Here is a 461373-nt window from a genome sequence, read left to right on the forward strand (position 1 = left end):
AATGATCAATTCCCAATGCGCATGATCCGCGTAGACATTGATAGCTTCTGGAAAAATACTGAATCTGAAACCGAACAAGGTTTGGGTGATTTATTGGAAAAGGGTCTTGCCCTGGGTCCAAGCGCTGTTTTAATCAAAGCGATTTCTGATTCTGGTGACGCTTACTTTGCGACAGACAAAATGAAAATGCGTGGCGATTACCTGAATCGCACAGCACACACAATGAAAAATCGCGCGCGCGTTGCTTATGCGTATGCGCAGTTCCCTCAGTCCTTCGTAAAAAACACAGCGCTGGCGACAGCCGCGATTCGTGACATGGCTAAATTTACTGATTTGGATGGCGTCTTTTTTGAGGTATCTCCGAAAGACAACCTGGAAGAGCTGCCGCTACAAACGTTGATATCAACAGCTCAATCTATTCGCCCCCGCTGGAAGTTTGGAATCATTGGCCAACAGCCATTGAATCCCAATATGTTTGACTATGTGATGTTGACGAGCGCGCAACTGGAAAAAGCGAAAGCCTTGCCTGGAGCTGGCATTATCCCGGCCAAAGAAGTCGTGTCTTTACCAAAAGACTATAAATCAGATGCCGCTCACCTGATTGCTCAAGGTTATTTGAATTTATATTACGATGTGAACTTTAAAGGATTTGAACCGGATGCAGAGTTTACCAACCTGTTCTCGGTGATTAAAAGCGTCCCTCAACACAAGGGAGAGGCAAAATGATTATTTCGTACCTGCCTGCGATTTTGAAATTCCTGTTCCTAGTTATTCCTTTCATGTTGCCAATGATCTGGATCATGGGCGCATTCGTTTTCTATTTTAAAAGAGAACGCAAACGTCTGGAGCTGACTGAGTTTTCAGACCAGCCCTACACTATTTTGATTCCTTGTTATAACGAGGAAAACTGCGCGGAAGCGACGATCCGTTCTTTGGATCACTTGCCTGCTGATAAATGCGAAATCATCGCGATCAACGATGGCAGCCGCGATAAAACGCAAATGGTTCTGGAAAGACTTGCGATGACTCGTCCCCACATGCGCGTGATCAATCTGGTTCAAAACCGTGGCAAGGCCGCCGCTTTGACTTTGGGTGCAATGGCCAGCCGTTATGAATTTATCCTATGTATCGATGCGGACTCAGAATTGGATGCTCAAGCTCCTCGCATTATGCTTGAACACTTCCGCGACGAACACGTGGCCGGCGTAACCGGTAATCCGCGCGTAAAAAATCGCGGGACATTAGTTGGTCGTTTACAGGTCGGAGAGTTCTCCGCCCTCGTAGGAATGATCAAGCGTTACCACCAGACTTTGGGTCGTTTGTTTGCGTTGTCAGGCGTCTTGGTGATGTTCCGTAAATCAGCAATCGAAAGCATCGGTTACTGGGACACGGATACTGTGACTGAAGACGTTGGTATCAGCTGGAAATTGCAAACTTCTGGTTGGTCTTTGAAATACGAACCGAAGGCAAAATGTGACGTGTTGATGCCTGACACTTTAAAGGGTTTGTGGAAGCAAAGACTTCGCTGGGCACAAGGTGGTTTTGAAGTTGTGCTTAAGCACGGCAAATCTGTATTAAACAGCCGCGACGTGGGTTTACGTTTGATACTTTTGGAATATATCTTTTCTGTGACTTGGGCCTTTATGTTGCCAGTAACGATTCTGTGCGCAGTGTTCGGAACGAACCTGCACGACATCAACCCAAGTTATGCGATTTTATTGACTGGTGTGATGAGCTTTACCCAATTCTTGGTGGGCTTATTCCTGCACGGTCGTTACGAGCGTTCAACAGGCCTGGGCTTTGTAGCCATCTGGTATCCGTTCGCTTATTGGATGATTAATAGTTTTGTTTTATTTGTGGCGATCCCGAAAGTTCTGTTTGGCCCAAAACGCCAATTCAGTTCTTGGATCAGCCCTGATCGTGGCGGAGTGACTTATGCGAAAATTGATTGAAACCGGTTGCACACTAATTCTATGGGCTGTTTTTATCAGCGGCAGCAGCATTGCTATTTTTGATTTCTTCTTTAATGTCGAAGCGTCCGAGAAGATTTCATCTCACATGCTTGTGATCGGCTGGGCGCCCTTTTTTGCAGTGTTGATCTTTGGAGCGATGATGTTCCTGGTACGTGTTTCAAAATACGATAACACCAAGAAAGCTATTGCAAGCGAACACACAGTTCAGTGGTCTGCTGAAGAATTGGCACTTGCTCAAAACGGTAAAGTCGTGGACTTGCACTTCGCTGGTGCCGGTCTTGCTTGCCAGGTTGTGACTCGTGATGAAGTTGCGGCAGTTCTGCATGCTGATAACAAAACGGTGCATGTTACGGTTGCAGCGCAAACAACGGAAGAATCGGTTATGGGTTTAGTTCGCCAAGCATTCTAATTTTCGATATTTATTTTTAAATCGTGATCAGCCTGTCTTTAACCAAGACAGGCTTTTTTTTTGGATTAGCGCCCGAAAGATTCAGCGACAGCGGTCGTGAACAACACCAGAAAACAACCTGAAAAGAACACGTGAAAATCCGTGGTCTCAAGTTTATCGATAAGACTGATACCACTACCCAAGGCAATCATACCGACGAAATAAATTGATTCTTTTCTGCGTAATAGATGAAGTCCCACAGATGTCATGTAAACAAACTAAAGCTTGTTGTCATGGGATTTTGTTTAGATGCGGCTTGTAAATTGCTTGGTCTTATCCAAGATCTATTAAAGCCCCTGAGGGGGCAATAAATCGCACTTGAGGCGATCAAGGGACGCCACTTTACGTCCTTTGATCAACCTTTATTCACGTTGGCGGAGAACCTGTAATGAAAAATAGCATGTATTTGGTGATTTCGGTTTTGATGACCCTGGCAGCCTGTACAAACTCCCAGGGCAATGGCAATTTGGCTAAATCTAAAGCCCGTGAAAATATCTATGATGGTGAACTGACCCGCGAAGAAAACCTAATTTCAAAAACGACGGTATTAATACATACAGGCAATGGCGTCTGCACAGGCAGTTTGCTAAGCCCCACGATTATCATCACGGCGGCCCACTGTGTGACCGAAAAAAAATCTCCCCGTACTCTTATTCCTGCCGAGAATTTCACGATCCTAGAGCCCTCGAATGCCAGCCTCTATTCTGACTGGATGAGAAACCCCGTGCCTGTTGCAAAGGTCGAAAAAACCATCGCTCATCCGATTTATTTGGACTTAACTCAAAGCACTTCAGATTACGATAAGGGCTATGACGTTGCTTTGATTAAGTTGAAAAATCCGATGCCGGCGAAGTATAAAACTGTCGTGATTAATGACAGCTATGAAGCTTTAACGCAAAATCTAATTCGCATTGCGGGGTTTGGCACGCACTCCAATGATGCTGAGATAGAGACTTCACTAGACGGTCGCCTTCGTAACGGCACCGCGACCTTGAATTTAAGCAAGATTACTATCACGGCTCCGATTGAAGCCCCGGGGCAACCAAAAGAAATTCCTTATTTAGTTACCAATAGACGGGAGTCTTCGATTTTGTCTTTGATTAAAAGCCCCTCCGATACCAGTCTTTGTCACGGCGACTCGGGTGGCCCGGTGTACTTTGAAAAAGATGGCAAAATCAACTTGGTAGGCGTGAATCAGGGCATGAGTGCGAAAGCTGGCGATAAAAACTGCGCCACTGACGGTATTGAACAGACTGTCGTGAACTTGGCGGGCCCATCACTTCGCTTTGTACTGGCTTCATATAAAGAACTGACTGGCGAATCTTTACCGAACAAAGTCGTTCCCGCAGAAGAAGATCCTTATACTTTTGAATTCCAAATGAAGAGCAATGATCTTCATCCGAAAAACGAGGACACAAACATAGAAGGCTTGTCAGTTCTTCACGATGAAACGACCGGCGAGTCGGCATTTATGGAAACCGACAGAGCGGAAGCCATGTGTAAGACAGGAAAATTTTTCGGCAATTATCCGTCATTGCTGCTTTTGATTCAGAAGGCAAAGTTAGATGGAAAATTGCCTGTTACTTTGATTGTCACAAAAGACAACGTATTTCAACAGCTGGTGGAAGCACGTATTGAAGCGCGAGGTGACAAGGTCAAAACCGTTATTCTGACGCCGAAGGGATACTTATCCGCAGAAATGCCTTTCATCAAATGCAGCCCTTCAACAAGTTCCAAATAAGAATATTTTCCAGAAAAACCCCAGAGAGCAATCTTCGGGGTTTTGTTCTTGAAACTTTGGTTGAAATTATGCTCCAATGCCGTTGTGAGGAGTCACTTGGATTTAAATCAAAAGAAAAAGCCGATTGAGTATTTCAATTTTTGGCAGATTCAAAACAAAATGACTTTGTTTTCTTTGATTGCCGTTCTGGCTTTGGCAGCGCTCTATGCGATTGGCAACGTCCTTTTACCTCAATACAGGACGATTCAGTTCGTCGCCTTCATCGTGCTGATTCCAACCTTCGCCTGCTTTGGAATTGCAACCTGCCATGCCTCTAATCTTGAATCAGCGAAGGCAAAACGCGTTTACGGAATTTTGTTAGAGCGCCTTTCTGAAACTGAGGACTCACAACTGACCCTGGATCGCTTTTTTTCTATCTCCAGTGATCTGATGGCGGTCGCTGGCAAAGATGGCTTGTTGAAAAAAGTCAGCTCTTCCCTGGTAAATACCTTGGGCTACAGCGAAGATGTTTTACTCACAACCCCGTTTTTCGAATTCATTCATCCCGACGATAAAGAAGCCACTCGCAAAAATATCGATGCGCTGAATTTAGGATTGCGCTCAATTGGCTTTGAAAACCGCTACCGAGCAGCAGACGGTCATTTTCGTACACTGAGCTGGAGTGCGGCAGCTGATACAGAGCTTGGTGTTCGATTTGCATCGGCTCGCGATGTGACCGAAGAGCGCAACTATCAAATTCGCATGCAGCAGATTATGGATGCAGCTCCGTTTATTTTAATGATCAAAGATATGGATGGAATCATCACTGGCTGCAATGATGCCTTGGCGGAGTCTTTGAATGTTTCTAAAAACCAGCTTCTGGGGCAAAACGCTAAAAATTTAATGACGGCAGAAAACTATGCGGTCATTCAAGCCCAAGAAGATCAAGTGCTGAAGTCCCAACGACCTCTAACATTTGACGAAGTTTTATATGATCACGGCGACGCCACGACTTACCGTTCGACGATATTCCCGATCTTTGATCATGCAGCAAAAGTCGTCTCGCTGGGTAAGATTTCGATAAACATCAAGGGTAGATCGGGACTTCCAGTCCTTGAATGAACTTCCAGAATTTTTCGCTGTCGTACTTTTCACCAAAGATAAATCTATTAAAGGCTCTGGCTTTTACGGAATCCGTTGCCCCCAGCTTCATCAGGTGTTCATAAATGATTTCATGAGAAATCATTCCCGCCTGCTGCACTGGCGACAGTCGATCCCAAAGATCCTGGCGAATAATAAAAGTCTTTTCGCCCGGCAGTGGTGAACGTTTACGGATCACGACCTGGATCACCTCACAATCGGCCTCTACAGGTTTAAAAAGGTGATTGGAATCTTTGATGTTTGTTAGCGCAACACCCTCTTTAAAATCAATTGCTGAACGCAAGGTCTTAAGTCGACTTAGATACTGCTCACCCAATTTTGGTGCCGCACTTTTAAGTTCTGTAAACTTCTTTTCAGCTATCGCGTAGGGATCTTTCTCGGTCGCGGTTGGTTTTAAATCCCCTTCATAGAAATCCAGGATTCGCGCGGACTCATTAGAGCCTTTGCAAAACACACCGTCCCCACCATTGCCGACTTTATTGCCTTCCGCATGCACCAGACATACGGAAAGCATCATCAAAATAGAACTGCTAACGAGATAACGGAATTTCATACACGCCTCTTTTACCATCCACAGTCGTCACGTCAATTACCAGGGTTGTTAACTCTGCATTCGGTGGTTTATTCAACAGGAGCCAGCGACGCAAAAACATTTTTGCAGGGACAGATACCGGAGCATAAAGATGAGTACTTGGAACTTTGATCACTTCGTTTGCGTGACGCTGGTCTGCGGCGATGCCTGTGACCGCCGCCCATCCAATTCCTCCCAGTGCCGCTACAGAACCTAATGCAGATACAGTGGAGTTCTTACTGGTCGCAGCTAAAACACCAGCACCCATTAGCGAAGCCTGAATAATATCCTGATTTAACTTATCGACTTTTGCCTGAGCCTGCTTTGCTTCAGCCCAGTCCACTAAGTCTTGCCCCACAACGGCGCTGACTTTACTTTCAGCAGGATTTGGCAAGCGCGGGCGAATCGACTCGATGCGAACCCATTCTTCGGAGGTGTTTTCGATGGTTACTTCGATCAATTGAAAGCTGTCTCTTTTAGAGTAATCCAGATTTTCGGCACTCACATTAATACTAATAGGATTTGAATTATCATACGAATGCCCGATTGCTCCGGGATGAACGCTGGCACAGGAAACCAGTAAACTTGATGAGAGGACTGCCAAGGTGATGATTAGATTTTTCATTATTTCTCCAAAGGGGATGTCACGGGAACAAATTGAACATTTAAACTATAAACTTCGGTACCGGCTGACTTGCCAGAAAGGTCCGAGGCATTTTCCAAGAAATCATCGATCAGCTTTTTAAAGGCATCGATCTTTTTAGGATTGATCGGCAACGACATGGATTGAATCTGGCGCAGACTGTTTTCGACCGTGTCTATTTTCTCGATAGCCAGATCCAAATTCTGTTTGTGGTATTTACGGATCGCTTCAGAGGGTATTTCCGAATCCACATCCAATAAATCACCCACCTGCTTGAATTTGGGCTTAGTCTGCAAAATCCCCATGCGCTCCATCCTAAGCACAGCCTGGTGTGCCTCTTCCACACTGATTCCCAAACGACGCGCAATCCAGCGCGGGTCTGCCTTGGAATCCTTGATGCGGGTCAGACTTAAGATCGCGAAGTGATACCAGTCCGAAATCACATGAAAGCGATCTTGATCTAATTTCACCCGATGAGCCTCTGGCGGATGTTTAGAGCCGTCTTTTAAAAGAGCTTGGGCGATCTCGCTTTTTTCTGTTGGTGAGAGATCCAGGCGGGAGCCCATCTTTTTCATGGTTTTTACTGTAATGGTTCGTTTCCCCGTCATCATCTGTGACAACTGTGCAGGACTGACTTCCAGATATCTGGCAAAGGCCCTGAGGGAGAAATTGGGATTTCTCTCGCGGCGCTTATCAAATTCCAGTTTTAGAAGCTCTTGTGCTGTTTGCATGAAGTGAGTTGTATAAAGCACTTAAACCACGGTCAATAGCCTTTTTGAAACAGTGTTTCAGCTTCTGAAACACCCGAGGAACAAGAAACCTTTACACCTGGACCGCCCCGGGACTGCAACATTTGCTGGAGGCTGCAGAGTACTGTTTTCAACAAACTTACATTTGTCTAATATCGATTTACAAATCACAGATTTGGCGTTATCTCCACCCAATGGAAAATGCTGTAGAGTCCTTTAAAGCCAATGCCCTTAAGCTTTCTGAAGTGCTTAGGGAGCGTGGTATTGATACACCGGCACTTTCACCTTCCAGTCCATTTGTACGCGTAAGTCATGAAATCCAAACCAAAGCTATTGAGCGAACTCTGAACCAAATAAAACAGATGGAAATCGTTCCCGTTCGCCTGGAAGAGTTTGAAAAGCTGCGCATGATTTGCCGTTTTCATGGCGTGAAACCTGTTTCCACCGAGGTCTATGAACGCTTAACGAACGACATGGCTTGGGAAATATTGGATTTCGGTTTAAACCAGCTCTATAGAAATGAAACGATCTTTAAGCTCGGCAATTATTCTATCGAAGACTATGAGTCTTACACGCCGGCGGAGCTCTTTAGCCGTCCGATGTCTGTTTTAAAACCTTTGGTGGAAAAAACTTTGGAAGTTAAAGCAAGCACGAAGGTTGTGGATCTAAGCAGCATCCCCTCTTATGTGATCGAGGAAACTCAGACTCGTCTGAAATCACAATTTCGTATTACCCATTCATTCGCTTGCGCGCTGAAGTCGATTTCGACGAATGAAAACACGATGTTTGTGTTTGCATCCTATATCGAACCCATCGACCCCAGCCGCCGCGTTGCAATTATGTAGAATTAGGCCGAAGCAACCAGCTTCTGATAGCTGCATTCATTTACTGTTCTTAAGATATTAAAATACATTTCGCAGGCCTGATAGAAATTCTCGGTGGCACCAGCTTCGTTTTCTGGAGGGAATGATTTGATAGTCTTTACGGCTTTTTCAACGTGGTCAACGTCTTCAAAAGCATGGATCTTTACAAAGAGCGCTGCTTTTTCACCGTGGGCTTTTTTGACCGTTTCATACATTCTTGCGCCAACCTCGACTGAGAATGCCTCAAGCATCAGGATTTGTCCCAACAAGTGATACGGATGTTCAAACATGACTTTGAAGTATTGAGATTGATAGAATGCACTTGTCACACCAAATGGTGGGTATTGGGTGATTTTTTTACCCATGGCTTCCATGTCTTTGACGGCTACCGTGTGATGTCCTTTTTCTTCACCGATGTGAGCAAGCATTCTGCGGCCCACAGGATTATCGATTGGCAGTCTGCCTGCGCTTAAAGACATTAAACGTACCGAGTGCGAAACAAAGTGATACGTTTGCGCAAGCCAGTTTGCGTAAACTTCGGGGTTAGTGAAATCCATGGTGTTGAAATATTCTACGACAGCTCGAAACTCTTTTGATTTATGCAACTCGTTCACGTCTTGCCTGACCTTTCTTAACTAGTTCATTGGAATTAAACGTCTCTAAAACATAATTTGGAAACTTTTGACTGGTTTGAATGATCTTCGTTTTCTCGAATGTGAAAAGATCTGTGGGAACACCGTTATGGGTCACTGTCTCCAGCGCGTCCCCGCCCCACATTTTACCTAAGGAATTCATCGAGCGGTTGTTTCTCATCATCCCCAGCATCAGATCAAAACCCAGATGGACTTGATATAGGACTGACAAGCAACCAGTTAGAAATGCGGTGTTGATATTTCCGCCCTCGATGGTTCTGCGGTGGTCTTTGTGAACCGTAAAATAGGAATTCACCAAGGCTTGATCATTCCCTTGCGCAACGAAAGTTTCAAAATGCTTTTGCTGCCATGGTTGGAACCAGGAATCCTGGGTCTGGACATAGCTTTTAAGGGAAACTTCGCGCATACAATCTAAGGCGACACAGGTATCCTCTTTATAAAGCGCTACGATGTAATCCTGGCGTGTGAAATCGTTGGAGGGCATGACCATAGCTTGCCCCTTGATCGTGGAAAACTCCTCGCTCCAGGTGGTTTTAAAGGTCTCGTATGCTTGCTCATAGCGATTCGTTAGTTGAGCGTCGTTGAACCGCCCGTTTAAAACGTGAAACTCATACTGCACTAGGCGCTCCCTGTTATGCGACAAGCACAGATTAGTTTAGTAGTTTGTTATTTGTTTATAGTTATGTTGAATGCGGGTGGAAAACTGTCCTTAGAGATGGAATTGTGGTCGGCTGCAGACAAAAGGATCTAGGTCTAGATCTCATTGAGCAAAGCCGTTACATGCGTCTGGTCGCACTGTAATTGGTATTGAAATTGGGTTCAGGTCATTATCGCGTGGTAAATAGTGGTTTGTCTATGGCAAGAAAGAAGTATAGCCCAGATTGACTGTGGTTTAAGTGCTTTATAAAACTCATTTCATGCAAACAGCACAAGAGCTCCTTAAGCTGGAATTTGATAAGCGCCGCGAGAGAAATCCCAATTTCTCCTTCAGGGCCTTTGCCAGATATCTGGAAGTTATTACACTCAATATTTAAAACCGTACCACCCACATGAAAATCTGCGCAGTCTTAACATAGACAACAACTGATTTCCGGTGTCGAAATTCTAAAGCTTATTGGATTGCCATGGAGCCATAGTCATACATTTAAGAAAATCTGGTGAAGGATTTTTTAACCACTTTTTAGAAAGCTCATTACAAGCAGGCCCTCCTGCAAGAGTCGCAGCTTCCACAATCCGGCAGCAATCTGCAAGTTCCAGTTTTAAATCAACTACGTCACCCACCTTTTTTTTACACATACTACCGACATCGTAGGTTAAATAACCGCCTGTGATCGTCGTTGCAATTTTAGTTACTTTTTTTGAGATAGGCCTAACGATTGCATACTCAATAATGCAGCCATCCTGTGGAATTTCAATAGACCCGATTCGTTTCATGTTTTGGTTTACACTGCATATGGAAGATGCTGACTCAATACTAACGATTTTAAATTTTGCGGAAAATGCATTCTTTTCGTAAGGAATACATTCAGCATAAACGGCATTTGAAAATATTAAGATTAATATAAACGAATAGAAATAGGTTTTCAATCAGCTCTCCGCAACACAGGAATCTGCATTCATCGCAGATCCCTAACAATGATCATTTTGATAAAATTATAATTCTATAATGATCGAATGATCAAATTAATCTCATTCACAACAAAAGACTGGGAAACATCATATGGATCGCTAGACGAGTAACTTGCATTTGTAAATGCCTTAATCTGCGTGATTAAAGTAGTAAGGTAGGCATTAGCTCTGTTTTTATTATTTTTATCCATTTCAATCTTAGCATTCGTGGCCAGTTGACGAAGAAAATCCTTTTGCTTTTCCCTAACCAACTGAGCAGCTTCAGGTGAAAGATTCGTCCCATCTTTAAATGATGCGAGTGGGATTCTTTCTATAAGCCCCGTTATCGCCAATCCGTTCTTACTGCTAGAAATCACTTTTCTTCCAAAACTAAAAACTTCGACCTTTGCAATGCGAGAATCATCTCTGAGTCTAACAGCAAATGGAATTGATGTGCCTACAGTTTCACCTTCTGCCAAAAAGCTATTCGTAAAACTCGCTGGTATATTCTTTTGCACCACAATATTACCATTGGAATCCAAGCCCTTTACGACGAGTCCACCAACCGTCTCGCTTATCGTTTCAGTATTATTATCTATTTTATAAATATTGACGTTTGACGTTGAGCCATCTGAATTAACAATGCCGGTCAATAATACGATTCGAGTATTGATCAACGGTTGACTCAAATATCGAAACGCAAACGAATAGTTTCTATTATCCATCCATCTCAGCTGACTGTGGCTTAAATTACCATCGTAAGGACCCGTATCCGAAACTGATGTTGTATTATATACGTCGCCTGTTCTAGCATTTAATCCTTCAGTAATCTGGCCAGGCTTTTGATTGTAGAGTTCTGATTTGACGCCAAATGAATGCAATAATTCATGCGCGACAGTTGCGATTCGATTTTCCTGAACTAACATTGAACCCGGAATCGATGGATACCAGAACCCGCCGAATTGCATATAACTTGGTGGCACTACTACAATCGCTCTATCAAATCCTGATAAAAGGCGTCTAACTTCAAATTGCATGAGGTCCAGCTGCTGAGCAATTTTGGTGGTATTTTTAATGCTAGATACCTGGCCCATATTCCAGAATGATAGTGAATTATCAGATATCGGGAGGATGTCATTGTAATAATCCTGCGCACTCAAGACTCTGTCGAAATTATTCGGAGCAACCTCTGTGTTTCCATATTTTAATTTATATACAGCTGTGATCGGCGTATAGGTTTTTACGACATCCAATGTAAAACCATTCATTCCAACTTTTTCGACTTGCTCGGATGACTCAACTTCTACTTCTACAGATAAATGAAATATACCAGAATCCTTTGGGATATATGGTGCCAACACCGGGCCTCGCAGGGCATTTAATGGAATTTTATAGGCACCGCCTCCAGGGGGAAGAATATTAAAAGGAATCTTTTGAGTTCTCCATATTTCCGCATTGCCTGATTTAACTATGACACTGAAGTTACCTTCAGAGATACCTCCAGAGACCGCAACTTCCGGTTGAAAATCTAAACTTTTTCCTAAGACTGCAGTGAAACTTTTTGTCTCAGCAAAAGGCAATGGCTCATAATCAGGTAATATAAGTGCTTCACTGCTTTCAAAAATATAGTTTTGATCAAAATGTGATTTTTCGGGATTAAGAACTACCTGCGCCAAAGTTAATCCTTTGACCGATATTTTCTTATCTACTTTTCCTTCTTTCACCGGAACTCGAAGGTAGTTGTTCGAATAATTCACTTCCGTTAAATTACCAAGTGTATTGATTCCAACCTCTATCGCGGTCGGCTCGCCCTCCCACCAATCAAAACCACTGAGTGTTTGGGTAACTTCAACACTCCCCTCCCTATATAGCTTAAGTCCATCAATTAATTGCGCAGTCGAATGATCTCCGGTTGTCACAATCAATGTATAAATCGCATGATTCCAGTTTTGAATTTCATCGAAATCAAAAGCTCCAGATACCTTTGCGGTAATAGTGTAATCTTGTGGGATCGTACCGGGCTTCGGACGTTCAATTATGTATCCACCTTCCCCGTCGGGAGAAATTCCAGGCCCAGTAACTTGTATGCTATCAACTTTCAAGTCAGAAGGACGTTCTGAAAGTGCTATGTTTGCGCCAAAATATTTATATCTATAGATATAACTATATTCACATGAACTTGGCCCATCGGGACAGTGGGCGTACGTACATTGATTTTGCACTTCAAATAACGTCGGATTCCACACGTTGATGTAATTATTTTTGGAAAACGTTTGAATGGATGGATTACCACTATTATCAAACACCTCTACAGATTCGGAAGTTGTGGAGCCAAATTGCCCATATAAAGGCATAAAACTGATGTAGTATTGACCGTTCGATTTCTTGCCAGCATATGCTGTTACAATCCCATCAGCTCTTACCAACTGGCCACCATTACTAGATGGTGTACAATAGTTTTTTACATCAACGCTCACTCTGTAGTCGGCGGTAACTGCGACATTTTCAACTCCCAAAAATTCTGCACCAGGGAAGTTGTGAACCTGAAAAATCGGATTATAGCCATATGAGTACTGAGCTCTCGCGACTGAAATTGACAGCAGGGAAAATATAAATAAGATGATAGAGCAATTAGATAACTTAGGCACAAATTCCTCCAACGTACATTCGACAAACTAAAGTCGTGGTTATTTATCGGAGAAAACAACTGCCTATTTAGACCGTTCCCAAAGATCAGATTCCCCATCTCATATTCAGACGGATACATTACAAAATGTGCTCGCCACAAATCGACTCACCCAAAGGTGGAGTTAGTTATGTAGGAGATCTCGTAAGTTCTATTTCAGAAAAATCTAGAAAGGCTTGAAAAAGAAAAACCCCGATATTGCTATCGGGGTTTTAAAAATTTATCCAAAAAAATTGGAGCGGGAGACGGGGCTCAAACCCGCGACCTATGCCTTGGCAAGGCATCGCTCTATCAACTGAGCTACTCCCGCGCTCAAAGAGAAGCCAAAATTACAGTTGCCACTGTTGGTTGTCAACGGCTAAAACTAAAAAAATGAAAGCAATTTTGATGAGCCGCGCGAAAAAATGGATGATTTTAGCCCTTATAGGCTGTTCTGCTTATTTTGTGGGCTACATTTGGGGGAAGGGCATACAAAAGGCGCCCATCACGACGCCTCCGACCCTACAAACGCCGGCTCAGACTCCCCGATAATCCGAAAATTTCCCTAATATCCTTGAGGCTGCTTAGCTTCGGCTTTGGTTTTTTGGTCTTCTTTGATCTTTTGATTTACGTCCTCGCGATTTTCCTGAACGCGATTTCTTTGCAACATGGTTTTTTTGCCGTGTATTTCGGCCGTAGGCGCGCCTTCCTTCATCTTGGTGTTCAGGTCAGCCTTATCCTTTTCAACCATCTGACGGGCTTCTGTGCGCTCTTTAGATTCATTGGCACGAGGAGGTGGTGTATCTCTTTGTGAATCGAGTGTTACTTGGGCGAATGCCAGGCCTGAAAATAGGCTCAAAGCGATGATGGCGTGAAAATTCATAAGTCCTCCTGTCGCCAGACTTAAAACAGCATAGCGACAGCGAAGGACTTAAGCAGTTTGTTTATTTACAAGCGATCTCTTTGCTTTCCAAAGCACCGGAGATGTCGTTGATGCTCACCGTGATCTTACAAGAACGGAACATCTCCACACGGTCGACAACCACTTGATATTTACCGGAAGCATCGCCGTCGTATTTCAAGTGAGAGACATAAGACACATTGTACTTAGGAAGGTAATTCATGCGCGTGGAAACCTGGATATCGGCTTCAGCACCGATCACGCGAGCGTGAACGATGGCTACGTTTTTAGCCTGCTCCTTGGACATCGCTTGAGTTTGAGTCAGCATACCGGCTTGGGAAACGGATACTGTCAAAGAAATTGCCAGCATACTCAAAGTCGTCATCATTTTTTTCATAGAAACTCCCTTATTCCGATTTAAACATTTGTAAATCTATATAAGGGACATAATGCAATTCGAGTGCTTAGCTTCGGGGTAACTTTGGAAACTAAAGGAACACTAAGATACCCACTCTAAAAACTAAAACCGCAGCAAGTTGGATCCAGGTATGTTTACTAAAATTCATTTTTACTTAGAGAGCGGAAATCGACCGCAGCTGTTCGGCTTTTTCGTTAATATTGCTCTTTAAAGCCATCTTCTGCTTATCCGTCAGATTTGTCATCACCTGTGTGATCAGCTTTTGCAGATTTTCCTGATACGCCTGATTCGCTACACGAAATTCCGGCATATCGAATTTCTCTGCCGAAGTCGTGTACTCACGAACGAACTTTTTCATTTCATCCATCGAGTTTTGATGGGTTACGAACTCAGCAAAAATATAGGCCTTGTTTTTAGCTTTAAGCTCTGCGGGATACGGAGACGCCTTCACACTTTCTTCGATCATTTGCTTTTGTTCTTTGGTCAAGGACCCCAAAAACATCTCAAAGATATCTTCATACTTACTGCAATAGTCCTTTTGAAGCTTCGTTACGTTCTGAGCTTTCTCAATATCTTCCTGATTCTTTTTCGCGAAAGACTTTTTGAAATATTCAATTTGTTTTGGCTGAGTGGTCGCAATGAAGTCCACCGCGGTTGTGGCAAAGTGGGCATTGATCTGTTCGATGTCTTTAAAGAAGGACCCGAAATAGTCTGCAACCTTGGCGTCATTTAAAGTGCCTTGATCGATGTCATTTTGAATCTTATCAATGCGCTCCATCCATTGCGGCAGCAGCGTGGTTTTCATCAAGCCCAGATCTTTCTTGATGTCTTTTTTTAGCGCTTTACTTTGTTCCGAGGAGATATCGAAATAGTCGTCCACTTTAGAAGCAATATAAGTATCGGCCCAGCGATACGCGATATCCAAACGACTGCAACCAGATAACAGCATCACACCGAGCAACAAAAACAGTATTGTATTCTTCATGCAACCTCTTCCAACAAGGCTATCAAAACCTTGCTGGCAGCGGTTAACAGAGTGAGGACACCCGACTTTCGCTCTAGGCAAAGTGTCGGATGTTCATATTTATAGCCCGACTTTAGAGATGACTGCGGTAATCAGCGTCGGGTCTTTGCATTTCTTCTTCCTCTTCTTTAGCAGAAAAAGATCCTGGCAATTTATCCGCCAACACATCAAAGCGCTCCACAATCGGTGGACGAGCCAACAGATCCGAGGCGCGGGAAATCAAGCTTGAGGCAACTTTACCTTCTAAATGCGCACGACGGCCGTACTCATCCGGAAAGGCATCAAAGATCGCAAAGGCGGAGGGTCCGATACGACAGGCAAACCAGGCTGTGGTATTCACTTCTTCTTTCACCAGGGGTAAAGCGTCTCTTAAAAAGTTCTCCAGTTCAAATTCCCGCCCCGGCTTTGCTTCCAAACGAATGTACAGACCCAACGTTGTCATGGGGACCTCCGATAATTCACGATACTTTTTCTGGGAAGTGTCTCCAACTGAAACGATCATGTTTCTAATCAGAAAAAAATCGACTTTTTCCAGATTCTCCCTTCTTAAGTCCAGAGAAACTCCGATAGGTACCTCATCGTTCCCCTAAAAAGGAACTCACCAAGGAGTTCAGAATGTTAAAGTTCACAGCAAAGATGACACTAGTCGTAGCAATGTTAGGAATGGGCGCTTGCGCTTACTCTCCTGTAAATGAAGAACCCCGCTCTCCGTCGAGCTATACTGAAGAAAAAGCAGAGACTCCGCGCCCATGGCATTTTCCTTATATCCAAAAAGGAACTTCCCGCGCAGCAGCTTATTACTAATTGAAGTATAAAACTAGATTGTGCATAGACCGGCTGATCGAAAGACGCCGGTCTTTTTATTTACAGCTATCGACAAAACTCCGCCCTGTCTCAGTTTGAGACATCCCACAAATCCCCGCCTCCACTTTAATCAGTTTTAAAACGCCGCGAGCTGGTATCAATTTTGAACTTAAAGTTGCCATGGGAATTTTGCGTTTATTATTTGCAGTACTTCTGTGGACCGTTATTAATTCATCTGTCGCCTTCGCCGGCGGAGAAGTCACCCTTTATCAATGGTTGCCGACGGGGCACTTTGCAGCTCCCTTTATTCTTCCAGTAAAATCCGGTGAAACACCGGAAGCGGCAGCGGAACGCTATCTTTCAAATTTGGAAAAACATCCTGATCTGATGGAGCTTTTCCAAGGCCAGCGCCCGCAAATGTCTGCGCGAAATCTCACTCCTCTGGATGAGGCCCGTGAAAAACGTGCCCTCTTGATTGCAAACTTACCAAAAGACTACGGAATGAATTCCCAACGCGTGAACAGCTTTAAGCGTATTTTTAAGGACGGCGGTCACATCAGTTACATTTTGCCTATCAATGCAAACTTAGGACTGACAGTGGATGAAACCCGCAGTCTTTTCACGAAAATTTCGGAAAGCTTTCCGATGATGGTGGCAATGGGTGGAGACGACGTCGACCCGGCTCAATACAAAAAAGAAAACATGCATGCACGAAACATCATTCCCACACGAGATCAGTTCGAGGTCTCATTGATTAAGAATTATGTTGCAAGCGAAAAAGGCTTTTTCCTGGGAGTGTGTCGCGGATCACAGATCGCTTCGGTGGCCTTAGGCTATAAACTTGTGCAAGACGTTCCTGTGCAAGTGGGACCAGAACTTCCCCATGGAAATGACTGGCATGACATTGAAGTTAAAAAAACCACCAACGGAATTTTGTCTGCTCTTTTACCGGAAGGTTCGAACAAGTTAACGGTGAATTCGCTGCATCACCAAGCGGTGCAATTCAAACCCGGTGGTCCTTTGGAACTTGCAGCCACAGCCGCTGACGGAGTCACTGAAGCGACAGAGTTTAAGAATGGTCGAGGTATTTTGCTGCAATTCCATCCGGAACTTATGGATAACGAATTAGGCAATAAGATCCTGTGGAAAATTCTCCAACAAAAGTCGAAAGTCATGCCTGCAAGCTGTTCCAAGGTCTTTTAGCTTAAGGTCCAAATTTCCGCTTAAAATTTGAACAGACTCACAAATATGCCGATCTCCTACTTACATCTTCAAAAGGTAGGACGTTATGAATATCGGCTTTTGGATGACAGCGCTTGTACTTTCATCTTCTGTAGCAACCACGGTTGCACATGCACAAACTGTTGAAATCAAATGGGCTGGCAGCGAGCATCTTTCCTTAGGTGAAAGTGGTGCCTTTGCGGCTTGCCGTCAACTAGGCATCAGTAAAACAGATTGCCCGGTTACGGATCTTCCCCGTGGTGATAAAAAAATCTCTTTCCGGTACGGCGAGATTTTGATGTCCGCTGACTTTTACAACAGTCCTGATGAATTTTATTCGGACCGTCGCAAAGGTATCAAGCACGTGATCAAATGCACGCATGATGAAATTCATGGCGATAAACCTAAAACTTGCAACAACATCGCAACGTTTTTCTCGATGCCAAAATATCTGGGTGTGGTTACTAAAAACTACAACCATTTCGGCTGGTATAACATGAAAGACTATGTGAAGTATCATCAACAAGCGATTGATAAAGCCCTTAAGTCCTACGCTTTAAAAGATTCCAATCCAGAAAAAAGTCTGCTGCTTTATCAACAAGCGATGATCGCTAACGCCTATGCGGATCACTATCTGACGGATGCTTTTGCTTCGGGTCACGTCCGCGTTCCTCGTGTGCAGGTTGTGGAATGGGCTAAAGCAAATCTTGAAGGATTTCTTAAAAAGAACCGTGGTGATTTGATTACAATGCTTTTGCACGACAACGAAAGCAAGAATTTGAAAACTGGTGTTGAAGAAGCCTTCCCGGTTTCCAATGCCTATGGTGATGAATGGGAAACTCGGGGTGATGGACATTTGCAAATTGATGAAAATCCACTCGACCCGGTTCGTCTGCATCCAGAACACGCCGTGCGTGAGTCTGTGAAAGAAGTTTTGGTGGCGGCTCTTTACGGTGTTGAACCAAAAGGTATTTTCTCGGCCACTTGGATGGTCCCATTCAGTCAGGACATCCCGTTCTATCAAAAATTCACGGCCGCTCATCAACAAATGACTGAAATGGATTTCGTAAATTCGTTCTTTAGAAAACAGCCTTTGATTAAAGCCACTCATGTCGCGCGCTATGATTTAGGCCGCTGCCTTAAAGCAATGCCTGATATTTTCGCCGAATTCCGTAAAGCAGTTCGTAAAGATATTCAAACAACTCCAGAGCTTTCTCGCCGTCTGCCGGCGCGCTATTTGGAAGCTTTCAGCAACGTCAACTAACACCCCAGCAGCACTTTGTTGCGTTGGCTCATGACTCCCTGGATGCTATGGGTTAAATCCATAGCATCTTCGTGAGCATCTGCCTTTTGTGGGGGAATTATTAAAAAGCACATCATTCTTGCATCTTTGGTATCGGCAGCCCTGGCTATTACATTGGTTCTTGCATTGAAATGGTACCAAAATCGCCAGCCTGAGCTGGGTGGAGATTTCCAGGCAAACTATAACGGCTCATCTTGGAAATTTTCTGACGATCCTAAAAAATTGAACCTTCTGTATTTCGGCTATGCGAAATGCCCTGACGTCTGCCCGATGGCTTTAACTTATACCAGCCAGGCTTTTAGATCTTTGACGGAAGATCAAAAGAAAAACATCCGCTTGATCTTTGTAAGCGTTGATGTCGATCACGACACGCCAGCTAACGTGGCCGTTTATGCTCAGAACTTTGATCCAAGCTTTATCGGCCTCAGTGGTACGAAGCAAAACATTGATACCGCGGTTAAAACCTTCGCGGCGAGCTATATCGAGGAAAAAGACGCCAAGTCCTATCTGGGATATTCGATCTCGCACACGGACCGCATTTATTTTCTGAACAAGAATGGTATTGTGCTTGATACATTACCAAATCCGCGTTCAGCTGATTCTATTGTACAAAAAATTAAGGAGAACCTATGAAGTCTATGATTCTTTCTGCAGTAATGGTTTTAGTTTCTTCTGCGGCGTTGGCAGCAGACATCGAATTTTCCAATCCCCACGTGTTTGTCCCGCTAAAGGGCACAAACACAACAGCGGGCTTTGGCACAATCAAAAACACGACAAAATCTGAAGTCGTGGTAAAAGTAGTTTCCGCAACTCCATTTAAAGCTGTTGAGCTTCATGAGTCGTCTGAAAAAAACGGCCGCATGACGATGTCTAAAATGGAAACGATCAAAATTGCAGCTGGTCAAACATTCGAGCTAAAACCTGGCGGCAACCACATCATGCTTTTCGATGCGACAAAACCTGTTGAAGAAAAACAAACTGTGGCAATCAAATTGCTTGTGAACGACAAAGAGCAAACTGTGAACTTCCCAGTGGTAACTCGTTTGTCTAAAGAAACAAAAACTGAAGACAAAAAAGAAGAACACCACCATCACTAAAATGTGATCTAACAAAAGGTACGGCCTTACTTTCTCCAAGTACCCTTGGAGAAAGTAAGGCCGTACCTTTTAGAGAGTGGTTTTGAAGCGATGCCAGCTGTAGCCGATGGCGGCAACAGCCATTGCCGCTAAAATCGAAACGTCGAATAAAATGAGATTTGCATCCCCGCCTTTTAGCATGATGTTTCTTAAAAGATCGATGTAATAAGTGATTGGATTTACGTATGAAAACATGCGCATAGCCCAGGGCATGTTTTCGACCGGGAAAGCAAGACCTGATAGCAGCATTGCTGGCAGCAGGAAAAGAAATCCCCCCATCATGGACTGCTGTTGATTTTTGGCCAAAGTCGAAATCATCAGACCGATACCCACCGTGCAGCAGACAAACATGAATGAGGCAAACATCAAGACCAGCAAACTTCCCCGCATGGGAAGTCCAAAGACGAAAACAGCTACAGCCAAAATCAGCGGAATATTACTCATCCCCAAAATCACATAGGGTACCGTCTTACCCATAATGACTTCTTCTGGTTTTACGGGGGCCGCAATCAGAGTTTCAAAGGTGCCGAGTTCTTTTTCCTTCGTAATAGACATACTGGTTAAAAGAATGGTGATCAAACACACCAACATACTCATGACACCTGGAACCAGAAACAAAGCCGTGCGCATCGCAGGGTTGTAAAGAACCCTCACATCAAACTCCAAGGGAATTTTTAAACGCTCCGTTTGCTTCATTTGTAAAACGGCATTCACATAACGTTCAATACTTTGTCCACGAGTGGCATTGGTGGCGTTAATCAAAAGCTGAACTTTCCCCTCGCCCCGTCCGATACTGCGATCTAAGCCTCCTGGTGGCGCCACCAGGACCGCATCGGCCTCGCCCCCTTGCACTTGAGTGTATGGATCTGACGAACTCACCTGGGCCGGAATAAACCATCCTGAGGCAATGCAGTCCCGATACAAATTCATGAGCGAAGAATCTGTGGGAGCACCGAACACACTAAGTCTTATGTTACGCGCCTCCGTCGATAAAGCCGTCGCAAAAATAGTGAGCTGAATGCAAGGAGCCACGAAAAGTAAAATGCGCATGCGTGGATCGCGCAAAGTCTGCAGCATTTCTTTTTTCATAAAGCCCCACAGAGTTTTCACGGCTCGACATCCTTTTTAAATTTCCGCGTCGCCACCGTCAGCATCACTAGCAACAACAAGCAGAGCATTGCAAACGAAGGAAGAATCTGCATGAATCCCGCACCCTGTAAAAACAATTCCCTGCTAATTTCAATAAACCAGCGCGCCGGCAGGATCATCGTAAAGTAATAGAAAAAAGGTGGCATATGTTCCGCGGGAAAAATAAATCCCGACAAAAGCATCGAAGGCAAAAGTCCTGATAACATCGCAAACTGCATACTCAGCTGCTGACTGCGAGTTAAGACGGAAATAAGTAAACCTTGCGCCAAATAAGTACACAGAAAAACTAAAGCCGAAAGCATGTACAAAATAAAGCTGCCGCGAAAGGGCACCCGAAAAATCACCTTCGACATCATAAAGACAAATAAAACTGAACCCACACCCATCACCGCATAAGGCAGAAGTTTGCCCACGATGATTTCTAAAGGTCTAACCGGCGTACCAAGTAGCAATTCCATCGAACCATTTTCCCACTCGCGGGCCACGGTTAAGGCTGTCAGCAAAATGGATAAGATCGCAATAATAACCGCGGCAAGCCCCGGCACCACGAACCACTGACTGTTCAATTCTGGATTAAACAAAAAACGAGATTGAATCTCAACTTTTTGGCGCAGCTCAATATCAGGAAATTCGCGACTCAGAGCGAGCTTTTGCACACCTCCTAAATATCCAATCACCGATGCCGCCGAGGAATTATCGGCCCCATCAATCAGAATTTGCACTGAGGATTGCCGCGTGGGAGTGAGATCACGCGCAAATTCAGGTTTAATGATAAGCGCGGTCTTGGCCCGTCCACCATCCAAGGCTTCGATCGCATGGGCGGGACTAAAAACATAGCGAGGAACAAAATATTTGGAGCTAATGAAAGAATCGATCAAAATCCGGGACTCGGCGGTCTTACTGCCATCAAAAATCGCCAAGGGGATTTTATCCATGTTAAATTCAATGGCGAAACCAAAAAACAAAACCATCACAATCGGCATAAAGATCGCAACCGCAAGTGTGAACGGATCGCGCACGATCTGAAAGATTTCTTTTCTGGTGACAGCCCAAATGGATCCTTGCATCAGCTGATCCCTTCGACCTGAGTGATAAAGACATCTTCCAAAGTGACTTTCTTTGGGTTCTTATGGGGAAAGGAATGTTTTTTCAGATTCAACGGGGAATCCAGCGCAATCAACTCCCCGTCCTTCATCAACGCGATTCTTCCGCACTGTTCAGCTTCATCCATATAGTGAGTGGTCACAAAGACCGTCTTGCCACTGGCAGCAAGATCCCTGATCAATCCCCAAAAGCGCTGACGAAATGCAGGACTGACACCGGCTGTTGGTTCGTCCAAGAAAACCACCTGCGGGTCATGCAGGACCGAGGCAATAAGGCTGACCTGTTGTTTGATACCGCCCGGCAAATCGCGTACCATGGTTTTTTCGCTGCGCTGGAATTTAATGAATTCCAAAAGTTTTTGTTTTTGTTCTTTGAATTTCGCTTCATCGATTTTTCGTAAAGCGGCCGTAAACGCCAAATTCTCACCGACCGTCATATCGTCGTACAGAGTGAATTTTTGCGACATATAGCCAACTTGCTTTTTAACCGCGATGGAATCCATGCGCACATCGATTGCACAGACGTGGGCTTCACCTTCAGAGGGGATCAATAGTCCACATAAAACCCGGATCGTTGTGGTCTTACCCGCACCATTTGCACCTAAGAATCCAAAAATCTCCCCGGCCTCCACCGCAAAAGAAACATTCTTAACCGCATAAAAATCACCAAACTTAACTGAAAGATTTTTTACTTCCACTGATTTCATGGCGTGGCCTCAAAGGATGCCAACGAAGAATCATAGCGTAAAAAGACTTCATCAAAGGTGTGGCAATGTTCTTTTTTTAGAATCTCCTCAGGCTCTCCTTCCAACAAGGTCTGGCCATCAAATAACAGATGCACATTTTCACACTTAAGTGCCTCGTCCATATACGACGTCGTCACAAGGATCGTGATCTTTTCCTGCTCGCGCAGTTCATACAATAGCTTCCAAAAATCACGACGGCTTAAAGGATCGACACCATTCGTAGGCTCATCTAAAAATAAAACTTGTGGTGAGGCGAGCAAGGCACAAACCAGACCGAGCTTTTTATACATACCACCCGATAACTGCGAAGCCAGTCGTTCCTGAAAGCGCTCCAGGCGGGTCATCTCTAAAAGCTTACGGCTGCGCTCTTGAAAGTCCTCTTCTTTTAAACCATAGAGCGTTTTAAAAAACTCCAGATGCTCGTGAATACTAAGCTCGCCATACAGACTTTGCGTTTGGGGCATGTAAGCAAGTTGACGACGGATTTTATCAAAAGCAACAACCTGCCCCTGTTGCAAGTATTCGATTCGCCCCTGATCTGCCTTTAAAAGTCCCATCAAGTGACGCATTAAAGTTGTTTTGCCAGCCCCCTCGGGTCCGATAATTCCATGAACCAAGCCATCTGCGAACTCCATATTCAGTCCTTTGAGGGCTTGGACCTTTTTCATTTTTTTATGAAGATCTTGGACTTTTATTTCCATTCCAGAGTCATTCCGGGCTTAAGAATCCCCTCTTTGTTGGCGAAGCGGATCTTAACCCCAAACACTAAGCGCGTGCGCTCATCGCGGGTTTGGACATTCTTAGGAGTAAATTCTGCATCGGGATTTATGAATTCAATCACACCGGGAAACTTTTTATCGTCCATTTCAGGCAGCGTGACTTCGACCTGTTGATTAATTTTTATGGAAGCAATTTCATCATGGGGTAAATAGAAGTAAGCATAGACCTCTTCCAGATTTCCGATGGTCACAAGCTTTGCGCCCGGATTAACCATCTCGCCTTCTTCAAAATATTTGGTCAGAACAGTGCCTTTGAGCGGAGACACCACCTCACACCAACCCACGCGGGTTTCCAGGTCATCTTTTTTACTGCGAACTTGATCGTAAGACTCCGCGGAAATATTTCCGCTCTTGAAGAGACTCGCACTCCGACGGTAAGTGGATTTCGCAAGCTCATAGCTGATTTTTATATCTTCGCAAGAAAGGGAAACCAGCTTCTGCCCTTTTTCCACGATCATGCCTTCTTTAACGGGCAAGTGACTGATGACAGCTTGAACTCGCAGGGGCACGTCCACTTTGGTGACTTCAATGGTGCCGGCATAACGAAAGCTCGTGCGAAATAAATATTGGCGAACCAGGAAAGCGACCAGAATCAGAACGACGATGATGACGACGGGAACGATCTTCTTTTTGTTCATGCTTAAAAGGCTAGCACCAAACTAAGCAAACACAATCGTGAAAATAAAAAAAGCCGATGTTACAAACATCGGCTTTTTTATTCTAATTTACTCTAAAGAGTTAATTAGTTGTTGCCTGGGAAAAACCAGCAAAGAGGGCGCGTGCCAACAGTCTCACGAGGAGCGTAGCAAGAACCTTGTTTGTAGTCTGTGTCGCTTAGGCGATCAGAAACTGCAACTGGGCACAAAGCACCTTGGAAATATGTATCCAAGCGGCATTGAGTTTTAGGGTGAGAGTCGTCAGTGCGACGAACCACAGTTTTATCTGGAGTGTCGAACTTAGGAGCTACTTTATCTTTAGAAAGATCCATGAATAGGTTAGCTACTTGCTGACCAGCTTCAGAGATTCTTTGGCAGATAAGTTGGTCTGCTGTGTTGTGGTATTGAGTTTCGCAAGCTGCTTTAGCAACTGGATCGATAGTCAAACCAGCTACGATAGCTGCGTTGTCGTCTTCAGCGAAGAACAAACGAAGACATTTCAAAGATGCGAAATAGTCAGAAGCACCTTCGTTAGATGCCCATGCACCACCGTACCAAGAATCGATTTTAGGCGCGCCAGCATTGTGGTGACCCATTTCGTGGCAGGCAACCAAAGCCATACCTTCTACACCGATAGTTTTATGACGAGCCAAACCACCGTACATATTAAGGATACGTGTGTTGCCTTGGCGTTGAGCTGAAGCATTCACAGTACCATCTGTCCATAGACGGTTGATTTTCAATTTGTCACCAGCAGCAGTGATTTCTGGTGTATAGATTTTCTCCATACGATCCATAACCATCATGAACTGCTCTTGTGTGATCCCGCCGGTTTGGAACAAACCTACTGGAATATACATAGAGTTCTCTGGTACGAACCCGTGGCAACCTTCTTCTGTGCGTTCTGTGTTGAATGTGAAACCTACAGTTGCGATCAATGCAACTACGGCCAATCCACGACGTAGCGTTGTGTTTGTCATGACTACTTCCCCTCCTTGAGTCTAGACGTTGGAAAAATGCTACCCTTAAGTCGCGGACAATTACAAATATAAAACTTTAGTCCTGTCGCATAGCAATAAAAAATCCTACGTCCGTTGGAAGGTCGAGTCCTGCTTTTCAAGGACATTCATGAGGATTTTGACCTCATCAAAATGCGAGTAAAGAAATCGGTAAAATACTTCGATAAAGAAACCAACAAGGGAGTCTTGTTTATGAACGGTTTGAAATCTTGGTTTCGTGGCATTCGTGGAAAGTTATTGTTCTCTGCTTGTTTGCCTGTTGTTGCATTCACTATGATGACATTTGTTGCGTTACGTAGCACCAACAAGCTGGGCGATATGCTCAACACGGCTTACACAGACATCGTCCCTAATATGGATGCCCTGGGCCAACTAGCGATGCAACGTGCTCGCGTGGGTTATTTCTTTTGGGCTGCAGTCGGTCTGCACGGTGAATCCCGCACTAAGTTTATCAAAAAGACTGAAGATGCATGGCAAGACTTCAAAGAAGCCCAAGAGTACTACGAGAAAACTCCATTTGGCGAAGTTGAAGGTAAAAACTATCAAATCGTAAAAGATAATAAAGCGACATTTTATAAAGTCACTGAGGCCCTAACGGAAGCCCTTCGCAAAGACACTCCTGAAGTGGATGAAAAAGTTCGCGCCTCTTTAAATGGTGGCGAATGGCATCTTTTGGCTCTGCAAGTTCAAAAAATGTCAGAGCAAAACTTTAAATATTACCAAGAGATGGCAACTGAACAAAATGCGCAACAAGTAAAAGACCGTAAAGCTTTGACACAAATGTTGGTCTTGATTGCGGCGATGAGTATCTTTGCTCTGTTCGGCATCTTAATGTGGATTGCCTACAAGGTATCCAACACCGTTAGCAGCATCGCAAACAAACTGACTGATTCTGGAAACCAAGTTTCTTCAGCAATCACTCAGCTTTCCGTGGCAGGCCAAACTCTTTCGACGGCTTCCACTGAATCTGCCGCTTCCTTAGAGGAGACCGTGGCTTCCTTAGAAGAAATGTCTTCTATGGTTAAAATGAATTCTGATAACGCCAAACAAGCAGCGACTTTATCGCAGTCTTCAAAAGATTCTGCAGAGGAAGGTCAACGCGAAATGGCTGCCTTGATTCAATCGATGCAAGGTATTTCTCAATCTTCCAAAAAAATCGAAGAGATTATCAACGTGATCGACGATATCGCCTTCCAAACGAACCTTTTAGCCCTAAACGCAGCGGTTGAAGCTGCGCGTGCGGGTGAACAAGGTAAGGGTTTCGCCGTGGTTGCGGAAGCCGTGCGTACTTTGGCGCAACGTTCCGCAGTTGCAGCGAAAGACATCTCAACACTTATTAAAGACAGCGTTGAGCAAGTTGAAACCGGTGCAAAAGTCGCCGACCGTTCTGCTGAAGTTTTAAACACAATTGTGACTTCCGTTAAAAAGGTTTCAGACCTTAATAATGAAATCTCGGCGGCAAGTACGGAGCAAACAACTGGTATTTCTCAGATTTCTCAGGCCATGAATCAATTAGATGCAGGTGTTCAAGGCAATGCAGCTTCCTCTGAGGAAATCGCGGCGTCATCTGAAGAAATCTCTGCCCAAGCTGATCTTATGAGTAAATTGGTTGCTGACTTAAACCTTGTAGTGACTGGGAACAGTGAGATTCAGGGGGAGCGCTCCGTTGCATCAACCGCTCCACAAAGAAATGCAAGCGGTGGGAAAGTCGTGCAATTTAAAACAAAGCCGGCACCAACAGCTAAAGCCGCAAAGTCCCCTGCCCCTAAAAAGGCACAAGGCGGCGCAGCAGCCGATATGATCCCTTTTGACGATGAAGGTCCACGGGGCAAAGTCGGCACTACGGACGGCTTTTAATCCGTTGCAGTATTTCTAGATTTCGGGCTATCTTTACGGGGCATGAAAATTCCATTTAATCTGCCCCCGCATAGCCACAACGAAGAGAAATATATTTCTCAAGCCATCGCCAATCGTAAATTATCTGGCGAAGGTGCCTTTAATAAAAAAGTCGTTGAGTGGTTTAAGAATCATCTGAAATGTGAAATGGCCGTCATCACTCCTAGCTGTACTTCTGCTTTGGAGATGGCGATGGTTCTTGCTGACATCGGCCCGGGTGACGAAGTCATCTTGCCTTCTTATACATTTACTTCCACGGCTAACGTTATTGCCCTTTATGGGGCGACTCCTGTTTTCGTTGATATCGATCCGAAGACTATGAATATGGACGTGGCTGCAATGGAAAAAGCAATCACTCCTAAAACCAAAGCGGTTATGCCGGTTCACTATGCGGGTATATCCTGCGAAATGGATCGCATCATGGCTTTGTCTGAAAAACACGGCTTTATTGTCGTGGCCGATGCAGCTCAAGCGATTTTCTCTAATTATAAGGGAAAACCTACGGGAGCTTGGGGCCATATGGCGGCTTACAGCTTTCACGAAACGAAAAACATCGTGTGCGGCGAAGGTGGTGCTTTAGTTATTAATGATAAACGTTTCGTTGCGCGCGCTGAAGTCGTGCGCGACAAAGGAACGAATCGTCAGCAGTTCTTAAATGGTCAAGTGGATAAATACACTTGGCAGGACAAGGGGTCTTCGTATCTGCAATCAGAATTGGCTGTAGCCTTCTTGTTTGCGCAACTGGAAGAGGGTGAAAAAATCACCGCTCACCGTGTAGCGCACTGGAATCAGTACCACCAAGGTTTTGCTGATTTGGAAAAACAAGGTCACCTATCTCGCATGCAAGTACCTGGCGACTGCCAAACGAATGCGCATATCTATTACTTCTTATGCAAAAACCCTGAAGAGCGCGCAAAACTTTGGTCTTTCCTTAAAGAAAAAGACATTCAATCGACAACTCACTATGTACCCCTTCACTCAGCTCCTGCCGGCATTAAATATGGCCGAGTAGCGGGCTCTATGAAGGTGACGGATGATTTGGCGAACCGCCTGCTGCGTATGCCGATGTACGAAGATCTTAAAAAAGAAGAAGTAGCATTCGTGATCAATCAGGTTCACGAATTCTATAAAAACCAATAGGATCTTTTCGCCATGAAACCAGTCCGACTTCTGCATGCAATACATTCTTTTTCATGGGGCGGACTGGAGCTTTACTCCACAGAACTTATTATTAAACTTCAGGCGACTCATGTTGAACAATGGGTTTTGTGCTTTGAAGGCTCGCGCATTGCCAAGGAATTAAAAGCTGCTGGCGTGCGTACGATTGAAACGACTGGCAAAAAGATTTCTAAACTCAACGAAGCGGGTCTGATTCGCGGAGCGATTCGCAAACACGACATCACTCACCTGCACTCGCATACTCGTATCGACATGTGGGCCGCTTGTGTGGCTCGCTGGTTTAACAAAGACATCAAACACGTTTATAATCTGTATATGAATGCCATCCCTAAGCGGGATTTCGTGCATAGAGCTTTATTTCGCCGCGTGGATGCCCTGTGCAGTTCTTCTGAAGATATTTTGAAGGACGTTAAAAGGAATTTTCCGATTGATCCATCAAAGTTAAAGCTAGTCCGTTATGGGCGCGACACGGATAGGTTCGTTCCCTCCCCGGCGCTTCGCGAACAAATTCGCGAAAAGTTTGCGGTTCAAAAAGATCAAATGGTGATCGGAACCCTTTGCCGTATCGATGCGGGCAAGGGCGTTCGCGAACTGGTGGAGTCTTTGGACTATCTTCCTGACGAAGACCTTAAAAATGTACAGATCTGGGTTATTGGGGATCGTACGGTTTTGGGCCAAAGCGATAAGGGCGAAGTTATCTACGAGCCTGAATCTCAGGCTTTGTATGATTGGATGCTGGCTCGTGCCCAGTCAGATCGCTTGAAAAATCACCTGCACCATATTTCTTTTCAGCGCGAGTACATTCCTTATATCGATGCATTGGATATCTTTGCCCTGGCATCTTATAACGAAACTTATTCTTTAAGCGTGATTGATGCGATGATGATGGGGAAGCCCGTGATCGGCACTAATGCGGGTGGAACTCCGGAACAAGTCGGTGGCAGCGAGCGTGGAGTTCTAGCCGAACCACGCTCTGGACAAGCGTTGGCAGATTGCATTCGCTATTACCTTATGCATCCCGATAAAGCGCTAAAGCACGGCGAAAAAGGTCGTGATTGGGCTTTGCACAACCACAACTGGCCGAATACACTAAAGCACTTCATCGAGCTTTATCAGAAGCTTTAAGCCACTAACCGTTGCCATCCCCAAGCTCATAACCCGCCATAATGCATTGGTGAGTATCTTGATTGTAAAGGAAGTCCACTGTAACGGAGGCACAAGAGTAATCTCCCTTTTCAATTTTTGACTTACAAGCATCGTAGTTTGCCCCGTTGAAAAAAGCTCTTTCGATCAGAAGTCCAGAAACCAATTCAACAACTTTTACAGTCGCTGAATGAGTGATTTCACCATCGCCCGATACTTGTCTGGAATATGATGTTGCCCAATTACTGCACTCTTTTTGTGAGCTGGCTGGAAGGACTTTTACTGCCGCCTGCGCAGAAATACCTGCAAACATAATCGCCGCTAAAATTACTTTCTTCATAGAATTCTCCTTGTTTGATTTGTTGTGAGCCCAATATAGAAGAATATTTCCGACCGTGCTGATTAAAGTGAAAGGACCCACAGGATAGCGGTGCCTTATGGTCACCACCATGAAGTATTTGTCTTTCGACCAGCCACACCCTACCGCTCACGGGCACATGCCGAACACAACTTGGCAAGCAAAATGAAAAAAGCCTGTTTCATCAGAAATGACAGGCTTTGAATTTTGATAATTCGCAATGAGTGAAAATCTAAGAGACTCCGAGAGCTCGGAGTCCTTGGACGACGATGACAACTAAGACATAGGCGACGACGTTAAACGCTATCAGTTGGCCCACGGCCATTTTGATAGAGCCGCTTTCACGGGCTTGAATTGCGACGGTAGTCATACACTGAAGCGCGATCATAAAGAATATCATAAGCCCGATCACACTGCTGATCGTAAAGACTTTCTGACCGTCTTTATTGACCGCCTCGCTCATTTGCGTGAGGAGTGATTGTTGTTGAGTGTCTTCGTTGTCGTCAGCAACGTTGAACGTTACTGCCAATGATGAAACGAATACTTCTCGAGCAGCGAAGGCAGAAATCAAGCCCACACCGACGCGCCAGTCAACTCCCATTGGAGCAACGACGGGTTCGATCACTTTACCCAATTGACCGGCATATGACTGCTCAAGCTTGTCATGGGCATTTTCGTTATTGTAGTTCGGGAAGTTTGTTCCGACCCAAATGATCACCGCAAACACGAAGATCATAGGACCAGCGCGCTTTACGTAGTTCATCGTACGAGTCAAAGACTGACGAAGAAGAACGCGGAACTTAGGACGGCGGTAAATTGGAAGCTCCATCATAAAGAACGAGTTGTCGTTATGCGGAAGGAACTTATTCACGATCCCAGCAGCCAAGCCACCGACAAACAATGAACCAAGATACAAGGATGCAAACACGATCCCCGCCATCAACGCCGACTCTCCGTGGAATAGGAACGCAATCAATAAAGCATAGACCGGCAAACGAGCCGAACACTGCATCAGTGGAATCACGAATGAGGTGATCCAACGATCACGCGCTGAAGAGATATTGCGAGTTGCGATGATGGCTGGAACTGCACACGCAAAACCAGACAAAATTGGAACGAAAGAACGACCACTCATACCCAAAGCCGAGAACGGACGATCAATCAATGTCGCCGCACGCGCCAAGTAACCAGAGCTTTCCAGCAAACCGATACCAAAGAACAAAATGAAAATCTGCGGAACGAACACCAGGACGGCACCGAAACTTGAGACCACGCCGTTTGCCAGGAAGTCTGCCCACAAAGTTCCAGGTCCTAAATCGTTTACGACTTTGTTTAAGAAGCTAAAACCTTGATCCACGTAATCCATGAAGGGTGCCGCCAACCAGAAGATGGAAGAAAACAGCGCACTCATGATCACCAGGAACATGATCAAACCAAATGTTGGGTGCAACAAAAGGCGATCGATCTTTTCGGTTTTCTCGACAATCTTTTTAAGACGAACTTCAGGATGATCCGTTTTATGAGAAAGAGCTTCCTTCGCAATGCGATCGCACTCTTTCATTTTCAAATCTAATTCATCAAAGTCCCATACGCGGGGACGTTTTGGGAAAGAATCGAGGGAAACATTTTTAGCCGCTTCCACGATTTCAAGCAATCCCCCCGCCAGCAGTCCATCGAATTGGATCACTGGACAGCCCAGGGTTTTACGCAGGTATTCCATGTCGATCTCGATACCTTCTTTGCGTAAAAGATCGGCCATCGTGATCACGACGATCATGGGGAATCCGGTTTCTTTCACCTGCAAAGCCAGTTGCAAATGTCGAGACAACTGCGTTCCATCCAGAACAACTACGATGGCAGTCGCTTCGCCGAATTCAGGATTTTCATAGATTGATTTAATGGTAACGACTTCGTCGGCACTCTTAGGATGAAGACTGTAAGTTCCTGGAGTGTCCATCGCAAGGATACCGTGCCCCAAATGCGGAGCAAGCTTGCCCAAAGAGTACTCAACCGTCGCACCCGGATAGTTCACAGTTTTAAAACGCGAACCCGTAAGCCAGTTATAGAGAGTTGTTTTTCCAGAATTCGGCGCACCGACCAGAGCGATCACACGTTCTTCACTGCCTGCGGCAGCAATGTTTACGCTTTCAACGTCACTTGGGCACATGCTGCCTCCTCATTACGTAAAGCCAAAAAGCTGGTTTTAAAACGAACTAACAACGGACCACCGAATGGTGCTCTGCCCAGAATCGTTAATTCCATACCAGAACGCAGTCCCATTTCATGAAGACGTTCACGCAAGAGATGCTCCCCGTCTATCTTCAGGATTTCAACGGTCTGACCCGGCTTTAATTTGGCGTCTAACAAAGTCATTTTTCCCTCTGAGAATGCGCGAATTACTAGTTAAAGTTATACCCCCGCAAATGGTAGTTCTTTACCCCCAGGTCCAGGCATTGAAAACCAGTTGATAATGGATTTCATTCCAGCCCCCGTGGAGGCCACCTAAAATGAGGCCCGTTCGAAGACAATGGTCGTGATTTTGAACCCTTAGATTAAGTTCCCCCCTTTAAACCCGATCTGAAAATAGATGCTATTTAAAGCCAAAACCACCCTTGTTGCCGGCTTCTTGTTCTTTGCTTCTGTTGCACCAGCGGCGGAGCTGTTCTATGCACCAGGCTTTTGCGATCCCAAAGCTTTGACCGTTTTTGTTCAAAACAAATCTGCAGAACCGGAAAAATGGTGGACCCAGGTTCACGAAAACGGTGTGATCAAAGAGGGTTATCAAGAACTCGACGCGAAATCAGAAATGAAATTAGCGGGAGCTGATTTCCTGCCCGATAAGCGTGGTTTTTCAGTGAAAGCGGCGACGGCGAATGCTTTACGTTTTACTTTAACTTGCGACTCGCAAAAGGTTCTGCTGAGTTCAACGACATCACCTCAAGTAACACATTACCTCCCTGCGAACACTTCGACGGTTAAACTTTCACTGTTAAACCTTTACTTGAACTCGAATGATCTCTCATTAAAAGCCTTTGATAGCACGGGTTTGCTGCTAGAAGAAAAGTCCCTGCACTTTACAAAGCATTATGAAACAACGAACTTAAAGTGGAACTTGAATCGCGCGGTTTCCAGAGTGGAAATTACGGCTCCGAATCGTTTTCATTCCGAAGTTTTTTACGGTGACGACGACAAGCAAAGTCCTCCCCTGGTGTTGGCGCCAGTCAGATTACCAGCGGATATTTCCAAAAAGTACTTCCTGATCTCAACCAAGACTCCCAGTGAAAATGGATCCTTTGTGATTGGTCTGGATGATGAAGAGACGATCACTACCGCTCGCGAACAAATCCGTCGCCCTGAACTTGAAAAGATCATCGTGGCGCGAATTGCTTTAGGGCTTGGTCCAGTTGCGAACCGAAACTTTCAGGCCCGCGATAAAGCGCCTTATTCGTGGAACGTGACGTATGTGGATGCCTTTGGGGATTTTGCGCACATCGATTGTGATGGCAACCCCGATCTGGTCGAAGAACGCCTGCAACAGCGTTTAAACGAAGGCGGTCGTATTTGTTTTTGGCGCTACCGTGTGGTGCGTGAGCTGACTCCGCTTGAAGTGAGCTCAGGGATTTTATCTAAACCTTAAGGCTATTTTCCGACGGCTGTCGAAGCGCCCTGACCTTGAGTTTCCTCAACTGAAACCACGACTTTTTGCACGCCGTATTTTTTGAATTCCGCAAAAAACTCTTCTGCTAAAATCTTTGAGAGATTTTCCACGCTGGTATTCGTAACTGGCAGCAAGATCACTTCGTTTAACGGGAAAACATAAAAACGATCACGGAAAGTCACTTCCAGGGACTTATCCGTTTTTTTGAATTTCATGTCAGGATGATTTTGCGGCAAAAGGACGATTTCATCCCACACATCCAAGCGCGCCTTGATGAATTTCTTAAAGACATTGAAATCCATAAAATAGCCGTCCGAGTGCTGAGATTCGTCAGCCGGGGCATTGATGTCGACTTTGACCTGATAATTGTGGCCATGAAGCTTTTCCGCATGCGTTTCATCAAAAATCAGAAAGTGCGCTGCTGAAAATTTGAAATTTTGCTTGGCCAAATGCAAGGTGGTCGTAGACATATCTCTCCCTAGTGGTTATATCCATAGCATGAAATTCGAACTGAAGCAGCATTTTCAAATTGAATCCGCCCGTTTCCTACCCCATTTACCAGCAAGTCATCCTTGTTCGCGCATGCACGGACACAGTTTTAAGATTGTACTGACTCTTGTTGGCCCCTTGGATGAAAAAATTGGATGGGTCATCGATTATAACGACATTCAAGCTGCGATGAAACCGATTCTGGAACAGATCGATCACCGAGTTTTAAACGAAGTGCCGGGCCTGGAAAATCCCACATCAGAGTTGCTGGCAAAGTGGATCTTTGATCACGCTAAAAAAGCGCTCCCGATTTTGACTCGTGTTTCAGTCGCGGAAACGCCACTGACCGAATGTGCCTACCCCGCATAAGGACTGGTCTAGAACCGTCATTTGACAGTTTTTCCCTTTAGAATCGCTCGCTCCACCTTGTAGAATAAATTCTGAGATGGAGTGAGCTTTTTGTTTTTAAAGGAATCGATTTTATTCAGCCTTTTAGTTTTGAGCTTAGGAGTGTCGGCACAACCGAACACACCGGCAAAACGTAACAAGAAGACACCGGTCACGATCACCTCGCAGCCGGTACTCACTCCATCGAAAACTTCTCCTCCACCAACACCGCATCCATCCCCGACACCGACTGGTGTTTCTGCAGCCGAAAGCGCAAGATCCGAAGCCACTAAGAAAGCTATCAAAAGGGAATACGAAAACTCACTGCAAGTCGGTATGCTTTTAAAAACTTTGAAAGCCACAACTTCGGGAGCGGGTGATAATCACAACGTGGCTCTGGATCCGAATACTCCGCCGGGTTATGCCCTTGGTTATTCCAATCGACCCTTGGGTATATCCTTAGAAGCGAACGTTGCTTACGGGGCTGCTCGCGCGGATAAAGTGGCGACTTCGGCTGAGGACTATCAACTTCGTTATTTCAATGGCCGCTTAGGGGCTGAGTTTATTTATCAACGCTATCAAGGTTTCAATCAAAGCCCCACCGCTGATGCCAACAATGACGGCTTTATCACCGCCGACGAATATTCGTTGCCGGATTTAAAAATTTCGATGCTGCAGTCGCAGTTTGAGTGGGCTTATTATGGCGTGAGTGCCTTGGAAGCTTTTGGTCCTAACTGGAAAAAGCCCGCTGTGGATGGTTTGGCTTTTTATGCGCTGATGAGTCTGTCGCAAGTTGAAATTGAAAATCCCACTCCGTTCTTGCCGCAAAGTACGCCTGCCGATTACGGCGAAGATGCTACTTTGGTGAAAGGGAAATATCAGAGTATGGCCGTGGGCCTCGGGTCTTCTTATGTGTGGCAGTGGACAAGATTTTATGTTGCGATTTTCGGCAGCGCTCAGGCGGGTCCGCAAAAACAAGTTTACGAAACAACATCCACTCGCTGGGATAATTTAAAATACACGTGGTGGGTTCAAGCCAAGATGGCCATCGGTTATGACTGGGGTCCGTGGTATGTCAGCATCATCGGTCATACTCAGCCTGTGAACGTCGATTTAAAAACGATGGATATGTCGTTCTTCTCACAAGCCGCCGGTTTGTATGTAGGCTCCCGCTTTTAAGGTGCCAGGTCCTGTTTACGTATGCACCGCAGAACCGCTGCGGTTCCGCACTGCATTCCGAAAAGGGAACTGTTACTTGATTAACGAAGCATTCACTTTAACGGAAGGTCCCAGGTTCAACTGGGCGCCGAATTTCTCGCGGAAGGCTGGTGGGTAAAGCATCACGATGGTGGAACCCATACGGAACATCCCCAACTCATCGCCACGTTTTACCGTCAATGCAGGAGTGTACTTTTTGTGTTGATACTCCGGCTCGCCCGCTTGGTTTCCGCGGATTTTTTCGTCAAAGCTTAGAACGATGTGACCTACGTTAGTAGCACCTACGAACACGACGCCCACGGGTCCCATGTCTGTTTGGATTTCAACCAAAACGCGTTCGTTGATCGAAAACAGGTCTTTAACGTTCGTTGTGCTCCACTCATTTACGGGCCACAACTCCCCTGGCATATAGCGAACATCACTGATGCCGCCATCTACTGGAGAATGCACACGGTGATAGTCCGTTGGGCAAAGATAGTAAGTCATAAAGAACCCACCATCCCATTTTTTATAAGCATCTGGATCCATTGTGAACTCTTTCAGTTCATAAGTGTGACCCTTTGCCTGAATCAGAGTGCCTTTTTCGATTTGTTGTGCTTGCGTGATCACGCTGTCAGCAGGATGTACCGCCCACGCCGAACCCACCGGGCGAATGCCTGGCTTTAATTTACGAATGAAGAACTCGCCAATGCTTGGGTATTGGTTATAGGCTTTTTCAGCGTCCTCAAGGGCGATGTTGTACCACCAGGCAAAACCACGGATAGACAGGTTTGCCCACCATTTAGGCCCTTCAAAGTGCATTATTTTTCCAACCAGACGGCTGAGGCTTCTTTTAGGTAAAATACGAGTGATTGCTGACATATATAAATTATCTAACTGATGTTACCCCCTTTGTCACGACACGAGCTTTCTGATATAAGCTTTGAAAACAAAAAGTTGACCAGTTTGGCTAATAACACAAGCCCGCGAGGTAAAAATGGCGAAGATATTCAATAATATCGAGATTCCTATTGATCAGGATCTTGAAGAGAAACTTCAATGGTTAGTTCCCGAGCATGGGCCCTACCGCATCCTTCGCCAAAGTGTCGACGCCCGTCGCGCTCATTCTCCCCACTTTGTTTATTCGATTGAGGTCGCTGAAAAAGGTGAAACTCTCAACATTCCAGAATTCAATTTAGAAAAAATCGCGACTCCTAGAGAAAAACCCCTGATCGTCGGCACCGGTCCTGCGGGTTTGTTTGCAGCTTTGCGCTTTGTCGAGCGCGGAGTGCCTTGCGTATTGTTCGAGCGCGGATCTGATTCTGGTGCGCGTATGAAGGGCATCAATCAGTACTGGCGTCATGGCAAACTTGATACTCGTAACAACGTTTGCTTTGGTGAAGGTGGCGCGGGTCTTTACTCTGACGGTAAATTGATCACGCGTATTAAATCTCCGCACATTCCTTATGTGATGAATCGGTTGGTGCAATTTGGTGCACCGGCGGAAATTCAATGGTTATCGAATCCTCACGTGGGTTCGGATCGAATTCGTCGTGTGATTCCAAAACTTCGTGAATACTTAAAAGCCAATGGTTGCGAAATCCATTTTAACACTCAGGTGACTGAGATTTTGATGGCAGGTAAGCAAACTGTCGGTGTGCGAACTGAGCACGGCACAGAATTCAAATCTCCGCACGTGATCCTGGCGACGGGTCACTCGGCTGAAGACATGATCAATCACTTGAACGAAATTGGCGTGCATTTGGATGGTAAATCCTTTGCGATGGGTCTGCGTATTGAGCACTCCCAGGCCGAGATCAATAAAATCCAATATCGTCAGTTCTCTGAACATCCTAAATTGGGTGCTGCGAACTATAAGCTTGCGGACCATGACGATAAAACCGGTATCGGTGTTTACTCATTCTGTATGTGCCCAGGTGGATACGTATTATCTGCGGGAACTGAAGAAGACGGTATCGTTTGTAACGGGATGAGTAACTACAACCGTAATTCCCCGTTTGCGAATGCGGCGATTGTGGTGTCTATCGATCATAACAAACTTTTCGGCAATGACGTATTCGGCGGGATGAAACTGCGACGTCAGCTTGAAACTCAAGCTTTGAAATCCGTACGTGAAGCTGGTGGAACGAAAGAATTGCCTGCACAAAATCTTTTGGATTTCCTGGGTGGCACTTCTAAAAAAGGTCCTCGCAACTTGCGTGCGGGCTCTTCTCCTTCAGGTGCAATCAACATCCGTTTGGATGAGATCTTACCGGCACACATGACGAAACGTATTCAGGAAGGTTTGAATAAGTTCAACCGTAACATGAAAGGCTTCGTCGTCGAAGACGCTCAATTGTACGGTATTGAATCCCGTACCAGCTGCCCGGTGCGTGTCACGCGCGATAACGAGTCGTTGGAGAGCGTTTCTCATGCGGGTCTATATCCTGCAGGTGAAGGCGCTGGATACGCTGGCGGAATCACTTCCGCTGCGTGTGACGGAATCAAAATCGCTGAAAAAATCATCGAAAAACTTCAGTAACAAAAGGTGCCAGGACCTGGCACCTTTTTGTTAAACAACAAACGCACTTGATTATGTTGGCTGAGTCCTCAATAATTTTGTTTTAGAGGAGACTTGGAAATGCATATTTTAGGCGTTTTGTTGATTGGCTTTCTGGTAGGACTCGTGGCTCGTTTCTTTATGCCGGGCAAACAGGGCTTGGGCATTATCATGACAACTGTCCTGGGCATCATCGGTGCGGTCGTTGGCACTTATATTGGCCAAGCACTGGGATGGTATGCAGAGGGAGAACCAGCTGGTTTTATTGCATCTGTTTTCGGTGCTATGGTGGTTTTGTTCGTCGCAAAACTGTTATCCAAAAAGTAAGAATAATAGGGTGGAAACGGTAACTTAATGAACCCGCCTCCGCCCTTCTTTTGGCGCCCTAATTGGGCACCTCGACAGCTCGTTTACAATCAGATCACTTATATTCGCTAATACCCCATATTGAGGCGGTATCGCATTTGCTTTAAATCCCCCAAAAGGGATTTAACTATGAAGAAACTGAATTGGGCTTTCTCCATTGCGATAGCTTTGTCGGGCGTCTTGGCGCACGCGGAATCTGACCGACCACTGGGCATTCAGGATGACTCTGTTAAATTGGTGGAGTTACCAAACCAACCTTCCCGTTTGATTTTTGGTGATGGCCGTGAAGCCACGTTGATGGTCTCCAAAGAGGCCGTCGGCCAATACAATCTTCCTTTTAAAATCACTGAAAATGACTGCGCACCTTCGGCGAAAGCTCCGCGCTGCACCTACACAATGAACATGGGCCGAGCCGTGGCAAACTTCCTGTGGACCAAGAATCCCGATGCAAGTCGCCTGGGTCAGCCTTTGAAACTCGTTTATAGTGAAAATCAACAAACCAACATCGGCCCCGAGGATGTTGTTTCGACTGCTTATTCCAAGATCGCTCGCCCGAATGTTCCGAATAGCCTACCTGCCGACACCATCACTTGTGATCAGATGGATTGGCTGCCACAAGGCCAGCAGAATTCGCAAAATGTTGTTATGAAGCTTTGGTCTGGCGAATTCATGACCCAGAACTCGGAATCTGACATGAATGAAAATCAGGCCTTCTTTACTTATGGTGATTTATCATGGCAGCGCCAAGGGAATAAATTAATCCTAAAAAATATCAAACAGCTATCGACGATCATTCTGTTTCCGGCAATGACTGACACTTCAATGATCGTCATGGATGATAGAGGTCAAGAATGCCAGATCTCTAGCGCTGGATCTTTAACGGCACTGCAGGGAGCAGCAAAACTGCCGGCGAACGAAATTACTGAAGTTGCGCCCTCGTATCTGCGAGTAAAAATGATTCCGAATTTTAAATTTTCCTTAGGTTATCCATTGAGCCTTCCTGATGGCGGAAAGATCCTCAAATGAAAAAACTCATAACTCTTTCATTGGTTTTCCTTTTGTCTGCGGCAGCCTCAGCCCAGGAAAAAAGTCTTTCAGATAGCTCTTACTTAAATAAATTAAGTATGGCCTTGCGTGGTTATGCTCCGTCCATGGAAGAGTATTCGAATTTACAAAAAGCCCAATCCGCACCCGGTGGTTCTGCGGCATTCCTGCAAGAGTCTATTCAAAACTATATGCAGACTCCGCACTACCGCGAAAGAATGGTTTTAAGAATAGATGACCTGCTTTTTTTGAAGGCCTCGAGCACAAATCTCGTCCTCAATCCTCCAACCACAGCTAGAAATAATGGATTCCTGGATTACAAACAGCTTTCATCAACTCAAAACCTGTCTCGTGCTATCGCTAAAAACAATCTTTCCTGGGATAAACTATTAACTGGGAAAGACTATACCGTTCCGTATTTTGAAGGCGAAAACTATAATGAGTTGGCGTTCTATGATGGACCTCGTGGAACGAAACAGGATTTAACTTATTCCTTCTTGGATATTAATCCCCCAAGCACACCACCAAAATTCGCAGACATCCATTTTGCAGAAAATGATCCGCGCATTGCGGGCGTTATCACAACTCAACGTTTTTATGCCCGTTATACGACAACCGCTTTAAATAAAAATCGTCGTCGTGCGGCGGCAGTTTTCAGAATTTTCCTTTGTGATCCAATGGCGGCTGCTATCCCTGAGGTTCACGACACTTCGAAACTAAAGGATTTGATTTTCCCAGCGAATGGCCAAGTCAGCGAAAGTCAAGTGCGTGAGATTTTGTCAGACAAGCATGGCACACAAGAAGACTGTATGAAGTGCCACTATAAATTGGATCCGTTGGGAGCTACTTTAAGAGCTAGCCCACTAGTACTGCATGAACGCCCTTCCAGCGGAAGCTTGGTTTATCGCCGTGCGAATGGCGAAATGGTGAATCAGCACGTTGCTGGCGTCGGTGAACTTGCAAAAGTCATCACGGAACAACCTGAGTACGCAGCTTGCCAGGTAGGATATTTCTGGAACTGGTTTATCGGCTCCGATATGCCTAGAACTGCAGAGATCAATCAGGAATTGGTTGCGAAATTCAATCAGCTAAATCGCAAAACAAATGATTTTGTCGCCTACATAGTGAGCCGTCCCGAGTTCCGTCAAAGAAAGCTTTCGACGCCACAAAGTGCGATGGCATCCAATGTTCGCGCGTTCTTGCAACGTTGTGATTCTTGTCACATGAGCCAACAACCTCACCTCCCGCAATTTGCAAAATGGCCAATTGGTGATGCTTGCAGCGCAAAATCTTGGCTTCGTCAAATTTCCAAAGAACTGGATCTTGAACACGGTGGTGAAAACCGCAACATGCCTCCTGAAGATGGTTTCCGTCCATCGAAAGGTGATCTAAAGCTGATTAAGCAATGGATTGAACTGGGCGCCCCAGATGACCAAGGAAAAGTGATGGTGACGCCATGAAAAATATTTTGATGCTTTTATTGTTAATCAGTCCATCTGCACAAGCAGCTTTTGATCAGACGAATACTCGTTACTTGAGCGGCACAGAAGTGGTGGAAAGACTGAACTTATTATTTCCAGCAGCCGTAAAGTATGCGTCGGCCAACAATAATCCAATGTGCGCCATCGGTTCTATAGATCAATCTGCTGCAGGAATTAACACTCCCGCGACAGGACGTTCGATTTATCTCGAGCCCGGCACAGCATTTTTTAACTGGTACAAAAAGTGCTCGGATACATATGTCTATTTTGAATTCTCGACTGTTACTCAGGAAACTGCAAAGCTTCATCTCGGCCCTTTGTATTCTCCCCTCATCGATCTTAATGGGAATACAAATGTTTTCACTCCAGATCAATTGATGGAATTGATCACTTATACTATGGCTCGAATGCTCGGTCCTGACGAGGTCATTCTGGAGTACGGTTACATCAAAGATTGCAACCTGTTCCGCCAAGAGCTCTTAAACAAGGTTAAATATTTCTCGCAGTTGAAAGATTTTTTGCAAACCGTTGAACGTGAGCTCATCAGCCGTGATGAGTTCTTAAGCTACTAAAGAGGAATTTATGAATCGTCGCCATTTTTTAAAAAACAGCGCCAGTCTTTTCGCTCTTAGTGGTCTATCGCAATTGATGCCTGCGATGAGCTGGGCTTTGCAATCACAAGATCAATATTTGCTAACCTTCCATTTAAGTGGTGGTGCTGATGTGAGCTTGGGCCTTGAGCCTTGGACGGCAGAGCAACGCCCGTTGGATACGGACTATTATATTGAATACGGTGTAAATGATCTGGTTCGCGTAAATAACGTTATCTATGGCCCCGCGATGAGCAGTATTAGCAACGTATTGAGCGATTTCTCTGTGATCCGTGGTGTATTCTTGTCTGAATCTGACAACGGTCACCCGGCGGCAGAAGCGATGATGAGAACGGGAAATGGCTCCGCTAAATTTCCAGACTTGGCTATTGAGTTTGCAGCCATGCATGACGAAGACGACAACTTTGGTGTGATTTCTTCTAATCCCCTGGTCCAACTAGATCGCAATGTCATTCAATATAGCATTTATGATCTGGCAAGCATGACTGGTTCTGGCAACCTTAGTTCCGGCTCGTCTCGAGGAGGTGCTTTGGATCGCGCTCGCGAAGAGCTCATCCGAAAATCCGGTCAAATCGATAAGTTTGTAGAACTTCGCAATAAAATTATAGCTGACACGAAAGCTCCATCAGAAATGGCAGCTGTGGCGGCGGCATTTGCAACGGGAGTATCACGATCCGCGAGTTTAAGACCAAACAGTGATCTTGATACGCACTCCGAGCATCCAAGAAATCACCTAACGAAGCAGGCTGCCGTCTGGGAGCAGTTCGCAGCGATGGTGAAAGTTCTAAAAGCTGTACCGACGGCGGATGGACAAAGTCTTTTTGATAAAACGACAATCGTGGCGTTTTCAGAATTCTCTCGTACGCCAGCATTGAATGAAGCGAAGGGAAAAGACCATAACCCATTGACGAACTCAGTGTTGGTGTCTGGACCGGGCTTTAAAAAGAACACTGCGATTGGTGGCAGTCGTATTGTGAATCGCCGTGTCTCTGCTTCGGGTACGCCATATCATGTGGCGGTCCCTGTTGACTTCACTACGGGCCGTGTAGCGACTCGCAGAGATGAATTCTCGATGGGTGAGATGATCACGCCAGAAAACGTGATGGCAACTGTGGCGGACAGCTTGGGCTTAAGCCGCGCGATGTTCGGTTGTGCTCGTCAGAACACGAAATCGATTCGTGGGATTTTAAAATAGAAATGATTTGAAAAAGAAAACGCCGCTGATGAAGCGGCGTTTTTATTTTATAACTAGATTGTTAGATTCAACAGAGAAATGAACTAGCGTTTTTCCCAGGCGATGTTATGGAACGAATGAGCTTTCGTTTCTTGTTCCCCAGAGATCGCATGTGCCGCTGTCAGAAGAACATTGACGCCTGCTAAAATGATAGTCACGTAAACCACTGTTTTTTTGAGTTTGGAGATATTGTTTTTCATACAGGTTTACTAATGCAAACCCAGGGCCGTCATTCAAAGTGGAACGATCCTTCCTCAACTCCGCCCTGTTCGATCTCGGACGTTATATCTCATCTTGAGACAGATAAGTGTTCCATTAATTGCGCTGGACCTGACAAGGATTGCAGGGCGTTTTACCTATTTTACCGAAGGTACTTTTAGAGTTGTACGCCGAATAAAAAAGAGAGTCTTGCGACTCCCTTTCTGATTGGAGAAAGTAAGGCCGTACCTTTACAAGGCCGTACCTTTACACGCCGCACCCCCAAAAGGTACGGCGTACCTTTTAGAGGTTGCGGCGGTATTGGCCGCCTACTTCGTAGAGGGCTGTCGTCATTTGATAAAGGCTGCAGTATTTTGCGGCGTTCATCAATGCGGCGAAGATGTTTCCGCCGTTTAGGACTGTGTCTTTAAGTTTCTTCAAAGCCAATTCACCTTCGGACTCGTGGTCTTTTTGGTATTTATGAACATTGTCGAGCTGTTGGTTTTTTTCTTCATACGAAGCACGGGCCAATTCAATTTTTGGTGGAACGTAGTCCGCCGCCATTGTTTTTGGATCGATGAATGTATTTACGCCGATGATTGGCAATGTGCCATCATGTTTTAGGCGCTCATAGTATAAAGATTCTTCCTGGATCTTAGAACGTTGGTATTGGGTTTCCATGGCACCCAAAACACCACCGCGTTCGTTGATCTTTTTAAACTCGTTTAGAACCGCTTCCTCAACCAGATCCGTTAACTCGTCCATGAAGTAGGAACCCTGCATTGGGTTTTCATTCATCGTCATGCCGAATTCACGGTTGATGATCATTTGGATCGCCATCGCACGACGAACAGATTCCTCTGTCGGTGTTGTGATCGCTTCATCGTAGGCATTCGTGTGCAAGCTGTTGCAATTATCATAGATAGCTAACAAAGCCTGCAATGTTGTACGGATGTCATTGAAATCGATTTCCTGCGCATGCAGAGAACGACCTGATGTCTGGATGTGGTATTTCAATTTTTGAGAACGATCGTTCGCCTTATAAAGGTCACGCATCGCCACCGCCCAAATACGACGAGCGACACGGCCCAAAACTGAATACTCCGGATCTAGACCATTTGAAAAGAAGAATGAAAGATTGGGAGCAAAGTCGTCGACTTTCAAACCACGGGACAGATAGTACTCAACGAACGTGAAACCATTTGAAAGTGTGAATGCCAATTGAGAGATCGGATTCGCACCGGCCTCCGCAATGTGGTAACCCGAAATAGACACAGAATAGAAGTTACGGATTTTTTGCTTAACAAAGTATTCCGCAATGTCGCCCATCATTTTCAAAGCGAAATTGATCGAGAAAATACAAGTGTTTTGACCTTGGTCTTCCTTAAGGATGTCCGCTTGAACCGTTCCACGCACTTGTTGCAATGTCCAGATCGCGATGTCGTTGTATTCTTCAGGAGTGACCTTACGACCCAGTTCTTTTTCTTTCTTTTCAACCTGTTGATCAATCGCCGTGTTGAAATAGAAAGCCAGGATCATCGGTGCGGGACCGTTGATCGTCATGGAAACCGATGTATTGGGATTGATCAAATCAAAGCCTGCGAAAAGCTTTTTCATGTCATCCAAAGTACAAATGCTGACGCCGGACTCCCCGACTTTACCGAAGATATCGGGGCGTTGATCAGGATCTTGTCCGTATAAAGTCACAGAGTCAAAAGCCGTGGACAGACGATGAGCCGTTTCACCCTTAGTCAGGTAATGGAAACGACGGTTCGTTCTTTCTGGAGTACCTTCCCCTGCGAACATACGCTTAGGATCTTCATCGGCACGTTTTAATGGGAATACACCGCCTGTGTATGGGAATTCACCAGGAACGTTTTCAAGTTTCAAATAACGGAATCTATCGCCCCAGTCCTTCATTTTAGGAACTACGACTTTGCGGATTTTTGTACCGCTCAATGATTCACGCACCAATTTTTGGCGAATTTCTTTATCACGAACTTGGAATACCAATTCGTCGCCAGAATAACGCTCCACCAATTGATCGTAATTTTTAAGAGCGTCCAATTCTTCAGCCGTAAAATCAGATTCCAACTGCGACTGAACTTTTTGAACCGTCTCAGCAGGAGTTCCAAGCAAAGGAGCCAGCTTTTGCAAACCACCCAGTTTTGAAGCAACTTCAGCCAGTTCTTCTGTACGTTTCTTGTACTTATGAACTGTGCCCACGATCTCTGCCAGATAGTTTTGACGATCCGGAGAAATGATCCCGTGTTCTTCAGCGGAAAGGATGTTGTTTTTATAAGCGGCATCCACCACCCAGCGTCCCTTTTGTTTTTCCTCCAAAAGATCTGCAATTTTAAAGAATAATTTATTAACGCCGCCATCATTGAACTGAGAGGCCTGAGTCAAGAACACAGGTACTTGAACTTTTTCATCAAAGATCTTGCGAGAGCGTTTGTATTGTTTGGAGACGTCACGAAGAGCGTCCAAAGCGCCGCGACGATCGGCTTTATTCACAGCAATCAAATCTGCGAAGTCGATCATGTCGATTTTTTCAAGCTGTGATTGAGCACCGAAATCTGACGTCATCACGTACATGGACATATCACTGACTTCAGTGATGGCCATATTGCCCTGACCGATACCTGATGTTTCGGCGATGATGAAATCGAAATCAAGCTGGCGGACGAATTTCAAAATCTCTGGCAAGCTGGATGCGATCTCACGACCTGATCCACGGGAAGCCACAGAACGCATGAAGACCTTTGTACGAGACAAAGAGTTCATACGGATACGGTCACCCAGCAAAGAACCACCGGTTTTACGTTTCGATGGGTCCACGCAGACCACGGCGATTTTTTTATCTGGATAAGCATTCAGGTAACGCTGAACCAATTCATCGATAAGTGAAGATTTACCCGCACCACCTGTACCGGTGATACCAAGTACCAAAGGTGGCTGCTTGGCTTTGAAGTTTTCCAAGCCATAGGAAGACAAAGAAACATCTTTGTTGCCATTTTCGATAGCCGTCAAAGCGACACCCAATTCCACAGAAGGAACCGTGTCGCCAGCAAAGATGTTTTTCTTGGTTTTAAATTCTTTTTGTTTTTCCAAAAGATCGAAGTCGCAACCTTTAACGATCATCTCGATCATGCCTTCAAGGCCTAATCTGCGCCCATCATCCGGATGGAAGATTTGCGAAATGCCGTAGGCTTCCAGTTCTTTCTTTTCATCGTAAACGATAACTCCGCCGCCACCGCCATAGATTTGCACATAGCCCGCACCTGCTTCGTTCAAAAGATCACGCATGTATTTGAAGTATTCCATGTGACCGCCCTGGTAAGAGCTAATACACACGCCTTGCGCGCCTTCCTGCAAAACGGCTTTCACCACATCACTGACGGATCTATTGTGACCCAGGTGGATCACTTCCGCGCCCATATCTTGTAAAATACGGCGCATGATATTGATGCTGGCGTCGTGACCGTCGAACAATGCGGCAGCCGTGACAATTCTAACTGGATGCTTTGGAGTATATGCCATGAAAAAACCTTATGTAACATCAGCGAGGATTCTCACCTCGCTGACAATGTGAAAACTACTCCGGCAACGCCGGAGTGCAGACCCATGGACTACTGTCCTTTGAATGCTGCTTTACGTTTTTCGATAAAGGCACCAGTGCCTTCTTTAACGTCGTCGGTGTTGAAAAGTTCCGCGAAGATTCTTGCTTCGTTTTTCTGAGCTTCTTCAACGTCCAAGTCCCACGCTTGATTGATAGAACGTTTTGCCATGCCCACTGCAATGGGAGCTTTCGACAAAATCGCCTCAACAGTTTTCATCACTGTCGTCATCAATTCAGCTTGTGAAACGACTTTGTTCACCAGTCCATACCCCAGAGCTTCCGCTGCTGTGATCATATTTCCAGTGTAAGTCAGCTCCCGTGCTTTACGTTGACCGATAGCGCGAGCCATACGAACTGTCCCACCGAAACCTGGGATCAAACCAAGGCTTACTTCTGGCAAACCGAATTTTGCATTTTCAGAAGCATAGATAAAGTCGCAACCCAGGGCCAACTCACAACCACCACCCAATGCGAAGCCATTCACGGCTGCGATCACCGGGATTTTCAAAAGAGTCAGCTCGTGAAAAATAGACTGACCACGTTGTGCGAAGATCATGCCTTTTTCTTCATCCAAGGCGTTGATCTCTTTAATGTCAGCGCCTGCAACGAAAGCTTTTTCGCCAGCCCCTGTGATGATCAAGGCACGTGCATCGACATACGGCATTTCGCCGATTTGACGAAGAGCTTCGGCCATTTCTTCCAGGACTGTTGAATTCAAAGCATTCAAAGCTTCAGGACGGTTGATAGTCAAAACCCAAACGCCATTCGGTTTTTGCTCAAGAAGAAGTGTTTTATAATTAAAACTTGCCATAAATTCTTAAACCTATTTCTGAGAGTAGTCGTAGAAACCACGACCTGATTTACGACCCATCCAACCTGCTTCCACGTATTTCACAAGAAGTGGACATGGACGGTATTTAGAATCACCTAGACCATCATGAAGGACGTTCATGATCGCAAGGCAAGTATCCAAACCGATGAAGTCTGCCAAAGTTAAAGGACCCATGGGTTGATTTGTTCCCAATTTCATTGCCGCGTCGATGCTTTCCACCGAAGCAATGCCTTCATGCAAAGTGTAGACAGCTTCGTTGATCATCGGCATCAAGATGCGATTTACAATGAAGCCTGGCATATCTTTTACAGATTCAACGAACACTTTGTCCATTTTCTCTGCCAAAGCTTTAACAGTTTTGAAAGTTTCATCAGATGTTTGCAAACCACGGATACCTTCCACCAATTTCATCAATGGAACCGGGTTCATAAAGTGCATCCCTGCAACTTTTTCTGGACGTTTTGTCACAGCTGCAATTTTAGTGATAGAGATCGAAGACGTGTTAGAAACCAACAAAGCTCCTGGTTTAACAGTAGCATCCAAGTCTTTGAAAATTTTAAGCTTAAGGTCGATGTTTTCTGTCGCCGCTTCAATCACGATGTCGCAATCTTTAAGACCTGCAGTTTCTTGAGTTGTTTTAATACGACCCAAAAGAGCTGCTTTGTCAGCTTCAGTCATCGCCGCTTTTTTGATCAAGCGATCACAACTGCCAGAAATTGTTGCCATACCTTTTTCAAGAGAAGCACCGCTGACGTCCATCATGACGACATTGAAACCAAAGTTTGCTGCAACCTGAGCAATCCCGTTCCCCATTTGTCCCGCGCCCACAATACCGATCAATTTGATATCCATATACCACTCCGTGTTATAACTTCGTAAAACAGAACTGTTCAAAATGGTCCAACTGCAAGGCGGAGGGACTTTTCCGTAGGGAGGCGTACTTGACGTACGCCGCAACGAGGGAAAGTTCCGACAACGATGTCAGTTGGGGCATTTTCAACAGTTCCGACGTAAATTAGGTACTTTACTTTAGACCTGGGGTCAAAAGTTCTGGTCTTGAGAGCGGTGGGTCGCGGGCCTCACAATAGACTGATGCACGCTATATTTTCCGCGGTTTTTCCCATTTTGCTCGTTGCTCCCTCTGCTTATGCGGCTTTAGCCACGGATGCCAGTGCGGCCATCTCTTTTTACCGTACAAAAGAAAGCTCTTTTGCCTCTGGCCAGGCGAGTCGAACAGTCCTGGAATCAAAGCTGATTTCGACGCAGATCGAAAGCACTTACCGTGTTCGCTGGGATCGTCGCGAGTATGAACTCGAAGCAAAACAAATCCTAAAAGACATCCAGGTCGCGCGCTTAGTCGACACCAACTCGGCCTGCCAACTTCAATCTTTGAATCGCAACGACTCGGGCACTATCAAAGTTTTAAGTCCGGGTGCTACGGTTGAAATTTTAGAAACGGATGACTACTGGGCCCGCGTAAAAACTTATCGTGATCAGGTAACGGGCTGGGTACCGCTTTCGATGCTTAAAAATCGTCATGATGATACCGGGGTTTTCGTGAATATCATGGATACCTACTTGCGCAAAGAACCCACAAGCCTGTCTGGTGTGATCACGACAGTTCCCCGCCTTAGCCGCGTGCAACCCGCCGGTTTTGAAAAAGGCTTTATGAAAATCACATTCAACGGGATGTCCGGCTTTGTGGACGTGAATCACTTTGCTTCCCGCGCTGATTTTTCAAACTTGGCTTTCGTAGATAATAAATGGATCCCGATCACACACAGGAATGGCGAGTATCTGGTCACCGCTCAACGTGCACAGATTCCTATTCAACGAGCCCTGGGTTACATCACCAGTGGTACTCGCGGCGTCGTGACTCGCGCAACACCGGGCGGCCCCCAATTGCTTTCTCGCGTGGAAATCACGAAACCTGAAGCTAACGTATGGGCGCTGAGTAAAGTCGACGGCCATGGGGAGGTTTGGTGGAAACGAAATTTCGCACCTCATGAAACCACTCAAGTCGCAGAAAAAAACACGATCACTACGGAACAACTGATGAAGCGAGAAATTTATTCGATCGCTTTTGAAAGCAAGGCCTCTGTGCGTGGAATTGTTTCGGCTGAAGGTGTTTACACGACGGAAGATGGTTTAACGTGGAAACAGATTCCTCAATTTGGAAATCAGAACTACCCGGTTTATATTCATCCCAAAGGTCAGTGGTTTGTGGGTTCTTACAAAAGCACAAATCAAGGTCACAGCTTTGAACCGTTCATTCGCTGGGAAGTCGTCGCGGATGCGATCGAAGCCTCTATTCACAAAAATCCAAAAACTCTGCGTTTGACTCAGATTGAAGCCGTGTCCAACACACAAATCATCATCAATGTCGACACTGGTTCTTCAAAAATTAAATTAGCCGGATCCCTGGCTGATTCCACGCGCTGGGCTGTCGTTCGCAAATAGAATCAATCAAATTTTTATAAATTCTGTTGCATCAACACACTGGCCCCTTATTTTACCCTTTCTCTTTCCTCATGACCGGTGCTTACGCCGTTAAGCCAGGACCAAATAAAAGAATTTTTACGATAGGAAACAGAGAAATCTTTGATGTTGAATAGATTTAAAAAATTTAACCTTTTGCTGGAAAACTATATGACATACAGCTGCCATTGGATATGCTGTGGTAATGAAACAATTGTTTGTCCTCATACTTTCTGCTCTCCTTGCGAGTTCCGCCTTAGCCAAAGGTAAGAGTCCGATCGTATTTGGAGTCAACATGGACTATGCGATGCCGCTGGTTAAGTTGAAAGATGACAATGGAACTTCCGTACTCATCGGCGGAATTCTGAAAGACCTGGGAGAAGCCCTGGCAAAAGAAATGGACCTAGATCTGAAGTGGTATCTGGTTCCCAAAAGAAGAGTGGCGCCAAGCCTCTCCTCGGGAAAAATCGATATCCTGTGCCACCTTTCAGAAGTTTGGCAACCCGCGATAAAAAACGATGTTTGGTGGTCGAACAAACTTTACCGCAGCTCGAATGTGCTGGTTTACATAAGGGAACAACCGATCACTTCCATCAAAGAAATCTATGGTGAACACGTCGGCGTGGTATTGAACTTCATTTACAAGGGGCTCGAAGACTCTTTCGAATCCGGGGCCCTGAAACGCGAAGATGGCCCTAATAACATCTCCAACATTAAAAAGCTCCTTAAAGGCCGCATCAACTACATCGTGATGTCGAACCTGGAATATGCATATTACAATAATCTCTATCCTCCGCTGCGCTCCGTGGACCTCGCGATGGACGAAGTGATCACAAAATGTGCTGTGTCTAAAAAATCAAAACTCAAAATAGAAGACGTGAACAAAGCCATCGCAAAAATCACCCGCAATGGCACCTTGAGCAAAATCCTGAGCTCCTACTACTTCAAAAACCTAGAGTAGTAGTAATTGTAGTAGCAACAACAGCGGCCGCTTCTCTAATATTCCTAAAATGCATATTAACTTATAGTTAATTCACTACTCTGCGAGCATTCTTCAGGATAATTCCTTATGCATAAAAAAAGGAATAACCATGAAAACATTGATCCTCTCCCTAGCATTGCTTATTTCCACAAACGCTTTCGCAGCCGCAGACTTCTCAAAAAAACTAGAACTCTGTGCCCTCCAAACTTCCGACGACCCAGAAGCCTACGAAAAAGCCTTCTCTGAAACCTTCATCTATGTAAACAAAGCTACGAGCCTAACGGATGAACAAGTAAGAATGATCAACGCCCACTTGATCCAAGTAGAATACACAACAGAACCCCTAACATTCGCAGAAATTAAGGCCCTATTCACAACAGGCGAACAACAATACAACGACCTCTATTTAGTAACAATGAAATCTAAAACAACAGGCGCCATCTTCTACGAAGCCAAATCCTACCCAGGCGACAACCCCTACGGAGTCGTGTTCACAGCAACAGGCGACCTAGCAGCCTACAACCAAGACGACAACATCACCCTAGTAGAAGGCCAAGCAACATACGCCTGCCCTTGGAAATAATCAGAAAAATCTGAAACAAAAGTGAAGTAAAAAGCCCCGGCACCCCGGGGCTTTTTATTTTTGATCTCCACCACGACCCAATCGAACGAAGAAGTTTGAACCCGCCACCGCAGCTGACCTGGGCACAGCGGGCCGTGCCTGCCACGAAGCGACCTCCGTGGGCGCCTGGATGGCGCGCACCCGCCGAAGGCGGGCCACGGTTGAGCCACGACGGCGTGTCGCGAAGAGGCAGGCACGGCACGATGGGACCAGGGCAGATGCGGGGGCGGATTCAAACCCTCTTAGCTCCCCGAACCAGGGCCAAAAAAGCAGCAAATCCCCCGGCACGATTATTGGAATACCCCAGAACGGAAATACTATTTTTTTGATATCAGTGTCTTTATGGCACTTGGACGTCGAGGAGTTGGAATGAAGCTGATGAACTTAAAGACAGAGCAGAAATATTTTTCAACTCTCCTTATTTCACTTCTGGTTTTAGGGGGTTGCGGCCCCACTCAACCCGATGCTCCAATCTTTAAATCGGCTCTTTTAGATGGTCTTTACAGCACTCGTCCCTCGGTTGAAGAACCTGAAATCTTCATCATTAAACTTTCCACGCCAGCTCTTTTGGAAACTGCGAAAGTTAAGGACGGTAAACCGCAAATCAACGCGCAACAGGTTGAGGCTATATCAGCTGAGCAAGAACAAACAATTGCAGATCTAGCGAAGATCTCCAAAGACATTCGAGTTTTGATTCGCTACCGCCTGGTTTTAAACGGCTTGGTCGTTTGGGCCCCAGCAGACGCTATTAAAAGCATCAAGAACATTCCCAATGTGACTTTGTCGGAAAAGCCTGGACAGTTTGCCCGTTTGAATGACGAGGAAGACGAATACAATAAAACTGGCATGGTGGGCGATAAAACCTCTGTAAAGTTCATTGGTGCTGAGGCTGCCTATGCGCAAAACATACGTGGCCAAGGTATGCGCATTGGTGTGATTGATACCGGCATCGACTACACTCATAAGATGTTAGGCGGTATAGGCTCCCCTGACGCTTACAAAGCGATCAACCCTTCTTCAACAACGTCCGCTTTCCCGAATAACAAAGTTGTCGGCGGAATTGACTTGGTTGGGACTGAATACTCCCCGAGCTCTCCGAATTTGAAAGCACGCATTCCCGTTCCAGATCCAAATCCTTTGGATGAGGCGACTCATGGGACTCACGTAGCCGGCACAGTCGCGGGTCTTGGTGACGGAGTGAACACTTATGATGGTGTTGCTCCCGATGCAGATCTTTACGCGATCAAAGTATTTGGTGCCAAAGGTGGAACCAGTGATGAAGTGGTTATTGCTGCGTTGGAATACGCTGCCGACCCGACGGGTGATTTAAGCTTTGAAAAACAATTGGACGTAGTGAATCTTTCTTTGGGTTCTAACTACGGAAATCCACATATCATGTACAACCATGCGATCAAGAATCTGGTTCGTGGCGGCACTGTGGTTGTCGCATCAGGTGGTAACTCTGGTGACGCAGCCTTTATCGTGGGTGCTCCCGGTATCTCTGACGATGCGATCTCGGTTGCATCCAGCATCGACAACATGACTCACAATGTGTCTGCTCCAGGCGCGGAGTTCGCGGCGGGCGAGCAAAAGATTTTGGCAGAGTTCACAGAAGCTCAATCCTCGAAACGTCTGGAAGAAATCTCGGAAGCAAAAGGCGAATTGATTTTTGTAGGTCTTGCTGACAAAGACTTCGATTCAGAACAAGCGGCACAGATCAAAGGAAAAATCGCTTTGATCGACCGTGGTGTGGTTTCGTTCTCGGATAAAATCAAACGCGCCCAAGATGCAGGGGCGATCGGTGTCGTGGTCGCCAACAACGCTCCTGGTGACACGAACGTAATGGCGGGTGAAATCAAATTCGAAATTCCAGCGGTTATGATCAAACAAGATGCTGGTCAAAAGATTAAGGCTCTTTTGTCTCAAGGTGTGGTGACGGCGAATTTGAAATCTCCAACTAAAGTTGAAAAACCTTGGATGGCAGATACTATTTCTCCATTCTCGTCCCGTGGTCCCCGCTCTGAAGATGGCATGATCAAGCCCGAGATCGCGGCTCCCGGCACAAATATCATTTCTGCCGCACGTGGAACTGGGGATAAAGGTGCCAGCATGTCCGGTACCTCTATGGCTGGTCCTCATATCGCGGGCGTGATGGGGCTTTTGAAACAAAAATTTCCGAACCTTACTGTACCAGAATTGAAATCTGTTCTTTTGGCGCATGGCAAAGTGATCGCAGATAAAGATCAAAAAACATATCCAGTGAGCCGCCAGGGTGCGGGCCGAGTCCAAGTAGCAGAAAGCTTGAAAGCACAAGTGACAAGCTTGCCCGCGACTTTGTCCTTTGGTTTGACGGATATTGAAAATTCAAAAACCTTGTCGCTGAATGTGACTTTGAAAAACATTTCTTCTGACACGGTGACTTTGACTCCGAAATGGAAGGGTTCTGCAGCTCTGCAAGTTTCTGCTCCGTCGGTGACTTTGGAACCTGGTCAATCGAAAACAGTTGCGGTCACAGCGAAAGTTGTGGGCTCGTTAATGAAATCCGCCAACGATGAGTTGGATGGCTTCTTGGAACTTTCTCAAGGCGAGAAATCTGTCCTGCAACTTCCGGCCTTGGTGGTAGCTCGTCAGATTTCAAGAATTGAAGCGACTTCTCTGACGGTTCTTGCTTCTTCCAAAGAAGATGCGGCAGGCAGTGCCGCCGATTTGAAACTGGTAAATAAAAGCGCCAACAAGGGTAATGCTTATGTCTTTACTTTACTTGGCAAGGACGGCCGCAAACTAGATCCCAAACCAGATCTAACTCACAACAAAAACTGCGACCTGCAATCTGCGGGTTACCGGGTGATTTCAGCAGAAGGCAAAAGATACCTGCAAGTCGCTTTAAAACTTTATGAAGGCATGACGACATGGCACCGCTGCGAAGTGAATGTGCAAATCGATTCCGATGGTGATGGCATCGCGGACCAGGAGTTGTCTGGCGTCATCGGCTCTGACCTTCCAGGCTATCCGGTTGAAAAATTCGTCAGCATGTTGCTGGATGCAAATCAAGCTCGCGCAATTCGTAAAACTTACGAGGAGTCTATCGCTTCTGGAAAACCAGTTGCGGAAAACTACGGACCGGCATTGATTGATGCGTTACCCATGGATACTTTCGACAACTCGACTTTGGCAATTATCACTGCTGATGCATCACTGCTGGCGGTCGCTCCCACGGGTGAATTGAATATCAAGGTTTCCACTTCCCATAACGACTATAGCTCTGTCGAATACGACGACTATCTGGGTAACGAAAAGACCTGGTCTAAAATCTCATTAGGCGAGCTAGGACAAGCGGTCACAGAGATGCCTGAGTCCATTGAGCTTGCAGGCCATTCTGAAACGACAGTGCGTCTTAAAAAGGGTTACAGCAGTTCAGATGTGGTGATCTATACTCCGCAAAATAAATCCGTGCGTGATGCGCTGATTGAAGATGCGCAGTCACAGATGATCAAACCAAAATACGATGGTAAATAAAAATAAAAAAGCGGGTCTTCAAACCCGCTTTTTTTTGCCTGAATTGAAATAGAATTCAGGCGTCTTAAATTGAGACAAGGACTAACGAGTCTTTGTCTCTTTGTTTTTTACTGGTGATTGCGATGTCACGTCTTGAGCTTTTTCGCCGCTCATGTTCTTTTTCACCGCGCGCAAAAATGGTGTCTCTGACACTTCCCATACCACCGCAGTATCTTGAGCTGCATGGTTTTCAGGAGTTGTCGCACACGCTGCTAGGAAGTTCATCGCGATCAATGTTGTGAGGATTTTAAGTGTGTTTTTCATCTTTGTACTCCTAACGATCTGAGATAATGATACCACCTTATCGGAATGCAAAGAACCGACCATAAGCAATCGGTGTTAAATTGGACCCAAAGGTGACGGATTGTTGAAATGGGGCACAACTGAACAATAAATGTCAGACACTGGAGCAGAAATACTAGGGTATTTATCGATTACTTCGGGCTAATTAGGGGGGCTTTATTTCCCTCTCACCGGGGATTTTTCGTCGCCCTTACGAGTCAGCTCCAAAAGCGTTGCATACAATTGCTCAGAGACGATGGGCTTCGTCAGATAGTCATTACAGCCCACCCCCATACAGCGCTCACGATCTTCTTTCATCGCATGAGCTGTGAGGGCCACAATGGGCCCCTGATAACCGCGTTCACGCAGCTTACGTGTTGCCGTATAGCCATCCATGCGGGGCATTTGCATATCCATCAATATCACATCATAAAGAGTCTTTTCGGCGAGTTCAAAAGCTTCCACCCCGTCGATCGCGGTTTCACAATGAACGTGATATTTTTTAAGGTAGTGCTGAATCAATACTTGATTGTCTTCGGAGTCGTCGACGATCAAAACTTTTGAGCCTTTCAGCGCCGCTTTAGCTTCTTCTGAAACTTTGAGTGGCTCAGAAATAACTCCGCGACTGATTTCATGCTGAGGGATCGTCAGACGGAATACAGAACCCTCTCCTAAAGTACTTCTCTTAAGAACCACATCCCCACCCAAGGAGCGAGCAAGCTTACGAGAGAGTACCAAACCAAGTCCTGTGCCTTCGTACTTGCGAGTACTCGAAGTATCCACCTGAAAGAAATTTTGAAACAGACTGCTTTGCATCGCCTCTGGAATTCCAATTCCGGAATCCGCGACTTCAAAATAAATATCATCACCACTGCGACCCAAATCGACACGCACTTCACCGTCATTGGTAAATTTCAAAGCATTATTAATCAGATTTACCAGGATCTGCTTTAAACGGCTGCGATCGGTGGCAATTTCCATTCCCCGCATTGCTGAATCCATATGAAAGGATAAAGCAAGTCCCGACTTGGAGGCCTTCAGATGCATCATGCTTTCAATCTCTTCCATCAGGGAATCCAGCTTCACACCTTCAAATTCCACTTCGATGTGACCTGATTCCACTTTGGTGATATCCAAAATATCATTGATCAAACGCGCAAGATTGTGCCCCGTACTTTCGATAACGTCCAAATACTTGCGCTTTTCCACTTCACTGACCTGCGGATCTTTAAGAATTTCCGTCATGCCAAGGATAATTCCCAAAGGTGTGCGAATTTCGTGGCTCATGTTTGCCAGAAACAGCGTTTTTACCTGATTGGCATTTTCCGCCAGCAAGCGCTGGGAGATATTCACATCCAGATCGTGACTCATTTTATTAATCGAACGCGCAAGCTCCCCTAATTCGTCGGCAGAGTGCACGGGCACCGTGATCCCCAGATTCCCCTGCCCGATTTCACGCGTGGCTGCATTCAGCTCGAGCAAACTGCGATTCAGATTCTTGGCAAATGAGAATGTCAGGAAGAGTCCTGTGCCCTCGATTGTGACCACCGCTAAAACCAGAAGCATCATTAAAAGATGCTCCAGCCAACGCGAGCCCTCTCCAAGAACGTTTGAGAATTCTGTTTCCAAGGCCGTGAGCTTGCTGTTGATCACATTAATCTCGGCCAGAATGCGTTTCACCTCATTGGTGTTCGCGTTGGGACGGGCAAAGAGTTCTCGCAGCTCTTCAGATTTTTCAATCAAGACATTTAACAATCCATCAGCTTCAGTCCAAGCTGCGACGGCACGTTTGATGTAGGAAACTTCACCGAAACGACGAAGCATGACAATCACACCGGGGATATCATCAGGGTGAACTCCCCCCTGGGTAAACCCTGCATAGACCGAAGCCATATCGGGATCCGGCTTCATCAATTCTAAGCGTGCGCGGCGATCCCCCATGGGGATTTTCATGTGCTCATGAAAGTTATCGTAGTAATGCTGCTCTTTTGTAAAAATATAGGAAGACAAGGAGTGGATCGCATTTTTTTGCGCCTTGGACCAGAGTCCTTCACCACCCACAAATGCACGAACAGAGGAAAGCGTTGAAAGAGCGAAGACCAAGGTCCCAAGCTCAATGGCAATTAACAAAGCCATTCCACCGACGACGATGTAAAGCTTTTTAACGACAGATAGATTCTTCCAGAAATTAAACACGTTCCTATTTTTCCTCAGAAGTAAGTTTGTACGAATACGTTGGACTCACTTCAAGCGATATTCGACTCTTGTTAGATACGTTACACACTCGCAATACAAGAATCAGTTTAACTGCAGTTTAACTGCATTTTAGCCGCTTCCGTTCTCGTATGCGTTGCGCTAATCGTTTTGATTATTGGCGATTTTTTCAAATCAGGACTGGTGGAAATCAGTCTTCGGGAGAAACATGAGGGCAGAGTCTTAAGGAGGAAGTCATGAAAAAGCTTATTCTCTTCGCACTTACAATGATGTCGTTCAGTTTTGCCCAGGCCGAAAGATCTTTGCTTGAAACAATCATGCAAGACAGAAATTCCAGCCCGTCAAAATTAGATACAACGAACGAAGCCCGCCGCGCCCGCCAAGCCAGTGCGGCTGAATACATGCGCGATCGTAATCGTCCCACAGAAAGAATCTATATCGAAGAACGCATCATGGAGCCGCAATATCGTGAACCCGGCTACCGTGCCCCAGCAGATTCAAAATAATATCTTCACGAGTGTCTGAAACAGAAAGAGGCTTGCGGCAACAGTTCTGATTCTGTGCTTCTTGCTTTCTAACGCATTCGTAAGAAATAATAGGCCATGGCCAAGGAACCGCTCGAATTAAAATGGATTGAAAACCTTCTCCCCGAGGAGGGCTATCGACGAAAATCCATGTTCGGCGGTTTCGCATATTATCTGGATGAGAAAATCATTCTGATCACATTTGAAGCCGGTCACAAATCCAATTGGAACGGCTGCATGTTTCCGGTTGAGCGCGAATTTCAAGGCAAAGTGCTTGAGAAATTCCCCATTTTAAATCCCCACCCTATTTTACCGAAGTGGCTGTATCTGCCAATCGAGACCGAAGGTTTCGACGAGTGGGTTTCTGATATTTTGCGCGTGGCTTTACGCCCGAACAGTATTTGGGGAAGTATTCCCAAAGAAAAAAACAAATCAGCCCCAGGCAAAACCAAAGGTCGCAAAGCGAATGTTGCCAATGAAGTCATCACCGAGAAAATCGACACGCGCCGCCCGCGCATGTTCTCTGATGATGACCCCGTAGCTGTGCTGCAAAAGGCCAAAAAACTGACCGACCTTAAGAACATCGGCCCCGTCCTTGAAGAATTGCTGCATGACGCCGGAATTAAGACGCCGCAGCAAATGCAGAAACTCGGCTGGCAAAAGACCATGGTGAAGCTAGTCAAAGCTCATCCTAAAACCAATCACTCCATGTACGCGTACACTATTATCACAGCGCTCGAGAATAAAGATTTTGGTGGAATGTCAGAGCAGCAAAAATCAGAAGTCCGTGCCTACATGAAAACCCTGCGCGATCGCTTAAAATCGTAACCTGTTTTGATCTTGACTCGTTTTCGGAATCGGGAGCATAGTCGTTGCGTCATCACGACACTGTTAAAGTGAAAGGTTAGATTATGAAATCCGTTGTTATCGCTTCTTTGATCGCATTGTCTGCAACTGCTGCTCAAGCTTCTCAAATGGACGTTCACTGCACTGCTGGTGACGCTGTTATCTCTGCTCAACTTAATGTTGAAGGCAGAACTGTAACTGGAACTGTTGATGCTTCTGGCGCGGGTGTAGATTTTAAAGCTCCAGCTTCTGGCTCTTACATTTTCTACCCAGCTGGTTCTTACTACAAATTCGACGAACTTGAAGTGATCGAGTTCTGGGCGACTTCTGGCAAAGACTCTGTTGCGTTCAAATCTGTTCGCGGCGAAAAAGGTTCTTACCAACAAACTCTTTTGGTTAACAAGCAAACTGTTGAAGGTACTTGCGTAGTTTCTAAAGAGTAGTTTCTTCGTTTTTCCTAACGAATGAATTAAAAGGCGCGGGTCTTCGGATCGCGCCTTTTTTTATTTCTGATAAAAGGACGGAAAACTACTTTGCGTCGGGAAAATGCGGGAGCATCAATTTGCGAACGTGTTCTTGCAACACGGGACGCTGTTCGATGGTGTAGACACTCGTATCCACCGGAGGCAATACTTCCAGCGTGATAGTACGAGTCCATACTCCCCAGTTCGGCACCCAATTTCCTTTGGGCATAATCGCTGCTGCACCTTTGACCACGACGGGAACAATGGGTGCCTTGGCATTAATGGCAAAAATAAACGGGCCGGATTTAAAAGACCCCAGCGTTTCTTGGTGTTGGCGAGTGCCTTCGGGGGCGAGTGCAAATCTTTCGCCATTGGCGATTCTTTTTTCGGCTTCTTTATAAACTTTAAAAACTTCTTCGCGACGATTGCGGGCGATCGGCAGAATCCCTGCGCGTCTCATACCCCAACCAAAAACAGGAATATTGAAAAGTTCAATCTTTGCACCAAAGCGGAAACTTCCCAAATATCCCGACATCGCAAAGATATCAAAGAAGCTCGTGTGATTGAAAACGTAAAGATAGCCACCTTTAGGAACATTTTCCCAACCTTTAACGATGACTTTCACTCCGAACATCCAGCACGTCGTTCGCGTCCACGCATAGACAATCTGATCTTCCAACCAGCGATTGGGATAAATAAACGTCACCAAGATCATCGCTGCGGAAGCAATTACTGTGATAATTGGCAACATGACAGTGGCCAAAAGAGAGCGCGGATAGGAAAGCAGTTTTAGAAACATGACTTAACTTTCAGGAAATAGACGTTTACGAGCGGCCACACGCTGGCGCTCTTTGTAGGCTTCATGTTCTGAGGGACCTGACAGAATTTTTTCGTGTGCGGATTGATCCATGATTTGCACTTCAAAGGGATAAAAGAAACTGAAGGCCTCTTTACTTCCCTGAGGCTTAACATGGATCAACTTACGGGCGATGAATTTAATAAATTTATAATCGGAACCCGAGAAGAAATTTTCCTTTCGCAGGAATTTTACATTCTCCCCCATCTCAGAGAGTTTTTGATCAAAGGCTGCCTGAATGGTTTTTTCATCCATCGTATCCAGTCGCTGCGCAAGTTCAGAGCAAACCTGCATAAAGACTTCGACGGGATAAAGATTGTTAGAGCTTTGATCCGGCATGATGTGCGGGAAGCTGATCACGTTTTCACGCACCAAGAAGCGCACCACTTGAAACGTATCAAACAAATTACGAGTCACAAAGCGCACGCCAAGCTTATCAAAGATCTTCATTGCCAAGGCATCGGGCTTAGCCAAAAGCTTAATCACCGTGCTAGAGGACGTTTTAAAAGGCTTAACTTCAAAACCCAAAAGTTCAATTGATTCATGATTTTCACCATTGCACTTTAAGAACGTTCTGTGCGTATTGCCGTCATGAAAAATAGCATCCTGAAATGGAGTCAGGATTTGTGACTGGATTTCCTCGGAAAACGAGCTAAAGAGGTCATTTTCGGCATGGACGAAAACATGGATTCCCCGCAGGATCGCGCAGGCCCAACGTTGCAAACTCACCTGATCCGGATCACTGGAGCTTGCGTACAACAATAGCTGGCGGATATCGCCAAGCTTTTTTGGGTCTAAGAATAATTCAGGAATGTCAGCGTCATTAAAGCCCAACTTCTCCACCATCAACACTAAAGCGCGGCGATGGTAGTACCAAAGTTTTTCGACATCGTTTTTTTGATTTATATCAAAACCGTAGCTCAGCAAGAATGCGGAAGCTTCGTCCAAAGATTGGATATTGAGTTTAGGGATATCGATCGCGGAACCACCGCCAACAACTGAACCCAGTATGGAAGAATCGAATAAAAAACGTTGAGGCATTGCCTCTATCTTATTGGGGATAGAGGCTCAGGCAAGACGCAGCGTTCTAGTTAAAGAGGCCACAAGATGGAACCCAGAATGACCCCATTGTTTGCTGAGTCAATGGGCTGTTATCCACCGAAGAGTAGTTTTGGAAGTAAACCGTACCAAATGCGTTTGTTGCATCGTAAGAACCCGTGAAAGCGATCCAACCCAGGCTGTCCTGGAACGTTACAGTGAATGTCTTGTTAGCTTTATTAACAGAACCCGCATAAGCCGTTGTGAACTGTACTTCATACGGCGGAATTTCTTTACCTGTCTCGGCGTCTTTAGTTCCTACCAAAGAATCTCTGATTTGAACCAATACTTTGGATGACGTTTTATCGATCTGTCCTGAAGCATCGAATCTTAAGTTCATTGTTACAAATACACCGTTAGCTTGGCTGCCCGTAGCATCGATATTGCCAAAACTAGTGCCTGGAAGAGTTGTAGATACGAAGATCTTAACTTTGCTTTCAAAAGAATTCGCCGTACTGGATTTATCGTAAATACGACCGATGGCTGATGCACCCGTTGTACAAGTGGAGTTGGTTGTAACTTCACCACCGCGACCGGCAACACGAACGGAGGATTCGCCTTTCTTTGCGCAGGCAGCGAGTCCCATGGACAAAGCCATCACAGCACCCAGAGCAAGTTTGGTAAAGATTGACGATTTCATAAAAGCCTCCTGCACAGACAAGAGGCAAGCATTGGACCAACCGGTCCCTACTTATATTCGAGATGGAGAGGATTTCACGTCTCAGAATGAGACGATGTATTGGTGACTGACAATTTCGGGAAGCAGATGATTACTTTTAGGTCAGGGCACCCTCGCGGGAACCCCTGACTCTTATTTATATAGGAAAGCTATTTTACAGCTTCAATGGCTTGGAGGACTTTAACTTGAGCTGCGATCCAATTCGCACCTGTCGAATTCACCAAACCACCTTTAAGCAGTTTACCTGCGAGGTCAGCTTGCTCAGATGTCGTCAATGTCTCGATATTCAAAGTCGCATCTACTTGATGCAAGAACTCATTGATAGTCGCAGCCAAAGCCGCCTGAACTTGAGCCCGCTTTGTATCCATAGCAAAAGTCACACCCTGAGAAGACAGGATTGAAAGCAACGAGATGCGCTCTTTTGCATTCAAGAATGGAATTGGCAACTGAGCCTTTTTAGTACCGCCCTCGCCCACTTGAACATCCAAAGCCTCTTTGCTGACCAAAACCAAATCCAAAGCGATATTGCCCAACATATCGGCGTCCGCTTGTTTCACCACGTCGATTGGCAGGATCTTATTCATCACCTTCACCGTGCCATCATCGCCTTTGACCTGACCTTGGATCATTGGCAACAAATCACGAACCGCAGAGAAGATGATTTTCTTATTTGCGTCTGTGATATCTTTATAGAAATTAAGAACTTTGCCTTGTTGTTCATCTGTTAAAGAATACTCCCGACCGGCCAAAGTTTTACCTTTCGCCAGGATCCCGCTCTCCTTCAAAGCTGTGACTTCTTTTTCAAACCAGTCGACATCGATCTGACCTTGAGAGTTGCGCAGTAAACCATTCAACATAGCCGCGTAACCACCAACTTTATCAGAGATGCCGTCAAGACCTTGAAGGTATTTAGCGGTCTCTGCCAAGTGAGCTAAACGCAACTCTGCAAATGATGAATCTTGGCCCGTGCGCGCCGTTAGGATATTTCCGCTTTTCACGGCATCCAATGACACCAATGCCGGAACTTTCGCAGAGCCCGTACCTATTACTTGGGAAATATCAAACAAGGCGTCGCCCACGAATCCATAGTCGATCGCAGCTGTGCCCCATTTGTAGGTGTCTTTAAGAACGTTATCCAGGTTATTCACCACATCTGGCTGATCACCCGGATACATACGACCTATGATCGATACGAACAAGACTTTTACCAAACCTGTTTTTTCGTCACGGCCATCCAAGTACTTTCTAAGCAATGGATTGTTCCCGTTATCAAAACGCTCACAACCATAGATCGACATCTTTTGGCTGTTCGCCAACGAAATATCTTCGTCCGTACAGAACTGAGAGACCTTAGGATCCAGAGCTTTGTCATCCTCAGAATAAGCCCAGTCCATCGCCATCTTGTCATAAGAAAGAGGCGCGTGTTTGATGTAAGCTGCACTTAACACATTATCAATGCCACTGACGTAGTCCATGATACTTGTTGTTGTTTCAAGCCCCGGATGATTCAGGTTTTTCAAATACGTTTTTGCGGAATCATAGATTTCTTTCGTTGTCGCTTTCGCCGAGAACGATCCCGCGAAATTATGACGAAGACCCAAAGCGTGTCCCAACTCATGGGCTACAGTCGCACGAACACTGTCTTGACCTAAGCGCAATCTTTGAGAATCCGAAGCCTCACGAGTCAGCTTCTGCAATTCCTTAAGAGTGTCACTAAAATCACAGGCCATAGCACCCGTTGCCACCGGTGAACCACCGTTGAGCAATACCAGGTCAGCAGAGCCGACTTTCGTAAACACGGAAGGCATGAACACCTGAGCGCGCAACAACTCCCCCGTCAAGGGATCAGACTGACTGATGGCATAGGCGGCACCCGCATCAAGCCATGTCACCCAGCGCACCATGATCGTGTGATCTTTAGGTGGAGCTTGCGGATCAACGCCGGTTTCAACAGCGACCACATCTTTACCGAACACTTTATTCCAGTAAAGGGCGCCTTCTTTAACGGCTTGAACGTAATCTTCTGGAACTGCGGCAGAGATGCGCACTGTGATTGGTTCGCGATCGTCAGAGATATCCCATTTAGCGATATATTTAGTAACATCTTTGCTCATCGCTGCTTTCGCCACGCGAGTCACAAAGAACCCAACCGAGCGAGACGCATCGGCAACCTTAGGTTTGAACTTAGATTGCAAACGGTAAGCGCGGATTTGGATATTCATATCCAAAGTTTCTTCAACGCTTTCAATGGCGATTTTGTTAGCCCCGGCACCCTTACCTTGAAGGCTTTGGATTTTAGAAACCTGCTCAAGCTCGATGCTGTTGTTCGTGATTTTGATGTTACGCGTATACGAATCCAAAACCGGAATAGATGGCAAAGAAGTCTCTGTCAGAGCTTCATTCAAACCCGGGCCGGAATCGATATCATAGGAATTCTGCGCGATCAGAGTTTTGAGTCCACGACCCCAATCAAAAGTGATTGTCTCTGTGTCCTCACCCACGATGCGGAATGTTTGCACCAGGCTTTCGGTTTTAAGCTCGTCGTAAATGCTGTTGTAGTTTTGCCCTAAAAGCGCCAAGCGGCTGCCGGATTTTTCGAAGCTTACCACTTGTGGCTTAAGATCATACCACTGCGGAGTTGATCCTCCGGTTTTGCCTGAAGCGATCAACAAAAAGATTTTACCCAAAGAGGATTTATTGATCGTTAGGCACGTCGCTTTTTCGCACTGGGCCGCGATCTCCGCAGATTGAGTTCCTGGAATCGAGAAGGAATCTACGATTTGCTTGGGAGCTTGCTTTTTCTCTATGAGGGAACTCACCTCAAACCCGTTTGTACAACCGGTTACAAAGATGATTGAAAGCAGTGCGCCGAAGACAGAAATGTTTTTAGAAAAGGACATTATGAAGCCCCTCCATTTTTCAGGTGTCTTTATCTCAAAAAAAGGCCAAGATCAAAAGGCACCTTAGAAAAAAGTAGCAATCGTCAACCTTTTGTACAGAGAGGCTTATGGCTCAAACAGCAGAGAAAACATTTTTTGGACATCCCCGTGCCTTGTTCACACTTTTCTTCACGGAAATGTGGGAACGATTCTCGTTTTACGGGATGAGAGCGCTTCTAGTGCTCTATATGGCTCAATACCTTTTTATTGAGGCAGACAAAGGAAAAGATGTTTGGGGATACGGATTTTTGAAATCTGGAATTGAAAGCACTTTTGGCCCGGTTTCAGCGCAGGCTTTGTCTTCCCATATTTATGGGCTGTATATGGGCCTTGTGTATTTTACACCATTTTTTGGTGGAATCATCGCTGACCGCTACTGGGGCAAGCGCCGCTCGGTGTACGTCGGTGGGATCTTGATGGCCATCGGTCACTTTTTGATGGCGATCGAAAGCATGTTCTTCTTGGCCTTGCTGTTTATTATCGCGGGCAACGGGTTCTTTAAACCTAATATTTCTACTCAAGTCGGAGAGCTTTACCCTGCGGGCGACAAGCGCCGTGATGGTGCTTTCACATTGTTCTACATGGGTATCAACTTGGGTGCGTTCTTCTCTCCATTGGTTTGCGGAACCTTGGGACAAAAAGTTGGCTGGCACTGGGGCTTTGGTGCTGCTGGCATCGGGATGCTTGCTGGTTTGGTGATCTATCACTTCGGCGGCAAACACTTGCCATCATCTGAGCACAAAGTTTCTGTGAAAGAAGTTGAAGCCGCGGCGAAAAAACCACTGACTAAAAATGAGTGGAAGCGTACGTGGGCATTGACGTTTATGTGTGCGATCACGATTTTCTTCTGGGGTGTTTACGAACAACAAGGCAATACTTTGCAGTTGTTTGCAGATCAATCCACTGATTGGAATTTCTTTGGTTGGGAAATGCCTTCCACTTGGTACCAATCATTCAACCCCTTCATCATCTTTATCTTTGCACCGATCTTAGATCGTGCTTGGGCATGGCAATCTCGCAAAGGCAAAGAAAACACAACGGCTATGAAGATGGCGATTGGTTGCTTCCTAGGAACTGCAGCGTTGATCGTGATGTTCATGGCGGCACAATCTGTGGGTGACGGCAAAGGCACGGCCCTTTGGTTGCTAGGCTCAACGTTCATGCTGACTATCGGTGAGCTTTACCTTTCTCCGATTGGTCTATCATTAGTAACGAAAGTTTCTCCAACGAAGATCGTTTCTATGATGATGGGTGTTTGGTTCTTGGCTTCATTCTTCGGAAACACTGTTTCTGGTTGGATTGGCGCTCTTTACGACAAAATGCCTAAGGATAACTTCTTCCTTTTACTTGCGGCCCTTGGCTTTGTTCCCGGCGTGATGTTCTTTATCTGCAACAAGGTTCTGACGAACTCTTTAAATGCTGATGATGAAGGTCCAGAACCGAAACACACTGGTAGATCAAGCTCAGGCATCGGACCTCATGCCGAAGTGACTGTATAACTGTCCCACATGCCAAGAGTGCGCGGCGCGCATTGCGTCCTCTTGGCTGTCTCCCTATTGTAATTAAATAAATTTAAATAATCAAAAAGGGTGTGAAGCCAGTCTTCATAGTGTTAGGAATTTGCAGGGTCGCTTTTTCAGGGGGAATCTATGCCTTTGAAAGTAGGACTTTTCGGATTTGGAAGAACAGGATCTGTTGTTGCAAAAGAGATCACTAACGATCCTTCTTTGTCTTTAAGGTGGGTGTGCCGTAGGAATACAGATCCCTCCATCCCCTTTGCCAGCAGAGTTCTGGGATACACCGAAGATTTCGCTCCATTTATTTCTTTTGACGAAATGGATGACTCCTTTTTAAGGGCGAATCCGGTTGATTTGGTTATTGATTTTTCTTCGGGCAACACAACTTCGATATACGAAAAAATAGCGGCGTTTAATATTAAAGTCGTCAGCGCAATTTCAAATTATTCCAGTGAAGAAATTGAAAAGGTTAAATCCGCCAGTCAAGGAACTGCCATTTTATATTCTCCCAATATTACTTTGGGAATTAACTGGCTCATCATGGCTTCCAAAATTCTGAAACAGATGATTCCTCACGCAGATATCGAAGTGATCGAAGAACACTTCAGACAAAAGAAAGATATCTCTGGAACAGCCCTCAAGTTGGCTCGTCATCTTGATTTAGATCCTCAAGAGCATGTAAATTCCATTCGTGTGGGTGGCATCGTAGGCAAACACGAAGTTATTTTTGGCTTACCTTACCAAACTATTCGATTGGTCCACGAAAGCATCAATCGCGCTGCCTTTGGAACCGGTGCAATTTTCGCAGCGAAATGGCTCCAATCTCAGCCCCAAGGATTTTATTCGATGGAGCAAGCGCTTCAACAATCTTTTAAAAGCCGATTACAGGAAATCTAAGAGAGGGCAGAAGCAAGGCTCCACAGCCACTGCGTGACGTCTTTTTGCGACGACAGGCGGTATTGCGCCAGCGTTTGACCTTCACCCACTTTCACAGAAACACCAGCTCCATCAAGCGCCTCAAACATATCTTCATCCGTGCGATCATCTCCCACACAAAGGAAGGGCACAGAGTTCGCTTGCTGTCGCAACCAACGCAGAAAACTTCCTTTATTGCATTCGATCGCTTTTGCTTCGACGATCGCTTTACCGATATTCACAGTGACGGGCTGATTCGCCATACCTAACTGCAACTCATCATCCAACTTTTTACTTTGGAAGGAAGCAAAGTCCTGAGGAGATAGACGGAAATGCCATACCAAGCTGGCCTTTTTCTTTTCAACGAATGAAAGAGGAACTTTTTCGGCATAATCATTCATGACTTTTTCAATGTGCGGATACCAAGAATTAATATCAGAGGAAATACGCGTCTTCCAATCTTCCCCAATTAACTTTACGAAAGCTCCATGTTCAGCGGCCAAATTTACTTTCATACCTTGAAACTGACTATCCAGAAACTCTCGATTTCTCCCACTTAAAATAAACAGATCTGTTTTTTCAGCCAATGCCGAAAGTGCCTTACGAGTCTCTTCAATTAACACCACTTGATCGGGCCGCTTCATAATTGACACCAACGTGCCATCATAATCCAATAGCACAGCAATTCGAGGACTGGCGATGAACTTTACAAAATCATTATTCCAATCTTCCTTACGAATAGGCATTGGTTTCGGAATACGACGAGGTGTAAGAATTGTATTCTCCAAATCGTGAATAAATCCTTGAGCCCATTTTGTCGAAGAGTACTTAGACAAAATATCCTGCAGATGCGAAATTCTATCTAGACGCTCCTCAAATTCCATATCGTGAGCCTTTTTAATAGCATCCGCAATGGAATCCACGTCCCATGGATTTACCAACAAAGCATCACTTAGTAACGACGCTGCTCCGGCAAACTCACTCAAGATTAAAGATCCCGGCGTCTTAAGATCTTGTGCCATCACATATTCCATGGCCACCAAGTTCATCCCATCCCGCTTACTGGTCACAAGAATCGCACTGGCCGATCGATACAATGCCAATAATTCCGTCTCTTGAACAGAGTTGTAAACGTAATGAACCGGATTGTGAGACGGTGTTCCGAACTCTCCGTTTATCGAGCCAACAAGATGCTCGACTTCTTTGCGGATGCTCATATAAGCAGGAACGTCTTCACGCGTGGGAATTGCAATTTGCAACAACGACACGCGCTCACGAAGCTCTGGATATTTCCTAAGAGCGTGTTGCAATCCGCGAAGCTTCAACTCCAAACCTTTGCTGTAATCCAAGCGATCAATCCCCACGATAACGAAAGGACTGGAATGCTGACGACGGTATTCCTCAACTTTGGCTTCAACTTCTGGGGTTTGAGATTTTTCGCGAAATTCATCACTCTCGATACTGATAGGATAAACTCCCAACTGCGTGCGATGACCTTCGTATTGGGCTTGAATAAAGTTTGCTTCTACACCCAAAACCATTTTCAAAGCCACGATGAATTGTCGCAAATAAGAATATTCGTGGAAGCCAATCAAATCACAAGCCAACACTCCACTGAGCAATTCTTCGCGCACAGGAATTTGCCTAAAGAGCTCGGCACTTGGAAATGGAATATGAAGGAAAAATCCAATTTTCACCTCGGGGCACAGATCACGAAGCATCTTAGGCAATAGAAAGAAATGAAAGTCATGAATCCACACTGTGTCACCAGCTTGCGCGACTTCGGCGATTTGCTGAGCCATCAATTTATTGGCCTCTTGGTAGAACTCCCAATTGCTGCGATTAAAATTGGCGAGGTGGGACTCGTAGTGAAATAACGGCCACAAAATATCATTAGCGAAACCGTTATAATATTTCTCATAAACATCTTTATCCAAATACACCGGATAGCAGTTTACATTTGCTTCCGTATTCTTAACTAAGTTGTGCATTTTTAAGGCATGATCTTCATTCGTTTCAAAGCCAAACCACGAGAAGTTTTCACTGCGACTCACCCCCATCAACGCTGAGACAAGTCCTCCACTTCCCCGCTTGAGGTCACCATTTTCATTGATGCTGTATGGCAAGCGATTGCTCACAAAGATGCGTTGGGGCTTTCTAATCATTCTTCCTCCGTTTAGAATCAGAGTTGCATCACAGAAAGGTTTCGCGATGAACTCTACTGCAGAATTAAAAAATCATCGATATCAACAAGGCCTGATCGGAAATTGCGCATTCTTAGCGCTGGTAGAACAAAACACCAACGTAAGTTGGATGTGTTGGCCAAGGTTCGACTCTAGTTTTATTTTTGGTTCCTTGCTTGATAAAGACCGAGGTGGAGAGTTTTCTCTTAAACCTCACTCTGACAGTTTTAATTCCCATCAAAGCTATCTCAAGAATACCAATATTCTTCGTACTCGTATCGAGACGAAAGAAGGTGCATACGATGTGATTGATTTCGCACCCAGATTCACTCTATTTGAAAGATATCATAAACCCTTAATGCTTTTTCGAAAAGTAAAAAAAGTCTCTGGGCGTCCGCGCATTGTTGCAAAATGCAAACCTGTTGGAAAATACGGTGAGATCGTACCTGGAAATTTAATGGGCAGTAATCACATTCGCTACGAAGGACTTGAAAATCCAGTGCGCCTGACAACGAACGCACCTCTCACATATGTCCAAGAAGAAAAACCCTTCTATCTTGACGACGATATTTATTTTGTACTTTCGTGGGGCATTCCACTTGAAGGTCCTTTGGAGACCACATTTGAAGATTTCTTCAAGCGCACAGAAAAGTATTGGCAAAAATGGATTGAGCACTGTCATCTCCCACAAGTTTTCCAAAACGAAGTGATTCGCTCGGCCCTTGCGTTAAAAATTCATCAGTATGAGGACACCGGCGCAATCATTGCTTCAGCAACAACAAGTCTTCCAGAAATTCCTCATGAAGGACGCAACTGGGACTATCGTTTCTGTTGGTTACGCGATACCTATTACACTTTATCCGCGATCAACTCTTTAGGACATTTCGAAGAGATGGAGAAATACGCGCACTTCATCGAAAATATCGAGATTCAAAATTCTAAAACATATCAGCCGTGCTATCGCATTGATGGATCAACCGATCTCACCGAACTTATTTTACCTCTTGACGGATACATGGGTAACAAACCCGTACGCATTGGAAATCAAGCTGCAGAGCAAATTCAGCACGATGCCTATGGGCAGATTTTGATGGCTCTATTTAAGCTTTACACGGATGAACGTGTGAATGCGAAAACAGGCCGTTCGTTGCGCTTGGTAGAAAAAGCCTTAAGCTATATCGAGCAGTACATGACCACCCCCGATAACGGCGTCTGGGAATTCCGCGGCAAGCAAGCCTTGCACTCTTATGCTTTGATGTTCCACTGGGCTGGAAGCGCAGCTGCAAGATCTGTCGCACGGAAGCTCGGTGATCAGAGTTTAGAACAACGCGCGGAAGCCGCACTGAAACGATCTGCAGATCTTATTGAAGAATGCTATTCAAAAGATAAGAAAGCCTACACCCAAGCCATTGGCACTGAGGAATTGGACGCAAGCATTCTGCAACTCATTACGATTGGCTACTTCCATGACAAGCCACCGGAGCTTGCAAAAGAACTGATTGCCGCCGTGGAAAAGGAATTGATGATTTCTCCGGGGTTCTTAGTTCGGTATGCCCACGTCGACGATTTTGGTTTGCAAAAATCAGCGTTTCTGGTTTGCAGCTTCTGGTATATCGAGGCCCTTGCAGCCACAGGACAAGAAGACAAAGCGGAAGAGCTTCTGCGCCACATCACTGCAACAGCTTCGAATCAGGTGGGCTTGCTAGCTGAAGACTTTGACGTTGAAAACAACAGCCAATGGGGGAACTTCCCACAGACTTACAGTCACGTGGGCGTGATCAACTGCGCTTATGCAATTGATAAAGCCAGAAAGAAACCACCGTTCTTATCTTAAAGATTTTTCTCAACGACAGTCCTGCTGAACAGTGACTGTCTGGAGCCCTTTGGGGGAGGAAAAAACAAGATGCTGCTTTTGATATTCGATCTCCATCGTTTCGGTCAAATTGCCATCAAAAGCAGTTTGCGTGAACTCTGCCCGTCCATTTGAATCGGTTGTCGACGAGCCTTTCTCCGCGCCGATTTTCCATTTAAAAGAAGCATTCTTTGCTGGTCTGCGAATGATATTCTCTCCGGCTGGCTGACAGCTGATACGAACCAAATAACGATAAGACATCGAACGCGATCGCGCGCTAAAAACCCGATCAACCATGATTGTATGAGTGGATGTTTGTGCAAAGACCTCCAGACTTGAAGTCAAAGTGAGCGCGATGATAATGGCCTCGAATAATCGTCTATGCATTCCCTATAGTAATTCCATTGAGAGGCGTTCTAAATATGTATTCTTTCAAAAAAATCGAGAAGGATGCAGGACTATGATAAGCGGCGGGGCAATTTGATTTTAATCATGGTGCCCACACCCTCCTCGCTGATGATACCCATTTCGCCACCGAAGTGGTTAATAACAGTTTTTGCGTGATACAAACCAAGCCCTGTACCACCTTTACGAAAAGTAGCTCCCTTACGACCCAACAAAGGCAGACGGTGCGAAGGAATGCCAGAACCATTATCTTGGACCTGGATCGAAAGGGAGCCGTCGATATTCTCCGTTACCATGATCTGGATCCGACCAGCTCTCTCACCCATGGCTTGGATAGAATTATCGACAAGATTAGAAACGATTCTTTCAAAATATGATCTTGGCAAAGAAAACCCTGCAGACACGTGACGAAGATTCGCATGAAGCAATACTTCACACTGAGTTTGCACACGCTTTTCGTTCACAATACCTTGAAGTGATGCTTGAAGTTCAACTCCCGTCATCCCTTTGTCGTTTGTGATTTCTACAGAAGATTCTTGAGAAGACTCTTCGATCGCCAGTAGATCCGCAGCAATCTCGTTTATTCTTTTAATAGAAGCTTCAAGTAATGCTTTAGCATCCTCTGACAATGAATCACCGCATGTCTTAACAAGAATATTCAAAGCAGATAGCGGCGAGCGGATGTCATGAGCCGCCTGGCGTACCTTTGAATGTTCTTTAAGCTTAATTGCTGTGTTCATAACTGCCTCTTGTTTGCCGGAGCCTCGTTCAGCAAAGCTGAAATCTAAGCTTGCCCGGTGAAGCTAAGATAACCTTGTGGAGGGCTTTAAGCGACTTACCTGAAGTTAAAAACCGGGCCTTTCGGTTTACTGTTGGTAAAGTCCGGGATATCCGGGTTTTAGCCCTTAACCCATTGATTTTATGGGGTTTTAAACTAAGATTTATATATCGGAGGTCGGACAAACCCCTCCAAGGACGGCCCATGAACATCTTTGAGTACGAAGACTATCGCAACTATTTGAAAGATTTTTTAGCCTTAGAAGAAAACCAGGCTTCGGGCCGCCGCAAACAACTCCTGGCCTCTGCTAATATGAGCAGCTCCTATCTGACTCAGATCCTTGCGGGCACCAAACATCTGTCCTCTGAACAAGCTTACGAGATGGCTTTGGATATGGGACTGACAGAGAAAGAAACCGATTATCTATTGGTACTTGTCGATATCGGCCGCGTGGGCACGGTGAAGTTGCGCGAGCGTTTGATGATGAGACTGCGCACCCTGCAAGCGGAATCAAAACATGTTTCTGCGAAAGTTTCGACAGACCGCCATCTGACAGATCAGCAAAAGGCTGTTTATTACTCGAACTGGCTTTACACGGCTGTTCGCAATTTGGTTCCCACCGAGCAAGGCCGCAGTATCAAAGACATCGCGATGAAATTAAACGTGCCTGAGCCTCGCGTGGAATCAGCCGTGCAGTTCTTGATAGATGTCGGTTTGGTTGGAAAATTTGATGATGGATTGAAATATCGCCGCGGCTACACTCATCTGGATGCTTCCGATCCATTGATCTTCCGTCACCACCAAAACTGGCGCCAGCGCGCGATTCAGCGTATGGACCACTATAACGAAAATCATCTGCACTACACGTGTCCCATGGCAATTTCAAAAGATCTTGCGATGAAACTGCGCGCGCAACTGCTTGAGGAAATCAAACGCTTGAATCAATCGATGAAAGACGCGCCTGAAGTTTCTTACTGTTTGAATATTGACTTGTTCGAGTACTAAATTTCGCATCTTGTTTGTTAACAAGCAAAGTTCACGTACTTTTGGTGTTAAACCCAATCAGAAACTGCATCACTAACCTAACAAAAACAAAAGCCGGAGTTTTACTCCGGCTTCGGTTTAGTAAGGATATTTTCCAAGTTTTCGCAGTCCCAACAAAGCTCCCCGATTTCTCAATAGAGCCCTCACTGATGGCGATTACTTGTAGAATTTAGCGTTTGATTTAGCCATATTCGCCAGAGGCGTTGCTGGTTTCAAACGTTTGGCATTGCGACTGGAAGCATACGTCGCCAATTGATCAGCGATATATTGCGAGCCAATGCTGTCTGCGTACTTAAGCAAACCACCACGGAATGGTGGGAAACCCGTACCCATGATCATACCCAAGTCCACTTCGTGTGGAAGTTCAACGATATGATCTTCGATCAAAGCCAGCGAACACTCATTCACCATCGCGAATACACCACGCTCGATGCATTCCTTTGGTTGCAGAGGATTGCTTGGAGAACCCAAGCCCAATGCGCCATACACTGTTTGATCGACATCACCGCGTTTGCCGTCTGCTTGGTAAGTGTAGAAACCTTTACCATTCTTACGCCCCAAGCGGCCTGACTTCTCCAAGGCTTCCATACAAGGCGCCATTTCGATGCGCTCGCCGAAAGCTTTTTTGAAAATTTTTAGAACTTTGATACAAACATCAAGACCCACTTCATCCATCAATTCGAATGGCCCCATTGGCATACCGAAGTCTTTTACATAGGCTTTATCCACGACTTCAATGCTCATACCTTCTTGCATCAACCAAGCAGCTTCTGCCATGTATGGCAAAAGCAGACGGTTCACAAGAAAGCCCGGGCCGTCTTTAACAACGACTGGCATTTTACCCATTTTCTTAGTTAATTCGAAAATAGTAGCGATCGTTTCGTCCGACGTTTTTTCCCCGCGGATAACTTCAACCAGTGGCATTTTATTTACCGGATTGAAAAAGTGCATACCTGCGAAGTACTCAGGACGTGGATGACCTTTCGCCATTTCAGTCACTGACAAAGAAGACGTGTTCGTTGCGATAATCGCGTCAGGGCGCATTTGAGCGGCACACTCACCGATTACTTTTTGCTTGATACCCATATCTTCAACGATCGCTTCCACAACCACATCGAGGTTTTTAAAACCAGAATAGTCAGTTGTTACAGATACGGCGTCGATTTTTTGCTGGAATTGATATTTGTCGATGGAATTACGTTTTACCAACTTCATCCATAGGTCACTTGCGTGCTTCAAACCTTTTGCTAGTGCATCTGGGTTCAAGTCCTTCATACGAACTTGAATACCCTTGTCTGCTGCGACGTAAGCGATACCGCCACCCATTGTGCCAGCACCCAAGATACCCAGGCCTTTAACGTCCTTAGGTTTAACATTCACACCAGATACGCCCGTTTGCTTCTTAACCATTTCAGTTAGGTAGTAAACGTGGATCAAGTTTTTAGATTCAGCTGTTACGCCCAACTCGCAGAAGCCTTCACGCTCAATGCGCATTCCCGCATCGCGATCGCTCATGCCGTAAGTTTTCTGAATCACATCCAACGCTTTAAGCGGAGCTGGATAGTGACCTTTCGTTGCTTTCATCACGCCTTCACGGGCTTTCTTAAACACAATGCCTTTTGCTGGGCCTTCAAGGACTTTATTAACCAAACCTTGCGGTTGGAATTTCTTGCGACGTTTTTGACCGCCAGCCGCGATGACTTCTTTCGCCCATTTGATCGCTTGCTCGTCCAAAAGATTTGGATGAACGACTTTGTCTACTAAGCCTGATTTCAACGCTTTTTTAGAATTCACTGCTTTACCAGCAAGGATGATATCTAAAGAGGCCTGCAAGCCCATGATACGAGGCATACGTTGAGTACCGCCGAAACCTGGCAAGATACCCAATTGGATTTCTGGAAGACCGATCTTCGTTGACGAATCATCGGAAGCGATTCGGTAATCGCATGACATGATGAACTCACACCCACCACCCATGCATGCGCCGTTCACAGACGCGAATGTTGGCATCGGAAGGTCTTCAACCATATTCATGATCTCTTGCCCCGCCTTAACCGCGTCGTTGAATTGCTCTTTCGTCGTCATGCCTTTGATCTCTTCGATGTCCGCGCCAGCGATAAAGATTTTAGGCTTCATGGATTTAAAGATCACCGCCTTAAATGAAGACTTACGTAGTTCTTCAACGACGTCTTTCAGTCTCATCATCACCGGTGTTGAAAATTTATTAACTTTTTCACCAACAAGATCGAACTCAACAACTGCGATTTCACCTTGTGGATTAATTCTGATACTTTCTAGCATAGACATTTGTGTAACTCCTAGATGCAATCGCCAGTTTAGTTTTCGTTTTCAAGAATCATAGAACCACCTTGACCGCCACCGATACAAAGTGTTGCAAGCCCATGCTGTACGCCTCTGCGTTTCATTTCTTTCGCAAGAGTCAATACGATACGAGTCCCTGTCGCGCCCACTGGATGGCCCAATGCAATCGCACCACCGTTAACGTTCAGGATCTCGTCACGAATCTCTCCGACTTTTGCCGACAAGCCAAGTTTCTCTTGGGCAAATTTGTCAGAATCCATGGCTCTTTGGCAGGACATTACTTGAGCCGCGAAGGCTTCGTTAAGCTCTACCAAGCCGATGTCTTTCAAAGAAAGACCCGCGCGCTTAAGTGCAAGTGGAGTTGAATACGCGGGGCCAAGCCCCATGCGCTCTGGCTCAAGACCTGCGAAACCGTAAGAACGGATTGTCGCAAGAGGTTTGTAACCTGCTTGTTCTGCTTTCTCACGAGACATCAAAAGCACCATTGCGGCCCCGTCTGTGATGGGGCAAGAGTTACCCGCTGTGATTGTACCCGTTGCTTTATCGAAGAACGGTTTCAATTTCGCTAATGCCTCCATTGTTTGAGTGTCACGAGGACCGATGTCTTCGGAAATCACTTCTTTGTATTCAGGAGCCAAGTACACCGGAGTGGATTCTTCCTTCATGCGACCTTCTTTCATCGCTTTGGAAGCCAACTGGTGTGAACGAAGAGCAAAAGCATCTTGCATCTGACGATTCAAGCCCCACTCTTTTGCCAGGATCTCAGCTGTTTGCCCCATGTTGATACCTACAAAAGGATCCGTCAGACCCAACATCACCCCGATTTGTGGGAAGTATGGATCTTTCATGTTGCCTTGAAGAAGAGCCTTGATCTGGCTTACGTCTGCTTTAAAAAGTTTCCACAACAGTGGCAAAGCTTGCTTTGGACCTTTTGCTGCGAAAAGTTTTTCGTAGATATCTTGGAATTTTTGCGGCGCTAGAGTTGGGATTTGCGACATGGATTCAGTACCACCCGCGATCACAACATCCATCGTGCCGGATTTGATTTTCTCAAAACCGTTAGAGATCGATTCAAGTGCTGAAGCACAGTTTCTGTGAACAGTGTACGCCGATGTTTTCATCGGGATACCTGCATTCAGAGCAACAACGCGCGAGATATTCACAGCATCTGGTGGATTACCAGTGTTTCCGATGATCACTTCATCAACGGAATTTACATCCAAGTTCGTTTGCGCGATTAATTGCTTAAGCGCAACTTGCCCCAACTGTGCTGGGTGAACTTTTTTAAGTTTTGTACCTGATTTTGCGAATGGTGTACGCACACCTTCAACGAGAACCACATCACGTGGTGACTTCATAGAAAACTCCTGTTGGGTAATTCAGACTAACCACTGAAAATCGTACAGGTTTTCCATGTGAGGACCAAACACAAACGCAGAATTACGAAGCGAGGTCTAGTTTCGACAACCTTTCTCGATATCCTAAGGAGGTCGAGGGGCTTTTTCGAAACACTTTCTCAGTTTTTCCGAGGGGAAATAGAACCACAGCTCTAGCTTAAAGCAAGCACGGGTCCAGGTTGGCCGCACCCGAAAGAGTTATGTTTCACACTTGCTTCAATAATCCTGCTCTTCAGTTTTATTCCTTGTTCGTATTTTTAGCTCTCGTCGCGTTCACTTCGAAACTCGCCGGAGCTTGATCCCCGCCTCCTCACGATATTTGAGATTATTGTGAGCCCCACAGAGTGCTTGCAGATTCGCAGGCGCATGGGTTCCTCCACTCCATCGCGGAATTATGTGATCGACTTGCAAACCATAGGTATTACGGCATTGGCGCCCAGTGAGCTTATCTTTGTACTGGCAACACTTATCGCGATTAAGAATGTATCTGCGTGTTTTTAAGGTGAGGGATTTATTATCACGAAGCGTATTATCGCCATCTTCAGACGATGCGACAAAAGACTCTGCAAAAATATCCTTTGAAGAACCTGAGCGCTTCGCTTTTTTAGCCTTAAACATTTTCTCATCCAAAAATTGCCCAGCTACAACTTCTATAACTTTCGCCCAAGAATAATCCCCGTCAGCCAATTGTAGTTTGTGTGCGGCTTTTTCCTTGCAACTCATCAGCATATCAAATTGCTCTCGAGTGAATGTGATGGAAAGATGTACCGAATCATCTTTCTGCACTCTGACTTTTTCGGGATCTTTAAGCTCAATGTCCAAGCTCATAGCGACGGTCTTTTGGGTTTGCTCGACGTTCAATCCGGAGATTTGCTCAACGATTTCAGTTTTAGTTGCTGCTGAAATCTGCTCACCTGCCTTTTCCTTTTCCTTAATCGCTCGAGCGAGTTCACCAATCTGACTTAAATTAATACTTCCATCTTGAATTTTGTCAGAAAGAGTCGGAACAACTTTCATTAAACGAGCCGCCTCAAGCCTACGCATCGCTGCTCCGTTCGAATAGCCGAGCTCCTTCGTAAGATAGTCATACATCGTCGAGTAAGAACGCTCTGAATATAGTTTGCGAGCATCAACTTCGAGAATGTGCTCTAGAATCAAATGCAAAAGCATCCGCTCTTTACGAATAAGACTTTTCAAATTCTGTTCTAACTCATGATTGCTCAGGAAAGTCAGTCTGCTCATGCAGTACCCCGATTTAATTTTTCTTTCTCTAAAGAGTTAGCAAGCTCCATACCCAATTAAGATCTATTCCAAACCAGCACACCCATCACCAGATTCAGATTTCGGACAATTTTCATTGCACACCAACAAGTTTCACCTCCGCTTCGGTAACTGATTGCATCATTTTACCCCGACTAGGTTCCGCCGATGACATATTCACGGCTTCGATTTTCCGCCGGTGCTTCAACCAGCAACCGAGAACTATAAGTCAACCGACGTGTCTGACATTTCTCTTCTCAAAAACGCCACATTCGCAGGCAGAATCCCTTCTCGCGAGCGAAAAGCGGCATGCGTCATCGCATTGCTACCCGCGCCAATCACCCCACTTATTGACCCCCTAAGCAAAGGTTTTATAGAGTAACTGCACTTATTTCGCGAGAGAGCTAAACGCTGAAAAGCTTTAGAAAATTTCTAAAAACTCCCCCACGAAAAAGGAGCATGCTCCGGCCCAATCGGAGCGCAGACTGCGAAAGGAAATTTCCTTGGAAAAAGAATTGAACAAGAACAGCAAGAATTCAGACAAGCCAGCAACCGACGCGAAACACGCGACCAACAACTTCGACCAAGAAGCATTGGAATATCACAGCCGCGGCAAACCCGGTAAAATCGAAGTCATCTCTTCAAAACCTTGCGTGTCTGAGAAAGACCTTTCACTTGCGTACTCCCCAGGGGTCGCGGCTCCTTGCAAAGTTATCGCTAAGGATTCTTCCAAAGTGTACGACTATACTGCCAAAGGAAACTTGGTGGGAGTTATCTCTAACGGAACAGCAGTTCTGGGATTGGGCAACATCGGCCCGCACGCTTCCAAACCCGTGATGGAAGGTAAAGGAATTCTTTTCAAACAATTCGCTGGTATCGATGTATTCGACATCGAAGTGGATGCGAACGACGTGGACACGTTCTGTAACGCGATCAAAACATTGGAGCCAACATTCGGTGGTATCAATCTGGAAGACATCAAAGCTCCAGAATGTTTTGAAATCGAAGAGCGTCTGAAAAAAGAAATGAAGATCCCCGTATTCCACGATGATCAGCATGGAACTGCGATCGTATCGGGAGCAGCGTTGCTGAACGCCGTTTCTATCACCAACAGAAAAATGGAAAACGTACGTATCGTCGTAAACGGTGCGGGCGCCTCTGCGAATTCTTGCGCTAAAATCTTTATCTCGCTGGGTGCACGCCGTGAAAATATCATCATGTGTGACTCTCAAGGTGTGATCTACAAAGGTCGTACGGCAGGGATGAATAAATACAAAGAGTACTTCGCAGCCGAAACTGAAGTGCGCACTCTCAGCCAAGCTTTGCAGGGTGCTGACGTATTCGTAGGTCTTTCTGTCGCCGGAGCCCTGACTCCTGAGATGCTTAAAGACATGGCGAAAGATCCAATCATCTTTGCGATGGCAAATCCAGAACCAGAAATCACGCCGGACAAGGCACGCGCTGCTCGTCCCGATGCCATCATTGCGACGGGACGCTCGGATTACCCAAATCAAGTGAATAACGTTTTGGGCTTCCCGTCTATTTTCCGTGGAGCATTGGATACGCGTTCAACTCAGATCAATGAAGAAATGAAACTCGCAGCCGTTCACGCTTTGGCAAAACTTGCACGCGAAGAAGTACCAGACCGCGTGTCTGCAACTTACGGTGGTAAAACATTTAAGTTCGGTCGCGAATACCTAATCCCGAAACCATTCGACACCCGTGTTCTTCTTTGGGTGGCGCCGGAGGTGGCGAAAGCTGCTATCAAATCAGGTGTCGCAACAAGAAAGATCGAAGACTGGGATCACTACCGCGAAACTTTGGAAGCCCTGCAAGGTCCGTCGAAAGTTTTCATCCGCTCCGCAATCAATCGCGTTCACCAAAACGCGACAGCGATGGGTGGCGAACTTCCGCGCATCGTATTCCCTGAAGGCACAAGCACAAAGGTTCTTAAAGCTCTTTCCACTTTGGTTGAAGAAAAAATCTGCCAACCAATTTTGTTAGGTTACCCAGACCGCGTGAAAGAAAAAATCCAGGCCTTGGATATCCCGGCATTGAATGACGTTCCAGTTATTCATCCGGCGACTTATCCAAAATTCTTTACGTACGTTGAAAAGCTGTACTCGCTAAGGCAGCGTAAAGGCATCAACATGCGTGAAGCTGAGCGCTTGATGGCTGATCCGAATTACTTTGCAGCGATGATGGTTACCATGGGCGATGCTGATGGAGTGGTGAATGGTGCTTCTGTGAATTACGCAGACGCTGTAAAACCAATCTTGCAGACTGTGGGGGTTTACCAAAACGGCATCCCAGCGGGTTTGAACTTTATCTTGCTTGAAGACAAATTCCTGGTACTTGCAGATACGACTGTGAACTTCAACCCAACGGCCGAGCAATGCGCGCAAATCGCAATGCAGGCTGCGAAAGTTGTTGAGTACTTTGGTATTGAACCGAAGGTCGCGATGCTTTCATACTCAAACTTCAGCGGCGCCGAAGGCACTCCATGCAAAATGAAAACAGCGGCTCAGATTGTTAAGAAAAATCGCCCCGGCCTGATGGTTGATGGTGATATGCAAGCGGACACAGCTGTAAATCCAGAGATCATGGAACGTTTGTTCCCGTTCTCTGATCTTAAAGGTGGCGCAAACATTTTGATCTTCCCTAATTTGGAGTCATCCAACATCGCTTATAAACTGATCCAGCAAGTGGGCAAAGTGGAAGTGATCGGACCATTCTTGACGGGGGTTCGCAGATCTTGCAACGTTTTGCAAAGAACGACGACAGTGGACGGTATCGTGAATTCAGTTGTATTCACGGCACTGGAAGCGCAATTCATCAAAGATGTTTTGAAGTCCCGCGAAGTAAAAAAACAGTAAAGACTCCTTTACATTCGTTCATAAAATCTAAAGCCCGTGTTAACTACACGGGCTTTTCTTTTACCAAAGTATGCATCTTTACAAGCTTGGCCAATCCTGCCTGCAACAGCCGCACCCACACGATAAACTCGTACTAAACGAGAGGGGTTTAGATGAGCGGTCCGGAAAACATTCAGGTTAAAAAAATTATCGACGCAGTTCCCGCAATGGCCACAGGCAATCCCTTAGAGTATGGGTATAAAGAAATCAACTCGCGCAGCTTTGAAAGCAGCCTGACTACTCTGGTGAATCATTTTAAAAATAAAACTCCCAAGACAAAGCCCATCAAGAAAACTTAAAATCAATTTTTTTCGAAACAATAAAGCCACAACTCCCTAAAGACTCCCACTAAGGATGAGAGTCTTTAAGAGCCTGTTCCTTTTCTGGGGCTTCATCTTTAAACTCGACAACGATCTCCTGCGTGCCGCCCACGTCCTTCAATGGAATTCGCTTTTCAGTCAAACGTCCCTTTTTCGAAATCTGAACCTTAATGACATAGATGGTACTTTTAAATCTGTACATAATCTCAAAGCCAAACCAGTCCTCAGGCACACAAGGACAAATTACCATCTCACCATTTTCGATCGTAAAACCCAGGACGGATTCCAATCCCGCACGGTAAAACCAGCTGGCTGAGCCTGTGTACCAACTCCAACCACCTCGCCCCACATGCGGTTCAACGGCATAAACATCGGCCGCAATCACATAGGGTTCGATTTTATATTTCTGCATCCCCGCCCGCGTGCGACCGTGATGAATCGGATTGATAATATTATAAAGCTCCAGAACCTTTTCACGTTCCTGAAGTTTTGCAAAGGCCATAACGACCCAGATTGCCGCATGTGTGTACTGACCACCATTCTCGCGCACCCCAGGCACATAGCCTTTGATGTAACCCGGATCCAAGTTGGTCTTATCAAAAGGCGGCATCAAAAGTTTAATCAGCCCTTTTTCCTTCACGATCAAGTTTTCCTCAACCTTACTCATCGAAAGCCTTTGTCGTTCGGGATTTCCCACTCCCGATAAAACCGACCAGGACTGGGACAAGGAATCAATTCGACATTCCTGCCCCCAGGCAGATCCCAGCGGAGTGCCATCGTCAAAGTAAGCTCGCCGATACCATTCCCCATCCCAGGCATTGTTTTCTAAGGCCTCTTTAAGTTTATCCATGTGCTCTTTATATCGAGTCGTGTGCTCGCTATCACAGAACGGCAGGAAGTCTTCCAACACCCGGTGCAGAAACCAACCCATCCACACACTTTCGCCCTTGCCCTTTTCCCCGATGCGATTCATCCCATCATTCCAGTCTCCGGAACCAATCAATGGCAAACCGTGCTCTCCGACTCGCAGGGAATGCTCGAGTGTACGAATGCAATGATTATGTAACGTCGACTTTTGATCACTGAGCTTCGGTTGCGTGTAAGAGTCTTCTTGTTCGGGAGTCAGTAACGGCGCCTCGATAAACGGAACGTGTTCTTCCAGAATCGAATGATCCCCACTGATGCGAATATAGTGAGCCACCACATAAGGAAGCCACAACAAATCATCCGAGAAATGCGTCCGCACACCACGTCCTGTTGGAGGATGCCACCAGTGTTGCACATCGCCCTCGGGGAACTGGCGAGCCGCCGCACGCAAAATATGAGCGCGCGCGATTTCCGGAGTGGAATAGACAAAGGCCATACAATCCTGCAGCTGATCGCGGAAACCATAAGCACCGCCCGATTGATAAAAGGCCGAACGCGCCCACATACGACACACCAAAGACTGATACAAAGACCAATGATTCACCATCAAATCCAATGACGGCTCGGGAGTGGAAACCTGGATCGCGCCCAAATGATGCATCCACATGTTTTGCACATCTTTAAAGGCCTTGTCGACATTTTCAAAATCAATATATTTTTCAGAAAGTGCAAATGCATCCGCTTTGTTCGCGGCCTGCCCCAGCACGATCACAATTTCAATTTCCTCTTCGTCACGAATAAAATAACTCGCATGAAGTGCCGCGCATGGATCCTGACCGATACCCGCATAACCACTGAGCCCACGACGTTTCAAGGCTTCAGGCGAGGCATAGCTATGATTTCGTCCCAAAAATTCTTTGCGATCAGAAGAGTACGATTGAACTTCCGAACTGATTCTAAAGAAAGAAATCCTTTCGGCGAACTCATGGTTGTAAGCATTCTTGGCGTACAAGACTTTATCGTCGTCCACCTCACACAAAATATATGGCGCCGATTTTTCGCGTAAGTTTCCCAAAACCCATTCAACATAGGCCCAGAAAGACAATCGGCGATTGCGCCCCGAAACGTTTTTCACTTTCAAGCGCGAAATCTTAACCGAATCATCTGGAGGCACAAACATCATCAGACTGTGCTCCATCCCGTAAGCATTATGCTCAAAGACGGTGTAACCCTGACCATGACGGATGATGTATTGATCGCGCCCACGAATCGGCAAAGGTGTTGGCGTCCATAACTCCCCCGTATCATCATCACGGATATAGATAATTTCTCCCGGAGGATCTGAAACCGGATCATTCGACCAAGGTGTCAGGCGATTTTCCCGACTGTTCACAGACCAGGTAAAACCAGAACCCGATTCACTGACCTGGAATCCAAAATCATTGCCGTTCGCAATCACATTAATCCACGGAGCGGGAGGCCACTGATCTCCGGTGAGCGAAATAACATATTCGCGCCCGTCCGAAGAGAAACCACCCAGTCCGTTGAAGTACTGCAGATTTTTAGGCGTCACGCTCTTAGTTTCGTAAGATGAACGCGTATTTTTGGGAGTAAAGCTTTCCGCATACTTAATCGGCAAAACTTTACGCGACACTTGTTCTTTAAAAGTTCCCGCATCACTGGAGATCACGACACGAGCCATGGCCTGAATCAGAGCGCGATCGGCCTCCTGCATATTATCCAAACGCAGACTGAAGATCCCACCGGGCTTATTCAACCAATCCTGAAGTCCAGCATAACGAATCTGCCACAAAACTTCATCCTGCAGTTCTTGAAGGTACGTTGACTTGGAATCATTCATGATCACCAAATCATACGGCAAACCTTTTAATCGCAAGTATTCATGCCCGCGTAAAAGTTTGCGCACCAGTCCCATATCCTTTTTATCACCGATCATAACGGCTACAATAGGCACATCCCCGCTGATACCATAGGGCCACAGACTTGCTTGTTCACGGGTGTGCACCGCTAACAAGTGCGCAGGTTGTCGCATCGACGGATCCGAAAACAGCAAGCGCTCTGCCAAACGTTGGAAGGAGTATGCCGACTCCGCATCCATTCCCAAGTGACGAAGATCAATGCGCGATTTCGTCCAGGCAAGTTTCATCTCGCGCTCAAATGTATGTGGGTCGTGATAACGATCCACCATTTGCAACATTTCATCGCGAGTCGCCGCATAACCTGTTTTAAAAATCACCTTACGAATGCCCGCAGGCGGAATTCGAATCTTTACACGCAGACTTAAAATCGGATCTAAAACAGAACCAGAACTGTTCGTAAGAGTACTCCCCGTTTTTAAAGCCGCCGGGTTCGTCACGTCGCGACCCCGACCGATAAATCGAGAGCGATCTGATTCATACTCCACATCCCCATCAAATTCCGCATCAGACACGACTCCATGCAGGCCGTATATCTCCCTCTGCTCAGCGGAGCGTGGACGACGCTTCACGACCAGACACTGTTTTTGATCCAGGTACTCGGTTTGTAAAAACAAATTACTAAAACTTGGATGAGCCTGATCTGCAGCCATGGTCGCCAGTACTGGCTCCATATAACTGGTCAGTTCAATAATTTTTTCTTCGGTCGACGTATTCGTCAAAGTCACCTGACGAAGTTCCAAATTATCTTCGGGCGCTACAATAATTTGCGTGGAAGTTTTCACATCCATGTCCTGACGCAAGAACTCGACCTTATCTTCTGTAAAGACTGCTTTGTAAGAATCAGGCTTACGAATATACGGTTGCAACGTCGCCGACCACGCTTGGTTCATACCAACATCGCGAACGTAAATATACTGACCCCAGTCATCCTGAGTCGAGTCTTCGCGCCATCGCGTGATCGCAATCTTACCACACTTGGAATATCCAGATCCCGCCGACGACAGAACCAAAGAGTAGTCTCCATTGGACAGAATCTGCACCCGGGGACTGTGATGAGGGGCTTCATCATAAACCCTCACAAAGGATTTCATCAAAGAATCCCCGGCACTCTCCCACTCGATCTCAGCTGCTTTTGGAGCTGTCAGTGTCACATGTTCTGGCACGCGCTCTTGCAACAGAACTTGAGCCGCGCGAACTCTGGCGTCACTGTGGAAACGGTTTTGCATGACTTCCGCGTTTAAAATATTATCAATCGCGATCAAACTCATGCCCTGATGATGGGCCATATAAGATTTTACCAAAGAGTATTTCTGCTCGGGAGCCAAGCGTTCTGGCGTGTAGTCGATCGCTTCGATAAAACCAAATTCGGTTAAAATATCCGGAGTCTGCATATCTTGTAGATTCTGAGTTGCAACCACAGGATCCACCAAAGCCGCCAGGAAACTTGAATAAGGAGAAACCACGAGATCATGCCCTAAGCCCCTCTTTAAACCCAATCCTGGAATCCCAAAGGGACCATACTGATAGTTAAAATTCAAATCACGGGCATTATAACCGGCTTCAGAAATTCCCCAAGGCACATTCAACTTTTTACCGTAACTAATCTGACGATCTACCACCGCAAGCAATGTTTCACCAATCAGGGTTTTTTCAAAGTTCTTCATGACTAAATGAGGCATCAAGTATTCAAACATCGAAGCGGACCAGGACACCAGGGCGCGCTTACCTTCAACCGGTACAAGTTGTCGCCCCAAACGGAACCAGTGCTTTGCTGGTACATCTCGTTTTGCAATAGCAACAAAGCTTGCCAAGCGACACTCTGACGCCAAGAGGTCATAATACGAATTATCATGACGATTTTCACTGACATTGAAACCAATCGAAAACACCTCACGGTCCCGCTCAATCAGAAAGCCAAACTCCATTTCGGTGAAATAGTGTTCACAAGTGTCCCCAATATTTTGCAAATCCTGAACGAGTTCCCGCAAGTTCTGGGAAATCTTGGCACAGGAATCACGGAACTTGATAATCTCGGCCGATAGTTCTTTGTCTGGAATTGCAGTAAGTTCCGTAGTGAACTGGAAGTAAGACTGAATCATATCCTGCACAGGCTGATTCAGATCCAATTCGTTATAAGACGCAATTTCTGCCAAGCGCGTTTTCGCAGTGGAACTTAAAGTCTGCGGAGCAATGAACAAATCAGTATCTTTCTTAAGATCTGCAATCAGGGTATTCAAAGCATTGGTCCAACCACGAAGCTTTGAATAGTAGCGAACACCATGCTCAATTTCCAGGGCTTCCAGACTGTCACGGAAGTCTTCGACAGAAACCTGCACGGCACGAATAAGCCCCAGCCACTCAGACATTTTTTCTGGAGGTTTTTCAGCCAGGATTTCCCGCGTGCTGCGAATCTGTTCAATCAAATGCGTGGCACTAAGCGCCCCGGTCTCCTGGCGTTGAAGTTGAAGCTTTTTTACTTCTTCTTCCATAAATTTAAGATTGGAGTTCAGTGCATGCAGGGAGTTCAATGAAAACAGCGGTGAACGCGTGAACTCTTCCACACCTTGCTTGATAACCAGCAAGTATCCCGCAAGATTCCCACTATCCACCGTCGAAACGTATTGAGGATACAGGGGATTTAAATTCGTCGTATCATACCAATTCAAGAAATGACCGCGATAGCGTTCCATGCGATTTAATGTTTGAAATAAAAGGCGCAGTCTTTCTGTGGCTCCGCGCAAAGAAATAAATCCAAAATCCTGTGCTGAAAAAATAGCCAGTCCATACAAACCAATGTTCGTCGGCGACGTACGATGCGCAACAATTTGTTCGGGATCTTCCTGAACATTATCCGGAGGCAGCCAGTTGTCTGTAGGACCCACAAAAGTTTCAAAGAAATACCAAATCCGGCGCGCAACTTCGAACAGAAATTCGCGATCCGCCGTCGTCAGCTCTTCACGCTTTTTTTCAAGGCGCTGCTGTGTAAACTCAGAGACCCACGGATAAATCGCCCAAAGAAGTAAAAACGGAATCGCCACGACCATCACCGATGGATTCCAGCGAATGATCACGGCCGCAAAAATGACTCCCAGAATTGTCTCGACGCCAGCAGTACTTTTCCAATAGGCCGTCTTCATGTCATATTGAATGGTCTCGGCCTTAGCCGCTGTCATCCATTCTAAACACTTCTTTTTTGAGATACGCGTGCGATACAAAGCCCGGATAATCGCATCCACATCATTTACCGCTCGATGAGGCAGGAAAATCATTGAAAGCACGAACTGCGCAAAATGCATTCTAATTTTACCAAGCTCGCTCCAAAAACTGCTGGTCCAACTTGCCCCGCGAGTGTTCACAAGCAAGCTGTTTGCGACGTGCAGAAATATAGGAATTCCAATAATAAACGTCGTAACAACGGTCCAGAACCAGGCATCCCCCGGTAAAATCAACCACGAGGCGACATACATCAATACCAAACATGGTGCGACCAGACTGCGACGAAGATTATCGCGAATCTTCCATTTAGAAAGCACCGAAAGATCATTGCGAACTAATTTTCCCTCACGATTGGGGACAAATGGAAGAATCCAAGGACTGATTTGCCAATCGCCCCGCACCCAACGGTGAGCACGCGTAGAAAAACTTTTGTACGAGCTTGGGTAATCATCCATAACTTCGATGTCCGTCGCAAGCGCGGTGCGCACATACAGACCTTCAAACAAATCATGACTAAGAATGGTGTTTTCGGGAATACGCCCTTCTAACGAACGATCAAAGGCCTCGATATCGTAAAGACCTTTTCCGGTAAAACTTCCCTCAGAAAAAAGATCCTGATAAACATCTGAAACCGCAGTCGTATAAGGATCAATTCCCGTGTGACCGGAAAAAATAGCCGCAAACAACGAGCGCGAAGAACTTTCCAGCGAAATACTTACGCGCGGCTGAACGATCCCGTACCCTTCAATCACCCGACGACGAAGCTCACTGAAATGAGGACGATTTAAGGGATGCGCCGCGGTCCCAATCAACATACGGGCTCCGCCCAACCCCAACTGGGTATCCGCATCCAAAGTGATCACATACTTAAATGTTCTGACCATCTCTGCAGGAATTGTCATCACGGTGTAACTGGTTTCGCCCTTACCTAAAAGAATGCGATTGAGCTCTTCAAGCTTTCCGCGTTTTCGCTCCCACCCCATCCACTTGTCTTCGTTTGGATTCCACAGACGTTTGCGATGGAGTAAAAAGAATCGATTCTCTCCATAGATTTGATTCAAGCGCGCAATTCCGTTTAAGGCCTGAGCCACAAGATCCTGGTCATGCTCAACATGCTCTGTATCTGCATCAGTAAAATCCGTTACCAAGGCAAAGAACACCTGGGAATCCACATTCCCCAAATAATGAACTTCAATTCTTTCAAGCAAAGTTTGAATGGTTCCCGGATCCGTCAACATACAGGGAACAATCACCAGAGTTCTAAACTCTTCGGGCACTCCTTTACTGTAATCCATTTTGGCTAAACGACGAGGACGCACGATATGGGTTAAAAGATAATTAAATAACGTGATTGCCAAATCACTGAGAGGAAAAAACATCACCAGCACAGCGACCACCATCCCATACCAGGATTTGGAATGATCCATGGCATAGGAGATGGGACCAATCATCGTCAGAATAATCAGCGACGCAATACTTGAGAAATAGCAGACCGTCGGATATTTTAAAGTCACGCGCAGCCAGGTCTCACGCAGGCGGGGGCGGTATTTACATTCCTTTTCTAATTTTTCCAATCCCCGTCCATAAAGGAAATACCCCACATGGCGGTTTTCTGAATTTGCCATTTCCAACGCGCGTTTCGCAATATCCAGTTCTGCCAATTTGGTGCATTTGCCGATTTTTTCAATATTGTGACGATAGTCATCGCGCGTAGTAAATTCCATGCGCACGTAATCCCCTGTCGGGTCCGTTTCCAAAAGACGATCAATCAAACTGACGCTTTCAAAGAAAACCGTCCAATCGATATTGGATAACAAACGCATGCTGGAAATCACATTGGCGATCGTCACTTGATTCGCAGCTTGACGTTGATGTTCGGCTGAAACGACTTGTTCAACACTGGTGTTCTTTTTTTTAAGCTCCTCATTCATAGCTTCAATGACAGGCCAGATATCTGCCTCGGCATCACGCAAGCGTTTTGCGACTTGAGAAATAAACGTCAACTCCCCTTCCACCGGGTTTTCACAATGACGCACTATAAGCTTTAAATATTTTTGAAATTTACGTGGACGACGGGCATTTTCGATCAAATGATCCACCAGCTCGTCAGCCTCGGCCGATTGATTAAAATCCCACGCAATTCGCGCAGCGACACGGCGTAGATTTTCCACCAGGGCAATACGCAATGTGATCGCGACAGCCCAAAGCTCTCCCATTTTCAAATAGGACCGTGTCTGAAATGCAGTGATAAAACGACGGATGTTATCAACAGTCAGATGACTGTCGGTGTGAGCAATTAGGGCCAGCGCCAATGCATAGATTCGCGGAAACCCTTCCAGGTCTCCCATCGAGAGCTTAGGCAGCTCTTTGTAATAGGAAGGCGGCAAGTCCTCTTTGATCTCCCGCAATTGTTCTTCGACAATGTGAAAGTTATCGATCAGCCACTCGGCCGCGGGGGAAACGGATTCTTTTTTACGACCGACTTCCGCCAGCAGGCGATAAGAAATAAGGAGCTTATCCCCGTTTTCATAGATTCGCTTAAGGAGGCCACGATGAACCCGGACCGATTTCCCGGTTTGCAGATTATCACCCAAATAAAGAGCGTATTCTTCAAGTCTTTCACTACTGAAAATCTCTGCTTTAATAGGTAATTCTAAAATATCTTCCAGAGCTAATCGCAGCTTCTTTGCCATTCAGTTAAACTCTCCACATGCAAAGGACTAAAAGAAAAATTTAGTCTTGTTTAACCCGCAGGGCCAATCCGTGTGTCTAGAACTGCGAAAATGCATGGCCTGCAAAGCCTTTGCAGTTCAGCAAAAATGGCTGAAAATTGTCTTTGACGACCTGGAAAGCGGTGCTAGAATTAAGATAGACCAAGGGAGGGTTCTTAGATTTGAGTCAACAAGCCCATGTCAAAGTTCACGATAGAGCCATTGTCATCGGGGTCGGTTTAAAAACCGAACCACTCACCGAAATCAAAGAAAATTTGCTGGAACTGGAAGAGCTCGTCACCGCCGCTGGCGGAGAAGTTGTGGGCTCCATCATCCAAGTCCTGCCCGCCTGGAATCCCGCAACACTTATTGGATCTGGAAAAGTCGATGAAGTCGCTGAAATGGTTCGCGACAGTCAGGCGACCATCGTAGTGATGGATCACCAGCTTTCCGGCGTTCAACAAAGAAACTTACAACAGATAGTTAAAGTTCGCGTGGTCGATCGCAATCAGCTGATCCTGGATATTTTCGCCCAACGTGCTCAGACCTTTGAGGGAAAACTTCAAGTGGAACTTGCACAACTATTGGATCAAATGCCCCGCATGGTCGGCGCCTGGTTGGAATCCCTTTCTCGTCAAGGTGGCGGTATCGGAACCAGAGGTCCCGGGGAAACCGCCCTGGAGAACGACCGCCGTCGTATCCGCGAACGCGTGGCCATAATTAAAGAAAAACTTGAAGGTGTTCGCCGTAATCGCGCGCAACACAGACAATCTCGTAAACGCCACGAGATTCCGTCCTTTGCATTGATTGGCTATACCAACTCCGGAAAAAGCTCATTACTAAACCGCCTGACGGGCGCACAAGTGATGACGAAAAATCAGGTCTTCGCGACGTTGGATCCTACGACCCGCAAGATCTTCTTAAACGATGGACCACCCGCCGTTGTGACCGACACGGTGGGTTTCATCCGCAAACTTCCTACACAGTTAATTGAGGCCTTTAAAGCAACACTTGAAGAATCGGCCGAGGCTGATGTTTTACTTCACGTGGTGGATTTATCCTCACCAAACATGGAAAGACAAATCGAAGTCGTCGAAGAGCTGATCAAAGAATTCAACTGGTCTGATAAGAAAATCATCCATGTATTTAATAAAGTGGATGCCGCACCCATTGAACGACAATTCCGCGTGAAACAATACCCGCGTGTTTTCGTCAGTGCACTGACGGGCCAAGGCATGGAGCAATTGAAAAAACTGATGGCCAGCATGGTGAGCGAAATGCAAACCGATGTGCAGTTGTACTTCCCGCGCTCTGAAGAGTACAAAATCTTCGATTTGGGCCGCGAAGCACAGATCTCAAGAAAAGAGACTGCGACCGAGGGAACAGTTTGCTATACGCAACTGACACCGTCTCTCATCAATCGCTGGAAAGACTACATCGTAAAATAGATCTCAGGCCTTTGTACCCACAAAGGTCCTGCCCCAATCAAGGAAACCTCATTTTTTACTTTAGGGTCACTTATTGATTCCGATAGGCTTTGTATGCAAAAGCTTTCGGTTTATCTTTTCATTCTAGCATCCCTCCAAAGCCCCGGCGCCTTCAGTGCGGATAAATCGGTGAAGGACACACCTGCCTGCATGAACAGCGCAAATGACAAAAATCTAAAGCTCTATAACTCTTTTAAAGACAACGCCGACCCTCTGAAAAAAGCTTTCCTTCAAGAAATGGCAAATGGCGCTTCGGGACCCGCATGCGAACCGCCACCCAACAGTCCTTCCCCGGGTAAGCAAACTAAAGATCTAAACAGTATCGCGCACGCAACCAACGCTCAGCCGGAAAATACGGGAATCTGGGATTTGGATGACCGCTTAAAAACTCCTGACCAACTGCCTGCATTGATTAAGCGTGAATGTATCAACGCATCCCTGATGCGCGATCCGGGACAAAAGGGTTACGCCTGCACTGCGAACAAAAAAAGCACGGATCAAGATATTGAAATTTCCTATGGCCAAGTCGGAGGAAAAACCCAGCAATGTATCACAGGCGACATGGTGAGCTATATCCAGTTCGCGGTGAACAGTGCGATCAAATGTCTTTCTCCAGACAACCCGGTCGATGCTCGCGTGATTTATCAAAAATTCAATAACGAAACAGGTTTCAATTATTCCATCGCATGGAATGGCGGAGCCGGTATCGGTCAGATGACGAATATCGCGGTTGAAGAAATCGCCGAGGGAAATGGCAAAGGCATCTTAGAAGGTGTCGCTAACAGCAGCAAACACTCTTGTCAGGCCTTTAAAGACATCGCGAAATCCGATTTGGCAAAACGTCCGCGCATCACTCCCAACAACTACTGCGACTTCGTCAGCGCGGGCGACGGCCTGGGAAGAAACTTGATGTACGGAATCGCTTATTACCTGCACATGCGTGACAGCGTGATCGAACCACAACTCTTTCAAGAAAATAAATCCTTCGCAAAAAACCGCGATATCGTCAGCGCACTGACGGCTGTCAGCTATGGCGCCGAAGGAATCAAAAAAGCCCGCGCCCTTGCTGAAAAAGCGGGACTCTATACAGAGAAAAACAACCCGTGTAAGAGCCAAAAAATCACGGCGGCGAAATGTTATTTACAAATGGTTCAAAAAAACAGCGTCTACCTGAAAGCTATTCGTGGAAAAATGGGAGAAACCTACTGCCTGAAAGATGGCGTTGAACCTTCTTCTAAAGAATGCACACAGAAAAAAGCAGCCATGACAGACAAACAACTGGGAGCCAACGAATGTGTAAAACCACTTTAGCACTTTTTATCGTATTTGCTTCCGTCGCTTGGGCCACTCCGCGCTCGAAGGCAGATCTATTAGCCGATCTAAAAGTGCGCCGCGAAAAGGCCGCAAAGCTTGATTTCGCAGGTGCCGCGGCAGAATTCAACAAAGCCAACGCCGTAGTGAAATCCTCTGCCGACAGTTATCGGAAAATGAAAAATCCCGTTCTTACCGAAGCCGAAGAACAGGTGCTGTTTGTCTCTTACAGCATGGAACCCGTGAAGTCTTTAGCAGGTACCAGCAAACCTTCCGCTCAAGCGTGCGCAAAGGCCAAGCAACAGATCACACTGGAAGACAAAGGCACAAAAACTGAAGACTCGAGTTTTTCTCACGAAGCCTCTGAAGCCCTGGCGTGGCTTGAAATCCTTTGCAAATAAACGTCTCAAAATAGGATTCTGTTTTAAAGCGTTACCGGATCAAAATGATCTCTGTGTCGAATGTCAGATATAATGGTCTTACACACGCACGTCAGTGGAGACTTGTTACTATGTTCGAAAGCAGCGATTTCTCTCTTAATCAAAACCATTTGGGTAAATACGTCAGCCTCAGCGTGTGGGCCGTCAGCATTACTTTTTGTTTTTACTATCTGGCCATGGATGCTGACTTTAAAAAATTGGTCAGCTTAGGATTGATCTCTCTTGCGGGAATAGGCTCCTCAACACTCTTCACTATTAAACGAAACCGCGAAGCCGTCATCATCCAAAGCTTGCTGATGTATGCATCACTTATGATTCTACTTTCCATGCCCTACATCAACAAATACGCGATTCTGACAGTGCTCATCGTGGCGCTAAATCCGGTCATTTTTCTAAATAAAATGAAAGTAGAATTGGTGTTCGGAAATCTGATCGTATCGTTGATGGTACTGATCATTTATCAATTAACCAAACCCATCAGCTCCGCTCCTATCTTAGAGCAGCTTTTGGATTTCTTTATGAAATTCATTATGATTGTATTTGTGTTTGTGCAGGTCTATGGCATGAGGCTGATGTACGAACGCAGTCAGCCCCGCGATAAAGATTAATCTTTGCGCTTTTCTTTTAAACGCAATTCACGACGAGCCTTGCCTTCATTATAGCGGCGCTTGTCGTCTTCAGAGCTCAGCTCTAAGCCTGGAACTTCAATCGGCTTACCATTCGCACCCAAGGCCACAAACGTCGTGTAAGCCGTGGCTGTATGGAACGTCTCCCCCGTCTTAGGGTCTTCCGCATCCACACGAACGCCCACTTCCATCGATGTCCGAGAAGTGAAATTCACGCTGGCCTTCAAATTCACCACCCAGCCTTTATAAACTGGCGCCACAAAGTTGATACGATCAATCGATGCCGTCACCACGTCTTTGTTCGAGTGACGTTGAGCTGCGATCGCCGCCGCAATATCAATCCACGACATGATCGTACCCCCGAAAACAGAGCCTAAAGCATTGGTATGTGAGGGAAGCACTAATTGAGTCATAACGACTTGGGAAACAGAGACGGGCTTTGAAGATTTAGCCATAAAGCAGAGCCTTTCAGGAGAAGACCCTTTTGCTTGGGTTTAAAAAACAAAAGGCACAGCATTAAATGCCGTGCCTTCTATACTAAACTCTTATCAAGTTCAGTCAACGCTTTGGGCGTCTATATTAGATGCCACCCATACCGATGTCAGAATTACCATTACGGTTCATTCCGCCACCTGGAAGAGTCGTAGCACCAGCTACAGTCGCAGATCCAGCTGGGATCGTTTGCGTTTGGTTATTGTTGTAAGTTTGAGCAGTTGTTGCACTTTGATTGTTGTTCTCAGCGCGGATTTCACTCTCAACAAAACCAAGATGAGGAAGGCACCACACGATCAATTGTGCACGAGACTTCACATTCATCTTTTTGTAGATGTTTGTAAGGTGAAATTTTACTGTTTTTTCAGTTACAAAAAGCTGGTTCGCAACTTCCTTGTTGGACAAGCCTTTAGACACAAGTTCAGCAACTTCTGCCTCTCTATTTGAAAGACCTTTTTGAATCAGGACATCTCTGAGCATCCTTGCTCCCTCCCGCTAATTGTTTTTTATTTTTCTATCTAACCGTTTGCACTACCCAGGACTCATGTCCAAAAGCAGCACGACCACCTGTAATAAAGTCTGACATAAATTCTAAGTTTCGCAATAGCTTTGGACTCTAGTTTTAAAAAACTAGACCGATAATAAGGGAGATTTTACACAAAAAGCCCTTAGGAGATATTATGTTTCCCAATACGACCAAATTTTTGATCGTTGACGACTTCTCAACTATGCGAAAAATCATCAAAAAAGTTCTAAACGAGCTTGGCTACACTAACGTCGAGGAAGCTGACGACGGAAAAACAGCCCTTCCGATGATTTCTGCTGCCCATGATGCGGGTAAGCCATACGAATTCATTATCTCTGACTGGAATATGCCTGGAATGCAGGGCATCGACCTTTTGAAGGCTTGTAAAGCCGACCCTCGCTTTAAAGCGACTCCATTTATGCTAGTAACTGCCGAATCTGAACAAAAGCACATCCTCGAAGCTGCAAAAGCCGGCGTTTCTGACTACGTGGTCAAACCGTTCAACTCCCAGACTCTAAAAGGGAAAATGGAACGCGTTTGGGCTAAACACTCTGGCACTAAAGCAGCTTAATCAAGGCATTGAGGAGAAATTAATATGTCTGCAGCACCGAAAGTGGATGCTATAAATCCGCTCTTTGACAAACGTCTAATCAATGCCTTTGTTGATGGAGTTATTAAGACTCTGAAAACGATTGCTCAAACTGACGCCTCCCCAGGTAAACCATTCATCGAGCCTTCCTTCGTATTGAAGGGTGAAATCGCTGGTATGGTGGGCATGGTGGCTCCCCCTCTTAAAGGGACTCTTTTGATTTCTTACGGCAAGGATTCCATCTTCCATATTCTTGAGAATATGCTGGGTGAGAAGCACACAGAGATCAATCAAGAGGTACAAGACGCCGTTGGCGAAATGACCAACATGATTTACGGGTCTGCTAAAACGACTTTGAATCAAATGGGCTACAACTTCGAAATGGCGATCCCGACAGTCATCTCTGGTAAATTTAATATCACTCAGGCAGATAAGGGTGCGACTTTGGTGATCCCTTTCAATCTACCTAACAACTCTACGTTTTACGTGGAGATCACGGTGCAATAATGGCTGATAGCCCAGGAAAGACTGTTGATGTGATTGTAGGAAGCCCGACACCGGGCTTTCTGGAAACCATCAAAACTGTCTTGAAGGGCTATTACCCGTATATCTTGCAAGAATTCAAAAGCGTTGACGAAATCATCGACGCTTCTTCCAAGCCCGAATTCAAACCTATTTTAGCCTTAATCGATGGCGCCGGCGGAACGAATACCACCAACGAGTGGGTTCAAACCACCAAGATGAATTATCCTGATTGCCATTTGATTGTTCTCCACTCCTCGGCCCCGCTAGATTTCAATATCGTGAAAAAGAATGGCGCTGACGAAGTCATGCACATTAATTTTGACCGTGAGTTTATCTCCGACATGGTTTTACAATTAGCCCCGATTGAACTGGAAGGTGAAAACATCCCGATCACCGCATTGATGCCCGTGGATTTGCGCGACATGGAAGCGAACATCAATTTAAATTTTGATGTCTATGCTCACTTGCCGGCAAATCATAGATCTGTGATCTTACGCCGCAGTGGTGATGTCATTGAAGACCGTCACGTGGAAAAGTTTAAAAACATGCGTCAGCAGATGTACGTTAAGAAAACTCAGATGAAGCAATTCTTTGAGTTTGCCAGAACCATCATGAGCATGCGTAACCTGCCTTTCCCGATCTCGATGACGGAAAAGTTCCACCGCTCCAAAAAGAATATCTACGAATTCATGCAGCAATTCTTAAATGCCGCCTCTGGAGATTACTCCATGGGGAAAGCGATTTTGGATAAGTGTAAAACGATTATCACAGAGCTCGAGTTAAATAAGACTCTGCCCCTGCCCGAGCTCTACGATGAAGTTTGCCGCTATACGGGCAACACGCGTTCCTATTACCATGATTGCTTGTGTGTTTCAGCTTACGCAGCTTATTTCGCACAGCTTTTAGATTGGCCGGAAGATAAGCGTGAGTCTGCGGCGATTGCGGGACTTCTGCACAATATCGGTCTGTCACAAGCAAACTTTGCAGCGACTGAAATTGACATCACAAAGCTTTCTGCAGAGCTAGCACACGATTATAAATACTATCCCGAGCGCTCTGTGAACATGGTGAAATCGAAAAAAGTTCCCATCAACCAGGATATCCAAGACGGCATCATGCAACACCGTGAAAATTTGCGCGGTACGGGATTTCCCAAAGGCCTTCCCGGCGATGATATATCTGCTTTCGGTAAACTTTTATTTATTGCCTATTCATTTCATGAAGCGACCGCTTTACGAGAAGGTATCCCAGCGGCAGCTCCACAAGTTGCAATGGCCGCTTTGAAAGAAGACGCGGTCAGTGGTAAGGCACAAATCGATCTGGTGATGATCAGCACCATTGCTAAGAAATTTAAACCTTAAAGTTACGGAAACAACTGCTTCGCCGTGACCTTGTAAAAGTCTTTCGGCTGCTCGTTAGGAATCCCTTGAGCCACGTCCAAATGGTCGTGTTCGACATTCATGATTTTCATATTCGACGGATACATGGCTCCCGCCATGGTGTAATAGATATTCACGAACTGAAACGTACCATCCGAGCCTTTACCGACGAAAACAAAAATGTTTTTAAAAGACGTTTTTTCCGCCAGATAAAAAATCGGAGAAACAATCTTTGTCGAAGACACATCCTCAAGCTTTTTCAAAAGATCTTCCCAGCCATTCACCATCGGTTTAACGGCCCACGGGAAAGCATTGTCACCGGATGCACTTAAAACTTCCACCCCAACAAAGTTTATTCTAGAAAAATCCGCCTGGGATGCTGGCTGAGCCCACACCGCCCCTACGAACAGCATTGATAATACAAACGCGGTGATTTTCATCTTACTCCCCTTCATCATCCATATCGAAATCTAACTGCATGTCATCCATTCCACCCACGACCAAAAGATCACGCAGATCTGCTTTGCCCTCTTGCCAGTTGATTTCATTTAAAATCCCCGCTGCATAGTGCAGGCCTTCGTAACTATAGGATAAAACCAGAAAGAATCCCAACACCCAACGAATTCCGGCCCGAGTGCTGCGGGGTTGAAATTGCACGACGCGAGTCTCAGCAACCCAGTCAGACAAATGCGTTCGATCGTAACGAAAGAACGCCAGGGCAAAGATCGCCCAGGAGAAAAAGAAACTTAAACGACTGGTCAAGGGACGCAAAAGACATTGCGTGTAATCCAGTTCTTCGTGGGGACTATGGGCCGGAACGACTTTAAGTCCCATAATCCATTTTCCAGGAGTTGCCGAAATTAACATCAAGGATGCCGCTTCATACAAAGCGGGAGTCAAAAACAACATCAAAAGCTGGAACAGATTGAACTGTACGTCGGCATCTGTGAACCACACCGTATAAAAGGCTTTATAGAAAGGCGAATAGCAGATCGCAAGAAACACCTGATCGATCGTGACGGCCAAGAGCCTTTTCCAAGTGCTCGGCACATAAATGTCTGCGGTGTTTTCGGTCGCCTTAGTCATCATTTAAATTCCTTAGTTTACTTTCTTAAGAAAGCTATCCAGCCACGAAAGAGCTTGTTTGCGATCCTTCAAACTTTTTTCCAACTGCAGGCAATACGCTTCTTGCAGACACTGGCCAATCGCAGGACCCTGAAGTTTTCCTTTAAGGTCTTCGCCCGTCAAAAAGGGTTTTGGCAATTCATCCCCAAAACTGCGGGCCTCATTTAACAGACGCAAAATCGCCTCTTCAAAAAGCCCTTCCTTCATTAAAACTTCCAAAGCCCAGGTTTTACCCGGTTTTTGCATTTGCTGAAGTTGCAAACCCAAACGCAGTGCCAAAAAATCCCCGGGCTTTTGCCAAAGCTCCCAGGCATCTTCAATCCCGCGGCGTTCTTTAGTGGACAGGCGTAAAAGCTCAATACTCTTTTCTAAATCAGAATGGCCTGCAGAGCGCAGAAATAAACTTAAATTTTGCCAGATCTCACAACCCGGGTACGCAGTCCAATTCACATCGGGAGTTTTCCAGGGGAAAAGCTCCCTTTGCAAACCCGTGTCTTGCATCACTCTTAAACCCAGCGGCACATTTTTGGATTTTAAAAGTTTTCCCATTTCGTCTCGCAAACGTTCGCCACTGACAGTTTTCACAGCCGCAGCCATTTCTGTCATGGCCGCCAATGTACCTGACTCGACGGCGAAATCGAGCTGCGCTGCAAACCGAGCTCCGCGAAGCAAACGCAAATGGTCTTCTTGAAAGCGTTTTTTTGCTTCACCCACAGTGCGCAGAACTTGTTTTTTCAAATCCTCCTGGCCATGAACGAAATCCAGAATTTGATGGTTTTGCATGTCATAGAAAAGAGCGTTGACGGTAAAATCCCGGCGTTTCGCGTCCTCTTCGGGAGTGGAAAATTCCACGTGATCAGGGCGACGGCCGTCCTTATAGTTGCCATCATTTCGGAAGGTCGCAACCTCGATATCGGCGCCCCCCAATACCACCCGCATGACCCCGAAGCTTTTACCCACATTGATGGTCTTTTCGAATAACTCCTCGATTTTATCGGGAGTCGCATTCGTCGCTATATCCAAATCATTCGCTTTCAGCCCCAATAAAGCGTCGCGCACGCAACCGCCTGCCAAAAAGGCCTTGTAGCCTTCTTGCGCCAATTTGTGGTAGATTGCTTCCACCGCAGGCCAATGGGGATGAGATTGCAAAATCGTGCGAACTTGATCCATGCCTTTAAGTGTACAAAAAAACCTGTTGAAAGAAAGAAATTGTTCGCGTGACGCCTCAGGAGATAAAACCTCTCTTAGATCCTTTTTTAGCTGAACTGGGAGTTTCCCATTTTGGCTGGGCGCCATTGCAAAATCCATTAAGCTTTGATTTCTATCGCAGTTGGATCGAAGAAGGCCTGCATGGTGAGATGAAATATCTGGCCGAGCATGCTCCGATCAAAGAAAACCCAAAAAGCAAATGGGGCCGTGCTGAAAGTGCATTGGTTTTCGCCATGCCTTACTATCCGCATCCCGAAAAACTCGAAAATTTCCCACTAAAATCTGCTCGCGTCAGTCTGTATGCCCAAGGGATGGATTATCATTTTTGGTTTAAACAACGCATGCAAAAGCTTTGTGAAGAGCTGACAAAACTTTTCCCAGAAGAGGAATTCCTCGCCTTCACCGACAGCTCCCCTCTCTTAGAACGTGATTTGGCAAAAAAAGCGGCACTGGGTTGGGTTGGAAAAAACACTTGTGTCATCAATCCTAAAAAAGGCAGCCTCTTTTTCATTGGCGAAATAGTGACTTCTTTGAAAGTGACGACAGAGATCGCTCCTTTGCCGGACTTCTGCGGCACCTGTACACGCTGCTTGGATATTTGCCCGACGGGAGCTTTGATTGAGCCTAAAAAAATGGATGCACGCAAATGCATTTCCTATCTGACCATCGAATCACGTCAGGTTCCTGACGAGTCTTTGCGCGAAAAAATTGGTGATTGGTTTTTTGGTTGCGACCTTTGCCAAACAGTCTGCCCGTGGAATCAAAAAGTCTTTAAGGGACAGCTTTCCATCGAAAAAAGCCTGACATTAGACACAGAATCGGCAGAGACGTTACAAAAAGAATTAAGTTACATCCTGACCGCCTCAGGGAAAAAATTAACCAAGGATTTCTTTGGAACACCACTTGCCCGTGCGGGCTCTTTCGGTCTTAAGCGCAATGCCATGATCGTGGCGGCAAATCGAAAAATAAAAGGGCTTCAACCAGAAATTGAAGCCCTGAAAGAGCACGAAAAATTAGGAGAACTGGCCCAGTGGGCACTCATGAAGCTAACGACTTAGGCGCTGCCAAGATCTAGAGTCCTAGTTTCTTCAAAAGATCATCAATCTCGTTCTGTTTCAGCTTTTGTTTACCCACTTCGTCTTCAGCAGATTTTCCCGTCCCGACACTCATCGAAACATCATCCGAAAATTTGCCCGAAACCCAGCGCAGGCGATCAATAAATGCCTGAGGAATGCTGGCTTTCAATTGAGACAGAGGTTCTTCAATGCGATCAAGCAAAGTGCTCAATGTTTCTGAACCATCCAACAAAGTGGCGACGCACACATCGAACAATTGCTCATTGTCTTTGATCTGCGAAGCTTTATAGCCAACTGCCTTACACAAGGCCGTATAGTCAGAAATCAAATGAACCGCGTGATCTGTGGAGGCTGACAGGGCTAAACTCTTCGCGCCCCCCATGATGCGGTCGACGCCGTTTCCATATTCTGCCAACTTTTGAACTTGTGAGAAATCGCCTTCAATACCTTCGAGAAGATCTATCATATCCTCAATCAAGGTCTTTGACTCGTTCACAAAATCTTTTACAATTTCTTTATCAATAGACATCGTTTTAACGATAGCAATCGGAAGGTTTGGAAGCAATGGATTATGTCTCAATTCGCGTGAGCACACTTCGGGGAGACCAAAAGATTGATTTCAATGCCTACATCAAGATCAATGATAAGATGATCCTCTACTTACGTCGTGGCGACAGCTTCGAGGGGGACCGCTTAAAGCGTTTGAAAGAAAAGCAACTTCGCAAAATGTACATTCTGACTGGCGAAGAACAGCTTTACCGCGGTTATTTGGATCGAAATCTGGAAATGGCTTATGACAACTCCTCGGGCAAAGACCTGCAAACCCGTGTTGAAGTTATCCAAGGCGCCCAACAATCGAACTGCGAAGAAGTTTTCGAAAATCCAGAAAACGTCGAAACATACAACTATGCGAAGGAAGCCGCAGGCAAATACGTCAGCTTCGTTATGTCCAATCAACAATCCGTCTCCTCCATCATGCATTTGGAAAACACGGATAAAAACCTGGCCCATCACGGTGTGACGGTCTCAACTCTGGCAATCGCGTTGGCGCAAAAATTAGGCCTCAATGATCTTAAGAAAACTCAGATGCTGACATTGGGGGCGTTGCTGCACGATTACGGTCACTTCTTAACTGGCATGAACGTCAATCAAAAGCTTTCAGCAATGAGCCCTGCAGACAAACTTCTGTGGTGGAAACATCCCTCTGAAGGCGCCACAAAAGTCCGCGATAAAAAGCACTTTGATCAATCAGTGATCAATATCATCGCTCAGCACGAAGAACTGATCGATGGTTCGGGTCCCTTGGGAATGCGCGAAAAAGATATCGATCCTCTGGCGGTGATTGTGTGTTCTGCCAATGCGATTGACCGTCTCATCACATTCGAAGGCGTTGCAAAATCTGAAGCTGCTAAGAAACTGATGCTTGAGCGCGTGGGACAACATCCTCTGCAACACATTCAGCTGTTAAGCGATATCATGAAAGGCATCTAAACTGACGACCCCCCGCCACAAGAGCAAATAATCATTCCCATCCCCACTGGATGGGAGTATTTGTGATTCATGCCTAAATCCCCCGTCGGCTTTCGACTTCACAAAATCATCGAAAAACTGCAGTACAAAGAATCTTTGCGAATCTTGCCATTTTTAGTGGCAAGTTTGGTCGCGGCTTTCGTTTCTATTCTTTATACGAAAATATTTTTTGCAGCCGAAGAGATCTCTTTGCGTCTTTTACATGAAACTCATTGGGCGATTTCTCTTTTCGTCACATTGCTGACGGTTTTTTTAAGCTGGTTTCTGCCCCATCGCTTTGCCCTTCAAGCCAGCGGCAGCGGTATTCCACAAATGCTCATTGCAAATGAACTGGACCCCGCCAGCGACAGCGCTTTGATTCGCTCGTTGATTGGCGTGCGCGTGATCTGTATGAAAATTATTGCAAGCATTGTCTGTGTACTGGGTGGCGGAGCCGTGGGACAAGAAGGCCCCACTCTGCAAATCGTTTCCGGTATTTTCTACCGCATCGGCGAAAAATCCACGCGTTGGATTCAACAGGCCTCCACCCGAACCTTCATTTTGGCGGGCGGCGCTTCGGGGTTGGCAGCCGCGTTCAATACTCCCCTGGGTGGTATTGCCTATGCCCTGGAAGAACTCAGCAAAGACTATTTCAATAACTTTAAAACCTATGTTTTGTGGTCCGTGATGGCGACAGGTCTTTTAGTGCAGACCGCGCTTGGAGGATATCTCTACTTTGGCTTTCCTTCCATTCAATCTGTCGGAGTGCAAAGCTACTTTTCAATTGTGGCCTTAGCCGCGATCACAGGGGTTCTGGGATCGCTGTTAGGAAAAATTCTTTTTCGTATCAATCAGGAACGTAAAAAGATCCGAAACTTTAAAAAACTAATGGCTGTGAACTTGGTCGCGGGTCTGATTTTCTGGTGCGCGATTTATTTCTGGAATGAACACGGCGCTGGCGGTGGCAAAACCATCATCACCAATATTTTATTTAAAGAACAATGGGCCAGCGCTTCGGACGTCATCATTCGCATTGTCGGCCCGGTTTTAATGGCGATCGCGGGAGTGGCCGGGGGGTTATTCGCCCCGACCCTGGCTATGGGCGCCACCATCGGCTCCTTCTTTTCAGAGTTGGTCTGGACTCACAACCATCACCTGCTGGTTTTATGCGGCATGATTGGATTTCTTACAGGCTTTATGAAGACGCCTTTCACCGCCTTCATTCTTATATTCGAGATGACCGACCGTCACTCCTCCCTCTTCCCGATGATGTTGAGTGCAGCAGTTGCCGCGGGCGTGTCCCATATGATAAGCCATCATTCATTCTATGACTTGGTGAAAGAAGACTTCTTTCACAAAAAGGACATGGATAATCCTGCACCCTAGGGGCTTAAAGTGGATGAATCGCGTTTAGTAAATTTAGAAATTAAAATTTCCCACCAAGATCAGGTGATCGAAGAGCTACACCAAGTAGTCTACGAACAACAAAAAGCGATCGAGAAACTGGAAGTCCTATTGAACGGACTCACCAGCAGACTCAAAGAAGCCCTCGAGGCCGAAGGCTCCGAAATCCGCGGCAACGAAAAACCACCGCACTATTAAAAAAAATTATTGTCTTAATTTGTTCCCGAAAACGAACCGCATGGCGGAACCGGGAGGCGTACATCGTACGCCGACGAGGCAGCAACGCAGAGAAAATTTTCTCCGCGCTAAATTTAGCTGCTCTTAGCTTGCTTGAAGCGTGTCTTTAGATTGATCGCGGTCAAACGAAGTTCTTCTTCCAAAACCACATCAAACAATTTTTGTGCAGAGATTTTGTACAAACCCGCCAATTTCCACAAAATAGAAATCGGTGGAGAAGAAACACCACGCTCCCAGTTGGAAACGAACTGAGCTGTTTCATAACCTAGAACAGTTGAAACTTCTTTTTGTGACAAGCCAGATTTCAAACGACACTCTTTTAGGAAAGACGCCAATTTCGATTCTTGTGTAGCCATTACTTAATTCCTCCAAATACGTACCTGAGTCCAAACGGGACGCTACCAGCGACGCAAAACAAAGACAAGCATTCGATTAAAAAATTTCAGATCACGCTTTCATGATCACTTTGGACGCGAGAAGCGCTTCAATTTTTTTTCGCCATTGATCTCTTGTAAGCGGCGATGACAACTCTTCAAGAAGTGCCATTTCTAAAAGTTGTTCCTCTGTATACTCTCGATCGCCCGCTAGCAAATCTAAGAGTGCAGCCTCATAAATATCAATCTTCGTTTCAATAACTTTAACAGAATCTTGATTGCATACAAATGTATAAAGTCCCGACGTCCGTTGAATCTGTTCATTATCATGAGATAAATTCAAAGTCTGCAAACTAGGATTAACAAAAATCTGTTTAGAGGAGCCTGAGGCCAACTCAAACGGCTGAACCTCCAGCCACGCATGAATCCATTCCCACTGCACAAGATCAACTAGTGATTGTTTATCCATATATTTCTGGCGAAGGAAACCACTAAAGTAGCGCCAGTGATCTTGAAGCAACCAACTGCTCCACTCCATCTCTTTTAAATATTCAGCACAAAGTTTTGAACTCATGACTCCAAGTTGGTGATGAGTCTTCGGAAAAATCCGAACAAAAGTTTTTAAAACTTCTTCTTCAAAATTAAATTTGGCTTCAGCGATCACTCGCACAGGAGTCAGCCACTGAAGTGTTCTCTGCAACTCTTCGTCGTAAATCGCGCGCACAGTTGCTGGGATAAACGACGAGTGCGTTTGCAAAATAATCTCGCGCTCGGCTTTTATCTTCAACAGCTCTTGCTGACGAAGAGCCCCGACTCCAACGACATCAAGATCGCGCACGATCACTTGCGCAGACTCGGGTAAAACTCCATCCCAGGGAAACGACAATATATTGAGGTCATTTGATTTCGACATTTCTAAATAGTGTAGGATTCTATGGGTTTGCGGGCAAGATTTGCTCATCACTTGTGCATGACTATGTCAGTCAAACGTAGGAGTGCTTTTAATGTTGACCCGCTTTTTCACCCATGGAACAAGGGTGCCATGAGAGTTTTAATTTTCGTCCTCACAGCTATGATGTCTACTGTTGCCTTTGGTGTGCAACAAGTTGGTGGCGTCGTATCTATTGAAGGCGGAACCATGTTTCTTAAGTCTGAAGACCCTTGCCACCGCTACTTGATCGCCTCTAATAATGAAACGGCCTTGAATGCCTTGGTGAAACTTGCCGCGGGGGACTTCATCACAGCAACGGGATTGAAAACTCCAGGAAACTGCACAGTTGCTATTGAATCCGTGGAGTATGTTGGCCTTCGCCGCATGCTGGGCAACTGGTATTCTCGTGAAGCCGTTATCAATGTTCAAGACTTTAACTCCATGAAGTACTACCCTGCACAGACCGTCGTAACTAACGGCAATCGCGTGTACACTTCCGTATCGACAAGCCCGGTGGAGTACAACTACAGCTTGGTTCCAGGCTCTGGTAAAGAATGGGTGATGTTCCTGTCTGACTCTAGAAGTACGACATTTGGAACGATCCAATTCAACCGTGGATCTGCAGTGATGAAGATCTACAACTCTGAGACTGGTGAATTGAACAAAACCCTGCTTCTTCATAGAATGACATCCGGACAAAATTAATGAGTTGGCTACATCCCACAGACAAGCATCTTCTTTTCACAAAAAATGACAAAGAGGATCCTCGCCTTGGGGAATGCGTACAGCTACTGCCAAAGGGCGAACCTTCTCTGGAATCTTACGATTTCGATTTTGCTTTGTTGGGTTATCCCGATGATGAAGGCATCGCCTTAAATGGCGGTCGTGTTGGCGCTCAAAACGCCCCCAAAGAAATCCGTACTTATCTTTATAAAATGACCCCGCACTTGGCTTCGCCCCAACTTCCGAAAATTTTGGATATGGGAGATTTGGTTAACAGAGAAAAACCGATCGAAGAACGCCATGCCAAAGGCCGCGAACTGGTCAATCAATTGGTTAAAATGAATAAGCGCTGGATTGCTTTCGGCGGCGGTCATGATTATGGTTACTGCGACAGCACCGCCTTCGTGGAAAACCATAAAGGCAATGCCGTGGTCATCAATTTTGATGCTCACATGGATGTTCGCCCGACTGATAAAGGCATGAACTCCGGCACTCCTTTTCATCGCCTGCTTCAGGAGTTTTCTGGCCAGGTGGATTTTGCCGAAGTCGGCATTCAAAACCAATGCAATAGCCAAGCTCACATCGCTTGGGCACGCGGCAAGGGTGCCGAGATCATCACTCTGGATCAAGTGAATGAAAAAGGACTTTTGAATTCCTTGAAAGATTTCTTACGCGGTAAAGAAGGCAAAAAGGTTTTCTTAAGCGTGGATATCGATGCTTTCACTTCCAACGAAGCTCCGGGCTGTTCTCAGTCCTGGACGACGGGACTTTTCACCAAGGATTTCATGCAAGCCCTGCAGTGGATGATGAAAAATCACGATGTTCGCGGCATGGGTATTTACGAAGTCTCCCCGCCATTGGATTCTGATAAGCGCACTTGCAAATTAGCCGCGTTGATTTCTCATAATTTTATCTTTGGTCTTTTAAATAAAGGTTAGCGCTATGAATCGCGGTTTTGGCAGCGACAATCATGCGGGTGTTCACCCCAGGATTTTAGAATCATTGGCCAAGGCCAATGTCGAACATGCGCCCTCTTATGGAACCGACGAATGGACCGAACAGGCTGTGGGTGCATTTCGCTCGCATTTTGGCGAACAATCCCAGGTCTTTTTTGTTTTCAATGGCACGGCCGCGAATGTCACGGCTTTGCGTGCGATCACTCGCCCATGGCAAAGTGTTCTTTGCGCCGATGTTTCTCATATAAATATGGACGAGTGCGGAGCCCCCGAGCAAATGGGTGGTTTCAAACTTCAAACGGTTCCCACTGTGAATGGAAAACTTTCGGTCGAAGCTTTAGAAAATCAATTCATCCGTCGCGGTGATCAGCATTTTTCACAAGCCGCGGTTTTAAGTATCACACAGCCTACGGAACTTGGAACTGTCTATACGCTGGAAGAACTGCGTTCTTTGATCTCCTGGGCGCGCGAGAGAAAATTATTTGTACACATTGATGGAGCTCGCCTTAGCAACGCGGCGGTTTCTTTGTGTTTGGGATTTAAAGAATTCACCACGGATCTGGGCGTTGATGTGGTCAGCTTTGGCGGCACAAAAAATGGTCTGATGATGGGCGAAGCTGTGATTTTTCTGAATAAAGCGTTAGCACATGATTTTAAATATGTGCGCAAACAAAGCAGCCAGCTTCCTTCCAAATCTCGCTTTATCGCCTGCCAGTTTATCGAGTATTTTAAGAATGATTTATGGAAAGACATTGCTGGGAATTCTTTGGAGCGCGCCCAAGAACTTTATGAAGCGATCCGTGATGTTCCCGGAGTGGGTGTGCGTACTAAACCGACCAGCAACGCGGTCTTTGCCACAATTCCTGCAGCATGGGTGAAACCCCTGCGCGAGAAATTTTTCTTTTATGTTTGGGACGAAAAAACGTTTGAGTGCCGCTGGATGACATCCTGGGACACACAAAGTTCCGACGTACAAAATTTTGCCAATGCTATTAAGGAGCTTTCACGATGAAATACCCTCCGGTTCACTACCACGATTACCTAGGTATCGATAAAATCCTGGGCGCCCAACACCCCAAAAGTGTCGAGTACGGAAAACCTGCTCACGATGAATTGCTCTTCATCATTGTTCATCAGGCCTACGAGCTTTGGTTTAAGCAGATTCTTTTTGAATTGGATTCAGTTCTGGCGACGTTCCAAAAGCCCACTGTGGCCGAGGAAGAAATGGGTCAGGCCACTTCTCGCCTGGAAAGAATTGTCGCGATTCAGAAATTGATCATGGGTCAAATCGATGTTTTGGAAACCATGACACCTTTGGATTTCTTGGATTTCCGTGACATGCTTTATCCGGCATCGGGTTTCCAAAGTTTCCAATGGCGTTTGATTGAAACTAAATTGGGTCTGCGTATTGGCGACCGCTTGGCTTACAACCAGGCTCCGTTCTGGAAATCATTAAGCGAAGGCCAGCAAAAAGAAATGCTGGAGGTCCTGGACAAGCCTTCCCTTTTTGATTCTTTGGAAAAGTGGCTTGAGCGCACCCCGTTCCTGCAAGGTGAAAACTTTAATTTCTGGGATTCTTACAAACAAGCTGTGAACAAGATGTTCAATGAAGACATCGCAACTGTTCAGGCCAATGCGAAAATTCCTGACGAAGAGAAAAAGAAAACGATCGAAGGTTTGGAAAAATCTTTACAAAGCTTCGATGCCTTATTCGACGAGGCGGCGTTCAATAAACTGCGCGCCGAAGGTCAGTTCCGCCTGTCTTACAAGGCCATGCATGCGGCCCTGTTGATTCAGCTTTACCGCGACCAACCGATCCTGCAAACACCGTTCAGAATCATCCGCGCACTTTTGGACATCGATGAAAACATGACGAACTGGCGTTATCGCCATGCGATGATGGCCATGCGCATGCTGGGGAATAAAATCGGTACGGGCGGCTCAAGCGGCCACCAATACCTGGCTGCTGCGACCGCAAAACACAAGATTTTCAGTGATTTCTTTAATCTAACGACATTTTTTATTCCAAGAAGTCAGGTCCCGGCCTTGCCAAAATCGATTTCGGACCGAATGTCGTTTCACTACACTTAATTAAGGAGCTTATTTATGGCAAAACAAGTTCAAGCCTTTAATGCAGAAATTAAACAACTTTTGGATATTGTGATTCACTCACTGTATTCCCATAAAGAGATTTTTATTCGTGAGTTGGTTTCCAACGCATCGGATGCGATCGATAAATTAAAATTTCAATCCCTGACTCACCAAAGCTTGCTTCCGGCTGACTGGTCTCCGGAGATTCGCTTGGAAGGCGACAAAAACCAAAACACCTTGAAAATCATCGACAACGGTATCGGCATGGACCAGGAGGAAGTGGTTCAGTTCATCGGAACGATCGCTCGTTCTGGTGCTAAAGCCTTCATGCAAATGAACGAAGAAATGCGCAACAAGCCTGAATTGATCGGTCAATTCGGTGTGGGGTTCTATTCCGCGTTCATGGTGGCTGATAAAGTCACTTTGCACACGCAAAAAGCTGGCACAAACGAAGGTGTCGTTTGGGAATCCACCGGAGATGGCACCTACTCTATCGATTCCGTTCCACGTCCGGGTGGCACGGGCACGACCATCACTTTGCATTTGAAAAAATTCGCAGAGGAAGAAGAAGTTCAAGATTTCACAGACGCCTGGGTTTTGAAGTCCTTGATCAAAAAATACTCTGACTTTGTGGCTCATCCGATCAAGATGAAAAATGACAAAGGTGAAGACGAGACATTGAACTCGCAAAAAGCGATCTGGTTAAAGTCTCCTTCTGAGGTGTCGAAAGAAGACCACAAGGAATTCTATCAACACCTATCCCATGACTTTAATGAGCCCTTGAAAACGATCCACTACCGTGCAGAAGGTACGATGGAGTTCAATGCCTTGATGTACATCCCGGGCAAACGCCCTTGGAACTTTAACAACCGCGAGATGGAGTACGGCTTAAGCCTTTACATCAAACGCGTGTTCATTATGGCTGATTGCAAAGAATTGCTACCGCAGTACCTGCGCTTTGTTAAGGGCTTGGTGGATAGCTCGGATCTTTCATTGAACGTTTCTCGTGAAATCTTGCAACAAGACCGTCAAGTGACTGCGATCAAGAAAAACGTGACGAATAAAATTTTGAGCGGCTTAAAAGATTTGCTCAACAAAGAACGCACAGAATATGAAAACTTCTGGACTGAGTTTGGTTCGACATTCAAAGAAGGTCTTCCCGTAGATCCATCCAACAAAGACAAAATCCAGGAACTTTGCCTGTTCCATTCCACGACGTCAGATAAAATGACGACTTTGGATGAGTACGTGACACGCATGAAGCCTGAACAAAAAGACATCTATTATATCACGGGTGATTCCTTGTCTCAGGTGACGAACTCCCCTTACCTGGAAAAACTAAAAGAAAAAGGCTTTGAAGTTCTTTTGATGGTCGATACTGTGGATGAGTGGGTTGTAAACGCGATCAGTACCTTTAAGGATAAAAAGCTTCAGTCCATCACGTCTGAAGGTTTAAACTTGGACACAGAAGAAGAAAAGAAACAAAAAGAAGAGGAATTAAAAGCCGCCGCTGCGACTTTGCAACCTTTGATGGACACGATGAAAAAGACATTGGAAAACCAAGTCAAAGACGTTGTGCTGTCTGAGCGTTTAACGAACACGCCCGTGTGCCTGGTTTCTTCCGCGCACGATCCTTCCGCCCACATGCAAAAACTTATGGCGCAAATGGGTCAAGAGTACAATCAGCCGGTGAAGCGTGTGATGGAGATCAACGCGAAACATCCGTTGTTTGAAAAGATGCTCAAGGCTTCGCCTGAGCAACAAGCGAAGTGGTCTGAGATTTTGTTTGCACAGGCATTGTTGAACGAAGGTTCATCGATCCCAGATCCAGTGAAATTCTCTCAGCAAGTGGCTGAGTTGATGATCTCTGCGGTTCATTAAATCACAATAAGCAAGGCCCGACCTCAAGAGCGTAGAAACAAAAAAGCCCTGGCAATGAACCAGGGCTTTTTCTTTATACATTTACAGATTGCAACGTTCACCTCCGCTTCGGTAACCGATTGCGTCGGTCCGACGAGGTGTCCGACGCGCGAAGTGCGAACTAGATATAAGCGCTCAATTCTTTACTCATGAAACGTTTGCGCATTTTGATTGTGCTGTTTGTTTCAAGTTTACCCAGACGGCGGGCGATCAAATCGTTTTTAGAAGCTTTCTTAGTCAAAACTTCAGTGGATGCGAACAACTCAACGCCGCTTTCCAAAGTTTCGTACAATTCAAAAACGTCACAAGCATTCAAGTACTCAGTGCGAACAGCTTGGCCTTCGAAGTTCGCATAAGTGTACTGGCTGTATTCTTTCGCATCTTTTTCAGCTGCCTTGACTGCGGCACCTGCATTCGCTGCCTGGAACAATACCACGCGCTCTTCAAGCAATTCTGCGAAAGGAGCTTTGCCTTTAGCAGTGCTTTTACCAACTGCGCGAGTAACATACAGAGTTTTAACAGCGAACCATTTTTTGTTTTTCATTCTTTTTCCCATTTTAATTTTGCAGAGGAGAAATTTCAGCTTCCCCAACTGCTTCAGTTTTCACATACAATATTTTTGTTAGTTTATTTTTTCGACTTTAAAGTGCCGCTTTTTAGTCTTTAAGCGACTTAACAAACTTTAGCATTTCCGCCGCATGACCTTCCGCTTTGATTTTACGGAACTCGCCCACAAGCTTACCGTCTTCGTCGATCACGAACGTGCTGCGCTCGATGCCCATCACTTTTTTTCCGTACATGTTCTTTTCTTTGATCACATCAAAGATTGCGCAAAGTTCTTCTTCTTCATCAGACAAAAGCTGAAACTTAAAGTCATACTTGCAGATGAATTTATCGTGAGATTTCAAGCTATCGCGAGAAACACCGACAATCTCAGTGTTTTCTTTTTTGAACTTTGGCAAAAGCTCGTTGAATTCAATTGATTCCGTCGTGCAGCCAGGTGTGCTGTCTTTCGGGTAAAAATACAGAACGATCTTTTTCCCTTTCAATGAAGACAATGCAAAGGTCTCTCCGCTGGAAGAAGGAATTTTAAATGCGGGAACTTTTTTACCCAATTCAATTTTAGCGGCCACTTGGTGCTCCTTGATCGTGCAGGATTTCCTGCTGTACCGGCGCTTGCGGTTGTCCTGGCTGAGCACCAGGCTGCCCTGGCTGCCCCTGCTGAGCAGGATCGCCTTCAACTTCAAGCGGTTGCGGATTTTCGATAATATTACCGTTCTCATCCGTTGGCCAGCCATGATTAGTCGCTTCAGGATTTGCGCTCTCTACCGGAGCATCCGAAGAAGGCGCACCTTCGCCCCCAATCACGCCTCCTGGCAATAAAACCGTCGGTTGATCCATGGGAACCACCACAGGGCCAGAAGGAGTCGCCGCGGGAGCCTGCGGCTGTCCCTCGCCCGATTGCTGACCCTCAGCCACTGCGGATGGCTGCGGAGTCACTGAAGGTATTGGCGTGGACTTAGGAGTTGGCGACGGTGTCGGAGCATAAAGCTCAGTTTCGGTGACCGTGATTTTACCCGTCATTGGGACATCGGCTTCGATTTTACGAATGTCAGTCAAGTTTTCATAAACTTTCCCGCGAAGGCGAATCATATCCTTGCCTTCTTTTTGATAATCGTAAACATCCAGGCGAATCATCTGTGTTTTATTTTTTTCCTGAGCCCAGTCTTTGCAATTCAGACCCAACAACTGTTCCGCAGAATTCGTACGAATTTTACAGACGATGGCTTTGTTTAAAATCGCGGCACTCATCCCTAAGACTTCCTGCAGACCTTCAGGATAAAAAGTGACTTCGAACTCCCCTTCTTTTTGCGCATTTAAAAATGCCATGTGTTTCGCGGGAGCTTTGGATGAGCATTTTTCAAACATATCGATTTTTTGCGGATAACCCGTTTGCGACAAGACATCGCGCTTTACTTCATAACGGTCACAGCTGAACAAAGACTTATTTCCAAGCTTGGCATTTGATTGCGACAAAATCGCACGCTGAACTTTTCCGAAGGCCGATTTCAAAAGTGGCGGACGCTCACCTGTTAACACCCACCACGCCTCGCGGTGAACACTGTCGGCTTGTTCCATCAAATGCGCGAAAGAGTTCATGGCTTTATCCTGAGGACTCACAACTAACTTTTTTGGCATGTTCACCACAGTCGGTGCGGCAGTCGCCGAATCCCCAGATGAATCCTTCTTACGAACACAAGACGTAAACAAACTTATTGGAATCACAAGGATGAGAAGGATTTTACAAATGTTCATCCCTTAAGTCTTGCAAAGGGACCGTCTGAACACAAGAATTTCCTTTACCCGTCTCGAACCTTTACTCTAGAATAAGGGCTCAGCACAATTGAGAACGTCATCAGGAGGCATCATGGAAAAGATTTGGCTCAAGAATTACCCTGCAGGAATTGGCCCTGAAATTGACCCAAACGAGTACCAATCTCTGACTGACATTTACGACGAAGCCGTTCGTAAGTTTTCCTCCAGAAAAGCTTTCACCAATATGGGTGTCAGCCTTACGTTTGCGGAGCTGGACCAAAAAGTAAATAACTTCGCTTCTTTCCTGCAAAACGAATTGAAATTAAAAAAAGGCGATCGCATTGCGATTCAAATGCCAAACTTATTACAGTTCCCCGTGGCAGCCTTCGCCGCTCTTCGCGTGGGTCTCACAATTGTGAACACCAACCCGCTTTACACAGCTCATGAAATGCAACATCAGTTCAAAGACTCGGGAGCAAAAGCGATCGTGATCATGGCGAACTTTGCAAGTCATCTGCAAGCCATCATCAAAGACACGCAAATTGAAAGCGTTGTGATCACAGAGCTTGCGGATCTGTTCCCAACTCCGAAAAGAATTTTGGTGAACTCCGTTGTGAAGTACATCAAAAAAATGGTTCCTAAATACGACATCCCCCAAGCCTACACCTTCCGTCAGGCTTTGGAATTGGGAGCGATGCGCCCGCACCAAAACGTTAAAACAAATCACGAAGACTTGGCTTTCCTTCAATACACGGGTGGAACTACGGGTGTTGCCAAAGGCGCCATGCTGACTCACAAAAACGTGATCTCAAACATGATGCAAATCCGCGAGTGGATGAGACCAAAATTGGAAGAAGGCCGCGAAATCGCAATCGCCGCCCTGCCACTTTATCATATCTTTGCTTTGACGGTGAACTGCTTGGCTCTTTTGAAAATGGGCGCAGAAAACATCCTGATCACAAATCCAAAAGACATCCCAGGCTTTATCAAAGAATTGAAAGCCCGACCTTTCTCTGTGGTTTCGGGGGTTAACACATTGTTCAACGCTTTGATGAACAATCCAGAATTCGCAACGATTGATTTCAAATCTGTGCGCGTGAGTGTGGCTGGTGCCATGACTTTGCAAAAACCCGTGACTGAAAAATGGATCAAGATGACGAACTCTGTGATCGTTGAAGGTTACGGTTTAACGGAAGCATCTCCGGTGGTTTCCTGCAACCCGATCGACGGCACGGACCGTGTGGGCACAATTGGTCTACCAATGCCAAGCACCGACGTAAAACTGATCGATGACGAAGGCAATGAAGTGAAACCAGGTGAAGCCGGCGAACTTTGCGCTAAAGGGCCGCAAGTGATGAGAGGCTATTGGAATCGTCCCAAGGAAACTGCAGAAGTCCTTTCCGCGGATGGCTGGTTAAAAACTGGTGACGTCGCGACAGTGGACCCAGATGGATTCTTTAAAATCGTCGATCGCAAAAAAGACATGATCCTGGTTTCAGGCTTTAACGTTTATCCAAATGAAGTTGAAGAAGTGATCGCATCCCACCCTGGCGTGCTCGAAGTAGCAGCCATCGGCGTTCCAGACGAACACTCTGGTGAAATCGTAAAAGTGGTGATCGTTAAAAAAGATCCAAACCTAACCCCAGAAGATGTGATCGCTCACGCAAGAAAAAGCCTGACTGGCTACAAGATCCCCAAATTGGTTGAGTTCAGATCAGAACTCCCAAAAACAAACGTCGGCAAAATCCTACGCCGCGCCCTCCGCGATCCCAAATAGCGAGAAAGCCCAAAGGGGCTTTCAAGCGCCCCAAAAACAAAAAAAGGTCCCACCAGGGACCTTTTTTTGTTTCGAAAAACCGAAAACCAAGGTTGGTCAAAACGGTTCGATTGCTAGGCGGAGTGACTTGCTCGCAGCGCAGGCGTGCCCCAGGCACGTCGGAGCGAGAACAAGTCGCTCCAACAACGCAAGCGGGCCGTTTTCACCAACCGCTAAGAACTAAGCTTTTTTGTTCCAGGATGCACACCAGCCATTCGCTTTAACCAATTTGCCAGCGAAGATTGTGCAAGTGCCTTTGTCCGCGTCTTTCTTGCCGTAGAAACCGCAAGTTGCGCAGTGGTTGCCCTTTGCTTCAGGTGATTTTTTGTGATCTTCAACGTATTTCACAGCTTTTGCTACAGAGTCATTGGGATCCACCATCGGCATAGCGCCGCCAGCTGCTGCTCCACCAGAAGGGGCAGCGCCTCTTCTTTTCTCCTGAGCTTGAGCTTCAGAAGAGAAAGCGCGCAAAAGTGTTGGAGCGATAACTGCCACTCCGGCTACGGATGCTAGTGTTTTGAAAAATCCACGACGGTTCATTGTGTTGCCTCCTGTAAGTTCGATTCGGTATTATCAAATAGTATTCATTTTCACTATGTTTTCAATTACAAATCAAAAATAACCAGACACGACATGATCTGACAAGGCCACAAAACGTTGCATGAAACGAAAAAAGCCGCATCAACTGCGGCTTTTAAATATTTAATATGTCTAATGATTTGAATTAGTGAGCGTGCGCTTCGCACTGACAGGCTTTACGATTCAACCAGTGGGCCGCCACCAAAAGAAGACTTCCCAGGATCGTCACGACATCGTGCTCGAATACCTCAACCATCTCGTGAGGCAGAAGCGATCCTGCACAAACAAGCAACAATCCCGTCACGCCCATCGCTAATACTTTGCTTTGACGATGATGTTTATAGCCCGACCAAAACGCAAACAACCCGATCGGTAAAATCACCGCGGCCATCGACAGATGCACCCAGTGAGACTCAAACGCCTCGCCCATCATAGGCAAAGCCAAAATTAAAAGTGGCGTCACCAAACAGTGAATCGCACACAACGTCGAAAGAAACATTCCCAATTTATCCCAGATATCTGTTTCATCAGCGAATTGGTCATGTTGAGAGTGATCGACATCGCAGCACGCGGCTGCGTTTGGATTCATCGCGAAGGAAGATTTTAGATCAGTGCCAGACGCAGCTTCCACTGCTTTAAAAACTGGTTTTCCGTTTAAAATTTGCTCGTCCACATGCACCGCCTAAACTTCGGTTATCCCCTAAATGCAAGTGACTGTCAACTAGCCCCAAGGCCCCTCGTAAACTCTACAGCTTGCCTTTCACGACTGGTAGGCTCATACATGAGATATGAGCACTCACCAGCCGCCTCCTATATATGAATTGGGACCCGAATTTTATGACGAGGTCCAGCCTGCAAGTTTCCCGAAAGCTCAACTGCGCTATCGCAATCAGGCAGCGGCGGAATCTATCGGCCTGGGACATTTAACGGAATCAGAGTGGAAATCTTATTTCGCGGATTTCAAACCGATGCCAGGAAATTTAGTGACGGCCCTGGCTCTGCGCTATCACGGACATCAATTTCGCTCGTACAATCCACAAATTGGAGATGGCCGAGGCTTTTTATATGCGCAGTTTTTAGTTCAAGAAAAACTTTATGATCTGGGCACAAAGGGCAGCGGACGCACGCCGTATTCGCGCACTGGCGATGGCCGACTGACACTGAAAGGTGCCTTTCGCGAAATTCTCGCAACCGAACTTTTGGAAGCTTATGGTGTGAACACCAGCAAAACTTTTTCCGTGTTTGAAACGGCCGAAGAATTGGAACGACACGATGAACCGTCACCCACCCGCGCTGGCGTTTTAGTGCGATTAAATCACAGTCACATTCGCTACGGAACTTTTCAGCGTCTGGCATTCTTGAAAGAGACCGAAAATATCGTAAAGCTCGTGGATTACTGTTGTCGCCATTACTATCCAGAACTTTTGCAATATCAGGGCGAAGAAAGAGCCGCCGCATTTCTCCAGGCGGTTTGCAGAAATGCGGCACGCACCACTGCGGAATGGATGCTTGCCGGATTTGTTCATGGCGTTTTAAATACCGACAATATGAACATTACGGGTGAGTCGTTTGACTATGGTCCGTATCGCTTTATGCCACAATACGATCCTGCCTTCACCGCTGCGTATTTCGATCAAAGCGGTTTGTATGCTTACGGCCGCCAGCCCACTTCGGTGTTGTGGAATTTGCATCAATTGGGATTCGCTTTAAAAGTCGGATATCCGAATCTGCCATATGAAGAATTACTTGAAGAGTTTGCCGATGACTTTAACTTTGAAAGTCGCCGAATTTTCATGCATCGCTTAAACATCAAGAATCCACTTCAGGATGAACGCGCTTCCTTGGAGATGGATCAAGAGATGATGATGAACTTCTTTAAGTTTTTAAGCGAAGCTCAACCGTTGTTTGAGCAAACGTTCTTTGATCTGCATTCAGGGGTCAACGAAGATCGTCTGCGCGACTCCGTACAAAGTGCCACTTATTCTCATCCAAGTTTTGCAGATTTAAAAAAGAATTTAGAATTCTATGAAGTCTTAAATGAAGAAAAGACCGCGCACCCGTATTTCAAAAATAACAAGTGCTGCTCGTTGATCATCGACGAATTAGAATCCATCTGGGCCCCCATCGCCGAAAATGACGACTGGACCCTGTTCGATAAAAAACTTCAAGACATCCGCGCGATCAAAGGCATTTATTAGGTGCCAGGTCCTAACTGTAGAAGCGGCGCTTCTACAGTTAGGACCTGGCACCTTTTTTAACCGCCTTCGTAGCCAGAAATTTTTGCGAGCACCTTGCGCACCCAGATGCGGAAATCATCGATAAAGCCGAAAGCTGCGGGCACCACAACCAATGTCAATAGCGTTGAACTGATCAATCCACCGATAATGGCAATGCCCATGGATGTTCTCATCGCCGAGGCCTCATTCAAACCAATGGCGATTGGAATCATACCCGCGATCAATGCAAGTGACGTCATCAGGATCGGGCGCAGACGCGTACGGCAGGCTTTTAACAAAGCATCCTTACGCTCCATCCCCTCTTGCAACAGATGATTGGTGTAATCCACCAGCAAGATCGAATTCTTAGCCACCACCCCCAATAGCAGTACAATCCCAATCAGCGAGAAAATATCAATAGTTTTTCCCGTGATCAAAAGTGCAATGAAAGCCCCCGTCATCGCCAAAGGCAATGCAAGTAAGATTGTAAATGGAGTGATGAAGCTTTCATACAAGCTCGCCAAAACCAGATAGATGAACGTGACCCCTAGGAAAATCGCGATCAACATGTTGTTGATCAAATCTTTAAAGTCATCGGCCTGACCTTGAAAGCGATACTCAATCCCCGCTGGTGGCTTCAATTCTGTTTTAAAGATCTTTTCGATCTCTTGAGAAACAGTTCCTAAAGCGCCACCTTTTGCCAGGTTCGCAGATACTTGGATGAAACGACTTTTGTTCTGACGGTTGATCTGCGAATAACCTTTTGATTCTTCACCACGAGCCACACGAGCCAGAGGAATCATATTAAAGTTGGCATTCGGAACCAACGTCGTTGCAAAATTGCTACGCAGATCCCGGTCTTTTTCATTAAAGCGCACGCGCACTTTGTAATCGATTCCGTTCTCACGATAGATCGTGTCTTCGTTTCCTTCCGTACGGTTACGAAGTTCCGCTCCGGCTTTGACCGTCGAAACACCCAACGCCTCTGAACGATTGCGATCAAAGATCACATGATATTCAGGTTTTCCTGCGCGGAAGTTCGTGTCGACATCCACCAAGCCTTTAATTTGGCGGATACGAGCGACGACTTGCTCAGCGTAGGTATTTAATTCTTCCAGATCCTGACCTGTCAGATTGATATTTAAAGGTTTTTGACCTGAATTCACCGGATCAAACTCCCCAATACTGACAATCGCGCGTTTTTTAAATGGCTCCAACCGTTTACGCAATTCTTCTGTATAATCTGTCGTCTTCATTGAACGTTGTTTTGGATCTACCAAGCGGACATACAAACTTGCCTTGTTGGATTCGTTATTAAAAGAACCCACCGTCGCAACCACAATGTCGACAGCTTTATCGCCGTCAAAAACTTTTTCCACTTCTGAAACAAAATTCCCCGTCGCTTCCAATGAAGAACCGACTGGCAATTCTATAGAAACAGAGAACTCCCCGGCATCGGCAGCAGGCAAGAACGTCTTAGGAATAAACGCCACGGTCACCATAGACACCACGAAAACAAAAAATGCACCGGTTAAAATAGTTTTAGGATGATTGATGGTGAATTTTAAAAGACGTTCATAGATGTCCTCTAAGCGAGTTTGAAATCGATCAAAAGCACTTAGCATTTTACCGACGATATTATCGCCTTTATTGTGCTCATCAGGATGCGCCAGGTACGCAGACATCATCGGTGCCACAGTGAACGCGTCGAACAAAGAAATAAGCATCGTAAATACAACCGTTAAACCGAATTGCTTAAAGAATTGCCCCACGATCCCTTGTAAGAAGGAGATCGGCCCGAACACCGCGATCACAACCAATGTCGTCGCGACAACGGCCATGGCCACCTCCTTCGTTCCATCCAAAGCGGCATCCTTAGGACGCTTACCCATTTCCAAATGGCGGAAAATATTTTCCCGCACCACGATCGCGTCATCAATCAAAAGACCCACGGCAAGGGAAAGAGCCAGCAATGTCATCAAGTTGATGGTAAAGCCCATTGCAAACATGATCACAAAGCCACCCAGCAAAGAGTTCGGCAATGCCATCCCGGTGATCAAAGTTGAACGTGCCGATCCTAAGAAAAAGAAAACGACCAAAACGCAAAGCCCGATACCGATCATGATGGACTCATTCACGTCAGCCACATTTAATCGAATCGGACGTGAAGTATCACGCACCAGTTTCACTTCAGCCTTAATGCCTTTTGTTTGTAAAAGCTCATTGGCCTTGGCAATGTTCTTTTTAATATTGTCTGCCACCGCCACCGTATTGGAGCCCCGCTGTTTATAGACTTGCATCAACAGGGCATTTTTCCCTTGAATTCGGCCCATGGTCTTTTGATCTTCCAGGCTTTTAATAACCTGACCGATGTCTTTGACCATCACCGGACGATCGGAGCCGATGAAGTTGACGTTTACTTCCTCGATTTGTTTTAGTGATTCAAACTCCCCGCTGGTGCGGAGGGTGGTTTCTTGTTTGGGATTTTCAATTTTACCGATCGGTGTATCTTTGGACGTTTCTAAAACACGCTGAGAAACCTGCAACATCGAAATTTTACGATCTTGAAGTTTGTTTTTATCGATGACGACGTGAATCTCTTGCTTACGACCACCATAAATATTGACCTGCCCCACATCTTTAAGACGTTCAAAGATGGGCTTTACGACCTCATTCGCAAGATCGTAGGCTTCCCCGTCTTTCATTTCTGCGACCAAGGCCAAAGTGACAATCGGTTGATCGGCCGGGTCGAAACGACGAATCACGGGCTCGTACATGTCCGCTGGTAAATCACGGCGGATATTGCCAATACGATTTCGAACGTCTTGCTCCATCTCTTTGATATCAGTGCCAAGACTGAATTCCAAAACCAGAACGACCACGCCATCCAGATTGTTTGCCGTCAGAGTTTTTAATCCGGGCAATCCACCCAACTCATCTTCGATCGGTTTGGAAACTTGCTTTTCCAAATCCAAAGGAGAAGCCCCCGGATAAGTGATTTGCACCGACAGAATCGGAAACGTCACATCCGGAAAAAGATCCACGGGCATTTTAAATAAAGAAAACACACCCAGAATCAGGGTCAACAAAACCACACAAAGAATCGTGATCGGTCTACGAATCGAAAGACTTGGTAAATTCATAACCTATTCCTCCACCGTCATAAATAAACGGGCTTGGGCTTCCATTTTTCTTTGTTCAGCCTTTAAACGATTCATATTAAGTTCCGAAGTGGCCGCATCATTTTCGGCGTCGACCACATTCATCGTAATGGTACGGCCTTTATTAAAAAGATCATTCGTCGCTCGCGAGCGATCGTTTTGCAGCTTATTAAATTGCTCGGCACTTTGCACTCGACGTGTCATCTCTCCGTAACGTCGGTTGAGCTCACTCCAAGCGCTGTCACTTTCTAAGAGCTGACGTTCCGCCAGCAAGCGTGACGCCAAAGCATTTTTCTTAGAGGCATCTTTAGCCGCGCGTTTAACAGAAGTATCAAACATGTATTTCAAAGTTAAAGCCACCTTGGCCGTCGGATTATTTACGTCGCCCAGATTTTGAGTGGCATCTGGCATGTCTTTAGAAAAAGTATTGGTATTATAGGACCCACTTAACACCAAGTCAGGGCGGAAGCTGTCTTCGACTTCTTCTGCCTGGACGGCGGCTGCCTTGGCCTCAAGGGATTTTAAATAAGCTTCCATTTGCACTACGCGCCCCTTGCCACCACTCACTAATGATTCCAAGGGACGAGCGGCACTTAAATCCCCTTCCAAATTCGGGAAGGAAGACATCTCTTTAAGCTCCATCGCATCGAGGACCGCTTTTTTTGCCGCCTCCAAATCATCTTCTGCGGTAATCAAGACCAGCTGACGTCCCGCCACCAAGGCCTGCCCTTGCAAAAGATCGGCACGATCACTGATCCCATCGGCCACACGACGACGAGTCCACGATTCAATTTTTTTAGCGCGCTCCAAAGAACCTTTTGCTGTTTTCAAGTTTTCCACAGCATACAGGTATTCCCAGTAAGCAGCTTCGGCCTGAACCAGGACTCCGCGGATTTTATAATCAAAGTCGCCTTTTTGTGCGGCTGTTGCAGCATCTTGACGCTCCCAACGAAGGCGTGTCGCATGACCAAAAGCATCTTTCCACAAAGATTGAGAAAGAGTTAATCCCAATTGTCCGTAACCAAATTTGCTATAAGCCGCAAACTGGGGGTTTACGATTCCTGGGTTATCAAATTGAGTAACCGTCCCCCACAGGGACGCTTGAGTACCGGAAGAAAACTTTTTAGAGAATCCAAGATTGTAGGCAAGCTGTTTACTTTCAGGAACACCGAACATCGCAAACTGACTTAAAGGATTTTTATCACTTAAATAGCTTACTTCAGCTGACATCGCTGGAACAAATTCCAAGTCGCCGGCTAAATTTCGATCATCAGCCGCTTCTTTAGCCACATCCAAGGCCTTGATTGTTTTGTGATGGATTTCTACGGATTTCAAATACTCCTGCAAGTTCATGGCGAAGGATTGCGAAGCTACCAACAGAAAAAACGCGACACACAGTTTGCTCGTCATAGAGATAAGTCCTTCCGTGACTCATTCTTGTTTACCCGAAAAGCGTAAAATAATTAGGGTCAGTAAACAACTCTTTCGATACAACACTTTTAACATTCAAAAAAACAGCTCAGAGGAGTGAAATAGAGTGGCGATTTTAGAAAAAGCAAAACCCTCGGCTGGCGAGGGTTTCCCGAACATTTTGATTCAAATGTTAAGACCGAAAAGAGACTTAATTGCTCTTTTTATCTTCCGCAGCGTGGCAGTCCGCACAACCAGAAGCAGAAGCTTTTTTATCTACGGCACATTCGCCACCGTGACATGCCGATTTGGCCTTATCCATACCACATGCACAAGATTCTTTTTTTGCAGTCGATGCACACGCACCCAAGAACAAAGCGACTAAAGATGCGAACACGATTTTTTTCATCGGGACTCCCTATGTTGATTATCAAAGTAATTGAATTTTGTGATTATTTCTCGGGCAGATCAAGGGAAGTCTTCCAGACGCACCATGATACTAGCCCTCTGCACCAATGAGTAATTTCAGAGCAGAAACATCGTCCCGCCTGCACTTAACGCAAGGTGATATTCCCCGAACCAAAAACTGACAGAATCAATTGTTGAAACTCCAATAAGTCTCAAGGTAAAAATTTATCCATTCGCGGGGGGAATAATGGATTTCGTGAGGGGCATGAAATTCGCTACGTTTATGGGAGTCTTTGCAACAGCTTTGCTGAGTGCAAATACGACGCTGGCCGAGGAGTCATCACAGACGATGCCTCCGGTACACGCATCACAAACGGGCGATTCACAGCAAGCGGTACCCGCTCCATATACAGATAAACCACAATGGCATCAATTCTATATGATTGATGATACCAACTTGGATCAAGTCACAGTTCGCGGCGCTCAAACGATGCCGATGGAACTGATGGCTCCGACGGAACTGATCTCAACATTTGCAAGAAAAGTTAAAGTTGCAGTCGTGAACTTGCTTCGTTGGAATCAATACAATTACGACATGCCAGTACCAACTGAAAAGTACATGCGCAAATTGCACTTCGGCCGCTGGATCAATGATCCTACAGACGAAACCTGCATGAATACGCGTGCAAAGGTCTTGGTTCGTGATTCCAAAGGCGAAATCACTTATCGCAACGGTAAAACATGCGTCGTGGAAGATGGTCTTTGGGACGATCCGTACACGAACACTGAAATCACTTCGTCTCGCCAAATTCAGATTGATCATATGGTGCCACTTAAAAACGCCTATATGTCAGGTGCATTTAACTGGGATTATAAAACACGCTGTTTGTATGCGAATTACATGGGCTTGAGAGAGCACCTGGTTTCAGCCGAAGCTCACCAAAACATGTCCAAAGGTGATAGCGGTCCAGAAGGTTACCTTCCACCGTTTGAACCAGGTCGCTGCCAATACATCCGTAACTGGATCGCCATCAAAATGATCTGGCGTTTGACGTTGAATCCTGAAGAAGCGAAAGCTATCAGCGACAACATCATCAAGTACAACTGCAAGGCTTCTGATTTCGTCTTTACTAAAGATGAATTGGACAACCAACGCAACGTTATCACGCAGAACTTAAACTTCTGTATGATCAATAAAAGATAATGTTTAAAATTCTGTTCGAGGACGACTGGTTTTTAGCGGCTGAAAAGCCCGCCGGTCTTCCTTCGCAAGCGACGGTGGACAAAAGCCGTCCTGACTTCTTCACCCAATTAAAAAAACAACTGCAGGCAGAACGCGGCACTGATTTCTATCTGGCCCTGCACCACCGCCTGGACCGCGACACTTCCGGCGTCATGATCTTTGCTAAAAACAAAGAAGCGAATGATCCTTTGGCCAATATGTTTAAAAAGCATTTGATCCAAAAAACCTATCGTTGTCTGACCCGCAATCGCAAAATGCCAGAAACCTGGGAAATCCAGAACCATCTGGCTGAAGTGAAAGATCACAAACTAAAAAAAACCAAGATGAAATCCACCACTTCCGGTGGTGATAAAGCTCACACCAAGTTCCGTCTGATTGAAAAATTCAAAGCAGGAATGATGGTGGAGGCTCAACCGTTAACGGGACGAATGCACCAAATCCGTGTGCATTTGGCAGAAGAACACATGGGTATCTTTGGCGACGACATCTACCCGTGCAATAAAACACCAGTGGCTCCCCGCTTGATGCTGCATGCATTAAGCCTGGAATTCACTCATCCCTTTACCCAAGTTCCGATAAAAATAGAATCTGCTTTACCCGAGGATATGAAAGAATTTATTCTTTTACTGAAATCCACTTAACCGCAGGTTCGCCGCGATTTATTCCAGCGATCTATTTCTCCGACGAACAACCTTGTTTATTACAGAATTTTCCCCGGACATGGTGGACAGAGGCTAGTGATCCTCGGATACCCTCATTTCCGGTAGCACATTTCCGACATGTAATCCAACAATGGCTCATAACGGAGAGAAGGAACCATGCCGGATATGGAAAAGAAAATACCAACAATCATCGTTCGCAAACCTCAAACCGACAGCGGATCAAAGTCCGGAGCTGAGGACACGGGAATGATTGATTTCATCCCCAACAAAAACGAGATTATAGAAAAAACTCGGATCAAACTCGAGGAAATCCTCAAGTTGATCGTCGACTTTCCGGAAGAAATTTCTGTGACAGTCACTCAAGGTGAACGCACAACGATCTTCAATATCGATTGTTCAAAAAGAAATTTCGGAAGAATGTTAGGTTCTCGCGGTAAAATGATCGGAAGTCTTCGCAATGTGATTCTTGCGATGACGGCACGTCATGGAATTCGCTCGATTATCGAAGTTCCTTACTTTTCTCAAGACATGAAACCCCTGAAACAATCGGCATAAACAGAGTCACAATTAGCCAAACTAGACTGTCACTTTTTAGCACAATTAGTATGCTTATCTAATATGAGTAACGAACTAATTGAAATCGATTCGAAGGCCTTACGCAATTTACTAAAGCATCACCAGATGTCCCAGTACGATCTTGCGGTAAGGCTCGATATCTCGACGAAAACCATCCAACGCTGGATGAACCAAAGTATTCGCCGAGTCAAGCCAGAGACAATTGAAAAACTCATGGAAGTTTTGGGACCGACTGCGGGGGAAATCAAAAGAGACTCCCCTGCTTTAAGCTTGCGCCCCACAGATAAAGCCGTGGCGGAGCTTTGCTCTGAAAGATCTTTTCAATCCATTCGTTTAACCGACGATTGGAATCGCTATCTGGAAATTCTAAAATCCATTCACACCGAAGCTTTACCAAGTGAGCAGTGCTTTGTGATTTCCCGAAACATCGGAATTTCCTCTTTCTATCTGGGAAAATTCCAGGCTGCCAAAATTTACCTTAGCAAAGCCATGAAATACGCAGAGCTTTTGCAAAACGAAAATCACATGGGAGATGTTCGCAATTGGTTCGCACGCTTGGATGAAGCTGTCGGAAATCTTTTTAAGGCCGACGATTATTTAAATCAGAACCTGCAAAACCTTGAAAAGATCACTCGCCCCAGTGTTCTGGCGGAGTATTCCTATGTCCGTGGCCGCGTGCATTTACACCGCTGGCAAAATGCGGAAGCGGAAGTGCAATTGCGCCGGGGTCTGCTGACAACACTGAAGACCCGTTCTAAACCATATCCATTGCTGGCGGCTTGGATGTATCTTCACTTGGTGCACTTATACTTGCGGACTAAGAATCTTCCTAAAGCCCAAGCATGCGGCCGTCGCTTTTTAAAGACGGCGGAAAGATCCGGCTGGGGGCGCGGCATTTTGTTAGGGAATTATTATTTGGGAATCATTGCCAAGTTTAAAAATGGCCCGACCACGCTTTCGGCTCAGTATTTTGGAAAAGCGCGCTTGATGCACAAATGCACTCTGGTGGATCGTTATTGTCCTTTACTTTCCCAAGCTGAGTTTTTGTATTTCATTTTAAAGGGACGTTATGCTGAAGCCAGAACCATACTTGCTCACCGCTTGTATAAAACTCGCCGGGCTGAATTCTATTTGGCTTCCACGACAATCGATGGGCTTTTACTTTCTAAGTTAAACCCGGGCAGCCACGGAATTCGCAAAAGCATGATCACTAAGGCCAAGGAATATTATCAAGCGCAGGGAATTCAATATCCCCTGGCTTTGATTGAAAAACTGGAAGGGCGCAACGAAGTGGCACCTCAAGAAATTGCTGAATTTTACTACTACTAATCTGCACTCTTTAGAAACTAAAAACCCCACATCGCTGTGGGGTTTTTAAAAAGTCATTATTTTTTTGCGAAAGTGCAAGTATCTGAAGTCGTTCCGTTACCGTAGTCTTCGCTGTATGTGTATTCAGCTTTAACTGACAAAGCGGCCTCGGTGCGAGACAATACGAAGTTTGTTTCTTCGCCTTCCCAACCCCAGTCACCCATTTTGATTTCTGTTGCAGTGACGCTTTCAGGTTTAGTGATCGCAGAAGAATAAATCGCCACGTCTTTGAAAGCTTCTGTATCACCAGCAGTCAGGTTAACGTAAACGCTGCCTTTACCATTGATAACTGAATAGTCGAATTTCAAGCTGCAAGGGTGACCGTTAGCTGCTTTACCTGCAGTCAAATCGTAACCGCGAGTGTATGAGCGAAGAAGTTGGAAGGTATTCAAAGCTTCATCAGGCAATTGAGATGCTTGAGCGAAACCAGAAATCATAAGACCAGTCAAAAGAACCACTGACGAAAGCGCTTTCATAAAAAACTCCCTATTAGGTTTTGGCTGGAACCTCTTTTACCCGGGAATGGCTTTTTATGAAACAATATTCTCTGGGACCATAGAAGGATTACCCGACTCTAACGAGATTCTAACAATTAGGGCTCGTCGGGAGTCTCTAGAGCACTCTCACAAACCAGATCTGCTTGTTTTACAGAGCAGGAATAGAGTTCATTTGAATCCGCAGAAGGACTGGAAATACGACCATAAACCGTCGCACCCAGCTGCCAGAACTTAAGCTGACCGATACCCCAGGGACGAGGGATTTGGGCTTGTTGAAAGGCCGCCTCGTATATCGCCATCGCAGAATAGCTGCCACCCGGCGTATAGTAAAAACAGCGGGGATCCCGGGCCACTTGCTGACAGCCCTGATTGGAACAAACGTAATCGTTTAAAATCACATCTATCGGTGAATCCGCATGGTAAACGGTGACCTTGTTCTCGCTCCCCGCCGCGGTAATGGAAAAGCCCATAAAGTTATTGGAAGGCTTATTTAAGCCCAGATTGTTCTGCTTAGCATAGATCTGCAAGACCTCCAGCAAGTCTCCTTTAAAGGAGCTTTCTGCCGCAAGGACCGGTACCGATAGAAAAAGACCACATAAGAACAGTCTGAACGAATTTCCCATACAGGGTAGATCGGAACCCACCCCTATTACTTAACCAAACGTCTGAACGACTAGACTAGGTTATGTAAAACGCGACAACCGTACTGTAGCACTATGATTCATCGGGGAAGGTTTCGAACTTCATGACCTTTTCGAGATCGACATCCCAATTGGCTTTGCTTGCACAAAAAATATGGGCATTGGGTCTAACAGAAAGCTCGCCGTCTAAACTTCCCGCAGGAACAACCAGCAACTGCCCATTCATCTGCAAACCTGGTAAAGCCGAACCGCATTCCTGGCAAAAACTTTTGGAATGGCGGGTTCCTGGCAGATTGAAACTCTGAACCTTATCCTCACCACTCAGCCAATTGAGGCGCGCTTTGGAAGAGAACAAGTTCGCTGCGTGAGCAGAACCTGTGTCCTTTTGGCAGTGCCTGCAGTGACATAAAAAGAAACTTTCAAAGCTGCCCTCGACTTTGAATTTAACCCGCTGACACAAACAAGAACCCTGATATTGATTACTCATTGGATTATGGTGCCATACTTGCCTGATATTATGGCAAGTTTTTGGTTTTTAGATTTTAACGCTGCGCCTAAAGTTGACCTTTAAGTAAAGACAGGTATCATCTGTTCTTCTTCGCACGATTTGCCTCGGTGGCGAAATTGGTAGACGCACAGGACTTAAAATCCTGGGATTCCTTTACAGGGTCGTGCCGGTTCGATTCCGGCCCGAGGCACCACTTCCTCTTCTTTTGCTTCGGACAGTCCTCGCTCGGGCTTACTTCTTCTTCGTTAGTTTGTTTATTGGCTCGATGTTTTTTCTGTGGCTTCGTTGTGGCTACAGAGGCCTGCGGAACTCGCAAAAGAAGAGGAAGTGGTGCTCAGTGTTGGGTGACGCTGGCCCTACGGGCGCCGCGTTTTTGGGGAATAAAAAACCCGCTGTTTATTTAAGTCAGCGGTGTTCGATGTTTGTTTTGATCAATTCACGAGTGCTCACATTTTCAATTTATCAGCTCGTGCACGAGATTTTTTCACCTCATTCCAATTGTCAGCCACCCAACATACAAGGGCCTGTTGGATCGTATAGAGGCTTAACCCCAATGAAGAAAGTTGGTATTCCACGCGTGGAGGAATTTCGGGAAAAACTTCACGCGCAACGATACCATCTCTTTCAAGCTTCTTTAATGTCGAGCTCAACATTTTTTGAGAAATTCCACGCACGAGTCTTTCAAGCTCTGAGAACCTGGCGCGGTGTCCTGGGGCACCTTGCAAAGCTACAATTATAAAAACACTCCATTTGTCTCCCACCGTGTTCATGAGCTCTCTAACTCCATCCGCATCAACATTGTTGCAAAGCTGATTAGGCTGAATATTTCTCTTATTAGACACCTTCTTCATACGCACCCACAGGTTAGTAACCCACGTAAAGGTGGGTTCTTGTGCCAGAAACATATCACCGATATAGTAACTTAACAATGGTTAGCATATAACCAAAGGAGAGCTTGTGGCTGAAAACATTCCAAATCAACAGTTCACAGAAAATGCAGAAAAATTGATTCGTTCTAGACGCTCAAAAAGAGACTATCTTCCAGGAAGAATTCCTCAGGAAACTTTATGCAAAATATTTGAATTGGCCAATCAGGCTCCGTCATCTACAAACACGCAAGCCAGACGGATTGAAGTGGTTAGTGGACCGCTTCTGCAAAAATTGTCGACAGCGCTGAAGAGTGCTTACGACAAAAAACATACATATCTAGACTTTCCGTATACCTCTGGCACTTACACCGAAGTCTACTCGAAGCGCATGCAAGAATTTGGAGCGGGCTTATATGGTCTGCTAAAAATTGCTCGTGGCGATCAGGAAGGTAACAGAAAAAACTATATTCGGAATCTTGAATTCTTCGGAGCCCCTCATGCCGCTTTTCTGTTTGTTCCTAATTTTGATGTCGAAAGAAATCTCAACGACATAGGCATGTATGGACAGACTTTACTTCTCGCAATGAAAGCTTATGGTATCGACAGCTGTCCACAGGCCGTCTTAGGTATGTATTGCGACGTAATTAGAGAGACTCTAAATATCAGTCCCGAATACAAACTTTTGTGGGGGATATCTTTCGGCTACGCAAATCCCGAGGCACCGGTTAACCAGCTCATTACGTCGAGAGCTCCATTAAACGAAACTGTGACATTCAGAGAATAAATTTATGGAGCATAGCTAATGAAAATAAACCTCTCAGTCTTAGATCTCGTGATGATCAACCAAGATAGTAATGCTCAGACAGCCCTGTACGATACATTGAAGGTTGCGCAAAAAGTTGAAGAACTGGGCTATACTCGGTTCTGGGTTGCTGAACATCACAACTCTGTTTCAACTGGAAGCGCCGCAACCTCTGTCGCAGTAGGTTTTTTGGCAGCTGGAACCAAAAAGATTCGAGTCGGCGCCGGAGGGGTTATGCTTCCAAATCATGCGCCACTCGTCATCGCCGAACAGTTTGGAACATTGGAGTCTTTGTACCCCGGACGAATCGATTTGGGCTTGGGAAGAGCAACTGGAACTGAGCTGAACACATTGCATGCCTTAAGGCGCTTACCAGATTCTGCAGAAAGCTTCCCACAAGATGTTCAAGAGCTTCAGGGTTACTTTGAAGACCGCAGTGAAGGCAAAACGATTACGGCAACGCCGGGACAAGGGCTATCAATCCCTTTGTGGATATTAGGCTCAAGCACCTTCGGTGCACAGCTCGCCGCACACCTGGGATTACCGTTCGCTTTTGCTGGTCACATTTCTCCAGCATCTATGCGTGATGCGATTGCAATTTATAGAAGCAATTTTAAGCCATCAAAACAATTAAAAAGTCCGTACGTCGCGATCAGTATAAATCTCGTAGCTGCAGGAACAGATAAAGAAGCAGAGTTTCATTTTTCTAGCCATCAACAATATTTAATCAATTATGCACGAGGCTTAAAAGAGAAATTTCCACCACCAATTGCCGACATAGCTAGCTTCTGGTCTCCTCGTGAGAAAATGTTTTTGGATAGAATGCTAGATTTCTCCGTCATAGGCTCGCCGGAAAAAATTCATATAGGTTTAGAGCGTGCATATCAGGAAACAAAATCTGACGAGTTTATAGTGGTTAGCTCCATCTTCGATATAGAAGCAAGATTAAGATCCTACGAGATTCTGTCGAAAGTGGTATCGAGCATTTGACGTATGATCATAAAGCACGCTCATACAAATTTTTACTTAAGCAACAACAACAGGAATTTCATGATTTACGCACAAATCACACAGTTCACAAAAATGCTCCAAACACTTTCGCGCCTTCTCGATAAAGCGCAATGGTACGCTGAGGCGAACAACATTGCGTCAGAAGAACTTCTGAACTCGCGACTTGCACCAGATATGCTCCCCCTAATGAGCCAGATATATTGGGCGTGTGATACGGCAAGGCTCGCCACCTCAGTCTTGAGCGGTAAGGAAGTGCCAATTTTTAAAAATGATGAGAAAACGATACCTGAACTTAAAGCTCTCATCGAAAAGACGATCAGCTACGTCTCGTCTATAAAAGAGAGCGATTTCTCCGGCTGGGAAGAAAGAATAGTTGCTCCCAAGGGCTGGTCCGGAGCTTTTCTTGGAAAAGATTATTTGTATCAGCACGGGGTTCCGAATTTTTATTTTCACGTGGTTACGGCCTACGCGATCCTTCGCCATAACGGTGTTCAGATCGGGAAAATGGACTACATCGGACAGCTACCTTTCATGAAATAAACACCACAAACTTGCGGTCCATAGGGCCATATATGACTCCTGATTAGTACTTTTGATCGAGTGCCCGGAGTCTCATCGATCAAAAGTACTAATGTTTCTAATCCTTAAAACGAATGGGATCACAAAGGGCAGGATTCCTTATTCGTTATCAGATTTAAGGGAAAATGGTTTTACATCAACCAGTTCCAAAGTACGAACTCCGCCTTCGACTGTATCTTTGATAACGATGATATATTGAGTACGCATGTTATGGCCGTTGTAAGACTTCTCCTGAGTATTCACCATGGCAATTTGTTTGTTGTATGATTCGCCACAACCCACGCGAACGTGAGCAGCCAATGTGGGCTCTGATACCCAAACGTAAACATCGGCTTTACGTTCTTGCGCGGCTTTTTGCTCAATTCTATAAAGCTTCGAGTTTTGGTCAGCTTCCATGTTTTTGATGAATTCACGTACTGTATCGCCATCAGTGGAATTTGCGCCATTTGAACAAGTATCAGCGTAAACTGCGACACCTTTATCGCTCGTGGTCATTTTCAAAGGTTCTACTGGGGATGGTGCTGCTAAAACAGAACCGGCTACCAGATTTGCTAGGCCAAAAACCAACATCTTTTTCATAACTAATTCTCCTAAAATCGTTTTACACCCAAGCCACATGCAAGCGTGCGTTGAACGAAGAAAGGTTTAAATCAACATGTCAGTCGGTGTATATTAGAGATATTCGAATCCAAGCTTCGAATTATTTGAAGGAAGCCCCAAATGCAGTGCCTATTTTTTTAAACTGTCCAAACGTAAGTATCCTTTCACAGTTTTTGGAAAAGTTATGCCTTCGGCAGATCTAAGAGATTGCAGATCCAAATTTCCATTTACGATGGTTGGTAAAACCAATCCCTGAGCCTGCTTCAGATAACGCAACTGAATGTTTCCACCAACTTCCAAAGGCAATTTAACTCCTTGGGCATGAATGACATCATCCAGTATTAAATTACCTGTCACCTTGCGAGGAAAAACCATTCCTTCTGCAGAATCCACTCTCATAAACGACAAGTCACCATGCAACAGCTCGGGCATTTTTTGAGAGGACTCCAGAATTACCAGATTTCCCACAAGCACTTTAAAGTTCTTACCGGCATTAATAAACTCTGCAGCTGAGAGCGCGATCTCTTCTTTTTTATAATGACCATCAAAAATCAAAACATAGTCTTCTTTAAGATCACGGTTACTTAAGATCTCGTCTATACGGGGATCTTTTTGGTGACCGAATCCTTGAATTGGTCTTTCCACTTCACGAAGAAAGACCAACTCGTCTTTCTTTAAAGCCTGACCCAGGCGAAATTTCTTTTCGATCGCCGTGAGCTTTTTCATGTCGGCGTCTTTTTGTAAAAACGCAGCTCCACGGTCTCCAAAGGAATTAACTTTATCTGAAACAATTGAGGTCGCCAGAATCTGCGAATCTAGATTCTGATCTTTTCCTACACCGCGCACTTCCGCAATCTGATCTCCGTCCATGCGAATCGCCACACGAGGAAGCACGCTCTGCCCTTTGCCATCCTTGCTATAGTAAACGTAAAAATCCCCGCCACTTAATTGCCTTTGCGCCGTAGCTTCTCCAGATGTGCACCAACCTGTATTGCGACCTTCAAGGGATTTAACTAACGGCATATGATCAGATCCGCGATCATAGCGAACCCATTGGCCTTCATTCGTTGCGAAAGAACCTTCTCGACCCACACCGAGCTTAAAGAGAGCTTGCCCATAAAGTTTACCAAAGCTCACCCCTTCCAGAGCTTTTAAAAAGACGGGGTCTTCGATATCAGCCAAAGATTTCTTATTTACTTTTCTGACAACGGCGTCAGCGACGTAAGCTAAGGCCTCATGATTCACTTCAACGTAAGGCGCCACAGTCTCCTTGCTTCTGTTGCCAAAGCTGCCCGACTCGCCATCAAACTTTGAAAGCTTCGTCATACCTGTGAACATCCAGTACTTAAGCCACATCGGGTAGACCTGGGTGTCTTTGGAAACCAGATGGTCTACCCACAAATCCAACGACTGCTGTTGATCTTTGATAACAGTTGCAGCGAGCTCAACTCTTTGCTGAGCATTTAATTGCACCTCGCCGTGACCACGCTCCTTCGCAATACGCATTTGTTGTGCATAGTAGCTTTCAGGCACATCCAAAGGCTTCATCACATACTGATTGCGTAAAATTTCCTTAACTTGATCTCTGGCATAATTGGAGTTACCGGCTTTAGCGGCGACCTTAGCTAACTGACCTAACCAGGCATCCAATTTGTCAGCGGGTTTAGACAGAGTCACACCTAAGGATCTTTGAGTTTTCTGAACTGTCTTTTCAACAAAAGGCGTGACATGAAGTTTGGAATCTTTTTCGTGAATGAAAAGGGCACCCTGCTTTAATTCGGCCTTTTGCAGGTTGGTAAAAATGCGGGAGCATGACTCTGCTGCGAGTGTCTCATTTCGAGACAGCACACTGAACGTCAAAGAAAATAGGAAGACACCTGTAAAGAGTCTAACCATAGATGAAAGCCAAAGGCCCTTATCTTTGAATTGAGTACGCATAAGAAATTCTCCCAATATGCTGTACTTCATTTTCAAGAATGAGACCTAGGATACTAGAATATGAATCCACCCATGGTGATATAGATTGTATAAAGCTGAGAGCGACCATCCAAGGCCGAGCGCGCAACAACGACAGGAACATCTTTGTCCATTTGAATGCCGCTTTCACGCGTCATCCACTCCCCCGTTGCCGAGACTTCCCAGAACCAGACATTCTTTTTTTCTGTTAAGCGCATGCCGCCGAAAGCGATGCCCACCATCGGGCCTTCGAACTGGATGCGACTATAGGCCTCTTCAAATTCGGGCAGTTTCTGACCGTCGGTATAGACGACATTCACACTGGTGCCCGTGAAAAAACGGAAGTAAGGAACTTGCTCGTCATACCAACCTTGCGGCAAACGATATCGAAAGCCCACGCCAAATTCAGTTCCCCAAATACGAAGTTCATTTACTCGCGCAAATTTAATCAATGAACCTGTTTCTAATGCCCACCGATCATTCAAATAGTAACTCACATCCGTTTTGATCGCGAGACCCATCGCGTACTCTCGTGCGGATCCCTCTGCCAGATAAACTCCGCCATGAATTCCAAGTCCAGCATCAATGTGCAAGCCCTCACGCCAGATTAAATCTATGGGAGGTAATTCAGCTGCAACATTCACGGTTTCCGTTTGCGCATGGGCTGACCAGGACACTAAAAATGACAAAATGAAGGAAAAGAATTTTGAAGTTCTCATTCAAAACTCCAGGATAAATTCACCCCATGAAAGTTTTGAGAAACAACCGGCACTGCCACATACCCATACTGAGAACTTTTTAACAAACTAAAGGGGTTGAAGACATAACCCAAAAGACGATTCGGCCAAGTTTTCTTAGAGTGAAAATAAAGACTTAATTTTTCAAAACCGACACCCACCACTGTCCCCAGCACGGGTGTTTGATAAAGATCCTGATAGCTGGGAGCTTCCGTGACCGTTTCAATCGTAAACTCGAACGCTGTCGACGAGGCCACCGTCCATAAAAAGGCTTCGGTTTCTGTGTAACCACGCGAACGATAGAATTGATAATACAATTCACCCGACAGGGAGTGCTTAAAGATATTATAATCATAAGTATCTTTATCGTATTCAGCATAAGAAGGATTCGTGATCCAGTTATGAAAGGATCCGTGCTCTTGAATTGTTTCAGCTTGGGTGATGGCATATACAACCCACTGCAATCCATACATGATCCCGAAATTTTTTAGCTTTTCAAATTTTTCAAACTCTGTTTTTTCAAAATGACGGTACTCTTCATAAAGGCCCGAAGGATCTTTTTGAAGAGAGGCTGTTGCCACCTGCGCCCGAGCGGGTGCCACCAACAAAAAAGCTGCACTGATAAGAAGTGCACTAAAAATCTTTTGAGAACTGAACAAGGAGGCCTCCGTCAATAGGCACCGGATAGATCATGGTCGTATTCTTTTTTTGACTGTCTGTCACGAGGGCACTCGCACGACCCCAGTAAATTCCGAGGGCCGCCCCGGCCACAACATCACTCAACCAATGGACTTGAGCGGATATTCTGGATGCCGCAATAAAAGTTGCAACACCATAGGAAGCCGTACCAACCCAAGGCCCATAGGAATAAGCCATTGAAGTCGCAATCGCAAAAGCATTCGAGGTGTGTCCCGAAGGCCAAGACCAACCGCGATCTCCGGTGGGACGTTGTCGATTGATACTTGCCGCTAGTGTCACGTGAGTCACTGTCGTTAACAGCATCGCACGGAAAGTTTGTAAACCACCAGGCTGATCCCACCAAAGTTGGGAAATTGCCAAGATCACCCCGGGGCTGCCACTACCAAGGTAACCACCCAACTGCTCCCAAGAGTCCGACATAAGGGTGTGATGCTGAGTATACTCAAATACTTTATCATCCTGAGTACCTGCCGCCGCGGAAGCCATTAAGCCCCCAACAATAATTCTTGCACCCTTCTCATCAAAACCATTTACGATCGCAGGTTTTAATTGGTCATCCCACACCCACGGAAAAAATGCTTTCCCTTCCGTTGGATCATGCCACTCCCCATCGCCAGAGGCGAAAGACATATTTGAGAGTGAAAAAAGAAGGAATGTGATTGCGACTAACAAACGGCGAGCTGTCATTTTTCAAGTCTAACTGCATTTCAACATTCTCGTCAAAAGCGATCTCTCTTTGCTAGTCTTTCAAAAGAGGAGTAAAACTAAAGATGAGGTTCATCTATGTCTCCTTCCCCCACCTCCACTCACTCAGCATCCCCCGCTTCAAATCGTCTTTTGTGGCTAGTCGCCATCGGCTTTTTCATGGAGACTTTGGATTCTACTATTGTGAATACCGCTCTACCGAGCATGGCAAAAAGTCTGAATGCCAGCCCCCTTCTGATGCAGTCCGTGGTGATTGCATACGCTCTTACAATTGCTGTTCTAATTCCCGCATCGGGCTGGATCGCCGATCGCTTTGGTACTCGTCGAGTCTTTTTCTCGGCGATTTTTTTATTTACGATTGGATCCTTGTGCTGCGCTATCTCGCAGACGTTGCCTCAGTTGGTGGCGTCGCGGGTTTTACAAGGGGTCGGAGGCGCGATGATGATGCCCGTCGGCCGCCTTGCGGTGCTGCGAGCTTTTCCGGCAAACCAGTTTCTTCGCGCAATTAGTTTTGTCACAATCCCCGCTCTGATCGGCCCTTTGATTGGCCCAACACTCGGGGGATATCTAGTTGAGTACGCTTCCTGGCATTGGATCTTTTTGATTAACATCCCCGTGGGAATTTTAGGTTGCATTGCGACCTACATCGATATGCCTGACATTCGTGGCGTGGAAGTTCCAAAATTTGATCTGGCGGGCTTCTTTATGCTTTCGACCTGTATGGTGATGTTCTCATTTGCACTCGATGGAATGTCAGAATTAGGTTTTCAGCATGCAACCGTTCTACTTTTAGTTATTTTTGGTATGGCAACACTCACCGCTTACTGGCTTCATGCCCGTCGCCATCCTCGCCCCCTCTTCTCGTTAAAACTTTTTAGTTCCCAAACTTATACCATCGGACTTCTTGGAAACCTGTTCGCACGTATTGGCAGCAGCAGTATGCCTTTCTTAATTCCTCTGTTTTTACAGATTAGTTTGCACTACTCGCCGTTTGAGGCGGGACTCACGATGATTCCTGTAGCGCTGGCTGGAATTTACGCTAAAAAACTAGGAACTCCTCTGATTATGCGTTTGGGTTATCGTAAAACTCTTGTGTACAACACCCTATGCGTTGGGATCATGATGGCAAGCTTTGCACTGATCACCGTCGATCAACCGAAATGGATCCGCATTCTTCAGTTGTTAGTTTTTGGAACCGTGAACTCACTGCAGTTCACGGCGATGAATACCCTGACACTAAAAGATCTGAATGCGAAACTTGCCTCCAGCGGGAACAGCCTGTTTTCCATGGTGCAAATGCTAGCGATGAGCTTTGGTGTGGCGGCGGCTGGAGCTCTGCTTTCCACCTTTGCCACGCACTATCCAGCAATGGAAGGTGGAGGTATGGCTTTACAAGCGTTCCGTGCCACTTTTCTTTGCATGGGGCTGATCACTTGCAGCTCGGCTTGGATATTTTGGCAACTTCCATCCGAGATGATGGCGCGCGCCGAAGATCCCAAGAAAGTTACTGTCGAATAGATTGGATTTGAAGCCGACGCTGCATTTCCTGATATAAAAATCAGATGAAACAACGGTTAAGATCTACAATAATCCCTTTAGGAATTCGTGGGAGATTTTATGGCATTTCGTTGGATCGGAAAATCAAATGATGGAAACACAGTCACACTGAACAAACTGGTTGAATGCCCGGTCAAATTTCCCGAATATGCGACGGATTCCTGGCTCACGACAAATCAAGACATCGTTCGCAAGGGCATGGTTTTGGACGTGGAAACAACGGGCTTAAATCAATCTGAAGATCTGGTGATCGAAATTGGTCTGCGCCAATTTGATTTTAATAAAAACACCGGCGAAATCTTACGCCTCGGTAAATCTTATTCTGCATTTCAAGACCCGGGACGCCCACTTTCTCCGGAAATTGTGGCCCTGACGGGAATTACAGACGCGGATCTTGAGGGTCAGAAAATTGATTGGGCCCATGTTGATCAATTGATTGCAGAAACTTGTCTGGTGATTGCTCACAATGCAAAATTCGATCGTCCCTTTATCGATCGCAAATCTAAAACCTCCACAGAAAGAATCTGGGGTTGCTCGTTTAAGCAGATCGATTGGAATTCCAAGGGCTTCACAAGTCCAAAGCTTGAACTTTTAAATATTTATCATGGTTTTTTCACGGACTCTCATCGCGCTTTGAATGATGTGGATGCGCTTTTGTACTTGTTAAGTCACTCGGCGCACGACACGGATAAGACATACCTGTTTGAACTGACAAGCAACGCTCGTCGCATGATGACCCATGTAATCGCCAGCTCGGCTCCCTTTGAATCCAAAGAGCATTTAAAAACTCGCGGTTACTCGTGGGATAACACCAATCGCTTTTGGTCTAAGATTATCTTTAAAGACGATGTGAAAAACGAAATCACTTGGCTTGAAGACACTGTTTATTGTGGCCCCTTTAACGGCATCCAGCGTGATATCGCTTTGATGGATAACTTTAAGTAATTTATTTTACAGAAATGATTTCGTATTCGCGAGTTTGATCGCCTTGTTCAACGACGGCAACATCACCTTCGCGAAGGTCCAACAATGCTTCACCCAAAGGACTGCTTGGCGTGACTATTTGAATGCGCGTACCTTCAAACGTCACGTTCACTCCCCCTCCATGAGTCATCATAAAAAGGAAGCTGTTCTTGCCGTTGTGCTCAACTTCGATCAAAGCGGTGCCGGCGATCTTATCATCAGGACCGAAGTCCTTCACATTGACGTGGGTTAAAATAACCAACAGCTCTTTAATTTCAGAAATCCGCTTAGCCTGCCCTCGGGCCAGATACGAGGCCTCGAGGCTACGAGTATCGTATTGGTTCTCAGGTTTGCTTTCCTCGCTGGTGGCAGCTTCAATGGACGCTTTTGCGGCAGCCGTCAGACTTTCTAAATCTTTCTCAAGTTCCATTCGAATTTGAGCAATCAATTTTCTCTTATCCACAGGGCCACCTCGATGCTACAATAACTCCTTTAGAGTGTCTGATTTGAACAAGGATTGCAATATGTCTGATTCGTTTCTTGCCATTGACTTTGGAACTAGCAACTCTCTGGTGGGTGCCTTCCACAATGGAAAATCTTATGGGGCACTTCCGCTGGATCACAAGGCCGCAGATCCGACATTGATGCGAACACTTTTATATTTTCCAAATCCCGATCTTTGCTATTACGGCGCCGAAGCCATCGAGCAATACATCGAACAGGATATGGAAGGCCGGCTGTTCCGTTCTTTTAAATCCCACCTACCCAATCAAAGCTACCTGGGCACGGTCATCGACAATCGCATTGTCACTTTAGAAAACATGGTGGGTATTTTTCTATTAGAATTAAAAAAGCGCGCTGAAAAACATTTAAATCAAACGATTACCAAAGCAGTCATCGGAAGACCCGCACGTTACTCGATGGATCCTGTGGCTGATGGCTTTGCCCTGCACCGTATGGAAAAGGCCGCTAAGATGGCAGGCTTCACCGACGTTCAGTTTGTTCCAGAACCCTTGGCCGCGGCCTTTGACTACCGCAAACAAATCACTCAGGAAAAAATCGTCATGATTGGTGACTTTGGTGGAGGAACCTCGGACTTTACGTTGATTCGTTTGCGCGCTGAAGGATTTGATAACAAAGATGTGCTGGCGATTGACGGCTGCCCGATGGCGGGTGATGCCTTGGACTCGGTTTTCATGAGTCACCGATTGAATCAATATTTCGGAGCAAAATCTCGTTATCGCCTGCCGATGAGTAACAATGTGCTCACGATGCCGCCGGCCGTATCGCAGAAATTGAATCACCCTGCGCACATTGTGCATCTTAAAGAACGCGATACTTATGAATTCATCCGCGAAGTAAAAAAGTGTTCCTTAACGGCCCAGGACAAGGAAGCCATCGAGCGTTTATTTATTTTATTGGAAGACCAACAGATTTTCCCATTCTTTGAAGCCATTGAAAGAACCAAACGTGGTCTTTCTGCTTCGGAAGATTTTGACTTTAGCTTTGATTACCCGGAAATTGAAATCACCGAAAAATTCACCACCACTCAATTCGTAGATTGGGCGATGAATACCCGGGAAAAGATCTTTGAAGGGCTGGATCGCTGCCTGGAATCCGCAGGGGTGACCGCTGACCAGGTGGATCTGGTCTGTCTCACTGGCGGAACAGCCAAGGTGCCTTTTATCCAAAATGAGCTCGAAAAGCGTTTCGGTAAAAACAAGCTCCAGACCCAATCTCACTTCCACTCCGTACTCTCAGGCCTGGTAGAATCGGCTAGCTTCTGGGCAAACGGTCTGAAGGTCACTTAAATTTCAGCTCATATTGATCCTGTTAGAGTTTAAAGGCTGTCATCTAAAACCATGACAGCTGTCTAACTTTTTCGTCTCTCTCCACAGTATTTTACAATTGGCGCTGGCCCCCAAGTTGCTTTGTCTCACTGTACGAACACGCTCTGGGGAGGGCTCAATGATGAAAGCACATATTTATATCAACGGTATCCACGCATTGCCACCGCAACTAAAAAAAGACAAATCTCTAAAATCAGAAATCGTCGATAATCCGTATGAACTGCGCGATAAAATGAAAGACGAAACGATTGCCGAAAAAATCATCGTGGCCTTCTTGCCGTTTTTGGAAATCCGCCACTATGAACTTTACATGCACTTGCAAAAAACCACTCCCAATCTAAAAATCTTTTTTATCGTGAGCGAACTCTCGAGCAATATGCGCATTCGCCTGCGTGCCGATAATAATTTTGTCGTGATGTGGAAAACCGAGGAAACAAATCTGGTCAAAAACATTCACAAATATTTGGATGGAAAATCCGTGGAGTCACGTCAGGATCGCCGCGAGCATGCGACCTCCAAGGGGCTTTTAAGTCCTTCGAAGTTGCCTCTGGGTCACCAAAACAAAGGTTTTCAACCCATTTTGGGCGGAAGCTTCGAAAATCTCTCGCCCCATGGAACCTGCATGAAGATTCAAGCGCCCTTTTACGAACACAAAGACTTTGTGAACTTGACCTATCAAAACAAAGAGGGCGAGTTTGTATCACTGGAAGGTCAAGTGCGTTGGTCAAAATGGAATACAGACACAAAAACGCAAGAACTGGGAGTGCAATTTCTCTCTTCCGTCATAGTTTAAAGAAATTTAACGTACGTTTCTTTCCGCGGGAAGTTATAGATCGTTAACTCCACTTCCCGCGTCTCTTTTCTTGCATGCGTTCATAAAACGCAGTTTAATCTATCCATGATTGAAGCATTAAAAGAAAAATCTGAATTAATCACCTGGGCCCTTCTGATCATCCTTTCTGCACTTTTCCTTTACATCAATTTACCATTCTTGGTGCCTTTGATATTGGCCGGAATCTTTGCGATGGGCTTGATAAATTTCGTCAATCGCATGGCTGCAAAAACTCGCGCGCCTCGTTGGCTGTCCGTGTTGGGAATTGTCTTGGTGGGTCTTGCTCTGATCTGGATTCCGATTTCATTGGCACTTTACCGCATCGGTGTTCACTTAAGTGCTCCGCAAGAGTTCCAATCATCACCGATCATGACTCAACTTAAAGCCCTGCAAGAATCCGGTTTAAATCTTTTAAAGCAAGCGACTGAATGGACTGGATATGATCTGGTCAAACCAGCGCAAGGCATGATAACTAATGTCTTTGGTAAAGTCGGCAACTGGGCTCTGGCGTATTCTTCAGATGTCGTCGCGCAGCTGCCGGGCATTTTATTTAACTTTTTTATCTTTGTTTTGTTTTTGTATTTCCTTCTTTTAAAAGCAGCGCAAATCAAAGACTTCGTTATTCGTTACAGCCTGGTTGATGACAACCTCACTGAATCCTTGGTGAAACTTGCCAAGGACTCTTGCTCAGTGACTTTGTTCTCCACTTTCGTGATTGGTTTGATTCAAGCATTCTTTATCGGCATCGGCGGATTGATATTCGGCGAGGGCGATTTCTGGTTGGTCGTCACCGTAACCTTCGTTGTTTCATTCATCCCTATCATTGGCGCCGCCCCCGTTGGTTACCTGCTTTCCGCACTTGCTTTTATTGGCGGCCGCACGGGATCTGGCATTGGGATGGCCGTGATCGCAACGATTGCTGGCACCATCGACAACGTCCTAAAACCATTCTTTGTGGGGAACTTGGGCGATCAAAAAATCTCTCCCCTCGTGGGCTTTACATGCGTTATCGGCGCCATTGTGATGTTTGGTATTTCAGGCTTGCTTCTGGGCCCCGTCATCATGAATCTTGCCTATGGAGCGATCCCGTTGCTTTTAAAACACTTGAAACACAACGGATCGACATTCTTTACTCCCGACACTTAACCCCAAAGGTACGGACACACTTTCTCCAAATAAAAAGGCAGGATCTCTCCTGCCTAAAGTACGCAGAGAGACCCTCACCACCCGCGTCTGTAAACCTTCAGTTTATCGAAAAATCCTTCACTCATCCAAAAACAGCTTTGCGCATCACCCGGCTCATAGTAACTCATCCCTTTTTAAAGGAATTCACTATGAAAAAATTTTTAGTATGTGCCTTGGTCATCTTTGTTCAATCATTTGCCTTTGCGATAACCAACGCAAAGAAGTTTGAAAATAAACTTGGCGAACCGGGATCTCGCTTGATGGCTGAAGGCCACGCTCCCAACGGAGCACCTTGCCGACTTGATGTCTCTTACGTTGGCCTCTCGACCGAGGACAAAGAAGGTTTTGGACTGGACGGTGTATTGCAGCTGGGTTTCCATGACGGACAAGTTGGAACTAATGCTTGGGGAACAGCCTTTTTTGATTCCAAAGAAAACACTGACGACACAATCCTGTTGGTTCAGAACTTCACGCACAGCACGGCAAAAAGCCGCGTCTTGATTACTTTTGGTGATAATGGCGATCCGATTTATGCAGAAAGTAAATTTACCAAGTTCTTAAAACAAACCAAAGTGATCGAGTGCAAAATCGAAAAGTACAATTACATCCCTCGTTAATTTTCACTCAATAAAACAAAAAAAGGCAGGAGAGATCCTGCCTTTTTTTTATTTTTGGTCATACCTTATGGAGAAAGTGTGTCCGTACCTTTTAGACTTTCTTTAGGAAGGATTTGAAGAAGTCGTTTCCTTTGTCGTCGACGATGATGAACGCTGGGAAGTCTTTCACTTCGATCTTCCAGACGGATTCCATGCCAAGCTCTGGGAAATCCAGAACTTCGACTTTGGTGATACATTCTTTACCCAAACGTGCCGCAGGGCCACCGATAGAACCTAAATAGAAGCCACCGTGCTTTTTACAAGCGTCTGTGACTTGTTGGGAGCGATTGCCCTTACCTAGCATAATCATCGAACCACGAAGACCCTGGAAGGTATCGACGTAGGGATCCATACGTTCCGACGTTGTTGGACCAAATGATCCCGATGCGTAACCCTTCGGAGTTTTCGCAGGTCCCGCGTAATAGACCGCGTATTGCTTAAAGTATTCTGGAACACCTTCGCCGCGATCGACTTTTTCTTTCAGCTTCGAGTGCGCAATATCGCGCGCCACGATCATCGGACCGTTTAACATCACGCGAGTAGCTACTTTCAACGAAGAAAGAGTTTTCAAAGTTTCTTCGATCGGTTGATTTAAATCAATACTGATCGCTTCAGCCGCCGTGTCTTGCAAATGATTTGGCAAGTACTGCTCTGGATGAAGTTCCAATTGTTCGAGGAAAATACCTTCGCGAGTGATTTTACCACGGATGTTACGATCAGCAGAACAACTCACACCTACACCAATGGGACAGCTAGCACCATGACGAGGCAGACGAATCACACGCACGTCATGCACGAAGTACTTGCCACCGAATTGGGCACCGATACCGCTTTCGCGAGCCCACTTCTCGACGTTTTTCTCCATCTCAAGGTCACGGAAGGCACGACCACCCTCAGAGCCTGAAGTTGGCAGTCCATCCAGGTAACCCGCCGAAGCATACTTTACGATTTTTAAAGTTTCTTCTGCTGAAGTTCCACCCACGCAAAATGCCAGGTGGTACGGAGGACAAGCTGCAGTCCCCAAAGAAACCAAAACTTCCTTAACGAATTTTTCAAATCCCTCCGGATTTAAAACGGCTTTGGTTTTCTGATGCAAATAAGATTTATTGGCAGAACCGCCACCTTTAGCCAGGAACAAGAAATGATATTCATCACCTTTTTCAGAGTAGATATCAATTTGCGCCGGTAGATTCGTCCCCGTGTTTTTCTCGTCAAAGAAAGTTACGGGAGCCATTTGCGAAAACCGCAGGTTGCGTTTTTGGTAAGTGTTGAAAACACCCTTGGACAAAAACTCTTTGTCATCAAAACCGGTAAAAACACTTTCCCCTTTTTTACCCACCACAATCGCGGTTCCCGTGTCCTGACACGAAGGAAACTCCATTTGGGCGGCGATAATCGCATTTTTCAACAAATCCACCGCAACGAAACGATCATTCGCAGAAGCCTCGGGATCCTGAAGAATGTGTTCCAGCTTTTGCAAATGTGCAGAACGAAGCAAATGCGAAACATCACTTAAAGCTTCTTGCGCAATCAATTCCAAAGCCTCGGGTGCGACGACTAAAACTTCGCGCTCGCCAAGCTTTTGCACACTGACGTGATCTGAGGAAATCTTGCGATATTGGGTTGTATCTTTTTGCTTTTCATAGAGAGGAAAATACTTAAATGACATGCAAATGAGAATACGCCTGGGAGCCACTCTCCGCAAGGCTTGATGCGGACGCGCGCAAGCCCTCGGTTGGCTTTTTAGGTGGGACTTTAAGGGTGGGACTTCGAACGCCGCGATTACGGCAAAAAATTTGTGGGACCAGGGCTCTCTGTGCGTTCGAGAGGGGTCCAAGGACCTTCCGAGGGAGGAGAAACAAACTTGTTGTCTCCTTCTGAAACCCAACATATCAACCTGGACCTATAAGCACAAAACGATAATATTTGTCTCTTCCATAAGTTTTGCTTATGGATGAAGAACGCCCAATTTGAGCCTTATTTGAGGAAGTTTCTGTAATTTCTGCATGAGAAATTCCAATTGTGAATGAAAGCAGCCCTAGGAAAATCTTGATGCGCTGAATTTATAGCCATCTGAGAGCCAAAAAGGTGAAAACCTAAAGATTGTTAAGCGATTATCCCACCTCACCCGATTGCATATTCTATATTTATCGCTTACCTTCAGCTCGCAAATTTACATTTGGAGGCTTTCCATGGCTTTAGCTCTCGTGGGACTGTGTCTTGCTGCGGTAATTTTTTTATACTTCAGCAACAATCCGTTGAATCATTCACGCAAATTTATGATTCGTCGCTTCGTTAACTGGTTCCCATTGGGCATGTCCTATGCCTTCTTGTACATGGGCCGTTACAACCTGAACGTCTCCAAAAACGCCTTGGGCGACATGATGACGAAAGAACAGTTCGGGATCATCTTCGCTGCCGGGACCATCACTTACGGTCTTTCTTTCCTGATCAACGGTCCGATCGTCGATAAAATTGGCGGTAAAAAAGGGATCATCATCGCCACACTGGGTTCATCGATCATGAACTTACTTATGGGTGGAGCGACTTATCTTTACCTCATGGGTCGTTTGAAAACAAACATGGTTGTGGCTTTCTCCATCCTGTTTGCATTGAACATGTTCTTTCAATCTTACGGTGCGGTTTCCATCATCAAGGTAAAAGCTTATTGGTTCCACGTTCGTGAGCGCGGTGTCTTCGGGGCGATCTTTGGTACTTTGATTTCTTTCGGTGTGTACTTCGCATTCGACTGGGGTCAAGCGATCGTCGAAGCTTCCAAACTTCACATCGAAGGCCAAATGACAGCCTTCCAATCCTTTATCCAACATATCTTCGCGATCGATACAGGAACGACGAATGCCACATGGTTGGTGTTCACGATCCCGGCCTTCCTATTGATCTGCTGGGCCTTGATCGACATGGTTCTTCTGAAAGACTCCCCTAAAGAAGCTAACTTCGGCGACTTCGATACAGCCGACGCTTCTTCTGATGACGACGAAAACATTAAAATCACAATGGGCTTGGTACTTAAAAAAGTTTTCTCGAACCCCATCATGTACACGATCGCCCTCGTGGACTTCACTTCCGGCGTTCTTCGTAATGGTATCATGCAGTGGTATCTGGTTTTCGCGCACGAAATGAAAGCTACTGATGAGGCTTTCTATAATGCTTCAGAATTCTTCATTAAGAACTGGGGCTTGCTTCTGTGCTTAACAGGGATCATCGGTGGCTTTATGGCCGGAATGATGTCGGACCGCTTCTTCCAATCCCGCCGTGGGCCACCAGCAGCGATTAACAACGTGATCATGATCTTCCTTTTGATCTTGATGTCTATCTTCCTAACGAAAGAACCAAACATCGTGGGTGGTTGTGCGATCTTGATGACTCTTGCAGTTATCGGCGTTCACTCTTTAATGTCTGGTACAGCAGCTGCTGACTTCGGTGGTAAGAAAATGACGGCGACAGCTTCTGGTATCGTGGATGGTTGCGTGTACCTGGGTTCAGGTATCCAATCATTGGCGATCGGTTACTTGTCTGCGAAAAGCTGGCACTATTGGCCATTGTTCCTTCTGCCGTTCTCTTTCTTGGGCTTGTACCTGTCTCTTCGCATGTGGAATGAACTTCCGGAAGCGACTAAAAAGTACATCCTGAAACAAGAGCAGGAAGCTGCTAAAGAACAGGGAAAGACTTTAGGTAGCGAATCCCCAGCTACCAACTAAAACAAAATCCAGGCTCACTTCGGTGGGCCTTTTTTGTATCCTCACACAAAGATCTTCGCTGGTCTTGCCGTCCCCCTACCTTATCGTGCGCAATGAAAGGGTCTAACTTGCGCTGGGAGGCCGGAATGAGAATCATCTGGGCTATGGATGCCTTTGAAGACAATAAAGAGCTCAATCAAAAAATGGCTTCATATCTAAGCCGCCTGCATGAAAGCACCGGCGCAGATATAGAACCCGTCTACCTTCTTCGAGAAAACGAAATCGTGCTCCCTAGCTATGAAGTTCCGACGTGGGTCACAGACCACTCGCGGACAGCGGAAGCCTTGTTCAAAGAAGTCCTGGGTGATTATGACTTAAGCTTCTTGCTTGAGCCCAAAGTAATCCCCCATGCCTCCCAATCTCACGCTGGCGCCGCAGAAACACTCTCAAACTATGCAGACCGCACCCACGCTGATCTCATCGTGGTGGGCAGCCATGGACGCCAGGGATTCCAACGCTTCCTCTTGGGAAGTTTTGCGGAAAGTCTGCTTTTAGAATCAGATGTCCCGGTTTTTGTGATCGGTGCACACACCACACAAAAGCCGATTTCAAATATCCTGTTCCCCACAGAATTCGGTGATCACTCCAAAGAAAACTATCGCCATGTTTTGGATCTGGCTAAAAAGTTTAATGCCGAAGTGACTTTGTTTCACTGCATTGCCCGACCCATTGAAAGTCTGTTTGAAATGGACACGCGCCCACGCGTTTATAACTTTAAAGGCAAGATGCTGACCCTTGAACAAATCGTCGAGCAACAAATTGAACACCAATCCCAACGTGCCGAACGCTGGATAACTTGGGCTCGCAGCGAAGGCGTGGTCGCGCAATATCACATTGATAGCTCCTATAAGTCCGTAGACGAGGCGATCTTGGAAGCCATTCCTCAGCACGATGTTGGCTTGGTGGTGATGGAAGCACAGAGCGGGCCGTTAAGCTCGGCCATCCTAGGCAGCTTCACTCGCAACGTGGTTCGCCAGGCACAGTGTCCGGTGTATGTTCTGACTCGTCACTTTTACGATCATGTGGAGGATCGCTTTGGCGATGCCGCCGCACCTTAAATTTAATTTCAACATGAGAAATAAAAAAGGGCTCCTGAGGGAGCCCTTTTTGTTTTTAGAACCTTAAACATTAAACCTTAAGCGACACGCCCCTGAGTGGGGCGCATGGATGGTGGAAGTTTTTTATAAGCGTTGTTCAAATGAGTTTTCAAAGTCGCTTTCGAGATAAAAAGTTTGTCAGCGATTTGTTGGTTCGTCATTCCTGCAGTCACCATGCGCATAATGCGAATTTCACTTGGAGTCAGTCCTTTACTCACGAAGAACGCTTCTTGAGCGGCTTGTTTCTCGGCTTCGTTTTTAATTGGGTAAAGGAACGTCATCACGTTTTCACCGTCTTTTACCAACATCACGTCGACAAATTGACCTTCAACGTGCTGGCCTTTGTGAAGCTTCATTCCATCTTGGATCGGCGAAGTCTCTTCGACCTGCTTCATCATCTCTGCACACGCGGTATTTCCGCAAACACCCGGGGCCTTGGAGCCACAAGCCTTCTGCGAAGCTTCGTTCTGAAAAAGAACTTCATTTTTACTATTGCGGATACAAATACTGAGTTTATCACCTGTGCACATTTACAGATCCTCCGTCCAACTAAGTATATTATGTCATTTACCGCCGAAAACCGAGGATGATCTCGATCATGTTTTCCTGAACTTTCTTAAATGTGAGGCCGAAGGTCGATTGCGCAATGACTAGGCATGTCGAACGAGAGGGTTTCATATTGCAAACTCACAGGAGTCCGTTTGATTTATTGCTAAAATGTAAGAAGGATCCTAAGGATTCTCCTCTGGAATTTCGTGGAAATCGTGAAACTTATGTGCGGTTAATCCGTAAATATTTCGGAAAATCGTCGTTTTTGGGGTGGATTTATTGCGTCCATGTAATAAACGAGCCGCAATTTAATGCTGTATCAGAATAAGCCAATGGTTCAGAAAAAATTCTCGCATGTACCCCATGCCGACTCCTCGGTACTGCTAATTGATACTTGAACTACTGGTATTGAATATTGACCCACTCTGACCGAATATGAACCTGAGCCAAGTTAATAAAACCTCAGACAAGGAGGAAGTATGGGTGCCAGTCCAGTAAGCCACTCGAATCCGGATAAAAAGTATATGTTGAAAATTCCGGTGCAAAAACGCTCAAAAGAAACAGTGGCGAGCATTGTTGAATCCTGTGCGCGACTTTTAGTACAGGAACCCTATCACGCAATCACTACGGATAAGATTGCGGAGATGGCCGGTGTAAGTATCGGTTCGTTATATCAATTCTTTGCAAACAAAGAAGCCATCGTTGCGGCGGTTATCGACGATCTTCTGCAAAAAGACTTGGTGTATATTGAAGAGAACTTAGCAAAACTAACGACACATGACTTGGATACTAAAATCCATGCATTTATTGATATCGGTTTTGCGCGTTTCCATGACAATCGCCCTCTAAGAACAGCCCTTCAAGGCGTTCAAGGAATGCTCGATTATTGGGAAACTCGCCGCGTGTTCTTTGAACACTATCAAAAAGCCGTGTTAGCGCATATGCCGCAAATCCCAGGGCGTGATCGCGAGATGATTGCACTGTTCATCGTGAGCAGCTTCAACAACATTCTGCAATTAAGTCTTTTGGGACCACAATCTCCAGAAAGAGAAAACGAGATCAAAAAAGAAGTGTTCATTTTGATCAATCGTTATCTAAAACCTTAGTCATCAGAAAAACCTTGTGACTTTATAAATCCTCCTCGTATGCTGAATGTATCGAGGGGGATTTTTTGTTTAAAGTGGCACTGCAATGGTTTGGATTGTCGTTAGTTATCGGTGCTCTGGCCGGAACTGCCTCTGCGGGATTCTTAGCCTCCCTTGATTTCGTCACTAAAACCCGTCTTGAATACCCTTCTCTGCTTTTCTTACTTCCTGTGGCAGGAATCTTGATCGCGTGGCTTTATAATCGTCACGGCAAAGAAGTCGCGGCGGGAACGGATTTGATTCTGGATGAGATTCACAGTCCAAAACAAGTCGTTCCTTTGCGCATGACTCCTTTAGTTCTGCTGGGAACTTTGATCACTCACCTTTTTGGTGGCTCTGCGGGACGTGAGGGTACGGCTGTGCAAATGGGCGCATCTTTATCGGATCAGCTGACGCATGTTTTTAAGTTCGAAGGACAGCCAAGAAAAATCTTATTGATGGCTGGAATCTCTGCCGGGTTTGCATCTGTATTTGGAACTCCTTTAGCGGGTGCGATTTTTGGTTTAGAAGTTTTGCGTGTCGGTCGCTTGCGATACGCCGCCTTGCTGCCCTGTTTTGCATCGGCAATTATTGCCGACCGAGTCACTTCTTTATGGGGCATTCATCACACTGTTTATAAAATATCAGAGGTCGCCCCCTTGGGAATGGCACCTTTGGGATATGCCGTTTTTGCGGGAATTGCATTTGGCCTGTGTGCTCGCCTGTTTTCGCAAAGCTTGCATCACATGGTTCGCCTTTTTAAACATGGCGTGAACAACCCCATGGTGCGATCTTTTGTGGGTGGGATCATTGTGATTGTTCTGGCGGCCTTGATGCAATCGGATCGTTATTTGGGATTGGGCGTGCCCGTCATCGTTGAAACTTTCAATCAACACGTTCCTGCCTATGATTTCGTATTAAAGATTTTATTTACAGCGGTAACATTGGGTTCTGGATTTAAAGGTGGCGAAGTTACGCCATTATTTTTCGTTGGTGCAACATTAGGCAATGCTTTGTCTTGGATTTTACCACTGCCAATGTCACTCTTAAGTGGAATGGGATTTGTTGGAGTCTTTGCCGGCGCAGCCAACACCCCTCTGGCTTGTACTGTGATGGCGATGGAACTTTTTGGCACTCAAGGCGCGGTCTTCTGCGCCATTGCTTGCATCGTTAGTTATCTCTGCTCGGGTCACAAAGGAATTTATCATTCGCAAAGAATTGGGGTAAAAAAGCATGTTGAAACAAATTAAAACTCCCTTTACCGAAATGATGGGAATTGACTTCCCAATCATCGCAGCACCCATGTTTTTAGTGAGTAATGCAGATATCGTCTCTGAAGCAAGTGAGGCTGGTGGTATCGGTACATTCCCCGCTTTGAACTATCGCCCCCTGGAAAACTATGCGGCGGCTTTGAAAGAAATGCGCGAAAAAACCAAAAAACCAATTGGGATCAACATCATCGTTAATAAATCCAACACGCGTCAGAATGACGATTTGAAGATCGCGCTGGATCATGGCGTGAATCTTTTCATCACGTCTTTGGGAAACCCAAAAACAGTGATTCAAGAAGCCCACAAAAATGGCGCGAAGGTTTTCTGTGACGTGACGAATCTGGATCACGCTTTGAAAGTTCAAGACCTGGGTGCGGATGGCGTGATCGCAGTGGGCGCTGGCGCCGGTGGCCATGCGGGTCCGATATCTCCTCTGGTATTGATTCCTTGGCTTAAAACTCGCTTGAATATTCCTATCATCGCAGCCGGCGGCATTTCTCATGGCTCAATGATGGCTGCTTGTCTCGCATTGGGTGCTTCTGGTGTCAGCGTAGGAACGCGCTTTATCGCAAGTAAAGAAGCCAACGTCGATCAAGCTTACAAAGACGCGATCATCAAATCCACCCCGGAAGACATCGTGATGACGACCCGAGTGTCTGGCACACCTGCTGCCGTGATCAACACACCTTATGTGCAAAAAATGGGTACGGACTTACCTTGGGCCATGAAAGTTTTAAAAGATCACAAACTTACTAAGAAATATATGGTTCCGTTGATTCACTTGATGGGTATGAAGTCTTTAGAAGAGGCTGCCGTGAAACCAACTTGGAAAACAGTTTGGACAGCAGGACAATCTGTGGGCTTGGTCGAAGAAATTCTGACTGTGCGTGAAATCTATAAAAAACTGATTTCTGAATACGAAGAAAGCGTGAACAACTTAAATCAACTCGGCATCAAATAGGTGCCAGGTCCTGTTTCTTGGCTCAACCTGTTATAAAAAGGCACAAAACCAGTGCCTTTTGCATTATAAGCTTTTGCGCATTTTCTTATGGGGAAGTCCTACCTCCCCGAACGTTTCACCGACGACCTCATAGCCAAGTTTCAAATAAAACGGAACGGCTGTTTCGCGAGCATTCAATTCGATCTCTTTATATCCCAGCTCTCGGGCCTTGGCTTCGGAGGCTTCAACCAGAATTCTGCCAACACCGGTGCCTTGAGCATGCGGATCTACAGCCACTTGGCGCATCTTCACAACCGTGTCGCTGACTTTTCTTAAAAGCAGACATCCGAACAAAGCTTTGCCGCGAAAGGCGCCCAAATGAACGTCGTCTTTCTCGGCACGCAGGTCTTCCTGGGAAAATTGAAGTCCCAAAGGCTTTCGCAAAACTTCATGTCTTAGATTAACTTCCAGCTGGTATTCACTGGAAGCATGTTTGATTTCTTTAACTTCTATACCCACAAGAAAAACCTCAGAAATCAGTTTAAGACTTCAGCGATCTGTTACGAACAGACAAAGTCAGCTCGTACGTCATAACCGGCTCTTGGCTTTTGCTTGGAACAATCGCATAGCCTTTCATTTTTCTTTCCAGACGTTCTGGATTTTTCTTAGCCTCTTCGATCAAAGATTTTACCGCTTCCACTTCATCACAGATAAAGTGAACATCGCCGTCCGCGCGCTTTCTATACTGAGCCGTGAAATCCTTAAAAATGAAATCGATCTTTTGCTTGCTTTCGGCGATCACCTGCACCGCAGGGGCTGCGATGGAAAGTTCTGCCCCGACACCCAAGGCTCCAAAGTACATCGAGTTCAGATGATTTTTGGTGCGATAGCCCAATGGAATTTTGATCACGAACTTCTTGTCCGTCATCTCGACCACTTTCGGGCCGATAAAAACCAACAGAGGAATTTTAAAAAGACCGTAGGCTGCTAAGAAGGCATTGAATTTGAAAATTTTTGTATTCATGCCCTTTATCTTAAGACTCGAGGCCAGAGAAGGGCCAGCACTTTTCACTGGGGACTGACTATTTTGACATTTTCCACTCAGAGGGAGACAATATCTTTAGACAGACAGCTCCCATGGGAAGCGGATCCCTCAGTTCTCATTCCCTCTGAACACACTTCCCCTTTACGGAGCTGATCTCATAGACCCCCGATTCAAGTTCGCTCAAGGAAGAACTTTTGCAACCGGGGGCTTCCTTTTTCTCCCCTCACTCCGATGCGGCCCCGAGTGAGAGGTACTTGCAAATATCGACACGCCATCCGGGCTCACCGTCGCCGCCTTTGGCGGTTCGCGCATCCATGCGCCGACGGAGGTCGACTTTTGCAAGTACCTCTCCCTCGGGGCTTCGTAGTGGGGTTCGAAACTGGCGTGCCGAAGGTTCAGCGTAGATTTTTGGTTTTAGTTTATAGGTCTATGCCTAAAAAGAATGAAGCTACCAAGCAGGTGAATACGGCGAAGGCCATTATGGCTAAGACTCTATCTTTTTGTTTTACGAAAAGGATGCCGGTTAGAAATACTCGGGTGATTGGCAGAAGTACCAGAACTACCAGGCCTGAGATTGAAACTATTAAAGGGCGGTCATGCATTACCACAGCCCAGTGGATGGTTTCCACAAGGGATCTGGATTCGTAATTTTGGAAATCACTAAGGGTGTCGCCAGAGTTATAGAGTTGCCATAGCCAGCCGATTAATAACAGCATGCCGGCGATGTAGACACCACTTCTTAGCATTTTGCTAATTTTAAGCTCTAGATCGTGGAGGGCTTGATCTTGTTTTGGTTCTGCGCCCATTACTTGAGCCCTTTCATAATCATTTGTACCGAGACGATCGAGAGAACTACGACGAAGATCTTCCGAATGATTCCTGCTGGCATTTTTACCATGGCTTTAGCGCCGGCCATCGAACCGATAATGATACCAACAGCTACAGGTGCGGCGATTTCAGGTCGCACATCACCTTTTAATAGATAAGCTCCCGCACTTGCTGAAGCGGTTACGCCGATCATGAAATTTGAAGTCGCTGAAGAAACTTTGATGGGCAGTTTCATAGCGCCGTCCATTGCTAAGACTTTGAAAATGCCGCTACCAATACCAAGCAATGCTGACAGTATTCCTGCGCCGAACATGGCAAACAAACCCAGAGGCACGTGTTCAACTTTGTAGGCCTTCCACTCGCCGCCCTCGGGGAAGCCCCCGTCGAGTCTCAATTTTTCTGCCCACGGATGGTTGTGGGCTGAATAGTGTTCGTGACGTTTTCTTAGCATCATAAGTGCTGAGAAAAATAAAAACGTACCGAAAAGTAAGAATAGAAACTGTGCCTTGATGTAGGTTGCCAGCAAGAAGCCCACAATGGCGCCACTGACGGTGCCGATTTCTAAAAACACGGCCAATCGTAAATTCGTCAGAGAGTCTTTAAGGTAACTGGCGGCAGCACCAGAAGAAGTTGCCACGATCGAGATCAGACTTGCAGCGATCGCGTAGCGAATATCGATGTGATAGACCAGAGTGAGAACAGGTACGATGATGATACCTCCCCCCAGGCCAAGGAGAGCTCCTAAGAAGCCCGCCCCGATTGCTGTGATTAGAAGAAGTATCTCGTACATAAAAAACCTAGAACCTTATTTTTTCGGACATTCGTATAATTTAACCAAGCGGGCACCAAAATAGGTTCCGCGTTTTTTCAACTCCCAAGGCGGGTATGGCAAATACACTGCCTCTGCGCATTGTCCTTTTTGCACAATCGCCCATTGACGGTCTTCCGAGGTGGCAGCAAACAATTCATTGGTTGTGTCATCTTTAATACTGATGGCAAAGGAAAAGACTTTTTCATTCAGCTCGCCACCAGCACGGGCAATCAAAGCCACCGGAAGCTCAACGCGTTCAACGTTGACGACTTCTCCGACGACAGTTTTCGAAAAGATCACGCTGTAGTTCGCCAGGACCCCCCAAACGATCGCGACCAAAAGAACAAAGCCCAAAATTGATTTCAGAATTTTACTTAGTGTTGCCATAGAGTTGGATTATCGGTTATTTTCCTATAACGTCAACCAAAAGGACCCCGCAGTGTTTTCCAAAAAAGAAAAAATCCTTCTCGGCATCTTAGCTTCCGTGCAATTCAGCTCCATCGTGGATTTCATGATCATGATGCCTTTGGGACCACAATTGATGCGTCTTTTTGGAATCACTCCCCACCAGTTCGGACTCCTTGTGTCATCGTACAGTTTCTGTGCGGGGCTAAGTGGTTTCACTGCTTCATTCTTCATGGATAAGTTCGATCGCAAAAATCTTTTGCTGTTTTTCTTTGTCGGATTCTCGGTCGGCACAGTGGCGTGTGCGCTTTCTCCGACCTATGAACTTTTGCTTTTAGCCCGCGGACTAACAGGAGTCTTCGGCGGAGTTCTGAGTTCTCTGGTTCTTTCCATCGTCAGCGATGCCATTTCTTACGAGCGTCGTGGCTCCGCGATGGGGGTTATCATGACATCTTTTTCTGTGGCTTCCATTTTTGGCGTGCCATTTAGCTTATTCCTGGCAAATCAATTCTCGTGGCATGCACCCTTTTTCTTCTTAGGGATCGCTTCTTTGTTTTTATGTGTGGTTGCATACTTTGGCGTGCCATCAGTGAACAGTCACTTGGAACACCCTCGTGAAAAAGAAGCCGTTTATCAGGGTTTGGTGCGTATCTTTAAGAATCGCAATCAAATTCGCGCCTTGATCTTTATGGCTGCCGTTATCTTTGGTCACTTTGCAATCGTTCCCTATCTTTCACCCTCGATGGTGTCCAATGCCGGACTAACTGAGGCACAACTTCCCTTGATCTATATGATCGGCGGCTTGTTCACGATCTTCACCTCCCCTGCGATTGGTCGTATGTCGGATCGCTTTGGTAAGCACAAAGTTTTCTTGTATGGTGCGGGCCTTTGCACTCTGCCGATCTTTGCCATCACAAACCTGGGACCAAATCCTGCGTGGATTGTGCTGGCGATCACGTCGGTATTCTTTGTGGTTTCTGGTGGTCGTATGATTCCTGCCACAGCACTCGTTTCTGGAACTACCTCTGCGCAAAATCGTGGAAGCTTTATGAGTATAGTCAGTTGCGTGCAACAGCTGTCTTCGGCGGCGGCAAGCTACCTGGCGGGAATAATCATCGTGAAAAGCAATGCGGGTCGTTTGGAAAACTATGAAATCGTAGGTTACATGTCGATTGCAGTGACTTTGCTTGCGATCTATTTATCAAGAAGAATTCAAGCCACTGAAGGCCCCACTAAGACGCCTCAGGAGCCTATCGTTGCGGAAGCTCACTAGTAGAGCTTCTTACGACCTGCTTTAACTTCGGAATGACGTTTTTTCGAATCCAGACGTTTACGCACAGAACTGCGTGTGGGTTTTGTCGCCACTCGCTTCTTAGGAACAAATAAAGCTTTTTGCAACAAAGACTGCAGTCTTTTTAAGCAGGCCGAGCGATTTTGGTCTTGGTCACGGAATTCTTCACTGCGAATTAATATATCACCATCAACTGTCAGCTGCGACGCCAGTTTTTCCAGCAAACGTCCTTTGATATTTTCAGGCAGAGCTTGAGAGTCGCGTAAATTCCAACGCAAAATCGCTGCCGAATTGGTGCGATTCACGTTTTGCCCACCCGGCCCGCGCGAGCGCGCATAGGTGAAATCAAATTCATGATAAAATTGCGACACATCAATCAACATTACGTATGTGATTCCTTTTCATGTGGCGTGAAGTCTGCTTTGCCTTCATGGATTTTAGTTTCGTTTAAGAACACTTCAAATTCCACAGGAGATGTTGGACAAACCATTGCCGTTACACCACAGTACTTCGTCATCGACAGCACCACCGCTTTGGTTGCCTGTTCTGGCTTGATATTGCTGCCTTTGATTTGGTACTGAACGCGAACTAATTTGAAAATCGCAGGGTGGCCCTCCGTGGTTTCGGTTTGCGCATCAACATCGCAAGACTGAAGATCCAGTCGCATTTTTTGCAATATTGAAACCACGTCCATTCCCGAACAGGCACAGATACTTGCGAGCAATACTTCCTTTGGAGATGGACCTTGATCGCTTCCATCAGCAGGCTTTCCGTCCATAACGAACTTCATGCCACGTGACTCGGCCGCAAAACCCAATCCCTTACCAGTCCACTGCGTCTTTGTTTCCATCTGAGCCATATTTGCCTCCCTGCGCGTCAGTCTAGACTGAATAACACACGAAGTAAACCCTCTGAAAATTTGCGTTATTCACTTATGGGAAGTAAACTTGAAGGGTTAGGAGTATTTATGACTGCATTGATTGCTACAGCCCTCGTTGGAATTATCGCCGGTGGGATTTTGGGTTGGGCCTTGCACAAGTTGAATGTGAAACGCACACTTCGTCTGGCGCGTGAAGACGCCCAGGAAATTGTCGATGAAGCGAAGGAAGCAATCGAGCTCAAAGAGCTTGAGCAAAAAGAGCGCATTCAAGAAATCGAAATGGAAATGTGGACCAAAGTTGAACCTGACATGCTGAAGTCAGAAGGTCGCATTGAAGATTTGCAAGAGGTCGCAAACGAAAAGAAAGCCAAAGCGGATTCCATCGTTCAAGAAGAGAAAAAGAAACTTCAGGAACGCGAAGCCGACATAAAAGCCCAGGAACAGGTTTTACGTGGCCAGGAAGCCGAACTTACGAAAATCAAGGATGTCCAAAAAGCCTTGAATAGTGAATTCGTACAAAAGCTGACGGCAAAATTGGGAACTTCCGCGGAAGATTTCAAAACGGAACTAAAAGCTAAAATGGAAGACGAAGCTGTTCGTCGTGCTGCGCGCTTGGCGCAAGAACACGAAGAAGATGCGAAAGAACACGCGGAAACTCGTGCCAAACGCATCTTGGCTTTGGTGATCGACCGTTTTGCAAGACCGTACTGTGCTGAGCGCGGCATCGGTGCTGTGAACTTCCCGGATGCTCATGTGCGCAAATTATTTGTGGATCCTGCCGGAGCCAACATCAAAGCAGTTCAAGAGAGCTGCGGTTGCGACATCATCGTGGAGCAAGACATGGAAATGGTCGGCGTCGCCGGCTTTGACCCTGTACGCCGCGAACTGACTCGCAGAACTTTGGAAAGAATCTTTAAGGAAAAGAAAAGCATCACTCCTGAGTTCATCAAAAAAATTGCTGAGAATCAGAAAAAAGAACTTTTCAAAAACATCAAACACGATGGCGATGCCATGGCGAAAGAGCTTAAGCTTGAGGGCCTCAATGCGGAAATTCGTCAGATGATGGGTTCTTTACGCTATCGCTACTCTTTCACGCAAAACCAATACTTCCACTGCGGCGAAGTGGGTTGGCTTGCGGGATTGATGGCTGCAGAACTGGGGCTTGATATCAAGAAAGCTCGTCGTGTAGGCATGCTACATGACATCGGTAAATCCATGGACCATGTGATGGAAGGTGGACATGCCGTGATTGGTGCCGACTTTATCGCTGCCCGTGGTGAAGCGCCTGACGTCGTTCACGCAGTTAAAGCCCATCACTTTGATGAACAACCTTCAACAGATCACGCCTTTCTGGTTATCGCAGCCGATGCGGTTTCTGGAGCGCGTCCTGGTGCTCGTCGTTCAACGATTGAGTCTTACAATCAAAAAGTTTCTGAGCTTCAAGACATTGCTCGCAGCTTTCCTGGTGTCACTGACTGTTTCGTGTTGAGTGGTGGCCGTGAATGCCGCGTGCTTGTGAACGGTAAAAAAATCGACGATCTGCACGCATTAGATCTGTCCAAAAAAATTGCAGCTAAGATCGAAGAAGAGTGCAATTACCCTGGGCAAATCAAAGTCGTTGTGGTCCGCGAAACTGTGGTCAGTGAGCAAACGCGCAAAGAACTTGCGTAATTACTCAGCATTAAATTCACATATAATTAGCCTTTAGACTGTCGAAACACGAGTGCTTTCTGTGTTTCGACAGACCTTTTATTAAGATCCCGTCAGACAATCTCTTTTAGAAGATTCTCCGTTTTACATCGGTTCAAATAATCGAAGTAAGACAATTACAGGAGAGTTTTATGGTGCTAGATACCAGTTCATCGACATCACTAGAAAAGCAACGCATCCCTCGAGTTCTTGTCATCGACGACAGCTTGGACTCCGTAAAGTTGATGTCGCACATTTTAGATCACTATAAATGCGACGTTACGATGGCATTCGACGGTCAGGACGCCATTCCTCTTCTTGCTAGCAAACCCTATGACCTCGTGGTTCTAGATTGGCAAATGCCACAGATGGGTGGCCGCGATACACTTTTGTTAATGGATCGACTACTAACTGAGAAAAAGGTTAACAAGATCAAAAAAACCATTCCCGTTGTGATTTATACAGGCCACAGCGAGGAGGAATTAGATCTCCCTTTGGTGAGGAATTTCTCCTATTTGGGCTTCATCAACAAACGGCAGGCATTTAGCTCCATGATGCGCTCGTTTAACTTTATCCTCAAAAGTATCTAGCTAACACAATCTTGTTACAGGGTGCCCGAATTCATCTTTGATTCGGGCCTTTTTTTTGTTAATGTGAGCACCTATGAATCCTGACCCCTTACCCAAATCTCCAGTAGCTTCCCCTTTTACAACAAATAAACCAGGCGCAGTCCATGACTGAGTTTTTAGTCGTCATTCTCTGCCTCTTTATCAATATGCTTCTGTCCGGCGCTGAAATGGCCTTTGTGACGGTTCGCAAAGTCCAATTGCAAAAACTTGCCAATGATTCTCGCGCACGCTTGTTATTAAAACTAAAGGCAAGCCCCGAGCGCACACTTTCTGTGATCCAAATCGGTATCACGGTTGTGGGTGCGATCGCTGCTGCAGTCGGTGGTGCTGGCGCCGAGGAAGCGCTGTCTCCCCTTTATATTGAGAAGTTTAAGGTTTCTCCAAGCACCGCTGATGCTTTGTCGATTGTGACCGTGGTATTGCCACTTTCCTATTTAAGCGTTGTGGTGGGTGAACTTGTTCCCAAGACTTTGGCTTTGCGTAAGTCACTGACGATTTCATTAGTGTGTGCGCGGGCTCTTTATTACGGTGAAAAAGTCCTTTCTCCATTTGTCTTCATTTTGGAGAAATCGACTCACTGGATTTTAAAGCTTTTCTCTTTTGGTCAGGTCCACGATGCCACTCATGGTGAGCACGATTTTGAGATCGAAGATCTGCCTCATCAAACCAAACAATACGTCATGAATCTGGTCAGCGCGGATAAGCTCCTGGCCCGCGATATTATGGTGCCTTGGCAGGAAGTTGTCTATGTTCGCAAAGACGATGCCATCGAAGACGTGGAAACGATCATCGTGAATTCCGGTCATACGCGCATCCCAGTTATGCACGACAATGAAATCATCGGCCTGATTAACTCCAAAGAGTTCTTTACGGCTCGTAAATATAAGAATTTGGATTGGCAGACGTTGATTCGTCCGGTTCTTAAGTTTAAGGCTTTTGAGCCTGTGTTCCGTATTTTGCTACAAATGCAGCAGCAGAACTCGCACATGGCGATCATCTATGAACGTGCGAATCTAAATGGACTCGTTACGATGGAAAATATCTTTGAAGAAATCATTGGAGATATTTTTGATGAAGACGATGATGGCTTTGTGAAAAAGATTTTGGCAGCGAAGTCTCGCCGTCGTCCTTAATTATTTCTGCAATGGTCTGCTAGAACTCCAAGTTATCGACTTGAAGAGGCAGACCATAAACTTGCTCCTCGCCAGCGCCGCCCTCAAGGGCATTCCCCACGACCTCAATTTTTCCATTCATGGTTCCTGCGATATCCTCAGCAAACTCGATCCCACCGCATAGCATGGCGCAATCAGTGCCCACGTAAGTGTATTGATGACTTGCTGACTTTTTAATAGTCAGCCAATCACCCATACCAAGAGCAAGCAACTCGTCACCGACAACACTGCACTTATACTCGCCGCCTTTTAGAATTTTGTCGCGAATGGAGACGCGGATTTCGCGAATGCGGAAATCTTTTTTGGGATTTGACCACAGGAAACTTAGATTTCCGAGGTTGATGTATTTGGATTTGATGTTGTCCTGCTCTTGGCCATCGTTCCAGGCTTTGCAACTTTTGGAGGTAGAGGGCACAGCCCAGATATTCTGATTCGCTGTTATTTGCAGTTCTGCCTGAGAGACTGATGCTGACAATAGCAGCCCCGCAAAGATGGTCCCACCCTTTAATCCCAACACAGTAACCTCCGATGAAGCTCCAGCTTAAAAGCACTCTCCTCGCGGAGCTATCCACCTTGGTAAAATACAAAAACGACTGACTAGATTTTAGACAACTTAGCAAATTCCACAAGCGCTCCCTCTGCACCTTAGGAATGTTGCCCAATTAAACGAATAATCCACCAAATCAGGGCTGCCCGTGATATCTAGCTCTCACTCAAGAATCCCTTAGGAGACACTGAATATGAAATCCTTTGCAGCCATATTTTTACTTGTACCGACATTGGCCTTTGCTTCGAACGACAGAGATATAAAAATTTTCGAGGCTGTGTCTGATAAGCTCATGACTGAAGACGTCCAAACAGTGGTTGTTGAGGATGTAAATCCCCGGGGTTCTTGCCTGCCAGATGGCGCGTCCTTTATGGTTCAGATGCAAGTGCGCCAAATCGTGTGGGATGATATTCTTGAGAAGAACGTGAACCAATGGATCACTGTTAAATCTGTGAATGTTAACAGATATACAGGCGAAGTTATTCAAAACTGCAAACGCTAGTCGGAATGGTGCCCTTTGGGCACCACATTTAGGTTTCCTCGCAAAAATATAACCCCACATTATTTTTAAATCAGTTACCTTCCCCTTCATTGCAAACCACTTTTTACAAGGAGTCTTCAATGAAACAAATTATCCTTTTCGCAGCCGCTTTAATTATGACCTTTGTGGCTCACGCAAAAACTATCTCTCCCTCTGAGGAAAAAACAGATATTTCCTCCATCGATCAAACCATCCGCCTGGCTGAAACTCGTGATCGAGAAGGTACACTAAGAAAAGTTAATATCGTGATTACGGATCATGGACTTAGCACGGACGTAAGCCCGCGCTATTCAATTTATCTTGGCTACAGCAGCTCGGCTGAGATGGGCAATCTTTACGCCAGCTACAAAATCACGGACCAAGCTTACTCTGATGTTTCAGCTAAGAAACTTTCCCCTGGTATTTATGAAGTAAAATGGACTGAATACAGAGGCGAAGACGGCATGGTTAGCGTAACCCAAAAAATTGATGCCAATGCCGTTTATGCGACCGACAGAGTACAAAGAAAACAATGCGGCAATGACTTCTGTGATGGTCGAATTAAAGCCGATCTGACCGTGACAGAAACAGCAGTCAAACAGTAATCCATAAACCATGGTAATAAATAAAAAACCCCAGGCTCATCACCCGGGGTTTTTCTTATTTTATTAAAGCCGAGGCCGCCGGGCAGACACCTTCTTCAATTAACTTCTGCAGAACTTCGACATATTTTTTTCGCGCTGTTCGCTTAAAACTAAAATATCCATTTTCTGACAAAGATGATGATTGAAAGTAAAACTGACCGTCATTCGCCGCCACTAATTTTAGGCCTTTAACATCCCAAGAATAAGCGGTTGGACACAATAAAACCCCACAAGTGCTCGCTTGGTGCTTTTCTGGCACGCAAAGATCATAAACGGTTTTCGCGACAATGACAGGCTTTTGCGAAGGGCAAAGTCCGGCTTGAACTGCGGCGGAACCTGCATTTTGTGCATCCACCTTTCTCTCTCCCGAACCATTCCAATTGCTCGCCTCATAGATGGGTACGTTATAAGGAATTCCATCTTGATAGGATATTCCAAACAACAAATAAGAGCCGTACACCGAACGGACTTGGCAGGATTGAAATGGCGTTACAGTTTTTGCTGCTGCAACGTGCGCCAGCCCAAAAAGACCTGCGCATATCAGAAAATTCAGACTTTTCTTCATACGATTTTCAATTCTTTTGCAAGCAAAGCTACTAAGCTTACTCTGCACAAACTTCCATTTTGCGGCCTTCTTTATCAACGCTGATCGTTTTTTCAGTTGTCCACTTATAGACAATCTTTGTATTGATTGGATCCCAGCCGGCTTTCTTCACTTGAATCTCAACAATGTAAGATTCGCCATCTGGAAGACACGGATTTTGATCTTGGTTATTGGTTACGACTTTAATAACAGTTCTAGTGTCGTTTTCTTTGATTTCTTTGGCGATCTTTTCGATCGATACACCGGCTGCGAAAGTTGTGGAAGTCACTCCAAGAATTGCGATAAGTGCGATGACGGATTTCATATTATCTCCTGTTAAATATTTGGGACGATTTAGCTAACTGCTGACATCCGCATATCTACACGACTGTATTCTTACCTCGCAAGTTTCTACCCTACCTCCAACTCACTTGTCGTATTCTAAATTTGAATACAGTAATATTTACCGCTATTTAACTATAGTTTTACATTAGACTGTATTCCGTGGTGTATTCTTGCTGAATCCAAATTGGACACATAATGAATACACCTACTGCCAAACCTTCTATCTTATCTTACGTGGACTATCGCCTGTTTTTACAAGCGTGGTATGCCTATAACAAAGAACATAAAAGAGGTTTTTCTTACGGTACGTGGACTCTACAACTGGGCTTCAAAAGTCGCAATCACATCCGCTTGGTGATGATCGGCCAAAGAAATCTGGGCGCGGATTCGATCGCCGCAGTGGTTAAATCCTTATCTTTGCCTGCCAGCGAAGCTGAATACTTTGAACACTTGGTTCATTATGCGAACGCCACAAGCTTTGATACCAAAGACTATCACTTTCAACAGATCGTTCGCTTGAACAAGGGGCAATTGGGTTCACAGATTCGCGACGTTTATAAATTTCTATCCAATCCAAAAACTCCCCGCGTGCATCTACTTTTAAGTCTGAAAGACCTTAAGTGCACTGTTCCTTATATTGCTGAGACTTTGGATATGACACAAGCAGAAGCTCAAGACATCCTGAACAACATCCAAAGCTGTGGACTGGCCACTTATGATGAAGCCACAGGATTCTGGGTAGCATCAGAGAGTGATTTACAAATACCCAACCAACTGGGCAACCAAGCCATTCAGTCTTTTCACAATAAAAGCCTGGAAGAAGCACAAGCAGCAATTTCCAAAGATCCAACAGAGCGCCTATTGAGCGCACTGCTGATGACTTTGGATGAAAGCGAATACAAAGAACTGCAACAAGATGTTGAGCAGTTCCAAAACTTTTTAACCAAGAAATACAGTTCAAAAAAACTAGCGGGCTCACGAATCTTTCAAATAAACCTCAACGTGATTCCGACGAGCGCCCCCCTGCAGGAAAAAGCCACCCAGCCTCTTTTTGAACAAGCTGAAAATAAAATTACGATGGAGATTGAGTCATGAAGATCACCGCCCTATTAACCACTCTCTTTTTAGTCTCTTCTATGGGACAAGCCAACACGGTTCGCATCGGGAATGGCGGCGACACCCAAGCTGACCAGACTTTGACGGACCAGAACATCACGCATGCTATTTATCGTTCTGCCACTGAGGCTCAGCTCTTGATTCATGCTTGGCTGCGCAATCCCCCGTTTAATCTGCAGCTAAAAAAGAAACAGCCTTTGGATCTTTTGAATATCATTCGCACAACTCCGGTCGACATCATTGGTTACGATGGTTGTTCTGATGGCGTTAGCAAAAAAGATGCAGTCGCATATTCGCAACCTTCAAATCGTATTTGCGTAAGCTCGTTGCAACTAAAAAGCAAATTGAGCTCTGCAAACTATCGTCTGCAAATTTTAGCTTTGATGATGCATGAATATTCACATCTGATTGGATTTGATGAAGCGGCGGCCACAAACTTTCAACAATATATTTTACGATACATCGAGTTCGCTGGCTATCCGGTGACTCAGCCAGAAGGCATCGATGATTTTGTTTTATACAATCCTTATTCCATCTTTGAAGGAGTTTGGAGCAATAAACAGCGCCTGTCCGAAGACATAGCCGCCTACAGCAAAGACCTTCGCGAAAAAATCCAAAGCTATGCAACCTACACAACGGGCAACTACCCCTTGGTGCCACCCCAGATGAATCTGACGGGTGATATTTTATTACGCTTGAATTACTTGGATTTAGTGAACAAAGCGTATTGGAGACAACCTGGAGATGCCGAACTCCGCCAACGCTTGAAGTTTATGGCAGGACACGATGGTCAGGTCGACATGTCGATCTTTAACAATTCGGATATCAACCCGACTCTTATGGAATTTAGCCGAACAAATCTGACGGCACCGCGAGTACAGGATCAAAAGGAAGCCGACTTCAAAGCGTTCATTCTGCAAGTCGATCAACTGAAGGTCGAAATGGAAAAATACATGCTGAGTGTCTTAAAACCCACGCCGAAATTTAACTACTACCCGGCGCCACAGGCGAAATAATAAAAAAACCCCAGGTTCATCACCCGGGGTTTTTAGTTTTAAGTAGTCCGTACTGCGCCGCACCCCCAAAAGGTACGGCGTACCTTTTAAGGGATTACTTTGTTGGCGTGGTATTGCTCTTCGTTGTAATCATCTACCAGGATCGCGTCGTAGCGTACTTGATCTGCTTCCTTAAGAAGTTTTGCTTCTTCGGAAGTGATGATGTTTTTGTTCAGAGCTTCATCAACCAAAGTGTTTGTCTTCTGTTTTGGAAGAGCTTTGTCACGGATGGCTTTTTTGATTTTCTTTTCAGCAGCTTCGGCTCTTAAAGAAACGGAGAAAGCGTAATCCAAACGACCTACAGCTTGATCGCGTTCTTTAGGAAGGTAAATACCTTGAGTCAAACGATCGCGGATGCCGCCTTCTTTCATCATTTCTGATGCAATAGCATGAGTCCAACCGTCAGAGGCTTGGGAACCGATGGAGTTGATACGAGACCAAGCGCCGATCCAGCCTTTAAAGAACCAACGAGCACCTGGGATCTTTAAGTTATCAAAGATACCGTCGAAACCTTTTTGAATTTCAACCATGCACATTTTCAAGTTGTAGTGTGCAAATGCCAAGTCTTCTTCTTTGCGGCCTTCGGCTTCAAAACGGCGAAGGATAGCTGTCGCGATATACATGTGAGCCAAGATATCCGCGAAACGACCTGTGATTTTCTCTTTCATTTTCAAAGAACCACCCAATACACCCATTGCTACGTCTGATAGCAATGCGAATGTAGCAGAGGCCCAAGACATACGACGGAAGTAGACCTTCATTTGCGGATGGCAGTCTGGAGTGGCAGCCAAGTAACCGCGAGAGCAAGACAACAAGATCGCACGGCACGTGTTACGTACAATGTGACCAATGTGACCGAAGAACGCACGGTCGAAGCCTTTCAAATCATTAGCTTCGTAGGCTTTTACTTCAGCGTAAGCAAACGGATGGGCACGAAGAGCACCTTGACCAAAGATGATCAATGTACGAGTCATGATGTTTGCACCCTCAACCGTGATACCGATTGGAGTTGCGATATAGATTTCAGCTAGCACGTTACGGGGACCCAAAGAGATTCCAGCACCGCCCATGATATCCATGGCATCGATGATCACTTTACGACCCATTTCAGTCGCATAGTATTTTTGCATCGCCGTGATAACACCTGGCTTGATACCTTTATCCAAAGCACCCAAGCAATATTTTCTCATGGCTTCCAACGCGTAAGTTGAAGCACCGATACGAGCTAGAGGTTCTTCAACACCTTCGAATTTACCAATTGAAACACCGAATTGACGGCGAACCACTGCATGCGCAGAAGTCACGCGCATCGCAAGCTTCGTTCCACCTGTGGCTTGAGCTGGAAGAGAGATACCGCGACCCGCAGCCAAACACTCCATCAACATCATCCAACCGCGACCTGCACCACCAAGACCGCCAACGATAGCGTCTTCAGCAACGACCACAACGTCTTTACCTTGTGTTGGACAGTTATAGAATGGTGTGCCTAGTGGATCATGACGACGTCCCAAGACCACGCCTGGCGTATTCGAAGGGATCAAACCGCATGTGATACCAAGGTCCTCACCTTTACCCAAAAGATTTTCAGGGTCACGAAGACGGAACGCCAAACCGATAACAGAGGAGATCGCAGCCAGTGTGATCCAACGTTTATTCCAGTTCAGTTTAATTTTGATTTTGCCATCAGTGTCTTTGAAAAGAACACCCGAGGACGTGATCGCACCGGCATCAGAACCTGCATTTGGCTCTGTCAAACCGAAGCATGGAATTTCCAAGCCATCAGCCAAACGAGGCAACCAGTGTTTTTTCTGAGCATCAGTACCATAGTGAGCAAGAAGCTCTGCCGGACCCAATGAATTCGGAACCATCACTTGAATCGCAACTGCCAAAGAACGCGAAGAAAGCTTCATGATCACTTCAGAGTGGCAAAGTGCCGAGAAGCCAAGACCGCCGTACTCTTTCGGAACGATCATACCCAAGAATTTTTCTTTCTTGATGTAATCCCAAATCGCAGGTGGAATTTCTTTAGTTTTGTAGATCTCCCAGTGGTCGATCATTTTACAAAGAGTCTCAACCGGGCCTTCAACGAAAGCTTTTTCTTCCGCCGTCAAATCCGGATAAGATTCTTTCATCAAGTTAGAGAAGTTAGGCTTACCAGAGAAAAGATCTTTCTCGACCCACACCACACCCGCATCCAGTGCAGCTTTCTCGGTATCAGAAATTTTAGGAAGGAATTGAAACTTCTTAAAGATCGCAAACACACCTGAAGTAACAAGTGCCGTACGAATCGGCGGCACGTTGAAGATCACTGCCAAAACAGCACCCACAACAAACAACCACATCGGAGCCGCAAAACCCACCATGATGGCCGCTAACAAGATCGTCCACACGATCAAAGGACTTCCAAAGAAGCCAACAAACAACAGCGCCACAATCGAGCCCAAAACCCAAGCCCAAGTGCAGCACTCTAAGAAATACCCATAAACGCTGATTGAATCCACGATGATTCTCCTTATTAATGCTTACCCCATTAATTAGACGCCTCAATCGTGCACTAATCAAGCGCGATCCCACATTTACCCAACAAATACGAGGGCTTAAGTACTGTCAAAACTAGAGCCCCAATCCTAATTCCAAGTTTCCCTCACCCACCCCGGCCGGAGAAAAACCCGGCAAAATTCTCCCCACCCCAGCGGGGAAAGGGGCGCAGCCCCAACCGGGGCAAGGGGCTGAAAGCCCCACCAGCAGCGGCGCTAAGTCGCCAAAGGCGACAGCCAGCCAGAAACCCGCGGCGCCCGAAGGGCCAGCCAAAAAACAAACGGAAAGCTCGTAGAATTGTCCCAAACAAGAGGGTTGATCAAAAAGGTCCAGATGCAAGGCGGAGGGAGCGAACCGCAGCGCAGGCGTGCCCCGGGCACGTCGGAGCGAGGACCGCACCCGACAACGCAGCAGATGGGCCTTTTTCATCAACCCGTCTCGAAGGCAAAAAAAAAGCCACCCTAGGGTGGCTTTTTGAACTTAACTAATCTAGCAACTAATTACTTAGTTTCGCCAGCTGCTGGAGATGCTGCTGGAGTTGCAGTTGCATCAGCTGCTGGAGCCGCAGTAGCGTCAGCTGCTGGAGCTGCAGTACCGTCAGCTGGAGCTGTAGTAGTTGTAGTCTCAGTTGTAGTTGTAGTTTCAGCTGGTTGATTTTTAGAGCAAGTGAAACCAGTTGTGAAAGAAAGTGCTAGCAAAGCTGCGATAACGATAGCTTTCATTGTTGTGTCCCTTCGTAAATTTACAAACCCACCGAAATGGCGAATCTGTGTTTTTTGTTAATCTCGACTAAGGGCTAAGTTATACAAATTTATAATGCCTTAGCAATAAAATTTTAAAAATTATTTCTGGCAATGTCCGCACCAAAAAGTATTCCGACCGCCCATCACTTTCGATTTTATCTGTTGTTTGCATACAACACAGGGCTGCCCCGCACGATCATACACTTTGAAAGTGTTTTGAAAGTACCCGCTTTCGCCTGAAGTTTGGGCAAAATCACTGATCGAAGATCCGCCTTTTTTTATGCTCTCAGCAAGTATGCGACGAATCTCTTTTACGAGTAAATTTGCTCTCTCAAGAGAGAGTTTTTTCGCTGGCAAAGTGGGTTTAATTTTTGCGGCAAAAAGCGCTTCGCTCGCGTAAATGTTCCCCACCCCGACAACAACTTTTTGATCCATAATGGCGACCTTCAAAGCGATCTGTTTATTGCGTAAACTCTGCCACAAAGTTTCGCCTGTAAATTCAGCACTCAGCGGCTCAGGTCCCAAGATCTTCAACCTTGGATGCGCAGCAACATCATCTGCGGCCACAAAGTCGAAAATCCCAAACCGGCGCGGATCACGGTAAGCCAAACGCAAACCACCTGAAAAGTGCAAATAGATGTGATCATGCAACCGCTCATCACCCTTCTCCGCCACTCGCCAAGTCCCCGTCATTCCCAAATGTGAAAGCATCCCGCCCTTGTCGGTCCAAATCAAAAGATACTTTGCGCGACGTTCGACCTTGCGAACCTTCTGTCCAATCAAAGTTTTTAGTTTTTTAAGCGGAATAGGATCGCGCAAATCAGGACGCTTGAGTTCAATATCTAAAAGAGTCGGTTCTTTTTTAAGAATTTCTTCAAGCCCCTTACGGACGACTTCGACCTCTGGCAATTCAGGCATATGTGTACCTCGTGATTTCTGCTTTCTATCACTGCTTGCATTCGATCACCAACCCAAATAGCGTCATCCTTGATGAAATATAATGCCCTTTCCATTGTTTGGCCGAACGGAAGTAAAATTGCGTCGGGCGAGAAAAAACTAGAGATCCGATCTTGGAAACCGCCCGAAGGTTTTCAAGGGGATTTGCTGATAGTGGAAAATCATAACTTTTTGCGCAAAGAGGGCGAAATCGATCCCGCCGGCAAACCTGTTGCGCTGGTTAAAATTAAAAACGTTCGCCCCTTCATGGCTGGGGATTTATTGGATGCGTGTTGGGATAAATGGGAACCTGGGTTGTTTGCTTGGGAAGTCACTGATGTACGCCCGATTAAATCAGACAAGGTGGCGGTCGCGGCAAGGAAGATTTACGAACTGGAGATCGACCTATAATCTTGAATGATTGTTGCCCCAAAGATGTGCTTTCACACTCAACAACCACTGTGAGGAGCCAGTTTCCATGAACATTTATGATTTTATTACGGCACAACAACAGCATTCAAATGATCCCCCACCTATCACAAGAAGAGTTCATGCAGACACTACTGCGAACAACAGTTGTTTCTTTTTACCGTTTTACGCAATCAACTAGCTCCCGATGTTTCTTTAAGGTTGGGAACCTTCGCCATGCAATTTCATACGATCGGTAAAGACTTGCAGATAGCTTATGATGTCAAATTCGACAGGCCTAACCACCATAAAAAAAGGACGATGGTTTAAGCCATCGTCCTTTTTTATTTTGAAGTGTCTGATAATTATCTTCTTAAAGTGTTATTGTCTGTCGTGGATTCGTCTTCCATCGCTCTGCGACCGAAATCATTCAAATCAAGAGAGTTCGAAGGACGCGATACCCGTGGGTTCGTTGGCATCGCTGAAACATCATCGCGAGCCCAAGGATCAGATGATTTAGGATGACGAGTATTAATATTCTCTGAATTAGATGGGGGTGGGTAAGGCTTATTTTTACTTTTGCTATAATCTGCCGCCATTGATGTGCTTGAGGCGATAACGAAAATAGATGTGAGGACAAGACCTTTCAATTTCATATTTGCTCCTTTTATTAGCTCCCTCATCGTCCATGAAATACGGGGCTTTGAGCAGCCGGATCTTATTTTTATTTTCAAAAAACAAGAGAACACATTCCCGGCTGCCAAATGCCAGCCCACAACTAATGAATTTCAGAATTTCGATCTGATTCATGCGGAGTTTCTTGCCCGCCTTTTTCCAAGTATTGAACTTTCAGAGCCAGGAATTTTTCACCCAACTGCATCCGCTCCTGAGCTTCAGAGTTCTTTCTGAACTCTGGTAAAAGATCTTCTTCCTCTTCCTCAATATGATGCTCAACCAATTCAGCCAGCACTTTGATTTTTGCCCCGATCTCATCTGGGTCTTCGGTGCGCATGATCTCTTCACAAAGTTGGTCGGCCAGTTGATGCTCAACGTCTCCTTCAAAACCATCTTCCCGGAGCTCTTCATTGCCTTTCATATAAACGTAGAGACTTTGCTCTTCGGGTTTTGCGTGACAGACTAACAGTGGAGCAAACTCGGCGAAAGCATCTTCACGAGCCGCCAGATCTTTGTCCGAGTCCTTCATGATTTTAATAAGCTCTTTCAGTGGTTTATGGTCTTCCAGAATCATTTCAACGATGTCGTCTTGTTTCGAAAACTCTTTGCCACCCTGCCATTGATTACTTTGCTGCTGATGATGATGTTGTGCCATGGAATATTCCCCCTTGCTGAGTGTGATCTATTTTTTACCATCCGATTTCGTACGATTGTGAGTTGTCGCCTGTGAGTGATTGACGAGTGTTTCCCTCACATCCGCCCCTTGATTTTCTGTACGGAATGCTTCCCCATCAATCTGAGATTGTATGATTTTCTCTCTCAGAGCGGGGCCTCGTACTGTGGTAGGTCGCTGTCCGTTACGTGAGTTTGAATTTTTCATAGATGTCTCCTTGGTCCACAGTATAACGCCGCCCTGGCTGCAGAGGATTTCAAAGTGATTGTTTTTACTCACTCGGCTAAGGGCTGTAAATCCATCGTGTAGATGTTGCTTGAAACAGGACTTCTCTGAAAGAATAGATCAATGGAAGATTTTGAAACGGTCCAATCAATTCCGTCCCCGTTAGAAACGATGCAAGCGCTGGGGTTTGACTACAGTGTAGGTGCCTTGGTTGGCGCAACTATTTTCGGAATCATCGGTATCTGGCTATTTCGCAAAGGCCGTCGCGAAGCCCACCTTCCGAACGTTGCTGTCGGTGTAGGACTGATGGTTTACCCTCTCTTCGTCACGAGCACTCTTTATACCTGGGTCGTGGGAACTCTGCTGTGCGGTATCGCTTATTATTATTGGCCCTAAGCAAATCATCGCTCCTCTCACTTTGACGCTCGACAAGATTGAATCTTTACATCTGTATCAGTTACTGATACATTAATGCTGCTTTCGATATTCGTTATTAATCAACAAAGGAACATTTCAATGAATTTGTTTTATTCTCCAGGAGCATGCGCCCTTGCTTCTCAAATTGCTCTTCGTGAAGCTGGTTTAAACTTTGAACTCATTAAAGTAGATCTTAAAGCGAAAGAATACTCTGGCGGCGACTATAAAAAAATCAATCCAAAGGGTTACATCCCCGCTTTGCAACTTCCTAACGGTCATTTGATGACCGAAGGCGCTGTGATCTTGCAATGGATCGCGGACCAAGTACCCGAGAAAAATCTTCTGCCAAAATATGGGACCATGGAACGCTATAAAGCGATGGAGTGGTTAAACTTCATCGCAACGGAAATTCATAAAGGTTTGGGTTCATTATTCGGTGGCGCCGTGATGAATGAAGAAACCAAAGAGCAAATCAAAGGCAAAGTGCAATTGCGCTTAGCTGTTTTGGATCAACATCTGCAACAAAATCCATTTATTTTGGGAGAGAATTTCTCTGTAGCTGATGCCTATGCTTACAACGTTCTTCGTTGGACAGGTTTGGTTGGCGTGGACATTGCTCAACACAAAGCTTTGCAAAACTTCATCAGCAAAATGGCTGATCGTCCGACAGTAAAAGAAGCTGTTGCAGCGGAAGGTATTCGTCTTTAATTAAAAAGAGCGCAGGCAACTGCGCTCTTTTTTCCCAAGTTTTCAAACCGGGTCAATGTCTTGGATTCTTCTCGATCTCGATATTGATATCTTTCTGATTCCAATCTTCTTTTTGATCGAAATCCATATCATCCGGTTCTAATTCGTCAGTGTTGAAATCTTCGTTTTGCGAAACTGCCTGTTTAATCTGACGAGCGTCTTGTTTAGGAGCTTCTTTTCCGGCAGGCTGCACAGTACTTTTATCTGCGCCCCTTTCCAGCTCCTCGGATTTCAAACTTCGATTCTGCTGATTCTGCCCGGATTGTTGATCTTGGGTAGCCATAAAGACCTCCTAGAAAAGTAACTGGTTCGGTCATCATATACCCAAAAAAAATGAGGACTGTTTTTTCAGTCCTCATTCCCAGGCTATAGGCCAATATATTTCAGATTTAAAAGCGAGGGACTAGTAACGAGTGTTGCGCTCGCGTTGCTTTTTCAAAGCCATCGTAAAAGGACCACCACAGATATTCTCGGTGCCGTTGTCTCTTAGAACGATAGTCGCTGTTTTCTTACGACGCGGAGATTGCTCGACAACACGTTGCAATGTATTGCTGCGAGCCGCTTGCAGTTCCGTACCTTGCTCATTCACCAAACGAGTTTGATTGATGGTGAAGCTTGCACCATTTACCGTGTAAGTTCCCATACCAAACATCAAACAGTTACGCATGCAACGGTAGTCTGCGCTGATTTCTTGGGAATAATTGCCATCAGGATTTAAAGTAAAGCTAATGCTCGTACCCAAGATACGGTCCGTAGCCCACTCATTATCACAACGAATAGTGGCATTGTAAGTGCCGGGCTCGATCACATTTTGATCGCCATAACCGCCACCAATATTTGGTGGATACTGATTTTGATCATAAGGACCAATGACAGTTGGCTGCGGATAAACAGCGTTATCAGGATTACCACCGCCGCCGCCACCGGAATTCCCAGTACAAGCTACCATAGCTACCGAAACGATCATCAAAGAAAAAACAGACTTCATAGTATTCATAATTTTCTCCGCAGTTAGCGACGTTGAGAGCCGCCGTCTTTAGTCAAATATAATTCCATCGGGCCACCGCACATATTGTTGCTGCCCTTATCAACCAGAACAATCAAACCGGATTTTCTGGATGTGACAGGACTGAACTTGCGAGTGTACGTATTGTTGCGAACACCTTGCACGATCGCCCGGTTATTCGAAACAATTTGGCGTTGGTTAAACGTCATGCCTTCAACAGAAGAAAGAAATGTGCCTTCACCACGCATGTAACAATCTTGTCTGCAACGTCTTTCAAGACTGATGATCTCTTGAATATAGCTGCCGTTTCGTTTCAAAGTGAACTTCATCGCGATATCCGGAAGATTCTGTGTCGCTGTTTCATCGGCACAATTGACAGCCACACTGTAAGTACCTGGCTCATCGGCCATTTGGTATCCGCCATATGGAGCACCTGATTGGTCTGACGGAGTGACTACTTGCTCTGCTGTATTGTCTTTACCGTCATTGGATTTTGAGTCACAACCAACGACGGCTAAAGTCACAACCATCACCGAAACTAACGATTTAAATGTGTTCACAGCGCGCTCCGATTATTAGTTAGAGAAACAACACGCGCAATTTATACCATACAATGTAAAAAGCCTCAGGCTTCCCCGAGGCTCTTTGCAATGCTTTCCTGATTGTACAAACTTTGGACAGGTGGGCCCTGCTCTAAAAGCCTCTAAAGCTCTTTAATCGTTTTACGGATCCAAGTCAGCTGGGACTTTACATAAACTGATCCGGCTATTTGACCGCAAGGATTTTTACTTGGGCCTTCGACATAAGAATTGACCCCAATAAGTTGCATCTCATTGCCCACCTGGACAAACACCGGCCCACCTGAATCACCACTGCAAACGCCGTTGTGAGGCTGTTGGATTATCAGTATTGAGTTATTGCGAATACGAACGTCATCTAAGTCTTTCGTGGTCGTACGCAAATATCCAGCATCGGTACCTTGGGAGCTCGTGATACCGTAACCAACCAAAGTCACTGTATCCGAAGTGACCTCCTGGGAACCGTCATAGATTTTACTGACCTTATAGTTAGACGGAATAGCCTTTTGCAAACGAACCAAACCTAGATCATATTGATCTGCGTCTTCCTCGTAGTCCTCGTGAGCCTTAAAAGATTTAGCCACAACAAGGTTGCCTTTTGTAATTGAATCTTCATCCAAAGCGTAACCCACTCTAACTCGCACAGCGCCTTTTACACAGTGAGCAGCTGTTAAAATAGTCGTTTTATCAATCGGCGTCCCCGTACAGAGATTGGTACCCCCGTTTTCGTATTTGATCTCAATCATCACGACTCGAGTTGCGACAGGATCATTGGCTTTGACCAATCGGCCCCCTACGATGCCAGTTGTATTTTGCTCCAAACTCACAGCACCAAGTTGGCTATTGGAATCCTTATCTGCACACGCACCTAGAAACAAGAATGGAAGAACAATTAAATATTTCATGCGAAGACGTATATCACAAAAATAAAAGAGCCTCGGAATTCCCAAGGCCCTTTGCAATGCTTATCTGAATGTAAAAAGATTTACCAGCCGACTTGCTGGCAATAATTCGTTCTTACGATGTAATTTAGAGCTGAGACCTGAGCTTTCAAACCCACTTGATCTTTTTCGACGTAAACGAATGTTTTACGGTCAACAGATTTGAACATCATCACGTTCTCGTCGGAGTTTTGGTAATCGTAATTGACCGTTTTAGTCACCAGTGTTTCACCATGACCGGTGATTTTCATTGTGATAGAATCGCGGCAGTCTTGAATCAAAGTGACTGTGTCTGCCCCTTGAAGATCTCCCGACGTGATGGGACAACGATAAACTCCCGCCATCGAAGTTGAAGTAGCAAGCAATACGGCGGCCGTTAAAACCAAAGACTTCATACAAACTCCCTTTTGAAGATATCTATGAAGTCTATGGTGCGGGAAGAAGTGACTCGACGCCACCCCTTCTGCACCGTTACAATTATTTGATTACGGCAATGATTCTCCCCACATTTTATTGTCAGTGCCTGCGATAATACCTATCCTTAATTTATTAACTAAGGACTGAGCCATGCGCACTTCAACTTTGATGCTTTTATTTGCGACTCTTGTAGGTGTTACCTCTTTAGCAGCGGCCGATGAATCTGCGGTAACGACGAAGGGTGATGATAAACTGAGTATACCTGGTGTCGCCGATGTTGAAATCCCAGAGAATTGTTTTAAGGAAAAGACCAAAGTTACTTTGAATAAGACCGCACTTAAAGAAACTGTCGAAGACTTTAGTTCTATTTACGAAGGAAAAGATCGCATCCCCTATGAAATTCGCATCAACACGGGCAAAACACAGCCAACTTGTGCTTTTAAATTGAAAATGACTGTGCCGACTGATTTCACCAAGAAATCGACAGATAAGAATGCGGAGCCTGCCCTGTATGGCCAAGAATTCACTCACACAGAAACAGAAATCTACGACATCTTTCAAATCGTTACGGCCGACTTCGACGCTAAAAAAGAAACCTTGTCTGGCGAGATCTCGCCTAAACTTTTTACCAATGAAAGAACGAACGACAAATCTTACGAAGCGATTGTCGTCATTTCTCAAGACGTCAAATTCACGCCTCCGCAGCAAGATATTTTACCACTGCAAAAATCTGAAATCTTTAATGATGCTTATATTGTCGCTGATGCGCAGTTTGAACGCGACGACTTTAACTCAGCCAATCCTTCAGATGAAAAACGCAATGACATCCCAGTTGCGTTTCATCGAATCAAAGGCGGCAAAGGCACCATCATCGCTTTAAGAATGTTTGACCCGGGCGATACCGATGCAACTGATGATGAGCTGTTCGAGAAAATCACGATCTCGATGGAACAACTGAAACCCGGCACCTACATATTCGGTAAAGATAAGATCAAGGCCTACTATAGCAGAGGGGGCTCGGCTTGGCCCAATGCTCAATGTGGGTATATTCTTGATAATGGCACATTAACGATTGCTGATACTAAAGATGGAAGAACAGCGATCAGCATTTCAACAGAAGTGAAATGCAATAATCTCGCACCAAAGGGACCTTTTAAAATCCTGAAGCTCTATACGGCAAAGAAAATCACCGCAAAAGAAGTCACTCCTTGGATTGGCAAAAAAGGCGAGCACATTTACGACGAAACTTATATTAGAAAAGGAGCCATGTAATAATGGCTCCCCCATTTAGGCAATCGGAAGAACATCCAAGTCTTTAGGTTTAATTTTACGCAGATCCTCGGGGATCGCTTTTAAAATCGCCTCCCCCAAGGCATCGACTAATTCACTTTTATAATGCTCGCGACGACATACCAAACCGATTTCACGAGCTGGGATGGGGCGTTCGAATTGCACCACCTGACTGCGATCCCCCACCGTGTGGGTCGCAAGCTGGGGTAGCAAAGTATAACCGCCGTAAAGATCGACCAGGTTTTTCAAAGTTTCCAAGGAACCACTTTCGAACTTGTACTTACGTTCCGTGCCCTTTTTCTTTTTGATCGAGCACAGATCCAGGACTTGATTGCGCAAGCAGTGGCCTTCTTCTAAAAGCCAGATGTCATCCATTGATAAGGAATGATATTTGATCTTTTTCTGATTTGCATATTCATGGTTTTTATCGCACAACACATAGAACGGTTCATAGTACAGCGGATATTCAAACATCCCTGCGATCTGTGTAGGGGTTGCTAAGACTCCCACGTCGATTTCGTCTTTATTCAAGGCTTCGATAATTTGATCTGTCTGCATTTCTTTAATGTTGAGTTCCAGATCCGGAAGCATCTCCACGCAAACTGGTAAAAGTCGCGGCAACAAATACGGTGCAATTGTTGGAATGATCGCAACGGTCAAAGTCCCCTTACGAGATCCCTTTGTACCTTCCAATAAAATTGATTCAATTTTACGCGCTTCAAACAAGACCGTCTGCATTTGAGAAATAAGCTTTTTACCAGCATCCGTAAGCAAAATAGGTTTCTTAGAGCGGTCAAAAATCACCACTCCCAGTTCGTCTTCAAGCTTTTGAATTTGCATACTTAGAGTGGGCTGAGTCACATGGCAGGCCTCTGCGGCCTTCGCAAAGTGTCCATACTTATGGACAGCCATCACATATTCGAGCTGCGTCAAAGAAAAGTTCACCTTTAATTTCACCGTAAACCCCTTGTCTTATAAGGATTCTACGCCGATAGATAAAATCTATCAAGGTATATTTATAATCTATTTTACTAATGGTCTAAGATCTTCTAGTCTAACTGAGTAGCCGACGATTTAAAACGGTTTTGACCTGAAGAGGGTCCACAATAAACACCGCTATTCTTAAGGAGAATACATGCAAACATTGATCAACACGCAAGTGCCTGACTTTAAAGTACAAGCTTACCACCACAACGATTTCAAAACTGTTACGCAAAATGACCTTAAAGGTAAATGGTCTATTTTCTTCTTTTACCCAGCTGACTTTACATTCGTGTGCCCTACTGAACTAGGTGACATGGCTGATAAATACGCTGAATTCCAAAAATTGGGCGTAGAAGTTTACGGCGTATCTACAGACACTCATTTCACGCACAAAGCTTGGCATGATGCTTCTGATACAATCAAAAAAATCAAATACCCAATGTTGGCAGACCCTACATTCCAATTGACTCGCGCATTCGGCGTTCACATTGAAGAAGAAGGTTTGGCTTACCGTGGTACTTTCTTGGTAAACCCAGCTGGTAAAATCGTATTGGCTGAAGTTCAAGACAACGGCATCGGCCGTAACGCTGATGAGTTGTTCCGTAAAGTTCAAGCTGCTCAATACATCGCTGCAAATCCAGGCGAAGTTTGCCCAGCTAAATGGACTCCAGGTAAATCGACTTTGAAACCTGGCTTGGACCTAGTTGGCAAAATCTAACTTTTAGATTTTCGAACGTTCTGTTATCGGCTGGTGCGGCGGCTCTCTCCTCCGCACCGGCTCTCCATGTGACGATTTTAAAGGTCCTATTCAAATTTGGATGGCAGCTTTAAAGTCGTTTTTTATTAAGAGGAGGCTCTTTATGTTAGATCAATCACTCCGCGAACAGCTTGTTTCAGTCTTTGGCAAACTTGAAAAGCCAGTTGAACTCATCATCGAAAATAGCACACACGAAGATCACAAGGACCTTCTTGAAATGTTGAATGATGTTGCTGAGACATCTCCCAACATCACTGTTAAAGAAAATCCAGGCAGCAACTCCCCGGTTCCCGCTTTTCACATCGCTTATCAAGGCAAGCCCACAGGAATCTCTTTTAAAGGTATTCCGGGCGGCCACGAATTCACTTCGCTGATCCTGGCGATCTTAAACACCGACGGCAAAGGCAAATTGCTGGATAGCCTGCTTGCCGATCGCGTGAAGCGTTTGAAAAAAGGCATCACGGTTCAGACTTTCATGTCTTTGACTTGTGAAAACTGCCCTGAAGTCGTTCAAGCTTTGAACTTGATTACACTTGCTCACGGCAACATGAAGCACGAAGTGATCGATGGTGGCTATGTTCAGGATGAAGTTCAAAAATTGGGCATCCAAGGTGTACCAAGCCTGGCTGGTAACGGTAAAATGTTCCACTCCGGTCGTATCAGCGTTTTGGACCTGATTGAAAAATTAGAAAAAACATACGGCATTGACGAGAACGCTTCGACAGAACCCTCAGAGCCCGTGAACAAAAACTTGGGTCACTTTGATGTCCTGGTTGTTGGTGGCGGTCCTGCGGGCGCTTCGGCTGCAATCTATTCTGTTCGCAAGGGCTTAAGTACTGCGTTGATCACCGAAAAAATCGGTGGCCAGGTTCAAGAAACTAAAGGTATCGAGAACTTAATTGGTGTGACTTACACTGAAGGTCCTCAGTTGGCAGCGCAATTGAACCAACACGTGGCCAGCTACCCTGTTCGCGTTTTGGAAAACCGCCGTGTGAAAACGATCAAAACTGAAGGCAAGATCAAAACGGTCGAGCTTGAAAGCGGCGAACACCTGGTTGCGGATTCTATCATCGTCACAACGGGCGCGAAATGGCGCGAGCTTGGTGTTGAAGGTGAAAAAGAATATATGGGTCGTGGTGTGGCGTACTGCCCTCACTGTGATGGACCTTTTTATAAAGGCAAAAAAGTTGCAGTTATCGGCGGAGGAAACTCTGGCGTGGAAGCAGCGATTGACCTTGCGGGGATCGTTCGCGAAGTGGTTGTTATCGAATACAACAACGAACTGAAAGCGGACCGTATCTTGGTGGATAAACTTAAATCATTGCCAAACGTTTCTGTGATCACAGGAGCGAAAACGGAAAAAGTTTTGGGTGATGGTCAAAAGGTTCATCAATTGGAATACACAGACCGCACGACTGGCAAACTTGAAAAATTGGATCTTGATGGTGTGTTCGTCCAAATCGGCCTGGTTCCCAATAGCCAATTCCTAAAAGGCACCGTGGAGCTGACGAAGTTCGGCGAAATCATCACCGATGAAAAATGCCGTACGAACGTTAAAGGCATTTACGCTGCCGGCGACGTGACGACGACTCCGTACAAACAAATCGTGATCGCCATGGGCGAAGGCGCGAAAGCTGCCTTGGCGGCGTTCGAAGATCGCATGTACGATCACGCCTAAGCAATCGTCGACCTAACGTTTACGATTCGTAAAGTTATTACCTGCGAAAACTCAAGGTGCGGCAGTTTTGCCGCGCTTTGATTCTGAAGTTCTCTTAGTTTTTGCCGCACCTGCGGTAAAAGATTTCTATCAACCAAATAGGAGTCTTTATGAAAAAACTTGTTCTTTCCCTGATCGCTCTTTCTTTCGCCGGCGTCACTGCACAAGCCGCTGACACACTTAAATTTCACAACCTTGGTTTTTCTACGGATGGTAAATACTATTCGTACGCGACATCGGCTGTTGGCGATGGCTCCGGTTACGGCTATGCGACTGTATTTATCAAACAAGTGGACGAATACGATCGCGGCGAAATCCTACGTGTTACACGTGACACAGAAGTTGATAATGACAGACTGGCACTTAAACTTGCGATTCAATCTGTGAACTTCACAAGCTTCGGTGGACTTATCCCATATGGAATCCGAGGCGAAACTCTGACTCCGACGGCAGACAAAGAAATCACACTCGATACCTATAATGCAAAATACCGCCTCCAACTAAAAACACTTCCTGCGCGCTTTCCGAATCCAACATGCAAAAATGACTGGGACGTCGCGAGCAGTCGCCTTGAACTAGCAGTGACGAAAACAGATTCTAAAGGAAAAAGCGAAACTCAGGTTTTATTTAGCGACTATTCTGAACCAGGAGCTCGCATCTGCGCACAAAACTATAAAATTGCACAAGTCATCCGTCACGACGACAAATTGATGCTGATCATTTCCTATGACAGCCCGGGATTTGAAGGCATGGACCACGACTTTGTCGTCATCTCTACAAAACTAGAATAGCCGCCCCCGGACTTGTTGGCTGACGCGGCATGCATCCTTGCATTTTGCCGCGAAGCCGACAAATATATCCCTCCATGACTGAAACCACTGCCTCCAACCAAAAACCTGAAAATAGCTGGCTCAACTTAATCTTTAACATTTTGTTGCCGGTTATGATCCTGAACAAACTGACTAAGCATATCGGTCCGATGAATGCTTTGGTTTTGGCACTGGCATTTCCGTTGATCTACGGGATCTACGATCTTCTTAAACGTAAAAAAGTAAATGCTTTCTCGATCCTCGGTTTATTAAACGTGGGTTTGACCGGTGGACTGGCAGTCATCGGAATTCACGGATTCTGGTTCGCAGTCAAAGAAGCTGCGTTCCCGTCTCTGGTAGGTCTTTTCGTCTTGGGATCAGCGTTCACTAAAAAACCCTTCATCGAAAGCTTGTTCCTAAACCCAGGCGTGATGAAAGTGGATCTGCTCGAAGAAAAATTAAGAGAGCACGGCAAACAAGCCGAATTCCACGATCACATGAGAAAAGCGACAATGTGGCTCTCCCTAAGTTTCGCATTTAGCGCTGTGCTAAATTTTGTGTTGGCAAGAAAGATCTTCCTAGATATCGACTCAACATTAGCAGCCGAAGCCCAATCCGTAATCTTAAACGAACAGATTGCCAAAATGACCACATGGTCCATGGCCATCATCATGGTTCCATCCATGATCTTCCTCTTAGGCATCTTCTGGTACCTAATGAAAGGCGTAAAAGCCTACGCCGGCCTAAGCACCGACGAACTCCTAAAATCCTAAAAATCACCCGACTCAAAGTTGCCTGGTGGAGGTGGCGGAGGTGGAATGAACTCACTGCCGGTACTGAAATCCCCAAAGCCCGTTGGCATTGGTGGAGGAGGTGGTGGTGGTACATCGCCGAAGTCCTCTGGGGAAACGTTCGGTGCTGGCACGTAGCCATCGCTAAAGTCATCAAATGTTGGTGGAGGTGGGAATGACGAGTTTCCAGGATTGAAACTGCCGCTGCTTCCCCCGCCGCCGCGACCCGTTCCTGAACTGCCCGCAGTTGAGGTTCCGAAGTTACGTTTCGCGAAATCAAAGCGTGGACGCTCCTGATCAAGTCCCAATTCTTGCGCCAAAGTCGGAAGACCTTTCGCTTCGCGGTCCAAGGCTTGATTCTTTGCGGACTGAGCTGCGAAAGCCTTGCGAGTTTCTTCGTAAGCTTGCTCTTCCGATTTCTTTTGTTTTTCCCAAGCGCGGTACTCAGGGCTGTTTTCGTCCATCAACGGTTCCGCTTTAGGTTTATTTTTTTTATAATCAGCCAGATCGCGGTCTTTTTCAGACGCCCACTGCTCCTGCTCCTCAAGGTAAGCGCGCTTCCCGCTTTCGCGAGCTTCGTCGAATCGGCTGAATTTACTTTGATGCTCAGCAAAACCGCGCAGGCGTTCCTCTTCCGCGTCCATGGCGTAAGCCAGAACTGAGGAAAAACTGAGACCTAAAATAAGCAGTAAACAGCGAGGAGGTTTCATTCTTGACCCAGTCTATCAGGAGGCTCCCTTTTTTTTGAGCAAACAAAAAAAGATGCTCGACCTTTGTCCAATAACTTAATAACGTAGGCCCTTGCATCAAGGAGCATCAATGGACGCAATGCAGAGCATCGGAATATTCGCCGCACAGACCTTTCTAATCCTCTTTGCTATTTTAGCGGTCATCATAGTCATCGCCGTTCTTGCTGCCAAAGCGGGCCACAAAACAGAAGTTGAAGTAGAACTTTTACATAAGAAATACAAAGGCTTCCGCAATCTCCTTAAAGCGCACACAATTTCCAAATCTGAGCGCAAAGAACTTAAGAAAAAACTTAAAGCAGAACGTAAAGCTCACGATGCAAAATCGCAGGGACACGAAAAGAAAATATTCGTGGTCGACTTTGAAGGCGACGTGAAGGCTTCGGCGGTTGAAAACCTGCGTGAAGAAATCACAGCGGTCCTGACTATCGCGACTCCGCAAGACGAAGTTGTCGTTCGCGTGGAAAGCCCGGGCGGCGTCGTTCACGGTTACGGCCTGGCGGCTTCCCAACTTTTGCGTGTACGTGAAAAAAACATTCCTTTGACTGTGTGCGTGGATAAAGTTGCGGCCTCTGGTGGCTACTTGATGTCTGTGACAGCTAACAAAATCCTATGCGCTCCTTTTGCGATCGTGGGTTCGATCGGCGTGGTGGCTCAGGTTCCAAATCTTCACCGCGTTTTGAAAAAACACGATGTGGACTTCAAAGAATACACCGCGGGCGAGTACAAACGCACCGTAAGCCTTTTGGGTGAGATCACTCCAAAAGGTGAAGAAAAGTTCAAACAGCAACTTGAAGACACGCACGTGTTGTTCAAGGGCTTTGTGGGCAAGTTCCGTCCACAACTTAATTTAGAAGAAGTAGCCACAGGCGAATACTGGTATGGCGAGCAAGCTATCACTAAGGGCTTAGTGGATGAAATTCGTACAAGCGATGATTACTTGATGACGTTGGCGGACCAACACCAAGTGATCAAAGTGAAGTTCGAACAAAAACAGTCTATCGGCGATAAACTGACAGGGATTTTAGGGAAAGCCATGAAAAAAGGCGCCCTTTCCATCGTCGAAGAACTAGAAACACGTCGTTTCCTTTAAAGAGGTACATAGATAGTGCAAGAAACTCCTGTTATCGAAGTCAAAAATCTTGAGACGACCTTCGTTACGAAGGCCGGCCCCTTCAAGGCCGTTAACAACATTTCTTATTCAATCAACAAAGGCCAAACCATGGGCATCGTCGGGGAATCTGGTTGCGGTAAATCCGTAACTTCATATTCCCTCATGCGATTGATTGAAAGACCTGGCACTGTTACAGGTGGTCAGGTTTTGCTGAACGGCCGCGATCTTTTGAAAATCAATGAAGCGCAAATGGAAGAAGTTCGCGGTGGCGAGATGGCCATGATCTTCCAGGAGCCGATGACAGCCTTGAATCCTGTTCTTACGATCGGTCGTCAAATGGACGAACAGATCATGCGCCATAAAAAGTGCACACAAAAAGAATCCAAAGACCGCGCGATTGAAATGCTTCGTCTGGTGGGTATTCCGTCGCCTGCTGAACGCTACAACTCTTACCCTCACCAACTCTCGGGCGGTATGAGACAACGTGCGATGATTGCGATGGCTTTGTCTTGCGATCCCATGTTTTTGATCGCCGATGAACCGACGACAGCTTTGGACGTAACGATCCAAGCGCAGATTTTGGAACTGATCCAAGGTCTACAACAAAAATTCAATATGACAGTGCAGTTCATCACTCATGACCTGGGCGTGATCTCGGAGATCTCGGACCGCGTGATGGTGATGTATGGCGGTCAATTCTGTGAACAAGCTGACACTCAAGAACTATTCCTAAATCCTCGCCATCCGTACACGGCGGCGTTGATTGCGTCTCGTCCAAAGTTTGGCGAGCGCGTGGCAAGACTTAGAACTATCGAAGGTTCTGTTCCTGCTCCTCACGAACTTCCTAAGGGTTGTCCGTTTACGAATCGCTGCCCGCGTGCCGTGAATGAATGTGCGGTTCTAAAACCACCTGTTGTTGAATTTAAACCTGGCCATACTGTGGCTTGCTTTAACCCGGTAGCTTAAGGAGTGATGCAGATGAACGAAGTCATTCTGGAAGCCAAAAATATCAAAAAGCACTTCCCGATCAAAAAAGGTTTTTTGATGCGCGAAGTGGCCAGCGTTAAAGCCGTCGACGATGTTTCTTTGATCGTACGCAAAGGTGAAACTTTGGGCCTGGTTGGAGAATCCGGTTGCGGTAAATCCACACTGGGTCGCACGTTGATTCGTCTTTACGAACCCACAGCCGGATCAATCAATTTTGAAGGTCAAGATTTCCTAAAACTATCTGGTGAACAGCTTCGTCAAAAACGTCGCGACATGCAGATGATCTTCCAAGATCCTTTTGCTTCTTTGGATCCGCGTATGACCGTGGGTCAAGCGATCCGCCAGCCAATGGACATCCACAACGTTGGAACCATGGAAGAGCGTGAAAAACGCGTTTTGGAATTGATTGAAGTTGTGGGTCTTAGAAAATCCACAGTGAATCGCTACCCGCATGAATTCTCTGGTGGTCAACGTCAGCGTATTTCTATTGCCCGCGCGATTGCTTTGAATCCTGAACTTATTATTTGTGACGAACCGGTTTCGGCGTTGGATGTTTCCATTCAAGCTCAGATCTTGAACTTGTTGGAAGACCTGCAACAGAAATTGGGTCTGACTTATATTTTCATCTCTCATGATCTTTCCGTGATTGAGCACATCTGTGATCGTATTGCGGTGATGTACCTGGGCAAGATCGTAGAAATCGCGGAACGCGATGAACTTTTCTCGAACCCACAACATCCTTACACCCAGGCGTTGATCGGTGCGATCCCACGCGTGGGCCACGGTAAGAAAATGATGAAGAAATCATTGGGTGGAGAAGTGCCAAGCCCCATCAATCCACCTTCAGGCTGCTCTTTCCATACACGCTGTCCGTATGTCATGGACGTTTGTAAGGAAAAGATCCCGGTTCTTGAGGGCGCTGGCACTCACCAAAAAGCATGCTGGTTGGATAAAGCACCCGTTATGCGGGCTGAATAATTTAGGTATCAACAAGGAGAAACGAATGTTGAATAGACTTGCAAAAGGATTGTTGCTGGGAGCCGCTCTTGGAATGAGCGCACAAGCTGTGGCAGCTCCTTCTAATGCCGAATTGAAAATCGGTATTTCTCAGGAATTTGAAACTTTGAATCCCATCATCATGTCCATGTCGGCATCCGCTTACATGTACCGTATGGTGGGTCGTTCATTGGTGAACCTGACTCCGGATGGAAAATGGGTTCCGCAATTAGCGAAAGAGATTCCTTCGATCGAAAAAGGCACTGCTAAAATCATCGACGATGGCGGCAAAAAGAAAATCGTCGCTAACTGGGAAATCATCGACGGCGCTAAATGGGGCGACGGCAAACCAGTTATCTGTGCCGACTTTATCGCTTCTCAAAAAATTGCCACGTCTCCTAACGTAGCTGTTGGTGAGAAAGAGCAATGGACTCAAGTTGAAAAAATCGACGTGGATCCAAAAAATCCTAAAAAATGTACTTTCAAATACGACAAAGCGATCTGGAGCTTCTATCAATTGGCTCAGTTCTTCCCAGTGCCTGCGCACTTGGAGCTGGCTGTCTTTGAAAAACACGGCAAAGCTAAAGAAGGTTACGAAAAGAACTCTAACTATGTTCGTAATCCCACCAACCCGGGTCTTTACAGCGGTCCTTATGTGATCACTGAAGTGAAATTGGGTTCGCACGTGGCTTTTGCACCAAATCCACATTTCTATGGTAAAAAACCAAACATCCAAAAAGTGATCGTAAAATTGATTCCGAACACAGGAACAATGGAAGCGAACCTTCGTTCCGGAACTATTGATATGGTTTCTGTTCTGGGTTTGGATTTTGACCAAGCCTTGGCTTTCGAGAAAAAAGCGAAAGCAGAAGGTCTGCCATTCGACGTTTTGTTCGTACCGTCCGTGACTTACGAACATATCGACTTGAACCTGGACAACCCGATCTTGAAAGATGTGAAAGTACGTAAAGCACTTTTGTACTCGATCAACCGTGATGACTTGGTAAAAGCTTTGTTCGAAGGCCGCCAAGAAGTCGCAGTTCACAATGTTTCCCCTAAAGATCCTTGGTTCACTAAAGATCCAAAAGTGATCACAACGTATGCTTACTCTAAACGTACTGGCGGAAAATTATTGGATGAAGCGGGTTGGAAAATGGGTGCTGATGGTTTCCGTTCTAAAGACGGCAAACGCCTTTCATTGGTATTCCAAACAACTGCAGGTAACAAAACTCGTGAGTTGGTTCAGGTTTACCTACAAAACCAATGGAAACAAAACGGCATCGAGGTTCTAGTTAAAAACGAACCAGCACGTGTATTCTTCGGTGATACGATGTCTAAACGTAAATTCGCTGGTATGGCTTTGTTTGCGTGGGTTTCTTCTCCGGAAAACTCACCTCGTTCCACTTTGTCTTCTAAAGCAATTCCATCCAATAAAAATGGTTGGTCAGGTCAGAACTATATGGGCTGGACAAATGCTCAAGTGGATAAAGATCTAGATGCTTTGGATCTGGAGTTTGATGCGAAAAAACGCACAGCTTTGGTTCACGACATGTTGAAACAATACACTGATGAAGTTCCTGTACTTCCTTTGTACTACCGCTCTGACATCTCTGTAGTTCCTAAGAATTTGAAAAACTACAAAATGTCTGGTCACCAGTTCTACGAAACTAACTATATCGAAGACTGGTCTTTGTAATTCGTATTTAAGAGAGGCTACCCATGACTACATTTATCACCCGTCGCATCTTGCAAACTCTCGCAGTGATAGCTGTGCTATCCTACGTGGTTTTTGTTCTGATGAGTTTAATGCCCGGAGATCCGGTGGACATGATGGTGGCCTCAAACCCCAAAATCACGGCTGAAGACGTTGCCCGTCTGAAAACTTTGTATGGATTGGATCAACCGATCTACAAACGTTATGGAAACTGGATGGCGTCATTAGTGACCGGTGACTTGGGTTACAGCCGTACTTATCGTGTGCCCGTTCAGGAATTGATGGGCCCACGTCTTTGGAACACCTTTATTCTTTCTGCGGCATCACTGTTTTTGTCGATCGTGATTGCGGTTCCACTGGGAGTGATTTCGGCATTAAAACCAAACTCCAAAACCGACTATTTCATGAATTTCTTTTCGTTTGCAGGTATCTCGATACCCTCGTTCTGGCTGGCGATCGTATTAATTATCGTCTTTGCCGTAAAAATCCCGCTGTTCCCGGCCGGAGGCACACAAACTATTGGTGCTGAGAATATGGGATTCTGGGCCGACATCATGGACCGTGCGAAGTATTTGGTATTGCCAGTACTGTCTTTGTCGATTCAACAAATCGGTCGTTTCTCGCGCTTTACTCGTTCCGCAATGGCCGAGGCTATGCGCAATGACTTTATCCGTACGGCGAAAGCCAAAGGTCTTAACTATAAGACCGTGGTTTGGAAGCATGCTTTCAGAAATGCTTTGATTCCTTTGATCACGATCTTAGCTTTAAGCATCTCCACTTTATTCTCGGGTGCTCTTTTGACTGAAACCGTTTTTGCTTACCAAGGAGTAGGTAAATTGGTTTACGACTCGATCATCGGTAACGACTATAACGTGGCGATGATTTCATTTGTTATTTCTGTGAGCATGGTTTTGCTAATGAACTTAGTGGCCGACATCCTTTACGGATTCGCAGATCCACGTATTGCTTACAAGTAGGTCGCAGATGTCAGGAAGTGAATTAACAATGAATAACATAGATATGTCGACAACACTTACAGACAAAGACCGCGCGGATCTTGAAAAAGCGATGCCGATGTGGAAGATGATTCTTACCCAGTTCTTGGACCACAAGTTGGCCGTGGCGGGATCGATCATCATCGCTTTGTTTCTTTTGGTTGCGATCTTTGCCAATACAATTGAATCCATCACGGGCCTTGATCCCGACGCCCAAAACGTCGCAAACCGTTACGTGGCGCCATTCGAGACAACCCAAGCTGGTCCCGATGTTCGCGAAACTGAAATTGAAAAATTCATTTTAGCGAACCCGAACGAAGCTGACAAAATTCAAAAGGCCTTGGTCGAAAAAGGACTGGTTTCAGTCCCTGAAGCCGATGCGATTTACGATGTGGGTTCTAAAGAAGTTCCTGAAGCGATCAAAATCTTTAAGTCTTTGGACATTCCAGAAACCAAAGGATTGTTGAAAACCTTTGATGGCTTTAAAACTTTCCACTTTTTTGGAACTGATGAATTGGGCCGCGATGTTTTCATCCGTCTGGTTTATGGGACTCGCGTTTCCATGGGTGTGGGGGTTTTAGTCGCCATCGCATCTGCATTAGTGGGTCTTTTAATCGGAAGTATCGCCGGTTACTATGGTGGTTGGATCGACACCGCATTGATGCGTGTGACGGATGCTTTGCTAAGTCTTCCGACGATTCCAGTTTTGATCGTCATGGCTGCGATCGACTTTACTAAAATCCCCGTTTTAAATGCCATCGTCAGCACCCAGAACGAGTCGATCTTTAAGATGATCATCATCCTGTGCCTGTTTTCATGGATGACGGTTGCACGCTTGGTACGTGGAAGTATCTTGTCCTTGCGCGAGCGCGAGTTCATTTTGGCAGCAAGAACTTTGGGTGCAAAAGACAGCACAATCATCATTCGTCACATGTTCCCGAACGTCATCGCTCCGATGTTGGTATCAATCACTTTGGGCGTCGGCGAATCCATCTTGTTTGAAGCAGCCCTTTCCTTCTTGGGTTTGGGTATCATGCCACCAACACCAAGCTGGGGGAATATGCTGAACAACGCTCAAGAGTTGATTTACCAAGCACCGTTCCTGGCAATCTTGCCAGGCATCTTGATCTTACTTACAACAATCAGCTTCAACTATCTGGGCGACGGCCTCCAAGACGCGATCGATCCAAAATCCGTTCGCCGCTAGAATTCAAATCACAATTTAGCATCCCAAAAAAGCCACTCCCAAAGAGTGGCTTTTTTTATTCTCCGCAAATGCAGATGGACGAGGTTTGAGAGGCGAGGCAAGGGCCTGCAATGCAGTGACCTCCGTCGGCGCAGGATGCGCGAACCGCCGCAGGCGGCGACGGTGAAGCACGATGCTGTGTCACGGAATTGCAGGCCCTTGCCTCGCCTCTCAAACCGCCGCGCCACCTGCCAATTTGCTGTACACCCGTGAAAAAAGCACCCAACTCCCCCAGCGTCCTGCAATCTGGTGGAGCGTGCCCGGGCACGGAACTTGGAATAGGTACTCCTAGATTTTCTATGGGAGTCTTTATGAAAACTGTCTTGTCTTTTGTTTTCACAATTCTTTTTGCCAATAACACCTTTGCGGCGGCGAATTCCACACCGGCCTCTGGTGAGGTTATGTGCCGTGCTAAAGCGAAAGAAATCGCTGCTTCCACGTACTCTGGCTGCATGGATGAGTACAACACAGCTCAGGTAAAATCGATTCGCGAGGCCTATCAAAAAGACCTGGCGGCAGTAAAAGCCAAGTACGATAAAAAGCTTAAGGCTCTTAAAAAAGGCTCATCAAATGTGAATGCGAATAACACTGCAAATGCCGCTAAACCGTCTAAGGGCTTGGCTAAGGAGCTTCCAGCGAAATCAGTGAACCAATCTGAGACTACTCCAGTGAATATGAATACGTCTGACGAGAATGCCGTCGTAGCTACTCAGTCTTCAGACGCGGCGCTAGAAAATGAGGCCGCTTTGTCTGACCAAAACGAATTAAATGAGACTACAGCCCAATAGTCCCTAGTCTTGGATTGATTTTCCTCCCTGAGCAGTCTAAAACGTGTAGACTGATTAAAACCTCTGGGAGGAGTCTTTCTAATGGGTGAGTTTAGCCTTACACATCTTCTGTTACTTGGCCTGATCTTCTTGATCTTTTTTGGACCAAGCCGTCTACCACAACTGGGTCAATCTTTGGGTAAAGCTATCCGCGGATTCAAACAAGGTTTGAACGAAATCGACGTTGATGCAAAAGACATCAAAGACAACGTAAACAACCAACAAGTTTCACACCAACAACAACAAGGCCAACAAGTTAACCAAACTCAAAGCCAAAAAGATCCACACAACTCTTAGTTGTGTGATTCTTTGGAATCGGGAGATTTAAAATGGGTTCATTAAGCCTTACACATCTTCTTCTCATCGCACTAGTTTTCTTGGTCTTCTTTGGTCCAAGCAAATTGCCTCAATTGGGTTCTTCTTTGGGTCAAGCCATCCGTGGCTTCAAAAAAGGTTTGAACGAAATTGATGCTGATGAAAAAGTGGCGCCACAACAAGTGTCCCACCAACAAAACCAAGGTCAGCAAATGAACCAAACGCAAACAAACAAAGAGCCTCATAACTCTTAATTGTTTTCGCAAATTTGGATTTAATAAAAAGCCTTCTGGGAAACCATGAAGGCTTTTTTGTTTTTTGAAGAGCGTCCGTCACGCAAAACAGTTCATCTCCACTTCGGCAACTGAGTGCAACTATCGAATATCCTAACGTACTTGCAAGATTCACTGCCGCTCCGGTTGCTGCATGCATCAAACAGATTGTGACAGTTTACCTCCGCTTCGGTAACTGTGTGTGTTGGTCCGGCCGAATTTACGCACATGCCGGAAGCTTTAAATTGAAAATCGACAGAAGGCATTTTGAATTGGATTCAATTTTTCGGAGCGAGGGTATCGCTGATGATGGATTGAGCACCGTTCGATAGCAACTCATCCGCGCGCGATTGTTCATTCACGGTCCAGAAGCTTACTGGGATTCCGCGCTTAACAAATTTGCGCAGCTCTTCGGTGCTTACGAAGCGATGATCCAGATGTATAATATTAGCGTGAATATACGGAGCTAGGACCAACAATTTCAAATACCAGCGGTTGGCGGGATCTTTTTCCTTCGTCGCCAATAAAGCTCGCGGAACTTTTGGCAAAAGTCTGTGCAGTTCACGGATAGCCAAGGGATTGAAACTTGAAAACAAAATGCGCGACGAAGACTCTGTTTCGTGAATCACGCGCACGACTTTCGCTTCCAAACTGCGATCGGTGGATTTGTTGGTCTTTAATTCAATATTCAAAAACGGGGGAACATCAGGGCTTAGCAAAACCTCACGCAAGGTGGGAATATTCGCAAGGCGCTCAAGCTCTGCCGCGGTTACGTCTTCCACGCGTCTGGTATCGCCGATGATGCGCTTTAGATCATCATCATGAAAGACCACCACATGGCCGTCCTTCGACAAGCGCACATCCATCTCGACCATCTGCAGTCCGCGCTCTTTCGCTGCCTTAAAGGACGCTAACGAGTTTTCCTGTGCGCCCCCCTTCCAGTATCCACGATGACCTTGATAGAGTGGAGGCTTCACTCCCCCCTCTGGCCAAGGGTCTGCTTTCCAAAAGAAATGCTTATAGAGTAGAACTGCAATCACCAGAATAAGGAAGACTGATAAGAGAATCATTTGCGGGTGTTTGCATGAGCTTCAAACTCGAAAGTTGGCACGTCACGCCTCCCGCCAATTTTTAAAACTTGTAAAGACTTACCAGCCCGAGCATTCACGCGACCAGAAAGCATTCCGTACTGATCCCACGCGCCTGTGGTCTCAAGTTCTTTGTCTTTATCGACTTTAGCCTTTACGTTTTTCCATTGCAGGCTTTGATCGTTTTTCCAGTGAACTTCACCATTCAAATCACGCAATGATAGCTTTTGATCCACCCACCAATCAGGGTTCGTGACTTTGCCAAAGACTTCAACTCCGACAGAATCATCCTCTATGACCATGCTTTGTGCTTGCGCCAGAATCACGACATCTTTTTGTTTCAGGTCAAACTTCGCTTTGGATTTTCCAAAAGTCATACCTTCCACATCCAATGTATCCAACTGGGCGGAACCATGAACCAAGGAGACTTTCCCTTCGGTCATGCGGGCTTCGGCGTTCAAAGTCAAAGTGCCGATTTCTCCCCCGTCCGTCATTAGGGATTGAACAGCCGGAGCCAAGGTCACTTCGTCAATGTCGGCGTTTAAACTCACATCCTTAAAATCCCGATCCGCCTTCACTTTAACATTTCCGATAAATTTACCACCACGAGGCTCGGCACGAGTGACCGCGATATTCCAAGTATCACCTTTCAGAGACATCTCGCCTGCGATGCGATCTACGGTTTGAACTTCACGTTCACTTTTATTCGAGAAAATAAATTGCAAACCGTGATGCTCTCCCACCATGCGTATGTCCTTTTCAGAAACGAATTCCGCTTGTCCTGTAAAAGACCCCAAATCACCAAAGATACGTGCCTTTTGAGGACGATTGATAAAGGCCATCAACTTATCAATGCGCATGTTCTGAATATCAATTAACAAAGGCTTATAGCGAAGAGGATCCACCGACGTAAACGACGCCTGATCAATACTCATCTCGCCCAAATCACCTTCGATTCGGAAGTCTTTTACTTCCAACGGTGCAGACTTTAACTTTTCCGCCTCACCCGTCATGCGCGCTTTAGCTGAAACCCAAACTTGCTTGCCGTTCAGGTCTTTAGAAACCAGGTCGTACTTTTGCAAAACCTGCAGCACCTGGCTTAAAGGAATATGCTTCATATCGGTTTCGACATTCAAAAGGTGATCCGCCAAAGAGTAATGGGCAATAACGGAATAATGCCCCTCGCGCCAGTTACCGAAGAAATGAGCTTGCAAAGACTGCTCTGGCACTTCTTTGTATTCCAAAAACAGGTTCGCATGGGAAAGATAGTCCCCCACCGTTTCATCGCGCAGGAAATTAGTTTTCGCATGAACTTCGACCACACGTGGTTCAAATGATTTCACCGATGCTTTGAAGCTTAAAAGCTCCGAGGGATACTGCGGATACTGAGCCGAAATAATTTTAAAACTTTGAATATTCAAACCACGAATGTCATTGCGGTACTTGTCGGCTTGCTCGGAAGGACTTAACGTCACCAGCGGAGCCCGCTCTTTATCACCGTCCGCTGCCGCTTTCTTTAATTCTTGCTTTTCTTTTTCACAGGCATCAATCGTTCCCCGCAAAGTCAGCTGCATGTTATCAGCATCAATGGTTTTAATGGGTGACTCTTTAGTGATCAGTCCCCACACGGAAACTGGCAAGCGCATTTCATCGATCTCAAGCACCGGAGACATCCAACAAGCCTGATCAGATTCCATTCGAACTTGCTTAATCACGATGGCAAAACGCGGTAAAATTCCATCCGCAAGACTGAGCTCAGCAGAGTCAAAAGAAACTTTGATGTCTTTGTGAATGTGGCTGGCCGCTTTTTCCAACTGCGCTTTGATGCGCGCGGGAGAAAGAACAGATTTTGTCGTGTAGCCAATAAGAAAAGCCAGGATCAAACCCGTTAAAAGGATTTTCATACCTGGCTGTTCAGAGATCAAATATTTATCAGAGCGGTGTCGGCGATCCATGACCTATTCTTATTCGAAAGGTCCCGACCGCCAAGGTCTTTTTAGAAATGACTACTTGTATTCGAAGTGAAGGATTTCGAATTCCTTGTCACCTTTTGGGCTTTGCACTGTTACAGTGTCGCCTACTTTTTTACCGATCAAAGCGCGAGCCAACGGCGAAAGCACAGAAACCATGCCTTTTTTAACGTCAGCTTCGTCAACGCCTACGATTTGATAAGCCACTTCTTCTTCTGTTTCAGTATCAACGGCTTTAACATGTGCACCGAATACAACACGGTCAGCTTTGATTGTGGATACGTCGATTACTTCCGCGCCTGCCAATTTGCCTTGGATTTCAGCAATACGACCTTCAATCATAGATTGGCGCTCTTTAGCAGATTCGTACTCCGCGTTCTCAGAAATATCGCCTTGAGCGCGGGCTTCTTCGATAGCCGCGATAACAGAGGGTCTTTCCTCTAACAATAGCTTCTTAAGCTCTGCATCTAGCAGCGCTTTTCCGCGAACTGTCATTGGAAGTTTGTCGTTTGTACCTACAGACATGTCTATCTCCACTGTTAAAGGGACATTACTTTTACCCGAGAAGGGCGAACTTATCAACCGCGCCCCCACCCAGACTCGACGCAATGCATTTAGATAATGCATTGAGCCGCATATTCCTCCGGCGTACCATAAACCCATGGGTCAAAAGAAAAAGTCCGAAATCATCTGCCGTTGCAACAATGTGTCCCGGGCGACCATTGAGCAAGCTATTACAGATGGTGCAAAGACCCTGAACGAAATCTTCGATACCACCACCGCTGGCGTAGGTCCCTGCGGAGGATCCTGCCGCCGCAAACTCGCCCCTCTTCTTGAACACTACCTGAAAACCGGTCAGTTCCCTGAAAAAATTCAGGAGGACTTATCAGGCAAAAGTAATGTTAAGGGTGAGGGCGAGAAAAAAGACTAAGAAGCTTTTTGCTGATTCAGACGGTACTGAATCATCTTGTGAACCTCAGGACGACAGGTCCCGCACTGCGCACTCGCCGATGTCTGACGAGTTACGACTTCAGGAGTACGAGCTCCCGCAATAATAGCTTGATCAATAGTGTGCGCAGAAATACCACGGCAATGACAGATCTCTGTATCACCCGTAGCGGCCTGCCACTCACCACGCAAACGCAAAACCATTTCACGCAGTAAAAGACTGCTGTGATCTTGCCCTTCCGGCAGAGGCCATTTTGAAATATCCGCGCCAAACGAACGACGCATTTTCTTCATCATATCCATAAATTCAGTACATCCCACATGAGAGACACTCAATACTCGGCCCACAGGTTTACCAAGAGCGGAAGATGCACGTGCGATTGCAGATATTTTCACCAGCACGGGCGATGAAGAACTTTTAGCGCAGGAATACTTTCCCGAAGCGTTCGGGACTGACGTGCGCGCATTCGTGGTTGGAGGAGAAATCAAAGCTGCGATGAAAAGAACGGCTCGCCCGGGAGAGTTTCGCAGCAATCTCGCATTAGGAGCCACGGCGGAACCCTGCACGTTGGAACCCTATGAATCTGAATTGATTTTAAAAACTATTCGTACTTTGGGTTTGCAGGTCTCTGGTGTCGATCTATTGCGAACGCGTAAAGGCAGTCTGGTTTTAGAAGCGAACCCTTGTCCTGGGTTAGAAGGCATAGAAAAATATAGTCAGCAGAACCTTGCAAACAGCATCATTCAATATGCTGAGGAGCTGTATGGCAAACACAAGACCTCGCGTTGAGCTTATCCCTATCTTTGAAGACAATTATGTCTTCTGTTTGATTGATGATAACAATCAAGAGGCTCTTGTTATTGATCCAGGCGAATCTTCCAAAACTTCTAATTATTTAAAAGAGAATAATTTAAAACTTACTGGCGTCCTGTTGACCCACCATCATAACGATCATGTGGGCGGAGTTCGCTCCCTGATCTCCGAGCATCCTGCACCAGTGTATGCTCCGATGAAAAACAAATCACAGATTGGCTCAGCTGATACTTGGGTAGCTGAAGGCCACACGGTGCGAGTGGGACCCTTTGAATTTCAGGTGCTGGAACTTCCCGGCCACACACTGGGACACGTCGCCTACTGGGAGCCAAAATTCAAATGGCTTTTTTCAGGTGATGTTCTTTTTGGATTAGGCTGCGGAAGATTGTTCGAAGGGACCTATGAACAAGCTTACGAAAGCCTTCAACGAATTAAAAAACTACCTGAAGAAACGTTAGTCTATTGCACTCATGAATACACCGAATCCAATCTGACATTTTGCAATATGCTTTCTAATTTAGACGACTCCCCTATCACCGGCGACAGCGAAGAGTTAGAAATGTATGCGAATCAATTGCTATCTCGCCGAGAAATGAATTTACCCTCGGTGCCGCTCAAATTATCAGTGGAACTGCGAGTGAATCCATTCTTGCTGGCCAAATCCGTAGCGCAATTTACTTATCTGCGGGATTTGCGCAACAAACAATAAATGAACCTGCTATTGGGTTTCATAGTTAAATTAAGCCAAGACATTTAATGGTGCCTTTAAATAAAAAAAGCCCGGGCTGTGCCGAGCTTTTTTTTTGGAGAAAGTGTGTCCGTACCTAGCGCGCCTAGCGAGCTTGCTCCACAACTTCACACTTGAAGTTGCCTACGTGAGTTTTTTCACCCAAGCCCCAGTAGTAAAGTTTCGCAGAGTGATCAACGACGTTGATAGACAATTCGAATTCAGTCGAAGCTTCAACAGAGAAAATGTATTCAACAGAAACTGGAGTGGAATCAATATCCAACGCCAAGGCAGGACCATTCAAATCTTGAGTGTCGATTTTATAATCGCCCACATTCAATGACCATTGTTGCAAACCATGGCGGAACAAAACCGTAGGATTGTTTTGAATGTTGATTTCAGCAGGAATATCAGCAGATTTGTTAAGCTGCGTAGCTTGGCAGTCAAACACGCGTTCGTCAGCGAAAGAAATTGAAGCGAACAACATTGTGACAGCGATAATTGCAGATTTCATGAATTCGTCCTTTGTTTAATGCCCCATCACCTATCGTGATTCCCGGGCAATGTCGTCCATTTTCTATATTTTTCACACCCAGCATCGGGGGCAGGATTCACAAATTAACATTTGTTACCCGCCACAATGAATCCCAAATGAAAAACCGCGTTCATCACGCGGTTTTTCAACTATCAAGCTTCTGTTTCAACGATCCAAGTATCCTGATCTTCAAATAGCTGCTCCAATAACCCACCCTCAATCAGATAGTCCTCGCTGAAAAGCTCATGCAGGCTGAGCGCCTTTTTAGTCAGTTCTTGATACGAAAGCGTGCGCTGCACGTATTCTTCCTTAGTCATCTTAGGGCGCACTGGCGGACGCTCCAGAGCTTTTTGACCATACAAAAGGGTGTCATAGCTATAACTATTAAATACCAGGGCCTCACAAGCCGTGTATGGAGAGTTCGTTCCAAGATTGCTGGCGCTTAGTGGCGCACGTTGATTGAAAAGATCCACCACCATCTGTGCATCACCCATTTCAGTATTTGCACGGCAGTCTTTCCAGTACTGGGTATCCAGCTGCTTATTGTATTTGTAGTGCACTGCCAAGAACCATCGGAACGTATCCCAAGTCGCTGCGATCTCTTGATTGATGGCTGCGATGCTGGAGCTGTCTTGATGGTTGTTCGGCATAAGCTTACACAACGTCATGATGCTGTGAACAGCTGTTTGAATGGCTGTGGATTCCAAGGGCTCCACAAAGCCGTAAGCATTTCCCAAGCCGAAAACGTTTTTATTCCAAGCTTGTTTTTGACGGCCTGTACGGAACTCCACCATTTTGTATTTTTCAAAGTGGCCGAATCTTGCACGTGCCTCTTTCAAAGCTTGTTCTTCATCACAGTACTGCGTGGAGTGCACGTAACCGTAGTGATTTTCGGTGCGCATTGGAATCGTCCACGCCCAACCATTCGGCATCGTCGTACATTGCGTGTAAGGACGGATGTCGTTGTTATTTGGTAAATCAAAAGTCAGCGCGCGGTTATTTCTTAATGTTGAGGTGAATGGGATGAACTCTGTTTTAAGAGCTTGCCCCAGGATGCGCGAACGGAAACCCGAGCAATCAATGTACAAATCAAAAGAATGCTTTTTACCGTCATCTGTTTCGATAGACGTCACAAAATCATTATCATCCAAGTGAACATTCTCAACCACAGCGTCGATGATTGGAATTTGTCTTTGCTTAACAATGTTATTCAAGAAACGGATCAGATTCTTATTATCAATATGATAAGAAAATGGAATGCTTTGAAGCAAAGAGATCATCTCTCCGTTTTTTTCGCGGATCACAGGGATTTTGTGATTATCCATCAACACCGATGCCCAGTTGGCATTGTTGATAGAATCTTCGTAATAGTAACTTTCCTGCTGATGACCAGCAAAGAAGTTAAAATTAAAATGATAGTCCCCAGGACAGCCCCAATCAAAGCGAATACCCAATTTAATTGTCGGTTGAACCGCCTGGAAAAACTCTTGAGGATCGATACCCAAAGTACGGTGCAAGAACGGAACGATCTCGGTTGTTGTCGACTCGCCCACGCCAATCACTGGAATTTTGCTGGATTCGATCACAGATGTTTGAATTTTAGGGTGCAGCTTTTTAAGCGCCAAGGCTGCCAGGTAACCAGCCGTCCCGCCGCCCAGGATCCCGATGGATTTGATTTCTGTCTGAGGATATTTAGAAAAATTCAGGTAACTAAGATCAAAAGCTGTGTCGATATAATCGGACAAAGACGCCATGGGAAAACCTCGTTTAGATAGGTCTTCCTTATCCCATAACGCCCGTCAGGATTCAAAGGTCTTTAAGAAGCAAAGAATTTTTGCTGCCACATCGCTTGGCGCTCGTCAGTGATACCGTATTCAGTAAGTAAAAATTTCTGGATGCTACCGGTCTTGGACTTCATTTCTTCTAACGCTGCATTCAGAAAGCCCTCGTGAGCGCCCATCATGTATTGGAATCCCTCCATGGCTTTATCAGAAAGGATGTTCTTAAACTGAATCATCAGGCCATTACGAAAAGGCTCAAGACCCGTTTGTGTTTGCAGATAGTCTTTCATCACCTGGGACTCATCCACTCCCAAAGCCAAAAGCATCAAGGCAGTTCCTACACCTGTACGGTCTTTACCGACCGCGCAGTGCTGAAGCATCCCCTTGCCTGACATTTCATCCATCACCGCAAACATGCGACGATAAGCCTGATTATCAAAAGGCAAAGTGCGATAAAGCTTTTCCATGTACTGCGGAGGAATATTCTCCAGATGCTCTTTGGTAAAAAATGAACCTAAGTTCGCACTCATCCGATACGCAACGGGATTGGCCGGGCAGTTTTCATAAGCGACTCCGTCCCACAGAACATCTTTATCATGGGCAGCTTCAGAGGGATCTCGGAAATCAATCACGTGCCCAATTGTCGTTTGCAAAAGCAGAACATCGTCTGATGTGAGCTTTGACAATGCTCCGGAACGATAGAATTGACCCGATATAAGCTGATGACCTTGGACAGAAACATGCCCACCCAGATCGCGGAAGTTAATTGCGCCAGTAAGTTTCAAATGAGGAACTCCGGTTTAGAGGATTTCGAAGACGAAGAAGTGACCTTCTCGCAGTTCGTATTTTACATCACTTCCCAGGATATCAAAGCCGTATCTCTGTCCCCAGCTCTTTGAGTCCGTAATGGGATCCTGGCGCTTCTGAAACGCTGGACGAGGGTCCAATTCGAGAATGCTGATAATAAGATTACGAAGGTTGTTCTGGTTATTCGGATCGCGTATTTTTATCGCCGCCTCAGCATCGTCAGAGAAAAGCACTTCTGTGCGCTCGATAGGATCGCTTGCCCAACCCGCGTTCGCCTCAGGAATCGAGTCTGCGTAAGGAATATAAGGTTTAATATCAAGCACTGGCGTGCCATCTAAAAGATCCACGCCGTGCACGTGAATTTCAGGGCCGCCCTTGGCATCAAAATCAATCTTTTCAATTTTTACTGCCGACATTCCAATCGGATTCGGTCGGTGCGGAGAACGCGAAGCTAAAACACCGACTTTACGATTCCCGCCCAATCGCGGTGGACGAATGCTAGGTTTCCAGTTTTTGCCACCATGTTCGTGAAAAACAAAAACAATCCAAAGATGAGAGAACTCTTCCAGACTGCGAATTGCAGTCAACAGATCAGGATCAGGCAACAGCTTAATAATCCCCTTAGCAGGATTCGCAAGCCCCGGCTGGCGAGGAATTCCAAATTTATCATGAAAGGGCGTTTGTACATGCCCTATCGCTGAAAATTCAAATGTCTCGCCATGCTTCTGCATTTGGTGCCAGGTCCTATCTATGTATGCGGCGCATCCCCAAAAGGTACGGCGTACCTTTTAGTTTTGCACGCCGATTTTGATTTTTTCGCCGTCGATATCGCTGTCGTCTACGTGAGCGCCTTTTGGCATTCCAGATAGAGGCAGGATATTCAACGTGTGAGTCAAAGTTTCAGACGTGATCATGTCCTTATGCGCGTTCAAAGCGTCAAGCAAAGCACCGTCGCAGGCGATTTCAAGAGTGATTTTATCATCAAGTTTGAAGTCCGCTGTTTTGCGGGCCACTTGGATCTTACGCATGATTTCGCGAGCCAGACCTTCACGCTCTTGCTCAGGTGTGACCGTTGGATCAACTTCGATCGATACCACTTGGTGCACTGACAAGTTCGCATTGCCACCTTTAGGAGCTCTGCGGATTTCAACGTCAGCCAACGTGATCTCTTCACCATCAACAGTGACTGAACCACCCGTTTCAAGTTTCAAGATGCTTTCAAGCGGCAATGCCATGATACCTGCGCCCACTGATTTCATCTTAGGACCCAAGCGTTTACCAAGAACCGGGAAGTTTGCTTTCGCAGTCACTTGCACGAATTGGTCTTCGTTCGAATTGTAAACAACTTTACGGAAGTTCAATTCATCAACAAAGAACGGTTCGAACTTTTTCAAAGTCTCAAGCAACGCTGCACTTCTGTGGATAATCTTGATTTCGTTGAGTGGAATTTTTGCTTTCACGCCGATTTTCTCACGGTGGTTACGACCGAGCGTCACCAAGGTATCCATCGCCTTCACAGCCTCTTCAAGCTCGGGGCGAAGCAAAGAAAGATCTTCTGGCGGGAAGCTTTCCAAATGCACAGATTCTTTCTTGTTCGGAAGAACTTGCGACAAGTTTTTGTAAGTTACTTCAGACATGAACGGCGCAAATGGCGCCATCAAACGCGACAACGTCACCAAAACTTCATGCAAAGTCTCGTAAGCATAGCGTTTCGTTTCAGGCATGCCTTCTTGCCAGAACAAAGAACGATTGAAACGGATGTACGTGTTCGTTAAATCCTCGATAAATTGAAGCAAGTGTGGCACCACGTTGTACAGGCGATAAGCGTCCATCTCTTTGTGAGTGTTCGCAATCAAACCGTTCAAACGAGAAAGAACCCATTGGTCTAAAATATTTGGAGATTTTTTAGCATCGCCTTTAGGAACAAAACCATCGATGTTGGCATAGTTCGCAAAGAACGAATAAGAATTCCACCATCTTAACAAGATTTTACGAACGATATCGTAAACGCCTTTTTCCGAGAACTTCAATTCCTGAGCTTTCACCACTGGAGAGTCGATCAAGTACAAGCGCAAAGCATCGGCACCATGCTGGTTCAATACTTCCATTGGATCCGGATAGTTTTTCAAAGACTTAGACATCTTACGACCGTCTTCCGCCAATACCAATCCATTCACCACCACGTTTTTGAATGGAGCCTGATTGAACAAAGCCGTACCGATGATTGAAAGCGTATAGAACCAACCACGAGTTTGGTCCAAACCTTCGGCGATGAAATCAGCTGGGAAAGCTTTCTTGAAATCTTCGACAGAAGTTTCAGGATAGCCCCATTGAGCGTACGGCATGGAGCCCGACTCAAACCAGCAGTCCAAAACGCCTTCCACACGTTTCAAAGGAGATTTACCCGTCGGAGATGGGATCGTGATTTTATCCACGAACTCGATATGAAGATCTTCGACTGTTTGACCAGATAGTTTTTCAAGTTCCGCGCGGGACCCGATACACATCACTTCACCTTCTGGATTTCTCCAGATAGGAAGCGGAGTTCCCCAGAAACGGTTGCGAGAGATCGCCCAGTCACGAGCGCCTTCCAACCAGTTACCGAAGCGACCATCACGAAGATGATCCGGAACCCAAGTTGTGTTCTTGTTATTAGCAATCAACTCTTCTTTGATTTTTTCAACAGCCACAAACCATGAAGACACCGCACGATAAATCAGCGGCGTATCAGAACGATAGCAGTATGGATAACTATGTTGAATCGTATCTTGCTTGAACAAGTTCCCTTTAGCTTTCAAAGCCGCGATAATATCTTTATCTGCTTCTTTAACGCGCTTCCCTTGATAATCAGGAACTTCTGCTGTGAACATACCGTCGTCATCCACTGGGTTTACCAAGGGGATGCCAGCTTTTGCACAAGCATAGTAGTCTTCCTCACCGAACGCTGGCGCCATGTGCACCACACCCGTACCGGATTCAGTCGTTACGTGATCAGAAGAAATAATACGGAATGCACCTTTTTCAGCGCGATCGCCAAAGTATGGGAATAGCGGTTCGTAAGTCAGACCTACCAACGCTGAGCCCTTCATCATTTCCAAAACTTCAACTTCCTCATCCGGCTTCTTAAACACGGATGGAAGCAAAGCTTGCGCAAGAATCAATTTACGACCCGAAGCCTTCTCCTGAACTTTGACGTAGTCCATTTCCAAACCCACAGCCAAAGCCATATTCGATGGAAGAGTCCAAGGAGTCGTCGTCCAAGCCATCACTGCCGTATCAGGTTGATTGATGAGTTTAAACATCACCGTGATCGCAGGGTCTTGAACCATTTTATAATTTTGATTCGCTTCAAAGTTTGAAAGCGAAGTCGAGATCCCTACAGAGTAAGGAACAACTTTGTGACCTTCATAGATCAAGCCTTTTTTGAAAAGCTCTTGGAACACCCACCACACGGACTGCATGAAAGAAACGTCCATAGTGAAGTATGGATTTTCCATATCCACCCAACGACCCACACGGCGCACAGTTGTTTTCCACTCTGTGGAGTAACGTTTTACGATCGAGCGGCAAGCGTTGTTGTACTCAGCCACGCCCATTTTGAAAACGTCTTTGCGAGATTCGATTTTATGAGTCTTGTTGATTTCGTATTCAACCGGAAGACCGTGACAGTCCCAACCGAAACGACGAGGCACTGTGTAGCCCTTCATCGTCCAATAACGAGGAACAACGTCTTTCAAAACACCAGCAAGCAAATGCCCATAGTGAGGAAGACCTGTCGCAAACGGAGGACCATCGTAAAAGCTGTAAGTTTTTTTGCCTTTAGGATCTAGTGACTGTTGGAAAATCTTTTGCTGATCCCAGAAATCTAAAATGCCCTCTTCTTGCTTCGCAAGTTGAACATCAGGTTTTACAGCAGAATATGGAGTCGTTTTAGGGGTGTTTGCATTCGTCATAGGTCCTTAAGATTTATCAGGTTTTCCCTGATCTTGCACCCTTTCAGGACCTTGAACCCACGGAATGCGCAATGCATCATAGGTCTTTTTGCAGCATCTCCATAAGACCAGGGAAGCGTTTCTTCACCTCCTGCATCCGCAAAGAGACAAAGCGCCTTGTCCCCTCATCGCGAAAACGAATAAGACCTGCCTCGCGCAGAATCTTTAAATGATGAGAGAACGTCGCTTTGGTGATGGAATACTCGAACGTCCCACAGACTTTCTCCTCCCCCTTCACGGCCAATAACTGCTTAACTGCAGAAATGCGCACAGGATCCCCCAGGGCTTTTAAGACCTGCTCCAAAGTGACATCTTTCAATTTCGGGTGAGTGATGGTTTCCATTGTTAGATGAATATCTAACATTGATCTTGCAATTCCACAAGCAAAGAGTATAACAGACATTGTTCGATACTCATCGAACATCAGGAGTACCCATCATGAATCATCAAGAATCCGCCCCCGAAGTTCCCGCCAGAACCTTAACATTACTCTTAGGACTTACTGTCGGAGTTATTGCAGCGAACCTTTACTATGCACAACCACTCGTGGCGATGATAAGCCTTGCCCTTGGCATTGCAACATCATCAGCAGGATTGGTCGTGACATTCACACAAATCGGTTACGGTCTGGGAGTTTTATTCCTGGTTCCCCTTGGCGATCTGGTGGAAAATAAAAAACTCATCATCACTTTGATGATGATCGCAGTGGCCGCTCTTTTGGCCCTCGCCTTCACCACTCATGTTATTCCGTATTTGACCGCCGCTTTGATTTTGGGCATTGGCACCTCGGCCGTACAAATTGTCGTGCCTTACGCGGCTCATATGACGTCGGAATCCCATCGCGGTCGCGTGGTTGGAAGCCTGATGAGTGGACTGATGCTTGGGATTATGCTTTCTCGCCCCATCTCAAGTCTTTTAACAGACATGCTTTCCTGGCATGCGGTGTTTTTTCTTTCGGCTATTTTCATGTCGATCATGGCGTTTATTCTTTATAAATTCCTGCCTCCACGAAAACCGGCTGACACTGAAAATATTCACTACGTCAAACTGATTGCCTCTATGGGCGAGCTTTTCAGAACTACGCCAGTCTTGCGCCGTCGCGCGATCTATCAGGCTTGTATGTTTGGCGCATTCAGTTTGTTTTGGACAGCCGCTCCCCTTTATCTGATGAGTGAAACGTATCATCTTTCCCAAACTGCGATTGCGATTTTTGCCTTTGCCGGAGTGGCCGGCGCGATCTCAGCCCCCATTGCGGGTCGACTGGCAGATAAAGGCATGAGCACTCAAGCCACCGCGGTCGCGATGCTTTCAGCTATCGCTTCTTTTGCAGTGACTCACATTGTGGAGCCCGGATCGTACACAGCATTGGGAGTTTTAGTATTTGCCGCAATTTTATTGGATGCAGGTATCACCGCGACGCTGGTTTTAGGCCAACGTGCTATCTTTTCTTTGAAACCTGAATATCGGGGACGCCTGAATGGCCTTTATATCGCGACTATTTTCGTGGGAGGGGCTTTGGGTTCTTTCGCGGGGGCCTGGGCCTATGCCCATGGCGGATGGACGATGACGACGATCGTGGGGTCTTTATTCCCTGCAACCGCCCTGGTTTATTTCTTAACCGAATGGATCACAGGGTTTCGTAAAACTCAGAATTAAAAATGCACAAAGGCTCGACACAGCAGCGACTGCGACAGCACTTTCGTGTTCACTTGGTTCAGATCGCGAACCAAGTGAACCGAGCAGAAAATCGACTCTATTTTGTCGGAGTCGGAGTCCCCGGAGATCCCGGAGTAAATACCAATCTTAGAAGATTCGCAAACTCATCTTCAGACATTGTTTTAACTTTGTTGGACAAGATCACTTCATTGATCAAACGAACACCTTCAGAAGACTCCGGTGCTTTTCCACGAGACAAAGCTACGCGGTAGATAATTTCGTGAAGAATCGCAACAGCGCGATCTTGAGTCGAAAGTTTATCCCAGTAAATCTGATTGATTGTGTACAAAGATTTTTTTGGATATTGAACTGGCTTTTGCACGATCAAAAGTTCCAAAGAACAATCTTTCGCTGGCAATACAACCACACCGGCATCATCCAAAACATTCGGCAAATAACCTTTTACGAAAGTTACTTCCTCCATGAATGTTGCAAGATACGTGTTCAATTTTCCGAAAAGAATCGGATTCAATTTTTGAATACGCTTAATATAAGCGCCAGCCAATTTAACTTCGTCGAATTCTGAGCCACTGTCTGTTTGATCAATAATTTCCTGATCCCAAACCCAGTCATAACGCAGGGTTAATTCGAAACGATCGTAAAAACCCATCACTTGGTCCGAACAAACAACCACGTTGCCTGCATTACCCACATAAGTCCACGCGTGACTTAGTCCTGGGAAAGACATCAAACCGACCAACAATACACTCTTCATCATACTTTTCATCAAGGTCCTACCTTCCCGCTACTGTTATTGGTACTAATTGCACTGCCAGGCTGTACACTTCCGTTGTGTCGCCTTTATCCATAAGTTCAGCCATACGCACGTTGAACTCAGCGATGATTTTTTTCGCCTTTGCCAAGTTCTTAACGTTCGCTGGGAAAACCATGCTGGTGATGCTGCGAGAATCAACGGAATCACGCTGCAACGATGTGACAGAGCGACCGATGATTTGACGATGGAACTCGCGCAAAACTTCAGATGGCACTTCATTTTGAGTGGTGATATTCGTGTAAGCCGGAACATAACGTCCGTCTTCTTCTGTCACCAAACCTTGATCAACCAGACGATTCAAAGCACCTTCTGCTTGCAACTGTGAAATCTCCAAGCGAGACACAATACTATTGATGGTGTGATCAAAACCTTTCGTCGAAATCAAATTGAAGATCGCCAAGTGCTCCCAATCCGAGATCATGGCAAACTCATCATTAGAAACAGAACGCATTGTTGATACTGGTTGTGCCTTTTCAGCAGCGATCAACATCTGCATTTTGCTTTTATCTTCCGGCGAAAGCTTCAAAAGTTCAGAAATACGCTCTGTCACTTTTGCACCGGGGATATAGCGGCCATGGATCAACTCCCAAAGACGACCTTGCGTTAACGAAAGGTCACGAGCGAAAGCTCGCATTGAGTACTTTGGATTTTTGCGGCGGCGGTTTAAGAAAATCTCGTTAAAGAAATTTGATAATTCTGATGTTTTTTTAATAGAAGTGTTCCCCATGGATAAAAATAACTATTGCAAAACAGAAGGAGACGCAACGCAATTGCCATGTCGCTCTGACTCCATTGGAGTCGCAAATTGAATTTTTTGCATTTCAGAAAACTCGTGGAATGTCGTGGAATATCTAGAGCTTGGAGCCGAATGTCAGGATTTTGTTAGAATTAAACTAGAGGCTTTTTGTTTACCAAAATAAGAATCAGCTGATTATAATTCGAGCACCTAATTTCAAGCACCCTCAAGTTCCGCACTGAGAGCGCTTTTCCGGTTAGACTTGTACTTTCGAAATTTCAAGTTCGCGAAACGCATCCGTCACTTCGTCATAGAAAGACAGCTTCCCGTCTTCAAGATCGAAGTACACACCGATCAATTGCAAACCACGATTCTTCACAGCGAAATCGATAAATGGAAAAGTACGCAGGTTGTCAAGTGAGGTCACGATTGAAGTCTTCTCACACTCGCGGCAATGAGAATCCACGTCGCCTTCCGGGTGCGCTTTCAAAACTTTTTCTTTCGCTTCGCCGGCAATCGTCATCCATTGTTGCACGAATCCACCCTCGCGAATGGCATCCGGTTGGAACAAGGATCGAATACCACCGCACTGACGATGTCCTAAAATCACCACGTTTTCGACTTGTAGATTAACAACCGCAAATTCAATCGCTGCGGAAACCCCGTGGAAACCAATATTAGATTCAAAAGGAGGAACCAGGTTTGCAACGTTGCGAACGACAAAGATTTCACCTGGAGAAGAAGAAAATAAAATCGCCGGATCAACGCGTGAGTCACTGCACGCAATCATCAAAGTTTTTGGACTTTGCCCCGTGGCCAAACTGTCATAGACAGAGTGCTGTTCCTTAAAGAAACGCTCTCTGAAGCGACGAAAGCCAACCATCATTTTTAGAATTTCTTTTTTTGTAAGAAGCGATTCCTGAGTCATGCTTCATTTACTAATCCTTCACTGGGAAATGTACAATTTGGGGTTTACGCATAACTCATCGAGTCATCACATTTGTGAGCACTCTTCTGTAACTTTTTCCTCCCACAGAACCGCCGAAAACCCTTTCCTAACAATCATTTCATGATTCGTTGTTGGACTTTTCTTTACGGCAGTTCATAGAATTTTTTTTGGACAGCCTAAATACATTTTCACAAAAGAGTGTTCTATGAACCTGAATAAATTCGCTTTCAGCAGCCTCATCTTGTCGCTTTTGCTTACAAGCTGCAGTCCGGACCGGCAACATCCGAGTGATTTCGATCATGAAACCAACACGATTCTTTGGGAGAATGTCGGAAGCGAATTCAATCCGCAATCGTCACAGAATGATGTGGACATCAAAGACGTCGAAAAGATTTTAGTTAACGTCCCGAGTGCTGCAGACAAAGTCATTGTTAAATACTCCACGACCCTTCCTGCGAACATAGCAATTGTAAAAATATTTACGATCAGCAAAGACTCCTTAACGTCATCCAACTTCCGCCGAGGACGTCGCAGCAACACAATTGAAATGTCAGACCCTTCACAACCTTGCAAGCTGACCGTCGAAAACGGCCACATCAAAGATGTAAAAGGTTATTGCTATGCTCGCATTGAAATTCATCTGCGTGAAAATGCACCGGTGGAAGTTTACAGCGGCTCAAAAATTATCACGGACCACTATTACCCGGTATCCTTGGCAGATTTAATGAAGCGCCTGGAAGATTGCCACGAAGATTCCGAACATTTAGCACAGGTGGCGGATTTTTCGGCTTCCTATAGCGAAACGGGCGTACGCATTCCCTTATACACCACAGAAGTGGTTCCCATCTTGCGTAAGTTTCAGACGGTGACTCCCAAGTTTCAAGTCTTGCGGCTCGTGCAGATTTATATAGTGGATCGTGATCAGCTGGAAAAAATGATCGAAGAAGAGTTTGAATACTTTGATCGCGCCGAAGCCCGCAAGATTGTGGGCCTTGGAGTATAGAGAAGCTTAGTTACTGGATCGAGATACGTAGTCGAACATTTCTTTCCGACCACCATAAGAGCACTTGCCGTCAGCGCACGTACGAGTCGCACATTTGCCACGCAGACCCGAAGGTGCTTTGGAATCATTCTTAGCCACGCAGACTTTTTTAAAGCCCTCGGCACTGCCTGCGACCGATGCAGGCTTCCTGGAAGGAACTGGAGCTGCTGCCACCGGAGCCGCTTTTGCCGTATCTGCTTTTAAAGTGACATTAATAGGAGCGGGCTCGACTGGTTCTTGGGAAACCGCTTTGGGCGCGGGCTTTTGCACAACGGGCTCAGGCTTAGCCGGCATTTTTGGAAGCTGGGCGGTTGGATCAACATCCAACTCTTGCTGAGCTTCCATGGCTTTTTTGCCTTTTTTTCCTTTGGCTTTAGAGACCTTTTTTCCTTGTCCCGAAGTTTGGGCAGATTGAGTTCCACCCTCTTCATCATCAAAGTAGCGATGGCGCATCAGTTCCGAATATTGATCCAACACGCCGATTTCACCGCGCAACTGACAATCCGTATTTGAACCTTTGCTGCAGATTTTTTCCACGCACTTGCCACGCAAGGATGCGAGGGCATTGCGATTCTGCGAGCCAATACATCGTGTGGTTACGACTTTGCTTTCGTCGTTCACACGTTCGGCTTTACACACATCCTGACTTTCGCCGTCACCAAAACAGCTGGCAACGATTTCAGGAGTTTTAACTTCTTGCTTATGGGCGCAACCAAAGGCTGCCAGGGCCGCCAAGACAACAACGTACTTTTTCAATGGATTCCCCTTTTGGTGTCTGCATCTAAATTTAACAAATTATCGTTTGGCAGGTAAAGCACTCTGCCAGTTGGCTTTCAAACTGAGACTAAAATAGAGTTTCTTAACCCCTCGTTCCCACCGGGGGTCCTGTAAGCGATTTTATTAAGCTTAATAAGCATTATACGCACTTTGATCAACCTCCGGATTCCGGGCGCTTCCAACGTCCGTTGGGTTCTGCTAAGCTGACCCCTATGAAACGCGTCCTGGTCACGGGCTTTGAGCCCTTCGGCAATCAAGAAATCAACCCCTCGGAACTGCTCGCAGCTGAGCTTGCAGCCACATTACCGACGGTGACATCGCTGATTCTTCCCGTGGATTTCAAAGAGGCGTTTCAGGAACTTTTGAAATTTATCGAACACCAGCCCGAGCCATTTGATTTTATCGTGATGCTGGGACAAGCCAGTGGCCGCTCACAAATTTGTTTGGAGCGCATGGCGCACAACTGGATGGAAAACAGAAACGCCGACAAGAAAAACCCTGCCATCTCCGCGCAAAAAATCTTCCCGGGACATCTTGATGCTGTGATGACGTCTTTGCCGGTGGAAAAAATTCGTGACGACTTGAATTTGAATTTTCCGAACTTTCCAGTCGCGGTGACTCTGTCTGCAGGCGTTTATGTGTGCAACAATCTTTACTATAAAGTTTTAAATCACCAAGAACTTAAGAACATCCCCTCTTTGTTTGTTCACGTCCCCCTGTTGCCTGAACAACAAAAAGACTCCTCCCATCCAGTGATGGCGTTCAAACTTCAGGTTCAAATCCTGACAGCCCTTCTGGAAACACTAAAAATCTAATTTTTCATTTGCGGTGCACTAGCCACCCTCCTAGACTTGAAAAGGTGCCAGGTCCCATTTCTTGTCGCGTGTCGACAAGAAATAGGACCTGGCACCTTTTCGCGGAGTGGAAGTATGGCTAAGAATCGTCGTTGGGTTATTAAAGCTGGCAGCAAAATGGTTTGCGATGGCGGTCCTCTGTTGATGAGGGCTTGGATGCTGCAAGTGGCGCAGCTTAAAAAGAAGTACAACATTGATGTGATATGGGTGACTTCGGGAGCGATTGCCTGGGCTGTGGCTCGCACGAACTTTAAAGCGGCAAAACGTACACTTCCGCAAAAACAAGCTTTGAGCGCAATCGGGCAACCTTTAGTCATGGATCAATATGTTTTGGCTTTGCAGTCCGCGAATCTTTTGGGCTCACAAGTTTTGCTAACTGCTGGTGACATGAAAGATCCAGTTCGTCGCAAGAATTTGCAAAACACACTGTCTGAACTCGTTAAAATGAAAGTCATCCCTATTCTGAATGAAAACGATGCCGTGGCGACCGAAGAGATCAAGTTCGGTGATAATGACTCATTGGCAGCGAAAGTGGCTGTCATGATGAAGGCTGAGCGCGTGGTGCTGATGACGGACGTGGAAGGTCTTTTTGATTCTGATCCGAATAAAAATCCTGACGCAACACTGGTTCGTTATCGTCCAAAGGTTGGCAAAGCTGAATTCGCGTTAGCGGATCGCAAATCTATTTCCAAGGTCGGCACTGGTGGAATGTATTCGAAATTATTAGCGGCAGAGACCGCGGGTAAAAATAAAATCATCACGCACCTGGTAAAGGGTGATATTCCAAATAATTTGCTGCATATCGCTCAGGGTACAAGCATAGGAACTCAATTTGGAGGTCGTCATGAGCTCGCAAAATGATTTGATGCTGGCTGATTTAAAGAAAGCGGCTCGTGAACAGCGTAAACTGGATAGTGCGACAAAAAATAAAGCCCTTTTAAAAATGGCCGAAAAGCTTTCGTTGGCCGCGAAAGATATCATCACTGAAAATAAAAAAGATCTTGAAGCGTTGGCTGCGGATACTGCGGCAGCCTTTCGTGATCGTCTGACTTTAAATCCAGAGCGCATTGATGGAATGATCGGAAGTTTGAAACAAGTAGCAGCTCTGCCCGATCCTGTCGGTGAAATGATTGACCAGCAGACTTTGAAAAATGGTTTGTTGCTAAAAAAGATCCGCGCTCCATTGGGTGTCATTTTTATGATCTTTGAATCCCGTCCCAATGTTATTTTGGAGGCGTTTTCATTGGCGTTTAAATCTGGCAATGTGATTTTACTGCGTGGTGGCTCTGAATCGAAACATTCGGCGGCTGCGATTTATAAACTGATGCGCGCGGCTTTAACGGAAGCTGGTTTTAAGTTCATGCCATTCCATGGAGTTGAAGATTACGACCGTGGCTTGGTCGAGCAGCTCTTAAAACGCAAGGACATGATTGATATCGTAGTCCCTCGCGGTGGCGACAAGCTGATTGATTTCGTTCAGCGCACGGCTTTGATGCCAATCATTAAGAACGACCGTGGCATGTGCCACACGTTTGTTGATGAGGATGCTGATTTGACGATGGCAGCTAAGATCGTGACAAATGCCAAAACTCAACGCCCCGGCGTGTGCAATGCCTTAGAAACAGTTTTGGTTCATGAAAAGATAGCCGCGCAATTTCTGCCGATGCTTTATAAGGAGACAGATTCCAAAAAGCTTCAATGGCACGTGGACAGTGCTTCATTATTCATATTGAAGGATCATGAGCGCGTGACTTCCGCGAAGCCCGAAGACTGGGACACGGAATACTTGGATCTAATCATGAACTGCCGTGTGGTTTCAGGACTTGATGAAGCTTTGGCACATATTGAAAAGCACGGAAGCAAGCATTCGGAAGCAATCATCACGAAGTCCGAAAACAAGGCTCGCCTATTCCAACAGGAAATCGACGCCGCCGCAGTTTATTGGAATGCCTCCACTCGCTTTACGGATGGCTTTGAATTCGGTTTGGGCGGAGAACTAGGTATCAGCACACAAAAGCTGCACGTGCGCGGCCCCGTAGGCTTGCGAGAACTAACAAATGCCCGCTGGCTGGTGGATGGCTCAGGACAAACACGCGGATAAAAAGGTACGGACTGACTTTCTCCAAATTATTTGGAGAAAGTCAGTCCGTACCTTTAGTTCTTATGGATTAAATACCAAAACTAAGAACACGAAGAACAGAACCAAGTGAACTGTTCCCTCGAGCATTGTGGTTCTTCTATTCGAGAATGTTAACGTACTGAGGATCAAAGTCATTCCCAGCAACGTCACTTCACGTGGAGCTAAACCCAACACGACTTTTTGACCAGTGAAGGATGCGATCGCGAGGATCACTGGAACCGTCAGACCGACAGTTGAGGTCGCAGCGCCCAAGCACAGATTCACGGTACGTTGAAGATCATTACGAGCAACCGCACGAAGTGCACTGATACCTTCTGGCGCGAATACTATCGCAGCAACAACCACCCCACCCAGGGCCAATGGCAAATTCAAAGCTTTGATTTCTGCATCCAGGATTTTTGCCAGACCCTTTGATAACAAAACGATCGGAAGGATGTTTGCTAACAATAAGATCACGTGAGTACGAAGTTTTGCCATATCAATCGGTGGACGTGGAGCATCGACGTCCTCGTCAACTTTACCTTCAATCTGATGAACGTAAAAAGCACGGTGACGTCCCGTCTGAGTGATCAAGAAAACGCCATACAACGCAATCGAGAAAATCGAGAAATACGTAGACTGCCAAAACGAAAAAGTTCCGGACTCGGTGGAAGTTGTGAAATTTGGCAAGATCAACGCGATACACGTTAAAGGAATCAATACAGACAAGTAGGATGCGGCACCTTGAAGGTTGTAAGACTGCTCACGGTGTTTAAGACCACCAATGAACAAACCAAGACCGACAACCCCGTTCATAACGATCATCAAGACCGAGAACATCGTATCTCGTCCCATGGTTGGAGCGGCATTCGAACCCAACATTACAGCTGCTACTAAGGCCACCTCGATCACGACGATGGATAACGTCAGGATCAAAGTTCCATAGGGCTCCCCCATGATTTCCGCAAGTTCTTCGGCCTCATGAACAACGCCGAAGGCAGACCACATGATGACTGCAAAGAACAACGTGAACAAAACCATCAGCATCGCTGGCGAAGTTACGGAGTCCATCCAACTGGAAAGAACCAAGAAGTATAAAAGGACAGAGCCCCATGAGGTTAACAAACGTAAAGCTGAAAGATTGAACATAGGCTCCCTTTTATATTTTCCTATTTCCAAGGGAGCAGCGGGTTATGTCAAGGTCATTCCTACAGCACCACGTTTGTTGATAAGAACTTAGAACTGTCTTGATGCAAAATCCCCTGAATCACCTGACGACTTGCTTGATCTTGTTTCGCCGCGACCATGCAACGAATACTGAACGAGCGAAGGGCATCGTAAACACTCAAAGTTCCTTCGGCAGAATTTTTACGCCCTGTGAAAGGATAAACATCCGGGCCACGCTGGCATTGGCTGTTAATGTTGATGCGACAAACCTGATTGCTTAAGCGATCAATCATTCGTCCCATTTTTTCGGCATCACGACCAAACACACTTGCCTGATTTCCATAAGGAGAATTTAAAATATAATCCTCGATCTCTTGGAAGCTTTCGTATTCAGCCAAAGGAATCACAGGACCGAATTGTTCTTCAACAGCAGCACGGGAATTCAAAGGTACATTCCCCAAAATCGCTGGGAAGAAAATATTTCCTTTAAGCTTTCCACCCTGCTCTGGATTCGCCAGCACCGCGCCTTTAGAAATTGCATCGTCGATCAAGCCTTGGAGGTACTTTGGTTTTTCTGGATCTGGCAAGGGAGTGATAGCAACGCCCTTATCCCAAGGCATCCCAGCAACAAGACTATTCACTTTTTGAACCAATACTTTAGTGAACTCGGCCGAGATCTTTTTATGCACAAAAATCATTTTTAAAGCCGTACAGCGCTGACCATTGAAAGACAATGCTCCACGCACGCACTCATTCACGGCATTTTCCAAATCCGCGTCCTCCAAAATAATCGCGGGATTTTTAGCTTCCAGACTTAAAATACTACGGAAGCGGAAAGGCTGAGGATGAGAAACCTTGATCTGATTTGCGACACGGCTGGTGCCGATGAAAGCCAGGACATCGATCTTGCCATCCTTCACCACGGGGTTCACGATCTCGCGCCCCAAACCATTGATGATGTTTACGACGCCTTTAGGAAAAGCTGTACGGAAAGGTTCAAGTAGCGGCTCCCACAAAAGCTGCCCGTACCGAGCAAGCTTCACCACAACGGTATTTCCCATGATCAGGGCCGGAATCAGTGTCGTAAAAGTTTCATTCAGCGGATAATTGAAAGGCCCCATACACAACGTCACACCCAAGGGAGCCCGGCGAATCTGCGCCATCACGCCACCCGAGAATTGAAAACGACTGGCTTCGCGGTCCATGTTTTTTACTTCATTCACCGTATCATCGATGTATTGAATCGTACGATCAAACTCGGCCTGGGAGTCAACCCAGTTTTTTCCGATCTCCCACATAAGCAGGCGACAGATGATTTCACGCTGCTCAAGCATCCCATTTCTGAAAGCCACCACCGCCTTGATACGATCCTCCATGCGCGATGTGGGCCAATCGCCTAATCCCTTTGCCCAAGCTTTCGCCGCCCCGTCCACTGCGTCTCGCAATATATCCGCGCTTACGTGTGGAGTCGTTCCGATTTGTTGAGGCTTACCGTCTTCTGTACATGTCGAAAAGACCGGCTGAGATTCATAGCCTTTATCACGGATTTCACCGTTAATTAAAATACGGCCATTTAACTGAGGAATACCCGGAAATTCTGGGAGCTGATAGTTCATCGCGGAGGTCCTTTCAGAGGTGATAAGTTAGGGTACTCTCCTCTGGTGGTCGCGCAAGGCTTTTAGCAGCTACGTCATACCTTTGCCACCAGACATAATGTTTAAACTGTTTACAATCCTGAGGAGTTTTCAGCCCCTCTGGTGGGCCGCCCGTTGTTCAGCTAAACTCCCCGCTTTAGGAAAAAACATATGAAAAAGAATCTAACGCAAATCGGATTGTCTGTTCTTGCCCTGACTCTGATCGCCGGCTGCCAGGGAACCAACCCAGGTGCTCAAGTGGAGCTAACTAACGAAACCGGAATTGTTGGTGGCGAGCCAATTCCCAAAAATAGCTCCCTGATAAAACACGCCGTGGGCCTTTTGATATTGCGTAAAGATGAATCCCAAACCACCTGCTCTGCTGTTATAATCAGAAAAGATCTGATCTTAACTGCCAGACACTGTATGAGTAATGCCAAGTTGGTCTATGTGATGTTCACGAATGATATGCATTCTAAAGACTACTACTATCTGAACTCGACGACGTTCATTTCATATGAAAAAGACCAAAACACCGGTAAGGATGCCGACCTTGCGTTAATCAAAGTCCGTGGGGATCTTGCCCCGGGATATGAACCCATCAATATGCCTACAGAAACAATTCGTGCCAAACCAGGTTTGGACATCATTCATATTGGCTTTGGGCAAAACAAAAGTATCGCCAACGGTCCGACCGACGAAAAGGGATGGGGAATCCTTCGCACCGTCAAACAAAAGGTCTTATACATGTACGACATTATGGAGAAGAATTCGCAATCTTTTGTGGTGGATCAATCCAATCTTAAAGGAATCTGCTATGGAGATTCAGGTGGCCCAGCTTATACGGTTTCCAACGGTAAGTACTACCTGGTGGGTATTAATGAAGGTGCTTTGGCGGGTTACAACAAAGACCCAAATGACAGGGACACCTGCCACGGTCGCTCCCTTTTGATCGACGTGTTTGCTACAAAAAAATGGATATTGGACAACGCTGCGAAACTTCAATAAGCTTCTTACCCAAGGAGCTTTCATGAGAGCAAAAGTCCACCGCATTGATGGTCATCATTTTAAATTTGAAGTTCGCGGAATGCAGGGTGATATCGATGTCGCCCTGGCTGATGCCAAATCCGCAGGCCCCAGCCCCAAAGAATTAGTCCTTGCCGCTTTATGTGGATGCACAGGAACAGATGTCGTTGATTTGATGGCCAAGTTTCAAGTGCAATATGAAAGCTTTGATCTGGAAGCCCGTGCGGGACTTACCGACAAGCATCCAAAAATCTTCACGCGCATTGATTTAACCTACTCAGTAAAAGGCGCTGGCATCGATGCCGCGCAAGTTGTCGAGGCCGCCAAACGCTCGACTCACCAATACAGCGGAACGGCAGCGATGCTTTCAAAAGCGGTTCCCATTTTTTATACAGTCCAAGTCAACGGAGAAACCGTTGCCACTGATCAAGCGCAATTCGCGTAAATAAAAAAGCCCCGGGGGACAATCCGGGGCCTTTCGAGTGCAACCGCTATTCGAAATGCGGGTACACAAATATTTTAAAGATCACTAAAAGAACCACCAAAACTCCCAGAATAATAATTCCACGAGAACTGTGTTTTACATCGGGAGGCGCGCTATTGTGTGATGACTTGTTTTCCATACAAATAAATCCATTCCCTTCGCTTTCAAAGCGAAGGTGCTAAGTTTCTAAAAACTAAAATTAAACTGTGGGATTAGATGATGGAATCTGGCGGCGCTCGAGACTGAGACCAATTGAATTCAACCAGACTTTGATAGCGATAGGAAACAGGATCGCGATGGCCGTATTCGACCTCGGGATTTAAAATTACAATATCAGTGACGACAGCAAAGAACGTCGGCAGACGATCTGTGTTTTTAAAGAAACGAAGATTGTTAGAAAGTTCAAATGCTAAAGAGGGACTTGCAACCAGACGTTGCACTGAAGAAACAGACGCACCACTGCCCGCTGCGACTTCCATTTGTGGAAAGCTCGCAAAAAACAAAAATGCGAAAAGAAATAAGAAACCTGAATACTTCACAAGCTTCACGCTAACAGCGTTTGCAAGTCTTGTCAAAACTCGGACTATTCGCCAGAGACGATTGAATTGGAAGTGGAGCTGACATGGATTGTGATCGTTTTCGCATCCTGCTGCGCACGATACTCTGCGGAACCATTGACCAAAGCCACCGCGCCACAAAGCACCATAATTACCAGAACGCCTAATCCAAAAATTTTAAGTGTGTTCATGCCTCTTAGTATACAAGCTGTGCAAAGGTACCGCGAATAGCGTTCTCACATCGGTACGCAATATTCAGGAGTGTCCAAAAGTTAGCGAATAATCCTTTCACGGCCAAGAGGGAAATCGTCAATATCTTCGACACGGGAGGCCTCTCTGATAGTTCACAAGGAATGTGCTCCTTGATTGTGAGTCTTTCTGGAGATTCCTAGAATAGGCATCTGCAAGGAGTTTTTCATGGAATTAAAAGATCAAGTTATCATCGTCACCGGTGCCGCGAGCGGAATTGGAAGAGAGTCTGCTGTCGCTCTCGCCAAGAAGGGCGCAAAAATAATCTCTGCCGACTATAACGATCAAGGGGCAGAAAAAACCGCGGAAGAATTGCGCGAAATTGGCGTACCGGCCTTTTCATTCAAAGTCGATGTTTCTAAAGCCGACCAAGTAAAAGCCCTGGTCGATTTTGCCGTCGAAAAATTCGGAACCTTGAACGGGATCTTTAATAATGCTGGAATTGGCCTGGTGAAACCGTTTTTGGAAATGGAGCCCGCCTCTTACCTGAAAGTTATCGAGGTCGATCAACACAGCGTTTATTACGGGATGTGGTACGCTGCTAAAAAGATGGTGGAACTTAAAGCCAAGGGGACGTTTGTTAACACCGCTTCGATTTATGGCACCATGGCTGCGGAAGGAAGCTTTAATTACAACGCCGCTAAAGCAGCCGTTGTGATGATGAGTAAAACTGCCGCGTTAGAACTGGCTCCGCATGGCATTCGTGTGGTCGGTGTGGCTCCTGGCTTCATCAACACTCCGATTTTGGGTGATGACAAGGCCCTGAAGGATTCTTTGGCAAAGCAACACATGCACGGCCGCCTGATTGAACCCGAAAAAGTTGCCAGTGTGGTAGCTTTCTTGTTCTCCGATGCAGCTCAAGCCATCAATGGAACAACTGTTCCCGTGGATGATGGATTTTTGGTCTTTAAGAAATAGTAGAGTTTTCTCTTGCGACACCTTTCAGAAACGGACTTTTCAGAATAACAACACTGCGCGTCCTGTAATAACATCAGGGTATCGTCAAGATCGGTGAATTTTATTGAGTCAGGGAAATAGCGGGACTACAAAAGTTCTATGAAAAGACTGACTCTGACAGCTTCTTTGATCCTGGTTCTTCCGTTAACGTCCCAAGCCGACTGGACACAGATTTCGGCGAGGGATTTTACTATGCAGGATCCGCCGGTTTCAGAATCCTCGGTTGAAAAAGCAGAAGTCGACATCATGTTTGATCTGCAAAACCGCCGCACCGAAGCTGAGTGCGCCATGGCCGAAAAACAGCAAAGCCCCACCTTCGATGCTTTTTATAAAAAATCAGGACTTTTCACTGCCGAAGAATACGCAAAAATCCAAAGACCTCTGATGCAAGCCTCCTCCCTGGCTTCAAAAATTTCTGATTCCTTTAAGGATCACTATCACCGCCCCCGTCCTTACAGTGACTACTCTCGCCTTCGTCCCTGCATTCCGCCACCAGGTGGTTCGAAATCTTACCCAAGCATGCACGCCGCGGTCAGCATGACTGATGCCTGCATCATGGCTGCGATCTTTCCAGAACGTGCTCAGCAGATTTTGACTTACGGAGATCGCCTGGGAACTCTGCGCACGGTGGTGGGAGTTCACTATCCGTCGGATGTGGCAGCGGGTAAAATCCTGGGCGAGCAAATTTGCAAGGCCCTTTTGGCGGACCCTTCGTACACAAAGCTCCTGCCTCATAATTAACTTCCTTAGTCTGCGACACTAAGCAGATCGCAAGCCAAAACTAAACAAATGCGACTAGGAAGTCTCATCGTGAGACTTTCAGGAAATACTACTGTTTCCAGCCGAAAGTTCCGATTTATTCTGTATGTACTTTGAAAGGTGCCGGAATGTTGCAACTTATTGGTAAATCCACTGCCATTATTCTTTTTATCGCTTCTCTTTTCTGTGGCGCCTATGCCCTTGCTGATGATGCAAGCGAAATGGCGGCTGCAATTGAAAAAACCCAAAAAGACCTGCGCAGCTCTCAAACTCGCCAAGGCATGACCAAAGAGTCCCCTGAGGCCGCTAACGTTGCAGAAAAAGTTAAAAGCATGTCAGGCAGCTCTGCCAACGAAAATGAAATGTACGACCTTGCTGCAGACGTACTGGGCAACATGAAAGGCCTGTCACAAGAACAGCTGATGAAAGTCATGCAGGAAGCCCAAAAAGACCCAGAAGGCTTTTTAAAAACATGGACCCCCGAGCAACGAAAAAAACTTGAAGGCATCGCGGACCGACTGCCCGCTTCTAAAAAAGGCAAACAGCCATAAGCCTGAGTTCCCGATCGAGTGTCTGTCTCGCGGAACGATTCACACGGAACAACTACACCCTTAAAAAACGAAGTCATAAGAATTTGACAGCATGAAGCCCCTACTGTCACTTTCGTACTTTTCATCTACTTGAGCTAAAAATGAACCGACTCTCGCCGGGCCAGAATTTGCTTTTATACCTTGTGAAAGGATCGCAACAAGACTCGCGGAATCTTCCCGAATCTGAGATTGCGAAAACAAGTTATGAAAAAGGCATTTATTATTTTGAATCTTTTGATTTACAGCTTTCACGCCAACGCAAAAACTCCCTCGATCCTGGAATCACTCAGCAGCAATTGCAAATACCGCTCTGAAAAATTCATCGCGAGCATGGACAAAATCAAGCCACGCTATGCTTACGCATATATCAACGACTGGCTGATGAATGTGACCTTTGAACTGCAGGATACCGCTGAACGAGAAGGCCATGATCCCGTCTCCGCCGTCACTCCCGAAATCCTGTCAAAAAAATACTGCAACCAGATAAAATCAGTGAAAAGTCAGGAGTTTGAAATTTACTTTTTAGATAAACAGTTCAAAGACGCTGGGATGAAAAAGGCAGAGATCGAAAAAGAACTGTTTAAAGCCCAGTATCTTTTAGACTCGCCGATGCTTTAAAATGCGATAAAATCGAAGTGAAGGAGTGACTTCAAAACTCACTCTTTTCACAACATCAGTGAAGGATTTCTTAACTGAAATTCGCTCACTTAAAGTGTACCCGTTTTGATTACAGTCGTTTTCACACCTCTTGACCCGCTCCTGTTCCCCACGCTAAAAGTCGCCCCATGAACCACACTTATCGCGACATTCTTTCTTCAGAACTGCTGACACGCAAGCAAAGCAATCCCCGTTTTTCATTGCGTGCGTTCGCGAAACAATTGGACTTGAGTGCCAGCCATCTTTCATCGTTAATTATCGGAAAAAGAAATCTGACAACTCAACAGGCTCATAAGCTCTTAAACAAGCTTGAACTTTCACCAGCAGATAAGTCTTTATTTTTATCTTCAGCCTTTCCGCATTTACTGGAAACTCCGACAGTCCAGGAACGTCAGACGCAACTTATCGCTGAAGACAAATTTACATTTCTTGCCGAGTGGTACCACTTCGCAATCTTAAGCCTGGGTGATATTTCCTTAAACAAAGCCACACCGGCTTGGATTTCAGAACGCCTGGGAATCAGCGAGCTGCAAGCCCGCGATGCCTTAAAACGTTTACAACGACTGGATCTAATTTCCATTAAATCAGATGGCAGTTTTAAGCAGACTGGAAACCCCTTAACAACCACGGATGATATTCCATCCGGTGCCATCAAGGCTTACCACCGCAGTATGATCGATATCGCAAAGACAAAACTTGATACTGTTCCCGTTGAGGAACGAGAATTTGGCGCGGTCACCCTGGCCATCAATCCTGCAAAAATTGGCAAAGCCAAAAAAATGATTCGCGAATTTCAAAACCAGCTTTGCCAAGAGCTTGAAGTTGGCAAAAAGAAAACAGTCTATACCCTTTCGGTGCAATTCTTTCCGGTCACGGACTCTAAGGAATAAAAATGAAAAGCCAACTTATAGTTTCAATTCTATTCTTGTTAGTAAGCTCAGTATCATTTGCCTGGAACCGCGTCGGCAACGGCGGTGGCGCCTGGATATGTCGCAATTACGTTGGAAAAGGTTTTACAAATACTGAAGTGTCATGGGTTGCTCAAATCGATCTGCATGAAGCCTCGTCGCAATATGGATTGAGAATTACAAATTTCAACGGAAACTATCACAGCATCGTTAAAAAGGTGGCCCAGCGTTTAAGTGGGCTGCCAAACAACCCTCTCGCAGGACTTGCGCCATTTTTGAAAGAGGTCAACGATCTAAGATCGGGACCAAAGATCACTTACCTGGATCAAGATTTAAAAATTATCAACGATGCTCTTTATTTTGCCGTCCCAAGATCCTCTACTTGCCCGAAAGGACGTATTAGTTACGAACAAATCGTAAATTACGACAACAATGGTTTCATTTTTGTTCAGAAAAGTCTTTTTAATACTTTGTCGGAAAGATCCAAGGCAGCAATGGTTTTACACGAAGCCATCTATGCCTATCGCCGCAGTTTGGGTGATACCGATTCCTTAAACAGCCGTCGCATTGTTGGCTTGGCATTTTCAACTTTAACAGACGAAGAAATCAGCTGGCATCTGTCATATTTGAATAATGATATCGCTCTCCGCTATCCTCCCAGCTATAACTTTTATGTTAAACTGATTACTGACTCAGGACAGATTTCATCTCTGTGGAGTATTCCAATTCGGTTGACCGGTCTATCCAAAATTAACTCAGCGGAAAGTGCCTCCCTTGAAGTTAAATCCAATGAACACGGATTTGCTTTCATTTATATTGATCCTTCAATCTACCATATTGAAGCAGCTCCCAACTTAAGCATCCGCTTAAATGACGGCAACACCTATACAGCGCCACTCACACCGAATGGCTGGGCGAAAAGACTGTCCCCCAATCTGCTGAGCTCAAATCCCAAATACTCCTGTGAAGTCATGACCATGGTTGGCTATAATGATGTCCACATCATTTGCATAAGCCTGGCTAAGAACTAAGAGACTCGACTCCTCGTCTCATTTTGAGATAGGGCCCAACGCCTTAAGGACGGAAGTCCTTAAGCCGATAAAGGTTCATGTCAAACGCAGCCGAAAAAATTCAGTTTATTCCAAGAGCCAATTTAAAAAGAACTCTAGCGTATCGTCCAATGCTAAAACGAGCGTTCTATCTCCAGGCGGGTTATGGCGGCTTCTTATTTCTTTTGGGAATTGGCGGAATTATCCATAATGCGACTTGTGATTGCTCGATTCAAGCAAGGATCTCTTTAGGAAACTCCACAGCCCTCTTTCTTGGCCTGTCTGCAGTCCTTTTCTGGGCCGCGCGCAAAACACATGAGCTTTCAAAAACGTTAGTGCATGTCACTCCAGAAGATATCACCCTCGATAAACCAAACAAGACGATTGAGATCGCTTACAAAGACATCAGTTCCGTCAAACTGGCATTCGTTCCCAGACTGGGCGGATGGATTGAGATTCATCTTAAAGGCAAAACCATGCACAAATTTCCGGTAGGACTTGAGCGTAGTGAATATATTTTGGAATCCATTGCCAACTATGATCCGCAACTGGTCTCAGTGGAACAGATCGAACAGTACCGCAGAACTTCAATTGTCGGTGATCACGTAGGGGCGCGCATAGAAGAATACCTTCGCAATTGGCGTTCCATGTTGGCACGATATGTAGGATTACCTTTGATGACTGTCCTTATCGCGACCGGTATAAGATACCTGCGTGGCAAGCCTATGAATAATGGTGATGATATTATGATCGTAAGCATGGTCTTTGGAATGATCAGCATGGTCATAGGCACAAGCTTGTACTGGCTTACAGAGAACCGAATCTCGACAAATATCCGCAAAAGACTTATCAATGATCCAAACAACGCTGCCCGCGACTTGGCCTACGAAAGTAAAGTGATCAAGCTGGCACAAAAAGCCCACGTGGTACTTTTCTTTTGTGCTGTTGCTGCGCTTTTTATCTGGATTAAAAAGTAATTGGACGCGATACACCCTCCTTGGCGCGTCGCGCATCATTGACGACGCCCACACCCAAGGTTAAATTTAAAGTCCCTTATCAAAGCTCCCCTTGGGAGCTTTTTCTTTTCGGTGCGCGCGGGTGGTGGAATTGGTAGACACGTACGTTTGAGGGGCGTATGCGCAAGCGTGAGGGTTCAAGTCCCTCTCCGCGCACCACTTCTCCCTCCCCTAATGAGGGCAAATCCCCCAGAGTGTTACGTCTATTTCTGTGAATTACGCCAATCTCGTAGTTACAATTGAGCAATCCGATGAAATAAAATGGAAAGCTGTAGGAAGACACAGTACAGATTTACCGTAGCGCCATTTTGGCTGTTGGGGGATCTGTGAAAACATTTAAGCATTATTTGTACGCACTAGCGATAGCAGCGACTTTAATGAAATCTACTCCCGCAGCAGCTGACACGATCGAATTGCGTTCCGATACTTGGTGTCCCTATGTTTGCGACAACAAAGCAGCTCCCGGATACATGATCGAAGCCTTCATCCGCATCTTTGAAAAACACGGACACAAAGTAAATTTTGAAATCGTCAATTGGGCTCGCGCCGTCAATGAAACCCGTCAAAACAAAGCGCATGTGATTGTGGGCGCCATGGTGAATGACTCCCCTGACTTTGTCTTTCCAGAAAAATCTTTTGGTACGGGGGATGATTATTTCTATGTTCCTCGCGATTCAACTTGGACCTATACCGGCGAGCCTTCTTTGAAAGGTAAGAAAGTCGGCGTGATCAATGGTTATGCTTATGGCGGCCTAGTTGATGATATTATCCGAAAGCGCAAAGACGTTTTCATCTCTATGTCCGGCGACCACCCGCTTGAACAACTTTTCCGCATGGTTAAAAATAAGCGCTTGGACGCTTTTATCGAAAACGATGCGGTTTTTAAATACACTCTTAGAGAACTAAAATTAAATCCGAATGACTATAAGCGCGTCAGCGAAAACGTCGCCGATGATCCAAGATTATGGGCCGCGTTTTCCCCGAAGAATAAAAATTCGGTGGCCTACGGCAAGATTTTTTCAAAAGGCATCGTGGAACTTCGCCAAAGCGGCGAGCTGCAAAAAATTCTGGCCAAGTACGGGCTCACCGACTGGGAGCCCCTGCCAAAACAATCACGTTAGTTTAAAGTGGATCGCGGTCCAAGGGGCTGCTGGATTCACAAGCGAACTTCATGCTTTGCTCAGCATCACGCTTTAACGTGATCGTGGTGCGACGAACGGAGTTAAAGACAGACACGATGTCTGAGCCATCCAGTACACTGGTGAAGCCCGTTTTTTCGTCAGTCACTTCCATGCTTAAGGGGCTGCCATCGATCAACGAAGTGGAAAGCTTTAACAGATATCCATCCACCGACATTTGCGTTAACTCTCCCGGAACAATCGGACCCCAAGGGAAAGAATTCAGATTATTCAATATCACCGAGCACGACAGGCGAACATTGAATAAGGCCGGGCTATTATCAAATCCAAAGATCCCTGGGCGAGAACGAGGCTTCGCTTTAAAAACCTCATCAATACCACCTCGCAAAGGATTTTCATTCAGTCCGGAATATAGCAGACCGATGATTTGACGGGTGCGGTAGGAGCTCTCATCGCCTAGCTCTTGTCTTAGGGCATAGTAGATTTCTTCATGCAGCAGAATCGCCGCCTTCTGGTAATTCGAGAACTGCGGAAGCCCCCACACACGGCTAGAGTAAATAACTTCACCATCAAGGTTGGCATCAGCCAACTGCACATAGGAAACCACCCCCGCAGGACAACTCGAGACCGGTGGTTTATAACGAAGTTCTGCATCAGGCAGGTAATTTAAAGCATCAGGAACCGGGCGCAGTCTGGTGCGGATGTTTAAAGGGTGCTTTACCAGAAGAGCATCCAGCTTTGGAAGCACACGCTTGATATAAGCGCGTTGCTCTTCCAAAAGATCCCACTCACTTCCCTCTTTTTCGACAAGCTTTCCAGGGAGAACGAACTCAACCTTGGTTAAATCCGCGGCCTTTACCCAAAGGACTTCACCGCCATCGATCTTACGGCAAACCCAACCGCCACCACCGCTATTCACACGTGGAGCCGCAAAGACTGCAGAGGCACTTACCAGAACGATCAAGAAAGAGAGGTATCTCATATAAGATCCTTTTCAGAATTTTTGGAAAGCATATAGAATTGCAAATTCACTTGGAAAACTTCCTCGCCCGGATTTTTTTCCAGATCGCGGATGAAAGCATCCATGAAAAGGCGCAGGCGTTTTTTCGCTTTCGGAATGTCAGCTTTGTTCATAGGAATAGAGGCATTTTGGAATTCAAGCTGTCCTGGTGGCAAGGACGTCAACGCCAGACCTGCCAGGTGCAAATGCTGACGGTGATTTTCACGCACCGCTTGTGAAGCAACGTCATGGGGAGTTTCAATGTCCCCGTCATTCATCGCCACATACTTGCCATTTTCTTTACGAATGAATCCAAGTTTAACCAGGCGCTCGAAAGATTCCTTCGCGATCTCGTGCGGGATACCCAAGCGCTCACCGATCCAGCGGCCTGTCCCACGGAAATCTTTGGTATTTAAAAGAGCCAGGATCGCAAAGTGATGCCACTCGGCCACGGCTTTGAAATTATCTAACGTGACTTTGTTCTGAGGCGAACGTTTGGTTTTTAAAATACGGGCACGTAATTGCTGACCACTGCGCGAGTTTTCCGCAAGCTGGTCACGCGCCACCAGACGCATTAAATGAGCTTCTTCTTCAGGAGTCATATCCAGAATCTGACTGATCTTGCTGGCAGAAGCTATAGATAAAGTCTTTTGGGAGTTCATCACGCGAGACAAATAGGAATGAGAGATACCCGCGATACGCGCAAAGCCGCGAAGACTCATGTTGCGCTGGGAAACCTTGCTGGAGAAAAGATCCTGCAAAAACGTCTGGTAATCTTGGTATTCGAGAGGTGAAATCATGGGGCTGGTATATGCAGCTTTAACGCGATTGTCCAGCTTGGTGGTGTCCATTGGACACCATTATAATACGGTCACGAATCGCGTGTAAAAATCACCTAATTTATAAAGAGCAAGTAAGTCAGGATCGGAGCCAGTTGCCAAGAAACCAAGTTCGCTGTGAGCGAGGCTTTCCATGTCGTTTTCAGAGGAAGTTTACCAAAATAAGCATGCAAGAAAGTTTCAGCAACAAAGGCAAATCCCTCGGCAAGCAGTATCGCCTCTATATAACTTAAGCGAGAAGCCATGATGACAAAAAATACAACGGGATGAGTAAGAGTGTTTGCCAAAGTGGTCAACACAAAAGTGGCACCAAAAGCCTTAAGCTTTCTGTAGAACAAAAAGTAAACGAAGACTTCGATCGTGCTCGATTGCAGAAAGATATAGACGTAACTAAGTTTTTCCATGGGACTTTCGCAATCTGATTAACAAATACGAAGCCACGGCGATAAAACCCACCCAGCTCGCGGTAAACCCGAGGTCTGAGAAAAGGTATTCACGTGCTTGCGTCGCTTGAAACAAATACGGATACAGATAGTGTTCGTCAGCACTTAAAATATGAAACAAGCCCAGCGGCGTCAGCATCGTGGCGATTTCAAAATTCACATCACCCACTGAGCCCACCACCGTAAAGCCGCTCAATACAGACAGGGCCAGGAGAGAAACTCCCCACAGCCCTGCAAATAGAAAGTTTACTTTCTTTTTTGGCACGAATTGCTTTCCCATACGTGAGAGTCACCTTCGTCTGTTTCTGGATCAAAGCTGTTGCCAACGCTGATCGTGCACTCAGTTGTCGAAGGAATTGTTTCGATTGGATAAGGACCACCGTAGTCTTGGTTTTTATTTTTCGGTTGTTGATTGCAATTAATGCGAACTGAACCTTCAGGCCCGGTGATAGTCACAGCGCGCTCTGTGTACCAAGGTGCATAAGAGCCGCTTACTCCCAAAGCTTCATAAATTTTATAAGCGTCGCCGCCTTTAAAAGAAACTTCGCCGTTAACAGATTTAACCGAGTTCACTTTGATATAAGGAATGGATGAATCATTGGCAGAGGCAGTTGCTGCAGAGACCAAAATAACTAGACCTAAAATAAGACGCATAAAATCTCCTAAATAAAGGGTTGTTGTTGCTGAGGTTTCTAAGGGCAGATCGCAAAATGCACAAGGGGCCCACCCGGGAAACTGGTTCCCGCTGGTCACCACGAGATATTTTCTACATTTTTTCGCGGCGTAACCCCACGAAACCCTGATCCTTTATGGGTTTCCCGTAATTCAAGCCCACTTTTTCCGCATTTTTTTATTTCCCGATTAACCCCTGTCAGGGGGCAGATCGTCTTACTTACAACAGAGCATGGACGCTCTAGAGGGGGATGAAGGCCAAGGAAGGCCAGCTGACACCCTCCAAAAGGAAACGATCTTAAGAAGGAGGTACGAATTTATGGAATTAAGAGAAGTTGCAATGTTCTGCCTCTTCTACTCAGGAGTTGTCATGTACACCCTGTGGCTCACGGTGGCTCGAAAGCCCGAACGAGTGAGATCTTCTCGGAAGTAAATTTATTTTGTGGATCATGAGGGTTTGGTGGTTCCCCTCACGATTCAGGGGGAGCAGGTGCTCCCCCATTTTTTTTGTCTTCACGCATCCACTCGCTGCTTTACCTTACGCTGTTCAATGCCTAGAATTAATGCATGCTTGAACAACTCGTACTTCACCAAAAAGCTTTCGCTCAACATGCCCGTACTGAATCCTGGCACCAAAGATTTGATTATTTGGAATCATTGAAAAGCATGATCACCGATCATCAACAGGAACTGTGCAAAGCTCTTTACGAAGATTTTAAAAAGCCTGAATTGGAATCGTTGGCGACCGAGATCATGCCTCTTTTGAAAGAGATCCGTTTTACGCAAAAGCATTTGAAAAAATGGATGAAACCGCAAAGAGTTTGCACTCCCCTGCTTTTATTTGGATCTAAAAGTTACACCCGTTTTGAAGCTTTGGGCTCCTGCCTGATCATTTCGCCGTGGAACTATCCTTTATATTTAACGATCGCGCCCCTGGTTTCGGCCCTTGCGGCTGGGAACGCAGCGGTGATCAAACCGTCCGAGTACGCCCCCCACACCAGCCGTTTGATGCATTCTTTGTTATCGAAGTACTTTAAGACCGAACAGGTATCGGTCATCGAAGGCGGTCCTGAAACCACGACCGAACTTTTAAAGCAGTCCTTTGACCACGTCTTTTTCACCGGCAGCACCGAGGTCGGCAGAATTATACTGAAGGGTGCTGCTCACAGCCTGGCCCGAGTCACTTTGGAATTAGGTGGCAAGTCACCGACCATTATCGATAATACGGCGAACCTAAAACTGGCGGCGCAAAAGATCATCTGGGCGAAATTCGTGAATGCAGGTCAGACCTGCGTGGCACCTGATTATCTTTTTGTTCAAGAAAGCATCCATCACGAATTCCTTCAAACACTTAAAGCACAACTTCAAGAGAACTTCGGAAACAGCAAGGATGACGTGAAATCATCCAAGAGTTTCGCCCGTATCATCAACCGTCGTCATACGGATCGCCTTAAAGGTTTACTTGAAGATGCGATCAGCAATAGTGCAAGCCTGGTTGCCGGAGGTGAAGTAGATCTTGAACAAAACTATGTCGCTCCGACCCTGCTTGATAACGTCGATCCGCACACCAAAGTGATGAACGAAGAGATCTTTGGACCGATTCTGCCGATTTTAAAATTCAAGGACATTGGGGAGGTCGTTCACTTTATCAACGAACGCCCCAAGCCATTGACCATTTATTGCTATTCCCATTCCGATCACAACATCAAAAAATTGATGAAGGAAACAAGTTCGGGAACATTGTCGGTGAATGACTCCTTGATTTCGTTATTGAACCCGAACCTTCCATTCGGCGGCGTGGGTGCAAGTGGTCTAGGTGCTTACCATGGGTATCACGGATTTGAGACCTTCTCCCACAAAAAGGCGATCTTCAAACAAGGCCTTGCCGGAAGATTGATGGCGATCATCTATCCCCCCTACAACCAGACCAAACTTGATCTATTAAAACAAATCATCCGCTTTAAAATTTAGAATTAAGCCGACGAAGCCGTCGGCTAGGCAAGATCCAGGATGCGCGAGCGATCGCCTACGATCCACAGAAGGTCGTCGATTTGCAAAATCTCGGCAGAGTCGGGATTTAACATACGGCGCCCCTGGCGTTCGATGCCGACCACCAGACCATGGGTTGTTTCCCGAAGCCCGCTGTCACGGATGCTTTTTCCCAAGAACGCCGAATTTTCAGTTAGCAGATATTTTTCCAGAGAGTATTCCGAAATCTCTGAATCAAGAGTTTGGTAATCTTGTTCTGCATCGATAAACTCTTTAAAGACCGCGAGCTGAATATCATTTCCGATCACGAATACGATATCTTGAGGCATCAACATGACGTCTGCGCCGGGGGCCATGATTTTTCTGCGCCCGCGTTCAATCAATGCCACGGTCACACCAAAACGTTCACGAATAGAAAGTTCCGACAAGGGCAATCCCACATAGTGAGCTTCTGCTGGCACACGGAATTCCGTTAAATGGGCATCCCAAGGCGCTAATGCTTGGCTGTGAGTTTTCGAGGCCACCTTATGAACGTCTTCAGTTAAATTCGAAATAAAACGATTTTCAAACCATTGGTAAATGGCGCGCAGTCTGGTCGACAAAACATAACCAACGACGATTGCCATCCACGCCGTAATTCCCAATGCCCAACCTAGTGGTACAAATTGCGCAACCATTGCAGCGATCAATCCAACAGCCACCATGATTCTGGAAACCACAAAGACATAGTTCTGAGTTCCACGTGAATCGCCAGCGACCAGGCTATCAAATTGCTTCGTCCGACCAAAAGCCAATGCCCATAGGAATGGCGAACTTAAAATTAAAGTTGCCGTTAAAGTCAGAAACTTTGCAGAGCCTTCTTCAACTTGGTGATTTAACAAATAAGGCAATGTCACTCGGCCCATCAGCAAAAACACGCCAATCACGATCACCACATTCAAAAAAATCTTAAAGATGTAAGAACGGATTTGGTCGCGGGATTCTTTATGCGCCGTCATTGTGAAAGAAAACATCGAATAACGATCTAAAGAGTCAATAAGGTCCCGTGGCAATTTTCTTTCAAGCAACCCATATGCTCCATCAGCCATTCGAATCATAAATGGCGTCGTAAAAGCTGTCACAACACTCACTGAAACGGCCAAAGGATAAAGCTCGGGCCTTACGACCTTAAACCCCACGCCGACGGTTGCGATAATAAAAGAAAATTCTCCAATTTGTGACAGACTCATACCTGTCTGCAAACTGGACTTTAATGTTTGACCAGATAAGACACTTCCGACTGTCACTCCCAAAGTTTTTCCAATCAAGACCAACGCCGACAAGAGCAGAATTACCTGCCAGTGCGCAGTGATTACATCCGGATCAATCAACATTCCGACTGAGATAAAGAACACGGCTGAGAATAAGGTTTTGATCGGATTCACTAAGTGGTGAATACGCTCGCCTTCGATCGTTTCAGCTAAGATCGATCCTGTGATAAAGGCACCCAAGGCTGCGGAAAAACCCACCTTCACCGCAAACACCACCATCGCAAGACACAAACCAACGGCCACAACTAGAATCGTTTCTTCATTCAATAACTTTTGTGCGCGCTTCATTGCCGTCGGCAACCAAAAGATTCCCACCACAAACCACAGGGACAGATAGAACGCGAGTTTTAGGAACGACAGCAACATATCACTGCCCGCGAATTCACGAGTCAGCGCAATTGACGTTAGAAATACCAACAACAAAACTGCCACAAGATCTTCGATGACCAGGACACCCATCACGATGCTGACGAATTTCATATTCTTGAAACCCATCTCTTCAATCGTACGCATGGAAATCGACGTCGAAGATATTGCCAAGATGCCGCCCAGAAACAGGCAATCCATCAAGTCCCAACCCAAAAGCTTACCCGTCGTAAAACCGATCAGGGTCATGAATCCGACTTCGAACAATGCCGTCACACCAGCCGAACCACCCACACGGAACAGCTTCTTAAAACTGAACTCTAGCCCCAAGGCGAACAAAAGAAAAATCACCCCGATATCTGCCCACAACTGCACGCCTTCAGCACTGCTGACAGTTCCAAATAATCCGACTTTAGGTCCGATCAAAAATCCGGCAACCAGATAACCCAAGACGACGGGTTGATTTAATCTTTTAAAGAGAAGAGTCACGATACCTGCGGTACCAAGAATAAGAGCCAAATCGCTGATCATTGCCGGAAGACTGTGCATACATAAAGCGTACGCTCTCTGCCGGCACCGAGCAACGGAGGAGCTTTTTACCTCCGCTCCGGTGACTGCCTGCGTTATTTGGAATACATCTGCTGAATTTCACTAATAAGGGACTGATTGAACTTCACAGGATCGATGTTTTGAGCGGCCTCTGCATCTTTAAAATTTTCTTCATAGTGTTTGCGGAGAACTTGAACCAATTTAGTCAGAATATGCTTTTGTTCATGGGGATTTTTGACTTTGTTTCTGATCACATCCCACAGTGCCGCGCGGGTCGGTGCCAGCAATAAATAAGGATGAAGGCTCTTATTGGCGATCGTTCCATTGATATCTTTTAGCCATTGTTGAAAGTGGGCTTCGCCCCAACTTTTATCAAATTGACGATTTTCAATATTAATACGAATAAGATCTTTTTCTGAAAATTTAACGGCCTCTTTTGTTTTGGGATCTTGGTAATATTTAAGTTGGTCCTTGATAAGCGCATTCCCCGACAGAGCATTAAAAATAATGCGCGGATCTTGAAAGCGAACCACCGCCACCGTATCCGCGAAGAGTTCGTGATAGGCACTACTCACATCGCGCATCTTCAACAGTTGAGACATCCGCTTTCCTGCCGCCATCATTTCTTCCAGAGCTTTAGATTTCACAACCTCAGCTTCAGCTTTTTCTTGCGGCGTTGTCGCCCTAACAGCCGTATCGATAGCGTCCATATAGGCTTTTGTCGCCTTATTAGATCGTTCCAAAATAGTGACCGATTCAATTTCCAAGGCATTCCAGGATGGAGAAAGCTCCCGCATGTTTTTATCAAAAATGGCATGACCATATTCATGGGATAAAATTGCCGTGCTATATTTAGGATGATTGCCTTTGCCGCTTGGGTATTTCAAAAATGAAGACATCACGATAATATCGTTGGTCTTTCTAGAATAAAGCCCGCCGACTCCGGGCTCAGCGATCTTGATATGAACTCCGTTGGGAACTGCCAGATCTCCCAAAAGAGCATCTACAGATTTAAGCAACGCTTCGTACTGCTCGGACGTCAGCAAAGATTTTTCAGAAACTTCCAGGGCTCGCGCGGGCTCCAAAAATACCGCCTGGCAGCTCTCCGCCGCAAACAAGGGCCGAGCAATAACTGTCAAAAGAATAGACAAAGCAACGTGCGAAGGCTTCATAGATTTCTCCAATGAAACTCGACACTGCAAATCGCTCTCCCACTCCTAAACAAACGGAGATCCTTTTGGGGTGAAAACAAACAAGACAATGCCCCAAAACGGCCAACAAAAAACCGTCGCACAACAGAAGCGGTCAAAATGGTTCGTATACAAGGCGGAGGGTTATCCCCGCAGCGCAGGCGGGCTCATTGCCCGTCGGAGCGAGGAGATAGCCCGACAACGAAGGAGACGGACCATTTTCACCGCTTCCACTCAACCGGAGAACACCAATAAATAAAAAAGGCCCGCATTTCTGCGAGCCTTTTTTAAATCTATTTTTTAGATCAGATTATTTAGCTGATAGAGCAGCTGTTACAGCAGCTTCAGCGTTTACGATACCTGCACCGTATTCGTTGTTTGTGTTAGGGCCCAAAGCCGTCGCAGTTGACTGCAAGATTTGCTTAACTTGAGCGCCGTTAAGGTTTTTGTTAGCCGCTTTAACAAGAGCTACAACACCTGCAACGTGCGGAGTTGCCATTGAAGTACCATCGAAAGCTGCGTAGTCAGTTGCAACTGTTTGAAGAGTCGCTTTAACTTCTGTACCCGCTGCCAAAGTCGTTTGGATTTTCTTACCAACTTCTTGTTCGATCATGAACACAGCAACTGGAAGAGTTGAACCGTCAGCAGTCAAAGCACCTTGGATCAAACCTGGAGCGTTGTTGTAGATAACTGCACCAACTGCACCCGCTTTGATAGCGTTTTGAATTTTAACAGAGAAATTGATTTCGCCGCGACCGATAAGTGCGTACTTACCTTTAACATTTTTACCAGCGAAGTCAGTGTCTTTACCAAGACCACAATCAACCAATGTGTTCGTTTCAGCAGTCAATACTTCACGAGCACCTTGGAAAGTTGTGGAGTTAACAGCTGCTTTTTTACCAGCAACAGTCAATTGAACAGACGCTTCACGACCAGTGCCTTGTGGAACTGTAGAAACAACCGCTGCACCCGGAGCTACGATCGCCAATTCTGGACCCCATTGAGAGAAATCCGTTTTCTTAAGATCGCTGTTTACTGCACCCACTGCGATAACAGTCGGCAGAGCTGCTGGATAAGAAACTTTACCAGTACCATCGTTACCAGAAGCTGCTACGACAGTAAGACCTGCTTTAGCTGCTTTTGCAATAGCATCGCGCTCACCTGGAGTCGACCATGCGCCACCCAGAGACATAGAGATCACATCAACTTTTTGAGTGATACCCCAGTTGATACCAGCTGCGATAGCTGCATTCGAGCAACCGTTTTCAGAGCATACGCGACCCATCAAGATTTTCGCTTGAGGAGCAACACCTGTGAAACCGTTGTTATCCAATACACCTGCAATCGTACCAGAACAGTGTGAACCGTGACCTACTTTATCAGAGAAATCAGAACCATCTGATTCGCCAGTAAAGTCTTTACCTTGTTCGAAGTTAGCTTTCAAAGAAGGATGGTTTTGATCGATACCAGTATCTAGAACAAGAACGCGAGCGCCTTGACCTTGATTGGACTTCGCCCATGCTTGAGGTGCTTTAACTGCCATAATCCCCCATGGAGTTTTCGCGCCTGGAACTGTCGGAGTGTTTTTAACTGGAGTGCCCAACCAACCACGAACTGGAAGTGGAGCTGGATGGAAAACTTCTTTTTCAACGTAAGCCACTGCTGGATCGTTTTGAAGTTTAGAGATCTCATTGTCGTTTCTTGCGTTCACGATCAATGTGTTCAAATTTTCAAGAGATTGTTCGATTTCAGCATCAACCGGAGTAGAAACTGCTTTACCAGTTCTAAGTGCGCCAGAACCTTTAACTTTATAAGCCATGTGAGCAGCTTGGAAAGTTTGCGAGTCTTTCATGATTACGATAACGCGCTCAGCATGAGCAGATGTCGCAACCAACAGAGACAGGATAAGTGAAAACAAATTAAGTTTCATGAATAGGTCCCCCCATATTCCATGGACTTCACCCTTTAGAAGTCCTTATGGAGAGGCACTTCATTTCATGCTGAACATTTTATCAAGTACTCTTTTGGAACCACCTGCATATTTTTTTTGAACGCTAAAAAATGAAATTATCTGTCATGGTGTCACTCCAGAGTTGTAGTTCCAAAGTGGCACCCCAGTTCAAAACTAGAACCATTTCGCGCGAAAGTATTAGAAGTACTTATGGAAGCCATGATTTTATCTGAGAATAGTTGCCTAAAATTAAATCAGCGCAAGCAACGCTATGCGCCAATTTAATACTGATGATGAACAGTTTTTGAGCATCGAAAATCAGTGCGAATGCCCGCCGGGAGCGGATTTCGGAACCGTTTTTCCCACCGGCAAGATGAAACTCAGTGGATGATTTAAGAGACGTCGGAAGACTGCTTTGCGGATGGCACGACGAGTGGGTGGAGTGACTCCACGGGCTTTGATCGCCACCCAGAAGGCCATGGCAAAGCTCACCGACACATTAAAGAAACCAATGCAAAGAACACCCATCACCGCACGCCAGAAAATCCAAGTCTTTAAAAAGGACGCACCCATTACGGGCAAGGCTGCCCCCATGGACCCCGATGAAAGAGTCACGTGGCGCACATCCAATGGAATCCCGATAAAGCGCATGATCTCTGGAGTAAAGCCCAAGAGAATACCCAAGGACGCATTCCCCAAAAGACCGGAAATGTTTTTCTCAAAGAATGAAGCAATTCTTCTCGCACCGACTCGTCCAAATATAGTTGTCAGTGTCGGACTGCGCGCCAAAGTTGTGCGCAATGAGTTCAGGGCAAACCAGTTGTCCCCCCATCCCGCGAATAAACTTGAGAACCACAAGATTATACCGGTGAATGCGGCATAGAATATCGCAGGCCCCAAAATGTCGACCGAAGTGAAGGCTTTCATCGCCGTTGCCTCGGACATAATATGACGACCGGAAACCAGGAAATAAATCGTATCAATAACCAGTGTCGTTGGAACCACCATTAAAATGTTTCCACCCACAGCTGCCACTTGCGAGCGGATGATATGCGCAATCTGATCCACCATGCGCTCCATGCCCTCTTCAGTATCCACGTCACGCATTTGCTCTGCGAGTGCTGGAGCCGTCATCGCCGGCTGCTTAGTTCCTAAAGTAAAGCCCGCAAGATGGATCACGATGAAACTGATCGCATAGTTTGTTGATGCCAGAACACCGATCATAAATTCAGAAGGACCCACCGCCAGAATTCCCGTCTTTATATAGACAGTGAATGCCGTCACAAAACCACCACCCGCTGCGGCCTGCACCATACGGCGATATTCTTCTTTGGTGCGCGTGATATAGTGCTCGCCCGTTTCTGCAGCACGCTCGACCATTTTTTTAGCGAGCAAATTGATATTCTGTGAAAGAAGTGCACCCACACTTTGCAAATCATGATTTTCTTCAATCAGATTTGCCAGAAAAGATGTCACTTTTTTTGCATCTGGAACATCCGTGATAAGAATGTCCACCAGACTGTCTATGCGCTGCAGATAAATTCTTAAACGAGTCATCTGGAAAACCAGATTTACGCTGACACCGAACTCATCCAAGTGACGATACACTTGCGTCAGTTCGCGACGGCACTCCCAAACTAACAGGCGTAAGCGGGAGGCCTTTTCATAGAATAATTCAGGCTTCCCTGTTTGGTGAGCAGCCAGAAAGTCTTCCAGAACGCGCACCAAATTAAAGAATGCAGAATCGCGGAAATTTGGCTTATCCAGACGATGACGAATCCCTGGTGAAAGACCGATGGCGCGAACTTGAATGCCCAAATAAATCAAAGCATCTTCCATGTCGCGGTCCAAACGGTTCCAATCTGATTCCACGGGCGACACATCGTAGTTAAAGAGTTCCACTAATTTATCGAATAAAACGTGGTCAATCGAAGCGATCCACATGGGATCCTTGGCACTTGGGAACAACTCCCAAAACAAATAACCCAGCTCATGATCCAATGGAGGACTGGGAAGGATTTTCATCATCATGCGATCAAAGAACTCCCCAATCACACCCACTTCATGTGGAAGGCCTGTTTCGGTATAGAGTTCAAGACCGCTGACATTCTTAATCACGGAACGCAAGATCACAGCCACATCGCGCTTCCAGGCAGGATTGCGATCTAACACCATCAACACATATCGCAGTCGTGCAATGGGAACATGCCCAGAGGAGTTATCCAACCCCTCGACAGCTGTGCCTTCATAGCGCACCCAACGTAATAAATTCACTAACCAGTGAAGTTGATCTTCAAGATTCTTTTGATCTGAAGCAAAGCTTAACAGGGCATCTAAATCACTGTGAACATTACTGCGTTGGCGATGAAGTTTAAATCGGTGAAAGTACTTGCGAAGTTGATCAAACATGGGGAAATTTTGCCCGAACACATCCCTTCCTGCAAGCAAGGCGCGTCAAAAACTTAGGTGCAACAATTTGCCATCTTGCCTCTAAGACCCTCTGTGTTAGAAACACCTCATGAAACGATTTATTCTGCTTTTATCATTCTTGGGGTCAGTAAATACTTGGGCCGCCAAACAAGTCACTTCGATCGATGGAACGAATGTGTTGAATGACAAATTCATTCATCTTGAAACCAAGGCCGCATCAAAAGGCACTGTCGTTGTTTTCATGTCAGCTAAATGCCCTTGTTCTGCAAGCCACGAAAGCTTGCTGAAAGACATGTCTGCTGAATTTAAAGATTTCAATTTCGTCGCGGTTCACTCCAATTCTGACGAACAATCGGCAATGACCAAAGAACATTTCGAAAAAGCTGCTTTGCCTTTTCCGGTAATTCAAGATTCCAAGTCGCGCTTGGCGAACGAATTCGGTGCTTTGAAAACTCCCCATGCCTTTGTGGTAAATCCGTCAGGAGAAATCGTTTATCAAGGTGGCGTGACGGACAGTCACGTGGGTCCTTCAGCAAAAAAACAATTTTTGAAAGATGCCTTGGAAGATATTCAAGCTGGCAAATCAGTGCGCATGAAAGAAGGCCGAGCTTTAGGTTGCTTCATTCAACGCGAGGACAGCTAGATGAAAAGACTTTTGCTGGGATTTTTATTTCTGACTGCGTGTGCCCGTCCTGATTATATCAATCCGGCGGTAAAAAATAATGCGCAATCACCCACAGCTAATGAATGCAGCTTAAAACTCGCTCAATCGCAGTTGTGTGCTTCCATTCAGTGGGTGTCGGGACCTCAATCACCTGCAGAGTCTGAATTCATTTTAAAATTCTGGAATGAATCCACGGCCACGGTCAACGGCCCTTATACAGACCCGGCAACGGCATTAAGTGTGATTTTGTGGATGCCTTCGATGGGACATGGTTCTTCACCAGTAAAGATCGATAAGATTGAAACCGGTGTGTACCGCGTTCATCGCGTGTTCTTTATTATGCCTGGTGACTGGGAAGTTCGAATTTACTTGAAAGATGGCACCGCAACCGTTGATCAAGCGACAGAAAGTCTTCGGCTGTGAAACATTTGATTCTGGCTTTCCTATTCCTTAATTTTAGTTCGCGAGCATTCGCTGCCAGCTGTTGCGGCGGCGGATTTGCATTCCCGGCTTTGATTATGGGTGATGATAAAGCCCAGATCACAAGTTCTTTAAGTTACGGTCAGGTGACTGATGACGTTTTACCCAATCAAAAATGGATCAAACGCAGTGATGATAATCACAGCCAGACATTTAAAATTGAAGCTGCCACGCTGCTAACTGACTCCATTCAAAGCGGTATTTCCATTCCTGTCGTCAGCCGCCAGATTGCACACGAAAACAGCACGGGCACGGGCGACGTCTCATTGAACCTGGGCCATGAAACATTTCCGGAACTTAGCTATTCTCGCTGGAAACCCAAAGGCCTCACGTTCTTGCAAGTGACCCTGCCGACATCCCCTTCTGTGTATGATGCGACCAATGTGCTTGCCGCAGATTCCCGTGGTCGTGGATTTTTCACCGTTGGTGGAGGATTAGCTTTTATCAAAGCCATGGGAACTTGGGATTTAAATTCCAGCGTGGAGCTGCATAAGTCCTTTGCGCGTGATTTTACCAGCGAATCTTCTGGCGGCACGATCACGGCCACTCCTGATTTAGGTCACAGTTGGACCGTGGGTGGTGGTTGGAATAAAGGCGACTTCAGAGTCGGCACAAGCTTTACGGGTATGTATGAAGACGCGGTCGCTATTTCAGGTGCGCAAACTTCATCGGGTGCTGTTCAAAAAAATGTGACTTGGTCTGCGATGGTGAACTATATGATGGGTCTTGAAAATGCGTGGACGCTTTCTTACGCCGATCAAACACTGTTCGGCACGCCTGAAAACTCAAGTCTTTCAAAAACTGTGACGTTAAGTTTCCAAACGCGCTGGCAGCGTTAATGCTTACAGATCGCGATCCCTGTCGCGATCACGATCTGGCCGCTGACTTAACATCGAACTCTTAGCTTTTCTTTTTTCTTCGCGAATCATGCGGCGTTCTTCACGCTCTCGATCTCGGCGATCCTTTGCTGCCTCCGATATCGAGCGAGCTTCTGCCATATGAGGCATGTTGCTATCAAAGTCAGCCTCAATATCTTCGGCTCTTGGAGGACGCGACGGCGCCGAAGGCGTGGGCGAAAGCACTTCCGAAGGTTTCTTTTCGGCTTTGGGTTGATACTTTCTTTTTAGGAAGTCAAAAAAGCCTCGTTTTGGTTTTTCATGATTGGTCTGTGACATCGCGGGCTCCTTTCGCTGTTTATTCTGATCGTGGTCCTCTGAAATTTCCGGCATCGTTTGATCTTGCTTAAAATAATCCTGCGAAACGGTCGTCGCTTCCTGATCGGCGGGTTGTGGACCTTCGCCATTATTCAGGACAGGCACACCATCGGCATTGATCGATGTCGCGTCTCCGACTTTAAGGAAGGCATCCCGCACGTCTTTTTGTCGGGTGTCGCGTTTACGGAATCGATCTGACAAAGAGTACACCACAGGCACCACATACAAGGTCAGTAACGTCGAAACCAAAACCCCACCGATCAACGTGATCGCCATAGGTTTAAAGGTTTCCGACCCCGCCCCTTGTGCAAGTGCCGATGGCAAAGCCGCCGTAATCGTCGCCACACTGGTCATGATGATGGGACGTAAACGCACGGGGCAGGCTTCCTTTAGCGCCGCATCCGCAGTGACATTGGTTCCTCCCGCGCGGTCACGAACGGCATTGGTAAAGTCGATCAAAAGGATCGAGTTCTTTTTCACTATACCCATCAACAGCAAAATACCGATCATGGAATACATATTGATGCTTTGACCAGTGAGATTTAAGGCAAAGAAAGCGCCGGAAAAACTAAATGGCAAAGCCATCAAAATCGTCATCGGATCCAAGAACGAATTGAACTGACTTGCTAAAACCATGTAGGCGACGATCACGCCCAAGGCCAAAGCAAATATCAAACTATTGAATGACTCACTAAAAGTTTTTGCGGCTCCGGATTGATCGATATGATAGCCCTCAGGAAGCTCATTGCCTTTATTAAAGATAAATTCCAAGGCTTTTTGTTGTGAAACCCCCGGAGCTAAATTTGCATACATCGTAATCGCCCGTTGGCGATTCACCCGCGTCACTTGCTGCAAACTTGCGCGCTGCTCGACGTCTGCCACCTGCGTGATCGGGATCAAGTTGTTACGATCATTCGCAATAAGGAGCTTGTTAAATTCATCCCGTGGATCGGGAGTTTTCTTTAACTGCACATAGACGTCATAGCGATGTCCATCTTTGGTGTACTGACCGTTTTTAACCCCACCAATCATCGCCTGTACAGTGATCCCGATATCTTCAGCACTCACTCCACGACGTGCGGCCTTATCCCGCGCCGGGGTCACTTGAATTTCTGGCATCCCGGCGAGGTAATCGGAATCGACGTCGACCATGAGTTTTGAGTTACGCATGTCTTCTTTAAATTTATTATTCAGCTCTTCAAGTTTAGCCCAATCGGGACCTTGCAGGATAAATTCAATCGGATAACCTTTCCCCGTCGAAAACCCCCGACTGGAAGGATCCATCATAAAGACCATCACACCTTGAACATTTTTGGTGAGCTCACTGCGCGCATAGGACATGAATTCTTGTTGGGAGCGTTCTTTAGTCTGCCCAGGTGCTATGCCCCGATTGCCTTTGTCTTTTAAGGTGATGAACATCATCCCCGTATTGGCATCACTGCCTCCACCTGAGCCCAAGCCCCCGACGCTTGCGTAAACGTGGGCGACTTCTTGTTGAGATCGCATCCATTTTTCAATCTCCTTTGCCTTTTGATCCGAAGTCGCCAGCGAAGTTCCAATGGGCAGAAACAAGCGCATGATGAAAAGGCTTTGATCCATGGTCGGCGTCATTTCTTTGTTCAAGGATTTTACTGAAAAGAAAGAAACCGCCACGAACGCAATTGAAACGGCCAGCACAGGCCAGCGATGAGCGAGTGTCCAATTCAGGGATTTACCGTAAAATTCCTTCAACTTGGCCATGAACCATTCAAAAGATTTTCCGATACGTGTGGTACGTTCGCCAGTGTGAACAAATGAAGAGCAACGCATCGGCGTGATCGTTAAAGATTCAAGAAGCGACAACATCACAGCGAGCGAAATGGTAATTCCATATTGCAAAAAGAATTTACCGATCACGCCCTTCATGAAGGCGACGGGCAGGAAAATTGCAATGATGGCGACACTGGCCGCTAATGCTGCGAAAGTAATTTCACGCGCACCAACAATCGCAGACTCAATCGGCCTCAATCCCCGCTCGTTATAGCGGAATATATTTTCCAGAACCATGATCGCATCATCTACCACGATACCAATAGCAAGAGTTAATCCCAGCAAGGTGAAGGTATTCAAAGTAAAACCAAAGAAATAAAGCCCGATGAAGGCCCCCATAATCGAGGTCGGAATCGCCAGCAATACATTTAAAGTTGCCGTGAAACTTCCCAAGAACACCCAGCACACGATCGAAGTCAGAATAACTGCCAGGATCAAGTGCTTGATCATTTCATGAATACTTTGTTCGATATAGCGAGAGGAGTCGAAATTGATCGCCAGACGCATGCCTTCAGGCAGGTCTTTTTGGATCTCTTTCATTTGCTCTTTGACGGCATTAGCGACCGCCACGGCATTTGACCCCAGTTGTTTTTTTATTCCCAGCCCCAAAGCCATCACTCCATCAAAGCGCGAGATACGATACATTTCCGCAAGGGACTCTTTGGCGAAACCGACATCTTTTAAGCGAATGGTATTGAAAGGATCCTGAATCACCATGCCGGCGCGCTTATTGATGATCATGTTATCAAAACCTTTGGCGTCTTTAAACTCCCCCAGGGTTCTGACGTTAAAAGCATTTTTAGAATTTTGAATAAATCCACCGGGAACTTCCGTGTGCTGACTGGTGATGGATGCCATCACGTCATTTACGGCTATATTGTGCTTGCGAAGTTTATCTGCATCGACCCAAACCCGCATGGCAGGATCAGTATACCCCCCAAGAATGATATCCCCCACACCTGACACCATGGTGAAACGGTCTTTTAGATAGTCCTTGGCATAGGTCATTAAAAAATACGGATCATTTTTCTCATACACCAAAGCCAACCACAAAATCGGCTGATCATCAGGATTGGTTTTTGTGATAATGGGTGGATCCACGGCCGGTGGCAACAGACGCTGAGCTTGCGCAACCTTGGTTTGCACCTCTTGCAAGGCCACATCAATATTGCGGTCCAATTCAAATTCGATGGTGATATTGGCAATACCGGTTTTACTGACGGAGCTGATACGCTCCACACCTTGTACTGAGGACAGAGCATCCTCGACCGGGTCCACCACAGAAGTTTCCATAATTTCCGGTGCAGCCCCCAACAGAGTGATGGAAACATTCACGACAGGAAAGTCGACGTCAGGAAGCTGACTCACACCCAAACGCATAAAAGAGATAAAGCCGAAAATAATAAATGCTGCAAACAGCATCCACGAAAAAACAGCATTGCGAATGGAGACGTCGGAAATACGCATGATCGACCTCCCCTCGATTGTAGAGGCAAATCCTGGCGCGCGGAATTTGTGGAGACGATCATGACAAAGGACAACTTATTATTTGCGTAAGAGCATAAAAAAAGGAGACCCAGTGGATCTCCTTTTTAGTCTTAAATAAATTCTGTGTGCGGCTAATTATTTAGCTTTAAGATCTGCCATGTTGTCAGCAATCCATTTCGCGTAGATGTCTGCGCGAGTGTAGATAGACATCAGAAAGCAATCTGGAGTAAGACGCGTTGGCAAAGCGTCGGAACGGCTCGCTACACCCCATACTTGCAACTCACCATCAACCTCTAGGTAAGCGGGCCCACCGGAATCACCAGAGCAAACGCCACGGTTGATAGTTTGTGCCAAGGATGTTTCAGTCGCCGTCATATTGGGATCTGCAATTTTAAGAGTTGTCGTTCTAAGAACGCCTGCGCCCGATTTAATTACCCACGAACGATTCAAACCGTAACCAGCTACGATCGTTGTCGTGCCTTCACGAAGAGCGCCTGAGTTTTTAAGGATTTTAGCCGGTCCATAAGAAGCTGGCAGGTTTCCTACGAAGCGCACAAGGGCGATGTCAGCCGTGTTTTCTTTGCGAGACGTGCTGTAGTCTTTGTTCACGATCGCAGCATCCACCACGCGAACTTGTTCTTTTTTAGCTTTCTCAACTTCATTCGTGAAGAACACCACCATCTTTTTTGGATTCGGTCCCACGCAATGAGCTGCTGTCAAAACGATATTTTCAGAGATCAAAGTGCCTGAACACAAAGCGCCCACTTTAGTGTCATAAAGAGCCACCGTAGAGTGAATGATACGAGAACCCGGCAATACTTTATCGCCACCAATAATTTGCCCGTCATTTTGAGCTGTCATTGTCCCGTTTTGATTGCCTGGAGAACATGCTGTCAACGCTGTGGCTGCCAACAAACCTGATACTAGTACTTTGAAAGATTTCATTCGAAAAACTCCTGATTTAAATTCGTTTTCGTGGAGGGTTCTACACCCCTTCCCCAGAAACCCAAAATGAAATTTTCCTAATCGGGACACTCTTTAAATCGGGACAGTCGTAAGTCTCCGGCCAAGGCGCGCACCTTGTACTTTTTTTAACTTGGCGACCTAAGGAGCAATTGTTACGCTCTCTTCATGTTAGAACATCCGCACTTACTTCAAGCTCTCGCATTTTTAGGATCTTCCGTCCTTCTCGTTCCCGTATTTCAAAGATTAGGCCTGGGTAGCATCTTAGGATACCTTGCGGCAGGCATTCTGATTGGCCCTCAGGGAGCAAAACTGATCATTGACGTGAAGGCGGTTCAAAATCTCTCCGAGTTCGGTGTGGTCTTTCTGTTATTCATGATTGGTCTCGAACTCCAACCCAAAAAACTTTTGGCCATGAAACGAACGCTGGCAGGGTTTGGTGGCTTACAGATCATCACCTGCTGCTTAGCCTTAGGAGCCCTGGTCAAGCTTTTAGGAGCCTCGTGGCAAAGTGCTATGGTAGCGGGATTTGCGTTGAGTCTTTCGTCAACGGCGTTCGCCTTACAAGCCATGGCAGAAAAGAAAGTTCTAAACACCGAGTTTGGCAGATCCTCTTTTGCAATCTTACTTATGCAAGACGTGGCTGCGATTCCTGCGTTGGCCATCATCCCCACACTGGGACTGGCCCAAGCTACTTCAGGCCATGAAGTAAACTGGCTGGGAGTTTTGGGAATATTCCTGGGGCTTTTGATTTTCAACTACACTTTGATGGGACCGTTCCTGCGTCAGGTGGCAGCACTGCGCAGTCGCGAGCTGTTCACGGGAGTCACTTTGACGATCGTGATTGGTGTTGCGTACCTGATGGAGCATATGGGGATCTCGATGGCCTTAGGGGCTTTTTTAGCGGGCGTTCTTTTATCTGAATCTGAATATCGCCACGAACTCGAAGCCGACCTAGAACCCTTCAAAGGTTTGTTGATGGGTCTGTTCTTTATCTCGGTGGGCATGTCGGTGAATATCACTCTATTGATGAAGAACCCGGCATTCGTGTTGTTCGCAACAGCATTATATATGATGGTCAAAGGCTTCCTGCTTTATGGTGTGGGCCGCACATTAAAACTTCATTCGACGGCTTCCAGAAACATGGCCGCTTACTTGGCTCAAGGGGGTGAGTTCGCCTTTGTGATCTTTGGTGTAGGCCAAAACTCGAATGTTTTAAGTCAGGAACTTTCAGACACGCTGACGTTGATCGTAACCCTATCGATGATCATAAGTCCGTTCGTCATCGTCGCGAATGCAAAATTCGAAAGCTGGGCAGCCACTCACAAGCCAAAACAAGAATGGGACAGCTTCGAAGGAGCCGACAGCGAAATCATCATCGCGGGTTTTGGTCGCTTCGGTCAGATCTTTGGCCGTATTTTACGTGCCCAGGACATTAAGTTCACCGCCATTGATCACGATCCCGAGCAAATCGAGTTACTAAGACGCTTCGGCAACAAGGTCTATTATGGAGACGCCTCCCGTCACGAAATTATGGAAGCGGCCGGAGCCGGGAAAGCAAAGTACTTGATCATCGCCGTTGACGATATTGAGACTTCCAAAAAACTCGCCCAAATGGCGAAAGATCATTTTAAGAATTTGAAAATATATGCCCGTGCCCGAAACCGCGCCCACGTTTTTGATTTGCTAGATATCGGAATCGAAATGACTCACATTCGCAGGGAAACTTTCGAATCAAGCCTGCTGCTGACGCGCGAATTACTGTTGGATCTGGGGTTCCCAAGTGATCGGGCCCGCGCTGTGATCGAAAGATTCCACCGCCACGATGAATTGATGATGGCTGAGCAATACAAAGTCCGCCACGATCAAAAACTTTTCCTGGATACATCCCGCCAGGGCATGCAGCAATTATCTGAAGTTTTACGTGAAGACCAAATCAGAACCTACATCGACGCCAAAGACTTACCAAAGGCCGAAGACAAAGCCCCAGAATCGGAGACCCGCGCATGAGCCAACAAGAAAAACCACCAATGACTTTGGCGTTGCGTGAATTAGAAAAACACGGCGTAGAATTAACCTACCACCTTTTCACTTACCAAGAAAAAGGCGGCACCGCCCACTCCTCAAAAGAAATGGGCGTCACTGAGCACGCCGTCATCAAAACCCTGATTATGGAAGACGAAAACAAAGATCCATTGATTGTGCTCATGCACGGAGACATGCAAGTCTCCACCAAAAACCTAGCCAGAACCCTAGGCAAAAAATCCATCGCCCCCTGTAAACCCGAAGTCGCCGACCGCCACTCCGGCTACCAAGTAGGCGGCACCTCCCCTTTCGGAACAAAAAAGAAAATGCCGATCTACATGGAAGAAACAATTTTAGCGCTACCAAAAATCTACATCAACGGCGGCAAAAGAGGTTTCCTAGTAGGCATGGACCCAAAACAAGCCCAAAAAATCCTAAGCCCTACATTAGTAAACGTAGGAATCAAAGGCTAAGAACCCTTTTCTCTGATAACCAGCCTCTTAAATAATTAAACTGCGCATGGACGAGCGGCCCTGACTCGGCTTGGGCTGGCTCATGCCCTCAACGCAGCGACCTCCGTGGGCGCCACGACGGCGCGCACTCGCCGAAGGCGAGCCACGGCTGAGCCCGGATGGCGTGTCGCGAAGTTGTGGGTGTGAGACAGACCAGGCCGAGGCAGGGACGCTCGGCCATTCGTTGAACTAGATTATTTAAGAGGCTGGTTATCCGGCGGAATGCGAGGATAAGCACGTCGGGCTTGAATCTCTTTCGCCTTAGCTCCAGTGATTCTCATATAAGGAACAGCCGTATTCTTATCAGCAAGCCCAATACGATTGAACGGGTTCATTTTTTCATACCAGGGTACGAAGCCCGAGTAAAAGTCAAAGCGACCTCTGCCATTGATGCCTGATCCCTTATCACGAATGATAAAGTAACCGTCATGCATCGTCCCGTCTGGTAAAATAAGTCCAATGATAGATGGGATGTAAATCACCTCACCCAATTTATAAACTGTTAAATCCGCCGCCAAAGTGTGGAAAGGATCCAAGCAAACGGTACGATCACCATAACCATATTTGCATTCTTCACGATTGATTTCGAAATAACGGTTTTGGCCTTTGATACGTGCCAAAATATTTAGCATGCGAATCTTGCCTTTTTGTTTGATCGAACAAGAACCCTGAAGGCCACAAGCCATCGAATTCTTTTTGCATACGCGGATCAACGCTTTACCACCCTGACCATGCAAAGTGACTTTTTCAGAATCCGGGCAGGATTTTTTATCTTCATCAAACACTGGGAAGAAATAAACTGTCGGAGTCAGCTTCGCAGTTCCCTTCACGTCAGCTGCGGCAGGACGATCTTTGTTGATCTGCTCCTCAGAGACAGTGCCATGGGTAGGTGTCGTCTCGGCTTCAAAAGTCGCTGGCTGAGTTGGAAGTGTCGAGGTGTTTTCATCAACCACTGGTGGATTTGTAGGAGCTGGAAAATCCTCGGGTTTGCCGACTGTCGCGTGTTCGGTCGGTAGAGTTGTTCTCCAGTCATCAGAGTTTTCATCAGTTTGGATACTTTGGTGATTCAATGCGATTCGGCCACTGTCATCAGTCTGGGTGTTATAAGATGCAAATTGGTCGGCAGATCCACAAGCGGATAAAGCCATGGCTCCCACGACCCCCAACAAGGTAAAAATCCGTCTCAATTGCATGCGACCTCCAAAGATGAACAGGGCTTAAAAGTACCAGACTTATGACAAAGAAACGAAGCCTTTTTTATGACTGAAAACAAGTGAAATGCCGTGCCGAAAAATGGTACTTTTTGTCTCTATCATGCCAGCAATTTTGGGTCTCCACCCGGTGTTGATTTTATCGACAATGTGACGGCCATCATTGCTAATTCCGCATATTTACCCGATAACGTTCTCAGCACATGTTAGGAGACTTTACACATGGAGCTCGATCGGCATCTCACTTGTAAATACTGTCAAAGCCCCTCAAATGGAGCTGAGTACTGTTGTGAAGCCTGTAAGGTCTTAGATACCCAGGTTGGCCCCCTTAAATTGGACCAAGAAAATCCTTTCGCTCACCTGGATCAACCACAATTTAAAGCCCTTTATAAACAAGATGAACGCAAGGATTACGACTACCTAATTTTTGCCGAGGGCATGCATTGCTCATCTTGTGTGCATCTTTTAGAAAAGCTGCCTGAATTTTGCCCGGGAATTTTGGAAGCCCGCGCTAATTTTGGTCAATCAACAATTGCTGTGAAGTTAAGCGAAACAGGTTCTTTGGCAAAAGCCGTACAAAGTATCGCAGAACTTGGTTACGAACCGAAAATCTTGAGTCCTGAGGACAACCTTCAAGAAAAATACAAAGAGGAAAATCGCACTTTTCTAAAACGAATTGCGGTGGCGGGATTTTGCGCAGGGAACATCATGCTTTTCACCATTCCGATTTATGCGGGATTGGAAAGTTCTTGGGCGTATGTTTTCAATGGCATTTCTTTGGCATTGTTCTTACCGATTCTTTGCTATAGCGCGGTTCCATTTTATCAAGGCACATTGAACGCTTTAAAATTCCGTATGATGAATGTGGACCTGCCAATTACAATCGCCATGTTAAGCGGATTTATCTTTTCCACTTGGAACTTTTTCCACAAACGAGATGGTATTTATTATGACAGCACAGCGAGCTTTTTATTCTTAATTTTAAGCGCCCGTTATCTACTAAAAAGAGTGCAACAGAACTATCTCGCGCCAGCACGTATGCAGACATATTTTAAAGACCAGACTTATGAACGTCTGACACATGATCACACGGATCTTATTCCGTGGAACCACATCCGTCTGCACGACACTCTGGTTATTAAGCAAAATCAAACTTTGCCAACAGACTGCGTGCTCTTAAGTGATTGTGCCACCGTGGATCTGTCTTTATTCAATGGCGAATCTTTGCCGCAAATTTATTCTTCCGGCATGACTTTGCTGGGGGGAACAAAACTTTTAAGTGAAAATATTAAAGTACAAGCCAGCTCCACTTTCGAAAACAGTCAGATTGGTAAGCTCTTTAATGACCTGGATCAAAAAAGCTATCAAAAAAGCAACTTTGTCAGTTTAACCGATCGTCTGGCGCAAAGATTGATTGCGATCGTATTTGGGCTAGCGGCCGTGTTTTTAGCTCTTTACTCTTTCGTAGATCCGCTGGAGGCCTTTCAACGTTCACTGGCTTTGATTGTGATCGCCTGCCCTTGCGCTTTGGCCTTTGGCTCACCTTTGACTTTGGGCCTTGCGATTAAAAAAGCTCAACGTATGGGCATCTTGATGAAAAGTGCCAATACGTTTGAAAAAATCCTGGATCTGAAAAATATCTTTTTTGACAAAACCGGTACACTTAGCGAAGGCAGTCTGACTTTAGTTAACTCTGCGCCTGAATCCCTGCCCGTAAGCGTGCAACAAATCGTCTTGGCGCTGGAAGCTCACTCTCACCATCCCGTGGCTTTTGCCCTTCGCAAAGCCTGGGGCCATATTCCCGCTGCAAAAAACGTAACCAACGCCCAAGAGATTCTGGGGCAAGGTGTTCGCGGTTATGTGGGCGATGATCTTTACGAAATTTTTCCTTACAACACGACATTGCCTGGAAGCCAGATCGCTGTTGAGGTTTTAAAAAACCATCGCAGCGTTTGTCAGTTGTATTTCGCAGACCGCCTGCGTGAAGACTCTGCTCGTATCGTGAATGAACTGCAAAAACGCGGGCTTCATACTTTCTTGATTTCCGGAGATAAATCCGTACGCGCGAAAGAGGCGGCTTTTCACTGCAATATTCCTTCGCAAAATGCTTATGGAGATTTAAATCCACAAGCCAAATACGAGTTGATTAGAAATTATCCTGACAGTTGCATGATTGGCGACGGCGCTAACGATTCCCTGTCTCTTCAAAATGCCACAGTTGGTATCGCGGTTAAAGGCAGCGTCGATTTAAGCTTGCAACATGCGGATATTTATTTCACTCGTGGGGGGCTGCAACCCCTGATGGATCTTTTTGCCCTGACAGAAACAACTCGCAATGTGATGGCAAAAACTTTGACGGTTTCCCTGGTCTATAATTGCCTGGGTGGAGCCGCCGCACTTTTAGGACTTATTAATCCAATGATGGCAGCGATCCTGATGCCGATCAGCTCCGTGTTGATTGTACTAACCTCTCTTTGGGGGATGCGATGAACATTATCATACTGATGATACCAATGGCGTTACTCCTGGGTGTTGGATTCTTGTATGCCTTTTTCTGGGCCAACAAGAAGGGTCAGTTTGATGACCTGGAAACACCCGCTCACCGTATGCTTTTAGATGAAAACGAAAGGACTGAACGTGAACACACAAAGTAATGTCGTCGAAAGAATTATCTACGACGACGATATAGTAAAGAAGTTCGCAATCGCTACCATGATATGGGCTGTGGCTGCATTTCTTTTTGGCGTTATCGCTGCTATCCAAATTCCTTGGTGGCCGGCGAACTTGAATTTAGAATGGATTACCTTTGGCCGACTGAGACCGCTGCACACCAACGCTGCGATCTTTGCCTTCGGTGGTAATGCGATCTTTGCCGGGATCTATCATTCTTCTCAGCGCCTGCTTAAAGCGCGCATGTTCTCGGATCTTTTGTCCCGCATGCACTTTTGGGGCTGGCAACTTATCATCGTTGCGGCCGCGATCACTTTGCCATTGGGGTACTCCCAAGCCAAAGAATATGCTGAGCTGGAATGGCCGATCGATATCGCCATTGCGGTGGTGTGGGTGATCTTTGCCGTGAACTTCTTTATGACGATACATCGTCGTCGGGAAAAACATCTGTATGTGGCTTTGTGGTTCTATATTTCCACAATCATCACTGTGGCGGTTTTGCACATCGTGAACTCGATTGAGATTCCCGTGGATTTCATGAAGTCCTTCCCGGTCTATGCCGGAATTCAAGATGCCATGGTTCAATGGTGGTACGGTCATAATGCCGTGGCCTTTTTCCTGACCACACCATTTTTGGGTTTGATGTATTACTATGTTCCGAAAGCAGCGAACCGCCCGGTGTATTCGTACCGCCTGTCGATCGTGCATTTTTGGTCTTTGGTATTCATCTATATCTGGGCCGGCCCCCATCACTTGCTGTACACTTCGATGCCGGAGTGGGCGCAAACATTGGGAATGATTTTCTCGGTCATGCTCTGGGCTCCATCATGGGGTGGTATGATCAATGGTCTTTTGACTTTGAAAGGTTCCTGGAACTTGCTCCGCACCCAACCGCTGCTTAAATTCTTTGTCGCAGCGCTAACGTTCTATGGTATGTCGACTTTCGAAGGTCCACTTCTTTCAATCAAATCAGTAAGCGCTCTTGGACATTACACTGACTGGATCATTGGACACGTTCATTCGGGCACATTAGGTTGGAATGGTTTCTTAACGTTCGGTATTTTGTATTACATGATTCCACGCTTGTGGAAGACCGAGCTTTATTCCAAAAAGCTTTTAGAAAACCATTTCTGGATGGGTCTTCTTGGCGTCATCATGTATTACGTGTCGATGGTCGTGGCAGGTATCACTCAAGGTTTGATGTGGAGAGCTGTAAATAAAGACGGCACTCTGGTTTACCCGGACTTTATCGAAACAGTGGTGCGTATCATTCCACTTTATTGGGTGCGTGCTTTAGGTGGAATGCTCTTCCTGATTGGTTTCTTGTTGATGTGCTACAACATCTACATGACGATCAAACTGGCTCCAAAACAAGTCAAAGAAGAAGCCGTTGAAGTCACTCGCACGGGTTACAACGAGATTCCAGGCACAGGACACCGTAAATTGGAAGGTATGGGCTTCGTGTTCTCGGTCTTGGCATTCCTGGCCATCGCTGTGGGATCGTTTATTGAAATTTATCCAACACTGTCTTTGCATAAGTACATCACACCGACAAACGTGACCGAGCCCTATACGGCATTGGAAATCGCAGGTCGCAGTATTTATCAAAAAGAAGGTTGCTACGTCTGCCACTCGCAACAGATTCGTCCGATTGTTTCTGAAGTCCTTCGTTACGGAAATGCTTCAACAATTGAAGAATCCATGTGGGATCACCCTTTCCAATGGGGTTCAAAGCGTACCGGCCCTGATCTGGCTCGCGTCGGTAAGAAATATCCAAACTTGTGGCACTTCAGTCACATGATGGATCCTCGCACTGTCACTCCAGCGAGTATCATGCCGAACTATCCATGGCTTGCGGATAAAGACACAGACTTCCTGCGCCTGCGCAAAGAATTGTCTGTCCTAAGAAGATTAGGTGTGCCGTATGACGACGACACAGTCGCCAATGCCGATGGGATCGCTCAAAAACAGGCAAAAGAAATCGCAGCGGATATTGAAGCGAATGGTGGCCCAAAAGGCATGGAGAAAAAAGAAATCATCGCCCTGATCGCCTACCTTCAAGCCCTGGGTCAGAAAGGAAAAGCACAATGAAACAAGAAGGATTAAAATACTTCACGGATCTTCATTTAACTTCTATTGGTCTGATGATTTTTTTCGTGTTCTTTATTTGTGTATTGGTTTGGGTATTTCGCAAAAACAGCAAGCACTTCTACAATGAAATGCAGAATATGCCTTTGAGAGATCAGGAGTTCACAGATGCAAGACAATAACAATCCAAATCCAGAAGGCTATAAACAGCTCTTCCACGAATACGACGGCATCATTGAACATGACAATCCACTGCCGACGTGGTGGTTGTGGACGTTCTTTCTGACGATCATCTTTGCTTCTCTTTACTTCCTGCACTATCAGTTTGGTGGTGGCATCACATTGCAAGACGAACTAGCGATTCATATGACGGCCTTGGAAAAAGAAAAAGCTACTCAACAGGCATCGGCCCCAGCTGAAACAGAGGACTCTTTAAAAGAAGCCTTTGAAAAGATCGATGCGAACGCTGGTGCCGCTGTTTTCGCTGGCAAATGCGCCGCTTGCCACGGTCAGGAATTGCAAGGTTTGATCGGTCCAAACTTGACCGATCACTTCTGGATTCACGGAAAAGGCACTCGCATGGATATCGTCAAAGTTATTCGTGAAGGTGCCGCGGACAAAGGTATGCCGCCCTGGGGCCCAGTCCTGAAACGCGAGGAGCTTTATTCCGTCGCAAAGTATATAATGACGAAACTAGATTCCAAACCTGCTGGAGCTAAGCCTCCACAAGGAGAAGAAGTGAAATGAGCTTAGACCCGAACCTCCTTACCTCTGTTGACGAGCACGGCGATCACATCGCTATCATTCCTGCTGAAGTAAAGGGGTTCTATAAAAAGCATCGCACCTGGGTGCATGCTGTCTTGCTGGTGATTTTTCTGGCACTGCCGTGGACTACGATCCGCGGCGTGCAAACAATCCTGATCAATATTCCTGACCGCGAATTTTCTTTCTTTGGTCTTTTGTTTCACGCCCACGATGCTCCATTATTATTTTTTATTATCGGCACCCTGGTGATTGGCTTGGCCTTTGTCACTGCCATTTGGGGTCGAGTTTGGTGTGGCTGGGCTTGCCCCCAAACCGTCTTTATTGAATCTGTTTTCCGTCGTATCGAGCAATGGACGGAAGGTAACTATATTGAACGTCGTAAACTTCGAGATGAATCCATGTCGTTCAATAAAATAAAAAAAAGCGGAACCAAGTGGGTGTTGTTCACTGTGGTGTCTTCGTTGATTGCTCACAGCTTCATTGCCTACTTTGTGGGGGCAAAAGACTTGCTACATATGATGGAGCAACCCCCGGGCGACAACTGGACATATTTTATTTTAGTCTCTTTGGTAACTGGTGCTGTGCTTTTTGACTTTGGCTGGTTCCGCGAACAGTTCTGCGTGATCATGTGCCCCTATGGCCGCTTTCAATCTCTTTTAATCGACAATAAATCTTTGGCAGTTATTTACGACGTAAAACGTGGTGAACCTCGACGTGGTCGCAATCAGCCCGGCGAAGCCCAAGGTGACTGTGTCGCCTGCAATCGCTGTGTGAATGCCTGCCCTACAGGTATTGATATTCGCAATGGTCTGCAAATGGAATGTATTGCGTGCACAGCTTGCGTGGATGCCTGTGACGAAATTATGGAGAAAGTTAAAAAACCAAAAGGTCTGATTCGTTACGACACTTTGGACTTCAGCAAAATCAAACTGACTCGCCCACGTCCCTTGGTTTACATGGGGGCTTTGCTGATTTTAATTTCCGGTCTTTCCTATGCGATCGCAACCCGCTCCCCTTTCCATTGGACATTATTGCGTGGTCAGGGTTTGCCATATTCCTATGTGCAAGAGGGCGAAACGAAAGACGTGATTCAAAATCAATTCAAGATTCATATCCAGAATCAAGAGCGCGAAGAGACATCTTATACGCTTTCGATTGATCCCGAGTTAATTAAATCAGGTGCGAAGCTGACGATAGGTGAAAATCCAAAAGTTTTGAAACCACAAGGAACGCACGAATGGTATTTCTTTGTGCGCCTGCCTGAAAGCAGCTTCAAAGGAACACACGGCAAGATTATATCCCGGGTGACAATCGAAAGCCGTCATGGTGATGTGGTAAATCGCAGTGACAAAGAACTTATCATCGTGGGACCTCAAGGAATATGAACTCAGGAATGCTGCTCGCATTAGGAATTCTCAGCACCAGCTTTTTCGGAAGCTGGCACTGTGCTGCGATGTGCGGGCCGATCTCCTGCTTGATGGGAGACCGTAAATCCCTTCTGTCGTATCACCTGGGAAGATTGATTGCCTACGTATCCCTGGGAGTCCTTGCGGGTGGCTTGGGACAGTTTCTACTCGACTCCCAATACGCGTGGCTAAGAACGGCCTCTGCAGTTTTATTTGCGGTGGTTTTACTTAGCATGGGACTTCGCCTGCTCGCTCCCTCGTTCACTCAGAAATTAATTCCGAAAGTGGACCCTCACGGTTTGATGAAAGTCTTTCGTCAGCTTAGAAAATTTCACTTAAACCAATCTGGAATTGTGGTGGGATTCTTAACAGGCCTTCTTCCCTGTGGCTGGCTTTATACTTATGTGACTGCGGCGATCGCCATGCAAAATCCATTGATGGGTGGCGCATTGATGTTTTTATTCTGGGTCGGTGGCTTGCCAGCACTTAGCATCCTGCCCTCAATGATTCAAAAAGGTTTAAGTCAAATTCCAATGCGCCACCAGCGTATTGCCGGCGTCATTTTAATAGTCGCATCCGTGTACTCCGTCTGGAGTTTCGTTTTCTTCACCCACTCTTAGTGTCCATATTGATTCCCTGCAGCTCGAAAATCAGAGTGTGACTTGCTCTAAAATTAGTTTTGTCGATACCATAGAGTCATGAGCACTTATGTTTTTTTGACTGAAGTCGCAGACTTTCCCCAAGCACAGGTTGTGAAATCTTTTTTGGTGGCCCAGGGATTTCACCCACGCTTGCGTGATGAACAAACCCGTGCGGTTGCGCCTCATTTGGAACAATTCCTGGGAAAATTGATTATCGATATTCCTGAAGAAGAATTTCTGCAAGCTTCACAAACTTTGGAAGAACTGCAAGATTCCCATCGTTTAAAGATCGCAGGTCAGGAAGAGGAAGAACTCGCCAAGGATCAAGCCCTGGCGGAAAGCCAAGCGATGGCCAAGCAATGTCTGGTGAATGCGGTTTTGGGCTGTGTATTGATTCCCGTTGTCTGCAATCTGTATTCAATGCTTTTGGGATTCCGTGTTCTTGGCAAAGAAATGCCCCTTTCAAGACTTTCCCGCACTCGTTTAGTCATGGCCTTTTTCTTTAACTGTGCAGGCTTTTATATCTGGCTTACGTTTGGCGGAAGAATCCTGCGCAACATGTTCATGTAATTTTATTTGTAGGCAGAATTAGTTTTTACATTAATTGCGGCGCATCATTTTCAGTCAGATTTCAATTAATCCCCTCATAAGGGGCAATCGTCTATTCCCGTCGCAATTTGATTGATTGCGGGGCTTTTTCTCATTAACCCCTACCTATCTATAACTTTTCAATGAAGGGATTGTTATGCGTTTTCTTTTAGCGACTGTAGCTTCTTTGTTCATCTCCACAGCGGCTTTCGCGTGGGTGCCTCAGTGGAATTATCAAATCAATGGTTACCAAGCGGCTGTTACTATGTACAACCCGACTGGTTTCACAGTTTACTGCCAAGGTTACGTGACTGGCCAAGTTCAAAATGGTTTTGTAGTGAATGCTTGGTTTGCTGACTGGGTTGGGCCATTCCAATACCGCACGGCTTGGGTTTATGCGACTCCACCGTATTTCTTTGTCAATGCATGGGCTAACGTAAATTGCCAGTAAGCTTTTTCCAATCAGAGTCGGTCATCATCGTGACTGACTCTGTATTGAAATCGTAAACAATACGGATGTCATTTTTCTGCAGCTGTTTACGAACCTGTTCTTTCTTTTTGTCTAAAGAAATTTCGATCACACCGTAGTCGGTGCCTTCACGCAAAATAAACGCCTCAATCACCGCATCAACCACTTCCGCAGAAAGCTGATCCACAGGGATTACCATGGGTGGCTGAGGATTTTTTTCCAGTTCATTGTCGTTTTCGAAATTCATAATCAGATCTCCAGATCTTTGCTTCTAGCACGAATACAAAGTTCGTCACATCTTTCGTTAAACTCAATGCCAGAGTGCGCCTTCACCCAGCGCCATTCGATACGATGCTGCCGCTGAAGCGTGTATAGTTCACGAATCAAATCCACCTCTGGAATCGGCTGCCCTTGATTTTTAACCCAGCCATTGTCACTCCACCGCGGACTTTTTTCCAAAGCTTCAAGCATGACTCGAGAGTCGGTATAAAGCCTTGCGCGGCTGTTTTCAGGCAAAGCCTTTAAAGCCTCGATAGCCGCTTGAAATTCCATACGGTTGCTGGAAGTTTTCTTTTGTCCTGCAGAATCTTCACTGATGATTTTGCCACGACGGCAGATCACGTAAGCCCATGCACCTTTACCGTGTTTAAGGCTACCATCCGTGTAGATATCAAATACATTACCAGAAAATAAACGAAGCAATCTTTGCCAGAATCGATACATACTACAAAGCATTCCATAAACATTTGATAAACGCAGTAAATTGTTGCGGAATTAACGCGGAGATTTTGGATGCGCTTGCTGAAACTTCAAGTTATCCCTCTCAAGATCAAACGAGGTGATTTATGGTTCAAGCATTCAGAGTATTGGGTTGGCTCGAAGGGGCTTCATTTCTAATTCTATTGTTCATTGCGATGCCAGTTAAGTATATGGCTCACAATCCGGCGATGGTTAAAGCGATGGGACCGATCCATGGTTTCTTGTTCGTGGCCTATGTGCTTTTCGCAAACTTTTTGGCGGGAGAATTAAACTGGTCTGCCAAAACGCGCATCAAAGCGTTCTTTGCAGCGGTCCTGCCCTTTGGAACTTTCTGGTTCGAGAAAAAATATTTGGCCGTGACTGAAAAAGCTTAACGCTTTTTCTTAGGCTTCATTGTGCCCTTCTCCGGAGGGGCCGTCTCATCCGCTTTGTTTTCAGGCGCGGTTTTTATCTCTGCTGGCTTTTTTTCTTCCATCGGCGCTAGCGCTTTTGGTTTTTCCACTCGGCTTTGAATGAAATAGCGAAGCCCGATCATAAATGCATACTGATCAGAATATTCGTTGGGCTGCTTAGACACCGCATAAGTGTATCTGGCATCCGCCATCACGGCCCACAATCCCGCGTTCCAAATTTCTCCTTCAAGGGCCAGATTTGCGCCACTTTCTGAAGATGACCAAGCAGAGGTTTGAATTCCTTCGGCGGGAGTGAAATCCGTGTGGACGGTTTTGACTCCTCCCATAGGATAAGTCGTATAAATTCCCAACGAAGTTGAAAAAGAAGGTGCCCAGTAACGGCGATAAGCAATGGTCACCTGCATCGCCTGAGTTTTCTCGATAACCGAGCGACCCGCCGCCTCGTCGCGGAAATAATATTTATTAAAATAAACCGCTGCCATCTCCAGAGCGCCGTGATCGCTCACATCACCAGAAGCGACCAAGGCAAGCCCCGGCATGGTTTCATTCAAGTCCGAATAATCTCCGTCATAAATTGTGCGAGAGAAATAAGGACCGACATAGGCCATGACATTTCCCCGCTGAGGCACATAGGCTTCAGCAAAATCTGCACACAGAATAAAGATACTCAGAGACAGAATGGAAAGTGTCCGTTTAAGATAGACCATAACTGGAGCCTAATGGTTGATGAGTAAAAAATCATTATCTTTATATATAAAAAAATTTGCATTGTTGGCAGCAACAATGACGGTCTTTTTATGGCTCATGCCCACCCAGGCCGCCAAAAATGAAACTCCTCCGGACGATAAAACCACGCTGGAAGAAGACTTCATCAACAGTAACATCTATGTCTCGCGCTTCTTTGATAACATGGCGGACAGTATGGATCTGTTTTTGGCGGGACAACAGTATACCGAAAGACCCAATACCACATCAGCGGTTTTTGAAACAGCGTCGTACTATAACTCACTGGAGGGGTTAAGAAACGATCTAAGCTTTGACTTCTATTTACGTCTGCCGAATGTGGAAGAATACTGGCAAGTGACATTTACTTCCTATGACGAAACAGCCGAGCGTGGTGTGAGTCAGGAATACCTCAGAAATCAACCCCGTCAGCGTAATGCCGGGGCGACCTTCGGATTTTTCAGACAACTGGGAAATGTCAGAACATCCTACCAACCCCGTATTTCGTTTTCTTTACCGCTTAAGATTTCTCACACTTTGACGTTTGAAAGCATCGTGGAAAAATCAAAATCCTATCGGATCAATCCCAAGTTGCAATTTTACGCAGATGCGGACAAGGGAACCGGGATGTTCCAGGCACTGAATTTTAACTTTACGCTTTCTCGCCGCTTCAGTTTAACCTTCGTCAACGAGGGGGATTATGAAGACAGGATTGCCACTTATACGGTGACGAACGGTGTGGCCCTGGGGCAGTGGTTTAGCAAGATGTCGAGCATCTCTTACAATATTTTCTTTACGTCGAAAAATCGCCCGAATTACCACTTGTACTCGTACAACTTTTCAGCGGCCTTTAGTCAGATTTTATATAAGAATATTTTGGATTATCAGATTCAGCCCAATATCGATTTTTCTGAAGAGCATGACTTTGTCAGAAATCCGGGCGTCAATTTTCACTTGTATATCAGATTTTAAACCGAGGGCGTTATTTCGCTCTGGCGTTTTTCAAACTGCCCCAAAAAACCCATCAGCTTTTGAATCAAATCATGACGACGGATAGGCTTACTTAAATGCGCATCAAAGCCCGCTGCCAAACAGCGATCACGCTCTTCTTTCATCGCATTTGCCGTCAACGCCACGATCAAGTTGGAGTACCCCTCTGAACGAAGCTCCATGGTCGCCTGGCAACCATCTTTGATTGGCATTTGGACATCCATCAAAATCACGTCATAGTTTTTAAGGCGCGCAGCCTGCACCCCTTCGTCACCGTTGCTTGCAATAGAAATCTTTGCGCCCGCACCTTCAAGGAAACGTTGAAGCAAGGCCTGAATGTCCGAAGAGTCTTCAACCAACAAGATTTCGCGCCCCTGCAAAGCAGTCGCAAAATCCAATGACGTGACATCCATGATCCTGATTTTGTGCTCGTTATCTTGTTCCGACAGATTCGTAAATACCGGTCCATTCTCAGGACAAATACAATCCACAGTCACCAGAAAGGAACTTCCCTTACCCAGTTCAGAATCCATCAATACCAAGTCTCCACCTAAACGACGAGCCAACGTGCGTGACAAAGCCAGGCCCAAGCCCGTGCCACCAAACTGGCGCGTATGAGAAGCATCGGCTTGCGTAAACGGCTGAAATAAAATTCCAGCTTGGGCTGGGCTGATCCCAATACCGGAATCCGTGATCTCAAAACTTAGGGACTGATGAGTCTCGGATTTACTGACGCTTAAACGTACGAAACCCGAACTTGTGAACTTAATGGCATTGCCAATCAAGTTGGACAAAATCTGCGACAAACGAGTCGCATCGGATTTAATAAAACGAGGCACGGCCGATTCGATGATAACTTCAAACTGTACATCTTTGCTGGCAGTACGGGAATCAGCGAACAAACTCAGCTCACGCAAAAGTTCGCGCAAATCCACCTCACTGATTTCAAGCTCCACTTTACCGGCTTCGACTTTGGAAATATCCAGGATGTCATCAATGATTCTTAGTAAATAGGTGCTGTTGGTGCGAACTTTCGCCGCCCAGTCCTGACGTTCAGCAACTGTCGAAGTCGAATTCGTCAACAGATCCGAGAAACCTACGATAGCTCCCAACGGTGTGCGAATTTCATGACTGACGTTCGCGATAAAATTCGTTTTCGCGCGATTCGCAGCCTCGGCCGCGTTTTTCATTTCAGCAAGATTTTTATAGAGCAGCGCTCTTTCGATATTTACCGCAAGTTTGTTCGCAAACTCTTCAGCCATCATCGCATCGACCGCATCAAAATTGGCAGAACCCGGCGCGCGCGCCAAGGTCACACAACCAATGGTGTCGCCATTTTGTTTGATGGGCATGCAGATGTAAGAGCGCAACCCCACTTTCGTAAACAATGCAAAAGTGCGCGGCGAAACGGAAAGCATGCGAAACATTTCTGGCAGGATGTCTTCGTGAAAAACAGATGCGCCTGAGCGCAAAACCTTCAGAGGACTTAAAACATCGTCGGCATTATCAAAGCCGATATCTTGAAGCTCTTTTAAAAACGGCACGAGTGCGGGGTGCTTGTGAGCCACGGTGCCAGGCCCGACTCCTAAGTCTTCACGCAAATCTATGCGACACCAATCCGCCATATTTTCAATGGCTACTTCCGCAGCTGCAGTGATTACGGAGTTACAACACGCCGTTAAATCAAAATTCCTATCCAGTGATTTCAGTGTGGTTGCATAAAACGTCAAAAGGCGTTCGGCATAATAGTTTTCGCGCGTGTCGTGGAGATAGATCAAAAGATGTTCATTGTAGGGAGATGGCGCCAACACTTTTTGAACACGAATCATTTGGCGCAAAGAAGGATTTAAACGCGCCAGTAATTTATCTAGTTTGTGATCGGCGGTCTCGTCTTCAAAACCAAGAAGGTCGCGGGCTGAATCGTTTAAATGCAGCACACGCTCATCCCGAGTCGTGATAAGAATCGGCAGATGCGTTGCAAAGAAGATGTGCTTCCACATCTCTGCTTCAATCTCCGAAAGCTGAATTTGACCGGCCATTTCGTCCCTCACATGAAATAAGGTTTAGTTTTACCTTATGGGATAGAGCGCCTCTAAAACTTATCTTTTGTATTATATTTTTTATACCGAAAAGTACGCATTTGCTTAAGCCCCGAGCAGTTACATTGCTAACCAGCAAGGGATCTAAACAAGTCTTTGAAAATATTGAACTAAACACGTTTCAGAGAAGCCCCTAAAGCGAAAATGCTTTGCTGACTTTTTCCGTGCAAATACTCCTGAACTCCCGCCAAAACCAACTTAAAAGAAGGCCCGACCTTCACCATCCCGGCATCCGTTTTTATCACATCTGTTCCTAGCAACTGATCTTCTGCTACCAGAACTCGCTGATTGAAGTCCTGGGGGCCCAACTCATCCCGCTCGCCATAACGATTGAGTTCAATATTACGAACTCCAGACACCATAAACCCTGCGTGAGGTTCGGTGCTGACCACCCAATGCGCCTTCGCTCCTTCGGCGGTTCCCAGCAAAGAGTGCCCCGTACCGACAGCCCCAATCACGGCTGATACGGCAGCTCCCATAAACGCTGCAGCCCGCTGACCCAGGGAATGATAGTGACGGCGCTTTTGAAAATCAAAAAGCTGATCAAAACGAACACTTCCCGGTTGCTCGAGCAAAAACTTTTCGTAGTTGGGATAGATATTGGCCATGTCCTCTTGAAAAACTTCAGCACCCTGGGAGGTCAGAAACTCCACCAGGGAGGGCATAACAGTTTTTGGCACGAACAATGTACAGCGAAGCCCTCGCTCTTTGCAGTAGTGAGCTAAAGAAACGGCTGTACTCCCCGCACTGACTTCAGAAATTATGGAGCCTTTTGCCACTCGTCCAGAATTAAAAAGAAAAGAGATCTCCCCTTCGACCATATGATCTTTCATAGAGCCGCCGGGATTTTCCCCTTCCAAAGAAGTAAAAACGCGGTTGCCGTCCCGAAGATTTAATTCGGGAGCGACAATTTCAACAATTCGAGACTGAGGCATTAGGCAACAATCGGTTTATCAGCGTGTTTCAAGTTCTCAGGAATATTCAAAGCGCGTGCTTTGTAAGACGCTTCAAAGATCGTCGTTTTCACTTGGGCCACATCCACGAAAATTCCGTTGGGAGAGTGCACAGTTTTACCCATACCCACAACATTTTTCGCGATTTCCGACGCAGCTACCGCAGCCGAAGTTTCCCCACCAGGAGTGACAAACGGAATATAAGAGGAGCGATCCATTGCATGAATCAACTGACCCCAGAGGTATGTCGGAACTTCTGGACAGATGAAGCGCAAGAATCGAGACAGATTTTCTTCATAAGGAAGTTTATCTGAAATCCCCGTTTGCTCAGCAAATGACGGAGTGTTTTTATTAAATACCACCACAGAACCAGAAAATCCCAAAGTCGCACAAGAGGCTACGGGGATTCCACGTTTATGAGCTTCCACATTCAAAGCCAGCTTATCTTCCATGGCAAACAGATCCACCACGTCCACAACCCAGTCGACACCTTTTAAGAATTCATCCAAATTAGCTTTCTTAACGCCCTCAGGGAAAACTTTAATTTTCACAGCAGGATTGATCGCGCGAGCTTCCGCCAAAGAACACTCGTCCTTGCGCATACCAATAGTTGTTTCTTTCGCCATACGCTGACGATTGATATTCGTTCTTTCGAAAGTATCCGGGTCAGCAATATGGAAATTTTCAAATCCCATACGAACCAGATTGATAAAAATTGAACCACCCAAACCCAAACCACCAACAGCGATTTTTGTGTTTTTCATTTTCTCAAGCTGGGCTTCTGTGAAAATGCCGATGCTGCGAAGAAATCTTTCTTTGTAATGTTGATCCATGATGAGCTCCTTCAAATTATTTTTGAACGAAATAAAATTTTGTGTGCAACAACAATTTATTTATGCAGATAATCTGAAAGAAGACTAATAAAATTTTATTTAGCTTTAACTCGATATGGTAAAAGCGGAGCCCATCTTGAAAAACCTCAATGATTTATTTCAGCTTGTGATTTTAGATTCTCCCATCGAAAACTGGGAAAATAGTGACACTCAAAATGTCTTCGCAAAAATGGTGACTTTAAAAAAGAAAGGCTATGAAAGCTGCTACCAGCAAGGCGTTCTACCTGTGGACACTTCTGATTTTTTTGCGACGCACGTGATGCTTTTTGCAAAAGAAGACAACCAGGAATTAACCCCCGTAATGGGATACAAAACAATATCTCTTAACAAGTGCCGTGAATTCAATCAGACTTTTCCGGGCCTGGCGCTAGTGACCAACGCAAAAATGCCTGAGCATATTGAAGTCCTGAATGGCATCATCTCTCGCTGTGAAAAAGAAAATCGCAACCTGGCTTACCTAGGATCGTGGACAAAAAATCCACACTACGACGTCCCTGCAAATATAAACTTAAAAGACGCTTTTCGCGCCTTTTACCGCCAAGTCTATCGTGAGCAAAACGTGCATGAAGTTGTGATCGGGGGCACTCTTCGTTTTCGTACCGAAAAATTATTTTTCGAATTAGGTCACAGACCCCTCGAAGCAAACGGCGCTCCCCTTTCACACATCCACGTTGCCCACTTAGTGAAGGAACCAGTGTTGGTGATGCACTCGACGAAATTTAACGACGATGCGACTGTAGCTGCCGAAAAAATGTGGGCTGAAGTTTGGAACAACCGGGTGGAAATTGGTGCGGCAGAGATTAAGAAAATGCCTTTGGCGGTTTAGTGTTTGTGATTTTGAAAAGTAATTTCGAAAACGCAGGCTTGCGCTCCCTTGTGAGCGCAGCACTTTTCGACTACACGGGCCTGAGCTTGACCCAAATATAATGGTGCAGATGCCATCATGCCCGCCTTCAAGTGGCAGACATGTTCATTGCCCAGATGTTTTACGCGCATTTCATCTGCGACGTCTCTTTCCGAAGTCACTTCTAACAAAGCTCCCTGCTCATCAAGACTCAAAAAGCGATAACGGCAGTTCTTTTCATAAAACTTAAGACAATCACTCCACATGTGCTCGATGATTTCTCGGGCGCTTGCCATCTGCCCATAATGATCACCCAAGATTGTGGTGGCATTACCAACGTACGTGTAAAGCCCCATGGCAAAAAAGTCTTTGGCTTGAAAACGACGTTTCGCCAAGTAAGTGAGAGTATCAGAAATCACCCGCATGCTGATCGTCGCAAAGGGATCCTGCAAAACCGACTCGCTTAAGCCCAAGTGCTTTAAAATATCAAAGCGCAACTTCCAACCGTGATATCTTTCGATATATTCAAAAGTGGTGATCGTCGTGCGACGACGGCCATAATTTGCATAGGTATAAGGTTCAGGCAAAGCCCAGGATGACTTTTGATCCGCGCGAATTTGCAAATCGTGATAGTCGACTTCCCCGAAAAGAATCTGCTCGGGCGAATAAAGAATCTGATCGGAAATACGAATCAACGAATGCTCAGATAGCTTGCGCTGACCAGTGCGGATAAGAGTGTAATCCCACCAGCTCAGGTCCAAAAGCTCCTGCCACTGATTCTCTGAAAACTGAGAAACCTGGCGGATGCGCTCCAATGTATCGAAGGACAAAGACTTGCCCATTCGTGCAACCGTTGTATTCATGACGCTCCAAATGACGCTGTGGGTTCTACATGGAATCCAGGCCACCTAAAAGCACTTTCTGTACTCACCTTTGTTTATTTAGGGTTCTAAGGGACCACCCGTGCGGTTTTTACAGGGGTCTGAGAGCGGGATTTACCTGACAGGCCGCCATTCCATCATTTAAGGTGGGGGGAGCATGTCACTTTCAGAAGTTCAAATTACAGATCAGATCACGGGTACCGGCGAAGTTGCCAGCAAAGGTGCTTTGGTTTTCATTCATTATACGGGCACTTTAAAGGACGGAACCGTCTTTGATTCATCCCACACTCACGGTCGACCGTTTGAGTTCGTGGTGGGCTCTAAGAAAGTCATTCAAGGCATGAGCCAGGGAGTCCTTGGTATGAAGGTCGGTGGCAAGCGCACCCTGCAAATTCCTGCCAGTCTGGCCTATGGTGAGCGCACCATGGGTAAAATCCCTCCCCATTCTGATTTGATCTTCGAAGTAGAGTTACTGGAGTCGCGCCCTCGCGAATAATCCTCAAGATACAGCGTCTGGCCACCAAGGCATTGCTATGCTACACTTGCTGTATGTTGAATTCATTTTTTCCCAACCACGATTTTAAAGCCTTGCTCTTTGACTTTGACGGCACGGTTGCCGACACCATGCCTGCTCACTTGGGCGCATGGAATAAGGCACTGGCTAAGTATTCGTTGTCTTTAAGCCGCGAGCAGCACCAAGCCTGGGCCGGCCGCCCCACTCATCGGATTGTTGAAATGATGAACGAGCTTCACAAGGCGACCATTGATCCACAGCAGTTCTTGGCGGAAAAAGAAGTTCACTATCTTTCCTCCCTGCATGAAGTAAAAACCATCACATCGGTGATGGATGTGATCACTCACTATCATGGCAAAGTTCCTATGGCGATCGTGACTGGCAGTCGTCGCAAGATCGTGGACCTGACAATGAAACAACTGAATCTGCATTCCTATTTTGATTTATTGGTTTGTGCGGAAGACTACACCCAAGGAAAACCCGCACCGGATTGCTTCCTGATCGCGGCATCAAAACTTAATATCGCTCCCGCAGAGTGTTTGGTTTTTGAAGATGCGGTTTTGGGTATGCAAGCCGCCCACTCTGCCGGCATGAAATGCCTGATGGTGGATGAACAGTACAGCCTGACCCACACACGAAAATGACTTTAAGGTCGGTGGAGAGCAAAAAAAATCCCGAACAGTGTCGGGATTTTTTGAAGCGCGAAATTTAAAAAGAAAAATTGGAGGTGACGAGCGGACTTGAACCGCTGTAGCAGCTTTTGCAGAGCTGAGCCTAGCCACTCGGCCACATCACCCCAGAGTGATTTCGAAGGTCTAATCTATGTTAAATCAGTCGTTTAAGTCAATCTAATCCTAGCATCCGAGTCTTTTGAGGGCCTCGACCGGTTCGAAGGTCATTTTTAGGGCAGTCTCTACATGGTGGGGCTGCAGCTTTTCGACCTGTTCAAGGTCCGCCATGGTTCTTGCGACTCGGAGCGTTGCGAGCTCGCGACGGCGACTGGATATCTCCTTGGGGAAGAGCTCCTTCATATAAAAGCTGGGAAGATCCGAGACGAGCTCTTCATAGTTCCAACGACTGGATAACTTTTTAAATCGCTCATCCACCACCGACTGCCGGGCGCGAAACATGCGACTGGCTTCAAGCTTCGCCAGTATCTCCGCACCCGATACGGACTCACCTTCTTCGCGTTTTTGCGTAAAGAACGTGATGTGAAAGCGATCCACTAAGGGACCCGAGAGTCTTTCCATATAAGACTGACATTTTTTTAAAGACCTGCCGCAGACGACTTTGGATTTGGGAACCCAGTCGCCACAGGGACAGAGATTCGTCGTCGCAATCATTAAGGACTCCGCCGGAAACTCCTCAACGAAACGACCGCGACGGATGCGAATCATGGATTCCTCCATGGGTTCCCGTAAAGACTCCTGAGCACGCACGTTGAATTCCAAAAGCTCATCCAAAATCATCACACCTTTATGGGCCCGAGTGATTTCCCCCTTAAAGGGTGGCACACCCCCACCGATCAACCCAAGAGCGGTGGTCGAGTGATGGGGATGAACCACGGGACGCCAGCGAAGAGGGGCTTCACTGCCACCCCGGTTGTTTTTTGAAATTGTATGCATGTCTTCCTGAGTGGGAGCAGCCAAGAGCGCCGATAAAGTCCGAGCAATCGTACTTTTCCCGGAGCCCGCGGGACCTGCGAGCAAAACGGAGTGTTCTCCCAAAGCGATAATCTCTAACAGCCGCGCCTGCCTTTGCGGAAATTGAAGATTTAAATCACTTTCAGGCCTGCGCACTTCGTATTGTCTGGGAACTGCTGCCACCTCCACGGGTTCACGAACATCCTGCAAACAACTCATGACCCGTCGATCAAATACCGCCACAGAGTTTTGCGACTGCCCTGTCCATACCGGAACATTTTCGTCAGGCTCAAAATCTGTAGGCAAATCTTCGGGTTCATAGACTTCACCAAGTAATCCCAACTCCCCGTACACCATCACATTCTCTGAGGGTTTCGGAAGCTGCTCTGACTCCCATAATATCCCTAAGGCCACGGCCAGCTCCAAACCGCGCGAGGATTTTTTTAAGTGATTGGGACGAAGATTCACCAACACCTGTTGCGCTTTCGGAAATTCGAAACCCTGGGCACGGATGGCACTTTTAATACGATGGATGCTTTCGCGGATTCCCTGATCCGGGAGTCCTAAGAATTGAATTTGCGGCAGTCCCGCAGTGAAATTGATTTCAACCTCGACAGGAACCAGGGCTTCATTTTCGCGAATCAGAGATTTGATTTTCATGAATCGCACTAAAAGCAAAAAAAAGCCCACAACTGGTGTGGGCTTTTTTCGCAAAATCACTGAATGTTAAAACCGAAGATCGGATTATTTCTCTACTTCCGCCATCTGGGAAAGTGGATGATGTTCCTCGATTGTACGAGTCATCGTGTTCGTCGTCACATTCGTGTAGATCTGAGTTGTCTGGATACTTGCGTGCCCCAACAACATTTGGATCGAACGAAGATCCGCGCCACTTTCCAGCAAAGCCGTGGCGCAACCATGACGGAAACGATGTGGGTTTACCGGTTCAGCAAAACCCGCACGTGTCGACCAGCTTGCAAGCCATCTCCACACGTCCACACGAGACGGACGGTGACCACGGTCGTTGATCAAAATCGAAGGACTGTTTTCTTTCATCAGCACAGAACGGTGCTCACGAAGATAAGTCGTCAATGTCTCTGCCAGTTTTTCAGTCAAAGGCACCAAACGCTCCTTACTGCCTTTACCCAAAACTTTGATCCAACGATCTGTTTGGTTAAAGTCAGTGACGTTCAAACCAATCAATTCAGAAACACGGCACCCCAGGCCGTACAAGAACAACAACGTCAATTGATTGCGTGCTGTCTTAACCGGATCTGTCACTTCGGCTGCATCGAAAAGCTGCTGAAATTCTTGCGGAGTTAGAACTTTCGGAAGACCTACTTTGACTTTGGGGGGGCGCAGTTCGCGCAGCTCCGGGCTGTTATGGCCACGAGTCTCGCAGAATTTAAAGTACGTGCGCAAAGACGAAATCACACGCGCTTGGGAGCGAGTGGAAAGCTTATGCTTTTTCATAAATTCGTAAAAGCCGGTCACGTTGTTATGGGTTTTGCGATACTCAATATAGAGTTCCAGATCACGGCGATAAGCCATCACCGTATTTTGGGAACGTCCACGCACATTTTGTAGTTCATCAAAGAAGTCGATCCAAAGAGGTAGTTCCATAGCTAATATTAGAACCAGACTTTGGGCTAAGCGCAAGAAATATTATGTCACCATTTGAAAATAAAAAACGCCCTTCACTGCGAGGTCAGTGAAAGGCGTTTGCGATTTAAAATCTATTTTTCCGTCTTAGTTGAAAGTTCCACCAAAGACAGGGCTGCAATTGATACCGTTTGCTTGCGCCACATGGATACCACCTGGAGGAATTGCTACCAAGCGATTGCCATTGATCATACCACCATTCACTTCCATGATGATATTCCCTGGGTTCGCAACCAATCTTACTGTCGACATCATACCTGCATAAGCCATCGTACCCGGAGTCACTGTATCAACAGTGTATGTGCCCGGAGCGACCTGACAGCCTGAACCGTAAAGATCGTACCAGTTCACTCCTACAGTCATCGTTCCTTGGAACGCCACTGGGCCTGAATACTGATTCAAGTTAGTACCAATATTAGAGTAACCTGGATAACCATACCCCGGATAACCGTTGGTATAAGTACCGTTGTAAGCTGTCGCGCCATTATCCACGATCACATTCAAAGACAAAGAAACCGAATTCATCGGATTCACACTTTGAACAGAACCGAATTGCTGGGCATTTGCGAACCCTACACCGTTCGTCCAAACAGTTCCTGCTGGGACGCCACCGCCTCCGTCATTGCCTTGGCAAGCTGCCATGAATGCTGAAATAGCCAGCATCGCAATCAGCTGCATGATCAATGTCGGAAAACTTACTTTGCGTAAATTAAGTTTATCCATATTTTACTCCTCGTTTAAAAACCGTTCTAAAATTCGCACTCCAGCCAGGCCGGAGTGTTTAAAGTTAATTATTGGAAAGCTGCTGCTTTAGAAATCCCAGAGAATGTACCAAGCTTTCTGTAACCGTCGTTTGGAATCACAGCTGATTTATTGATCACTGAACCCGAGCGACAGTTGTAAGGACCGTCATAGATGAACCAGCATTTTCTGTATGGAGACTGAGTTGCGTAAGATTGTGCGAAGTTCTTATAATAAAGAGAACCCGTCACGATCGTGCCACCTTGAGCATCACCTTGGCTGATAACATTATCAACAACCAGAACCACACCGCCCCACTGATCTTGGAAGAAACCAGAGAACACAGTTTTGCCACCAGAAGTAAAGAATCTATTGTATTCAGCTTCCAACGTGTTGTTGTCTTTCAAACCAGAGTAGCTCGCATTTTTACCAGTGCCTGTTGTAAAGGAACCTGTGTATGTCACACCTGAATCTGTATAAGACATGCTGACTGTCCCTGCGTAACGACCATTACCCACGTCGCTCAATTGAACCTTCAATTTAAAGTTCTTAGGGTCATTGACCGGGCGAGTACCAATGTAATTATTTAACTCTGTGATCGAGACCGGTGTAAAAGTGCCTTCATTAGAATAGCTTGTAGTCGTACCACCATTAGTAGTACCAGAGCCATCTGGTGAAGTTGGGATCGTGCCCGTTCCACTATTATTAGAATCAACAACAACTGCAGTAGACTCTGCAACGGCCATCTTATTATTGCCACACCCAACACCTGCTAGTGCGATTGCGGCCACCAAGATCATCATTGGAGCGTTGAATTTGTTGTTCATACCTTGCCTCTTTCAAGAACCCGTTTTCAATGGTGGGTCCTCACGGTTCTGTAATGCTATGCCTATGCCAACATCCAGAAAGTGGGCTAAGTTATGGATAGAAGGACATATTTCTAGCGATTCTCAAGGTGATACAAACAACCGTTCTGTGACTAAGACCCAAGGGGTAAGCGCAAAAGCGGCACTTATTCTAAAAATAAGACATGTCAAAGATATGTACGCAAAAATAACATTTAAGATTTTCCCTAACATTACCGAAATGGGATGTATCACGTACAAAAAGGACGCAAAAATGACTGTCACTGCAACGAATGTTTTGATCCTCGGCGCTGTATTTATGTTCGCAGCACGAGTATTCATGGGGTTCTAGGAACCAGATTACATACAAGTAAGATGATCCCTGGTGTGACGCCTGTTAAACACCAGTAATGCTTTTTCTGTTTAAACGATTTTTAATGGTCTGTGTGCTCCTTGCAAGCGTCCCCGCTTTGGCAAAGCCTATCAAAATCCTCGTTGAGGACTCCTGGCCCCCCTTTGCATTTAAAAAAGAAAACCGTGCTGTTGGAATGTCGATTGACATCGTTCGTGCTGCATTTAAAAACGTCGGTGAAAACATTGAGCTCGTCCAAGTCCCTTACACCCGCTGTAAAGCACAAACCGCAACGGGTCGCTATGTCGCCTGCTTTAACTCTGCTCATTCCAAAGAAATGGATGCCGATTTCCTCTTCCCCAAAGAGCCCCTTTTCAAAAGCAAAGGCTTGATCATTGCCAATAAAATCACGGTTCGCAGCAAGCCTGCAAAGGTAAAAGATCTAGAAGGTAAATCCGTGGCTCTGCCGGCCGAGTTTCCCTTCGGCAAAGAGTTTGATGAAAACACGCAAATCAATAAGATCTTCACATCCAGCGATCAGACATCACTGATGATGCTAAAATCAAATCGCGTGTCCTATGTGGCAATTGATGAATTCGTTTACTACTATTACTTAAAAACCAATCCCGATTTCAAAAATCAGTTTCACGTCGTGTTAGAACTTTCTGAAGAGCCGATATTCGTGCACTTTTCAAAAAAGCACCAGGACACCGCAGACTTGATTAAAAAGTATGACATCGGTCTTGCGATGCTGAAGGTTTCCAATCGCTATAACGAAATTCTGGAAGACTGGGTGGGAGTAAAGGGTCAAAAGCGCGTGCAGATCTTTTCAGTTCTGCCAAAAACTCACGCCTATGATTACTAGTTTTGCGCGACGCGGGCTGCGGGATAGTAGTGCTTAAGAATCTGCACGAAATTTTGGCCTTTAAGACCCAGGGCTCGACTGCCCCACTGACAAAGACCTACACCGTGACCAAAGCCACGACCGGTGAAAGTATAAAGATCACCTTCTTGTTTCATTTCAAATAAGGTACTGCGAAGTTCTGAAAAACCCAACGCCTGTCGAAACTCATTGGCATTGATATATTTTTGTTCGCCGTCGTTCATCGCAACTTTCACACCGCGCACGCGGGTTTCGTTGTTAGCGCGATCTAAAGTCAACTTCGTCACATCTTCCATACGCAGCTTTTGAGCCAGCTCGGCACGAGTGACTTTCACAGTCCAATGGGCTTTTGGATTTGTCGGGCAGGAATTATCAACCGCCACGCCACTGTTCACCCCACCGCTCCAAACGTTCTTTGCCAGAGTTGTGTGACCACCGCAATCAGCGTGATAGTAGGCTTTTAGAACATTGTGATTACCGGCAAAAAGTTTTACTCCTGCTGTATCGCGCACGGCTTTTAAAGCCTTTTGCAATTTAGGATCGCTTTCATCACCATCCGTAACGTGACGGAAGACTTGGTCCAATACAGAACTCTCCAAGTGATAGGGTTTGTCGGCGCGCTCTTCCATCACAGACAAGGCATAAGATCTGGCCGCGACGGCCTGGGCTTTCAAAGTTTCGAGGGGCCAGTTGGTTGGCATTTCGCTGGATAGAACACCTGCAAGGTATTCATCCAGTGGCAGAACCCCTACCACGTCCACTTGCTCCCCGGGGCCTGCTGACAGCAAGACACGGGATGGAAGACTTTGGGCTCCCACGCGCAGGTTTTCACCTTGGATCATAAGATATTTATCTTTGAACAGATGCTCGTTCTCGCGATTATTTAAGCGCAAAGCCCAGATATGCTTGCCGTTTTTTTTCATCACGCGAACTTCAGCGGAACCACTGTCAGGAATAGCGACATTACGATAGGGCTGAGAAAGAATTTGAAAGCGCAGGGCTTGTCCCGCCACTTGCACGCGTTTGGAATTCGTCAGCAAACGAACTCGAACAAGTTCTTTATCAAATGGGGGTTTTGCGGAAACTTGGGATATTGCCTGCGGTTGCGATTGGGCTTGTGCTTCAGAGATGGAATACGTCAGAGCTGCTAAAAAGCACACCAGGGCCCAGAATAATCTCACGCGCAGTTCTCCATCCTAGAGTTAAAAAAAAGAGGCCCAATCCGTAGGCCTCTTATAGCTATGCTTCTATTTAACCAACATCCGCGAAGGGATGAAAGTCTAGTTTTGATTGCCAGAGTTCAAGAACGGTCTAACCATATCTAGCGGCAACGGGAAGATCACCGTGTTCGACTTATCACCAGCGATTTCTGTTAAGGTCTGCAAATAAGCCAGCTGAAGGGCTGACGGAGAACTTGCCAACATCTGCGAAGCCGCTGCCAGTTTTTCGGATCGTTGCACCTCGCCATCGGCGCTGATGACCTTGGCGCGACGTTCACGCTCGGCTTCCGCTTCACGAGCCATGGCTCTTTGCATTTCTTTGGGCAAATCGATCTGTTTCACTTCCACCATGGTCACTTTGATACCCCAAGATTCTGTATGCTTATCCAAAATACCCTGAAGTGCGCCGTTGATTTTATCACGGTGCTCAAGCACGTCGTCCAATGGATATTGTCCCATCACAGACCGCAAAGTCGTTTGTGCCAATTGACTTGTGGCAAAGTAAAAGTCTTCAATTTTCGTGATCGCTTCCATCGGAGAAATCACTTTAAAGTAAACCACCGCATTCACTTGCATGCTGACGTTGTCTTTCGTGATAACGTCTTGAGGTTTCACATCCATCGCAATCGTACGTGTGTCGACTTTGATCATACGCTCAACGAAAGGAATCAAAACAATCAAACCAGGGCCACGCACGCCAACAGCTTTACCCAGGCGCAAGACCACGCCGCGATCCCATTCATTCAGAATTTTCACCATCGAACTCAAAATGATGGCGCCCACCACTAATAAAATAATAAAAAATTCCATCGCACTTACTCCTTATTTTTCTTAACATTTAATGTGAGTCCCTGGCGTGCCGTCACATTCACCGGCTCTCCAGGTTTCAGGGAATCTTCAGAAACAAAATTCCAGGTTTCACCCATAATTTGCATCTGACCACGGTGACCATTTTCATCAGTGCTGACCACGACTCCGACATTATCTTTCAAATCTTGATCCGCATCACGGGACCTTAAACGCAAAGTTTTAAGAGCCAGATATCCCACGCCGAAAAACACCGCGCCAATCGCCAGCACCACGGACAGGATCACAGTATAAGGCAAAGTATAGCCCGTGCTTTGATCAAACAGAAAAACACTTCCCACAAAAAGAGAAACCAATCCGCCAATTCCCAAAATACCGAAACTTGGAATAAAGATTTCGGCAATCAGAAACCCAATCCCTAAAAGGATCAATGCGAGTCCACCCCATGCTACTTCCAATTTGTGGAAAGCAATCATCGAGAACACCAAGCCAATACCGCCAATCACACCCGGGGCGATAAGACCTGGATGAGTCAACTCCACATACAAAAGCCCCAGGCTTCCCATAAACAGCAGGTACGCAAACTCGGGGTCGGCGATAAAACTTAAAATCTGATAGCGCGTATCGGGAGTGAATTCGCGCAAGTCACCGACTACAACCTGAATCGGAGCTTTATCTTGCATCAATACTTTACGACCTTCCGCTTTCTTTAAGAAATCGGTTTCGTCTTCAGCCAAAATATCCAGGGCTTTGGATTCGACAGCCACAGCGGAACTTACGGATTTTGCTTCGGTCACGATGTCCTTGGAAAACTTTAAATCACGTCCGCGCAAGGTTGTAACACCTTCAAGCCAGCTGACCGTATCGTTGATCATCTTGTTACGAAGATCATCGGGCATTTTTTCACCTGTTCCTAAAATAGGAGTGGCCGCACCCACGTTGGTGGCAATCACTCCCCCATTCACGTGGCAAGCTTGCAGAATAATCGCCCCCGCACTGCCAGCATGGCCGCCGCGTGGAGTAATCAAGCACAGATAGGGAACTTTAGATGCCAGCATGCGCTCGACAATTCGCCGTGTGCTCATCAAGCTTCCGCCAGGAGTGTTCATTCTGACAAAAATGGATTCGCATTTGTTTTCAAGGGCCCGCTTTTCGGCGCGTTCAAGATAATCAGTCGTTGACGCCGTGATGGCTTCGTTGATGGTAATCGCAAGGGTGCAGGTCGCAGCCGATGAAACTTTCGTCCCCAGCAACAACACTAGCAGCACAGGAACTAAGAGCTTCATCATAAATTCAACTCCTTCATCACTTTTTGAAGATCGTTCCAGACGACCTTTTTCGCTGCCGCATCTTCCAGCAGATACGCAGGGCTATATGTTTCAATCCACTTGCCCGGACCTTTGTAAATCATCTCCCCCAGATCTTTCGGGAAAGAACTAAAGACCACCACCACTTTGCTTTCACAAAACTGTGCAAGTTCTGAAGGCAACAAAGAACGATCCTCCACCGTGCAATCCAACTCCAATACTTGAATATTGCGAATTTTCATCGCCGATTTCATTTTATCAAATAAATCGCGCGTTTCGGGCAGAAAGAAACTTTCTTTGGCCTGAGTCAAAATATTTAGGAACACCAGTTCACGGTGAACCATTTCTGCTGGAACGTAAGGACCTTTTTGTGTGAAAAATTGGATTTTTGCAGCCGTTGGATTTACGTCGGACGCAACACCCACGGGCGTTGTCGTGTCATTCAGCATAACCTTTTGCAAACCCAAAACTTCTTCCAAATATTGAACGTAGTCCTTCATGGGCAGGAGCTTACTCCGCCCCCTGTTTCTAGACTATAAAAACCGCTATTAATGCGCTGCTTTGTGGCCTTTGATTCCTAGCAAGAAGGCTCAAATTTATTCCCGGAGGGTGAAAGCCCTGTGACATTCTAGGAAAGCCGATCGAAAGACCCTAAGGAGGGCCCATGAATGCACGTTCTTTAGTGTTTGCCTTTACATTTGTGACTTTTGGATCACTCCCAGCCATGGCTTATCCCAGTGTGGGAGACAAAGTCACTTGGTCAGGCGATTTTAAAACGGCGGAAGGCATTGCCTCTGAAGTTCAAATCATCAAAGAAGTTGTCTCCTACAATAAAGACACCAAAGTTTGGTCTGTGAAAATAGACACTCGTGTGGGTTCAGAAACTTCAACTCAAACAATAGAGACAGCGGACCTTTACACTCCCGCAAATTTCAGTTCGATGCTGACTCAGTGTAAAGATAAAGGTGGAGTGTTAGAAACTTTAGAAACAAATCCGGGAAAATATAAAACCTGCAAAATCACGACGACTGAAAATGGCGTGGTGATTGAAAAATGGTGGGGCGATATTCCGTTTGGAATCGTCAGTAAAGCAACTCGCGCCCCTACAGGAGTCAATGGCAATGACTCCCCTTTGAATGTGGCAACGCGAGGTCTTTAACTTCTCTTATAAAGATTTTACAACTTTGGAATTCAGGAATTTATAAAGAGCAATAACTGTTAATCCGGCTGACGACGTGATCAGCGCCATGCTTGTGGAACCCATCCGCGCCATGGCTCCCCAGCTGACGGAACCCAACGCCATTCCGGCATAGAACACGGCTAAGAAAACACCGAGCATGGTGGCTTTCAGATGCGACTTACCTGTAAGTTGGCGTGAACTCATGTTCATCAACGTCGCAAGGATCAACCAACCAATTCCGGCAAAGAACATCCCCTGACACATGAAAATATAACTGGGTGCTACACCAATAAAAAACAATCCCACGGCATAGACAAAGTAAGCACCAGCCAAGGACTGCCCGGTTCTTTCTGGCAGCATGATTTTGTTGGAGTAAATCGTCGCGAAACAAGCACCCAGACCTAAGAATCCCAGCAGTGAACCATATTGCCAGCTATTCAAACCCAACTCCAAACGGCCGCGTGTTGGATAAAGAGCCCACAAGCTGGAAGCAAAGAAAGTGACGATGAAGATCTCCACCCACAATTTCATATTATGGAAGGAGAACAAAAATTCGAATTCTTTTTGCGTGAATTTGATTTCCTTTTTTTCTTCATGATGAGGAGCCGCTTCTTTAACTGGCCACTTCCAAAAAAATAAAATCAATCCCAGGAAAGAAAGACTGTTTAGGCAAAAGGCCGCCGCCGGACCAACTCCCCCCAAAATCACACCACCCAAGGTGGGACCTAAAACGCGCGTGATGTTGATGCCGATATAATAAACCAACACCGCCTGCGCTTGGCGCTCGCTAGGGACAAGATCTGTCAGCACACTTTGAAACGGAGGATTGGAAAGAGCAAAGCCCACCCCCATCACCAGCGATAGTAAAAGCAACGAGCCTTCGGTGATTTTTTCCTGCCACACCAAATATGCTAAGATGGCGGCAGCAATAAACATCATGCTTTCGGATGCAAGCAGGATGCGACGACGATGCCCCTGATCAGCCAAATACCCGGCCGCGATACTTAGAAACACCACCGGCAAGTTACTTGTGAATGAAAGCAAAGAAACAATCAAAGGCGACGTTGAAAGATGTGTCATCACCCAGCTTGCGGCCACATCCTGAATCCAAGTTCCAAGATTTGACAAAAAAGCACAGATCCAAAAGTTACGGTAAACTGAAATTTTGAGCGGTGACCACATAGATGAATCATTCATGACGAACAAATCTTACTATGGTTTAAGGGCACCGACTAGCGTTTCAAGCGGCGCAAGACTTTTTCCAAGAAACCTTGTGCTTGCTCAATCTTGAATACGTATCCCAATCCAAAGTAAAGCACACCATAGATAACGACTGCGACCGCAGCCCTGATGATGACATGCAAATCCTGAGACATCGCTAAGCGAGCGACAACGGCTCCAACCGCAGCGCTGACAGCAGCAATAGACCAAACCTTGGCTTGGAATTTAAGGGGCAAACCCGTCTCGCCAATCTTACGGTTTAAAGCGCGGCGCAGGTAAAAGAATTCAATCCAACCCGCGATTCCAGCCGATGCCGTCAAACCTGGCGTCCCCCACTGAGCATCAAGATGCAACCAACCGGGAAGGTAAAATGCGAACAGCACACCTAGACCTGTTGTTGAAATCACACGAACCACCGCGTACTTTAACGGCGTGCGCGTGTCTTTTAAAGAATAAAATGTCGAGGAATACAAACGACCCAAGGTGGAGGCAAGTAAACCCACCGTTGAACCGATCAATACCATCCAAACCGTTTGCGTGCTGCTCGCATCAAATTGGCCCGTTTGAAAAACGGCCCCTACGATAAGATCGCCCAAAAGCAAAAAGGCCACGACACTTGGAATGACAAAAAAAGCGATCTGCTGCAAACCGCGATTCAGACGACCTTTAAGATAATTACGGATCTCTTCATCGCTGCCCACGGCTTGGGACATACTGGGAAGTTCTGCCGCAGAAACACTCATACCAAATAAACTGACTGGTAATAGGTAAAGAGTTTGCGCATACGCCAATGAAGAAACTGCCCCCGTGGGCAAAAGACTGGCAAGCATACTGTCAATATAAGCACTGACCTGGACAACTCCACGAGAAACGACGACCGGAACAAAATTTCTCATGACTGTCGTAACACTCGAAATTTTCAAATCAAGTGAGGGCTTGATTTTTTTACCCAGGCGAAGCGCTGATGGTAACTGTACGAAAAATTGCAAAAAGCTTCCTGCAACCAAACCCCACGCAACCGTGATGGCGAGATCAAATTGCATCTGTTTGGAACCCCAGATCACCAAGGTCGCGATGATCGTCAAATTCCAAATCACCGGTGCAATGTAGGATAAGAAAAACTTTTTATGAGAATTCAAAATCCCCAAACACCAAGCGGACATCACCAAAAAGCCTGTTCCTGGGAACAGGATCTGCACTATTTGAATAGTCAGTTCGCGCTTTTCACCTGTGAACCCGGGGGCGATGAGATCAATCAGGAATGGCGTCGCAAAAACACCACTGATCACCAACAACGAAGTCAGCAAGAACATTAAACTGCCAATAACGGAAGCCACCTTGGCGGCTTCTTCGTCATGCTTTTTCGCTAAAAGTTGAGCATAAACTGGAATGAAGCTGGCCGAAAGCACACCCTCACCGAAAAGATTTTGCAGGAAGTTTGGAATTTTAAGAGCAGCTTTAAAAGCATCACCGGCTGCGGAGTTACCAAAGAAGTGGGCAAACACACGTTCGCGAACCAGTCCCGCGATACGGCTTAAGAAAATGGCAATTCCCACTAAAAAGGCATGATTCTTCATGTGCACTCTATTCGGCTATAAGCCGGGCTTTATTCAGCTTCGACTTCTTCTTCTTCCGATTCATTCAATTGCAAAATAATTCGCTCCGCCAAAACGCGGTTGAAGCTTTTAAGTTTTGCAATCTCACTAGGATCGGCCATTCTGATTTCATCAATAGAGTTAAACTGAGTCAAAAGAGTTTTCTTTCTTTTTTCGCCTAAACCCACAACGTAATCCAATTCGCTCTCTAAAGACGTTCCTTCGCGTAACTTACGGTGGTAAGTGATGGCAAAACGATGGGCTTCGTCACGAATGCCCACCAGAATATGCTGGGCTTCGGAGTTGTTCTTGAAGATCACCGGGTTTGCACGGCCCGGCAGAAAGAAACGCTCATCTGTAGATTCCACTTCGGCCTTTTGAAAGTCACTTTCAGTACGAGCTTTGGCTAAACCCACCACCGGAATGTCATTACGTCCAATTTCAGTCAAAATCTTGATGGCTTGGGACAATTGCCCTTTACCACCGTCGATAACGATCAACTGCGGATCTTCATATTCCGTGTGCTTAAATCGGCGACTTAAAACCTCATACATGGACGCGAAGTCATTGATACCTTCGACTGTTCTGATTTTATAACGACGGTAGTGATCCTTGGCCGGGACTCCCTCCTCAAAAACCACCTGGGATGCGACAGTCTCTGCCCCTTGGAAGGTGGAAATATCATAACACTCGATACGACGAGGCATTTCCGAAAGATTGAATTTCTCTTTGATCTCTTGCAGACCACGGAGTTTTTCTTCGGACTTGGATACGTACTTTAAAAAATGCGCCTTGGCGTTTTCATTGGCCATTTCCACCAAATTTCGACCGCGTTCATCCGTTGCAAATCGAACTGTCGATTTCGTTTCGGAACGCGATTCCAAAACCTGTTCCATCAACTTATTCAAGTCACTGCCAATATCCAATGGCAACAAGACATCATCGGGAATAAAGTTGTCTTCGTAATACTGATTCAGGAAGTCCACCATCCACTCACGCGGATCTTCCACTGGGTCGTTCGGATCAAAATGCGGCAAGAAGTGAGGACGCGTTCCGATCACACGACCTGAACGCACGTGGACTGTTTCAATCAAGCAGCCACGGTCATCCCCGTAATAACCCACGGCATCCTGATCTTTTTCTGTCGTATCATTGATGACTGATTGTTTTTCCAGAATGGTCTTAATGGCCTCAATCGAATCACGCAAGCGCGCTGCTACTTCGAATTTTTCTTCGTCGGCGGCACTCATCATTTTTTCTTTTAACGCTTTTATGACCTTTTTGTTCTGGCCTTTCAGGAATAGCTTCGCCCCTTCAACTTCACCTTTATATTCTTCTTGAGAGATATATTCCACGCACGGAGCCGTACAACGACCAATCTGGTACGTCATACAAGGGCGTTTACGTGTGTTGAACATAGCATCTGTACAATCACGAATTTTAAAAGTGCGGTTCAAGAAACGAATGGTCCCCTGCACAGCCAAACCTGACGTGTAAGGTCCAAAATACAAGCTGCCATCGCGCTTTACTTTACGAGCGACAAACAGACGAGGAAATTTCTCTGACCAACTGAGGCGAATGTAAGGATAAGCCTTATCGTCACGCAGTCGGATATTGTATTTGGGACGATGCTTTTTGATCAACGAAGCTTCCAGCAAAAATGCCTCAACCTCGGTTTTGGTTAATATGTATTCAACTTCCAGGATATTAGAAACCAGAAGTCTGGTTTTCGGAGAGTGATCTTTGCTATCTGTAAAGTAACTGCGAACACGATTGCGCAAAGACTTGGCTTTACCGATATAGATAATCTTATCGCCAGGTCCTTTCATCAGGTACACGCCACTTTGCGTGGGGAATTCGCGCACCTTATCGCGTATTTCTTCGAACTTACTCGAGGCCATCTTTATTCACCTTGGCGCTATCGCCCTCAACTTCACCACTGCGAATGCCCAACTCAACGATCTGTAAGCGCTTGATTTCATCACGCACTTTCGCGGCTTCCTCGAAATCAAGATTTTTAGACAGCTTACGCATTTTCTCACGAAGCTTGTCGATTTCCTGGGTCAGTTTGTCGGGCGCATGGGAATACTTATTCACAATCGCCTCCTGGCGATTCTCTCCCTTCAGCGGCTGTCCACCTACAGATCCATCGAATGTTTCACCCAAACCATCTCTGATTTTCTTACGAATAGATTGTGGCGTGATCCCGTGCGCTTCATTGTGTTCCTGCTGAATGCGTCGACGACGTTCGGTTTCCCCGATCGCTTTTTTCATACTGTCGGTAATCACGTCACCATACAAAATCACGCGCCCGTTCAAGTTACGGGCCGCACGGCCAATTGTTTGAATCAAAGAACGCTCAGAGCGAAGAAATCCCTCTTTGTCGGCATCAGTGATACCCACAAGACTCACCTCTGGAATATCCAAACCTTCTCTTAAAAGATTGATCCCGACCAGAACGTCAAAGACGCCCAGACGCAAATCGCGCAGGATTTCAGAACGCTCGATCGTATCGATATCACTGTGAAGGTACTTGATCTTGATGCCCAAGTTTTCATAATACTCAGTCAAGTCTTCGGCAGAACGTTTCGTCAAAGTCGTGATCAAGACACGTTCTTTAAGCTTGATGCGCTCGCGGATTTCTTTCAGCAAATCATCGACTTGATGTTTTACCGGGCGCACCTCCACCACAGGATCAATCAATCCCGTCGGACGAATGATCTGCTCGACGATGATCCCTTCGGATTTTTGCAATTCATAATTTCCCGGAGTCGCGGACACATAGACGACTTTGTCCATCATCTTTTCGAACTCTTGAAAATTCAAAGGTCTGTTATCCAATGCGGAAGGCATACGGAAGCCATGCTCCACCAGCGTGGTTTTACGAGCACGGTCTCCACGATACATACCACCGATCTGCGGTACCGTGACGTGAGATTCATCGATAAAGGTGATGAAGTCTTTCGGGAAATACTCCAGCAAAGTTGGAGGAGGTTCGCCTTCTCCACGGCCCGTCAAGTGGCGCGAGTAATTCTCGATCCCCTGACAGAAACCCATTTGTTCCATCATCTCGATATCATAATAAGTTCTTTGCTCCAGGCGCTGAGCTTCCAGGAATTTTAAGTTTTGATTTAAATACTGCAGGCGATCGCGCAACTCATCTTGGATGGTCTTGATGGCGCGTTTTAGATTGTCATCACCGGTCGCATAGTGACTTCCGGGATAGATACCGATTTGATCGATTTCTTCCAGTACTTGCCCCGTCAATGGATCAATCCACGACAGCCTTTCGATAAAGTCACCAAAGAATTCCACGCGGATCACACGGTCTTCCTCATAGGGTGGGAAAATTTCGACGTTATCGCCCCGCACACGCACAGTTCCACGAGTGAAATCGACGTTGTTGCGCTGATATTGTACACGGATTAGTTCACGCAAAAGATGGTCGCGTTTCATTTCTGTGTTCGAAACCACCTGAATCATCATTCCTTCGTAGGCTTCCGGAGACCCCAAACCATAGATACACGAAACGGAACTGACGATGATCACATCGCGACGATCAAACAAAGAACGCGTCGCCGAGTGGCGCATGCGATCAATCTGCTCATTAATTGCCGAGTCTTTTTCAATATAAGTGTCCGTCGAAGGAATATAAGCTTCCGGCTGGTAGTAGTCGTAGTAACTGACGAAATACTCCACCGCATTTTGCGGGAACAGCTCTTTAAACTCCGCATAGAGCTGAGCCGCCAATGTTTTATTAGGAGCTAGCACCAAGGCCGGTTGATTCAATCGCGCAATAGTATGCGCCATACTGAAGGTTTTCCCCGAGCCGGTTACACCTAACAGAGTTTGGTGTTTTAAACCTGCAGCAATGTTTTCCACCATCTGCTCGATCGCTTTTGGCTGATCACCAGAAGGTTTGAATTCAGATACCAGTTGAAAGTTCTTTTTATAAGCTTTGGCCATCCCTCTGATTCTAGCATAATTGAAAGCCAATTCGCTAGAGGTCCCTGCGGTGCATGATGACATCTCGCAGGCTTGCCTGAAGAGCTAGTCTTTGTGACAGTGAGGGCATGAGAAAACTCAAAATCTCCCTGTTGATTCTTGCAGTAATGGTCGTTGTGGCCGGCGTTGGAACTTATACCTTCATGCGACGCTCATTGGCGCCTCTCGACGGTGAAATTTCGCTCACAAACATGCAGTCTCCCGTTAAAATCCAACGTGACTCCTTTGGCATCCCTCATATCTTTGCTCAAAACAAAACTGATGCATTTAGAGCCCTGGGATATGTCATGGCCAGCGAAAGACTTTTCCAAATGGAAATGGCTCGCCGCCAAACACAAGGATTGCTTTCCGAAGTGATCGGCGAAAAAACCATCAAATCCGACATGCTGTATCGCAGTCTTGCGTTGAAAGAGACTTCAGAAAAGATGCTGGCGAAAAAGCGCCAAGACGGAACTTTCGATCACGAGATGTGGGCCTTAATGGAAGCCTACTGCGACGGCGTAAATCAATATGTCGCAACTCGTCCCGTTCCTTATGATTTGGCGATCCTGGGGATCAAACCAAAACCATTCTCCCCGATTGATTCTTACGTGATGACAGGACAGATCGCTTACAGTTTCGGAATTGCACTGCGAGTGGACCCGACGATGACCTCACTGTCTCAGAAGTTTTCACCGGAAATTTTTAATGAGCTTCGCAATGATCAATTAAAAACTCCCTACAAAAATGCGGGCAATATCGATTTAAGCCCCCTTTACTCCGTGGCGGATAATTCTTTTGCGACGGTTTTTGATAGCAGCAACTCGTGGCTTTTAGCGCCGAAACGTTCTGCCAGCGGCAAAAGTATTTTTTCCAATGATCCGCACATTGCCTATTCACATCCTTCGGTGTGGTTCGAAGCTCACATCAACACGCCTGACTTTGAAATTTACGGTCACTATCTGCCATTGGTTCCATTTGCGATCTTGGGGCACACGCCTCACCACGCTTGGGGATTTACGATGTCCCAAACAGATGACATGGATCTTTATGCTGAAAAGATTGATCGTACGAAAAAAACTTTGATCTTTAATGGCAAGGAGCAGTCTTATCAGGTTCGCAAAGAAACGATCCTGGTAAAAAAGCAGAATCCGATCAATTTGGAGATTATTGAAACTCCCCATGGTCCTTTAATGGATCACGTGATCGACGCTGATTTGTCGATGAAGTGGGCTTATCACAAAGTCGACAACGATCCTTTATATGCGCTTTACATTATGGGTAAGGCAAAGGACATGAAAACTTTTGAAGACGCACTGAAACCGGGTACGGCTCCCGGCTTGAATGTGATGTACGCTGACGCCGACAATATCGCGTGGTGGATGTTTGGTGACGTGGAAGTTAAGAACAATCCCAATTCAGATTTGATTTTAGATGGCACCAGCGGCAAAGATGAATACAAGCGCTTGCTGTCATGGCAGGAAAAACCTCACACGGTGAATCCTGATTCCGGCGTGATCGTGACCGCCAACACTCGCCCGGCAAATGCGGATTCAGAAATTCGTGGCGACTGGCAAAGTGCGGACCGCCAGAACACGATTCTGAGGGAGCTAAGTCTTAAAGAAAAATGGAACAGCGAAGAGATGCGCGCCTTGCAGGTTAAAAACTACAACATGGCCAACGCCCTCTTGCTGCAAAAAATGCTGGGTTATTTGCAGCTGACCCCCGCAGAGCAAACCAACTATGGACCATGGTTAAATCGCCTGAAGAATTGGAACTATATTTCTGATCCTGACTCCCAGGAAGCAAGTCTTTACTATGAGTGGGTTAATCAAAGTCTTTTGTTGATGTTGTCTCCTTTGAATGATTTGCGCGCGACTTATCTTTCGACTCCCCATGCCTGGATGTTTTTTGAGCGTGTTGTAAAAAACGAAAACTCTCCGTGGTGGACGCTTGTGAAACCTTCCGATGTCTTTACTGATGGTTTGCGTGCGACTTTTGCAAAATGGGCGCAACCGCCTCAATGGGGCAAGCTGCATACGATTGAGTACATTCACCCCCTGGGACGGGAAAAACCTTTGAGTTATATTTTCAATCTGGGCCCTTATCCGATGGGTGGAGCTTATAACGAAATCACCAACAATAAAGCGCGCTCTTTGGGAGCGGACTTTAATGTGACCGCGGGTGCCTCCACTCGCCGAGTTGTTGATATGGCGGATGTTGCACACAGTTGGGGGATCAATCCCATCGGTATCAGCGGCCATATGCTTTCGCCATTTTACCAAGATCAAGTGGAGCTATTCTTACGGGGAAAACATCGTCCTCAATTGATGAATCCAGACGAGATTGAAAAAAACAAATCCCACGAGTTGATTTTAAAATAATGACCAGTTAGTAACTTGCCGCGAATCATGACCGAGGCTACAGCTTCGGCCATGGAATTTGCACGAACACGCCTGTTTTGGTTCAGTTTTTTTATTGGGATCCTTTGCCTGAATTGGTTTCAATTGCTGACACCGAAAATGCAAAACATCCAAATCGTGCGTCCGAATCTAGAGACCGAAACCAACTCCCCCATTCCCCTTATCATCAAAGATCACAACCCGGCCGAGGGCGGCCTTTTTTGGGTGCAGTTCGATACTCGCGCCTCCTTATTGCCATCGTGGATGAATTTGAAGCAGTTTCGCTTGCGAACTTTAAGCTGCATCAATTCGATGAGCACCAATGGAGTGGATTGGAAGCTCCCCGCCTCTCCGGAACTTCGTTGCAATAACGAGCGAGGGCTTCCGATATATTCTCGTCTGGATGTTATGGGGAAAGCCACCTCGTGGAATTTGACTGGGGATTCTTTCGGTGGAAGCTTTGGTTTTTACCTGGATAAAGATTGGAGTGCCCCGCAGTTGTTAGGTGGTTTGATCGTCTTGTGTATGGCTTTATGCGGTATGCTTTATGCAAAACTCCCGTTACCTTCTGATCGCTGGAAGATCCCCGTTATTGCTATTTTCCTCATGGGTTTTCTTTTGCGGTTTTGGACCACGCAAGTGGTGATGCCTCCGGAAATGTTTTTGTTTTCCGATATGGCGGGGTACTTTCAGCGCGGCATTCAGATGCTTCGCGGGTCATTCAATTTAGGTCAGACATTTCAACCGATCGGTTACACGATTTACGGTTTGGCTTTGCGCCTGCTCGGCGATTGGGAACTCCATAAGTGGGCCAGTATTTTCGTATCGATGGGTACGGTATTGCTTGGGTATCTTTTAGTCTTGAAACATTTTGGAAAAATTGCGGCTTTATTAACACTTTTGTTTTTGTCGTTGGACGTTCCGCAGATTGGCTTCACGGCCCGCTATATGGCGGAATCACCTTACAGCTTTTTGATTATGCTGACGTTGTGGGGAATTTCCCGGGCTTTGGAATCTGCTAAGCTTCGCGATTATTTCTTGGTCGGCGTTTTAGTGATGGTTTCGTTTTATTTTAAGGGCAATCACGCGTTCTTTGTTCCCGCATTCAGCTTGTGGCTTTTATATCGCGAGCGCGCGCAAATTCGTTCTGCTTTTAGAAAAGTTGCGATGATGGCACTGGGCTGTCTGGTTATCATGACTCCCCATCTGGCATTTACGAAATGGGCCTATAACCAGTGGCAATGGGGTCCAACAGCAGGAGCTTTAAATTTCGTCGAAGGAAAATGTCCGTCAAAAAACAATACCGACTCCGCAGGCGCTGGCTGGATGTCTCCGCTGTTTGTGACCTTAAAAGAAACTACCGCTAAAAAATGGGACCGTCCGTTCACCGACCAGGCTTACTTTTGGAAAGCTGGAGCCAACTGTGCGAAAGAAAATCCGTGGGTCATGGTGGAAAGTCTTCGCTATATCAATTATCTTTTCTATGGAAACAGCACTTGGCCCGTCGCGGGCTCCGACATAGATTTTCTATACAAATTCTGGGCACCGATTTTCGAGTGGATTTTGCTACCATTGGCATTGATCGGCGCGCTGGCATTTTCTCGCCGACGCAATTCTTTTGCACAGAATTTCGATCCCCGCCTTGGCTTAAGAAACCAACATCAGAGAAATTCGAGCCCACATCAAAGCAATTCAATCTCTGACGACGAGCAATCTTCAGCAGAAAGAAGCAATTCCTTCAATGAAGTCTGTGCACTGTTGATTTTAACGATTTTCTTTACGGTTTATATTTTCAAATCCGAAAATCGCTTTCGAGTTCCATTCGATGGAATCTTCCTAATGTGGAGCAGTCTTGGAGTGATTTACTGCGGAGGCCTCGTGCGATCGACATTGCGGTTCGTAGTTCCACACAAAAAACCACTTTCAGAAACCACCACGGCGGTATAACTGCGTTCATTCATGACAGTTTCATCTCCGCTTCGGTAACTGATTGCAGCAATTCATCTTATTAGAGCTATTTCCCTCTGCGAGTATAACAGCGATGCAATTTCCACTTCCGCTGAGGTTGCTGCACGCGTCAGTGTAATGTCGTAAGCAATAAAAAAGGGTTTCATTCGAAGCCCTTTAATTATTCCCTATTTCGTAACTTCCCAGAAGGAACCTTCTGGCGTATCGCTCACAGAAATATTCATCGCGACCAACTTATTACGAAGCTCATCAGACTTAGCGAAATCTTTATTCGCACGAGCCAACGAACGCTCTGCTACCAGGGCATCGACGTCAGCGCGTTTGATATTTGCTTTATCCAAAAGCATGTTATCCAGCTTAATCAAGAAATCATGCGCGGGCTCTTGGAACAATGCCAATACTGCACCCATCTTTTTGATGAACTGACTGAAGGCCAAAGCTTTCCCCTGGGTTGCAGGGTTTGCCTTCATACCACGGCGAACTTGGTTATTGAACTGGCGAACCACTTCAAACATCACAGCGAAAACTTCGGGAGTTCCAAAGTCGTCATTCATCGCAGCTTCAACTTTTTTCCAAGCGTCTTCTGTGATTTTCGCAAAACTTGCATCCACTTGAGTGACTTCCGGAGTCAGATAGCTTTCCGCCATCGCCATCGCTGAATACACGCGCGCCAAACCAGAAATCGCACGATCCACAGCCGCATCACCGAACTCACTCATCGTACGGTAATGAACGGATTGAATCATCCATTTGTAGATCTCGGCATTATACATCGTCACAAATTCACGAAGAGAAACGATGTTACCCAATGACTTCGACATCTTCTGACCGCCGAAGTTAAGCATATTGTTATGCATCCAGTATTTTACGAAATGCTTACCCGTGCAGCCTTCCGACTGCGCGATTTCATTTTCATGATGTGGGAAAATCAAATCCATACCACCACCGTGAATGTCGATCTGATCACCAAAGATATTTTTAATCATCGCCGAACACTCGATGTGCCAGCCGGGACGACCCGGGCCCCATGGAGACGGCCAGGAGATTTCCCCTGGTTTAGCGGCCTTCCACAAAGCAAAATCCATCGGAGAACGTTTCTTTTCGTCCACCTCAACACGAGCACCGGCAAGCAATTCGTCCGTGTGGCGACCGCTTAGTTTGCCGTAGTCTTTGAAAGTTTCGATCGAGTAAAGAACGTCACCCTGCGCTTCGTAAGCGACTTTTTTATCAATCAATGTACCGACCATTGAAAGGATGTCTTCCATATGCTCAGTCACTTTTGGATTCATATCATGCGGACGAAGGCCCAAACTTGCAAAGTCAGTTTTGTATTCGGCAATGTACTTTTCAGAAAGCTCGCCAGGAGCCATTCCCAATTCATTCGCTTTCGCGATGATTTTGTCGTCGACATCCGTAAAATTCAAAGCATAGGAAACTTTGAAGCCCAAATACTCCAACCAATTGCGAACCATATTAAACACGACTGGTCCACGGAAGTTACCGACATGAAGGAAGTTGTAAACCGTCGGACCACACACGTACATTTTCACATGCTTCGGATCGTAAGGAACAAATTCCTCGGACTGACGGGATTGAGAGTTGTAAATCTTCAATGACATAAATTTCCTTACAGAGTCGCTAGTGCTTTTTCTGCACGAGTCACCAGGGATTGCTTTTTCATTAGCGGAACCAGGATTTTTAGCTCTGCTCCGTGAGGTTGACCGATCACAGCCACGCGAATTGGCTGGAACAAGTTCTTACCTTTCGCACCCGTTTTGTTTTTTACTTCGTCTTGGATTTTAAGGAATTCTTCCTCTGTCATGTATTCAGCACCGTGGGCTTGAACCAATTCCTTCCAAGTCGTCAAAACGGCTTTCGTCGTTTCTAGCTTCATCACTTCTTCTGCGTCTGGTTGAATCACGTAAGAGTTGTCATTCAACGGACGGTACAAAGTAATCGCATCAGCCAAAACTTCCATGTACGGCTTAAACAAGTTCAAAGACTTATCCTGCCATACGGGATCTGACGGCAATTCCATTTTCTCGCGAGCCAGGAACGGCTGAATCGCCTTCCACAACTCTGTATTGGGCAAAGCACGCAAGTGCTGCGCATTCATCCATTTGAATTTCACGCGGTCAAAGATCGCCCCCGAAGGATTCAAACGAGAGATATCGAAGGCAGCAACCATGTCGTCAACCGACATGATCTCCTTACCTTCCGGATGTGACCAACCAAGAAGTGCGATGAAATTCAATACTGCCGACGCCAGATAGCCTTCGTCTTTCAACTGACCACAAGCCACGGCACCTTTACGTTTAGAAAGTTTTTGACGGTCTTCATCCAAGATCAAAGCCATGTGACCGAACTCAGGTGCTTTCCATCCCATCGCTTCGTAAATCATCAACTGACGGAGAGTGTTCGGAAGATGCTCTTCCGCACGGAATACGTGGGTCATTTTCATCAAATGATCATCCACCACACAGCAGAAGTTATAAACCGGCATACCGCCGCCACGAAGCAGAACGAAATCCCCAACCATGTCGGATGGGAACTTTACTTCGCCGCGAACGATGTCGTTAAAGATATAGTCTTTTTTAAGGTGCTTCGTTTTAAAACGAACAACTGGGGGAGTTCCGCCCTCTGCCATTTTTGCTTTGGCTTGATCCAAAGTCCAATCAGCGTAAGGAGATTGAATATGCGGCTGACCGCCCGCCTTCATTTGAGCCTCACGCTGCACTTCAATTTCAGCGTCCGTCAAAAAGCAGTAGTAAGCTTTGCCGTCAGCCAAAAGCTGCTCAGCAATTTTCTTATAGATGCCCATGCGCTCGCTTTGTTTGTAAGGACCATTGGGACCGACGTCTTTCAAAGTAACCGGGTCAACGCCTTCAGCCCACAAAAGATTCAACCAAACCAGGTCGTCAACAACTCCACGCAAAGATTCTTGAGTGGAACGTGCTTCGTCCGTGTCTTCGATACGAAGGATGAATTCACCGCCATTTTTCTTGGCGAAAAGATAGTTGTACAAGGCAGTTCGAGCGCCACCAACGTGCAAATATCCCGTTGGAGAAGGGGCAAAACGAACGCGAACTTTAGAAGAGTTTTGTGAAGACATCGAACGGCTCCGAAAAATAAAAAAGGCCTGGAAAATCCAAGCCTTGAACTTATTATGTTTTTTCGAAGTCGTCCAGAATTAACCAGTGATGCCGAAGATCGCTTTTACTTCCTCTTCGTTGAACAATTCTGCTTCGCTTGTCGCCAAAGTCAGCTCTTTCAACAAAAGGGAACGTGCAGAATCAAGCATCTTGCGTTCGCCGAAAGAAAGCTCTTTATCTGCTTTCAAAAGGAACAAATCGCGTAAAACTTCAGCGATTTCGAATACAGATCCAGTTTTGATCTTTTCCATGTACTCGCGGTAACGGCGATTCCATGTTTGATTGTCGATTTTAACGTCTTTTTCTTTCAGAATACTAACAACACGAGCCGCTTCATCTTTAGAGATGATGGGGCGAAGGCCCGCAGACTTAACGTTTGTTGTAGGGATCATGATTTTAAGGCCCGTATCTACCAACTGCATGTTGTAGAAAGAGATCTTTGCGCCGAGCATTTCTTTTGTCTCGATCGCGACGACCTTTACCACACCATAGCCGGGATAAACTGCATTATCGCCGATATTGAACGTCAGCATCAGGAAACCTCCACTTATAGCCACTTATAACCGTGCTAGTTCTATCAAATTTGACACGAGTTATCAAATCTGAGCGGCGCATTGGAAAAGATTTCCAAGGTTTTCAAACAAAAAAAGCCCCATCATAAATGGGGCTTTTGCTCAATTATTTCAATTACTTAATCAATAATCGATTAATTACTAAACAGTCACTACTGAACGCTGAAAACAAGGGCGTATGGCTGACGGCCACCGTTTTTGCCCGCAGGAACGTTGTTACCTTTAACAGTTAGCTTGTAAGAGCCCGCTGGCAAAGTCGTTTCGATCATCTCAGCGTTGTTCACGTGATCGTTCATTGAAACTGTTCCGTTTGGACCAGTTAGGATCAAATCAAGGTCGTTCACCAATGCTTTAGATGCATTCGCAGAACCCGGAGCGTCCGTCCAAACCAAGTTTGCATACAGTTTGCCTGGAGCATTTAGATTGAACTCATAAGTTTCAGATTGGTTTGTCGCCACACCGTCACGGTCATCAGCAACGATAGTGTTGCTCATCATTTTAACCATGTTATCCATGTTCACGCGGCCGTAACCCTCATCAGAGTTAGGTCTACGAGTCAAAAGCTCTTGGCCTTTCGCTGCACCGACTTCACCGAACTGACCTGGGTACAAATCATCTGCAGAGTGCATGATCATTGCTTTTAGCACAGCTGCAGAAGGATTTTGCACGCCCCATTTTTCAACCAACATTTGGCGAGTAACAGTCACGGCCCCTGCTGTTAGAGGAGTCGCCATAGAAGTACCACCCGACCAAGCATAGTCATCATTGTATGCGCCCCAAAGTGGAGAAGCATTTTTGATGTGAGAACGGTTAGAAAGGATGTTTGTACCTGGAGCTACGATTTCTGGTTTCACACGGCCATCCAAAGTAGGACCACGGGAAGAGAACATCGCGATACCATCATCACGGTCAGACAACATCGATGAAAAGATCGGCTCTGCAGACCAAGCTTCAGCAGCTGCACGAAGCTTGCTGACTGGAACCTGGATACCACCTGTCGCAGTTTTATTTTTAGAAGCACCAACAGTTAGAACGTTTTTCGCAGTCCCTGGAGTTCCGATAGAACCGCCATCGATGCGACCGTCTTTGTTCATGTCGACACCGCTGTTACCAGCTGCGAAGATCACAAGCATATCTTGGTTGTTGTTCATCCACTCGTCGACTTGAACAGCCATAGAGTCGTAAGCCCCGAAGTTCTTAACGGCACCCCATGAATTGGAGTGAACGCGCGCACCGTCTGCGTTTGCTTTTTCAAACAAATCTGCAAGCTTAGAAGGAACACTTAAACCGTTAAGCATTGGAGACCACATGCCTTCAGCAACCATCGTTGCATCGTAGGCGCCACCTTTAAGACGACCACCAGAAGCTGTACCGCGAGACAGGATAGAACCCGCCACGTGAGTTCCGTGCCCCATTGGATCTTCCCAAGTTTTAGCCCACAAACCGAAAGCGTAACCCGATTTAACTGCGCCCGAGAAGTCAGATGCGATTTGGTTGATATTACCAGAATCCAAACCTGTATCTGCCATAGCCGCGATCTGACCACGACCCGTTAGACCCAAAGACCAAACAGAATCAAACTTCATTGTTTTAGTTCCTGTTTCGTCACCTTTGATATCTGAGTAATCGCCAGCACCTTTAACAACTGGATCCATTTTTTGATCCAATGGGAAATCCATAGTTGTGATTTCCGGAGTACTTTGCACGTGCTCAACGCCCGTCAAGTTTGCGATGTTGTAGATTTGCGAACGAGACACGACTACCACGATGGATTTACCATTCACCACTTGAAGTTGTGCATTCATTTTTTTCAATGAAGCCACAACCGCTTTTGCATCAGAAGATTTGAAAAGCTGGATCAAAAGACTTTGAGATTGATCTTTATTAAATACGCTTACAGGAGCGATATCACTGCTGATTTTGTATTGAGCTTGGTATTTTACGATCGCGTAAACACCTGGGTGGGATTGACGGAATGAATTCAAATCCGACAATGTCCCGCGCACAACCAAAGCGTCGTCTGGCAAATAGCCAAACACCTCAAAGCGTGCTTGAAGAGCCGAGCGATCCTTCGCTGTGATCTTGTTAGAAAATTGAACGATATAGTCTGAAGCGACTTTATCAGAGAAAGTAAGAGCTTGAGCTTGCAAACCAGGATTTACTGTTCCTGAGTTGAATCTCAATAGGCTTCCTGCGTATGCAGGACTAGCAGTCGTAACCGCAAGTGCTGACGTAATAAATAGACGAGTCCATTTTTGCATAATTCCCTCCATGCGAGAAAAATTGCAACATGATGAACCCACCAAAGCAAAGGAACTTCACAATTTTTATTAAAGTTGATGCGCCATGACGGCAAGCGAAAGATTGCCAGCCATCTTACCTTTATTGCTCACGCCGAATTCTGTTTCTTGATTTTCAGGAGCGAAAACTTGAGTGCGCTCAGAGATTTTCTTCTGCCCACGCACCCGTTTTGTCACTGTCACATCCATATATAAGCCCGCTTTGTTATTTTGCTGGGACTTACGTGCCATCACTTCAACGATCGTTTCATTTTGTCCGTCGTCAGAAAATTCGCTGATGTATGCTTTTTTGCCGGATTTAGTAACTGTGTTAATCGAAATAGGAGCAGAACCCTTAAGGCCCACGCGCATATTCACTTTGTATTGAGGAACCGCTGCGAAAGCAGAGGTAGAAAATAAAATAGAAGCGGCCGCCATGCCGACTAGAAACTTTTTCATGAAGAACACATCCTTGTGTACGTAGAAGTCACTATCCAAGCGACTCCTAACAAAAGCATGAGGGAGTTTGTTTCCTAAGGCAAGTTCGAAAAAATTATTTTTTCAATAATAAAAACGCCGATCTTTTCGGGATCGGCGTTTGACGCTGGACGGACAAGTTAGAAAATTGCTTTTAGAAATTGGAAACTGTGATCGGCGCCGACAAAACCACAGGTTCTTGATCTTCCCCATCGTCACTTTGAGTGTAACCATAAACTTTTACAGTCCCCGTCGCCGTGTAAGGGCCATCCATAGAAAACCCACCACAGATAACCGGGCAATCCGTACCGAACGCGGTGGTGCCCTTGGAAATAAGAGCATCGTTGTTTTTATTTACCCACCACTGATCACTTAAAGCTGCCAATTGATCTCCGCCAAAGGCACACGTACTTTCATGCCCATCCACATCAGAAACATAGACCTTCACCGCGCTTATATATAAGTCACGGTTGGGATTTGTTTGCTTGAACAGCAACTTTGGAATGTTAGTATAGGCACCCTCAACATCAAGTTCTGGAACGGTTCCATTGGCTGCCGCAATTTTTCGTGAATAACAACTACTGGTATTGGCAGGAATAACAAAGCGAGTAGATTTAGTTACTTCCAATTGAACGACATTATCATCAGAACCAGGATAGCAGTTCAGCGTGTGCTTACCGACGGCATCTTCAATGTAAAACATTTCTCTGTTAAATGCCCCATCTTTAAAGACCCCACGAGAAACCTGAACCGAACCTACGCCTTCAAATTTAGAGGCCACGGCTCCCTCAGTAACTTTGCATTCAGGATTTCCGTTGCAGCGACTTGGCAGACTGCTTAGCCAAGGTAAGGCGATTGGAAAGGTGGCCGTTTTTTTGGTAAAAACGGGCTTCCCGCCAAACCACTCAAATTGCATGACGGTCTTCTTTCCATCAGTGGATGGATAGTAGTTAAACTGGTAAGTCATGCGCCCATTCACTGAAGCGGTACAACTTTTCGCCCCTTTCGGCATGTCGCCATTGACCTCTTCAAAAGCGAAGTCAGAAAACAAATGGGCCACGATACGGCGTGCTCTTCGAGAATCTTTCGCCCCGAAAGCACGATCCACACGATAAACGGCTTCGTGAGAAATCAATGCAGCTTTTTCAGTGTTGGACAGATGGCTCCAAATTTCCTGACTTACCAACAGCGTTTCATCGTCCACATAATGCGCTAACTGCTCAAGTTGACAGTTTTTTGGCAAGACCACTTCAGCTGCATCATCGATTGGTTTAATCACTGCGCTGGCTGGGACGAATTTCATGATTCTATTCACGCGTACATAGAAGGGATTGTAATCATAGCCGGAACCAATCGAGTCCTTGAGCTTAGCTTGAACCTTAGCCGAAATTTGTTCTGCACTTCCGCTAAATTGTACCAACTTTAAATTATAGACGTTCTTAGCTTCAAACAAATCCAATGTTTGAGCTGAAGTGATTTGGCCTTTGGAGTTGCGACAAACGACACTCTTACCTCCGCCGCCATCAACGCCGCCTTGTGGTTTCGCGTGACTTTGCAAAGCCAAGAAAAGCAATCCTGCTGTTACCAATGCTGATTTCATTAAACCTCCGTGTTTATTCAATCGTTGAACAAACTCAGTATCGCCCTGTCGAAATTTGCATTCTACATCTATTAATTTAATTGTTATCTATAAACTTAACATTTACGCTAACTTTAAATTCCGGCTTAAAGGAAGCATTCCATGAACATTTTTGACTTTCACGACTATAAACACTGCATCAACGAATGGATCGCAAGCCAACCGCGCAATGGACATGGCCAGCTTCGTCAGATGGCTTTGCATTTAAACGTGAACTCAGTGGTGATGAGTCAGATTTTTCGCGGGGATCGTGATTTGACGGTGGAGCAAGGACTCGCCATTTCATCATTCATCGGCTTCACGGATTTAGAGCGCGATTACTTTATGTTGCTGATCCAAAAAAGTCGCGCTGGGAACAGGGATTTACAAGCTTACTTTGACAGGCAATTGGAACAAATTCGCACAGCTGCGACCGCTTTAAAAAATCGTGTGAAACACCAAAAATTTACCGACGAAGACAAAGCGACGTTCTATTCCCAATGGTATTACAGTGCTGTTCGCCTGGGAGTTTCGATTCCTCAGCTTGATAACGCCACTGCTGTCGCCCAATATTTGAATTTAGATCGCGCTTTGGTCAGTAAGGTCATGGACTTTTTAAAAGGCCACGAGTTGATCGTCGAAAAAAAGGGTCGTTTAGATATTGGCCCTCAGGTAACTCACGTGGGGCACGACTCCCCGTTCGTCAATCGTCATCATTCCAATTGGCGCTTGAAAGGCCTGCAGGCGATGGAGAGTCCTTCAGAAAAGAACTTGTTTTATTCCGGCCCCATGGCTTTGTCTCAGGAGGCGGCGAACGATATCAGAAAAATTTTGGTTGAGACCGTCGAAAAGGCAACAAAAAAAGCAGCACCTTCCGATTCAGAAGTTTTACGCTGCTTGAACATCGATTGGTTCGAAGTGGGATCAAAAAAGTAAATCCCACTTGCAGACAGAATGGTAATTTTCATTTCCGCTGCGGTTCCGCAAGAAGTCAATGACACTTGCTCGCATACCCCTCTAACAAAACTTCCATCGCGGAGACGTCGGCGCGCAATGGGATCAGGTGCTTTCTTAATTCGTCATACTCGCTTTGTTTTAATGAATCGTAACTTCGGCGGCTGGAAAACTTCCACGCTGGATGTTGAGTACACTGAGCGATACTTTTCTTTAAAGACTCGAGTTCTGTTTCGAAAAGATCCGAGCACTGAGAAATCTCTTCGGTGGTGAGATCATTCAACTGCCCTAATTCAGCCAGACACAGTAATTCAAGACGCTTTAACGCTGCGACATCTCCATCCTGATAGGCTGCTTGAGTTCGTTGCCACTTTACTGAGGCCCACTGTTGGTATTCCAAAGACTGCCCGACAAGTTTATCGGGATGAAGCAAGCGCACGAGTTTGTGATAAGTTGTCCGCAATACAGTGTCAGCATCCGTTCGGCTTTCCTCCAGGGCTTCGTCGCGTTCGTTGTCAGAAATAACTTTTTGCCAGAATTTCTTAAGATGCATTGGCATATTGTGCAGGTATCGTTGGCGATAGCTGGGATCGGCACTTTTCCAGACTCTGCCTAAAAGATGCCAGTCGCCGCACTTGATAGTGATTTGCAGGCTTTCTTTAAATAAACGATAGCCTGCAGTCGGATCTGCCAGATGCTGCTCTATTTTCTGGTTATCGATGTCACTCAGATAATGATAGACCGAGCGCGCCGTGCGCTTGAGCCCACTTAAGGCCGAATCGTCCCTGAAAAATATTTCGGCAAAGTCCACGCGTTCGGCAGATTCCACCGCAGGATTTTGAGCTCTCGGTAGTGATTGCGTTGCGGATTCGTATCGCGTTTTTCGCAAGTTATCGATGACGTACTTCCACATATCATCGCCACACTGATACTGCCCTTCCTCTTCTTTCAGCATGGCATAGGCTTGTGCTGGCGATACATTGGAGGTCGTTGCGACGTAATTAAGATGCACTTGAAAGGTGTTCAAAATCTTTTGGCGCCTTTCGAGTGCTTCAATTTCTTGCAACTCCTCCCGGAAAGTGAGCTTACGCCAGTCGTGATACATCATCTGATCACACAACAGAAAATCGGCATGATCTTTTTCAAGTTTGCGGATTTTTTTAATAAGTTGGCTCGAAGTCGAAAACAATTCAGTGCGAATTTTTTGATCATCCGCTTTTTGTAAATCATGTTGCATAAGGGACGAGCTTTTATCACGTCAGAGGATCACTCAGAATCAAAAAGCAGTTTCTGCCAAATCAATCCGCAGCGAGCGCTTAATGCGTGTGCAGTTTTTGTGAGCGAGACTTTGTTGTGCTGAAGAACTGTGCGAGTGCAGATTATAAAATAGGCACCAGGATTTTGTGGTTTAAAAAATGCAAAAGCGACTCTTGCTTTCGCAAGGTCGCCTTTTGGACGGCCTCTCTTCCGAATTTCGCGAAGGAGGTCCGAATGAATAACCACAACTGTTGTTCTTATCGGCAGATTTTAAAACTAATAAAGCAGATTCTCCTGGTACTTTTGGTTTTAATCAGAATAATCAAAGAACTGCTGTAAAGTTCGAATCTTATACCTCTGGAACGTTTCTGTTTGTTCCCTAGCTGGATTTCCAGCCAGGACCAAGGATGGGACTGAAAATCCCGCGGATGAGAGCGCCATGACCTTGCGAAAGCGCCAATGTGCTACGCAATAGAAGCTAGAGCCGCGGGACCATGCTCGCGCAGCAGTTCTTGTTTCATGGGACGGTTGTCAGGCCAAACGAGAGTTGGATCTTTTTTAAGGACCTCGAAGGCAGCTTCGCGGGCTTGTTGCAACAACTCCATGTCACGCACTAGGTTCGCCATTTTAAAGCCAGCAAGTCCTGATTGACGAGTTCCCATGAACTCCCCCGGGCCGCGCATTTCTAAATCGAATTCAGAAATTTTAAAGCCGTCGTTGGTTTTCTCCATGAACTCGGTACGCTGTTTACCCTCTTCGGAAACGGCGTAGCCCATGATCAAAATACAGAAGGACTTGTGCTCGCCCCGACCCACACGACCGCGAAGCTGATGCAGCTGGGACAAACCAAAACGCTCGGCATGTTCGATAATCATGATGTTGGCATTCGGGACGTCGACACCGACTTCGATTACGGTTGTGGAAACCAGAACTTGAATTTCATGACGACGGAATTGATCCATCACCTGATCCTTTTCATCGGGCTTCATTTTTCCATGCAGCAAACCGAATTTAACCTTCGGGAATTGAGCTTTCAATTTTTCAAACTCTTCCACGGCATTTTTCAGATCAATTTTTTCAGATTCTTCCACCAGTGGATAAACGAAATAGGCCTGACGACCTTTTTGCAATTGCTCAAGCATGAACTGCAAGGCCTGCGAGCGTTTGTTTTCAAAAATCGCACGGGTTTGAATTGGACTGCGACCTGGAGGCATTTCGTCAATGATCGAAACATCCAAGTCTCCATACACTGTCATCGCCAAAGTTCTCGGGATAGGTGTTGCTGTCATGACCAAAAAGTGTGGTGAGTTGCCTTTTCTTTTTAAAATGCCCCGCTGTTCAACACCGAAACGATGTTGCTCGTCGATGATGGCAAGCCCCAGATTTTCAAATTCCACTTCGTCTTCGATCAAAGCGTGAGTTCCGATGATCAAATCTGTATCACCCGTTTTAAGGTCGAAAAGAATCTGCTTTCTTTCGGCGGCTTTGGTTTTTCCGACCAACAAAGACAGACGAATCCCCAAAGGTTCCAAAACTTTTTTAGCATTTTTAAAATGTTGCTCGGCCAGAATCTCGGTTGGCGCCATCAGGCAAGATTGGAAACCGCTTTCAGCTGCGTACACTGCCGCCATAAAGCTTACCAAAGTTTTACCGCTCCCCACATCGCCTTGAACCAGACGATGCATGGGGTGACCGGCTTCCAAGTCAGCTTTGATTTCACCAAAGACGCGCTTTTGCGCGCTCGTTAATGGAAATGGCAATGACTTTTCCAAGGCCGCGACTTTTGCACCATCGTTATTAATCAGTGGCGCAGTTTCCTTCTGAAAACCTGATTTTTTAGCAGCCAAGAAAAGCTCCAACCAAAAGAACTCTTCGAAAATCAAACGACGTTGAGCTGCACTTTTAAACTCTACATATTCTTGCGCACGATCCGGCAACGGATGATGGATTTCCATCAAGGCATCTTTGCGGGATTTCAAATTATACTTTTCGCGCATCCATTTTGGCAGAGTCTCTTCGGGCCATTCTTCGATTTGCGCGAAAGCGGCACGCACCAGCTTCATGATTTTCGCGGTCGCAAGGCCTTCGATCTCTGTGTACAACGGAATCAAGGCATCCTGATTTTCTTCATCGCCTTCGATGTCACGAATGTCGGGATGATGAAATTCTAAACGACCACGGTATTCGGTCACTTTGCCGACAACACGCACTTCGGAAAAAGGTTTGAAGCGTTCAAAGTAGCCTTTGTAAGGCACACGAAAATATTTGCAGTGAATTTGTCCAGAGGCATCGCGAACTACGACATCATACATTTTGCGAGTTGAGCGCCCCATATTGACACTGTGGACAGCTTGCACCGTGGCCTTGATACTGACAATATCGTCCGGTTTGAGACTGGCAATGTTACGAGCCGCCCTTTGATCTTCGAAGGCTCGCGGATAAAACTCAAAGAGGTCCCTTAAGGTTTTCAAGCCCTTGCGCGCGAACAGGTCTCCCAGTTTGGGACCCACCCCTTTTAAGTACATAATTTGCGTATCTAGACGAAGGGCCATAGTTAGTCAGTATTGCGGATTTTATTTCTAAGTCAATGTATTCATGGCAGAATTTCCCTATGACCGATGCTCAATATTTCAGAATTCGCCTCAGTACTATCCGTCCTGATAAAGTCACTAGCTTTGACATCTTTTTGCAGGTGGACGGCAAGTACATCATGTACCTCCGCGCTGGAGATAAGCTCTCCGACGGGAAAATCGAGCGTCTGCATGCTCGTGACACAGGGGATTCATTCTTTGTGCGCACGGAAGACAAACAGACTTACCGCGACTGGGTTAAAGAGGAAATGAACTCTGATAAGCTGGATCCTTTTGCGAAAGCAAAGATCCTGCGCGAATCGTCAGTGGCGTTGATGGAAGATCTTTTTGAAAATCCAGATGTGAACAAAGCCTTAGATGAGTCCCGACCGATCATCACGGATTTTATCGACTTGATGGAAAATGCCCCGGAAGCGATGGGCTTCATGATCTCTCTATCAGGGCATGACTTTTATACCTACAATCACTCCCTGGATGTATCCATCTATTCCCTGGGTTTAGGTAAAGCCATGGGCTATAACCCCAAAGAGCTGGAAGAGCTGGGCGTGGGAGCACTTTTTCATGACATTGGTAAACGCAATGTAAGCCTTGATATTCTCTGCAAAAAAGGCGGACTGACGGATGCTGAATGGGAGCAAATGAAAATGCATCCCCAGTATGGTCTAGTCATCCTGAACAACCACCCGAACATCTCAGATGCAATTAAAGCGGCCTGTTTTGAGCACCATGAGTCTTGGTCTGGGAACGGTTACCCCCAACAATTGATGGGTGACGAGATCCACCCGTTCGCTCGTATCGTGGCCATCACGGATACCTATGATGCTATGACAACTCAGCGCTCATATAATGTCCCACTTACGCCGATAGATGCAGTAACGATGATGAAAGAGAAATTGGCGGGTCGCTATGATCCCGACATGTTGAAAGCTCTTTATTCGGTACTCTTCAAAATTAAGGTTGCGTAGGACAATGAAAAACATTTTGCACTCTATCGTTTTGATCGCATTAATTCCTCTGATTGCTCTGGCTTTAGAGCCGACGAACCCACCGGGAATTTGTGACCGCTTCGTTGGCGAAAAAGATGCAGAGCTATGCCGCGAAAAAGTACAAAAAAACGAAAACGTCGATTGGTACGCGGTGACAGTTTGCAACCTGCAAAAAGACGACGCTCAATTCTGGAAATGCTGGGATTCTATTCAGGGGCAAAGTTACAATCCCCAAGCCTTGGATAAATGCGGCGAGGAAAAAGAGCTCTCCGACGTTCAACGCTTCGAGTGCATAAACACAGCTCGCAGCGATCGCAAACCGGCATCGCACCAAGCGAACTTTCAGTCTCTGCAGATCAAAAAGTCCAAGTAAATCCAGTTATTTAAAACTTTAAAGCTCAGAGCCAACTCTGGGCTTTTTTTTTATTCTTAGAGTGACCCTTCCAGTGTCAAAATTTGTGACACTTCAGCAAGTTTTTCTTTAAGGGATTCTTCCTCTCCCAAGCCGCCGTTTCCTTTGGTAAAACTGCGAGTGATGAAAACCTGGGTTCTTCTTTTACAAACAACATTAATCTCTTTGGCCCTTTCGGGGTGTGGCTATGCCATGGAAGAGATGGGCTTGTTTAAGACCGGCGAGATCATTCTTAAAGCTCCCAAGGTGAATGAGTTCTCTGAATCATTGATCGACTATTACGTTGTAAGCAAAACTTCCTTGAAAACGTGCATGGACTGCCACTCTTCCAAAGCTCCGATCTTGGACACGGAAGAGCGCGTGTATAATGTGCGCGATGATATCATGGCGACCGTTGAGGCCGGTGATATGCCGCCTCGCCGCAAAGGCTATGAGCCACTGACTGCTTGCGAACTTAAAATTCTTCAATCGTATTTCGATAACAAAACGAACAATCGCGCGGCTCAACGTGTGAAGGAAATCCCCGAGTGTAATACGGTTGCGAAACCGACACCGGCGCCGACAGCGGCTCCGACAGTGACACCGTCTCCAACGGGATCACCGCTGCCGCCACCTCCAGGAGCACCTCCTGCGCCGCCAAAACCGCCGGGTCCTCCGGGGCCACCGCCTCCACCTCCGCCAGGTGGTTCGCCGACTCCGACCCCACCTCCGACAAATCCACTTCCACAACCGGATTTGGGCCAGTTGGAATTGAGTTATAAAAATCTGCGCATGGCTTTTTTTGATGTCAAATGCCTAAGCTGCCACAGTGAATTGGCAAAACGCCCTAAGGATCCTCGCTTGGATTCCATCGCCCACATCCTGGATGCGAAGGACGCTTTTGACAAACCGATCGTGGTTTCAGGTCAGGGTGCCGAGAGTTTCTTGTATAAAGTCACAGTGCCGGGCCTTACTGACAGCATCATGCCTCCTCCGCGAGTCAACATGCAGCTGTCGCCCGCTGAGGCTGACTATCTTAAACGTTGGATCGATGCAGGTATGCCGGAGTAATGTCCGGCTTGTCTTTGTTCCTTCACACTTACCAAAATCTTGAAGTGCGGCTTTTCAAATAGCTTCTAAAATGGAGACATGACGAAGAAGCATTTGCCGTGGTGGATTTGGGTTTTGTGCTTTGCAATCTTCCAGATCAACACTCATCTCAGTTTAAATTATATCGCAACGACCGGGGCTTCCTATTTTAACTTCCCGGTTGCTCTCGCAATTCCCATGACTCTGTGGTGGGGACCGGGCGTTTTAATTCCACTTTTTTTAAATGCCACGATCTGTGCCCCCCTGTGGGGAGTTACAAATCCTTTGTTCTATCCCCTCGCGGCCCTTCCAGAAACTTTGCATGTGGCTTTATCTTGGATGCTGGTCAAAGAGCGCTTTAAAACTGATGGTTGGAGCCCTTCACCGAAAGGCATTTCTCTTTACGCGCTTTACGGAATCATCATCCCATCAGTATTGCTGTCATTGGGAGTACAGGGAATACTGCTGGGCGCGGGTCAAATCAATCGCGACCAATTTATTTGGACGAGTATTTTAAATTTAATCGGAAATTTCATGAGTGGTGTGATCTTGTCATTGCCGCTTTTGATTTTGCTGACACCATGGCTAGACAAAAAACTTTTGTCAAAATTCACATCCGCGGAAAATGTCGAGATGCGCTGGTTTCATCACCTGTCTCGTCGCGAAAAGCTGGTGATGGTTTCGTTGCTGGCGATCAGTTTGGGTATCAGCTTTAAACTTCCGATCTCTCAATCCTGGTACGCCTACGGCATCGTGGTTCTGTTCTGCGCAAGCTGGTACGGATTAAAAACGGCGATCTTTGTAAACACCTGGGTATCATTTTTAGCTTTGGCCATGCCGATTCTGATGGGTAATCCCTGGCCCCAGGACTTTTCAGCGGTACAAACTCCCGCCACACTTTTAACTTTGTGCTTTTCCGCACTAATGGCCGGTGCCGCAGTTTCAGGACTAACGGATAAAATCGATCGCCTGCGCTATACAGAGCAAGAACTAAAAAGCGCAAAAGAACAGGCCGAGGAAGCTTCCCGTGCGAAATCAGAATTCCTGGCTCGTATGAGTCACGAAATTCGCACTCCGTTAAATTCCGTTTTAGGAATGTTGGAACTTTTGAAAGAGACCAATCTTTCAAAGGACCAGGAACGCTATCTGACTTTGTTCAGTCATGCAGGTGAAAACCTAAAAGCCCTGATCAATGACCTTTTAGACTTTTCAAAAATTGAAGCCAAAGCCCTCTCGATTGAAAACATCACTTACAACCTACACAGCACCGTGCGCTCGGTGTTTGAAATTCTGCAAATCAAAGCCGAAGAAAAGGGACTTAATTTTCAACTGCATATCGATGAAAAAGTTCCGCTTTATCAAAAAGGCGATCCCACTCGCCTGCGCCAAGTTCTATTCAATCTGATTGGAAATGCTTTGAAATTCACCGAAGAAGGTGAAGTCGACATTGCCGTGCAGATTGAAAATGAAAACACCGCCAAACCTGAACTCGTGCTCGAGATCCGCGATACCGGCATCGGTATTCCCAGAGAAAAACAAAGCAGTCTTTTCTCTCCGTTTTTTCAAGCGGAAGCCACCACAACCCGGCGCTATGGCGGCACGGGACTAGGGCTGGTCATCTCCAAAAATCTGGTGGAAATCATGGGCGGCACACTGGAGCTTCGTAGTCTGGCAGGCCGGGGCACCACATTCCGAATCGTTCTGCCTCACCGACCAGAAGAGGTCAGTACAGCAGAAGTAAAACCAGCACCCCTTATAAATTGGGCCGAACAGTTTGCGGGAAGGACATTCTCATTACTATTAGTAGATGACTCTCAAGACAACCGCCTGCTTTTGACTCACTATTTGAAAAATCAGCCATTCAAATTCACCGAGGCCGTAAATGGCAAAGAAGCCGTCGAGAAATTTAAAGAAGGTAAATACGATCTGGTCTTTATGGATATGCAGATGCCGATCATGTCGGGCTATAAAGCCACGGAAATGATTCGCCACTATGAACGAGAGAACCGCAAGGGTCACACACCGATCGTAGCCCTCACCGCGACGGCAGTCCTTGAAGACCTTCAACGCGCGATCGTGGCTGGTTGTGATATGTATATGGTAAAGCCTGTGAAAAAGTCAGAGATCCTGACGACGCTTTCTCACATCCTGACGACGAAAGAACCCACTAAAGAAGCCCCCAAAGTTCCCGAAACGGGGGCTGACTCTGCCCCGGCCCCTAAGGACAGACCGTCTGAACCGCCGTCCTTAAATATTTGAACTTTCAAATCGCGGCGCACGCGCTTCTTATCTTGAAGCTCCTGATAGAAGGACTTTTCTTCCTCGAGACTGGGAAATTCACAAAGAATTCTAAAATCAGAATCAATCGGTCGCAGGTATTCAATCACACCTTTTGCAATCACGATATTTTCTGTTTCGATTTTATAGTATTTCAATCCCGCTAAAACCAAAGCATAGGCACTCATGACACCCGTCGCATAAAGGCTGCCACCAAAAGCCGTCCCTTTGTGATTCAGGTTTTTTTGCAGGTCGACTTTTAAAACAGCACGATGGGAATTTAACGTTTCAACGGTAATTCCCAGGTGCTCATACAGCTTGATATTGTCAGACAGGATTTGAATCAGATCTTGAGAGTCTATTTCCATTGCTCATAGCCTCCGGCAAAATTCACACTTTGACGGAAACCTGATTCACGAAGCGCATACGTCACGGCACCAGAACGAACACCGTGATTGCTGATCACCATAACAATTTTGTCTTTGGTGATGCCTTTGGATTCTAATTTTTTCTCGATATCTTTCTTCACGGAATTGTCTTCGTTAAAAAACTCTTTCCATTCAAGCTGCACGACGGGAGCTTTGACGGTTTTATACTTCGTCAAATTATTGATTCCATACTCTGCCGCTGCACGCACATCCAAGATCACGACTTTGTTTTTCGCATCGTTAAAGTTCATGCCAAACAAAGAACTGACCGGCAGGTCCATGGCTTTTTTATGTTTCTTTTTCCCCGTCATTTTTAAAGGAGAAAGCTGCTGAGTCGCATAGGCCTTGAAATTACGAGCATCGATGAACAAAGACTCATCAACCACTGGCTTCCAGATGGATTTATTTTTAACCAAAGGCTCATCACCTTTAGGATTTGTCGCGCGGGCGACCGTATGAAGAGCCGTGTGAACATTCTTAACGCCCAGAACATTCAAAGTCCAAGCGATACGCCCCTCTTCACCATTCCCCAAAGAACCTTTACCCAAAATCACAACTTTGGAATCAGGATCAATACCAATCAAAGAAAGTCTGCGTGCAATCGCAAACAGATCATCCTGCAAAACGCCACGGGAATTCGGATCCTGAGAAGAGAAGTCCTCCCAGCGAACATTGATCGCTCCCGGCACATGAGAAAGGTTAAACTCAAACGGAGCTCTGACATCAAGAATGACAGGACTACCTTCCATAAGTTTTTCAGGAGCACCCACAACACCTTGTTCAGACGTAACTTTGGTAGGTTTCGTTTGGCAGCCAACAAAGGCCAGAAGAAGAAACAAAGCACCAAAAACATTTCTCATAAGTACTCCCCAAAAAAGACTCACTTCAAGTGGTCATCAAGGTACCAGATGCAAGGCGCGAGGAGGAAGGCGTACTCCCTGTACGCCGACGACGAGCAACGCCGTCAGCTGGTGCCTTGAGGGCCGCTTCCCCTATTTTACTTAGTTATCCTCATGGTAGGAAAGAATATAATATCACGGATCGAAGGACGATCTGTCAGGATCATCACGATACGCTCAATTCCGAGACCCACGCCACCTGTTGGTGGCATACCCGCATCGATAGCCAACAAGAAATCTTCATCCATTGGATGGGCTTCTTCGTCGTTACCGCGGTTTGCCTCTTGTTCTTTCAAACGTGCCAATTGATCTTCTGGATCGTTCAACTCGGAATAAGAGTTCCCGATTTCCATGCAAGCTGCAAATGGCTCGAAACGCTCTACCAGACGGTCATCACCTCTGTGAATTTTCGTCAATGGAGAGATTTCTTTTGGATGATCCATAACAAATGTTGGCTGGAACAAGTGTTGTTCTGCAGTGAGCTCGAACAACTCCATGATCATTTCGCCGCGTTTACCTGGAGCATCCAAGTCACCGCCCATTTTGTTAACGGCATCGAACAACTCTTGGTCCGTTGCTTTATCTGGATCGATTTTCGCGTATTCACGAACACCATCATGAACAGTCAAACGTCTCCAAGGAGGCGTGAAATCGATTTCTTTACCTTGGTAAGAAACCTTCATGCTGCCCGTGATTTTCAAAGCCAACTGAGAAACAAGTTCCTCGAATTGGTTCATTTGATAGTTGTAGTCCGTGTACGCTTCATAGAACTCTAGCAAAGAGAACTCAGGATTGTGAGTTCTGTCGATACCTTCATTACGGAAGTTTTTAGAGATTTCGTAAACTTTTTCGAAGCCGCCCACCAAAAGACGTTTCAAGTAAAGCTCAGGGGAAATTCTCATGTACAACTTCATATCCAAAGCTTTGTGGTGAGTTGTGAACGGAGTCGCCGCGGCACCACCATAGATAGGCTGAAGTGTGGGAGTTTCCACTTCCATGAAACCACGAGAATCCAAGAATCTGCGGATTTCAGAGATGATTTTAGAACGAGTTTCGAAAACTTTACGAGAATCCGCATCCGTCATCAGATCCAAATGTCTGTGACGGTATTTGATTTCGATATCTTGCACGCCATGGAATTTCTCGGGCAATGGTTCGATAGACTTCGTCAAAATTTCGAAGTGTTTTAGGTAAATGGAGAATTCGCCTTTTTGCGATTTGAAAACGTAACCTTCAACACCCACGATGTCGCCCAGGTCCACAAGTTCAAATGCGGCTTTTTCTTTTTCTGCCAATTCTTCGGTTTTTACGTAAACCTGAACTGTTCCAGACTGATCTTGAACGTTAAAGAAGCAGGCCTTACCCATCGCACGCAAAGTCATCAAACGACCTGCGATACGGTAAACTGATTCAGGCTTCTTCTCGCCCGCCTGCAATCCCGCTGCGTGTTTTTCAACGATCTCTGCGATCGCTGTTTTATTCTCGAAAGAATAAGGATAAGGATTAATGCCCTTCTCGCGAAGGGCGTGCAATTTTTTACGTTTCTCCGCGCGCAGCGGATTTTCTTGAATCGACATAGTTACCAGATACCTAATTTATGACTAAAGTTTTTTACCAGCGAAGGCTTCCATAACACCATGAAGAAGAGCGATAGACTCTTTCTTAGGACGTTGGAAAGCATTACGGCCCATGATCGAACCAAAGCCGCCGCCTTGACCCATTTCTTGAACTTCTTTCAGAAGCTCTTCAGTGCCTTTCGCTTCGCCACCAGAGAAGATCACGATGCGTTTGCCATTGAAGCAAGATTGAACAACGTGACGGATACGATCAGCCATTGTTGTTACTTTGATACCTTGTTCAGCGTAAACTTTTGCAGCCGCTGCTTGCTCGATGTGAGCTGTTGGCGGTTTAACTTTGATGATGTGTGCGCCCAATTGAGCTGCGATGTGAGCAGCATAAGCGATCACGTCGATAGCTTGTTCACCTTCTTTAGAAAGTTGCTCACCACGAGGGTAAGACCAGATCACAACCACAAGGCCCGCTTGTTTTGCAAGACGAGATGCTTCTGCAATTTCTTCGTACATTTGCTTACGTTCAGCAGAACCTGGGTAAACTGTGAAACCGATACCCACACAACCCAGTCTCAAAGCATCGTCAATGTAAGACGTCACTGCAGAGATCGGAGCTTTGCTGCCGTAAAGTGATTCAGAGTTATTGATTTTCAAGATCAATGGGATTTCGCCAGCGTAGTCACGAGCGATCGCTTCGATGAAACCCAGTGGAGCCGCGTAAGCGTTGCAACCAGATTCAATCGCAAGTTCTACGTGGTAATTAGGATCGTAGCCATCTGGATTTTTCGCAAATGAACGTGCTGGACCGTGCTCAAAACCTTGATCCACAGGCAAGATAACCATCTTACCAGTACCCGCCAATTTACCGTGATTCATAATGCGAGCCAGGTTCGTCAAAACGCCTGGGTTGTCAGCTCCGTACCAGTTCAAAATCTCTCTAACTCTTGGTGTCATGTGTACTCCAGAAAATGATGGAAAATGTGAATATCCAGTTAATTAGCGGGCTCAACGTTAGTGAACTTTCTAGGGATAATCAAGCGTGGACATCATAGCGAGCAACGCAGCAATTTCCTTTCCAAAGCGGATTCTGTGGTATACTGTGGGCATCGATTTTTCCCTCGAGGTAAAGATGAGCACACAAACGCAAGCACAAAAGGTTTCTTTCGAAGCAACACCAAATCCGGCAACTATGAAGTTCCATTTGCATACGAAAGTAGCAGATGAAGGTTTTGATTGTCCTTCTGCGCAAGAAGCCGACCGCTCTCCTTTAGCCTCTAAAATCTTTGGCTTCCCTTGGACAAGCTCGGTTTATGTGGGAACTGATTTCATCACTGTGACCAAGCAAGACTGGGTTGATTGGGAACTATTGGCCCACCCATTAAGTAGCTTGATTCAGGAACATATGGACAGCAAAGAACCTGTGGTCGTGCAAATCGTGCAACACACAGATGTTGATGATCCCAACGACTCCCCCATGGTGCGCAATATTAAATCTGTCTTAAACCGCGAAATTCGTCCTGTTGTAGCTCTCGATGGCGGTGACATTGTTTTCAATAAGTACGAGAACAACAAACTTTACATCCACATGCGTGGTGCGTGTGCGGGCTGCCCTTCTTCTCAAGCAACGCTTAAAGACGGTATCGAAGTTCGCATGAAAGAATTGTTCCCGGAAATCCATGAAGTTCTTGCGATCTGAGACCGTACACGAGTCTAAACTTTTATTAAAACTTGCCGGCCCTATCATCGTTGGACAGCTTGGTCAGAACTTGATCCAGCTGGCTGACACATTGATGGTCGGTCACTTGGGGCCGGTGGCCCTGGGCGCTTCTGCTTTTGCGAGCAGTGTTTTTATCGTATTTTTGATTTTCGGATTAGGAATGCTCGCCCCGATCACGGCGATGTTTGCCCATGCTCAAGGTCAGGAGGACCATCCTCGCGGCGGAGTTCTTCTGGGTCACAGTTTGATTGTGGCTTTAGGTATTGGCGTTATTATAACCGCAATCCTTTTAGGGTTGCTCCCCCACTTGCACATTTTTGGACAACGACCTGAAGTCTTAGCCGAGGGCTCTGCGTTCTATAAAGTTATCACGTGGTCGATTGTGCCGTCTTTAATTTATCAAGCCTACAAACAGTTCACCGATGGACTGGGCCGCACCAAAGTTGCGATGTACGTCATGCTGGGTGGTGTTTTGATTAACGTCGCCGGAAATTATCTTTTGATCAACGGTTATCACGGATTTCCAAAATTGGGTCTGGTGGGTGCTGCGTGGGCGTCCTTGGGTGCGCGTGTTTTGATGATGATAGCGATGATTGGTTATGTGCATCTTCATCCGCAATTCAAAAAACATCTGACACTCCCGTGGATTCACTCTTACGATCAACAGATTTTAAAAAACATCATTCGCCTGGGAATTCCCAATGGCTTCACTTTCTTTTTCGAAGTGGGAGCGTTTGCTTCGTGCGCTGTGATGATGGGTTGGTTTGGTGCGATTCCTTTGGCTGCTCACCAAATTGCTTTAAGCCTGGCGAGTACAAGCTTCATGGTAACTTTGGGTATCGGCATTGCCTCCAGCATTCGCGTGGGCTTTGAACTGGGCCGAGGCGATTATAAACTGGCTCGCCATGCAGGCTTTACGGCCATTATTTTGGGTGGCTCTTATATGAGTCTTTGCGGATTGGGCTTTTTGGTTTTCAGACATTGGTTCCCGACATTTTACGTGAATGACCCTGATGTGATCGCTTGGGCGGCGCAATTCTTTGTTGTGGTCGCACTGTTTGAAATCTTTGATGGCGTACAGGCGGTGGCCATTGGCGCTCTTCGTGGCATGAGCGATACGCAGTGGCCCAGTGTGATTGCGTTCTTTGCATACTGGATTATGGGCCTGCCCGGAGGCTATTTATTGGCTTTCCACCTGGGCGTAGGTCCCATCGGAATATGGATAGGACTTTTGATAGGCCTCATATTTGCGTCGATCCTACTTACGTATCGCTTTCATCGTCTCAGTAAGAGATTCATTGCTTAGTAGTACTTCAGTAAGTATTGGATTATTCCGATATTTCTAGTAGATGCAAAAAAATATTGTTGGGTATTTGTTTACCCTGTTCAGCTTGTTTTTACTTATGGGATGTTCTGATGCAGATCCCAAGGTTTCATTTTTGCGTCCGATGGACACTTTTGAATTTAAACCAACAAATTCAGTTGTTACCTCAACACTTACGACAATTTCACTGAAAGCTGAATGTTCTCGCTTTATCAACAACGTCGACCTTTCGTTCGATGGCGGCACGACGTGGTTTAATTCCTCGACGTATGATGCGTCTTACGTGATTTGTTCGACAGATGGCGAATACAAAATCACTCTTTCAAACAGCAAACCGCCGATGAGCACGATGACGATCAATAACGGCGACAGCTTCACCGTGAAGTTTCGCGCAACATCCCGGTCGGGAAATCAAATCGTGAAGGATGTGAACATCCGCTTTGTGCCTCCTGCGCAAATCAAACAAGCCATCTTGGCGGGGGCAAGTGTTCAGACAGCTACCGGCCTAGTTTTACGAGGCAGAATCCTTTCGCACAAACAAGACACCGCTTCCGGTGGTGGCTACAAAATCTGGGGAAGGGTTGCTGAATGAAAAAGATCCTTTCTATTTCAGCACTGCTGACTTTGTTGGTAAATACGGCCTTTGCCGTGTCGCCAGGGTCTTTGCTGACTTACGAAGGACTTTTGACCGACTCCACTGGCACCCCCATCACGACCACTCAAACTGTGGGTTTTCAAATCCTTTACGGGGCTTGTGTGATGTATTCAGAAACACAATCCGTGGTCCCAGGATCCGCCGGTGAGTTTTCCGTGATTGTGGGAACAGGGACTCGCACAGATACAACGAACAACACTGCAGACCGCATCTTTGCTTCGGCAGGAAGTGTGAATTGTAATGGCTCTTCTGCTGCGACGATGACGGGATTTACGACTCGCGCTTTACGAATCACTGTGAACGGTGTGGATTTGACTCCTGATGTGCAAATCGGAAATATCCCCGTTGCGATCAACTCGCAAAAACTGGCTGATAAAGGGGCTTCTGAATTCCTACAAGTCAACTCCAGCCAAACGACGACTCAGGCGAATCTGGAAAGTATTCTTTCCCGTTATACGACTTTGAATAGTTTGATATCAGCTTATGCTGGCAACACACTGACTGCACAATCTGCACAGACAGCTGTGAATTTCACCGGCGCATTGGCGGGAGATGTTTCTGGTACGCAAACCGCGACTTCGGTTGATAAAATCAAAGGTGTTACTGTCGACACAACGGGCCTCGCATCCGGTAAAATTTTAAAATATGACGGCAGCAAGTGGGCTGTGGCAGATGATAGCACGGGTACTTCACCTGGCGATGCAACTTACAGCACTAAAGGTCTCGTGCAACCGATGACTGATGCTGCGACTTCGGGTCTTCTGATTTCTTCCGGTGTCATCAAAGTCAATTATGGTACGGCTGCAAATCAGATTGTGAAACTTGATGCCAGTGCAAAACTTCCAGCGGTGGATGGTTCACAACTGACAGGCATCCTCCCGTCCGGCGCTACAGCTGGTCAGGTTCTTACTTCAAGCGGATCGACTCTGTCTTGGACGACTCCTTCGACTACGGATACAACGAAACTTCCACTTGCAGGTGGAACGATGTCTGGTGCCATTAGTATGGGTGGCAACAACATTACTAATATCGGTTTCATTACGATGAACACTGGCGGCCAGTTTCACCTTTCTAATAACTCTGTCGACCCTTCTCTTTCGACTGCCGACAAGGGTAAAGTTTGGTTCAACTCTACCAGCAATCAAATCAAATACTGGGACGGTTCTGCGACACAAACTGTGGGTGTTGCGGGTGCGGGACTTACAAGTTTGAATGGTCAATCAGGTTCCTCACAATCTTTTGGAACACCGACAACAGCAGGAACGAGTTTGTCCTGGTCTTCCTCTTCTAATAGCCACGTTTTAAATATTCCGATGGCCTCTGGAGCTGGCGTTACCGCTGGTTTAATTAGCAAAACTGATTACGATGCTTTCAACGCGAAACAAGCTGCCGGAAATTACATTTCATCATTAACGGGAGATGTAACTGCCACGGGCCCGGGTTCTGCTGCCGTAACTTTGGCAAACAGTGTAGTAACAAGCGCTAAAATTGCAGATGGCACTATCGTTGGCACCGATATGAACTTTACCGGTATGGTAAACGCCACGGCCGGCATCGTGATCCAAGATTCCACGGGCAAATTCGCCAGCTTTGCTTGCTCGACAGCGGGCCATGTTCCGACTTGGACAGTGACCGGCTGGATTTGCTCGGCACTGGATCCCGCGAACTTGTCTGCGGTGGTTCCAATCACTAAAGGTGGTACGGGAGCTTCCACTGCGAGTGCTGCCTTCGCTGCCCTATCTCCGATGACAGCTAAGGGTGATTTGATTTCTCACTCAGGCTCTGCGCCTTCAGTGTTGAGTGTGGGTACTACGGGCCAGATTCTGACTGCTGATTCTGCACAAACAACGGGTTTAAGATGGGCCACTCCAAATTACTTTGCAAATGGTGGTAATACATTCGGCGCTGATGCAACGTTAGGTCTTACAGATGGCTATGGTCTTAACATTAAGACAAACAGCGCCACCCGCCTGCATATCAATGCCGCGGGTAACGTGGGAATTGGCTCCACCGCGAACACGAACGTCCCATTGACATTGTCTTCTGCTCTTGCGGGAGGCACGACTTTGCATATAGTTAATACAAATTCTTCAAGAAACTATTCATTGAACACTGGAAGTTTATCTTCAACTTATGGTGCGAGTGTATTTGCTTTAAACGATGAGACCGCTGGAAAAACACGCTTCTTGATCGATACAAATGGTGCTGCGTCTTTAGGTGGAACGATCACAAATATGGTCGCGGCTGCGGGCCCAGGTGTTCTTACACTAAATGGACCCGGAACAACTACTTCCGACACTGGCGTACTCGAAATGAACAATAATATTGCCACAGTAGCTGCGGGCACTTCCGGTGGTAAAGTCACATTTAATGCTTACAACAATTTAGGCTCGAAGAACCTGGCAAGCATTCAGGTCCTTACCGATGGCTCCGGCGGTGCCAACGGTTATGGCGGTCGTATTATGTTTACGACCAAAGCAGATAACTCCACGTCTCAGGGAATTAACTTCATTATGACGTCGACGGGCAATGTCGGAATCGGCACAGGCGTTCCAGCCTATCGCCTTGATGTCAGTGGTGATGCAAACTTATCAACAGGATCCGTCTACAGAATCGCTGGAACTCAGATTTGTACTATTTCTGGCTGTACTTCTTCCTCTGACAGACGATTAAAAGAGAACATTCAGCCTCTGCAAAATTCTCTCGAAAATATTTTGAAGCTTGATGCAGTTTCTTATAATTACATCGACACGGCCCGTTTCGGTGACAAACACCAAGTCGGTCTGATCGCTCAAGATGTTGAAAAGATCTATCCCGAAGTCGTCGTCACGGATGAAAAGACCGGCATGAAAGCTGTGGCTTACGATCACTTAGTGGCTCCTCTGATCGAAGCAGTGAAATCACTCTATTATAAAGTCACGGCTTCTGAAGAAAAAATCACAGAGCACGAACGTCGCCTTGCTTCGGTTGAGGAACAAAAGACTTTGGATCGCGCTGAGATTGAAAAACTTAAAGTTGAGAACGAAGCGCTTAGGAAACAAAACGAGAACTTACAAAAAGATCTCAATTTGATAAAATCCAAGCTCGGTCTGTAAAATAATATTGATCTTTGACTCCAAAACATTCCGCTGTTTGTCTCACTATAGTATTAACAATTCGCAAAGCTTTTTTATCGTTCTATTCGTGGTAACATTTATTTATTCACGTAAGAGGTACGTAAAAATGAAAAAAACTGCTGCTTTGCTTGTAGCTTCTTTAGCATGCTCCCCTGCTTACGCCATTTCACTTGGCGACATTCTCAAATCCATTTTTAGCGCCCCTGTAAAACAGGAAAGCCGTACGCCGGCTAGTTCAGGATCGAACTCTACTGCTAAATCCGAACAACAAAGCCTGGAAGAGTTACGTAAGACATTAGGCTTATTAAAAAAGATCAGCTGTACCTATCATGGTAACAACTATGGGGTGGATCCTAATGCGGTCTTTGAATTCCCGGATAATCCAGATCAAACAGTCTGTGATCCTTTATCTGGTACAGCTTCAGAATCCCGCACCAGCGGTCTGGCCGCGAAACTATATATTCGCAGTGAAGAGATGAAAACCGTCAATGGTGTGATGGATTACTATAGTAAAGGGATCCGTTTGGATCAGAATCTTTACTTTGCTTCGATCAATGTTCCAACTCGCATGTTCACGAAAGGTTTCACGACTGAAGGTGGCGCGACACTGGTTGACGGTTCAGGTAATAAATTGATCGAAAACTTCGCGGTGGAGTACAATTCCATCCTTAAATTAGGTGCTGACGATAAAGAAGGTGAATACGAATTAGGTATCATCTCTGACGACGGTGCCCGCGTGTTCTTTAAAGAAAATGATCAATGGAAAGAATTGATTAACAATGACGGTAACCATCCTTCCCGCTTTGGTTGCACATTCAGAACTCTGACAATGAAAAAAGACACCGAAGTACCAATCAAGGTTCTTTACTATCAAGGTCCTCGTTATCACATCTCGAATGTGTTGATGTGGAAATACCATAAGGACGTAAAAGCCTTCCAGAAGTCCTACAAAGACAACTGGGTATGTGGTCAACGTGGCAATGAGCTTTTCTATTCGCCTAAAACTGAAAAACCGACAGCGGTTACGAAGTGGCTGGAACACACAGGTTGGAAAGTTATTGCTAACGCCAACTTTAAAATGCCAGAGCAAAAAACCAACCCTTGCGTAGAGGAAAAACTGCAGATTACTGACCTGATCGCAACGTCTGTTGAAGCTCCACGCGCAACGATTGTTTGGAAAACAAATATCAAATCAACAAGCCAATTGAAGATTTCAAATTTCTTCACGGGTGAGGTTATTTACACTGAGTTAAACTCAGAGCTGGTAACAAACCATGAAGTTCAATTGGACGGTCTGGTTCGCGGCATCTACTATTTGATCAACGCAATCTCTGTGGATGAAAAAGGCAATCAAGTGATCAGCTCTCCGGATTACTTGATCACTCCGTAATCGAATCCTAAATAACAAAATGAAAAGGGCAGGTTTACCACCTGCCCTTTTTTATCTTACTGTGACCAGATTTCTTTGAATTGCCTGCTCGATTTGGGTTTTGTTGATCGGTTTGGTCAGATACTCCGCAAAGCCCAGCCCCAGGCAGCGCTCTTTTTCTTCTTTTAAGGCATTGGCGGTTAAGGCGATCACTGGAGTTCGGTAATGACGTCGCTTCATCTCTGTTGCGGTCGTGATGCCATCCATGCGCGGCATCTGCAAATCCATCAGAACCAGATTCGGTTCAAAGACCGGAAGCTTTTCCAGACACTCGATACCGTCGCCAGCCGTCTCGACAACGTAGTGATTTTTTCTAAGCAGAATACTCAGGAGACGGCGGTTATCCGCATTGTCATCCACGACCAGAATCTTGGCAGCAATCTTATCTGTATTTGTGCCGTTATAAACGGGAACTTCATCAACGGGTGCATTCTTATCGACGATCGGAATCGTTAAGACGAAAGTGGAACCTTCTTTAAGAGCACTCTTGGACAAATCCAGATCCCCGCCCAACGCTTGCGCCAGACTGCGAGACAGCACCAACCCCAACCCTGTCCCACCGAATGATCTGGTGATGGAAGAATCTGCCTGCTGAAAAGGACTGAACAAGATTTGCTGCTGCTCCTCCGCGATACCGATTCCCGTATCCGTGATTGCGAAGCTTACAAATTCTTTGCCACGGGGATAAACCTTGATGGTCACATTGCCGCTGTCAGTGAACTTGATCGCATTGCCAATTAGATTGTACAAAATCTGTTTTAAACGGACAGGATCCGTGACCAACGTTTCCGGCAATTCAGAGGCAAAAGACAAATCAAATCCAATGCCTTTAGTTCTGGAAGGAGAAGTGAAGGTTGCTGACAGCTCTTCTTTTAAATCATTAAAGCGTATGCGGGATTTTTCGATTTCCATTTTGTGCGCTTCGATTTTTGATAAATCCAAGACGTCATTAATCAAGTTCATCAACAGATGACCATTGCGCAGGATCGCTTCTTTAGCGGTTTCTTTTTCCTCGGGAGATGCGCCATCCTCGGTAATCATTTCCGAGAACCCCAGAATGGCCCCCAAAGGCGTGCGAATTTCATGACTCATGTTTGCCAGGAAAGTACTTTTAGCGGCGTTGGCTTTTTCGGCCTGGTCTTTTGCGAACTCAAGTTCGCGCTCTCTTAGCTCCAGTTGAGACGTTCTCTCCAAGACTCGCAGTTCAAGTTCTGAATTTAATTTTTTTTGCTGCTGTTCAGCGTTTTTGCGATCTGTGATATCTCGGGTAACTTTTAAAAAGCCTTTTACCTTATGATTCTTGTCATAAAGAGCCGTAAGAACCACGTTCGCCCAAAACATAGTGCCATCTTTACGAAGGCGCATGCCTTCCTCTTCAAATCTGCCTGTTTCCGCAGCCACTTTTAATTCATGTTCCGGGTGCCCAAGATCAATGGCCTCTTGAGAATAGAAGGTAGAGAAATGTTTTCCGAGAATTTCGTCAGCGGTGTAACCTTTGATCCGTTGAGCACCCGCGTTCCAAGTGCTCACAAATCCATTTCGATCCAAAGCAAAAATCGCATAATCAACAACACTTTGCACCAGAGCCTCAAAACTTTCGTTTTGAAGTACCTCAGCGTCTTCTCTATTTGACGTCGTTTTTCCTGTGCCCATATTGTCCCCTAACAGATTAAGAAGACAGCATTGCACACATCAAATCAAGAGAGTCGAAAAAACATGGCACAATTGAAATGTTCATCAACGAACGGTTGTTTTGCTGCGAGGCTTAATTTTAGCGACTTCAGTCGAGAACCCCGAGCATATGAGGCACGGCTCGCTTTGTACTTCGAATTACTTTTTCTGGGCTATAATCAGCTCACGTACTTTTTGCAAAAACTTATCATCATTTGTCTTCACGATCTCAAGACTCTTATACGTGTACGGTTGCTTAGGAAAAATAAGGTAGCGTGTGCCTTTGGTAAAAGTCGGCTGCACTTCACACGAAGGATCATTGATCAAACGACCTGAAGTATTTTTGTTCCAAAAATTTTCATCCTTGTGACCATCAAAATCCGAAAGAGACTCCTTGTCTTTCGCGCGGTGACCTTCGATTTTCAACGTTGGAACGGATTTACCTTTTAAAGTTTCAACAACTTTGAATTTAAAAACCGGCAATCGGGCTGTGCGAGAAACATGGACCGCTTCTGCCACATAAATATTCTCGTTGGACTTGACCATTTCCTCCAAAGGTACCATCGCACTTTGAGGTGGAGCAAAACAGGCCCATGCTGAATTCAGATTTACAAACGCCAAAAAGATAAAGTTAAACATCAACGCCCCCGATGAAAAATATCTTATGTCATTCATCTGAGTCGTCAAACAGATTCATCTGGCCAGTATAACCTTTAAGTTTTTCGCGGGATTCAAAATGCAGCTTGCGAAAGTCACGCTGCGTTTTCAAAAATTTCACCCACTCTGCACCGGATTTTTTATCCTGCAACCACTCATCAAAAGCATCTGCTTTTAAAAAGAGCGGCGAGCGATCGTGTCCCGCCGTCAGAATCTCTGGCGTGGGCTCCGTCGTGATGATCGCAAAAGAATCCACCACTTCCCCCGTCTGCTGATCCTGCCATGTATCCCAAATTCCCGCCGCCGTTAGCAACTCATGATCGTGGCTTTTGATCGAAATCCAATTCCCGGCAAAAGTTCCCGTGTAGGCCGCTTCGTAAAATTCACGTATCGGAACGAGACAGTGTCTTGATTCGAACGGTTTTTTCCAGGAAGGCTTGTTTAAAACTTCTTCAACGCGGGCGTTGTAAGTCGCAAATTGGGGCTTTCTGACCTTTGACCACGAAGGCACCAGAGAATAACTCATCAGGTGAAGCTTTCGCTCCTGGTGCTCTTGTACGATGACTGGAGCCGGTGTGTGAGGATAAATGATTTGTTTTGGAACGAAATGAATAGGTGGAAGCTCTACCTTGTAGGTCTTATGTAACAGATTGAATTCGCTGGCCGCCCCATAACTTGCACACATGGAATGAATTTTATGTGAATTCCCCGTCTCAAATCAAGAAAGCCTGCGAAAACACTATCAGTATTTTAGACGATGTTTCCTAGTTCAACACTTGGAACGAATTTACGTGGAGTACGGCTGGCCCCCACCTTGCAATGTCTTATGGTGTGGGGGAATTCAAATGAGAAATCTAAACGTTGCATACATCACAGCTATTACATCCGGCATGCTACTGAGTGCTTGCGCGCCTGACGTTAATTTCATGACGTCTGAGCAGAACCTTGCTTCCCTCGATGGCGGCGGTGGTGGCGTAAAGTATCAAAGCGTTTCTCAAAGCTTTGACGTTAAAGCGAACTCCGATATCGACGTGCTTTTCGTCGTCGATAACTCAGGCTCCATGGACGCCGAGCAAAAGGGTATTTCCGCAAAAATCAATGGGTTCATGAACATCATTAAAGATGCAAACTGGCATGTGGCATTGACCACAACAGATCCAAAAGTGAACACGATTGCTCCTGATAAATCATCCCGCGCATGGGGTGATGGACAATTCCGCCCGTTTGACTCTGATTCTGGCAGCCTTTTCGTATTGAAAGCGGGCCAAACTTCGCTGGCGGACGCTCAGAAAATGCTAGCTGCGGCGGTGAATGTAGGTCTTCTAGGTGATGGTAGCGAACGCTCTATCAACGCTTCTTACCGTGCTATCGAGCGCACTGCAAACACTCCGGCAAATCAAGATTTCTTCCGCGAAAAGTCGAAACTGATTGTGATCGCTATCTCTGACGAAGACGAATGTTCAAACGGCAAATGCGCTTCTGCTCCCGAGAAAAGCGTTCCCGAGAATCTGGTTAAACTAGTTCGCGAGCGCTTCGGAGCTGAAAAAGTCTTTATGTTTAACTCAATCGTTAAAGCACCTAGCGACACAGCGTGCACAACGGCGGCGGTTGCTCCAATTTATGAAGCAATGTCTAAACTGACTGGTGGCTTGATTGGTTCGATCTGTGCGACAGATTACACTTCGATCTTAAGCAAAATGGGTACGAAAACTGTGGAGCTGGTGAAGTCGATCAATTTGAATTGCCAACCTGTTGATGCTAACGGTGACGGTGATATCGACTTCTCTTTGATCGACAGCAAAGGAAATAAAATTGCAGCCGGTTACTCTATCAGCGGTACGACAGTAAGTTTCGCGGCAAACCTAGAAGAGGGTTCCTACTCAGCAGCATACAGCTGCGTGCAATAACCACTGAATACCACTTTAAAACCACTAAAGGGATCCGCAGGGATCCCTTTTTTTTAATTGTATAACGAGATCAGGAAAGAACTTCCACGGGGGAATCCATCAGGATCGTCCCCTCATTTTCAGGAATCCACAGAGTTCCAAAGTTCACCTTGGTGCCATCACGACGATAGGCTGCAAGGGTCTTCAGCGGCTCTGGACCAGTGGAAACGCCCGTCTGCTGATCAATCGTAATGACGTTGCAGCGAGCACTTAGTTTTGGCTGGGATAAGATCACATTGCCGATTTTGATTCTTTTCCACTTATCCTCCTCAAATGCCTGGTTGCCTTGAACAACGATATTAGGACGAAAACGGTTCATGGGAATGGGACTCGGCAGTTTTGAATTCAAATCTTCCAGACTTTTGGTATTTACCAACAGCAAGGGACGGCCATCGGCGAAGCGAACTTCGGGCTTCCACTCTTTTTGTGTTGAAAGAACACGGCGCTGAGAAAATGGCGCATAGCGGACAAGGCGAACATTCACACCCAGGTATTGAGACAGAGCTTGTGAATACAAATCTGGCTCAAGAGCTGCAGTGAAGGAATCATTCCACACCTGAACCTTGACCTCGCGGCTAAAGGAACTTTTGCGACCGATTTTAAAGAACATCTTTTCAAAAGCCAAAGTCAAAGACGTCGGATCAAAGACGGCATTAACTGTGGCAAGCTTAGGCAAAGTTCGTTGCGAAATAAACCTGCCACTTTCATCCACAAGCATCCACTCACGATCCCCTTCGGGGCCTTCGTGAGTGATCTTCATTTCGGCCAAAGACTGGCCTCGTGCAGACTTTAATGGATAAATATTCAGCTCGGCAACCTGCATGACTATTGAACTGATTTTGGATCCGCAGGAGGAGCCACTGGCGCACCTGTTTCAGGCTTCACCATTTGTGGTTTTTCTTTATCAAGCTTAACCAGTTTTTTCTTTACGATTTTCAAAGCCACTTCGTGAGATTCACAAACTGTCTTGGCATCATCACAAACATAGAAACTGATTGTGAAAGGTTTATCGCCTGCTTTCGTCGCATCGAATTGAATCAACTTTTCAGTTTTTTTAACTGGATCAATGGAACCCATTTCTCCATCGATATAAAGACCTGATGGAGATGGAACAGAGAAATGAAACCCTTTATCCAAAGTCGTGTTGATTTTTTTGCCCGACAACTTGATATGATCTTTCCCGTCGGACAAACGAGCGGCGAAAGAAAGTGAAGGAACAAGAACGGCTGCGATAATAAGTGCTTTTGAAATTCTCATAAACCTATTAGACGGCCCCGAGACCATCTCAGTCAACCCTAGTGACACGACGCCCCTCCTTGAATCCATAGAAAGAAATGAAAACGTAACAGATCATTGGTAACAGGAATGCGTGCTGCAGCCCCATTCGATCCGCAATCACCCCTTGGACGAGTGGGATCACCGCACCGCCGACGATGGCCATGATCAACAGACTGGAAGCTTTTTCAGTAGCAAATCCCAAACCGCGAATCCCCAGACTGAAAATCGTCGGAAACATGATGGAGTTAAACAAGCCAACGGCAAGTAAAGTCCACGCCGCTGCGGGACCGGTTGCCATGACTGCACAGCCAACCAAAACAGTTGCAACACTTGCAGCTATTCCCAGCATCTTTGCAGCATTTAATTTCCTCATCAAAAATGAACCCACGAATCTTCCGACCAGGGCACCGCCCCAGTACAGAGGCACATAGCCCGCCGCCACACTTTCATTGACATTTAAAATATCTGCTTGAGACATGAAGTTGATCAAAAAACTTCCGATGGAAACTTCCGCCCCCACATACAGAAACAATGCGATCACGCCTAAAACCAGATTCGAATGTTTAAAGGCATCAGAAAACGTGGCCGTCCCCTTCACTTCCCCCTGTTTTTCTTCTTTCAAGTTTGGCAGGCGCAACAAATACATTCCGATTGATAGCAACAAAAGAATAACTGTCAACACGGCATAGGGACCTTGAACGGATTGCGCTTGCTGAGTTTTATAAGCGACCTGCTCTGTCATGGAAAGGGCCGCCAGTTGATCAGCACTCATCACCACACCGGATAAAATAAATAAACCACCGATTTTTGGCGCCACCGTTGTGCCTAAGGAATTCAGCGCCTGCGCCAAATTCAAACGACTGGACGAGGTTTCCTCTGACCCCAATAAGACCACATACGGATTTGCAGCAACCTGCAGGAGCGTAATTCCTGATGCCAAAACAAAGAGCGCAAATAAAAACAGCGGATAGGATTCCACTCGGGCTGCGGGTAAAAATAAAAGCGTTCCGATCGCAGCAACAAAAAGTCCTGCGCTGATACTGTTCTTATAACCTATTTTTGCCACCACACTGCCCGCTGGCAGAGACATAATGAAATACGCGCCAAAGAAGGTGAATTGAATGAGGGCACTTTCTGTATAGGTTAAAGAGAACACTGACTTCAAGTGAGGAATCAGAATATCATTCAGGCAGGTTAGAAAACCCCACATAAAAAAGATGGTGGAAACAATCACTAACGCTCGGGTGCGCTTCGTTTCCTCAGGTGCTTGGTTCATGATTCCTCCAAATTAGTTAACCTCTAATAAATACTGCCGAATTTACAAACCAGCAGCAAACGATATCACAGTGCATGCAAGTTCATTCCAACACAGGACCTTTGCCCCGCACAGACTTCGGTTCCGTTTTTTTTTCGGTTGCAGCCTCAAAGGCGTTTTTACATTAGCATAGACTTTTAGACCCCTTCACTCTTGGGAGCCTGCGAGTGCGTATTCTGTCTGTTCTTCTTTTCCTTTTGATTTCCAGCACGAGCGCATGGGCTCGCCCGGTCAATTTGAAAGCGGAAGACTCTGAATGGGTAGAAACTAAACTGAAGCGCCTGGGGTTTTCAAACTCATTTTCCGAAGAATCTGCAAAGTACTACGAACCCAAAGGTTTTAAATCGGTTGTGAAGTTGAATCTTTTGGGCTTCTTGACCCCTTCAGGTGCCCATCTAACTGAGCTTGATCCAAAGGCCGTACAAAAATCCGCGACATTTATCAAAGCCAATTCCGATGCTTTTCAAGCGGCGCAAAAACAGTTCGGCGTCCCCGCAGAAGTGGTGTCGTCCCTATTGTACATTGAAACTCGTCACGGAGCAGATATGGGGATTTTCCATATCGTGAGTGTCTATGTGCACCTGATGCAAGTGAACAGCCCGGAAAATTTGAAAGAGCTGACTCGTTTGGCGATTTTAAAGAACAAAGAAATCAAGAAGTACTCTACGACCAAAGAAGTTCGCGAAATCATGAAAAGGCGCGTGGAGAGCAAAGCAAAATGGGCTGAAGAGCAGTTGATAGCCCTGGCCGAGATCCGTAAAAAGAAACATCTGAATCTGAAGAAACTGCGGGGCTCTTATGCGGGAGCTTTTGGTTTACCACAGTTTATTCCTTCCAGTTATCGTGACTTTGCCGAGGCCTTGGTTCCAGAGAGCACTCCGGATATCACAAAGCCTGCGGATGCCATTATGAGTGTAGCCAACTACTTACAAAAAAGTGGTTGGAAGCAGAAAAACTTAGAAGCCCAAGTCACCGCACTGATGAAGTATAATAACAGCCGCGACTATGCGAATGGGATCTTAAACATCTCGCAACGAGTTCCTCCACTTCCGCGTCTAGATACCACAGCCACAATTCAACAGACCCAATAAAAAAAAGGAGCCCTCGAGCTCCTTTTTTTTATTAGCTTTGGAGAAAGTAAGTCCGTACCTTTATCTGTGCCACTTAATATTGGTTGGCTCTTTCACCATGATCATCCCGACAAAGAAGGTCAATACCGCCACCGCAATAGGGTAGATCAACCCCGCAACATGGTTGCCAGTTGCCGCCACCATCGCCGTCCCAATAAAGGGAACAAGACCACCGAAGACCCCATTTCCAATATGATATGGGAGTGACATCGACGTGTAGCGGATATTGGTGGGGAACATCTCGACCAAAAAAGCCGCAATGGGTCCGTACACCATCGTCACAAAGATCACCTGCACCCACACCAAGAAAACCAACATCGGAATATCAGGATTCGCAGGACTTACCAGGGGCTCCAAGGAGTTCCAGCCAGATCGATACTCCATAGCCTTGTAAATGGGAACATAGCTGGCCGCTGCAATTGCACATCCAGTCATGATGATTTTCTTGCGCCCGATCCTGTCAGACAACCAGCCAAAGAAAATAAAGAACGGAGTTCCCAAAAGCAACGCCATGGCGATAACTTTATTCGCTACTACAAAGTCGACCTTTAGAACTGTTTGCAGGAAATAAAGAGCATAAAACTGTCCCGTGTACCAGACCACTCCCTGCCCTGCGGTCGCACCAAACAAAGCAAGAATCACCAGTCGGCGGTTTTCTGGCTTCATGAAGCTGTCTCTTAAAGGACTGGTGGATGTTTTACCCTCTGCCTTCATTTGCAAAAAGACCGGAGACTCTTCCATTTTTCTACGGATCAAATAAGATGCAAAAACCAAAATCACAGAAAGTAAAAACGGAATACGCCAGCCCCAGGATTTGAATTCATCCTCGCCTAATCCCATACGTGTCGTTAAAATCACGCCCAAAGAAACAAAGAGTCCCAAAGTCGCCGTCGTCTGAATATAGCTAGTGTAATATCCACGTTTTCCATCGGGACTGTGCTCGGCCACATAAATTGCGGCGCCACCGTACTCGCCTCCCAGAGCAAGACCTTGAAGCAGACGAAGAATCAATAAAAGTAATGGAGCAAAGACGCCAATCGTTTCATAACCAGGCAACAAACCAATGGCTGTGGTCGCAAGCCCCATGAGCAGCAATGTCACCATGAAAGCATATTTACGACCGACCACATCCCCGATACGACCGAACACCAAAGCTCCGAAAGGACGAACAATGAAGCCCGTCGCGAATGTCGCCAGAGTGCCTAAAAGAGCGGCTGTTTCATGTCCCTTTGGGAAAAAGTGTGCAGAGATAATTGTCGCAAGACTTCCGAAAATATAAAAGTCATACCATTCGATCAGTGTTCCCGCGCTGGATGCTGCAATCACTTTCCAAATCTTGCTTTTTTCAGAAGACGGTGCCGATGCGTTCGCAGACATAGTGCCCGTGGCCATAGAATTTCCTCCGTAAGGAGGAAACTTTTACGGAGACTTCACAAACGTTCAAACAAATAACAATATATTTCCAAGGTTTAATCAGAAATGAAAAAAGGAAGTCATCCGGACTCCCTTCGTTCATTCCTATTCGCGGGCAAAGGGGTCACTTTGTCCGGGCATTTTTGGTGGAAAACCTTACAGTGATTTTTTCAGATCCTGCAAGCCTGTCACAACGGATTTATTGCTTTCAAGTTTCGCCTCTGGCATGGCAAGAGCTTTATTAATGACGTCCATTGCTTTCTCTTTTTGCTTAAGCTCTTTAAGAACATCCGCCAAAATTCTTTGATAGTACAAGGCCGAGTCCGACTTCATCACCGCTACTTTTTCTGCATAAGGCAGCGCTTGAGTAAATTGTTTCTCGCGCATGTGGAAACCCACCAATTTCATCAGGTAAACATCAGAGTCAGGATTGGCTTTCAATAGTTTCTCTAGCCATTCTTGAGCATCTTTTTTCATATTCGCTGCCTTAATATAGGGAAGAGCCACCAATACTTGACCGGGACGCTCCACGGATAAATCAAACGTAGCGACTTCTTTAGCCAAAACTGCTGCTGACTCTTCTGATTTTTTCGTCTCGTTCATTAGTTTATAAGTCTCGACCTGTTGCGATAGCAATTCTGCCTTTTCGAATCCCGTCATGTCGCCGAATTTATTGACGGCAAAGGTTTCTGCGCGAGCTTTTTCATTGCCCAAAAGGTTTTGAATCTCGGCAATATTTTCGGCCCCGATCTTTTTCACCTCAGCGGAGACTTCTTTACTTTCCCCCTTCATCAACTTCATCAAATCCGGGCGCCACTCAATCGCATCTATAGAGTGAGGGAAAATAGCGATCCATTTTTCAAAAGTCTTTTTGTAATCAGCCGCATTCTTTTTATCTTTATCAAAAGCACTCTCAGCGACTCTGATTTCACTGTTGGCCAGAAGCAGGCTTTGCTCACCTGTTGGCACAAGCCACTTAACCACGTCTTCAAATTTAAGAGCGGCGTAGGATTGATCAGCCAAAACTTTACGAGCATCCAGATCTCCCGCATCTGCTTTTTTGCGAAGTTCAGTTAGAGTTGCTTTGTTGGATGCCTGAAAGATTGCGATCTCTTTTGCAAGTACCGGAGCTGGTTTAAAATCCAAGATGCGAGTGAGTTCTTCACCTTTAGCATTCATCACGATCATTGTGGGAATGCCCTTAATGCCGTACTTTTTACTGATATCTTTCAAAGCGGGTTTATCGACATTCAAACTCAGTTTAATGAATTTTTCCGTCGCTTGAATAAACTCAGGTTCGCCAAAAGCCTCACTTTCCAGACGAATGCACGATGGACACCAAGGCGCATTAAAATCTACCAACAAAAGCTTCTTTTCTTTCGCTGCGAGCTTTAATGCCGCGTGAAAGCTGTCTTCGTAAAAACCGTGTTTGTTCTTTTTTAAAGGGGCTTCGACTACTTTAGCATCGCTTGCTGCTTTTGCTGCCACAGTCGCAGTCGCACCGGAAGGAGCCACCAATTTTCCATTGGTGATCTGAAACTTCTCTTCATGAGCTTCACACACAGTGTTTTTGTCATCACAAACATAGTAATTCACGGTGAAAGTTTTTTTCTGAGCTTTTGTGGCATCAAAAACAAACTCTTTCGCATCTTTCTTAACAGCATCAATGGACTCCTCGCCCATCACCAAAGCTGCAGGCGCATCTTTATTAAAGTGAAACCCATCATCAACAGAAGCCACAATCTGCGAACCCTTCAATTTCAAATGGGCCTTCCCATCAGATAGACGAGCAAACGAGAAAGAACAAACCACCAACAAAGATAAAGCTAAAACGATTGTTTTCATGGGAATATTAGAGTCCCGCCAAAGCCCCTTGTCCAGAAAAACCGCCGCCTAAACAAGTCACCGCCACTATGGCGGTAGTTTACTAAACCGCTATCATAGAAGTAATTTCCGCAGCGGTTCCGCAATGAGCTATTTGAACATTCTAAAAACACTCCACCAAAAAACAAAACCCCAGCCTTGTGAGCTGGGGTCTTGATTCATTCAGATTTTAAATCTTAATTACTGACCTAGAACATATGCGAAGATCAGTGGTGCAACGATAGTTGCATCTGATTCAACGATGTATGACGGTGTCGTTGGTGCCAATTTACCCCAAGTGATTTTCTCATTTGGAATCGCGCCAGAGTATGAACCGTAAGAAGTAGTCGAGTCAGAGATTTGCGCGAAGTAGCTCCACAATGGAATGTCTTCGTGACCCAAGTCTTGTTCAAGCATTGGAACGACGCAAATTGGGAAGTCACCGGCGATACCACCACCGATTTGGAAGAAGCCCACTGGAGCTTTTTTAGAAGCACCCATGTACCACTCTGCCCAAGTTTTCATGTATTCGATACCACCTTTAACAGTCGTCGATTTTTTGATGTCACCTTTGATGATGTGACCAGTGAAGATGTTACCCAAAGTAGAGTCTTCCCAACCTGGAACAACCATCGGAAGGTTCTTTTCAGCAGCAGCCAACAACCAAGAATTTTTTGGATCGATTTGGTAGTACTGTTCCAACTTTCCAGAAAGAAGGATTTTGTACATGAATTCGTGTGGGAAGTAGGACTCGCCTTTTTTATCAGCGTCTTGCCAGTATTCCAGTACAACATTTTCAATACGACGGATGGCTTCTTCTTCCGGGATGCAAGTGTCAGTTACGCGGTTCAAGTGACGTTCCAAAAGTTTTTGTTCGTCAGCTGGAGTTAGATCGCGGTAGTTCGGAATACGCTCGTAGTGATTGTGAGCTACCAAGTTGAATACGTCTTCTTCAAGGTTCGCACCTGTGCAAGAGATCGCGTGAACTTTACCTTGGCGGATCATTTCAGCCAAAGAAAGACCCAATTCAGCTGTAGACATTGCACCTGCAAGTGTCACAAGCATTTGGCCTTTGTTATCGATGTGTTTTTTGTAACCAACAGCAGCATCTTTCAATGCAGCAGCGTTAAAATGACGGTAGTTGTGTTCGATAAACTTAGAAATCGGTCCCATTACATGCTCCTGTTATGCGAAGAGGCGCAAAAGTAGCATGTTTAAGCAAAAACTCAAGCAGAGAATGGCTTTTGTGCAAGAACCGCTTTACTGAAAAATCCTGTGTCTTTTCGGAGATCTAAAAAGCCCACGTCTTTCAGTAAGTTCTCAACGGGATGCAGGCTATAGTTCTTGTAAAAAGGCTCGTGAAAGTCCTTGGGGAATTGCTCCAGGGCCCAATTGAGGTCCTTGGCTTCGTCCTTTTGCACAGAGTCGACCAGGCCGTAATAACCCCCAGGTTTTAAAACCCGCATGCCTTCTAAAACAGCAGCATCCCGAACATCTGCTGGGAGCTCGTGGAAAAGAAAGCAGGAATAGACGAAATCAAAGTGGCCTTCCTTAAAAGGCAGCTCTTCTGCCGCCCCCTGCACGAAATCAAGACCGCGGAAGTTTATCAGGTTTTTGCGGGCCTGTTTTAAATAGGGCTCACTTAAATCCAACACCGTGATGTGCGCCTTAGGGAAAGCAAGCTTCATAAACCGTGTGAGTCGCCCAGTGCCCGCTCCCACTTCCAAAAATCGCAATCCCGCCCCTTCGTTTAGGAAAACATCTTTGGCGAGGGGGATGATCAGGCGGCGCATGGCATCTGCGGCGCCGGCGAACAAAATTTCCACCTGATGTTCGTAAAGTTCCGCGGATTTTTCAGTCAGGTAACCGCCACTTTGATAGTGGAAGTTGCGCTGATAGTACTCGGGCAAATCCGCCAGATATTCGCGCGCTTCCTGATTGAATTCCTTGGCATCGTGTTCGTGACGGCGACGGGAAATATGGAAACCATCCACTAAAATTTTCGGATAGCGAAGAGCGTGCTTGGCCAGATTTTCGGGATACAAAACTTCCAGAGGATAAAGACCTTTATCGATATTATCGCTGTCTTTTTTCAGTAGTTTATAAAGTTCAGTATAGGATATTTTGATATTTTTGATTTCAACTGAAGGGCGGTCTTTAACGGACTGCCCGACCAGTCGTTCTAACAAAGGCAATGTGAACTGTTGTGCTGTGAAGTGCACAGAACGGGCTAACGAGTAGCCCAAGCGTAATTTACTTTTCAACTGTTTTCGCGCCATTGGTCACCTTCTTTTGTTGTGCCCAATGTCTTAATGTTAAACCCACCATTGCGAAGCCCGCAATAATCACCAAACCAACCATGGTAAACCACATAGCTACGATCATGCTTTTGCTCCTTGTAAATTCGCTGCCACAGAAGCTCTGACTTCATTCACAATGTGCGAAGCCATTACCAGACCAAAAGTCCCTGTGATGTAACTTGCCGATCCATAAATCATATTACGATTATCACATCCGTGGAAGTCATTCGTTTTCGGGCACACGCATTTAAAGCCCATGCCTTTATCGTAAGTCAATTCCTCGGGCATCATCACCGGTTCATCCGAGAACACGCAAGGAATTCCGAATTCTTTTTCCGGGAAATCGTATTTTTGACGAAGAATTTTACGCAACTGATGAGCTAAAGGACAGGTATGAGTCACGCCCAGGTCTTTTTTCTGAATACGCAGTGGATCCATTTTCGCAGCCGAACCCGCAGAGGTGATCACATGAATATTTTCTTTCACACACGTCGCCAGCAAATGCGCTTTCGCCGTCAAATTGTCGATTGCATCAATCAGGTAATCAGGTTTGATCGCAAGCATTCTGTCAGAATTTTCTGCATTATAGAATTCAGGGATCACAGTAACTTTCATTTGCGGGTTGATTTTGCGCAAGCGCTCGCCCATCACTTCGGCTTTTTTCTTACCGACCATGCCTTGAACGGCATGCAATTGACGATTGGTGTTTGTGATACAAACTTCATCGAAATCGATGATCGTGATGTGGCCTACACCCGAACGCGCCAAAGATTCAGCGGCCCAAGAACCCACTCCACCGATACCCACAACCATCACGTGTGTGTTCATCAACTTTTTCATCGTTGCATCGCCAACCAGGCGCCCCATGCGATCAAAGCGACGGTGCAGAACGTATTCCGTTTCTGGCGGTTGTTGTGGTTGAGTAGGATTTGTATTTTCGACGGTCGTTGTATCCATGCACCCTGCTAACGCACCGACCGAAAAAAGGTCAATGCAGACTGTCCTTGGGGTCGACCAGATGCACATCTGTCGAGCCAAAAAGACGGTGAAAATTCCCTGTAGTGATATCTAATATTTCCAAAGGATCAAGGGATTTTAGCTTCCCTATAGTCTTTGCCACCTCCCAAATGGATTCAGGTGGATTTAGCTGTCCTTTAAACGCCGGCGGAGCCTGATCCGGGCTGTCACTTTCGATCAATAAAAACTCCATAGGAATCTCTTTAACAGCCTGGTGGAGCTTTTGATTATCTTCGCGGCAAACAGGGCCCCCCACAGACAAGTGCAAACCTCGTTTTAGGAAATCCTGAGCCTTATGCGCACTCCCGTTAAAGGAATGAACCATGCCTTTTTGCGGAGGGAGTCCAAACAGATCCATGATCATCAAGCTTTCGTCATGGGCCTGTACGATGTGCAAAACCACGGGACGATTTCCGATGTGACTGATTTCCAGTTGTTCTTCAAAAGCGGTGATCTGGCGGTCCCTGGAGTCCTTCATGATATGCGGCCGGAAATCCAACCCGACTTCTCCAAGCCCCATGGCTTCAGGAAGTTCCTGGGCAAGTAAGTTTAAGGCCTCTTCCAATTCTTCATCGGAATGATCCGCCACCCAGTACGGATGAACTCCATAACAAAGACCGATGTGATGAGGAAAACGTGCCTTCAAGCGGCGTTGACGTTCCCAGTCTTCAGGCCCTACTCCCCCCTGCATAAAGAAATGAATGCCCTTCGCCTGAGCTGCTTCAATGATCTCCGCTTGCTTGCCATCCCAGCGAACATCAGCCAAATGTCCGTGAGCATCAATCCATCGTCCAAACGCAGTCATACCATCACTCCTACCTGGAAAAACCCCGACTTTAGGTTTGCATAGTTTCAGGACTCTAACAAGTTCTGTCTTGGACCGATACGGATGATGCGAAGGAGTGTGTATGAAGCACAAGGGTCTACGTTTGGGTTTTGATGTTTCTATGGCTAAGGGAGCGACATTGAAGCCGCTCAAGGTTCAATTTTGGAGCGATGAATCTGCTTTCCAAAAATTCAAACCACATGCACCGTTCAAGTATATGAGTGACGCCTTAGTGGGATTGTCACTTGTCAAATTAAACTCCTATATCAAATCTCCACTGACGACGAAGCACATGGACTATCCATTTGCTTTGGATGCTTGGAAAACATTGGATCCCCATGTGGAGATCTATGAACGCTCTCAAGAGCGCGTTCGCTCCCTGCAATCTCATATCGCCGTCGTTGATCCGCAGCTTTGCGCTCTGTTTGAAGAACACTTCAACGAGACATTCGACACAGCGATGACTCCGTCTGGCTTTGATCTGACAGCCATGGGGCCTTTGCTTGAAACCTTCGCCTGGTTTGAAAATAAAATGTCTTCTCCATTGCTTTACAATTTCGGTTTGAATTTTTCCAAACCGTTTATGGATAAGCTGCACACGCTATACTCCTTCCTTTATAATTTGCGCAGCCTGGTTGCGATCGATCACAATGCCCACGTGGCGGATGCTTCTCATGAAGCGGTGAAAGTCGACGCGGTAACGGACTATTTGCCACGCGTGGAATACGTGGTGAACGATGCTTTGCTTTACTGGAACTTTAAACGTTTTTCAGAGCCTTTCACGGGGCGTGGTACTCCTGATCAACGTGTTGAAAAGCTTTTCGCAAACCCAATGGAAAAAGCTTTCCAAAAGTATTCTCACAACGCTTGTCACTTGGTGCACAACTTACCGAAGTCTTTCATCTCGTCTCTGAATCCGGTAGAGCTGGAAGAAGCTTTCTATCTGGTGCAAATCGACTGGTTGCTGGGCTCCCCTGCAGGTTTGCTATTCAAGATCCGCGAAGAGATCTTTGCTTTGCAGAACGGTTACGAAAAAATCTTCTGGAAAGATATTGAGCCTAAAAGCCATAACAAACCGGTGGCTTTGCATTTGTCATGTGAAGTGACTGAAGAGTTAGTTCATGGAGTAAAGGCGGCTTAGGAGCCGGTTTGCGAAAATTGAAAATCGAAAATGGAAGTTATAGAAAAGGCGCCTTATGGGCGCCTTTGTTTTTTTATTTGGGTGGGATCGCTACGATACCGGAACGGTACTTTTCGATCTTGGTCCATTGTGGCGCTCCGCCAACAGCGAGTGGATTGAATTGGCCCTTTTCTAGATTGTCGATGGAATCTAGTCTGCGCATGCTGTGGGCTTCGATCACTTGACCAAAGCTGCCGGGGAATACGTGGTAGCCCGCATGGGCGACTCCGACAAAGAAGGCATTGTCGATGAAAGCTTGAGGCAATTCGATATCGAAATTAACCAATGTCGTTTTGTCGTCGACCTTTACGTTGTAGTAAACGTCTTTCTTCATCACTTGGTTGTATCTCATGCCGTGCATGCCCCACGCTGGATGATAGATAAATTGGCCCTGACTGTTACGAATACCTGAATCCCAGGACACTGGCTTGCCAGCCAGAATCATCGGATCTTCGGCATCCCATTCCCCATTCAAATCCGGACGAGGATTCCAATACAGAATCTTCCATCCCAATTTCTGCAAATGCTGAGTCAGCACCAAGCCATCTGTCCCGCGCGAGATCAGATTTTGATCAAGACGACTCCACAACGCAGACATCTGCGGATTTTGAGTGGCATCAAAGCCCTGCTTTAAACATTTACGAGTCAAGCCAATACAACTGATGCCTTCCAACTGATCGACGATGGAAGTCGGTGCTCCGACAGATTTAATCACTGCCAGACGCTTTTCACGTGTGTTCAAAGATGGATTGCGATCTCCATAGTATTTGGAAATACCGTACTTGTTAAAGAACGCGATATGGGTTTTGTAAGTTTCCTGAATGCATCGGCTTGCAACATCAACCACAGTTTGGTTGTGCTCAAGGTACATAGCTTTTTCCTGTGGCGTGACCACCAAGTCCGCCGGCTTTTCCTGGCTCCAGCCCAGGACTGGAGAAACGAGAATCAAAAGAGCACCCGTTAACGACATCGTACACCTCATGTTAATCATGCTTAGAAGTACAAAAAGCATTCCCTGACGAGATCTCATATACTGAATATCCCGACAATTAATATGTGTATAAATTAAGCAGACTTGTAAATTTTAGGAGCGAGGAAGCGCTCCTAGGCGGTTCTCTTTTTTTGGAGCATCTTTTCGCGAATCTTGCGGAACACGAAATAGATCAACAGCAAACCGATGATACCGAACACCACCAATTTGAACTGACGAAGCTTCATCAAGATAGGTTCACCGTAATGAGCTAACAAATAGATTTGAGTCGGTACACTGATGGCAGCGGCCAAGCCGTCGATCAACAAAAACTTCCACACCGGAAAGTGTAACATCCCACAAGCCAAGTGACCTGGAAAACGAATGCCCGGTGTGAAACGGAAAATCCCGCAGGCGTAAGCACCATATTTATGAGTCCACTCCTCCACTCGTTTCATCAAGTGAGGTGGAAACATTTTATGAACACGCGGATGATAAAGAAGCTTTCGCCCAAAAACTCTGCCAACTCCATATATGAGGAAGTCACTGAGAAAGACGGCAAAGAAAGCAATGACGGCAGCGGTATGAACGTTTACGACAGGAGCACCAGGAAAAGGCGGCGGAAAATGTTCTGGGTGAGATCCCATGAACGCCAGAATACCAACGCTAATCAGAGTCACTTCTTCAGGCAACGGCAAGCCAACTGCTGATAACAACATCATACCGACCAACGCGAAGTAGACCGTATAAGGTTGGTAAGCAAACTGCGACATCCACTGAAATATCGGCTCGTTGGCAAATTCCAAAAGTAATCTCCTAGGTCCCCTACTATGCAGGGAACTGTCCCACTTGAACACCCACGTCACACTGTGCTATGTTCACTTTCCGCTATAAGGAATAGTATGCAGAGCGAAAGAGGATTTGAATACGGTGTAAAACACATTATCAGCCCGATGTCCGGGTCGGTGCGTGATGTTTTATTAAGCATTCTTGAACTTAGCGCTGACCAAGTGGACTTTTTAATACACCTTGGCTCCATCTATCTCAACCATAGTCGCATTGCTAATAATGTTACGGTTTCGAATGGTGACTACTTACGAGTCCATACTAAGCCGCGAAGATTCCCAAAAGGTAACGTCGACTTCACAAAGCGTATTGTTTTTGAAAATGATCACTTCGTGGTGGTTAACAAGGTCTCGGGAATTCCCGTTCATGGCAGCGTCGATAACATCCAAGAAAATCTGCAATCCTACATGGAAGAAGTTTTAAAGCAGAAGTTGTATGTCACTCACCGCTTGGATGTTCCCACAAATGGTCTGATCGTTTATGCAAAAACTGTCGAATTCCAAACAGCCTTCAATAAATTATTGATCGCCCGAGAAATCAAAAAAATCTATCGCGCTAAAATCGAAGGCCACGCCCCGACACTGAAAATTCTGACTCATTATATGGAGCCATCCCCGCGCGCTCCGAAAGTAGTAAGTCACGAGCAAAAAGATAAATGGCAAGAATGTGTTCTGGAAATTTTGGAAGTAAAAGAACAAACCGCGCACACCGAATTAAGAATTCACCTGCACACCGGTCGAACTCATCAGATCCGCGCACAACTGGGATATGAAAAATCCCCAATCATCGGCGATCACGCCTATGGGGCGGAAAAAAGATGGGACGAGGAAAGAATCGAACTGACCGCCTGCGAGTTGCAATTTATCAATCCCATAACAGGCGAATCACATCACTTCACTATTTAAAACAGCGCAGAGCCAAAGAGGTTCTGCACTGCATTCCTAAAAGGGAACTGTTACCTACAGTACGTAGATATTTGTCATTAAAGAGTACTGTGTATTGAAAGGTTGCCAGATTTTCGTGTCTTCGCCTTTGTAGCTTCCCAACATTGAATCGTTACCTACGCCCAGCGTGAATGAAAATCCACGCGCTGGTTTAATCCACAAGCTTGCCCCCAAACGAAGTGCCGTCGTGTGATCACCATCCAAACCTTCTACGGCAGAGGAATGGTACCAGTTTTCTACGAAACCAGTTTTAGTCGTGATTTGGAAAATCGAATTGATGTAGTATTGAAACTGAACGTAGTGCTCAAGACCGAATTGTTTGTTTGTCTGACGAGGATCTGTCACGTACATGCCATCGTCAAATGTGGGAATAGATGTGTTGATGCTTGCTGTTTGGCTCTGCCAGTAAATATCTGGTTTTGCCACATAAGCGACAGACCAAGAGCGATTGAAGTTATAGTCAGCGTAACCTTCCAAACGGATTTTTGTGATCAAGCCATTCTCTTGAGAAACTTTGCTTGAAGGAAGGTAAGCTTTTACTTTACCGGAAAGATCGATATCACCGAAGTAACCCAAGTCATAGTTCGAGTAAACGAAATGGATGTCTTGCATTGAAAAGTTGGAAGTTTGCTTTTCACCGTACTCGTCCATGCCGGCCGTGTTGTAATTGAAGGGCAAGCGCAATGCTGCTTTTTGATCAGCACCCAATTTATAATTGATTGAGAAGTAATCGTAAGTATCAACTGAGCGCGCTTCAGATGTTGATTTACCCGGCTTCATGTTCGCTTGTGAAGCGATAGAAAAGAAAGTCAGTGACCAGTCGTTTGCACGACCACTTACTGAAGTTGCGGAAACGAAGTCGTCACCATCCAATACGGCTGCGAAAGAAGACGTCGAAACCAACAAACTTGCGATCAATAAACCGGTCGCTTTTCTTAACATTTTTCACTCCTAATTACGGATGCTTACGACAAAGACTTGGAAGTTATGCCATAGCGCCTTGCATTAAACAATAGTCAAAAATTAGACAGTCTTTTGACTTGAGCAGACGCGCAAGAACGCCTACTGTGAGTGCCTATGAAAAAGCACACATTCCTTAAGAACCTGATTCTGTCTCTGGTATTGGCCCTTGCAACGGGTTGTGCCGTCTCCTTCTCGAAAAAACACTGGGATCTTCCACCGAAAGCGGACAATGAGATCAGCGTTATGTCATTCAATGTCGAAAACTTGTTCGACACTGTAAAGACTCCAGGCCATGACGACGAAACATTCTTGCCCGCATATATGAAAAAAGGCGACGCAAAATTACGTACTGCTTGTGTCAAAAATAACGACAGTTCTTATCGCCAAAATGAGTGTCTGACGACGGACTGGAATCCAGATGCATTGGATACGAAACTTAATAACATCTCTAAAGTTGTTTTAGGCGTTGATAGCAACGGTCCCGACAACTTGATGCTGATCGAGATCGAAAGCGACGTTGTTCTTAAGCAATTAAATGAAAAATTGGCGGCAGCAAATTATATCACGCAGGTGATTATCGATGGACCTGACAAGCGCGGTATTAACGTCGCATTCTTGTCGCGCTTCCCTCTTGTCGGTAAGCCGGTGTTGCACCCGATCCCATGGAAGCCTGAAAATGAAAAAGATGGCGAGTGGATGGAACGTTCCCGTCGCATCCTGGAAGTAACTGTAAAGGCACCTAATGGCGATCCTATCACGTTCATGGTGGGTCACTTCCCTTCTCAAGCGAATCCTACTTACTGGCGTCAACAGATTGCTCAATTCACGGTGGAGTTAATCAAACAAAAAGGCCCGAATGCGATGGTCGTATTCGGTGGAGACTTGAATATCTCCGCCGAGGAAGAAGACAGAGTTCATATCTTCCGCGACATTCTGGCAAAAGGTGGCGCGGTTTCTCACTTTGTCGGTTGCAAAGACTGTCCGGGAACTCATAACTACCGCGGCAATTGGTCTTTCCTGGATGCGCAAGTTTACAGCCCAGCCCTTTTGGGTGATGGATCTGGTAGCTATCAAATGATGCCAAATACAATCGACGTGATTCGCTACAACCCGATTCATCTTAAAAAAGGTAAATACCCAAAACGTTGGGATTACGATGAGCAAAATGGTATTTCAGATCACTTCCCGCTTTATGTTCGTTTGAAACAAAGAAGTGAAGCGAAGGCTCCGGTGAAAGATGAAAAACCGGCAGCAACGGATAAGAAAAAAGCTCCTGCTAAAAAGAGCAAAAAGAAATAGCACCTGATGCTGAAAGTAAAAAAAGCCGCGTTTTAAACCGCGGCTTTTTTTATAACCCTGGTCAGTTGCCCGACCACCCTTGCATTTCGCTTTCTAAATTCCTAGTAAACCAGCAATCGACCGATATCAACCGTTGGACGGTGACCGCAAGTCGCAAGATCTTGCTTCCATTTGTTACCTACAGAAACTGAAGAGCTGTCGAAAGTAACACTGTTTTTGCGCTTGTCTGATTCGATCACACCGGCACCCACAAGCTCATTGCAACGGCCTTCAACTTTCACAGTCAAATCCTTTGCAGAAACCGCATATTGATCCTTACCCAAAACCATAGCCATGTCAGAATTAAGAATCGCAACAGCAGGTGCTGTCAAACTTGCGCGATCAATCTGCATTTTCATAATATAAGAAAACGACTCTTCTCTAACACCGCTCGCGGAAGAAGCTTTAAACTTACCGCTGGATTCAACTGCGAGACCCAATTTCGAAGGATCGTCTTTCAATGTAACCAGAACCATTTTGTAAGAATCCTCAAACACGTTCACATAGGTCTTTTTCAAATCCACCACATCAGCGAAAGATTTAACCGGCTGACCCAGAATCTCCACGCCAAATTCACCGTCTTCGGTGCTAGCAATAGTGACGTTGAAGGTTTTGTTCATTTTACTTTTGATGGCACCCAATCCGTTTGAATAGTTCAGATCTTCTTTCAAAGAAGTGATCTTTAACGTTGTGACACCTTTTTCATCAGTCGCTTTGTCGCTGATAGAGTACAAAGATTTTGCGACATCTGCGTGGCCCAAAGCCAATTGCGCAAGCTCCAATGCTTCAATTTGTTTTTCCATCATCACGGTTGAAGCCGCATAAGCTCCGATTTTCAAACCGGAAGAAGTGCCAACGTTGCCGCCTTTATTACCTTTTGGCTTACGGATTTTCGCCATAACCTCAGGAGTTCCAACTTGCTTGTCTTGTGGAGTACAAGCAGTCGTTAAAAGTGCGGATGAAATAAATAGAGCGGAAAGTACTTTTAGGCTTTTCATAAGGGCAGAATCTAACCTGATCGGTTCGATTCCGCCAGAGGCAAATCCTCTTTTACAGGGGTGTCAAAATCGTAAACAGACAGCGGATCCCGCCATTGTTGATTTTGAGCTCCTTTTCGATTTGGTAGCCATTAGGAGCCGGCTGAACTCTGTCCTTGTCCGGATACAGGATCCCAAGCTTCTGGGGCTTATATAAACGGCACAGTTCGGCCGCCAGGGTCTTTAGGCCCCCTTTGCCCGCAACCGGCAAACGCTCCCCATAGGGAGGGTTTACGACCATCCACAGTGGACCTCGTAAGTCCACACCTTGAAGGGCGTCCTGAACCCAGAATTTGTGTTCCTGAGATTTAAACTCGTACCGTTGATAGGCCTTTAACTGAGCTTCGACTTCGTTAAAGTTTTTAAGTCCGATTCCAGGCATCTCGGGATTGATGTCCATTCCCAAGACCGCTTTAAACGGCGCACGTGCGGGAATTTCATAATTCAAGGCAAAGCTTGGTGATAAGAAAAGCTTTGGGCATTTCTTCCACTGCTTAAAAGCATAGTCTCGTTGGAATTGACCTGACCACAACCCACGGGCCTCCGTCAGGAAAGTTCCAGAGCCCATCATTGGATCACACAGGGTCACCGAAGAAACTTCTGCAGGAGTTGCATCCCCGATCATTTCTCTTAAAAGTTCCGCAGCGATGGTTTCACGCATCGGAGCTTCACCTTTCAAAACCGACCACCCACGTTTGTGCAGATGTTCGCCGGTGGCATCCAGACTGATCGTGCACAGATCGTCTTCCATGCGGATGTAAATCGCAGCACAGGTGCTGTCGCCGTTTTGGCCTGCGAAAATTTCCTGCAGGGCTTTTTCAGCACTTTCCTGCAGACGCTTTTCATTGTTCAAACGACTTTTTTGCGCAGCCACTTCCCAGTCGACATTCGCGTGAGGAAGGTATTCCTTCCATGGGAGTGATTTAAATTTCTGATAAAATTTAGGCAGATCTTTGGTGCGAAACGAAGTCATTCTTAGCAACAAACGGTTTGCCGTTTTCAAAAAGAAATTTAACTGCAAAGCCTGAAACAGCTCCGTTTCAAACTCCAACCCACCCATCAGCACAGAAACTTCCGGGAATGGCAGAGAATGAGTTTTTGCATCTTTCCCTAAAAGATAGGGCCAGATCTCTTTCATTTCTTGAAGAGCGGTATTTTCGAAACCAAGAGGTGTGGAAATAAAAAAACGATTCACAGTTAGAATCTCCAATACGCATCAAACAAAACGTAATAACCATCCGTCGCCGAAAGCTTAAAGGAGGAAACATCCGTTGAATTGAGCGATAAACTGAAATGGAAGCGATCCCAAATCTTGACGTAAGTTAAATAACCACCGAGCGCTTTGGTTTCAAAGTTATAACTCGGCCCCAAAAGGATGCGATCCCAGTTATCACCAATAAACTCATAACCCGTTTGGAAAGATGTCGTACCAAGAGTTTTTACCGCAGTCACATCCGCTGCATTTGCAAAAGACATCGCGGCCACTGTGAACATCGTATGCGAGATCACGCTTTCTGAAGAAATCGAATCCCAGTACACCGTAAAATTGAGAGTGTTGGAATTATCACTCGGCACATGTGCCGTATTGGCGCCGATGGAAAATGTATTAGAATCAGAAGCAAACACACGGTATTTACCAGAGCCATTGTAAGCTCCGGCGATATCCCCGGGGATAATTGTTCCCACTGAAAGTTTATCGGTGATGCCATAATTGATCTGACCGTACCAACTCATGACATATTCATTTTCCCACAAGGTCTCGGCGGTCTCGCCGACCGACACACCCTGGGTGAACAAAGGTTTGTATTTCGCAGAAATATTTTTGCCACGACGTCTGATAATTAAGTCCGTCGTCCCTTTGTACTTGATATTATCCGAAGATAAATTGATATGATAAATCTGATCACCCAGTTGGATGAAATGCATGCGTGACTGACGTTGAAGCTCCGCTGTCACTTGAAACGTGCCGTCTTCGTTATTGGAAACACCGATGATTTCTAAAAACCCGATGATGCCGACGCCACTTTTTTGAGATTCAACGGCGACTGTCTCGCCCACGCGCCAATCATTAAAGGCTGTGGTTGCTTTGACGGTCTTATCATCCAGGATATGATCAATGCGGGCACTGGCATCTTGATTGGCGTAATAGGCCGGTTCTGAAGCAGGTTCGCGCATCACGATGGGAACTTCTTCGTCCATTGCAAGGGCGCTGGCCATCACCACCGGTGACACCAAAAACAACCCCAAGAATGCGACCCAAAACTTAGTCCCCAACATCCGGGAAACCTTAACTTAGTTTGGGGACGGGTTCAATTTCCGATGTGGCTATTTCTGGCTATTTTTAGCTTTATTTTGCATCACGGCGGCATCAGCTGCTTTTTTTTGCAGCTTCTTAGCGGCAGCTCTAAGCTGCATGTCCTTGATCGCTTTCATGGCGCGCATCAAATTCAGACGATCCGCTTCGTCCAACCAGATTTTTTGCGCTTGAAACCAGGCAATTTCCGCAGCCGAACCTTCTTTGCCATAGAACACCATATACGCAAAACCTTGGTTTAATAGCGTATCAAATGGAATATCTTTCTTCATTTCCTTAATATACGGCAGGAATCTTGGTGATGCCGCATACACCTCATCAAGCGAAAGTGTCTGATTGCGATTTCCATCGTAAATCAACATCACTGATTCCATATAATGAAGCACTGTCACCATCGTACGGATATTGGCAACTTCCACAAAACCTTGATCTTCTTTTGGCGACACATAGGCCAAATAGCGAAGAGTCGTATAGAACTCTTTCCACTGCTCTGGTTTTAGGTTCGCTACGAATTTTGCCATCTCCGGCAAATTATCAAAGTACTTACTGAAGTTCAGACGGAAGTTCGTTTGGAAACACTGCTCGTTCAGATAATAGAAACCCAAAGGATCCACGTCGTCCGCCAAAGACTTCCCGTTCGCTTTACCGCAACCCGCCAGAAGCATGTCGTTATAAACGGAACCTGACGAAGACAGACCGGCACTGAACAACAAGCTCACGAATTCAAAAGTTTCCCTTTGATTCATGTACGAGTCGCCATTACCGCTGAAAGTAAAGAAATTCGCTTCCTGGAAGCTACGCTCACCGGTATTTCCTGTGCGAGGATCAAAGGCTTTAAGATCGAACATCAACTCTTTAAAGTCTTCGTACCAAGTCACCAAACCGCTGGTTTGCATTGCAGCCTTGGTCAATTCGCCACTGGTGTTGCTGCCATAAGCTAAAAGCAAACCGCGAGACATGGTTCTCATCAAATTGGATGTCGTAAGACTTTTCCAAGTTGTCGTCGAAGCGTGAGCGTCGTTGAATTCCTCGATACGGCCTTTGGCATTATAGGAAATCAGCACGGCAGAATTTAAAAGATCTCCGTAGTCCTTCCAGGCATTTTCCAAAGCCATGTGCTCGTACGGATCCGTGGAAAGCCCCGCCTTGATATACCCAACAGCATTGAATTTCGCGTATTTTTCCAATAGATCATCTTTTGCAATCAAAGCATCCGCAGAACGTCCAGCGACCAGTTGTGAGTCGACGAAATTCTGCACCAGTCGCCACACATTGTATTCACGTCTAAGGGCCACGATATGTTTTTTCTCTAAGCCTAAAATACCGCGCGAGTCGCCATTACGACCTGGCTCAAGCAGGCGCAAGATCGCCGCACGATACAATGTTTGAATAGAAATCGGTCGGATTTTCGCGATCGCCTGGATTTGGGGTAGACCGAGGATCGTAGTGATCAAATTGTCGATGTCTTCCAAAGGAATCATGCCACGAGTGGTGATCTGAGGCGCACCCTCGATCAAGTCGATGGCTTGACCGATAAATTGACTCACCTCACGCACTTTAGGCTGCGTGCTCATGTCGAAATTATGAATGATATAGTGATATTTTAGAACCAAGCCATACAGATCAATCAGACTGTTCAAGCTGCCCTTCCACTGAGTGTAAGTCGCCAGCTGGGCTTCTTGACCCATCAGAACATTTTTGACCACTTCCACCACGGGCAACCACTGAGTCACGTTTTTGTCAGTGTCTTCGTCTTTAATAAATTCTTTGAAACCTTTAAGAGCGCGCTTGCCGTCTTCGAATGAATAGTCCGACCGAGATGTCTCCGTTTTTTCCAAAAGGCGCTGCAAGCCCACACGCAATTGCTCGACCGCTGCGGAAACCTGTTGCCAGTTTGCTTGATCAACGGGAACGCCTAACAGAAGCAACTTGATATGTGGAGCCAAATCCACAGCCTCATCGCGAACGATAGCGAGAACATCAATCAGACGTGTGATTTCTTCTTTGGTCAAATTGTTGCTGGAGCCACCCAAGATCGCTTTCTTGATTTTCATCAATTCCAAAGCGAATTCCGGCGTCACGACGTTTTCTTTTAAGAAGTATTTCGAGAAAAAGCGGCGCATTTCTTCGACCGTATAGGCGTTGCCCTGCGCCCCGTAGGTTTTCTTTTGGAAATACATCAAGGCCTGGCGCAGGCAATCGACGGAAGTACGGATTTCTTCTTTCTCGCCATCGCCGTTTGTTAAGCGTTTCAAAGTCTCGGGAACGCCTTGCAAACAAGCCAACTTTTCATTCGAGAAATGCAGTTCTTCCTCTTTGGTTTCCTGGCCATTGATAAAGTCACTGCAACCCACCGAAGAGATCATCAAAACTGATGCAAACAGTAAAGAGAACTTACGCTTAAAAGACATAAGCAGCTCCTAACATCAATCGGTCGTTATTGGCAAATTGAGCCAAGTCATTTTGATTGCTTTGCGATGTCGGCCCCGCTTTTAGCATCTGCATTTCACCAAAGAACGACCACAAGCCTGAAATACGCAAGCGCGCGTTCATGCGGAACAATTGAAAATCATTTTCGTCAGATTGAGTAAAGCTAACTTTCGTAATCAAGCGACGGGCTTTCCCCAATGAAAAACTGGTTAAAAGCGAAGCTTGGTTGGCGTGATAAAACGGATACAAATTCGTCAAAGGTTCGTTGGCGCGGTCTGCCCCCACCTCTGTCACTTGGCCACCGTGAATATCTAAACGCATCAAATTTACTGCCCACCAGCCATTGTCCCACTCAATGAAGGGGCTTACTAGCAATGCGTCTTCAAATACGGGTTGAGTCCAATCAGGATCTTCGAAAACTTTTTCTTTTGTCGGGCGGTCGAGAATTGTGCTTACACCCATACGCAAATGCTTCACTTTGTAAGTCACATCCGCACCGGTTAAGGAGTGATAGAAAACTTGCGGACGAAGCTCCACGTTACCCTTTAATGTGCTTAAATCCAGACTGCCCTGATAACCAATGGCCAGCGTGTTATCCGGCTTATAAATATAGCTTAGCTGTGCTTTAAATCCGTTGGGATCGCCCACGGCGATTTTCGCACCATAGGAGTTTTGCACGACTACTTCGGTCGTTGACGGCTGATTCATGTTGTATTGCATTTCAGTGGCTTCATCCCAGATACGCACGCTTTGAGGCGGCTGGTGAAACCAGGGATTTCCTCTGACAAAATCCCCGTCTTCGATTTCAAAACTGGGGCCTTGGCTGGGAATATAAATCGGAGATGCAAACAGTGTGAAATTGTAAGTCGGCCCCTCGGTTTGCCAGAAAATACCTGACAAGCCCTGACGATCAGGTGACAGCGGATTCCATTTAAATAGCGGCTCCCACACGCCTAAATCCCAGCGTGCATCGAGCTCACTCCACAGCATTTTCTTACGGCCGATATAAAATGTTTCGGTCTCACTTTGCTTGGTTTGTACATAGAGTTCAGAAATATTCAGGTAATTTAACAAGGGCGAGCCAATCGCCACACCGCCCGAGATATCCATGCGCAACGCGGAGTCAGAAAAGGGTTCTGTCTTGATCGCAGCGCCGACAAATTGGTAGTTGGTTTTCTGCGTAGCTTCAAATTCAGGGCTGATGAAGGAGTCGGAGAATAGCTTCATTTCTGTGCGGACTTGCGCCATAGCGAGACCTGGGAGTGCCAGCACTGCCCAAATAATCATCAAATGAAATATAGAAGCCCCTTTGGGGGGACACCTAAATAGCATAGTTCTCCCTATCTTCCCCTAACACATCAAAGGTTGTGCCCTGGTGAGGGGGAAATTAGGGGGTATTGCCGTGGAACGTTTTAAACAAGTGACCTTTTTGGGCGCCCTTGCTAGGATTCCCTCATGTCTCAAATTGAGACCCGTAAGGGTGCTAAAATTTTAATCATTCGCTTTTCAGCGTTTGGCGATGTCGTGCAGACATTGAGCGTTCCTTCTGCGATTGCACAAGCATTTCCAGAGGCCGAGATCCATTGGATCACCCGCAAGGACATGGCACCTTTACTGCGCAATCATCCGCACATTCACAAGGTGTGGGAGTTTGATCGCAAAGCTGGTGCAGTGGGTTTGATGAAACTTGTCTGGTCGATGCGACCCGAGAAATTCACGCATATTTACGACGCCCATAACAACAGCCGTTCACGCATTATTTCTTTCATCCTTCGGCCTTTTGGTTTCTTGGGCTTAGGACCCAAGTTCATTCGTCGTTCGATTCGTCGCTGGAAAAGATTTTTACTTTTCAGATTCCGCATCAATAAATTCGAACAGCCCTTCAACGGTCAGCGCGATTTGCTGGAGCCTTTGCAAAAATGGGGCGTGAGTAAAGCGGCCCCGGCGGCTCCGCAGATTTTTCCAAGTTCTGAGGTAGTTGAAAAGGCCCGGGGGATTTTGGGTGATTACGTCAATGCTGTTTCATTGGCACCATCAGCGGCATACTTTTTAAAACGTTGGCCGAAGGAGTACTGGGGACAGTTGATTCAGCTGATGCCGGATCAGAAGTTTGTTTTACTGGGTGGCCCTGAAGACTCATTTATCGAAGACATTCATGCCGTGGCTCCAGGGCGAGTCATGAACCTGGCTGGGAAAACTTCGTTGCAAGTGAGTTCTGCGGTGGTGGAACTTTCTCGTGCGGTGATCAGTAACGACACGGGCCTTTTGCACGTGGCCGAGCAATTGGGAAAAAGAACGATTGCTTTGATGGGCCCGGCTCCTTTTGGATTTCCTTCACGCCCGACAACGAAAATCATGGAACTTGATTTGTACTGCCGTCCTTGCAGCAAGCACGGTCAAGGGCCATGCGTAAACAAAGAAAAATTCCATAAGTGCCTGGTGGATATCACTCCAGTACAAGTAGCAGAACAGTTGCGCCACATCCTTGAGGAAACAAAATGAGTCTGTTGGTGTTTTGGTTTTATAAATTCGTATTGGTGCCCTTTGCCTGGATCGTGTTGCAGCTTCTGCGTCCGTTTATCAGCGGCAAGTTGCGCGAGATGATCGAGGATAAAAACCATAGCTTTTATAAAATGACTCACCCAGGGACTGAGAAATTGATTCCTTTGCATCGTCCATTGTGGATTCATGCAGCCAGTGGCGAAATTGAATACGCGCGCCCCGTGATTCGGGAGTTTAAAAAAGCTCACCCCGATATCCCGGTGATTGTGACCTATTCATCCCCGTCTGCTAAAAAGATTTTGGAAAGCATGCACGACATCGATATGTGGGCAGCGTTGCCATGGGATTTTGATATTTCGATCGCGTCTTTTATTGAAAAATGGAATCCCCGCGCTCTGCTTTTCTCGCGCACAGACGTGTGGCCGGTTTTAGCTCGCGTTGCCAAGAAAAAGCGCCTGACGACGGGTCTCTTTTCAGCAACTTTTGCTGACAACTCTTCCCGCCTCAAAGGTTTTTCAAGATTTGTGACGAAGTATGCGATGAACCAGTTGGATGAAATCCATTGTGTGACTGAAGAAGATCGTCGCAATTTATATAACCTGGGTATCAAAACCAAAATCGAAGTCAGCGGCGACACCCGTTTTGATCAGGTTTTCCATCGCCTGGAAAACCCCAAACAATTGAAAAATGAATTGATGCCTTCGACGGATGATTTCGTTTTTATCGCGGGTTCCACTTGGCCCGAAGACGAAGAAGTTTTGGTCCAGGCTTTAAGCAAAATCAAACGCGATAATTTGAAAATGATCATCGCACCCCATGAAACAACTGCTGCGCACTTGGAAAAGTTGGAAAAGCAATTCAGCGATGCGGGATTACCGTATGTGCTCTATTCAAAATCCACGCATTGGCCTTTGGGAAGCATTCTACTGGTTGATAAAGTGGGCATCCTGGCGGAGCTTTACACCTGGGCTGATATCGCCTTCATCGGCGGCAGTTTTAAGAAACAAGTGCACTCCGTGATGGAAGCCCTGGCAGCAGGATTGCCCGTGATGGTGGGCCCCCACCACCAAAACAACCGCGAGGCTTTGTTCTATCAAAAGAAGAACTTTTCTTCAGGCATGATTGTACAAGTCGTGCATAACTCTGAAGATGTGATGGTTTTGATCGATCGCATGCGTAAGAAGTCCTTTGCCTTCCCTCACATCAAAGAGGAAATTCGCTCTGAGATTGGTAAGAATAAAAACTCCACTCAAAGGGTTCTAAGCAGCTTTTTTTAAGGGTGTTTCAACTTAAAACCCAGCGAAGAAAACTCATGTTGTCGGACCGTATTGGCAGGGCCGCTTCGATACCCTGTCCGGAAAGTGACAAGCCTTTTTTGTCACCGGGTGCTCCGGCAGTATCCTATTTGTAATATATAAGAATAGGCCCCCCAACTTGTGTGCACAGAACTTGAAGTGAACAGAGGTACTGGGGTTTTATGAAAAAGGCCGCTATTACATCACTTTGTCTCATTTTGATACTGTCATTGAGGGTCTTCGCTCAAGGCACGTCTGTGACCAGCGTATCAACCGACACTGAGAAGAAAAAGTTCTCGGCGGAGTGGCGTTTATCTATGAAGGGCGCGGATGAAGGCGATGAGCAAACTCAAGCGACTTACGTGGACCTGCGTTTAGAGGTTAAATCCAAGTATATCTTAAGCAATTCTCTTTATATTGATCTTCAACCTGCGATCCGTTTGGTTTCTGGCCAAGCTCAGACATTGGACGGCGCCGATAGCATGAAAAACTCGATACTTTTAAATCAAGCAGGCTTGATGTTTAAACCTGCGAGCTTCTTCCAATTGGCCGCCGGCGCTTTGGATCAGCACTATAACCATACGTCTTTACTGGTAGATTCTATCGCCTTCCCTTCTGCGCGCATGCAAAGCCTTTTTAGAGTGGGTTCTGTCGTTTCTGGAATCGTGATTGAATCAGCTATTCCAACTTCGACTTCTTTAAGCTCGAACACTCAGGAAAAAGAGCCTACTCCAAGTCTTAATTCCGCGTCCTTGCGTTTAAATTTTAACGCTTCCAAAAATGCTTTCTGGAAGAACAAAGTGGGTTATTTCATCTACAACAACCTACCCTCAGCGGTGGCTCAACAGTCGATGCTTTTGGGTAATGAAGTGAACACAGTTTCTGATGCTCACTATGAATTTGTAAATAAATATGCCGGAGTCGAAGCCAGCACGGATTTGCAAATTCCCTTGGGCACTTTGCTCGACATCACTTTGGAATCTGAATACGTTAAAAACACTCAAGCTAAAGAAGACGTGAACACGGCCTATAACGTGGCTTTGGGTAGCATCCTGCACGTGTCCTCGGCTTTGGACATAACTTTAAAAGCCAAATACTACTCTGTAGCACCAGAAGCAGCAGTTTCTTACTTCAATGCCCGCGGCTATGAAACAAATCGTATTGGCTATGAAGTGAGCGGTTATTTGAATTTCTTAAAACAGGGATACAACTTGGGTGCCTCTTATAAAGACGCTGAAGTTATGTTCACAAACACTGTTCAATCACGCGAGAAGACAATTATGATTAAGCTGGAGACTTCTTATGCCAACATCTAAAATGTTTTTCTTAAAACTCATTTTAGGATTGAACCTTTTAACGCTGGCAGCGTGTAACCTGCCATCACCGAAAGACAAGACTGAAGGCAGCTCTGAAGCTGCAACCTTCACTATCGATAGTATCAAAGGATCTGCTGCCTCTGAACAAACAGCCGGCGCTTTTGCGTTGCCTGAATCTAAAGTATTCAACTTCTCTGTTTGCGTAAAAGATGTCGCATACAACAAAACGATCGCGGGCCATAAATTTAAAGTAACTGAAGTTGACCAAACAGTGACGTCCGATGCTGCTGGATGCATCAACTGGTCTGAAAAAATCAAATATAACTACCTAGCGAACTCTCAATACATTGAAGTGACTCGTCATATTCAAGGCATGGGCTTGCAAAAAGGCACTCGTGAAATTGATCTTGCGATCAACCCGTGGTCTCACGGTGAAACTTTGCCCGCAGTGGTTGATTTGCGTAAAGAGCAAGTAGACCAATTGGTTTCGGATAAAAAAGCCATCCAACAAGCACTTAAAGGATTTGGTACAGACGATAAACTGCGCACGCGTAAATTGTGGGTGGAAGACGGCCGTCTGTTCGTGAACGAACAAAAGATGACTTCTGACGGAGTGACTTTGATCGCAGAATTCCGTGGCGCTCCTTCTGTGCAGTTAACGAAAATGAATGGCGAGTTCATTCTAAAAACTCTGGCGTCTGGAACTTTCAAAGCGCGCATGAGCCTGATCCATATCTACACTGAAAAGAACCAGGAAATTCACCGCCTGTTAGCTCAGTCCGAAGTCATCACCAGCACGATGGCGAACGGTACTTTAAGCTTAAAAGCTCCCATTGCTTTAAATGCGGTGCCGACTCGTGGTCAAGTGGCTTTTGGTTTGGAACTGGCTCCCCTTGATGGCCCGGAAGGTCTGACGCCTTTCCAAGGCTTTTTCATGATGAGCGAGTACGACCAAATTAAAGGTACGAATATGTTGAAGGTCAGCTCTCAAGTGGCGCAGTCTAAAGACTTTAAATTGTCTGAGTTCGTAAATGCGCAAATGATTCAACCGTCAAAAACAGGCGCTAACACTGTTGACGATGAGACGTACCAAAAACCTAAAATCGAAGTTTCACAATTGGAATATAAATTCATTCGCGTGGGCGAAGAAACCACGGCGACACGTGAAGTGATCTATAGCGTAAAAGCTTGTGTGAAGAGTGGTCTGGACCAAAAAACGACTCGTGCGCACACGTTCACGATCACTAAATTCCGTCAAAACACGACGGAACCAGCACAGACGGTCAATATCAAAACAGACAACAACTCTTGCATTACTTGGGATGAAAGCATCAAGTTTAAGTACTTTGATTGCCAACGTTTCCTTAAGGGTTCTGTGATGATTTCCAATAAGGAATTGGGAATGAACGAAACGGTTCCGATGTTGGTAAACCCTTGGGAAACTTGGGGTCCTATGGGCCGTGACGCTCGTTACATCGATCCAACTGAAAAATTGATCTTGGATTGTAAGCAAGAAAACCGTCCACGCACGCAAGTAATGTTGGATGCTTACAGCTACAACACGGTTTCTTATAACTACTCTGTGGATTCTTTGTTCAACTTGAATGTGACTAAGAAAATCCAAGTTCGTATGGATCCACATTTGCTGGTGTATTCAAGCCTTTCTAACGGTCGTTCCGAAGTTCAAAAACTTCGTGATGGTACTTACTTGCTAAAAATGGCCGTGGTTAAAAATGCGGACTATGATTCTAAAAGAACTGTAGTTTCCTATGCACAAAAACTTGTGACGGTTCTGACAGGTCAAATCAACACGGAAATTCAATTCCAAACTCAGGATTTGAAGGCTTTGGGGAACCGTAACAACATGCTAATCGAGATCTACCCTGTTGATGAATCTAAAGTTCAAGTGGGTCAAGATGGTCAGCTTGCGATGAAGGATGCGAAAGCTTCCTTGGATTCAGCTATCGACAAAACAAGCCAGCTTGAAACTCCGACATTCATGGGCCCCGTGGTTCTGAATGTGGATGAGGCTGGTCGTAATGTGCGTGTGGCAGACGCCTCTGCCATCAATAAATTCTTGCTTGAAGGCAAAGGCGAAAACGTACAAAAACCGACGATCCAACAGATCATCAATCAAGGTCAGATTGAGCAATCTGAGCGCGTGAAAAACCAAGTGGCTTTGGCGAAACCTGCTACTTATGCGATGAACAACAACTTGGATTTGATCACTTTGAACACGGCTGTGAACCACAATACCTTGGGTGCTTTGGTACCATCTATGGTGGGTCGCAACCCTCGCCTTTTGACGACGAAAAAAGATCTTGCTGATATCGTGACGACGGGCAAATTGACGGCAGAAACCGCACAAAAACTTTGTGCCTTCTGGGCGCAAGACTACTTGCCGCGTATGAACCGCGAAAAAGGTGGAGCAATCCAAACTCAATTCGCGACTTTGTTCGGTGGCGATTGCATGAGCACGGTTAAGAAAAACCCGGAATCGTTCTTCCAAATTGAACGCCGCATGAACGTTAAAAAGGTTATGGGTAGCCGTTACTTGCAAGGTTACAATCAAGGTTTGCAAGTCGGTACAAGCTTTGGATTGAGCCACTCTAAATCCAGAACGTTCTCGCAAAGCGTGGGTGCTAAAGCAGGCCTCAGCTTTAAGTTTTTGGAGTTCTTCTCGGTGGGTGCCGATGCTGGCGTATCTTTGTCATGGGCAGAGTCTCAAGCAACAGCAAACGGTATCGGTGTGAACACGTCGACAACAATGACGGTTCAGCAAAGCAAAATCAAAGTGCGCGTGGGTCAATACGAACAGTGTGCGATCGTAAAATTGAATCCCGCATTGTTTATCAAAAGTCAGAAATCTTGGTATGACATCCGTCGCTCTGATTATGTGAACATCTTGAATCCGGCTTTAAGCGAAAACGAAACGGCAGCCGCTGTAACTCGTGGCTTGATGTTGTGTGAAGGTACGGACCGCACGTTGCCAGTGGATGTAACTGAAAACTTCTATTTGATCGCCCAAGAAACTTCCAGCACGCAAATGCAGGATAATGGTGATGATCGCAACCGTAACTTCTTCCTGGCTTTGCGCTCGACAGCGGATTTCAATAAGTTCGTGGCGGCTATCAAAGGGAATGTGATTATGCCTGCGACGGCGCAAGCGAAAGAAGCGACTGTGACGGATGCCACAGATATGATCACTAAAATGTTCGCAACGGGCTTACCAATCAGCCCAGGTATGTTCAGGAATTAATTTTCTCTAAGGCCCAAGTTAAAACTCGATTGAGTCTTGGGCCAAATAAATACTTACACTCATCCGCCGAAGCCCAACGATACTCGTGATGTTCGGGCTCCCCTAAAACTTCACTGATGGGCATTTCAATTTCCGGAGTGCCTTCGACCAATCCGATATAATAGCGTGCGACCTTCCCCTGCCCATAACGTTCGGTTTCGTAATAGTCATGACCGAAAGGAAAGTCTTTGGGATGGAGACTGGTTTCTTCTTTCATTTCACGCAAAGCTGCTTTGAAAGGATCTTCTTTCAATTCCACTTCGCCTTTGGGAAAATCCCAATAGTTGAAACTGCGTAAAATCAGAAATCTTACACCCTCTTTGTTTTTACTGAATGGGACCACTCCCGCGGAAAGAATATTTCGGGTCGTCATTATTTCAGAGTCTCCTTAAGAAACTGGATCGAGCGGTAACCGAACCACGAGAACGACTCCCCGTTCACGATGGCTCCTTCCACTCCCAGGCCCTTAAGGTCTGAAATCTTTTTGGCAAAAGGAAAAGGTTCTGATGAAAACAGACAAAGAGCATTCGGGTGATCTTCCAGTTCAATGACAGGATACTTTTCCCCTTCGGGAAACTCGACCACTTTCATTCCAAGTTTGTTTAAAACAGATCCGATATAGGTTTCTTTGCTTACTGCCATCCACGGTTTTTTCCAGATCAGATATAAAACTTCACTGTAATTCTGATGGGGGATTTTCACCCAGTCCAAGAATCCTGGAATTTTTCGGGGATCAAATGCAGGCGTCGGTTTTTCTAAAATATCCAGACAATCGACGGCCATTTCCATCAATGTCGGGTTTTCGAAAAACTCCCCCAGCTTTACCAATTCTTGCTGGAGAGTTTCAAGGGAATGAACGTGCGTTGCCAGGTACTTAACCGGGCACTCCTCTGCCATCTCATAGGGATTTTCTTCTTGATCCAACAAAACGATGTCAGGTTTTAGATCCATCACCAGATCCCAGGATACTTCCTTGGTCCCACCGACGATGGGAATATTGGTGATTAATTTTTCGGGATGGATACAAAAACGCGTGCGTCCGACAACATTGATTCCAGCTCTTAACAATGTCTCGGTCCACGATGGGACCATGCAAACCACACGCATTTCTTGTCTCCTATAAAAGAAGACTACATGGCCGGTTGAAGGGAGTCAAAATCTGGTTCCCAGTCATAGAACTGGCGCCCATGAGGCATTCCGTGTAAAACGCCATCGACCATGACATAACCGGATTCATGACGGTTGTTTGTTGATTCATGAACCCAGTGAAGGATCGCACCGTCTGGAGATGGCTTATAGTGACCCGCTTTGGCATTGGAAGTAATGTAATCACCGCACGCCTCCACCACTCCCCCGATGCGCAGGTTGTCGATTTCACGGAAGCTTGTGTTGTAAATCACTTCAATTGTATCGCGAGGACCTTCGCCGATTTTAACTTGGAAATGTTGGTGACTGGCTTTGCCTTGGTATATATTCGTCACGACACCATAAATATGACCGCGATTTTTGTACTGATTCTTGGTTTGTTTCTTCCAAAGCAAGATCTGTTCGTTGATGACTGGGATGGGTTGCCCATTTGCTATGCAATCCGGCGCTGCCTCTGTCGCGAAGGCGATGGTTCCTGATAAAATCAGAGCTAAAACCGTCAATAAATTCCGTTTCATAATGCACTCCTTTGCATTTAAAAATCGTCAGCTATTTTCGCGGCCAAAGCCAGTAAGATGTGCCGCTTCATTGTCAGAGTTCTGTTAACCCCGCAGAGCGAAAATAAAGTGAAAACTTGATTCTTGTTGGGAGGCAGATAACTATGTCCCCTTTCAAATACGAGGTAAAAAATGACGCAACTAATCCCACTTAAGGAAAAACCAGCTCTAAGCCCTTACAAAAAAGGCGATGTCCTTGTTTTGTTCGGCGAACTTTTCTCCCGTGGTTATGCCAACGGTTTAGTCGAAGAAGCTGAACGTCGTGGAATGACGATCGTTCGTGCAACAGTGGGTCGCCGTGAAAAAGACGGAACATTGCGCGCGTTGACTGCTGAAGAAACAGCCAATATTCCACAACCATTTATCAACGTTCCTTTGGAAGCCGGATTCGATATGGAGCCCGCAACAAATGGCGTGACTCCTTGTGATCAATTGGCCGGCATCAAATTGGGCGAGTGGGAAAATGCCAAGCTTGATTGGAAAGCGATTGATGAATCACAAAAAGCGGGTTCTGAGCGCTTCAAAAAGAACACTGAAATTTTCATCAAAGAACTCGAAAAACACATCCCCGCTGGTGCGAACGTTTTGTTTGCTCACTTGATGGCCGGTGGCGTTCCCCGTACGAAAATTATTATGCCGATTTTAAATCGCGTTTGTAAGGGCACGGGCGATCGCCACGTGGGCTCTCAGGCGTTGATGGATTCTGAAATCGGTCAGTTCTGTTTGCGTAACTTTAAGGAAGTCACGGCTGAAACCTTCAAGCATCTGGTTGAGATCTCGACTCCATTGCGTAAAAAATTGGAAGCTTCTGGCAGCCATGTTTCTTACACAGCTTACGGTTACCATGGCACAGAGGTTTTGATTAAAAACGATTACAAATGGCAGACTTACACGTGCTACTTCCAAGGTTGGGCGAAGATGGCTTTGGAAGACCACTCCATCGCATTCGCGAAACAAGGCATCCATTGCTGCGTTTACAACTGCCCAGAGATTTTGACGAACTCTTCGTCAGTCTTTCAAGGTGTTGAAGTATCACTTTACCCTTTGGTTACAGCTATTCAAAAAGACGCCGGAGATAAAAAACACGGTGAACAGGTTTTGAAGCAATGCCAAGAACTACTGAAAGACGGCGTGACGTTTGAACAGATCAAAGCCTTCACTGATGAATATCTGACAAATCCACTGACTTTAGAGTTTACAAAGTACGACAAGTGGCCGCAACATACTCGTCAGGATCAGATGGAGTACATGTTGAAGTCTTCGGACTATCTATTTGATTTGCATAAGGATCAAAAGAATCTGATCACCGCTGTTTTGTCTGAAGTGGTCTTTAAATCTTGTGGCTATGTGATGCTTCACGATTCATGGACACCGAAGTCACCGGTGGCTTGGTTGGGTCACGATATCGTTGCTCGTTGCATGTAACATCAGCGACAGAAAGGTTTAGGATGTCCGTAGTAGCTGGGGAAAGCTGGAGTTATCAGAAATATAAATTCCATGGCCTTTCCCTTTCAGGCATCCGCACCGCCATCGCCATGCCGGAGCTTTATTTAAGTTTCGACGTGGCCCAGGGTTTTCCCTATCTTTTGAATCTTAAAAAATTCTTTATCAGCCATGGTCACTTGGACCATGCTGCTGGAATCCCCTACATCATCTCTCAAAAAGCCATGACCTCGCAAAATGCGGCGCAGTTTTATATGCCTGGAACATTGGTTGAACCGATGACCAACATCATGCGCGAGTGGGAAAAAATCGAGGGTCATCAATACAAGTTCGAATTCATCCCCGTGAATGCCGACGATGAAATCGAAATCAACCAGCAAAATTATGTTAAGGTGTTTCCAACCACTCACCGCATCGAGTCCTTCGGCTACACATTGTTTGAAACGTCAAAAAAGCTTCGCGCCGACCTTCAAGGAAAAAGCCAGGAAGACATCGTGAATCTGCGCCGCAAAGGTGAAGACGTAAACGAAATCCATCATCACCCGATGGTCACATTCACCGGTGATACTCAGATTGAATTTTTGGATGTTCGCCCTTGGGTTAAGAAATCAAAGATCTTAATCATGGAGTCCACTTATCTGGACGATCGAAAAACCATCGCGAACGCCCGGGAGTGGGGTCACACTCATTTAGACGAAATCATCCCGCGCCTGGATGAAATCGAATCCGAACAAATCGTGCTGATTCACATCTCCAGCCGCTATTCCGACGCCGAAGCCCTCCGCCTAATCAAATCCCGCATCCCCGAAAAACACCAAGCTCGCATAGTCCTTTTCCCCGGCCGCTAAAAGGCGCTAAAAGGTACGGACACACTTTCTCCATAAAAAAAAGGCCGGTTGAATCCCAGCCTTTTTTATGGAGAAAGTGTGTCCGTACCTTTTAGAACAGGTCGTTTAGATCCATCCAGATTTTGCGGTTTTTTTGTTTTTTGCTTTTGAAATAATCTGTCCACTCTTGCGGTGTGCGCTTATTCCATTTATCAGCCAAATTGGCTGCGAAGATCAAAGGAGCTTGGCCCTGACCCAATTTGTCTTTGGGTGGACGAAGTGCTGTTAGCATTTCAGGACCATAGAATGCCGAAGGCATCAAACGATCTCTATCACCCAACTCCCCGATGATCACAGCATTATGAACTTGTCCCAAAACCGTGCGAGTCAACGGACCTGACGCTTCATTGTTCTTAGGAGCACCCGCAGATCCGACCACGATCATGCCGCTGTCTGCGCGTTTATTCAAAGCTTCAAGGAACGCTTTGCTTTGCTCGTTGGACTTCAAATTGAAATCCAAAAATACAAAGCTAGTATCCGCAGGAAGAGTGTTGATGCGTTCATGCATCGTCGCCTCATCCACCGCGCCTTCAGCAGTATAAGGTGTGTAATTGATAATTTCGCAGTTTTTGCACGATGCTGCGGAATCAAAAACGGGCTTCACCTTCAATTCAAAGTCAGCCTGGTTTTGCATACCGAAATAGATCACACGTGTTTTGCCCGCAGGAACGGATGCTTGCGCCAAAGCGCTGCCCCAACACATTGCACCGAGAAGACTTACTGTCACAATTCTTTTCATAGTTCTTATTTTGCTTGATGCCATAGATTTCAAGTTTGCCCTCCCCCTTGCTTTGCTGTCGACTTTTTTAATTAGTTATTGAACAATGCAGCATATGGATTCATGGAGTGACGTAAAGCTGTTTCATAATGGTGATGCTTATTTTGAAAGTCTGATTCAAGACATTCAAAATGCGAAAGAATCCATTACTATTGAAAGCTATATTTTCGATCTCGACAAGCTGACAGAAAACATTCTGAAAGAGCTTTCGCACGCCGTGAAAAGAGGCGTCTCCGTCAAACTGATTCTTGATGGATTCGGCTCTTACTATAGTATTCCGCCGGTTTTGCGCTATTGCCAACAACATGGCATCGAACTTCGCGTGTTTCACATCATGCCTTATCCGTCATCGTGGCTGCATCGTCTGCCCGCATTTGAAACTATCAGTAAAGCCAGCTGGTGGAGACGTATGAATCGCCGCAACCATCGCAAAGTGATTATTTTCGATGAAAAAACGGCCTATTTGGGAAGTTTGAATTTCGCTCAAGTTCATTGTGCAAAGTATGTAGGCAACAAAGCGTGGCGAGACACGGGTGTTCGCGTTCAAGGTCCCGCCGTTCGCCAACTGGTCATCGCAACGCAAATCACTTATCTGCGCACTATATATAAAGGATTTTTGTCGTGGATCAGCCGATGGAGAGTGCCATCTTCCCCCTTGAGCTCCGCCGTTCAACTAAACACCACCCAAAAGATGCGAAAACATCTTTACCGCGACATGCTTCGCAAGATTTCTCACTCTAAAAATCGCGTTTATATCACCACCGCCTATTTTCTGCCCAAACGCTCGGTGATGCGAGTCTTGATGCTCGCCAAAGAGCGCGGAGCCGATGTCAGACTTTTGATTCCCGGTAAATCTGACGTGCCTTTCTCCAAATGGGCGTCATTTTTCCTGGTGCGCTTTCTCATTCAAAAAGGCATCCCCGTTTTCGAATACCAAAAGTCCATTTTACACGCGAAAACGATGATCATCGATGATGAAGTCTATGTGGGTTCCTTTAATTTGAATTACCGCAGCCTCTTTCATGATCTGGAAGTCATCGCGCACTTTAAAGATCAAGGCACTTTGAACAATATGCTAACGCAATGGAATGAAGACTGTGGGAATTCACTCAACCTTGCAGAAAACCGCCTGGGTGCAAGCTCGTGGTTTTTCCGTGTCCTCTATAAAATCGCTTTCAGACTGCGATATATGCTCTGATTTTTACTTTGACCTCAGGCTTGGTTCTATCCGATCCTAGGAGTATGAAACAGGTAAAAATCGTTATTACAGGTGGTCCTTCCGGCGGCAAAACAACTTTGATTGAAGCTCTGAAAAAAGAGCTGGGACAAAAATGCGCCGTGGTCCCTGAAGCCGCCAGTATTCTTTATCGCGGCGGCTTTCCCCGCACCAAAGATCCTCAAGGCTTGATCAATGCCCAAAGAGCGATTTACTTCGTTCAAAAAGAGCTTGAAGACATGATTTGCAAGACCAGTCAAAAATCTTTGATCGTTTGTGATCGCGGCTCCATCGATGCTTTGGCGTACTGGCCGTTTGCTCCTGAAAACTTTTTTAAAAGCATTGATTCCAGCAAACAAACTGAATTTGATCGCTATGACTGGGTTCTGCATTTGGATACAGCGGATGTGGACTATTACGACCTCAGCAATCCGATTCGCACTGAAACTTTCGATGAAGCTGAGGTTTTGAATTCAAAAATCATGGAAGCCTGGAATGGCCATACTCGCCGCGTGGTGATTGGTCACAACAAGGATTTTCTTTCAAAAATGACGACGGCTTTGTCCGTGATCAACGCCATCATGGCCCATAAAAGTGCCGACGATATCAACAAGGAGCTTTTGACATGAAAAACAGCAGCATTTTGTTCTTAGCCCTTGTTACCTGCGCCGTCGCTCAAGCAGATGTGCGTAAACCCATGCTGTTTCAAGCCAGCAAAAACAATCTGCAGGTTTTACCACAACGATTTGAATACACTTTGATGGATGAAGACCGTTTGAAAGTCGGCGACATTTTGATCGATTCCACGAAAGTGACTTTCGATCTGCAGGCCCCGACTAAAAACGATGCTCCCTACAAAGTGCGCTTCACTTGGCCCGCAGATCTTTTGAAAGATGGCGAACTAGCGATTAAGAATAACGCCGGAAAAGCGATCTTCACCACTCGTCTGGATCAAGAAAACGTCAAGATCTCCAAAAACGAACGCGACCAGGAAAACCTGCGATCCGATTTGGCAAGCCTTACTGTTGAACTGAAGGATGCAAAAATTGTCGACGACATGAAGTATCTGCCGTTCATGACCTTCTGTATTTATCGTCAAAGCGATGAAACGCAAACTTACCTGTGCTCGAAAGAGTTGTATCTTTCTTCACAGCAAGGCCAATTGGAAGTCCGCCCTCGTTCTTCTTCTAAAAAAACAGCTCAGGTTGAAATCAATGGTAAAGTCGTGGGCAATCAGGGGATCATCTACTTGAACGATCGCTCTGAAAGCGTTTCGTTCAAAGCCCTGACTCAAACAGGGGCTTTCCTGGAAATCGCGACTCGTATGAATGACGTGGATTTCAAAGACGCCGTTCAAACTGAAAATGGCCAAAGAATCGTTCTGACAGCTTCCGGAGCAGACCCTGCAGATGGCAGCAAAGTGCGACGCTTAACTGATGGCAGCTGGCAAGTTGTTCTTTCTAAAGAACGTCCCCTTTTGTATCTGAAGGGTGACGGCGATATTCCAATGCGCCAAGAGTTTTACGTGCGTGGAGCCATTGCTCCTGCAAAAATCCGCCCGACACTTTCTTCTAAGTCTGTGACGAAAACTTATTCTTCCAGCGTTACTTTGGAAGGAACTGCACCGGCAGACGTATCCGTGAGCGGTGATGGATCTGACAAAGACGCCGTATTCCAAGGGGACGGCCATCAGTTCAATTGGACTTTAAGCAATCTGCCATCGGGAAAAAGCACTCGCCACTTTGTGAACGTAAAATCCGGTTCTGATAATTTCATGGCGGGATTCGATATCGAGCGTGGAAATCCTTTCTCTGCTTGGCTTGGTGCTCGCTACCAAACGCCTTCAGGAATCGCCTTTGGGACATTCGGGTTTGAGTGGTGGTTTGAAAACTTCCTGGGTCTTCATTCGGATGGCACTCGCCTGCACTGGGGCTTGGCACTTAGCCGGGATCAGCATTTAACGACGAATGCTGACTACCCTGAAGTTGATTTGACAACGGCAGAGCTTATCTGGCGTGCACAACCGGGCTTCCATTTGCAGGATGAAACTTGGGGCCTCAGCATTCCGTTCCAAATGGTTCAAGGCAAAGACGCCAGCTCCATGATTTACGGTGTGGGCTTTTTCGTTCAAAATCAGCCGACAGCGAACTGGTTGAAAAAAATGATGGAATGGTCTGAGTTAAAATTGCAGTACTTCCCAAGCGGCACCGGCGATGATTTCAAAGTCAGCAACGCTTACCGCCTGGAAGGCAATGGCTACTATAAATTCAAAAAAGATTTCTATCTGAAATACGGCCTGGGATTTGTAAATTATAAATACGACCCCGCCACTCCAAAAGAAGACATGCAAATTGAACTGAACGGCATGGCTTTCTGGAAATTCTAAAAGGTACGGACTTACTTTCTCCAATAATAAAAAAGGCTGGGTTTCTATCCAGCCTTTTTTATTGGAGAAAGTAAGTCCGTACCTTTTACGTACCTTTTATTTCTTCTTGAAGAAGCCTGAAACCATTTGTTTCAGATCCATATTGAAGACGTCTTGTTTTTGATTTTTCGCGGCCGCACTTAAAGTCGACAACTCACGGCGTGCTGACATGAAGGATGCATCCATCGCAATCGCTTTTTCCAGCTGTTTGCGGGCTCCCGCCAAATCACCACGGATCTTTTGGAAAAGACCCATCACGAATGGATAAAGAGCATCGTAGCGTTCATCTGGAGGGACTTGCATCATCTCCATTTCAACCTCTTTACTGATCGCCGCACGACGAACACCATCAGCCGTTGCGGCTACACCCAGTTTCGCCCATGAACTGTAAAGATGAAGTTGAGCTTGCTGCGGATTCAATTTCGCAATCTCTACCACCATAGTCATGGCTTTGGAGTACTGCGTATATTGTAGGGCCTTCTTCACATCTTCCATCATGCTATTCGCTTTAAGCTTGTTCTCGGCCTCAGAGCGCTGAGCTTCTTGACGGAATGCAGATGCTTTGTTGGAGTCTTGAGCAACCAGAACAGCGTCTTCCGCTTCCTTCTTGATCTTGTTCCACAAATTCGCCACTTCTGATTTTGGATCAGCAGGCTCTGGGCCCAATGTCGTCAGGAAGTCTTCAAGGACACTTTCCAATGAAGACCCCATCGTACCGCTTTCCATGTGGGTCACGATCTCAAAACCGTTTTTACCTTCAAGATTCGCCCAGATTTTCTGCAAGGACTTCAATTGAACTTCCGGAGATTCGAAAGCCGCTCTTTGAGCAAACACAATCAAACCCTTTGTCAAAAGGAAGTGGACCGCTTTATAGACACCGATCTCTGTATAGCCTTTGACATCCAAAAGCTTATTGATCGTCGTCTCGCCGTCAATCTTAGCCATGAAACCATCCAGGGACTTAATCATCGACATGCTAAGTGCCGGATGATCATCCGTATAGGTTGGACTTTTCGCAATCACGTTGCCCGTCCAGATCATGTAGAAAGATTTCAACCAGTTCAATGACAATTTCGAAGCAATCCAGTCATGCAGATAGTGCGAAAGCGCATCGGCATCGATACTTGGATTGGACATTTCAACTTCCGCCGACGCAAAGTTCACACGGATTTTTTCATCCACGATCGTTTTTACCAGACGGATATTCATTTGCTCCATCAGGATCAAATCAAAGGCATGCGGGCTCAATTGATTGTTCTGAATCAGATAGTTACCAATACGGCGATTGTTTTTGTCACGCAAAGCCGTTTGCACGTCTCCAGGAGTTGCATAACCACTTTGAATCAACATCTCACCCAGGAATGTCGTTTTATCGTCAACGTCAACACCGACGATATTGCCATTACAGAACGAGATACCGGAAACAGATCCATCAGAATTATAAATATTCAAATAACCACTGCTCTTAGTTTCCACCAAAAGCGAATACAAGAACGGCAAGTCAAAGCCGCTTACTTCTTCAATCGACTCGATGACCTTACGTTTTTGGCGATTCGTCACTTTGGGATTGGAGAACATTTGATACAGAAGCTTACGAGCACTTGTCGTTTCTTCTTTGACAGAAGCTTCTTTTTTAACCAGCTTTAAAACTTGATCCATTTCAAAGGGCTTACGCAAGAAGGCCAATGCCTGAGTCTTATTCGTCGCCTCTTGAATGAATGCTTTATCTGTGAAGATACCACTCATCAAAACGACTTTGAAACGAAGGTTGGGGTTTTCCGTGCGTGTGCGCTCGATAAAATCCATCCCTGTCATTTGCGGAAGCATACAGTCACAGAAAAGAAATTCAATGTTATTGGACGTGAGCATGCCCGTCGCTTCATCAGGACGGCTTGCAACAAGTACGGAATGTCCTGCGCGGCTCAGAATTTCCTTCAGTGCCGCGGAGACCGACTCGTCATCTTCCAAAATAAGGATTTTACTTTTAGCATCACTCACGATTCTCTATTCGGCTTTAAATGCTCGTATATTTAGGTTTAAAATGAAGAAAGCGAGCCTGGACCACAGGACTCGCTTCACTTTCTAGACCTTCAACCTAGACTCTTGTCTGGTGTTTTTACTTCTTGATGAACTTGAAGTACTTGGACTCGATCACGTCCATTTCCATGTCGTTACCGTCCTCGTCCTTAATACCCTCAGGTGGCGTTACGGAACCCTCTTTGAACTCAGTACCGTATCGGAATAGGACATTTTTCTCAGCACCGGAATCGTCGTTGTAGTAAGGAACATAGAACGAAGACACCTTCGCAGATGTCGGCAAAAAGCCATCCACCATGTTGATTTGGTCTACGATGACTTTCGGGCAGTTTGCGAATGTGATGTCAGCAGCTCCCGCTGTGCCCATCCACTTGATCCACTCACGTATACCGCAAGAATTGATACTCTTAACGCCAGCAAGTTCCATTTCAATCGCCTGATTTCCAGACAAATCGAATTGGGAAAAATCAACGTCTTCGTCGATTGTTCCATTCATCTGAACAGACAACTTACTAGCTGCTTTGTTCATTTTAACGTCGAGTTTGCTCATCCTTAATTCTCCCACTCATCTTGCACTAGAGGTGCACAAATCTAACCTATAAAAAAATCATTTATGATTTTACTAAATACCGTCGTTCTTCACCACAAAAAAGGTCACGTCATCGACTAAAGGCGCTCCCTGACGGTGTGCTTGGAAACTGGTTACAAAACGCTCCACAGAATCCGCCACAGAAGGGAAATCTTTATTAGCCGTGATCAGCGCTTTGATAAATTCGCGCTCTCCCCAGGCATTCTTACCCGGATTTTGAATGTCTGGGATACCGTCAGTATAAAAGAAAACAGCGTCCCCTGGGGATACTTGAATGCTCGTTTGCTCATAAAGAGATTCACGAGACTGTCCCAATCTGGGATTATTCACTTCATTTAGGGCCACTAAATCCTTTTTCTTTAAGGCATCGTCAGATTTCTTGATCAAGAAGGGCGCTTCATGAGAGGCGTTACAATAAACCAGTCTGCCAGTTTGCAAATCGAAACTCGCCAAGAAGAAAGTCATCATGATGCGCCCTTTAGAAACATCATAAATAGAGCGATTCAATAGCTCCATCGCTTTCGCCGGAGAAATATCCAGACGCTCGATGATCGTCGAAGCGGACTTTGCGGCGCTCGTGATCAAAGCCGCAGGAGCTCCATGCCCCGTCGCGTCCCCGATCCACAAAAAGATCTTTTCGCCCACTTGGCAGTAATGCCACCAGTCGCCACCACACTCAGAGGCCGGTTCGTAAAATCCTGCAATCGAAAGAGGACCAATTTTAGCCCTCGCATCCGGGAACAGGGTTTCTTGCACCGTTTTTGCGGTTTGCAGCTCTGATTCCATACGCGCTTTTTCAGCAGTTTGTTCCAATAGACGGGACACCTCGGCCGCCATCAAATTGAAATTATCCGCAAGGCTTCCCACTTCATCTGTGGAAGTCACATCGACACGCACATTGAAATCACCTTCAGCAACCTTCTTGGTTGCCGAGAACAATTGTGTCAAAGCTTGTGTGATACCTGTCGAAGCAAAAAGACTGATAATCACTGTCAATGAAATCAAGATACCGAAAAAGATCAAAGATTTTCTGATCAAGATCTGCATCGCGCCCAATGCTTTGGATTTTTCAATCGTCGTAACGACAGTTAAGTCACCAAAACCCGCTTTAGAGAAAGACACCAGGTAATCCACGCCATTGGGACCTTTTACCGTCTCTGCCCCCTGCCCGATTTTGCTGGCTGTATCTGTCAGAAAGTTCGGCGTGATGATGGATTGCAGGTATTGCCCCACCATCTTTGTTGGACCAAACAACACCGTGCCATCTTTTGCGATCAAGTACATTTTTTGTGAAGTCGCTGCATTGAACATTTCTGCAGATTCGCTCATTCGCACTAACAGGGCGAAAACTGTGGCCTTGGTTTTATCCTGATTCCAAACTTTATCCATGATCAAAACACGGTCGTCATTGAAAGGAACTTTCACAACACGTTGATTGGCATCCACCTCTGTAAAGTACATCGGAAGATTCGCCTGCAATGATTTGATCAGGTTGTCTGCACCATCAGGAACTTTTTCAAGTGACGCGACTTTCTGATATTGGCCATTCGCGCCCGGAGTGAAAACCACAACATCTTCGATGGAATATTCATTTTCGAAAATGGATTTTGCTACAGGAGTGAACTTATAAACCGAAAGGTAATCTTGATAGATGGGCTTGGCAGTTCCCAGCACAGCATTGAGCTGTGTCTTAATTTGAGCCGCCATCGTGCCTGACATACTGCTGGAAGAATCAAAGACGTAAGCAATCTTATCGTCTTCAAAGATCCGCAGTGCCAACACGAGATATGCCGTTAACGTAATCAACGGGATAGAAGTTAAAAGTAAGAGAATCTTATATCTAATTGATATGCCACGTTTTTTCACAGAGTCAGTATGACCCGTAACAAGAATCCCGAAAAGAAATTCTCATATAAGTTAGCCTTAGGTCCGTAAATTAAAAACCCGACTAAGCCGATGAGTTTACCGGGAGATATATGACACGTTTAGGAAAAACAGAGAAAACAATATTCGGAGTAGCAGTTCTCGTGTTGCTGTTGTTCTCGTACTTCTTGTACGACGACTCCTTGTTATTCCCTAAATCCAACCAAAGCGAAATGGAACTGATTGGTTCCGTCGCAACATCGCAAAACGACGTGCGCAGAAAGAACCTGGATACATTCAGTTGGTTGCCTGCGACTCGCGAAGATAAAATCTTCGATAATGATTCCATTTACACCGGGGACCGTTCCGAGGCTCAAATACGCCTACAAGATGGCACCTTGATTCGCATCGCCCCTAATTCATTAATCACTTTGAACATGAAAAATGGCCAGATGATGCTCGACCTGCGTTACGGTAACTTGGTCGGTGATATCACTCAGGGTTCTCAAATCAAAATCAAATCCGGTGCAGAAGAGTTCAACCTGGATGGTGGCGGTAAGATCGAGTTCAAAAAATCCCACTCCGGCAACGTCGACCTTCGTCTGTTAGCGGGTAAGGTGAACTATCAGGACAAAAAAGTTCGTAAGTCTTTAGAGAAAGAGCAACCGATCGCGGTCTCCCCTCAAGGCGTGAAAGCCTTGGTCAAACCAACGGTTGAACTTTTGACGGCGAACAATGCCACTTTCGTGCGTGAAAATCCAGATGATAAGATGCCCTTCAACTGGCGTGGTCGTGGTAATATCGCGCGCTTTGAAATGGAAGTTTCACCGACGGCTGACTTTAATAATGTCGCTGTTCTAAAAACAACAACCGAAGGCAAAACAGAAATCTCGGAGCCTTTGGAACCAGGTCCTTATTTCTGGCGCGTCAAAGCCTATGATCGCAATGGCGAAATTGGCCTGTCAGAAACTCGCCAGATGTCCCTTCTTCATTTGAATGTTCCGGTGATCACATCTCCGGGCCAGAATGCTGAATTCCAAATGGAACTGGAAGTACGTGATCCTTCTCAGCTGGCGATCTCGACAGAGGTTCGCTGGTCTGCAGATTCCATGCTTAAATCCTATCACTGGCAAATTTCCCAGGATGAAAAGTTCGAGAAAGTTGTGAAAGAAGGCAATTCCTTCGTTCAAAACACTCTGACACCTCGCCTGCCATCCGGTACTTACTGGGTGCGTGTGAATGGTGCCACTCAAGACAAAAAAATCTCGGGCTGGTCAGCAGCAGTTCCTTTCACGATCCAAGTGACAGCGAAAAAAGAGCCGATCCCGGATCGTCCAGAACTGATTGCCAAAGACATCAAGTTCCGTCTGCCTCGTCCTGATGAACGCAGACCTGCCAGCGAAATGGCTCCGAAAATGGAGTGGACTTCGGTGGCGAAAACCCGCGGCTATCGCGTGCAGGTTTCCAAGGACTTAAACTTTCAGAAACCGCAACAGTATGATGTGCAAGACACTTCTGCTTTGTGGTCACAAATGGAAAAAGGTCAATCTTACTACCGTGTGTATGCCGTCAGCCCTAAAGGCCAACTGAGCCCACCGAGTGAGGTTGGCAGCATCTTAGTTGAAGATATGAAACCGATCTTGACGTCTCCGCAATTGATGGAGCCGTTTAACAATATGTCGATCTTCCTGCAAACTCAGCAAGAGCCTTTCATTTGGCTGGAGTGGAAAAAAGTTGCGGGGGCGACGGGATACACAGTGGAAGTGTCTGACAAAGAAGACTTCTCCCGCATCCTGTACACGTCGACGTTGCCGGGCAATCGCTATCTAATTAAAAGCAAAGTGCCATTGGGTAAAATCTATTGGCGCGTGCGAGCAGAAGCTCAAGGCGACACGCCGTCTACGTGGACAGATAAGCGTGAATTCACGGTTTACCATCAGAAAAATGAAACATTCGTAAAATGAAGATTCAATACTCGCTGTTCGACACATTGCTAGAACCCGTTTTTGTTCTGAACGCAGATCAAAAGGTCATCTATTGCAATGAAACAGCGGCTGTTGTCTGTGGTCTTTCCGTCAGAAAAATCACTCGTGGTTCGATGAAGTTCCTGGATCTTTTCACGTTCAGTGAGCCCATTGAACAATTGGAAAAGTTGATCCACGTCTGTGACCCGACTCCTTATAAAGAAGTGACGTTTAAAACCTCTCAAGGTGGTGAAGGTAAAGTGCAAATCACTTTACAACCCGTCTTTGACTCTATGGGTGATAAAAACTGGATTGTCTTTGTGCGCGACGTGACTTTGGAAGAACGCCTGCAAAAGAAGTATCGCGCTGAGCTTGAACAAAAAGAAGACGTCATCAAAGACCTTGAAGACGCCAAAATTCAGCTGGAAAACTATTCTAAAAACTTGGAAAAAATGGTTGCAGACCGAACTGCTGAGTTGTCACGTTTGAATCAAATGATGACCGCCCTGCTGGACAGCTTAAATCAGGGCTTCTTGATCTTTAACGAACAAGGTCGTGTGTTGGAAGTAACTTCCAAAGCCTGCGAATCCACTGTGGAAGATCGCCCCCAAGGAAAAAATATTTGGGATGTATTAAAACTCCCGGCAAACAAAGTCGATGGCTTCCAAAAATGGATGAAAACCATTTTCATGGAAATGCTGCCCTTTGAAGACCTGGCTCCCCTGGGACCGGAAAAATACCCCCACTCTCAAGGAAATCACATTGCCCTGGAGTACTTCCCCCTTCGCAATGCAGAAGGTAAAATGGATGGTATCGTGATGGTCGCATCCGATATCACTCGCCTGGTGGAGGCTCAAGAGCAAGCCGAACGCGATCGTGCTTATGCAAATTTGATCATCAATATGGTGCAGAACAAAAACCAAATCGGTCGCTTTGTTCGGGAATCCGAATCCCTATTGTCAGAGCTAAAATCAGGTCTTAAAGCTTCGTGGGAAAATGCGGATGATGAATCCCTTTTCCGTCAATTGCACACTTTAAAAGGTGGCGCGGCGTTGTTTTCTATCCAGGATATGACAGAAGCCTGCCATAAAGCGGAAACGTTGCTGGCGGAGTTTAAAGAATCCCGCAGCGCCGATCAATATCAAAAACTTCAAGATGAAAGCCGTTTGGTTGAAAAAACCTTTCAAGCTTTCCTTACAAAAACTCAGGAAATCCTGGGCGGCAAAGCATTATCACAAGAACGCCTCTTGGAAATCCCCGTCAGCAAACTTCAATCCACAGTCGAGCAGCTGCAAAATCTTCCGCAAGGAAACTCCGCCGCCCGTCTGCTGCTGAATGAGTTTATGATGGAAACCGTGGGTTCTTTCTTTGCGGCATATGACGACGTCGCTCAGAAAGTGGCCGAAAAACAAGAAAAACAATTGAATCCTGTGATCCTAAAAAATGCGGAACTAAAAGTTCTGCCGGAAATCTACTCAAACCTCTTTGCGACGTTTGTGCATTCGTTCCGCAACTCTGTGGATCACGGCATCGAGCTTCCTGCCGTTCGGGCAGAACTGGGAAAACCCACTGCGGGTACGATCAGCGTGCAATTTGATGTTTTAAGAAAACCCGATGTAGACTGGTTGCAGATTCGTATCGACGATGATGGTGCTGGTGTGAATGCCAAAGTCATTCGCGAAAAGCTTACAGCAAAAGGCCTGGATGTTTCCCAGGAATCTGATCAGGAAGTTATTCAGCACATCTTTGACAGTCAATTCTCCACTCGCGAACAGGTCACTGAGACTTCCGGTCGCGGTGTCGGCATGGATGCGATCAAACACGCTGCCGAACATCTGGGTGGTACTGTTTCGGTGAGCTCTGAAAATGGAAAAGGCACATCCCTGATAGTGGAAGTGCCTTATATTATCGATATATTGCCAGCGAAAAAACTCAACGCTGCTTAATCTTAGCGAAGCGTGAAATAAACCACAAATCCCGCAAAACAAACCCAGTGGACAATGCTCGCCACCAGATACACTTTTCCTTCCATGACCATGTCACGACGAGCGTTGTTGGGTTCGCGGATCAATGCGCGGTTGGTAACTCCCGTAATCCACAGAGCTGCGATCAAAAAGCATGCAACCCCCAAAACCAAATTCACGATCGTGATGGAGCGGAAAACATTGTCCAACGCCTCTGTGATCGACAGACGCCCCAAGTAAGGAGCCAGCAACACAACAGCGACGGAAACGATCACTGGCAGAAGCAAGTACTTCACCACCAGGATGCGCCAGTTTTTCAAAGCATCATTGATACGAGTGTAGTTGTGATCAGCACAGATAGCCGTGCGACGGTAAAGCTCAAATGATTCCGGCGGAAGTAACTGGGGATTGAAAGAGGAGATCGCTTCCAAAACGTATTCGCTACGTTCAAGGATCACGGTGAACTTGTACTGCTTGCCGTCGTTCATCACGATCACAAACGAACCACCCTGATATGGCAGGTGGGACAACTTCACTTCTTTGATATCGGCAAAAGGGACTTCGATGGGCTTTTTATCTTTGCCCGTCATCTGCAAGCGATCCGGGAAGATCGCAACATTCGAAAAAGCCAGAGGCTTAAAGAATGAAAAAGCCTGGAACAACAAGATCGCGGGCATCGGCAATGCGAGAACCAGGAAACTTACCGCCGTCATGATCGTGCCTTCTTCGATGGCCATCAAAACCATCGGAACATATGGCAGAACAAAGGCCAACGCCAAAGGAAAGAGCAGATAATAAAAGACTTTTAAGAGGGCCCGATCAGAGAGTGTTCTTTTCAGCCCCACTCTGGGAGAAAACGTTTGGGATTGTTCCATACCCCTCACTTCTTATTTTTGATTGTGTTTAGTCCACGCTGCTTTAAGTTTATCTTCAAAAATTTTCGCCGAAAACGGCTTAACGATATATTGAGAAACTCCGGCCAAAACCGCTTCAGTCACCTGATCACGCTCTGACTCTGATGTTAATAGAACGAATGGCAGATTCTGCCACTCGGCTGTCGCACGTACGTGCTTTAGCAAATCCAAGCCCTTCATTTTCGGCATATTCCAATCGGAAATAACCAACTGAATGCTGGAGCCAGGATTATTCGACTGCATAAGGACTTTCAAACCCTCTTCGCCGTCGCCCGCTTCTTGAATGTTTTTAAAGCCCATAGCCTTGAGTGTGTTTTTCACCAGGTCTCTGATAGAGGGCATATCATCAATAACTAAGATGCGTGTTTCGAGGGGGAACATAGGACTCCTTAAAACGGTTCCCCTTATTTTAGAAAACTCCGTACAATTAACAACGGATTTCAGTGTGCAGTCTTGGGGGCTGGACTTTTCGCTGGCGCAAGCCACAGATAATTCGCGCGGACTCCATAATCTGTATGAGGATTCACCTCGTTCTGGATGTCTGAATCACTAAGGTCCAAGGTATTTATCTGAGAAAACGTAACCACAGGAGTCCCCGGGGAACGAGCCAGAATTCGATCGGGCAACCCTCCCCCAAAGCGGGTGTGGAATTCTCCGACAACAATCACCAACACTTGATTTGAGTGAGCGGCAATATAATCCGTCGCCTGCCACGCCATTGTATCATCCCAAATAGACTGCGCCGCAAAGTAGCGTTCGCCCGCTTCCGGATTTGGCAGATGAGGCATTTGCTCCAGGAATCTCTTTTTATAGGAATCACGGCCGAGTGCGAATTGTGGTGGCAGCAGAGTTTTTTCTTCCGCGGACAGGGAGTTTAAACCTGTCTTCGCCACTTTCCCCGTCAACCCACGAGGTGCATTCAACGCCAAAGTCTTTGCACCTTCTTGAAGATTCGGGAACTGTGCCTGGTCACGGTAGAACTCGTAAGAGGGTTGTTTCCACTGAATCGCATTTAAAAAATCCGTCTCTGCCAGGCGCCCCGCGCGGTAGGCATTCACGTGATTCTGATCGGTGTATGTAAAAAATTCCAATCCCACGGCCACGACATGCCCGGAGTTCCGCAGCTGACGCATGATTTCGACCTGTTGACGCTGGTGCTCTGGTAATCCGTGGTTCTCCCCAACCAGCACAATCGAGCCCGGAGTGACTTTAGAAAGGGACTCAGATAAGGTCGTCGCTTGCAGGTCGTTCCCTCTGAAGATGCCCGCCGTTTGAGCATGGGCGCAGGCAGAAACAAGAGCGGCTACCAAAAAAAGGTTCATAGACTTCATGATTTCCCTCGTAAGACGTGAAATTGGCTGTTGAAGTTTCCGTTTTCCTTTGATACCTTGAGCCCCTTTGAAAAGGTATTGTCATTTTTCGCATTATGCGCGAGGCAATACATATAAGTTTTAAGAGGTACGAAAATGGCTAAAAAATCAGGAAGAATCATCATCACTCTTGAGTGCACTGAAGCTCGCGGTGAAGGCAAACCAGTTTCTCGTTACACAACAACGAAAAACAAAACTAAGACTCCAAGCCGTCTTGAAAAGAAAAAATACAATCCAAATTTGAAACGTCACACGGTTCACAGAGAAACTAAGTAATGATTCTTACGGATCAGCAGATTCTCGAATTCATGGAAGCTGGCGCAATTAAAGTTGAGCCCTTCCGCAGAGAATGCCTAGGCACGAACTCTTACGATGTTCACTTGGGTAAAACTCTTGCAGTCTATGAAAACGAAGTGCTGGACGCTAAGAAGCATAACAAGATTCGTACTTTCGAGATTCCGGATGAGGGCTTTGTTCTCATGCCGGATACTTTGTATTTGGGCGTTACTCAGGAATACACTGAGACTTTGAAACACGTCCCATTCCTTGAAGGTAAATCCAGTGTTGGTCGTCTTGGTATCGACATCCACGCAACTGCCGGCAAAGGCGACGTGGGTTTCTGTAACTTCTGGACCCTGGAAATCTCCGTAAAACAACCCGTCAGAGTTTACACTGGAATGCCCGTTGGGCAGCTGATCTACTTTGAAGTAAAAGGTGAAATTCTCACGCCATACAACGTGAAGCCTTCTGCTAAGTACAACGAGAAGCTTCCATTACCAGTGGAATCAATGATGTGGAAAAATTCATTCTAAGAATTTCCCGTAAAATTGCGATTCTTTCTTCTGCTCTGTTATCAGGCGCAGCGGTTTTCTCGTTGGTCGGTGCTACTCTTTTGCTGGGCGCATGTGGCGGCACTAGCACAGAGGTGACTGGCATTGATTCCTACACTCAAATCGGCGGGACACTAACGACTGCTACAAGCGACGAAATTTCCGGCATCGGCAAAGTCCGTTTCGTTTCCCCGCTAGCGGGAGTTTTAACGAACAACTCCATCAAATTTAAAGCGGCCCTTGATGGCAGCAGCACAAACTCAACAGCAACAATCGTTTTCAACTCAAATGATCTGAATGTCACCGAATCCAGCGGCATCGCCGTAAAATTCAGCCGCAACGGCGTGAACGTCTCCTGCCAAATCGGCGTGAACGGCAACTGGGTCACAGTAGCGAGCTCCATCACCAACATGTATGCCCCACTGGCTTTGGACTTCGTCATCGACATCCACAACAACACCGGCAGCAGTAACAAAACCAGAGTATTGATCTGGAGATACACTCCCTATGCTGCAACCACAGCCGACGTAGACACCAACAGCAGCGGCGACCTGACAAGCAGCTACCCCGCAGCCCAACAAGCCCCGGGAATCTACACCGGTGTGATCGTAAACCAAGCGACAGTCACGGGTGCTGCCATCAGCACGAACAAAATCGTAAATTAATTCCGACTGACACCCGCAGCGGTTGCTGCTCGCGTCAACAAAGACCTCTTCCATGTCAAGGAAGCGCGCTACCAACAGTTCACCTCCGCTTCGGTAACTGATTGCGTTATTTAGCCCCCAGAACACCAAAAAACTTTGATGCTCCCCGATCCCCGATCCCCGATCCCGATCCCGATCCCCGATCCGAATATTAAGAAAGACAAGTCAGGAGCGCCAGCGCGACTGGCCTGAAGCAGGCCGATGGATGCCTGCACGAAGTCGACCTCCGTCGGCGCACGATGCGCGAACCGCCGCAGGCGGCGACGGTGAGCCATGGATGGCGTGTCGACGCAGCTGCAGGAAGCCAGCGGACTGATTCAGGTGAGTCGCGCGGGTCAAAACATGAACTAGTATGAATTAAGATCCGATTCCGGAACCTCAGGAATAGCATCAGCAGTAGCCTTGCTACTCATATCGGCGATGTAACCCAAAATTCGCGCCAACTGACTGCGATCCGCAGCCACGTTCCAGTTTTCAGGTTTGCCCTTCCAACGCAGGAACCACGTCGCTTTTTCTTTCAACGTCGTCGGTGCTTTTCCATAACGAAGCAAGAACATGAACACAGAATCCAAGTCCTTCGGTGCGACCTGATCGCCAGCGTATTGCTTCAACAAGTCTGCAAACAGATCGTAAGCTTTCAAAGCTTCATACTTCGTCAAAACTCCGTCGCTGTTTTCATCAAAACGCGTGAAGATCATTTCTACGTATTGAATAGCGTGAGGAACCTGGCCCAAGTCTGTAAGCTTGGTCGTGCGCGATTTGTTAGGCACGTAGCCTGAAGATTTAAAAATATTATTGATAAACTCCAAGGTCTCATCACGATCTGCACCTTGCAGGTATCGGCGGAAGACCGGCGTCGCCGTCATCTTATCCATCAACAAGAAACGATAGGCGTTAGCGGCACAATCCACCTTCACCATCTTTTCCAGTTTCTCGATACCAGTTTTTTTGCTTTTAACCATTTGCTCAAACAAACAGTCTTTCGGCAGTGCTTCGGTCAGCATCGTGTTGATGCTAACACCCGACCACAACATGCCGACTAAATCTGTCAACTCCACAAAGGAAGCAGTTTTATTTCCGTCCGAGTGTGGCATGAAGATATTGGCATCACGGAAACGTGCATCCCCAAACGTATCGTTCTCGGGCTCAAGCAGTCCTAAATCGACAAAAAATGGCTTTACAGTTTTAAAGACAGCGTTCACTTCTTCGACTGTTACACCTGCGTTGGATTTGATACGACCCAAATCACCTGCAAAAGAACGAATCATGATCCGAGCCAGGCCACGGTTCAGATTCAATTGAGTCAAAGACTGCTGATTGTACACCTGTTGCAATTCCCGAGAGATGTACATGCGGCCTTGCGCATCCACCGTTAAAGGAGAAGGCGTTTGCACCACCGGTCCCAGTTCGCGCAAAGCTGTGCGCAGAGCGGCCGAACTGTTCGGGCTGCTGCGGCCTTTTTCAATAGCGTCCGCTAAATCACGTGGACGAAGACCCTGATTCGCTGGGAACTTGCGAGTCAGTTGGGCAAAGAAAATTTCGGTATCAATCCAAATCTGCAATTCTTCACGCAACAATTCGACAGAATGCATAGTGATGGCATTCGGAACATAGCCACCCAAGCGGTCTTCAGGAGCAACCAAAAAGTTATTCACCGCCAGACCCAAAATCGTCCTCAAAGATTTCAAATTGGTTTTTTCCGGCAGGTACTTCAAGTCATTCAAGCGGTTCACAATCTGCATGATTTCACTCATGCTGACTTGATGAACGGATTTTTTAACCAGAATATCGCGCAGCAAATTCAAACTTTGATTTGAAAACGTGGAAATAGACCATAAAGTCTCCGACTTTTCCATCGGTTTTTCAGACACAAAATAGTGATGATACAAAACGCTGGTATAAACACGAGCGCCCATGCCCAATAGCGGACTCCAGATTTTCTTAGACAATGAAGAGTCATTACCACCGAAAACCATGTTTTTCGCATCCACCACTAACGGCAGAAGCTTATTCAGCTCTTCGCTGATTGGGACATATTTTTGATCTTCTTTGCCGCCCTTAGGATCTTTGTCTTTATGCGGATACAAAGTTTCAAACTCACGCAACAAAGCGATCAAGTCTTTCAGGTCGTAAGGACCTTCAACCAAACCACCAAGCTCCACCCCCGACTGTTCAAGTACTGCCTGTGCATCCTGGAACAGCTTTTGAGATTCCTGGTAGGAATACATCTGCGGATCCCAGTCGCGGCTGTAAATTGGATAGAACGGCAGGAATCTTTCCACGATCGCTTTCAGGCGATTGACCTTCATGCGTGCGGTTTTGAAATCGTTTGTCGTAAAGGAATCAACACTGCCACCGAAGACCAATTGCTTGACCTTCATGGATTCCAAAATCATTTTCGGAGATATTTTAAACGCCGGCCATACTTTCGAAAACGTCAAAAGCAGATCATTTACTTCCTCACGGGAAACCACGCCCTCAGGCTTTTCAGCAACCAGATCCTGGAAAACAGAAAGAACGTCTTCCATCGTGCGCGCCAAATAAGTCAGGCGGTAACCAGTATCGGTTTCAGGAACTTGTTCTATGAAATAGTAATACCGCAGGTATTGAACATACCCACGGGCGCCCAACATACTGAAACGGCGCCATTCATTTGGAGCAATGGCATTTTCATTACCACCCGCCAAAGCCTTTTTAACTTTCTTAACCACCGGCATGTAAGTGCGCACCGTTTCCACGGCAGACCATTCATCACCCAAGGTGTCTGAAAGTTCCTGCAAGAACGTCACAAAGTCAGAAAGATTGTAGGCTTGACCATTTTTTTCGATATGAGTCGCCAAAACCTTGGCAGAGTTTTGCAGCTCTTTATTCGCCTCTTCAAAGAAAAGCATGTCCTTCTGAACTTGGTTCGTGTCGGACACGGACCATTTCAAAACCACGATCTTCATGTAAGGATTCATGCGCACGGTGATACCGTTAAGCATGCCGAAAACTTCCTGAATACTCGTCAGTTCTTTTTGCGTCAGATAATTAACATCACCACCCAAGAACAACTGCTTCAGCTTCATGAACTCGCGCTGAAGTTCCGGACTGATTTTCGCACCTTTGGTTTGGTCGAGATAATTTTTCTCAAAGAACGTCGCCAGTTCTTGAGAAGAATAGCGGGATTTATCACTGCCTCGCACATATCGCTGGAAGCTTTGGACCGCTCCCCCTAGACAACCCCACAAGGCATTCAAGTCTGCCTCTTTGGCGTTACCTTCGATAAATTCACGCATCACGGAGCTGGTGTTAGACAAACAGGCAGCCCCTGCGTATTCGTGGGCTTTTGTTTCAGGAGGTTTTTCGCCAATATTGGAATCACAACCTGACACGACGGCCGTCATCACTGCCATCAAAACAGCAATCAGAGAGTTCTTAGAAAACATAAGTCATGCCTCCATAGAAACGGTCGTTGGCGCGGAATTGGTTCAGGAAACTCGAAGTTTTGTAGTTTTCATCCTGAACGCCCAGAACGTCACCACCCATCACCACGGCCCATTTCTGATTGGGGTAATATTGGAATTCTGTATTCAACAGAGATCCACGTTGATCATAGTCGTAAAGATACTTCACGCGAGTCACCAACGGACGATTATAAACCGTCGCAAGCTGGCCTTCCAAACGAAGCATCACACTGTTGGTAAATTTCAAACGAGATTCATAAAGAGTGAAATCATCCGGAGTTCCAGTCGAAGTCACGTCTTGAATACCACCGCCAACAACCTTCAAATAGGCCACTTGGACCGCGATGGTTTTGGTTAAAATATCCTGCAAAGCGAAATCCAAAGCCGCAGAGTATGCCTGCAACGGCTGCAAGTTTTGAATCACCCACTCTTCATTGGGAAGAGTTTTTTCAGGAGTATCCTGCAAGTACGAAAGAGTTGTCTTGATAGATTTAAAAGTATAACCCAAATCCGCTGACTGGATTTGGTGATACGTCACTGCCGGCTGCACGGTGACGTCGACTTTGTCTTCAGAAGTTTGCTTGAATGCCTGACGTTTTAAAATCAAATCATTCACCGGCAAGTACCCCGCACTCACCACCATCCAAGTACCTTTGGATTTATCCCCCAGGCGAGTCATCAACGAAGCGCCGCCGTTATTCACAAGCTTGGCTTGTTCTGGAATATCGAGCTTATAGGAAATCGTATTGATTCGCGCATTCATGATGTAATCGCGCGAAGGAGCACGGTACCAGCGACTGTCGGCAACCAGGCCGCCACCTTCTTCACGAACATCGGGGCCCATGCTGGGGATAAACATAGGAGTGACCATCAACATCACTTCCCAGTCCTTTTTGTTGTAATCAAAAAAGACGCCAGTCAAGCCTTCCTCTTCGGGACGAAGAGCATCGATCGTCAGATACGGCTGCCACAATCCCAAATTCCAACGATGATCGATATCACTCCAGTCCTTTTTCTTACGACCGGCGAAAACTTTGAAGGTCTCACCTTTGGAGGCCACATAGGCTTCGTGAACGATCAGATGAGTTTGACCGCGAGAAAAGAATGTCCCCGCAGACACATCCGTTGCGGCATCAATCCAGCTTGCCTCTTTCAAAATAGAAAGACGCGCGGACAAAAGCTGGCTGTAAGTTAATCTGGGAGCATCGGGAACCGGAGTGAGATACTGCATTCCCTCTAAACGAATTTGGCCATAGACGTGCGCTGGCTTGGAATCATCTGATGTTTTTTCAGGATTCTTAAGCGTACTGATCCCTTCAGCCTTCTTCAATTTTAGGCTGGAATCGGCGGCCATGGTTATGGAACCTGCAAATAAGCTCAGAATTAGAGCCAACAGGTAAGTGGTTCCCCTCACGTTTCCCTCTGGATAAAAGTCCAGTTGGTAGAAGATAATATTCAGGATGGGGAGTCAACGACACCCTGTTTCCGAGGTGTCTCAAGTCAATTATATGAGCTTTGATAGCATCGCTGAAAATCTTTCTGTGAACTTCGGGTGCTAAATTAGAGCAAGTGCTCCAGCACGCTTTTTGGGCCTACCATCCGACAGCAATGACCCTATGCAGCAAAAAAAAGCAGCTGACTTACCGCTTTTTTGCGCCTGCATACCACAGATCCCGAGCCTGCATCCGATGCTGATCAAGTTGCTCCGCCGTCAATGTGGCCCAAGCATTAGGATTCGCGATGGCACGAATCATCAGCTCCAACAAAGTATTATGCCGGCGCAAAGTGCGCTGATGACGATGTCCAATCAAAGGATTGAAAGGCCCATCGGCTCTAAAAAGTTGTGACGGATGCTTTTTAACCCACATCCATGAACCCATTTCCAAACACAAAGGCAGATACTGCTTACCACGTTGGACACCTTGATGTTGCAGGTACAGATAATCCCACAGATCTCCATGTGTCGTGTAAGTCCCCGCCTGGGGTTCAAATTTATAAAAGTGATGCGGATACGTCTGATCCAAAAGATTTTTAAAAGAATGCGCCAGCCCCAATTCCGGGAATGGATCCTGGGTGCGAGCATAGGGAAACCACAGGCGATCCTGTAAACCAAAACCCGAATGACAATCCAAAGTGATGGCAAGCTGACTGTCTTTGATTTCCTGCTCAACTCCGCGGATAAGGCCTTGCGCCTCGACTTCCATCGGTTCATTTTCTTTACCGCGGTACCAAGGAAATTTCGGAGAATAGCGATGCCCACCCAGCCAGCGTGCCGGTTTGTCGGCCTCGATCGGAGCGTTTCGCATCAAATCCACGCCACGCGGATTGCTGCGCGTTTTCCTTAATATTCCAATGGGATTTACTGTGGGGATGAAAAACACCCGCACATCTTGCAAAGTGCGTTGCATTTGACGGTCCCACCGCACCAATTCTGCAAATGAATTTAAAAGAGAAACTGTGACCTGCGCCCCGATACGTTCAAGACCATGCACTCCCCCAACGATTCCTAAAACCGGAGCTTGGGGGTCTATGGTGCCAAACGAAACTTTATAAATTGGCAGCCGCAGGTCTCCATCCTGGCTGTATTCGAGAACTTCTGAACGCATGGCCGAACCCATAGATTCAATGCGGGATTCAATTTGTTGGATCTCAGGAAGTGTACTCATTGCCATTATACGCTCCGACATTAACGCTTAAAGCATTGCTCCGTTTTCCCAACAGAAGTATCCTTGATTTCTAAACGGGAGACAACATGACCCTTGAAACTTTACTAGAAAAAATGTGGGTAGATTATTGCAAACTGAATCCAGCAGCAAAACACATCCATGACTTGTTCGTGGCTGAGGGTGAAACTGTCCTTAACGACCACATTGCCCTTCGTACTTTTAATCATCCACGCCTGGGCATCGAATCTTTGGCGAAACAATTTAAAAAATTTGGTTACGAACAAAAAGGTGAACCGTATATCTTCACCGAAAAAAAATTGTTCGCACGTCACTATGAACATCCTAATGAAGACATGCCAAAGATCTTTATCTCTGAACTTGAGCTGGAAAAAGTTTCTCCGTTTGTGCGCGAGACTTTGACGAAGCTTGCTGATTCTATCCCGCAAAGCGTGATCGATAGCGAAGATTTCTCGATGTGTGGTCGTCCCTGGGATATGTCTTGGGCATTGTACTCAGAACTTGCCAAAGAATCTGAATACGCTTCTTGGGTTGCCGCTTATGGATTCCGCCCCAATCACTTCACTGTGATCATCAACAAACTTAAAAAATTCCAGGACATCAATCACCTGAATGAATTCTTGCAAGGCAAAGGCATTGTGTTGAATAAATCAGGCGGCCTGGTAAAAGGAACTCCGGCGGATTATCTTGAGCAGTCTTCGACGATGGCTTCTGAAATCCCGGTGAAATTCAGCGATGGCACCCATAATATTCCTGGCTGCTATTATGAATTTGCGAAACGTTATAAAATGGATAACGGCAAATACTATCAAGGTTTCGTTGCGAAATCCGCTGACAAAATCTTTGAAAGCACCAACAGACAGAAATAGTTCTCGCCTAAATCCGGCAAAAAAAATACCTCCGCACTTCTGCTGGAGGTATTTTTTTATCTAGAATCCACACCTGATTCGCGACTGTTTTGGAGAAAGTGTGTCCGTACCTTTAAGCGATTTTTTTAATTAGCAGATGTTCTGTTTCCTGGTCATTTTGTTGATCTGCCCAATGAGGATGCGCTTGTAAAAAGATCTTTACCAACTGTGAGTCAAATTGTGTCCCTGAACAGCGCACCAGCTCTTCGTACACCACTTCATCCGGCAAACCTTTTCGATAAGCCCGCGTTTGCGACATCGCATCGTAGGTATCCACCACCAAAATAACTCGGGCTAAAATATCAATTTTATCACCGGCAATTTTATCAGGATATCCCGTGCCATCAACTCGCTCATGGTGCCCACGGATCGCAGGCAAAATAGTTCCAAAGAATTTATGCGAGGCCAACGGCTGCACAATATCTTCACTCATCACCGGATGAGAACGCATAATCGCTTGTTCTTGTGGATCCAGCTTACCTGGCTTGGCAATAATGCTTTGAGAAACACCCATCTTACCGATGTCATGAAAGAGACCGGCAAATTCAGCAAGCTTTTGTTCGTATTCATTAAGACCCGCATCGCGAGCCAGTTTGCGCGACATTTCGCCAACACGGCAACAGTGCGCATAGGTTTCAGGGTCGACGATTTTCAGAGTTTGCATGAGTGCTTTGGCCGAATCGTAAGCCCACGACGGTATATTGCCCCACTTTGCAGACATGCGATTCCCCTTTCATTCCCCCTGAACTTTTCGGTCTAGGTCTGGACAAACTTTACTCGATACAAACGAACATTCCCAGAGTGAGACAAGTTCCCGTTGACAGTGTTATGGATCACTTCGAAAATAGGCAGACGCCAAAAATAAAGGACCAACATGAGACACCTTCTTTTGATTATCACCATGATGACCCTGGGCTCGGCTTCCGCATACGCGCAAAAAATTAAAGTGCGCAAAGTAAAAGGCAACACGGCCATTATTGAAAGCACTTCTCCCCTGGCTCCCGGTGCTGTCTATGATCTGATTTCGGAAGATCAATTGGGTGACGACAGTGGCCCCGCAACTCGTAAAAACTTTGTAGGTTTGAATTTAATTTTTGGAAATACGAAATCGGATGCACCCAATTCAACAAATGAAACGACCATGAGTCTTATGGCGCGCTATGGATGGAACCAGGGCACTTTTGAGTTGGGCCCCCTGGTACAAATGACCATGACCCACGTCAGCGACGTGACGGCGACAACTTGGCGCGTGGGCGGATTCGCCGACTATAACTTCACGCCCAACACCCCAGGCGAAGCTTTTATCTTTGGCTTGACCGGCTGGAGTGCTTTTGGAAATGAAGATCGCGGCAACGGTGCAAAATTCGATATCGTCGATATTTTCGGAGGTGGTTTCGTAAAGTGGTATCCTACGACTTCCAGCTCAGCATGCTTTCGCATCGATTTTGGCTATCAGTACGAGCGACAAACAGTGGCCGGGGGTTATTACTCAGACACAGGGATCACAGGTTCTGCAGGGATTTTCGCTTACTTTTAATCCGCAAGACTTCGCTTAAGAAGTCACAACCGCAAGAATCATCAACAAGAGAGCACAAGCAAAAACTATTTTTAGCGACATGCTCCCTCTCTTTCTTGCGGCCGTCGGTGGACGGGTTTTATTTGGCACACTCCGCTTTATAATGCTTTAACATCGCAGCGTCGATCGATACCTGTTCATCTTCATCTACTATAAATACCCCAAGAGACCTGCCATGGTCACCCGTCTTTTCCAAAACCGACATGATTGCCGGGGCATGGAAAGACTGAGTACTTTTTTGGTAGTATATCGGCATATCTGCCAGGGGATTGTTAGAATCATAAACCATAATCAGAAAGTACTTCCCCATATCGAGGATTTCCTTCGCCACCACCACGTGTTGCGTAGTCGTACCACCACGAAGAACAAGCATGGTCAGACGTTTGGCTTTCAGGTTTTTTTCCAATTGTGTAACCGTCAGCAAGTTTTCAACAGGGCTACGGTCCGTTGTATCGCCCGTGATCATCTTTAAATTTCCACCTCGGAAGAAATGCTGCTGCTGAGAGCGTTCCAGATCCAATTTGAAAGTCATCCATGTCGATTCACCATTGATAGTTTCTTTGTATCCACGATTCAACATCGGGAATAAACCCTGAGGATTGCGCTCTTCCAAAGCCCACGAAGCCATCAAAGAACGATCCGAATATTTAAGAACCTCCAAGGTCGCTGGAGTCTGAATCATACGTGCTTTGCCATTCCCTGACTGCTGCGCGGTGAATTCCGCGCCCCTAAACATATTCAAAGTTTTTCTGACCAGGTCTTCCTTGCTGAGCTCTTCTTTTTCATCAAAGCGAGCAAGGTAAAACATCTTGCGCTGAGCACTGGAAAGTCCCCAGCACACCCCCAAAGTAGGCCCACCGGAATGGAACTTCCAATTGGTGATCGGGATATGAAAATAGGTATGAAAGGCCGTCGGCTGAATGGCCTGATAGATGCTGTTCACGGTCAGATTTTGACAGGAAAGATTGCTTACGAAGGAATCAGTGATTGTTTTGGCGTCTGCCGCCATGGCGGCTTGGTGAAGGCTCGTGATGCTAATTAAAACTGCGGAAATCCACTTTTTCATAGGCTGCTCCATCTGAGCCTATCAAAGCAATTCAGGTACCACCATCAGTTGGAAACATTTGGTTAATGGAGGCTATAACCTGTCTAAAGGTTCAACAGCCTGCCATTTGCGGTCAGCAGGCAGATTTTCCCTAGAAGCTTAGCCCCATTCCGACTGTGCCATAGAAGGTGTTGAGGTCGGCTTTTTGATTCAAAACGGAGTCCACAAACGCATAACGTTTGATACCAAAACCCGCCTCACCAAAAAGATTATTGGTCCACAAAACCTTACCGTGGAAGTTCAATGACATCGATGAATTCAAAGTCACATTGCTATCCAAACTTTGTGCGTAATAGATAAACTCCACGTCCACCCATTTTGGATATCGGAACAAAGGCAGAATATTGAATACATCATCAATTAATTTTGGCATGGAGCGCGCCCAGAATAGACCACCACCGACCATTGGTGCCGTCAAAACACCAAAGTTTACGTTTTGATATGAAGCCATCATCCCCAATGTTTCATCACGATTCCAAAGACCCGGGATAAAACGATACTTCAAATCCACCGTCAAAACATCCAGCGGAGCTGTACGACCCGAAGTGCTGACTTTGATTTCATTAAAGGACTTAAAGTACTTGGCACTGATACCCCAACGCTGACGAGACACCCAGTAATTCGACCAAGTGAAAAGATCCTCGAACCATTGATTGTAAGCAAGCTCGCCCATGAATACGAAATCTGCAGATGATTTCGCCACGGACAAACGCGCTGATAGTTCACGTGGATAACCTTTATAAATTTCAAAGTACGAACGGTATTTTTGCCCCTGGTAATCCAAATTCAAATAGGAGCGATTGATTTCACCGCGTTCAGTGGCCTTAAATCTCCATTCAAATTCACTCGGCTCGTCTTTTTCGACATTCACGGAATTTTGATCCGTGCTGACTGTGACTTCTTTTAATTTGCGACCGAACAGACGGATGTTGTCATTATACGTCCCTGTCGGCGTGCGCTCATGAACATAAAGGCGCGCCTGACGACGCGGGATCACAGACAATTCGAAACGCTGCTTGAAGATCCCCCCACCCTGTCCCGGCAGATAAATTTTGGCATCGTCTTTTTTCAAAGAAGCGGCCCAAAATTTACGACTGTCACCGATCGTCGATTCAAATCCGATCAACGTCGTGATTTTTAAATACTGATCAGGATTTAAAACAACAGATCGGCCCAAAGGACGTGTGTCGTAACCCACGATACGCAGCAAACCCGGGCGAGCCGTATCTGCAATATCCATCAATTGCAGCTTGTTCGGCTGCACCATGAATTCGTAGCTTTCGCCCGTTGCAAGCTCTGCAAAGAACGAGGTCGGACCTTCTGCCGCTGTCGGCACTGACTGACGAGGTAAAGATTCTTCGTTATTCAAAAGGACACGTGGTGTGGTGGCATCAACACGGGCTTTACCCAAAACCACTTTATTTTCGATTTTCTGATTTCCGTACCACTGCGAGCACAGGCGGCTGTATCCCCGCCCCACTTGCTGAGTCAGACAGAACCGGAAGATCTCGTTCAATTTACCAAAAGGCGAACCGGCGTTTTTAAAATTCGGAATCGCAAAAGAACTTCCAAATAAACCCGTTGTCGTCAGTTCCGCCGGAGAAACTTTTTGTGCAAGTAAAGCCCCGCGCCAGCTTTGCAGTTGGGCGGCCCATTTTTTTTGTTCCAATTCACTGATTTCGTGCTGCCACAAAACCGCACCCGTGCGCGAGATCATCTCCAAAGAACCTGAACTCATCATTTCCAAAGGCCAATTGATGATCAGAGCTTCGTCATTTTTTTCAGTGGGCGTCAAAACACGGGAAATTTGCGGGTGAGCTTTCCCCAAGGGCATCAAACTGAAATTGAAAGTTTGTTCGCTCAAAACAACAGGGCCGATTTTTAAAACCTTGCCGCTTTGACCCGTCAAATCGTACTCAAGCTCAAGCGGCGGCAATAAAACCCCATTATCCAGCTGGTCAAAAAAGAGCGGTTTATTGAATTCCTTGGAAGCAGCCGACTTCATTAAAGACTGCTGCGGAGCAGGAACGTCATCCGCCACACCAGCGGCATCAAGATTCTCTTGCGCACGAGCAGAAAAACCCGTGATCAATAAGAGAGATAATATCAGATGCTGTGCACTATTCACGATGGATACCTCACTGTTGATAAGTTTATTGATTAGGAACTGATGTAACAAGCTAAATTGTTGGACTGTCTGGGAATTTCGGATTATGAATGGCCCTTATCTCAAGGAGAAATGATGTCTTCAGCGCGCAAAATTTATCACATGAAAGTCGAACAAATCATCGACCACACACCTGCGGTTCGCGAGCTGGTGTTGAAAACAGATGATCCCGCAGAGTTTGCGTTCAAAGCTGGACAATTTGTAATGTTAAATGTTCCACAGGGAGAAGCGAAGCCTGTTTTGCGCGCCTACTCCATTGCTTCCGACGACAGAATGAAGAACGGCTTTAGACTGCTTTTCAAATACGTTGATAACGGCATTGCCTCGACTTTTGTTTGGAACTTGAAGGGTGGTGAAACTCTTAACTTCACCGGCCCTTTCGGAAAAGTTTTCTTCCAAGAACCACCGACAGAACAAATTGTGTTCCTGAATACCGGCACCGGCCTATCTCAACATATCTGTTATTTGCTATCTAAAAAAGAACAGTATCCAAACCTGAAATACCGCATGCTATTCGGTGTTCGTACAGAAAAGGACATGTACTACCAACCGGAATTGGAAGCTTTGGCAAAAGAACTTCCTGATTTCAAATGGGAGTTTGTCTTAAGCCGTCCGCAAGATTCATGGACAGGTAAAAAAGGGTACATCCAAAACTTTATTTCTGAATATGATTACAAAAATATCCCCACCACATTCTACATGTGCGGCAATGGCGGCATGATCAAGGAAGTAAAACACCAATTGATCGAAGTGGATGGTATCGACAAATCTCGTATCTGGTCTGAAGCCTTCGACTAGGTTTGCGATTTAGGTGACCACCAAAAACAAAGCAGCCATTGAATTGATTGTCGCCGGAGCCCTATGGGGTTTCGGCTTTGTCGCAACTGTCTTTGCTTTGCGTGCGTTCACACCAGCGGAAACTTTGGTTTACCGCTTTCTGATTGCCTCAGCCTTTGGCGAATTGATTTATCTGTGCATAAGAAAACCAAATTTGCCTTCAATGAAATCAGATTTCAAACGAGCCTTGCCTGCGGGATTTCTCCTGGGAAGCCTGATGATTCTGCAAACCATCGGACTTCAGCACACGACGGCAACCAAGAGTGGTTTCATCACCAGTCTGTACGTAATTTTGGTTCCCCTGATTAACACCCTGATCTTTCGCACGCGCGGTAGTTTGGTGAATTACGGTCTTGCGGTGTTGGCGTTAGTGGGAACTTTTATTTTGATGGATGCCAATATCACGGACGTCAATGTCGGAGATCTTTGGACGCTTTCCTGCTCGGTGATGGCAGCCTGCCATATTATTTATATCGGCAGAGTTTCAAATAAGGTCAATAACGCCTTTCGCTTTAATAATTTCCAATCAATCTGGTCACTACTGCTACTCTCCCCGCTTTTGCTGACTCAGCAAAGTATCAATCTGACAGCCCCTTGGACTGCGTGGATGGGAGTCATCATATTAGGCATGGGTTCCAGTGTGATCGCGTTTTCGATTCAGATTCGCGCTCAAAAGACTTTATCGGATGCGACGGCCAGTATGATCTTCCTGTTGGAATCGCCGTTCGCAGCACTGTTTGGATTCTTGCTCTTACAAGAGCGCCTTTCCTGGTTTCAGGGACTAGGCGCTTTGATAATTATGGGAGCTTCTATTCTGCAGATTCTGTGGGACCCTTCTTCAAAGACCACAGAAAAGCAACCGCAAGGATAAGAGCACCAGATAGACCCGTCACCCATTCAGGGATGTGAACGAACGGAGCAGTTAGCATCACCAAAGCCAACACCCAGATCGCATAGAAAGCACCATGCTCAAGGTAAGCGAATTTCGCCAAGGCTTCTTTTTCAACAAACATAATCGTCAAGCTTCGTACGAAGAACGCACCAATCGACAAACCAATCATGATGATGAACAAGTTGTGTGTGATCGCAAAGGCACCCACGACACCATCGAAACTGAAAGACGCGTCCAACACTTCCAGATAAAGGAAGCTTGCGGCACTCGCCTTATGTACGTTGTGCATAGTTTCTTCAGAAGCTTCCATGAAAGCACCGATACCATCGACTGCCACAAACACGATCAAACCAGCCAGACCCGATTTTAGAAACGCATAAGCTTCAGCCTGCTGAGGCATAAAGTGAGCAATCGTGATCAAGATCACCAAAGCCAAACCGATTTCAATCGCCTCCACGCGACCCAAGAATGCAAAAGGCTTTTCCACTGTCGCGAACCAGTGTTCGATTTTTTCAGCATCAAAGAAAAAGCGCAAAGCCACCATCAACAAGAACGTTCCACCGAATGCTGCCACTTCCAGGTGAGCTGCTAACATTAACTTCGCATACTCGTCCGGACGAGTGGCTGCCATCACCAGAGCTTCCCACGGATTAATGCTTGCCATGACACTCACGATTCCCAATGGGAATACCAAGCGCATACCAAAGACCGCAATCAACATCCCCCACGTCAGAAAGCGATGACGCCAAACCGGAGTCATGTCTTTAAGAATAGTGGCGTTGACGATCGCATTATCGAACGACAAAGAGATTTCAAGAACTGCCAGAACAGCCGCGATAAACAAAGCCTCAAGCCCAGCTGCTGTTGTACCGCCATAAAATTGACCGACAAAAAAGGAGCCGATCAAACCAAGAATTGTAATGAAAATGGAACCCGTAAAGTATTTAAGCATCCCTTGAATTGATTCTATTTAAGGATCTTTTTCAAGAACTTTCCGGTTTCGCTTTCTTTAACTTTTGTTACATCTTCAGGAGAACCGGTCGCAACAATGCGCCCGCCGTGTTTTCCACCGTCAGGTCCCAAATCAATCACGTGATCCGCAGTCTTGACGACTTCCATGGCGTGCTCAATCACCAGCACGGTATTACCCTGATCTGCCAATTCTTGCAGCAACTCTACCAGTTTTCTGACGTCATCAAAGTGAAGACCCGTCGTTGGCTCATCGAGAATGTATAAAGTTTTTCCTGTGCCACGTCGGGAAAGCTCCTTGGAAAGCTTCACACGCTGGGCCTCGCCACCCGAAAGCGTTGTCGAGCTTTGCCCCAGTGTCATATAATCCAAACCCACGCGGTGGAGTGTTTCTAGTTTACGATAAATCTGGCTGTGGTTTTTAAAGAATTCCAAAGCCTCGCCCACGTTCATATCCAAAACATCGGAAATAGATTTTTCCTTGTATTTGATATTCAAGGTTTCGCGATTATAGCGTTTACCCATGCAGGTATCGCAAGTTACGAATACGTCGCTTAGGAAGTGCATCTCGACGCGGATTTGCCCGTGCCCCATGCAGGTTTCACAGCGTCCACCCTTCACATTGAAACTGAAACGACCGGGTTCATATCCACGAAGTTTTGAGTCTGGCAAATTCGCGAACAAATCACGAATCATCGGAAATAAACCCACATAAGTCGCTGGAGTCGACCGCGGTGTACGACCGATCGGTCTTTGATTAATATCGATGACCTTATCGATTTTATCCAAACCTTCGACTTTTTTATATGGAGATGGCTCTGCCAAGGCCTTATAAAATTTCTTGGCCAAAATTTTGTACAAAGTATCGATGATCAATGTCGACTTACCAGAACCCGAAACACCGGTGACTGCAGTCAAAGTGCCCAGTGGAATTTTAAGATTCACATTCTGAAGATTATTGCCAGTCGCACCGATCAGCTCTAAAAACTGCCCATTGCCAGGACGACGTTTTTTAGGAACGGGAATGCGCACTTCACCTTTTAGGTATCTCCCAGTCAAAGAGTTGGGATTATTTTCCAACTCTTCCGGAGTCCCCTGCGCCATTTTCTCGCCCCCCAGGCGTCCTGCACGAGGCCCCAGGTCAACAACGAAATCCGCATAGCGAATAGTGTCCTCGTCATGCTCGACCAGCAAGATCGTATTTCCACGGTCTTTTAGTTCTCCGATAATATCCAACAAGCGATGGTGGTCGCGCGGATGAAGGCCGATACTGGGTTCGTCCATCACATAAAGAACACCGATCAAAGAAGAACCCAACTGCGAAGCCAGACGAATACGCTGCGCCTCCCCACCGGATAGCGTACGGGACGAGCGATTCATCGACAGATAACTTGTGCCCACGCGAATCATATAATCCAGGCGGTCAGAGATCTGCTTCGTGATTTTTTCTGCAACCAACTGGTCTTTCTTGCTCCATTTGATGTCGCCCACGAATTCCCGTAAATCGGCGGCACTCATCAGAGCCATATCCGAAATTGTTTTACTGGCGACTTTGATATTCAAAGCTTCCGGTCTTAAGCGGGAGCCATGGCAATCGGGACAATCATGAAGGACCATTTCATCGCCTTCTTCGTCGTCCTCGTCAGAAGTTTTTTTGCCTTTGTATTTGTAAACGACTTTGTCGAGCTTCTTGCCGCCAACTTCGCCGTCAGAGAAAGTTTCTTCTTCAACCAGATCCAAGGTGCCTAAGCCGTTACAAGTCTGGCAGGCTCCACGAGGATTATTAAAACTGAACATACGTGGTTCAATTTCAGGAAAGCTGTAACCGCAAACAGGACAAGCCGAGTGCAAAGAATAATTCGTGCGATTGCCATCCAAGGTTTCAATGATCACGCGCCCGTTGGCCATGGACAAAGCGGTGTTGATACTTTCGCTTAAGCGATGCTTTAAGGTGTCTTTCAAAATCAATTGATCGATCACCAAATCGATATCGTGGGTTTTGGTTTTTGCAAGTTTGGTAGCTTTATCCAGATCGATCATTTTTCCATCGACCTTGGCTTTCACGAATCCTTTTTTCGCCCAACGTTGGAATTCCGCTAAGAACTCCCCTTTTTTTCCAGAAGCCATCGGAGCCAATACATAGAACTTAGCGCCTTGGCCTTTTTTTGTAACTTCATCAATGATCTGCTGCGGAGTTTGTGAGCTTACCGGAATATGATGCGTAGGACATTCAGGAACGCCGACTTTTGCATAAAGCAAACGAAGGAAGTCATAAATTTCTGTAACCGTGCCCACCGTCGAACGCGGATTAGTACTGACTGATTTTTGATCGATCGCAATCGCCGGTGACAACCCCGTGATGGAATCCACCTCAGGTTTTTTTAGCTGCTCTAAGAAATTACGTGCGTAAGCGGAAAGACTTTCTACGTAACGACGCTGACCTTCGGCATACACCGTATCAAACGCCAAGGAAGATTTCCCCGAACCACTGAGTCCCGTGAACACAGTGATTTTGTTCCGAGGAATAGTCACACTGACATTCTTCAAATTATGCTCTTTGGCGCCTTTTACTATGATTCCATCTTCTGCTTGCGACATAGCCTAACAGTGTACGCCTGATAAATACCTTGGACAACTCTCTGGCCCAACGCCTTGGCGCATCACAAACTAACAACAAAAAAAAGGCCACTTTGCAGTGACCTTTTCTTGAAATTTCGAATTTTTGCGATGCTGTACTAAGCTTTTGGAGCCGCTGGAGTTTTGCCTTTTTTAGCGGCGATTTCTTCAGGAGACATACCCCATGGAGAACCACCTTTTTTATCGCCGCCGCCACGGCCACCTTGACCACGACCTTTACCACCTCGGCCACCTTTGCCGTGAGCTTCTTCAGCAACAACTGGTTTTGCAGTGGCTACGAATTCAGGAACGTAATGAAATGCTTCCACTTGAACAGCTTTAGCTGGCGCTTTTTCGCCTTCGTTCAAACTCATAACCACAACGCGTTTCAATGTGTTGTTATTGTTTTGCGCAACAACATCAAGAGCATTCACGAAATGAGTCAGTTTCTCGCCCTCGAATTTAAAAGATTCGCCAAGGCTTGCTTGAATTTCTTCAGCTGCTTTACCGTCTGTCGTCAAAGCGGCTTTCGCTGCCAAGCCCTTGCTCAAAGTAAAGTAATTGAATTCTGTAACTGATTTCATAGGAACACCCTCTCGGTTTGATTTGCGGTGATAATGACCACCTAAGCAGTTGCCGTCAATGAATTGGCAGATTTTACGCCAAATAATCCATCAAAATTTGGTAGTTTTCGTTCAAAATTACGGACTCATCGTGTGTTCCACCCTTGTCCGGATGAAAAACCCGGGCTAACACCTTTTTCGCGTTTTTCAGAGACTCCTCATCCAGATTGTTTTCCAACGGAAAACCATTCACGGAGAAGAATTCAAAGGCTGCATTCACGTCCTGGGAGTAAGTGGTACCCTTGGCGGATTTGCTGGAAATGCCTTTAGCTTTGTTTTTAATCTGCTGCCGCTGTTCTTTGGCGCGCTCTTTTAGCTTTTGATATTGCTGTTTTTTGTAATCGGCTTGCTTGGCTTTAAACGGTGACTCCACCGCGACAAACAAAGTGCCTTTTTCCAGATTGGTTTTTGAATCGAGAAAATCAGGATGTTTTTTTTCGGTGAGCAACAACATCGCCCAGATGTGACGGCAGAATGTGCCTTTCGAAGCTGAAGAGCACGAACAATCCACCGCGAAAGTGTTACTGCCAATGCTATCCGCCACGAATAAAACCTTGATGGATTTTGAGGCCTTCACATAGCCCTCAATGCGCGCGTCACCTGCGACCGACATCACTGCCAAGCCCTCAGCAAGATCTTCACGCCCCTGCTTACGGACTTCAGGTTTAAAGTAATGTTCCCAGGTGGTTTCTACAGACACTTTGAATTTCCCTTTGCCAAGATTTACCTTTGCAATAGTACGTCCAAGTCCCATCGACAAACAACCCTTGCGCAACAGCACATAGCCGCAGCTGCACTCCGGACACTCAAGCCCATTACGCAACGCAAAACCGAAGCGGTTCCGCACCGCATCCCCAAAAGGTACGGCGTACCTTTTGGCAGCATTCGTTTGCTTACTTATTAGATTTGGCTTGGCACTCGGGGCACACCCCGTACAATTCGAGGATGTGGTGAGTCAGTGCAAAACCGAATTGGTTCGCCACTTTTTCTTGAAGTTGTTCGATTGCGCGGTTTTCGAATTCACAGATCTTGCTGCATTTCACGCACGTCAAATGGTCATGGTGACCTTTAGGTGTAAGTTCATAACGAGCTGGTAAACCACCCATGCGCACTTCTGTTACGAAAGCACCTTCCGTCAAAGTGCGAAGGAAACGGTAAACAGTTGCGAAACCAATTTCAGGATGGTCCTTCGCCAATTTTTCATAAAGCTCTTGAGCTGTGACGTGGCGGCGGCCTTCATGAAGTGTTTTAAGGATCGCCATACGTTGGCTTGTGACTTTCAAATTTAGAGCACGGATGATCTTTTTAAGCTCCGCCTCATCAAATGGATCGTGATGGATCACGATATCTTCATCGTGTTGGCGTGGTAAAAGTGGTACTGAATCTCGTCCCATGTGCGGTGGCTCCTAGATCCCTGATTTATAGGACGCCCCTGGGGTCAAAGTCCACTTTTCTGACAATGATTATCAGTTAGATTTCAAAATGTACGTAATTTTTTCCCGGCTGAAATATGAGATACCGCGTTGTGAGGGTGCAAACTCTCGACATGGCTGAATTCAGCCACGTAATCCAGAATATCACTCTCTTTATCCAAGGCCTCTTTCGCACGACGAGCCGCGTCCTCGCAGAACATCAAATTCTGTCCGTTGCGAAGTGCGAACTCCTGCTCGTCCTCACGCTTTACTGCCCCTTGAACGGCTGTCTGCAAAGCTTCCTCGATCACGTCGATGATTTTTGCATAATTATAATTCGGACCGACTTCGATTTTCACGCGAGCAAAACTGCGTTGCGCATGGGGAGTCGCCACGATCCCTTGAGTTGTTCCCAACCACTGGTGAACAACGTCAAAATCCAAGGACTCACTGCCAAACTGTTGTTTGAAATTATCTTGAATCAGCTGGCGAGAAAGGGCCGCAGATGCGGGACACGTCGAAGAATAAGTGATCACAGCTTCAACGTAGTATTTTTTAACACCGTTTTCGTTGAATGCAGAAAGCACCACGGGGTAAGAGCGCCAAGCTTGGTTCGCACTCTTTAAGGCTTTACGCACAAGCGGTGCTTCGAATTGCACCTGCACCAAAGCTTGAGTGGATAAGTCTTCGTGAGTCTTCAAAAACTCATCTGTCGCCTGACCTAAAAGGCCCAGGGACATTTCATTTTTAGAAAGCGTTTCCTGAGTGATCAAATACAAGCGCGACATATGAATGCCACGAGAAGGTTTTTTATCAAGACTGACCTTTGCATCGGCGCGCGCAGGAATGCGGTACACACCGTCTGCTTGTTTCAGCATAATGGGAAGTTCGATGGAACCCATACCCACCCAGTCAATGGGAGCGAATTTATCTGTATGAGTTTCTTTAGCGACGTCTGGAAGATGTTTGTTCGTCATGGTCAGCCTTCTACCGCAGATTCCCTGTAAAGACTCTGTTTTTATAGTTTTTACAGCGAAATTGAAATATAACCGATAACATGAAAAAGCAACTGATCCTGGCTTCGACTTCCAAATACAGACAAGAACTTCTCTCTCGTTTAGCTGTGCCTTTTCAGGCACAACCACCCCTTATCGACGAAGACAAAGAAAAGGATCCATCATTGGCTCCCCGCGCGTTGGCAGAGCGTCTGGCTTACCTGAAAGCCGCAAGCCTTAAAGGCGAAGGCAAGGTCGTGATCGGCGGCGATCAATTGGTGTCCTTCGAGGGGCGCATTATCGGGAAAGCCCACACGCGCGAAAAAGCCATTGAGCAGCTTTTAAGCATGCAGGGTAAAACCCACGAATTAGTCACAGCCATCTGTGTTTTTGATGGAGAAAAAGCGATCCCTTACACTGACATCACGCGCATGCACATGAAGGCCATGAGTCGCGAACAAATTGCCCGCTATGTCGATCTGGATATGCCGACTGACTGCGCAGGGAGCTATAAGATCGAAAAGCACGGAATCATGCTGTTTTCCAAAATTGAAAGCCAAGATTTTACGGCCATTCAAGGATTACCCTTGATTGAACTGTCAAAAATATTAGAGACTACTAGTCCGCTTTAAGGCGAACAGGAGATCACTATGAACGACATGCAAAAAAAACTCTTTGATGCTGCAGCAGTTGCCCAGAAGCGTGCTCACGCTCCTTATTCAGGCGCGCATATCGGTGCCGCGGTTTTGATGGCTGATGGTCAAATTTTTAACGGATGCAATGTCGAGAACGCTTCGTACGGTGGGACTGTTTGTGCAGAACGTGTGGCACTTTGGAAAGCCGTCAGTGAGGGCGCTTCCAAACAAGTTAAAGAAGTGATGGTTATCAGTGATGCTGACAAACCATGGCCACCTTGCGGTTTCTGCCGCCAAGTGATCGCGGAATTTGGCAGTGAAGACACCAAAATTTACACGGCCAACCTGACCGGCAAAATGAAGGAGTTTAAATTCTCCGAAATTTTCCCAGAGGCATTTACTCCAAAACATCTGGATTAGTTTTCACGCAAAAAATCCCGGCAACAACCGGGATTTTTTAACTTCAAGTTAACGTTCCATACCGTTTCGATTTATCAGAAGACATCCTTCGAATTTCTCTAATTTACACACAGCGTCACTCACTATAAAACCTCTCCATCACGTATCAAAAAATAAAACGTTAATGGAGATTCTAATGAAAAAAGTTCTATTCACTTTGATCGCAGTACTTCCAGCAGTTTCTTTCGCTAAAAAAATCGATTCTTCTTTGGCAGCCCAAGGCAAAATCACAATCAAGTCCACGACTGAAGTGAATGCCATCACTCCCGAAGAAGCCGTAAAAATCGCTTATGAAATTTTCGCCAAGAAAAACCCATTGGTGATCAATGAAGTAAAAAGAGTTCAAGAAGTTGTTAAAGAAACTGATCCCAAGCTTTGCGGAAAACTTGATGCAGTAAAATACCTTGCCCTGACGAACTGGGGCGGCGGTCGTCCTTCCGTTGACGGTGAAATCGGTGGCGAGACAAACTATATGGTGATTCAACCCGTTTCCTGCGATGGCGTTGGCACTGGTTTATACGCTGGTGTCGCAGACAACGCGATCATTGCAATTACAGTTGAAAACACCATTAAAGACGTCTTCAGTGACGATTTGAAACAAGTTTTGACTGTGACGATTCAAGGCAAAGGTCAGATTTCAGTTCAATAAGAACTCGAATGAAAAAGCCCGGTCACCCGGGCTTTTTTTTATCTAAAGAAAGTGGCAAGCCATAGGCTCACTGCTGCTGCCCGAAAGATCTTTGGGAATCAATGTCCCCGAGAACGCATGATCATAGTCATACCAATTGATATCTGAATACAAATGCACGTCCAGAACTTTAACTCCCAGTTCGGCTTGGTCCCAAGCCAGGGAGAGAATACTGGAGCTCGCACGAATGACATGGACATTAAATTCCTCTCCATAACAACCGGCACATTGCACGGTTACTTTGTCGCCCTCTTCAAAAAGTTTTGCCATATCGCCAGCGTAAGTTTTGGCGGACTCAAAGATCATATACTTGTTCAAACTGTCGTTCTCGCAGTAAAGACGTACAGTCTGACCTGGAACAGGCTCGCGCAGCACTTCTCGGGATGCCCACACGTTCACGCCCGACAACATCACCAATATACTTGTAATTAAATTTTTCATTTTCAATTTCCCTTAAGCTTAAATTTAGAAGCAGTGGCCTGGATAAAAACTTTGATCGCAAATCACGGTTTCGTGGCTGATCAATTTTCCCTGTGGATCGCGAACGATAAGTTTAGCGGCAAAGATGTCTTCTCTGCCAACGTTTCCGCATTCGTCGGTTTGCGCACGATCTACGATTTGTTTCTTTTTACCGACAATTTCAATTGAAACGGCCGTTCCAGGATTTTCGGGCTTCTCAGTGGCATAGTCCGGCAGGGTCTTACTGGTGTATTCGACGGGCACCAGTTTGTCTTCGCCGTTGACGGCATCGTATTGCTTTAAGAAGGCCTGGCCTTTGCTGATCTCGATAATTCCATAAGCATCGGTGCACGAAAAGCTGTAGGCACCCGCGTGCGCGAAAGTTCCGGCCATCATCACGGCCATTGCTAAAATCATATTCATTGTTTTCATTGAAATCTCCTTTTGATGAACTGGTTTTACAAGAAGATGACCAGAAAAGACCAAAGATGTGAGATCAATCCGCGGCAGATTTGCCGCGGCTGTAAATAATAAAAAACCCCGTTTTGCGACGGGGTTTTTAAAAATTCTGAGTTTTAAAAGTCTTATTGGTCCAAAGAGAAATTACAAATGACATCCGTGAACTGGCTCTGTTGATCCGCCGGAAAGCCAGGACCGCGCCATACTCGCATTTCATTTCCTGGTTGCTTCACACGTGCTGGATCACGAAGAGTCGCCACTAGGTCACCGTGATAGTTGATGCCTTTGTACATAATCCACACCGGATTGTTCATTGCTTGATAAGCCGCCAATCCCACCATCGTGTTATTGGTATCACCACCCTCAAAGTATTGTACGATCTCATTTTGCTGAAGTTTATATGAAACTTTCTCAACACCCTTTTCCGCCACCGTCACAGTTCCGCTTTGGGCTTTGCCGGTCGTTCCTTCGGTCGTGATTTCCACGATCACGATTTTTCCCTGGTAAGTTTCACCCACACACGCGGTGTAAGCAAAACCTTTAGAAGTCATCATCACAGCACTCATCAAGATAAATAATTTCAGTTTCATATTCGTATCCTTAAGGTCTTAGCCAAAAAATAATTTCTACGCCGCCCACAAGCAATTTGCCCGAGGAAGCACATGCACCCGTCTGCGGGCCCAAACAACGGCCCCACTCTGGTTCATAAGTCAGTTGTCCCAAACTGTTGCCCGATTGATCCGTCACCGCAATTTGATAGCGATGAAAAGTTCCACGGGAACCCGACGATGGAGGAGCCGTCAGGGAGCTTTTCGCGATGATCACCTTACGGTAGTCATCCCCGCAGTCACCCTTGGTTTCCACCATCACCATTTCTTCAGTTTTAGCCAGATTGAATGACGCTCCGGCCAGCGTGCAGGCACCGCTATTATAAACCAGGTTCAACATCAGGTAATTGACCGGGTTTAGCGGATTCCACCACTTGGACGGGTCATAGTTTTTCACAGGCAACAAAGCCACGATCGGAGCGGACACTTTGTACTGAGTATCATCAATACCCATGATCCAAAGGTATTCATGCAACACGAATGTGTAACGATGAAGCGTTTCGGTTTCGACGCGGTTTTCACGCCACATGCGACGATTGATCAAGATCAACTTTTGCTCGGGCTTATTGATACCTTCCACTTCACGTCCGTCTTCATAATAAAGAACGTCTTCGCTGCGAACCGTGGTGGTTTCAATCGCACCTATCAAGGTTTCGATTTTAAAACCCTTGAGCTCTGTACTTGGCAGAGTTTTAAGATGCTGTACCAGATCTTTCGCGGTCATAATAAATTCTGCCGCATAAGAATCGCCAGCGTTTCCGTGATCCCAACCCTCTCTCATCGGTCCAGCTTCTGCGGTCGCGAACGAGAAAAGAAGAAGCACAGTCATGAATTGCGCGGTGATTCGCTTCTTCATTATTGATTCTCCTGACTTAGAGGAAATAATTGAACGTTCAATCTGTAAACGGAATCGCGGGGACCGACCTCTAGAAAGGCCGAAAGCCTGCGACGGAAGTCCTCGATCAAGCTTTTCGCTTCCACGAGTTTCTTTTTATTGATCGCCATGGTGATACCGGTGATATCCCGTTGCTCTACCGAATGAGCTTCTAACGAGTCGATCGCTCTTTGAATAAACTGACGATGCCCTTCGCGGATCTTGGCACTTGGAATATTTCTTGGCGTCGACATATTGTTGCCCGTCAGCTTCCACTGAGTGGTGTCTTTAGAAACGAGACCTAATTTCTGCAAGCGCACCAGGCATTCTAAAGCGACGCCCAACGGAATATTCAAGCGCTTTGCAATCGACGTTGTATCTGTTTTAGCTTTCGGAAGTTCCAAAACTGCAAGAATAGCGAAATGCTCCCAAGAGCTGATCATTTCGGCCGAATCTAAATCGATATCGGAATATGTTTGCGGAGTTTCCTCGGCCCCGAGAACACCCATTAAAAGCTTTTGCACTTGCAAAGGTTCATGGATTTCAAGACGGTCGATAATCTTCATCGCCATCTTCGTGGTCATGGGACGTTTGCCGCGCAAAAGAGCTGACAACGTAGAAGAATCCAAATCCAAAGACTTGGCAAAGGCGCGAAGCGAGTAAGAAGGGTTCTTACGACTGCGTTCAGCGAACACAGTCTGTAAATGATTTATAAGCATGGGGATGCTTTTAGTAGCGATTTGGTTCATTTTCCACTTAATTTGCCGCAACCCGCGGCATTTCTGCCGCACTTGTAAATTTTTGCCAAGCGAAGCCTCTCTGCCCCACAGGAAAGGGGCACATATCGTTTCCGCCTGGAAATCACCTTCACAAGCTGAAACGATATGCACGTTTCCATACAGAATATGTATCACCAGGTTTTAGAGGATGACTAACTTTGAAGCCGCAAAGTGCGGCAAAAATGCCGCGCGGTTAAGGGACTAAATCGCAGCCACCGTAAACGATGACTTGGTCTTTCGCTGTTTTCAAAAGGCCTGCATTTTCATAGATGCGACCGGTGTTTTCATCGCGACCTGGTTTTCCAAAGGCCACTTCCAGGATCACGTCGTCTTCCGCGATATCAGAAACCTTCATCGATAGAGCGCCGTCTTGAATAAAGGATTCTGTCACGTAGCCCATCACCCCAGGTGTCGTATAGTGCTCATAAGTCACCATGTCCCCTACTTGGCCGATCTTTTCCCCTTTTGCCAATACGACCATACGGATTGTGGGATCAGTAAAAAGACAAATCAAAGTGGGCTTGCCGGCATAAGCTGAAAGACCAAACAAAGAGATAATCAAAGATGCTGCAACAGAAATCAGTTTCACTGTGAAAGCCTATCTATATAAAGAGAAATAATTAAAGAACACACCTTGTTGAGTGGCGATCTGGTTCTTTAAGGTTTTTAGAGCTGCGATATACTCTTTCAAATCACGCTCATCATTTTCATCAACCAAAATCTGCGTCGCTTGAGTTAAGAGCATCATCACGCTTTCACGACGTTGATACATTTGCTCGGCCGTCAAAGTCCCGCCACCTTGTTCAAGGTTGAATTGCACCCGCAAGCCATAATGATCTGACAAAGGATCACGCAGGGGACCGCGCATGTTGATTTCACCCGCCGTCGCTTTGATACGGGTGTCTGCCCCGCCCGTATTGGATACAAATATATAATCTAGGATATGGTCGCCTGGAAGCCAGCTGTAAGGATTGTTTGCGCAGTAAGTGCAATACCCTTTCGGATAAGCTCCACCCAAAGTTTCTTGATAGGAATCATGAAGCCCCATCACCGACATCATCAACTGTCTTTCGAAAGAGTTTTCATCCGCATTGAAATCCCCCGACATCAGCATCTTTAAATTCGGGTTCTGCAAACGCCAGTTTAAGATATCCAGGATTTGTGTGATACGAATCGCAGAGCTTGTCGGATGCAAGTGAGCATTGACGAAGTAAAAGTCCTCGCCCATTTCCGGCAAGCGTGCTTGCACGACGTGGAAGGCTTTTTTAACACCAAAAGTTTCGCGGACTTCATCAAGCAATCCACCTAGATTGTTGATGTTAAACTGATATGTCCAACGACCCTTGATCTCGCCATCGAACATGGACATGACACCGATTTTGCTGTCGCGATTTGGCGAGCTGATGGCGTAGTTATATTTGAGGGCGTTTTCAATTTGATCGATATTTGAATCGTTCCAAACTTCCTGAAGCTGAATCACACCGCAACGAGGTGCCGCTTGCAGCAACGAGCCGATCCAATCCATGCGTTCAGTGGTATTCGGAGCATAAAGAGGCCCATAGGCGTTGAAGTTCTGCATGCAGAACTTCGGAGCCGTTGCCGACACCGACATTTGCGCATTCGCTATTGGCAATCCCGCCAATAACAAGATAAGTCCGAGCATAGTTCTCATGAACGCCCCTCCGCATTCTGATATTCCATTTTCAAATCCATTTGGAAGAGTAAAAATATGCTCACGAGTTGAGCTTGGAATCGAACAAAAACGCACCGAGTTAGCTTGTCTAATTTACAATTTCTCTTAGGAGCCTATAAGTTGATTTTAACGAGTGGATCTTCGAATTAATTGTGATGATGTAACGAGCCGTTAGAGAGCCACCGAGAAATTCTTACTTAGATTGTGCACGTGAATTTCAGACAGCACACTGCCACTTTCAAGCTCCCCACCTTTATGCAAGGCAAGCTTGGCACAAAGTTCATTGAACGTTTGAGCGGCCAAAACCTTTAAAACTTTAAAACCCTCGTGGCCAAAATCAACTTCGCAATCTGGTGCTCGTAACCACACGAACTCAACCTTACACAAAGAAGCCTCGGAGGGATCCACTAAAAATCCTTCTAAGAAGTGCGTGTGCCTTATCATCAAATCTTCAGGCGACTGCAAATGGTTCCAAGAAAAACCCCAACCGCGTTCTTCACGGAAATCCAAACTGATCAATTGCGCCTTTTCCTTTTCGGCATGCTCGACAAGGTTCAGTCTTGTCACCGCCATAATTTCAGCGAAGGCATGACTCAAACTTTCGGACTTGGATTGAAAAACAGTCTGCTCAAGATCTTTTTTAAGATCTCCCAACCACTGATCGACCAGAACCAGGTTGACGCTCATTCCCGACAGCGGATTGATCTCTTTTGAGAATCCCGCAGCCACCTTAAACAAAAAGCCCCGTCTTGCGGACGAGGCTGATTGAAGTACTATTGAAATGGGAATTTCACGTACGAATTGCAACACGCAATTACATTTCCATGATTTGCTTGTTCATTGTTACGTGAGAGTTCTTGCGGAATTGGTTCACCCAAGCTTCGAACATACCATCGCCACGACGTTTTTGCGTCATTTCAAGAACGTTCGGCTCAAGAGCTTTACCAGCTTCCATTTTCGTGTCTTTAAGTTTCAACACGTATTTTTGATTGCCATCACGAACGATGCGTTTCAACAGAGGTTGGGCTTTCGTAAGTTCAAAGATGGATTCAGTTGCGACACGGCTTGTGATTTTAGGGAATTGATCCGCACCAATTTCCACCAAACCCGTTTCTTCCCAACCCGCTTTCATTTCTTTAAGCTGAGCGTTAACTGCGGCCTCATCACCTTTTGCCAAAGCTTCATCCAAGGCTTTGATAGCTGCTTCCGCTTTTTCTTTGGTCATTGCTTTGATCAAAGCATCTTCGTCAATTTTCACGAAAGACACGTTGATTTTGCCACCACGAAGTTCCTGCATTTTGCCCAACTCGGCAGCAGAAGTGCGGTTCGCGATCTCAAACAAGTGACGCGTGCGGATATTAGAGATGTCTTTTCTGATTTTTTGCTCGAAGTTGCCAGCAGAAGTACGGCTGTTCTCTAGGTAGCTTTTGTAGAATTCACGTTGGAACTGACCATTTTGTTGGAAGAAAGGAACATCCTTCATGATGAAGTCTGCAACTTCTTGGTCTGTCGCCAAAATGCCTGACTTTTGCGCAGCTTGGGAAACAAGCTCCATACGCACCAAGTTCTCAATCGCTTGCTGGCGAAGAAGTTGACGCTGAGAGCTAAAATCCATCTGGCTTCCGAAGATGTTTTTATAGTATTCCGCCACGCGGTTTTCCTCGTTTTGGAAGTCAGCGATAGAGATCAAAGTGTTGTTCACCTGAGCTGCAGACCCCACGCCCATCCCCAATTTCCCAGGGGCACCCATGAATACGAATGTAAGAATGATAGCACCGAAAAGAACGATCGCTGTGATGCTCTTAGCGGAGAGCTTTCTTTTCATTTTATCTGCCAAATTTTCGTTCATAAAAAATCCTTCCTAAAACTAACTTCAAAACAAGCCGCTTCATTACCTTACGATTTTTATTATTTTTCAAGGGGAAATTGTTGAATTTCTCAACTCGTTTGATAGCGTTGGAAAGTATTAGGTAGGTGACATTTGAATTTCTTCAACTTTGATCTCAAAAAACTTGTGCTCATCGGAATCGTTCTGGCTTTGCCACTCATTTCCATCAACATGCAGCAACGCCCTCAAGAATCCCATTGGTTGGTAAAACCATTCAGCATGTTAGGCAGTGCCGTGTCCGAAACATTCTATGGCTTCAGCCACGGGGTCAAGGACACCACAGCAATGTACTTGGACTTGATTAACATCAAGAAACAAAGCGAACAGTTGCACAGCACCAACAACGAATTGCAAAGCCGCTTAAACTCCATGAACGAGCTGCAAGTTGAAAATGATCGCCTGCGTGGTTTGTTGGAGTTCAAACAACAAACGAAAATGAAACTGACTTCTGCACAAGTTATCGGCCGTGACCTGGTGATCGATCACAACACGATCACGATCAATAAAGGTACACAAGACGGTTTGAAAAGCGGTATGGCCGTTATCACGACTGCCGGTGTTTTAGGTTATATCTTTAAACCGGAGCCATTCACTGCTCACGTGATGCTGATCACCGATCGCTATGCAGTGGTTGATGGTATCGTCCAACGCACGCGTGCTCACGGTATCGTTGAAGGTAAATCTCAAACCAGCTGCGCACTTAAATATGTAGAGCGCACGGAAGACGTAAAAGAAGGCGACCTGGTTGTGACCGGCGGTTTGGATAACATCTTCCCGAAAGGCTTTCCTGTTGCGATCGTTGAATCGGTGGAAAGAAAAACCTTCTCGGTATCTTTGAAAGTTGATTTGCGCCCCGTTGTTGATCCTTACAAAGTCGAGGAGGTATTCATCATCGTGGATTCTTCCAAAGAAGACTTTGGCGACAAGTACGCTCCGCAAGCAGCAACTGGTGTTGAAGGTGCAGTTCCCAACGCCACTCCTGGCACCGAAGCTCCGCCAGTGAATCAAGCCGCCCCGGCTCACACGCCGACACTGGCAAAACCAGCAACGACAGGGGCAACCCCTGCGGCTTCTCCGGCTGTGACGCCGAAAGCGACACCTAAAGAAACTCCGAAAGCCTCACCTGCAACGAAGCCTCAGGAGAATCCGTAGTGAAAATCCGCTGGAATGCGACACTTAACTTTTTAATTTTCCTGGCCGTATTGCTAGTCGTGGCAGGTATTCAGTCAACACTGTGGTTTCAGTTCTTTGGAAATGCAGCCCCGGCGCCACTTTTGTGGCTGAATTTAATTGTATACATGACTTTGTATCGCAAACCTTATCCGGCGATCTTTACGATTTACGCTATGGGCGCGATTCTGCTAATATTTACTGCAATGCCGCTCAAGATGATGCTCTTTTCACTCTTGATCCTGTTCGTACTTGTTTACGGAATTAAAAGCCGCGTTTTCTGGAGTGGTTCTGGTTACTACACTATTATGTGTGGTTTCTCGGCAGTGGCTTATCATTTGATTTATTTCTGTCTTTCAATGGTGCTGGAAAAAAATCCGGCGAGCTTTGAAATTGTCGATCGTATTGTCCAGATCATTTTGACGCCAGTCTTTGCTCTTCCGATGTATTGGATCCTGGCAAAAATCGACAAAGTTACGACAGACGAGTTTGTGCATGAGCCCGGAGGATTTGATCTATGAGTACTTACGTCAGTAATCCGGATGAGGCTAAGGAATATCAAAGCCGCTACCGTCTGTTCTATATATTAATTGCTTTCACCTTCAGCATCTTCACGATGCGCTTGTGGTATTTGCAAATCATTTCCGGTAACGAACTTCGCGAATTCTCGGAAAAGAATCGTATTAAGCAAAATAAAATCACCGCTCCCCGCGGCCTGATGCTCGACCGTGAAGGAAAAGTTCTGGTGGAAAATCTGCCGGGCTTCGAGGTCTTGCTGACTCCTCAATATATCGAGGATCTGCAATCTTTGGCGGGAACTATCGGCCCGATTCTGGGAATGGATGCCGATAAAGTCGTTCAAAAAGTTCAAAAGAGCCGCAAACAAAACGGTCCTTTCGCGCAAATTCGTTTGAAAGAGAACTTAAGCCGCGAGGAAGTGTTCCGTTTGAAACGTGTGCGCCTGGATACTCCGGGACTTGAGATTCGTGAATCTATCGTGCGTTACTACCCGCTGAAAGAAAACGGCGCCCAGCTGTTTGGTTACGTGGGTGAGATCTCGAAACGTCAGATCCCTATCTTTAATGATCTCTACAAGAACTTTTTGAAATTCGATCAGGGTGACATCGTTGGTAAGAGTGGCTTGGAAGAAACTTTGGAACGCGACATCCGCGGGACCGATGGTATCTCTTTCATCCAGGTCGATGCCCATGGCCGTGAGGCAGTGACGCAAACTCCGAATATTTACGGCGAGCAAATCCGCGATCAGGTTCCAGTGCATGGAAACAATGCGGTTCTTACGATCGACCGTGATATTCAGGAAGCTGCTTACAAAGCCTTCAATGTTACAGGTGTAGACAACCGTGGTCACATCGGCGGTATAATGGTTATGAAAACCAACGGTGAAGTTTTGGCGTGGGTTTCCGCTCCATCCTTTGACCCGAATGAGTTTTCAACAGGTATTTCGCCACAAACTTGGTCTCGCTTGATCAACGATCCGTTCAAACCACTTCGTAACAAGATCATCCAGGATCACAACCCGCCAGGTTCTACATTTAAACCGTTGGTGGCTGTGGCGGCTTTGAGTGAAAAAGTTATTACTCCAACAACAATCGTTGCCGCCCCAGGGGTGTTCTTCTTTGGTCGACGTCCTTATCATGATGCGCTTAAACAAGGTCACGGTAACATCACGATCTACCAAGCGATCGAAGAGTCTTCGAACGTGTTCTTCTATAAAATGGGTATCGCTTTGGGTGTTGATAAGATGTATGACTACATCAACCCTATGGGTATCGGCCAAAAAACCGGTGTCGAACTTTCCCGTGAAGTTGCTGGTATTATGCCGAACTCTGCGTGGAAAAAAGCAACCGTTGGTGAAGAATGGCAACCAGGTGAGAACTTAAGTACAGCCATCGGCCAAGGTTTCGTGACTGTGACTCCGATCTCTATGGCCATTGCTTACAACGCGATTGCCACTGAAGGAAAAGTTGTGAAACCCTTCATCATCCGCAAAGTATTGGATCAGGATGGTAAAGTTTTGCGCGAAAACTTCCCGCAAGTGGTGCGCGATCTGCAACAGCCACAACCAAACGGTATCAAAATCACACCTGAGACATTTAAAGTCGTAAAAGAAGGTATGCGTCTGGTAGCGAATGGCAACAAGGGTACGGCCCGTTACTGGAAAGTTCCTGGTGTTGAGTTCGCAGGTAAAACTGGTACCGCACAAGTTATGGGCTTCTCGGCGGATCAAATCCATGCGAGCTGTACGGCCCGCCCTATTCACATGCGACATCACGGCTGGTTCGTTTCTTATGCGCCGGCTGAAAACCCGGAAATCGTTATTGCGATTCTGGCTGAACACTCCTGCCATGGTAATACCGGCGGCGTGCCTATCGCGCGTGACATTTATAATGCTTACTTCCAGAAGTATCATCCCGACGTTGTCGCCAATGCGATTAAGAACAAAGGCGTAAAAAAGAAAGCCGAAGCGGCGACTACGAGTGAAGGAGAATAATCGTGTTAAATTCATTGCACGTTGAAGAGAGAACACTCTTTAAAAAACTCGACATTAATTTCATCGTGGTGATTCTGGGATTGAACATCATCGGCTTGATTAACCTATACAGCGCCACTCACGGTCCAAGCTCGGTTGATGTTTCAAATCTGTTTATTTCACAAATCATGTGGCTGGTTGTGGGCTGGCTTGTATTCCTGGTCATGACGATCCTGGATTATGCCATCGTCACCCGAATTGCATTGATCATTTATGTTTTAAATCTGGGTGCGATTCTTTACGTAACGTTCTTTGGTAAGATCGCTTTGGGCGCCCAACGTTGGATTGATCTTGGATTCTTCAGATATCAGCCTTCTGAAACCATGAAACTGGCGTTGATCATGTTGATGGCAAAAATCCTTTCCACAAAATCCACTCACGGACAAGGGATGGGCTTTAAGGAAATGGTCGGCCCGCTGTTCGTTTTGGGAGTTCCATTCGTTCTGGTTGTTGAACAGCCAGACTTGGGAACTGCGATGATGTTGGCTGCAATCGGTGGATCCATGGTTCTTTTCACCAAGGTCAGACGCTGGATCGTGGTGACTGCAATCGCTGCGGGCATCGTAGCATTGCCAATCGCTTGGAAATTCGTCCTGCATGATTACCAAAAAAATCGTATCTTGACGTTCTTGTCGCCAACGAATGATCCGCGCGGAACAGGTTACAACTCGATTCAATCCAAGATCGCTGTGGGTTCCGGTCGTTTCTTTGGTAAAGGCTTTATGAAAGGAACTCAGTCACAACTTGAATTCCTGCCTGAGCGTCACACGGACTTTATTTATTCTGTATTGTCTGAAGAGCACGGCTTTGTCGGCTCGATTTTAGTGATGGGATTATTCTGTTATCTGTTCATCACAGGAATTCGAATCGCCACCAATGCGAGGGATAAGTTCGGTGCCCTGCTTTCGGTTGGGGTCCTCTGTTACGTCTTCTGGCATATGTTCGTGAATATGGGGATGGTTATCGGTCTTTTACCGATCGTGGGTGTCCCGCTGCCGCTACTGTCATACGGTGGATCGAGCATGCTAACCACCATGGCGGGCCTGGGGCTGGTCTCCTCCGTCGCCTACCGCAGATATCTGTTTTAGCAAAAACAAAAAAAGGCTTCGAGAAATCGAAGCCTTTTTTTTATTCCCCAAAAAGGTGCCTGCCAGTTTCTGGTAGCGATAGCGCGTTAATAGTGGTTGATTCGCACACGGTGGCCTTCACTGTCGATGACTTCCGAAAGTTGGCCAACGGGACTCTGTACCGGACTATTCCAGTCATCGATCTTAGTAGCACCCTCTTTACGCTCGGGATTCACAATCAATCCTGGAGATTGAAAATCTGAAGACTGATAGGGCTCCTCAAAATCCGACTCGTTTTCAAAGCCCGAAAAATTAAAATCTGTGGGAACTTGCTGCTTAGGCATGTGAACCTCCCTTTGTGATCTTTTAAGTCTAACTGATTTCAGATGAGCCCTCAGAAAACTGCAATTTGGCACTGGCCTCGCAGCCAGCTCAAGAGAGGCATAAGATAAAATTCATCACAAAAGAGTACTCCCATGACCTTACATATTCGTTTTTATGATGATCTAAATGTCTTTCTGCCGCAGGTGTATCGCTATCGCGAAATCACTTTTCAAAGTTTTCAACACTCCACCATCCAGGAGGTGATTGAATCCTTAAACGTGCCGCTATCCGTGGTTGATTTAATTTTGGTTAATGGTGAAAGCGTTCCCGTGAATTACAACGTCAAAGAAAACGATCGAATCAACGTTTATCCATTTTTCGAGGAAATCGAAATCGGCAGAGAAACTAGCCACAGCGAAGACATCAGAACGCCGGCTAAATCTGCCAGATTTTTGGCAGGCTAAAATAAAAAGCCACGTAAGATACGTGGCTTTTTTCAATCTCATATTGAAAAGTAAAACTATTCAATTATTTTGCAATTCATACTGGACAAGATCAGTTGCCCGTCCGTAGAAGATCTTAGATCTGCAGTAGCTGCGATTTTAGCACCCGTCTGCTGAGCATAAACCTGCAAAGTCTCGTTCCCGCTTTTTTCACATTGGTATTGAGACGTGCGACCGTTGTCATAGTCAGAAGATTCACGAATACAGTTAAATTGATATGGTGATGAATCTTTGCCAGTTTTCCAGATTGCGATATGAGTCGAATCGGAACCATCGGCTTCGTGTACGTGCATGCCATAAGCCGCATGACCATCTTCACGAACCTCTTTGCTAGTGCAAAGAAAGGAAGCTTGTGCGGAAGTTGCGATCAACATAAGGGAAGCGATAAAAAGTGATTTCATAGGCCATCTCCTGTTTCTATAAATATTGAAACTCCAGAAACGGCCCCTGACTACGAAAAAAGCCTCTTACAACGCAAGAGGACGAGCCAACTACTCGATAGGACCTGACTAAGCTTTCAGATACAGTGAACCATCTTGAGTTTTATAACCAAAATCCACCCAAGTGAGCTTGTGCTTCTGCTCCCAATCATTAATGGCTTCTAAGTATTCTTTCTCCCACAATGACTTCAAAATGGCGCTGCGTTTGTAAAACCACCAGCAGGTCACGGCATGCGCCTTCATAAAGACTTTAGTGACCTTGTCTTTTAATAAGTCGCGCACCAAAGGATCTGCGATTTTCGCAAGAATATCGGCATGGGCATTTTCATCTTTTCTAAGAGCAATGCGAATGCTCCGAGCCTCGGCAACACTGACGTTTGCAACTCGGGAAAAAATCAAATCCCAGTCTTCCATATAAATGAGTAAACCCTTGGTGTACTTCAGTTCGGGCAGATTCTGGGGACAATCACTTTCCGTTCTGCTTCTGAACCCCAAAAAGTTTTCTCGTTGGTAGAGATCCCTTAAAGTATCTAGAATAGTTAATTCCATCGGACTGGCGATAGGCTGACTGCGATAGAATTTTTCTAGATCCCAACTGGCATGACTGTATTTAGCTCTGTCTTCAGCGCTCATCGTAACAAAAGCATGAAACAATTCATTGGGTTCACACCAGTAAAGGCCTTTAGCACCCAACCTCTGCGGCGCCGTCAAAATCATCGGATCCATATCAGAAAAGGAATCAAAATCAATTTGACCGACTTTGTCTTGAACCATTTTTAAAATATCCAAGAAGGGACTGCGAAAGGCGACGACTTCTAATCCACACCTGGCCGAAAGTTCATCACACATCTTGCCGATTTCTTGAGAGTGCGAATACTCCACGTCCATCCAAAACATTTTGGTATGAGAGAAATATTCCGGCACCAATCCATAACGAAGCGGATTGAATTGCGAATACCCTTCCGAGTACAGCACCAAACTCCCACCCGAGTTCCCTCGCCCCGGCCCCATCAGAATATTTTTACCTTTAGCGTATTCAAAGATCTTGCGAAGACCGGCAATCATCATTTTCTGGGGTTCTGAGTATAACGACACTTCATGTGCCACTTGTACTTCAGCTTGTTGATCCACGACGCCACGACGTTTTAATTTATTAACACTTTCAGCAACAAAGTTTTCCATAACTTGATTCCTCTCAGTTGGGGACAGTTCCCTGCCCAGTTTTAGAGAGGTCAAAATGGTTTCAAGACTTAAAATTTGCTCTTTCAGATTATGCAGATCCAAGCGACTCTCTTGAAGACGTCTCTCCAAAAAATCCTGCAGCGAACTGTCACTTGTCTCTTTCAATAAGACTTTTATCTCCTCAAGCGAAAACCCCAGTTGCTTAAACTGCAATATCGCTTGAGCCTGCGAAAGCTGCCCGCGCCCATAAACGCGATAGCGACTCTCACTGCGCGAAGAAGGCACTAAAATCCCCTTCTCCTCATAGATCCGCAAAGCTTTAATAGAAAGCCCCGCAGCCTTACCAAATTCTGAAATAGACAACCAATCTTTCATCATCGACCTCTGAATATAAGCCTCCAGTCCGCCCCAAGGGCAGAGTAAAGAACAAATTCAAAAGGTCCGGCTGCATCGCAAAAATCACAACGCACACAGTTACCGAAGCGGAGATAATACAAAAAACCGGCAGGCACCTTTTCGAGGCGAGTCCGCAAAGCGGACAAGCCCCCCCCCCCCCCCCATCTCTCCCAGCGAGTCAGCCAAAGGCTGACAAGCCCGTCTGCAACTAAATGCAGTACGAGGATTGGTGTCTCAAATTAAGGATTGATTGGCGCATGCGTGCACGAAGTCGACCTCCGTCGGCGCTCGGATGCGCGAACCCGCCAAGGCGGGCGACGGTGAGCCCGGATGGCGTGTCGACGCAGCTGCATGCAGGCGACAAGCAAGCCTTAATTTGAGACACCAAGCCGCGTTCCGAGCAAGAACGTTTCAGAGTGAGAAGTTGACCCGTTTTGGCTAACTAATGATCTGACAGTGTCGACAGATTGGTTGACAGTGCCTACCTCACATTCGCCCACATTCCATCTGAAAGACGCCTCATTCAAAGACTCAAACAATTTCACAGGCTTAACCGGTTGGCCCGCCCCCTGCACTAGTACCTAGATAACAGGAGGACGGGATATGAAAACGAAACATCTCAAATCAACACTCGCTTTAGTTACCGCCACTCTAGTCATGGTTCTTTTCAACAACTTTGAATATGTGAACTGGAGCAAAATCTTAAAGCTGCCAGTAATCGAAACGGTGAATGAAGCTTCACGCGTTGCCCATGCTAAAGAGTTGTTGGGAGGCCGCTATAAAGGTTCAGCCGCTCAAAAAATCGAAGGCCGCGTGGCTTTGAATTTGATGATCTATAAAAAGGTTCAAGGCTACCTTGAGCCGCAATGGAAAAACCGCGCAGGCGATATTTCCAGCGCTATTATCTCTGAATCTGACAAGTTCAACTTGGATCCAGTATTCGTAATGGCGATCATTAAAACAGAAAGCACGTTCAATCCACTGACGGTGGGTAGCTTTGGCGAAATCGGCTTGATGCAAATCAAACCTGATACAGCTCAATGGATCGCAAACAAATACGGTATTCCTTGGAAAGGTAAGAAAACTCTTACGAACCCAGTGACGAATATCCGTATCGGAGCAGCTTACATGGACTACCTTCGCAAGCAGTTCCCAGGTAAAGCGAACAAATACGTGAGCGCTTACAATATGGGTCCTAAAAACGTTCGCCGCCTTCTGGCTCAGAACGTGATGCCTGAGGAATACAACGGCCGTGTGATGAAGAACTACAAAGACTTCTACACAAACTTGGCTGACGCTCCAACAATTCAAACGACAGTTGCTACGAACTAAAATCAGAACGACATAAAAACAAAAAGCCCTGGTTCATCACCAGGGCTTTTTGTATTTTCAAATTTTAAAGAAACCTAAGGAATCGCAGACAATTCCGCGCGAACCCGTTCTTTGGATTCCTCGCGACGGCTGACGTAATTCAAGATTTTGATAGCGCTGATAACACCCACCACATTGTCGTCCATGTCATAGATCGGAGAAAGATAAAGAGGTTTCATCGTCAAAACCATTTTATCGAAACCAAAGTTTTCCGTAACTAGATGAACCGGGATGATGTTTTCAACATTGGTGTGAACCAAAGTTCCATTCGTCGTTGCTTCCTGGAACTGTAAGTATTTATCCGTGATCGATTGATCACGACTGAACAGCTCATACCAAGGAATGGAAACCAACTCATCCAAAGAGTAACTGCAGCAGTCCATCAACGAAATACTGCGGAACGTTTGATGACCTTCCGTGTTCACAACTTCAAAACTTGTTTCGTCATCCACAGAAGAAAAGAAATCAGGGTGCGTTTTCAAACGGAACGCACTCAGGAATCGCCACAAGAACTGTTTGTCAGAAATGCGCTCGCCTGTGGAGTGCATTTGGAAGAACTCAACCCACTCTGCCAACGCATTAGCGATCGGCCCTTGCGCTTCTGAAGGCAAGCGATCGAAAGCCAAGCCAGGATAATCACCTTTGATAGAGCGTGGTTTTTCCAAAAGAGAATGGAATTGAAGCAAAGACTCGCGGTAAAGGTCTCTCGCTGGGTTTGCTTCCGGAAGATTTTCAGAATTCAAAATATTTTCAAGCATATGCACCTAAGATCATTTCTACCACGAAAGCCAAGCAAAGCAAACAATCTCCCCTCAGATGATAACTAATGCAATCAGCCCTGGGCGGGGCTCAGACTCTCACATTTAAGGATTTTGAATGCATGAATCCCACCAACCACCGCACCGGTCCCGTCATACACCGGCGATAGATACATAGGCTTGATGGTCGTTGCCAGTTTGTCGAACCCTGAAATTTCCACAACTTCGTGCACTCGAATCAAACCTGGCAGATCCCTGTGGGTCAAAGTTCCATCTGTAATGGTGGATTGAAGGTTTATGTAGCTATTGGTGATGTCCTCATCGCGACGATACAGGTTCGGCCACGGAACAGAGATCACTTCATCCAAAGTGTAGCTACACACCGACATGAAACTCAGGCTGCGAAAAGTTTGCAGCCCGGCACGATTAACCACCTCAAGACAGGTTTCATCATCGATTTTAGAGAAAAAATCACCGTCAGGCTTTAAACGAAAAGCCCCTAAGAACCGCCACAAAAGCTGCTTATCGGAAATCGAGTTTGGCATGGTATGCATCGAGAAAAAATCCACCCACTCTTGCAATGCATGTAGCACGGGGGCTTTGTATTGCTCGGGAAGACCATCATAAGCATATCCGGGGTAGTCCCTCTTCAGCGCGTGACTGCCCCCTAGCAACTCAGCAAACTTCTTTAAAGCTGTTTCATAGGATTCAGTTGAGACAGAGGTGACCTCAGGCAATGACTTCATGGAGCAAGCGTAGCGAAAACTGCTGAGGATGTCGAATTCTCTGAAAAAAAAAGAGGGAACTTGAAAAAGCTCCCTCTTTTAAAATTTTAACTTTTTTAAACAAGCCTGTGTGGGCTTATGTATTTTTAGTCAAGAAATCAACAATAGCGTCTTTCGGGTGGTTGCCAACAAGTTGACCCACTTCGCTACCGCCTTTGAATAACAACATCGCTGGAATACCGCGAATACCGTATTTTGAAGGAGTCGCTGGATTCTCATCCACGTTCACTTTTACGATTTTCACTTTTCCAGACAACTCAGTCGCCACTTCCTCTAGCTTTGGAGCCAATGCGCGGCAAGGACCGCACCACTCTGCCCAGAAATCCACAAGAACTGGAGTTGAAGAATTCAAAACTTCTGTTTCAAAAGAACCGTCTGTTACTGCTGTTGTATTTACGCCCATAGAGGCCTCCGTATTAGAACAAATTACCATACTTAATTTGAGAACGGAAAAGATATAGTCAAGGTCCCCTAAGGAGCAATCACTTTTTAAAAAGGGCTTTCGTGAACTGTTGGCGCAACTTATCGAGATCGTTAATGGATTCCTTGTCCCACTCTGACGCGATGTCTTGTTGGCGTTTACGGGATTCCACACGGGTGATTGTGCTAACTGGAGCGACTTTCACATCCGACACCATGTTTGCGTATTTTTTCATTCGTTCCGCAAGCTTAGCCGTGGATTTTTCAAGCTCTTGACGAGCCTTGGATGGTGGAGTTTCTGGCTGAGGAGCCTCGTCCTTGCCTTTAACCGTCTTAGCATCTGCGGCTGGAGCACCTGCTCCAGACACGTTTTCGACCTTCTCCACTTCAGGCGCGCCGCCTCCAAGAAGCTCTCTTTCCAGAGCTTTGAGGTCCACATCAGGAAAAGCCACTTCTTCAGGCGCGGCCTCTGCTTGTGCCTCAGAAACAGAGGCTTGAAACTTAGCGCCGATTTTAAAGCGCGGAGTTTCTTTATCTTCTTCGTTATTTAGAGTGAACTCTGCACCCTCACCTTGAGGTTCTTGATCGATGTTAAAGCCCATTCCTGCCGGAACATTTTCGCCCTCTTCAGGTGAAGTTCCTTTAACAAAGATGGCTTCATTTTCCGTGGTGAATTTTCCTTGTGCCGCCGCGGGCGAAAGTGGCTTCGCAGTCGGACTTTCCAGGTGACTGGCTTTATTTAATTTCTCAAGCAAAGCGCTTTCATCCTGCCCTAAAAGTTTGGCCAGAACTTGTACGATTCGAAGAGGCGCCACTGGTGCTTCCAAAATCATATCGACGCGCAACTTGATCAAATCTTGGGGACTTGGTTTAAAGCCTGCGGGAAAAATCAGCACGGCCTTACCACCCCAACGACTCATCTCTTTCAAACGCTTGCCGACTCCCAATGAGGAAACCTTAGCTCCTTTACCGGAACCAATAACCACATCAGGGTTGAAGCTAATAATTTGATCAGAGACGGCGTACTCACTCGATAGACCAATGACGTCAAAACCCACTTTTTTCAATGTCGATTCGACGCTCATGAGATCAGCGTAGTCTTCATACACCAGAAGAACCTTACTCATATCCCTCTATTGTCAGATATGCGGAGCTTTCGGTCAAACTACAGACTGGACGATGGGCGCGATGACTTACGATTTCCGCCCTACTACAATGAACCCCATGTTCAGTATCTTTAATGGCAAAAAAGCCGTGCAGTACATTTTTTTCGAGATGCTACCAAGTTTCGTCCTCGGTCTTTTGGTTTTCATTTCCATCATCCTCATGTTCCAGGTTTTGCGTCTGACGGAGTTTGCACTTGTCCACGGCGTGGCCTTAAAAACCATTGGCGAAATCGTGGGATACGTCGTGATCTCACTTTTGCCCGTGCTGTTCCCGATGGCTTTGCTGTTCTCGGTTCTTCTTACATATGGTCGCTTAAGTCAGGACTCTGAAATCGTGGCGATGAAAGCCTCGGGTCTGGCAATGGGGACTTTGATCATCCCGGCACTCCTGTTGGCTTTGATTGTCGGCATTGTCTCTGCACAGACATCGTTTGTGATCGCTCCTTGGGGAAATCGTCAATTCGAGGTTTTGTTCACGCGTTTGGCAAACACCAAAGCCACAGCCGTGATCAAAGAGGGAACTTTCGCAGAAGGCTTCTTTGACATGGTCGTTTACGCCAATGAAGTTGATTCCAAAAACGGCAAACTTCGCAAAGTCTTTATTTACGACGAGAAAAATGGCGATGTGCCATTGACCGTTATTGCCAAAGAAGGAAGCCTTTTGCCAGATCCTGAGCGTCCCGGCCAGGAGGTTTTGCTGCGTTTACAAAACGGTGAAATTCACCGTCAGACAAAAACACACACCAAGATCAGCTTTGATACGTACGACGTGCATTTTTCTGAACCGGATCAATATGAAGAGCGCGCTAAGTCCCCGCCTTCCTTGACGTTAGAAGAAGTAAAAAACCGCTTGAAACAAGATTTCAAAGATCCAGAAGAACATCGCATTATGCAGACGGAGCTTCACAAACGCTGGGCGATTTCTATTCTTTGCGTCGTCTTTTCTTTGATTGGCGTGGGTTTAGGAACGACAACAAATCGTCGTGCGGCGAAAGCCGGGGGTATGATTCTTTGTATCGGTATCATTATTTTCTATTGGGTGCTTTATGTCGCGGCCGAAGGTGCAGCACGCAGTGGCTCACTTCCTGTCGCCATAGCAATCTGGGCACCAAATATCATTTTTGGTGCAATCGCGATTCAATCTTTAAGAAAAAATTGGAATTAGAAGAGATCGTTTCGACTGGAGGTTGGGGCGGTCTTAAAATAAGAGCGATGCAGCAGCATCCTTACTACCACGGTCATCCTTGACCACATCGCCCCTCCCTTGAATCAAATGGTAAGAGCAACTCCCCACCCCTTGCAAAAGATTTTTTTAGATCATTTCACTTTTTTCAGTGCCGCTTTGCCATTCAAAACACGCCACTATCCCTAGTGGGACTCGCTCGAAACACCCACAATACCTGCTGTTTTAAAATTGTCGGTCAATAACTCGGAGTGAAATAAGGTGGACAAATCTTGGGCATCACGCACCATTTGCGCGCCATCCAACAGTAAATCCAGGCCGCCTAAAAAATGTGGATCCAGCGGATGACCCGGCACGACCCAAACTGGACGCGAAAGCTCTGCAGCCTGGTGTGCCGTGATCAAAGTTCCACTGCGACGTCTTGCCTCCACCAATAAAGTGGCACAACCAAGCGCCGCTATCAGACGATTGCGATGATGAAAAAGACGCTTATGCATCATCTGCTGCGGATCGTATTCACTGATGAAACAGCCTCCCCGATCAAGCACAGGAGTGATCCATTCCTGCAAGCTGCTGGGATAAATTTCTCCCAGTCCCGAAGGCAGCACCACCGCCGTCGGAATGCTTTTACGCAAAGCCAAAGAGTGCGCTTTTTGATCTACACCACGGGCTCCACCACTGATCACCAATGGCATTTGCTTTTCTAAAAATAACGCCAGCTCTTGCTCCATCCATTTTAATGAATCCGCACTGGGCTCGCGACTGCCGACAATGGAAATGGAACGCTCTATCATCCAACAAGGCGCCCCCCGATAAGAAAGCGTCAAGGGTGGCTCAGCCATGCGATAACACTGCGCCGGGAACAACGGATCACCATAACAGATGAACTGCATGCCCTGCATTTGCCAGCGCACAGTTTCTGCACACAGATCTTTAAACAAAGAAAAATTCTTTTCTAAAGAATCGCCAAGCTCTGGCAGATATTCCTGCATGGCCTGGCGGAGATAAAATTCTGTCAGACAACCGATCTGCGAAAGACGCAAATAAGTCTGATGGATCTCGTCGCGATGAACGCGATAAAGGGGATGGGATTTTATAAGTTGGGAGAGAGCATGGATTTCAGTCATAAAAAAAGGCTCTGCAAATTGCAGAGCCTTTCCTTAGTGATTACAATTCAAGATCAAGGTCTTCAGATCCGGACTCCGGCGAAACAGGAGGCGCGCCCTCTAAATCCAATTCTTCTTCAATTTGATCTTTGGATTCTGGTGCATGACTTTCATGAACATCCGGACCTGCTGAAGCCGTTTTTGTTCCCACTCCGACATAGTCTCCCAACAAGATATCTTCGTTGGAAGTCGTCACATAAGCTGTGGCAAAGTTTGGCGTCACGTTGACGATTTTTAAGCTACCGATATTACGATCATTCAAAACCGCATTGGTCTGACGATTGCGAAGAGCACTGTCTGCAAAAATCGTCAGATTTTGCCCCACCTGAAATCCGCGACCTGAACCGCCATCCAAGAACACCAAAGAGTTTGAACCAAAAAGCCCACGCTTTTTACCGAACTCCCCGCCCATGATTTTCGCATTGGCAGAATTATTCACGGCCCCCGGACGCGGATCGATCATTGGAACTTCACCTGGAACCAGAACGGCGCCAACTTCCACCGGCTGAATCGCTTTTTTTACGATGGCGCGATAGATATTTTTTTCGGCGTTTACCTTTTCCAGAATCTCCAGGCCACCTTGAACTTCAACCATGCGGCCTTTACGACCTTTCACCGCAGGATCAAATACTTCGCCCATATTTTTTTGAACGATGTAGTTCTTTTCTTGGTTGCCATTTAATTTTACGTAAACGTATTGGAATTCGTTCGCCGTCTGCGAATCCAATTCCGTTGCAGTGATAGTTCCAGCGCCCGGCACTTCGTTATCCGCTACGAAATAAGTCAGATACTCGTAAGGGATCGGCATTTTATTTTCTCTGAATTCAATTTCCACGGCAGAGCTGTCATCGAATACTCCGAAGCGACCTTTCGGTAAACTGTTCGGAAGTGAGCCCAACACGGGAGTGTGCTTACGACGAGTCGGTGGCACTGGAGGCTCAGTGATGCTTGGTTCAACAATTTTATCGCCTTCAGATTCAGCAACGGTTTCACCTTCTTTACCGGCCACGGCAAGAGTCGGCGCATCCATCATCGTACCTGGATAGAATTTGATATTCATATCCGGAGTGATTTCGTGGGGATTTAAAATCGATCCATTATTCAATGACCAAAGTTTCGGCCAAAAGTTTGGATCCCCGAAGAAAGTGTTGGAAATATCCCAAAGAGTGTTGCCCTTTTCGACTTTGTAAACTTCGGATTTACGAGCCCCAACAGCTTTGTCCCAAGCCTCATCTGAAGTGGGCTGTGCGTTGTACTTTTTGTAGATATTGTGAAAACGATTTTCTTTATTGAAATCCGGATCGCTGCTACCTGCATCTGAAAAACTTGACGATGCATCCGCATGAGTTGGCGCCGGCACATCATTCGGTGCAGAAATTTCTGGTGTGGGAACATCAGGTGCTGCTGGTGGAGGCGGAGTTTCAACACTTTGTCCCGATGAAGAGCCCGGTTGAATTTCTGTAAATTCAGGAACACTGGGCTCTACTGGAGCATCACTTTTTTTAGGTTCTAATACATCCAATGGATCTGCATCCCAGGTTGTATCTGGTGGAGGTGCATCCTGACCATGCGCTGTTTGGAATTGCACCAAGAGCGCACAGAATATAATCGTCAATGAGACTGAGAACTTCTTGTTCTTCACTGTTTGCATCCTTGCAAGTGGTGATTATTCTTAGTTGAACTGTTTCAGTTCAGCATCTGCTCTGAATGACTCTGGACTGCCTGGATATTTAGCTCTCACTTCCACAAGGGAACGTTTCGCAAACTGTGGCAGATTCATTTTTTTATACGTCATAGCTTTCGCAAATCGTGCACTCGCCGCTTTGTCACTGTTTGGATATTCTTTTTCAATGCGACCAAAATAGCGAATCGCCTCAGGGAAGTTGTTGTGCTCAACAGCCATTCTGCCCGCTAGGAACAACGCATTGTCCGCATATGTGCTTGCTGGAAAGCGCGTCAAAAGGCTTTGTAGACGGCTCTTCAAACCGATCTCATCATCGCGTTGAGAAGCGCTTACCATTTCAGCATACAGAGCTGTGTCAGATTGTTTCCTGAAATCTTGTCCCGTCAATTCCACCAACAACGCTTGCTGTTTCGGAGTTTGTGCGGCGCCTTTGATTGTGTTTGTTGACTTGGCTGCTGCAGCCAAAGGTAAGCTTAAAAGTAGTGTTGCTGCCAATCGTCCTAGTTGCTTCATCTCTCGACACTCCTTGATCTTTTACTAGTATGACATGCAATCCAAAGTGCAAACAAGCAGACTTATCCACACAAAATGTTGAGTTATTGTAATGCTGGACCTTGGACCTGTTGAATTTCAAGGGTTTCAGCGATTTGCATGAAATTTAAGCACATCATAAGCTCATGATTTTACTATCTTATTATTTAAAATCGCACTGTTTTTCAGCGCTGCAATTTCAGATCTTACAATCCGACTTACACGGACGCAGAGGACTCACGACAGATTATTTTAGAATCCGCACCTGCAGCGCTTTTTGCTAAGTCCTCGATTTCATGATTATTCTTATTCTCCTTGCCTTGAGCTTGAGCAATTGCACGCAGGACACCATGCTGAATAATGCATCAAGCCTTTCTCAGAGTTATCAACAAAAGTGTCTTACATTCATCCCGCGCGAGTCAGAAAATTACTCTGCACTGACCTCAATAGTGTGTGGTGAAAAATTAAACGATCAGAACCTGAAACAGAATTTGGTGAAAACATCGCTCATTCATATATTCGTGATTTCCGGATCTCATCTTCTTTTGCTCGACGAACTTTTTGCGGTTTTAAGAATTCCATTTTTTGTAAGATTCTTAATTTTGAGCTTTTACTCCTTGATCGTCGGCTGGCAACCACCCGCCGTAAGAGCCTTATCTGCATTGGGTTTGCGAGGACTTTTTAAATCACGTGGTTGGAAATTTCCGCCGGATTTAATGACGATGATTGCGGGATGTTTCACGCTCGCACTTTTTCCTGCGTGGTGGAACTCACCATCTCTGCTGATGAGTTGGTGTGCCAGTTTGGCACTGGCATGGACATCGCTGTTAAAAATAAAAAAAGTTTTTCCTCGCTTGTTGTTCAATCAATGCGCAGTTTTTATTTTCATGTGTGCTCCTCTGTGGGGCCTGAGTTCACTGCACCCCCTCGCACTGCTTTACAATCTGTTATTAGGGCCCGTGGTTTCTTACATTTTACTACCGCTAGGGTTTGTAAGCGTAATCATTCCATCCGTAGTGGGAGTGTTTGATTTTGTAATGACGGGCTTCTCCCAAATCCTGAAATGGGCCTCTGAACCTGTTCCCGGTGTCTCTGCGAAACAGATTTCAATATCCACATTATGGTTTTGGATTTTTGCGTGGCACATCTTCTTTCACTTTTTTCGGTTACGACTCCGCCAAGGAAAGGATGCTGCGTGGAATGGGTTTTAAGATTTTCACTTTTCTCATTGGTGTTGATAACTTTCAGCGCTACGCCGGTGGCAAATAAATCTGTGTTCTCATATCTCGTGATATGGAACGTCGGCCAAGGACAATGGGTGACTTCAGTTGACACCACCACCTGCCGACATTTTGACGTCGGTGGCGAACGATTTCCGTGGGCGAAAATCGCAAAGCTTTGCCGCGATAAAAATAACAAAATTTACCTCAGCCACTGGGATTGGGATCATATCGGTGCGTTAGCGAAATGGCCTTCCTCGTGGCAGAGCTGTCTGGCGATGAGGCCACAGGGAATTTCTTCACCGGGAAAAATGCGCCTGCTGGAAAAGTTTTCTGATTGCCCCGACAAATTGGATATTCCCCACTGGCAGGGGTTAACGGCTTTAAAAAAAACAAAAAAGTCTGAACGCAAAGCCGACACAAACGCGGCAAGCCAGATCACATCTTACAACGGCTTTTTATTCCCTGGCGATTCACCGGTAAAGGCGGAATTACTGTGGCAAAGTCTGCCTTGGGTGCGCGAAACTCGGGTTTTAGTGCTGGGCCATCACGGCTCTCGGACGAGCACATCAGATGAGCTATTAACTCACTTGCCACGTCTTACGATGGCTGTCGCATCCGCGCGCTATGCACGCTACAAGCATCCCCACGCCGAAGTGATTTATCGGCTAAAAAAGCGTCACATTCCCCTGCTAAAAACAGAGGATTGGGGAAATATTTGGTTTGAATATTAAGGAGTGCATTTTTGAATGCCTTCGTTGTCGTTACGGCATTCTAAAGGTTTTTTACAGAAATCATATTGGGAAGCACAAAGCTGGTTTGCACTCCCCTGGCCGTATTCCCCACCGACGCAGGCTTTGACACCGTCTCCGCGGTCTTTACAGCGCGTTGGATATTTACAATAGGAGTTATTATCCCCGCAAAGATCGCCGTTATTACCGACATTCGGAGATGAATCCAGGCACAACATCACTTTGTCGCCGCGATCCTGACATCTTAACGGGTAGGAACACAGACCTGCGGCCCCGGCGCAGTTATCGCCTTTCTTACCCGCTCCCATCGTGGTTCCTACACAAACGACCTTGCCATCGCCACGATCGCGGCAAACACCGCTGCCACGGCAATTGCAATCGATGCTGATGGCGAAACTGACGGAAGAAACCACAAGGCTGACGATAAAGACGAAATTTCTCATTCTTAAATCTTAGGGGCATTTCAAACCAAGTTGCAACTCTCACATCGAATCAGCGTTTCCTCCCGCGCGCTTTATCTCCGCTTCGGTAACTGAATGCATCATTGGAATAAAAACTGCGCCGCGTAGAAAGCACAGTGCGCGGAAGCTCACCTCCCCATCGGCAATCGCATGCAGCACGGAAATAAAAAAAGGCCTCCGTTTTTGGCGGAGGCCTTTTTTTGAGTTTCATTATTTCAAATCTGTTACCAGAAATACGTCACGCGTACACCGAACTCACGGGGTGAATTCACTTGGTAAACTTTTGTTCCATAGTAGGCGTTACTTGCATCGTATGTCACATATTTCTGATCAAGGACGTTACGGATATAGAACTCAGAGTTCAATTTCCATTGCGCCATCAGGTACGCCAAAGACGTATCCAAGTACCATTGCTCAGGAGCCGACTTGGTATTCGCAGCATCGCCATAGCTTGAAGACAAGTAGCGAAGTGTATTATCCCAATTCCACATGTCTGTCGGTTTGAACGTGTAGTTTAAGCTTCCTGTCCATGGGCTTGCGAATGGGAACTCGTTACCGTCATAGTTTTGATTCAAAGGTCCTTTAAAGTCGATGAAGCGTGTATGATTGTAACCCACACCTGCAGTCAATGCATTGTGTGCATTGATATTGTAAGTCGCTTCCAATTCCGCACCGTACACTTCAGAGCTTGCCGCATTCACGATCGCTGAATTGTAAGGGTTGTTCGCCGCATATTGCACCAGAACCTGCTGATCCACCCAGTGAGTGTAGAACACGTTCGCCGCAACTTTTAGCTGATCTTGGACACGCTTATAGCTTAATTCAAAGTTATGAGTCGTTTCTGGATCGTATTCGGCCACTGTGGATGTCCAACGATTCACGCTGACACCACCTGTACGGTAGCCCTGAGTATAGGAAATACCGTAAGAACTGATACCTTCCGTCAGGATGTAACCGATTTTAGGAAGCAGGATACCGCCCTCTTCGTCACCGCTCGCCGTTCTGGTCGAGCCATACACGATATAAGAATCGTACTTGTTCTTCATGTACTCATAACGAAGACCCAAGTTCATCGCATGATTTTCATTGAACTTATAAAGCATGGAATCAAAGATCGCATACGTGTTTTGGTATTTCTCAGTTTTTTGACGAACCGGGATTGGACCTGGAGCTAACACGTTAAAGTTATAGTCATCTTTGATGATGTAGTCGTGATAGTGCAAACCCAAAACGTTTTTAACTTTTTCGCTTTGGTATTTGTACAAGTTTTCAACGCTGAGGTAGCTGTCCGTGTGATCCTCATAACGAGTTCCAGCTGTTGCAGCTGAAGTTCCGTCTGCATCGGCGGTCGCGTCCTGGTCACTTTGCGAGTATGCCAGAATCGTTTCATTAGAGGAGTTTTCGTTGATTTTTTTAGTATAACGAAGGCTTGTCTGTTGATTATTCGTCAACGCACGGTTGTCGACATCCTCATACACTTTATAATCAAAAGGATCTGTGGATTGCGAATAAGTTCCGCCAGCTTCATTGTTAAGAACTTTGATGTTCCAACGAATCTCATCAAAGGCGTTCAATCTATACACTAAATCCTGAGAGATATAGTTCTTATCCTGACGTCCCCAGCGTTCGTTACCCGTCGTGACGTTTTCGATGAAGCCATCATAACGTTCCACGTTCACAGACGTACGACCGAACAGGTTTTCGCTTAATTTATAATTGGAAACCACGCCCACTTCTTTATATCCATAGCTACCCAGACCGGCTTTAACTGCGCCCTCTGTTGCATCGGACGCTTTACGGTGGAACAAAAGGATATTACCCGCAAGCGAGTTGATACCCTGAGTTGTGGATTGGGCACCACGATAGATTTCCACGTGATCCAAGTCCCAGAAATCAAACGCTCCGGCGGAAATTGCCAAGTCCGTCTGGAAAACATCGTCCACCAGGATCGATGCCAAATTGTCTTTTTGATATCCTGTTACGCCGATATTGTTAATACCGCGCAGACTGAAGGTGTTATCGTTCTTGTTCACTTGAACGTTGGGAAGACCATTGATGGATTTTAAGGAGTCGGCCTTAACCCCTTTATCATATGACTCGGCTTGGATAACAGTGATGGATTCTGTACTTTCCAAGTAGGACTTGTCTTCTTTATTACCCAGAATCTGCACTTGTTGCAGTTTGTAGGTTTCTGCGGTTTTTTCAGTTGTCGCCGTCTCTGATGCCGTCTGTGGTGGTTGTTCCGCTGTCTGGGCATGCACCAAGCTTGCCTGGACCGTGAACAATGCTGCGATGAAAATTCTCATTACTCTCTCTTCCTTCTTTCCCTTTATAATCCTTTATAGCTAACAAAATTAGGAACCATTTTCGATGTTTTATAGTGCTCTTTACCCAGCATATCGTTCAGGATGGTTGCGGATCTCCACGCCATCAAGCTCGTTTGCGGTTCAGAGATTCCATGTCCGTGACGGCTAAAGTTCATGGCATAGATCTTATTCTGCGAAGGCCCCTTCCATTTCACAGAGAAATTCTTCTGCAAAACAAAGCGACCTGTGTTGTCGAAATCAATCAGGTGTTGAATCGGCTCAATGATGTGCGGAATGCGGGTTCTAAAGCCGGTGCTTAGGATCACGATATCCGCATGGTGCGTTTCAGTTTTGTTCGAGAACGTGCTGCTGACAGTCAGTTTATAGCCATTCCCCGCCTCTTCCAGGCGATCCATGCAACGGGAAGGCAGGATCTCCACGATCGCCTCACTTTGATGAACGTGACGAAGTTGATAGATATCATTGTAAAGAGCTTCCAAATACTCTGGAGTATTCCCGTCAGAAGCCATTTTCTGATGGCGCACGATAGGATCTTTAAGGTTTTGATCTAAACCAAAGAATTCTTCCACGTAATAAGGTGTGAAGTATTCATTCACGAACGGAGAATTGTCCAACGGTTCCAAGTTCGCGCGGCTGGAAATCAGTCGCGTGCTGCATGGCTCTCCCCATTTGCCTTTAAAGCAATTGCGAAAGATCTCGATCCCCGTTTGCCCGCCACCAATAACAACTACGTTCTTACCCGTGACATCCAAAGTTTTAAGATAAGGCGATTTTGCGTGGAATACTTTAGGACCGATGAAGTCTTTGGCAAAATCAGGAACGTTTGGAGTTAGCCCCGTTCCGATACAGATATTGTCGGATTTAGCGATGTTGTTACCAGAACGAACCTGGAATTGACCATCTTTGAAATTTACTTCGTCGATTTGCGCGCCAAAGTTCAAACGGTGGTTTAATTGCTTACTTACCCACTGGCAGTACATTTCAAATTCACGGCGAGTCACCACTTGGCGATTCGTGTTCATGAAAGAATAATACAAACCATTTTGAACCAGATAGTTCATGAAGCTGTAAGGGTTTGTCGGGTCCGCCCCCATCACCAGGTCTTTGAGGAAAGACGTTTGCATTTCTGAATCTGCAAACATGATTTCTGAGTGCCAGTCGAAACTTGGTTTGCCGTCAAAGAAAGCACTGTGGATCCCCGCAGTTTTATCTGCCAAGGCCGCAAGACTTAGATTGAAGACGCCGATACCAATTCCTATAAGATTGTATTTTTGTTCCATCTTACAGTGCTCCTTTATTCAATCCCAACACAATGGGATTCATAAGTTCGTCACCGACCATGGGGACCGGGCGTTCGTGGGAGTCGGCATAGCCGATCTTGAAACGCACCTTATTTACCAGCACACGAGGCATTTTTTCCGCCAGAAGGTTGACGCTGTCATCCACATTCAGGTTTTTCCCCGTAGTTGAAAGATAATCGCGAAGGACCTCACCCAGAATTCCGTAAAATTCGTATTCTGAGTATCCGTCGCACTCTTGTAAAACTTCAGAGATAAACCGTAGAACCGTGACAAAATGTCCCGTGAACAAATCGTGAATCAAATAATTGCGCGGAAGCTGCAACAAATGGCTCGCCAAGTTCGCAGACTCCTCTACCAGAACAGAACCCTTCGCCACACGAAGATCACCCTGGAAGTCTTTAATGATCAAACCCACCGGAGCGTGATCTTTAAGTTTCAAAACAATGTTTTGGCCGTGGGAAACCAGGCCGATGCCGTACTTCAATTGCAGATGGTACAACGGCACCACCACGACTTCGAAATACTTGCGAAGCCATTGGGACATGGTCAGCCCCGAAGACTTCACATAAGCACCCAGCAAAGAATCACCTTCTGTATCTTTATGAAAGAAACTACCAGTAAGAACTGAAAACTCACCGGCGCCGGTTTTGGATTCTGCGCACTCTCTCCAGATGGCGCCCAAATATTCGTGATAACGGTACGGCGCCAGGGCCACTTGTTTATAAATCGGATGTTGAAAGCTTACGCCGGCTTTTTCACTTAAGACTTGGACATTTTTAAGAACGTCGTCTTTCGCGCAAATGTCGTTCATCTTTTGGGACAGCTCACCACCCACCGGAATGTATTTCGCGGCAATTCCACGAATACTGGAAGTGTTTAGGATAGTAACTGGAAGTTTGATATCCCATAGCCCCGGACGACTGACGTTTGAAAGCGTACGAATCGAAATTTGCGGTTGATATTGATCACCGAAAACTCCCAAAGCCTTGATAACGCCCGTGGAAAGCTCGCCGGCAAATTGAACCTGAATAAAACGATCCCACTGCCATGGGTGAGCCGGAACAAAAACGTGTTCCGACTTGTTGATTTCAAGGTCAGTCAGTACTTGATTGAAACGCTTTAGTTCTGCTTCATCCATGGACTGCGCCAAAATAATTTCCGTACTTACTCCTGGCATTTGTGCTGCCAAGGCGGAGTTTTTACGAACTGCCAACCACATCAAACGAAGCAAGGGCTGACTTTCCGGAGCAAACTCTGCTAAATCCCCTTCACTCCACGTGATACGACCTTTATTAAGCAAAAGTTTCGGATGGCCATTGAGGATCGACTGAATTTTGAGGCCGGACCACTTCGTCATTTCAGTCGAAGTTTGTTCTGCTTGTTTTTGTTCGATCCGCAAATCCGAAAACAGCGTGTTGTGCATTTCTTCCAGGAAGTTTCCAAGAATAATGTCATCCATGCCGGTTTCTTTTTGGCAGTCGATAAAGAATTGACCAGCACTTTTCACCGGCATTTTAACGCCGTCAACAACGCGTACGATGGAGTCGGATTCGACTTTGATATCGGTCCAGATCCCCTGCCAACCCTGACAGTGATATTCGATACCACTTTGCAATGCGAACACAAAGTTCTGGCCGTCTGTCGTCAATGGCTTCAGAATTTGCTCATAGCTCAGCTCCTGAAGGCTTTTCGCCACCAGGTTCTGATTCACCCGCACCCATGCAGATCCAGAATGAAGAGTGTTCGCTTTTAAATTCACAGGAAGTTCCCTAAAAAGAACTTTTCGCGACGACATTCTAGGAGGGCTGCACGTTTATGAGGGAAATCAAATTCCTTCACTTTTCTCCATGCTGGGAATGTCTCAACGTAACGAATAATACGCTGATTGTCTGAACGCGGCTCAGCCATGATCTTGCGCGTGCGTGGTTCTTCCAGGAACAAGTAGTGGCTGGCTGATTTTAGAATGGCGTCGGTATTTTTGAAGCCCAGGTATTCCATGTTTCCAATCAATAGATGGAAACCACGATCAAAGGCTTCAGAGTCATAGTACGGGCCCAAGCGATCTTCCAAAGTCCAGTACATTTCAAAATAACCTACAGGAACACCATCGAATTCAACGAAAGTTGGAATGGAATGCAAATCCGCTAAACCTTTTTCAAGATATTCTTTAAGTTCAGCCTCTGGTTTTGCCAGTTCCCAGAATTCGTTGACATAAGGTTGATTGTGCCAGAAGTGAAAAGTCTTAAGATCAGTTTCAACGTCCACTACGCGGAAACTGATTGTCTTTCCGATGCTTGGAACGAAACGAGAATAAAGCAATTCTCCAGGATGTGGCTGTGGGCGAATCGGATGACGAACATCGCCGGAATACATCCACTGTTCGGCTTTCAAAGTTTGCGTCCCATACGTGCACCATAAAGCGGGATTTTGATAAAAGTCGGCACGATGAGTTGCGATCTGATTGAGCGAAATTGTTTTAAGCTCGGGCTTGTGGGCAAAAAGATGCTCCGTGGCAACTAACGATGCTGCCGAAGAAGACTCCTGGGCATGCAGTTGAACTTTATCGCCACTGTCTTCGATATTATATTTCACTGCTGATTCTGGTCCTGAAACGGTCAGAACTCCGTCAGCCAATTCTGCTGTAAAGTTCTTCTTTTCTTGAACATGCAAGTAAGTTTGTTTCATAAATCGTCCTAAGCCTTTGCTGTTATTGCCGCAGCAATGGGGTTTTTAATCAGATTGTAAATAGCCAATGGATTGGCCGTCGTGTTTTCATTTAAATTTTGCAGGCTGCAAGTGAAGTTTCCTTTGTGCCAGATTTCCGCGTGATCCAAAAGATAGTTCAAACAAGACAAATCCTGGGGATTCGAAGCACGAATAGCCAACAAAAAGTTACGCAAATCCGTTACCAACTGATCTTCACTGACCCAGCCATCAGCGGCGATCGCTGCAATAACATTAAAGGTTGAATTGATCATAAGGTAATAAGCAAACAGGATATTGCCCTTATCATCCAGAATATTTCCGTTTTCCATTTTTAGGCTGGAAACATCTTTGCCGTACAATGAGAAACCAAAGTGGCTGTATCCCGTCCCTTGGCAATCACGGAAGTAAGCTTTTTCTGGAAAATTAGCTTTTAGGCTTAAAATCAGATTTTGCTGGTGGGCACCCAAAAGAATTCCGTAATTGGCTTGAGCATGCACCAAGGGCTTAACAGCCACCTCAAGATAACGCGCAAACCACTGCTCAGAAATCTCGCGTAAAGAACGATGCGTTTTTTCGGCTTCTTTACGAATGGCCTTTTGAATCAGGTTTTCACCACCCAAAGGGTTATCCTGCGCCAATGTCGAAAGTACGACAGCTTCTTCATTGTTATTTTCTGTAAAGGGATTTTCACGGCAGACTACAATGGATTCCGTCAAAATTTCCCCCGCCGCATCTTTGAGGGCCATAAATGCCGGCTCAAAAACGATGTGGAATTGAGGATGTTTACGAGAAAACTCCTGAGCCTTTGACGTCATAAAGACATCATAAACTTGCAGACCACGAACCACTTCGACCGGAGTCAGGTGACGAATGGAATTCGTCAAACGCAAGGTCAAAGAAAACTTCATCATGTACGGAGAGTGCGCGCCGTAAATCGAGCGCAATGAAGTCGTCGGATACCATTTTTTGTCGGCCGACCCCAAATCAAGCAGATCACCCTTTTGCAAATAACTTTGCACCACTGAATTTTTCAAGAGGTGCTGTTTTTGCCAGGGATGAACTGGAAATGGAATAAAACCAGCTTTTAATTTAGCAGAGGCCTGTTCTGAATTTTCAAAGTCTTTTAAGAAAGCATCCAAGGTCCATTGTTCAACCTGGAATTTGTCGGCTTTTTCATTGGCGAGGATTTCGGGTTTCGCCAGAAACCAGTTCAACGCAAAACTTCCCGCCATTTCTGGAGAATACTGACGATAGTCGGCTTCATCGAAGCCTTCCCGCATTTTGGGATAGGGATGAAAATTATGACCGATCATCAGACCTTGTTCAGCCTGTTGAAAACTCATGGGCCCAGAGTAAATGCTTTTCAAGTCTTTCTGACGGTGTCCCAAAGCCAGCTCTATGTTTTCCACGCTGTTTTTTAGGCGCTCCATAAAGACGGCATCATTGCCAACGCTGTTCGGGAAAATGGTCGTTAAATGTTTCACCAACTCAGAAGCCACCGTCAAAAAGTCAGCTTCTGTCAGAACGCTGTCTTTTTGAATGAAGAATAAAGAATGATACTGATGGCGCCCCATCAAAGAACTGCGTGTCAGCGGCAAGAACATGGCCGCGCCATCATTCAGATTCACCACCAAGGCTTGCTTACAACCCGTCTTAACAGAAATAGCTGCAGGTGCTTCGATAATGGAGTAATCAAACCACTCACGGAACAGAGAATTAAAGAAACAAGAAGCTGAATGACGAAGAGAAAGCTCGTGCAAATTCATATTATGCCTCCCCAGACACGACGGTGCGCTGACGGTATAAGACCACGATGCTGACCATCATCAAAACAACCAATGAGACCAACAACATTTCCAACGAGAATATTTTAATTTTCAAAGTAAAAGCCGCAAGCGCCCCGCCAACCGCATAACCGATGGTGTTCGCAGCACTGACGATACCGGCTTTACGCCCCAAGCCCACGTGCTCAGGATCCACTGTCGTCATCAAAGTTAAGTAACAAGGTGGAACCAAAGCGATACCGACTGACAAAAATACGATCGCAGTCCAAAGCTGTGATTCCATGTTCATCACTTGTAAAAGAACCGAGCCCGCAAGCAAGGTCAACGCTCCCAAAACCAAAGCCCCCTGCCATGGATTCTTAAAGAACATACGTCCTAAAAATTGGGTTGCGACAGCAATGACAGCACTCACCAATAACAATTTAGCCATCAAGACACCGGAGTCCTGACTGGATAAAGAAAAGCTGTGCTTCAAGATGACTGCCAATGAAGAATTTAAAATGCCGATGAAACTTGTGAACAAAACTGCCAACAAGAAAACCCAGCGCATACGATTAAATGCCAAGCCCCACGCGGAGACCCCGGATTCTATAGCGGCAGCTGTTTTCATTTGTGGCGCTGGCTGACGAAGAGCCCACACGTTGACTGCCAACAAAGCCACAATCCAAAATAAGAATCCCACCAAAACCTGATCCATATTTTGGCCCCCACTGACCAAAACATAAATCGGCCCTAAAGAGCGACCCACATTCAAGCTCATTGAATTTGAAATCATCGCCTTCATCGCCGATTGGGATTCAGACAAATCTACTTGCAATGCTTGGGCAACAGGAACCACAGCGGAAGCCAGCAAACCATAAATCAGGCGACTGATGATCAAAACCACCAGCACCGCAACCGATCCGATTTTTTCGCCCCACTGAGTAAGCGCCCACAACATCAAAGTGGAAATGCCAAGCCCCATAAGACCGGCCAGCAAAATTGGCTGACGGCCGACCTTATCACTTTTTGCAGCCCAATAAGGTGAAGACCACAAGAACAGGAACGACCCGGCACTGAATGTCGCCACGACAGAGGACAGACTGACATGCATCGTTTCTGCCAAATAAGGCAAAAGCGTGAACAGCAGAATCTGCAGCGCACTGAACGTGATCGTATTAAGGTTTGCCAGGATCTCCAAATTCACGATTTGCCTCTTTTACCACGCAGGACAACGACTCCCGTTAAAATCAACGGAATCAAAAGAACGTAACCTGACACCACGGCAAATGTGCCGCCCAAAATAAAGGCGCCAATGATCATGACCGCGGTCACAACAAATAAAGCTAAAGGAGTTGTAAAACGGTTTTTAAACAATGCGCTTTCAGACAGCTTGCGAGTTTCCATGGAAACCCCTTTGACCTGAGTGGCTTTTTTACGTTTATACCAAATCACCAAACCAAAAATCGGTAGCAACAACGAGAAGAGCGAAAAGCCCAACCAGACGATTTTCAAAAACAGACCGCCATAATTTCCAAAATGCAACGGCTCTGAAGCCAACGTGATCTTCATGTACCAAGGAAGCTCGCGCACTTCACCTTGGGTTCCAGTTGCGGCATCCACCACCACCAACTGAGTCATGCGTTCTGTTTGTGGCGTGTTACCCACCATCACCACTAAGAAATGATTCGGTGGAGAAAACTGAGTATCCGGCATCGCGATATAATCAACCTTTGCGTCCGGCAAAGCTTGCTCGGATGTTTTAATCACTTGATCCAAAACAGAAGCGTTGTGGGCGTGATCATTCTCTCCGTGAATATCTTTGTACTGCTGATTGATTTCTTTCAGCTCCTGATACTGGTAAACCTTGATCAACGTCGAACTGATTCCCAGAAAGAAACCCGTCGCCCCGATAATCAATCCCCATGCGAAGACACCGATACCGATGTAACGATGCATGTCTGAAAACCAATGACGAGGTGATTTGATACGCACTTCACCGAAGGCGACTTTTTTGGCAAAGTTGCCATATATGAAAAACCCCGAAAGCATCACAAAGAAATAAAGCAGACCAATAAAGCCCACGTAAATTTTCCCGTAAGAACCCAAAAAGAACTCGCGGTGAAGTTTAAGCATCCAATCCATGAAAGAACTTTTGCCGGCTTCCGCGTTTAACTCCGCCCCCGTGTGCGAATCAAACATCAGCTTGCGAGCTCCACGGAACATTTTGGAATCGTTCATCCCCAGACGCACGTTCACGATGTTTTCGTGTTCATCGTCTTTGAAAACTGCAAGAGGTCTTTCGCCAGGAAATTTCTTAAGAACATCCGACAACAAAGTCGAATACGACATTGAAGTCTGATCCGCAGTCACGGCGACCGCATCATGAACGGAGCCTTCGACTTCTTCTTTGAAGAGCAAAATGGAACCACTGATGCTGAGGAAAATAAAATGCACGGCCACGAATAGACCGAGATAAATATGGGCTTTGTAAAAGAATCGGAAGGCTTTTGTTTTTAATGTCATACGTATTGGGTGAAATAGGTATCACACAGAGTGAAAAACCACAAAAATTTGACCTTTGTGAGGAGTTGTTGAAAACCTATTGGGAAGATATTTTCCGAGTGTCAAAATACCTGACAGCGCGACATAAATTGCCAAACATTTGTGAACTTGATTTACTTTAAAAATGAAGAAGCAAAAGGCTATTCAGGCCATCGAAAAAGAAGGAATTTTGCTCGTGTATCCCATCAAAAACAGTCCCGAACCGGACTCGTTATGGGCTCATCTGTGGCCTCGCTCCAAGATGGTTTGGGAGTGGGATGCTGATGCCGATCACAAAGTTTCTGACCTGTGGCTTCTGAAAGAAGAGCTGTCGCGATCAGGCAAAGTCGTCTATGCGAAATGGTATCAGAACCGTGCGACGTTTTTCTCTCGGGAAACTTTTGTAAACATGCTGGCCTTTCAACGCAGCGACACCCCTCTTCCATCCCACAGCCAAATCATTTTGGAGGCTTTAGAGATGGATTCCCCCTTGTCGACGAAGCAACTGAAGGAAATCGCCGACCTGCAGGGTCGGGATATGGAATCCACCTACAACCGCGCGATGAAGACCTTGTGGCAACGCCTTTTGATCGTAGCTTTTGGTGAAATTGAGGACTCGAGTTTTCCATCTACCGCTGTGGGCGCAACTCAAACCCTGTTTGAGCCTCTTTGGGAGCAGTCTTTGGCGATTTCCCCTGCAAATGCAGAGGCTTACTTAATCAAGAAGTTAGGCGTCGAAAACAAATTTTGGAAGTTCGCCAAGAAAATTCAAGCTACTAAAACGTAATGTATACTAAAGATGCCATGAAAGTTCTGCAAATCAACAAATCCGAGTGAGTTTCCAGAGCCAAAATCCATAGTTCGCGCTATAAACGGGCCCTCTTTTTCCTTTGCGAACTATGGAGTCAAAATGAAATCAACATTAGCATTGTTCTTACTCGTGTTGGGATCTACCGCCACAACATCAGCGCTGGCTGGTGCCCGCGACTGGCGCATTACTCAGCCTGCCTGGACTGAAGAACACGAATACCAATTTGGCCAATTCGTTACTAAATTGGGAAATGCTGTTGAGAATCGCCGCTGTGCGACCGTGACTGAATGTTTAAACAGCCCTGCGAATATGTTTTACGGAACAGATCCGGGCGGACTTAAATTTTTCGCAGATTGCGCTGATCTTCCTTACTACCTTCGTGCTTACTTTGCCTGGAAAAGTGGTTTGCCATTTTCTCAAGCGACAGGTTTTTCTGCAAACCCTGCAGGACCAGAGGACTTCAACAAAGACATTCGCTATTCCACAAACGGCAACACCGTTAAATATCGCAAAGATCTTTTGACGAAAAAAAATGCCTTACGCCGTCCCGTTTATCCTGACGCTGTGAGCTTTTTAAATTCTGATTTGATCAATACCGTATCGACAGCGGCTTACCGCATGATCGGTGATGTTCAGGGTGCGACATATTCTGATTTTTATCCTGCTCGCTTGGACCGCGTGGGTATCCGCCCAGGGACTGTGATCTATGATCCGAACGGTCACGTGGCGATCGTTTACCGTGTGACGGAGGCGGGTCGTGTTTTATACATCGATGCTCACCCTGACAATACTTTGACGATGGGTCTTTATACTTCCAAATTTATGCGTTCGATTCCTGGTCAAGGCGCTGGTTTTAAAAACTTCCGCCCTTTGCAATTGGTAGGCGCTGATATGGATAACGGCACTTTCATTGGTGGCCGTATTGAGGCCGCTGACAACAGGAACCTTGCGGCATATGGAACTGAACAATACTACGGAAACGCTCCGGATCCAGGTGGCGATTGGAAAAAAGGCCAGTTTGTTTTCAAAGGCCAAGTGACGAATTATTTCGAGTACGTTCAGTTGAAACTGACAAATGGTGAACCGGTTATCGATCCTCTTTTGGATATGAAATTCGAAGTGATTGATATTTGTTCTTCATTGAAGGACCGCGTGGCTGCTGTGGAAATGGCAAGACGCGAAGGCATTCCTTTGAAGCAACATCCGGATCGTCTGCCTGTAAATATCTTTGGTGCGACTGGTGAGTGGGAATCTTATGCCACACCTTCCCGTGACGCTCGTTTGAAAACATCTTTCGTGGATATTTTGAATCAAGCGCAAAAAGCGATGAAGAAATATCGCGCGGGCGATCGCACTCTTCGCTACAACGGAGGCAACCTGGCGAAAGACCTTTTTGCAGTCTATGCGCAGGAAGCAACGATGTGTAAGTTCTCTTACACGACTTCCAATGGCCAAACTTTGTTGATGAATCTGGAGGCCGCACGCCAAAGACTTTTCAACATGAGCTTTGACCCGTACCACTGCCCGGAAATGCGCTGGGGTGCTCGCAAACCTCAAGAGCTTCAATCCTGCACGGATGATCAAAACAAACGCGCTTGGTTCGATGCTGAAAGATGGCTCCGCAACCAAACGGATCGTCGCTATGACGTGCGCATGGATTACACCGTTGAGCAATTAGGTGCAGGTCCGAAACCTGGAGTGGGTGCGCAAACTGCGCCAGACATCGACATCGTCACTTACCTGAAATCCCAAATGTAAGACACTTTTAAAATCCCCGGTTGTTGGTACGCGGGGATTTGGCGAAAGCGGAGTGGAGCCCTCTGCATTCCGCTTTCGCCAAATTTCGGTTTCGAGCTGGGGACATTTTTTTAAAAGGTGTGAGTTGCTTAAAGTTTGATGACGCTTTGCTTTGTTTACGGTGGGTGTGAGATGGCATTTAGACGTTTTGAGGGGCGTTTCATTGAGTGTTCTTGCACGTGTGCAATTAAAGTCGTGGAAAGTAAGAGTATTTTGCAGAAATTACTTTGCGTGGTTGATTCTTCGTTCTTTCACTTCTATATCCTCGAATAACGCATCCAATTTGAACACTCAGAATATCCGGGGGGATCTGTGAAAGTACAATTCGCTCTTGTAAGTGCATTAGTGTCTCTAGCGACAGCGACTGCGGTGGCGGCACCTTCTTCAGCAGTAATGGCTAAAATTGTTTCTCAGGGTGTTCCAACGGATGCATTGGATCGCATGGTTCGCTTCTTAGATGAAAACCACGGTCGCTCCTTCCAACAAAGCACTTATGATTGTGCAAAGTGGCCTGACAGCATCAGACCTTGTGACGATTCTGAACGTCGCCCGTCGACCTCTGTGGTGACGTTGGAATATCCGGAACTAGTATCCATCATTGATTTCACACAGCCCTCCACGTCTCGTCGTTTCTTTTTAATTAATTTGAAATCTGGCGACGTGATTCGTTACTACGTGGCTCACGGCAAGGGTTCGGGCAGCAGCAACTACGCGACTAAGTTTTCAAACATCAAAGATTCCAAACAAACATCGTTGGGCTTTTACCTGGCAGGGGGAATTTATTCCGGTTCATATGGCAGAACTATGCGCATGTACGGCCTGCAGCCTTCAAACGATCAAGCCTATAACCGCGACATCGTTTTACACGGCGCCTGGTACGTGGGTGAAGACTTCATCAACTCTAAAAATCCTAAAACGGGCCAACCCTTTGGTCGCTTGGGAGTGAGCTGGGGATGCCCTGCCCTTTCATTGGCGATGGCTTCTAAAGTAATTCCACAACTGCAACAAGGCAGTGTGATCCTGCACTACCATAAAGACTTGATGGAAGCCGCAATGACCGGCAACGAAGTCTCAGTAAACGAACCTTCCCGAAAAAAATAAATAAAAAAGGCGCTCTTAAAAGCGCCTTTTTTATTATCAAATCTCAAATTTTTCTTCCGCCCCACATGCATCACGGCAAAACCCGAAAACCAAGGTCGGTCAAAAAGGTCCATATGCAAGGCGGAGGATCTTCCCGCAGCGCAGGCGTGCTCCTAGCACGTCGGAGCGAGGACAAGGTCCGACAACGCAGTCAGATGGGCCTTTTTCACCGACCGCCCTTAGCGAGCGTCTAGGGTCCATCCGGAAAATCTTTGTACTTCTTCGCTGATGTCGGCGCCAAGTTCGACGTGACGATATGATGTTGGGGAATCCCAGATCTTTTTAACCAGCTTGTTCATAACGTCGTGGCCTGCTTTGTAAAGCACCACATGACCCATCAATGGCATTTCCAAAGTCACTAGGTCTCCCAGAGCATCCAAGGCTTTGTGACGGACGAATTCATCGGCCCAGCGAAGCCCCTCGGGGTTCACCACGGCCCCATCATCCAGAACTACGCAGTTATCCAAACTGCCGCCTTTGGCTAAACCACGGGCTTGCAAAGCTTCGACATCTTTTAAAAAACCAAATGTGCGGGCACTGGCAATATCACGGCCGAAAGATTGCTCGTTGATATCCAGATCAATAGTCTGTTTGCCAATAAGTGGATGAGCGAAATCGATCGTCACGGTCACACGCAAGCCGTGGTAAGGAACCACATACGCGTGCTTTTCGCCTTCGCTGAAATAGATCGGTTCTGTGATATAGCAATATTTGCGTGGCTGATCTTGCTCGACAATGCCAACTTCCAAAAGTGCTTTTAGGAATTCCCCCGCACTGCCATCGCAGATTGGAATTTCCGGGCCATCAAGTTCGATAAATAAATTATCAATACGAAGGGCCGACAAAGCCGACAAACAGTGTTCAATTGTAGCTACCGAAAATGCCTCGCCACCGATTGTCGTTTGATGACTGGTTGCTTGAACATTTTTAGCAGTGACTTTAAGTGATGGCGAACCGGGCAAGTCCTTACGAATAAAATAAACGCCAGTATCTGGTGGAGCCGGGCGGAACGTCAGAGTGCACGCATCCCCGGAGTGGATACCAATACCGTTCACCATTGTTTTTTTGCGAATCGTTTTTTGTAAGAACATGAGACTAGTTTATCACTAGCTACTGGGGCTTAGCAATGCGTAAGGTGCCGACAGTATCACCCTTCCAATTGGTGATATGAGGTTGAGTGAATTTCGAGAGAGCCTTGCCTTCATCCAGATTCATTCCGCCCAAATGCAATAAAACCTGCGAGGCCGCAAACTGAGCCGCGCGACCCGCGCCATCAGCGACTTTCAGGGCGAAGGCGACTTTTTTATCAGGTAAGAAACCTGCAAAAACACCCTCTGCTCCACCTTTTATAATGGCACGACCCTGTGTCTTTTGAATCACACTTGTGGCGAAATCGTCACTACCAGCGATAAAGAAAGGATTGCTAGCCACCACGCGAGTCAGACGTTGGGCCGCTTGTTTTCGGCGCTCGTTTGCGTGGTTATTAATGAATATCGACATGCCGATAGCAATCGCTTGCAATGGCACTGCATAGGTTTGAATCCCGCAGCCGTCAATGCCTTCAGGAATTTTTCCGTGATCGACTTTCATCGTTTCAGTCAAAATATTGCGCAGCCTTTTTTGAGCCGCGTGATCATGTTTTTCATAGCCATGATAGTCCTCGCCCAAATGCAGACATGTCGAAATCAGCGCGAGATGTTTTCCGGCACAGTTATTACAAAATGCCGTGGGCTTTTTATTATGACGGATGAATTCGTGAGCAGCAGTCTCGTTATAGGGCAGATGCGGACCACAGGCCAACGCGCTTTCTGCAACACCAATTTTATGAGCCCACGCGGACAAGGCTTCCAAATGCTTGGGTTCACCTCGATGAGAAGCACAAGCCAATGCCAACCATTCGTCTTTTAATTCAAATTTATCTGCAGCCCCAGATTCGATCAAAGGCAATGCTTGAAGCATCTTGATCGCGCTGCGCGGATAGGTGGCGTAATTGGTATTACCCCACCCGTGCAAAAGATGACCAGCCTCATTCACCACAGCCACCATGACTTGATGAACACTCTCGACCACATGTCCTCTGAGGACTTCGACGACGAGAGGCTGTCTTGTAAGCATATTAATTCTCCGCTTGGATGATTTCTAAAACTGATTTTTTTGCAGATTCAGTGATCACGCGACCGCGTTGAGTTTTTTGAATGAATCCTTCCTGGATTAGGAATGGCTCATACACTTCCTCAAGAGTGTCACGCTCTTCACTGAGCGCAGCAGCTATTGTATCAATACCTACAGGCCCACCGGAATACTTTTCTTGGATCAGGCTCAAAATACGACGATCCATGAGATCCAAGCCGTGCTTATCAACCCCTAGCTGATCCAGAGCATATATCGCAATTTCTTGAGTGACGACGCCATTGCCTTTTACTTGTGCATAATCACGAACACGCTTTAACAGGCGATTCGCAATACGAGGCGTTCCGCGCGCACGACGAGCCACTTCTTCGGCTCCATCATTGTCAATTTCCACATTCAGTTTGCGAGCCGATCTGATCAAGATTTTTTGAAGAGCGGTTTTGTCATAAAACTGAAGTCTTTCTACAATCCCAAAACGATCACGGAACGGAGGATTTAAAAGTCCTGCTCGAGTTGTCGCCCCCACCAATGTGAAAGGTGCTAACTGAAATTTCATTGATCGCGCACCCAGACCGTCACCAGTTACGATGTCGATGTAGTAGTCTTCCATCGCCGTGTAAAGATACTCTTCCACATGACGACTTAAACGGTGGATCTCGTCGATAAAAAGGACAGAGTTTGGTTTAAGAGATGTCAAGATCGCAGCCAAATCACCTTTTTTATCGATCGCCGGCGCCGATGTCATTTTGATGTCAGAACCCATGTCGTTCGCGATGATTTGCGCCAGTGTCGTTTTACCAAGCCCCGGAGGCCCCGATAGCAAAACGTGATCTAAAGGTTCGCCACGGAATTTTGCAGCCGCCACGAAAACTTTGATTTTATCTTTAACAATGTCTTGTCCGGAAAACTCTGCGAAATCCTGGGGACGTAATTCGTTTTCCCAAGCCTTCTCGCCGCCGCCACCGCTGCTGCTTTCAGTGATTTCGTCCTCTAAAATGCTGCCTTCGATAATGCGACTCATGACAAGTTTCCTGACAATGTTTGGAAGCCTTTTTTCACACCCTCTTCAACCGTGATCGTCATCGGCAGAGTGGAAACAAATTGATCAACCAATTGAGATTTGTAACCCAAGTTTAAAAGTGCCGAAGTGATTTGCGTCAAGGATTCAGACTTGGCTTTGCTGCCTTCATCGATGGAAACCAATTTGCCTTTTAATGTCAGAATGATTTGCTCTGCAGTTTTCTTACCGACTTTAGGCAAACCAGAAAGAGCTTTGGCATTTCCAGCTTCGATCATTTCCTGAATCTGTGCGGGACGACCGCCAGACAAAATACTCAAAGCCATTTTTGGACCAACGCCATTTACTTTTAACAAAGACAAAAACAGATGTTTTTCTTCTTTGTCGTGAAAACCAAAAAGAGTCAGAGCGTCTTCGCGCACGTGAGTGTGAATCCATACGATGATGTCTTTACCCAACAAGGTGGTAAAGTCGCCCAATGTACTGGCAGAAGCCAACACTTCATAACCCACACCTTGAACGTCAATCAGAGCTGAATCATTCAATACTTCAATAATTTTACCGCGCAAATAACCGATCATATACTCACCGCTCTTTGTATAACTGCGTTCTTTTTCATTTCAAAGGCATGGTAACAAGCCATAGCCAGGGCATCCGAGGCGTCGATGCGATTGATCGCTTTAATATTCAGCATCGCTTTCAACACGGCCTGCACGTCTTCTTTCGTGGCAGCACCGGTCCCGGTAATTCCTTTTTTGACGGATCTTGTGGCATACTCGGCAACTGTGGCTTTACCCAGGCCCGCTTCATACATCACCACTCCCCTGGCGTGCCCTAATTTAAAAGCACTGTCAGCATTTTTTCCCAGGAAGATTTTTTCGATCACGACTTGATGAGGACGATACTTTTCCATCACTTCACGAAACGCTGAACCAAGTTCCGTCATACGCAGGGGAAAATCCTGATCCGCATCCAACAAAATGACACCGTGATTGATATGTTCAATCTTGCCATTGTTGATGCGAACCACGCCGAAACCTGTAATGCGGGAACCGGGGTCGACCCCAAGAATCGTCAAACTCATACTTTTAATTTCATTCCGAACGTATTGCTAAGTCAATGAATGTGCACTAGAATCTGACGTATGCCGAAGATTGAAGCAAGCGCGATCGAAAAATATCAGAACATCCTCGCAAAGGATCCGACTTCTCAGGTGTTCGCCCCTCTGGCGGAAGCTTATAGAGAAATGGGACTGATGAAAGAAGCGCTGCAAGTTGTGACTGCGGGCGTTCAACGCCATCCGCAATTTGTCGGAGGATTGGTCACATACGCTAAAATTTTGCGCGACGCAGGCCAAATCAGTCGCGCCATTGAAGCCTTGAAAAAGGCCACAGGCTTGGCTTCCGAAAACATTTTGGCGCATCAACTTTTGGCAGAACTGCAACTGACGAACAAAAATCCCAAGGAAGCTTTGAAAGCTTTTAAGATGGTTTTGTTCTTAAATCCCAACTCTCAATCAGCACAAAAAGCCGTACAAAAACTGGAATCTCTGACAGCGGACGAGTATGACGAAGAAGTGTTTTCGATGGAAAAACTTCCAGCCGTGAACTTGGACGCTCCCGTTATTGAAGCCACTTATCCCGGCACTAAAACTGGTGCGGCCACTGAGGTTTTCAAACCACAACCGGTGCCTAGAAATAAGGCTTTCGAGCGCATGCTGTCGTTAATTGACGCATTCATTGTGCGTAACGATCTTGAAAAAGCGCACGCACTTTTAAAGGACACGCGCGTGGAATTTGGTGATCATCCTGAAATTCAACGCCGAATGAAAACCCTGCAAGTTCGTTATAATGAACCTGACGAGCCAGTTCCCCTTAAACCACTTCTTCCCCGCGACGAAATGGTTCGCCAAAGAAAGATCGAAACCCTTCAGATGATGCTTCGCAAAATCGAAGACTACCGCTCCCTTATTTGACATTTCCTAAGTGAATTAGGCATATTAACGTCTTTGCATCGCAAAACAGAAGCGATATCAAGAGTGCCAATGCAAGGCGCGAGGAGAAGGCATACTTCCTGTATGCCGCCGACGAGCAACGCCGTCAGTGGCAGTCTTGAGATCGCTTCCTAGCTTTAAAAAGAGGTATTAAATGTACGAAACGTCGGATTTTAGAAAGAACTTGAAAGTAATGGTTGAGGGCAAACCTTACGTAATCGTGGATTTCCAACACGTGAAACCAGGTAAAGGCAATCAATTCACTCGCACTAAATTGAGAAACATGCTGACAGGTCAAAACCTTGAAGTAACTTTCAAATCTGGCGAGAAATTCGAAGTACCTAACGTTGAGAACAAAGAAATGAACTTCTTGTACAAAGACGACACTGGTTACAACTTCATGTCGAACGAGACATACGAACAAATCGCAATGTCTGATGAAGACCTTGGCGACTCTAAATACTATCTGACTGAAGGCCTTAAAGTTGTCGTTCTTTTCTACAATGAAAAAGCCGTTGCAGTAGACGTTCCTAAAGCTGTGAATTTGACAGTTGCTAAAACTGATCCAGGTATCAAAGGTGACCGCGTAACTGGTGCAACTAAGCCCGCTGTCATGGAGACTGGATTGTCTGTTGGCGTTCCTTTGCACATCAATGAAGGCGATGTTTTACGCATCGATACTTCAACTGGTGACTACGTAGAACGCGTCAGCCAAAAATAGTTTCTAACGCAAGATATTAAGTCTCCGCAAACACTCGTTTTTATTTCAAACTAGACGAGTAATTCTGTTAATTCAGAGCGGAGGCTTTTTTTGTCTATTTTTGTTGAGTTGGAAATTCAAAATTTACTCAACGAGACCAGCGATCTCGACGAAGTCGCTGTACGATTGATCTCTAGTTTAGAGTCCTCCCCAGATCAAATTTCCTTGGACAACATCAATGCCCTGGCTCGATTTTTAAATCACAGCGGTCGCTATTTGCAGCTCGCAGAATTCGTGATCAAAAATATCGACAATGAAAACTTTCCGATTCCTTGGCCGTACTTTATGGAAGCTTTGGGCCATGCGACCATCACCCTGGATGAAAAAATCATCAACGCATTGATCGAAGGTATTCAGGAAAGTGAAGCTGAAAACGAAGCGGCACGTTCGGCCGCTTTAAATAAATACTCTCCGTTGTTGGGCGAATGGCGTTCGAATCGCAAATACCGTATTCACAAAGATTTCCTAAGCAATAAAAAAAATCTTTTAGATCAACTGATAACTTTGCGCACGCAACAGTTGTACGAACAGGAAAAAGTTTTACTGGCTCGCCTGCAAAAACTTTATCCTGGCGACAGTGATGTGGCGAATGAGGTGCGCGAGCATCGGCAACGTCATGCTCTGGAAATTTTAGCGCGCAGATCGCCGCGTGCGCGGGACCCAAAACCTGAGGAGCTTTCTCCAAAAGATCCTGAAGTCGAAAAGGTGCTTTTGATCCTGTTGCAATCACTACGTGATCACGCGGAAGAAATGCCGGAGATGGCTTTTGATTTTGCTATCGCCGCTTTTATGTTTGAGGGCTTTGAGACCGCGCTTGATATTTTACAGTTCTGTGAAAATTCAGCAAGTGTCGCATGGTTTCGACTGGAAGTTCTGCTACAGTGCCGCCGCTTTATTGAACTCTTAAATGAAATTGCCCATGTGGAACTGGCTTACGCCCACGAACCAGAAACATTCTTTGCGACCGCGTATTTGCGTGCTCAAGCAATGTGGGGAATCGGACAAAAACATACCGCAGTTGAAATCCTGGAAGGCTTGCTTGCCTCGCGTCCGCACTATCGTGCTGGCAGTGCACTCTTAAGCATTTGGAGTGGTGGCCAGTGAAGCGTGTCTTTTGGATTCTTATCACTCCGACTTTAGGTTTTCTGATTCTTTGGGGTCTGGGGAATTGGTTTATCATTCCCCGCCTGGAAGTCTGGGCTTTGCAAGAACTGCAAAACTATTCCAAAACTTCTTTACCCGTGGAAGTGCAAGCAGATCGCTTGCGCATCCGTGTCTTAAGACCGTCTTTAGCTTTAGAAAATATCCGCATCCGGCCTAAAGGAGAATTCGCCAAAGTGACTGAAGTGGTTCGCGTTACCCGCGCGAGCATTCACCTGGATTTCTTTTCGCTTTTAGGTGGCCGCTTGAATCTGTCGGCTTTGATGATTGATGCCCCTGAGGCCGCAATCGATATCGATCCACTGATGAAAAAGGATTCAAAACCTGAACCTTTGCCATTGGACGATATCTTTGCGATCACGGAAAAAATTCCTCTACAAAAAATACTACTGAACAACGTGCATGTTCTGGTGACCTCTGAAAAGCTGGGCTTCAACATCGAAGCAAGCAACAGCGGATTGCTCCTGACGAACATGGGCCGCAATATCACAGCCAAACTTGATACTCCGACCTTGGCTGTGTCTTTGAAAAAAGTTGGCCAGTTCTCGGGTTCCCTGGATTCGCATCTTTACCTGACTCGCCAGTCCTTGCGCGTTCTGCAACTCGGTGTACGCCTGGATGAATCGGAATTTGTCGCTCGGGGTGAGTTGACAGACTTCAAAAACGTGACACTGAAACCTTCGGGCGTCATCAATTTGTCAGCGAAAGTCTCGTTGGCAGATATTTATAAAGAATTGCAGGATTTAAAACCGACAGTTTCTGTTCCAAAACTTGCCGGGACTTTGGATACCGAGATTGAAACGCGCTTTAATGGCCTGTCTGATATCAGCGCCCAAGCGGACATCACGACTCACAGCCTAAACGTTGGAAAATTTGAATTGGGCGACGCCCATATTGAAGGCGAATATAAAAACAAAGCTTTCACGTTCTCTGAAGTCACCGTTAACCATCCCGCTGGAAAAGCGCTCTTGAATAAATCCCAGTTTCAGTTGAATGAAAACTACGATTTCAAATCCGTCGTTAAAGTTGAAACTTTGGACTTACAAAAACTTTTCGCTTCGCTGGACTTAAAAAGCATTCCAGTGGGCTTGCAAATGCAAGGCGTGCTTCCGTGCTCGGGTCGCATTCTGCCTTCCTTCCAGGTGACATGCGAAGATGGTGAACTGACAGGTCAAAACCTTTGGGTGAAATCAGAGAACAGCTCCAAAGGAATGGAAATCGTGAACCTTAAAAACTTTAAGGTGACGGGCAAAACTCAAGTAACGATGGATGCGGTGACTTACGATACGAACCTTGCCATCGGCAGCAGTGTTGGTACCAGCGACGGCGTGATCGATTTCCACAAAGGCTTTAAGATCAATTATAAAACCAAAAAGCTGGATATGAAAGATATCCAAAATCTGGCGCACTTAAGAATGATAGGTAATGCCAGCATCGAGGGCTCGACTCAAGGTGACTCGAATACAGCCACCATGGACATGAGCCTTAATGTTCGTGATTTTATTTTTGAAGATTTCAATCTGGGTAACGTGATCAGCAACGTGAAACTGAAAAAAGGCCACCTGCTGTTTGAAAATATCGCGGGCGCTCAGAATAAAACCCAGTATATCGGCGATTTGGATATTGATTTAAGTCACGACCATCTGGTGGGAACTTTCAGTGCTCCGACCGCGGATCTGGATGATATCGCGACGATCCTCGAAAGCATCTATAGATTTCCACTGACAGTTGCAGGCACGGGAGCGGCTAAAGCCACGGTTGAAGGTCCATTGAATTTCTGGAGACTGAATTACTCTCTGGATTCAGCTTTCAAAAATGTTTCTGCGGGCGGCGAAAACTTTGATCAATTGCACTTTAATGTGGATGCCAAGAACGGCAATATTAAGACCCGCAAAGTTCAGCTTTTAAAAAACAACTCGATAGCAACAGTGACTGGTGGAATCAGCAACGACAAGATTCTAAACCTGATCGTTGATGCGAAAAACTGGCGCCTGGAAGAATCCGACACGATCAATCGTATCACGACGAACATGTACGGTTCCTTAAATGCCTCTGCAGAAATTAAGAACTCCTTTAAAGACGCCCGCGTGAACGTTAAAGGAGCTTTGACGGAAACTGTTCTGGAAGATCAGGAATTGGAAAATTCAGCTTTCCAAATGAGCTTGGATGCAAAAAGCCTGGGTGGTCAGTTAAGTCTGTTTGGCGATAAAGTTCAGGGGGAATTCCAATATCCTTTTGAAAATGCCACGCCACTAAAAATCCAAATGAAGACCAATCAATGGACTTTCTCGTCCCTGCTGGCTTTAATCGGTGGAGCAAATCTGGCGAACGAGTACGAGTCCTCTTTGACTTCGACGATAGATCTGCGTTCCGAATCTGGTGATCTGTTTAAATCCACGGGCAAAATTCTGATTCAGAACTTCTACCTGAAGCGTGGGAACTCCAGTGTTTCAAATACAGGGCCGATTGAAATTATCGCAGATAATGGCGTGACTTCCTTTAAAAACTTCATGCTGCGTGGCCCGCACAACACGATTAAAATCACTGGCACGAATTTCACCGCAGACCGCTTAAATATGAATATCGATGCCAAAGCGGACTTGCGCCTATTGCAAATCTTTACTCCCTTCCTGGATGATTTGGGCGGACCGCTGCGCATGTCTGCAGGTGTCTCTGGAAAAGTGACGAAGCCCGAGATTTTGGGTACGGCAAACTTAAACAATGCCTTTGTGAAACTGAAAGGTTTCCCTCACCCACTGGAAAGATTGCAGGCGAATGTTTCTTTCTCGCAAACGCGTATCATCATCAACGAAATCAAAGGTCAATTGGCTGGCGGATCTGTCACGGGTGATGGCAGTGTGATTATAAATGGCGTCAGGGATTTGCCGACATCAGTACGTGCCCACCTTGAGAATGTCTCGATGAATGTACCCGACCGCGTGCACACAACAGGTGATGCGGATCTTTTGTTCTCTGGAAAATGGTTCCCGTTTGTATTGTCCGGAACTTACCGCGTGAATGGCGGGATTTTTGAAAAAGAATTTATCGAAGGCGGCGCCAGCGTTTCCAGCATCCAACAAAGTGCCTACCTGCCTAAGGTTTTGCGCGAAACTCAGTTCGAACCTGTTTTATTGGATTTGCAAATCAATCTGGAAAGACCACTGCCTGTGAAAAACTCCATGTTTGATGGAACTGTCACGGGGAATATCGCTGTGAAAGGACCGCCAACCAATCCGGTTCTTTTAGGTAAAATCACAACCGAAAGACGTTCTAAAATTATCTTTAAAGACCGTCAGTTTGATATCTTAACTGCGAATGTGGATTTCACCGATCCAACGCAGATCAATCCGAATCTGTATGTGTCGGCAACGTCTCGTATCAACGAATACGACGTGCAGTTATTTGCTCAGGGGTCAGCTAAAAATCCTACGATCAAACTAACCAGTATCCCTCCCCTTTCCGAACAAGACATCGTTTCTTTGATTGCCTTGGGCGTGACATCTCAAAGCATGGCAACCACGGGTCAGTCGAAAGCCCTGGCCGACCAAGCAGGCTTGGAAGTTGCTGGTGGAATCTTGGCTGGTGAAATCAATAAACCGCTTGAAGCCACAGGTTTCAAATTCGGCGTAAGTTCCCAATACGATTCTACTCGCAATATCAGCGTACCTAAGATCACTTTGACCCGTCGTTTGACGGATAAAATGAAAGTGTCTGGCAGCCGTCAGGTGGGTGACGTTTCCGGTTACGACGTAAAGCTTGAATATCTTTTGAATCCGAACTGGACAGCCGTCGGTTCATTCGAAAATAAAAACATGTACGATAATAATACTTTGCAAAATACTCCTTCAGAAACTGAAAGTATTTTCGGACTTGATCTTGAATTTAAACGGGAGTTCAAATGATCCGGACTCTCGTAATGGCTTTGACCTTCTTTTTGTTTATCCAGTCCTCCCCGGCCTGGGCGAAAAAAGCTTTGGACATTTCAAGCTTGCCGCCAGAAATTCAAACGGATCTGGTCCGTCGCTATCCGCAAATCAACAAGGACTTCATCGCCCTGGATGTCGTGGACGATATTTTGCGTTACTTGCAACCGAAACCTCAATTTGACCGTTTGGTCGTCACCGAGGGAGCCGCAGGCTCTTATAAGCTTGATTACATTCATGCGAAACGCATTGGAGAAGTAAACTTTATCGGCAATAACTTTCTGTCGAACTCGGAAACCTCGGCGATCTTTGCGGTGAAATCTGGAGATGTTTTTGATCAGCAAAGTTTGGCAGAGCTGGGTGAAAAGCTGCGTCTGCATTACCGCGATCAGGGCTTCTTAAACACAGTTGTCGATATTGAGATGCCGCCTGGCAAAAACGAAACTGTCGACATCAATCTAAAGATCACGGAAAACAAGCGCACTTTGATTCACAACCTGATCGTGCAAAGCCCGAATGGGAAATTGAATAAAGACCTGGTGAATAAGCTTGATTCGCGAATTGATGATCCCCTGACGGACAAATATTTGGCAGATATTCTAAAAACTGCGCGCAGTTTCCTGAATAAAGAGCGCTATGTTCGTGCTGACTTTGTCGGACCTAAGATCACTTATAACTCTGACGAATCAGAAGCCACCTTAAGTTATCGTGTGGATCGCCCTGAAGCCTATGAATTTGATTTCAAAGGTCAGCGAATTTTCGGTGCCCGCAAACTTAGAAATGCTTTGGATCTGGACAACTATTACTCTGCCAATCCTAATATTGGAACGGAGCTGGCTGCGAAGTTGCGCAACCACTATCTGGCGGAAGGCTATGCCCGTGCCGAAGTTACGGCGACCGAAGACGATAAGGGAAATCAATTTTTACGCAAGATCACTTTCGAAGTGGAAGAGGGTCCCCGCGTAAAAATTCAGGCGATCAATATCAGCGGTAAATTTAGCCGTAATCCAAAACACTACTCCGATATTATCCGCAACTATAGCTCCGTCACAGTTTCCGACGGCTACTACAACAAAGATGATATCGATACGGGTTTGAAAAATCTGATATTGGCGCTGCAGAACGAAGGTTACCTGCAATCCAAGATCGTTTCGACTCGGCTGACTTATAATAAAGAAAAAGATCAGGTTAACTTGTATGTGAATCTGGATGAAGGTCCTTTGACTTTGATTCAGTCCGTTTCCTTCCTGGGGAACGAAGCTTATAAGAATGAAGAGCTTTTGAAAGTCACCGGTTTGCAGCCGGGCCCTTTAAAGCTCAGCCAAATTGAAGAAGCCGTTAAGAATATTAAAAATTTCTATCAGAAAAACGGTTATATCGAGATGCTTCTGCTGAACGAGCGTGAAGATCTGGTGACTTACGATGAGACCAATACCAAAGCGATTTTAAACTTTAAAATTTTTGAGGGCCCACAGGTTCGCACTGCCAGCATTATTTTAGAGGGCAATACTTTCACTCGCGATTACGTTCTATATCAAGAGTTGGAAGTTAAAAAAGGGGAATTGATTACTCCCCAAAAAATTGAGGATTCGATCTCTCACCTGCAAAGAACCGGTTTCTTTGGCACGGTGGAAGTCAAAACCCTGGAAGAAAAAACCAATATTGCGGATCGCACAGTCATTGTTCGCGTAACAGAGCGTGAACCGGGAACGTTTAACATCGGTGCCGGTGCGACCAATGAGCGTCAACTGACGTTGCGTGGTTATACGGGTATCTCGTATCGCAACTTGCTGGGCACCGGCCGTGGGGTTTCGTTACGCCTGGAAGGTAATTACAATATCGCGGACGTTAAGTATCTTGAGCACAAAGTTGTGGCGGGTTACTTGGAGCCGTATCTGTTTGGCTCCCATATCCGTGGCCGCGTGAATATCACTTTATCCAGTCAGATCACTGATTTTAACATCAAACAGGTCACGGACCTGAATCAGTACACCTATACGATCGAAAAAGATCTGACGTCAAAAATCCTGGGAACTTGGGATATCTATTCGTTGGCGCAAGTACGAGACTCCGGTTTGGATGAGACGTACCCGTACGCCCCGACTCAACAAGATATCGTCACGACCGGTCCCAATATTGACTTCGACTTCCGTGACAATCCTTTCAACCCGACAGCAGGTACTTTCACTCGCGTGAATGCTGAGTATTCAGATCCGGTATTTGGCGGTACCGAGACGATTAAGTACTGGCGTGCGGTTGCGGGTATTACTTTTTATAGCAAACTGGGCACGGCTCAAAAGCAGCCCGTTGTTTGGGCGAATAACTTCCGTGGCGGTTACATCAAAAACTTAAGTCAATTGCCCGATACAGCGGATCGCCAAAACGGTATTCCTTGGGATAAAAAAGGTTTCACTCTGGGGGGGATCTCGACGGTTCGCGGTTACGAAGCCGGGACTGAGTATTTCCCGAATAACAATGACCTGGGAATTGCCGGCGGCAATAAAAAGTACTATCTGACGACGGATTCAACCATGGGTCTCATCAAGTCTGAACTTCGCTTTCCTATTTACGGGTCTGTTGGTGGCGCTCTGTTTTACGACGGTGGAATCGTGCAAATTCAAGGACTGGAAATCAACGAACCTTACCGTGCGGCGACCGGTGGCGGCTTCCGATATAACACTCCAGTGGGTCCATTGAGTGTGGATCTGGCTTGGAAACTGAATATGCAACCCGGCGAATCCCCTTGGCGCGTGCATATTTCCATCGGTACTTTCTAGTTCCGTTTTCCGAATCCTACGACATTTGAAACTCACTCTAAAGGCCCTATATCAGGGCCTTTTTTATGCAATTTAGTCCTTCTTGAAAAAGTATATACATTGTATTACAATTAAGGAGTAACTATGGACTTCGAATGGGATTCTTTGAAAGAACGAATCAACTTTCGAAAGCACGGAGTTTGGTTTGATGAGGCAAAAACTATTTGGGCCGATACAAGGTCCCTCGAATTTTATGACGACGACCACAGCTCAAAAGAAGAACGCTTTATCAGAATCGGATTTTCGATAAGACATCGCTTGCTGCTGGTGGTTTATTGCGAAAAGGACGACGGGGAAACGGTCCGAATCATCTCAGCCCGTAAAGCGACCTCAAGGGAAAGGAATTTCTATGAAGAAAGAATATGATCTTAAGAAATTGAAAAAGAAACCCGCCAAATCCATTCCTAAAGAGGACGTTAACAAGACACTTTTGAGTGTTCGTCTTAACACGAATGACTTGATTGACATCAAAACCGAGGCGGAGCGCCTGGGGATCCCCTATCAGACTTTAATTGGAAGCATCTTACATAGATTTATAAATGGCGAGCTGATTGACCGTAAAAGTGCTGAATTCTTGAAATTGATAAGTGAGGTTTCTTAAATAGAAAAAGCCCGGGAGAACCGGGCTTTTTTTATTTATTTAGCTTGGGATTTCGAAATTAGCGAGCTTTGGAGCTTGCAAATTTACGGCGTAGATCCTGAGTTACGTCTTGGATCGTTGCATTCAAAGTCACTTCGAAGAGGTCTTCCGCAGACACTTTATAGAGCTCGCCCAGTTTTTTTAAAGCATTGATCGGCGGATGAGAAACACCACGCTCCCAGTTAGAAATGAACTGAGGAGTTGAGTAACCTAGTTTATCAGAAACGTCTCTTTGGGATAAACCCGCAGCAACGCGTTTTGTTTTAAGAAAATCAGCTAACATATTTTTTTGTCTCATATACCCGCCTGAAGATAATAAAGCATAAACAACTTTTCAGAATGTGACAAATTGATTTGATGAAAGAATCAAACCATACACTAAAAACAGTATACATCACTTGTGATAAATTCCGTCCTGTTTTTTCGCATAAGTTGTGTAAAATAACAAAATAATCCCGCAAAAAAAGGGAGGATGCCTCAAGTATGAACACTAATGCCTGGAACGAAACATTCAAAATCTCAAGCCAAAGCGTCAACGCCAGAGGGGTTTTGGGGCTTTTTGGACTCCTCAACCTCATTCAAGAAACCGCTTGGCTGCATGCCTCCCGCATTGGATTTGGAGCCGATCAGATGGCCCGAGACAACATGTACTGGGTTCTGACTCGCCAGCACACCCAAATGAATCGCTGGCCCGATTTTGGCGAAACTATTCGAATTCAGACATGGCTTCGCCCACCCGAAGGTGCCTTTGTTTTACGCGGATTTAAAATTTTCGACTCTCAAGATGAGTGCATTGGGCATTGTACGACCACTTTTTTGGCGCTGGAGCAAGGCAGCGGTAAAATCCTGGCGGTGGATAAAATGCGCCCGTGGGAAGACGTGATTTCGACCGAGCCCCTGACTTTAGAAACTGAGAAAATTCCGGTTCGCGGTGAATACCAAAAACTTGCCCAATTTGCCGTCAGAAACTCCGACCTTGATATCAACCAGCACGTGAACAATGCGAAGTATGCCCAGTGGATTTTAGATTCTATACCGTTTGAGCTTCATAAGGTCTTGAAACTAAATTCGTACTCGGTAAACTTTTTGGCAGAGACTTATCTGGGTGATACCGTAGAAATCGAGAAAAGTCTGAGTGATTCCTCACAATCAGATTTAAGTGGTTCGACTGTTTATCGCGGAGTTCGCACCTCTGATGGAAAGAATCTTTTTACTGCTCGATTGAACTGGGAGAGACGTTAGTGCTTCAGCTGAAACCGTACACCGAAACTGATTTCACGAAATTATTTAAAGTAGAATCTGAAGTTTACGTCACGTCCGATGATGAAGTTATTCTTGAATATATCCTGATAGGCCCCACTCGCCACTTACACTTCCCGCCTTTGCATGAAGGTGAAGACGTTGTTCGCCGGGATGAACTTTGGAAGACCACGTGCCTGGAAGCATTTTTCAGTTTCGATCTTGCCGCTGACTCACCTTATCTGGAAATGAACTGCTCCCCTAACGGCGATTGGAATGCCTATGCCTTTACCGGATACCGCCAAGGTATGCGCGCGGATGGAACCGCATCCGTCGTTTTAAGTCACCGTACTTTGGAGACTGATCAGGCCATTTTCCGGGTTAAAGTTCAGTCGCCCGCATTAAAACATTTCAAACAATTGGGCATCACTGCGGTGGTGGAGTTTTCCGACGGCTCGAAAGCCTATTATGCCCTGACTCACCCAGGTCCTCAGGCTGATTTTCATAACAAAAGCGCCTTTACGCACTCTCTCGTTTCTTGACCCTATTCTGGGGTCAAGTTAGCCTTGCTTGCTTTCATTTAATCATTAAATAACGCGTTAAGTCTTAGAGACTTAGGGCAAGCAAGAGTCTTGAAAGGATTCCCATGAAAAAACACACAGTGCGTGTTTATCCATCTAAAGAAAAATTGGATCGCAAAGATCAATTGGCTTGGAAGATTGCAGAGATCGCTTCTGACAATGCTCCAATCAAAGCTGACGTTGTCGATATGGTTATCAATCGTATCATCGACAATGCTTCTGTTGCCATCGCTGCAGCAAACCGCCGTCCAGTAGCTTCTGCTCGTGCAATGGCTATTGCTCACCCTCGCAATGGTGGTGCAACTGTATTCGGTATGCCGAACGATCAAAAATTTGACTGTGAATGGGCCGCGTGGGCCAACGGAACTGCAGTTCGTGAATTGGATTTCCATGACACTTACTTGGCTGCTGACTACTCTCACCCTGGTGACAACATTCCAGCTATCTTGGCGGTTGCTCAACAAATGGGTAAAAACGGTAAAGAACTTTTGAAAGGTATCGTGACTGGTTACGAAGTTCACGTAGACCTGGTGAAAGCTATCTGCCTTCACATGCACAAAAAAGACCATATCGCTCACTTGTGCCCAGCTCAAGCAGCTGGTATCGGTACTTTGCTGTCTCTTCCAACTGAAACTATTTTCCAGGCAGTTCAACAAGCGGTTCACGTGTCTTTCACGACTCGTCAATCTCGTAAAGGTGAAATCTCTTCTTGGAAAGCTTACGCTCCGGCGCACGCTGGTAAACTAGCTGTTGAAGCAGTAGACCGTGTTATGCGTGGCGAAGGCGCTCCATCTCCAATCTACGAAGGTGAAGATTCTGTTATCGCTTACATGCTTGATGGCAAAAACGGTAAATACGAAGTTCCACTTCCAGAAGTTGGCGAAGAAAAACGCGCGATCCTTGAGACTTACACTAAAGAACACTCTGCAGAGTATCAGTCTCAGGCATTGATCGATCTAGCTCGCAAAATGAAGCCAATGATCAAAAACTTCGACGATATCAAAGATATCGTAATCCACACTTCTCACCACACTCACTACGTCATCGGTACGGGTGCGAACGATCCACAAAAAATGGATCCAAATGCTTCCCGCGAGACTCTTGATCACTCGATCATGTACATCTTCGCAGTGGCTCTTCAAGACGGCACTTGGCACCACGTTAACTCGTACGCTCCAGAGCGCGCGAAACGTCCTGACACTGTGGCATTGTGGCACAAAATTTCAACTATCGAAGACAAACAATGGACTGCTTGGTACCACGAGACAGATCCAGATAAAAAACGCTTCGGTGGCCGCGTAGAAATCACAATGAAAGACGGTTCTAAAATCGTTGATGAATTAGGTGTGGCTGATGCGCATCCAGCGGGTGCTCGTCCATTCAAACGTGCTGACTACATCCGTAAGTTCGACACTTTGACTGAAGGAATCATCACTAAAGCTGAGCGTGATCGTTTCATCGGTCTTTGTGAGAATTTGGAAAATCTAACTGCTGAACAAGTTCAACAGTTGAACGTACAAATTCCTATCGAGAAATTGACTAACAATAAGAGAGATACAAAAGGTATCTTCTAATTGCGAAGTCCGTCGGCGGTGAGCCTGGGCTTGGTCTTTACGAGACCCGGCCTTCCTGGCCTCACCGCTTCGCCTTCGGCGAGGGCCGTCCGGGCCCCGCGGAGGTCTCTACAAGACCAAGCCCAGTCTCACCACCGACTCCTTGGTAATTTAGACACTTTTGATTTCTTTATGGTGAGATCAATTTTGGTTTGGAAGTGGTACTTTTAATATTGATCTGGTTCATGGGCCTTCTTTTCAAATTTCATTAAGCCTTGAATCGTAGATTTTGATTTTATTTTTTAATTCCGTTGCCCTGGTTTCACTCTTAGGATTTCGTTGAGATGGCCAGAGGTTTTTTTGGAGGTTCTGTATGTTGTTTCCTGAAATCACTCCGGCTCAGAAGCGTAAGAATTTTCGTGAGGCTTTGAAGACTGGTAAGCTTTTGCAGATGCCGGGGTCTTGGTCTCCATTGGCTTCGATGGCTATTGAAAAAGCTGGGTTTGATGGCGTTTACATTTCGGGTTCGGTTTTGTCGAACGATCTTGGTTACCCAGACATCGGTTTGACTTCTTTGACTGAAGTTGCGCAACGTGGTCGTCAGATTGCTCGTACGACTTCTTTGCCGACTATCATCGACATCGACACTGGTTTCGGTGAGCCGATGAGTGCAACTCGCACAGTTCAAGAGATGATTGAGATGGGTCTTGCTGGTTGCCATATTGAAGACCAGGTAAATCCTAAGCGTTGTGGTCACCTTGATGGTAAATCATTGGTAGGCCGTGATGAGGCTGCTCGTAAAGTTGCGGCGGCGGCTCGTGGTAAAAAATTGGATGAGAACTTCCTTTTGATCGCTCGTACGGATGCTCGTGCTTCTGAAGGTTTGGATGCGGCAATTGATCGCGCAAAGGCTTATATTGATGCGGGTGCAGATTGTATCTTTACTGAAGCCCTTGAGAATGAAGCGGAGTTTGAAAAATTCCGTAAAGCCGTTTCTGTTCCTTTGCTTGCGAACATGACTGAGTTCGGTAAAGGTCGTTTGTTCACTTATGCTGAGCTTTCTAACTTGGGCTACAATATCGTGATCTATCCTGTGACAACTTTCCGTCTGGCGATGGGTGCGACTGTTGCGGGCTTGGCTGAAATTAAAGCTAAAGGCACACAAGAAGGTTTGCTTGAAAAAATGCAAACTCGTAAGGATCTTTATGCATTGACTCGTTATGATGAGTACAACAGCTTCGACCAGAACATCTTTAACTTCACTTTGAAGTAGGTTTTGGTTTTTTAGTTTAAATGAAAAGAGCAGGTTTTGACCTGCTCTTTTTTTTGATTTAGCTCTTCATTTACTTTCTAAGATTTCTATACTGCGCTAAGAATTGCTCAAGCTTTTCGCCGGTGTAAATTGATACGCACGCGCCGCCGACCAAGACACAGGATATACCATGTTTTTCAAGTTGGCTGACAACTGCCGCCGCGAATTGCTTGCGACTCATTTCGTTGGATATTTTCATGGCTAAACTACTTTATTCTTTTTTCTTGGCCGCTTTCTTTTCATAAAGTATTTCTCCTGCTCCACTAGCGGCATGTTCAGAAGAACTTTATCCAACATTGCTTTCAATTCCTTGGCCAGCATCCAAGATGAGTTTAAAGAATACATGCGTAATCTTCCCATCTCTTTTCCGACTAATATATCCGCCTGTTCAAGCTTGTTGAGGGTGCGGATCACTTGGGTATTACTAATTCCGAATGCCTTTGCGATCTCAAGCGGATAGGCCTCGCCCTGTCCCGCCAGGAATATCAGGCACTTTTCTGTGGTTTTACTTCCGACTAAATCTGCAAGCATAATTACCTATTTTAGGTAATTATCGACCTAAATTAGGTAAAACTCAAGAGGGAGAAAGCGGCATTTACCTAAATTAGGTAATTTATATCCTATTTTAGGTAAATCTAGACCAGGACCGGTTAACGCTTTCCAAAGAAATGGTGCGCGCGTTGTTTGAACTGCACCTCAAGACTGAGTTCTTCAGTCAAGGCTTCGATCAATGGTTCTTTGTGAGCGACATCCAAAGTTTCACCGGGACGATAAATCAAATCCTGGGAGCATTTAAATGTCACCCACCCGATGCCACTTGCGACTTTGACAGAGATATCCGTTACGCCTTCTTTTAGAAGATCGGGACGCCACAACTCACCTTTATGAAGCTTAATCATATAAACCATATGACTCATTTTACCGAATAGTGTTAGGCTCATACAGTGAAAACCTAGGGTTCCATAAATATCGAATGGCGTTCAGCCAAAACCGGGAGAGACCATGTTGCTCGACGAGACGGACAGAAAAATATTAAGCTTGCTGAAAGAAGACTCGCGTATGCAGTTCGCGGAGATCGGAAAAAAGGTCAATCTCTCGGCTCCCGCCGTTCATGCCCGCGTGAAGAAAATGGAAGCGGCGAAGATCATTCAGGGATACTCGATCGCGATTGATCCAGTGGCTGTGAATTCGGGGTTGTGTGCGTTTGTGCGTATTGCGATTAACAAGGGAACTTCTTCGGGACTAGCGAAGGATCTTAAAAAGTTTAAGCAGATCGAAGAATGCCATGGAGTTGCTGGCGAAGACTGCGTGATGGTGAAGTTGCGGGTCGGTACGACTTTGGAGTTGTCGCGATTGATTGATCAGATTCGCGGAATTGAAAACATCGAAAGAACTTTAACGGTTGTAGTGCTAGAAACCCACTTCGAACGCGGACTACAACCCGCTTAAATTTCATTGCTGCAATCCCCACCTCCGCTGCGGAGGTGGAAATTGCCGCTTTGAAACTATTTAGGAAAATGTTTGTAGTAAAGGTCCCATGAATCGATCATGGAATTGTCATCGAAGACGCAGAAGTCGTATTCGTCGTTGTTTTGCGCTTTTAGAATTCTGTTTTTTGCGCCGACATCCCAGCAGTAATTCGCAGCTGGGTTTCCAGCTAACGGAGTTTTACTTTTCGTTCTTTCTTTAGATTTACCATTGAATGTAGCCCATGCTTTGCAACTAGGCTTACCAGTCTTAAAGCAGGATTCGTTCATGTTCGCCTTTTGGAACGTTTTGATTTTTATCTGTTCGTACTTGTCGTTGTTGAAGTACTTTAGGGTTTGGTCGGCGTGTGCCGTATTAAATATAAATAGAATTGCTGCAAAATTTAAAATGTTAATCATTTTACGTCCTCGATCCACGTTAGAGATTTTTCCTTATAGCCTGTTGAATCAAGTAACGCTTTAGCATCAATCCAACCATCATTATTGGCCTTCTGCCAACTTGCTCCCCAGCTATTTTGAATTTTCAAATCAAAGGCTTCCCCATTTGGACAATCCTTACTTGGAACAACCGATCCTTTAGCCGATACTTTTACCGATGACACACAATATCGACGAAAACCTGTAATGACGACGGAATGCAGCTCATTGCATTTATCCCCGACTTTATATTTTTCCATAGAACAGAAGTCGATCCCGATTGGGTGCTTTGGCTCAGCCGTCAAAACCTCCGCTACCTTACTTATTAAGTCAGTGTAGGAAGATTTTGTACTAGCTTGGGGGTATTCCTTTACCGCATAATTCTTTCCGAACTCGATGAGGTTCTCAGGCTGACTGCATTTCTTTGGATATAGAAGCTCGTAAAGTGCCTTGCCATACGAATCTTGGCTAAATGCACTTAGCGATCGAGGCTTACCACTGTCATCCGGTGGCAAATTTAAGTCTTCTTTGCCAACTGCCGTAGCCCACGTGTCAGCAGTGCAAGCATCACATTTTTTTTGTTTCGAATATTTCGCTTTAAGATCATCCCAAATCTTATATTGAGCCTTTTCAATTTCAGGATTGGAATTATTAGCCCCCCCGTATTTAGAGAGCACTTTATCAAGCGAAACGCAAGACTCAGCAGGCGTCTTACCTGTTTGTTTTAGTGAAGACAAAATTACAGATGAAAATCCACCGTCGTTAATTTCATTCCAATCACTGTCTTCGTCTCCAAAGTTTTCGCTGTGACCACCATATCTAGCGACGCCTAAAGGAGAAATCAGTTGATCATCATTTAAACTCCGGCAATCCAGATTTCCACGGCGACAACGTTCAATATTAAGCATGGTGGCTGCCGTAAACGCATAACATAGACCTAATCCATCCTGTGACATCGATCGAGGAACATTCTCTATGGTTTTCGATACCGAATACTTTGAAGTCAAGTCTACTGGGGGACGCGCCCATCGTTCCGCTAAGCTAAACTGAGGAAGCACTAATATGCCGATTATAAGTAATCTCATATTGATATTATGCAATTGGTTTATTGGATCTCAAAACAAAACAATATCGCCCATCAAAGGTCCAAAAGAAAAAATACCCTAAAACTTTCAAGACCTTCGTCCGATGAGTCTCATATGAAGACCGTTTTAGCACTCTGGTTCACATTGCAACAGGCTGCAGCTGCATCCGTAGGTTTGCCAAAACAAGTTATTGTGAATCCGGGCGCATCCAGCACGATCGCGTCAGGAACATATGAAGATATAAGAATTGACGCTGATTCGAACGGACTAATTGATCTTTGGTACTTGAAGGATCAAAACCGCACTATAAAAATCAGATTTACTGGAAGAGCCGTAGCTTCTATCGAAATCCATTACAAACGACCTTCGTCAAACTCCGTTGCTGTAAATAAAATCGTTTTTGATTCTAGTGGCCCTTCGTTCGCCTACATCCGTCCTTTAAAAGTCATGAATGGAGAAGTTTGCACAACAAAAGATGCAGAATCAGAAATCGATAAGCTAACTAAAGCAGTTAGCAATTTATCCAAGAAAGAAATCATCTCTCAGTCTATCGACTGTCCCGACGAAAAATTTCAGAATACAAATAGACAACTACTCAATGCTATCTACGAGGTCTCAAAACCTGATTTCAGCAATTCTTTCGCTACTTGCATGAAGGGCGAAACAATTAGATCGCAATTCACAGACAAAAATGTTCAAACTGATTTGGCATTTGTTGCAAGCAAAATGAGACTTCAATTGATGCAAATTTCAACTGGCGATGCATCTGCAAATAAACTATTTTCGTGCTCTTCAAGCTCTTCTCCAAATCTAAAAGCAAAGTATTCAGAGAAGGGAAAAATAACTTTAGAAATTCCTTCTTCACAGTCCGTAGCCGTTAAGAACTTTAAGGATTTAATTGTTCATGAACTTGTTCACAAAGCGGGAATTGAAGACGAAGACCAAGTTGAGATGATGGTTTCAATTTGCCTAAATAATCAGCAACCCCAAACAACGGCAAGACATTCCAACTTGAAAGAAATAGAAGATACCAATGATAAGCTTGCGGCATCGACACCCGCTTCAACAAAAACCGAAACCCCAGTGAAAACAAACTCGGAGAAGTCAAAATCCCGCCTTCCTTCGAGTACAGCTAATGAAAATAATGGAGAAGGTGTAAACATCGCCAAGGAAGTTTCCGTCGCGGAAGTTAAGCAAGCAGTTCCATCTGCTGATAAGTTAGCGGTGAATTCAGTTAACATGACCGATGAAGGCAAAGCGAAGGCCGTGGCTGCAAGCCAACGCCAATCGGCGCCAGTGTTTGCTATGGCCGATCGTGCGATGGGGGTTATGAATACTCCGGCACTCGCTAGCAACGATGATTCTTCATCCTCTTCCCGCTCTTCTTCTTCTCGTTCCAGCTCCGATCAGCGTTACCAAGCTCGCCATGAAGGATACGAGAGCAAATCTGTGGCTGACACCAACAACAATTATGATGCACAAAAAGGCATCTATGTACCTAGTTCTAAAAATGGTATGAAGGTTGTTGAGGAAGTAGACCTCACCAGACAAACGAATGCTGCTGATCGCACGGGCGGACCAACCGCTACGGCTGCAAACTCGCGTAATGTAGCTTCGACCGGTCGAGGGACAACAGCTCCGCGTGGCTCGCAGGCTACCGGCGAGGAACAAGCTGACTTCAATGAAGTGAATGCGGCTTCTCCTAGTGGCGGCTCTGGCGTTAGCTCAGGTTCAGGCAGTGGCAGCGGTACATTCTATTCCGGTGGTGCCTCTGACAGAAAAACCAATGCAAATACTCGCAGAGGAGTGGCTTCCGGGTCCTCTGGCACTGCTTCGTCTGACTCCCGAGAAGAAGTTCTTTCCCGCATTACGGGAACAAGCTACAAAGAAGTAAAATCAAAGCTTAGCACTTCGGAGTTTAAGAACTCTCTGGTGCAAAACCAGATCAAGATCGTTGATACCTATGGCAACGAAATCGGCGCTTCACAAGCTCGTACGATCTTTCTGGATGATGGCAGCCGCTTTATTATGCAGCGAAGAAAATAATCCCGCGCGCTCCACTGCTCGCTCGCGCTCATTCTATCAATCCAGCATTGAGACATTCCCAACAACTCCATGAAAACCAATTGGACAGGGTTCATTCACTGTCTAAATTTTGGTTTACACTTCACCCTCTCGTGGAAATTCAGTGTCGAACAGTTTGCAGTTGGTGCCGTTTTTGGGTGGGCACGATTTTGCAATACGAACATTCTGTGTCTCTTATAACTCTGGGGAGGGTTGATGAGAAATCTTCGTGGGAATCTGGCCAAACTATTCATCCTGATCGGTTCGGCGGTTACGATTGTCTCATTTCAAAACTGCTCTAAAGCAGCCTTTAATATCGATGCAAAGGCCAAGCAGTCCGCTCTTGATAACGGTACTGTGTTCGGCGCTACAGACAGTGCCGAGTATCCAGACGAGGGTACAAACACTCCAGACAGCTCGGAAGACGACGGCACGAATGTGCCAGACGATTCCGCCTATTCGAAAATCAGCGTAACGCCAAACCCGGTTTGCGGACCAAAAGTTGGCGACACGTCTAAGCTTTCCATCCTTTCAACGACGAACAAAATTGTCGGTGTTCTTTATAAATCGACTATGGGTTCGATCGCGGCCGGCGCTACAGTTGTGCAAGTTTATGACTCAGAAGCTTATTCAAAAAGCTTTAAAGATCAGCTAACGACTTCGAAAAACATCGAACTTCCTATCAGCGCTCCGCTGACGGAAGGTGTTTACTCTGTGGTGTTCTATGATGGCGCTAAGGCTTCCTCTCCATATAAGTACTCAATGGATGGAGGCGCTAAAGCCGTCGCTCCTATCCTTGATTCCGTGGCTGCGATGTTAGATGTGAACTCTGCATTCAGAATCGGTAAAGACGGCAAGCTTCAAGGCAAAGTTCAAATTGCAAACGTCCTGGTTGGTTTTGAAGGCGA

433 protein-coding genes and 4 tRNA genes (2 of these 437 cut by a window edge) are annotated in these 461373 nt (G+C 46.0%); 203 read left to right on the top strand and 234 right to left on the bottom strand.

Annotated features, from left to right (window positions below; all coding sequences use genetic code 11):
• The 3 genes in view from pgaB to HW988_RS10125 are tightly spaced (each overlapping or abutting the next) and all read left to right on the top strand, a layout consistent with a single transcriptional unit that may run on beyond the window.
• Positions 1–726 carry the final stretch of a poly-beta-1,6-N-acetyl-D-glucosamine N-deacetylase PgaB gene (pgaB, locus tag HW988_RS10115; RefSeq protein ID WP_181604173.1) on the top strand. Its footprint begins 915 nt before the window's first position, so only the last 726 of its 1641 coding nucleotides appear in the window; its start codon lies beyond the left edge, outside the window; it ends in the stop codon at positions 724–726.
• Positions 723–1952, top strand: a complete 1230-nt coding sequence (gene pgaC / locus HW988_RS10120; protein WP_181604174.1) for a poly-beta-1,6-N-acetyl-D-glucosamine synthase — start codon at positions 723–725, stop codon at positions 1950–1952. Before pgaB ends, pgaC begins: the two co-directional genes overlap by 4 nt.
• Complete coding sequence (locus HW988_RS10125) at positions 1936–2382, top strand: hypothetical protein (RefSeq protein ID WP_181604175.1); 447 nt, start codon at positions 1936–1938, stop codon at positions 2380–2382. The genes pgaC and HW988_RS10125 overlap by 17 nt, the downstream gene beginning before the upstream one ends.
• Positions 2383–2447: 65 nt before the next feature.
• Here the strand turns inward: HW988_RS10125 and HW988_RS10130 are convergent, their stop codons facing one another.
• Positions 2448–2630 carry a hypothetical protein gene (locus HW988_RS10130; RefSeq protein WP_181604176.1) on the bottom strand — a complete coding sequence of 61 codons (183 nt, stop codon included), beginning with the start codon at positions 2628–2630 and terminating at the stop codon, positions 2448–2450.
• A 179-nt stretch (positions 2631–2809) separates the two neighbouring features.
• Here HW988_RS10130 and HW988_RS10135 point away from each other — a divergent pair, with 179 nt between their 5' ends.
• Both HW988_RS10135 and HW988_RS10140 read left to right on the top strand, forming a co-directional pair.
• Positions 2810–4162 (top strand): trypsin-like serine protease, encoded by a 1353-nt coding sequence (locus HW988_RS10135; RefSeq protein ID WP_181604177.1) that lies wholly within the window; start codon positions 2810–2812, stop codon positions 4160–4162.
• Between the two features lie 96 nt (positions 4163–4258).
• Positions 4259–5263 (top strand): PAS domain-containing protein, encoded by a 1005-nt coding sequence (locus HW988_RS10140; RefSeq protein WP_255489927.1) that lies wholly within the window; start codon positions 4259–4261, stop codon positions 5261–5263.
• Here HW988_RS10140 and HW988_RS10145 read toward each other — a convergent pair.
• Genes HW988_RS10145 through HW988_RS10155 form a run of 3 tightly spaced genes read right to left on the bottom strand, consistent with a single transcriptional unit; the run spans position 5229 to position 7247 of the window.
• Positions 5229–5855, bottom strand: a complete 627-nt coding sequence (locus tag HW988_RS10145; protein ID WP_181604178.1) for a hypothetical protein — start codon at positions 5853–5855, stop codon at positions 5229–5231. The two genes, HW988_RS10140 and HW988_RS10145, sit on opposite strands and share 35 nt — an antisense overlap.
• Positions 5833–6498 (bottom strand): hypothetical protein, encoded by a 666-nt coding sequence (locus tag HW988_RS10150; RefSeq protein WP_181604179.1) that lies wholly within the window; start codon positions 6496–6498, stop codon positions 5833–5835. Before HW988_RS10150 ends, HW988_RS10145 begins: the two co-directional genes overlap by 23 nt.
• Positions 6498–7247: a TIGR02147 family protein gene (locus tag HW988_RS10155; protein ID WP_181604180.1), complete on the bottom strand. Its 750-nt coding sequence runs from the start codon at positions 7245–7247 to the stop codon at positions 6498–6500. Before HW988_RS10155 ends, HW988_RS10150 begins: the two co-directional genes overlap by 1 nt.
• A 212-nt stretch (positions 7248–7459) precedes the next feature.
• On the opposite strand from HW988_RS10155, the gene HW988_RS10160 reads away from it, so the two are divergent.
• Positions 7460–8110 carry a hypothetical protein gene (locus HW988_RS10160; protein WP_181604181.1) on the top strand — a complete coding sequence of 217 codons (651 nt, stop codon included), beginning with the start codon at positions 7460–7462 and terminating at the stop codon, positions 8108–8110.
• Between the two features lie 2 nt (positions 8111–8112).
• Here HW988_RS10160 and HW988_RS10165 read toward each other — a convergent pair whose 3' ends face one another.
• The 9 genes from HW988_RS10165 to HW988_RS10205 form a co-directional block, all read right to left on the bottom strand.
• Positions 8113–8685, bottom strand: coding sequence for an iron-containing redox enzyme family protein (locus HW988_RS10165; protein WP_181604182.1), 573 nt, complete (start codon positions 8683–8685; stop codon positions 8113–8115).
• Between the two features lie 40 nt (positions 8686–8725).
• On the bottom strand, positions 8726–9400 hold the full coding sequence (locus tag HW988_RS10170; RefSeq protein ID WP_181604183.1) for a hypothetical protein: 675 nt from the start codon (positions 9398–9400) through the stop codon (positions 8726–8728).
• A 485-nt stretch (positions 9401–9885) separates the two neighbouring features.
• Positions 9886–10368 (bottom strand): hypothetical protein, encoded by a 483-nt coding sequence (locus HW988_RS10175; protein WP_181604184.1) that lies wholly within the window; start codon positions 10366–10368, stop codon positions 9886–9888.
• Between the two features lie 74 nt (positions 10369–10442).
• Positions 10443–13037 (bottom strand): hypothetical protein, encoded by a 2595-nt coding sequence (locus tag HW988_RS10180; protein WP_181604185.1) that lies wholly within the window; start codon positions 13035–13037, stop codon positions 10443–10445.
• Between the two features lie 272 nt (positions 13038–13309).
• Positions 13310–13385 (bottom strand) — tRNA-Gly (locus HW988_RS10185).
• A gap of 234 nt (positions 13386–13619) precedes the next feature.
• Complete coding sequence (locus HW988_RS10190; protein ID WP_181604186.1) at positions 13620–13937, bottom strand: hypothetical protein; 318 nt, start codon at positions 13935–13937, stop codon at positions 13620–13622.
• A gap of 61 nt (positions 13938–13998) precedes the next feature.
• Entirely contained in the window at positions 13999–14352 is a 354-nt protein-coding gene (locus HW988_RS10195; protein WP_181604187.1) for a hypothetical protein, read from the bottom strand.
• Positions 14353–14527: 175 nt separating this feature from the next.
• Complete coding sequence (locus HW988_RS10200; protein WP_181604188.1) at positions 14528–15358, bottom strand: DUF6279 family lipoprotein; 831 nt, start codon at positions 15356–15358, stop codon at positions 14528–14530.
• Between the two features lie 112 nt (positions 15359–15470).
• Positions 15471–15839 carry a putative quinol monooxygenase gene (locus tag HW988_RS10205; protein ID WP_220128724.1) on the bottom strand — a complete coding sequence of 123 codons (369 nt, stop codon included), beginning with the start codon at positions 15837–15839 and terminating at the stop codon, positions 15471–15473.
• A 173-nt stretch (positions 15840–16012) separates the two neighbouring features.
• On the opposite strand from HW988_RS10205, the gene HW988_RS10210 reads away from it, so the two are divergent.
• The 5 genes from HW988_RS10210 (at position 16013) to HW988_RS10230 (ending at position 19822) form a co-directional block, all read left to right on the top strand.
• Entirely contained in the window at positions 16013–16201 is a 189-nt protein-coding gene (locus HW988_RS10210) for a hypothetical protein (protein ID WP_142700384.1), read from the top strand.
• Between the two features lie 180 nt (positions 16202–16381).
• On the top strand, positions 16382–17404 hold the full coding sequence (locus tag HW988_RS10215) for a gamma-glutamyl-gamma-aminobutyrate hydrolase family protein (RefSeq protein ID WP_181604189.1): 1023 nt from the start codon (positions 16382–16384) through the stop codon (positions 17402–17404).
• Between the two features lie 85 nt (positions 17405–17489).
• A complete protein-coding gene (locus HW988_RS10220) occupies positions 17490–18686 on the top strand; it encodes a hypothetical protein (protein WP_181604190.1) in 1197 nt (398 codons plus the stop codon).
• A 153-nt stretch (positions 18687–18839) separates the two neighbouring features.
• Positions 18840–19358 carry an SCO family protein gene (locus HW988_RS10225; RefSeq protein ID WP_255489928.1) on the top strand — a complete coding sequence of 173 codons (519 nt, stop codon included), beginning with the start codon at positions 18840–18842 and terminating at the stop codon, positions 19356–19358.
• Positions 19355–19822: a copper chaperone PCu(A)C gene (locus HW988_RS10230; protein WP_181604191.1), complete on the top strand. Its 468-nt coding sequence runs from the start codon at positions 19355–19357 to the stop codon at positions 19820–19822. Before HW988_RS10225 ends, HW988_RS10230 begins: the two co-directional genes overlap by 4 nt.
• A gap of 69 nt (positions 19823–19891) precedes the next feature.
• Here HW988_RS10230 and HW988_RS10235 read toward each other — a convergent pair whose 3' ends face one another.
• The 6 genes from HW988_RS10235 to HW988_RS10260 all read right to left on the bottom strand — a co-directional run bounded on the left by HW988_RS10235 (position 19892) and on the right by HW988_RS10260 (position 25274).
• Positions 19892–20971 carry an ABC transporter permease gene (locus tag HW988_RS10235; protein WP_181604192.1) on the bottom strand — a complete coding sequence of 360 codons (1080 nt, stop codon included), beginning with the start codon at positions 20969–20971 and terminating at the stop codon, positions 19892–19894.
• A complete protein-coding gene (locus HW988_RS10240; RefSeq protein ID WP_255489929.1) occupies positions 20968–22077 on the bottom strand; it encodes an ABC transporter permease in 1110 nt (369 codons plus the stop codon). The genes HW988_RS10235 and HW988_RS10240 overlap by 4 nt, the downstream gene beginning before the upstream one ends.
• On the bottom strand, positions 22077–22820 hold the full coding sequence (locus HW988_RS10245; protein ID WP_181604193.1) for an ABC transporter ATP-binding protein: 744 nt from the start codon (positions 22818–22820) through the stop codon (positions 22077–22079). The genes HW988_RS10240 and HW988_RS10245 overlap by 1 nt, the downstream gene beginning before the upstream one ends.
• Positions 22817–23560, bottom strand: coding sequence for an ABC transporter ATP-binding protein (locus tag HW988_RS10250; RefSeq protein ID WP_181604194.1), 744 nt, complete (start codon positions 23558–23560; stop codon positions 22817–22819). The genes HW988_RS10245 and HW988_RS10250 overlap by 4 nt, the downstream gene beginning before the upstream one ends.
• Entirely contained in the window at positions 23551–24276 is a 726-nt protein-coding gene (locus HW988_RS10255; RefSeq protein WP_181604195.1) for an efflux RND transporter periplasmic adaptor subunit, read from the bottom strand. The genes HW988_RS10250 and HW988_RS10255 overlap by 10 nt, the downstream gene beginning before the upstream one ends.
• 104 nt (positions 24277–24380) lie before the next feature.
• Positions 24381–25274 carry a hypothetical protein gene (locus HW988_RS10260; RefSeq protein WP_255489930.1) on the bottom strand — a complete coding sequence of 298 codons (894 nt, stop codon included), beginning with the start codon at positions 25272–25274 and terminating at the stop codon, positions 24381–24383.
• A 171-nt stretch (positions 25275–25445) separates the two neighbouring features.
• Between HW988_RS10260 and HW988_RS10265 the strand changes: the two genes are divergently transcribed.
• Genes HW988_RS10265 through HW988_RS10275 form a run of 3 tightly spaced genes read left to right on the top strand, consistent with a single transcriptional unit; the run spans position 25446 to position 29513 of the window.
• Positions 25446–27170 (top strand): methyl-accepting chemotaxis protein, encoded by a 1725-nt coding sequence (locus HW988_RS10265; protein WP_255489931.1) that lies wholly within the window; start codon positions 25446–25448, stop codon positions 27168–27170.
• Between the two features lie 42 nt (positions 27171–27212).
• On the top strand, positions 27213–28349 hold the full coding sequence (gene rffA / locus HW988_RS10270) for a dTDP-4-amino-4,6-dideoxygalactose transaminase (protein ID WP_181604196.1): 1137 nt from the start codon (positions 27213–27215) through the stop codon (positions 28347–28349).
• A 12-nt stretch (positions 28350–28361) separates the two neighbouring features.
• A complete protein-coding gene (locus HW988_RS10275; RefSeq protein ID WP_181604197.1) occupies positions 28362–29513 on the top strand; it encodes a glycosyltransferase family 4 protein in 1152 nt (383 codons plus the stop codon).
• A gap of 4 nt (positions 29514–29517) precedes the next feature.
• On the opposite strand, the gene HW988_RS10280 is transcribed toward HW988_RS10275, so the two are convergent.
• From HW988_RS10280 to HW988_RS10290, 3 genes are all read right to left on the bottom strand, one after another.
• On the bottom strand, positions 29518–29871 hold the full coding sequence (locus tag HW988_RS10280; RefSeq protein WP_181604198.1) for a hypothetical protein: 354 nt from the start codon (positions 29869–29871) through the stop codon (positions 29518–29520).
• A 250-nt stretch (positions 29872–30121) separates the two neighbouring features.
• Positions 30122–32056, bottom strand: coding sequence for a ferrous iron transporter B (locus HW988_RS10285; protein ID WP_255489932.1), 1935 nt, complete (start codon positions 32054–32056; stop codon positions 30122–30124).
• Complete coding sequence (locus HW988_RS10290) at positions 32029–32262, bottom strand: FeoA family protein (RefSeq protein ID WP_142700413.1); 234 nt, start codon at positions 32260–32262, stop codon at positions 32029–32031. The genes HW988_RS10285 and HW988_RS10290 overlap by 28 nt, the downstream gene beginning before the upstream one ends.
• A gap of 214 nt (positions 32263–32476) precedes the next feature.
• Here HW988_RS10290 and HW988_RS10295 point away from each other — a divergent pair, with 214 nt between their 5' ends.
• Positions 32477–33526 carry a hypothetical protein gene (locus HW988_RS10295; protein WP_181604199.1) on the top strand — a complete coding sequence of 350 codons (1050 nt, stop codon included), beginning with the start codon at positions 32477–32479 and terminating at the stop codon, positions 33524–33526.
• 2 nt (positions 33527–33528) lie between these two features.
• Here the strand turns inward: HW988_RS10295 and HW988_RS10300 are convergent, their stop codons facing one another.
• Positions 33529–34017 carry a 6-carboxytetrahydropterin synthase gene (locus HW988_RS10300; protein WP_181604200.1) on the bottom strand — a complete coding sequence of 163 codons (489 nt, stop codon included), beginning with the start codon at positions 34015–34017 and terminating at the stop codon, positions 33529–33531.
• A 28-nt stretch (positions 34018–34045) separates the two neighbouring features.
• On the opposite strand from HW988_RS10300, the gene queD reads away from it, so the two are divergent.
• Together queD and HW988_RS10310 are read left to right on the top strand one after the other, a co-directional pair.
• Positions 34046–34405, top strand: a complete 360-nt coding sequence (queD, locus tag HW988_RS10305) for a 6-carboxytetrahydropterin synthase QueD (protein ID WP_181604201.1) — start codon at positions 34046–34048, stop codon at positions 34403–34405.
• A gap of 81 nt (positions 34406–34486) precedes the next feature.
• Positions 34487–35602 (top strand): DUF4421 family protein, encoded by a 1116-nt coding sequence (locus HW988_RS10310; RefSeq protein ID WP_220128725.1) that lies wholly within the window; start codon positions 34487–34489, stop codon positions 35600–35602.
• Positions 35603–35674: 72 nt separating this feature from the next.
• Here the strand turns inward: HW988_RS10310 and asd are convergent, their stop codons facing one another.
• A complete protein-coding gene (asd, locus tag HW988_RS10315; RefSeq protein ID WP_255489933.1) occupies positions 35675–36502 on the bottom strand; it encodes an archaetidylserine decarboxylase in 828 nt (275 codons plus the stop codon).
• 115 nt (positions 36503–36617) lie between these two features.
• On the opposite strand from asd, the gene HW988_RS10320 reads away from it, so the two are divergent.
• From HW988_RS10320 to HW988_RS10345, 6 genes are all read left to right on the top strand, one after another.
• The gene (locus HW988_RS10320) at positions 36618–38162 is read left to right on the top strand and encodes an NAD(P)/FAD-dependent oxidoreductase (protein ID WP_181604203.1); all 1545 of its coding nucleotides are present in this window, start codon (positions 36618–36620) and stop codon (positions 38160–38162) included.
• A 99-nt stretch (positions 38163–38261) separates the two neighbouring features.
• Positions 38262–38507, top strand: a complete 246-nt coding sequence (locus HW988_RS10325) for a GlsB/YeaQ/YmgE family stress response membrane protein (protein ID WP_181604204.1) — start codon at positions 38262–38264, stop codon at positions 38505–38507.
• 168 nt (positions 38508–38675) lie between these two features.
• Complete coding sequence (locus HW988_RS10330) at positions 38676–39572, top strand: hypothetical protein (RefSeq protein WP_181604205.1); 897 nt, start codon at positions 38676–38678, stop codon at positions 39570–39572.
• Positions 39569–41050 carry a DUF1588 domain-containing protein gene (locus tag HW988_RS10335; RefSeq protein WP_181604206.1) on the top strand — a complete coding sequence of 494 codons (1482 nt, stop codon included), beginning with the start codon at positions 39569–39571 and terminating at the stop codon, positions 41048–41050. The genes HW988_RS10330 and HW988_RS10335 overlap by 4 nt, the downstream gene beginning before the upstream one ends.
• Complete coding sequence (locus HW988_RS10340) at positions 41047–41643, top strand: hypothetical protein (protein ID WP_181604207.1); 597 nt, start codon at positions 41047–41049, stop codon at positions 41641–41643. Before HW988_RS10335 ends, HW988_RS10340 begins: the two co-directional genes overlap by 4 nt.
• 10 nt (positions 41644–41653) lie before the next feature.
• The gene (locus HW988_RS10345; protein WP_181604208.1) at positions 41654–42877 is read left to right on the top strand and encodes a DUF1501 domain-containing protein; all 1224 of its coding nucleotides are present in this window, start codon (positions 41654–41656) and stop codon (positions 42875–42877) included.
• An 83-nt stretch (positions 42878–42960) separates the two neighbouring features.
• Here the strand turns inward: HW988_RS10345 and HW988_RS10350 are convergent, their stop codons facing one another.
• From HW988_RS10350 to HW988_RS10365, 4 genes are all read right to left on the bottom strand, one after another.
• The gene (locus HW988_RS10350) at positions 42961–43116 is read right to left on the bottom strand and encodes a hypothetical protein (protein ID WP_181604209.1); all 156 of its coding nucleotides are present in this window, start codon (positions 43114–43116) and stop codon (positions 42961–42963) included.
• 301 nt (positions 43117–43417) lie between these two features.
• Positions 43418–46657 carry a fused isobutyryl-CoA mutase/GTPase IcmF gene (gene icmF / locus HW988_RS10355; protein ID WP_181604210.1) on the bottom strand — a complete coding sequence of 1080 codons (3240 nt, stop codon included), beginning with the start codon at positions 46655–46657 and terminating at the stop codon, positions 43418–43420.
• A gap of 89 nt (positions 46658–46746) precedes the next feature.
• Complete coding sequence (locus tag HW988_RS10360; RefSeq protein ID WP_181604211.1) at positions 46747–47547, bottom strand: enoyl-CoA hydratase/isomerase family protein; 801 nt, start codon at positions 47545–47547, stop codon at positions 46747–46749.
• A 12-nt stretch (positions 47548–47559) separates the two neighbouring features.
• Positions 47560–48420 carry a 3-hydroxybutyryl-CoA dehydrogenase gene (locus tag HW988_RS10365; RefSeq protein ID WP_181604212.1) on the bottom strand — a complete coding sequence of 287 codons (861 nt, stop codon included), beginning with the start codon at positions 48418–48420 and terminating at the stop codon, positions 47560–47562.
• Positions 48421–48660: 240 nt separating this feature from the next.
• Between HW988_RS10365 and HW988_RS10370 the strand changes: the two genes are divergently transcribed.
• The 4 genes from HW988_RS10370 (at position 48661) to HW988_RS10385 (ending at position 55166) form a co-directional block, all read left to right on the top strand.
• Positions 48661–50028: an SH3 domain-containing protein gene (locus HW988_RS10370; RefSeq protein WP_255489934.1), complete on the top strand. Its 1368-nt coding sequence runs from the start codon at positions 48661–48663 to the stop codon at positions 50026–50028.
• Between the two features lie 223 nt (positions 50029–50251).
• A complete protein-coding gene (locus tag HW988_RS10375; RefSeq protein ID WP_181604213.1) occupies positions 50252–51007 on the top strand; it encodes an ABC transporter substrate-binding protein in 756 nt (251 codons plus the stop codon).
• A gap of 130 nt (positions 51008–51137) precedes the next feature.
• On the top strand, positions 51138–51611 hold the full coding sequence (locus tag HW988_RS10380) for a hypothetical protein (protein ID WP_181604214.1): 474 nt from the start codon (positions 51138–51140) through the stop codon (positions 51609–51611).
• Positions 51612–52019: 408 nt separating this feature from the next.
• Positions 52020–55166 (top strand): S8 family serine peptidase, encoded by a 3147-nt coding sequence (locus tag HW988_RS10385; protein WP_304504521.1) that lies wholly within the window; start codon positions 52020–52022, stop codon positions 55164–55166.
• 81 nt (positions 55167–55247) lie between these two features.
• Here HW988_RS10385 and HW988_RS10390 read toward each other — a convergent pair whose 3' ends face one another.
• Entirely contained in the window at positions 55248–55469 is a 222-nt protein-coding gene (locus HW988_RS10390; protein WP_181604215.1) for a hypothetical protein, read from the bottom strand.
• A 195-nt stretch (positions 55470–55664) separates the two neighbouring features.
• Positions 55665–57683, bottom strand: a complete 2019-nt coding sequence (locus HW988_RS10395) for a response regulator (protein WP_255489935.1) — start codon at positions 57681–57683, stop codon at positions 55665–55667.
• 254 nt (positions 57684–57937) lie between these two features.
• On the opposite strand from HW988_RS10395, the gene HW988_RS10400 reads away from it, so the two are divergent.
• The 3 genes from HW988_RS10400 (at position 57938) to HW988_RS10410 (ending at position 59514) form a co-directional block, all read left to right on the top strand.
• Positions 57938–58207, top strand: coding sequence for a hypothetical protein (locus tag HW988_RS10400; RefSeq protein ID WP_181604216.1), 270 nt, complete (start codon positions 57938–57940; stop codon positions 58205–58207).
• Positions 58208–58303: 96 nt separating this feature from the next.
• Complete coding sequence (locus HW988_RS10405) at positions 58304–59053, top strand: TfoX/Sxy family DNA transformation protein (RefSeq protein ID WP_181604217.1); 750 nt, start codon at positions 58304–58306, stop codon at positions 59051–59053.
• Positions 59054–59136: 83 nt separating this feature from the next.
• Positions 59137–59514, top strand: coding sequence for a hypothetical protein (locus HW988_RS10410; protein WP_181604218.1), 378 nt, complete (start codon positions 59137–59139; stop codon positions 59512–59514).
• Positions 59515–59599: 85 nt separating this feature from the next.
• On the opposite strand, the gene HW988_RS10415 is transcribed toward HW988_RS10410, so the two are convergent.
• From HW988_RS10415 to HW988_RS10430, 4 genes are all read right to left on the bottom strand, one after another.
• Entirely contained in the window at positions 59600–60334 is a 735-nt protein-coding gene (locus HW988_RS10415; protein ID WP_181604219.1) for a 1-acyl-sn-glycerol-3-phosphate acyltransferase, read from the bottom strand.
• Positions 60335–60337: 3 nt separating this feature from the next.
• On the bottom strand, positions 60338–61432 hold the full coding sequence (locus HW988_RS10420) for a TIGR04552 family protein (protein ID WP_181604220.1): 1095 nt from the start codon (positions 61430–61432) through the stop codon (positions 60338–60340).
• A gap of 46 nt (positions 61433–61478) precedes the next feature.
• Positions 61479–62129 carry a hypothetical protein gene (locus HW988_RS10425; protein WP_181604221.1) on the bottom strand — a complete coding sequence of 217 codons (651 nt, stop codon included), beginning with the start codon at positions 62127–62129 and terminating at the stop codon, positions 61479–61481.
• Positions 62130–62317: 188 nt separating this feature from the next.
• Positions 62318–65068 carry a zinc-dependent metalloprotease gene (locus tag HW988_RS10430; protein ID WP_181604222.1) on the bottom strand — a complete coding sequence of 917 codons (2751 nt, stop codon included), beginning with the start codon at positions 65066–65068 and terminating at the stop codon, positions 62318–62320.
• A 107-nt stretch (positions 65069–65175) separates the two neighbouring features.
• Between HW988_RS10430 and HW988_RS10435 the strand changes: the two genes are divergently transcribed.
• Together HW988_RS10435 and HW988_RS10440 are read left to right on the top strand one after the other, a co-directional pair.
• On the top strand, positions 65176–66606 hold the full coding sequence (locus tag HW988_RS10435) for a peptide MFS transporter (protein ID WP_181604223.1): 1431 nt from the start codon (positions 65176–65178) through the stop codon (positions 66604–66606).
• 150 nt (positions 66607–66756) lie between these two features.
• Positions 66757–67521 carry a 4-hydroxy-tetrahydrodipicolinate reductase gene (locus HW988_RS10440; RefSeq protein WP_181604224.1) on the top strand — a complete coding sequence of 255 codons (765 nt, stop codon included), beginning with the start codon at positions 66757–66759 and terminating at the stop codon, positions 67519–67521.
• Here the strand turns inward: HW988_RS10440 and HW988_RS10445 are convergent.
• Positions 67518–69704, bottom strand: coding sequence for a bifunctional alpha,alpha-trehalose-phosphate synthase (UDP-forming)/trehalose-phosphatase (locus HW988_RS10445; RefSeq protein ID WP_181604225.1), 2187 nt, complete (start codon positions 69702–69704; stop codon positions 67518–67520). The genes HW988_RS10440 and HW988_RS10445 overlap by 4 nt on opposite strands.
• Positions 69705–69750: 46 nt before the next feature.
• Between HW988_RS10445 and HW988_RS10450 the strand changes: the two genes are divergently transcribed.
• Positions 69751–71556, top strand: a complete 1806-nt coding sequence (locus tag HW988_RS10450) for a glycoside hydrolase family 15 protein (RefSeq protein WP_181604226.1) — start codon at positions 69751–69753, stop codon at positions 71554–71556.
• A 9-nt stretch (positions 71557–71565) separates the two neighbouring features.
• Here HW988_RS10450 and HW988_RS10455 read toward each other — a convergent pair whose 3' ends face one another.
• Positions 71566–71961, bottom strand: a complete 396-nt coding sequence (locus tag HW988_RS10455; RefSeq protein WP_181604227.1) for a hypothetical protein — start codon at positions 71959–71961, stop codon at positions 71566–71568.
• Positions 71962–72032: 71 nt separating this feature from the next.
• Entirely contained in the window at positions 72033–72719 is a 687-nt protein-coding gene (locus HW988_RS10460) for a HAMP domain-containing sensor histidine kinase (protein ID WP_181604228.1), read from the bottom strand.
• Between the two features lie 242 nt (positions 72720–72961).
• On the opposite strand from HW988_RS10460, the gene HW988_RS10465 reads away from it, so the two are divergent.
• Entirely contained in the window at positions 72962–73762 is an 801-nt protein-coding gene (locus HW988_RS10465; protein WP_181604229.1) for a TIGR02147 family protein, read from the top strand.
• Positions 73763–73957: 195 nt separating this feature from the next.
• Here HW988_RS10465 and HW988_RS10470 read toward each other — a convergent pair whose 3' ends face one another.
• From HW988_RS10470 to HW988_RS10480, 3 genes are all read right to left on the bottom strand, one after another.
• Positions 73958–76108 carry a 3-hydroxyacyl-CoA dehydrogenase NAD-binding domain-containing protein gene (locus HW988_RS10470; protein ID WP_181604230.1) on the bottom strand — a complete coding sequence of 717 codons (2151 nt, stop codon included), beginning with the start codon at positions 76106–76108 and terminating at the stop codon, positions 73958–73960.
• 29 nt (positions 76109–76137) lie between these two features.
• A complete protein-coding gene (locus HW988_RS10475; RefSeq protein ID WP_181604231.1) occupies positions 76138–77481 on the bottom strand; it encodes a thiolase family protein in 1344 nt (447 codons plus the stop codon).
• 312 nt (positions 77482–77793) lie between these two features.
• Positions 77794–78762: an HNH endonuclease gene (locus tag HW988_RS10480; protein ID WP_181604232.1), complete on the bottom strand. Its 969-nt coding sequence runs from the start codon at positions 78760–78762 to the stop codon at positions 77794–77796.
• A gap of 521 nt (positions 78763–79283) precedes the next feature.
• Between HW988_RS10480 and HW988_RS19205 the strand changes: the two genes are divergently transcribed.
• Together HW988_RS19205 and HW988_RS10490 are read left to right on the top strand one after the other, a co-directional pair.
• Positions 79284–81656: an NADP-dependent malic enzyme gene (locus HW988_RS19205; protein ID WP_304504522.1), complete on the top strand. Its 2373-nt coding sequence runs from the start codon at positions 79284–79286 to the stop codon at positions 81654–81656.
• Between the two features lie 152 nt (positions 81657–81808).
• Complete coding sequence (locus HW988_RS10490; RefSeq protein ID WP_181604233.1) at positions 81809–81994, top strand: hypothetical protein; 186 nt, start codon at positions 81809–81811, stop codon at positions 81992–81994.
• A gap of 49 nt (positions 81995–82043) precedes the next feature.
• On the opposite strand, the gene HW988_RS10495 is transcribed toward HW988_RS10490, so the two are convergent.
• Positions 82044–90731 carry a GH36-type glycosyl hydrolase domain-containing protein gene (locus tag HW988_RS10495; protein ID WP_181604234.1) on the bottom strand — a complete coding sequence of 2896 codons (8688 nt, stop codon included), beginning with the start codon at positions 90729–90731 and terminating at the stop codon, positions 82044–82046.
• 200 nt (positions 90732–90931) lie between these two features.
• Between HW988_RS10495 and hflX the strand changes: the two genes are divergently transcribed.
• From hflX to HW988_RS10515, 4 genes are all read left to right on the top strand, one after another.
• Complete coding sequence (hflX, locus tag HW988_RS10500) at positions 90932–92197, top strand: GTPase HflX (RefSeq protein ID WP_181604235.1); 1266 nt, start codon at positions 90932–90934, stop codon at positions 92195–92197.
• A gap of 93 nt (positions 92198–92290) precedes the next feature.
• Positions 92291–93547 carry a hypothetical protein gene (locus tag HW988_RS10505; protein WP_181604236.1) on the top strand — a complete coding sequence of 419 codons (1257 nt, stop codon included), beginning with the start codon at positions 92291–92293 and terminating at the stop codon, positions 93545–93547.
• Positions 93529–93948 (top strand): hypothetical protein, encoded by a 420-nt coding sequence (locus tag HW988_RS10510; protein ID WP_181604237.1) that lies wholly within the window; start codon positions 93529–93531, stop codon positions 93946–93948. The genes HW988_RS10505 and HW988_RS10510 overlap by 19 nt, the downstream gene beginning before the upstream one ends.
• Positions 93949–94058: 110 nt before the next feature.
• Positions 94059–94595, top strand: coding sequence for a hypothetical protein (locus tag HW988_RS10515; protein WP_181604238.1), 537 nt, complete (start codon positions 94059–94061; stop codon positions 94593–94595).
• Here HW988_RS10515 and HW988_RS10520 read toward each other — a convergent pair.
• Entirely contained in the window at positions 94592–95068 is a 477-nt protein-coding gene (locus tag HW988_RS10520) for an acyl-CoA thioesterase (protein WP_246845595.1), read from the bottom strand. The genes HW988_RS10515 and HW988_RS10520 overlap by 4 nt on opposite strands.
• A gap of 124 nt (positions 95069–95192) precedes the next feature.
• Positions 95193–95585 (bottom strand): response regulator transcription factor, encoded by a 393-nt coding sequence (locus tag HW988_RS10525; RefSeq protein ID WP_181604239.1) that lies wholly within the window; start codon positions 95583–95585, stop codon positions 95193–95195.
• A 200-nt stretch (positions 95586–95785) separates the two neighbouring features.
• Between HW988_RS10525 and HW988_RS10530 the strand changes: the two genes are divergently transcribed.
• Genes HW988_RS10530 through HW988_RS10540 form a run of 3 tightly spaced genes read left to right on the top strand, consistent with a single transcriptional unit; the run spans position 95786 to position 98106 of the window.
• Positions 95786–96202, top strand: coding sequence for a response regulator (locus tag HW988_RS10530; protein WP_142700467.1), 417 nt, complete (start codon positions 95786–95788; stop codon positions 96200–96202).
• A 24-nt stretch (positions 96203–96226) separates the two neighbouring features.
• Complete coding sequence (locus HW988_RS10535; RefSeq protein ID WP_142700468.1) at positions 96227–96727, top strand: chemotaxis protein CheX; 501 nt, start codon at positions 96227–96229, stop codon at positions 96725–96727.
• Positions 96727–98106, top strand: coding sequence for an HD-GYP domain-containing protein (locus HW988_RS10540; protein ID WP_181604240.1), 1380 nt, complete (start codon positions 96727–96729; stop codon positions 98104–98106). The genes HW988_RS10535 and HW988_RS10540 overlap by 1 nt, the downstream gene beginning before the upstream one ends.
• A 2-nt stretch (positions 98107–98108) precedes the next feature.
• Here HW988_RS10540 and HW988_RS10545 read toward each other — a convergent pair whose 3' ends face one another.
• Genes HW988_RS10545 through HW988_RS10555 form a run of 3 tightly spaced genes read right to left on the bottom strand, consistent with a single transcriptional unit; the run spans position 98109 to position 100419 of the window.
• Positions 98109–98564 carry a hypothetical protein gene (locus tag HW988_RS10545; protein WP_181604241.1) on the bottom strand — a complete coding sequence of 152 codons (456 nt, stop codon included), beginning with the start codon at positions 98562–98564 and terminating at the stop codon, positions 98109–98111.
• 1 nt (position 98565) lies between these two features.
• A complete protein-coding gene (locus HW988_RS10550) occupies positions 98566–99213 on the bottom strand; it encodes an RDD family protein (protein ID WP_255489937.1) in 648 nt (215 codons plus the stop codon).
• A gap of 9 nt (positions 99214–99222) precedes the next feature.
• Positions 99223–100419: a CCA tRNA nucleotidyltransferase gene (locus HW988_RS10555; RefSeq protein WP_181604242.1), complete on the bottom strand. Its 1197-nt coding sequence runs from the start codon at positions 100417–100419 to the stop codon at positions 99223–99225.
• A gap of 47 nt (positions 100420–100466) precedes the next feature.
• On the opposite strand from HW988_RS10555, the gene queG reads away from it, so the two are divergent.
• Positions 100467–101516, top strand: coding sequence for a tRNA epoxyqueuosine(34) reductase QueG (gene queG / locus HW988_RS10560; RefSeq protein ID WP_181604243.1), 1050 nt, complete (start codon positions 100467–100469; stop codon positions 101514–101516).
• A 13-nt stretch (positions 101517–101529) separates the two neighbouring features.
• On the opposite strand, the gene HW988_RS10565 is transcribed toward queG, so the two are convergent.
• On the bottom strand, positions 101530–102114 hold the full coding sequence (locus HW988_RS10565; RefSeq protein ID WP_255489939.1) for a hypothetical protein: 585 nt from the start codon (positions 102112–102114) through the stop codon (positions 101530–101532).
• Between the two features lie 5 nt (positions 102115–102119).
• Here HW988_RS10565 and HW988_RS10570 point away from each other — a divergent pair, with 5 nt between their 5' ends.
• From HW988_RS10570 to HW988_RS10580, 3 genes are all read left to right on the top strand, one after another.
• Positions 102120–103025 carry an HD-GYP domain-containing protein gene (locus HW988_RS10570; RefSeq protein WP_255489941.1) on the top strand — a complete coding sequence of 302 codons (906 nt, stop codon included), beginning with the start codon at positions 102120–102122 and terminating at the stop codon, positions 103023–103025.
• Positions 103026–103094: 69 nt separating this feature from the next.
• Positions 103095–104429: a chloride channel protein gene (locus HW988_RS10575; RefSeq protein WP_181604246.1), complete on the top strand. Its 1335-nt coding sequence runs from the start codon at positions 103095–103097 to the stop codon at positions 104427–104429.
• A gap of 9 nt (positions 104430–104438) precedes the next feature.
• Positions 104439–104645, top strand: coding sequence for a SlyX family protein (locus HW988_RS10580; protein WP_181604247.1), 207 nt, complete (start codon positions 104439–104441; stop codon positions 104643–104645).
• 113 nt (positions 104646–104758) lie between these two features.
• Here HW988_RS10580 and HW988_RS10585 read toward each other — a convergent pair whose 3' ends face one another.
• Both HW988_RS10585 and HW988_RS10590 read right to left on the bottom strand, forming a co-directional pair.
• A complete protein-coding gene (locus tag HW988_RS10585) occupies positions 104759–105040 on the bottom strand; it encodes a helix-turn-helix domain-containing protein (protein ID WP_181604248.1) in 282 nt (93 codons plus the stop codon).
• A 91-nt stretch (positions 105041–105131) separates the two neighbouring features.
• A complete protein-coding gene (locus tag HW988_RS10590) occupies positions 105132–105971 on the bottom strand; it encodes a hypothetical protein (protein WP_181604249.1) in 840 nt (279 codons plus the stop codon).
• Positions 105972–106100: 129 nt separating this feature from the next.
• Between HW988_RS10590 and HW988_RS10595 the strand changes: the two genes are divergently transcribed.
• Genes HW988_RS10595 through htpG form a run of 5 tightly spaced genes read left to right on the top strand, consistent with a single transcriptional unit; the run spans position 106101 to position 111640 of the window.
• Positions 106101–106694, top strand: a complete 594-nt coding sequence (locus HW988_RS10595) for a hypothetical protein (protein WP_181604250.1) — start codon at positions 106101–106103, stop codon at positions 106692–106694.
• A complete protein-coding gene (locus tag HW988_RS10600) occupies positions 106694–107650 on the top strand; it encodes a formimidoylglutamase (RefSeq protein ID WP_181604251.1) in 957 nt (318 codons plus the stop codon). Before HW988_RS10595 ends, HW988_RS10600 begins: the two co-directional genes overlap by 1 nt.
• A gap of 4 nt (positions 107651–107654) precedes the next feature.
• The gene (locus HW988_RS10605; protein WP_181604252.1) at positions 107655–108680 is read left to right on the top strand and encodes a low specificity L-threonine aldolase; all 1026 of its coding nucleotides are present in this window, start codon (positions 107655–107657) and stop codon (positions 108678–108680) included.
• Positions 108677–109759 (top strand): tryptophan 2,3-dioxygenase family protein, encoded by a 1083-nt coding sequence (locus HW988_RS10610; RefSeq protein WP_142700482.1) that lies wholly within the window; start codon positions 108677–108679, stop codon positions 109757–109759. The genes HW988_RS10605 and HW988_RS10610 overlap by 4 nt, the downstream gene beginning before the upstream one ends.
• Before the next feature lie 15 nt (positions 109760–109774).
• Positions 109775–111640, top strand: coding sequence for a molecular chaperone HtpG (htpG, locus tag HW988_RS10615; RefSeq protein WP_181604253.1), 1866 nt, complete (start codon positions 109775–109777; stop codon positions 111638–111640).
• A gap of 160 nt (positions 111641–111800) precedes the next feature.
• On the opposite strand, the gene HW988_RS10620 is transcribed toward htpG, so the two are convergent.
• The 3 genes from HW988_RS10620 to HW988_RS10630 all read right to left on the bottom strand — a co-directional run bounded on the left by HW988_RS10620 (position 111801) and on the right by HW988_RS10630 (position 113995).
• Positions 111801–112223, bottom strand: a complete 423-nt coding sequence (locus tag HW988_RS10620; RefSeq protein ID WP_181604254.1) for a DUF4288 domain-containing protein — start codon at positions 112221–112223, stop codon at positions 111801–111803.
• Positions 112224–112335: 112 nt separating this feature from the next.
• Positions 112336–112812, bottom strand: coding sequence for a peroxiredoxin (locus HW988_RS10625; RefSeq protein WP_181604255.1), 477 nt, complete (start codon positions 112810–112812; stop codon positions 112336–112338).
• Complete coding sequence (locus HW988_RS10630) at positions 112802–113995, bottom strand: hypothetical protein (RefSeq protein WP_181604256.1); 1194 nt, start codon at positions 113993–113995, stop codon at positions 112802–112804. Before HW988_RS10630 ends, HW988_RS10625 begins: the two co-directional genes overlap by 11 nt.
• A gap of 112 nt (positions 113996–114107) precedes the next feature.
• Between HW988_RS10630 and HW988_RS10635 the strand changes: the two genes are divergently transcribed.
• Positions 114108–115772, top strand: coding sequence for an AMP-binding protein (locus tag HW988_RS10635; RefSeq protein ID WP_181604257.1), 1665 nt, complete (start codon positions 114108–114110; stop codon positions 115770–115772).
• Positions 115773–115991: 219 nt separating this feature from the next.
• Here the strand turns inward: HW988_RS10635 and HW988_RS10640 are convergent, their stop codons facing one another.
• Both HW988_RS10640 and HW988_RS10645 read right to left on the bottom strand, forming a co-directional pair.
• Positions 115992–116351, bottom strand: a complete 360-nt coding sequence (locus HW988_RS10640) for a high-potential iron-sulfur protein (protein WP_181604258.1) — start codon at positions 116349–116351, stop codon at positions 115992–115994.
• Between the two features lie 184 nt (positions 116352–116535).
• A complete protein-coding gene (locus HW988_RS10645; RefSeq protein ID WP_255489945.1) occupies positions 116536–117063 on the bottom strand; it encodes a MerC domain-containing protein in 528 nt (175 codons plus the stop codon).
• A 115-nt stretch (positions 117064–117178) separates the two neighbouring features.
• On the opposite strand from HW988_RS10645, the gene HW988_RS10650 reads away from it, so the two are divergent.
• A complete protein-coding gene (locus HW988_RS10650; protein WP_181604259.1) occupies positions 117179–118588 on the top strand; it encodes a protein adenylyltransferase SelO family protein in 1410 nt (469 codons plus the stop codon).
• A 56-nt stretch (positions 118589–118644) separates the two neighbouring features.
• Here HW988_RS10650 and HW988_RS10655 read toward each other — a convergent pair whose 3' ends face one another.
• The 3 genes from HW988_RS10655 to HW988_RS10665 all read right to left on the bottom strand — a co-directional run bounded on the left by HW988_RS10655 (position 118645) and on the right by HW988_RS10665 (position 123586).
• Positions 118645–121749, bottom strand: coding sequence for an efflux RND transporter permease subunit (locus HW988_RS10655; protein WP_181604260.1), 3105 nt, complete (start codon positions 121747–121749; stop codon positions 118645–118647).
• 3 nt (positions 121750–121752) lie between these two features.
• Positions 121753–123177, bottom strand: a complete 1425-nt coding sequence (locus HW988_RS10660) for a TolC family protein (RefSeq protein WP_181604261.1) — start codon at positions 123175–123177, stop codon at positions 121753–121755.
• A 211-nt stretch (positions 123178–123388) separates the two neighbouring features.
• Positions 123389–123586 carry a hypothetical protein gene (locus HW988_RS10665; protein WP_142700491.1) on the bottom strand — a complete coding sequence of 66 codons (198 nt, stop codon included), beginning with the start codon at positions 123584–123586 and terminating at the stop codon, positions 123389–123391.
• A 264-nt stretch (positions 123587–123850) separates the two neighbouring features.
• Between HW988_RS10665 and HW988_RS10670 the strand changes: the two genes are divergently transcribed.
• The 4 genes from HW988_RS10670 (at position 123851) to HW988_RS10685 (ending at position 127395) form a co-directional block, all read left to right on the top strand.
• Positions 123851–124789 (top strand): HNH endonuclease family protein, encoded by a 939-nt coding sequence (locus HW988_RS10670; protein ID WP_181604262.1) that lies wholly within the window; start codon positions 123851–123853, stop codon positions 124787–124789.
• Positions 124789–125469, top strand: a complete 681-nt coding sequence (locus HW988_RS10675; RefSeq protein WP_181604263.1) for an RluA family pseudouridine synthase — start codon at positions 124789–124791, stop codon at positions 125467–125469. Before HW988_RS10670 ends, HW988_RS10675 begins: the two co-directional genes overlap by 1 nt.
• 186 nt (positions 125470–125655) lie before the next feature.
• Entirely contained in the window at positions 125656–126045 is a 390-nt protein-coding gene (locus tag HW988_RS10680; RefSeq protein ID WP_181604264.1) for a KH domain-containing protein, read from the top strand.
• 63 nt (positions 126046–126108) lie between these two features.
• Positions 126109–127395: a helix-turn-helix transcriptional regulator gene (locus HW988_RS10685; RefSeq protein WP_181604265.1), complete on the top strand. Its 1287-nt coding sequence runs from the start codon at positions 126109–126111 to the stop codon at positions 127393–127395.
• A 56-nt stretch (positions 127396–127451) separates the two neighbouring features.
• On the opposite strand, the gene HW988_RS10690 is transcribed toward HW988_RS10685, so the two are convergent.
• The 3 genes from HW988_RS10690 to HW988_RS10700 form a co-directional block, all read right to left on the bottom strand.
• Positions 127452–127910, bottom strand: coding sequence for a hypothetical protein (locus tag HW988_RS10690; RefSeq protein WP_181604266.1), 459 nt, complete (start codon positions 127908–127910; stop codon positions 127452–127454).
• Positions 127911–128026: 116 nt separating this feature from the next.
• The gene (locus tag HW988_RS10695; RefSeq protein ID WP_181604267.1) at positions 128027–128554 is read right to left on the bottom strand and encodes a hypothetical protein; all 528 of its coding nucleotides are present in this window, start codon (positions 128552–128554) and stop codon (positions 128027–128029) included.
• 91 nt (positions 128555–128645) lie between these two features.
• Entirely contained in the window at positions 128646–129059 is a 414-nt protein-coding gene (locus HW988_RS10700; protein WP_181604268.1) for a GFA family protein, read from the bottom strand.
• 122 nt (positions 129060–129181) lie between these two features.
• On the opposite strand from HW988_RS10700, the gene HW988_RS10705 reads away from it, so the two are divergent.
• Positions 129182–129273: transfer RNA gene (locus HW988_RS10705), tRNA-Leu, on the top strand.
• 253 nt (positions 129274–129526) lie between these two features.
• Here the strand turns inward: HW988_RS10705 and HW988_RS10710 are convergent.
• A complete protein-coding gene (locus HW988_RS10710) occupies positions 129527–129931 on the bottom strand; it encodes a helix-turn-helix domain-containing protein (RefSeq protein ID WP_181607747.1) in 405 nt (134 codons plus the stop codon).
• Between the two features lie 106 nt (positions 129932–130037).
• Between HW988_RS10710 and HW988_RS10715 the strand changes: the two genes are divergently transcribed.
• The 3 genes from HW988_RS10715 to HW988_RS10725 are packed head-to-tail and all read left to right on the top strand — an operon-like array spanning position 130038 to position 132302.
• Positions 130038–130733 carry a nitroreductase gene (locus HW988_RS10715; protein WP_181604269.1) on the top strand — a complete coding sequence of 232 codons (696 nt, stop codon included), beginning with the start codon at positions 130038–130040 and terminating at the stop codon, positions 130731–130733.
• Positions 130734–130751: 18 nt separating this feature from the next.
• On the top strand, positions 130752–131741 hold the full coding sequence (locus HW988_RS10720) for an LLM class flavin-dependent oxidoreductase (RefSeq protein WP_181604270.1): 990 nt from the start codon (positions 130752–130754) through the stop codon (positions 131739–131741).
• A 60-nt stretch (positions 131742–131801) separates the two neighbouring features.
• Complete coding sequence (locus tag HW988_RS10725) at positions 131802–132302, top strand: DUF1993 family protein (RefSeq protein WP_181604271.1); 501 nt, start codon at positions 131802–131804, stop codon at positions 132300–132302.
• A 138-nt stretch (positions 132303–132440) separates the two neighbouring features.
• Here HW988_RS10725 and HW988_RS10730 read toward each other — a convergent pair whose 3' ends face one another.
• The 5 genes from HW988_RS10730 to HW988_RS10750 form a co-directional block, all read right to left on the bottom strand.
• Entirely contained in the window at positions 132441–132920 is a 480-nt protein-coding gene (locus tag HW988_RS10730) for a hypothetical protein (protein ID WP_181604272.1), read from the bottom strand.
• Between the two features lie 150 nt (positions 132921–133070).
• Entirely contained in the window at positions 133071–134879 is a 1809-nt protein-coding gene (locus HW988_RS10735) for a hypothetical protein (RefSeq protein WP_181604273.1), read from the bottom strand.
• A 53-nt stretch (positions 134880–134932) separates the two neighbouring features.
• The gene (locus tag HW988_RS10740) at positions 134933–135616 is read right to left on the bottom strand and encodes a hypothetical protein (protein ID WP_181604274.1); all 684 of its coding nucleotides are present in this window, start codon (positions 135614–135616) and stop codon (positions 134933–134935) included.
• Positions 135613–136293 carry a DUF3943 domain-containing protein gene (locus HW988_RS10745; protein ID WP_181604275.1) on the bottom strand — a complete coding sequence of 227 codons (681 nt, stop codon included), beginning with the start codon at positions 136291–136293 and terminating at the stop codon, positions 135613–135615. Before HW988_RS10745 ends, HW988_RS10740 begins: the two co-directional genes overlap by 4 nt.
• Complete coding sequence (locus HW988_RS10750; protein WP_181604276.1) at positions 136268–137020, bottom strand: phosphatase PAP2 family protein; 753 nt, start codon at positions 137018–137020, stop codon at positions 136268–136270. Before HW988_RS10750 ends, HW988_RS10745 begins: the two co-directional genes overlap by 26 nt.
• 96 nt (positions 137021–137116) lie before the next feature.
• Here HW988_RS10750 and mdtD point away from each other — a divergent pair, with 96 nt between their 5' ends.
• On the top strand, positions 137117–138556 hold the full coding sequence (gene mdtD / locus HW988_RS10755) for a multidrug transporter subunit MdtD (protein ID WP_181604277.1): 1440 nt from the start codon (positions 137117–137119) through the stop codon (positions 138554–138556).
• 99 nt (positions 138557–138655) lie between these two features.
• Positions 138656–139540, top strand: a complete 885-nt coding sequence (locus HW988_RS10760) for a 3'-5' exonuclease (protein ID WP_181604278.1) — start codon at positions 138656–138658, stop codon at positions 139538–139540.
• A gap of 1 nt (position 139541) precedes the next feature.
• Here HW988_RS10760 and HW988_RS10765 read toward each other — a convergent pair whose 3' ends face one another.
• Positions 139542–140021: a GreA/GreB family elongation factor gene (locus HW988_RS10765; protein ID WP_181604279.1), complete on the bottom strand. Its 480-nt coding sequence runs from the start codon at positions 140019–140021 to the stop codon at positions 139542–139544.
• A 61-nt stretch (positions 140022–140082) separates the two neighbouring features.
• On the opposite strand from HW988_RS10765, the gene HW988_RS10770 reads away from it, so the two are divergent.
• From HW988_RS10770 to HW988_RS10785, 4 genes are all read left to right on the top strand, one after another.
• Positions 140083–141369: an Hsp70 family protein gene (locus HW988_RS10770; RefSeq protein WP_181604280.1), complete on the top strand. Its 1287-nt coding sequence runs from the start codon at positions 140083–140085 to the stop codon at positions 141367–141369.
• Between the two features lie 157 nt (positions 141370–141526).
• Complete coding sequence (locus HW988_RS10775; RefSeq protein WP_181604281.1) at positions 141527–142201, top strand: PilZ domain-containing protein; 675 nt, start codon at positions 141527–141529, stop codon at positions 142199–142201.
• A 105-nt stretch (positions 142202–142306) separates the two neighbouring features.
• Positions 142307–143386 carry an AI-2E family transporter gene (locus tag HW988_RS10780; protein ID WP_181604282.1) on the top strand — a complete coding sequence of 360 codons (1080 nt, stop codon included), beginning with the start codon at positions 142307–142309 and terminating at the stop codon, positions 143384–143386.
• Between the two features lie 188 nt (positions 143387–143574).
• Entirely contained in the window at positions 143575–144042 is a 468-nt protein-coding gene (locus HW988_RS10785) for a hypothetical protein (protein ID WP_181604283.1), read from the top strand.
• 91 nt (positions 144043–144133) lie between these two features.
• Here the strand turns inward: HW988_RS10785 and HW988_RS10790 are convergent, their stop codons facing one another.
• On the bottom strand, positions 144134–145750 hold the full coding sequence (locus HW988_RS10790; RefSeq protein ID WP_181604284.1) for a fumarate hydratase: 1617 nt from the start codon (positions 145748–145750) through the stop codon (positions 144134–144136).
• A 523-nt stretch (positions 145751–146273) separates the two neighbouring features.
• On the opposite strand from HW988_RS10790, the gene HW988_RS10795 reads away from it, so the two are divergent.
• Together HW988_RS10795 and HW988_RS10800 are read left to right on the top strand one after the other, a co-directional pair.
• Positions 146274–147800: an MFS transporter gene (locus HW988_RS10795; protein ID WP_181604285.1), complete on the top strand. Its 1527-nt coding sequence runs from the start codon at positions 146274–146276 to the stop codon at positions 147798–147800.
• Positions 147801–147925: 125 nt separating this feature from the next.
• Complete coding sequence (locus HW988_RS10800) at positions 147926–148897, top strand: universal stress protein (protein WP_181604286.1); 972 nt, start codon at positions 147926–147928, stop codon at positions 148895–148897.
• Positions 148898–148974: 77 nt separating this feature from the next.
• Here HW988_RS10800 and HW988_RS10805 read toward each other — a convergent pair whose 3' ends face one another.
• Positions 148975–149466: a helix-turn-helix transcriptional regulator gene (locus tag HW988_RS10805; protein WP_181604287.1), complete on the bottom strand. Its 492-nt coding sequence runs from the start codon at positions 149464–149466 to the stop codon at positions 148975–148977.
• Positions 149467–149964: 498 nt separating this feature from the next.
• On the opposite strand from HW988_RS10805, the gene HW988_RS10810 reads away from it, so the two are divergent.
• The 3 genes from HW988_RS10810 to HW988_RS10820 all read left to right on the top strand — a co-directional run bounded on the left by HW988_RS10810 (position 149965) and on the right by HW988_RS10820 (position 152841).
• Complete coding sequence (locus tag HW988_RS10810) at positions 149965–150591, top strand: TetR/AcrR family transcriptional regulator (protein ID WP_181604288.1); 627 nt, start codon at positions 149965–149967, stop codon at positions 150589–150591.
• Positions 150592–150665: 74 nt separating this feature from the next.
• Entirely contained in the window at positions 150666–151859 is a 1194-nt protein-coding gene (locus HW988_RS10815; protein WP_220128859.1) for a voltage-gated chloride channel family protein, read from the top strand.
• Positions 151843–152841 (top strand): nitronate monooxygenase family protein, encoded by a 999-nt coding sequence (locus HW988_RS10820; RefSeq protein WP_181604289.1) that lies wholly within the window; start codon positions 151843–151845, stop codon positions 152839–152841. The genes HW988_RS10815 and HW988_RS10820 overlap by 17 nt, the downstream gene beginning before the upstream one ends.
• Before the next feature lie 63 nt (positions 152842–152904).
• Here HW988_RS10820 and HW988_RS10825 read toward each other — a convergent pair whose 3' ends face one another.
• The 5 genes from HW988_RS10825 to HW988_RS10845 form a co-directional block, all read right to left on the bottom strand.
• Entirely contained in the window at positions 152905–153339 is a 435-nt protein-coding gene (locus tag HW988_RS10825; RefSeq protein ID WP_220128726.1) for a GNAT family N-acetyltransferase, read from the bottom strand.
• A 22-nt stretch (positions 153340–153361) separates the two neighbouring features.
• The gene (locus tag HW988_RS10830; protein ID WP_181604290.1) at positions 153362–153844 is read right to left on the bottom strand and encodes a DUF4442 domain-containing protein; all 483 of its coding nucleotides are present in this window, start codon (positions 153842–153844) and stop codon (positions 153362–153364) included.
• Positions 153845–154284: 440 nt separating this feature from the next.
• Entirely contained in the window at positions 154285–154671 is a 387-nt protein-coding gene (locus HW988_RS10835) for a DUF1634 domain-containing protein (protein ID WP_181604291.1), read from the bottom strand.
• The gene (locus HW988_RS10840) at positions 154671–155483 is read right to left on the bottom strand and encodes a sulfite exporter TauE/SafE family protein (RefSeq protein WP_181604292.1); all 813 of its coding nucleotides are present in this window, start codon (positions 155481–155483) and stop codon (positions 154671–154673) included. The genes HW988_RS10835 and HW988_RS10840 overlap by 1 nt, the downstream gene beginning before the upstream one ends.
• 15 nt (positions 155484–155498) lie before the next feature.
• Positions 155499–155891: a hypothetical protein gene (locus HW988_RS10845; RefSeq protein ID WP_181604293.1), complete on the bottom strand. Its 393-nt coding sequence runs from the start codon at positions 155889–155891 to the stop codon at positions 155499–155501.
• A 52-nt stretch (positions 155892–155943) separates the two neighbouring features.
• On the opposite strand from HW988_RS10845, the gene HW988_RS10850 reads away from it, so the two are divergent.
• Complete coding sequence (locus tag HW988_RS10850) at positions 155944–157182, top strand: MFS transporter (protein WP_181604294.1); 1239 nt, start codon at positions 155944–155946, stop codon at positions 157180–157182.
• Here HW988_RS10850 and arfB read toward each other — a convergent pair.
• Together arfB and HW988_RS10860 are read right to left on the bottom strand one after the other, a co-directional pair.
• Positions 157179–157583 (bottom strand): alternative ribosome rescue aminoacyl-tRNA hydrolase ArfB, encoded by a 405-nt coding sequence (gene arfB, locus HW988_RS10855; RefSeq protein WP_255489948.1) that lies wholly within the window; start codon positions 157581–157583, stop codon positions 157179–157181. The two genes, HW988_RS10850 and arfB, sit on opposite strands and share 4 nt — an antisense overlap.
• The gene (locus HW988_RS10860; protein WP_181604295.1) at positions 157583–158059 is read right to left on the bottom strand and encodes an OsmC family protein; all 477 of its coding nucleotides are present in this window, start codon (positions 158057–158059) and stop codon (positions 157583–157585) included. Before HW988_RS10860 ends, arfB begins: the two co-directional genes overlap by 1 nt.
• Before the next feature lie 108 nt (positions 158060–158167).
• Between HW988_RS10860 and HW988_RS10865 the strand changes: the two genes are divergently transcribed.
• The 3 genes from HW988_RS10865 to HW988_RS10875 all read left to right on the top strand — a co-directional run bounded on the left by HW988_RS10865 (position 158168) and on the right by HW988_RS10875 (position 161531).
• The gene (locus HW988_RS10865; protein WP_181604296.1) at positions 158168–159751 is read left to right on the top strand and encodes an Rnase Y domain-containing protein; all 1584 of its coding nucleotides are present in this window, start codon (positions 158168–158170) and stop codon (positions 159749–159751) included.
• A 170-nt stretch (positions 159752–159921) separates the two neighbouring features.
• Positions 159922–160359: a response regulator gene (locus HW988_RS10870; RefSeq protein WP_142700529.1), complete on the top strand. Its 438-nt coding sequence runs from the start codon at positions 159922–159924 to the stop codon at positions 160357–160359.
• Between the two features lie 143 nt (positions 160360–160502).
• Positions 160503–161531 carry a hemolysin family protein gene (locus tag HW988_RS10875; RefSeq protein ID WP_181604297.1) on the top strand — a complete coding sequence of 343 codons (1029 nt, stop codon included), beginning with the start codon at positions 160503–160505 and terminating at the stop codon, positions 161529–161531.
• Between the two features lie 19 nt (positions 161532–161550).
• Here HW988_RS10875 and HW988_RS10880 read toward each other — a convergent pair whose 3' ends face one another.
• Positions 161551–162087: a hypothetical protein gene (locus HW988_RS10880; protein WP_181604298.1), complete on the bottom strand. Its 537-nt coding sequence runs from the start codon at positions 162085–162087 to the stop codon at positions 161551–161553.
• 223 nt (positions 162088–162310) lie between these two features.
• On the opposite strand from HW988_RS10880, the gene HW988_RS10885 reads away from it, so the two are divergent.
• Entirely contained in the window at positions 162311–162619 is a 309-nt protein-coding gene (locus HW988_RS10885) for a hypothetical protein (protein ID WP_181604299.1), read from the top strand.
• Positions 162620–162738: 119 nt separating this feature from the next.
• Positions 162739–163242, top strand: coding sequence for a hypothetical protein (locus HW988_RS10890; RefSeq protein WP_181604300.1), 504 nt, complete (start codon positions 162739–162741; stop codon positions 163240–163242).
• A gap of 55 nt (positions 163243–163297) precedes the next feature.
• On the opposite strand, the gene HW988_RS10895 is transcribed toward HW988_RS10890, so the two are convergent.
• Positions 163298–163846, bottom strand: coding sequence for a hypothetical protein (locus HW988_RS10895; RefSeq protein ID WP_181604301.1), 549 nt, complete (start codon positions 163844–163846; stop codon positions 163298–163300).
• A 37-nt stretch (positions 163847–163883) separates the two neighbouring features.
• Positions 163884–164189 (bottom strand): hypothetical protein, encoded by a 306-nt coding sequence (locus HW988_RS10900; RefSeq protein WP_181604302.1) that lies wholly within the window; start codon positions 164187–164189, stop codon positions 163884–163886.
• A 215-nt stretch (positions 164190–164404) separates the two neighbouring features.
• Here HW988_RS10900 and HW988_RS10905 point away from each other — a divergent pair, with 215 nt between their 5' ends.
• Both HW988_RS10905 and HW988_RS10910 read left to right on the top strand, forming a co-directional pair.
• Positions 164405–165304, top strand: coding sequence for a TIGR02147 family protein (locus HW988_RS10905; protein WP_181604303.1), 900 nt, complete (start codon positions 164405–164407; stop codon positions 165302–165304).
• On the top strand, positions 165301–166341 hold the full coding sequence (locus tag HW988_RS10910; protein WP_181604304.1) for a hypothetical protein: 1041 nt from the start codon (positions 165301–165303) through the stop codon (positions 166339–166341). The genes HW988_RS10905 and HW988_RS10910 overlap by 4 nt, the downstream gene beginning before the upstream one ends.
• Positions 166342–166427: 86 nt before the next feature.
• Here the strand turns inward: HW988_RS10910 and HW988_RS10915 are convergent, their stop codons facing one another.
• The 3 genes from HW988_RS10915 to mutM all read right to left on the bottom strand — a co-directional run bounded on the left by HW988_RS10915 (position 166428) and on the right by mutM (position 170579).
• On the bottom strand, positions 166428–168881 hold the full coding sequence (locus HW988_RS10915; RefSeq protein WP_181604305.1) for an acyl-CoA dehydrogenase: 2454 nt from the start codon (positions 168879–168881) through the stop codon (positions 166428–166430).
• Between the two features lie 537 nt (positions 168882–169418).
• Positions 169419–169640 (bottom strand): acylneuraminate cytidylyltransferase, encoded by a 222-nt coding sequence (locus HW988_RS10920; protein ID WP_181604306.1) that lies wholly within the window; start codon positions 169638–169640, stop codon positions 169419–169421.
• Between the two features lie 120 nt (positions 169641–169760).
• Positions 169761–170579 carry a bifunctional DNA-formamidopyrimidine glycosylase/DNA-(apurinic or apyrimidinic site) lyase gene (gene mutM, locus HW988_RS10925; protein ID WP_181604307.1) on the bottom strand — a complete coding sequence of 273 codons (819 nt, stop codon included), beginning with the start codon at positions 170577–170579 and terminating at the stop codon, positions 169761–169763.
• 72 nt (positions 170580–170651) lie between these two features.
• Between mutM and HW988_RS10930 the strand changes: the two genes are divergently transcribed.
• Positions 170652–171008, top strand: a complete 357-nt coding sequence (locus HW988_RS10930; protein ID WP_181604308.1) for an ASCH domain-containing protein — start codon at positions 170652–170654, stop codon at positions 171006–171008.
• 362 nt (positions 171009–171370) lie between these two features.
• Here HW988_RS10930 and HW988_RS10935 read toward each other — a convergent pair whose 3' ends face one another.
• Entirely contained in the window at positions 171371–171661 is a 291-nt protein-coding gene (locus HW988_RS10935; RefSeq protein ID WP_181604309.1) for a hypothetical protein, read from the bottom strand.
• Between the two features lie 122 nt (positions 171662–171783).
• Positions 171784–172335 (bottom strand): hemerythrin domain-containing protein, encoded by a 552-nt coding sequence (locus HW988_RS10940; RefSeq protein WP_181604310.1) that lies wholly within the window; start codon positions 172333–172335, stop codon positions 171784–171786.
• 366 nt (positions 172336–172701) lie between these two features.
• Here HW988_RS10940 and HW988_RS10945 point away from each other — a divergent pair, with 366 nt between their 5' ends.
• Complete coding sequence (locus HW988_RS10945) at positions 172702–172974, top strand: hypothetical protein (protein ID WP_181604311.1); 273 nt, start codon at positions 172702–172704, stop codon at positions 172972–172974.
• 120 nt (positions 172975–173094) lie between these two features.
• Positions 173095–173703: a glutathione transferase GstA gene (gene gstA, locus HW988_RS10950; protein ID WP_181604312.1), complete on the top strand. Its 609-nt coding sequence runs from the start codon at positions 173095–173097 to the stop codon at positions 173701–173703.
• Between the two features lie 52 nt (positions 173704–173755).
• On the opposite strand, the gene HW988_RS10955 is transcribed toward gstA, so the two are convergent.
• From HW988_RS10955 to HW988_RS10975, 5 genes are all read right to left on the bottom strand, one after another.
• Positions 173756–174025 carry a hypothetical protein gene (locus HW988_RS10955; protein WP_181604313.1) on the bottom strand — a complete coding sequence of 90 codons (270 nt, stop codon included), beginning with the start codon at positions 174023–174025 and terminating at the stop codon, positions 173756–173758.
• 120 nt (positions 174026–174145) lie between these two features.
• On the bottom strand, positions 174146–174739 hold the full coding sequence (locus HW988_RS10960; protein WP_181604314.1) for a hypothetical protein: 594 nt from the start codon (positions 174737–174739) through the stop codon (positions 174146–174148).
• Between the two features lie 14 nt (positions 174740–174753).
• Positions 174754–175308 carry a hypothetical protein gene (locus HW988_RS10965; RefSeq protein ID WP_181604315.1) on the bottom strand — a complete coding sequence of 185 codons (555 nt, stop codon included), beginning with the start codon at positions 175306–175308 and terminating at the stop codon, positions 174754–174756.
• 143 nt (positions 175309–175451) lie between these two features.
• A complete protein-coding gene (locus tag HW988_RS10970; RefSeq protein WP_181604316.1) occupies positions 175452–176231 on the bottom strand; it encodes a trypsin-like serine protease in 780 nt (259 codons plus the stop codon).
• Between the two features lie 80 nt (positions 176232–176311).
• Positions 176312–176662, bottom strand: coding sequence for a hypothetical protein (locus HW988_RS10975; protein WP_181604317.1), 351 nt, complete (start codon positions 176660–176662; stop codon positions 176312–176314).
• Positions 176663–176834: 172 nt separating this feature from the next.
• Here HW988_RS10975 and HW988_RS10980 point away from each other — a divergent pair, with 172 nt between their 5' ends.
• Positions 176835–177956, top strand: a complete 1122-nt coding sequence (locus HW988_RS10980) for a hypothetical protein (protein WP_181604318.1) — start codon at positions 176835–176837, stop codon at positions 177954–177956.
• Positions 177957–177971: 15 nt separating this feature from the next.
• Here the strand turns inward: HW988_RS10980 and HW988_RS10985 are convergent, their stop codons facing one another.
• Positions 177972–178931: a hydrogen peroxide-inducible genes activator gene (locus HW988_RS10985; RefSeq protein ID WP_181604319.1), complete on the bottom strand. Its 960-nt coding sequence runs from the start codon at positions 178929–178931 to the stop codon at positions 177972–177974.
• A 178-nt stretch (positions 178932–179109) separates the two neighbouring features.
• On the opposite strand from HW988_RS10985, the gene ahpC reads away from it, so the two are divergent.
• The 4 genes from ahpC (at position 179110) to HW988_RS11005 (ending at position 183014) form a co-directional block, all read left to right on the top strand.
• Positions 179110–179676: an alkyl hydroperoxide reductase subunit C gene (gene ahpC / locus HW988_RS10990; protein WP_181604320.1), complete on the top strand. Its 567-nt coding sequence runs from the start codon at positions 179110–179112 to the stop codon at positions 179674–179676.
• A 142-nt stretch (positions 179677–179818) separates the two neighbouring features.
• A complete protein-coding gene (gene ahpF, locus HW988_RS10995; protein WP_181604321.1) occupies positions 179819–181393 on the top strand; it encodes an alkyl hydroperoxide reductase subunit F in 1575 nt (524 codons plus the stop codon).
• 149 nt (positions 181394–181542) lie between these two features.
• Positions 181543–182223 (top strand): DUF2259 domain-containing protein, encoded by a 681-nt coding sequence (locus tag HW988_RS11000; RefSeq protein ID WP_181604322.1) that lies wholly within the window; start codon positions 181543–181545, stop codon positions 182221–182223.
• 74 nt (positions 182224–182297) lie between these two features.
• The gene (locus tag HW988_RS11005; RefSeq protein WP_181604323.1) at positions 182298–183014 is read left to right on the top strand and encodes a VC0807 family protein; all 717 of its coding nucleotides are present in this window, start codon (positions 182298–182300) and stop codon (positions 183012–183014) included.
• Here the strand turns inward: HW988_RS11005 and HW988_RS11010 are convergent.
• Complete coding sequence (locus HW988_RS11010) at positions 183011–183742, bottom strand: hypothetical protein (protein ID WP_181604324.1); 732 nt, start codon at positions 183740–183742, stop codon at positions 183011–183013. The genes HW988_RS11005 and HW988_RS11010 overlap by 4 nt on opposite strands.
• Before the next feature lie 109 nt (positions 183743–183851).
• Here HW988_RS11010 and sohB point away from each other — a divergent pair, with 109 nt between their 5' ends.
• The 9 genes from sohB to HW988_RS11055 all read left to right on the top strand — a co-directional run bounded on the left by sohB (position 183852) and on the right by HW988_RS11055 (position 192226).
• The gene (gene sohB, locus HW988_RS11015) at positions 183852–184871 is read left to right on the top strand and encodes a protease SohB (protein WP_181604325.1); all 1020 of its coding nucleotides are present in this window, start codon (positions 183852–183854) and stop codon (positions 184869–184871) included.
• Positions 184872–184886: 15 nt separating this feature from the next.
• Complete coding sequence (locus tag HW988_RS11020; protein ID WP_181604326.1) at positions 184887–185858, top strand: ABC transporter ATP-binding protein; 972 nt, start codon at positions 184887–184889, stop codon at positions 185856–185858.
• 12 nt (positions 185859–185870) lie between these two features.
• Positions 185871–186857, top strand: coding sequence for an ABC transporter ATP-binding protein (locus HW988_RS11025; protein WP_181604327.1), 987 nt, complete (start codon positions 185871–185873; stop codon positions 186855–186857).
• A gap of 25 nt (positions 186858–186882) precedes the next feature.
• Complete coding sequence (locus HW988_RS11030) at positions 186883–188571, top strand: peptide ABC transporter substrate-binding protein (RefSeq protein WP_181604328.1); 1689 nt, start codon at positions 186883–186885, stop codon at positions 188569–188571.
• A 23-nt stretch (positions 188572–188594) separates the two neighbouring features.
• Positions 188595–189566: an ABC transporter permease gene (locus HW988_RS11035; protein ID WP_142700563.1), complete on the top strand. Its 972-nt coding sequence runs from the start codon at positions 188595–188597 to the stop codon at positions 189564–189566.
• A gap of 28 nt (positions 189567–189594) precedes the next feature.
• Complete coding sequence (locus tag HW988_RS11040; RefSeq protein WP_255489950.1) at positions 189595–190791, top strand: ABC transporter permease; 1197 nt, start codon at positions 189595–189597, stop codon at positions 190789–190791.
• Positions 190792–191141: 350 nt separating this feature from the next.
• A complete protein-coding gene (locus tag HW988_RS11045) occupies positions 191142–191618 on the top strand; it encodes a hypothetical protein (RefSeq protein WP_181604330.1) in 477 nt (158 codons plus the stop codon).
• Between the two features lie 81 nt (positions 191619–191699).
• Positions 191700–191954: a twin-arginine translocase TatA/TatE family subunit gene (gene tatA / locus HW988_RS11050; RefSeq protein ID WP_181604331.1), complete on the top strand. Its 255-nt coding sequence runs from the start codon at positions 191700–191702 to the stop codon at positions 191952–191954.
• A gap of 32 nt (positions 191955–191986) precedes the next feature.
• Entirely contained in the window at positions 191987–192226 is a 240-nt protein-coding gene (locus tag HW988_RS11055) for a twin-arginine translocase TatA/TatE family subunit (RefSeq protein WP_142700567.1), read from the top strand.
• 296 nt (positions 192227–192522) lie between these two features.
• Here HW988_RS11055 and HW988_RS11060 read toward each other — a convergent pair whose 3' ends face one another.
• From HW988_RS11060 to greA, 3 genes are all read right to left on the bottom strand, one after another.
• The gene (locus tag HW988_RS11060) at positions 192523–193221 is read right to left on the bottom strand and encodes a glycerophosphodiester phosphodiesterase (RefSeq protein ID WP_255489951.1); all 699 of its coding nucleotides are present in this window, start codon (positions 193219–193221) and stop codon (positions 192523–192525) included.
• A gap of 89 nt (positions 193222–193310) precedes the next feature.
• Positions 193311–195287: a hypothetical protein gene (locus tag HW988_RS11065; protein WP_181604333.1), complete on the bottom strand. Its 1977-nt coding sequence runs from the start codon at positions 195285–195287 to the stop codon at positions 193311–193313.
• A 51-nt stretch (positions 195288–195338) separates the two neighbouring features.
• The gene (gene greA, locus HW988_RS11070; RefSeq protein ID WP_168196638.1) at positions 195339–195827 is read right to left on the bottom strand and encodes a transcription elongation factor GreA; all 489 of its coding nucleotides are present in this window, start codon (positions 195825–195827) and stop codon (positions 195339–195341) included.
• Positions 195828–195963: 136 nt separating this feature from the next.
• Here greA and HW988_RS11075 point away from each other — a divergent pair, with 136 nt between their 5' ends.
• Positions 195964–196233, top strand: coding sequence for a (2Fe-2S)-binding protein (locus tag HW988_RS11075; protein WP_181604334.1), 270 nt, complete (start codon positions 195964–195966; stop codon positions 196231–196233).
• Here the strand turns inward: HW988_RS11075 and HW988_RS19155 are convergent.
• Complete coding sequence (locus HW988_RS19155; RefSeq protein WP_255489953.1) at positions 196230–196739, bottom strand: bacterioferritin-associated ferredoxin; 510 nt, start codon at positions 196737–196739, stop codon at positions 196230–196232. The genes HW988_RS11075 and HW988_RS19155 overlap by 4 nt on opposite strands.
• Here HW988_RS19155 and HW988_RS11085 point away from each other — a divergent pair.
• Both HW988_RS11085 and gloB read left to right on the top strand, forming a co-directional pair.
• Positions 196639–197040 carry a RimK family alpha-L-glutamate ligase gene (locus HW988_RS11085; protein WP_255490319.1) on the top strand — a complete coding sequence of 134 codons (402 nt, stop codon included), beginning with the start codon at positions 196639–196641 and terminating at the stop codon, positions 197038–197040. The genes HW988_RS19155 and HW988_RS11085 overlap by 101 nt on opposite strands.
• Positions 197015–197773, top strand: a complete 759-nt coding sequence (gene gloB, locus HW988_RS11090; RefSeq protein ID WP_181604335.1) for a hydroxyacylglutathione hydrolase — start codon at positions 197015–197017, stop codon at positions 197771–197773. Before HW988_RS11085 ends, gloB begins: the two co-directional genes overlap by 26 nt.
• Positions 197774–197897: 124 nt before the next feature.
• Here gloB and HW988_RS11095 read toward each other — a convergent pair whose 3' ends face one another.
• From HW988_RS11095 to HW988_RS11120, 6 genes are all read right to left on the bottom strand, one after another.
• Positions 197898–198305: a hypothetical protein gene (locus tag HW988_RS11095; protein WP_181604336.1), complete on the bottom strand. Its 408-nt coding sequence runs from the start codon at positions 198303–198305 to the stop codon at positions 197898–197900.
• Between the two features lie 173 nt (positions 198306–198478).
• The gene (locus HW988_RS11100) at positions 198479–200080 is read right to left on the bottom strand and encodes a tryptophan halogenase family protein (RefSeq protein WP_181604337.1); all 1602 of its coding nucleotides are present in this window, start codon (positions 200078–200080) and stop codon (positions 198479–198481) included.
• 62 nt (positions 200081–200142) lie between these two features.
• Positions 200143–200892 carry a tyrosine-protein phosphatase gene (locus HW988_RS11105; RefSeq protein WP_181604338.1) on the bottom strand — a complete coding sequence of 250 codons (750 nt, stop codon included), beginning with the start codon at positions 200890–200892 and terminating at the stop codon, positions 200143–200145.
• 15 nt (positions 200893–200907) lie between these two features.
• Entirely contained in the window at positions 200908–201645 is a 738-nt protein-coding gene (gene tsaA, locus HW988_RS11110) for a tRNA (N6-threonylcarbamoyladenosine(37)-N6)-methyltransferase TrmO (protein ID WP_181604339.1), read from the bottom strand.
• Positions 201646–201702: 57 nt separating this feature from the next.
• On the bottom strand, positions 201703–204867 hold the full coding sequence (gene ileS, locus HW988_RS11115; protein WP_181604340.1) for an isoleucine--tRNA ligase: 3165 nt from the start codon (positions 204865–204867) through the stop codon (positions 201703–201705).
• A gap of 76 nt (positions 204868–204943) precedes the next feature.
• Positions 204944–205249, bottom strand: coding sequence for a helix-turn-helix transcriptional regulator (locus HW988_RS11120; protein WP_181607755.1), 306 nt, complete (start codon positions 205247–205249; stop codon positions 204944–204946).
• Positions 205250–205344: 95 nt separating this feature from the next.
• On the opposite strand from HW988_RS11120, the gene HW988_RS11125 reads away from it, so the two are divergent.
• Entirely contained in the window at positions 205345–206562 is a 1218-nt protein-coding gene (locus HW988_RS11125; protein ID WP_181604341.1) for an MFS transporter, read from the top strand.
• A 97-nt stretch (positions 206563–206659) separates the two neighbouring features.
• On the opposite strand, the gene HW988_RS11130 is transcribed toward HW988_RS11125, so the two are convergent.
• From HW988_RS11130 to HW988_RS11140, 3 genes are all read right to left on the bottom strand, one after another.
• Entirely contained in the window at positions 206660–207340 is a 681-nt protein-coding gene (locus HW988_RS11130) for a hypothetical protein (protein ID WP_181604342.1), read from the bottom strand.
• A gap of 16 nt (positions 207341–207356) precedes the next feature.
• Complete coding sequence (locus HW988_RS11135; RefSeq protein WP_181604343.1) at positions 207357–208124, bottom strand: TIGR02147 family protein; 768 nt, start codon at positions 208122–208124, stop codon at positions 207357–207359.
• A gap of 265 nt (positions 208125–208389) precedes the next feature.
• Positions 208390–209061, bottom strand: a complete 672-nt coding sequence (locus tag HW988_RS11140) for a carbonic anhydrase (protein ID WP_181604344.1) — start codon at positions 209059–209061, stop codon at positions 208390–208392.
• Positions 209062–209287: 226 nt separating this feature from the next.
• On the opposite strand from HW988_RS11140, the gene HW988_RS11145 reads away from it, so the two are divergent.
• The gene (locus HW988_RS11145; protein WP_181604345.1) at positions 209288–210085 is read left to right on the top strand and encodes a DUF4476 domain-containing protein; all 798 of its coding nucleotides are present in this window, start codon (positions 209288–209290) and stop codon (positions 210083–210085) included.
• Between the two features lie 6 nt (positions 210086–210091).
• Here the strand turns inward: HW988_RS11145 and HW988_RS11150 are convergent, their stop codons facing one another.
• Positions 210092–210880, bottom strand: a complete 789-nt coding sequence (locus tag HW988_RS11150) for a hypothetical protein (RefSeq protein ID WP_181604346.1) — start codon at positions 210878–210880, stop codon at positions 210092–210094.
• A gap of 233 nt (positions 210881–211113) precedes the next feature.
• Here HW988_RS11150 and HW988_RS11155 point away from each other — a divergent pair, with 233 nt between their 5' ends.
• The 3 genes from HW988_RS11155 (at position 211114) to HW988_RS11165 (ending at position 213856) form a co-directional block, all read left to right on the top strand.
• Entirely contained in the window at positions 211114–211716 is a 603-nt protein-coding gene (locus HW988_RS11155) for a pyroglutamyl-peptidase I (protein ID WP_181604347.1), read from the top strand.
• Positions 211717–211830: 114 nt separating this feature from the next.
• Positions 211831–212616: a glutamate 5-kinase gene (proB, locus tag HW988_RS11160; protein WP_181604348.1), complete on the top strand. Its 786-nt coding sequence runs from the start codon at positions 211831–211833 to the stop codon at positions 212614–212616.
• The gene (locus tag HW988_RS11165) at positions 212600–213856 is read left to right on the top strand and encodes a glutamate-5-semialdehyde dehydrogenase (RefSeq protein WP_181604349.1); all 1257 of its coding nucleotides are present in this window, start codon (positions 212600–212602) and stop codon (positions 213854–213856) included. Before proB ends, HW988_RS11165 begins: the two co-directional genes overlap by 17 nt.
• A gap of 60 nt (positions 213857–213916) precedes the next feature.
• Here the strand turns inward: HW988_RS11165 and HW988_RS11170 are convergent, their stop codons facing one another.
• Together HW988_RS11170 and HW988_RS11175 are read right to left on the bottom strand one after the other, a co-directional pair.
• On the bottom strand, positions 213917–215023 hold the full coding sequence (locus tag HW988_RS11170) for a calcium:proton antiporter (protein ID WP_181604350.1): 1107 nt from the start codon (positions 215021–215023) through the stop codon (positions 213917–213919).
• 59 nt (positions 215024–215082) lie between these two features.
• On the bottom strand, positions 215083–216657 hold the full coding sequence (locus HW988_RS11175) for an aldehyde dehydrogenase family protein (RefSeq protein WP_181604351.1): 1575 nt from the start codon (positions 216655–216657) through the stop codon (positions 215083–215085).
• A gap of 189 nt (positions 216658–216846) precedes the next feature.
• Between HW988_RS11175 and HW988_RS11180 the strand changes: the two genes are divergently transcribed.
• Together HW988_RS11180 and HW988_RS11185 are read left to right on the top strand one after the other, a co-directional pair.
• Entirely contained in the window at positions 216847–217683 is an 837-nt protein-coding gene (locus tag HW988_RS11180) for a trypsin-like serine protease (RefSeq protein WP_181604352.1), read from the top strand.
• A gap of 22 nt (positions 217684–217705) precedes the next feature.
• Entirely contained in the window at positions 217706–218146 is a 441-nt protein-coding gene (locus tag HW988_RS11185; protein WP_181604353.1) for an OsmC family protein, read from the top strand.
• A 251-nt stretch (positions 218147–218397) separates the two neighbouring features.
• Here HW988_RS11185 and HW988_RS11190 read toward each other — a convergent pair whose 3' ends face one another.
• On the bottom strand, positions 218398–218760 hold the full coding sequence (locus tag HW988_RS11190) for a hypothetical protein (RefSeq protein WP_181604354.1): 363 nt from the start codon (positions 218758–218760) through the stop codon (positions 218398–218400).
• An 8-nt stretch (positions 218761–218768) separates the two neighbouring features.
• Positions 218769–218933 (bottom strand): hypothetical protein, encoded by a 165-nt coding sequence (locus HW988_RS11195; RefSeq protein ID WP_168196640.1) that lies wholly within the window; start codon positions 218931–218933, stop codon positions 218769–218771.
• A 226-nt stretch (positions 218934–219159) separates the two neighbouring features.
• Here HW988_RS11195 and HW988_RS11200 point away from each other — a divergent pair, with 226 nt between their 5' ends.
• The 9 genes from HW988_RS11200 (at position 219160) to HW988_RS11240 (ending at position 226048) form a co-directional block, all read left to right on the top strand.
• Positions 219160–219909: an SDR family NAD(P)-dependent oxidoreductase gene (locus tag HW988_RS11200; protein WP_181604355.1), complete on the top strand. Its 750-nt coding sequence runs from the start codon at positions 219160–219162 to the stop codon at positions 219907–219909.
• 138 nt (positions 219910–220047) lie between these two features.
• Positions 220048–220689 (top strand): phosphatase PAP2 family protein, encoded by a 642-nt coding sequence (locus HW988_RS11205; protein WP_181604356.1) that lies wholly within the window; start codon positions 220048–220050, stop codon positions 220687–220689.
• 146 nt (positions 220690–220835) lie between these two features.
• A complete protein-coding gene (locus HW988_RS11210; RefSeq protein ID WP_181604357.1) occupies positions 220836–221258 on the top strand; it encodes a hypothetical protein in 423 nt (140 codons plus the stop codon).
• 243 nt (positions 221259–221501) lie between these two features.
• Positions 221502–221915 (top strand): hypothetical protein, encoded by a 414-nt coding sequence (locus HW988_RS11215; protein WP_181604358.1) that lies wholly within the window; start codon positions 221502–221504, stop codon positions 221913–221915.
• Positions 221916–222082: 167 nt separating this feature from the next.
• The gene (locus HW988_RS11220) at positions 222083–222844 is read left to right on the top strand and encodes a TIGR02147 family protein (RefSeq protein ID WP_181604359.1); all 762 of its coding nucleotides are present in this window, start codon (positions 222083–222085) and stop codon (positions 222842–222844) included.
• 2 nt (positions 222845–222846) lie between these two features.
• A complete protein-coding gene (locus HW988_RS11225; protein WP_181604360.1) occupies positions 222847–223893 on the top strand; it encodes a hypothetical protein in 1047 nt (348 codons plus the stop codon).
• Positions 223894–223970: 77 nt separating this feature from the next.
• Positions 223971–224888 (top strand): hypothetical protein, encoded by a 918-nt coding sequence (locus tag HW988_RS11230; protein WP_181604361.1) that lies wholly within the window; start codon positions 223971–223973, stop codon positions 224886–224888.
• Between the two features lie 115 nt (positions 224889–225003).
• A tRNA-Leu gene (locus HW988_RS11235) sits at positions 225004–225086 on the top strand.
• A gap of 167 nt (positions 225087–225253) precedes the next feature.
• Positions 225254–226048: an ABC transporter substrate-binding protein gene (locus HW988_RS11240; RefSeq protein WP_181604362.1), complete on the top strand. Its 795-nt coding sequence runs from the start codon at positions 225254–225256 to the stop codon at positions 226046–226048.
• Between the two features lies 1 nt (position 226049).
• On the opposite strand, the gene HW988_RS11245 is transcribed toward HW988_RS11240, so the two are convergent.
• Genes HW988_RS11245 through HW988_RS11265 form a run of 5 tightly spaced genes read right to left on the bottom strand, consistent with a single transcriptional unit; the run spans position 226050 to position 229002 of the window.
• Positions 226050–227048: a hypothetical protein gene (locus HW988_RS11245; protein WP_181604363.1), complete on the bottom strand. Its 999-nt coding sequence runs from the start codon at positions 227046–227048 to the stop codon at positions 226050–226052.
• Positions 227045–227917: a TIGR02147 family protein gene (locus HW988_RS11250; RefSeq protein WP_220128728.1), complete on the bottom strand. Its 873-nt coding sequence runs from the start codon at positions 227915–227917 to the stop codon at positions 227045–227047. Before HW988_RS11250 ends, HW988_RS11245 begins: the two co-directional genes overlap by 4 nt.
• Before the next feature lie 44 nt (positions 227918–227961).
• Complete coding sequence (locus HW988_RS11255; protein WP_181604365.1) at positions 227962–228309, bottom strand: hypothetical protein; 348 nt, start codon at positions 228307–228309, stop codon at positions 227962–227964.
• On the bottom strand, positions 228296–228628 hold the full coding sequence (locus tag HW988_RS11260) for a hypothetical protein (RefSeq protein ID WP_181604366.1): 333 nt from the start codon (positions 228626–228628) through the stop codon (positions 228296–228298). The genes HW988_RS11255 and HW988_RS11260 overlap by 14 nt, the downstream gene beginning before the upstream one ends.
• On the bottom strand, positions 228595–229002 hold the full coding sequence (locus HW988_RS11265) for a hypothetical protein (protein WP_181604367.1): 408 nt from the start codon (positions 229000–229002) through the stop codon (positions 228595–228597). Before HW988_RS11265 ends, HW988_RS11260 begins: the two co-directional genes overlap by 34 nt.
• A gap of 585 nt (positions 229003–229587) precedes the next feature.
• On the opposite strand from HW988_RS11265, the gene HW988_RS11270 reads away from it, so the two are divergent.
• Entirely contained in the window at positions 229588–230991 is a 1404-nt protein-coding gene (locus HW988_RS11270; protein WP_181604368.1) for an aldehyde dehydrogenase family protein, read from the top strand.
• 23 nt (positions 230992–231014) lie between these two features.
• Here HW988_RS11270 and HW988_RS11275 read toward each other — a convergent pair whose 3' ends face one another.
• From HW988_RS11275 to HW988_RS11290, 4 genes are all read right to left on the bottom strand, one after another.
• Positions 231015–233234 carry a cation:proton antiporter gene (locus HW988_RS11275; protein WP_181604369.1) on the bottom strand — a complete coding sequence of 740 codons (2220 nt, stop codon included), beginning with the start codon at positions 233232–233234 and terminating at the stop codon, positions 231015–231017.
• A 74-nt stretch (positions 233235–233308) separates the two neighbouring features.
• Positions 233309–234406 carry a hypothetical protein gene (locus HW988_RS11280; protein WP_181604370.1) on the bottom strand — a complete coding sequence of 366 codons (1098 nt, stop codon included), beginning with the start codon at positions 234404–234406 and terminating at the stop codon, positions 233309–233311.
• A gap of 328 nt (positions 234407–234734) precedes the next feature.
• Positions 234735–236354 carry a S8 family serine peptidase gene (locus HW988_RS11285; protein ID WP_181604371.1) on the bottom strand — a complete coding sequence of 540 codons (1620 nt, stop codon included), beginning with the start codon at positions 236352–236354 and terminating at the stop codon, positions 234735–234737.
• 339 nt (positions 236355–236693) lie between these two features.
• Positions 236694–238784, bottom strand: coding sequence for a site-specific recombinase (locus HW988_RS11290; RefSeq protein WP_181604372.1), 2091 nt, complete (start codon positions 238782–238784; stop codon positions 236694–236696).
• Between the two features lie 109 nt (positions 238785–238893).
• Here HW988_RS11290 and HW988_RS11295 point away from each other — a divergent pair, with 109 nt between their 5' ends.
• The 3 genes from HW988_RS11295 to HW988_RS11305 are packed head-to-tail and all read left to right on the top strand — an operon-like array spanning position 238894 to position 240788.
• On the top strand, positions 238894–239448 hold the full coding sequence (locus HW988_RS11295; RefSeq protein ID WP_181604373.1) for a redoxin domain-containing protein: 555 nt from the start codon (positions 238894–238896) through the stop codon (positions 239446–239448).
• Positions 239449–239892: a FixH family protein gene (locus HW988_RS11300; protein ID WP_181604374.1), complete on the top strand. Its 444-nt coding sequence runs from the start codon at positions 239449–239451 to the stop codon at positions 239890–239892.
• Positions 239889–240788 (top strand): serine protease spb1, encoded by a 900-nt coding sequence (locus tag HW988_RS11305; RefSeq protein ID WP_255489954.1) that lies wholly within the window; start codon positions 239889–239891, stop codon positions 240786–240788. Before HW988_RS11300 ends, HW988_RS11305 begins: the two co-directional genes overlap by 4 nt.
• A 3-nt stretch (positions 240789–240791) precedes the next feature.
• On the opposite strand, the gene HW988_RS11310 is transcribed toward HW988_RS11305, so the two are convergent.
• Both HW988_RS11310 and HW988_RS11315 read right to left on the bottom strand, forming a co-directional pair.
• Positions 240792–244439: an efflux RND transporter permease subunit gene (locus HW988_RS11310; RefSeq protein ID WP_181604375.1), complete on the bottom strand. Its 3648-nt coding sequence runs from the start codon at positions 244437–244439 to the stop codon at positions 240792–240794.
• A 156-nt stretch (positions 244440–244595) separates the two neighbouring features.
• Positions 244596–245405: a trypsin-like serine protease gene (locus HW988_RS11315; protein WP_181604376.1), complete on the bottom strand. Its 810-nt coding sequence runs from the start codon at positions 245403–245405 to the stop codon at positions 244596–244598.
• Between the two features lie 186 nt (positions 245406–245591).
• Here HW988_RS11315 and HW988_RS11320 point away from each other — a divergent pair, with 186 nt between their 5' ends.
• Positions 245592–247433: a monovalent cation:proton antiporter-2 (CPA2) family protein gene (locus tag HW988_RS11320; RefSeq protein ID WP_181604377.1), complete on the top strand. Its 1842-nt coding sequence runs from the start codon at positions 245592–245594 to the stop codon at positions 247431–247433.
• A 20-nt stretch (positions 247434–247453) separates the two neighbouring features.
• Positions 247454–247921, top strand: coding sequence for a Cys-tRNA(Pro) deacylase (ybaK, locus tag HW988_RS11325; RefSeq protein ID WP_255489955.1), 468 nt, complete (start codon positions 247454–247456; stop codon positions 247919–247921).
• A 233-nt stretch (positions 247922–248154) separates the two neighbouring features.
• Here the strand turns inward: ybaK and HW988_RS11330 are convergent, their stop codons facing one another.
• A complete protein-coding gene (locus HW988_RS11330; protein WP_181604379.1) occupies positions 248155–249153 on the bottom strand; it encodes a 3D domain-containing protein in 999 nt (332 codons plus the stop codon).
• Positions 249154–249393: 240 nt separating this feature from the next.
• Here HW988_RS11330 and HW988_RS11335 point away from each other — a divergent pair, with 240 nt between their 5' ends.
• From HW988_RS11335 to HW988_RS11375, 9 genes are all read left to right on the top strand, one after another.
• Positions 249394–251661 (top strand): cation-translocating P-type ATPase, encoded by a 2268-nt coding sequence (locus HW988_RS11335; RefSeq protein WP_181604380.1) that lies wholly within the window; start codon positions 249394–249396, stop codon positions 251659–251661.
• On the top strand, positions 251658–251825 hold the full coding sequence (ccoS, locus tag HW988_RS11340; protein ID WP_181604381.1) for a cbb3-type cytochrome oxidase assembly protein CcoS: 168 nt from the start codon (positions 251658–251660) through the stop codon (positions 251823–251825). The genes HW988_RS11335 and ccoS overlap by 4 nt, the downstream gene beginning before the upstream one ends.
• Positions 251826–251883: 58 nt before the next feature.
• On the top strand, positions 251884–253932 hold the full coding sequence (gene ccoN / locus HW988_RS11345) for a cytochrome-c oxidase, cbb3-type subunit I (protein WP_370468163.1): 2049 nt from the start codon (positions 251884–251886) through the stop codon (positions 253930–253932).
• Positions 253929–254111, top strand: a complete 183-nt coding sequence (locus HW988_RS11350) for a cbb3-type cytochrome c oxidase subunit 3 (RefSeq protein ID WP_181604383.1) — start codon at positions 253929–253931, stop codon at positions 254109–254111. The genes ccoN and HW988_RS11350 overlap by 4 nt, the downstream gene beginning before the upstream one ends.
• Positions 254098–254676: a cbb3-type cytochrome c oxidase N-terminal domain-containing protein gene (locus HW988_RS11355; protein WP_181604384.1), complete on the top strand. Its 579-nt coding sequence runs from the start codon at positions 254098–254100 to the stop codon at positions 254674–254676. The genes HW988_RS11350 and HW988_RS11355 overlap by 14 nt, the downstream gene beginning before the upstream one ends.
• Complete coding sequence (ccoG, locus tag HW988_RS11360; RefSeq protein WP_181604385.1) at positions 254673–256079, top strand: cytochrome c oxidase accessory protein CcoG; 1407 nt, start codon at positions 254673–254675, stop codon at positions 256077–256079. The genes HW988_RS11355 and ccoG overlap by 4 nt, the downstream gene beginning before the upstream one ends.
• A complete protein-coding gene (locus HW988_RS11365) occupies positions 256076–256720 on the top strand; it encodes a sulfite exporter TauE/SafE family protein (protein ID WP_181604386.1) in 645 nt (214 codons plus the stop codon). Before ccoG ends, HW988_RS11365 begins: the two co-directional genes overlap by 4 nt.
• A 78-nt stretch (positions 256721–256798) precedes the next feature.
• The gene (locus tag HW988_RS11370; RefSeq protein ID WP_181604387.1) at positions 256799–257311 is read left to right on the top strand and encodes a hypothetical protein; all 513 of its coding nucleotides are present in this window, start codon (positions 256799–256801) and stop codon (positions 257309–257311) included.
• A 175-nt stretch (positions 257312–257486) separates the two neighbouring features.
• A complete protein-coding gene (locus HW988_RS11375) occupies positions 257487–257780 on the top strand; it encodes a hypothetical protein (protein WP_142700628.1) in 294 nt (97 codons plus the stop codon).
• On the opposite strand, the gene HW988_RS11380 is transcribed toward HW988_RS11375, so the two are convergent.
• Both HW988_RS11380 and HW988_RS11385 read right to left on the bottom strand, forming a co-directional pair.
• A complete protein-coding gene (locus HW988_RS11380; protein WP_220128730.1) occupies positions 257761–258045 on the bottom strand; it encodes a YheU family protein in 285 nt (94 codons plus the stop codon). The two genes, HW988_RS11375 and HW988_RS11380, sit on opposite strands and share 20 nt — an antisense overlap.
• Positions 258046–258047: 2 nt before the next feature.
• Positions 258048–258521, bottom strand: coding sequence for a ribonuclease H (locus HW988_RS11385; RefSeq protein ID WP_181604388.1), 474 nt, complete (start codon positions 258519–258521; stop codon positions 258048–258050).
• Positions 258522–258643: 122 nt separating this feature from the next.
• Between HW988_RS11385 and HW988_RS11390 the strand changes: the two genes are divergently transcribed.
• Complete coding sequence (locus tag HW988_RS11390; RefSeq protein ID WP_181604389.1) at positions 258644–258931, top strand: DUF3817 domain-containing protein; 288 nt, start codon at positions 258644–258646, stop codon at positions 258929–258931.
• Here the strand turns inward: HW988_RS11390 and HW988_RS11395 are convergent.
• A complete protein-coding gene (locus tag HW988_RS11395) occupies positions 258928–259677 on the bottom strand; it encodes a hypothetical protein (protein ID WP_181604390.1) in 750 nt (249 codons plus the stop codon). The two genes, HW988_RS11390 and HW988_RS11395, sit on opposite strands and share 4 nt — an antisense overlap.
• 19 nt (positions 259678–259696) lie before the next feature.
• Between HW988_RS11395 and HW988_RS11400 the strand changes: the two genes are divergently transcribed.
• Complete coding sequence (locus HW988_RS11400; RefSeq protein WP_181604391.1) at positions 259697–260665, top strand: hypothetical protein; 969 nt, start codon at positions 259697–259699, stop codon at positions 260663–260665.
• On the opposite strand, the gene HW988_RS11405 is transcribed toward HW988_RS11400, so the two are convergent.
• The 3 genes from HW988_RS11405 to HW988_RS11415 all read right to left on the bottom strand — a co-directional run bounded on the left by HW988_RS11405 (position 260662) and on the right by HW988_RS11415 (position 264568).
• Entirely contained in the window at positions 260662–262722 is a 2061-nt protein-coding gene (locus HW988_RS11405; protein ID WP_181604392.1) for an ATP-binding protein, read from the bottom strand. The two genes, HW988_RS11400 and HW988_RS11405, sit on opposite strands and share 4 nt — an antisense overlap.
• A gap of 170 nt (positions 262723–262892) precedes the next feature.
• Positions 262893–263717, bottom strand: coding sequence for a pyridoxal-phosphate dependent enzyme (locus tag HW988_RS11410; protein WP_181604393.1), 825 nt, complete (start codon positions 263715–263717; stop codon positions 262893–262895).
• Positions 263717–264568: a ThiF family adenylyltransferase gene (locus tag HW988_RS11415; protein ID WP_181604394.1), complete on the bottom strand. Its 852-nt coding sequence runs from the start codon at positions 264566–264568 to the stop codon at positions 263717–263719. The genes HW988_RS11410 and HW988_RS11415 overlap by 1 nt, the downstream gene beginning before the upstream one ends.
• A gap of 136 nt (positions 264569–264704) precedes the next feature.
• Between HW988_RS11415 and HW988_RS11420 the strand changes: the two genes are divergently transcribed.
• Complete coding sequence (locus HW988_RS11420) at positions 264705–265454, top strand: hypothetical protein (RefSeq protein ID WP_181604395.1); 750 nt, start codon at positions 264705–264707, stop codon at positions 265452–265454.
• Here the strand turns inward: HW988_RS11420 and HW988_RS11425 are convergent.
• A complete protein-coding gene (locus tag HW988_RS11425) occupies positions 265451–266335 on the bottom strand; it encodes a hypothetical protein (RefSeq protein WP_181604396.1) in 885 nt (294 codons plus the stop codon). The two genes, HW988_RS11420 and HW988_RS11425, sit on opposite strands and share 4 nt — an antisense overlap.
• Positions 266336–266510: 175 nt before the next feature.
• Here HW988_RS11425 and HW988_RS11430 point away from each other — a divergent pair, with 175 nt between their 5' ends.
• Positions 266511–266849 carry an FKBP-type peptidyl-prolyl cis-trans isomerase gene (locus tag HW988_RS11430; protein WP_181604397.1) on the top strand — a complete coding sequence of 113 codons (339 nt, stop codon included), beginning with the start codon at positions 266511–266513 and terminating at the stop codon, positions 266847–266849.
• A 53-nt stretch (positions 266850–266902) separates the two neighbouring features.
• Complete coding sequence (locus tag HW988_RS11435; RefSeq protein WP_181604398.1) at positions 266903–267511, top strand: HAD family phosphatase; 609 nt, start codon at positions 266903–266905, stop codon at positions 267509–267511.
• 78 nt (positions 267512–267589) lie between these two features.
• On the opposite strand, the gene HW988_RS11440 is transcribed toward HW988_RS11435, so the two are convergent.
• The 5 genes from HW988_RS11440 to HW988_RS11460 all read right to left on the bottom strand — a co-directional run bounded on the left by HW988_RS11440 (position 267590) and on the right by HW988_RS11460 (position 271740).
• Positions 267590–267663, bottom strand: a tRNA-Cys gene (locus HW988_RS11440).
• Between the two features lie 58 nt (positions 267664–267721).
• Positions 267722–269170 (bottom strand): ATP-binding protein, encoded by a 1449-nt coding sequence (locus HW988_RS11445; RefSeq protein WP_181604399.1) that lies wholly within the window; start codon positions 269168–269170, stop codon positions 267722–267724.
• Positions 269171–269254: 84 nt separating this feature from the next.
• The gene (locus HW988_RS11450) at positions 269255–270133 is read right to left on the bottom strand and encodes a site-specific tyrosine recombinase (RefSeq protein ID WP_142700644.1); all 879 of its coding nucleotides are present in this window, start codon (positions 270131–270133) and stop codon (positions 269255–269257) included.
• 126 nt (positions 270134–270259) lie between these two features.
• Entirely contained in the window at positions 270260–270895 is a 636-nt protein-coding gene (locus tag HW988_RS11455) for a hypothetical protein (protein ID WP_181604400.1), read from the bottom strand.
• A 68-nt stretch (positions 270896–270963) separates the two neighbouring features.
• Positions 270964–271740, bottom strand: coding sequence for a hypothetical protein (locus HW988_RS11460; RefSeq protein ID WP_181604401.1), 777 nt, complete (start codon positions 271738–271740; stop codon positions 270964–270966).
• 455 nt (positions 271741–272195) lie between these two features.
• Here HW988_RS11460 and HW988_RS11470 point away from each other — a divergent pair, with 455 nt between their 5' ends.
• Complete coding sequence (locus tag HW988_RS11470; RefSeq protein ID WP_181607758.1) at positions 272196–272975, top strand: ABC transporter substrate-binding protein; 780 nt, start codon at positions 272196–272198, stop codon at positions 272973–272975.
• On the opposite strand, the gene HW988_RS11475 is transcribed toward HW988_RS11470, so the two are convergent.
• From HW988_RS11475 to HW988_RS11490, 4 genes are all read right to left on the bottom strand, one after another.
• On the bottom strand, positions 272972–274174 hold the full coding sequence (locus HW988_RS11475) for a SpoIID/LytB domain-containing protein (protein WP_255489962.1): 1203 nt from the start codon (positions 274172–274174) through the stop codon (positions 272972–272974). The two genes, HW988_RS11470 and HW988_RS11475, sit on opposite strands and share 4 nt — an antisense overlap.
• A 99-nt stretch (positions 274175–274273) precedes the next feature.
• Positions 274274–275023 carry a slipin family protein gene (locus tag HW988_RS11480; RefSeq protein WP_181604403.1) on the bottom strand — a complete coding sequence of 250 codons (750 nt, stop codon included), beginning with the start codon at positions 275021–275023 and terminating at the stop codon, positions 274274–274276.
• A 5-nt stretch (positions 275024–275028) separates the two neighbouring features.
• A complete protein-coding gene (locus tag HW988_RS11485; protein ID WP_255489963.1) occupies positions 275029–276309 on the bottom strand; it encodes a nodulation protein NfeD in 1281 nt (426 codons plus the stop codon).
• The gene (locus tag HW988_RS11490) at positions 276306–276827 is read right to left on the bottom strand and encodes a hypothetical protein (RefSeq protein ID WP_181604404.1); all 522 of its coding nucleotides are present in this window, start codon (positions 276825–276827) and stop codon (positions 276306–276308) included. The genes HW988_RS11485 and HW988_RS11490 overlap by 4 nt, the downstream gene beginning before the upstream one ends.
• A 164-nt stretch (positions 276828–276991) precedes the next feature.
• Here HW988_RS11490 and HW988_RS11495 point away from each other — a divergent pair, with 164 nt between their 5' ends.
• Positions 276992–277486 carry a hypothetical protein gene (locus HW988_RS11495; RefSeq protein ID WP_181604405.1) on the top strand — a complete coding sequence of 165 codons (495 nt, stop codon included), beginning with the start codon at positions 276992–276994 and terminating at the stop codon, positions 277484–277486.
• Positions 277487–277492: 6 nt separating this feature from the next.
• Here HW988_RS11495 and HW988_RS11500 read toward each other — a convergent pair whose 3' ends face one another.
• From HW988_RS11500 to uvrB, 4 genes are read right to left on the bottom strand one after another with little or no spacing between them, the layout of a single operon-like run.
• Positions 277493–278704 carry an MFS transporter gene (locus HW988_RS11500; protein ID WP_181604406.1) on the bottom strand — a complete coding sequence of 404 codons (1212 nt, stop codon included), beginning with the start codon at positions 278702–278704 and terminating at the stop codon, positions 277493–277495.
• Positions 278705–278739: 35 nt separating this feature from the next.
• Positions 278740–280305: a murein biosynthesis integral membrane protein MurJ gene (murJ, locus tag HW988_RS11505; protein ID WP_181604407.1), complete on the bottom strand. Its 1566-nt coding sequence runs from the start codon at positions 280303–280305 to the stop codon at positions 278740–278742.
• Between the two features lie 29 nt (positions 280306–280334).
• Entirely contained in the window at positions 280335–282224 is a 1890-nt protein-coding gene (gene uvrC / locus HW988_RS11510) for an excinuclease ABC subunit UvrC (RefSeq protein ID WP_181604408.1), read from the bottom strand.
• Positions 282211–284289: an excinuclease ABC subunit UvrB gene (gene uvrB, locus HW988_RS11515; RefSeq protein ID WP_181604409.1), complete on the bottom strand. Its 2079-nt coding sequence runs from the start codon at positions 284287–284289 to the stop codon at positions 282211–282213. Before uvrB ends, uvrC begins: the two co-directional genes overlap by 14 nt.
• 107 nt (positions 284290–284396) lie before the next feature.
• Between uvrB and HW988_RS11520 the strand changes: the two genes are divergently transcribed.
• Both HW988_RS11520 and HW988_RS11525 read left to right on the top strand, forming a co-directional pair.
• Positions 284397–286691, top strand: coding sequence for a penicillin acylase family protein (locus tag HW988_RS11520; protein WP_255489964.1), 2295 nt, complete (start codon positions 284397–284399; stop codon positions 286689–286691).
• Between the two features lie 51 nt (positions 286692–286742).
• Positions 286743–288656, top strand: coding sequence for a glycosyltransferase family 39 protein (locus HW988_RS11525; RefSeq protein ID WP_181604410.1), 1914 nt, complete (start codon positions 286743–286745; stop codon positions 288654–288656).
• A 188-nt stretch (positions 288657–288844) separates the two neighbouring features.
• Here the strand turns inward: HW988_RS11525 and cysS are convergent, their stop codons facing one another.
• The 6 genes from cysS to HW988_RS11555 all read right to left on the bottom strand — a co-directional run bounded on the left by cysS (position 288845) and on the right by HW988_RS11555 (position 296757).
• Positions 288845–290296 (bottom strand): cysteine--tRNA ligase, encoded by a 1452-nt coding sequence (gene cysS, locus HW988_RS11530; protein WP_181604411.1) that lies wholly within the window; start codon positions 290294–290296, stop codon positions 288845–288847.
• 8 nt (positions 290297–290304) lie between these two features.
• Positions 290305–291789 (bottom strand): glutamate--tRNA ligase, encoded by a 1485-nt coding sequence (gene gltX / locus HW988_RS11535; protein ID WP_181604412.1) that lies wholly within the window; start codon positions 291787–291789, stop codon positions 290305–290307.
• Between the two features lie 78 nt (positions 291790–291867).
• Positions 291868–292362: a CarD family transcriptional regulator gene (locus HW988_RS11540; protein WP_088613941.1), complete on the bottom strand. Its 495-nt coding sequence runs from the start codon at positions 292360–292362 to the stop codon at positions 291868–291870.
• Positions 292363–292553: 191 nt separating this feature from the next.
• Positions 292554–294662, bottom strand: a complete 2109-nt coding sequence (locus tag HW988_RS11545) for a S8 family serine peptidase (protein WP_255489965.1) — start codon at positions 294660–294662, stop codon at positions 292554–292556.
• Between the two features lie 69 nt (positions 294663–294731).
• Entirely contained in the window at positions 294732–295139 is a 408-nt protein-coding gene (locus HW988_RS11550; RefSeq protein WP_255489966.1) for a hypothetical protein, read from the bottom strand.
• 172 nt (positions 295140–295311) lie between these two features.
• A complete protein-coding gene (locus HW988_RS11555) occupies positions 295312–296757 on the bottom strand; it encodes a hypothetical protein (protein ID WP_181604414.1) in 1446 nt (481 codons plus the stop codon).
• Positions 296758–296898: 141 nt separating this feature from the next.
• On the opposite strand from HW988_RS11555, the gene HW988_RS11560 reads away from it, so the two are divergent.
• Entirely contained in the window at positions 296899–297711 is an 813-nt protein-coding gene (locus HW988_RS11560) for a DUF4423 domain-containing protein (protein ID WP_181604415.1), read from the top strand.
• A 55-nt stretch (positions 297712–297766) separates the two neighbouring features.
• Here the strand turns inward: HW988_RS11560 and HW988_RS11565 are convergent, their stop codons facing one another.
• Both HW988_RS11565 and recG read right to left on the bottom strand, forming a co-directional pair.
• Complete coding sequence (locus HW988_RS11565) at positions 297767–298966, bottom strand: DnaJ family molecular chaperone (protein WP_181604416.1); 1200 nt, start codon at positions 298964–298966, stop codon at positions 297767–297769.
• Between the two features lie 484 nt (positions 298967–299450).
• Positions 299451–301538 (bottom strand): ATP-dependent DNA helicase RecG, encoded by a 2088-nt coding sequence (gene recG / locus HW988_RS11570; RefSeq protein ID WP_181604417.1) that lies wholly within the window; start codon positions 301536–301538, stop codon positions 299451–299453.
• A gap of 59 nt (positions 301539–301597) precedes the next feature.
• On the opposite strand from recG, the gene HW988_RS11575 reads away from it, so the two are divergent.
• From HW988_RS11575 to HW988_RS11590, 4 genes are all read left to right on the top strand, one after another.
• Positions 301598–302542: an HD-GYP domain-containing protein gene (locus HW988_RS11575; protein WP_142700665.1), complete on the top strand. Its 945-nt coding sequence runs from the start codon at positions 301598–301600 to the stop codon at positions 302540–302542.
• Between the two features lie 4 nt (positions 302543–302546).
• Positions 302547–302936, top strand: coding sequence for a hypothetical protein (locus HW988_RS11580; protein WP_181604418.1), 390 nt, complete (start codon positions 302547–302549; stop codon positions 302934–302936).
• Positions 302937–303098: 162 nt separating this feature from the next.
• Positions 303099–304025, top strand: coding sequence for a c-type cytochrome domain-containing protein (locus tag HW988_RS11585; protein ID WP_181604419.1), 927 nt, complete (start codon positions 303099–303101; stop codon positions 304023–304025).
• A 78-nt stretch (positions 304026–304103) separates the two neighbouring features.
• Positions 304104–306302 carry an ATP-binding protein gene (locus HW988_RS11590; protein WP_181604420.1) on the top strand — a complete coding sequence of 733 codons (2199 nt, stop codon included), beginning with the start codon at positions 304104–304106 and terminating at the stop codon, positions 306300–306302.
• Here the strand turns inward: HW988_RS11590 and HW988_RS11595 are convergent.
• The 4 genes from HW988_RS11595 to HW988_RS11610 form a co-directional block, all read right to left on the bottom strand.
• Entirely contained in the window at positions 306185–306688 is a 504-nt protein-coding gene (locus tag HW988_RS11595; protein WP_181604421.1) for a YiiD C-terminal domain-containing protein, read from the bottom strand. The genes HW988_RS11590 and HW988_RS11595 overlap by 118 nt on opposite strands.
• Positions 306679–307608, bottom strand: a complete 930-nt coding sequence (locus HW988_RS11600; RefSeq protein WP_181604422.1) for a sulfurtransferase — start codon at positions 307606–307608, stop codon at positions 306679–306681. Before HW988_RS11600 ends, HW988_RS11595 begins: the two co-directional genes overlap by 10 nt.
• 137 nt (positions 307609–307745) lie before the next feature.
• Complete coding sequence (gene lysS / locus HW988_RS11605; protein ID WP_142700671.1) at positions 307746–309224, bottom strand: lysine--tRNA ligase; 1479 nt, start codon at positions 309222–309224, stop codon at positions 307746–307748.
• A 24-nt stretch (positions 309225–309248) separates the two neighbouring features.
• Entirely contained in the window at positions 309249–310172 is a 924-nt protein-coding gene (locus HW988_RS11610; RefSeq protein ID WP_181604423.1) for a class I fructose-bisphosphate aldolase, read from the bottom strand.
• A gap of 175 nt (positions 310173–310347) precedes the next feature.
• Here HW988_RS11610 and HW988_RS11615 point away from each other — a divergent pair, with 175 nt between their 5' ends.
• The 5 genes from HW988_RS11615 to HW988_RS11635 all read left to right on the top strand — a co-directional run bounded on the left by HW988_RS11615 (position 310348) and on the right by HW988_RS11635 (position 317420).
• Complete coding sequence (locus HW988_RS11615) at positions 310348–310914, top strand: NifU family protein (protein WP_181604424.1); 567 nt, start codon at positions 310348–310350, stop codon at positions 310912–310914.
• A complete protein-coding gene (locus HW988_RS11620; RefSeq protein ID WP_181604425.1) occupies positions 310895–312241 on the top strand; it encodes an MATE family efflux transporter in 1347 nt (448 codons plus the stop codon). Before HW988_RS11615 ends, HW988_RS11620 begins: the two co-directional genes overlap by 20 nt.
• A 43-nt stretch (positions 312242–312284) precedes the next feature.
• On the top strand, positions 312285–312851 hold the full coding sequence (locus HW988_RS11625; RefSeq protein WP_181604426.1) for a hypothetical protein: 567 nt from the start codon (positions 312285–312287) through the stop codon (positions 312849–312851).
• On the top strand, positions 312848–316009 hold the full coding sequence (locus HW988_RS11630; protein WP_181604427.1) for a tail fiber domain-containing protein: 3162 nt from the start codon (positions 312848–312850) through the stop codon (positions 316007–316009). The genes HW988_RS11625 and HW988_RS11630 overlap by 4 nt, the downstream gene beginning before the upstream one ends.
• A gap of 127 nt (positions 316010–316136) precedes the next feature.
• Positions 316137–317420: a PA14 domain-containing protein gene (locus HW988_RS11635; RefSeq protein WP_181604428.1), complete on the top strand. Its 1284-nt coding sequence runs from the start codon at positions 316137–316139 to the stop codon at positions 317418–317420.
• 51 nt (positions 317421–317471) lie between these two features.
• On the opposite strand, the gene HW988_RS11640 is transcribed toward HW988_RS11635, so the two are convergent.
• From HW988_RS11640 to HW988_RS11650, 3 genes are all read right to left on the bottom strand, one after another.
• Positions 317472–319112 carry a response regulator gene (locus HW988_RS11640; RefSeq protein ID WP_181604429.1) on the bottom strand — a complete coding sequence of 547 codons (1641 nt, stop codon included), beginning with the start codon at positions 319110–319112 and terminating at the stop codon, positions 317472–317474.
• 177 nt (positions 319113–319289) lie between these two features.
• Entirely contained in the window at positions 319290–319769 is a 480-nt protein-coding gene (locus tag HW988_RS11645) for a hypothetical protein (protein ID WP_181604430.1), read from the bottom strand.
• A gap of 28 nt (positions 319770–319797) precedes the next feature.
• Positions 319798–320472 carry an SOS response-associated peptidase gene (locus HW988_RS11650; RefSeq protein WP_181604431.1) on the bottom strand — a complete coding sequence of 225 codons (675 nt, stop codon included), beginning with the start codon at positions 320470–320472 and terminating at the stop codon, positions 319798–319800.
• Positions 320473–320632: 160 nt separating this feature from the next.
• On the opposite strand from HW988_RS11650, the gene HW988_RS11655 reads away from it, so the two are divergent.
• Positions 320633–321694, top strand: a complete 1062-nt coding sequence (locus HW988_RS11655) for a hypothetical protein (protein ID WP_181604432.1) — start codon at positions 320633–320635, stop codon at positions 321692–321694.
• A gap of 70 nt (positions 321695–321764) precedes the next feature.
• Here HW988_RS11655 and HW988_RS11660 read toward each other — a convergent pair whose 3' ends face one another.
• Genes HW988_RS11660 through fucP form a run of 3 tightly spaced genes read right to left on the bottom strand, consistent with a single transcriptional unit; the run spans position 321765 to position 324287 of the window.
• A complete protein-coding gene (locus HW988_RS11660; protein ID WP_181604433.1) occupies positions 321765–322556 on the bottom strand; it encodes an MOSC domain-containing protein in 792 nt (263 codons plus the stop codon).
• Positions 322557–322558: 2 nt separating this feature from the next.
• Positions 322559–322990, bottom strand: a complete 432-nt coding sequence (locus HW988_RS11665) for a hypothetical protein (protein ID WP_181604434.1) — start codon at positions 322988–322990, stop codon at positions 322559–322561.
• 28 nt (positions 322991–323018) lie between these two features.
• On the bottom strand, positions 323019–324287 hold the full coding sequence (fucP, locus tag HW988_RS11670; RefSeq protein ID WP_181604435.1) for an L-fucose:H+ symporter permease: 1269 nt from the start codon (positions 324285–324287) through the stop codon (positions 323019–323021).
• Positions 324288–324493: 206 nt separating this feature from the next.
• Here fucP and HW988_RS11675 point away from each other — a divergent pair, with 206 nt between their 5' ends.
• The gene (locus tag HW988_RS11675) at positions 324494–325417 is read left to right on the top strand and encodes a lytic murein transglycosylase (RefSeq protein WP_181604436.1); all 924 of its coding nucleotides are present in this window, start codon (positions 324494–324496) and stop codon (positions 325415–325417) included.
• Positions 325418–325477: 60 nt separating this feature from the next.
• Here the strand turns inward: HW988_RS11675 and HW988_RS11680 are convergent, their stop codons facing one another.
• The 7 genes from HW988_RS11680 to HW988_RS11705 form a co-directional block, all read right to left on the bottom strand.
• Positions 325478–326848 (bottom strand): MFS transporter, encoded by a 1371-nt coding sequence (locus HW988_RS11680; RefSeq protein WP_255489967.1) that lies wholly within the window; start codon positions 326846–326848, stop codon positions 325478–325480.
• Between the two features lie 177 nt (positions 326849–327025).
• The gene (locus HW988_RS11685) at positions 327026–328714 is read right to left on the bottom strand and encodes a thioredoxin family protein (RefSeq protein WP_181604437.1); all 1689 of its coding nucleotides are present in this window, start codon (positions 328712–328714) and stop codon (positions 327026–327028) included.
• Positions 328715–328933: 219 nt separating this feature from the next.
• Entirely contained in the window at positions 328934–329905 is a 972-nt protein-coding gene (locus tag HW988_RS11690) for a deoxyhypusine synthase family protein (protein ID WP_142700688.1), read from the bottom strand.
• A gap of 53 nt (positions 329906–329958) precedes the next feature.
• The gene (locus HW988_RS11695; RefSeq protein ID WP_181604438.1) at positions 329959–331011 is read right to left on the bottom strand and encodes a class I SAM-dependent methyltransferase; all 1053 of its coding nucleotides are present in this window, start codon (positions 331009–331011) and stop codon (positions 329959–329961) included.
• Positions 330986–331117, bottom strand: coding sequence for a hypothetical protein (locus HW988_RS19160; RefSeq protein WP_255489968.1), 132 nt, complete (start codon positions 331115–331117; stop codon positions 330986–330988). The genes HW988_RS11695 and HW988_RS19160 overlap by 26 nt, the downstream gene beginning before the upstream one ends.
• Positions 331114–331989 carry a ThiF family adenylyltransferase gene (locus HW988_RS11700; RefSeq protein ID WP_181604439.1) on the bottom strand — a complete coding sequence of 292 codons (876 nt, stop codon included), beginning with the start codon at positions 331987–331989 and terminating at the stop codon, positions 331114–331116. Before HW988_RS11700 ends, HW988_RS19160 begins: the two co-directional genes overlap by 4 nt.
• Positions 331990–332020: 31 nt before the next feature.
• Positions 332021–332854, bottom strand: coding sequence for a TatD family hydrolase (locus HW988_RS11705; RefSeq protein WP_181604440.1), 834 nt, complete (start codon positions 332852–332854; stop codon positions 332021–332023).
• A gap of 103 nt (positions 332855–332957) precedes the next feature.
• On the opposite strand from HW988_RS11705, the gene HW988_RS11710 reads away from it, so the two are divergent.
• On the top strand, positions 332958–334016 hold the full coding sequence (locus HW988_RS11710) for a hypothetical protein (RefSeq protein ID WP_181604441.1): 1059 nt from the start codon (positions 332958–332960) through the stop codon (positions 334014–334016).
• A gap of 73 nt (positions 334017–334089) precedes the next feature.
• Here HW988_RS11710 and HW988_RS11715 read toward each other — a convergent pair whose 3' ends face one another.
• Complete coding sequence (locus HW988_RS11715; RefSeq protein WP_181604442.1) at positions 334090–335025, bottom strand: hypothetical protein; 936 nt, start codon at positions 335023–335025, stop codon at positions 334090–334092.
• Between the two features lie 134 nt (positions 335026–335159).
• Positions 335160–335831, bottom strand: coding sequence for a DedA family protein (locus tag HW988_RS11720; protein ID WP_255489971.1), 672 nt, complete (start codon positions 335829–335831; stop codon positions 335160–335162).
• A gap of 96 nt (positions 335832–335927) precedes the next feature.
• Between HW988_RS11720 and HW988_RS11725 the strand changes: the two genes are divergently transcribed.
• The gene (locus HW988_RS11725; protein ID WP_181604443.1) at positions 335928–336776 is read left to right on the top strand and encodes an RluA family pseudouridine synthase; all 849 of its coding nucleotides are present in this window, start codon (positions 335928–335930) and stop codon (positions 336774–336776) included.
• 54 nt (positions 336777–336830) lie between these two features.
• On the opposite strand, the gene HW988_RS11730 is transcribed toward HW988_RS11725, so the two are convergent.
• Entirely contained in the window at positions 336831–337757 is a 927-nt protein-coding gene (locus HW988_RS11730) for a hypothetical protein (RefSeq protein ID WP_181604444.1), read from the bottom strand.
• A gap of 135 nt (positions 337758–337892) precedes the next feature.
• Here HW988_RS11730 and HW988_RS11735 point away from each other — a divergent pair, with 135 nt between their 5' ends.
• The gene (locus HW988_RS11735; RefSeq protein WP_181604445.1) at positions 337893–339077 is read left to right on the top strand and encodes an endonuclease/exonuclease/phosphatase family protein; all 1185 of its coding nucleotides are present in this window, start codon (positions 337893–337895) and stop codon (positions 339075–339077) included.
• A gap of 101 nt (positions 339078–339178) precedes the next feature.
• Here HW988_RS11735 and HW988_RS11740 read toward each other — a convergent pair whose 3' ends face one another.
• Genes HW988_RS11740 through HW988_RS11760 form a run of 5 tightly spaced genes read right to left on the bottom strand, consistent with a single transcriptional unit; the run spans position 339179 to position 346184 of the window.
• Positions 339179–340114 (bottom strand): hypothetical protein, encoded by a 936-nt coding sequence (locus HW988_RS11740; RefSeq protein WP_181604446.1) that lies wholly within the window; start codon positions 340112–340114, stop codon positions 339179–339181.
• Between the two features lie 52 nt (positions 340115–340166).
• Positions 340167–341348, bottom strand: coding sequence for an RNA methyltransferase (locus HW988_RS11745; RefSeq protein ID WP_181604447.1), 1182 nt, complete (start codon positions 341346–341348; stop codon positions 340167–340169).
• 2 nt (positions 341349–341350) lie between these two features.
• The gene (locus HW988_RS11750) at positions 341351–342430 is read right to left on the bottom strand and encodes a hypothetical protein (RefSeq protein WP_181604448.1); all 1080 of its coding nucleotides are present in this window, start codon (positions 342428–342430) and stop codon (positions 341351–341353) included.
• Between the two features lie 48 nt (positions 342431–342478).
• Entirely contained in the window at positions 342479–344878 is a 2400-nt protein-coding gene (locus HW988_RS11755; RefSeq protein WP_181604449.1) for a hypothetical protein, read from the bottom strand.
• Positions 344868–346184, bottom strand: a complete 1317-nt coding sequence (locus tag HW988_RS11760; RefSeq protein WP_181604450.1) for a hypothetical protein — start codon at positions 346182–346184, stop codon at positions 344868–344870. Before HW988_RS11760 ends, HW988_RS11755 begins: the two co-directional genes overlap by 11 nt.
• Before the next feature lie 168 nt (positions 346185–346352).
• Here HW988_RS11760 and HW988_RS11765 point away from each other — a divergent pair, with 168 nt between their 5' ends.
• From HW988_RS11765 to HW988_RS11780, 4 genes are all read left to right on the top strand, one after another.
• Positions 346353–347399, top strand: coding sequence for a glycosyltransferase family 9 protein (locus HW988_RS11765; protein WP_181604451.1), 1047 nt, complete (start codon positions 346353–346355; stop codon positions 347397–347399).
• Positions 347396–348676: a 3-deoxy-D-manno-octulosonic acid transferase gene (locus tag HW988_RS11770; protein ID WP_181604452.1), complete on the top strand. Its 1281-nt coding sequence runs from the start codon at positions 347396–347398 to the stop codon at positions 348674–348676. Before HW988_RS11765 ends, HW988_RS11770 begins: the two co-directional genes overlap by 4 nt.
• Positions 348677–348951: 275 nt before the next feature.
• On the top strand, positions 348952–350010 hold the full coding sequence (locus tag HW988_RS11775; RefSeq protein ID WP_255489972.1) for a hypothetical protein: 1059 nt from the start codon (positions 348952–348954) through the stop codon (positions 350008–350010).
• Positions 349997–353269 (top strand): hypothetical protein, encoded by a 3273-nt coding sequence (locus HW988_RS11780; protein ID WP_181604454.1) that lies wholly within the window; start codon positions 349997–349999, stop codon positions 353267–353269. The genes HW988_RS11775 and HW988_RS11780 overlap by 14 nt, the downstream gene beginning before the upstream one ends.
• Here HW988_RS11780 and HW988_RS11785 read toward each other — a convergent pair.
• Genes HW988_RS11785 through HW988_RS11795 form a run of 3 tightly spaced genes read right to left on the bottom strand, consistent with a single transcriptional unit; the run spans position 353259 to position 354972 of the window.
• Positions 353259–353681 (bottom strand): NUDIX domain-containing protein, encoded by a 423-nt coding sequence (locus tag HW988_RS11785; RefSeq protein WP_220128731.1) that lies wholly within the window; start codon positions 353679–353681, stop codon positions 353259–353261. The two genes, HW988_RS11780 and HW988_RS11785, sit on opposite strands and share 11 nt — an antisense overlap.
• Complete coding sequence (locus tag HW988_RS11790) at positions 353681–354415, bottom strand: helical backbone metal receptor (protein ID WP_255489973.1); 735 nt, start codon at positions 354413–354415, stop codon at positions 353681–353683. Before HW988_RS11790 ends, HW988_RS11785 begins: the two co-directional genes overlap by 1 nt.
• 23 nt (positions 354416–354438) lie before the next feature.
• Positions 354439–354972 carry a DUF3465 domain-containing protein gene (locus HW988_RS11795; protein ID WP_181604455.1) on the bottom strand — a complete coding sequence of 178 codons (534 nt, stop codon included), beginning with the start codon at positions 354970–354972 and terminating at the stop codon, positions 354439–354441.
• A gap of 171 nt (positions 354973–355143) precedes the next feature.
• On the opposite strand from HW988_RS11795, the gene HW988_RS11800 reads away from it, so the two are divergent.
• Together HW988_RS11800 and HW988_RS11805 are read left to right on the top strand one after the other, a co-directional pair.
• Complete coding sequence (locus tag HW988_RS11800; RefSeq protein ID WP_181604456.1) at positions 355144–356436, top strand: hypothetical protein; 1293 nt, start codon at positions 355144–355146, stop codon at positions 356434–356436.
• A gap of 23 nt (positions 356437–356459) precedes the next feature.
• Positions 356460–357302 carry an MBL fold metallo-hydrolase gene (locus HW988_RS11805; RefSeq protein WP_181604457.1) on the top strand — a complete coding sequence of 281 codons (843 nt, stop codon included), beginning with the start codon at positions 356460–356462 and terminating at the stop codon, positions 357300–357302.
• A 91-nt stretch (positions 357303–357393) separates the two neighbouring features.
• Here HW988_RS11805 and HW988_RS11810 read toward each other — a convergent pair whose 3' ends face one another.
• Positions 357394–358104 carry a hypothetical protein gene (locus HW988_RS11810; protein WP_181607768.1) on the bottom strand — a complete coding sequence of 237 codons (711 nt, stop codon included), beginning with the start codon at positions 358102–358104 and terminating at the stop codon, positions 357394–357396.
• Positions 358105–358174: 70 nt separating this feature from the next.
• Between HW988_RS11810 and HW988_RS11815 the strand changes: the two genes are divergently transcribed.
• The 3 genes from HW988_RS11815 to HW988_RS11825 are packed head-to-tail and all read left to right on the top strand — an operon-like array spanning position 358175 to position 361721.
• Positions 358175–359317: a phosphatidylserine/phosphatidylglycerophosphate/cardiolipin synthase family protein gene (locus HW988_RS11815; protein ID WP_181604458.1), complete on the top strand. Its 1143-nt coding sequence runs from the start codon at positions 358175–358177 to the stop codon at positions 359315–359317.
• 44 nt (positions 359318–359361) lie between these two features.
• On the top strand, positions 359362–359964 hold the full coding sequence (locus HW988_RS11820; RefSeq protein ID WP_181604459.1) for an ATP-binding protein: 603 nt from the start codon (positions 359362–359364) through the stop codon (positions 359962–359964).
• Positions 359961–361721 carry a hypothetical protein gene (locus HW988_RS11825; RefSeq protein WP_181604460.1) on the top strand — a complete coding sequence of 587 codons (1761 nt, stop codon included), beginning with the start codon at positions 359961–359963 and terminating at the stop codon, positions 361719–361721. Before HW988_RS11820 ends, HW988_RS11825 begins: the two co-directional genes overlap by 4 nt.
• A 96-nt stretch (positions 361722–361817) precedes the next feature.
• On the opposite strand, the gene HW988_RS11830 is transcribed toward HW988_RS11825, so the two are convergent.
• The 3 genes from HW988_RS11830 to HW988_RS11840 all read right to left on the bottom strand — a co-directional run bounded on the left by HW988_RS11830 (position 361818) and on the right by HW988_RS11840 (position 366168).
• Positions 361818–363758: a response regulator gene (locus tag HW988_RS11830; RefSeq protein ID WP_181604461.1), complete on the bottom strand. Its 1941-nt coding sequence runs from the start codon at positions 363756–363758 to the stop codon at positions 361818–361820.
• Between the two features lie 118 nt (positions 363759–363876).
• The gene (locus tag HW988_RS11835) at positions 363877–364347 is read right to left on the bottom strand and encodes a hypothetical protein (RefSeq protein WP_181604462.1); all 471 of its coding nucleotides are present in this window, start codon (positions 364345–364347) and stop codon (positions 363877–363879) included.
• 72 nt (positions 364348–364419) lie between these two features.
• Positions 364420–366168, bottom strand: a complete 1749-nt coding sequence (locus HW988_RS11840) for a SpoIIE family protein phosphatase (RefSeq protein ID WP_255489981.1) — start codon at positions 366166–366168, stop codon at positions 364420–364422.
• 194 nt (positions 366169–366362) lie between these two features.
• Here HW988_RS11840 and HW988_RS11845 point away from each other — a divergent pair, with 194 nt between their 5' ends.
• Together HW988_RS11845 and HW988_RS11850 are read left to right on the top strand one after the other, a co-directional pair.
• Positions 366363–368213 carry a FecR domain-containing protein gene (locus HW988_RS11845; RefSeq protein ID WP_181604464.1) on the top strand — a complete coding sequence of 617 codons (1851 nt, stop codon included), beginning with the start codon at positions 366363–366365 and terminating at the stop codon, positions 368211–368213.
• Positions 368210–370159 (top strand): ATP-binding protein, encoded by a 1950-nt coding sequence (locus HW988_RS11850; RefSeq protein WP_181604465.1) that lies wholly within the window; start codon positions 368210–368212, stop codon positions 370157–370159. The genes HW988_RS11845 and HW988_RS11850 overlap by 4 nt, the downstream gene beginning before the upstream one ends.
• A 2-nt stretch (positions 370160–370161) precedes the next feature.
• Here HW988_RS11850 and HW988_RS11855 read toward each other — a convergent pair whose 3' ends face one another.
• Genes HW988_RS11855 through HW988_RS11865 form a run of 3 tightly spaced genes read right to left on the bottom strand, consistent with a single transcriptional unit; the run spans position 370162 to position 372422 of the window.
• Positions 370162–371052 carry a hypothetical protein gene (locus tag HW988_RS11855; protein ID WP_181604466.1) on the bottom strand — a complete coding sequence of 297 codons (891 nt, stop codon included), beginning with the start codon at positions 371050–371052 and terminating at the stop codon, positions 370162–370164.
• Between the two features lie 12 nt (positions 371053–371064).
• Positions 371065–371472 carry a response regulator gene (locus HW988_RS11860; RefSeq protein WP_181604467.1) on the bottom strand — a complete coding sequence of 136 codons (408 nt, stop codon included), beginning with the start codon at positions 371470–371472 and terminating at the stop codon, positions 371065–371067.
• 59 nt (positions 371473–371531) lie between these two features.
• A complete protein-coding gene (locus tag HW988_RS11865) occupies positions 371532–372422 on the bottom strand; it encodes a ChaN family lipoprotein (protein ID WP_255489985.1) in 891 nt (296 codons plus the stop codon).
• 135 nt (positions 372423–372557) lie between these two features.
• Between HW988_RS11865 and rpmG the strand changes: the two genes are divergently transcribed.
• The 3 genes from rpmG to HW988_RS11880 are packed head-to-tail and all read left to right on the top strand — an operon-like array spanning position 372558 to position 373956.
• Positions 372558–372737 (top strand): 50S ribosomal protein L33, encoded by a 180-nt coding sequence (gene rpmG, locus HW988_RS11870; protein ID WP_142700722.1) that lies wholly within the window; start codon positions 372558–372560, stop codon positions 372735–372737.
• Positions 372737–373273: a dCTP deaminase gene (dcd, locus tag HW988_RS11875; protein ID WP_181604468.1), complete on the top strand. Its 537-nt coding sequence runs from the start codon at positions 372737–372739 to the stop codon at positions 373271–373273. Before rpmG ends, dcd begins: the two co-directional genes overlap by 1 nt.
• Positions 373255–373956, top strand: a complete 702-nt coding sequence (locus HW988_RS11880; RefSeq protein WP_181604469.1) for a hypothetical protein — start codon at positions 373255–373257, stop codon at positions 373954–373956. Before dcd ends, HW988_RS11880 begins: the two co-directional genes overlap by 19 nt.
• Before the next feature lie 386 nt (positions 373957–374342).
• Here HW988_RS11880 and HW988_RS11885 read toward each other — a convergent pair whose 3' ends face one another.
• From HW988_RS11885 to HW988_RS11895, 3 genes are all read right to left on the bottom strand, one after another.
• On the bottom strand, positions 374343–377423 hold the full coding sequence (locus tag HW988_RS11885) for a hypothetical protein (protein ID WP_181604470.1): 3081 nt from the start codon (positions 377421–377423) through the stop codon (positions 374343–374345).
• Entirely contained in the window at positions 377413–378834 is a 1422-nt protein-coding gene (locus HW988_RS11890) for a transposase (protein ID WP_255489986.1), read from the bottom strand. Before HW988_RS11890 ends, HW988_RS11885 begins: the two co-directional genes overlap by 11 nt.
• 247 nt (positions 378835–379081) lie before the next feature.
• On the bottom strand, positions 379082–380113 hold the full coding sequence (locus HW988_RS11895) for a M14 family zinc carboxypeptidase (RefSeq protein ID WP_255489988.1): 1032 nt from the start codon (positions 380111–380113) through the stop codon (positions 379082–379084).
• 80 nt (positions 380114–380193) lie between these two features.
• Here HW988_RS11895 and HW988_RS11900 point away from each other — a divergent pair, with 80 nt between their 5' ends.
• Entirely contained in the window at positions 380194–380994 is an 801-nt protein-coding gene (locus HW988_RS11900; protein ID WP_181604472.1) for a DUF1338 domain-containing protein, read from the top strand.
• 112 nt (positions 380995–381106) lie between these two features.
• Here the strand turns inward: HW988_RS11900 and HW988_RS11905 are convergent, their stop codons facing one another.
• Positions 381107–381754 (bottom strand): HD-GYP domain-containing protein, encoded by a 648-nt coding sequence (locus HW988_RS11905; protein WP_142700728.1) that lies wholly within the window; start codon positions 381752–381754, stop codon positions 381107–381109.
• Positions 381755–381907: 153 nt separating this feature from the next.
• Here HW988_RS11905 and HW988_RS11910 point away from each other — a divergent pair, with 153 nt between their 5' ends.
• A complete protein-coding gene (locus HW988_RS11910; protein WP_181604473.1) occupies positions 381908–382570 on the top strand; it encodes a hypothetical protein in 663 nt (220 codons plus the stop codon).
• 118 nt (positions 382571–382688) lie between these two features.
• On the opposite strand, the gene HW988_RS11915 is transcribed toward HW988_RS11910, so the two are convergent.
• Positions 382689–383675 carry a hypothetical protein gene (locus tag HW988_RS11915; protein ID WP_181604474.1) on the bottom strand — a complete coding sequence of 329 codons (987 nt, stop codon included), beginning with the start codon at positions 383673–383675 and terminating at the stop codon, positions 382689–382691.
• A 130-nt stretch (positions 383676–383805) separates the two neighbouring features.
• Positions 383806–385842, bottom strand: coding sequence for a hypothetical protein (locus tag HW988_RS11920; RefSeq protein ID WP_255489989.1), 2037 nt, complete (start codon positions 385840–385842; stop codon positions 383806–383808).
• A gap of 111 nt (positions 385843–385953) precedes the next feature.
• Here HW988_RS11920 and HW988_RS11925 point away from each other — a divergent pair, with 111 nt between their 5' ends.
• Together HW988_RS11925 and HW988_RS11930 are read left to right on the top strand one after the other, a co-directional pair.
• Positions 385954–386679: an FAD-binding oxidoreductase gene (locus HW988_RS11925; RefSeq protein ID WP_255489990.1), complete on the top strand. Its 726-nt coding sequence runs from the start codon at positions 385954–385956 to the stop codon at positions 386677–386679.
• A gap of 13 nt (positions 386680–386692) precedes the next feature.
• Complete coding sequence (locus HW988_RS11930; protein ID WP_181604476.1) at positions 386693–387589, top strand: DMT family transporter; 897 nt, start codon at positions 386693–386695, stop codon at positions 387587–387589.
• Here the strand turns inward: HW988_RS11930 and HW988_RS11935 are convergent.
• The 6 genes from HW988_RS11935 to folE2 all read right to left on the bottom strand — a co-directional run bounded on the left by HW988_RS11935 (position 387528) and on the right by folE2 (position 394207).
• Entirely contained in the window at positions 387528–388562 is a 1035-nt protein-coding gene (locus tag HW988_RS11935) for a DUF475 domain-containing protein (protein ID WP_181604477.1), read from the bottom strand. The two genes, HW988_RS11930 and HW988_RS11935, sit on opposite strands and share 62 nt — an antisense overlap.
• Positions 388563–388576: 14 nt before the next feature.
• The gene (gene uvrA / locus HW988_RS11940) at positions 388577–391177 is read right to left on the bottom strand and encodes an excinuclease ABC subunit UvrA (protein ID WP_181604478.1); all 2601 of its coding nucleotides are present in this window, start codon (positions 391175–391177) and stop codon (positions 388577–388579) included.
• Positions 391178–391314: 137 nt separating this feature from the next.
• Positions 391315–391779, bottom strand: a complete 465-nt coding sequence (locus HW988_RS11945) for a hypothetical protein (RefSeq protein ID WP_181604479.1) — start codon at positions 391777–391779, stop codon at positions 391315–391317.
• A 73-nt stretch (positions 391780–391852) separates the two neighbouring features.
• Positions 391853–392572 (bottom strand): J domain-containing protein, encoded by a 720-nt coding sequence (locus tag HW988_RS11950; protein ID WP_181604480.1) that lies wholly within the window; start codon positions 392570–392572, stop codon positions 391853–391855.
• A 139-nt stretch (positions 392573–392711) separates the two neighbouring features.
• On the bottom strand, positions 392712–393212 hold the full coding sequence (locus tag HW988_RS11955) for a Fur family transcriptional regulator (protein ID WP_181604481.1): 501 nt from the start codon (positions 393210–393212) through the stop codon (positions 392712–392714).
• 83 nt (positions 393213–393295) lie between these two features.
• The gene (folE2, locus tag HW988_RS11960) at positions 393296–394207 is read right to left on the bottom strand and encodes a GTP cyclohydrolase FolE2 (protein ID WP_181604482.1); all 912 of its coding nucleotides are present in this window, start codon (positions 394205–394207) and stop codon (positions 393296–393298) included.
• Positions 394208–394287: 80 nt separating this feature from the next.
• Here folE2 and HW988_RS11965 point away from each other — a divergent pair, with 80 nt between their 5' ends.
• The 3 genes from HW988_RS11965 (at position 394288) to HW988_RS11975 (ending at position 395968) form a co-directional block, all read left to right on the top strand.
• Positions 394288–394857 carry a nucleoside triphosphate pyrophosphatase gene (locus HW988_RS11965; protein WP_181604483.1) on the top strand — a complete coding sequence of 190 codons (570 nt, stop codon included), beginning with the start codon at positions 394288–394290 and terminating at the stop codon, positions 394855–394857.
• An 18-nt stretch (positions 394858–394875) separates the two neighbouring features.
• Positions 394876–395280 carry a cytidine deaminase gene (cdd, locus tag HW988_RS11970; RefSeq protein WP_142700742.1) on the top strand — a complete coding sequence of 135 codons (405 nt, stop codon included), beginning with the start codon at positions 394876–394878 and terminating at the stop codon, positions 395278–395280.
• A 175-nt stretch (positions 395281–395455) separates the two neighbouring features.
• On the top strand, positions 395456–395968 hold the full coding sequence (locus HW988_RS11975) for a hypothetical protein (RefSeq protein ID WP_181604484.1): 513 nt from the start codon (positions 395456–395458) through the stop codon (positions 395966–395968).
• A gap of 42 nt (positions 395969–396010) precedes the next feature.
• Here HW988_RS11975 and HW988_RS11980 read toward each other — a convergent pair whose 3' ends face one another.
• The 9 genes from HW988_RS11980 to HW988_RS12020 form a co-directional block, all read right to left on the bottom strand.
• Positions 396011–396448 carry a hypothetical protein gene (locus tag HW988_RS11980; RefSeq protein ID WP_181604485.1) on the bottom strand — a complete coding sequence of 146 codons (438 nt, stop codon included), beginning with the start codon at positions 396446–396448 and terminating at the stop codon, positions 396011–396013.
• A 24-nt stretch (positions 396449–396472) separates the two neighbouring features.
• Positions 396473–396898, bottom strand: coding sequence for a hypothetical protein (locus tag HW988_RS11985; RefSeq protein WP_181604486.1), 426 nt, complete (start codon positions 396896–396898; stop codon positions 396473–396475).
• 152 nt (positions 396899–397050) lie between these two features.
• Complete coding sequence (locus tag HW988_RS11990) at positions 397051–397515, bottom strand: hypothetical protein (protein WP_181604487.1); 465 nt, start codon at positions 397513–397515, stop codon at positions 397051–397053.
• 10 nt (positions 397516–397525) lie between these two features.
• Positions 397526–398389 (bottom strand): hypothetical protein, encoded by an 864-nt coding sequence (locus tag HW988_RS11995; RefSeq protein ID WP_181604488.1) that lies wholly within the window; start codon positions 398387–398389, stop codon positions 397526–397528.
• Positions 398389–399156, bottom strand: coding sequence for a TIGR02147 family protein (locus HW988_RS12000; protein WP_220128732.1), 768 nt, complete (start codon positions 399154–399156; stop codon positions 398389–398391). Before HW988_RS12000 ends, HW988_RS11995 begins: the two co-directional genes overlap by 1 nt.
• Positions 399157–399379: 223 nt before the next feature.
• On the bottom strand, positions 399380–399775 hold the full coding sequence (locus HW988_RS12005; RefSeq protein ID WP_181604490.1) for a hypothetical protein: 396 nt from the start codon (positions 399773–399775) through the stop codon (positions 399380–399382).
• Positions 399776–399784: 9 nt separating this feature from the next.
• A complete protein-coding gene (locus tag HW988_RS12010; protein WP_181604491.1) occupies positions 399785–400858 on the bottom strand; it encodes an endonuclease/exonuclease/phosphatase family protein in 1074 nt (357 codons plus the stop codon).
• Positions 400859–401050: 192 nt separating this feature from the next.
• Positions 401051–401608, bottom strand: a complete 558-nt coding sequence (locus HW988_RS12015) for a hypothetical protein (protein WP_255490320.1) — start codon at positions 401606–401608, stop codon at positions 401051–401053.
• 85 nt (positions 401609–401693) lie between these two features.
• Positions 401694–402728, bottom strand: a complete 1035-nt coding sequence (locus HW988_RS12020; protein WP_181604493.1) for a SurA N-terminal domain-containing protein — start codon at positions 402726–402728, stop codon at positions 401694–401696.
• Positions 402729–402860: 132 nt separating this feature from the next.
• On the opposite strand from HW988_RS12020, the gene mreC reads away from it, so the two are divergent.
• Genes mreC through rodA form a run of 4 tightly spaced genes read left to right on the top strand, consistent with a single transcriptional unit; the run spans position 402861 to position 407576 of the window.
• On the top strand, positions 402861–403919 hold the full coding sequence (mreC, locus tag HW988_RS12025) for a rod shape-determining protein MreC (RefSeq protein ID WP_181604494.1): 1059 nt from the start codon (positions 402861–402863) through the stop codon (positions 403917–403919).
• Positions 403919–404458 carry a hypothetical protein gene (locus HW988_RS12030; RefSeq protein WP_142700760.1) on the top strand — a complete coding sequence of 180 codons (540 nt, stop codon included), beginning with the start codon at positions 403919–403921 and terminating at the stop codon, positions 404456–404458. Before mreC ends, HW988_RS12030 begins: the two co-directional genes overlap by 1 nt.
• Positions 404455–406449, top strand: coding sequence for a penicillin-binding protein 2 (mrdA, locus tag HW988_RS12035; protein WP_181604495.1), 1995 nt, complete (start codon positions 404455–404457; stop codon positions 406447–406449). Before HW988_RS12030 ends, mrdA begins: the two co-directional genes overlap by 4 nt.
• A 2-nt stretch (positions 406450–406451) precedes the next feature.
• Entirely contained in the window at positions 406452–407576 is a 1125-nt protein-coding gene (gene rodA / locus HW988_RS12040; RefSeq protein ID WP_181604496.1) for a rod shape-determining protein RodA, read from the top strand.
• Between the two features lie 86 nt (positions 407577–407662).
• Here the strand turns inward: rodA and HW988_RS12045 are convergent, their stop codons facing one another.
• The gene (locus HW988_RS12045; RefSeq protein WP_181604497.1) at positions 407663–407899 is read right to left on the bottom strand and encodes a hypothetical protein; all 237 of its coding nucleotides are present in this window, start codon (positions 407897–407899) and stop codon (positions 407663–407665) included.
• Positions 407900–408031: 132 nt separating this feature from the next.
• On the opposite strand from HW988_RS12045, the gene HW988_RS12050 reads away from it, so the two are divergent.
• A complete protein-coding gene (locus HW988_RS12050) occupies positions 408032–408343 on the top strand; it encodes a hypothetical protein (protein ID WP_181604498.1) in 312 nt (103 codons plus the stop codon).
• Between the two features lie 56 nt (positions 408344–408399).
• Here HW988_RS12050 and HW988_RS12055 read toward each other — a convergent pair whose 3' ends face one another.
• Together HW988_RS12055 and HW988_RS12060 are read right to left on the bottom strand one after the other, a co-directional pair.
• Positions 408400–408783 (bottom strand): hypothetical protein, encoded by a 384-nt coding sequence (locus HW988_RS12055; RefSeq protein WP_181604499.1) that lies wholly within the window; start codon positions 408781–408783, stop codon positions 408400–408402.
• A 108-nt stretch (positions 408784–408891) separates the two neighbouring features.
• Positions 408892–410382 carry a MerR family transcriptional regulator gene (locus HW988_RS12060; RefSeq protein WP_181604500.1) on the bottom strand — a complete coding sequence of 497 codons (1491 nt, stop codon included), beginning with the start codon at positions 410380–410382 and terminating at the stop codon, positions 408892–408894.
• A 621-nt stretch (positions 410383–411003) separates the two neighbouring features.
• On the opposite strand from HW988_RS12060, the gene HW988_RS12065 reads away from it, so the two are divergent.
• On the top strand, positions 411004–411732 hold the full coding sequence (locus tag HW988_RS12065; RefSeq protein ID WP_181604501.1) for a lytic transglycosylase domain-containing protein: 729 nt from the start codon (positions 411004–411006) through the stop codon (positions 411730–411732).
• A 74-nt stretch (positions 411733–411806) separates the two neighbouring features.
• Here the strand turns inward: HW988_RS12065 and HW988_RS12070 are convergent, their stop codons facing one another.
• The 4 genes from HW988_RS12070 to HW988_RS12085 form a co-directional block, all read right to left on the bottom strand.
• Positions 411807–412529 (bottom strand): hypothetical protein, encoded by a 723-nt coding sequence (locus HW988_RS12070; RefSeq protein ID WP_181604502.1) that lies wholly within the window; start codon positions 412527–412529, stop codon positions 411807–411809.
• 74 nt (positions 412530–412603) lie between these two features.
• Entirely contained in the window at positions 412604–413275 is a 672-nt protein-coding gene (locus HW988_RS12075; RefSeq protein WP_181604503.1) for a hypothetical protein, read from the bottom strand.
• A 115-nt stretch (positions 413276–413390) separates the two neighbouring features.
• Complete coding sequence (gene trxA / locus HW988_RS12080) at positions 413391–413717, bottom strand: thioredoxin (RefSeq protein WP_181604504.1); 327 nt, start codon at positions 413715–413717, stop codon at positions 413391–413393.
• A gap of 79 nt (positions 413718–413796) precedes the next feature.
• Positions 413797–414861, bottom strand: coding sequence for a hypothetical protein (locus HW988_RS12085; protein WP_181604505.1), 1065 nt, complete (start codon positions 414859–414861; stop codon positions 413797–413799).
• 52 nt (positions 414862–414913) lie between these two features.
• On the opposite strand from HW988_RS12085, the gene lptF reads away from it, so the two are divergent.
• Positions 414914–416065, top strand: a complete 1152-nt coding sequence (lptF, locus tag HW988_RS12090) for an LPS export ABC transporter permease LptF (protein WP_255489992.1) — start codon at positions 414914–414916, stop codon at positions 416063–416065.
• 203 nt (positions 416066–416268) lie between these two features.
• Here the strand turns inward: lptF and HW988_RS12095 are convergent, their stop codons facing one another.
• Genes HW988_RS12095 through HW988_RS12105 form a run of 3 tightly spaced genes read right to left on the bottom strand, consistent with a single transcriptional unit; the run spans position 416269 to position 419446 of the window.
• On the bottom strand, positions 416269–417210 hold the full coding sequence (locus HW988_RS12095) for a DNA-processing protein DprA (protein WP_181604507.1): 942 nt from the start codon (positions 417208–417210) through the stop codon (positions 416269–416271).
• A 40-nt stretch (positions 417211–417250) separates the two neighbouring features.
• The gene (locus HW988_RS12100; RefSeq protein ID WP_370468130.1) at positions 417251–418900 is read right to left on the bottom strand and encodes a LysM peptidoglycan-binding domain-containing protein; all 1650 of its coding nucleotides are present in this window, start codon (positions 418898–418900) and stop codon (positions 417251–417253) included.
• Between the two features lie 21 nt (positions 418901–418921).
• Positions 418922–419446, bottom strand: a complete 525-nt coding sequence (locus HW988_RS12105; RefSeq protein ID WP_142700777.1) for a tol-pal system YbgF family protein — start codon at positions 419444–419446, stop codon at positions 418922–418924.
• Positions 419447–419760: 314 nt separating this feature from the next.
• On the opposite strand from HW988_RS12105, the gene HW988_RS12110 reads away from it, so the two are divergent.
• Together HW988_RS12110 and HW988_RS12115 are read left to right on the top strand one after the other, a co-directional pair.
• Positions 419761–420675, top strand: a complete 915-nt coding sequence (locus HW988_RS12110; RefSeq protein ID WP_181604509.1) for a ComEC/Rec2 family competence protein — start codon at positions 419761–419763, stop codon at positions 420673–420675.
• The gene (locus tag HW988_RS12115; protein ID WP_181604510.1) at positions 420660–421418 is read left to right on the top strand and encodes a ComEC/Rec2 family competence protein; all 759 of its coding nucleotides are present in this window, start codon (positions 420660–420662) and stop codon (positions 421416–421418) included. The genes HW988_RS12110 and HW988_RS12115 overlap by 16 nt, the downstream gene beginning before the upstream one ends.
• Here HW988_RS12115 and HW988_RS12120 read toward each other — a convergent pair.
• The 8 genes from HW988_RS12120 to HW988_RS12155 all read right to left on the bottom strand — a co-directional run bounded on the left by HW988_RS12120 (position 421415) and on the right by HW988_RS12155 (position 432520).
• Complete coding sequence (locus HW988_RS12120; RefSeq protein ID WP_181604511.1) at positions 421415–421879, bottom strand: hypothetical protein; 465 nt, start codon at positions 421877–421879, stop codon at positions 421415–421417. The genes HW988_RS12115 and HW988_RS12120 overlap by 4 nt on opposite strands.
• A gap of 242 nt (positions 421880–422121) precedes the next feature.
• Entirely contained in the window at positions 422122–424203 is a 2082-nt protein-coding gene (locus HW988_RS12125; RefSeq protein ID WP_181604512.1) for a TonB-dependent receptor, read from the bottom strand.
• A gap of 23 nt (positions 424204–424226) precedes the next feature.
• Positions 424227–425504 (bottom strand): lysine N(6)-hydroxylase/L-ornithine N(5)-oxygenase family protein, encoded by a 1278-nt coding sequence (locus tag HW988_RS12130; RefSeq protein WP_181604513.1) that lies wholly within the window; start codon positions 425502–425504, stop codon positions 424227–424229.
• Between the two features lies 1 nt (position 425505).
• A complete protein-coding gene (locus tag HW988_RS12135) occupies positions 425506–427284 on the bottom strand; it encodes an IucA/IucC family siderophore biosynthesis protein (protein ID WP_255489993.1) in 1779 nt (592 codons plus the stop codon).
• Entirely contained in the window at positions 427281–428210 is a 930-nt protein-coding gene (locus tag HW988_RS12140; protein WP_181604515.1) for a GNAT family N-acetyltransferase, read from the bottom strand. Before HW988_RS12140 ends, HW988_RS12135 begins: the two co-directional genes overlap by 4 nt.
• Before the next feature lie 8 nt (positions 428211–428218).
• Positions 428219–429997, bottom strand: a complete 1779-nt coding sequence (locus tag HW988_RS12145) for an IucA/IucC family siderophore biosynthesis protein (protein ID WP_181604516.1) — start codon at positions 429995–429997, stop codon at positions 428219–428221.
• Between the two features lies 1 nt (position 429998).
• Positions 429999–431201 (bottom strand): MFS transporter, encoded by a 1203-nt coding sequence (locus tag HW988_RS12150; protein WP_255489994.1) that lies wholly within the window; start codon positions 431199–431201, stop codon positions 429999–430001.
• Positions 431198–432520 carry a PepSY domain-containing protein gene (locus tag HW988_RS12155; RefSeq protein WP_181604517.1) on the bottom strand — a complete coding sequence of 441 codons (1323 nt, stop codon included), beginning with the start codon at positions 432518–432520 and terminating at the stop codon, positions 431198–431200. The genes HW988_RS12150 and HW988_RS12155 overlap by 4 nt, the downstream gene beginning before the upstream one ends.
• A 163-nt stretch (positions 432521–432683) precedes the next feature.
• Here HW988_RS12155 and HW988_RS12160 point away from each other — a divergent pair, with 163 nt between their 5' ends.
• The 3 genes from HW988_RS12160 to HW988_RS12170 all read left to right on the top strand — a co-directional run bounded on the left by HW988_RS12160 (position 432684) and on the right by HW988_RS12170 (position 436247).
• A complete protein-coding gene (locus HW988_RS12160; protein ID WP_181604518.1) occupies positions 432684–433325 on the top strand; it encodes a hypothetical protein in 642 nt (213 codons plus the stop codon).
• A gap of 123 nt (positions 433326–433448) precedes the next feature.
• Complete coding sequence (locus HW988_RS12165) at positions 433449–435107, top strand: hypothetical protein (RefSeq protein ID WP_181604519.1); 1659 nt, start codon at positions 433449–433451, stop codon at positions 435105–435107.
• A gap of 351 nt (positions 435108–435458) precedes the next feature.
• Positions 435459–436247 carry a murein L,D-transpeptidase catalytic domain family protein gene (locus HW988_RS12170; protein ID WP_255489995.1) on the top strand — a complete coding sequence of 263 codons (789 nt, stop codon included), beginning with the start codon at positions 435459–435461 and terminating at the stop codon, positions 436245–436247.
• A gap of 218 nt (positions 436248–436465) precedes the next feature.
• Here the strand turns inward: HW988_RS12170 and lpxC are convergent, their stop codons facing one another.
• Genes lpxC through ruvC form a run of 5 tightly spaced genes read right to left on the bottom strand, consistent with a single transcriptional unit; the run spans position 436466 to position 440518 of the window.
• A complete protein-coding gene (lpxC, locus tag HW988_RS12175; protein ID WP_181604520.1) occupies positions 436466–437377 on the bottom strand; it encodes a UDP-3-O-acyl-N-acetylglucosamine deacetylase in 912 nt (303 codons plus the stop codon).
• A gap of 19 nt (positions 437378–437396) precedes the next feature.
• Entirely contained in the window at positions 437397–438401 is a 1005-nt protein-coding gene (locus HW988_RS12180; protein WP_181604521.1) for an asparaginase, read from the bottom strand.
• A 1-nt stretch (position 438402) separates the two neighbouring features.
• The gene (ruvB, locus tag HW988_RS12185; protein ID WP_181604522.1) at positions 438403–439437 is read right to left on the bottom strand and encodes a Holliday junction branch migration DNA helicase RuvB; all 1035 of its coding nucleotides are present in this window, start codon (positions 439435–439437) and stop codon (positions 438403–438405) included.
• On the bottom strand, positions 439434–440015 hold the full coding sequence (gene ruvA / locus HW988_RS12190; protein WP_181604523.1) for a Holliday junction branch migration protein RuvA: 582 nt from the start codon (positions 440013–440015) through the stop codon (positions 439434–439436). The genes ruvB and ruvA overlap by 4 nt, the downstream gene beginning before the upstream one ends.
• Positions 440012–440518: a crossover junction endodeoxyribonuclease RuvC gene (gene ruvC / locus HW988_RS12195; protein WP_181604524.1), complete on the bottom strand. Its 507-nt coding sequence runs from the start codon at positions 440516–440518 to the stop codon at positions 440012–440014. The genes ruvA and ruvC overlap by 4 nt, the downstream gene beginning before the upstream one ends.
• A gap of 60 nt (positions 440519–440578) precedes the next feature.
• On the opposite strand from ruvC, the gene HW988_RS12200 reads away from it, so the two are divergent.
• From HW988_RS12200 to HW988_RS12230, 7 genes are all read left to right on the top strand, one after another.
• Positions 440579–441409 carry a tetratricopeptide repeat protein gene (locus HW988_RS12200; protein WP_142700794.1) on the top strand — a complete coding sequence of 277 codons (831 nt, stop codon included), beginning with the start codon at positions 440579–440581 and terminating at the stop codon, positions 441407–441409.
• A 172-nt stretch (positions 441410–441581) separates the two neighbouring features.
• Positions 441582–442148 carry an elongation factor P gene (gene efp / locus HW988_RS12205; protein WP_181604525.1) on the top strand — a complete coding sequence of 189 codons (567 nt, stop codon included), beginning with the start codon at positions 441582–441584 and terminating at the stop codon, positions 442146–442148.
• A gap of 90 nt (positions 442149–442238) precedes the next feature.
• Positions 442239–443291: a hypothetical protein gene (locus HW988_RS12210; RefSeq protein ID WP_181604526.1), complete on the top strand. Its 1053-nt coding sequence runs from the start codon at positions 442239–442241 to the stop codon at positions 443289–443291.
• Positions 443288–447250 (top strand): translocation/assembly module TamB domain-containing protein, encoded by a 3963-nt coding sequence (locus tag HW988_RS12215; RefSeq protein ID WP_181604527.1) that lies wholly within the window; start codon positions 443288–443290, stop codon positions 447248–447250. Before HW988_RS12210 ends, HW988_RS12215 begins: the two co-directional genes overlap by 4 nt.
• Positions 447247–450048: an outer membrane protein assembly factor gene (locus tag HW988_RS12220; protein WP_181604528.1), complete on the top strand. Its 2802-nt coding sequence runs from the start codon at positions 447247–447249 to the stop codon at positions 450046–450048. Before HW988_RS12215 ends, HW988_RS12220 begins: the two co-directional genes overlap by 4 nt.
• Positions 450049–450171: 123 nt before the next feature.
• A complete protein-coding gene (locus tag HW988_RS12225; protein WP_181604529.1) occupies positions 450172–450453 on the top strand; it encodes a BrnT family toxin in 282 nt (93 codons plus the stop codon).
• Positions 450437–450688 carry a hypothetical protein gene (locus HW988_RS12230; RefSeq protein ID WP_181604530.1) on the top strand — a complete coding sequence of 84 codons (252 nt, stop codon included), beginning with the start codon at positions 450437–450439 and terminating at the stop codon, positions 450686–450688. The genes HW988_RS12225 and HW988_RS12230 overlap by 17 nt, the downstream gene beginning before the upstream one ends.
• Before the next feature lie 58 nt (positions 450689–450746).
• On the opposite strand, the gene HW988_RS12235 is transcribed toward HW988_RS12230, so the two are convergent.
• On the bottom strand, positions 450747–451025 hold the full coding sequence (locus HW988_RS12235) for a helix-turn-helix domain-containing protein (RefSeq protein ID WP_142700799.1): 279 nt from the start codon (positions 451023–451025) through the stop codon (positions 450747–450749).
• Between the two features lie 185 nt (positions 451026–451210).
• Between HW988_RS12235 and HW988_RS12240 the strand changes: the two genes are divergently transcribed.
• The 4 genes from HW988_RS12240 to prpB all read left to right on the top strand — a co-directional run bounded on the left by HW988_RS12240 (position 451211) and on the right by prpB (position 455373).
• The gene (locus tag HW988_RS12240; RefSeq protein ID WP_181604531.1) at positions 451211–451969 is read left to right on the top strand and encodes an acyl-[acyl-carrier-protein] thioesterase; all 759 of its coding nucleotides are present in this window, start codon (positions 451211–451213) and stop codon (positions 451967–451969) included.
• Positions 451969–452508, top strand: coding sequence for a DOMON-like domain-containing protein (locus tag HW988_RS12245; protein WP_181604532.1), 540 nt, complete (start codon positions 451969–451971; stop codon positions 452506–452508). The genes HW988_RS12240 and HW988_RS12245 overlap by 1 nt, the downstream gene beginning before the upstream one ends.
• A 104-nt stretch (positions 452509–452612) precedes the next feature.
• Positions 452613–454121, top strand: coding sequence for an MmgE/PrpD family protein (locus HW988_RS12250; RefSeq protein WP_181604533.1), 1509 nt, complete (start codon positions 452613–452615; stop codon positions 454119–454121).
• 352 nt (positions 454122–454473) lie between these two features.
• Positions 454474–455373: a methylisocitrate lyase gene (gene prpB / locus HW988_RS12255; protein ID WP_181604534.1), complete on the top strand. Its 900-nt coding sequence runs from the start codon at positions 454474–454476 to the stop codon at positions 455371–455373.
• Positions 455374–455443: 70 nt separating this feature from the next.
• Here prpB and HW988_RS12260 read toward each other — a convergent pair whose 3' ends face one another.
• The 3 genes from HW988_RS12260 to HW988_RS12270 all read right to left on the bottom strand — a co-directional run bounded on the left by HW988_RS12260 (position 455444) and on the right by HW988_RS12270 (position 456353).
• The gene (locus HW988_RS12260) at positions 455444–455611 is read right to left on the bottom strand and encodes a hypothetical protein (RefSeq protein WP_181604535.1); all 168 of its coding nucleotides are present in this window, start codon (positions 455609–455611) and stop codon (positions 455444–455446) included.
• Between the two features lie 2 nt (positions 455612–455613).
• Positions 455614–455943 carry a winged helix-turn-helix domain-containing protein gene (locus tag HW988_RS12265; protein ID WP_181604536.1) on the bottom strand — a complete coding sequence of 110 codons (330 nt, stop codon included), beginning with the start codon at positions 455941–455943 and terminating at the stop codon, positions 455614–455616.
• 119 nt (positions 455944–456062) lie between these two features.
• Positions 456063–456353: a hypothetical protein gene (locus tag HW988_RS12270; protein ID WP_220128733.1), complete on the bottom strand. Its 291-nt coding sequence runs from the start codon at positions 456351–456353 to the stop codon at positions 456063–456065.
• Between the two features lie 61 nt (positions 456354–456414).
• Here HW988_RS12270 and HW988_RS12275 point away from each other — a divergent pair, with 61 nt between their 5' ends.
• Positions 456415–456861, top strand: coding sequence for an Lrp/AsnC family transcriptional regulator (locus HW988_RS12275; protein ID WP_181604538.1), 447 nt, complete (start codon positions 456415–456417; stop codon positions 456859–456861).
• A gap of 56 nt (positions 456862–456917) precedes the next feature.
• Here HW988_RS12275 and HW988_RS12280 read toward each other — a convergent pair whose 3' ends face one another.
• Together HW988_RS12280 and HW988_RS12285 are read right to left on the bottom strand one after the other, a co-directional pair.
• Positions 456918–457298, bottom strand: a complete 381-nt coding sequence (locus tag HW988_RS12280) for a DUF333 domain-containing protein (protein WP_181604539.1) — start codon at positions 457296–457298, stop codon at positions 456918–456920.
• Complete coding sequence (locus HW988_RS12285; RefSeq protein WP_220128734.1) at positions 457295–458224, bottom strand: hypothetical protein; 930 nt, start codon at positions 458222–458224, stop codon at positions 457295–457297. The genes HW988_RS12280 and HW988_RS12285 overlap by 4 nt, the downstream gene beginning before the upstream one ends.
• Before the next feature lie 291 nt (positions 458225–458515).
• Between HW988_RS12285 and HW988_RS12290 the strand changes: the two genes are divergently transcribed.
• Entirely contained in the window at positions 458516–460447 is a 1932-nt protein-coding gene (locus tag HW988_RS12290) for a hypothetical protein (protein ID WP_181604541.1), read from the top strand.
• Between the two features lie 234 nt (positions 460448–460681).
• Positions 460682–461373, top strand: the 5' portion of a protein-coding gene (locus HW988_RS12295) for a hypothetical protein (RefSeq protein WP_181604542.1). It continues 571 nt past the right edge of the window; 692 of the gene's 1263 nt are visible here — the first part of the coding sequence; the start codon lies at positions 460682–460684; its stop codon lies off the right edge, out of view.

The sequence above is a fragment of the Bdellovibrio sp. KM01 genome (assembly GCF_013752535.1).
Lineage (GTDB): Bacteria > Bdellovibrionota > Bdellovibrionia > Bdellovibrionales > Bdellovibrionaceae > Bdellovibrio.

Coding starts and splice junctions, on each gene's coding strand:
- pgaC (WP_181604174.1), top strand. CDS start 723: ATGATTATTTCGTACCTGCCTGCGATTTTGAAATTCCTGTTCCTAGTT.
- HW988_RS10125 (WP_181604175.1), top strand. CDS start 1,936: ATGCGAAAATTGATTGAAACCGGTTGCACACTAATTCTATGGGCTGTT.
- HW988_RS10130 (WP_181604176.1), bottom strand. CDS start 2,630: ATGACATCTGTGGGACTTCATCTATTACGCAGAAAAGAATCAATTTAT.
- HW988_RS10135 (WP_181604177.1), top strand. CDS start 2,810: ATGAAAAATAGCATGTATTTGGTGATTTCGGTTTTGATGACCCTGGCA.
- HW988_RS10145 (WP_181604178.1), bottom strand. CDS start 5,855: ATGAAATTCCGTTATCTCGTTAGCAGTTCTATTTTGATGATGCTTTCC.
- HW988_RS10150 (WP_181604179.1), bottom strand. CDS start 6,498: ATGAAAAATCTAATCATCACCTTGGCAGTCCTCTCATCAAGTTTACTG.
- HW988_RS10155 (WP_181604180.1), bottom strand. CDS start 7,247: ATGCAAACAGCACAAGAGCTTCTAAAACTGGAATTTGATAAGCGCCGC.
- HW988_RS10160 (WP_181604181.1), top strand. CDS start 7,460: ATGGAAAATGCTGTAGAGTCCTTTAAAGCCAATGCCCTTAAGCTTTCT.
- HW988_RS10165 (WP_181604182.1), bottom strand. CDS start 8,685: ATGGATTTCACTAACCCCGAAGTTTACGCAAACTGGCTTGCGCAAACG.
- HW988_RS10190 (WP_181604186.1), bottom strand. CDS start 13,937: ATGAATTTTCACGCCATCATCGCTTTGAGCCTATTTTCAGGCCTGGCA.
- HW988_RS10195 (WP_181604187.1), bottom strand. CDS start 14,352: ATGAAAAAAATGATGACGACTTTGAGTATGCTGGCAATTTCTTTGACA.
- HW988_RS10200 (WP_181604188.1), bottom strand. CDS start 15,358: ATGAAGAATACAATACTGTTTTTGTTGCTCGGTGTGATGCTGTTATCT.
- HW988_RS10205 (WP_220128724.1), bottom strand. CDS start 15,839: ATGACAACGTTGGGTCTGTACATTCGTTTGGAAGCAAAGCCGGGGCGG.
- HW988_RS10210 (WP_142700384.1), top strand. CDS start 16,013: ATGTTAAAGTTCACAGCAAAGATGACACTAGTCGTAGCAATGTTAGGA.
- HW988_RS10215 (WP_181604189.1), top strand. CDS start 16,382: ATGGGAATTTTGCGTTTATTATTTGCAGTACTTCTGTGGACCGTTATT.
- HW988_RS10220 (WP_181604190.1), top strand. CDS start 17,490: ATGAATATCGGCTTTTGGATGACAGCGCTTGTACTTTCATCTTCTGTA.
- HW988_RS10230 (WP_181604191.1), top strand. CDS start 19,355: ATGAAGTCTATGATTCTTTCTGCAGTAATGGTTTTAGTTTCTTCTGCG.
- HW988_RS10240 (WP_255489929.1), bottom strand. CDS start 22,077: ATGCAAGGATCCATTTGGGCTGTCACCAGAAAAGAAATCTTTCAGATC.
- HW988_RS10245 (WP_181604193.1), bottom strand. CDS start 22,820: ATGAAATCAGTGGAAGTAAAAAATCTTTCAGTTAAGTTTGGTGATTTT.
- HW988_RS10250 (WP_181604194.1), bottom strand. CDS start 23,560: ATGGAAATAAAAGTCCAAGATCTTCATAAAAAAATGAAAAAGGTCCAA.
- HW988_RS10255 (WP_181604195.1), bottom strand. CDS start 24,276: ATGAACAAAAAGAAGATCGTTCCCGTCGTCATCATCGTCGTTCTGATT.
- HW988_RS10260 (WP_255489930.1), bottom strand. CDS start 25,274: ATGACAAACACAACGCTACGTCGTGGATTGGCCGTAGTTGCATTGATC.
- HW988_RS10265 (WP_255489931.1), top strand. CDS start 25,446: ATGCGAGTAAAGAAATCGGTAAAATACTTCGATAAAGAAACCAACAAG.
- rffA (WP_181604196.1), top strand. CDS start 27,213: ATGAAAATTCCATTTAATCTGCCCCCGCATAGCCACAACGAAGAGAAA.
- HW988_RS10275 (WP_181604197.1), top strand. CDS start 28,362: ATGAAACCAGTCCGACTTCTGCATGCAATACATTCTTTTTCATGGGGC.
- HW988_RS10280 (WP_181604198.1), bottom strand. CDS start 29,871: ATGAAGAAAGTAATTTTAGCGGCGATTATGTTTGCAGGTATTTCTGCG.
- HW988_RS10285 (WP_255489932.1), bottom strand. CDS start 32,056: ATGTGCCCAAGTGACGTTGAAAGCGTAAACATTGCTGCCGCAGGCAGT.
- HW988_RS10290 (WP_142700413.1), bottom strand. CDS start 32,262: ATGACTTTGTTAGACGCCAAATTAAAGCCGGGTCAGACCGTTGAAATC.
- HW988_RS10295 (WP_181604199.1), top strand. CDS start 32,477: ATGCTATTTAAAGCCAAAACCACCCTTGTTGCCGGCTTCTTGTTCTTT.
- HW988_RS10300 (WP_181604200.1), bottom strand. CDS start 34,017: ATGTCTACGACCACCTTGCATTTGGCCAAGCAAAATTTCAAATTTTCA.
- queD (WP_181604201.1), top strand. CDS start 34,046: ATGAAATTCGAACTGAAGCAGCATTTTCAAATTGAATCCGCCCGTTTC.
- asd (WP_255489933.1), bottom strand. CDS start 36,502: ATGTCAGCAATCACTCGTATTTTACCTAAAAGAAGCCTCAGCCGTCTG.
- HW988_RS10320 (WP_181604203.1), top strand. CDS start 36,618: ATGGCGAAGATATTCAATAATATCGAGATTCCTATTGATCAGGATCTT.
- HW988_RS10325 (WP_181604204.1), top strand. CDS start 38,262: ATGCATATTTTAGGCGTTTTGTTGATTGGCTTTCTGGTAGGACTCGTG.
- HW988_RS10330 (WP_181604205.1), top strand. CDS start 38,676: ATGAAGAAACTGAATTGGGCTTTCTCCATTGCGATAGCTTTGTCGGGC.
- HW988_RS10335 (WP_181604206.1), top strand. CDS start 39,569: ATGAAAAAACTCATAACTCTTTCATTGGTTTTCCTTTTGTCTGCGGCA.
- HW988_RS10340 (WP_181604207.1), top strand. CDS start 41,047: ATGAAAAATATTTTGATGCTTTTATTGTTAATCAGTCCATCTGCACAA.
- HW988_RS10345 (WP_181604208.1), top strand. CDS start 41,654: ATGAATCGTCGCCATTTTTTAAAAAACAGCGCCAGTCTTTTCGCTCTT.
- HW988_RS10350 (WP_181604209.1), bottom strand. CDS start 43,116: ATGAAAAACAATATCTCCAAACTCAAAAAAACAGTGGTTTACGTGACT.
- icmF (WP_181604210.1), bottom strand. CDS start 46,657: ATGGCATATACTCCAAAGCATCCAGTTAGAATTGTCACGGCTGCCGCA.
- HW988_RS10360 (WP_181604211.1), bottom strand. CDS start 47,547: ATGGCAAGTTTTAATTATAAAACACTTCTTCTTGAGCAAAAACCGAAT.
- HW988_RS10365 (WP_181604212.1), bottom strand. CDS start 48,420: ATGGATATCAAATTGATCGGTATTGTGGGCGCGGGACAAATGGGGAAC.
- HW988_RS10370 (WP_255489934.1), top strand. CDS start 48,661: ATGCACGCTATATTTTCCGCGGTTTTTCCCATTTTGCTCGTTGCTCCC.
- HW988_RS10375 (WP_181604213.1), top strand. CDS start 50,252: ATGAAACAATTGTTTGTCCTCATACTTTCTGCTCTCCTTGCGAGTTCC.
- HW988_RS10380 (WP_181604214.1), top strand. CDS start 51,138: ATGAAAACATTGATCCTCTCCCTAGCATTGCTTATTTCCACAAACGCT.
- HW988_RS10385 (WP_304504521.1), top strand. CDS start 52,020: ATGAAGCTGATGAACTTAAAGACAGAGCAGAAATATTTTTCAACTCTC.
- HW988_RS10390 (WP_181604215.1), bottom strand. CDS start 55,469: ATGAAAAACACACTTAAAATCCTCACAACATTGATCGCGATGAACTTC.
- HW988_RS10400 (WP_181604216.1), top strand. CDS start 57,938: ATGAAAAAGCTTATTCTCTTCGCACTTACAATGATGTCGTTCAGTTTT.
- HW988_RS10405 (WP_181604217.1), top strand. CDS start 58,304: ATGGCCAAGGAACCGCTCGAATTAAAATGGATTGAAAACCTTCTCCCC.
- HW988_RS10410 (WP_181604218.1), top strand. CDS start 59,137: ATGAAATCCGTTGTTATCGCTTCTTTGATCGCATTGTCTGCAACTGCT.
- HW988_RS10415 (WP_181604219.1), bottom strand. CDS start 60,334: ATGTTTCTAAAACTGCTTTCCTATCCGCGCTCTCTTTTGGCCACTGTC.
- HW988_RS10420 (WP_181604220.1), bottom strand. CDS start 61,432: ATGCCTCAACGTTTTTTATTCGATTCTTCCATACTGGGTTCAGTTGTT.
- HW988_RS10425 (WP_181604221.1), bottom strand. CDS start 62,129: ATGAAATCGTCAATCTTTACCAAACTTGCTCTGGGTGCTGTGATGGCT.
- HW988_RS10430 (WP_181604222.1), bottom strand. CDS start 65,068: ATGTCCTTTTCTAAAAACATTTCTGTCTTCGGCGCACTGCTTTCAATC.
- HW988_RS10435 (WP_181604223.1), top strand. CDS start 65,176: ATGGCTCAAACAGCAGAGAAAACATTTTTTGGACATCCCCGTGCCTTG.
- HW988_RS10440 (WP_181604224.1), top strand. CDS start 66,757: ATGCCTTTGAAAGTAGGACTTTTCGGATTTGGAAGAACAGGATCTGTT.
- HW988_RS10445 (WP_181604225.1), bottom strand. CDS start 69,704: ATGATTAGAAAGCCCCAACGCATCTTTGTGAGCAATCGCTTGCCATAC.
- HW988_RS10450 (WP_181604226.1), top strand. CDS start 69,751: ATGAACTCTACTGCAGAATTAAAAAATCATCGATATCAACAAGGCCTG.
- HW988_RS10455 (WP_181604227.1), bottom strand. CDS start 71,961: ATGCATAGACGATTATTCGAGGCCATTATCATCGCGCTCACTTTGACT.
- HW988_RS10460 (WP_181604228.1), bottom strand. CDS start 72,719: ATGAACACAGCAATTAAGCTTAAAGAACATTCAAAGGTACGCCAGGCG.
- HW988_RS10465 (WP_181604229.1), top strand. CDS start 72,962: ATGAACATCTTTGAGTACGAAGACTATCGCAACTATTTGAAAGATTTT.
- HW988_RS10470 (WP_181604230.1), bottom strand. CDS start 76,108: ATGTCTATGCTAGAAAGTATCAGAATTAATCCACAAGGTGAAATCGCA.
- HW988_RS10475 (WP_181604231.1), bottom strand. CDS start 77,481: ATGAAGTCACCACGTGATGTGGTTCTCGTTGAAGGTGTGCGTACACCA.
- HW988_RS10480 (WP_181604232.1), bottom strand. CDS start 78,762: ATGAGCAGACTGACTTTCCTGAGCAATCATGAGTTAGAACAGAATTTG.
- HW988_RS10490 (WP_181604233.1), top strand. CDS start 81,809: ATGAGCGGTCCGGAAAACATTCAGGTTAAAAAAATTATCGACGCAGTT.
- HW988_RS10495 (WP_181604234.1), bottom strand. CDS start 90,731: ATGGCAAAGAAGCTGCGATTAGCTCTGGAAGATATTTTAGAATTACCT.
- HW988_RS10505 (WP_181604236.1), top strand. CDS start 92,291: ATGCAAAAGCTTTCGGTTTATCTTTTCATTCTAGCATCCCTCCAAAGC.
- HW988_RS10510 (WP_181604237.1), top strand. CDS start 93,529: ATGTGTAAAACCACTTTAGCACTTTTTATCGTATTTGCTTCCGTCGCT.
- HW988_RS10515 (WP_181604238.1), top strand. CDS start 94,059: ATGTTCGAAAGCAGCGATTTCTCTCTTAATCAAAACCATTTGGGTAAA.
- HW988_RS10520 (WP_246845595.1), bottom strand. CDS start 95,068: ATGGCTAAATCTTCAAAGCCCGTCTCTGTTTCCCAAGTCGTTATGACT.
- HW988_RS10525 (WP_181604239.1), bottom strand. CDS start 95,585: ATGCTCAGAGATGTCCTGATTCAAAAAGGTCTTTCAAATAGAGAGGCA.
- HW988_RS10530 (WP_142700467.1), top strand. CDS start 95,786: ATGTTTCCCAATACGACCAAATTTTTGATCGTTGACGACTTCTCAACT.
- HW988_RS10535 (WP_142700468.1), top strand. CDS start 96,227: ATGTCTGCAGCACCGAAAGTGGATGCTATAAATCCGCTCTTTGACAAA.
- HW988_RS10540 (WP_181604240.1), top strand. CDS start 96,727: ATGGCTGATAGCCCAGGAAAGACTGTTGATGTGATTGTAGGAAGCCCG.
- HW988_RS10545 (WP_181604241.1), bottom strand. CDS start 98,564: ATGAAAATCACCGCGTTTGTATTATCAATGCTGTTCGTAGGGGCGGTG.
- HW988_RS10550 (WP_255489937.1), bottom strand. CDS start 99,213: ATGATGACTAAGGCGACCGAAAACACCGCAGACATTTATGTGCCGAGC.
- HW988_RS10555 (WP_181604242.1), bottom strand. CDS start 100,419: ATGGATCAAGTTCGCACGATTTTGCAATCTCATCCCCATTGGCCTGCG.
- HW988_RS10575 (WP_181604246.1), top strand. CDS start 103,095: ATGCCTAAATCCCCCGTCGGCTTTCGACTTCACAAAATCATCGAAAAA.
- HW988_RS10585 (WP_181604248.1), bottom strand. CDS start 105,040: ATGGCTACACAAGAATCGAAATTGGCGTCTTTCCTAAAAGAGTGTCGT.
- HW988_RS10590 (WP_181604249.1), bottom strand. CDS start 105,971: ATGTCGAAATCAAATGACCTCAATATATTGTCGTTTCCCTGGGATGGA.
- HW988_RS10595 (WP_181604250.1), top strand. CDS start 106,101: ATGAGAGTTTTAATTTTCGTCCTCACAGCTATGATGTCTACTGTTGCC.
- HW988_RS10600 (WP_181604251.1), top strand. CDS start 106,694: ATGAGTTGGCTACATCCCACAGACAAGCATCTTCTTTTCACAAAAAAT.
- HW988_RS10605 (WP_181604252.1), top strand. CDS start 107,655: ATGAATCGCGGTTTTGGCAGCGACAATCATGCGGGTGTTCACCCCAGG.
- HW988_RS10610 (WP_142700482.1), top strand. CDS start 108,677: ATGAAATACCCTCCGGTTCACTACCACGATTACCTAGGTATCGATAAA.
- htpG (WP_181604253.1), top strand. CDS start 109,775: ATGGCAAAACAAGTTCAAGCCTTTAATGCAGAAATTAAACAACTTTTG.
- HW988_RS10620 (WP_181604254.1), bottom strand. CDS start 112,223: ATGAAAAACAAAAAATGGTTCGCTGTTAAAACTCTGTATGTTACTCGC.
- HW988_RS10630 (WP_181604256.1), bottom strand. CDS start 113,995: ATGAACATTTGTAAAATCCTTCTCATCCTTGTGATTCCAATAAGTTTG.
- HW988_RS10635 (WP_181604257.1), top strand. CDS start 114,108: ATGGAAAAGATTTGGCTCAAGAATTACCCTGCAGGAATTGGCCCTGAA.
- HW988_RS10640 (WP_181604258.1), bottom strand. CDS start 116,351: ATGAACCGTCGTGGATTTTTCAAAACACTAGCATCCGTAGCCGGAGTG.
- HW988_RS10650 (WP_181604259.1), top strand. CDS start 117,179: ATGAGCACTCACCAGCCGCCTCCTATATATGAATTGGGACCCGAATTT.
- HW988_RS10655 (WP_181604260.1), bottom strand. CDS start 121,749: ATGAATTTACCAAGTCTTTCGATTCGTAGACCGATCACGATTCTTTGT.
- HW988_RS10660 (WP_181604261.1), bottom strand. CDS start 123,177: ATGACGAGCAAACTGTGTGTCGCGTTTTTTCTGTTGGTAGCTTCGCAA.
- HW988_RS10665 (WP_142700491.1), bottom strand. CDS start 123,586: ATGAAAAAAATCGTGTTCGCATCTTTAGTCGCTTTGTTCTTGGGTGCG.
- HW988_RS10670 (WP_181604262.1), top strand. CDS start 123,851: ATGAAATTCGCTACGTTTATGGGAGTCTTTGCAACAGCTTTGCTGAGT.
- HW988_RS10675 (WP_181604263.1), top strand. CDS start 124,789: ATGTTTAAAATTCTGTTCGAGGACGACTGGTTTTTAGCGGCTGAAAAG.
- HW988_RS10680 (WP_181604264.1), top strand. CDS start 125,656: ATGGAAAAGAAAATACCAACAATCATCGTTCGCAAACCTCAAACCGAC.
- HW988_RS10685 (WP_181604265.1), top strand. CDS start 126,109: ATGAGTAACGAACTAATTGAAATCGATTCGAAGGCCTTACGCAATTTA.
- HW988_RS10690 (WP_181604266.1), bottom strand. CDS start 127,910: ATGAAAGCGCTTTCGTCAGTGGTTCTTTTGACTGGTCTTATGATTTCT.
- HW988_RS10695 (WP_181604267.1), bottom strand. CDS start 128,554: ATGGGAAATTCGTTCAGACTGTTCTTATGTGGTCTTTTTCTATCGGTA.
- HW988_RS10700 (WP_181604268.1), bottom strand. CDS start 129,059: ATGAGTAATCAATATCAGGGTTCTTGTTTGTGTCAGCGGGTTAAATTC.
- HW988_RS10710 (WP_181607747.1), bottom strand. CDS start 129,931: ATGAAGAAGGTGTCTAATAAGAGAAATATTCAGCCTAATCAGCTTTGC.
- HW988_RS10720 (WP_181604270.1), top strand. CDS start 130,752: ATGAAAATAAACCTCTCAGTCTTAGATCTCGTGATGATCAACCAAGAT.
- HW988_RS10725 (WP_181604271.1), top strand. CDS start 131,802: ATGATTTACGCACAAATCACACAGTTCACAAAAATGCTCCAAACACTT.
- HW988_RS10730 (WP_181604272.1), bottom strand. CDS start 132,920: ATGAAAAAGATGTTGGTTTTTGGCCTAGCAAATCTGGTAGCCGGTTCT.
- HW988_RS10735 (WP_181604273.1), bottom strand. CDS start 134,879: ATGCGTACTCAATTCAAAGATAAGGGCCTTTGGCTTTCATCTATGGTT.
- HW988_RS10740 (WP_181604274.1), bottom strand. CDS start 135,616: ATGAGAACTTCAAAATTCTTTTCCTTCATTTTGTCATTTTTAGTGTCC.
- HW988_RS10750 (WP_181604276.1), bottom strand. CDS start 137,020: ATGACAGCTCGCCGTTTGTTAGTCGCAATCACATTCCTTCTTTTTTCA.
- mdtD (WP_181604277.1), top strand. CDS start 137,117: ATGTCTCCTTCCCCCACCTCCACTCACTCAGCATCCCCCGCTTCAAAT.
- HW988_RS10760 (WP_181604278.1), top strand. CDS start 138,656: ATGGCATTTCGTTGGATCGGAAAATCAAATGATGGAAACACAGTCACA.
- HW988_RS10770 (WP_181604280.1), top strand. CDS start 140,083: ATGTCTGATTCGTTTCTTGCCATTGACTTTGGAACTAGCAACTCTCTG.
- HW988_RS10775 (WP_181604281.1), top strand. CDS start 141,527: ATGATGAAAGCACATATTTATATCAACGGTATCCACGCATTGCCACCG.
- HW988_RS10780 (WP_181604282.1), top strand. CDS start 142,307: ATGATTGAAGCATTAAAAGAAAAATCTGAATTAATCACCTGGGCCCTT.
- HW988_RS10785 (WP_181604283.1), top strand. CDS start 143,575: ATGAAAAAATTTTTAGTATGTGCCTTGGTCATCTTTGTTCAATCATTT.
- HW988_RS10790 (WP_181604284.1), bottom strand. CDS start 145,750: ATGTCATTTAAGTATTTTCCTCTCTATGAAAAGCAAAAAGATACAACC.
- HW988_RS10795 (WP_181604285.1), top strand. CDS start 146,274: ATGGCTTTAGCTCTCGTGGGACTGTGTCTTGCTGCGGTAATTTTTTTA.
- HW988_RS10800 (WP_181604286.1), top strand. CDS start 147,926: ATGAGAATCATCTGGGCTATGGATGCCTTTGAAGACAATAAAGAGCTC.
- HW988_RS10805 (WP_181604287.1), bottom strand. CDS start 149,466: ATGTGCACAGGTGATAAACTCAGTATTTGTATCCGCAATAGTAAAAAT.
- HW988_RS10810 (WP_181604288.1), top strand. CDS start 149,965: ATGGGTGCCAGTCCAGTAAGCCACTCGAATCCGGATAAAAAGTATATG.
- HW988_RS10820 (WP_181604289.1), top strand. CDS start 151,843: ATGTTGAAACAAATTAAAACTCCCTTTACCGAAATGATGGGAATTGAC.
- HW988_RS10830 (WP_181604290.1), bottom strand. CDS start 153,844: ATGAATACAAAAATTTTCAAATTCAATGCCTTCTTAGCAGCCTACGGT.
- HW988_RS10835 (WP_181604291.1), bottom strand. CDS start 154,671: ATGGGCGCAGAACCAAAACAAGATCAAGCCCTCCACGATCTAGAGCTT.
- HW988_RS10840 (WP_181604292.1), bottom strand. CDS start 155,483: ATGTACGAGATACTTCTTCTAATCACAGCAATCGGGGCGGGCTTCTTA.
- HW988_RS10845 (WP_181604293.1), bottom strand. CDS start 155,891: ATGGCAACACTAAGTAAAATTCTGAAATCAATTTTGGGCTTTGTTCTT.
- arfB (WP_255489948.1), bottom strand. CDS start 157,583: ATGTTGATTGATGTGTCGCAATTTTATCATGAATTTGATTTCACCTAT.
- HW988_RS10860 (WP_181604295.1), bottom strand. CDS start 158,059: ATGGCTCAGATGGAAACAAAGACGCAGTGGACTGGTAAGGGATTGGGT.
- HW988_RS10865 (WP_181604296.1), top strand. CDS start 158,168: ATGACTGCATTGATTGCTACAGCCCTCGTTGGAATTATCGCCGGTGGG.
- HW988_RS10870 (WP_142700529.1), top strand. CDS start 159,922: ATGGTGCTAGATACCAGTTCATCGACATCACTAGAAAAGCAACGCATC.
- HW988_RS10875 (WP_181604297.1), top strand. CDS start 160,503: ATGACTGAGTTTTTAGTCGTCATTCTCTGCCTCTTTATCAATATGCTT.
- HW988_RS10885 (WP_181604299.1), top strand. CDS start 162,311: ATGAAATCCTTTGCAGCCATATTTTTACTTGTACCGACATTGGCCTTT.
- HW988_RS10890 (WP_181604300.1), top strand. CDS start 162,739: ATGAAACAAATTATCCTTTTCGCAGCCGCTTTAATTATGACCTTTGTG.
- HW988_RS10895 (WP_181604301.1), bottom strand. CDS start 163,846: ATGAAGAAAAGTCTGAATTTTCTGATATGCGCAGGTCTTTTTGGGCTG.
- HW988_RS10900 (WP_181604302.1), bottom strand. CDS start 164,189: ATGAAATCCGTCATCGCACTTATCGCAATTCTTGGAGTGACTTCCACA.
- HW988_RS10905 (WP_181604303.1), top strand. CDS start 164,405: ATGAATACACCTACTGCCAAACCTTCTATCTTATCTTACGTGGACTAT.
- HW988_RS10910 (WP_181604304.1), top strand. CDS start 165,301: ATGAAGATCACCGCCCTATTAACCACTCTCTTTTTAGTCTCTTCTATG.
- HW988_RS10920 (WP_181604306.1), bottom strand. CDS start 169,640: ATGAAAGCTATCGTTATCGCAGCTTTGCTAGCACTTTCTTTCACAACT.
- mutM (WP_181604307.1), bottom strand. CDS start 170,579: ATGCCTGAATTGCCAGAGGTCGAAGTCGTCCGTAAGGGGCTTGAAGAA.
- HW988_RS10930 (WP_181604308.1), top strand. CDS start 170,652: ATGAAATATAATGCCCTTTCCATTGTTTGGCCGAACGGAAGTAAAATT.
- HW988_RS10935 (WP_181604309.1), bottom strand. CDS start 171,661: ATGAAATTGAAAGGTCTTGTCCTCACATCTATTTTCGTTATCGCCTCA.
- HW988_RS10940 (WP_181604310.1), bottom strand. CDS start 172,335: ATGGCACAACATCATCATCAGCAGCAAAGTAATCAATGGCAGGGTGGC.
- HW988_RS10945 (WP_181604311.1), top strand. CDS start 172,702: ATGGAAGATTTTGAAACGGTCCAATCAATTCCGTCCCCGTTAGAAACG.
- gstA (WP_181604312.1), top strand. CDS start 173,095: ATGAATTTGTTTTATTCTCCAGGAGCATGCGCCCTTGCTTCTCAAATT.
- HW988_RS10955 (WP_181604313.1), bottom strand. CDS start 174,025: ATGGCTACCCAAGATCAACAATCCGGGCAGAATCAGCAGAATCGAAGT.
- HW988_RS10960 (WP_181604314.1), bottom strand. CDS start 174,739: ATGAATACTATGAAGTCTGTTTTTTCTTTGATGATCGTTTCGGTAGCT.
- HW988_RS10970 (WP_181604316.1), bottom strand. CDS start 176,231: ATGAAATATTTAATTGTTCTTCCATTCTTGTTTCTAGGTGCGTGTGCA.
- HW988_RS10975 (WP_181604317.1), bottom strand. CDS start 176,662: ATGAAGTCTTTGGTTTTAACGGCCGCCGTATTGCTTGCTACTTCAACT.
- HW988_RS10980 (WP_181604318.1), top strand. CDS start 176,835: ATGCGCACTTCAACTTTGATGCTTTTATTTGCGACTCTTGTAGGTGTT.
- ahpC (WP_181604320.1), top strand. CDS start 179,110: ATGCAAACATTGATCAACACGCAAGTGCCTGACTTTAAAGTACAAGCT.
- ahpF (WP_181604321.1), top strand. CDS start 179,819: ATGTTAGATCAATCACTCCGCGAACAGCTTGTTTCAGTCTTTGGCAAA.
- HW988_RS11000 (WP_181604322.1), top strand. CDS start 181,543: ATGAAAAAACTTGTTCTTTCCCTGATCGCTCTTTCTTTCGCCGGCGTC.
- HW988_RS11005 (WP_181604323.1), top strand. CDS start 182,298: ATGACTGAAACCACTGCCTCCAACCAAAAACCTGAAAATAGCTGGCTC.
- HW988_RS11010 (WP_181604324.1), bottom strand. CDS start 183,742: ATGAAACCTCCTCGCTGTTTACTGCTTATTTTAGGTCTCAGTTTTTCC.
- sohB (WP_181604325.1), top strand. CDS start 183,852: ATGGACGCAATGCAGAGCATCGGAATATTCGCCGCACAGACCTTTCTA.
- HW988_RS11025 (WP_181604327.1), top strand. CDS start 185,871: ATGAACGAAGTCATTCTGGAAGCCAAAAATATCAAAAAGCACTTCCCG.
- HW988_RS11030 (WP_181604328.1), top strand. CDS start 186,883: ATGTTGAATAGACTTGCAAAAGGATTGTTGCTGGGAGCCGCTCTTGGA.
- HW988_RS11035 (WP_142700563.1), top strand. CDS start 188,595: ATGACTACATTTATCACCCGTCGCATCTTGCAAACTCTCGCAGTGATA.
- HW988_RS11040 (WP_255489950.1), top strand. CDS start 189,595: ATGAATAACATAGATATGTCGACAACACTTACAGACAAAGACCGCGCG.
- HW988_RS11045 (WP_181604330.1), top strand. CDS start 191,142: ATGAAAACTGTCTTGTCTTTTGTTTTCACAATTCTTTTTGCCAATAAC.
- tatA (WP_181604331.1), top strand. CDS start 191,700: ATGGGTGAGTTTAGCCTTACACATCTTCTGTTACTTGGCCTGATCTTC.
- HW988_RS11055 (WP_142700567.1), top strand. CDS start 191,987: ATGGGTTCATTAAGCCTTACACATCTTCTTCTCATCGCACTAGTTTTC.
- HW988_RS11065 (WP_181604333.1), bottom strand. CDS start 195,287: ATGGATCGCCGACACCGCTCTGATAAATATTTGATCTCTGAACAGCCA.
- greA (WP_168196638.1), bottom strand. CDS start 195,827: ATGTCTGTAGGTACAAACGACAAACTTCCAATGACAGTTCGCGGAAAA.
- HW988_RS11075 (WP_181604334.1), top strand. CDS start 195,964: ATGGGTCAAAAGAAAAAGTCCGAAATCATCTGCCGTTGCAACAATGTG.
- gloB (WP_181604335.1), top strand. CDS start 197,015: ATGGCAAACACAAGACCTCGCGTTGAGCTTATCCCTATCTTTGAAGAC.
- HW988_RS11095 (WP_181604336.1), bottom strand. CDS start 198,305: ATGAAATCTGCAATTATCGCTGTCACAATGTTGTTCGCTTCAATTTCT.
- HW988_RS11100 (WP_181604337.1), bottom strand. CDS start 200,080: ATGGCGTCTTTGTCCGATTATATCGACACAGCTTTTGATCTTAGTTAC.
- tsaA (WP_181604339.1), bottom strand. CDS start 201,645: ATGCAGAAGCATGGCGAGACATTTGAATTTTCAGCGATAGGGCATGTA.
- ileS (WP_181604340.1), bottom strand. CDS start 204,867: ATGACGAATGCAAACACCCCTAAAACGACTCCATATTCTGCTGTAAAA.
- HW988_RS11120 (WP_181607755.1), bottom strand. CDS start 205,249: ATGGAAACCATCACTCACCCGAAATTGAAAGATGTCACTTTGGAGCAG.
- HW988_RS11125 (WP_181604341.1), top strand. CDS start 205,345: ATGAATCATCAAGAATCCGCCCCCGAAGTTCCCGCCAGAACCTTAACA.
- HW988_RS11130 (WP_181604342.1), bottom strand. CDS start 207,340: ATGATGAAGAGTGTATTGTTGGTCGGTTTGATGTCTTTCCCAGGACTA.
- HW988_RS11135 (WP_181604343.1), bottom strand. CDS start 208,124: ATGGGGAACACTTCTATTAAAAAAACATCAGAATTATCAAATTTCTTT.
- HW988_RS11140 (WP_181604344.1), bottom strand. CDS start 209,061: ATGACTCAGGAATCGCTTCTTACAAAAAAAGAAATTCTAAAAATGATG.
- HW988_RS11145 (WP_181604345.1), top strand. CDS start 209,288: ATGAACCTGAATAAATTCGCTTTCAGCAGCCTCATCTTGTCGCTTTTG.
- HW988_RS11155 (WP_181604347.1), top strand. CDS start 211,114: ATGAAACGCGTCCTGGTCACGGGCTTTGAGCCCTTCGGCAATCAAGAA.
- proB (WP_181604348.1), top strand. CDS start 211,831: ATGGCTAAGAATCGTCGTTGGGTTATTAAAGCTGGCAGCAAAATGGTT.
- HW988_RS11165 (WP_181604349.1), top strand. CDS start 212,600: ATGAGCTCGCAAAATGATTTGATGCTGGCTGATTTAAAGAAAGCGGCT.
- HW988_RS11170 (WP_181604350.1), bottom strand. CDS start 215,023: ATGTTCAATCTTTCAGCTTTACGTTTGTTAACCTCATGGGGCTCTGTC.
- HW988_RS11175 (WP_181604351.1), bottom strand. CDS start 216,657: ATGAACTATCAGCTCCCAGAATTTCCGGGTATTCCTCAGTTAAATGGC.
- HW988_RS11180 (WP_181604352.1), top strand. CDS start 216,847: ATGAAAAAGAATCTAACGCAAATCGGATTGTCTGTTCTTGCCCTGACT.
- HW988_RS11185 (WP_181604353.1), top strand. CDS start 217,706: ATGAGAGCAAAAGTCCACCGCATTGATGGTCATCATTTTAAATTTGAA.
- HW988_RS11195 (WP_168196640.1), bottom strand. CDS start 218,933: ATGAACACACTTAAAATTTTTGGATTAGGCGTTCTGGTAATTATGGTG.
- HW988_RS11200 (WP_181604355.1), top strand. CDS start 219,160: ATGGAATTAAAAGATCAAGTTATCATCGTCACCGGTGCCGCGAGCGGA.
- HW988_RS11205 (WP_181604356.1), top strand. CDS start 220,048: ATGAAAAGACTGACTCTGACAGCTTCTTTGATCCTGGTTCTTCCGTTA.
- HW988_RS11210 (WP_181604357.1), top strand. CDS start 220,836: ATGTTGCAACTTATTGGTAAATCCACTGCCATTATTCTTTTTATCGCT.
- HW988_RS11215 (WP_181604358.1), top strand. CDS start 221,502: ATGAAAAAGGCATTTATTATTTTGAATCTTTTGATTTACAGCTTTCAC.
- HW988_RS11220 (WP_181604359.1), top strand. CDS start 222,083: ATGAACCACACTTATCGCGACATTCTTTCTTCAGAACTGCTGACACGC.
- HW988_RS11225 (WP_181604360.1), top strand. CDS start 222,847: ATGAAAAGCCAACTTATAGTTTCAATTCTATTCTTGTTAGTAAGCTCA.
- HW988_RS11230 (WP_181604361.1), top strand. CDS start 223,971: ATGTCAAACGCAGCCGAAAAAATTCAGTTTATTCCAAGAGCCAATTTA.
- HW988_RS11245 (WP_181604363.1), bottom strand. CDS start 227,048: ATGAGATACCTCTCTTTCTTGATCGTTCTGGTAAGTGCCTCTGCAGTC.
- HW988_RS11250 (WP_220128728.1), bottom strand. CDS start 227,917: ATGGACACCACCAAGCTGGACAATCGCGTTAAAGCTGCATATACCAGC.
- HW988_RS11255 (WP_181604365.1), bottom strand. CDS start 228,309: ATGGAAAAACTTAGTTACGTCTATATCTTTCTGCAATCGAGCACGATC.
- HW988_RS11260 (WP_181604366.1), bottom strand. CDS start 228,628: ATGGGAAAGCAATTCGTGCCAAAAAAGAAAGTAAACTTTCTATTTGCA.
- HW988_RS11265 (WP_181604367.1), bottom strand. CDS start 229,002: ATGCGTCTTATTTTAGGTCTAGTTATTTTGGTCTCTGCAGCAACTGCC.
- HW988_RS11270 (WP_181604368.1), top strand. CDS start 229,588: ATGCTTGAACAACTCGTACTTCACCAAAAAGCTTTCGCTCAACATGCC.
- HW988_RS11275 (WP_181604369.1), bottom strand. CDS start 233,234: ATGCACAGTCTTCCGGCAATGATCAGCGATTTGGCTCTTATTCTTGGT.
- HW988_RS11280 (WP_181604370.1), bottom strand. CDS start 234,406: ATGAAGCCTTCGCACGTTGCTTTGTCTATTCTTTTGACAGTTATTGCT.
- HW988_RS11285 (WP_181604371.1), bottom strand. CDS start 236,354: ATGAAACTTAATTTGTTTTCACTTATCCTGTCTCTGTTGGTTGCGACA.
- HW988_RS11290 (WP_181604372.1), bottom strand. CDS start 238,784: ATGTTTGATCAACTTCGCAAGTACTTTCACCGATTTAAACTTCATCGC.
- HW988_RS11295 (WP_181604373.1), top strand. CDS start 238,894: ATGAAACGATTTATTCTGCTTTTATCATTCTTGGGGTCAGTAAATACT.
- HW988_RS11300 (WP_181604374.1), top strand. CDS start 239,449: ATGAAAAGACTTTTGCTGGGATTTTTATTTCTGACTGCGTGTGCCCGT.
- HW988_RS11310 (WP_181604375.1), bottom strand. CDS start 244,439: ATGCGTATTTCCGACGTCTCCATTCGCAATGCTGTTTTTTCGTGGATG.
- HW988_RS11315 (WP_181604376.1), bottom strand. CDS start 245,405: ATGAAATCTTTCAAAGTACTAGTATCAGGTTTGTTGGCAGCCACAGCG.
- HW988_RS11320 (WP_181604377.1), top strand. CDS start 245,592: ATGTTAGAACATCCGCACTTACTTCAAGCTCTCGCATTTTTAGGATCT.
- ybaK (WP_255489955.1), top strand. CDS start 247,454: ATGACTTTGGCGTTGCGTGAATTAGAAAAACACGGCGTAGAATTAACC.
- HW988_RS11330 (WP_181604379.1), bottom strand. CDS start 249,153: ATGCAATTGAGACGGATTTTTACCTTGTTGGGGGTCGTGGGAGCCATG.
- HW988_RS11335 (WP_181604380.1), top strand. CDS start 249,394: ATGGAGCTCGATCGGCATCTCACTTGTAAATACTGTCAAAGCCCCTCA.
- ccoS (WP_181604381.1), top strand. CDS start 251,658: ATGAACATTATCATACTGATGATACCAATGGCGTTACTCCTGGGTGTT.
- ccoN (WP_370468163.1), top strand. CDS start 251,884: ATGATATGGGCTGTGGCTGCATTTCTTTTTGGCGTTATCGCTGCTATC.
- HW988_RS11350 (WP_181604383.1), top strand. CDS start 253,929: ATGAAACAAGAAGGATTAAAATACTTCACGGATCTTCATTTAACTTCT.
- HW988_RS11355 (WP_181604384.1), top strand. CDS start 254,098: ATGCAAGACAATAACAATCCAAATCCAGAAGGCTATAAACAGCTCTTC.
- ccoG (WP_181604385.1), top strand. CDS start 254,673: ATGAGCTTAGACCCGAACCTCCTTACCTCTGTTGACGAGCACGGCGAT.
- HW988_RS11365 (WP_181604386.1), top strand. CDS start 256,076: ATGAACTCAGGAATGCTGCTCGCATTAGGAATTCTCAGCACCAGCTTT.
- HW988_RS11370 (WP_181604387.1), top strand. CDS start 256,799: ATGAGCACTTATGTTTTTTTGACTGAAGTCGCAGACTTTCCCCAAGCA.
- HW988_RS11375 (WP_142700628.1), top strand. CDS start 257,487: ATGCGTTTTCTTTTAGCGACTGTAGCTTCTTTGTTCATCTCCACAGCG.
- HW988_RS11380 (WP_220128730.1), bottom strand. CDS start 258,045: ATGAATTTCGAAAACGACAATGAACTGGAAAAAAATCCTCAGCCACCC.
- HW988_RS11385 (WP_181604388.1), bottom strand. CDS start 258,521: ATGTATCGATTCTGGCAAAGATTGCTTCGTTTATTTTCTGGTAATGTA.
- HW988_RS11390 (WP_181604389.1), top strand. CDS start 258,644: ATGGTTCAAGCATTCAGAGTATTGGGTTGGCTCGAAGGGGCTTCATTT.
- HW988_RS11395 (WP_181604390.1), bottom strand. CDS start 259,677: ATGGTCTATCTTAAACGGACACTTTCCATTCTGTCTCTGAGTATCTTT.
- HW988_RS11400 (WP_181604391.1), top strand. CDS start 259,697: ATGAGTAAAAAATCATTATCTTTATATATAAAAAAATTTGCATTGTTG.
- HW988_RS11405 (WP_181604392.1), bottom strand. CDS start 262,722: ATGGCCGGTCAAATTCAGCTTTCGGAGATTGAAGCAGAGATGTGGAAG.
- HW988_RS11410 (WP_181604393.1), bottom strand. CDS start 263,717: ATGCCTCAGTCTCGAATTGTTGAAATTGTCGCTCCCGAATTAAATCTT.
- HW988_RS11415 (WP_181604394.1), bottom strand. CDS start 264,568: ATGGATCAACATTACAAAGAAAGATTTCTTCGCAGCATCGGCATTTTC.
- HW988_RS11425 (WP_181604396.1), bottom strand. CDS start 266,335: ATGAATACAACGGTTGCACGAATGGGCAAGTCTTTGTCCTTCGATACA.
- HW988_RS11430 (WP_181604397.1), top strand. CDS start 266,511: ATGTCACTTTCAGAAGTTCAAATTACAGATCAGATCACGGGTACCGGC.
- HW988_RS11435 (WP_181604398.1), top strand. CDS start 266,903: ATGTTGAATTCATTTTTTCCCAACCACGATTTTAAAGCCTTGCTCTTT.
- HW988_RS11445 (WP_181604399.1), bottom strand. CDS start 269,170: ATGAAAATCAAATCTCTGATTCGCGAAAATGAAGCCCTGGTTCCTGTC.
- HW988_RS11450 (WP_142700644.1), bottom strand. CDS start 270,133: ATGGAACTACCTCTTTGGATCGACTTCTTTGATGAACTACAAAATGTG.
- HW988_RS11455 (WP_181604400.1), bottom strand. CDS start 270,895: ATGGATAAACTTAATTTACGCAAAGTAAGTTTTCCGACATTGATCATG.
- HW988_RS11460 (WP_181604401.1), bottom strand. CDS start 271,740: ATGAACAACAAATTCAACGCTCCAATGATGATCTTGGTGGCCGCAATC.
- HW988_RS11470 (WP_181607758.1), top strand. CDS start 272,196: ATGGTCTGTGTGCTCCTTGCAAGCGTCCCCGCTTTGGCAAAGCCTATC.
- HW988_RS11480 (WP_181604403.1), bottom strand. CDS start 275,023: ATGGAATTTTTTATTATTTTATTAGTGGTGGGCGCCATCATTTTGAGT.
- HW988_RS11485 (WP_255489963.1), bottom strand. CDS start 276,309: ATGATGAAGCTCTTAGTTCCTGTGCTGCTAGTGTTGTTGCTGGGGACG.
- HW988_RS11490 (WP_181604404.1), bottom strand. CDS start 276,827: ATGAAGGACTACGTTCAATATTTGGAAGAAGTTTTGGGTTTGCAAAAG.
- HW988_RS11495 (WP_181604405.1), top strand. CDS start 276,992: ATGAATGCACGTTCTTTAGTGTTTGCCTTTACATTTGTGACTTTTGGA.
- HW988_RS11500 (WP_181604406.1), bottom strand. CDS start 278,704: ATGAATGATTCATCTATGTGGTCACCGCTCAAAATTTCAGTTTACCGT.
- murJ (WP_181604407.1), bottom strand. CDS start 280,305: ATGAAGAATCATGCCTTTTTAGTGGGAATTGCCATTTTCTTAAGCCGT.
- uvrC (WP_181604408.1), bottom strand. CDS start 282,224: ATGGCCTCGAGTAAGTTCGAAGAAATACGCGATAAGGTGCGCGAATTC.
- uvrB (WP_181604409.1), bottom strand. CDS start 284,289: ATGGCCAAAGCTTATAAAAAGAACTTTCAACTGGTATCTGAATTCAAA.
- HW988_RS11520 (WP_255489964.1), top strand. CDS start 284,397: ATGAGAAAACTCAAAATCTCCCTGTTGATTCTTGCAGTAATGGTCGTT.
- HW988_RS11525 (WP_181604410.1), top strand. CDS start 286,743: ATGGAATTTGCACGAACACGCCTGTTTTGGTTCAGTTTTTTTATTGGG.
- cysS (WP_181604411.1), bottom strand. CDS start 290,296: ATGTCATTGAAGATTTACAACTCTCAATCCCGTCAGTCCGAGGAATTT.
- gltX (WP_181604412.1), bottom strand. CDS start 291,789: ATGTCTTCACAAAACTCTTCTAAAGTTCGCGTTCGTTTTGCCCCTTCT.
- HW988_RS11540 (WP_088613941.1), bottom strand. CDS start 292,362: ATGCTGACGTTCAATATCGGCGATAATGCAGTTTATCCCGGCTATGGT.
- HW988_RS11545 (WP_255489965.1), bottom strand. CDS start 294,662: ATGCAAAAATGGACTCGTCTATTTATTACGTCAGCACTTGCGGTTACG.
- HW988_RS11550 (WP_255489966.1), bottom strand. CDS start 295,139: ATGAAAAAGTTTCTAGTCGGCATGGCGGCCGCTTCTATTTTATTTTCT.
- HW988_RS11555 (WP_181604414.1), bottom strand. CDS start 296,757: ATGAAATCAGCATTGGTAACAGCAGGATTGCTTTTCTTGGCTTTGCAA.
- HW988_RS11560 (WP_181604415.1), top strand. CDS start 296,899: ATGAACATTTTTGACTTTCACGACTATAAACACTGCATCAACGAATGG.
- HW988_RS11565 (WP_181604416.1), bottom strand. CDS start 298,966: ATGCAACATGATTTACAAAAAGCGGATGATCAAAAAATTCGCACTGAA.
- recG (WP_181604417.1), bottom strand. CDS start 301,538: ATGGCCCTTCGTCTAGATACGCAAATTATGTACTTAAAAGGGGTGGGT.
- HW988_RS11575 (WP_142700665.1), top strand. CDS start 301,598: ATGACCGATGCTCAATATTTCAGAATTCGCCTCAGTACTATCCGTCCT.
- HW988_RS11580 (WP_181604418.1), top strand. CDS start 302,547: ATGAAAAACATTTTGCACTCTATCGTTTTGATCGCATTAATTCCTCTG.
- HW988_RS11585 (WP_181604419.1), top strand. CDS start 303,099: ATGAAAACCTGGGTTCTTCTTTTACAAACAACATTAATCTCTTTGGCC.
- HW988_RS11590 (WP_181604420.1), top strand. CDS start 304,104: ATGACGAAGAAGCATTTGCCGTGGTGGATTTGGGTTTTGTGCTTTGCA.
- HW988_RS11595 (WP_181604421.1), bottom strand. CDS start 306,688: ATGGAAATAGACTCTCAAGATCTGATTCAAATCCTGTCTGACAATATC.
- HW988_RS11600 (WP_181604422.1), bottom strand. CDS start 307,608: ATGAGAAATGTTTTTGGTGCTTTGTTTCTTCTTCTGGCCTTTGTTGGC.
- lysS (WP_142700671.1), bottom strand. CDS start 309,224: ATGTCGATTCAAGAAAATCCGCTGCGCGCGGAGAAACGTAAAAAATTG.
- HW988_RS11610 (WP_181604423.1), bottom strand. CDS start 310,172: ATGACACCAAGAGTTAGAGAGATTTTGAACTGGTACGGAGCTGACAAC.
- HW988_RS11615 (WP_181604424.1), top strand. CDS start 310,348: ATGAGCACACAAACGCAAGCACAAAAGGTTTCTTTCGAAGCAACACCA.
- HW988_RS11620 (WP_181604425.1), top strand. CDS start 310,895: ATGAAGTTCTTGCGATCTGAGACCGTACACGAGTCTAAACTTTTATTA.
- HW988_RS11625 (WP_181604426.1), top strand. CDS start 312,285: ATGCAAAAAAATATTGTTGGGTATTTGTTTACCCTGTTCAGCTTGTTT.
- HW988_RS11630 (WP_181604427.1), top strand. CDS start 312,848: ATGAAAAAGATCCTTTCTATTTCAGCACTGCTGACTTTGTTGGTAAAT.
- HW988_RS11635 (WP_181604428.1), top strand. CDS start 316,137: ATGAAAAAAACTGCTGCTTTGCTTGTAGCTTCTTTAGCATGCTCCCCT.
- HW988_RS11640 (WP_181604429.1), bottom strand. CDS start 319,112: ATGGGCACAGGAAAAACGACGTCAAATAGAGAAGACGCTGAGGTACTT.
- HW988_RS11645 (WP_181604430.1), bottom strand. CDS start 319,769: ATGTTTAACTTTATCTTTTTGGCGTTTGTAAATCTGAATTCAGCATGG.
- HW988_RS11650 (WP_181604431.1), bottom strand. CDS start 320,472: ATGTGTGCAAGTTATGGGGCGGCCAGCGAATTCAATCTGTTACATAAG.
- HW988_RS11655 (WP_181604432.1), top strand. CDS start 320,633: ATGAGAAATCTAAACGTTGCATACATCACAGCTATTACATCCGGCATG.
- HW988_RS11660 (WP_181604433.1), bottom strand. CDS start 322,556: ATGCAGGTTGCCGAGCTGAATATTTATCCATTAAAGTCTGCACGAGGC.
- HW988_RS11665 (WP_181604434.1), bottom strand. CDS start 322,990: ATGAGAATTTCAAAAGCACTTATTATCGCAGCCGTTCTTGTTCCTTCA.
- fucP (WP_181604435.1), bottom strand. CDS start 324,287: ATGAACCAAGCACCTGAGGAAACGAAGCGCACCCGAGCGTTAGTGATT.
- HW988_RS11680 (WP_255489967.1), bottom strand. CDS start 326,848: ATGGCCACGGGCACTATGTCTGCGAACGCATCGGCACCGTCTTCTGAA.
- HW988_RS11685 (WP_181604437.1), bottom strand. CDS start 328,714: ATGAAAACAATCGTTTTAGCTTTATCTTTGTTGGTGGTTTGTTCTTTC.
- HW988_RS11690 (WP_142700688.1), bottom strand. CDS start 329,905: ATGGGACCGATTTCTAAGTTTATCGAACACAACTACCGTCATTTTAAC.
- HW988_RS11695 (WP_181604438.1), bottom strand. CDS start 331,011: ATGGCGCGAAAACAGTTGAAAAGTAAATTACGCTTGGGCTACTCGTTA.
- HW988_RS19160 (WP_255489968.1), bottom strand. CDS start 331,117: ATGATCGTAGCTATGTGGTTTACCATGGTTGGTTTGGTGATTATTGCG.
- HW988_RS11700 (WP_181604439.1), bottom strand. CDS start 331,989: ATGGATACAACGACCGTCGAAAATACAAATCCTACTCAACCACAACAA.
- HW988_RS11705 (WP_181604440.1), bottom strand. CDS start 332,854: ATGACTGCGTTTGGACGATGGATTGATGCTCACGGACATTTGGCTGAT.
- HW988_RS11710 (WP_181604441.1), top strand. CDS start 332,958: ATGAAGCACAAGGGTCTACGTTTGGGTTTTGATGTTTCTATGGCTAAG.
- HW988_RS11715 (WP_181604442.1), bottom strand. CDS start 335,025: ATGTCGTTAACGGGTGCTCTTTTGATTCTCGTTTCTCCAGTCCTGGGC.
- HW988_RS11725 (WP_181604443.1), top strand. CDS start 335,928: ATGCAGAGCGAAAGAGGATTTGAATACGGTGTAAAACACATTATCAGC.
- HW988_RS11730 (WP_181604444.1), bottom strand. CDS start 337,757: ATGTTAAGAAAAGCGACCGGTTTATTGATCGCAAGTTTGTTGGTTTCG.
- HW988_RS11735 (WP_181604445.1), top strand. CDS start 337,893: ATGAAAAAGCACACATTCCTTAAGAACCTGATTCTGTCTCTGGTATTG.
- HW988_RS11740 (WP_181604446.1), bottom strand. CDS start 340,114: ATGAAAAGCCTAAAAGTACTTTCCGCTCTATTTATTTCATCCGCACTT.
- HW988_RS11750 (WP_181604448.1), bottom strand. CDS start 342,430: ATGTTGGGGACTAAGTTTTGGGTCGCATTCTTGGGGTTGTTTTTGGTG.
- HW988_RS11755 (WP_181604449.1), bottom strand. CDS start 344,878: ATGTCTTTTAAGCGTAAGTTCTCTTTACTGTTTGCATCAGTTTTGATG.
- HW988_RS11760 (WP_181604450.1), bottom strand. CDS start 346,184: ATGATTATTTGGGCAGTGCTGGCACTCCCAGGTCTCGCTATGGCGCAA.
- HW988_RS11765 (WP_181604451.1), top strand. CDS start 346,353: ATGTCTCAAATTGAGACCCGTAAGGGTGCTAAAATTTTAATCATTCGC.
- HW988_RS11770 (WP_181604452.1), top strand. CDS start 347,396: ATGAGTCTGTTGGTGTTTTGGTTTTATAAATTCGTATTGGTGCCCTTT.
- HW988_RS11780 (WP_181604454.1), top strand. CDS start 349,997: ATGCCAACATCTAAAATGTTTTTCTTAAAACTCATTTTAGGATTGAAC.
- HW988_RS11785 (WP_220128731.1), bottom strand. CDS start 353,681: ATGACGACCCGAAATATTCTTTCCGCGGGAGTGGTCCCATTCAGTAAA.
- HW988_RS11790 (WP_255489973.1), bottom strand. CDS start 354,415: ATGCGTGTGGTTTGCATGGTCCCATCGTGGACCGAGACATTGTTAAGA.
- HW988_RS11795 (WP_181604455.1), bottom strand. CDS start 354,972: ATGAAACGGAATTTATTGACGGTTTTAGCTCTGATTTTATCAGGAACC.
- HW988_RS11800 (WP_181604456.1), top strand. CDS start 355,144: ATGACGCAACTAATCCCACTTAAGGAAAAACCAGCTCTAAGCCCTTAC.
- HW988_RS11805 (WP_181604457.1), top strand. CDS start 356,460: ATGTCCGTAGTAGCTGGGGAAAGCTGGAGTTATCAGAAATATAAATTC.
- HW988_RS11810 (WP_181607768.1), bottom strand. CDS start 358,104: ATGGCATCAAGCAAAATAAGAACTATGAAAAGAATTGTGACAGTAAGT.
- HW988_RS11815 (WP_181604458.1), top strand. CDS start 358,175: ATGGATTCATGGAGTGACGTAAAGCTGTTTCATAATGGTGATGCTTAT.
- HW988_RS11820 (WP_181604459.1), top strand. CDS start 359,362: ATGAAACAGGTAAAAATCGTTATTACAGGTGGTCCTTCCGGCGGCAAA.
- HW988_RS11825 (WP_181604460.1), top strand. CDS start 359,961: ATGAAAAACAGCAGCATTTTGTTCTTAGCCCTTGTTACCTGCGCCGTC.
- HW988_RS11835 (WP_181604462.1), bottom strand. CDS start 364,347: ATGAGCAAACTCGACGTTAAAATGAACAAAGCAGCTAGTAAGTTGTCT.
- HW988_RS11845 (WP_181604464.1), top strand. CDS start 366,363: ATGACACGTTTAGGAAAAACAGAGAAAACAATATTCGGAGTAGCAGTT.
- HW988_RS11850 (WP_181604465.1), top strand. CDS start 368,210: ATGAAGATTCAATACTCGCTGTTCGACACATTGCTAGAACCCGTTTTT.
- HW988_RS11855 (WP_181604466.1), bottom strand. CDS start 371,052: ATGGAACAATCCCAAACGTTTTCTCCCAGAGTGGGGCTGAAAAGAACA.
- HW988_RS11860 (WP_181604467.1), bottom strand. CDS start 371,472: ATGTTCCCCCTCGAAACACGCATCTTAGTTATTGATGATATGCCCTCT.
- HW988_RS11865 (WP_255489985.1), bottom strand. CDS start 372,422: ATGAAGTCTATGAACCTTTTTTTGGTAGCCGCTCTTGTTTCTGCCTGC.
- rpmG (WP_142700722.1), top strand. CDS start 372,558: ATGGCTAAAAAATCAGGAAGAATCATCATCACTCTTGAGTGCACTGAA.
- dcd (WP_181604468.1), top strand. CDS start 372,737: ATGATTCTTACGGATCAGCAGATTCTCGAATTCATGGAAGCTGGCGCA.
- HW988_RS11885 (WP_181604470.1), bottom strand. CDS start 377,423: ATGTTTTCTAAGAACTCTCTGATTGCTGTTTTGATGGCAGTGATGACG.
- HW988_RS11895 (WP_255489988.1), bottom strand. CDS start 380,113: ATGGCAATGAGTACACTTCCTGAGATCCAACAAATTGAATCCCGCATT.
- HW988_RS11900 (WP_181604472.1), top strand. CDS start 380,194: ATGACCCTTGAAACTTTACTAGAAAAAATGTGGGTAGATTATTGCAAA.
- HW988_RS11905 (WP_142700728.1), bottom strand. CDS start 381,754: ATGTCTGCAAAGTGGGGCAATATACCGTCGTGGGCTTACGATTCGGCC.
- HW988_RS11910 (WP_181604473.1), top strand. CDS start 381,908: ATGAGACACCTTCTTTTGATTATCACCATGATGACCCTGGGCTCGGCT.
- HW988_RS11915 (WP_181604474.1), bottom strand. CDS start 383,675: ATGAAAAAGTGGATTTCCGCAGTTTTAATTAGCATCACGAGCCTTCAC.
- HW988_RS11925 (WP_255489990.1), top strand. CDS start 385,954: ATGATGTCTTCAGCGCGCAAAATTTATCACATGAAAGTCGAACAAATC.
- HW988_RS11935 (WP_181604477.1), bottom strand. CDS start 388,562: ATGCTTAAATACTTTACGGGTTCCATTTTCATTACAATTCTTGGTTTG.
- uvrA (WP_181604478.1), bottom strand. CDS start 391,177: ATGTCGCAAGCAGAAGATGGAATCATAGTAAAAGGCGCCAAAGAGCAT.
- HW988_RS11945 (WP_181604479.1), bottom strand. CDS start 391,779: ATGAAATCAGTTACAGAATTCAATTACTTTACTTTGAGCAAGGGCTTG.
- HW988_RS11950 (WP_181604480.1), bottom strand. CDS start 392,572: ATGGGACTTGGACGTACTATTGCAAAGGTAAATCTTGGCAAAGGGAAA.
- HW988_RS11955 (WP_181604481.1), bottom strand. CDS start 393,212: ATGGGACGAGATTCAGTACCACTTTTACCACGCCAACACGATGAAGAT.
- folE2 (WP_181604482.1), bottom strand. CDS start 394,207: ATGACGAACAAACATCTTCCAGACGTCGCTAAAGAAACTCATACAGAT.
- HW988_RS11965 (WP_181604483.1), top strand. CDS start 394,288: ATGAAAAAGCAACTGATCCTGGCTTCGACTTCCAAATACAGACAAGAA.
- cdd (WP_142700742.1), top strand. CDS start 394,876: ATGAACGACATGCAAAAAAAACTCTTTGATGCTGCAGCAGTTGCCCAG.
- HW988_RS11975 (WP_181604484.1), top strand. CDS start 395,456: ATGAAAAAAGTTCTATTCACTTTGATCGCAGTACTTCCAGCAGTTTCT.
- HW988_RS11980 (WP_181604485.1), bottom strand. CDS start 396,448: ATGAAAAATTTAATTACAAGTATATTGGTGATGTTGTCGGGCGTGAAC.
- HW988_RS11985 (WP_181604486.1), bottom strand. CDS start 396,898: ATGAAAACAATGAATATGATTTTAGCAATGGCCGTGATGATGGCCGGA.
- HW988_RS11990 (WP_181604487.1), bottom strand. CDS start 397,515: ATGAAACTGAAATTATTTATCTTGATGAGTGCTGTGATGATGACTTCT.
- HW988_RS11995 (WP_181604488.1), bottom strand. CDS start 398,389: ATGAAGAAGCGAATCACCGCGCAATTCATGACTGTGCTTCTTCTTTTC.
- HW988_RS12000 (WP_220128732.1), bottom strand. CDS start 399,156: ATGAACCAAATCGCTACTAAAAGCATCCCCATGCTTATAAATCATTTA.
- HW988_RS12010 (WP_181604491.1), bottom strand. CDS start 400,858: ATGAGAACTATGCTCGGACTTATCTTGTTATTGGCGGGATTGCCAATA.
- HW988_RS12020 (WP_181604493.1), bottom strand. CDS start 402,728: ATGAACGAAAATTTGGCAGATAAAATGAAAAGAAAGCTCTCCGCTAAG.
- mrdA (WP_181604495.1), top strand. CDS start 404,455: ATGAGTACTTACGTCAGTAATCCGGATGAGGCTAAGGAATATCAAAGC.
- HW988_RS12045 (WP_181604497.1), bottom strand. CDS start 407,899: ATGCCTAAGCAGCAAGTTCCCACAGATTTTAATTTTTCGGGCTTTGAA.
- HW988_RS12050 (WP_181604498.1), top strand. CDS start 408,032: ATGACCTTACATATTCGTTTTTATGATGATCTAAATGTCTTTCTGCCG.
- HW988_RS12055 (WP_181604499.1), bottom strand. CDS start 408,783: ATGAAATCACTTTTTATCGCTTCCCTTATGTTGATCGCAACTTCCGCA.
- HW988_RS12060 (WP_181604500.1), bottom strand. CDS start 410,382: ATGATGAAAGATTGGTTGTCTATTTCAGAATTTGGTAAGGCTGCGGGG.
- HW988_RS12065 (WP_181604501.1), top strand. CDS start 411,004: ATGAAAACGAAACATCTCAAATCAACACTCGCTTTAGTTACCGCCACT.
- HW988_RS12070 (WP_181604502.1), bottom strand. CDS start 412,529: ATGCTTGAAAATATTTTGAATTCTGAAAATCTTCCGGAAGCAAACCCA.
- HW988_RS12075 (WP_181604503.1), bottom strand. CDS start 413,275: ATGAAGTCATTGCCTGAGGTCACCTCTGTCTCAACTGAATCCTATGAA.
- trxA (WP_181604504.1), bottom strand. CDS start 413,717: ATGGGCGTAAATACAACAGCAGTAACAGACGGTTCTTTTGAAACAGAA.
- HW988_RS12085 (WP_181604505.1), bottom strand. CDS start 414,861: ATGAGTAAGGTTCTTCTGGTGTATGAAGACTACGCTGATCTCATGAGC.
- lptF (WP_255489992.1), top strand. CDS start 414,914: ATGGGCGCGATGACTTACGATTTCCGCCCTACTACAATGAACCCCATG.
- HW988_RS12095 (WP_181604507.1), bottom strand. CDS start 417,210: ATGACTGAAATCCATGCTCTCTCCCAACTTATAAAATCCCATCCCCTT.
- HW988_RS12100 (WP_370468130.1), bottom strand. CDS start 418,900: ATGCAAACAGTGAAGAACAAGAAGTTCTCAGTCTCATTGACGATTATA.
- HW988_RS12105 (WP_142700777.1), bottom strand. CDS start 419,446: ATGAAGCAACTAGGACGATTGGCAGCAACACTACTTTTAAGCTTACCT.
- HW988_RS12110 (WP_181604509.1), top strand. CDS start 419,761: ATGATTATTCTTATTCTCCTTGCCTTGAGCTTGAGCAATTGCACGCAG.
- HW988_RS12120 (WP_181604511.1), bottom strand. CDS start 421,879: ATGAGAAATTTCGTCTTTATCGTCAGCCTTGTGGTTTCTTCCGTCAGT.
- HW988_RS12125 (WP_181604512.1), bottom strand. CDS start 424,203: ATGAGAATTTTCATCGCAGCATTGTTCACGGTCCAGGCAAGCTTGGTG.
- HW988_RS12130 (WP_181604513.1), bottom strand. CDS start 425,504: ATGGAACAAAAATACAATCTTATAGGAATTGGTATCGGCGTCTTCAAT.
- HW988_RS12140 (WP_181604515.1), bottom strand. CDS start 428,210: ATGAAACAAACTTACTTGCATGTTCAAGAAAAGAAGAACTTTACAGCA.
- HW988_RS12145 (WP_181604516.1), bottom strand. CDS start 429,997: ATGAATTTGCACGAGCTTTCTCTTCGTCATTCAGCTTCTTGTTTCTTT.
- HW988_RS12155 (WP_181604517.1), bottom strand. CDS start 432,520: ATGACATTAAAAACAAAAGCCTTCCGATTCTTTTACAAAGCCCATATT.
- HW988_RS12160 (WP_181604518.1), top strand. CDS start 432,684: ATGAAGAAGCAAAAGGCTATTCAGGCCATCGAAAAAGAAGGAATTTTG.
- HW988_RS12165 (WP_181604519.1), top strand. CDS start 433,449: ATGAAATCAACATTAGCATTGTTCTTACTCGTGTTGGGATCTACCGCC.
- lpxC (WP_181604520.1), bottom strand. CDS start 437,377: ATGTTCTTACAAAAAACGATTCGCAAAAAAACAATGGTGAACGGTATT.
- HW988_RS12180 (WP_181604521.1), bottom strand. CDS start 438,401: ATGCTTACAAGACAGCCTCTCGTCGTCGAAGTCCTCAGAGGACATGTG.
- ruvB (WP_181604522.1), bottom strand. CDS start 439,437: ATGAGTCGCATTATCGAAGGCAGCATTTTAGAGGACGAAATCACTGAA.
- ruvA (WP_181604523.1), bottom strand. CDS start 440,015: ATGATCGGTTATTTGCGCGGTAAAATTATTGAAGTATTGAATGATTCA.
- ruvC (WP_181604524.1), bottom strand. CDS start 440,518: ATGAGTTTGACGATTCTTGGGGTCGACCCCGGTTCCCGCATTACAGGT.
- HW988_RS12200 (WP_142700794.1), top strand. CDS start 440,579: ATGCCGAAGATTGAAGCAAGCGCGATCGAAAAATATCAGAACATCCTC.
- efp (WP_181604525.1), top strand. CDS start 441,582: ATGTACGAAACGTCGGATTTTAGAAAGAACTTGAAAGTAATGGTTGAG.
- HW988_RS12220 (WP_181604528.1), top strand. CDS start 447,247: ATGATCCGGACTCTCGTAATGGCTTTGACCTTCTTTTTGTTTATCCAG.
- HW988_RS12225 (WP_181604529.1), top strand. CDS start 450,172: ATGGACTTCGAATGGGATTCTTTGAAAGAACGAATCAACTTTCGAAAG.
- HW988_RS12230 (WP_181604530.1), top strand. CDS start 450,437: ATGAAGAAAGAATATGATCTTAAGAAATTGAAAAAGAAACCCGCCAAA.
- HW988_RS12235 (WP_142700799.1), bottom strand. CDS start 451,025: ATGAGACAAAAAAATATGTTAGCTGATTTTCTTAAAACAAAACGCGTT.
- HW988_RS12240 (WP_181604531.1), top strand. CDS start 451,211: ATGAACACTAATGCCTGGAACGAAACATTCAAAATCTCAAGCCAAAGC.
- HW988_RS12250 (WP_181604533.1), top strand. CDS start 452,613: ATGAAAAAACACACAGTGCGTGTTTATCCATCTAAAGAAAAATTGGAT.
- prpB (WP_181604534.1), top strand. CDS start 454,474: ATGTTGTTTCCTGAAATCACTCCGGCTCAGAAGCGTAAGAATTTTCGT.
- HW988_RS12260 (WP_181604535.1), bottom strand. CDS start 455,611: ATGAAAATATCCAACGAAATGAGTCGCAAGCAATTCGCGGCGGCAGTT.
- HW988_RS12265 (WP_181604536.1), bottom strand. CDS start 455,943: ATGCTTGCAGATTTAGTCGGAAGTAAAACCACAGAAAAGTGCCTGATA.
- HW988_RS12270 (WP_220128733.1), bottom strand. CDS start 456,353: ATGAGCCTAACACTATTCGGTAAAATGAGTCATATGGTTTATATGATT.
- HW988_RS12275 (WP_181604538.1), top strand. CDS start 456,415: ATGTTGCTCGACGAGACGGACAGAAAAATATTAAGCTTGCTGAAAGAA.
- HW988_RS12280 (WP_181604539.1), bottom strand. CDS start 457,298: ATGATTAACATTTTAAATTTTGCAGCAATTCTATTTATATTTAATACG.
- HW988_RS12285 (WP_220128734.1), bottom strand. CDS start 458,224: ATGCTTAATATTGAACGTTGTCGCCGTGGAAATCTGGATTGCCGGAGT.
- HW988_RS12290 (WP_181604541.1), top strand. CDS start 458,516: ATGAAGACCGTTTTAGCACTCTGGTTCACATTGCAACAGGCTGCAGCT.